The sequence below is a fragment of the Leptospira stimsonii genome (assembly GCF_003545885.1).
In the GTDB taxonomy this organism is placed as follows: domain Bacteria; phylum Spirochaetota; class Leptospiria; order Leptospirales; family Leptospiraceae; genus Leptospira; species Leptospira stimsonii.
Genome location: NZ_QHCT01000001.1, coordinates 344,627 through 805,999, shown reverse-complemented (window position 1 = coordinate 805,999; position 461,373 = coordinate 344,627). Strand labels below are relative to the sequence as shown.

At 41.3% G+C, this 461,373-nt stretch carries 424 protein-coding genes, 6 tRNA genes, 1 rRNA gene, 1 other RNA gene and 12 pseudogenes (2 of these 444 only partly in view); 232 read left to right on the top strand and 212 right to left on the bottom strand.

The features are described from left to right. From DLM75_RS03975 to DLM75_RS24400, 7 genes and pseudogenes are all read right to left on the bottom strand, one after another. Positions 1-106: the 5' end (the start) of a hypothetical protein gene (locus DLM75_RS03975; RefSeq protein ID WP_118967201.1), read on the bottom strand. 602 nt of this gene lie to the left of the window's left edge; only the first 106 of its 708 coding nucleotides appear in the window; it begins with the start codon at positions 104-106; its stop codon lies beyond the left edge, outside the window. A 98-nt stretch (positions 107-204) separates the two neighbouring features. After that, a pseudogene (locus DLM75_RS24085) lies at positions 205-488 on the bottom strand (hypothetical protein). Positions 489-867: 379 nt separating this feature from the next. Beyond that, positions 868-1,518 (bottom strand): cytochrome c oxidase subunit 3 family protein, encoded by a 651-nt coding sequence (locus DLM75_RS03960; protein ID WP_100784710.1) that lies wholly within the window; start codon positions 1,516-1,518, stop codon positions 868-870. After that, positions 1,505-3,109, bottom strand: a complete 1,605-nt coding sequence (gene ctaD / locus DLM75_RS03955; RefSeq protein WP_118967199.1) for a cytochrome c oxidase subunit I — start codon at positions 3,107-3,109, stop codon at positions 1,505-1,507. The genes DLM75_RS03960 and ctaD overlap by 14 nt, the downstream gene beginning before the upstream one ends. Before the next feature lie 9 nt (positions 3,110-3,118). After that, complete coding sequence (gene coxB / locus DLM75_RS03950) at positions 3,119-4,120, bottom strand: cytochrome c oxidase subunit II (RefSeq protein WP_174715068.1); 1,002 nt, start codon at positions 4,118-4,120, stop codon at positions 3,119-3,121. Between the two features lie 10 nt (positions 4,121-4,130). Then, positions 4,131-4,970, bottom strand: coding sequence for an SCO family protein (locus DLM75_RS03945; protein WP_118967198.1), 840 nt, complete (start codon positions 4,968-4,970; stop codon positions 4,131-4,133). Between the two features lie 28 nt (positions 4,971-4,998). Further along, positions 4,999-5,151, bottom strand: coding sequence for a hypothetical protein (locus tag DLM75_RS24400; RefSeq protein WP_167731727.1), 153 nt, complete (start codon positions 5,149-5,151; stop codon positions 4,999-5,001). 182 nt (positions 5,152-5,333) lie between these two features. On the opposite strand from DLM75_RS24400, the gene DLM75_RS03940 reads away from it, so the two are divergent. Both DLM75_RS03940 and cyoE read left to right on the top strand, forming a co-directional pair. Next, entirely contained in the window at positions 5,334-6,287 is a 954-nt protein-coding gene (locus DLM75_RS03940; protein WP_118967197.1) for a COX15/CtaA family protein, read from the top strand. A gap of 17 nt (positions 6,288-6,304) precedes the next feature. Further along, positions 6,305-7,174, top strand: a complete 870-nt coding sequence (cyoE, locus tag DLM75_RS03935) for a heme o synthase (RefSeq protein WP_118967196.1) — start codon at positions 6,305-6,307, stop codon at positions 7,172-7,174. 86 nt (positions 7,175-7,260) lie between these two features. Here the strand turns inward: cyoE and DLM75_RS03930 are convergent, their stop codons facing one another. Both DLM75_RS03930 and DLM75_RS03925 read right to left on the bottom strand, forming a co-directional pair. Beyond that, entirely contained in the window at positions 7,261-8,388 is a 1,128-nt protein-coding gene (locus DLM75_RS03930) for a sensor histidine kinase (RefSeq protein ID WP_118967195.1), read from the bottom strand. Positions 8,389-8,701: 313 nt separating this feature from the next. Then, a complete protein-coding gene (locus DLM75_RS03925; RefSeq protein ID WP_118967194.1) occupies positions 8,702-9,841 on the bottom strand; it encodes an AraC family transcriptional regulator in 1,140 nt (379 codons plus the stop codon). A gap of 116 nt (positions 9,842-9,957) precedes the next feature. Between DLM75_RS03925 and DLM75_RS03920 the strand changes: the two genes are divergently transcribed. Then, positions 9,958-11,124 carry a DJ-1/PfpI family protein gene (locus DLM75_RS03920; RefSeq protein WP_118967193.1) on the top strand — a complete coding sequence of 389 codons (1,167 nt, stop codon included), beginning with the start codon at positions 9,958-9,960 and terminating at the stop codon, positions 11,122-11,124. Positions 11,125-11,147: 23 nt separating this feature from the next. Here the strand turns inward: DLM75_RS03920 and DLM75_RS03915 are convergent, their stop codons facing one another. Next, a complete protein-coding gene (locus tag DLM75_RS03915) occupies positions 11,148-11,540 on the bottom strand; it encodes a hypothetical protein (RefSeq protein WP_167731726.1) in 393 nt (130 codons plus the stop codon). Continuing rightward, complete coding sequence (locus DLM75_RS03910; RefSeq protein WP_118967192.1) at positions 11,537-12,064, bottom strand: ankyrin repeat domain-containing protein; 528 nt, start codon at positions 12,062-12,064, stop codon at positions 11,537-11,539. The genes DLM75_RS03915 and DLM75_RS03910 overlap by 4 nt, the downstream gene beginning before the upstream one ends. Positions 12,065-12,353: 289 nt before the next feature. On the opposite strand from DLM75_RS03910, the gene DLM75_RS03905 reads away from it, so the two are divergent. Both DLM75_RS03905 and DLM75_RS03895 read left to right on the top strand, forming a co-directional pair. Continuing rightward, a complete protein-coding gene (locus DLM75_RS03905; RefSeq protein WP_069608835.1) occupies positions 12,354-12,881 on the top strand; it encodes a helix-turn-helix transcriptional regulator in 528 nt (175 codons plus the stop codon). A 733-nt stretch (positions 12,882-13,614) separates the two neighbouring features. Next, positions 13,615-15,594 (top strand): M48 family metallopeptidase, encoded by a 1,980-nt coding sequence (locus DLM75_RS03895; protein WP_118967190.1) that lies wholly within the window; start codon positions 13,615-13,617, stop codon positions 15,592-15,594. A gap of 122 nt (positions 15,595-15,716) precedes the next feature. On the opposite strand, the gene DLM75_RS03890 is transcribed toward DLM75_RS03895, so the two are convergent. Beyond that, positions 15,717-16,256, bottom strand: coding sequence for a DUF1564 domain-containing protein (locus tag DLM75_RS03890; protein WP_118967971.1), 540 nt, complete (start codon positions 16,254-16,256; stop codon positions 15,717-15,719). 151 nt (positions 16,257-16,407) lie between these two features. Here DLM75_RS03890 and DLM75_RS03885 point away from each other — a divergent pair, with 151 nt between their 5' ends. From DLM75_RS03885 to DLM75_RS03860, 5 genes are all read left to right on the top strand, one after another. Next, the gene (locus tag DLM75_RS03885; RefSeq protein ID WP_118967189.1) at positions 16,408-16,929 is read left to right on the top strand and encodes an O-acetyl-ADP-ribose deacetylase; all 522 of its coding nucleotides are present in this window, start codon (positions 16,408-16,410) and stop codon (positions 16,927-16,929) included. 193 nt (positions 16,930-17,122) lie between these two features. Beyond that, positions 17,123-18,433 (top strand): 3-hydroxyacyl-CoA dehydrogenase family protein, encoded by a 1,311-nt coding sequence (locus DLM75_RS03880; protein ID WP_100784696.1) that lies wholly within the window; start codon positions 17,123-17,125, stop codon positions 18,431-18,433. A gap of 20 nt (positions 18,434-18,453) precedes the next feature. Then, positions 18,454-19,719 carry an acetyl-CoA acetyltransferase gene (locus DLM75_RS03875; protein WP_118967188.1) on the top strand — a complete coding sequence of 422 codons (1,266 nt, stop codon included), beginning with the start codon at positions 18,454-18,456 and terminating at the stop codon, positions 19,717-19,719. A gap of 2 nt (positions 19,720-19,721) precedes the next feature. Further along, positions 19,722-20,159: a hypothetical protein gene (locus DLM75_RS03870; protein WP_118967187.1), complete on the top strand. Its 438-nt coding sequence runs from the start codon at positions 19,722-19,724 to the stop codon at positions 20,157-20,159. Positions 20,160-20,585: 426 nt separating this feature from the next. After that, complete coding sequence (locus DLM75_RS03860; protein ID WP_118967185.1) at positions 20,586-22,628, top strand: gamma-glutamyltransferase family protein; 2,043 nt, start codon at positions 20,586-20,588, stop codon at positions 22,626-22,628. Positions 22,629-22,843: 215 nt separating this feature from the next. On the opposite strand, the gene DLM75_RS03855 is transcribed toward DLM75_RS03860, so the two are convergent. From DLM75_RS03855 to DLM75_RS03820, 9 genes and pseudogenes are all read right to left on the bottom strand, one after another. After that, a complete protein-coding gene (locus tag DLM75_RS03855) occupies positions 22,844-23,266 on the bottom strand; it encodes an acyl-CoA thioesterase (RefSeq protein WP_118967184.1) in 423 nt (140 codons plus the stop codon). Position 23,267: 1 nt separating this feature from the next. Beyond that, positions 23,268-24,293: a phenylalanine--tRNA ligase subunit alpha gene (gene pheS, locus DLM75_RS03850; protein WP_118967183.1), complete on the bottom strand. Its 1,026-nt coding sequence runs from the start codon at positions 24,291-24,293 to the stop codon at positions 23,268-23,270. Further along, entirely contained in the window at positions 24,290-25,687 is a 1,398-nt protein-coding gene (locus DLM75_RS03845) for a UDP-N-acetylmuramate--L-alanine ligase (RefSeq protein WP_118967182.1), read from the bottom strand. Before DLM75_RS03845 ends, pheS begins: the two co-directional genes overlap by 4 nt. Further along, positions 25,684-26,301, bottom strand: a complete 618-nt coding sequence (locus tag DLM75_RS03840) for a hypothetical protein (RefSeq protein WP_118967181.1) — start codon at positions 26,299-26,301, stop codon at positions 25,684-25,686. The genes DLM75_RS03845 and DLM75_RS03840 overlap by 4 nt, the downstream gene beginning before the upstream one ends. Then, positions 26,298-27,395 (bottom strand): hypothetical protein, encoded by a 1,098-nt coding sequence (locus DLM75_RS03835; protein ID WP_118967180.1) that lies wholly within the window; start codon positions 27,393-27,395, stop codon positions 26,298-26,300. Before DLM75_RS03835 ends, DLM75_RS03840 begins: the two co-directional genes overlap by 4 nt. Next, positions 27,392-27,685, bottom strand: a pseudogene (locus tag DLM75_RS24955) (hypothetical protein); the annotation flags it as partial. The pseudogene DLM75_RS24955 and the gene DLM75_RS03835, both read right to left, overlap by 4 nt. Positions 27,686-27,805: 120 nt before the next feature. Further along, a pseudogene (locus tag DLM75_RS03830) lies at positions 27,806-29,362 on the bottom strand (hypothetical protein); the annotation flags it as partial. Further along, on the bottom strand, positions 29,359-30,087 hold the full coding sequence (locus DLM75_RS03825) for an ABC transporter permease (protein WP_118967178.1): 729 nt from the start codon (positions 30,085-30,087) through the stop codon (positions 29,359-29,361). The gene DLM75_RS03825 and the pseudogene DLM75_RS03830, both read right to left, overlap by 4 nt. 7 nt (positions 30,088-30,094) lie before the next feature. Continuing rightward, entirely contained in the window at positions 30,095-31,024 is a 930-nt protein-coding gene (locus DLM75_RS03820; RefSeq protein WP_118967177.1) for an ABC transporter ATP-binding protein, read from the bottom strand. 107 nt (positions 31,025-31,131) lie between these two features. Here DLM75_RS03820 and DLM75_RS03815 point away from each other — a divergent pair, with 107 nt between their 5' ends. Then, positions 31,132-31,404 (top strand): hypothetical protein, encoded by a 273-nt coding sequence (locus tag DLM75_RS03815; RefSeq protein ID WP_147456600.1) that lies wholly within the window; start codon positions 31,132-31,134, stop codon positions 31,402-31,404. A 160-nt stretch (positions 31,405-31,564) separates the two neighbouring features. Then, entirely contained in the window at positions 31,565-31,972 is a 408-nt protein-coding gene (locus DLM75_RS03810; protein WP_118967970.1) for a DoxX family membrane protein, read from the top strand. 114 nt (positions 31,973-32,086) lie between these two features. Here the strand turns inward: DLM75_RS03810 and DLM75_RS03805 are convergent, their stop codons facing one another. Together DLM75_RS03805 and DLM75_RS24205 are read right to left on the bottom strand one after the other, a co-directional pair. Continuing rightward, a complete protein-coding gene (locus tag DLM75_RS03805) occupies positions 32,087-32,590 on the bottom strand; it encodes a hypothetical protein (RefSeq protein WP_118967175.1) in 504 nt (167 codons plus the stop codon). 565 nt (positions 32,591-33,155) lie between these two features. After that, positions 33,156-33,296, bottom strand: a complete 141-nt coding sequence (locus DLM75_RS24205) for a hypothetical protein (RefSeq protein ID WP_158586436.1) — start codon at positions 33,294-33,296, stop codon at positions 33,156-33,158. A 264-nt stretch (positions 33,297-33,560) separates the two neighbouring features. Here DLM75_RS24205 and DLM75_RS03800 point away from each other — a divergent pair, with 264 nt between their 5' ends. The 10 genes from DLM75_RS03800 to DLM75_RS03755 all read left to right on the top strand — a co-directional run bounded on the left by DLM75_RS03800 (position 33,561) and on the right by DLM75_RS03755 (position 43,329). Next, complete coding sequence (locus DLM75_RS03800) at positions 33,561-34,718, top strand: ACP S-malonyltransferase (protein ID WP_118967174.1); 1,158 nt, start codon at positions 33,561-33,563, stop codon at positions 34,716-34,718. Between the two features lie 365 nt (positions 34,719-35,083). Further along, the gene (locus DLM75_RS03795; protein ID WP_241547849.1) at positions 35,084-36,283 is read left to right on the top strand and encodes a DUF2779 domain-containing protein; all 1,200 of its coding nucleotides are present in this window, start codon (positions 35,084-35,086) and stop codon (positions 36,281-36,283) included. 23 nt (positions 36,284-36,306) lie between these two features. Further along, positions 36,307-36,930, top strand: coding sequence for a hypothetical protein (locus tag DLM75_RS03790; RefSeq protein ID WP_241547815.1), 624 nt, complete (start codon positions 36,307-36,309; stop codon positions 36,928-36,930). Between the two features lie 446 nt (positions 36,931-37,376). Continuing rightward, entirely contained in the window at positions 37,377-38,021 is a 645-nt protein-coding gene (locus DLM75_RS03785; protein ID WP_118967968.1) for a hypothetical protein, read from the top strand. Positions 38,022-38,189: 168 nt separating this feature from the next. Beyond that, a complete protein-coding gene (locus DLM75_RS03780) occupies positions 38,190-39,401 on the top strand; it encodes an argininosuccinate synthase (protein WP_118967172.1) in 1,212 nt (403 codons plus the stop codon). Further along, the gene (coaD, locus tag DLM75_RS03775) at positions 39,398-39,880 is read left to right on the top strand and encodes a pantetheine-phosphate adenylyltransferase (RefSeq protein ID WP_118967171.1); all 483 of its coding nucleotides are present in this window, start codon (positions 39,398-39,400) and stop codon (positions 39,878-39,880) included. The genes DLM75_RS03780 and coaD overlap by 4 nt, the downstream gene beginning before the upstream one ends. Before the next feature lie 9 nt (positions 39,881-39,889). Beyond that, positions 39,890-40,303: a nucleoside-diphosphate kinase gene (locus tag DLM75_RS03770; protein ID WP_100784672.1), complete on the top strand. Its 414-nt coding sequence runs from the start codon at positions 39,890-39,892 to the stop codon at positions 40,301-40,303. A gap of 193 nt (positions 40,304-40,496) precedes the next feature. Beyond that, positions 40,497-40,679 carry a hypothetical protein gene (locus tag DLM75_RS03765; RefSeq protein WP_118967170.1) on the top strand — a complete coding sequence of 61 codons (183 nt, stop codon included), beginning with the start codon at positions 40,497-40,499 and terminating at the stop codon, positions 40,677-40,679. A 188-nt stretch (positions 40,680-40,867) separates the two neighbouring features. Further along, positions 40,868-42,334, top strand: a complete 1,467-nt coding sequence (locus DLM75_RS03760) for an NADP-dependent isocitrate dehydrogenase (protein ID WP_118967169.1) — start codon at positions 40,868-40,870, stop codon at positions 42,332-42,334. Beyond that, positions 42,331-43,329 carry an NAD-dependent epimerase/dehydratase family protein gene (locus tag DLM75_RS03755; protein WP_241547814.1) on the top strand — a complete coding sequence of 333 codons (999 nt, stop codon included), beginning with the start codon at positions 42,331-42,333 and terminating at the stop codon, positions 43,327-43,329. Before DLM75_RS03760 ends, DLM75_RS03755 begins: the two co-directional genes overlap by 4 nt. Here DLM75_RS03755 and DLM75_RS03750 read toward each other — a convergent pair. The 3 genes from DLM75_RS03750 to DLM75_RS03740 all read right to left on the bottom strand — a co-directional run bounded on the left by DLM75_RS03750 (position 43,311) and on the right by DLM75_RS03740 (position 45,825). Continuing rightward, complete coding sequence (locus DLM75_RS03750; RefSeq protein WP_118967967.1) at positions 43,311-43,700, bottom strand: response regulator; 390 nt, start codon at positions 43,698-43,700, stop codon at positions 43,311-43,313. The genes DLM75_RS03755 and DLM75_RS03750 overlap by 19 nt on opposite strands. A gap of 1 nt (position 43,701) precedes the next feature. After that, the gene (locus DLM75_RS03745; protein ID WP_118967966.1) at positions 43,702-45,240 is read right to left on the bottom strand and encodes a PAS domain-containing sensor histidine kinase; all 1,539 of its coding nucleotides are present in this window, start codon (positions 45,238-45,240) and stop codon (positions 43,702-43,704) included. Positions 45,241-45,591: 351 nt separating this feature from the next. Then, positions 45,592-45,825: a ferredoxin gene (locus DLM75_RS03740; protein ID WP_118967168.1), complete on the bottom strand. Its 234-nt coding sequence runs from the start codon at positions 45,823-45,825 to the stop codon at positions 45,592-45,594. A gap of 86 nt (positions 45,826-45,911) precedes the next feature. Here DLM75_RS03740 and DLM75_RS03735 point away from each other — a divergent pair, with 86 nt between their 5' ends. From DLM75_RS03735 to DLM75_RS03715, 5 genes are all read left to right on the top strand, one after another. Then, the gene (locus DLM75_RS03735; RefSeq protein WP_118967167.1) at positions 45,912-46,481 is read left to right on the top strand and encodes a hypothetical protein; all 570 of its coding nucleotides are present in this window, start codon (positions 45,912-45,914) and stop codon (positions 46,479-46,481) included. Further along, positions 46,478-48,043: an FAD-dependent oxidoreductase gene (locus tag DLM75_RS03730; protein ID WP_118967166.1), complete on the top strand. Its 1,566-nt coding sequence runs from the start codon at positions 46,478-46,480 to the stop codon at positions 48,041-48,043. The genes DLM75_RS03735 and DLM75_RS03730 overlap by 4 nt, the downstream gene beginning before the upstream one ends. Before the next feature lie 158 nt (positions 48,044-48,201). Beyond that, positions 48,202-48,933, top strand: coding sequence for a hypothetical protein (locus tag DLM75_RS03725; RefSeq protein WP_118967165.1), 732 nt, complete (start codon positions 48,202-48,204; stop codon positions 48,931-48,933). A 90-nt stretch (positions 48,934-49,023) separates the two neighbouring features. Beyond that, positions 49,024-49,263 carry a DUF2905 domain-containing protein gene (locus DLM75_RS03720; RefSeq protein ID WP_118967164.1) on the top strand — a complete coding sequence of 80 codons (240 nt, stop codon included), beginning with the start codon at positions 49,024-49,026 and terminating at the stop codon, positions 49,261-49,263. Beyond that, positions 49,260-50,465, top strand: a complete 1,206-nt coding sequence (locus DLM75_RS03715) for a pyridoxal phosphate-dependent aminotransferase (protein WP_118967163.1) — start codon at positions 49,260-49,262, stop codon at positions 50,463-50,465. The genes DLM75_RS03720 and DLM75_RS03715 overlap by 4 nt, the downstream gene beginning before the upstream one ends. A 196-nt stretch (positions 50,466-50,661) precedes the next feature. Here DLM75_RS03715 and DLM75_RS03710 read toward each other — a convergent pair whose 3' ends face one another. From DLM75_RS03710 to DLM75_RS03670, 9 genes are all read right to left on the bottom strand, one after another. Beyond that, positions 50,662-51,654, bottom strand: coding sequence for a M14 family zinc carboxypeptidase (locus DLM75_RS03710; protein WP_118967162.1), 993 nt, complete (start codon positions 51,652-51,654; stop codon positions 50,662-50,664). A gap of 11 nt (positions 51,655-51,665) precedes the next feature. Continuing rightward, positions 51,666-52,091 carry an LA_2478/LA_2722/LA_4182 family protein gene (locus tag DLM75_RS03705; protein WP_241547813.1) on the bottom strand — a complete coding sequence of 142 codons (426 nt, stop codon included), beginning with the start codon at positions 52,089-52,091 and terminating at the stop codon, positions 51,666-51,668. Positions 52,092-52,100: 9 nt separating this feature from the next. Then, on the bottom strand, positions 52,101-52,829 hold the full coding sequence (locus tag DLM75_RS03700; RefSeq protein ID WP_118967161.1) for an OmpA/MotB family protein: 729 nt from the start codon (positions 52,827-52,829) through the stop codon (positions 52,101-52,103). After that, the gene (locus DLM75_RS03695; protein WP_118967160.1) at positions 52,826-53,476 is read right to left on the bottom strand and encodes an FFLEELY motif protein; all 651 of its coding nucleotides are present in this window, start codon (positions 53,474-53,476) and stop codon (positions 52,826-52,828) included. Before DLM75_RS03695 ends, DLM75_RS03700 begins: the two co-directional genes overlap by 4 nt. After that, positions 53,473-54,618 carry an LIC13341 family surface-exposed protein gene (locus DLM75_RS03690; RefSeq protein ID WP_167731725.1) on the bottom strand — a complete coding sequence of 382 codons (1,146 nt, stop codon included), beginning with the start codon at positions 54,616-54,618 and terminating at the stop codon, positions 53,473-53,475. Before DLM75_RS03690 ends, DLM75_RS03695 begins: the two co-directional genes overlap by 4 nt. A gap of 56 nt (positions 54,619-54,674) precedes the next feature. Then, complete coding sequence (locus DLM75_RS03685; RefSeq protein ID WP_118967159.1) at positions 54,675-55,511, bottom strand: DUF455 family protein; 837 nt, start codon at positions 55,509-55,511, stop codon at positions 54,675-54,677. Positions 55,512-55,513: 2 nt separating this feature from the next. Beyond that, positions 55,514-56,101, bottom strand: coding sequence for an ATP-binding protein (locus DLM75_RS03680; RefSeq protein WP_118967158.1), 588 nt, complete (start codon positions 56,099-56,101; stop codon positions 55,514-55,516). A 73-nt stretch (positions 56,102-56,174) separates the two neighbouring features. Continuing rightward, the gene (gene gltX / locus DLM75_RS03675; RefSeq protein ID WP_118967157.1) at positions 56,175-57,740 is read right to left on the bottom strand and encodes a glutamate--tRNA ligase; all 1,566 of its coding nucleotides are present in this window, start codon (positions 57,738-57,740) and stop codon (positions 56,175-56,177) included. Next, positions 57,737-58,669, bottom strand: coding sequence for an LIC_13346 family putative lipoprotein (locus DLM75_RS03670; RefSeq protein WP_118967156.1), 933 nt, complete (start codon positions 58,667-58,669; stop codon positions 57,737-57,739). Before DLM75_RS03670 ends, gltX begins: the two co-directional genes overlap by 4 nt. A gap of 202 nt (positions 58,670-58,871) precedes the next feature. Between DLM75_RS03670 and DLM75_RS03660 the strand changes: the two genes are divergently transcribed. Then, entirely contained in the window at positions 58,872-60,260 is a 1,389-nt protein-coding gene (locus DLM75_RS03660; protein ID WP_118967154.1) for a DNA gyrase subunit A, read from the top strand. Then, positions 60,257-62,392, top strand: coding sequence for a toprim domain-containing protein (locus DLM75_RS03655; protein WP_118967153.1), 2,136 nt, complete (start codon positions 60,257-60,259; stop codon positions 62,390-62,392). The genes DLM75_RS03660 and DLM75_RS03655 overlap by 4 nt, the downstream gene beginning before the upstream one ends. A 255-nt stretch (positions 62,393-62,647) precedes the next feature. Here DLM75_RS03655 and DLM75_RS03650 read toward each other — a convergent pair whose 3' ends face one another. From DLM75_RS03650 to DLM75_RS03640, 3 genes are all read right to left on the bottom strand, one after another. Beyond that, positions 62,648-63,070, bottom strand: coding sequence for an OB-fold protein (locus DLM75_RS03650; RefSeq protein WP_118967152.1), 423 nt, complete (start codon positions 63,068-63,070; stop codon positions 62,648-62,650). Further along, the gene (locus tag DLM75_RS03645) at positions 63,067-63,423 is read right to left on the bottom strand and encodes a hypothetical protein (protein WP_118967151.1); all 357 of its coding nucleotides are present in this window, start codon (positions 63,421-63,423) and stop codon (positions 63,067-63,069) included. The genes DLM75_RS03650 and DLM75_RS03645 overlap by 4 nt, the downstream gene beginning before the upstream one ends. 631 nt (positions 63,424-64,054) lie before the next feature. After that, positions 64,055-64,708, bottom strand: coding sequence for a TetR/AcrR family transcriptional regulator (locus DLM75_RS03640; RefSeq protein WP_158586435.1), 654 nt, complete (start codon positions 64,706-64,708; stop codon positions 64,055-64,057). 159 nt (positions 64,709-64,867) lie between these two features. On the opposite strand from DLM75_RS03640, the gene DLM75_RS03635 reads away from it, so the two are divergent. Beyond that, positions 64,868-65,539 (top strand): DAPG hydrolase family protein, encoded by a 672-nt coding sequence (locus DLM75_RS03635; RefSeq protein ID WP_118967149.1) that lies wholly within the window; start codon positions 64,868-64,870, stop codon positions 65,537-65,539. A gap of 113 nt (positions 65,540-65,652) precedes the next feature. On the opposite strand, the gene DLM75_RS03630 is transcribed toward DLM75_RS03635, so the two are convergent. Next, positions 65,653-66,999 carry a flavin monoamine oxidase family protein gene (locus DLM75_RS03630; protein ID WP_118967962.1) on the bottom strand — a complete coding sequence of 449 codons (1,347 nt, stop codon included), beginning with the start codon at positions 66,997-66,999 and terminating at the stop codon, positions 65,653-65,655. Positions 67,000-67,475: 476 nt separating this feature from the next. Here DLM75_RS03630 and DLM75_RS03625 point away from each other — a divergent pair, with 476 nt between their 5' ends. From DLM75_RS03625 to DLM75_RS03595, 7 genes are all read left to right on the top strand, one after another. Next, entirely contained in the window at positions 67,476-68,057 is a 582-nt protein-coding gene (locus DLM75_RS03625; RefSeq protein WP_118967148.1) for an LIC13354 family exoprotein, read from the top strand. An 81-nt stretch (positions 68,058-68,138) separates the two neighbouring features. After that, entirely contained in the window at positions 68,139-68,966 is an 828-nt protein-coding gene (locus tag DLM75_RS03620) for an LIC_13355 family lipoprotein (RefSeq protein WP_118967147.1), read from the top strand. A gap of 13 nt (positions 68,967-68,979) precedes the next feature. Continuing rightward, positions 68,980-69,585 carry a DUF6580 family putative transport protein gene (locus DLM75_RS03615; RefSeq protein WP_118967146.1) on the top strand — a complete coding sequence of 202 codons (606 nt, stop codon included), beginning with the start codon at positions 68,980-68,982 and terminating at the stop codon, positions 69,583-69,585. Continuing rightward, positions 69,582-70,616 (top strand): nicotinate-nucleotide--dimethylbenzimidazole phosphoribosyltransferase, encoded by a 1,035-nt coding sequence (gene cobT / locus DLM75_RS03610; protein WP_118967145.1) that lies wholly within the window; start codon positions 69,582-69,584, stop codon positions 70,614-70,616. Before DLM75_RS03615 ends, cobT begins: the two co-directional genes overlap by 4 nt. Next, a complete protein-coding gene (locus DLM75_RS03605; protein WP_488165568.1) occupies positions 70,613-71,416 on the top strand; it encodes an adenosylcobinamide-GDP ribazoletransferase in 804 nt (267 codons plus the stop codon). Before cobT ends, DLM75_RS03605 begins: the two co-directional genes overlap by 4 nt. Continuing rightward, entirely contained in the window at positions 71,401-71,988 is a 588-nt protein-coding gene (gene cobC / locus DLM75_RS03600) for an alpha-ribazole phosphatase (RefSeq protein ID WP_118967143.1), read from the top strand. The genes DLM75_RS03605 and cobC overlap by 16 nt, the downstream gene beginning before the upstream one ends. Positions 71,989-72,111: 123 nt before the next feature. Further along, a complete protein-coding gene (locus DLM75_RS03595) occupies positions 72,112-73,137 on the top strand; it encodes a vWA domain-containing protein (protein WP_118967961.1) in 1,026 nt (341 codons plus the stop codon). Between the two features lie 3 nt (positions 73,138-73,140). Here DLM75_RS03595 and DLM75_RS03590 read toward each other — a convergent pair whose 3' ends face one another. From DLM75_RS03590 to DLM75_RS03560, 7 genes are all read right to left on the bottom strand, one after another. Continuing rightward, positions 73,141-74,832 carry a mucoidy inhibitor MuiA family protein gene (locus DLM75_RS03590; RefSeq protein WP_118967142.1) on the bottom strand — a complete coding sequence of 564 codons (1,692 nt, stop codon included), beginning with the start codon at positions 74,830-74,832 and terminating at the stop codon, positions 73,141-73,143. A 1-nt stretch (position 74,833) separates the two neighbouring features. Further along, positions 74,834-76,939 (bottom strand): DUF4139 domain-containing protein, encoded by a 2,106-nt coding sequence (locus DLM75_RS03585; protein ID WP_118967141.1) that lies wholly within the window; start codon positions 76,937-76,939, stop codon positions 74,834-74,836. A 99-nt stretch (positions 76,940-77,038) separates the two neighbouring features. Beyond that, on the bottom strand, positions 77,039-78,340 hold the full coding sequence (locus DLM75_RS03580; RefSeq protein ID WP_118967140.1) for a sterol desaturase family protein: 1,302 nt from the start codon (positions 78,338-78,340) through the stop codon (positions 77,039-77,041). Positions 78,341-78,554: 214 nt separating this feature from the next. Beyond that, on the bottom strand, positions 78,555-80,078 hold the full coding sequence (locus DLM75_RS03575) for an OmpP1/FadL family transporter (RefSeq protein WP_118967139.1): 1,524 nt from the start codon (positions 80,076-80,078) through the stop codon (positions 78,555-78,557). A 182-nt stretch (positions 80,079-80,260) separates the two neighbouring features. Next, positions 80,261-82,135: a chloride channel protein gene (locus DLM75_RS03570; protein WP_118967138.1), complete on the bottom strand. Its 1,875-nt coding sequence runs from the start codon at positions 82,133-82,135 to the stop codon at positions 80,261-80,263. A gap of 66 nt (positions 82,136-82,201) precedes the next feature. After that, entirely contained in the window at positions 82,202-82,975 is a 774-nt protein-coding gene (locus DLM75_RS03565; protein WP_118967137.1) for a hypothetical protein, read from the bottom strand. Continuing rightward, positions 82,972-83,883 carry a CPBP family intramembrane glutamic endopeptidase gene (locus DLM75_RS03560; protein WP_118967136.1) on the bottom strand — a complete coding sequence of 304 codons (912 nt, stop codon included), beginning with the start codon at positions 83,881-83,883 and terminating at the stop codon, positions 82,972-82,974. Before DLM75_RS03560 ends, DLM75_RS03565 begins: the two co-directional genes overlap by 4 nt. Positions 83,884-83,945: 62 nt before the next feature. Here DLM75_RS03560 and DLM75_RS03555 point away from each other — a divergent pair, with 62 nt between their 5' ends. Beyond that, a complete protein-coding gene (locus DLM75_RS03555; RefSeq protein WP_118967135.1) occupies positions 83,946-84,866 on the top strand; it encodes a LysM peptidoglycan-binding domain-containing M23 family metallopeptidase in 921 nt (306 codons plus the stop codon). Then, on the top strand, positions 84,859-85,941 hold the full coding sequence (locus DLM75_RS03550) for an SMP-30/gluconolactonase/LRE family protein (RefSeq protein WP_118967134.1): 1,083 nt from the start codon (positions 84,859-84,861) through the stop codon (positions 85,939-85,941). The genes DLM75_RS03555 and DLM75_RS03550 overlap by 8 nt, the downstream gene beginning before the upstream one ends. Before the next feature lie 5 nt (positions 85,942-85,946). Here DLM75_RS03550 and DLM75_RS03545 read toward each other — a convergent pair whose 3' ends face one another. The 6 genes from DLM75_RS03545 to DLM75_RS03520 are packed head-to-tail and all read right to left on the bottom strand — an operon-like array spanning position 85,947 to position 91,976. After that, positions 85,947-87,632 (bottom strand): NADPH-dependent assimilatory sulfite reductase hemoprotein subunit, encoded by a 1,686-nt coding sequence (locus DLM75_RS03545; protein ID WP_118967133.1) that lies wholly within the window; start codon positions 87,630-87,632, stop codon positions 85,947-85,949. Positions 87,633-87,673: 41 nt separating this feature from the next. Beyond that, a complete protein-coding gene (locus DLM75_RS03540) occupies positions 87,674-88,276 on the bottom strand; it encodes a precorrin-2 dehydrogenase/sirohydrochlorin ferrochelatase family protein (RefSeq protein ID WP_118967132.1) in 603 nt (200 codons plus the stop codon). Continuing rightward, on the bottom strand, positions 88,266-89,069 hold the full coding sequence (cobA, locus tag DLM75_RS03535) for a uroporphyrinogen-III C-methyltransferase (RefSeq protein ID WP_118967131.1): 804 nt from the start codon (positions 89,067-89,069) through the stop codon (positions 88,266-88,268). The genes DLM75_RS03540 and cobA overlap by 11 nt, the downstream gene beginning before the upstream one ends. 5 nt (positions 89,070-89,074) lie before the next feature. Beyond that, a complete protein-coding gene (locus tag DLM75_RS03530; protein ID WP_118967130.1) occupies positions 89,075-90,325 on the bottom strand; it encodes a sulfate adenylyltransferase subunit 1 in 1,251 nt (416 codons plus the stop codon). Further along, entirely contained in the window at positions 90,325-91,230 is a 906-nt protein-coding gene (gene cysD, locus DLM75_RS03525; protein ID WP_241547848.1) for a sulfate adenylyltransferase subunit CysD, read from the bottom strand. Before cysD ends, DLM75_RS03530 begins: the two co-directional genes overlap by 1 nt. Before the next feature lie 8 nt (positions 91,231-91,238). Further along, positions 91,239-91,976, bottom strand: a complete 738-nt coding sequence (locus DLM75_RS03520) for a phosphoadenylyl-sulfate reductase (protein ID WP_118967128.1) — start codon at positions 91,974-91,976, stop codon at positions 91,239-91,241. A gap of 414 nt (positions 91,977-92,390) precedes the next feature. Here DLM75_RS03520 and DLM75_RS03515 point away from each other — a divergent pair, with 414 nt between their 5' ends. Next, positions 92,391-93,302, top strand: a complete 912-nt coding sequence (locus DLM75_RS03515; protein WP_118967127.1) for a CPBP family intramembrane glutamic endopeptidase — start codon at positions 92,391-92,393, stop codon at positions 93,300-93,302. A gap of 537 nt (positions 93,303-93,839) precedes the next feature. Here the strand turns inward: DLM75_RS03515 and DLM75_RS03505 are convergent. After that, entirely contained in the window at positions 93,840-95,738 is a 1,899-nt protein-coding gene (locus tag DLM75_RS03505; protein ID WP_118967125.1) for a hypothetical protein, read from the bottom strand. Position 95,739: 1 nt separating this feature from the next. On the opposite strand from DLM75_RS03505, the gene DLM75_RS03500 reads away from it, so the two are divergent. The 7 genes from DLM75_RS03500 to DLM75_RS03470 all read left to right on the top strand — a co-directional run bounded on the left by DLM75_RS03500 (position 95,740) and on the right by DLM75_RS03470 (position 103,469). After that, positions 95,740-96,849 carry a lipocalin-like domain-containing protein gene (locus DLM75_RS03500; protein ID WP_429945411.1) on the top strand — a complete coding sequence of 370 codons (1,110 nt, stop codon included), beginning with the start codon at positions 95,740-95,742 and terminating at the stop codon, positions 96,847-96,849. Between the two features lie 117 nt (positions 96,850-96,966). Beyond that, on the top strand, positions 96,967-97,977 hold the full coding sequence (locus DLM75_RS03495) for an ABC transporter permease subunit (protein ID WP_118967124.1): 1,011 nt from the start codon (positions 96,967-96,969) through the stop codon (positions 97,975-97,977). Continuing rightward, positions 97,974-99,017, top strand: a complete 1,044-nt coding sequence (locus tag DLM75_RS03490; protein WP_118967123.1) for an ABC transporter permease — start codon at positions 97,974-97,976, stop codon at positions 99,015-99,017. Before DLM75_RS03495 ends, DLM75_RS03490 begins: the two co-directional genes overlap by 4 nt. Then, positions 99,014-100,009 (top strand): ABC transporter ATP-binding protein, encoded by a 996-nt coding sequence (locus tag DLM75_RS03485; protein ID WP_118967122.1) that lies wholly within the window; start codon positions 99,014-99,016, stop codon positions 100,007-100,009. Before DLM75_RS03490 ends, DLM75_RS03485 begins: the two co-directional genes overlap by 4 nt. Before the next feature lie 9 nt (positions 100,010-100,018). Then, positions 100,019-100,981: an ABC transporter ATP-binding protein gene (locus tag DLM75_RS03480; protein WP_118967121.1), complete on the top strand. Its 963-nt coding sequence runs from the start codon at positions 100,019-100,021 to the stop codon at positions 100,979-100,981. Then, complete coding sequence (locus DLM75_RS03475; RefSeq protein WP_118967120.1) at positions 100,978-103,029, top strand: AsmA family protein; 2,052 nt, start codon at positions 100,978-100,980, stop codon at positions 103,027-103,029. Before DLM75_RS03480 ends, DLM75_RS03475 begins: the two co-directional genes overlap by 4 nt. Before the next feature lie 14 nt (positions 103,030-103,043). Further along, positions 103,044-103,469, top strand: a complete 426-nt coding sequence (locus DLM75_RS03470; RefSeq protein WP_118967119.1) for an LIC_13387 family protein — start codon at positions 103,044-103,046, stop codon at positions 103,467-103,469. A gap of 220 nt (positions 103,470-103,689) precedes the next feature. Here the strand turns inward: DLM75_RS03470 and DLM75_RS03465 are convergent, their stop codons facing one another. Together DLM75_RS03465 and DLM75_RS03460 are read right to left on the bottom strand one after the other, a co-directional pair. After that, a complete protein-coding gene (locus tag DLM75_RS03465; RefSeq protein ID WP_118967118.1) occupies positions 103,690-105,525 on the bottom strand; it encodes a MutS-related protein in 1,836 nt (611 codons plus the stop codon). Continuing rightward, positions 105,522-105,758, bottom strand: a complete 237-nt coding sequence (locus tag DLM75_RS03460) for a hypothetical protein (RefSeq protein WP_010573237.1) — start codon at positions 105,756-105,758, stop codon at positions 105,522-105,524. The genes DLM75_RS03465 and DLM75_RS03460 overlap by 4 nt, the downstream gene beginning before the upstream one ends. A 175-nt stretch (positions 105,759-105,933) precedes the next feature. Between DLM75_RS03460 and DLM75_RS03455 the strand changes: the two genes are divergently transcribed. Next, positions 105,934-106,140: a hypothetical protein gene (locus tag DLM75_RS03455; RefSeq protein ID WP_118967117.1), complete on the top strand. Its 207-nt coding sequence runs from the start codon at positions 105,934-105,936 to the stop codon at positions 106,138-106,140. Beyond that, on the top strand, positions 106,116-106,325 hold the full coding sequence (locus DLM75_RS24200; RefSeq protein WP_118967116.1) for a hypothetical protein: 210 nt from the start codon (positions 106,116-106,118) through the stop codon (positions 106,323-106,325). The genes DLM75_RS03455 and DLM75_RS24200 overlap by 25 nt, the downstream gene beginning before the upstream one ends. 35 nt (positions 106,326-106,360) lie before the next feature. Here DLM75_RS24200 and DLM75_RS03445 read toward each other — a convergent pair whose 3' ends face one another. The 5 genes and pseudogenes from DLM75_RS03445 to DLM75_RS03425 form a co-directional block, all read right to left on the bottom strand. Further along, on the bottom strand, positions 106,361-107,983 hold the full coding sequence (locus DLM75_RS03445; protein WP_118967115.1) for a caspase family protein: 1,623 nt from the start codon (positions 107,981-107,983) through the stop codon (positions 106,361-106,363). 362 nt (positions 107,984-108,345) lie between these two features. Next, positions 108,346-108,606, bottom strand: a complete 261-nt coding sequence (locus DLM75_RS24880; RefSeq protein WP_346725203.1) for a porin OmpL1 — start codon at positions 108,604-108,606, stop codon at positions 108,346-108,348. Between the two features lie 61 nt (positions 108,607-108,667). Continuing rightward, a pseudogene (locus tag DLM75_RS24875) lies at positions 108,668-109,141 on the bottom strand (porin OmpL1). A gap of 716 nt (positions 109,142-109,857) precedes the next feature. Further along, entirely contained in the window at positions 109,858-110,859 is a 1,002-nt protein-coding gene (ilvC, locus tag DLM75_RS03435; protein WP_118967114.1) for a ketol-acid reductoisomerase, read from the bottom strand. Positions 110,860-111,238: 379 nt separating this feature from the next. After that, positions 111,239-112,828, bottom strand: coding sequence for a methyl-accepting chemotaxis protein (locus DLM75_RS03425; protein WP_118967112.1), 1,590 nt, complete (start codon positions 112,826-112,828; stop codon positions 111,239-111,241). A 327-nt stretch (positions 112,829-113,155) separates the two neighbouring features. On the opposite strand from DLM75_RS03425, the gene DLM75_RS03420 reads away from it, so the two are divergent. Continuing rightward, the gene (locus DLM75_RS03420; RefSeq protein ID WP_118967111.1) at positions 113,156-113,605 is read left to right on the top strand and encodes an OsmC family protein; all 450 of its coding nucleotides are present in this window, start codon (positions 113,156-113,158) and stop codon (positions 113,603-113,605) included. Positions 113,606-113,615: 10 nt separating this feature from the next. On the opposite strand, the gene DLM75_RS03415 is transcribed toward DLM75_RS03420, so the two are convergent. The 3 genes from DLM75_RS03415 to DLM75_RS03405 form a co-directional block, all read right to left on the bottom strand. Beyond that, a complete protein-coding gene (locus DLM75_RS03415; RefSeq protein WP_118967110.1) occupies positions 113,616-116,783 on the bottom strand; it encodes a SpoIIE family protein phosphatase in 3,168 nt (1,055 codons plus the stop codon). Positions 116,784-116,975: 192 nt separating this feature from the next. Further along, complete coding sequence (locus DLM75_RS03410; protein WP_118967109.1) at positions 116,976-118,436, bottom strand: NAD-dependent succinate-semialdehyde dehydrogenase; 1,461 nt, start codon at positions 118,434-118,436, stop codon at positions 116,976-116,978. Positions 118,437-118,593: 157 nt separating this feature from the next. Then, entirely contained in the window at positions 118,594-120,372 is a 1,779-nt protein-coding gene (locus tag DLM75_RS03405) for a GMC family oxidoreductase (RefSeq protein WP_118967108.1), read from the bottom strand. 118 nt (positions 120,373-120,490) lie between these two features. Between DLM75_RS03405 and DLM75_RS03400 the strand changes: the two genes are divergently transcribed. The 4 genes from DLM75_RS03400 to DLM75_RS03385 all read left to right on the top strand — a co-directional run bounded on the left by DLM75_RS03400 (position 120,491) and on the right by DLM75_RS03385 (position 125,222). Then, positions 120,491-121,930 carry a flavin-containing monooxygenase gene (locus DLM75_RS03400; RefSeq protein WP_118967107.1) on the top strand — a complete coding sequence of 480 codons (1,440 nt, stop codon included), beginning with the start codon at positions 120,491-120,493 and terminating at the stop codon, positions 121,928-121,930. Further along, positions 121,911-122,948, top strand: a complete 1,038-nt coding sequence (locus DLM75_RS03395; RefSeq protein WP_118967106.1) for an alpha/beta hydrolase — start codon at positions 121,911-121,913, stop codon at positions 122,946-122,948. The genes DLM75_RS03400 and DLM75_RS03395 overlap by 20 nt, the downstream gene beginning before the upstream one ends. Before the next feature lie 113 nt (positions 122,949-123,061). Then, positions 123,062-124,390 carry an alkaline phosphatase D family protein gene (locus tag DLM75_RS03390; protein WP_118967105.1) on the top strand — a complete coding sequence of 443 codons (1,329 nt, stop codon included), beginning with the start codon at positions 123,062-123,064 and terminating at the stop codon, positions 124,388-124,390. Between the two features lie 7 nt (positions 124,391-124,397). Beyond that, positions 124,398-125,222: an alpha/beta hydrolase gene (locus DLM75_RS03385; protein WP_118967959.1), complete on the top strand. Its 825-nt coding sequence runs from the start codon at positions 124,398-124,400 to the stop codon at positions 125,220-125,222. Between the two features lie 7 nt (positions 125,223-125,229). Here DLM75_RS03385 and mtnP read toward each other — a convergent pair whose 3' ends face one another. The 9 genes and pseudogenes from mtnP to DLM75_RS24950 form a co-directional block, all read right to left on the bottom strand. After that, positions 125,230-126,093, bottom strand: coding sequence for an S-methyl-5'-thioadenosine phosphorylase (mtnP, locus tag DLM75_RS03380; RefSeq protein WP_118967104.1), 864 nt, complete (start codon positions 126,091-126,093; stop codon positions 125,230-125,232). Between the two features lie 100 nt (positions 126,094-126,193). Continuing rightward, positions 126,194-127,762 (bottom strand): methyl-accepting chemotaxis protein, encoded by a 1,569-nt coding sequence (locus tag DLM75_RS03375; RefSeq protein ID WP_118967103.1) that lies wholly within the window; start codon positions 127,760-127,762, stop codon positions 126,194-126,196. Positions 127,763-127,895: 133 nt separating this feature from the next. Then, positions 127,896-129,464 carry a methyl-accepting chemotaxis protein gene (locus DLM75_RS03370; RefSeq protein WP_118967102.1) on the bottom strand — a complete coding sequence of 523 codons (1,569 nt, stop codon included), beginning with the start codon at positions 129,462-129,464 and terminating at the stop codon, positions 127,896-127,898. A 135-nt stretch (positions 129,465-129,599) separates the two neighbouring features. After that, positions 129,600-130,709 carry a poly(ethylene terephthalate) hydrolase family protein gene (locus DLM75_RS03365; RefSeq protein ID WP_118967958.1) on the bottom strand — a complete coding sequence of 370 codons (1,110 nt, stop codon included), beginning with the start codon at positions 130,707-130,709 and terminating at the stop codon, positions 129,600-129,602. A gap of 105 nt (positions 130,710-130,814) precedes the next feature. Beyond that, complete coding sequence (locus DLM75_RS03360) at positions 130,815-131,654, bottom strand: bifunctional helix-turn-helix domain-containing protein/methylated-DNA--[protein]-cysteine S-methyltransferase (protein ID WP_118967101.1); 840 nt, start codon at positions 131,652-131,654, stop codon at positions 130,815-130,817. A gap of 298 nt (positions 131,655-131,952) precedes the next feature. Then, positions 131,953-132,726 carry a cobalamin-binding protein gene (locus tag DLM75_RS03350; protein WP_346725229.1) on the bottom strand — a complete coding sequence of 258 codons (774 nt, stop codon included), beginning with the start codon at positions 132,724-132,726 and terminating at the stop codon, positions 131,953-131,955. Positions 132,727-132,737: 11 nt separating this feature from the next. After that, entirely contained in the window at positions 132,738-134,702 is a 1,965-nt protein-coding gene (gene acs, locus DLM75_RS03345; RefSeq protein ID WP_118967957.1) for an acetate--CoA ligase, read from the bottom strand. A 114-nt stretch (positions 134,703-134,816) separates the two neighbouring features. After that, positions 134,817-135,368 (bottom strand): GTP cyclohydrolase I FolE, encoded by a 552-nt coding sequence (gene folE, locus DLM75_RS03340; protein ID WP_118967098.1) that lies wholly within the window; start codon positions 135,366-135,368, stop codon positions 134,817-134,819. A 16-nt stretch (positions 135,369-135,384) separates the two neighbouring features. Continuing rightward, a pseudogene (locus DLM75_RS24950) lies at positions 135,385-135,574 on the bottom strand (hypothetical protein). On the opposite strand from DLM75_RS24950, the gene DLM75_RS03335 reads away from it, so the two are divergent. After that, positions 135,560-136,771, top strand: a complete 1,212-nt coding sequence (locus DLM75_RS03335) for a glycosyltransferase family 4 protein (RefSeq protein WP_118967097.1) — start codon at positions 135,560-135,562, stop codon at positions 136,769-136,771. The pseudogene DLM75_RS24950 and the gene DLM75_RS03335 overlap by 15 nt on opposite strands. Positions 136,772-136,894: 123 nt before the next feature. Here DLM75_RS03335 and DLM75_RS03330 read toward each other — a convergent pair whose 3' ends face one another. The 4 genes from DLM75_RS03330 to DLM75_RS03315 all read right to left on the bottom strand — a co-directional run bounded on the left by DLM75_RS03330 (position 136,895) and on the right by DLM75_RS03315 (position 140,218). Then, complete coding sequence (locus DLM75_RS03330) at positions 136,895-137,092, bottom strand: DUF1289 domain-containing protein (protein WP_118967096.1); 198 nt, start codon at positions 137,090-137,092, stop codon at positions 136,895-136,897. A 1-nt stretch (position 137,093) separates the two neighbouring features. Further along, positions 137,094-138,857, bottom strand: a complete 1,764-nt coding sequence (locus DLM75_RS03325) for a cation:proton antiporter (protein WP_118967095.1) — start codon at positions 138,855-138,857, stop codon at positions 137,094-137,096. 309 nt (positions 138,858-139,166) lie between these two features. Next, positions 139,167-139,712, bottom strand: a complete 546-nt coding sequence (hpt, locus tag DLM75_RS03320; RefSeq protein ID WP_118967094.1) for a hypoxanthine phosphoribosyltransferase — start codon at positions 139,710-139,712, stop codon at positions 139,167-139,169. Beyond that, positions 139,709-140,218, bottom strand: coding sequence for a SixA phosphatase family protein (locus tag DLM75_RS03315; RefSeq protein WP_118967093.1), 510 nt, complete (start codon positions 140,216-140,218; stop codon positions 139,709-139,711). The genes hpt and DLM75_RS03315 overlap by 4 nt, the downstream gene beginning before the upstream one ends. 84 nt (positions 140,219-140,302) lie before the next feature. Between DLM75_RS03315 and DLM75_RS03310 the strand changes: the two genes are divergently transcribed. Next, the gene (locus DLM75_RS03310) at positions 140,303-140,980 is read left to right on the top strand and encodes a hypothetical protein (protein WP_118967092.1); all 678 of its coding nucleotides are present in this window, start codon (positions 140,303-140,305) and stop codon (positions 140,978-140,980) included. Between the two features lie 50 nt (positions 140,981-141,030). Here the strand turns inward: DLM75_RS03310 and DLM75_RS03305 are convergent, their stop codons facing one another. From DLM75_RS03305 to DLM75_RS03275, 7 genes are all read right to left on the bottom strand, one after another. Beyond that, positions 141,031-141,615, bottom strand: a complete 585-nt coding sequence (locus tag DLM75_RS03305) for a hypothetical protein (RefSeq protein ID WP_241547811.1) — start codon at positions 141,613-141,615, stop codon at positions 141,031-141,033. Positions 141,616-141,637: 22 nt separating this feature from the next. Then, positions 141,638-143,083 (bottom strand): M43 family metalopeptidase leptolysin, encoded by a 1,446-nt coding sequence (locus tag DLM75_RS03300; protein WP_118967090.1) that lies wholly within the window; start codon positions 143,081-143,083, stop codon positions 141,638-141,640. A gap of 115 nt (positions 143,084-143,198) precedes the next feature. Next, positions 143,199-144,320: a quinone-dependent dihydroorotate dehydrogenase gene (locus tag DLM75_RS03295; protein ID WP_118967089.1), complete on the bottom strand. Its 1,122-nt coding sequence runs from the start codon at positions 144,318-144,320 to the stop codon at positions 143,199-143,201. Between the two features lie 26 nt (positions 144,321-144,346). Further along, complete coding sequence (locus tag DLM75_RS03290; protein WP_118967088.1) at positions 144,347-145,429, bottom strand: ABC transporter permease; 1,083 nt, start codon at positions 145,427-145,429, stop codon at positions 144,347-144,349. Further along, on the bottom strand, positions 145,426-146,379 hold the full coding sequence (locus tag DLM75_RS03285; protein WP_118967087.1) for an ABC transporter ATP-binding protein: 954 nt from the start codon (positions 146,377-146,379) through the stop codon (positions 145,426-145,428). Before DLM75_RS03285 ends, DLM75_RS03290 begins: the two co-directional genes overlap by 4 nt. Before the next feature lie 70 nt (positions 146,380-146,449). Continuing rightward, on the bottom strand, positions 146,450-147,181 hold the full coding sequence (locus DLM75_RS03280; RefSeq protein ID WP_118967086.1) for an SDR family oxidoreductase: 732 nt from the start codon (positions 147,179-147,181) through the stop codon (positions 146,450-146,452). 61 nt (positions 147,182-147,242) lie between these two features. Continuing rightward, a complete protein-coding gene (locus DLM75_RS03275) occupies positions 147,243-148,133 on the bottom strand; it encodes a fructosamine kinase family protein (protein ID WP_118967085.1) in 891 nt (296 codons plus the stop codon). Between the two features lie 196 nt (positions 148,134-148,329). Here DLM75_RS03275 and DLM75_RS03270 point away from each other — a divergent pair, with 196 nt between their 5' ends. Beyond that, complete coding sequence (locus DLM75_RS03270) at positions 148,330-149,172, top strand: glycosyl hydrolase family 18 protein (RefSeq protein WP_118967956.1); 843 nt, start codon at positions 148,330-148,332, stop codon at positions 149,170-149,172. On the opposite strand, the gene DLM75_RS03265 is transcribed toward DLM75_RS03270, so the two are convergent. Then, on the bottom strand, positions 149,169-149,813 hold the full coding sequence (locus DLM75_RS03265; protein WP_241547810.1) for a hypothetical protein: 645 nt from the start codon (positions 149,811-149,813) through the stop codon (positions 149,169-149,171). The two genes, DLM75_RS03270 and DLM75_RS03265, sit on opposite strands and share 4 nt — an antisense overlap. Before the next feature lie 428 nt (positions 149,814-150,241). On the opposite strand from DLM75_RS03265, the gene DLM75_RS03260 reads away from it, so the two are divergent. After that, complete coding sequence (locus DLM75_RS03260) at positions 150,242-151,657, top strand: hypothetical protein (RefSeq protein ID WP_118967955.1); 1,416 nt, start codon at positions 150,242-150,244, stop codon at positions 151,655-151,657. Here the strand turns inward: DLM75_RS03260 and DLM75_RS03255 are convergent. Then, on the bottom strand, positions 151,650-152,630 hold the full coding sequence (locus DLM75_RS03255) for a GlxA family transcriptional regulator (protein WP_118967954.1): 981 nt from the start codon (positions 152,628-152,630) through the stop codon (positions 151,650-151,652). The two genes, DLM75_RS03260 and DLM75_RS03255, sit on opposite strands and share 8 nt — an antisense overlap. A 160-nt stretch (positions 152,631-152,790) precedes the next feature. On the opposite strand from DLM75_RS03255, the gene DLM75_RS03250 reads away from it, so the two are divergent. Beyond that, positions 152,791-153,177 carry a DUF1304 domain-containing protein gene (locus DLM75_RS03250; RefSeq protein ID WP_118967083.1) on the top strand — a complete coding sequence of 129 codons (387 nt, stop codon included), beginning with the start codon at positions 152,791-152,793 and terminating at the stop codon, positions 153,175-153,177. 120 nt (positions 153,178-153,297) lie between these two features. On the opposite strand, the gene DLM75_RS03245 is transcribed toward DLM75_RS03250, so the two are convergent. The 8 genes from DLM75_RS03245 to DLM75_RS03210 all read right to left on the bottom strand — a co-directional run bounded on the left by DLM75_RS03245 (position 153,298) and on the right by DLM75_RS03210 (position 163,067). Next, complete coding sequence (locus DLM75_RS03245) at positions 153,298-154,119, bottom strand: NADH-quinone oxidoreductase subunit B family protein (RefSeq protein ID WP_118967082.1); 822 nt, start codon at positions 154,117-154,119, stop codon at positions 153,298-153,300. After that, a complete protein-coding gene (locus DLM75_RS03240; RefSeq protein WP_118967081.1) occupies positions 154,116-155,528 on the bottom strand; it encodes a hydrogenase large subunit in 1,413 nt (470 codons plus the stop codon). The genes DLM75_RS03245 and DLM75_RS03240 overlap by 4 nt, the downstream gene beginning before the upstream one ends. Continuing rightward, positions 155,529-156,737, bottom strand: a complete 1,209-nt coding sequence (locus DLM75_RS03235) for a proton-conducting transporter transmembrane domain-containing protein (RefSeq protein WP_118967080.1) — start codon at positions 156,735-156,737, stop codon at positions 155,529-155,531. Continuing rightward, a complete protein-coding gene (locus DLM75_RS03230; RefSeq protein WP_118967079.1) occupies positions 156,734-157,354 on the bottom strand; it encodes a formate hydrogenase in 621 nt (206 codons plus the stop codon). Before DLM75_RS03230 ends, DLM75_RS03235 begins: the two co-directional genes overlap by 4 nt. A gap of 16 nt (positions 157,355-157,370) precedes the next feature. Then, positions 157,371-158,258: an NADH-quinone oxidoreductase subunit H gene (locus DLM75_RS03225; RefSeq protein WP_118967078.1), complete on the bottom strand. Its 888-nt coding sequence runs from the start codon at positions 158,256-158,258 to the stop codon at positions 157,371-157,373. Beyond that, positions 158,225-159,946, bottom strand: a complete 1,722-nt coding sequence (locus tag DLM75_RS03220) for a proton-conducting transporter transmembrane domain-containing protein (RefSeq protein ID WP_118967077.1) — start codon at positions 159,944-159,946, stop codon at positions 158,225-158,227. The genes DLM75_RS03225 and DLM75_RS03220 overlap by 34 nt, the downstream gene beginning before the upstream one ends. 23 nt (positions 159,947-159,969) lie before the next feature. Next, positions 159,970-161,934, bottom strand: coding sequence for an alginate export family protein (locus tag DLM75_RS03215; RefSeq protein WP_118967076.1), 1,965 nt, complete (start codon positions 161,932-161,934; stop codon positions 159,970-159,972). Between the two features lie 164 nt (positions 161,935-162,098). Continuing rightward, positions 162,099-163,067, bottom strand: a complete 969-nt coding sequence (locus tag DLM75_RS03210) for a sodium-dependent bicarbonate transport family permease (protein ID WP_118967075.1) — start codon at positions 163,065-163,067, stop codon at positions 162,099-162,101. Positions 163,068-163,739: 672 nt separating this feature from the next. Here DLM75_RS03210 and DLM75_RS03205 point away from each other — a divergent pair. The 3 genes from DLM75_RS03205 (at position 163,740) to purT (ending at position 167,988) form a co-directional block, all read left to right on the top strand. After that, complete coding sequence (locus DLM75_RS03205) at positions 163,740-165,371, top strand: helix-turn-helix domain-containing protein (protein ID WP_118967953.1); 1,632 nt, start codon at positions 163,740-163,742, stop codon at positions 165,369-165,371. A gap of 169 nt (positions 165,372-165,540) precedes the next feature. Further along, the gene (locus DLM75_RS03200; protein ID WP_118967074.1) at positions 165,541-166,698 is read left to right on the top strand and encodes a FecR family protein; all 1,158 of its coding nucleotides are present in this window, start codon (positions 165,541-165,543) and stop codon (positions 166,696-166,698) included. A gap of 126 nt (positions 166,699-166,824) precedes the next feature. Further along, on the top strand, positions 166,825-167,988 hold the full coding sequence (gene purT, locus DLM75_RS03195; RefSeq protein WP_118967073.1) for a formate-dependent phosphoribosylglycinamide formyltransferase: 1,164 nt from the start codon (positions 166,825-166,827) through the stop codon (positions 167,986-167,988). Here purT and DLM75_RS03190 read toward each other — a convergent pair. Continuing rightward, a complete protein-coding gene (locus DLM75_RS03190; protein ID WP_118967072.1) occupies positions 167,985-170,408 on the bottom strand; it encodes a 1-acyl-sn-glycerol-3-phosphate acyltransferase in 2,424 nt (807 codons plus the stop codon). The two genes, purT and DLM75_RS03190, sit on opposite strands and share 4 nt — an antisense overlap. Positions 170,409-170,572: 164 nt before the next feature. Between DLM75_RS03190 and DLM75_RS03185 the strand changes: the two genes are divergently transcribed. Beyond that, positions 170,573-171,298, top strand: coding sequence for an LIC13411 family adhesin (locus DLM75_RS03185; RefSeq protein ID WP_429945425.1), 726 nt, complete (start codon positions 170,573-170,575; stop codon positions 171,296-171,298). Here DLM75_RS03185 and DLM75_RS03180 read toward each other — a convergent pair. Continuing rightward, positions 171,295-171,666 carry an LIC13410 family lipoprotein gene (locus tag DLM75_RS03180; protein ID WP_167731724.1) on the bottom strand — a complete coding sequence of 124 codons (372 nt, stop codon included), beginning with the start codon at positions 171,664-171,666 and terminating at the stop codon, positions 171,295-171,297. The genes DLM75_RS03185 and DLM75_RS03180 overlap by 4 nt on opposite strands. Before the next feature lie 128 nt (positions 171,667-171,794). On the opposite strand from DLM75_RS03180, the gene DLM75_RS03175 reads away from it, so the two are divergent. After that, the gene (locus DLM75_RS03175; RefSeq protein WP_118967070.1) at positions 171,795-172,769 is read left to right on the top strand and encodes an NAD-dependent epimerase/dehydratase family protein; all 975 of its coding nucleotides are present in this window, start codon (positions 171,795-171,797) and stop codon (positions 172,767-172,769) included. Here DLM75_RS03175 and DLM75_RS03170 read toward each other — a convergent pair. Both DLM75_RS03170 and DLM75_RS03165 read right to left on the bottom strand, forming a co-directional pair. Next, positions 172,766-173,209: a MarR family winged helix-turn-helix transcriptional regulator gene (locus tag DLM75_RS03170; protein WP_118967069.1), complete on the bottom strand. Its 444-nt coding sequence runs from the start codon at positions 173,207-173,209 to the stop codon at positions 172,766-172,768. The genes DLM75_RS03175 and DLM75_RS03170 overlap by 4 nt on opposite strands. Positions 173,210-173,248: 39 nt before the next feature. Continuing rightward, on the bottom strand, positions 173,249-173,734 hold the full coding sequence (locus DLM75_RS03165) for a glutathione peroxidase (protein WP_167731723.1): 486 nt from the start codon (positions 173,732-173,734) through the stop codon (positions 173,249-173,251). Positions 173,735-173,882: 148 nt separating this feature from the next. On the opposite strand from DLM75_RS03165, the gene DLM75_RS03160 reads away from it, so the two are divergent. Both DLM75_RS03160 and DLM75_RS03155 read left to right on the top strand, forming a co-directional pair. After that, the gene (locus DLM75_RS03160) at positions 173,883-174,638 is read left to right on the top strand and encodes a type 1 glutamine amidotransferase domain-containing protein (protein ID WP_118967067.1); all 756 of its coding nucleotides are present in this window, start codon (positions 173,883-173,885) and stop codon (positions 174,636-174,638) included. 48 nt (positions 174,639-174,686) lie between these two features. Beyond that, a complete protein-coding gene (locus DLM75_RS03155; RefSeq protein WP_118967066.1) occupies positions 174,687-176,483 on the top strand; it encodes a monovalent cation:proton antiporter-2 (CPA2) family protein in 1,797 nt (598 codons plus the stop codon). 114 nt (positions 176,484-176,597) lie between these two features. Here DLM75_RS03155 and DLM75_RS24195 read toward each other — a convergent pair whose 3' ends face one another. The 7 genes from DLM75_RS24195 to DLM75_RS03115 form a co-directional block, all read right to left on the bottom strand. Then, positions 176,598-176,753 carry a hypothetical protein gene (locus DLM75_RS24195; RefSeq protein ID WP_158586434.1) on the bottom strand — a complete coding sequence of 52 codons (156 nt, stop codon included), beginning with the start codon at positions 176,751-176,753 and terminating at the stop codon, positions 176,598-176,600. A gap of 233 nt (positions 176,754-176,986) precedes the next feature. Next, positions 176,987-177,784 (bottom strand): SHOCT domain-containing protein, encoded by a 798-nt coding sequence (locus DLM75_RS03140; protein WP_118967064.1) that lies wholly within the window; start codon positions 177,782-177,784, stop codon positions 176,987-176,989. A 49-nt stretch (positions 177,785-177,833) separates the two neighbouring features. Then, positions 177,834-178,088, bottom strand: coding sequence for a carbon storage regulator CsrA (gene csrA, locus DLM75_RS03135; RefSeq protein WP_118967063.1), 255 nt, complete (start codon positions 178,086-178,088; stop codon positions 177,834-177,836). Continuing rightward, positions 178,089-178,541, bottom strand: coding sequence for a flagellar assembly protein FliW (gene fliW, locus DLM75_RS03130; RefSeq protein WP_118967062.1), 453 nt, complete (start codon positions 178,539-178,541; stop codon positions 178,089-178,091). A 52-nt stretch (positions 178,542-178,593) separates the two neighbouring features. Then, positions 178,594-179,859: a flagellar hook-associated protein 3 gene (locus DLM75_RS03125; protein ID WP_118967061.1), complete on the bottom strand. Its 1,266-nt coding sequence runs from the start codon at positions 179,857-179,859 to the stop codon at positions 178,594-178,596. A 39-nt stretch (positions 179,860-179,898) separates the two neighbouring features. Then, positions 179,899-181,809 carry a flagellar hook-associated protein FlgK gene (gene flgK / locus DLM75_RS03120; RefSeq protein WP_118967060.1) on the bottom strand — a complete coding sequence of 637 codons (1,911 nt, stop codon included), beginning with the start codon at positions 181,807-181,809 and terminating at the stop codon, positions 179,899-179,901. 31 nt (positions 181,810-181,840) lie between these two features. Beyond that, complete coding sequence (locus DLM75_RS03115) at positions 181,841-182,368, bottom strand: flagellar protein FlgN (protein ID WP_118967059.1); 528 nt, start codon at positions 182,366-182,368, stop codon at positions 181,841-181,843. Between the two features lie 188 nt (positions 182,369-182,556). Between DLM75_RS03115 and DLM75_RS03110 the strand changes: the two genes are divergently transcribed. After that, positions 182,557-183,426 (top strand): alpha/beta fold hydrolase, encoded by an 870-nt coding sequence (locus DLM75_RS03110; protein ID WP_118967058.1) that lies wholly within the window; start codon positions 182,557-182,559, stop codon positions 183,424-183,426. A gap of 132 nt (positions 183,427-183,558) precedes the next feature. Continuing rightward, entirely contained in the window at positions 183,559-184,623 is a 1,065-nt protein-coding gene (locus tag DLM75_RS03105) for a M23 family metallopeptidase (protein WP_118967951.1), read from the top strand. A gap of 4 nt (positions 184,624-184,627) precedes the next feature. Here the strand turns inward: DLM75_RS03105 and DLM75_RS03100 are convergent, their stop codons facing one another. Further along, entirely contained in the window at positions 184,628-185,725 is a 1,098-nt protein-coding gene (locus DLM75_RS03100; protein WP_118967057.1) for a hypothetical protein, read from the bottom strand. On the opposite strand from DLM75_RS03100, the gene DLM75_RS24190 reads away from it, so the two are divergent. Beyond that, positions 185,724-186,320: a hypothetical protein gene (locus DLM75_RS24190; RefSeq protein WP_158586433.1), complete on the top strand. Its 597-nt coding sequence runs from the start codon at positions 185,724-185,726 to the stop codon at positions 186,318-186,320. The genes DLM75_RS03100 and DLM75_RS24190 overlap by 2 nt on opposite strands. A gap of 1 nt (position 186,321) precedes the next feature. On the opposite strand, the gene DLM75_RS03085 is transcribed toward DLM75_RS24190, so the two are convergent. Both DLM75_RS03085 and rocD read right to left on the bottom strand, forming a co-directional pair. Beyond that, positions 186,322-186,651: a hypothetical protein gene (locus DLM75_RS03085; RefSeq protein ID WP_118967055.1), complete on the bottom strand. Its 330-nt coding sequence runs from the start codon at positions 186,649-186,651 to the stop codon at positions 186,322-186,324. Between the two features lie 23 nt (positions 186,652-186,674). After that, the gene (gene rocD, locus DLM75_RS03080; RefSeq protein WP_118967054.1) at positions 186,675-187,916 is read right to left on the bottom strand and encodes an ornithine--oxo-acid transaminase; all 1,242 of its coding nucleotides are present in this window, start codon (positions 187,914-187,916) and stop codon (positions 186,675-186,677) included. A gap of 115 nt (positions 187,917-188,031) precedes the next feature. Here rocD and DLM75_RS03075 point away from each other — a divergent pair, with 115 nt between their 5' ends. The 3 genes from DLM75_RS03075 to DLM75_RS03065 all read left to right on the top strand — a co-directional run bounded on the left by DLM75_RS03075 (position 188,032) and on the right by DLM75_RS03065 (position 189,400). Further along, positions 188,032-188,406 (top strand): TRL-like family protein, encoded by a 375-nt coding sequence (locus tag DLM75_RS03075; protein WP_118967053.1) that lies wholly within the window; start codon positions 188,032-188,034, stop codon positions 188,404-188,406. 107 nt (positions 188,407-188,513) lie between these two features. Then, complete coding sequence (locus DLM75_RS03070) at positions 188,514-188,993, top strand: hypothetical protein (protein ID WP_206698697.1); 480 nt, start codon at positions 188,514-188,516, stop codon at positions 188,991-188,993. 20 nt (positions 188,994-189,013) lie between these two features. After that, a complete protein-coding gene (locus DLM75_RS03065; protein WP_118967051.1) occupies positions 189,014-189,400 on the top strand; it encodes a DUF423 domain-containing protein in 387 nt (128 codons plus the stop codon). Here the strand turns inward: DLM75_RS03065 and DLM75_RS24540 are convergent. Then, positions 189,397-189,726 (bottom strand): hypothetical protein, encoded by a 330-nt coding sequence (locus DLM75_RS24540; protein WP_174715067.1) that lies wholly within the window; start codon positions 189,724-189,726, stop codon positions 189,397-189,399. The genes DLM75_RS03065 and DLM75_RS24540 overlap by 4 nt on opposite strands. Then, complete coding sequence (locus DLM75_RS03060; RefSeq protein ID WP_174715066.1) at positions 189,716-191,323, bottom strand: carboxypeptidase M32; 1,608 nt, start codon at positions 191,321-191,323, stop codon at positions 189,716-189,718. The genes DLM75_RS24540 and DLM75_RS03060 overlap by 11 nt, the downstream gene beginning before the upstream one ends. Positions 191,324-191,347: 24 nt before the next feature. Here DLM75_RS03060 and DLM75_RS03055 point away from each other — a divergent pair. Both DLM75_RS03055 and DLM75_RS03050 read left to right on the top strand, forming a co-directional pair. Then, a tRNA-Gly gene (locus tag DLM75_RS03055) sits at positions 191,348-191,419 on the top strand. 129 nt (positions 191,420-191,548) lie between these two features. Next, the gene (locus tag DLM75_RS03050) at positions 191,549-192,163 is read left to right on the top strand and encodes a DUF6935 domain-containing protein (RefSeq protein WP_118967050.1); all 615 of its coding nucleotides are present in this window, start codon (positions 191,549-191,551) and stop codon (positions 192,161-192,163) included. 275 nt (positions 192,164-192,438) lie between these two features. Here the strand turns inward: DLM75_RS03050 and DLM75_RS03045 are convergent, their stop codons facing one another. Both DLM75_RS03045 and lpxD read right to left on the bottom strand, forming a co-directional pair. Then, the gene (locus DLM75_RS03045; RefSeq protein WP_118967949.1) at positions 192,439-192,636 is read right to left on the bottom strand and encodes a hypothetical protein; all 198 of its coding nucleotides are present in this window, start codon (positions 192,634-192,636) and stop codon (positions 192,439-192,441) included. A 65-nt stretch (positions 192,637-192,701) separates the two neighbouring features. Next, positions 192,702-193,754: a UDP-3-O-(3-hydroxymyristoyl)glucosamine N-acyltransferase gene (lpxD, locus tag DLM75_RS03040; protein WP_118967049.1), complete on the bottom strand. Its 1,053-nt coding sequence runs from the start codon at positions 193,752-193,754 to the stop codon at positions 192,702-192,704. A 216-nt stretch (positions 193,755-193,970) separates the two neighbouring features. Here lpxD and DLM75_RS03035 point away from each other — a divergent pair, with 216 nt between their 5' ends. After that, entirely contained in the window at positions 193,971-194,903 is a 933-nt protein-coding gene (locus DLM75_RS03035) for a ferredoxin reductase domain-containing protein (RefSeq protein WP_118967048.1), read from the top strand. Positions 194,904-195,057: 154 nt separating this feature from the next. Then, entirely contained in the window at positions 195,058-195,276 is a 219-nt protein-coding gene (locus DLM75_RS03030) for a transcriptional coactivator p15/PC4 family protein (protein WP_100784761.1), read from the top strand. 21 nt (positions 195,277-195,297) lie between these two features. Here DLM75_RS03030 and DLM75_RS03025 read toward each other — a convergent pair whose 3' ends face one another. Then, the gene (locus DLM75_RS03025) at positions 195,298-196,917 is read right to left on the bottom strand and encodes an anti-sigma factor antagonist (protein WP_118967948.1); all 1,620 of its coding nucleotides are present in this window, start codon (positions 196,915-196,917) and stop codon (positions 195,298-195,300) included. 58 nt (positions 196,918-196,975) lie between these two features. Here DLM75_RS03025 and DLM75_RS03020 point away from each other — a divergent pair, with 58 nt between their 5' ends. From DLM75_RS03020 to recR, 5 genes are all read left to right on the top strand, one after another. Beyond that, positions 196,976-197,443: a nucleoside deaminase gene (locus tag DLM75_RS03020; protein ID WP_118967047.1), complete on the top strand. Its 468-nt coding sequence runs from the start codon at positions 196,976-196,978 to the stop codon at positions 197,441-197,443. Between the two features lie 35 nt (positions 197,444-197,478). Continuing rightward, positions 197,479-197,562: transfer RNA gene (locus DLM75_RS03015), tRNA-Ser, on the top strand. Between the two features lie 10 nt (positions 197,563-197,572). Further along, positions 197,573-199,030, top strand: a complete 1,458-nt coding sequence (gene dnaX, locus DLM75_RS03010; RefSeq protein ID WP_118967046.1) for a DNA polymerase III subunit gamma/tau — start codon at positions 197,573-197,575, stop codon at positions 199,028-199,030. Positions 199,031-199,035: 5 nt separating this feature from the next. Continuing rightward, positions 199,036-199,383 carry a YbaB/EbfC family nucleoid-associated protein gene (locus DLM75_RS03005; RefSeq protein WP_118967045.1) on the top strand — a complete coding sequence of 116 codons (348 nt, stop codon included), beginning with the start codon at positions 199,036-199,038 and terminating at the stop codon, positions 199,381-199,383. Continuing rightward, entirely contained in the window at positions 199,376-199,969 is a 594-nt protein-coding gene (recR, locus tag DLM75_RS03000; RefSeq protein ID WP_118967947.1) for a recombination mediator RecR, read from the top strand. The genes DLM75_RS03005 and recR overlap by 8 nt, the downstream gene beginning before the upstream one ends. Here the strand turns inward: recR and DLM75_RS02995 are convergent. The 5 genes from DLM75_RS02995 to DLM75_RS02975 all read right to left on the bottom strand — a co-directional run bounded on the left by DLM75_RS02995 (position 199,966) and on the right by DLM75_RS02975 (position 205,894). Next, complete coding sequence (locus tag DLM75_RS02995; protein WP_118967044.1) at positions 199,966-201,540, bottom strand: hypothetical protein; 1,575 nt, start codon at positions 201,538-201,540, stop codon at positions 199,966-199,968. The genes recR and DLM75_RS02995 overlap by 4 nt on opposite strands. 3 nt (positions 201,541-201,543) lie before the next feature. Next, positions 201,544-202,392 carry a substrate-binding periplasmic protein gene (locus DLM75_RS02990; protein WP_118967043.1) on the bottom strand — a complete coding sequence of 283 codons (849 nt, stop codon included), beginning with the start codon at positions 202,390-202,392 and terminating at the stop codon, positions 201,544-201,546. A 61-nt stretch (positions 202,393-202,453) separates the two neighbouring features. Next, complete coding sequence (locus DLM75_RS02985; RefSeq protein ID WP_118967042.1) at positions 202,454-203,737, bottom strand: OmpA family protein; 1,284 nt, start codon at positions 203,735-203,737, stop codon at positions 202,454-202,456. Positions 203,738-203,838: 101 nt separating this feature from the next. After that, a complete protein-coding gene (gene serS / locus DLM75_RS02980; RefSeq protein ID WP_118967041.1) occupies positions 203,839-205,092 on the bottom strand; it encodes a serine--tRNA ligase in 1,254 nt (417 codons plus the stop codon). Then, entirely contained in the window at positions 205,085-205,894 is an 810-nt protein-coding gene (locus DLM75_RS02975) for a TatD family hydrolase (RefSeq protein ID WP_118967040.1), read from the bottom strand. Before DLM75_RS02975 ends, serS begins: the two co-directional genes overlap by 8 nt. Positions 205,895-206,013: 119 nt before the next feature. Here DLM75_RS02975 and DLM75_RS02970 point away from each other — a divergent pair, with 119 nt between their 5' ends. From DLM75_RS02970 to DLM75_RS02955, 4 genes are all read left to right on the top strand, one after another. After that, positions 206,014-207,033 carry a M23 family metallopeptidase gene (locus tag DLM75_RS02970; RefSeq protein WP_118967039.1) on the top strand — a complete coding sequence of 340 codons (1,020 nt, stop codon included), beginning with the start codon at positions 206,014-206,016 and terminating at the stop codon, positions 207,031-207,033. Further along, positions 207,034-207,381 (top strand): bactofilin family protein, encoded by a 348-nt coding sequence (locus tag DLM75_RS02965; protein WP_010573154.1) that lies wholly within the window; start codon positions 207,034-207,036, stop codon positions 207,379-207,381. It begins immediately after the preceding gene. Next, positions 207,378-207,893, top strand: coding sequence for a YaaR family protein (locus DLM75_RS02960; protein WP_118967038.1), 516 nt, complete (start codon positions 207,378-207,380; stop codon positions 207,891-207,893). Before DLM75_RS02965 ends, DLM75_RS02960 begins: the two co-directional genes overlap by 4 nt. Before the next feature lie 254 nt (positions 207,894-208,147). Beyond that, entirely contained in the window at positions 208,148-208,855 is a 708-nt protein-coding gene (locus DLM75_RS02955) for a hypothetical protein (RefSeq protein ID WP_174715065.1), read from the top strand. A 107-nt stretch (positions 208,856-208,962) separates the two neighbouring features. Here the strand turns inward: DLM75_RS02955 and DLM75_RS02950 are convergent. The 5 genes and pseudogenes from DLM75_RS02950 to DLM75_RS02930 all read right to left on the bottom strand — a co-directional run. Continuing rightward, positions 208,963-209,339: pseudogene (locus tag DLM75_RS02950) on the bottom strand (ParB/RepB/Spo0J family partition protein); the annotation flags it as partial. A 106-nt stretch (positions 209,340-209,445) separates the two neighbouring features. Further along, positions 209,446-209,865: a hypothetical protein gene (locus DLM75_RS24870; RefSeq protein WP_118967037.1), complete on the bottom strand. Its 420-nt coding sequence runs from the start codon at positions 209,863-209,865 to the stop codon at positions 209,446-209,448. Between the two features lie 62 nt (positions 209,866-209,927). Continuing rightward, positions 209,928-210,800: a ParB/RepB/Spo0J family partition protein gene (locus tag DLM75_RS02940; RefSeq protein ID WP_118967036.1), complete on the bottom strand. Its 873-nt coding sequence runs from the start codon at positions 210,798-210,800 to the stop codon at positions 209,928-209,930. A gap of 2 nt (positions 210,801-210,802) precedes the next feature. Beyond that, positions 210,803-211,564, bottom strand: a complete 762-nt coding sequence (locus DLM75_RS02935) for a ParA family protein (RefSeq protein WP_118967035.1) — start codon at positions 211,562-211,564, stop codon at positions 210,803-210,805. Then, positions 211,542-212,306: an RsmG family class I SAM-dependent methyltransferase gene (locus DLM75_RS02930; RefSeq protein ID WP_118967034.1), complete on the bottom strand. Its 765-nt coding sequence runs from the start codon at positions 212,304-212,306 to the stop codon at positions 211,542-211,544. The genes DLM75_RS02935 and DLM75_RS02930 overlap by 23 nt, the downstream gene beginning before the upstream one ends. Before the next feature lie 249 nt (positions 212,307-212,555). Between DLM75_RS02930 and DLM75_RS02925 the strand changes: the two genes are divergently transcribed. After that, positions 212,556-212,999, top strand: a complete 444-nt coding sequence (locus DLM75_RS02925) for a MarR family winged helix-turn-helix transcriptional regulator (protein WP_118967033.1) — start codon at positions 212,556-212,558, stop codon at positions 212,997-212,999. A 281-nt stretch (positions 213,000-213,280) separates the two neighbouring features. Here the strand turns inward: DLM75_RS02925 and DLM75_RS02920 are convergent, their stop codons facing one another. Then, positions 213,281-214,735 carry a M20/M25/M40 family metallo-hydrolase gene (locus DLM75_RS02920; protein WP_118967945.1) on the bottom strand — a complete coding sequence of 485 codons (1,455 nt, stop codon included), beginning with the start codon at positions 214,733-214,735 and terminating at the stop codon, positions 213,281-213,283. A gap of 201 nt (positions 214,736-214,936) precedes the next feature. Between DLM75_RS02920 and DLM75_RS02915 the strand changes: the two are divergent. Next, a pseudogene (locus DLM75_RS02915) lies at positions 214,937-215,617 on the top strand (hypothetical protein); the annotation flags it as partial. 305 nt (positions 215,618-215,922) lie between these two features. On the opposite strand, the gene DLM75_RS02910 reads toward DLM75_RS02915, so the two are convergent. Continuing rightward, the gene (locus DLM75_RS02910) at positions 215,923-216,168 is read right to left on the bottom strand and encodes a hypothetical protein (protein WP_147456599.1); all 246 of its coding nucleotides are present in this window, start codon (positions 216,166-216,168) and stop codon (positions 215,923-215,925) included. Between the two features lie 666 nt (positions 216,169-216,834). Next, complete coding sequence (mnmG, locus tag DLM75_RS02900; RefSeq protein WP_118967029.1) at positions 216,835-218,742, bottom strand: tRNA uridine-5-carboxymethylaminomethyl(34) synthesis enzyme MnmG; 1,908 nt, start codon at positions 218,740-218,742, stop codon at positions 216,835-216,837. A gap of 142 nt (positions 218,743-218,884) precedes the next feature. Here mnmG and DLM75_RS02895 point away from each other — a divergent pair, with 142 nt between their 5' ends. The 10 genes from DLM75_RS02895 (at position 218,885) to lenA (ending at position 231,836) form a co-directional block, all read left to right on the top strand. Beyond that, the gene (locus DLM75_RS02895) at positions 218,885-219,808 is read left to right on the top strand and encodes a branched-chain amino acid transaminase (protein ID WP_118967944.1); all 924 of its coding nucleotides are present in this window, start codon (positions 218,885-218,887) and stop codon (positions 219,806-219,808) included. 7 nt (positions 219,809-219,815) lie between these two features. Continuing rightward, the gene (locus DLM75_RS02890) at positions 219,816-220,754 is read left to right on the top strand and encodes a DNA polymerase III subunit delta' (RefSeq protein WP_118967028.1); all 939 of its coding nucleotides are present in this window, start codon (positions 219,816-219,818) and stop codon (positions 220,752-220,754) included. 322 nt (positions 220,755-221,076) lie between these two features. Beyond that, the gene (gene dnaA, locus DLM75_RS02885) at positions 221,077-222,402 is read left to right on the top strand and encodes a chromosomal replication initiator protein DnaA (RefSeq protein WP_118967027.1); all 1,326 of its coding nucleotides are present in this window, start codon (positions 221,077-221,079) and stop codon (positions 222,400-222,402) included. A 308-nt stretch (positions 222,403-222,710) separates the two neighbouring features. Then, a complete protein-coding gene (gene dnaN, locus DLM75_RS02880; RefSeq protein ID WP_118967026.1) occupies positions 222,711-223,832 on the top strand; it encodes a DNA polymerase III subunit beta in 1,122 nt (373 codons plus the stop codon). Further along, a complete protein-coding gene (gene recF / locus DLM75_RS02875) occupies positions 223,832-224,929 on the top strand; it encodes a DNA replication/repair protein RecF (protein ID WP_118967025.1) in 1,098 nt (365 codons plus the stop codon). Before dnaN ends, recF begins: the two co-directional genes overlap by 1 nt. Beyond that, a complete protein-coding gene (locus tag DLM75_RS02870; protein ID WP_118967024.1) occupies positions 224,926-225,390 on the top strand; it encodes a DciA family protein in 465 nt (154 codons plus the stop codon). The genes recF and DLM75_RS02870 overlap by 4 nt, the downstream gene beginning before the upstream one ends. Before the next feature lie 65 nt (positions 225,391-225,455). Continuing rightward, positions 225,456-227,381 carry a DNA topoisomerase (ATP-hydrolyzing) subunit B gene (gene gyrB, locus DLM75_RS02865; protein WP_118967023.1) on the top strand — a complete coding sequence of 642 codons (1,926 nt, stop codon included), beginning with the start codon at positions 225,456-225,458 and terminating at the stop codon, positions 227,379-227,381. 18 nt (positions 227,382-227,399) lie between these two features. Beyond that, entirely contained in the window at positions 227,400-229,904 is a 2,505-nt protein-coding gene (gene gyrA / locus DLM75_RS02860; protein WP_118967022.1) for a DNA gyrase subunit A, read from the top strand. A gap of 4 nt (positions 229,905-229,908) precedes the next feature. Further along, positions 229,909-230,859, top strand: a complete 951-nt coding sequence (gene dusB / locus DLM75_RS02855; protein ID WP_118967021.1) for a tRNA dihydrouridine synthase DusB — start codon at positions 229,909-229,911, stop codon at positions 230,857-230,859. Between the two features lie 233 nt (positions 230,860-231,092). After that, positions 231,093-231,836, top strand: coding sequence for a lipoprotein LenA (gene lenA, locus DLM75_RS02850; protein ID WP_118967020.1), 744 nt, complete (start codon positions 231,093-231,095; stop codon positions 231,834-231,836). 128 nt (positions 231,837-231,964) lie between these two features. On the opposite strand, the gene DLM75_RS02845 is transcribed toward lenA, so the two are convergent. Next, on the bottom strand, positions 231,965-232,528 hold the full coding sequence (locus DLM75_RS02845; RefSeq protein ID WP_118967019.1) for a lipoprotein LipL21: 564 nt from the start codon (positions 232,526-232,528) through the stop codon (positions 231,965-231,967). A gap of 137 nt (positions 232,529-232,665) precedes the next feature. Here DLM75_RS02845 and DLM75_RS02840 point away from each other — a divergent pair, with 137 nt between their 5' ends. Next, positions 232,666-234,219: an LIC10012 family protein gene (locus tag DLM75_RS02840; protein ID WP_118967018.1), complete on the top strand. Its 1,554-nt coding sequence runs from the start codon at positions 232,666-232,668 to the stop codon at positions 234,217-234,219. 23 nt (positions 234,220-234,242) lie between these two features. Beyond that, entirely contained in the window at positions 234,243-235,112 is an 870-nt protein-coding gene (locus tag DLM75_RS02835) for an AAA-type ATPase lid domain-containing protein (protein ID WP_118967017.1), read from the top strand. Here the strand turns inward: DLM75_RS02835 and holA are convergent. Further along, entirely contained in the window at positions 235,078-236,166 is a 1,089-nt protein-coding gene (holA, locus tag DLM75_RS02830; RefSeq protein WP_118967016.1) for a DNA polymerase III subunit delta, read from the bottom strand. The two genes, DLM75_RS02835 and holA, sit on opposite strands and share 35 nt — an antisense overlap. An 85-nt stretch (positions 236,167-236,251) precedes the next feature. Here holA and DLM75_RS02825 point away from each other — a divergent pair, with 85 nt between their 5' ends. Continuing rightward, positions 236,252-236,467 carry a hypothetical protein gene (locus tag DLM75_RS02825; protein WP_118967015.1) on the top strand — a complete coding sequence of 72 codons (216 nt, stop codon included), beginning with the start codon at positions 236,252-236,254 and terminating at the stop codon, positions 236,465-236,467. On the opposite strand, the gene DLM75_RS02820 is transcribed toward DLM75_RS02825, so the two are convergent. Further along, positions 236,458-237,021 (bottom strand): nucleoside triphosphate pyrophosphatase, encoded by a 564-nt coding sequence (locus tag DLM75_RS02820; protein WP_118967014.1) that lies wholly within the window; start codon positions 237,019-237,021, stop codon positions 236,458-236,460. The two genes, DLM75_RS02825 and DLM75_RS02820, sit on opposite strands and share 10 nt — an antisense overlap. Positions 237,022-237,081: 60 nt before the next feature. On the opposite strand from DLM75_RS02820, the gene DLM75_RS02815 reads away from it, so the two are divergent. The 5 genes from DLM75_RS02815 (at position 237,082) to DLM75_RS02795 (ending at position 241,670) form a co-directional block, all read left to right on the top strand. Next, entirely contained in the window at positions 237,082-237,972 is an 891-nt protein-coding gene (locus DLM75_RS02815) for a hypothetical protein (protein ID WP_118967943.1), read from the top strand. Between the two features lie 18 nt (positions 237,973-237,990). Continuing rightward, a complete protein-coding gene (locus DLM75_RS02810; RefSeq protein WP_118967013.1) occupies positions 237,991-238,479 on the top strand; it encodes a hypothetical protein in 489 nt (162 codons plus the stop codon). A gap of 6 nt (positions 238,480-238,485) precedes the next feature. Continuing rightward, positions 238,486-239,229: an SDR family NAD(P)-dependent oxidoreductase gene (locus DLM75_RS02805; RefSeq protein WP_118967012.1), complete on the top strand. Its 744-nt coding sequence runs from the start codon at positions 238,486-238,488 to the stop codon at positions 239,227-239,229. A gap of 16 nt (positions 239,230-239,245) precedes the next feature. After that, positions 239,246-239,854 (top strand): L-threonylcarbamoyladenylate synthase, encoded by a 609-nt coding sequence (locus tag DLM75_RS02800; RefSeq protein ID WP_118967011.1) that lies wholly within the window; start codon positions 239,246-239,248, stop codon positions 239,852-239,854. A 130-nt stretch (positions 239,855-239,984) separates the two neighbouring features. After that, positions 239,985-241,670: an FG-GAP-like repeat-containing protein gene (locus DLM75_RS02795; protein ID WP_118967010.1), complete on the top strand. Its 1,686-nt coding sequence runs from the start codon at positions 239,985-239,987 to the stop codon at positions 241,668-241,670. Here the strand turns inward: DLM75_RS02795 and DLM75_RS02790 are convergent, their stop codons facing one another. Continuing rightward, positions 241,671-242,027, bottom strand: a complete 357-nt coding sequence (locus DLM75_RS02790) for an arsenate reductase family protein (RefSeq protein ID WP_118967009.1) — start codon at positions 242,025-242,027, stop codon at positions 241,671-241,673. It abuts the gene before it with no gap. A gap of 180 nt (positions 242,028-242,207) precedes the next feature. On the opposite strand from DLM75_RS02790, the gene fliG reads away from it, so the two are divergent. The 6 genes from fliG to DLM75_RS02760 all read left to right on the top strand — a co-directional run bounded on the left by fliG (position 242,208) and on the right by DLM75_RS02760 (position 248,450). After that, a complete protein-coding gene (gene fliG / locus DLM75_RS02785; RefSeq protein WP_069605674.1) occupies positions 242,208-243,221 on the top strand; it encodes a flagellar motor switch protein FliG in 1,014 nt (337 codons plus the stop codon). A 64-nt stretch (positions 243,222-243,285) separates the two neighbouring features. After that, complete coding sequence (locus tag DLM75_RS02780; RefSeq protein WP_118967008.1) at positions 243,286-245,526, top strand: adenylate/guanylate cyclase domain-containing protein; 2,241 nt, start codon at positions 243,286-243,288, stop codon at positions 245,524-245,526. A gap of 9 nt (positions 245,527-245,535) precedes the next feature. Further along, positions 245,536-246,027: a hypothetical protein gene (locus DLM75_RS02775; protein ID WP_118967007.1), complete on the top strand. Its 492-nt coding sequence runs from the start codon at positions 245,536-245,538 to the stop codon at positions 246,025-246,027. After that, a complete protein-coding gene (locus DLM75_RS02770; protein WP_118967006.1) occupies positions 245,999-247,240 on the top strand; it encodes an LIC10025 family lipoprotein in 1,242 nt (413 codons plus the stop codon). Before DLM75_RS02775 ends, DLM75_RS02770 begins: the two co-directional genes overlap by 29 nt. 144 nt (positions 247,241-247,384) lie before the next feature. Next, positions 247,385-248,089, top strand: a complete 705-nt coding sequence (locus tag DLM75_RS02765; protein ID WP_118967005.1) for a urate hydroxylase PuuD — start codon at positions 247,385-247,387, stop codon at positions 248,087-248,089. A 4-nt stretch (positions 248,090-248,093) separates the two neighbouring features. Then, the gene (locus DLM75_RS02760; protein ID WP_118967004.1) at positions 248,094-248,450 is read left to right on the top strand and encodes a c-type cytochrome; all 357 of its coding nucleotides are present in this window, start codon (positions 248,094-248,096) and stop codon (positions 248,448-248,450) included. A gap of 168 nt (positions 248,451-248,618) precedes the next feature. Here the strand turns inward: DLM75_RS02760 and DLM75_RS02755 are convergent, their stop codons facing one another. From DLM75_RS02755 to DLM75_RS02745, 3 genes are read right to left on the bottom strand one after another with little or no spacing between them, the layout of a single operon-like run. Continuing rightward, complete coding sequence (locus DLM75_RS02755; protein WP_118967003.1) at positions 248,619-249,467, bottom strand: inositol monophosphatase family protein; 849 nt, start codon at positions 249,465-249,467, stop codon at positions 248,619-248,621. 21 nt (positions 249,468-249,488) lie between these two features. Then, positions 249,489-250,400, bottom strand: coding sequence for an LIC_10030 family protein (locus DLM75_RS02750; protein WP_118967002.1), 912 nt, complete (start codon positions 250,398-250,400; stop codon positions 249,489-249,491). A 42-nt stretch (positions 250,401-250,442) separates the two neighbouring features. Then, a complete protein-coding gene (locus DLM75_RS02745; RefSeq protein WP_118967001.1) occupies positions 250,443-252,419 on the bottom strand; it encodes a beta-galactosidase in 1,977 nt (658 codons plus the stop codon). A 199-nt stretch (positions 252,420-252,618) separates the two neighbouring features. On the opposite strand from DLM75_RS02745, the gene DLM75_RS02740 reads away from it, so the two are divergent. The 7 genes from DLM75_RS02740 (at position 252,619) to DLM75_RS02710 (ending at position 260,779) form a co-directional block, all read left to right on the top strand. Beyond that, entirely contained in the window at positions 252,619-253,476 is an 858-nt protein-coding gene (locus tag DLM75_RS02740; RefSeq protein ID WP_118967000.1) for an Hsp33 family molecular chaperone HslO, read from the top strand. Between the two features lie 7 nt (positions 253,477-253,483). After that, positions 253,484-253,996 (top strand): tRNA (adenosine(37)-N6)-threonylcarbamoyltransferase complex ATPase subunit type 1 TsaE, encoded by a 513-nt coding sequence (gene tsaE / locus DLM75_RS02735; protein WP_118966999.1) that lies wholly within the window; start codon positions 253,484-253,486, stop codon positions 253,994-253,996. After that, positions 253,993-254,673 (top strand): tRNA (adenosine(37)-N6)-threonylcarbamoyltransferase complex dimerization subunit type 1 TsaB, encoded by a 681-nt coding sequence (gene tsaB / locus DLM75_RS02730; protein ID WP_118966998.1) that lies wholly within the window; start codon positions 253,993-253,995, stop codon positions 254,671-254,673. The genes tsaE and tsaB overlap by 4 nt, the downstream gene beginning before the upstream one ends. 5 nt (positions 254,674-254,678) lie before the next feature. After that, a complete protein-coding gene (locus DLM75_RS02725) occupies positions 254,679-256,943 on the top strand; it encodes a ribonuclease R family protein (RefSeq protein WP_118966997.1) in 2,265 nt (754 codons plus the stop codon). 141 nt (positions 256,944-257,084) lie between these two features. Beyond that, positions 257,085-257,591, top strand: a complete 507-nt coding sequence (locus tag DLM75_RS02720; RefSeq protein ID WP_118966996.1) for a hypothetical protein — start codon at positions 257,085-257,087, stop codon at positions 257,589-257,591. Between the two features lie 2 nt (positions 257,592-257,593). Then, complete coding sequence (locus DLM75_RS02715; RefSeq protein WP_118966995.1) at positions 257,594-259,210, top strand: GMC family oxidoreductase N-terminal domain-containing protein; 1,617 nt, start codon at positions 257,594-257,596, stop codon at positions 259,208-259,210. 63 nt (positions 259,211-259,273) lie between these two features. Further along, positions 259,274-260,779, top strand: coding sequence for a tetratricopeptide repeat protein (locus tag DLM75_RS02710; RefSeq protein ID WP_118966994.1), 1,506 nt, complete (start codon positions 259,274-259,276; stop codon positions 260,777-260,779). 5 nt (positions 260,780-260,784) lie between these two features. Here the strand turns inward: DLM75_RS02710 and DLM75_RS02705 are convergent, their stop codons facing one another. The 4 genes from DLM75_RS02705 to DLM75_RS02690 are packed head-to-tail and all read right to left on the bottom strand — an operon-like array spanning position 260,785 to position 263,453. Further along, positions 260,785-261,492 (bottom strand): type I 3-dehydroquinate dehydratase, encoded by a 708-nt coding sequence (locus tag DLM75_RS02705; RefSeq protein ID WP_118966993.1) that lies wholly within the window; start codon positions 261,490-261,492, stop codon positions 260,785-260,787. Positions 261,493-261,498: 6 nt separating this feature from the next. Continuing rightward, positions 261,499-262,467 carry a KpsF/GutQ family sugar-phosphate isomerase gene (locus tag DLM75_RS02700; RefSeq protein WP_118966992.1) on the bottom strand — a complete coding sequence of 323 codons (969 nt, stop codon included), beginning with the start codon at positions 262,465-262,467 and terminating at the stop codon, positions 261,499-261,501. Continuing rightward, positions 262,451-262,990 carry a UpxY family transcription antiterminator gene (locus DLM75_RS02695; protein ID WP_118966991.1) on the bottom strand — a complete coding sequence of 180 codons (540 nt, stop codon included), beginning with the start codon at positions 262,988-262,990 and terminating at the stop codon, positions 262,451-262,453. Before DLM75_RS02695 ends, DLM75_RS02700 begins: the two co-directional genes overlap by 17 nt. Next, a complete protein-coding gene (locus tag DLM75_RS02690) occupies positions 262,974-263,453 on the bottom strand; it encodes an LIC_10042 family TonB-like protein (protein WP_118966990.1) in 480 nt (159 codons plus the stop codon). The genes DLM75_RS02695 and DLM75_RS02690 overlap by 17 nt, the downstream gene beginning before the upstream one ends. 190 nt (positions 263,454-263,643) lie before the next feature. On the opposite strand from DLM75_RS02690, the gene DLM75_RS02685 reads away from it, so the two are divergent. The 5 genes from DLM75_RS02685 to DLM75_RS02665 all read left to right on the top strand — a co-directional run bounded on the left by DLM75_RS02685 (position 263,644) and on the right by DLM75_RS02665 (position 269,884). After that, positions 263,644-264,864, top strand: coding sequence for a DUF445 domain-containing protein (locus DLM75_RS02685; protein WP_118966989.1), 1,221 nt, complete (start codon positions 263,644-263,646; stop codon positions 264,862-264,864). A gap of 178 nt (positions 264,865-265,042) precedes the next feature. Continuing rightward, positions 265,043-266,740 (top strand): methyl-accepting chemotaxis protein, encoded by a 1,698-nt coding sequence (locus DLM75_RS02680; protein ID WP_118966988.1) that lies wholly within the window; start codon positions 265,043-265,045, stop codon positions 266,738-266,740. Positions 266,741-266,825: 85 nt separating this feature from the next. Further along, the gene (locus DLM75_RS02675) at positions 266,826-267,701 is read left to right on the top strand and encodes a M50 family metallopeptidase (RefSeq protein ID WP_118967942.1); all 876 of its coding nucleotides are present in this window, start codon (positions 266,826-266,828) and stop codon (positions 267,699-267,701) included. Continuing rightward, complete coding sequence (locus tag DLM75_RS02670; RefSeq protein WP_118966987.1) at positions 267,701-268,639, top strand: UDP-glucuronic acid decarboxylase family protein; 939 nt, start codon at positions 267,701-267,703, stop codon at positions 268,637-268,639. The genes DLM75_RS02675 and DLM75_RS02670 overlap by 1 nt, the downstream gene beginning before the upstream one ends. A 75-nt stretch (positions 268,640-268,714) precedes the next feature. Next, a complete protein-coding gene (locus DLM75_RS02665; RefSeq protein ID WP_118966986.1) occupies positions 268,715-269,884 on the top strand; it encodes a Re/Si-specific NAD(P)(+) transhydrogenase subunit alpha in 1,170 nt (389 codons plus the stop codon). On the opposite strand, the gene DLM75_RS02660 is transcribed toward DLM75_RS02665, so the two are convergent. From DLM75_RS02660 to DLM75_RS02645, 4 genes are read right to left on the bottom strand one after another with little or no spacing between them, the layout of a single operon-like run. Then, positions 269,843-270,379 (bottom strand): phosphatase PAP2 family protein, encoded by a 537-nt coding sequence (locus DLM75_RS02660; protein ID WP_118966985.1) that lies wholly within the window; start codon positions 270,377-270,379, stop codon positions 269,843-269,845. The genes DLM75_RS02665 and DLM75_RS02660 overlap by 42 nt on opposite strands. Then, positions 270,376-271,695, bottom strand: a complete 1,320-nt coding sequence (gene hisS, locus DLM75_RS02655; protein ID WP_118966984.1) for a histidine--tRNA ligase — start codon at positions 271,693-271,695, stop codon at positions 270,376-270,378. The genes DLM75_RS02660 and hisS overlap by 4 nt, the downstream gene beginning before the upstream one ends. Positions 271,696-271,701: 6 nt before the next feature. Beyond that, positions 271,702-272,850 (bottom strand): DUF1577 domain-containing protein, encoded by a 1,149-nt coding sequence (locus DLM75_RS02650; RefSeq protein ID WP_118966983.1) that lies wholly within the window; start codon positions 272,848-272,850, stop codon positions 271,702-271,704. Positions 272,851-272,859: 9 nt separating this feature from the next. Next, on the bottom strand, positions 272,860-274,932 hold the full coding sequence (locus DLM75_RS02645) for an OmpA family protein (protein WP_118966982.1): 2,073 nt from the start codon (positions 274,930-274,932) through the stop codon (positions 272,860-272,862). A gap of 94 nt (positions 274,933-275,026) precedes the next feature. Between DLM75_RS02645 and folP the strand changes: the two genes are divergently transcribed. Beyond that, on the top strand, positions 275,027-275,872 hold the full coding sequence (folP, locus tag DLM75_RS02640; protein ID WP_118966981.1) for a dihydropteroate synthase: 846 nt from the start codon (positions 275,027-275,029) through the stop codon (positions 275,870-275,872). Positions 275,873-275,876: 4 nt separating this feature from the next. Here the strand turns inward: folP and DLM75_RS02635 are convergent, their stop codons facing one another. Both DLM75_RS02635 and DLM75_RS02630 read right to left on the bottom strand, forming a co-directional pair. Then, the gene (locus DLM75_RS02635; RefSeq protein WP_118966980.1) at positions 275,877-276,899 is read right to left on the bottom strand and encodes a tetratricopeptide repeat protein; all 1,023 of its coding nucleotides are present in this window, start codon (positions 276,897-276,899) and stop codon (positions 275,877-275,879) included. Then, positions 276,856-277,755, bottom strand: a complete 900-nt coding sequence (locus DLM75_RS02630) for a tetratricopeptide repeat protein (protein WP_118967940.1) — start codon at positions 277,753-277,755, stop codon at positions 276,856-276,858. Before DLM75_RS02630 ends, DLM75_RS02635 begins: the two co-directional genes overlap by 44 nt. 106 nt (positions 277,756-277,861) lie before the next feature. Here DLM75_RS02630 and mpl36 point away from each other — a divergent pair, with 106 nt between their 5' ends. Continuing rightward, positions 277,862-278,785, top strand: coding sequence for an RlpA family plasminogen-binding lipoprotein MPL36 (gene mpl36, locus DLM75_RS02625; protein ID WP_118967941.1), 924 nt, complete (start codon positions 277,862-277,864; stop codon positions 278,783-278,785). 510 nt (positions 278,786-279,295) lie between these two features. Here the strand turns inward: mpl36 and cysE are convergent. Next, positions 279,296-280,012 carry a serine O-acetyltransferase gene (gene cysE / locus DLM75_RS02615; protein WP_118966978.1) on the bottom strand — a complete coding sequence of 239 codons (717 nt, stop codon included), beginning with the start codon at positions 280,010-280,012 and terminating at the stop codon, positions 279,296-279,298. A gap of 122 nt (positions 280,013-280,134) precedes the next feature. Between cysE and DLM75_RS02610 the strand changes: the two genes are divergently transcribed. Then, entirely contained in the window at positions 280,135-281,028 is an 894-nt protein-coding gene (locus DLM75_RS02610) for a site-2 protease family protein (protein ID WP_118967939.1), read from the top strand. Further along, entirely contained in the window at positions 280,992-282,407 is a 1,416-nt protein-coding gene (locus tag DLM75_RS02605; RefSeq protein ID WP_118966977.1) for a Vgb family protein, read from the top strand. The genes DLM75_RS02610 and DLM75_RS02605 overlap by 37 nt, the downstream gene beginning before the upstream one ends. A gap of 21 nt (positions 282,408-282,428) precedes the next feature. Here the strand turns inward: DLM75_RS02605 and DLM75_RS02600 are convergent, their stop codons facing one another. Further along, complete coding sequence (locus DLM75_RS02600) at positions 282,429-283,769, bottom strand: MATE family efflux transporter (RefSeq protein WP_118966976.1); 1,341 nt, start codon at positions 283,767-283,769, stop codon at positions 282,429-282,431. After that, positions 283,770-285,053, bottom strand: coding sequence for a dicarboxylate/amino acid:cation symporter (locus DLM75_RS02595; protein WP_118966975.1), 1,284 nt, complete (start codon positions 285,051-285,053; stop codon positions 283,770-283,772). A 140-nt stretch (positions 285,054-285,193) separates the two neighbouring features. Between DLM75_RS02595 and DLM75_RS02590 the strand changes: the two genes are divergently transcribed. From DLM75_RS02590 to DLM75_RS02580, 3 genes are all read left to right on the top strand, one after another. Continuing rightward, a complete protein-coding gene (locus DLM75_RS02590; RefSeq protein WP_118966974.1) occupies positions 285,194-288,376 on the top strand; it encodes a SpoIIE family protein phosphatase in 3,183 nt (1,060 codons plus the stop codon). Then, entirely contained in the window at positions 288,369-289,259 is an 891-nt protein-coding gene (locus DLM75_RS02585) for a gluzincin family metallopeptidase (protein ID WP_118967938.1), read from the top strand. The genes DLM75_RS02590 and DLM75_RS02585 overlap by 8 nt, the downstream gene beginning before the upstream one ends. Before the next feature lie 215 nt (positions 289,260-289,474). Continuing rightward, entirely contained in the window at positions 289,475-292,675 is a 3,201-nt protein-coding gene (locus DLM75_RS02580; RefSeq protein ID WP_118966973.1) for a SpoIIE family protein phosphatase, read from the top strand. A gap of 99 nt (positions 292,676-292,774) precedes the next feature. On the opposite strand, the gene DLM75_RS02575 is transcribed toward DLM75_RS02580, so the two are convergent. From DLM75_RS02575 to DLM75_RS02565, 3 genes are all read right to left on the bottom strand, one after another. Continuing rightward, positions 292,775-293,245 (bottom strand): DUF2147 domain-containing protein, encoded by a 471-nt coding sequence (locus DLM75_RS02575; RefSeq protein ID WP_118966972.1) that lies wholly within the window; start codon positions 293,243-293,245, stop codon positions 292,775-292,777. Between the two features lie 77 nt (positions 293,246-293,322). Continuing rightward, positions 293,323-293,844, bottom strand: coding sequence for a dCTP deaminase (gene dcd, locus DLM75_RS02570; RefSeq protein WP_118966971.1), 522 nt, complete (start codon positions 293,842-293,844; stop codon positions 293,323-293,325). Then, positions 293,845-294,627, bottom strand: a complete 783-nt coding sequence (locus tag DLM75_RS02565) for an enoyl-CoA hydratase/isomerase family protein (protein WP_118966970.1) — start codon at positions 294,625-294,627, stop codon at positions 293,845-293,847. Positions 294,628-294,724: 97 nt separating this feature from the next. Between DLM75_RS02565 and DLM75_RS02560 the strand changes: the two genes are divergently transcribed. Beyond that, positions 294,725-295,450: an LIC10067 family putative lipoprotein gene (locus DLM75_RS02560; RefSeq protein WP_118966969.1), complete on the top strand. Its 726-nt coding sequence runs from the start codon at positions 294,725-294,727 to the stop codon at positions 295,448-295,450. A gap of 53 nt (positions 295,451-295,503) precedes the next feature. Continuing rightward, positions 295,504-295,713 (top strand): hypothetical protein, encoded by a 210-nt coding sequence (locus tag DLM75_RS02555; protein WP_118966968.1) that lies wholly within the window; start codon positions 295,504-295,506, stop codon positions 295,711-295,713. Positions 295,714-295,800: 87 nt separating this feature from the next. On the opposite strand, the gene DLM75_RS02550 is transcribed toward DLM75_RS02555, so the two are convergent. The 3 genes from DLM75_RS02550 to DLM75_RS02540 all read right to left on the bottom strand — a co-directional run bounded on the left by DLM75_RS02550 (position 295,801) and on the right by DLM75_RS02540 (position 299,007). Continuing rightward, the gene (locus tag DLM75_RS02550) at positions 295,801-296,169 is read right to left on the bottom strand and encodes a VOC family protein (RefSeq protein WP_100788238.1); all 369 of its coding nucleotides are present in this window, start codon (positions 296,167-296,169) and stop codon (positions 295,801-295,803) included. A 115-nt stretch (positions 296,170-296,284) separates the two neighbouring features. Then, entirely contained in the window at positions 296,285-297,370 is a 1,086-nt protein-coding gene (locus DLM75_RS02545) for a hypothetical protein (RefSeq protein ID WP_118966967.1), read from the bottom strand. Continuing rightward, positions 297,367-299,007 (bottom strand): NAD(P)-binding protein, encoded by a 1,641-nt coding sequence (locus DLM75_RS02540; protein WP_118966966.1) that lies wholly within the window; start codon positions 299,005-299,007, stop codon positions 297,367-297,369. Before DLM75_RS02540 ends, DLM75_RS02545 begins: the two co-directional genes overlap by 4 nt. A 94-nt stretch (positions 299,008-299,101) precedes the next feature. On the opposite strand from DLM75_RS02540, the gene DLM75_RS02535 reads away from it, so the two are divergent. Beyond that, positions 299,102-299,851: an HAD family hydrolase gene (locus DLM75_RS02535; protein WP_118966965.1), complete on the top strand. Its 750-nt coding sequence runs from the start codon at positions 299,102-299,104 to the stop codon at positions 299,849-299,851. On the opposite strand, the gene DLM75_RS02530 is transcribed toward DLM75_RS02535, so the two are convergent. Then, positions 299,840-300,691 carry a class I SAM-dependent methyltransferase gene (locus DLM75_RS02530; RefSeq protein WP_118966964.1) on the bottom strand — a complete coding sequence of 284 codons (852 nt, stop codon included), beginning with the start codon at positions 300,689-300,691 and terminating at the stop codon, positions 299,840-299,842. The two genes, DLM75_RS02535 and DLM75_RS02530, sit on opposite strands and share 12 nt — an antisense overlap. Before the next feature lie 149 nt (positions 300,692-300,840). Between DLM75_RS02530 and dapF the strand changes: the two genes are divergently transcribed. After that, a complete protein-coding gene (dapF, locus tag DLM75_RS02525) occupies positions 300,841-301,686 on the top strand; it encodes a diaminopimelate epimerase (RefSeq protein WP_118967937.1) in 846 nt (281 codons plus the stop codon). 27 nt (positions 301,687-301,713) lie between these two features. On the opposite strand, the gene DLM75_RS02520 is transcribed toward dapF, so the two are convergent. Both DLM75_RS02520 and DLM75_RS02515 read right to left on the bottom strand, forming a co-directional pair. After that, a complete protein-coding gene (locus DLM75_RS02520; RefSeq protein WP_118966963.1) occupies positions 301,714-302,418 on the bottom strand; it encodes a lysophospholipid acyltransferase family protein in 705 nt (234 codons plus the stop codon). Positions 302,419-302,456: 38 nt separating this feature from the next. Then, positions 302,457-302,747: a hypothetical protein gene (locus DLM75_RS02515; RefSeq protein WP_118966962.1), complete on the bottom strand. Its 291-nt coding sequence runs from the start codon at positions 302,745-302,747 to the stop codon at positions 302,457-302,459. Between the two features lie 596 nt (positions 302,748-303,343). On the opposite strand from DLM75_RS02515, the gene DLM75_RS02505 reads away from it, so the two are divergent. Further along, positions 303,344-303,691: a slr1659 superfamily regulator gene (locus tag DLM75_RS02505; protein WP_118966960.1), complete on the top strand. Its 348-nt coding sequence runs from the start codon at positions 303,344-303,346 to the stop codon at positions 303,689-303,691. A 3-nt stretch (positions 303,692-303,694) separates the two neighbouring features. On the opposite strand, the gene DLM75_RS02500 is transcribed toward DLM75_RS02505, so the two are convergent. After that, a complete protein-coding gene (locus DLM75_RS02500; RefSeq protein WP_118966959.1) occupies positions 303,695-304,276 on the bottom strand; it encodes a slr1658 superfamily regulator in 582 nt (193 codons plus the stop codon). Positions 304,277-304,383: 107 nt separating this feature from the next. Then, on the bottom strand, positions 304,384-304,923 hold the full coding sequence (locus tag DLM75_RS02495; RefSeq protein ID WP_118966958.1) for a WbuC family cupin fold metalloprotein: 540 nt from the start codon (positions 304,921-304,923) through the stop codon (positions 304,384-304,386). A gap of 685 nt (positions 304,924-305,608) precedes the next feature. Between DLM75_RS02495 and DLM75_RS02485 the strand changes: the two genes are divergently transcribed. Next, positions 305,609-306,388: a hypothetical protein gene (locus DLM75_RS02485; RefSeq protein WP_118966956.1), complete on the top strand. Its 780-nt coding sequence runs from the start codon at positions 305,609-305,611 to the stop codon at positions 306,386-306,388. 220 nt (positions 306,389-306,608) lie between these two features. Here DLM75_RS02485 and DLM75_RS02480 read toward each other — a convergent pair. From DLM75_RS02480 to DLM75_RS02460, 5 genes are all read right to left on the bottom strand, one after another. Beyond that, positions 306,609-306,685 (bottom strand) — tRNA-Arg (locus tag DLM75_RS02480). 7 nt (positions 306,686-306,692) lie between these two features. Then, positions 306,693-307,103, bottom strand: coding sequence for a hypothetical protein (locus DLM75_RS02475; RefSeq protein WP_118966955.1), 411 nt, complete (start codon positions 307,101-307,103; stop codon positions 306,693-306,695). Beyond that, entirely contained in the window at positions 307,057-307,503 is a 447-nt protein-coding gene (locus DLM75_RS02470; protein WP_118966954.1) for a hypothetical protein, read from the bottom strand. Before DLM75_RS02470 ends, DLM75_RS02475 begins: the two co-directional genes overlap by 47 nt. Positions 307,504-307,548: 45 nt before the next feature. Beyond that, positions 307,549-307,635, bottom strand: a tRNA-Ser gene (locus DLM75_RS02465). An 11-nt stretch (positions 307,636-307,646) separates the two neighbouring features. Beyond that, a tRNA-Ser gene (locus tag DLM75_RS02460) sits at positions 307,647-307,730 on the bottom strand. 103 nt (positions 307,731-307,833) lie between these two features. Here DLM75_RS02460 and DLM75_RS02455 point away from each other — a divergent pair. Together DLM75_RS02455 and DLM75_RS02450 are read left to right on the top strand one after the other, a co-directional pair. Continuing rightward, complete coding sequence (locus DLM75_RS02455; RefSeq protein WP_118966953.1) at positions 307,834-309,057, top strand: class I SAM-dependent RNA methyltransferase; 1,224 nt, start codon at positions 307,834-307,836, stop codon at positions 309,055-309,057. Between the two features lie 115 nt (positions 309,058-309,172). Continuing rightward, positions 309,173-309,763, top strand: coding sequence for a hypothetical protein (locus tag DLM75_RS02450; protein WP_147456598.1), 591 nt, complete (start codon positions 309,173-309,175; stop codon positions 309,761-309,763). Positions 309,764-309,819: 56 nt separating this feature from the next. Here the strand turns inward: DLM75_RS02450 and DLM75_RS02445 are convergent, their stop codons facing one another. From DLM75_RS02445 to DLM75_RS02435, 3 genes are all read right to left on the bottom strand, one after another. Continuing rightward, positions 309,820-310,554 (bottom strand): helix-turn-helix domain-containing protein, encoded by a 735-nt coding sequence (locus DLM75_RS02445; RefSeq protein ID WP_118966951.1) that lies wholly within the window; start codon positions 310,552-310,554, stop codon positions 309,820-309,822. A 47-nt stretch (positions 310,555-310,601) separates the two neighbouring features. Continuing rightward, a complete protein-coding gene (locus DLM75_RS02440; protein WP_118966950.1) occupies positions 310,602-311,204 on the bottom strand; it encodes a hemerythrin domain-containing protein in 603 nt (200 codons plus the stop codon). A 77-nt stretch (positions 311,205-311,281) separates the two neighbouring features. Next, entirely contained in the window at positions 311,282-312,580 is a 1,299-nt protein-coding gene (locus DLM75_RS02435) for a hypothetical protein (protein ID WP_118966949.1), read from the bottom strand. Between the two features lie 411 nt (positions 312,581-312,991). Between DLM75_RS02435 and DLM75_RS02430 the strand changes: the two genes are divergently transcribed. The 5 genes and pseudogenes from DLM75_RS02430 to DLM75_RS02410 form a co-directional block, all read left to right on the top strand. Next, positions 312,992-314,263: a hypothetical protein gene (locus DLM75_RS02430; protein WP_118966948.1), complete on the top strand. Its 1,272-nt coding sequence runs from the start codon at positions 312,992-312,994 to the stop codon at positions 314,261-314,263. 90 nt (positions 314,264-314,353) lie between these two features. Then, positions 314,354-315,037, top strand: coding sequence for a hypothetical protein (locus DLM75_RS02425; protein WP_118966947.1), 684 nt, complete (start codon positions 314,354-314,356; stop codon positions 315,035-315,037). Positions 315,038-315,147: 110 nt separating this feature from the next. After that, positions 315,148-316,632 (top strand): HEAT repeat domain-containing protein, encoded by a 1,485-nt coding sequence (locus DLM75_RS02420; RefSeq protein WP_118967936.1) that lies wholly within the window; start codon positions 315,148-315,150, stop codon positions 316,630-316,632. An 8-nt stretch (positions 316,633-316,640) separates the two neighbouring features. After that, complete coding sequence (locus DLM75_RS02415) at positions 316,641-317,684, top strand: LIC_10091 family lipoprotein (protein WP_118966946.1); 1,044 nt, start codon at positions 316,641-316,643, stop codon at positions 317,682-317,684. A gap of 101 nt (positions 317,685-317,785) precedes the next feature. After that, positions 317,786-318,538 (top strand): annotated as a pseudogene (locus DLM75_RS02410) (N-acyl homoserine lactonase family protein); the annotation flags it as partial. Positions 318,539-318,640: 102 nt separating this feature from the next. Here the strand turns inward: DLM75_RS02410 and DLM75_RS02405 are convergent. From DLM75_RS02405 to pabB, 6 genes are all read right to left on the bottom strand, one after another. Continuing rightward, the gene (locus DLM75_RS02405; RefSeq protein ID WP_118966944.1) at positions 318,641-319,612 is read right to left on the bottom strand and encodes a c-type cytochrome; all 972 of its coding nucleotides are present in this window, start codon (positions 319,610-319,612) and stop codon (positions 318,641-318,643) included. A 510-nt stretch (positions 319,613-320,122) separates the two neighbouring features. Beyond that, positions 320,123-322,174 carry an AMP-dependent synthetase/ligase gene (locus DLM75_RS02400; RefSeq protein ID WP_118967935.1) on the bottom strand — a complete coding sequence of 684 codons (2,052 nt, stop codon included), beginning with the start codon at positions 322,172-322,174 and terminating at the stop codon, positions 320,123-320,125. Between the two features lie 182 nt (positions 322,175-322,356). After that, on the bottom strand, positions 322,357-322,647 hold the full coding sequence (locus DLM75_RS02395) for a hypothetical protein (protein ID WP_118966943.1): 291 nt from the start codon (positions 322,645-322,647) through the stop codon (positions 322,357-322,359). Positions 322,648-322,725: 78 nt separating this feature from the next. Next, entirely contained in the window at positions 322,726-323,385 is a 660-nt protein-coding gene (aat, locus tag DLM75_RS02390) for a leucyl/phenylalanyl-tRNA--protein transferase (protein ID WP_118966942.1), read from the bottom strand. Next, entirely contained in the window at positions 323,382-323,945 is a 564-nt protein-coding gene (gene thpR, locus DLM75_RS02385; protein ID WP_118966941.1) for an RNA 2',3'-cyclic phosphodiesterase, read from the bottom strand. Before thpR ends, aat begins: the two co-directional genes overlap by 4 nt. A 50-nt stretch (positions 323,946-323,995) precedes the next feature. Continuing rightward, positions 323,996-325,771 carry an aminodeoxychorismate synthase component I gene (pabB, locus tag DLM75_RS02380; RefSeq protein WP_118966940.1) on the bottom strand — a complete coding sequence of 592 codons (1,776 nt, stop codon included), beginning with the start codon at positions 325,769-325,771 and terminating at the stop codon, positions 323,996-323,998. 31 nt (positions 325,772-325,802) lie between these two features. Here pabB and DLM75_RS02375 point away from each other — a divergent pair, with 31 nt between their 5' ends. The 3 genes from DLM75_RS02375 to DLM75_RS02365 all read left to right on the top strand — a co-directional run bounded on the left by DLM75_RS02375 (position 325,803) and on the right by DLM75_RS02365 (position 329,655). Next, positions 325,803-327,977: an MASE1 domain-containing protein gene (locus DLM75_RS02375; RefSeq protein ID WP_118967934.1), complete on the top strand. Its 2,175-nt coding sequence runs from the start codon at positions 325,803-325,805 to the stop codon at positions 327,975-327,977. 52 nt (positions 327,978-328,029) lie between these two features. Then, positions 328,030-328,641, top strand: coding sequence for a TetR/AcrR family transcriptional regulator (locus DLM75_RS02370; RefSeq protein WP_118966939.1), 612 nt, complete (start codon positions 328,030-328,032; stop codon positions 328,639-328,641). A 102-nt stretch (positions 328,642-328,743) separates the two neighbouring features. Next, a complete protein-coding gene (locus DLM75_RS02365; RefSeq protein ID WP_118966938.1) occupies positions 328,744-329,655 on the top strand; it encodes a hypothetical protein in 912 nt (303 codons plus the stop codon). Here the strand turns inward: DLM75_RS02365 and DLM75_RS02360 are convergent. Together DLM75_RS02360 and prfA are read right to left on the bottom strand one after the other, a co-directional pair. Next, on the bottom strand, positions 329,652-331,154 hold the full coding sequence (locus DLM75_RS02360) for a PLP-dependent transferase (RefSeq protein WP_118966937.1): 1,503 nt from the start codon (positions 331,152-331,154) through the stop codon (positions 329,652-329,654). The genes DLM75_RS02365 and DLM75_RS02360 overlap by 4 nt on opposite strands. A 66-nt stretch (positions 331,155-331,220) precedes the next feature. Beyond that, positions 331,221-332,285 carry a peptide chain release factor 1 gene (gene prfA, locus DLM75_RS02355; protein ID WP_118966936.1) on the bottom strand — a complete coding sequence of 355 codons (1,065 nt, stop codon included), beginning with the start codon at positions 332,283-332,285 and terminating at the stop codon, positions 331,221-331,223. A 40-nt stretch (positions 332,286-332,325) separates the two neighbouring features. On the opposite strand from prfA, the gene DLM75_RS02350 reads away from it, so the two are divergent. After that, positions 332,326-332,931, top strand: a complete 606-nt coding sequence (locus tag DLM75_RS02350) for a hypothetical protein (RefSeq protein WP_118966935.1) — start codon at positions 332,326-332,328, stop codon at positions 332,929-332,931. 26 nt (positions 332,932-332,957) lie between these two features. After that, positions 332,958-334,118 carry a hypothetical protein gene (locus tag DLM75_RS02345; protein WP_118966934.1) on the top strand — a complete coding sequence of 387 codons (1,161 nt, stop codon included), beginning with the start codon at positions 332,958-332,960 and terminating at the stop codon, positions 334,116-334,118. Between the two features lie 2 nt (positions 334,119-334,120). On the opposite strand, the gene DLM75_RS02340 is transcribed toward DLM75_RS02345, so the two are convergent. The 4 genes and pseudogenes from DLM75_RS02340 to DLM75_RS02325 all read right to left on the bottom strand — a co-directional run bounded on the left by DLM75_RS02340 (position 334,121) and on the right by DLM75_RS02325 (position 337,128). Further along, complete coding sequence (locus tag DLM75_RS02340) at positions 334,121-335,167, bottom strand: carbon-nitrogen hydrolase family protein (RefSeq protein ID WP_118966933.1); 1,047 nt, start codon at positions 335,165-335,167, stop codon at positions 334,121-334,123. An 11-nt stretch (positions 335,168-335,178) separates the two neighbouring features. Next, positions 335,179-335,613, bottom strand: a complete 435-nt coding sequence (locus DLM75_RS02335; protein ID WP_118966932.1) for an NUDIX hydrolase — start codon at positions 335,611-335,613, stop codon at positions 335,179-335,181. Between the two features lie 160 nt (positions 335,614-335,773). After that, positions 335,774-336,385, bottom strand: coding sequence for a rhomboid family intramembrane serine protease (locus DLM75_RS02330; RefSeq protein WP_241547846.1), 612 nt, complete (start codon positions 336,383-336,385; stop codon positions 335,774-335,776). A gap of 31 nt (positions 336,386-336,416) precedes the next feature. Then, positions 336,417-337,128, bottom strand: a pseudogene (locus tag DLM75_RS02325) (TetR/AcrR family transcriptional regulator). Between the two features lie 522 nt (positions 337,129-337,650). On the opposite strand from DLM75_RS02325, the gene DLM75_RS02320 reads away from it, so the two are divergent. Continuing rightward, a complete protein-coding gene (locus tag DLM75_RS02320) occupies positions 337,651-338,541 on the top strand; it encodes an LA_3696 family protein (protein WP_118966929.1) in 891 nt (296 codons plus the stop codon). A 542-nt stretch (positions 338,542-339,083) separates the two neighbouring features. Here DLM75_RS02320 and DLM75_RS02315 read toward each other — a convergent pair. Further along, positions 339,084-339,167: transfer RNA gene (locus DLM75_RS02315), tRNA-Leu, on the bottom strand. Between the two features lie 117 nt (positions 339,168-339,284). Between DLM75_RS02315 and hisB the strand changes: the two genes are divergently transcribed. From hisB to DLM75_RS02280, 7 genes are all read left to right on the top strand, one after another. Further along, a complete protein-coding gene (gene hisB, locus DLM75_RS02310) occupies positions 339,285-339,866 on the top strand; it encodes an imidazoleglycerol-phosphate dehydratase HisB (RefSeq protein WP_167731722.1) in 582 nt (193 codons plus the stop codon). Continuing rightward, positions 339,863-340,495, top strand: a complete 633-nt coding sequence (gene hisH / locus DLM75_RS02305; RefSeq protein ID WP_118966927.1) for an imidazole glycerol phosphate synthase subunit HisH — start codon at positions 339,863-339,865, stop codon at positions 340,493-340,495. The genes hisB and hisH overlap by 4 nt, the downstream gene beginning before the upstream one ends. After that, a complete protein-coding gene (hisA, locus tag DLM75_RS02300) occupies positions 340,492-341,217 on the top strand; it encodes a 1-(5-phosphoribosyl)-5-[(5-phosphoribosylamino)methylideneamino]imidazole-4-carboxamide isomerase (protein ID WP_118966926.1) in 726 nt (241 codons plus the stop codon). Before hisH ends, hisA begins: the two co-directional genes overlap by 4 nt. A 92-nt stretch (positions 341,218-341,309) precedes the next feature. Continuing rightward, positions 341,310-342,530 carry a vitamin K epoxide reductase/DsbA family protein gene (locus tag DLM75_RS02295; protein ID WP_118966925.1) on the top strand — a complete coding sequence of 407 codons (1,221 nt, stop codon included), beginning with the start codon at positions 341,310-341,312 and terminating at the stop codon, positions 342,528-342,530. A gap of 16 nt (positions 342,531-342,546) precedes the next feature. Further along, positions 342,547-343,071, top strand: coding sequence for a zinc ribbon domain-containing protein (locus tag DLM75_RS02290; protein WP_118966924.1), 525 nt, complete (start codon positions 342,547-342,549; stop codon positions 343,069-343,071). Positions 343,072-343,077: 6 nt separating this feature from the next. Beyond that, positions 343,078-344,490, top strand: coding sequence for a PP2C family protein-serine/threonine phosphatase (locus DLM75_RS02285; RefSeq protein ID WP_118966923.1), 1,413 nt, complete (start codon positions 343,078-343,080; stop codon positions 344,488-344,490). Between the two features lie 91 nt (positions 344,491-344,581). After that, positions 344,582-346,399, top strand: a complete 1,818-nt coding sequence (locus DLM75_RS02280; RefSeq protein WP_118966922.1) for a DUF885 domain-containing protein — start codon at positions 344,582-344,584, stop codon at positions 346,397-346,399. Between the two features lie 12 nt (positions 346,400-346,411). Here DLM75_RS02280 and thiD read toward each other — a convergent pair whose 3' ends face one another. Genes thiD through DLM75_RS02265 form a run of 3 tightly spaced genes read right to left on the bottom strand, consistent with a single transcriptional unit; the run spans position 346,412 to position 349,486 of the window. Beyond that, positions 346,412-347,212: a bifunctional hydroxymethylpyrimidine kinase/phosphomethylpyrimidine kinase gene (gene thiD, locus DLM75_RS02275; RefSeq protein WP_429945408.1), complete on the bottom strand. Its 801-nt coding sequence runs from the start codon at positions 347,210-347,212 to the stop codon at positions 346,412-346,414. Positions 347,213-347,262: 50 nt separating this feature from the next. Next, entirely contained in the window at positions 347,263-347,637 is a 375-nt protein-coding gene (locus DLM75_RS02270) for an MGMT family protein (protein WP_118966920.1), read from the bottom strand. A gap of 46 nt (positions 347,638-347,683) precedes the next feature. Next, on the bottom strand, positions 347,684-349,486 hold the full coding sequence (locus DLM75_RS02265) for an ATP-binding protein (RefSeq protein ID WP_118966919.1): 1,803 nt from the start codon (positions 349,484-349,486) through the stop codon (positions 347,684-347,686). Between the two features lie 18 nt (positions 349,487-349,504). On the opposite strand from DLM75_RS02265, the gene rsgA reads away from it, so the two are divergent. The 5 genes from rsgA (at position 349,505) to DLM75_RS02240 (ending at position 358,191) form a co-directional block, all read left to right on the top strand. Beyond that, positions 349,505-350,461 carry a ribosome small subunit-dependent GTPase A gene (gene rsgA / locus DLM75_RS02260; RefSeq protein ID WP_118966918.1) on the top strand — a complete coding sequence of 319 codons (957 nt, stop codon included), beginning with the start codon at positions 349,505-349,507 and terminating at the stop codon, positions 350,459-350,461. Further along, positions 350,458-351,765, top strand: coding sequence for a hypothetical protein (locus DLM75_RS02255; RefSeq protein WP_118966917.1), 1,308 nt, complete (start codon positions 350,458-350,460; stop codon positions 351,763-351,765). Before rsgA ends, DLM75_RS02255 begins: the two co-directional genes overlap by 4 nt. A 131-nt stretch (positions 351,766-351,896) precedes the next feature. Then, positions 351,897-352,826, top strand: coding sequence for a FecR family protein (locus tag DLM75_RS02250; RefSeq protein ID WP_118966916.1), 930 nt, complete (start codon positions 351,897-351,899; stop codon positions 352,824-352,826). Positions 352,827-352,981: 155 nt separating this feature from the next. After that, positions 352,982-354,601 carry an LIC10124 family lipoprotein gene (locus tag DLM75_RS02245; protein WP_118966915.1) on the top strand — a complete coding sequence of 540 codons (1,620 nt, stop codon included), beginning with the start codon at positions 352,982-352,984 and terminating at the stop codon, positions 354,599-354,601. Further along, positions 354,598-358,191, top strand: coding sequence for a tetratricopeptide repeat protein (locus DLM75_RS02240; protein WP_118966914.1), 3,594 nt, complete (start codon positions 354,598-354,600; stop codon positions 358,189-358,191). The genes DLM75_RS02245 and DLM75_RS02240 overlap by 4 nt, the downstream gene beginning before the upstream one ends. Positions 358,192-358,205: 14 nt before the next feature. Here the strand turns inward: DLM75_RS02240 and trmB are convergent, their stop codons facing one another. After that, the gene (trmB, locus tag DLM75_RS02235; RefSeq protein ID WP_118966913.1) at positions 358,206-358,859 is read right to left on the bottom strand and encodes a tRNA (guanine(46)-N(7))-methyltransferase TrmB; all 654 of its coding nucleotides are present in this window, start codon (positions 358,857-358,859) and stop codon (positions 358,206-358,208) included. A gap of 49 nt (positions 358,860-358,908) precedes the next feature. On the opposite strand from trmB, the gene DLM75_RS02230 reads away from it, so the two are divergent. From DLM75_RS02230 to DLM75_RS02220, 3 genes are all read left to right on the top strand, one after another. After that, a complete protein-coding gene (locus DLM75_RS02230) occupies positions 358,909-359,847 on the top strand; it encodes an MBL fold metallo-hydrolase (protein WP_118966912.1) in 939 nt (312 codons plus the stop codon). A gap of 127 nt (positions 359,848-359,974) precedes the next feature. Beyond that, entirely contained in the window at positions 359,975-360,325 is a 351-nt protein-coding gene (locus tag DLM75_RS02225; RefSeq protein ID WP_118966911.1) for a PilZ domain-containing protein, read from the top strand. A 121-nt stretch (positions 360,326-360,446) separates the two neighbouring features. Then, the gene (locus tag DLM75_RS02220) at positions 360,447-361,124 is read left to right on the top strand and encodes a hypothetical protein (protein WP_118966910.1); all 678 of its coding nucleotides are present in this window, start codon (positions 360,447-360,449) and stop codon (positions 361,122-361,124) included. A gap of 8 nt (positions 361,125-361,132) precedes the next feature. Here the strand turns inward: DLM75_RS02220 and yihA are convergent, their stop codons facing one another. The 3 genes and pseudogenes from yihA to DLM75_RS02205 all read right to left on the bottom strand — a co-directional run bounded on the left by yihA (position 361,133) and on the right by DLM75_RS02205 (position 364,890). After that, entirely contained in the window at positions 361,133-361,798 is a 666-nt protein-coding gene (gene yihA / locus DLM75_RS02215) for a ribosome biogenesis GTP-binding protein YihA/YsxC (RefSeq protein ID WP_118966909.1), read from the bottom strand. Continuing rightward, positions 361,795-363,095, bottom strand: a pseudogene (gene tilS, locus DLM75_RS02210) (tRNA lysidine(34) synthetase TilS). The gene yihA and the pseudogene tilS overlap by 4 nt, the downstream one beginning before the upstream one ends. 19 nt (positions 363,096-363,114) lie before the next feature. Continuing rightward, positions 363,115-364,890: a SpoIIE family protein phosphatase gene (locus tag DLM75_RS02205; protein WP_429945424.1), complete on the bottom strand. Its 1,776-nt coding sequence runs from the start codon at positions 364,888-364,890 to the stop codon at positions 363,115-363,117. Between the two features lie 458 nt (positions 364,891-365,348). On the opposite strand from DLM75_RS02205, the gene DLM75_RS02200 reads away from it, so the two are divergent. Together DLM75_RS02200 and DLM75_RS02195 are read left to right on the top strand one after the other, a co-directional pair. Next, on the top strand, positions 365,349-367,391 hold the full coding sequence (locus tag DLM75_RS02200) for a sigma-54-dependent Fis family transcriptional regulator (RefSeq protein ID WP_167731721.1): 2,043 nt from the start codon (positions 365,349-365,351) through the stop codon (positions 367,389-367,391). A 795-nt stretch (positions 367,392-368,186) separates the two neighbouring features. Continuing rightward, complete coding sequence (locus tag DLM75_RS02195) at positions 368,187-369,410, top strand: DUF3095 domain-containing protein (protein ID WP_118966906.1); 1,224 nt, start codon at positions 368,187-368,189, stop codon at positions 369,408-369,410. Here the strand turns inward: DLM75_RS02195 and DLM75_RS02190 are convergent. Together DLM75_RS02190 and DLM75_RS02185 are read right to left on the bottom strand one after the other, a co-directional pair. Then, positions 369,399-369,797 carry an SET domain-containing protein gene (locus DLM75_RS02190; RefSeq protein ID WP_118966905.1) on the bottom strand — a complete coding sequence of 133 codons (399 nt, stop codon included), beginning with the start codon at positions 369,795-369,797 and terminating at the stop codon, positions 369,399-369,401. The genes DLM75_RS02195 and DLM75_RS02190 overlap by 12 nt on opposite strands. A gap of 52 nt (positions 369,798-369,849) precedes the next feature. Then, positions 369,850-371,679: an ABC transporter ATP-binding protein gene (locus DLM75_RS02185; protein ID WP_118966904.1), complete on the bottom strand. Its 1,830-nt coding sequence runs from the start codon at positions 371,677-371,679 to the stop codon at positions 369,850-369,852. A gap of 182 nt (positions 371,680-371,861) precedes the next feature. On the opposite strand from DLM75_RS02185, the gene DLM75_RS02180 reads away from it, so the two are divergent. The 6 genes from DLM75_RS02180 (at position 371,862) to DLM75_RS02155 (ending at position 379,279) form a co-directional block, all read left to right on the top strand. Continuing rightward, positions 371,862-372,476: an ACT domain-containing protein gene (locus DLM75_RS02180; protein WP_118967933.1), complete on the top strand. Its 615-nt coding sequence runs from the start codon at positions 371,862-371,864 to the stop codon at positions 372,474-372,476. 160 nt (positions 372,477-372,636) lie between these two features. Then, entirely contained in the window at positions 372,637-374,106 is a 1,470-nt protein-coding gene (locus DLM75_RS02175; RefSeq protein ID WP_118966903.1) for an HD-GYP domain-containing protein, read from the top strand. Between the two features lie 345 nt (positions 374,107-374,451). After that, a complete protein-coding gene (locus DLM75_RS02170) occupies positions 374,452-375,933 on the top strand; it encodes an HD-GYP domain-containing protein (RefSeq protein WP_118966902.1) in 1,482 nt (493 codons plus the stop codon). A gap of 65 nt (positions 375,934-375,998) precedes the next feature. Then, a complete protein-coding gene (aroC, locus tag DLM75_RS02165) occupies positions 375,999-377,141 on the top strand; it encodes a chorismate synthase (RefSeq protein WP_118966901.1) in 1,143 nt (380 codons plus the stop codon). A 163-nt stretch (positions 377,142-377,304) separates the two neighbouring features. Further along, entirely contained in the window at positions 377,305-378,765 is a 1,461-nt protein-coding gene (locus DLM75_RS02160; RefSeq protein WP_118966900.1) for an NADH-quinone oxidoreductase subunit G, read from the top strand. Further along, complete coding sequence (locus tag DLM75_RS02155; protein ID WP_118966899.1) at positions 378,752-379,279, top strand: NuoI/complex I 23 kDa subunit family protein; 528 nt, start codon at positions 378,752-378,754, stop codon at positions 379,277-379,279. Before DLM75_RS02160 ends, DLM75_RS02155 begins: the two co-directional genes overlap by 14 nt. Before the next feature lie 65 nt (positions 379,280-379,344). Here the strand turns inward: DLM75_RS02155 and DLM75_RS02150 are convergent, their stop codons facing one another. After that, positions 379,345-379,593, bottom strand: a complete 249-nt coding sequence (locus tag DLM75_RS02150; RefSeq protein ID WP_118966898.1) for a DUF433 domain-containing protein — start codon at positions 379,591-379,593, stop codon at positions 379,345-379,347. A 625-nt stretch (positions 379,594-380,218) separates the two neighbouring features. Between DLM75_RS02150 and DLM75_RS02140 the strand changes: the two genes are divergently transcribed. The 3 genes from DLM75_RS02140 (at position 380,219) to DLM75_RS02130 (ending at position 383,091) form a co-directional block, all read left to right on the top strand. Next, on the top strand, positions 380,219-380,743 hold the full coding sequence (locus DLM75_RS02140) for an RNA polymerase sigma factor (protein WP_118966896.1): 525 nt from the start codon (positions 380,219-380,221) through the stop codon (positions 380,741-380,743). 10 nt (positions 380,744-380,753) lie between these two features. Beyond that, complete coding sequence (gene rsx / locus DLM75_RS02135; protein ID WP_118966895.1) at positions 380,754-382,115, top strand: LIMLP_03685 family anti-sigma factor; 1,362 nt, start codon at positions 380,754-380,756, stop codon at positions 382,113-382,115. A 73-nt stretch (positions 382,116-382,188) separates the two neighbouring features. Beyond that, on the top strand, positions 382,189-383,091 hold the full coding sequence (locus DLM75_RS02130; protein WP_118966894.1) for a hypothetical protein: 903 nt from the start codon (positions 382,189-382,191) through the stop codon (positions 383,089-383,091). 35 nt (positions 383,092-383,126) lie between these two features. Here the strand turns inward: DLM75_RS02130 and DLM75_RS02125 are convergent, their stop codons facing one another. Further along, the gene (locus DLM75_RS02125; protein ID WP_118966893.1) at positions 383,127-383,348 is read right to left on the bottom strand and encodes a hypothetical protein; all 222 of its coding nucleotides are present in this window, start codon (positions 383,346-383,348) and stop codon (positions 383,127-383,129) included. Between the two features lie 174 nt (positions 383,349-383,522). Here DLM75_RS02125 and ssrA point away from each other — a divergent pair. Next, positions 383,523-383,873, top strand: a transfer-messenger RNA (tmRNA) gene (ssrA, locus tag DLM75_RS02120). A 281-nt stretch (positions 383,874-384,154) separates the two neighbouring features. Further along, on the top strand, positions 384,155-384,805 hold the full coding sequence (locus DLM75_RS02115) for a DsbA family oxidoreductase (RefSeq protein WP_118966892.1): 651 nt from the start codon (positions 384,155-384,157) through the stop codon (positions 384,803-384,805). A 21-nt stretch (positions 384,806-384,826) separates the two neighbouring features. Here the strand turns inward: DLM75_RS02115 and DLM75_RS02110 are convergent, their stop codons facing one another. Further along, complete coding sequence (locus tag DLM75_RS02110) at positions 384,827-386,719, bottom strand: adenylate/guanylate cyclase domain-containing protein (RefSeq protein WP_118967932.1); 1,893 nt, start codon at positions 386,717-386,719, stop codon at positions 384,827-384,829. A gap of 196 nt (positions 386,720-386,915) precedes the next feature. Here DLM75_RS02110 and DLM75_RS02105 point away from each other — a divergent pair, with 196 nt between their 5' ends. The 13 genes from DLM75_RS02105 (at position 386,916) to fumC (ending at position 402,774) form a co-directional block, all read left to right on the top strand. Continuing rightward, positions 386,916-388,169 carry a valine--pyruvate transaminase gene (locus DLM75_RS02105; RefSeq protein WP_118966891.1) on the top strand — a complete coding sequence of 418 codons (1,254 nt, stop codon included), beginning with the start codon at positions 386,916-386,918 and terminating at the stop codon, positions 388,167-388,169. A gap of 89 nt (positions 388,170-388,258) precedes the next feature. Continuing rightward, positions 388,259-390,601 carry a hypothetical protein gene (locus tag DLM75_RS02100; protein ID WP_118966890.1) on the top strand — a complete coding sequence of 781 codons (2,343 nt, stop codon included), beginning with the start codon at positions 388,259-388,261 and terminating at the stop codon, positions 390,599-390,601. A gap of 192 nt (positions 390,602-390,793) precedes the next feature. Continuing rightward, entirely contained in the window at positions 390,794-392,632 is a 1,839-nt protein-coding gene (locus DLM75_RS02095) for an FG-GAP-like repeat-containing protein (RefSeq protein WP_147456597.1), read from the top strand. Between the two features lie 95 nt (positions 392,633-392,727). Then, positions 392,728-392,844 (top strand): 5S ribosomal RNA (rrf, locus tag DLM75_RS02090). A gap of 240 nt (positions 392,845-393,084) precedes the next feature. Beyond that, entirely contained in the window at positions 393,085-393,246 is a 162-nt protein-coding gene (rpmH, locus tag DLM75_RS02085) for a 50S ribosomal protein L34 (RefSeq protein WP_118966888.1), read from the top strand. Between the two features lie 10 nt (positions 393,247-393,256). Then, positions 393,257-393,577: a ribonuclease P protein component gene (gene rnpA, locus DLM75_RS02080; RefSeq protein WP_118966887.1), complete on the top strand. Its 321-nt coding sequence runs from the start codon at positions 393,257-393,259 to the stop codon at positions 393,575-393,577. Continuing rightward, positions 393,574-393,804 (top strand): membrane protein insertion efficiency factor YidD, encoded by a 231-nt coding sequence (gene yidD, locus DLM75_RS02075; protein WP_118966886.1) that lies wholly within the window; start codon positions 393,574-393,576, stop codon positions 393,802-393,804. The genes rnpA and yidD overlap by 4 nt, the downstream gene beginning before the upstream one ends. Then, complete coding sequence (yidC, locus tag DLM75_RS02070; protein WP_241547844.1) at positions 393,804-395,687, top strand: membrane protein insertase YidC; 1,884 nt, start codon at positions 393,804-393,806, stop codon at positions 395,685-395,687. The genes yidD and yidC overlap by 1 nt, the downstream gene beginning before the upstream one ends. A 33-nt stretch (positions 395,688-395,720) precedes the next feature. Then, positions 395,721-396,431: an RNA-binding cell elongation regulator Jag/EloR gene (gene jag, locus DLM75_RS24630; RefSeq protein WP_069605794.1), complete on the top strand. Its 711-nt coding sequence runs from the start codon at positions 395,721-395,723 to the stop codon at positions 396,429-396,431. Beyond that, a complete protein-coding gene (gene mnmE / locus DLM75_RS02065; protein ID WP_118966885.1) occupies positions 396,424-397,794 on the top strand; it encodes a tRNA uridine-5-carboxymethylaminomethyl(34) synthesis GTPase MnmE in 1,371 nt (456 codons plus the stop codon). Before jag ends, mnmE begins: the two co-directional genes overlap by 8 nt. 47 nt (positions 397,795-397,841) lie before the next feature. After that, a complete protein-coding gene (locus DLM75_RS02060) occupies positions 397,842-399,104 on the top strand; it encodes a malic enzyme-like NAD(P)-binding protein (protein WP_118966884.1) in 1,263 nt (420 codons plus the stop codon). A gap of 101 nt (positions 399,105-399,205) precedes the next feature. Continuing rightward, positions 399,206-401,281 carry a hypothetical protein gene (locus DLM75_RS02055; protein WP_118966883.1) on the top strand — a complete coding sequence of 692 codons (2,076 nt, stop codon included), beginning with the start codon at positions 399,206-399,208 and terminating at the stop codon, positions 401,279-401,281. 98 nt (positions 401,282-401,379) lie between these two features. After that, entirely contained in the window at positions 401,380-402,774 is a 1,395-nt protein-coding gene (fumC, locus tag DLM75_RS02050; protein WP_118966882.1) for a class II fumarate hydratase, read from the top strand. Positions 402,775-403,235: 461 nt separating this feature from the next. Here the strand turns inward: fumC and DLM75_RS02045 are convergent, their stop codons facing one another. The 9 genes and pseudogenes from DLM75_RS02045 to DLM75_RS24945 form a co-directional block, all read right to left on the bottom strand. After that, on the bottom strand, positions 403,236-403,676 hold the full coding sequence (locus DLM75_RS02045) for a hypothetical protein (protein ID WP_118966881.1): 441 nt from the start codon (positions 403,674-403,676) through the stop codon (positions 403,236-403,238). A gap of 20 nt (positions 403,677-403,696) precedes the next feature. After that, positions 403,697-403,897, bottom strand: a complete 201-nt coding sequence (locus DLM75_RS02040) for a hypothetical protein (RefSeq protein ID WP_118966880.1) — start codon at positions 403,895-403,897, stop codon at positions 403,697-403,699. Then, a complete protein-coding gene (locus tag DLM75_RS02035; RefSeq protein ID WP_118966879.1) occupies positions 403,881-404,114 on the bottom strand; it encodes a hypothetical protein in 234 nt (77 codons plus the stop codon). Before DLM75_RS02035 ends, DLM75_RS02040 begins: the two co-directional genes overlap by 17 nt. Then, positions 404,114-404,716: a host-nuclease inhibitor Gam family protein gene (locus DLM75_RS02030; protein ID WP_118966878.1), complete on the bottom strand. Its 603-nt coding sequence runs from the start codon at positions 404,714-404,716 to the stop codon at positions 404,114-404,116. Before DLM75_RS02030 ends, DLM75_RS02035 begins: the two co-directional genes overlap by 1 nt. Positions 404,717-405,535: 819 nt before the next feature. Next, positions 405,536-405,931: pseudogene (locus tag DLM75_RS02020) on the bottom strand (hypothetical protein); the annotation flags it as partial. Positions 405,932-405,935: 4 nt separating this feature from the next. Beyond that, positions 405,936-406,163, bottom strand: coding sequence for a hypothetical protein (locus tag DLM75_RS02015; protein ID WP_118966876.1), 228 nt, complete (start codon positions 406,161-406,163; stop codon positions 405,936-405,938). 165 nt (positions 406,164-406,328) lie between these two features. Next, positions 406,329-406,553 carry a hypothetical protein gene (locus DLM75_RS02005; protein ID WP_118966874.1) on the bottom strand — a complete coding sequence of 75 codons (225 nt, stop codon included), beginning with the start codon at positions 406,551-406,553 and terminating at the stop codon, positions 406,329-406,331. Continuing rightward, complete coding sequence (locus DLM75_RS02000; protein ID WP_118966873.1) at positions 406,550-406,852, bottom strand: LIC13344 family protein; 303 nt, start codon at positions 406,850-406,852, stop codon at positions 406,550-406,552. Before DLM75_RS02000 ends, DLM75_RS02005 begins: the two co-directional genes overlap by 4 nt. A gap of 23 nt (positions 406,853-406,875) precedes the next feature. Beyond that, positions 406,876-407,208, bottom strand: a complete 333-nt coding sequence (locus tag DLM75_RS24945) for a hypothetical protein (protein ID WP_241547807.1) — start codon at positions 407,206-407,208, stop codon at positions 406,876-406,878. A gap of 42 nt (positions 407,209-407,250) precedes the next feature. Here DLM75_RS24945 and DLM75_RS01990 point away from each other — a divergent pair, with 42 nt between their 5' ends. From DLM75_RS01990 to DLM75_RS24940, 23 genes and pseudogenes are all read left to right on the top strand, one after another. Next, a complete protein-coding gene (locus DLM75_RS01990) occupies positions 407,251-407,649 on the top strand; it encodes a helix-turn-helix domain-containing protein (protein WP_118967930.1) in 399 nt (132 codons plus the stop codon). Positions 407,650-408,349: 700 nt separating this feature from the next. Beyond that, a complete protein-coding gene (locus tag DLM75_RS01985; RefSeq protein WP_118966871.1) occupies positions 408,350-408,652 on the top strand; it encodes a MerR family transcriptional regulator in 303 nt (100 codons plus the stop codon). A gap of 201 nt (positions 408,653-408,853) precedes the next feature. Beyond that, on the top strand, positions 408,854-409,087 hold the full coding sequence (locus tag DLM75_RS01980) for a hypothetical protein (RefSeq protein WP_118967929.1): 234 nt from the start codon (positions 408,854-408,856) through the stop codon (positions 409,085-409,087). After that, positions 409,084-409,413, top strand: a complete 330-nt coding sequence (locus DLM75_RS01975) for a hypothetical protein (protein WP_118966870.1) — start codon at positions 409,084-409,086, stop codon at positions 409,411-409,413. Before DLM75_RS01980 ends, DLM75_RS01975 begins: the two co-directional genes overlap by 4 nt. 545 nt (positions 409,414-409,958) lie before the next feature. Next, the gene (locus DLM75_RS01960; RefSeq protein ID WP_118967928.1) at positions 409,959-410,540 is read left to right on the top strand and encodes a hypothetical protein; all 582 of its coding nucleotides are present in this window, start codon (positions 409,959-409,961) and stop codon (positions 410,538-410,540) included. A gap of 817 nt (positions 410,541-411,357) precedes the next feature. Further along, positions 411,358-411,978 (top strand): LIC10173 family protein, encoded by a 621-nt coding sequence (locus DLM75_RS01955; RefSeq protein ID WP_118967927.1) that lies wholly within the window; start codon positions 411,358-411,360, stop codon positions 411,976-411,978. Further along, positions 411,975-412,193 (top strand): hypothetical protein, encoded by a 219-nt coding sequence (locus tag DLM75_RS01950; protein ID WP_118966867.1) that lies wholly within the window; start codon positions 411,975-411,977, stop codon positions 412,191-412,193. Before DLM75_RS01955 ends, DLM75_RS01950 begins: the two co-directional genes overlap by 4 nt. A 105-nt stretch (positions 412,194-412,298) precedes the next feature. After that, on the top strand, positions 412,299-413,786 hold the full coding sequence (locus tag DLM75_RS01945) for a DUF2586 family protein (RefSeq protein ID WP_118966866.1): 1,488 nt from the start codon (positions 412,299-412,301) through the stop codon (positions 413,784-413,786). Positions 413,787-413,795: 9 nt separating this feature from the next. Beyond that, on the top strand, positions 413,796-414,230 hold the full coding sequence (locus DLM75_RS01940) for a hypothetical protein (protein ID WP_118966865.1): 435 nt from the start codon (positions 413,796-413,798) through the stop codon (positions 414,228-414,230). A 45-nt stretch (positions 414,231-414,275) separates the two neighbouring features. Further along, on the top strand, positions 414,276-414,686 hold the full coding sequence (locus DLM75_RS01935) for an LIC_10177 family protein (RefSeq protein WP_118966864.1): 411 nt from the start codon (positions 414,276-414,278) through the stop codon (positions 414,684-414,686). A gap of 53 nt (positions 414,687-414,739) precedes the next feature. Next, the gene (locus DLM75_RS24385) at positions 414,740-414,895 is read left to right on the top strand and encodes a hypothetical protein (protein WP_167731720.1); all 156 of its coding nucleotides are present in this window, start codon (positions 414,740-414,742) and stop codon (positions 414,893-414,895) included. Positions 414,896-414,915: 20 nt separating this feature from the next. Further along, positions 414,916-417,075 (top strand): phage tail protein, encoded by a 2,160-nt coding sequence (locus tag DLM75_RS01930; RefSeq protein ID WP_118966863.1) that lies wholly within the window; start codon positions 414,916-414,918, stop codon positions 417,073-417,075. Next, entirely contained in the window at positions 417,072-417,617 is a 546-nt protein-coding gene (locus DLM75_RS01925) for a DUF6046 domain-containing protein (protein WP_118966862.1), read from the top strand. The genes DLM75_RS01930 and DLM75_RS01925 overlap by 4 nt, the downstream gene beginning before the upstream one ends. Continuing rightward, a complete protein-coding gene (locus DLM75_RS01920; RefSeq protein WP_118966861.1) occupies positions 417,614-417,985 on the top strand; it encodes a LysM peptidoglycan-binding domain-containing protein in 372 nt (123 codons plus the stop codon). The genes DLM75_RS01925 and DLM75_RS01920 overlap by 4 nt, the downstream gene beginning before the upstream one ends. Further along, positions 417,985-419,007 (top strand): hypothetical protein, encoded by a 1,023-nt coding sequence (locus DLM75_RS01915; RefSeq protein ID WP_118966860.1) that lies wholly within the window; start codon positions 417,985-417,987, stop codon positions 419,005-419,007. Before DLM75_RS01920 ends, DLM75_RS01915 begins: the two co-directional genes overlap by 1 nt. 9 nt (positions 419,008-419,016) lie before the next feature. Continuing rightward, complete coding sequence (locus DLM75_RS01910) at positions 419,017-419,589, top strand: hypothetical protein (protein ID WP_118966859.1); 573 nt, start codon at positions 419,017-419,019, stop codon at positions 419,587-419,589. Further along, a complete protein-coding gene (locus tag DLM75_RS01905) occupies positions 419,589-419,954 on the top strand; it encodes an LIC10183 family protein (RefSeq protein ID WP_118966858.1) in 366 nt (121 codons plus the stop codon). The genes DLM75_RS01910 and DLM75_RS01905 overlap by 1 nt, the downstream gene beginning before the upstream one ends. Before the next feature lie 83 nt (positions 419,955-420,037). Next, a complete protein-coding gene (locus DLM75_RS01900) occupies positions 420,038-421,168 on the top strand; it encodes a baseplate J/gp47 family protein (RefSeq protein WP_118966857.1) in 1,131 nt (376 codons plus the stop codon). After that, positions 421,161-421,826, top strand: coding sequence for a hypothetical protein (locus DLM75_RS01895; protein ID WP_118966856.1), 666 nt, complete (start codon positions 421,161-421,163; stop codon positions 421,824-421,826). The genes DLM75_RS01900 and DLM75_RS01895 overlap by 8 nt, the downstream gene beginning before the upstream one ends. Positions 421,827-421,881: 55 nt before the next feature. Further along, the gene (locus DLM75_RS01890) at positions 421,882-422,604 is read left to right on the top strand and encodes a hypothetical protein (protein ID WP_118966855.1); all 723 of its coding nucleotides are present in this window, start codon (positions 421,882-421,884) and stop codon (positions 422,602-422,604) included. Beyond that, a pseudogene (locus DLM75_RS01885) lies at positions 422,597-423,910 on the top strand (hypothetical protein); the annotation flags it as partial. The gene DLM75_RS01890 and the pseudogene DLM75_RS01885, both read left to right, overlap by 8 nt. 335 nt (positions 423,911-424,245) lie before the next feature. Beyond that, positions 424,246-425,748: a hypothetical protein gene (locus tag DLM75_RS01880; protein WP_118966853.1), complete on the top strand. Its 1,503-nt coding sequence runs from the start codon at positions 424,246-424,248 to the stop codon at positions 425,746-425,748. 171 nt (positions 425,749-425,919) lie between these two features. Further along, a complete protein-coding gene (locus tag DLM75_RS24940) occupies positions 425,920-426,978 on the top strand; it encodes an acyltransferase family protein (protein ID WP_118966852.1) in 1,059 nt (352 codons plus the stop codon). A 136-nt stretch (positions 426,979-427,114) separates the two neighbouring features. Here DLM75_RS24940 and loa22 read toward each other — a convergent pair whose 3' ends face one another. Continuing rightward, positions 427,115-427,702, bottom strand: coding sequence for an OmpA family outer membrane lipoprotein Loa22 (gene loa22 / locus DLM75_RS01870; RefSeq protein WP_118966851.1), 588 nt, complete (start codon positions 427,700-427,702; stop codon positions 427,115-427,117). Positions 427,703-427,839: 137 nt separating this feature from the next. Here loa22 and DLM75_RS01865 point away from each other — a divergent pair, with 137 nt between their 5' ends. Continuing rightward, entirely contained in the window at positions 427,840-428,778 is a 939-nt protein-coding gene (locus DLM75_RS01865; RefSeq protein ID WP_118967925.1) for an RluA family pseudouridine synthase, read from the top strand. Here the strand turns inward: DLM75_RS01865 and DLM75_RS01860 are convergent. Genes DLM75_RS01860 through DLM75_RS01845 form a run of 4 tightly spaced genes read right to left on the bottom strand, consistent with a single transcriptional unit; the run spans position 428,747 to position 432,236 of the window. Beyond that, complete coding sequence (locus tag DLM75_RS01860) at positions 428,747-429,589, bottom strand: carbon-nitrogen family hydrolase (protein ID WP_118967926.1); 843 nt, start codon at positions 429,587-429,589, stop codon at positions 428,747-428,749. The two genes, DLM75_RS01865 and DLM75_RS01860, sit on opposite strands and share 32 nt — an antisense overlap. Before the next feature lie 16 nt (positions 429,590-429,605). Then, positions 429,606-430,355 carry an SDR family oxidoreductase gene (locus tag DLM75_RS01855; protein ID WP_174715075.1) on the bottom strand — a complete coding sequence of 250 codons (750 nt, stop codon included), beginning with the start codon at positions 430,353-430,355 and terminating at the stop codon, positions 429,606-429,608. A 5-nt stretch (positions 430,356-430,360) separates the two neighbouring features. After that, positions 430,361-431,398, bottom strand: coding sequence for an SPL family radical SAM protein (locus tag DLM75_RS01850; RefSeq protein WP_118966849.1), 1,038 nt, complete (start codon positions 431,396-431,398; stop codon positions 430,361-430,363). After that, on the bottom strand, positions 431,370-432,236 hold the full coding sequence (locus DLM75_RS01845; RefSeq protein WP_118966848.1) for a 5'-methylthioadenosine/S-adenosylhomocysteine nucleosidase family protein: 867 nt from the start codon (positions 432,234-432,236) through the stop codon (positions 431,370-431,372). Before DLM75_RS01845 ends, DLM75_RS01850 begins: the two co-directional genes overlap by 29 nt. Before the next feature lie 74 nt (positions 432,237-432,310). On the opposite strand from DLM75_RS01845, the gene DLM75_RS01840 reads away from it, so the two are divergent. Then, a complete protein-coding gene (locus tag DLM75_RS01840; RefSeq protein WP_118966847.1) occupies positions 432,311-432,625 on the top strand; it encodes a YkvA family protein in 315 nt (104 codons plus the stop codon). Next, positions 432,622-433,437 (top strand): inositol monophosphatase family protein, encoded by an 816-nt coding sequence (locus DLM75_RS01835; protein ID WP_118966846.1) that lies wholly within the window; start codon positions 432,622-432,624, stop codon positions 433,435-433,437. The genes DLM75_RS01840 and DLM75_RS01835 overlap by 4 nt, the downstream gene beginning before the upstream one ends. A gap of 220 nt (positions 433,438-433,657) precedes the next feature. Here the strand turns inward: DLM75_RS01835 and DLM75_RS01830 are convergent, their stop codons facing one another. From DLM75_RS01830 to DLM75_RS01815, 4 genes are read right to left on the bottom strand one after another with little or no spacing between them, the layout of a single operon-like run. Continuing rightward, a complete protein-coding gene (locus DLM75_RS01830; RefSeq protein ID WP_118966845.1) occupies positions 433,658-434,962 on the bottom strand; it encodes a glycosyltransferase family 4 protein in 1,305 nt (434 codons plus the stop codon). Beyond that, positions 434,946-435,995, bottom strand: coding sequence for a glycosyltransferase family 4 protein (locus DLM75_RS01825; RefSeq protein ID WP_118966844.1), 1,050 nt, complete (start codon positions 435,993-435,995; stop codon positions 434,946-434,948). Before DLM75_RS01825 ends, DLM75_RS01830 begins: the two co-directional genes overlap by 17 nt. Next, positions 435,992-437,050 (bottom strand): glycosyltransferase family 4 protein, encoded by a 1,059-nt coding sequence (locus tag DLM75_RS01820; protein ID WP_118966843.1) that lies wholly within the window; start codon positions 437,048-437,050, stop codon positions 435,992-435,994. The genes DLM75_RS01825 and DLM75_RS01820 overlap by 4 nt, the downstream gene beginning before the upstream one ends. Then, positions 437,047-438,051 (bottom strand): LIC_10202 family protein, encoded by a 1,005-nt coding sequence (locus DLM75_RS01815; RefSeq protein WP_118966842.1) that lies wholly within the window; start codon positions 438,049-438,051, stop codon positions 437,047-437,049. Before DLM75_RS01815 ends, DLM75_RS01820 begins: the two co-directional genes overlap by 4 nt. Before the next feature lie 85 nt (positions 438,052-438,136). On the opposite strand from DLM75_RS01815, the gene DLM75_RS01810 reads away from it, so the two are divergent. After that, on the top strand, positions 438,137-439,102 hold the full coding sequence (locus DLM75_RS01810; RefSeq protein WP_118967924.1) for a GDP-mannose 4,6-dehydratase: 966 nt from the start codon (positions 438,137-438,139) through the stop codon (positions 439,100-439,102). A 256-nt stretch (positions 439,103-439,358) separates the two neighbouring features. Here the strand turns inward: DLM75_RS01810 and DLM75_RS01805 are convergent, their stop codons facing one another. Beyond that, positions 439,359-439,997, bottom strand: coding sequence for a SanA/YdcF family protein (locus DLM75_RS01805; RefSeq protein WP_429945423.1), 639 nt, complete (start codon positions 439,995-439,997; stop codon positions 439,359-439,361). Between the two features lie 220 nt (positions 439,998-440,217). Here DLM75_RS01805 and DLM75_RS01800 point away from each other — a divergent pair, with 220 nt between their 5' ends. The 15 genes from DLM75_RS01800 (at position 440,218) to DLM75_RS01725 (ending at position 455,838) form a co-directional block, all read left to right on the top strand. Then, the gene (locus tag DLM75_RS01800) at positions 440,218-440,772 is read left to right on the top strand and encodes a Spy/CpxP family protein refolding chaperone (RefSeq protein WP_100788024.1); all 555 of its coding nucleotides are present in this window, start codon (positions 440,218-440,220) and stop codon (positions 440,770-440,772) included. 7 nt (positions 440,773-440,779) lie between these two features. After that, positions 440,780-441,289, top strand: coding sequence for an RNA polymerase sigma factor (locus DLM75_RS01795; RefSeq protein WP_118966840.1), 510 nt, complete (start codon positions 440,780-440,782; stop codon positions 441,287-441,289). Positions 441,290-441,308: 19 nt separating this feature from the next. Continuing rightward, entirely contained in the window at positions 441,309-441,668 is a 360-nt protein-coding gene (locus DLM75_RS01790; protein WP_118966839.1) for a hypothetical protein, read from the top strand. Positions 441,669-441,888: 220 nt separating this feature from the next. Next, positions 441,889-443,274 (top strand): cytochrome P450, encoded by a 1,386-nt coding sequence (locus DLM75_RS01785; protein WP_118966838.1) that lies wholly within the window; start codon positions 441,889-441,891, stop codon positions 443,272-443,274. Positions 443,275-443,318: 44 nt separating this feature from the next. Then, a complete protein-coding gene (locus DLM75_RS01780; protein ID WP_118966837.1) occupies positions 443,319-444,290 on the top strand; it encodes a M23 family metallopeptidase in 972 nt (323 codons plus the stop codon). 18 nt (positions 444,291-444,308) lie between these two features. Further along, positions 444,309-446,348 carry an NAD-dependent DNA ligase LigA gene (ligA, locus tag DLM75_RS01775; RefSeq protein ID WP_118966836.1) on the top strand — a complete coding sequence of 680 codons (2,040 nt, stop codon included), beginning with the start codon at positions 444,309-444,311 and terminating at the stop codon, positions 446,346-446,348. Positions 446,349-446,807: 459 nt separating this feature from the next. After that, positions 446,808-448,703, top strand: a complete 1,896-nt coding sequence (locus tag DLM75_RS01765) for an AMP-dependent synthetase/ligase (RefSeq protein WP_118967923.1) — start codon at positions 446,808-446,810, stop codon at positions 448,701-448,703. A 1-nt stretch (position 448,704) separates the two neighbouring features. Beyond that, positions 448,705-450,330, top strand: coding sequence for an acyl-CoA dehydrogenase family protein (locus tag DLM75_RS01760; RefSeq protein ID WP_118966834.1), 1,626 nt, complete (start codon positions 448,705-448,707; stop codon positions 450,328-450,330). Between the two features lie 18 nt (positions 450,331-450,348). Then, positions 450,349-450,780: a MaoC family dehydratase gene (locus DLM75_RS01755; protein WP_118966833.1), complete on the top strand. Its 432-nt coding sequence runs from the start codon at positions 450,349-450,351 to the stop codon at positions 450,778-450,780. Between the two features lie 37 nt (positions 450,781-450,817). Further along, positions 450,818-452,341: a thiolase C-terminal domain-containing protein gene (locus DLM75_RS01750; RefSeq protein ID WP_118966832.1), complete on the top strand. Its 1,524-nt coding sequence runs from the start codon at positions 450,818-450,820 to the stop codon at positions 452,339-452,341. 246 nt (positions 452,342-452,587) lie between these two features. Continuing rightward, positions 452,588-452,890, top strand: a complete 303-nt coding sequence (locus DLM75_RS01745) for a hypothetical protein (protein WP_118966831.1) — start codon at positions 452,588-452,590, stop codon at positions 452,888-452,890. 77 nt (positions 452,891-452,967) lie between these two features. Then, positions 452,968-453,195, top strand: coding sequence for a hypothetical protein (locus DLM75_RS01740; protein ID WP_118966830.1), 228 nt, complete (start codon positions 452,968-452,970; stop codon positions 453,193-453,195). A 561-nt stretch (positions 453,196-453,756) separates the two neighbouring features. Continuing rightward, entirely contained in the window at positions 453,757-454,011 is a 255-nt protein-coding gene (locus DLM75_RS01735) for a hypothetical protein (protein ID WP_118966829.1), read from the top strand. Then, on the top strand, positions 454,008-455,141 hold the full coding sequence (locus tag DLM75_RS01730; protein WP_118966828.1) for a suppressor of fused domain protein: 1,134 nt from the start codon (positions 454,008-454,010) through the stop codon (positions 455,139-455,141). The genes DLM75_RS01735 and DLM75_RS01730 overlap by 4 nt, the downstream gene beginning before the upstream one ends. A gap of 1 nt (position 455,142) precedes the next feature. Beyond that, the gene (locus tag DLM75_RS01725) at positions 455,143-455,838 is read left to right on the top strand and encodes a hypothetical protein (protein ID WP_118966827.1); all 696 of its coding nucleotides are present in this window, start codon (positions 455,143-455,145) and stop codon (positions 455,836-455,838) included. A gap of 381 nt (positions 455,839-456,219) precedes the next feature. Here the strand turns inward: DLM75_RS01725 and DLM75_RS01720 are convergent, their stop codons facing one another. The 4 genes from DLM75_RS01720 to DLM75_RS01705 all read right to left on the bottom strand — a co-directional run. After that, positions 456,220-458,589 carry a SpoIIE family protein phosphatase gene (locus DLM75_RS01720; RefSeq protein ID WP_118967922.1) on the bottom strand — a complete coding sequence of 790 codons (2,370 nt, stop codon included), beginning with the start codon at positions 458,587-458,589 and terminating at the stop codon, positions 456,220-456,222. Further along, positions 458,586-459,890 (bottom strand): hypothetical protein, encoded by a 1,305-nt coding sequence (locus tag DLM75_RS01715; RefSeq protein ID WP_118966826.1) that lies wholly within the window; start codon positions 459,888-459,890, stop codon positions 458,586-458,588. Before DLM75_RS01715 ends, DLM75_RS01720 begins: the two co-directional genes overlap by 4 nt. Further along, positions 459,871-461,022, bottom strand: coding sequence for a bifunctional glutamate N-acetyltransferase/amino-acid acetyltransferase ArgJ (gene argJ / locus DLM75_RS01710; RefSeq protein ID WP_118966825.1), 1,152 nt, complete (start codon positions 461,020-461,022; stop codon positions 459,871-459,873). Before argJ ends, DLM75_RS01715 begins: the two co-directional genes overlap by 20 nt. Before the next feature lie 74 nt (positions 461,023-461,096). After that, positions 461,097-461,373, bottom strand: partial view of a HAMP domain-containing sensor histidine kinase gene (locus DLM75_RS01705; RefSeq protein ID WP_118966824.1) — the final stretch only. 1,115 nt of this gene lie beyond the right edge of the window; the window shows 277 of its 1,392 coding nt (coding positions 1,116-1,392); its start codon lies beyond the right edge, outside the window; the stop codon is at positions 461,097-461,099.

The following is a 461,373-nucleotide window of genomic DNA, read 5'->3' as shown; positions in this document are numbered from 1 at the left end:
CGACCGCGATCAAAAGAAAAGAAATCGGATAACGGAAACAAAAACGAATCCATCCCGGAAAGGTTTTCGGCAAATAACTTGTATCGATCGACCAACGAAACTTCATAATATAATTGGAATATAATAAATACTGTTTTTTCCTGAAATCGATTCCTCATACTCCTTTCCTAAAAAGAAATACGCGGTTATAACACTTTCGATTTTTTACTTTACTGAACCTTTCAAAGATTCGATAAGTTTGTCGTAGTTCGCGGTCAATCCTTGAGACATCTGAGCGTTCTCTTCAATCAACCCTATGGTTTCTGCCAAAACGGTAAAAATTTTCTTGCGGCGATTTTCATCGTGACTGTCGTTCGAAAGTCCGGGTTTTCCTAAACTCTTCCACTTCTCGCACTTTTCCCCTAAATCTGCACAAATGCGTGTTCCAAATTGGAACAAGGTTTGCATCCTACGAAGAACAATGCGAGAATCGTTCCTAATATCCAGATTTTTTTCGTTCAAACTACTCCTTTCCTAAACGGTTATTTTTCGGATCCGTTATCGGTTTTAATTTACGCCGACAAAAATCGAAACCTTTGCGAAAAGCGCTTCATCGGGTTTTTCGTTACGTTAGTCGCACTTATTCAACAATTGCGGAGGATTTATTTGCTTCAAAGAAAGATAAAGATCAAAAAGAGAAACGCTTCATAAAGAAAGTCTAAAATGCAGAATCGTGCATCGAAATCACGCTCATATAAAACCAAACGAACCCGAAAACAAATCGGTAAAATTTTCGATCGATTCCCTTAAAACAAAAAACCCCGGCGTTTTACGACCGAGGTTTTTTGAATCCGGGATTTCTCCCTACTTTAATTCTAAGATCGGACTTTAACCCACCAAATAGAGGAGAGGAAAAAGATAGATCCAGATCAAGTCGACTACGTGCCAGAAAAGACCCACACCTTCTAACGGAGTGTAATAAGAAGAATTCAATTCTCCTTTGATTACTTTGATCATCACCCAGATGATAAGTCCGGCTCCGATCAAAACGTGCGACCCGTGAATTCCTGTCATTACGAAATAGAAACCGAAAAACATCGCTAAGTTCTTAATATCAGGCGTCTCGGTGTTGGTGAAAAATTTACCCGGAAGGAGTCCGTGATGAATCTTCGAAGTATATTCGAAATACTTCACTACCATAAACGTAAGAGCACAAAGAACCGTGATAATCAAAGCAATCACAGCTTCTTTTTTCTTATCTACTTGAACGTAATGAATTCCAAGCGCCATCGTAAAGGAGCTAAAAAGAAGAACCACGGTGTTAAACGCTCCCATCGGAACGGACAAGTGATGACTTCCCGCGTGGAAAACCTCAGGATACAAAGAATGATAAATGGTATAACCTACGAAGAGGGCACCAAACATTAGAATTTCCGTAACAAGGAATAACCAGATTCCTTGTTTTGAAGCTTCATACTGATGCTCAGCACTATCAAAGTGATGAGCATGATGGAATTCCGCGTGCTTAGCGGTACTCATAAGGTCCTCCTGAGACGACTGGAGTTTTTTCAAAATTTTCGTGAGTTGGAGGAGATGGAATGGTCCACTCGAGAGTTTTTCCACCCCAAGGATTGTCTCCCGCTTCTTTCCCTGCGATTAAACCGTGAATCACGGCCGCAAGACCTACTAAAAATCCGACTGCGATCAACCAAGATCCGACGGTAGATATCTGATTCAAGCTTGTGAATTCAGGCAAGTAGTCGTAATATCTTCTTGGCATTCCCATCGATCCAAGGATGAACTGTGGAAAGAAAGTAACGTTAAATCCTGTGAAAATAAAGACCCAGGAAATTCTTCCTAAAAGATCGGATGTCATTTTACCGGTAACTTTTGGAAACCAATAAAGCAATCCTCCCATGACCGCCATCAGAGTTCCACCAACCATTACATAATGGAAGTGGGCGACCACGAAATACGTATCGTGGAAGTGAACGTCCATACCGGTGGAAGCCAGGAACACCCCGGTCAAACCACCGATCGTAAAGAGAAACATAAATCCGATTGCGAACAACATAGGAGCGTCCAGACGAACGGATCCTTTATACATTGTTGAAATCCAGTTGAAGAGTTTGATCGCTGTAGGAACTCCCACGAGCATTGTGATGAAGGAAAATAGAACTCCCGCAAACTCGGACTGACCGGATACGAACATGTGGTGTCCCCAAACCAAGAAGGAAACCGCGGCAATCGCGAGAGAAGAATACGCAATCGCTGTGTATCCAAAAATGATCTTTCTGGAGAAGGTCGCCACGAGTTCGGAGATCACACCCATCGCCGGAAGAATCATAATATAAACCGCAGGGTGAGAATAGAACCAGAAGAAGTGTTGGAACAGAACCGGATCTCCTCCGAGAGTAGGATCAAAAATTCCCACGCCGAGGGTTCTTTCCGCAACGAGAAGAAGAAGAGTAATCGCAAGAACCGGAGTCGCCAAAACCTGAATGATAGAAGTCGCGTACAGCGCCCAAACCATCAAAGGAATTCGGTTCATCGTCATTCCAGGAGCTCTCAATTTGTGAGTGGTTACGATGAAATTCAAACCTGTCAAAATCGAAGAAAAACCCATTACGAACGCACCCATAACCAACATAATCACCCCGTTCGAAACGGAGTTAGAGATGGAATAGGGCGTATAAAAGGTCCAACCGGTATCCACTTTTTGGGTAAAAAGGGAGAATGCGGCGATTGCGGCCCCGCACATAAAGATATACCAGCTTGCGAGGTTCAGTCTTGGAAACGCGACGTCCTTTGCTCCCAACTGGATGGGAAGAATGAAGTTTCCGAAGATCGCAGGAATCCCAGGAACGATTACCATGAACACCATGATGGCGCCGTGATAGGTCATCATTCTGTTGTAGATATCAGGAGTTACGAATCCGAGAGTTTGGCCCGGAGTAAAAAGTTCGATACGAACCAGAAGAGCGAAAATCCCTCCCAAAAGGAAGAATGACATAATCGCAAAGAAATACATGATCCCGATCCGCTTGTGATCGATTGTCGTGAGCCAGGACCAGATTCCCTTTTCGTGGTTGAGGTAGTTGTCAGTATGACTTGCAGTTGCTGTAGACATATTCCTCTCCTATTTAAGGGTTTTAATATACTCGATCAGAGCGTTGATTTCGTCGTCGGAAAGCTGTCCTTGGTAAGAAGGCATCGCAGGCGGATACCCTTTTACGACCTGAGCTGTCGGCTGTAGAATCGATTTACGGAGGTAATTCTCATCCGCGTTCGCTCCAGGACCCGCCTCGAATTCTCTCGCGCTTCCGAAAAGACCTTTGTAAGAGGGTCCGACCAGACGAGAACCGTCGATCGAGTGACATCCCGCACAAGCCTTTTCTGCGTAGAGTTTTTTACCGAGTTCGGCAGGTGGAACCTTAGAAAGATCCACGTTCCCTGCGGCGGCATACCATTTATCATACGTTTCGGAATCTACTACACGAATTGCGGAAAGCATATTCGAGTGAGAAGTTCCGCAGAACTCGGTACAATAAACTACAAAGTCTCCCTTTTCAGTCGGTGTAAACGTAAAGGTCGTATAACGTCCAGGAATCGCATCCATTTTGTTCCGGAAGGCTGGAACATAAAAGGAGTGAAGAACATCCTGAGAAGTCATTACGAGACGAACCGTTTTTCCAACGGGAACATAGATTCCGTTCGGTTGAAAGAGCGTGTTTAGTTTTTCAGTGGCATTCGGAGAAACAACGGTTACTCCGTTCGGATACTTGAAAGTCCACTGCCACTGTCTTGCAGTAACGTGAATTTCAATATCACCTTTATCATGCACTTTTCTGAGGTCCGCGAAAATCACCCAACCCCACCAGAAAATCACAATCATGATTACTAAGGGGATGAAGGACCAAAGAAATTCTGCCAATGTATTATGTGTAATATAGGCAGTCTTATCAGTGTCGGTCTTTCTCCTGTATTTAAAAATAAACCATGTCATTCCCCCGATGAGAATGACAAAGGAGATCAGACTGGACACGAGTAGAAAGAGATAGAGGTTATCTACATTCTTTGCTACTTCGGAAGCCTGAACCGGCATGAAACTTGTTGCCGTAATGAGGTTCAACCAGGTCATTTGTTTGAAGTTACTCCTTCCTAATGAGTTCGGAATTTCTGTTATGCCTGATCCAGAATGGGATCAAGAACGCCGCCAAAATAAGAAGAGTGAAGAAACCACCCAACTTCATCATATTATAAGCGTACAAAGTATATGTATTTTTTCCTGGGTCAAATTGAAAGCAAAAAAGGGCGAATTGATCGGTGAAATCCCCTATTTTACCGTCGGAAGCTTCTAAAAGAGAAAGTTTCAACGTTCTTTCATCAAAAGTGATTCCGTGAAGATAACGAGAAATCTTTCCGGAAGGAGTAATGACATAAGCAACGGAAGAATGAATCCATTGTTCATTCTCAGGATTCCATTTGTAAGTGAATCCCACCGACTGAGAAAGCGCAGTAATCTCTTTTTGATCTCCCGTAAGAAAATGCCAACCGCTTCCGTTGCCGCGAGCGTATTCTTTCAAATAAGAATTCTTCTTCGCCGCCGCTAACTCGGGAGTTTCTTTGGGATCAAAAGATACGGCAACGTATTCGAATTCATTTCCGACTTGCCAGGAAAGTTTTTTGAGAGTGTCCGTAATTCCGTTGAGATGAAAATTACAGAGCGTAGGACATTTGTAGTAAACAAGGGAAAGAAGAACGGGTTTGTCTTTTTTGAAGAAGGAACTCAGTAGGACGGACTTACCGGTTTCATCGCGAAACGTTAAGGAAAGATCCAGTTGGTTTCCTAACTTCTCCGTAACTCCGACTCCCTCCAGCTCTTTCGGTTTTTCATTTTTGTCGAACCGTGCGGAAGGATCGTAAGAATAAAGAGAAGCCGTTGAAAGGAAAAGTAAAATCCCCAGTATCGAGGAAGTTTTAAAAACCAAGGTTTAGCTCCTGGGATTTTCCCAGATATTATTTCGCCTGTGAAGTTCCAGGAAGATTGAGAGAGTGTTCTTTGACTCCCGGATGGAAAAAAGAAATATAGGTAAAGAAAACTAAATTTCCTACGAGAACGATTACGAAAGTCCAGAATCCTGGTTTATTATATCCATCTTTTTGTGCCATAGAAAAGGCTCCTGTATTTGATTCTCATTCTCTTAAAAGAAGAAAATCGGAAGATTCTAGGACAAGATCGGATGAATCTGTTTTTTTGGAAGTAATATTTAAATTTTACTTTCACATTGCCCTTAAGAACCATTTTTCGAGTATGGTAAATTCAGAACCTCTTTCGAGGTCTTAAGGAAAGAATGAACTCTAACTTGGACCTTTCTTCTAAATTTCGCCTATTCTATAAAATCTCACTGTTCCTGAGCATTCTCATTTTTTTAAATTTGCTCTACGGGCCCTTGGTGAGAGCGACCGGATCCGGGCTGGCGTGTCCCGATTGGCCGTTTTGTTTTGGAAAAATTTTTCCTACTTTCGACTTTCAAATCTTTATGGAAGTTTCTCATCGTTATTATTCCGGATTTTTGGGTTTGATTCTTCTTGGCCTTACGATCTGGACGTTTGCGGATAAAGTTCTCAGGAAAGAATTTGGAATTTATTTAGGACTTGCAGTCCTCCTTTTGATCTCGCAGATCAACCTGGGAAGACTAACCGTTACCTTGAAGTTGGATCCGACCTCGGTCAACTTGCATCTTCTCAATGCGATCGCATTCTTTCTTGTGATTCTCACCGTGTCGATCGACGCAAGAAGCAAATCACAAAGTCAAAAAGATTCTTTTCTTAAAGCGAATACTTTATTCAGAAAAGATAATGTTTTTCTTTTTCTTCTTTTGATCGGAATCGTGGTTCAAATTATCCTCGGCGGACGCGTTAGTTCTCATTACGCCGGCTTGGCTTGTCCGGATTTTCCGACTTGCTGGGGACAGTGGATCCCGGATCATCCTTTAGAGATCGTTAAAATACAAATCGTCCACCGATTCGGAGCGTATTCCGTTGCAATTCTTCTTGCAATCGCGCTCGGCTTTTCGATTTGGAAGAGATTCCCGACGACGAGCAAACGATTTCTTCAGATATCCATGTATCTTCTCCTCGCACAGATTATTTTAGGAATTTTGAATGTATTTTTCGGACTTCCAAAATTGGTGACCGCTCTTCACACTGGGTTTGCGGTGTTATTGCTCACTTTCTCGTATCTTTCTTTAATCTCCAGAGCGATCGTATTATCCGCGGAGACAGAACGGAGGCCTGAAAGATAATTTCAGGAATTAAAATCATGGCAAGCTCTACTTTCTTTTCCGATTGGAATCAAATGATCAAACCGAGGGTGACGACTCTCGTTTTGGCAACCATCATTCCCGGCTTGTATCTTGCAGGAAACCAATCTCCGTCCGGTTTCTTACTCGCAATTACCCTATTGGGAACGTTCCTTATGTCCTCTGCTTCGTTTATTTTCAACCAAGTAATTGAAAAGGACAGAGACGCGAAGATGAAACGAACTTCCAACCGGCCGATTCCAGCGGGAAGAATCGGTACGCTCCAAGCAACGTTAGTCGGCTTTGCGATGATGGGAGTTTCCTTTTATCTGCTTACCGTTTACGTGAATCTTTTAACCGCACTTTGCGCGTTTGCGGCCTTGGTTTCCTACGTCTTCTTATACACGATTCTTTTGAAACCAAGGACGCCGCAAAACATCGTAATCGGTGGAGTTGCCGGATGTGTGGGACCTTTGATCGGTTATGCGGCGATCGGCAATTCTCTTCCCATTCAGGCATGGATTCTTTTTTCCATGATCTTTCTTTGGACACCGGCGCACTTTTGGGCTCTTGCCATTTTTCTAAAAGATGATTATTCGGACGCGGACTTTCCGATGTTACCAGTTGTAAAAGGAATCGAACAAACAGCTCGGTCCATTTTCTTTTATACGATTCTTTATTCCGCATCCTGTATCGGTTTTTACTTTTTCGAACCTTCGATGGGATTTCTCTATTTGATCTCTTCCGTTTTTGTTTGTGTTTGGATGGGAATTCTTTCCTTTCGTTTGATGAAGAATCCGGAAAGACAAGCGGCTAGAAAATTCTTTTTCTTCTCCATCTTTCATCTGTTTTTGATCAACGCTATGATCGTAATCGATCACAGCCTTTGATCCGAAATAAAACTTATCGACTTAGTCTTTGAGAAAGATTTTTTCGTTCGAAAAACATGCAAAATCCTTAAAGCTTTTTTGAAAGTTTAAGAATTGAACTCGAGAATACTTTTGGAACCGGATTCGGTAAGAATTCTAAACTTTCCTCTAATCTGTTTCGTAAGAATCTGGATCAGTGTAAATCCCGCCGTCTTCGGTTTTAGCCAAACTTGAGAATCTTGAATTCCGGAGCCGTTGTCCACTACCTCTAAGAAATAAGCATTCCCTTCCTTTTTGAATGAGATTCCGATCGAACCTTTATCGGATGGAAACGCGTGTTTTAAGGAATTGGAAAGGAGTTCGCTAAAAATAATCGCGCAAGGAATCGCGCTTTCGATTCTTATAAAAACCTGCGAAGTTTCGTTCTCGATTTGGATCGATTCTTTACCGAGTTTATTCAATAGGTTTAAGGTGATCTTTTCGATCACTTCGGCGAAATCGATCTCGAAATAATTTTCCGATTTATAAAGATAATTATGAACTTCAGATATTGCTAATATTCTATTTTGAAAATCGGAAAGTATGATTTGCAAATTCCCTTTTTCCGAACTGCTATGCATTTCCAACAAACCGGAAATCACTTGTAAATTATTTCTAACTCGATGATGAATCTCTTGGATCAGTTCGTTCTTTTCCTGCAAAGATCCGTGAAGAGTTCTTACGGTTAGGATCGATATCACGGCGAACATTAAAAACAATCCGATTCTGTCAGCGACGTGAAGAACATCCTGACCTTTTTTTAAGTAGAACTCGTCGATGGCGATTAATAATAGACAGTAAATTGAAATCAAAATGGTTTTCTTAATATCGGAAAAATATAAGAAAATCATAATGAATATGTTCAGCACCTGAGTCTTTCCGACCGTATCTAAACCGATCGTAGGCGGCGGAAAAAACCATCCAAAGGTAACTGAAAAAACGCTCGCTATCAAAATGATTCTTATCGCGATTTCGATTTTTTTTCTCAACAGAAAAATCAAGGAGAAAACGGAGGCAACAGTCATCAGTAAAAAACCGAAACGTAAAAACTGTCCCTTTGCGAGCCATAGAAAAAAATAGGAGGATATGCTTAAAAGAATGAAGGAAACATTAAATACGAAAAAATGAAATGCTCGGCTTCTTGTCAGATAATCTCGATCTTTGTAAATTCCGCTGATCCACGAAGAGATTTTCATACCTTATTACCAAACGAAAAATTTCGAAGAATGAAGCCTCTTTATTCTACGAGAATAAAAAAAGCGCAATAGGAAAACTAGTTCTCTACGTTTAAAAAATCCCTTACCAATCGGAGAGTTCTTGATCCAATCTTTAAGAATGAAAAGCGGGCATTTTTTCAAATTCCATTGTAAAGATGGAAATTCGGTTTCAAGACGCCTTCGTTAACGGTAATGGACAGTATCATTCAAACGTTTTTAAGATCGATAGAATGGATGAAACTCTAAATTCGGAGAATAGAACTCAAATCGAAGAATGGAACGATTCAACGAATTAAAATTGATCGGCTCGATAAGAGGAAGGGGAACAGCCGAACCTCTCTTGAAAGAGTTTATGAAACGCGGATTTGGAATTAAATCCGGAAGAATAAAGGATCGAAAGTACGGACCGTTCCGGCTCTTCCTTAAGAAGTTTCGCCGCCTCTTCAAGACGAAACTGCGTGAGGTATTCTCGAAACGTTAACTGCAAACGAGTATTGAGAATTTCAGAGAGTTGGTGTGTGTGAATCTGGAGGAGATTTGAAAGTTTTACGAGGGTTAGATTTTCATCTAAGAACACCCTTTCGATTTTCATTAGGTCGTTTAAACGTTTCAGAATTAGGTCTACGTCCAAACCGGAAACTCTACTTTCCTTATAACGGGCTTCCCTAGATTCTTTTTGGAAGTTCTCGATTACGGAAGTTTGTGTCGCACTCATTAAAAAGATCGTCGAAATTAAGATCGTCAACGCATTCGCCGCGATCACGAACAAGGGCATATAAAAAATCTGCGCGATTAAAAATAAAAATAGAACCGTAAGTGTGGAAGCAAAGAGAAACAAAAAAGGAGAAAAAACTTCGCGAAGATTTTTTGCCGTTTCCTTTCTCCATCTCCAAACGTTCCAAAATAAGGTCGCAGGATAAAGAAAATTGGAAAGAGTTCCAAAGATTAGCAAAATAGGAACGAGGCCATGAGAAGGATCATCGGGGGCTTGGTTTTCCAAAAAGAATATTTTGCTTTCGTTATTCTCAAGATAAAATGGAAAAAGGATAACGAACACAAGGAAAAAAGGTAGAAAATGTAAGAGTTGGATATTCTTTTCTTTTGCTCCGCTCAACTTTTCAAAATAAAGATATGTGAGAGGCCCGATTAAAAAAATAAAAGGTACGTGAATTTCGGCAAACCAAGGAACGTTTTTTAATTCCTCTGATAATTCCAGATATAGATGTAACTGAACAATTCCGACGGAAACAAATAGAATCGAAGTGGAATTTTGATGTAACTGACGAAGCAAGAAGTTCTCTTTTCTTCCTTTCGACACGGTTTGATTTTCGCTTTTTAAATTCCTAAAATAAAATTCTTTTCCATTGTTTATAAAACTTGCGAGGGCGAGTAAAAAAGCAAGTCCGGAACCGAATGCTACGAAGATAAGCATAGAATGAGTGAAGTGAATCGTTATCTTCTGTCGATATTTTTTTCGATCGGAAAATTTTCGGTCCTTCCGTATCCGGACGGACGACTCTTCGGATAAGTTATGGCAGAATCAGGAGTATGAAACCAATTATTCCAAAAATTTTAACCCATAAGAAATCGAATTCAAAAAATATTCTTTTGATTCTCACTACTTTACTATTCGTAAAGACATTCTTTTTCGGATGTAAAAATACTTCGGAAAGAATCGCCGTATCTAATTCAGAAACGTTCGTTGAAGAAAAAATCGAAAAATTCCAACCTCGTTTTAATCGTTCGCGTCCGGTCATCGCTGTCATAGGAGAAAACAAATACACGGAGCTTTCGGATTTTGTCGTTCCCTACGGCGTTCTCAAAAGAGCGCAGATAGCGGATGTATTTGCGCTTGGAACAAATACCGGTGCGATGCAAATGTTTCCCGCTCTGGAGATTGAAATTCAAACATCCCTTTCCGACTTTGATCGTTCCTTTCCGGAAGGTGCGGATTTTGTAATTGTTCCCGCAGTTCACGATTCCGAAAATCTCCAACTAATCCAATGGATTCAATCGCAGGCTTCAAAAGGAGCCGTCATCGTAGGGATTTGTGACGGCGCTTGGCTCGTAGCGAATTCCGGCATCCTCAAAGGAAAGCGTGCGACAGGACACTGGTATTCGCTTAACAATTTGGAGAAGAAGTTTTCCGATACAAAATGGATTCGAAACCGTCATTATGTTGCGGATAAAAAAGTCATTACGACTACGGGAGTAACCGCATCGATTCCGATTTCCGTCGCACTCGTCGAAGCGATTGCCGGAAAGAAAAAAGCGGAAGAAATTGCAAAAGAATTCGGAGTGAATGATTGGGGAACCGGACATCAAACATCGAATTTCAAGTTTAAGAACGAACACTATTGGACTGCGGCAAAGAACTTTCTATCTTTCTGGTCTCATGAAACGATTGGAATAAAATTATTCGCGGGAATCGACGAGGTCACGTTAGCTTTGGTTGCGGATTCTTACGCTCGTACTTATAAAACGAATGTTGTTTCCGTTTCGGATGGAGGCAAAAGAATTCAGACTCGAGGAGGACTCACTTTGATTCCCGGAAATATATCCTCAAAAGAACACACGTTTGATCAAACAATTCATATTTCTAAAACTCAAACTTCCGTTTCTTCCCTGAACGAGGCGCTCACAAATATAGCCGTCCTTTATGGTCGAGCGACTTCAGCTTTCGTTGCGCTTCAGATTGAATATGAAATTCGGTGAGAGCCGAAAAATACATTCAATTTTTAAAATATAATTCCTCCACCACCATGCCCACCTCCTCCGTGACCACCGCCACTTCCTCCTCCGCTATGACCTCCTCCGCCTCCGCTTCCACCACCATGCCCGCCACCACTACTTCCTCTTCCACTACTCCCTCCCCCCGTTCTTGTGCTTGGAGATCGGGTGGAGGTACCCGAAGAGGATCGAGAAGTGCAATTGTTTTTACAGGCGTCGCAGAGTTCATAACAAATCAGAGAGACCGCTACGGATTGAGACGGAGTTTGACCGTTTAACGCGATGAGTAAGCACGTGGAAAGCTGTCGATCACATCCATTTTCGCAATGTGCGGTATCGACATTACAATCTCCAAAAAAAAGAAGGCAAATGAACTGTAAGAGGTAACGTAATCGTTTCATGGTCTTTTACCGGCGCCTGCCTGCAAAAGAATCTCCTGAACTATTTTAGAATCTTCTAATGTAGATTCCGTCCAAGCGTTATGTCCTTGGGCGCTCGTTGCATGAACGTCGGCGCCCGATTTGATTAGAAGTTTGACGATTTCGGGATAACGATTCGTGGCGGCCATCATCAAAGCGGTATGACCGTCCCTTGTTCTAGCGTTTACATCGGCTCCGTTTCGAATCAAATATTCGGCAATTAAATATTCTCCTTCGCGAGCCGCGACCATCAAAGGTGTGAAATTTCTGAAAAAAGGATCTCTCTGATTGATTCCCTGTCCGCTTTGAAGAGCATTCTCCAAACCCTGAAGATCCCCTTTGTAAACATAATCAGTAGGACTTAAGATATAAGGCGCGTTCCGTTCCTGCGGAAGAATACAACCCGCTAACACGAGCAAAACGGACGTAATACTTAAGAGCACATATCGTTGTTTGGAAAATAAGATTCTTCCAAATTGTAGAGATAGGCATTGAAACCGATTCATAACTTTTTTCCTCAAATGTGCTCTAAGAATACTCGTTTTTGAATTTAGAACAATAGGTAGGCACAGCAACTACGGCAATTACCTATGCGTGATTTGCTCTTTAGTGGTTTTTACCTAAGAATAATACGAGAACTTTTATCCGGCTTGACTCGTAAATCAAAGGAATTCTTACTTTCCAATACATTCAAAATCTTTCCTGAAATTTGTTGATCGAATTCGAGTGAATCAAAGGATTTGAATCTAAGATCGGAAAGGTAAAGTTGGAAGCGATTCTTTTTAGAAGGTAAAAATGAGACTCTGGTTTCCTCAAGAAAAACGGTTCTACTTTTTTTCAATTTATGTTTTTCTAATTTTACTTTGGATTCTCGAAGAAATTTTAGTTTTTGCTTTCGATATAAATTGGATCGAAAGATCCCAAGCTTTTTTTACGACGATGGAGATCGCGGTAGGTATTCTTTCCATCATCGGCGTTTTTTTTCTATTTCAAGAAATCAGACACACTCAATCGGAAATAGAATCGGCAAAAGTCGCGATCGAAGGTCTCAAAAGTAAAAACCAACTTCTGATACACACGAATCAATCCTTCTGGGAATCCTTACAAAGGCAATTGGAAGAATGGGACCTTTCCGATAAGGAAAAGGAAATCGCTGTATTGCTTCTGAGAGGAATGTCCAATCATCAGATCGCCGCTATTCGCGGAAAAAGTCTGAAAACAATCGAAAATCAAACGTTTTCCATTTATCAAAAATCCGGAACGACCGGAAAATTAGAATTCATCGCATATTTTATTTCCCCTCTTCTTCCCGAAGAAGATTGAGAAACACTCCACGAATTCAAATCGGATCTTTGGAACATCTCTTCTGAATAAATTCGCATTCATCCGAAATATTAATTAAAAACTTCTTTCCAAAAATCTAAAACAAGAATTCGGTCCAAAAAACTTACAAATTTCGAATCTCATTTATACATTACATTCCCAACAAGAGATAGATCACGACCGGTGTGATATCGAAATCCATTGTTTATTTTCTAAGAAAGGGAAAATGTATTACTCTTCTGAATTTATTCCTAAAGATTTCGGCGGTTTAAATGGAAAAATAACCTATCAATAAATTCTTATCTTCCTGCCGATTTCGAGCCGATTGATTTCGTTACGAGTTTTTTAGTCAAAACGTTCGGTTCGTTTTCTCATGGGGCTGCTTTCATTTTTTGATCTAAAGTGAAAATTATTGCGAGATTATAATTTAAGGAAAGAATACGAACTGTAGAAAAGAAGGAGGGAAAACGGAAGAGGTATTCCACAAATTTTGGCGGTAAAGGAAGGTCCGAATCCATTCCTATTCGGATTAATTTTTGTCCTTGAAAGACTCGCAAAACTCGTATTAGAGTCTGAGTTCTTTTTGAAAAAGGATATAAATTCTTACAAATGTTAGCCTCAACAAATTGAAATCGTCGGAAATAAATTGGCGGCAATTCAGGCTTGACATTTCAGATTTTTTAGCGATCTTAGGGTTCCGTCCTTTTCAAATAGTTTCAAAGGTTGCGAGAATATGTTTAGAGCTTTTAAGAACATTCTTTTTTTCTTATCCGTCCTTGGTTGTTTTTCACTCAGCGCTCAAAAAAACAATACAATCAATTTCGATTCCGAACTCTATGCGCAAATTGTTCGGCAAAGCGGTTACCAATACAAAGCGATTCTAAAATCCAGAAAAGTCTTGAAAGACCACAATCAATGGAAAAAACCGATCGATGCCGCATTTCGAAAGCTTGCGGATTCTTCCGGAAATCCTTCCTTTCCGATCGTGTATAACGTCATCCAAGACAATACCTTCAATGCCTTTGCGATGGCAGGTGGACAGTTTTGCATCAATTCGGGAACGCTCGACATTCTGGACCAGGTTATTACGAATTCGGAATCCGATGCAAAGGAAAAGATGAATTTTTATCGCGAACGATACATCGCAGGCGTCTTATCCCACGAACTATCACATTATTATAATAAACATACGTTTAATTCCGTAAAAAAATTCTATCAACTCAAGGAAAATCCTACGGGTGAAGCGGTTCTGGATAATCTAAAATTCTCCCAAGAACAGGAAGTGGATGCTGACCAAACCGGATTTCAGCTTTTAAATAAAGCCGGTTACGGTGGCGAGTATATGATTCGTACTTTGGAGTTAATGAGCGATATCGATAATCAGTATAAGGAATATATCGTAAGCAAAAAATTAGACAAGGTAAGTCCGGAGTCGATGACCTCGCTTTATTTTACGAGCCATCCTTCACCTAACGATCGTCTTTCCCGTTTTAGCGGAGATAAGCAAGAACTCTATTCGATGCTCGCAACTTTGGAGAAAACGTACGACGATATTCAATTTGGGAAGAATCTAGATCAGGCAAAAACAAACCTTGAAAAGGCGCTTTCCAAATTCCCCGGGAACACTCATTTAGAAAAATCTTATGCAGTTTGCCTTCACAAAATTTGGATGGCAAGTGCCAGCAATGACGATCTCAAACTAAAGCCAGTGATCGACATGCCTTCCTTTCGGGATTCTATGGTTTTTCCAGGCGGGCTTCGCAAAAGGGCAGTTATGCGAACGATTCCCGGAAATCAAGCCGCTTACGAAAAAGCAAAAGAAGCTTATCAAAAGGTCATCTTAAAAACCGATGACCCGTATTTTATTTCAAACTACGCAGTGCTCTTATCCTATTCCAACGAGGATAAAGACATGAACGTTGCAAAGTCCCTCGCCGGAAACACGGTTCGGGCCGAGAATTCGATTCCACTTGCGAATAATCTTGGGATCGTGTTTTACTGGACGGACGATCAAGAGAAGTCTTTAGAAGTTTTTAAATCCGTTGCCTCCATGGTCGACAAACGAGTTCAATCTTTCGGAGAAAAAGCAAAGACCAATCCGGAGATTCAAGCCTATCTACAGGGAATCGGAAATTCGATTCGTCAGAAAACGCAACTTGATCCGGATTACGTCTATGAGAACTTTACACCGATTCTCAATTATGTTCTTCTAGAATCCTATAAAGCGAAGACTCCGCAGACGAAACAACTCGCGATGTATTATTTGGAGAATTATGATTCTTCTTCCGGATGGGCGAAACACCTTGCCGAGTTTCACGGAATTTCTCTTCCAGATCCTTCTCAAAATCCGAAACAAAATGTCTTTAAGGTGGGAGGCGTCGGTCCAGGAGATAAATTGGAGGACTTATTAAAACTCTGGGGAAAACCGGATAGAATCCAAGTGGATAAAAGTTCGGGAAGTGAGTTTTATATTTATAACAAAAAAGAAACTTCTTTTCTTCTTAGCATCGGATCGGTTCTCCAAGTCAACGCTTATGGTGACAATAGCCCTGGAATTGATAAAGGAGTTTCGATCGGGTCGGATCGTGGAGCGGCGGAAAGAGTTTTCGGAAAACAATTCCAAAAAAACGGCCCCTACTTAGGATATACGCAAAACGGAAACGCATTTGTGAAATATCGAAAAAACAGAGTCGATCAAATCATTCTTCAATAAAGAAATTTTTGACCAGAATTCTCAGTGAAGAAAAACGAGGCATTTCTCCGAGTTAACTCTTTTGCTCGGAGAATCTTAAATTCTTCTGAAATCGGTCGGCTTTTTTTGATTCGATTTATTTTTCAAGAATCAGGAAGATCTCGATAATCCAAAACCTGAAAAAAATCGATCGGATCGCATTTTAAGGATCGTTTTATTCGATGATTCAGGATATCGATATGAAATGTATATCTGTAAGTCCTGTGGAATGTTGGACCTCCCGCATTCATAATATTCACGATCGAATCCCCGACGCCCAACTCATCCAGTTCCAAAAGAAAATGAAAGAGAAAACAACGAGAAACTCCGTGAACCTGGGCTAACAAACCCAGGAGCGCCCAGCTCTTCCTACTTACTCGAACATTGATTCTCTGCATTTCTCCTTTTCTTGGACTGGGTTGGTATAAAGTTTTCTCCGCTTTATTTCCTATTCGTTTTATTGAAGTAAGATATTTTGCATATCTTTCCAAAAGAAGAGGAATTCTCTTCGAAAGATTCCTCCTTTCCTTTTCACTCAATCGGAGTAAGGTTTTTTTCGGAACGAGTAAGGTTACCACATCTGTTCGCTTTTCCTGGAGGGTAGTATGAAGTTCATGATCGGAGTTTAAAAGTAATATTCCCATACTAAGAACGGTTCCCGAATTCGCCTTTGAGGAATGTTCTTGAAAAAATAAATCATAAAAAGAATATTTTTTTCGAGATTTCAAATCGAAAAATTTGCTTACTCAACTATCGAATTAAACCCCGTTTCAAAAAACCGATCAGAGAAGACTAATGAAATATAGAATTCAACTCATACAAGATGATATCACGAAACTTAAAGTGGATGCGATCGTAAACGCGGCCAACAATTCTTTGTTAGGCGGTGGAGGAGTCGACGGAGCGATCCACAGCGCGGGAGGTCCGGCAATATTGGAAGAATGTTATAAAATCAGAAACCGACAAGGAGAATGTAAGACCGGAGAGGCCGTAATTACCACTGCCGGAAAACTTCCCGCGAAATTCGTGATCCATGCTGTAGGTCCGATCTGGTATGGAGGAAAGAAGAATGAAGATCAACTATTAGAAAACGCTTATACGAATAGCCTTCGTTTAGCCAAAGAAAACTCGATTCTTACGATCGCCTTCCCGAATATAAGCACTGGAATTTATAATTTTCCAAAAGAAAGGGCGGGCAAAATTGCGGTTCATTCAGTTCTCGATTTCTTAAAAAAAGATACCACGCTTGAAAAAGTATTCTTCGTTTGTTTTGATTCCGAAAATTTTAGAATTTACGAAGCACTGCTACCAATTTAGATTCTTTATAAAATTTGAAGAGAAATCATCAATTTGTTAGCGAATTTCAGCCTTTTCGAGAGAGTTTAAACAGAACATTCGTTCTGTTTTAGAACAATTCTACTGCCGGTCGCTCGAAAAAAACCTTTCCTCCCCGCATAGCTGTTTTAAACAGGTTCTATTCCATTGAAAATCCAAGAATTGGTATAGTTTCATGAGAGAGATAAAAACAGTAACAGTATTAGGCGCTAACGGTACTATGGGCGCCGGGTCAGCAGCAATCGTTGCCTCCTTCGGGAAGGCAAAAGTCCACATGCTTGCAAGGGACATAAGCAAAGCGAAAGAAGGTATTGAGAAAGCAATCGGTTCAGTGAAGACAGATACGATCCGCCCAAGACTCATTCCCGGTTCTTACGATGCAGATCTTGAAAAAGCAGTAGCCGAATCCGACTGGGTCTTTGAACTCGTTGCGGAAAGTTATGAAGTAAAAGAACCGATCAACAAAAGAATCGCGAGCTCCAGAAGACCTGGCACTATCGTTTCTACTGTTTCTTCCGGACTTTCTATTGAAAGACTTTCAAAGGCATTCGATGAAGACGGACAAAAGCACTATTTTGGAACTCACTTCTTCAACCCTCCATATAAAATGATTCTTTGTGAACTCGTTTCGCACAAAGGATCGGATAAAAAAGTTCTCAAACAACTCGGAGAATATCTGGATAAGGTTCTTGGCCGCGCGGTCGTTTACACAAACGATACTCCTGCGTTTGCAGGAAATAGAATCGGATTTCAGCTCATCAACGAAGTAGCCCAAATTGCGGAGAAATATTCCGATAAAGGCGGGATCGCTCTTATGGACGCGATCATGAGCGGTTATACCGGAAGAGCGATGGCTCCTTTGGATACAGCGGATTTCGTAGGTCTGGACGTTCACAAAGCGATCGTGGACAACCTCTACGAAATGACAAAAGATGCGGCTCATTCTACTTTTAAAATGCCGGGTTATTTTCAGAAGCTTATCGATAAAGGTGATTTAGGAAGAAAAGCAGGTGGCGGACTTTATAAGATGTCCAAAACTCCGGACGGAAAGAAAGAGAAGTTAGTCTATAATATAGGCGCTGATCTTTACGAACCTCTTCCTAAGTTTGATATCGAATTCATTCGTCAGGCGAACAGAAGAATTTCCGAAGCGGATTACATCGGCGCTATGAATATCGTAAAGGAAGCGAAAGGTTTTGAAGCGGACCTCGCGAGATACTTCATCGCAAGATACGTAAGTTATTCTCTTTCTATCGTAGGAGAAGTCGTAGACACAAAAGAAATGGCGGACCTCGCAATGGGAACCGGATTCAACTGGGCTCCTGCGTCTGCGTTCGTCGATTTCTTAGGCGGACCTAAGGATACGATTCAATTGATCGAAAAAGCAAAACTTCCGGTTCCTGAGGTATTGGCAAAAGCGAAACCGGGGAAACCGTTTTACGAGCTGAAGGAAAAACTTGACGCTCGATCACTTTTTAAAGGATAATTAGTAAGGCAGGTATCACCATGAGCGAGAAAATTTACATCCTCGGCGGGGAACAGACCGATTTTCAAAGAAACTGGACCAAGGAAGGAAAGACCTTCATGTCCTTGATGCGCGAGGCCGTCCAAGACGGTTTAGCCGCAGTGGGAATCACACCCGATGAACTCAAAAAACTAAATAAACAAAATCGAATCGGAATTTTCGTAGGAAACTTCGATGCGGAGCAATATGCAACTCAAGGTCACTTAGGAGCATTTTTAACCGAAGTCGATCCTGCTTTCTACGGAATTCCAGGTGGACGTTTTGAAGCGGCATGTGCTTCCGGCTCCATCGCTCTCGATGCGGCGGCCACAAAAATCCGCGCGAAAGACTACGACGTTGCCATCGTTCTCGGAATCGAGATCATGAAAACCGTAAGTTCTTCCGTAGGTGGAGACTTTTTAGGAACTGCCGCTTATTACGAAAAAGAAGCGAAAGGAGTTCAATTTCCTTTCCCAAAACTTTTCGGAAAACTCGCGGACGTAATTTTGGAAAGATACAAACTTCCGGAACAAAGATTCATGGGAGCACTTGCTGAAATTTCAAGAATCAACTACGACAACGCGAAGAGAAATCCGAAAGCACAAACTCGTTCTTGGTTTATGAACAAAGAACACGCTAACGCAAGAGGTGGAGAATACAATATGGCAGTGGGAGGAAGACTCTGCATTACCGATTGTTCTCAAGTGACCGACGGCGCGGCGATGGTAGTACTCGCTAACAAATCTTATACGGAAGAATACGCGAAAAAAAGAGGAAAGAAGATCAACACGATCCCAAGACTGAAAGGTTGGGGACACAGAGTTGCGCCAATCACTTTTGACGCGAAGGTCGCAGAATCCAAAGGGGACAAATACATTCTCCCTTGGACAAGACAAACCGTAAAAGACGCTTACGATAGAGCCGAACTCGGAGTAAAAGACATCGATGTTTTTGAAACTCACGACTGCTTCACTTCATCCGAATATGCGGCGATCTCAGCTTTTGGTATCACGCAACCAGGAAAAGAACACGAAGCAATCGAAGACGGCGTGATTGACATCAACGGGAAAAAACCAATCAACCCGTCCGGCGGACTCATCGGAGTTGGACACCCAGTCGGTGCATCCGGAGTTCGGATGATGCTCGATCTTTACAAACAAGTCACTGGAACAGCCGGAAACTATCAGGTAGAAGGCGCTAAGAACGGATTGATGTTGAACATCGGTGGATCCGCAACAACGAACGTGGTTTTCATCGTAGGAAAATAAGAATGAGCTTAAAGACTGCAAAAGACTGGAATCAATTTCTTTTAAGGCTTTTTATCGCCTTTGGTTTTTGGGAAGTGATCTCCGTACCTCTTCGCAGTCTTTTGTTTTCTCGCTTTTACTACGACCCTGCCTATAAATCTTTCTTCCAATCTGTGGGAATGATTTTATGGGTAGGGCCTATCGTTGCAGACCTGATCCAAGTTTTCTTTTTGGGAATTCTGATTCGTCTCTCTAAAGAATCTTTGCCAAGTGGAATCGTTGGCGGATTGATTGTGGCGGTTTGTTTTTCATTGGCGGCTTACGTTGGGCCAGCAATTTCTGTTTTGAATTTTATAAACGTTCTTCCGAATATGATCGTTTGGCTTTGGGTATTCTCGCAATTTCTTCTTACACTCATTTCTTCTTTGATTCTGACTTACTCAGCTGAAGAAGATCTCTGAGACATTCTAAGTTCTAAACCTTTTTCTCTTCCAATTTTTTTTTAGATTCGATCGATTCTCCCCTTCGGAAAAAAAGGGGGGAGAATTTTTATTATCATTTCCTCTTTATTAAAGAATTCTCCCCGTCTTGAGTTCCGACAGGAGACCGCTTTGAAACAAAAAAGGCCCCACCCTTGTTGGGTGGTGGAGGCGGGACGGCGGGAAAAAATCGGAAGTTTTCCTTTATCACAGAATTGGACTTTGAACAAACCCAATTTTTTTCTCTCAGTGTGGGAACTCCCGCAAAACTGAAATCTGTTATTCATTACCCGCTTCTTTTTTTCAGTAGATTCTCCAGTCGAAAGAACGATACTTTGTCGGAAAAAACTTCGTTAAAAAGAAAGGACAAACTGTTCTTAAAACGAACGTTCAAAAAGGAGAATACTGATGAACCGGATTCTAAAATACATTCTTGGAAGTCTTTTCAGTCTAATCGTTCTTCTCTTCTTCCTCTACTTCACTTTTTCTAGACCCAATGAAATCTTAGAATTCAACGATCCTTATCATCAAGATCGCCCTCTTGCAGAAGGATCAAAAATGATGGTAGCATCCGGTCACCCTCTCGCGACAAAAGTAGCGCTGGAAATTTTAGAAAAAGGAGGAAACGCGGCCGACGCGGGAATTGCCGCCTTACTCGTGTTAAACGTTACACAAGGCGAAGAAGCCTCTTTTCCCGGAGTTGCTCCCTTACTCTTTTACGATTCGAAAACGCAGAAAGTGGAAAGTTATATCGGCGCGGGAAAGGCACCTTCCAAAGCTACGATCGAATACTTTCAATCCAGGGGACACAAATACATTCCAACTTTGAAATATAGTTCTCAGTTGATTCCCGCTTCCCCCGACGTAATTGTCGCGCTTCTAAAAAAATACGGGACGATGAGTTTCACAGAGGTCAGCGCTCCGGCGATCAAAATTGCGGAAGAAGGCTTCCCCGTTCACCGTATTCTGATGCGGAATCTAAATATCAATATTTTCAAACGATTCGGATTTTCCATTCTTCTTCCATACAATGCAGAAGTTTACTTGGATAAGAAATGGTGGAAACCACTCTATCAGAACGAGCGTTTCCGACGTCCTGCGCTCGGAAAAACGTTACGCGAAATTGCGAAAGTAGAATCCGAAACCTTCCGCTTGAATCCGGATCGGAACAAGGCTCTAGACGCGGTTCGAAAATATTTCTACGAAGGTCCGATCGTGGATCGAATCATCCAGGCTCATGATGCAAACGATGGAACAATGGTAAGATCGGACTTTACGACCTATTCCGGCGGTTGGGAAGAGCCGCTTCAAGGAAACTACGGGCCTTATACGATCTTCTCCAATCAGACTTGGAACCAGGGAGCTGTGGTCCCAATTGCACTTCAAATTTTAGACGGAATCGATTTAAAATCGATGGGTCACAATTCTCCAAAATACATACATACTGTTGCGCAAGCGATTGAACTCGCAATGGCGGATCGAGAAAAATATTTCGGTGATCCGGCCTTTGTAGATGTTCCCCTGGAAGGACTTCTAAGCAAAGAATATGCGAGCGAGAGAAGAAAACTTTTGCAACCCACCGCATTCGGTAAAACCCCTCCCTTCGGAAATCCTGTCGTTTATCAAAAGAAGAATGTTTCAAACTCACTCGATTCTCAAAGAAAAAAGAAAAATTTTTTGCGGAATCAAAATGATTCTCCTATCGATCAAAATCAACTTTCAATAGAGAATACCTCGGATTCTTCTAATCTCAACACTTCGGTATTACGACGTATGATCGGAAAACTGAATTCTTTTGAAACGCCTCTTGCATTCCATTCTTCCGTCGAAGATCGGCAACTTTCTCTTTGGGAAAAAACCGGAAAAATCGGACGGGATACGACTTATCTCAGCATCATCGATCCCAAAGGAAATTCCCTCTCTTTAACTCCGAGCGACTTTCCACAATCGCCGATGATCGAAGGAGATATCACTTTGGGAATTCGAATGACTCAGTTTCGATTGGATCCAAACCATCCTTCCGCACTTCTTCCCGGGAAACGACCGACGATAACTCCGAACGCTTCGATGGTTTTTAAAGATGGTAAATTTTTGATGAGTTTCGGTACTCCCGGCGGCGACATGCAAACTCAGGCAACTATACAAGTTTTTTTGAATATGTTTGTTTTCGGTATGAATCCTCAAGCCGCAGTCAATGCTCCTCGTTTTCGTTCCCTAAATTGGCCGGACGCTTTTTCACCTCATGCCTATTATCCGGGTCGTTTAGAATTGGAAAAAGAAATCGATATGAATCATGGAAAAGCGTTAAAAGAATTGGGATACGACGTGATTGGACGCGATGCCTGGGAATACGATTTCGCCGCTCCTTGTATTTCGCTGAAAGATCCGAAAACGGGAAAACTCTACGGAGGAGCCGATCCAAGAAAAGAATCCTGGGCGGAAGGGAGATAGCGGACAAAGGAAAAAGCAGGCGTTTTCGAAAAATCTAAGGAAAGTATAAGTTCCCACAAATTACGTCTTTTCTTCGTTGCGAAATTTTTACTAAAATGGGCAACGCTACCTTCAAGCGTGTGCCCACAATTTCTCGTTTTAGAAAAGAATGTATGAAGTTCCTTCATTTAGAATCTATTGCAAAGAGCCTCTGATCTAAGTCGATTGCAAGCAATCTAACCCTCTTGATTTTGAATCTGAAAATGCTTTAGATCTTCCTCTAAGATTTTTCTGATTCTTGGCGGAATGGGAATCGTAGCCTTTGTCTTGTGATCAAAGGTGACTTGAACGGTCTTCGCCACCGCGAATACTTCCTTTGTATTGGATTCTAAAATAACGGATTGAAAATCCCAAGAGCTATTTCCGATACGAATTACAGAAGTTTGGACTTCGACGACATGATTCATTTCGATGGATTTTTTAAGATCGATTTCGATTCTCGCGAGAATAAAAGGAACTTCGAAGACATCCTTTACGTCGAAACGACGACGACAATAATCCACTCTTCCGATTTCCAAATAGGAAACGAATACGGAATTGCTTACGTGAGCAAACGGATCCATGTCCATCCATCTCGTCTGAATCGGGGTGGAAATCATATTAGAATTGTTTTAAGAATCTGAGATTTCCGGACTGAAAATAACGGATGTCGTGAATTCCGTAACGCATCATCACGAGGCGATCCAATCCGAGACCGAACGCAAAACCGGTCCATTCTTTCGGGTCCAAACCTGCGTGCGATAAAACGTTCGGATGAATCAATCCACAAGGCAAAAGTTCCAACCAACCCGATTGTTTACAAACTGGACATCCCTTTCCTTCACAGACGAGGCAGTTGATATCGAGTTCGAATCCGGGTTCTACAAACGGAAAATACCCCGGTCTGAGTCTCGTTTTGATTTCCTTCTCGAAAATTCTGGAAAGTAAAACCTGCATCGTATCGATCAGATTCGCCGCAGAAATATTTTTCCCCACGACCATTCCTTCGATCTGATAAAATGTATGCTCGTGAGAAGCATCCACTTCTTCGTAACGAAACACCCTTCCCGGTGCGATGATTCTAAAAGGCGGTTTGAGATGTCTTAGCGTTCTCACTTGTATCGCGGAAGTATGAGTTCTCAGAAGATTTCCATTCTCCAGATAAAATGTATCCTGCATTTCTCTCGCTGGATGATCTTCCGTAAAATTCAGGGCGCCGAAATTATTCGTATCCGTTTCTATTTCCGGTCCGTCCATAATACTAAATCCCATCGAAGCAAAGATGTCCTCGATCTCGTATTGGATCTGAGTGATCGGATGAAGACTTCCGTTCTCCGGTTTGGAAAGCGGTCGTAGCGTATCGAAGAATTCGGATGCGGCTTGGGATTCGAAAAGTTTTTTCTTTAGAGTCGTTTTCGTATCGGAAACGAATGCCTCGAGTTTTTTAGAAAGCTCGTTGGCCTTTTGTCCGACCGTCTTTTTTTCCTCAATCGAAAGGGAAGCCACGTTTTTTAACACCGCGGTCAACTTTCCTTTTTTACCGATAAAATCGTTCTTATTCTTATCTAAATCTTCTTCTGAGACGGAAGCGCCGATCTTTTGGATCGCCTCTTCATAGATGGAATCGAGTTCTTGGGATAAATTCATGTGTGCTTCCGAGCCAAGTCCACAAGTCCGGTGTAAATGCCGCCGAAGGAACCGTTGGACATGGCTAAGATAAGAATTTTTTCTCCCGTAAATTGGGGAATCATTTTCTCAAGTTTTGCAAGCAACTCCTGAGGGTCCTTTGCGTAAACCGGGATCGTTTTGGAATTTTTCAAAAGTTTTTGGACCAGCTTTTTCACGTCCAAACGAATCTCTTTTGAGACCTTCTTCAAATTATGAATTTCGGTAAGAATTGTTAAATCAGCTCCTAAGAAAGAATACGAATATTCTTTCTGAAACACGTTTCTGTGAGATGTCGCGCTTCTCGGCTCAAAGAGAGCGATGATCTTATAACCGTGAAACCGTTTTTTGATCGCGTGAATCGTTTCGTGAACCGCGACCGGGTGGTGCGCAAAGTCCTCCATCACGATCGCTTTCGGAGATTGAAAAAGAATGTCCTGTCTTCTTTTTACACCTGGAAAGGAATCGATCGCCTTCGAGATCCCTTCCTTGTAACCGTTCGGATTTTGTTCTTTTAGAATTTCGGAACAAACGCGGATTGCCACTTCTAGATTTCGATAATTGTGATCTCCGAAAATAACGGGATCCAATTTTCTTTCTTCCCAGAAGAGTTCGTGCTTTTTCCAAGAAAGAGAAGAATCTTTTCGATTCCATTCGAAACCTTCGGTCTTCGTGAACTTAACGTTCTGAACCAATTTTTTCAGAGATCCCGATCCGCTCCAATAGAAGATCTTTCCATTTCCGGGAACTAAGTTGATCAGACGTTTGAACATCGTTTCGATCGCTTCTATATTGGGAAAAATATCCGCGTGGTCGTAATCCAATGCGTTTAACACCGCATAGGTGGGACGATAGTGTAAGAATTTGGAAGACTTGTCGAAAAAAGCCGTATCGTATTCGTCGCCCTCGATCACGAAAAACGGACCATTCCCCAGTTCGAATCCAGGGAAGCCGTCTTTACGAATTCCGCCCACGAACAAACCGGGAGAAACCCCGTTCTCTTTTAAAATATGATGAATTAGGAATGTAGTCGTGGTCTTCCCATGTGTTCCGGCGACAACGATCACCTTTTTACCTTTGAGAAAGAATTTGCTGATCGCGGCAGGCATCGAAAGATATTCGACTCCGCGATTGAGCATCTCTTCCACTTCGGGATTTCCTCTTGAGATCGCATTCCCTACGATGAACAGTTCCTGACCTTGTATATTCTCGGCCTTAAAGCCTTCGAAGTAAGGAATTCCCCATTCTTTCAACTTGTCGGACATAGGAGGGTAAACTCCCGTATCCGAACCGGAAACCTCGTGTCCGCTTTTTTTGAGCATATGCGCGAGATTTCCCATCGCAATTCCGCCGATTCCGATTAGAAAAATTTTCAATTGAGAATGGTCCTAAATAAATTATAAATTACAGTCAAAAATAAAAGTCCTGTCAGTAGATAAGCGACTCCGGATAAAAAGAATATTAGAATTTCCTTATCTGTCCAATTGAGAATCTTCTTTAAACTTCTTACCGAAAGTGCACAGGAAAGAAAGAAAGATATCGTAACAAAGACGGCCTGAAACGGAGAAGGTAAGATCCAAAAGATAGAGGAAGCGCTGAAAGGCAAAAACGATAACAAAAGAATATTTGACGGCGGAAGAGTTTCACCCTTTGTTCGATCGGATTTTTTTTGAAAAACCCGAAATACGTCGAACTGGACTACCAAAAACAAAACGACAGGATAAATCAAAAACGAAAACAAAACCCCTGAAAAAATCGTCCATTCCCCATCATCAAAACGAACGAAGGAAAGAACGGAAAAAACAAGATTGGAAATAAATTTTCCTGCGGGCGCCAAAATCCAGAGAAGAAAATGGGTTCTTAAAATGTCTGAATAACCGAACCCTTCGGTTTTTTGATAAATTTCATAAGCATTCTCCGGAGATTGAAATATTCTTTGGAGAATGCCGGATCTTACGTTTGAGAAGTCTTGTTCTTTATCTACGATCATTTTTTGGGAGGAGCGGATATCGGATTTTTAGAGGCCGGATTCACGGTCTCAACCGTCTTTTTCTGCTCCGCTTTATCCAAATTCCCCACGTTTTCTTTTATTCGCAAGAAACTATCTTCACGGATATAAAAAGGAGGCTCGGAAAATCGATCGTTTAGAATTCGGATCGCAGGTCTATAATCCACCGAATTGATATTCGTCTTCGGATAATAACGAATCGTAATCCAATCTCCGTTAGAAAGACGCAACTTAAGCGATGCTTCCGCGGGAACAGAGGTGAGGCTTTTCGCGACGGCAAAACCCGCACCGTTCGGATCGTCCGGATAAAGATCTACTCTTTGACCGATGATCTGATTGTTCCAGTTATCACCCAGATACGATTCGATCGCGACGATCTTACCTGACAATCTTCTCCAAAAATTCTTCTTAATGTTTTCTTCTTTGTAAGGGTGATTGTCTAAAGGAAGCGTTTTCCCTTCTTCCTCCCAGATCGTTTCCGCAACGAAATCGTCTTTGAGATTTACGAGTTGTCTTTGTCTGAATTCTCCGATTCCTCTTGAAAAACGATCCAGTGTATGACTTTGCGTAATCAGAATATTCTTCTCTTCTTTGATGATTCGAGTGGAATCGGAAGGTTTCTTTTTACCGATCAAAATCTTTTTGATTATTCTTCCGGAAGACTTCAGAAGAATCTCCGGTGATCCTTCGTTGATTTTTAATGAAGAAGAATTCTTTTCTTCCTCCGCGGGTTCGACACCTTTCACCTTAAGAACGGACAGTTCTCGGAAAAGATTGTCCGCGTTGTAACCGCCTTCAAAAACCAAAGAACCGCCCGTTTCCAAGTCGACCGATTTCACGGTTAGGAAGTCTCCAGTTTCACTTAACGTTTTTTCCTTTTTAAGAACGATCGGAGAAGGATAAAAGCTCATCGCATCCTCGGCGTTCCAGGAAGATTTCGGAGGTTGGTATTCGATCTCGTCGATATCGATATCCCAATAAGAAATCTCCGTTTGATCCTCTTTCTTTTCTTCCAGGAAGAAAAAACTGACGATCAAAAGAGCCAAGGCCAGAACGAAAAGAATTCCTCTTTTCAAGATTCTTCTCCTTCGTTTCTTCTTTTCCGAATCAAGACGATGGAGGAAACAAATGCGATTAAACCCGGAAAGATAAACATTCCCAAAATCCAGACGATCCTTTTTTGCGTGTCCGTAAGGGAAACGGTATTCACTTCTTCTTTTTTGGGTTGGATCGAGGACAAAGAAAGATCCTGATACATCCAAGTGATCACCGATGTCGCGAGCTCGTAGTTCGTCCCGTAGGAAATAAATTGATCCGTGATCCATGACGTTCCGGAAAAAATGACGGCGCGTCCTTCTCCTTTCGATTCCGTAGTTTCGATCGGCGCCGGAGTTTCCGGTTCCGGATTGAGGCCGGGAACAAGCGCCGACGTCGGATTGGCTTCCGTTTTTGTCGCGTTCGGTGTTCCTTCTTTTTTGGCGGCGCTCTTTAGAATCAATCCGAGTATTACGTTTCTCTTATCTTCTCCGGAATCCATCTTACCGTTGTTATTCTTATCTAGGATCGATTCTCCGCCGGATTCCATGAGGGGAAACGATTCTAAGGATTGACTTCCGGGAGTTAACGCGGCCTTCGGAAGAAAAAATCCACCGAAAGGAAACATCGCTCCCATATCCTTACGAGTCAGAGTTTCTTCGATCGGATGTTTACGAAAAGATTTTGCCACGATGATTCCAGGCTGACTCGGAATCTGAGAAAGTGGACCTTTTACGAATTCATAACCTGATTTTTCTAGAAGCCAATCGAAATTTTCCGTTCCTTTCGGTTCGATCGTAATGAATATCTTTCCCTTTCGTTTTTCGATAAAGTCAATTACGGCTTCCCGTGCTTCTTTCGAATAAGTAACGGTCGGCCCGGCGATCACGAGAACATCCGCGTCTTCCGGAATTCTTCCCGGCCAACCTTCCGCGATTCCAAGACCTTTGACTTTGAAATTGAGAAAGCTTAAGGAATTTGTTAGAATTCCGACCTTCTCGTTCGGAAGATTTTGAAAGATCGGAGAAAATCTTTCTCCGTTCGATTGAGTAAAATATATATTCTTTTCTTCCGTCGTGATGTTTACGACTGCTTGCACCAACTTTCTTTCCAAATCCTCGAGATCGTTTTTCTCTTTGATGGAAAGCCTTTGTTCCGCGTATTGTTTTCCGTCTTCGGACAAAGGTTTTTTGGTTCTTACAAGAATCAGACCGTTGGAAACCTGACCGAATTCTCCTAAATCGTCCAACTCCACGTCCGCGTTGATAAAACGAACCTTAAACTGAGGACTCAGAGATTGCAACTGATCAAGATAGATTTCCAGATCCGGACGGATTCTACGGAGTGAAAAGGAATTCGCCTTATCGCTCGCAGACGAATTCTCCAGAGGTCTCGGATAAAAAGCAACAACTTCGACTTCTCGATTTACGTTTTTCAAAATTTTGACCGCCGTCGGGCTGAACGAATATTGTCCTTTGGAACTCAAGTCGAAGTTATGATTTCGCATTACGGAAACGTAATTGATGATCACCAATACCACAAAGACGATCGCAAGATTTAGAATAAAATAACGAACCAAGGCCTGTTTCGAGGTTTTGAGAACGCTTTGTGCGCCAGCGGAATCTTTTCCCAATTCTTTTAATAAAGTAAGAATCAAGAAACCGATCGCACAAAGAACAAGCAACACGAGAAGAATTTCCCGAAGACGATCGTTCCCGGAATGAGAACCGCTCGATTTCAAAGCGACGTCTTCCAGAAAAACTCGGAGGTGGTAGATTCCGAACGCAAGCAAACCCAGACCCGCTGAAAGATAGGAATTCCATTCTTCCTTTATGTTCTTTTTACGAATAAATCTAAAAACGGGTTCGAGAACGAGAACGGCCAGCACAAAGCCCAACCAGAGCCAACGAGTTCCGGGAGTTTGAATGCTATCTCTTACCGGAAAGTATAAGAAAAGAGAAGCTAAAGAAACCCAAGGAAGGATTCTGATTAAAATAGATTCTTTCATCCTCTCCATCTCCTAGATTCCAAAACTTTCACGGTGAGATAAAGAAAGAATAACGTTCCACTGACAAAGAAAACGATTCCGTTCAAAGGGAGGACTCCTTTACAAAACCCGATAAAATGGGAAAAAATATGAAGGTGATATAAAACTTTTCGAGTCACCGAATCGAATAGATACGAAAAATAACCCGAAACCCAAAGCGTCAAAATGATCACGATGGAAATCAAAAGAGAAGTCATCTGATTCTTACCGAGACTACTTCCGAAAAGCCCGACCGCAAAAGAAAAAATTCCCAAAAGAAAAACTCCGATCGTTCCGGACACCACGATGTAGAGCGGAGCTTTCCAAAAAGAATATAAGAAAATTGGAAACAATCCGTTTACGAAAACCGCGATCAAAAGACAAATCAAAGCGCCGAAGGTAAATTTACCGGCAACAATTTCGAGATCCGTGATCGGAGCCGTAAAAAGAAATTCGAGAGTGCCTCGGTTTCTTTCTTCCGTGATACTTCCCATCGAAAGAATCAACATCGCGATGATGATCGTGGACATAAAAGAAAGAAACGTGATCACGGTCGTGTCGACGTAATTTGTGCCCGCGTTAAAATTCAAAATGAGCACGAAAAGAGAATTCAAGAAAGCGGTTCCGCCGAAAACCAACGGAGCCATAAACGTTCCGAAGAACACTTTCACTTCTTTAAAAAAAATCCATTTGATATTTTGGAACATAGTTTCCTTAAACCTGATTCATAAAAATCTGTTCTAACGTAACTTCCTGTTTTCGGATGTATTCGAGACGCGGAGAAGAAGACGCGGAAGCGAAAAGTTTATCTTTAAATTCCTTTTCCGTCGAGGTGGAAACAAGAAACGTATTACCTCTCGAATCCTCTCCGATCGCTTGCGTTTTGTCCGCGATGACACCGGGAAGCGAAGAAAGATATTTCTTACCGGACTCTGGATCGGTTCCGGAAAGAGTGACTTCCAAACCGGAAAGTTTTTCCATTTCCTCTTCGAGCTGTTTGCGATCTCTCTGATAAACCATTCTTCCCTTATGAAGAAAAAGAAAACGTGTGCAGGTTTTATAAACTTCCGGAAGAATATGACTCGAAAGAAGAATCGTATGCCCTTCTCTCAGAGAATGAATGAGATTTCGGATCTCGACGATTTGTTTCGGATCGAGACCGGAAACGGGCTCGTCCAAAATGATGATTCGAGGATTTCCCAAGAGCGCCTGTGCGATCCCGACCCTTTTTCGAAATCCGAGGGAAAGAGTTTCGATATTATTTCTTCGAACGTCCTTTAAGTTGGTTCTTTCACAAACCCTCGCAATCTCATTATCGATCGACTCGATGGGAACTTGTTTGATCCTAGCCGCGAACTTGAGATATTCTTCGACGGACAATTCCGGATAGAGAGGTGGAGTTTCCGGAAGATATCCGATCTTCTTTTTTACTTCCAAAGGATTTTCAAACGTGTTTGTTCCGTCGATCTCACAGATTCCATCGGAAGCAATGAGATAACCGGTAAGAATCCGGATCGTCGTCGTCTTGCCCGCTCCGTTCAAGCCGAGAAGTCCGACGATCTCCCCTTCTCCTAATTCAAAATTCAGACGGTCTATGGCGAGTTTTTTGCCATAGAATTTAGATAGGTTTTTGACTTTGATCATCTTTGTTTAAACTGCTCACTGGGACAGGTTCTAATACAATAAAAATTCCCGATTGAAAAATTCATCGTATGAATGCGATTTCGGAAGACCACAGGAAATCAAATCCTATGAGTTCCCATGGAAAGAATAGAAAAAACTTTGTGGATAGGGTCAACCCTTTTCTCTTTTACAAAGCAAGATCGATTCTCCCGGCTCAAAGGATCGACGAAGAACTATCTTTGACCAATTCAAAAATCAAACCCGTTCCCAGAACGGAAAGAATTTTCCATCGTAAGGGAGAATGTTTCGACTCACTCGATCCGAAGGAACGATTCGTGCGGAACGATCCTAAAACATTCTTCTTTTTTCTAAACATGAATCACGGGCTTTCTTACATTTAGGGCGGTAAAACTGACCAAATGGGATTCGGAACATCTTCTCGCGCAAATCGGGAAAATTTTTTTTCGGATTTAGTTGTTCAAGCAAATAAAAAGGATTGTAAAATTTCGGAACCGAGATAACTCTGCTATTTACTTGTTTAGACAAGTAATGGAGGTTCCTATGAAAATCTTAGACTTCTTCTTTCGGTACACGCTCGGAGGAGTGTTCCTTGCGTTTGGAATTAACAAATTCATTCCATTTATACCTTCGCCTCCGATGCTTCCGCAAGCGGCCCGGTTTATCGGTTCCTTAATGGAAACTGGTTATCTCTGGCAGATTCTCGGCCTTATGGAAATTTTGGGAGGATTTTTAATCTTCTCCGGGAGATGGACGGCGCTCGGTCTTTTGATCTTAGCTCCGATCGTCGTCAACATCGTTTCTTATCTTTTAATTCTTCAATCCGGAATCGGTTTTCCGCCGTTTGTGATGAGTGCTTTTTTATTGAGCTCCGGCTTTTACTTAGCGTATCGTAGAAAGGAATTTTACACTCATCTTTTTCGAGGATTCGATTTCGATTCGCAAAGATGATTCATTTAAAGAAGAAATGATTTGCGATTTCGCAAGGCGGTTTTTATCGAATAGAGTCAATCCGCATTCTCAATGAAAAGAGCTTCCGCTTGGAAGCTCCGATTTTCGAAACATTCAATTTTTTGAACGTTGCATTCGATTCGTATAAACGAAGTAAGCAAGGACCATAAATACATTGCAAAGAATCATATCAATCGAACGCAGATAGAAAGTTTGTAGCGCCTGTTCTTTCAAGATCAAAAAAGATTCAGGTGCCTTCTGATTAAGGTCTAAGCCTCTCAAAAGCTCGTTGATGGGCTGATTTTTGGTGAGAACTAAAAAAATATCGGAAATCAACATCAAAAGAGACAGCGCAACAAGTGAGAATTCGACCTTAGGAAAGGGTTTCTCTCGGAACAAAAGAACCAAAATTGCAATCGAAGTCACAATGATGGACCAGCCGAGAATTGGCATTCGCACCATCATGTAGCGATCTAAATTTTTCCAATACTCCACAAAACCGGCGAGTGAAGTATCCTCTGCGGCGGGCAAAAATCCGATCGCATTTACAAATCCAATTCCGGCGATAAACCCGGTAAGTATAATCCCGATAAAAAAAAGAATATTGGTTGATCTCAATATTAGCGCTCCATAATGCGAATTTAAATTTAAGAAAGTCGAGAACGTAAATTGCGGTTTCGTTTCACTTTCCATTTCGAAATAGAAAAGACAAAATCGCTTACAATAAAATTCCTTTGATAGAGAATGAACGCAGGTAGAAAAAGAATATTCGACTGTTTTTATAGTACAAAACGTGCATTATAAGAACAGAATGGTTCTTTTTTAGGAAACGAATTCTATTAGGTCTTTATCGATCGAATGCATTTTAGGAATGATCAAAATTTGTTTCGGCTTGCGGCGTAGAAATTCTTACGAAAGAATGCAAATTCTGTAATACATCCTACAATTTCTTCCCCAGTTTCAAGACAAAACCGCAAGTTCATATGTTCCGACAAACTGTCTTTTCAAAAAGAGTCTTGCCAACGAACACCAAACCGCACCTTCACGAAATTCAAAACATTCTTCCTTAAAAATGGATTGAATAAAAAGAAAAAATAAAGTTCCCGTGAAAATGGCAAACGGAACGTGCAAAAAAAAGGAGCTCCGGAAAGTGGATCAACCTCCCGGAAATAAAAAGGTAAAGTTATCCAAGCCAAATGGAAATTGCGACAAAGAGAAACGATCCGATTCTTAAGGAAAGCGAACCGGTGTGATTTACCCCGAACATCGCTCCGATCAAAAACGCACAAAGCGCGGTCGCAGATCCGAATAACTCGATCCACAATCTTATTGCCGAACCGCTAAACGAACGTTCCTTTGAATTCTTCGAATTTTATTTTTCCAGCAAGAATCACTCAATCTCGGCTATTCAAGGCGAATTCGAATCTTTAAAAAAAGCTGAATTCTTCTAAATTAGTCTGATTTCTCGTTAAAAATGAAAAGAGTTATGTCAATTCATGCTCTTCGATTCTCTCATCGGCAAAAAAGAATTGCGGAACCACCCCTGAAACGGGATCCATCCTTAAACACCTAAGGAAAACAAAAGTTCATGGCAATCGCAAACTTTCTGACTCAAGTAAAGACAGGAGGAGGCAAACTCTTTCTGCAATTTGGAGGACAAGGATCTCCGTTCTTGAAAGAACTCTCCAAACTTTATGAATCCGAGCCGTCTCTCAAAGAATTCTTCGACATTTCTTTTAAAACCATCGCGGAAGAAGTTCCAAGCCTAGATAAGAAGATCATCTACGGCGGTTACGATTTCGAAAGCTGGGTAAAAAACCCGGATTCTGCTCCCGATGAAAACTATCTCTGCAGTGCTCCCGTTTCGATCGTCGGTATCTTTCTGACTCAGATCGCAAATTACGTCTCTTTCACAAATAAAGGCTTTCCCGTTTCCGAATTGATCTCCAATTCGATCGGAGTTACAGGCCATAGCCAGGGAGTTATCTCTTCCGCCCTGATCGCGCTCGGAAAAGAAGGAGCGGATTTCTATTCTGCATATGCAAAATTCTTAAAGTTCGTTTTGTATATCGGGTATAGAGCGCAGGAACTCGTCGGACCTTACAATCCTTCCGATGCTCTTATCAAAGCAAACGAAGAAGTCGGAGACAAACAACCTTCACCGATGGTTGCGGTAATCGGTTATCTACAAAAAGAACTAGAAGACAGAGTCAAACAAACAAACGAAGCTCTGGGTCTTAGCGGAAGCAAGGCCATTTATGTGAGTCTTTTTAATACCCCAGATTCAAATATCGTTTCCGGTAGCCCTGAATCCCTTTTGGAACTTCGTAAAAAATTCAAAGCGGAAATGGATGAGAAAAAAGTGAAATTCGTTTACCTGAAGACGACAGCGCCTTTCCATTCTCCTCATATGGAAGATACGAACAAAACCGTTCCTTTAGATATGGAAAGAATCGGCTTCAACTTCAAAGGTTCCGATCTGAAAACTCCAGTCTTCTCGATCTTTGACGGAAGAAACATGCAATCCGACGACGGAATCGGCCTTCCTCTTTTTAGAGAAATGTTGATTAAGACGCTCTACTGGGATAAGGCCGTGAAAGCGTTCGTAAACACGCCTAACGTAACCGGTATCGACTTTGGACCGAGTGTCGTGAGTCAAAAACTGACTCAGGCAAACATGGGAACATCCGAGAATAAAATCTACGCGGTTTCCAGTCCTAAGGATATTAAGGTTCTTCTGGCCTGAACAGCCGGGGATACTCGATTTTAAAATTGATTTACCCGTTTCGGAAGTTTCTTCCGGAATGGGTTTCCATCCTTCTGTCTCTAAAAAGACCGGAAGGAGAAATTCCAAAACTCACCAAAGCTCATTTTACAACCGGTCTTCACTGTGAATACCACCTCTGGTTAAACACTTACGAACCTCGTCCTGATTTTGATCCTTACGAACACCAATACATTTCTCCCAAACAAAAATCCGCCCTCAGGGACCTTTCCCATATTCTTTATCCGAATTGTAAGAATGTTCGTTATTCGGAAACTGAAACCAGAAGAATTTTAAACTCAGGAAAAGGAGTTCGATCCGCGTGTTTGGAGACGGATAAATTCTCCATGAAAACGGAATACCTTCTTCCCGATCAGGAAAACCCAGGCTCCTTCGAAATCGTAGTTCTAAAAGCGTCCAGTTCATTCAAAAAACAACATATTCAAGAAATTGCATTTCAAAAATTCGTAGCACAAGAATCGGGTTACCCGATTTCAAAATGTAATCTCATGTTCGTGAATTCCAAATTCTTTTATCAAGGAACGATTCAACCGGAAGAATTCTTCGTCCGGAAAGACGTCACCGCGGAAACCCTGTTAAAGGAAAAAGAAACAAAAGAACTGGCCTATTCTTTGTATGAACTTCTTTCGAGAAAAAATCGTCCGGCTCGTTATATGAGTCGTATGTGCTCCCATCCCAGGAACTGCGCTTATCCGGAAATTTGTCTGACTCCGAAAGTTCCCGGCGATATCTTTACACTTCGAGAAGGAAAAGAAGAATCCGGTAGGTTTTACGAAAAAGGAATCTTAAACCTAAAAGATATCCAAGAAACGGAAAATCTTACACATCGTCAAAAAACGCAGATTCAAACGATGCAAACGGGAATCCCTTTTACCAATCAAAAGGTATTTGCCGAATTTCTCAGCAAAATCCGATATCCGATTTACTTTTTGGATTTCGAATCGATCAATCCTCCGATTCCGGTTTATCAGAATTCGCACCCGTTTCAACACGTTCCATTCTTATTTTCATTGCATATCATCCGCGAAGATATTTCCCAAGAACCGGAAAGTCTCTTCTATATCGACGACGGGGCCACGGATCCGAGAAAAGGCATTTTAGAAAAGTTAGAAGAATGGATTTCTCCCGGAGGAACGATTCTTTGTTTCAATGATAAGTTTGAAAGAAGATGTTTGGAAGAATCCGCAACGGCATTTCCAGAATATAAACCTTGGCTCAAGTCGATTCAAGACGACTTTGTCGATTTAGCAAAACCTTTCTGGGAATACGATTACTATCATCCGGACCAAAAAGGAAGCACTTCTTTAAAAACGATTCTTCCCGTAATCACCGGTCAATCGTATAAGGATCTTGGAATAAAGTCCGGTCAGGTCGCGAACTCCGAATTCTTACGGGTCAAAACCGAAGCTCTTTCGGATTCCGAAAAAAAAGAAATCGAGAAGAATCTGATTCAATACTGCAAGTTGGATACGTACGCTATGGTTCTTATTCTTCGTAAAATTAAAGAATGGGTGGAAATCGTCTAAACTCTTCCCATTCAATAAATCTTATGAACTCCCTGATTCTTTCCGTCGAACTTTCCCGAAATCATTTTTCCCTTTCCGAAATCGTCGATTTGGAATTTAGAATTCGTTTTGAAAATCGAGGAGAGGAACCGATAGAAATTTATCCGAAGATCGCAACGTTTCCGCAAACGATCGGATGGGGAGGCCCGCACTTCAGAGTGGAAATGGACGACGCAAAAACGCAGGAATTGCGTTCTTATTACGGTCCGCCGGCACAACCTCCTACTCGAAATTATTATGAAAGAAATCGGAGCGATCTACTTCCGGGAGAAATTTTGGAACGCGCCGTTTCGGCGTGTTGGATCCCGAATTCGAAAATTCCGAAACGTTCGCTTTCCAAAAAACTCCTAGACCCGGAGGGATACGACGCAATCGACGAAACTCTTTTTGAAAAATCTTCGGTGCTCGTCCTCAATCGGAATCGTAAAGAAATCCTTTCCACAATGAAAGAAAGAGAGGATTTTTTAAGGCCGAACCATTTGATTCTTCTTCCGCGTTCTGGAGAATATAAATTCTTCCTGAGTTATTATCAAAATTCCTGGGTAGATTTTAAACCGAAACAAATCCTGAATCTGAGATCAGAAGAAAGATTCCTTTTTTTCCTATGAGTTGATATAGGATTTTTTTGTCCTAAGGATAATCTCTTCGATGCGTTCTTTCCCATTCTTTCTCTAATCCCTTTGACTTAAAAGACCGGTTTCAAACTCGAATTCTATTTTGCATCATTGGAATCTTACTCTAAAAAATTATCTCAGTAACTTTTTATCCGGCCTCCATTTCGATTCTTTCCGTACGTTAAAACCACAGTGAAGATTCCAGTAGCTCTCGGTAAAAAGGCAGGAGATGGTACGAATCGCTTCCTTCGGATGTTTCCAATTTTTTTCACAAATATATTTTTTTGAATTCTTATTGGAGTTCCTACATTTCAAATTTTTGGCGCAAATCCGAAATTAATAATTTATTTCTTTCGATTCTCGGATTGAATTCTAAAATAATTCGTATATTCTTTCTCATTGCGGAAAACGTTTCCGATTATCGATCATTAGGAGAAACTATGAAGAGATATGTAGCGTGTTGTTTGACATTTGTTGTATTCGCCATCGGCGTTTATGCGGAAGCGCCGCCCCCACCCAGCGAGGAAAAAGCGAAAGTCGATCTGCGTTCTCATTGGGCTAAAAAATACAAAGGGGAAACGATCGAGTCCATCGAAAGCGGTGGAGAACCGGTGATCTTGGAAAAGACCGACGTAAAAGGAAAGGTCGTCGAAACGAAATACAAAATTCCTTTTATCGTCGTTTCTAAAAAAGGAAGCGCCAAAACAAAATTCGAAGCGGGTGCAAACTACATTCTTACTAAAAACAACCAGTGGAGTTTTTCCGAAGTCGGAATCGGCGCCGTGGAAAAAATGGCCGGCGGAGATCAGGCGGCTCCGGCGAAACCGAAAGTGAAAGAAATGATTCTCAAAGCGCTCAACGAAAAATATTCGGGAGAATATACTTTTTCCGATCTCAAAATTGATGATGGAGAATTCGGTAGTTCCGGCGAACGATTCTGGTATCGATACCAAGGAGATATGAAACGGAAAGCCGCGGACGGTTCCGCGAACACTTGCAACGATTCGGATTTTACGATTCAGAAGCAAAGCGCAAGTTCCGATTGGACTGTGGAGATTACGTCCCTGGGTAGAGGTTGTTATTGACTTTCCGATTCCTTCGATGCCGGTTCTTTCCGGCATTCAGGTGACACGTTTTCAAATCCGGATTTTCACTTTTTAGATCCATAAACTTTCAGAGTTCCTGAAATCGGGTTTCAGAAGAAGGAAAATCCGGTTGTCCACAGACCTGGACCGGATTTCAGTGTTCTCAGAATGGCGCAAAGCAAACCTGTTAAGAAAATCGTCCTAGCTTACTCAGGCGGGTTGGATACGTCCGTAATTCTCACCTGGCTGAAAGAAACCTATGGTTGTGAAGTAATCGCTTTTACCGCGGACGTAGGTCAAAAAGAAGAACTTTCGGGATTGGAAGAAAAGGGAATTAAGACCGGAGCTTCCAAGGTTTATATCCAAGACCTCCGTCTTGAATTCGCGAGAGATTTTATTTTTCCGGCCATTCAAGGAAACGCGCTCTACGAGATGCGTTATCTTTTAGGAACTTCTTTGGCAAGACCTCTGATCGCAAAAGCAATGGTAGAAGTTGCCGAAAAAGAAGGCGCGGACGCCTTCGCTCATGGAGCGACCGGAAAAGGAAACGACCAGGTTCGTTTCGAACTCGGCGTAAAGTCCTTGGCGCCCGAAAAAACAATCATCGCTCCCTGGAGAATCTGGGAATTCGGCGGAAGAGCCGACCTCATCCAATACGCGAAGTCGAAAGGTATTCCGGTTCCCGTAACCGCTGAAAAACCCTACTCTATGGACAGAAACCTAATGCACATTTCCTACGAAGGTGGTATATTAGAAGATCCTTATAGAGAACCGGATGAGAAAATGTTCCTTCTGACAACTTCACCGGAAAAAGCGCCGGACGCACCGGAATACGTAGAACTCGACTTTCAAGAAGGAAATTGCGTTGCGGTCAACGGCAAAAAAATGAATCCTCTGGAAGTTATGGAAACCCTCAATACGATCGCCGGCAAACACGGCATCGGTCGAGTTGATATCGTAGAAAACAGACTCGTCGGAATCAAGTCGAGAGGCGTTTACGAAACTCCTGGTGGAACCGTATTATTCATCGCTCATAGAGATTTGGAATCCATCACGATCGACAGAGACACACAACATCATAAAGACAAGCTATCGATCGAATTAGCGGAACTCATTTACAACGGACATTGGTTCTCTTCGAGAATGAAAGCTGTTCGCGCATTTGTCTCGGAAACCCAAAGATACGTGACCGGTACCGTAAAAGTTAAAATGTACAAAGGATCTTGTTCCGTTGTGGGAAGGAAATCTTCCGTTTCTCTTTACAATCCGGAAATGGCGACCTTCGAAAAAGAAGAATTGTATAATCAAAAAGACGCGGAAGGATTTATCAATATCTACGGACTCCCAGCGCAAGAAACGGCAAGGCTTCGTAAAAAATGAATCGTATCGCGATTTATCCGGGTTCCTTCGATCCGTTGACAAACGGTCATTTGGACATTCTCCATCGGTCTCTTGCCTTGTTCGACAAGGTAATTATTGCGATCGCGGTGAATTCCAATAAGACAACGTTGTTTTCGATTGAAGAAAGGCTCGGATTTATCAGCGAAGTCACGAGAGGAATGGAGGGCTTGGAAATTGATACGTTCCAAGGTCTTACTGTAGACTATTGCGCCAAAGTCGGAGCGACCAGCATCATTCGAGGCCTGAGAGCCGTTACTGATTTCGACTACGAATATGCAATTTCTCTCATGAACAAAAAACTCGCGCCGGAAGTGGAAACCGTTTTTCTCATGTCTTCAAACGAGTATTCGTTCATATCCTCTACGATCGTAAAGGAAGTCGCGAGACACGGTCGAGACGTAAGCAATCAAGTCCCGGAAATCGTAAGCAAAGCATTACTTAAAAAACTCTCTCAATAAGGAAAAAAAATGTCCAGAACGTTTATCATGATCAAACCCGACGGTGTTAAAAACAAACACGTTGGAGATATTCTCGCAAGAATTGAAAAAGAAGGATTCAAAATTCTTGGTTTAAAATACCTCAAGTTGTCCCTCGAGGACGCAAAACAATTCTATAAAGTTCACTCAGCTCGTCCGTTTTACAACGACCTTTGCTCTTACATGTCCTCCGGTCCGATTGTCGCGGCCGCTCTCGAAAGAGACAACGCGGTTCTTCACTGGAGAGAAGTAATCGGGGCCACCGATCCGAAGGAAGCGGCGGCTGGAACGATCCGTGCGCTCTTTGCGGAAAGCAAGGAAGCAAACGCGGTTCACGGTTCCGATTCGGATGACAACGCGGCTCTGGAAATCTCCTTTTTCTTCAAAGGAAACGAGCTGTTCTAAGAATTTTTCGGAGCCTCACGTCTGTTAGGCTCCGACTTTTCCATTCTTCTTTCAATCTTCACTTCGTCTCCGACGCTTTTTCGGTTAAAAGCAAAGCAAATATAAATAATTTTTCGGTTGTACTTTTGGAAAGAAATTATTAATTCTTTCCAAAATCTGTCAGGAAACGGTTTTTTAAACCGACAATTCTAGTATGAACGCAAGCACAAGAGATCAGATTCAGAAGCACAGCGAAATCATGAAACGATACAGAGCGAACGATCCGTTCGGAGATCCCAACCACGGAACACCGGATTGGATGGACGACGTGATGGAGCTGATCTATTCCCGAGAAGAATTTCTTGTGGACTCGGAGTCGGATTTTGAAATCGAATAATTTCGATTCTTGAGTTAAAATCCGAATCTTTCTCCATTACAAAATTTTCTCCATTCCATCTTAGAAATCTCATCCCGGAAGGGATGCCCCATCTCGACTCAAATTTTCTTCTCTTTCATCAAAGCTGAATAGGAAGGAATTGACCTTTCTCTCGATTCTCTTTCTATTTGAAGTATTAGGAGACGAGAATGTCCGAAAAAACAAAAATCGCAATCGCCCACGGTGATGGAATCGGTCCTGAAATTATGGAGGCGACTCTCAAAATTCTCAACGCCGCCGGAGCCAAGATCGATCCGATCGAAATTCAAATCGGAGAAAAGGTCTATAAAGAGGGACATTCCTCGGGAATCAAACCGGAAGCTTGGGACATCCTGCGACAAACAAAAGTTTTTTTGAAAGCTCCGATTACCACGCCGCAAGGTGGAGGTTATAAAAGTCTAAATGTTACCGTCCGAACTACGTTAGGACTTTTCGCGAACGTAAGACCTTGCTTTTCTTTATATCCTTATGTCGAAACCAAACATCCGATCTTAGATATCGTAATCATCCGCGAAAACGAAGAAGACCTTTATACAGGAATCGAACACCAACAAACCAACGATACGGTCCAATGTCTCAAATTGATTTCTCGTCCCGGTTCTGAAAAAATCATTCGGTACGCGTTTGAATACGCAAGAGCCTATGGTCGCAAAAAAGTGACTGCAATGGTAAAAGATAATATCATGAAGCAGACGGACGGATTGTTCCATGATATTTTTAAGGAAGTCGCGAAGGAATATCCGGAACTCGAATCCAATTCTCAGATCATCGATATCGGAGCCGCGAACCTCGCGGATCGACCTCAGAACTTCGACGTAGTAGTCACTTTGAATCTATACGGAGATATCATTTCCGATATCGTCGCTCAAATTGCCGGCTCGGTAGGAATGGCCGGCTCTTCCAACATCGGGGAAATCGTTTCCATGTTCGAAGCCATTCACGGATCGGCACCGGATATCGCGGGTAAGAATCTTGCCAATCCTTCCGGACTCATCAACGCCGCAGTGATGATGTTGGTTCACATAGGGCAACCGGATATTGCGGCGAAAATCAACAACGCTTGGTTACTGACAATCGAGGAAGGAATTCATACCGGCGATATTTTTAAACCGGGTGTAAGTAGAATCAAGGTCGGAACGAAAGAGTTTGCGGAAGCCGTGATCGGGAATCTAGGTCACCTTCCCGAAAAGTTCAAGCCGGTATCTTTCGGAAAAGCAAAGAAAATTACGATTCCTGAATATAAGAGAGTTCTACAAAAGAAAGAACTGGTCGGAACGGACGTTTTCCTCGATTGGACCGGAAACGATCCGAACGAACTCGGAAAAAAACTCGAATCGATTTCCGGCGATCTGAAATTAAAAATCATCACAAATCGTGGCGTAAAAGTATATCCGGACGGACAACCGGAAACGTTTCTAATCGATCATTGGAGATGTAGATTTGTCAGCAAAGAAGCTCTTTTACATCCAGAAAATCCGACCTACTACCCGATCTCTCACAAACAGATCGGGGAATTACTTTTGAAATTGGACGAAGCCGGCTTTGATGCAATCAAAACGGAAAACCTATATTACTTCAACGGAAAACGGGCGTTCTCCTTAGGTCAGGGAGAATGATCGATTTAAGAGGAAAAACCGTTTGTATCACCGGGATCGGCGGATTCATCGGAAAACGTTTAGCCGAGATCGCTAAGGAACGAGGAATTCTTGTTCGAGGAATCGAGCTCGATCCGACAAAGGTAAAGACACTTCGTGAAGAAGGTTTTACGATCGTTCACGGGAGCACGAGCGATCCCCTCGCAATGCAAGAGGCCGTATCCGGATCGGATTACGTAATTCACACCGCGGCCATCGTGAGAGAGGGAGGTTCCTTAGAAGAATTCAGAAAAGTGAATGTTTATTCCTCGGTAGAATTAGCGAAGATCGCACGAGCTTCCGGTGCAAAGGGTATGATCCATTATTCTTCCGTGATGGTTTACGGCTTTTCCTATCCTGCAAACATTTCCGAAGAAGGACCATTTCGAGGCGAAGGAAATCCTTATTGTATGACAAAGATCGAGGGAGAATCAGCACTCCTCCCTCTCAACGATCCTCCGTCTTTCGGAATTTTATTTATCCGTCCGGGCGACGTTTATGGACCCGGGTCAGGGCCCTGGGTCGTTCGACCGATTCAACTGATGAAGAAAAAATTATTTTCACTTCCGAACGGCGGCAAAGGAAGAATCAATCTAACCTATGTTGATAATCTCGTAGAAGGCACGTTACTCGCCTTAGAAAAAGAAGCTTGGGGAGAAGCGTTTAATATCACGGACGGAACTACGATGACTTGGAAAGAATATTTTTTTCAACTGGCGGATTCCGCCGGACTTTCTAAACCATTGTCGGCTCCGGCTTGGTTTCTAAAGGTTTTGATTTTTATAATGGGAATTCTATACAAGTCCGTTGGAAAAGAACCGCCTGCAACAACCGAAGGGGTTAATTTTATTCTGAGAGAAAATGCAGTTTCGATCGAAAAAGCGAAATCGATTCTAGGGTATCGACCGAAAGTGAAAACGGAAGACGCGTTACAAAGAACACGAGCTTGGATCGGGTCCTACACCAAATCATCATAGAGTTTTCGAATATGATCCTGGGTGAGAGGTTTTGAGAGATAACCTTTCACTTCCGGAAAGGAATTCGCTTTAACGATATCCCTTTCGTCCACCGAGGAGCTTACCATAAAAATCGTAATCTTTTTTGCGAGGTGACCTTGGATTTTTTTAAACTCGTCTAAGAATTGCCATCCATCCATAAACGGCATATTGATATCTAAAAGTATCGCATCGGGAAGTTCTTCCGAATTCGTTCTTAAGTTTTGAAGCTGTTGGATGGCAAGCTCTCCATCCTGAAAGTCTAATAACTTTTTCGTTCTAGCGTCTTTTGCCAAGAATCGTTTCGCAATCATGATATAAATGGTGTCATCATCGATTAACCAGAAATTCATATTATCTTTGTTCAAAGTCATTATATTTGTTAAAATTTATAACGAAGGCGGTTCCCCGACCGGGCGTACTATCCACAGTTATTTCTCCACCTAAAGATTCTATCTGATTCTTCGTCATAAACAATCCGATTCCTTGTCCTTCCTTTTCTCTATGAAAGGTTTTATTCATTTTGAAAATCTGGTGTCCATATTTACGAAGATCGATACCGAGGCCATTGTCTCGAACGACTAAATAGGTTCTATTTTCCTCGTGAAATGAGACGAATGAAATTTCCAATTTACGACTCGGATCGAAATATTTCAGCGAATTACTCAATAAATTCAAAAGAATGCTTTCCAAGTATACTTTTGGATAAAGAATTTCGGGCGCCGCTGTGAAATCATATTTGATTTCGGCGTCTACTTCTTTGATTTGAGCGGAGAGTAAATTCTGCACCTTAAAAAATGCGTCTTGGAAGGAAACCATTTGTTTATCTATGTTTAGATTCCTTCTAATCTTTATCACTTCAATGATATCGTTTAAAGTCGACATCAGGTCATTCGCGCTGATTTCAAGCGATGTAAGAAGATCGTCTTTGTCCGTCTCGTCTTTTTCCAAAAGCATTTGAACTAAGTTGAAAATATTCCCGATCGGCGCACGTAGGTTATGAGAAACGATCTGATTGAATTCTTCCAACTGAGCGTTTCTTTCCGTTAGTCGATTGCTAAGCGCCTGCAGAGTTTCGTTTTTTTCGACCAATGCGGAAATCATATTCTTACGGTCCGTAATGTCTTGAATTTGAGAGATGAAAAACAATGGTTTCTTTTTAGGATCAGTTACGATCGAAACGATCAAAAGAATCCAAATGACACTTCCATTCTTGTGGAAATATCTTTTTTCCATTTTATAAGAATCCCTCTTACCTTCGAGGAGCTCCCGAACCAGACTAAGATCTTCCGATAAATCATCCGGATGAGTGATATTTTGAAACGTAAGTTTTAAAAGTTCTTCCCGCGTATAACCGAGTATATCCAATAGATGAGGATTGACTTCCAACCATTTTCCGTCTAACGAGACCAACGCCATTCCGACTCCGGAATAATAGAATGCGCTGAAAAATTTCTCCTCCGATAATCGGATCTCATCTAAGGCTTGTTTTTTCTCGGTTTCATCGACGATCGCGGTCAGCCCTACGTATTCTCTCGAACTGGTAAGAATTCCGACGACCTCTCCCGTTTCGTTTTGAACTGGTTGTGCGATCGTTTGTAACCAAATATACTTCCCATCTTTCCTAAGAAATTGATATTCGATATGCCCGATTGGAGAACCTTTCTGCGCCGGCTCGTGTGAATTTTTAAAGATACGTTCTTTATCGAGAGGGTTGAAAAAATCATACGGATTTCTACCGATCAATTCTTCCGGTTGATAACCTAACATCGATTTGACAATCGGACTTACAAATAGATAGGTTCCGTCCGGCTTATGATAACAAATTAGCTCGGGGCTTTTTTGAACTAATCGTTTATAGAATTCATCGGATTGAATATTCAATTCATTCAAAATAGGCCTACCGAAAGTAAACTTAAAATAAACGCTCTCATACAAAAAACAATCCAATACCGAGTATGAATTTTTCTTTTTTGCAAAGGATCGAAAGAAATACAATGAGACGAATTCTTTTTAGAATTTACATTTTTAAGAAAAAACATTCGTCGCAGAATTGAGAAAATTCAACTCCAAATATTTTGAATCCAAATTTCTCAAGACGAATACACAAGTGTTCGTAGGGAGGACGCATATAAAAAACGTATGCGAAGAAGGATTGGGATTTGAGTTAAAGGTGGGAAAATCGAAGGTCGCGGGGAAGAATATCGTAGCCGGATTCAGGAAGCCAATCCGGCAGGAAGAGTTTTATTCTCCGTCGTCACCAAGGGCTTCCACAGGACAAATTTCCATGGCTTTTTTCGCGGCCACTTCTTCTTCCGCATTTGCCGGTTGTCTATGAAAGTAAACTTTGGATTCGTCATCCGTATATTTTAAAAGCATGGGCGCTTCTTCCACACAATCGTTGCACGGAACACAACTGTTATCGATATAGTATTTACCGGGAACGTTTTGTTTGACCTTGTCGTTTTTGTCAGCCATGCTTTACAAAGTTAATCGAACGATTGTTTCGTCAACCCTGTTTTCAGAATTGACACCGATTCTAATATAAGAATACTCACGGTACGATGAACGTGCTTTCGGAAAAAATCTCTAGACGCAAACTCTTCGGCTTCGGCCTTGGAGGTTTACTCAGCATCGGCATTGGAACTTTGCTCTTTCGCAGATCGTATTCCGGTACCGTTCCCAAGACATTATTCTTTTCGGAATCCGAGGCCGCATTCTTACAAGCCTATTCTCAAACACTTTTACCGCAGGAACCCGGTTTTCCCGATATTGAAAAAGCCGAAGTCGTACGCCGACTCGATGAAGAATTCTTTTTCGTAGACTCCGGCATCACAGATGATTTTAAATCTCTCATTTTTATCTTAGAATACCTTCCACTTGTAAGCGGTTATTGGAGTCGATTTTCAAGACTAAGCGAGGAAGACAGAAGGAAATTTCTATATTCTCAGGAGAAGACAGATTCCGATCTCATCCGTGCCGCATTAGCAAATCTTAAAATGCCGATCTTTCTGATGTATTACGGACACGAATCGTCTTTCAAAGCAATTTCGTATGACGGCCCTTTTGCGAACCCTCCGGAAAAATTAAGCGAATCCAGAATCTACTATAGAAAAATTTTGGGGGAATCATGAGCGGTCGCGTTTATGAATGGAAGAATCTAGGAGATTCAAGGACTATCAAGGCCGATGTCGTGATCGTAGGAACCGGTTGCGGAGGTGCGACCTTGGCTTACGAGCTTTCCAAGAACGGAAAAAAAGTCGTTCTCATCGAAGAAGGAGGTTATTACCATACAGGAACCTTCGACAATCATGAACTCAATATGGCTGGAAAAGTTTCAGCAGAAAGAAACATGGCGACCGATGGATCCGGATCCATCAATCTCGTATATGGAAAGAACGTTGGCGGTGCTTCGGTTCACTATTGGGCGGACAGTTATAGAACCCCGGACGATCGTTTGAATCTCTGGAAAGAAGAATACGGAGTGCACGGGCATTCTCCAGAAGATCTAAGTCCGTATTGGAAAGAATTGGATGAGACTCTCAACGTACATCCCGCTAAAGAAGAATATCATAATAAAATGAATCAGCTCGTTCGAAAGGCGTGCAAATCTCTTGGGTGGGAAGGGAATCCGGTTCCTCAAGCAAGAAAAAATTGCCAGAAGTCCGGACATTGTATGCAAGGTTGTATGTTCGGCGCAAAACAAAGCCAATTAGTCACGCACATTCCGAAAGCGATGGCATTGGGGGCCGATATCTACGCGGATTGTAAAGCCGTTCGATTGGAACTAAAAGGAGATCGAGTGGAATTTTTAGAGGCGGTCATGATGGACCGACCTTCCGGAAAAGAATCCGAAATCGTTCTTAAATTCGAAGCTCCGGTCTTCGCCATCGCCGCCGGCGGTTTTGGAAGTTCCACTTTCTTACTTCGAAACGGATGGAAGAAAAAATTACCCGCACTCGGAGAAAATCTTGCGATCAACCCGTCCCCCTTTGTTCACGCAATCTATGATGAACCGATCCTCCAATGGAGAAACATTCCGTCCGCATTCGGTGTGGAAGAATTTCGTCTCCCCCGCTTTCAAAATGGCCAATACATAGAAGGCGGATTTCTAATCATGGCCAACCAATTACAACCAGGAAGTCTTGCCGCACTTATTCCTGGATTCGGCACCGAACACCGGGAAATGATGAAAATTCTTCCCCACTTTGGCGGAACAATCGGCTGGATCGACGATGTTCCATCGGAACTAGGAAATATTTCCGTAAGTTCCTCCGGAAAAAGGACCGTATCGTATAACTTCGGTAAGTTGACAAAAGCCTTTCTAAAAGATTGTATACGAAAGCAGGTTCTGCTTAATTTTCGAGCCGGAGCCAAATGGGTTCTCCTTCCGGATCTCAAAAGAACGAAAATCGAATCAGAGAAAGATATTCATAAAGTCGATCAACTCGAGTTAGGCCCGGCTTCTATGATGATGGCCGCGCCACATCCAGCGGGAGGTTGTAGAATGGGACAGGATCCTCTAAGGTCCGTCGTAGACTGGAAACACAGGGTGCACGGACTTAGAAATCTCTACGTCTCCGACTCAAGCGTATTTCCCACGGGTGTTTCGGTTGATCCAAGTTATACGATCATGGCGTTCAGCAAACAGGCCGCCAAATTCATCCTCGAAGATTCCTCCGTACCCACGAATTGACATAAAGAAATTTACTTCTTCTTTCGTTTCAGTAAGAATTTTTTTGACATCTTACTGAAACGTTTTCAAGCCTTCGCGATTTAGAACTCGATAAACAATAATTTCTTGCATTTCAGATGGTGAGGCTTATTATTTTGCTCCGTCGTCCGCAAACCATCATGAAAATTTTTCTTAGACTAAAAGAAGTAAAGCTCCTAATTCTATCTTTTTATATTTTAATAGGAAACTTTTGTGATATTTCTGCTTCGCCCACGCAAAAACAGGACTTAAGCCATGTAATCGAAAAAATCAGACAAAATTCTAAAAATGCGATCCTGAAGTTTAAAGGTATCGATTATAAGAGAGAGTTGACGATCACGGAAACGGATTCCAAAACAGGAAATCAAATTTCGGTCTCAAAGGTCTCTACAAGAAGGGTCGAATACTATTACGAAAGGCCGGTAATCGTGGTTCTGAGTTACAGTAAGAACGGAGAAACACTTCCGCCAAAAGATTACGAACCAGAAAGAACATCTCCCACCTATCCGATCTTTGACGATCAATCGGAAGATCATTATTCCATCCAAATAAAAGGGCCCATTCTTTTTAAAAATCGTGAAAGCTACGTGGTCGATGTCACACCTCGTCAACTTTCACCGAGACATTTTAAGGGGAAGATTTATTACGATAAGAATTCTTTACAACCCTACTATATAGAAGGAACCACTTCCAAGTGGAAGTTCGGCGTCAAGGATATGTATTTTAAAATCAATATGGAATTAACTCCGGACAAAGTCGCTATCGTTCGATCCGGAGACGTTTTTGTTAAAACGCATATTCCACTTCTAAGTCCTGAAAAAGATATTCGTATTCGATTGGAAACGATAGAAGCAGTACCGATTCGAAAATAACATCATAAATTTTGCATACGACAAAGTGAAATCCGACGGCTCGAATGATCCTTGACCGGATCGATAAATAAAATAACATCGAGAATGCAAATGGAATCCTTCGGCAAACCCTTTCTCCTCCTCGGCGCATTCTTTCTTATCCTAGGAATCTTTTTTCTCTATGGAAATAAAATCCCCTTCTTAAACGAGTTAGGTAAACTTCCCGGTGACATTCGAATTGAAAAAGAAAATTTCAAGTTCTATTTTCCTCTTACCACTTCGATTCTCATTAGCGTTTTGATTTCCGTTGTTCTCTTTTTAATTCAAAAGTTCAGAAACGGTTCGCCATGAAAGATGAATTTCGTTTTAGTTCTCGATTCTCTTTTCAAGAAGGGGAAAACGAATTCGCAGAAATCCTTTCCGAATACAAAAGGCAAAACGTAGCATTTATCGATCTAACCGCTTCCAATCCTACTCAAGCAGGGATTCAATATCCATCGGAGGCGATTCGTCATAGTTTTCAAACCGCCGATTTGATCACATATCTTCCGGACCCGCAAGGTGACAAAACGGCTCGTGATACCATTCGCGAATATTATAAATCTAAAGGAATGGAAATCCAATCGGAAGATCTTTTTTTAGTTTCTTCTTCTTCGGAAGCCTACTCTTACTTATTCAAGCTTTTTTGCGATGCGGGGGACTCGATTCTTATCCCTGCCCCAGGATATCCCCTATTTGAATTTCTCTCCGTAATGGAAGGTCTGCATACGATTTCCTATTATACGAAAAAAGAAAATCTTTGGAAATTGCAGAGATCGGATTTGAAACCTAAGGATCTAGAAAAGAGTAAACTTCTTTTAATCGTAAGTCCGAACAACCCCACGGGTTCCATTTTCACCGAATCGGATTTTGAATCGATAAAGGAATTATTAATATATCATAATATTCCTTTGATAATCGACGAGGTATTCTCCGATTACGTTTACGACGGTGAAGTCCATTCAACGTTGATCGACTCGGAAACTCCCGTGATTACCGTAAACGGTTTATCGAAGATTCTGGGAATGCCTGGAATGAAACTTTCCTGGATTCTACTCAGTGGTCCCGCAACCTGGAAAAGAAAAACGAAAGAATTTTTGGAATTAATTTCCGATACTTATCTTTCCGTAAACACTCCCGTGCAAAACGTTCTCTCGGATTTAATGCAGTGGAGAACAATGATCCAAACTCAGATTTTAAAAAGAATTCAAAGAAATCGCACTACTTTGAAACGGATTCTTTCCGAGTTAGAGCTTACTAAAAAAATTCTCTGTGATCTACCGAAGGCCGGCTGGTATTGCACTTTAGAAAGTGAGGGTTTTTTCCCGGAGGAAAAAATCGCGCTTCGTTTATTAAAAGAAAAACAAGTTTATACTCATGCCGGAGAAATGTTCGGTTTTCCGGAGTTAGGTGATTCGGGACGAATTGTCCTGAGTCTTTTGACGGAAACGGAATCGTTCGAAACCGGAATGGGAAGGATTGTTGAATTTTTAAAGGAATCCGGAAGTGCGTAGACAAAGGAGAAATATCTTTGATTCGTTTTCCTCTTTCTAATTTAAGTCTCCACACGGTTTCATTTTAGATTTGGAAAAATCAGATAATAACCAAAGAATCGTCTGCATTGTTTTCGATGTTATAACGAAACAGCACATACGAAATTAGAAAAGAAGAATATTGCAAAATAGATTTCTATTTCTACGAACCGGAAATCTATTCAAATCCCCAGTCCTTTGGTTTGGTCACGCCTAGTTTGACAAAGTCTCTCAGAAATCCCCTGTATCTTCCCACCGTCTCGATTTTGTTAAACGAAGCCGGATTAAAAATTCCTCTTTTTCGAAACAACTTAGAAGGATCTTCCTTGATATCCGACCAAGTCCCAACTTCCAACGTAAGAGGTAAAAATTTCGAATTCCAAGATGATTCTTCTTTATGATATTCGAGATAATGATCGTAAAACTTATCCCAGAGATCTCCGTGAGTCGTGTAGGTTTCACTTTGAGGTCCGTATTGAAAATGAATGTGCCCACAATGGTTTTTGAGATGATCTCCTATCTTCTGATATAAAGGAGTATCGGGGCAAGGAGCCTTTGTATAGGCGTAAGGCCACCAAACATTATCTACCGTTCCAAAACCGGAATGGAGATCCAGCACCGGAATGATCGCGTCTTTCACCTCGAAAAAGGATTCTTGAACCAGACGAAACAAGGCTCTCGATTCCGGCTCCAATCCTTGGCCGCGGTAATAAGGAAGTCGTTTTGAAATTTTTTGACCGCCGAAAAAAGGAAGAGCCTTAACCGCATCAATTCCCGAGTTTCTCATCAGATCCACACCCGCAGGATTCGATCTTTGTTTTAGAACAACACCGCCGGGATTGACGATCGGTAAAACGACGATTCCCAATTTTCCCTTTTTCAAATCAGGAAGATAACCGGTTGAATCGGGATGTAAAATATATTCTAAAAAATCGAGTAAGATAAGAATCCCGATGGTTTCCAAACCGTGAACCCCAGCTACGATTCCGACGGGATGCTCTTTCAGACCTTTATCGGTACCAAGTCGAAGCGCGTGGATCGGAAATCGAAAACCTTCGGTGGTTTTTCTGGAAAAGCCGATCTGACTCAAATTTGCAAGTTTACCACCCAACTTTAAAATTCTGAGAAGTTTCTTATCGTATCGATTGAGTCTTTTGTATCCGCGTAACATTGGTTTAACGATTATCGTTTTGATTGAATTGCTTGGAGCTCATTACATTCTTTTGAAAGTTTCAAAACCCCTGCTTGAATTTTTTCGCAGGATTCATTTGTTACGAGTTGAAAACATCCTCGAACCGCTTCTTTGATCTTTTCCGAATCTTCGTTAGCGAGAAGATAGGCGTTCGATTTGCGAAATTTATCGGCACAGTTTGCAGGATTGAGTCTTTCCTGGACCAAAACCTTTGTCGAATCCTTCAAAGTATCGAGATTTCCGTCGGTACAACTTGCAAGTTTTTGACAATAAGCTGATACTAATTCGGATGATTCTTCTCTCCATTTTTCATCAACGATACCTTGAGGTAGAGAAGTCTTTTTACAAAGAGAAAAACTCGGAAGGAATAAGGTTCCAAGAAGGATCAATAAAAATTTTTTAGTTGTTTGGTTCATAACGTTCGATCACTGTTCCGATTTTTTACGAATATAAATTTCAACACGTTCACCCGAAGCCTTTCCTTCCGGTGTGGAGGAAGAATTTTCAATTGCTTGATAGGCGCTAGACGCTTGGATAGAAATTCTATCTTTTGGAATTTTATAATTCGTAGATAGAGAATCGGCAATCAACTCCGCTCGATACGCATTGTATTCCCAGGCGTTTCTAAAACCTTTTTGAGCCGCTTCATTTCCATACGGAATTTGTACCTTTAGAGAGATATCGACGTCCATCGCCCCGGACAATTCAGAAATCTTTTGAAAAGCAAACGTCATATCCTCGTCAGGCTGAAATTGACCTTCTCCTAAAGACGACCCGAATAGAACGATCTTGATCTCTTCTGTTTCCTGAATTCCTATATTCAGTTTTGCTTTTTCTTTGAGTTTTTTCAATGCATAACTAACGCGTTCCCAAAAACGATAGAGTTGTGTTCGTGGTTGCAGTAAAGGATCTTCTTCAATGGAGACAGTATTTCCTTGAAAAAAGGATTCTCCTAAGCCGAAGCCTCCGCGGATCACGTCGGCCACTTGTTTGAGTTTGGCTTGGTCGACTTGCGAAATGGAGTACATAATAATAAACAAACCCAAGAGTAAGGTGATCATATCGGCGTACGTCAACAACCATCTTTCCCGGTTTTCGTGGGATTCGTCCTTTCGACGACTCCTCTCCAAAAGTTGTCTTCGAAGACGACTCATGCTTCCTTCCGATGATTCCCAAGCAAAGATTCTATGTATTCGGTTTCTCTCTTCTCCACTTCCTCGTAAAAAGAATTAAAGATTTTCGAGGAGACCGGCAAAGTCGCGTTATACGCTTCTTCTACGCTTTGAAAAAGAGCGGAGACTCCCAACATTCCCGCCATAAAACGCGCGGGACGAATCAGATAGGCACTGATCGGCTTATGTGCTAATTCGTAAAAAACTTTTAGATTGCGAAGAACGATTTCAAGTTGTCTGATTCTATCTTTATAATGACCCATCTGACCGTAGTGAAGATCGTATTCTTCTCTTGTGAGGCGTTTTCCGTCCCAGCCAGAATCGACCAGATGTTTTGCAAGAATGGTATCCATCTCTTCGGTCAAATTATTGAGTTCGATCAGATACTCGATATTCTCTCTCGAGCTTTCCTTCATCATACCTTTCACTTTTTGGTATGTGTCCATCGCAAGCTGGAGCCATACTTCTCTTCCATCCAAGTTGTAGATTTTTTCGAAGAAGTATTCCACCATGGGAATCGTTTCTTCCAAATGAAAGTAGTTTGCGTAAAAAACTCGAAATCGCTCCACCTGTGCTCGAACGACTTCGGCTCTAGCCGCTTTTAATTTTTTTCCCGCAAGATCGCTCATTCTTTTTTTGGAATCAGTTCTAATCGATACGCGGAAAAGCCCTGCTGATCGGTTTGTTTTTGAATCGATCCGAATTGATTCGGAAGATTAACCACGTCTCTCCCCATACGAGTAGAAGATCGAAAAAGAATACTCGGGATTCCATCTTTATCGGGAATGATGGAAAAACGAATTCCGTATTTATGATTTCTTCCCCATCCGTCTTTCGTGATCTCAACGAGCGGAACGGAAGAATTGATATACTTTCCTGCCGAGGAAAAAACGCTCGAACCGGGAGAATAGATCCGTTGACCTTCCTTGGTCGTATCGATGCTTACCTTTCCTCCATCTGGAAACGACAGAGAAAGATAAGTCGTGCCTGCATAAGAACCGCGATTCTTAAACCAAAGAACGGCCTCACCTGGAACTCCTTTTTTCCATTCTATAGGCGCCTCCAAGGAAAGAAGGGAAGGAACGGCTACCCTTGGTATATCGGGAACCATCTCCCAACCATTGAAGATAAAATTTTGCGCATAACTGCGATTTGACGGAAAGATCGTGATGTTCTTTTCGGTTTTATTGTAATCGAAGTCGATTCGTTTTGTCTTGATTAGAAATTCATGATCTTTTAGAGAAAGAAGACCGTCCAAAATCTTTTGACCTTTTCGAATTCCGTAAGGAACGGAAAAAAGTCCGAGAGGAGGTTCTTCGCTTAAAACTTCCAGAAAGAGAGAATTGAATCCGTCACCCGGAAGCTCTTCCATTAGAATTCTCTTAACTACGAAACCGGCTTCTTTCGTCTGAGGATTTTCTCCTTCTCCCGGAAGCCAAGAAGACTTCGAAGCGTCATAGTGAAGAGGCCCGATGTTCAAAAGAGAAAAGGAGAATTTACCGATCAAAGACCATTCTCCGCTTTTCTTTTTAAAAATTCCGAGCACTTCTTCTGTTCCGTTCCGAACCAAGGCAAAGGATTCCAGGTCCGGATCCTCGTCTAAGTTTCCTACTTTTTTTAGGGCGACATCGGGATTCTTTTGTTCGGAAGGTGATAACAGTAATTCAACGATTCGAGAATCCGAAGGAGTTTTTGAGGAACAACTCACCGCGACAAAAATCAAAATCAATATTTGAAGAATTTTTTGAATACGAGAAACGAATGGATTCATGGTTCGATAACAGAATCCGGGAGGGAAAAAAGCCTGTCTATGATTTTCCGAGGATCCTAATTTAGATCCAGCACCTCTTTCAAAATTCTAGAATTCACTCTTCCGGTAAATTCGTCTTCGTATCTTTCCAATTCCGTTACAAATTCCTTGGAAAAACCGGCTTCGATCCGAGTTTCAGGAAAGTAATGATATCCTTTCGCCCTTCTCGGAGTAAAAGGAAACTCGATCAGTGAAAGGTAGTATTCCCATTCACTTTTAGATTCGGGCATTTGATTCCGAATGTATTGATATCCGCGTCTGACGTGTTTGATTTCGTCTTCAAAAACTTTCTTCATGATCTCGGCCTTTTGTATATCGCCGAATCTTTCAAAAGCCATCGTGTAAATTCTCGAAAAGTCGAGATTCGCACCTTCGAAAGAAATTGCCATAATGGCGTAAAACTTGTCGAGAGTCTGCATTCTCGGAATTTGTTTCCAGAAGATATAATTGAGAGGTCGATCTCCGAGTTCCATTCCTCCGTTTTTCATTTCAGAAAGATAAAGCCGAAGATGATTCTGTTCCTCCAAAAGAGTTCGATACAAACTCCAACGGACTCTCGACGGCGCATCTTGAAACTTAAGAATGGCGTAGGCAAATAGTTCGATCGCCATCAGTTCGTGATTGGCAAAATGATGAAGCGTTATGTATCGATTTTCATCCGAAAACAATTGTTCCAATCTGGGAATTTTGCTTTTGTGATCACTGATTTGGATTTTTTTTTCCCGGATCGGAAGATTCGGTAAATTAAACATTTCGAATGTTCGAATGTCTTCCGGTGGAATCGACGGAGAGAATAATTTGTCTTCAAGGCCGGCGCCGTAGAGCACCTGCTTTGCGAATTCGTTGAGGGTCATTTTTAAGCGGGATGTTTAGACGCGTCGAATCCAAGTTCGATAATGGAACCTTTGATGTTCTTATCATCCGGGTTGAAGGAAATTTTTCCTTCTCCGCAGTGATACATGATCTTAAACGAATCCATCAAAGATTGAATGATCTGCAATCCTCTTCCGATATTACGGTGAGGAACCTGCGACCCTCTCCAGGGAAGAATTTCACATTTTTTTTCCTGGTGTTTTTTGATGTAGTTGATGTAATCTTTGAGATTGGAAGGTTCGGAAGGTGTGTTCAACGATTCTAATTTTTCAGCTTTGAGACCGGAGCCATAGTCCATGATCCACAAAGTGAATTTACAATCACGAATCACCCATCGACAGATAATCGTTTCATCGGAACTGACTTTTACGTTAGCCGAAATCGAGTTTGTAAGTGCTTCGTCGGCGGCCAATTCGATCTGAGTAATATCTTTTTTGGCAAAAGAATTCTCGGAGAGGGAATCTCTCAGGGCATTTCGAAGTTCCCGGATACTGGTTAGGTCCGTCGGAAGGAACATAACGTACGATCCCCCATGATGTTTAACCAGCAATGATTCGTCAGAATCTCTCATTTCCGTTCCCGGTACCCACTTTCCAGATTAACAGCCCAAAGTAGGCGATTTGAACAAAATATACCGGTTTTTTTCAGGACGACAACGAAATTCCTGCTTCTCCGGCGGTTTTTTCAATTCTCTGGAGGAGTTTTTCTTTCCCCAAAAGTGGAAAAAGAATCGGCAATTCCAAACCAGCTGACTTTCCGGTGGTTGCGGCCCGGATCGGCATAAAGAGAGTTTTTCCTTTCTGACCGGTAACTTCCCCGATCTTGGACATTGAGTTCTTATAGTCCTCATCGGTCTTTGGATCAGAATTCTTCAGCATTGCGTAGAATTCTTTCACTACCTTGGGACCATCGCCTTCTTTTAAGTAACCAGCCGCTTCTTCCGACTGAATCTTTAGGTCCGTAACGAAGAATTCTGCGATGTATTCCGGAGCCTGAGTCAGGTTATCCAGATACACTCTAACAGATTCGACGATGGAAGTAAGTACAGGGTTACTTACATTTTTTACTTCTTCCGGAATATCTTTTCGATCTTTGATAAAAGGAAGTAGATTCTCTAATACTTTCGATATATCCAAATCTCGGATTGTTCGGTTTGATAGCCAATTGAGTTTCGATTTCGGATTCATCGCTTCTGCGATCTGAGAAAGATCGGAAAAATTTGTGACCACTTCTTCGTCTCCGCCTTTCGGTTTTTTAAAGACGTCGAAAGTAGACGGCGACTTCGAACAACGATGGACGTCGAAAATTTTCTCCAACTCTTCGCTCGGAAGGTATTCTCTTCCATCCGGAGAAGTCCATCCTAACAATGCCATGTAGTTGCGAAAGGTTTCCGGCAAATAACCGAGATCTCGAAACGCAAGAATCGAAGTGGCTCCCGCTCTTTTCGAAAGTTTTTTACCGTCCATCCCTACGATCTCGGATGCGTGTGCGAATTCAGGCGTTTCATAACCCAGAGCTTCATATAACAATATTTGTCTTGGGGTGTTCGATAGATGTCCGACTCCACGAATCACGTGAGTGATTTTCATGAGCGCGTCGTCCACGACAACAGCGTAGTTGTAAGAAGGGAACCCGTCCGACTTGACGATAATAAAATCGCCGATCAATTTCGTTTCGAACTTCACCTTTCCCTGAATGATATCGTTGACGATCAATGTTTTGGAAGGCGTTTTGAATCGAATCGAATACGGAATTCCTTGTTTGATTTTCTCTTCGACTTCTTCGTCGGACATGTTTGCATGAAGGCCGTCGTAGACGTAGGGAACTCCCATCGCTTCGGCTTGTTTTTTCTTCGCTTCCAATTCTTCTTGCGTACAAAAACAACGGTAGGCTTTTTTCTCTTTGAGAAGTTTATCCGTATATTCTTTATAGATCGAAATTCTTTCGCTTTGAATGTAAGGACCGAATTCTCCGCCGGCGCCCGGGCCCTCGTCCCAGTGGATTCCCAACCATTGCAAAGATTCTAATATGATTTTAAAAGACGCTTCCGTGGAACGGTTTTGATCCGTGTCCTCGATTCTTAAGATAAACTTTCCGCCTTGGGACTTTGCGTATAAATAATTGAAGAGTGCGGTTCTCGCTCCGCCTACGTGGAGAAATCCACTGGGGGAAGGTGCAAATCTGGTACGAACTTCTCTGGTTTGATTCATGGGGATTGGCTTTTCTCTTTCGAAATTCTTATGATAGGATAATTTTTGAAAATAGCCGTTGTGGTAAATGGTTTATTTGTGGAGAGATCGTAAAATGAAACGGATTTTTTTTGCTCATTCTTTCTGAGTGCGAGAAGATCCACATCGGAAGGGAAGTCCAGACAATAATACTCTATGTAAGATTCTTCCTTTTTCAGAGGCACGACCGGGATCGTTCCGGTAAGACCGATGGCCGGCGGATATTCCAAAGAGTCATAGTCGTAGTCGCGAGAAGAAGTCAGAGTTCCGTTCGCGGAAATAAATTCCGTCTGCATGATTCTTACCAAAATTCCACGTAGACTATGCTTCCACTTGAGAGTTCCGATTCCAGGAACGATCCTTGTTTCTTCGGTTTCACGAATTCCACCATCGTCTCCGATCATAAATTCCTTTTTTAAATTCTCCAGAGGCTCGACCTTCGCCGACGGATGAAGAATTTCCGGAATACTTTTTGAATTTGATTTTTCGATTCTTTTGGAAACGTATTTCGGAGTGAATTCAAGCTTGTGTTTGTCGTTCGGATTTCTCTGAAAGTTTCCCCTCCATTCGAAAACGTCCAGAAGAACTCGCTCGCTCTGCTCAGCCTTTCCGGACAATTCCATATATTTTAGAATCCCCTGGACCATTTCTTCTTTCCCGGATTGGTTTCTTAGGAAGATGTAACGAGCTTGAAAACTGGAATTCTCATAATAAGGAGAAACGATCGGATTCGAAACAAAATATATTTGGGAAGAATATTGCTCGGAAAAACTCTTTGTATTCTCAAACAAATGCCAGGAAAAGCTTCCACAATGAAAAAAGAATAAACTAATCCCGAGTAGGATTAAGACGAGGTTCGGAAACGGAAAACGATTGGAAACCGGCTTTGAGAGCCTGAAAACTTTTTTCATCTACTTGTAGATCGTGCTTTTCCGAAAAACCCGCAAGGAAAAACCCAAAAATTAAACTTTCTTTACAAAAACGGGGGGTCAGATATGCAAATGTCCGAAGGTGAATAAAACCCTCTTTCACCGGAAAAACACCCTTAATAAATCCAGTCAACTTTTTACAATTGACAGGATAGTGTTCTAGAATTTCGTTGGCCAAAACTGTATGAAGAATTCCAATCCACCAAAGTCGAAGGATGCATTCCCAAAACGTCCTTTTGAAGACCAGGTCAATGACGACCAAAGAAAATATTCGCGTTATGTTTGCGATTCCAGGGCGATCCCGCACGAAATCGACGGGCTGAAGCCAGTTCAGAGAAGAATTCTCTGGGCTATGTGGAATTCGGACGCGAGAAATCGGTACACAAAAACGGTAAAAGTTGCCGGTCTCGCAATGGGATACCATCCGCATGGGGATAGATCCATTCAAGACGCGCTTTCTCAAATGGCGCAGAACTTTACTTTTGCAAATAATATTCCTCTCGTTTCCGGTGAAGGAACCTTCGGGGACGTTTTGGATCCGAGTGCGATCGCTTCTCCCCGTTACACCGAAGTAAAACTTTCCGACTTTGTAAAAGATTTGGGATTCTTTGAAAGTTTACCGGACATAGATTACGTTAAGAATTATGACGAAACCGAGGACGAGCCGATCCACTTTGTGGGAAAGGTGCCGATCGTTTTACTCAATAATATCCAAGGGATCGCAACCGGATTTCGTTGTTTTATCCCAGCTCACAGACTTTCAGATATCGTAAAGTCTCAAGTGAATTATCTAAAGACCAAAAAACCGCTCCCGCTCAAACCTTGGTACAAAGATTTCGGCGGCGAAATCAGAATGGCCGAAACGGAAGCTGGAAACATTACGATGGCGACCTCCTTCGCTTTCAAATGGGAAGGAGACACTCTCTATCTTACCGATTCCCCGATGAACTGGAACAGAGAAAAGGTGGTTTCTCTGATCGACGATATCATCGAAAGAAAAGATTCCTGGTTAAAGGATTACGTCGACTACTCAAGCCAGACGTTTCGAATCGAACTTCAATATAAGAAGGGCGAAAAACCGACTCAAAAAGAAATCATGGCGCTCTTCAACAAAGAAGACGTTCAGACGCTTGCCATGAACGTGATTACCTATGACGGTAAATTGAAAAACTTCAAGCCGGAAGAAATCATCAAACGCTTTTGCGATTTTAGAAAAACGCATTTGATCCGAAGATTCAAACGACTGTCCGGATTGGAAGAGGAGAAGATCGAAAGGAACTCCGAACTGATCCGTTTTATCAAAGAAAAATGGAACGAAAAAGTCATCGGAATCAAATCGAAAAAGGACTTTGAAGACAAACTCAAAGCCTCTAAGTTTAAATACTTCGAATGGTTGTCCACGATTCCCGTCTATAGAATGACCATCGACGAAGTCAGAAAATGCGAGGAAGCGATCGTAGAAGCGAAGACCGCTCTTTCTCGTTACCAAGGTTTGGTGAAAGAGGACAAAAAATTGACCGACTTCATGATAACCGAATTGGACGAACTCCAGACAAAATGGGATAAAGTATGAGCGCCGACAAAACTAAAGTAAAAGAAAAATCATCCCAGGAACGAAATTTTAAAAAACTCTCCAACGTAGAACACGTACGTATGAGAACCGGTATGTGGTTGGGACAAAATTCCTCCTCCACGTTCGAACAACATTTTTTCCGGAAGAACAACGAAGGAAAATACGAGATAGTTCATGAAGAACTCGAAGACGTTCCCGCAAAATTAAAATGTCTCGACGAAGCGTGTATGAACGCCGTCGACGAATATCGTAAGAATCAAAAAGACAAGACGATTCCTGAAAAGGACAAGATGTCCAAGTTGATCATTCAACTTTCTTCGGACAGAAAGAGCGTAACGATCTCCGATAACGGAAGAGGAATTCCCGCCGCAAACGCCGAAGGCGTTTATCTTCATTTGATGTATGGTGAGAATTTCGACGACCACGTAAAACAGGATCACGTTGCCGGACAAAACGGAGTCGGGATTTCGCTCGTGAGAATGGTTTCCAGCTACTTCAAAGTAAAAACGGTAAACGGGGGAACTTCTTTCAAAAAACTTTTTACCGTTCACGACGACGTAAAAAAACAAATTCGCTCTTACAAACTTTCAAAAGACGAAACGGATCGTATCTTTCTCTATTTTGATGAACACGGAAAATTCACGGATTGTCCTCTTCTTACAAAGGATCAAATCGAAAAATTGGGTCCGCTTCTCAAAAAAACGAATATGCAGGAATTGATCGAAAAGGCTTCAAAAGAAGACCACGGAACATCCGTGGAATTCGAACTCAATCCGAAGTATTTCAACAATCTGGACATTACGTTTAACGTGGATTTGATGAAGCAATATCTTCAAGATATCGCGATGACAAACCCCGGATTGGAAGTCCAATTCGTCTTCAAGGGGAAAAAGGATAAGTTCAAGTTCAAAAAAGGACTCGATGAAATCTTTTCCCATTCCGATCTCGTTTATTACAAAATGGATTTTAGCGCTCCGACATCCGCTTCGCAGCTTCATTTGGAGACCTATCTCGTAATCGGACAAAACAAAAACCTCACTTGGGTGAACTCGATCTTCGCTCCACAGGGCGGATCCGCGATCGAATATCTCGAAAATAGAATCTGCGACGAAGTCCGTAAAAAAAGTCAGATTGTGGCGTTAGAGAAAAAACTCAAAACGAGTTCGACGAGAAACGACGTAAGAAACTGTTTTCACATGTATGTGAACGCAAGACTTTTGAATCCACGTTTTAAATCGCAGGATAAATCCTATCTCATCAATGATTTGAACGAAGAGATTCGAAACGCGATCGATAAACATCTGGAGAAGTTCATCAAGAAGACCGGTCTTTTGGAAGAGATCAAACTTCAAATGGAAAAAAGAACTCAGCTCAAGGCTTTCGAGGACGCACAAAAAGGTCTCAAAAAAGCGAGCAGAATGAACATCCCAAAACTCATGCCTCCAACCGGAAAGCCGGGCGATCCGGGAAGAGTTCTGTTTGTTGCGGAAGGAGATTCTGCCATCGCCGGTTTGCGTCCCGCAAGAAATCCGAAATTACACGGTCTATTCCCGCTTCGTGGTAAACCGCTCAACTGTAAAGGAATGAGCATTGCGAAAGCGATCGCAAACGAAGAATTAAAGAATATCGTAGCAATCGTCGGTTTACCTCTCGATCAAAAAGTGAAATCGATCGAAGAATTGAACTACGAAAAAATCAGTATCATCACCGATGCGGACTTTGACGGTTATGCGATTCGTTCTTTAATGTTGTCTTTCTTCTACGAATACTGGCCCGAACTTTTCGAGTTAGGTTTTATTCATATCTCCAGCGCTCCCCTTTACGAAGTGGATGTGAAATTCGGAGATAAGAAAAAAGAAACAATCTTTTGTATCGACGACAAGGACTACGAAGACCTGATCAAACGTGTCGAAAAGGGCGGAGGAGAAATCACTCGCAAAAAACGGAATAAGGGTCTTGGCGAAACGGGCAAAGAAGCTATGAAATTCGCAGTCGATGAATGTATGACCAAGATTACGATTGGAAACAAAAAAGAAGCGTCCAAGATCCAAAATCTTTGGTTTCACAAAGATTTTGCCGAGCAGAGAAGAGACGCAATTTCCGAATACGCGATGAGCGTGATCGAAGACTGAATCCTCTTCAAAGATTTTCCAAACGACTACTTGGTCGTTTGGAAAATTTGTTCCTTCCCTATTCGAACGACAAATCCTCTAAAACTTACTTTCTCTTCCGATCAACATCCAACTTCCCATTCTTAAATTAGAATCGATTGAGTTCATTGAAAAAAAACGAAGTGAGGCTCAAGAGATCGAAACGGGAATTCTCGGTAAAAAGAGCCCCGTTTTGTTAAATCGCGATACGAAACAAAACGAACGGATTAAATCAGGTTAAAGAAGTATACATTCATCCATCTGAACGTTTACAAGCTTTCTTTTAACAACTCCCTTGACCTTGATCTTCTGACCTTTTACGAGCTTCGCAACATTTTCAGCCTGATCCTTAACGAACGTGCATTGAACCCCTTCCAAATAGGATACGCCCAGCTCTACGTACATCTGATCTAGAATGTCTTTTCCAACGGTTCGTATTGTTCCCGTAACTTCACCCGTTTTGCCCTTGTATTTCGCGTCTGCCGCAACTTCATTCGCATTGTATTCCTTGTACAAGTCGCCTGCGGAAAGACTGAAAGCAGTTTCTGCGGAATTCGTTGAATCGCTATCGGAACCACCGGTTCCCACGGCCAAAATTCCAAAGATCGCAAAGACAAGGATCGTAAGCGAATGTTTCCATCCCATTTTCATTTTATTCATTTGATTCTCCTAATAAAAATAAATGCACCGAAAGAAAGAATGATTACGTCTAGAGAATCGAAGGTTCCGGGTATCCAGCGGAAGTATTGAAGGAATTCAGAACCGAGGGCGATCGAAGGAATTACCCAGAGATAAAAATAACTCCATTTTGATTTCGTTCCGTGCCAAATCGACTCGATCAAAATCATCCCGGAAAACATCCAGAGTCCGAAGGGAAGATTGTATACGATCCAATCCGGAACAGGTTGATCTCGAAACAATTCCCTCAAAATTCGAATCGAGCCGGAAAATTGAAAAAATTCGAACCAGCGGAACATCAAAAGAGATGTCGGACGAAAAAGGATGTAGATCATACTACCGGTCAGCAAGAGTAAGAAAGACAAAGTGACCCGACCGTATTTAAGAAAAAAAACTCTGTTCAGAAATCAAACCGCCTTGGTCTAAAAATGGATTGTCCAGATTTCAAGACTCAACTGTCAATTCTTAAGCCTACGAATTCACACTTCCGTATATTAGAATACATTTACATTCTATTTTTTGAATGTTTTATTTCCAAACGATTAGCCTCTATTTATGATTGTAAATTTAAGTCAGATTATAAGATAAATGGATCGATTACTAAATCGTTCATTCTATGGAAATGAATCGGTTTTAGGGTCATTGATTTTAGAATACGAACTAAGACTCTGATTCTACTGACCACAACGCAGTCGGAATCGAGTGTGTTTTTTCAATTTAAGAAATTATCAAATACAATAGGAACGCTTGGGAAAGGTTTGTAGAATGAAGAAGGCCTTCCAATCCGAAATGTGCGCAAAGAATGGAGAAAGGCAAACTGAAGAAAATCTCAGATCGAATGACGAGGATACGAAATCATTGTAACATCTCAGTCAGATTGTGATTTTTACGAAGATTTTAAGCGAAAATTTGGGTAGAGAGAAAGCTTATATCGTGCAGATGAATTTTTTGGGTGAGGAATGTTTTCTAAGAAGTTAAAATTCCTCGACCAATGATATCGAAAATTTTCAGAAGTTCCTTTTCATCATCGAACATTTCGTCCTTACTGAGAACAAATCGATAAATCAAATAGGAGATGTTGATACTAAAAGAAGTTTTAACAAAGGTCTCCGAATCGATCTCTTTCCTAATTTCTCCTTTCTCTTGAAAATAACGAATCGCATCCAACGCCGGTGCGAACAGATTCTCCTTCCAAATCGAACCGAAGTATTCGGCGAAGTCCGAATCGTGTAGAATCGCGGATGCAAGAATTCTTACTTTGTGATCGTTTTTCTTTGCGACTTGAATACGATTTCGCATGATAGAAAGATACCACTGTTCGAACGAAACATTTCTCTCTTCTAAGAATTTCCTAAGTTCGGGGATTTGTTCCGCAAAAGCAGTTTCATAGACGATCGAAGATAAAATTCTTATATATAAATCCTTCTTAGTCGGGAAGTATTTAAACAAGGTTCTTTCCGTAACCTGTGCTTCTTTTGCGATCTCCGAGGTTGTCGCCCCTTCGAATCCTCGCTCTCCAAAAAGGACTTCTCCAGCTCGTAGGATGTCTTTTTCCTTTTCGCTCGCTGGATTGATGTATTTACCGTATTCGGTCAGTAATTTTTTTCGATTCAGTTTCAAATTTGTCCCTTCACTTGATTCTGAAAATCGGGCGGAGAATGAAAGAAAAATTCCAAATCCAGAGCGTTCTTTTTTTTTATTCTTCTCCTAAAAAAGATTTGTATAGTAAACACTATATTTCTTTTTATTACGTATAGCATTTACTATACCGAGGTCGTTATGAAAGAAGTGGATTTGACAATTCCGGAAATTCTTCCGGTAAAGTGGCTCAAAAAAGGAATCGAAACGGCTACCTATGGAACGAGGAGGCTTTCGGATGGAAGGGTCCAATTTTGGATTCGACATTCCCCCGTAAAAGGAGTTTCACCCAAGATGCTCGTTTGGTGGTTTTCTAATCTGGAAGGAAAGATAGAATACGATGGGGGACTTTATGAAAAATACAGGGTCTGGCATCCGGAAGACCACGTTCATGCGAGTTATGAAAAAAGACTCCCTGACGGTTCGATCGGTCCCGGAGCTTCTATTCGTTTAGTGGAATATCTCGGTAGGAATAAAAAATATATCGTCAACATAGTCACCGATATTGAGAAGTTAGACGAAACAGGCTATATCCATAACCCGAAATTGGAAGGGAAATACAAGGTTGCAAGAATGGAATATACCTTCGAGCCTTCGGGACAAGATACGATTTACGAAAACTGTCTGATCATCGGTTGGAAACACTGGACGTGGAAACTGATTCGGCCACTTTTTTTAAAATTTGTTTTTAGCGAAAAAAGAGGACAGGCTTGGATTCTTCACAACATAGAAGAAGTTGGGCAATTCGAGCGGTTTCTTCCGCAACTCTATAGAAAAGAATGTTCCGAGAGTTTGGAACGAAAAGCCGGTTAATCGAAAAACGCAAGGTATGCGAACAGGAAAAAATCAAATCATAAGATTTCTTCAATTGATTTGAATCAAAGAAAGGAACTCCGTTTTCTAAAGTTCCTTTCTTGAGATTCTTTTCAGACCTGGTTGACGGCCCTAATCGCGGAAGAGAGCGCACCTTCTACGGTTCCGTTCAATTCCGCAGTATGTTCTCCCGCGAAGAAGATTCGATCCATCGGTTTGAGTAAGGATATGATCGATCCGTAACTTCCCGGTGGAAAGGTTGCAATACCCGAAGGAACATAGTTTGAATGGGAAGACTCGCTACTCTGAATGCGTAGCACTTGTAGATCTTTTTTCTGACTCAAACGTTCCAAAGCCAGTCGTATGTATTCCACTTTCAAAGCGTCGGTGGAAGTCGCCATCACGTCGTAACGATCTCCCGTTGAAATCATTCCCAATACCTTGTCTTCCGAATTCGTTTTTGTCCCAGCGTCATAAAGAAAACCTGCGGCGGAATCCGAATAAGCCGAAAAATTTTCCCTTGTCCAAGGAGCTTCTCGAAGCATGAGAAACGTTTTATAGATTCTTGAATAACGAATTCTCAAAGCGGAAAGTTTCTTTTCCTTATCTAATTCCGGTTCCCATTGGATGGAGGTCAGCTGGTTTGCCGGAATCGTAGAAATACACGCACTGCCTTCTATCTTTTTTCCGGACGAAGTTGTTACGATGACTTTTCCTTCTCCTTGATAAACCGAAATCACCGGATCGGCGAAAATAGTTTCGGTATTCTCCAACGAAAATACGAGCGCTCTTGCTAGGGCTTCCATCCCGCCTTCGATTCTCGTATTGTATTTAGGAAAGTTTGTGAGATCGGATAAAACTTTTTGAGCGGAAAGGGAACGTAAAGAATCCCCATAATATAAAGAATATTTAAAATTCAAAATCGCAAGATCGTCCGGAGTCATTCCTTGATATATCAGAAAATTGTAAAAGCTGATTCGATCCAACTCTTGTTGTTGAACAGAGTTGATCTTGGAATTCATCTGAACGAGTTTATTTAGAATTTCTTGAGACTTGGACGAGATATCCCAAGTTCCCGCTTTTTGATAAGAACCAAAAAAGAGATCGGACTGAACTTCGAAATCCGTCGTCTTCAATCCTAATTCTCGAACTAAACTCTTCGCGGTTCTATGTTCCGCCTGAATCCACTCCGCACCCAAGTCCAAAAAATTACCGCTTGGATCTGCGACCGTTCGGATTCTTCCACCCAAACGATCCGTAGCTTCGATCAATTTTACCTTGATTCCGGTCTTTCCCAAAAGGTAAGCGGCATACAATCCGGAAATTCCGCCCCCAAGGACGATCACCGTCTTTTGTGACATGGAAGATCCCTGCGCGCGTAAATTCATCCCAGGAAGGCCGGAAACGCCAACGGCGGTCAATATTCCAAGCTTGATAAACTCCGATCTGCTAATTTCCATTTTAAAGTCCGAATTGAATTCGGGAATTCGATCCCAATCCTTATTTTCGGCAAAATCCACCTTCTACCCTAGGAAAGATTTTGACCGAAACTTCGGAAATCCGAAGCATTTTTCGTTTAGAAAATATCTTGCTCGGAAAGAGTCGAAATTTTCCCCTGTCCCTAAGCTTTCAGGGAGGAAGTTGGGTGTAATTCCCACGCTGACCCGCAACTGTGATTTCGAGTTTCGAAAGAAATTCGATAAGCCAGATCTTCCCCGCGAACACCGTCCTCGAGGTAGGGACAGTTCGAAACTCGCCTACGCATTTTCATGCTTCCGCGATGGGGTCCCGAAAGACGAGAACGTCGGGGGACCCGAGTGGAAAATCTAACTTTAACAATCCATTCGTTTAGATCGGATTCTAATAATGAATTCATACGATTCTAAACTTAGAATCTTGTCTACCCTGACAAAAGACAACTTTTGTAGGAAACAACATGAAACGTAACGTAACTTGGAAATTTTTAATCACGGCACTCCTTCTTGTGGGAACCGTGAATTGTTTTGAAACGAAGTCGGAAGATAAGAATGACGAGAATCTTTTTCTTTCCGCGATTCTCCTCAATAATTTTGAAATCGCCGGCAATTGGACTTTTTACAACGGAACCAAAGATTATCCGGGTGGAGCATTCACCGATGTCGGAACAAAGGCGCAAGGAACTTACAGCATAACGAACACGCTGATTACCCAAAAAAATAACGACAACGGCTTTGGCGGTTCTCAACTGATCGGTAATATCGTTGAAATCAACTTGGCGAAAAAAGTGATCTATGTTCAATTCACTCAAGATTCTTCCTTTTCAAAAGGAAAGTTTTCTTGGTATCGATGGACTTCTGATGGAAGCTACTTTTATCTTTGTCAAGATCTTACGGGTGTAAACAACCAGAATACTCTCGAACAAGCAAAGGCGGATGACTTAGATACGTATTCGAATACGAAGAATCTCAATGCCGGTTGCGGTTTGAATAGCGGATTTGATCCTTCCGTATGGAGTCGTTTAGAAGTCAGAACCAATTAACAAAGGTAAGAATGCCGGAAAGAAATTTTCCGGCATTCTGCTTCTTCTTAACCGAAAATCGATACCTTTGGATCAAATAGAATGAAAAAAATAGCACTTCTTACTTACATACTTTTCTTTTTGTTTTTCCTTTCTTGCAAAGAGAAATCCAATCAAGACGAGGCCGTGACAGGAGCACTTCTTGCCATCGTTCAAAATCAATCCAACACGACTGCGTCTCGCCCCTGCTTAAATAGAATCGCGATCGATAAGGTCGGAATCTACAATGCAAAAGAAATCATAAGCGCCCCTGGAAACACGGAAAGCGGATTTCAAGATTCCTTATGCGCTGTGGACGGAATCTTAGGACTCGGGAATTTTAACGGATCACTGGATGTTTTTACTTTAGATACGAATGGTGCGGGCGCTTCCCTCATACTCGGATGGAACGGGAAGAAAGTTCAGAATACGACAGGAAACGATTTTATCGTTTTCGAAAATCCATTTCAATCCGGAGGCAATGCCACCACGGTTTTTTTAGAACCCGTTATCGTGGAAGTCGGAAACGATCTCACAAATTGGTGCGGATGGAATCCTTCTTATACGGGTGGAGGCACATTCTCTTCAAATCCGGTGAACTGGCTTCGATTTGCCGGTCTTCGTTATGTGGATTATAATCAAGAGAAAAATCCGATGGATTCCGCCACTCTCTTTGCTTCCGGTGGAGGGGACGGGTTTGATCTTCTCGACGCGAACTTTGGCGCATCCGGGAACGGTTGCAACGGAACTCTGACTAACAATCTTCAAACAAACGGATTTCTTTATGTCAAGCTTACTTCCGCAAAAGCGATTTTGACGACTTTGCCGATTCCAGGTGCAAATGAAAATCCGGACATCGACGGCGTTATTGCAAAACAACTCAGCCCTTAATTAGGAGAATCTAATGGACAAAATAAAACTCATTCTTCAAAAATGGAAAGCGACATTCGCTGAAAACGACGGAATTTCCGCAGTAGCAGTCTTTTTTGCGGGAATCTCACGCTTCCTCCCACATCCTTCGAACTTTACTTCCGTCGGAGCTATGACGGTTTATTCCGGCGCGCGATTGCATGGTTGGAAATCATTCGCCTTGCCTCTGATCTTAATGCTCGTAACCGACTTTGTTCTATCACGTTTGCACGGATTCGAGATGTTTTACGAAGGAATTTCGATCGTTTATCTTTCTTTGATGGTCAACGTTCTGATCGGAAAATTCTTCCTAACCCATCAAAAGAATTTAATATTCGTTTCCGCCGTCTCGATTTTCGCAAGCATCCAATTTTTCGTTCTTTCCAACTTTTCCGTCTGGGCGTTTTCCTCCCTGTATACAAAAACCTGGGACGGATTGTTGACTTGTTATATTGTCGCAATCCCCTATTTCGCAGGTACTTTGTTAGGTGATTTGCTTTACACTTCCGCGTTATTCGGTACTTTAGACCGACTGGAATTGAAGTTTAGAAAGCGCATTTTAATTCCTGAAAACCGGACGGAAAAGGAACTGACTGTTTGAATCAAAACGAACTACGTGCTAAAATCCAAAATAAAATCGATCTGAAAACAAAACCTACCGGCTCTTTAGGGACCTTGGAGTCGCTTGCGCTTCAGATCGGACTGATTCAAAATACTGATTCTCCGGAACTTCGAGAGCCTCATCTTTTGGTTTTCGCAGGAGACCACGGTCTTGCAAATTCCGGTGTCAGCGCTTATCCGAAAGAAGTCACCTATCAAATGGTATTCAATTTTTTGAATGGAGGCGCCGCGATCAATGCTTTCTGCAAACAAAATTCTATCCAACTCAAAGTAATCGACGCAGGAGTCGATTTTTCGTTTCCCCATGATTCCGTTTCCAAGAATTCAGATTTTATCAGTGCAAAGGTCGCCTTTGGAACAAAAAATATCCTGATGGAACCGGCGATGACCAAAGAAGAATGCGCACAAGCAATCGAAAGAGGCGCCTGGGCCTCGACGGAAGCAGTATCAAAGAATTGTAATATAATCGGATTCGGCGAGATGGGAATCGGAAATACTTCCTCAGCTAGTTTGATCACGGCAAGTCTTTTGGACAAGGACCTAAAAGAAGTGACGGGACGCGGAACCGGCTTAAACGATCAAGGTTATCAGAAAAAGATCGTAATTCTGGAAGAATGTCTTAGAAAATACAAGTCGGACTTAAAGACCCCTTTTGACGTTCTTCAATTTTTTGGTGGGTTCGAGATCGCGATGATTGTGGGCGCCATGATCGATTCCGCAAAAAAAGGAAGGATCATTTTAATAGACGGGTTCATCGCGAGTTCCGCATTTTTGATCGCGCAAAGAATGGAACCCTCCATAATCGAAAACGCGATTTTTTGTCATAGATCTGTGGAACCGGGGCATACATATATATTAGAAGAATGGAATGCGACTCCTCTTTTAAATCTTGGACTCCGACTTGGAGAAGGAACGGGTTGTGCGATCGCGTATCCTATCATACTTTCCGCACTCACTTTTTTAAAAGAAATGGCTTCCTTTGAATCTGCGAAGGTAGATCAAAAACATTGATCTTTTCATTCCTACGAGAAGAATGGAATCGTTTCTGCGCTTCGTGGATGTTTAACACAAGACTTCCCGTTCCACCTTTTTATAAATATTCAGAAGAAGCCCTCGCTCGTTCTTCCCGTTACTTTCCGTTGATGGGTTGGATCGTTTCCGTAGGAGCCTCTTTCGTAAGTTACGGGTTGGCCCAAATTCTTCCGATCGAAATTTCCATTCTTTTAGGAATGATCGTAAGCGTATTGATTACCGGAGGATTTCACGAAGACGGACTCGCCGACGTCTGCGATGCGTTTGGCGGTGGCTGGAGCAAAGAAAGAATATTAGAAATTATGAAAGACAGTCGTATCGGAACCTTCGGGTCGATCGGTTTGATTCTTTCTTTAGGATTAAAATTCTTTCTCTTAGTCGGGTTGTTTAAACTTTCTCCCGTAATTTTTTTATTCACGTCCTGGTTTGCACACGCCGCAAGCAGATGGTCCGCTATGATTCTTATGATGTTGATCCCATATGCAAGGGACAACGATCTTTCTAAGTCGAAACCGATCGTAAAAAAGTTATTCGTTTCAGACTTTATCGTTTCCACTTTTTTCGGATGTTTCCCTGCCATTTACTTCATAATCCGTTTTCCCGATCAAATTCCGCGCGTCTTGATCGGGTTTGGATTGGCGCTGATTCTTATCATCTATTTAAAATATTATTTTAAAAAGTGGATCGACGGTTTTACCGGGGATTGCCTGGGATTTACCCAACAAAGTACGGAATTACTTTTTTATCTTGGACTCTTGATTTCTTGGAACTCTTTTTAATCCGACATTCCACACCCGAGGTTCCGAAAGGAACCTGCTATGGGAGAACAGATCTTCCACTTATTTCCGATTTTAAAATCGAATTCGAAAAAATCTCAACCAAACTGGATTCTACTTTGGATCGAATCTATTCAAGTCCAAGTAGACGGTGCAAAGAATTAGCCGAGTTCTTATCAAGGAATTCGAAGGGAACGGTAGAATATTCGGAACTACTGATGGAATTGGACTTCGGCTCTTGGGAAGGAAAACTTTGGTCAGAGATTCCCCATGCCGAGTCCGAATATTGGATGAAAGACTTTGTGAATCAAAAAACTCCGAACGGAGAAAGTTATTTGGATCTTTCACAAAGGATTTCCTTTTTTATAGAGGAAATTCTTCAAACCTATCCGACGAACTCGAAAGTAGGAATCGTAACCCACGCGGGACCGATTCGAGCGTTTCTTTGTAGACTCGCCTCCATTCCTCTTGCGAGCGGATTTCAGTTTGATTTAGAATACGGATCCGTAAGCAAAGTTATCGTCGATAAGAATGAGACAGAATTTTTTTCCAAAGTGATCTATTGGAATCGCTAAACATCCTTGAATCGAATTTGTTTCGATTTAAGAATCCACTCCTTGGTCAAAAATTTGTTTTTTTTAAAATTCCGAATTCTCCCCTCGATAGATTTTTTACAAATAGCCGATAGAAAGAATAGAATGCGCTCTTATCGAAGGAAAGTTTGGATTGTTTGTCTATTGTTCCTTTTTAGCAATCCCCAGAGTGCGTCAGAACTTCCGGGACGTTCTAAACTTTTTATCATTGATGCATCCGGTTCGATGAACGAGTATTTAGGAATTTATCAAAAGATTCATCTTGCAAAAAAGCACGTTAGTCACTATATCTCTTCTCTTCCGCCGGAAACGGATATCGGCTTTTTAGCCTATGGTAACCGAGTTCCAGGTTGTTCCTCTTCGCGTCTTTATCACCCTCTCGAAGCCGGAAATCCGGACACATTTAAAAACCGTTTATTCGGTCTGACTCCCGCGGGAGCGACCCCTCTGGCCGAATCGATTCGAATCGCCGGAACTATCATCGCGCAAAGAAAAAAAGAAACCGAAATCATCCTAGTCACCGATGGTGTGGAAAGTTGTTACGGAGATCCCAAAAAAGAAATCCAAACATTAAAACAAAAGGGAATTCCTTTTAAATTTCATATTCTTGGATTGGGTTTGAAACCGAACGAGGAACAGCAAATGAAATTATTAACCGAAGAAGGAGACGGAACCTATTTCGGAATCGAGGACGATTCTTCGTTTCATATCGCTATGGACTCGCTTAAGAATCGTTCTTCGAACTTCGAGTCCCACACCCCGCAAAAGCAGGAATCAAAATCGGAAATGATGATTTGGTTTGAAAAAATTCATCGAAATCAGGAATCCGATTCCAAGACGGTTTACACGATCGACTTCGGATACAAGACATCAAAAAATCGGAATAACTGCGTAGTATTCAATTTGAAACAAACCCCGCTTCGTTCCAATCCCAGCTTAGGTTCGAAAAGAATCTCGTCTCCGGAAAGTTTAATCTTGAGTAAAAGCGAATGTTTCGATCTCAATGAGGGCAAAGGGAGATTTACGATCGAAATTCCGAAACAAAGCTCTTTGTATGGAGCTTTGGAACTTTGGGATATGACCGAAGTCCCCTCTCCTCTTGCGGTTTCAAAAGAAGAGGAACTCCGTTAGACGTCACAGGCTTAGATCGAATTCGGAAGGAAAACTTACCTTATATTTCAGTTTGATTTCCTGTTTTTGATTCGGTTTAACGTCTATTTTCCATTCTAAAATTCCCGAATCTTTTCTTAGTTCGGAATAGTTCGGAGTTGTGGAAGAATCGATCGTCACCTGAACGCTTTCCACTCCCGAGACGGGAATCGATTCCTGAAAAGAAATCGTCCTGGTTTCTTTTCCGAAATTTTCAAGTTCTACTCGAATCAATTTTTCTATAACTTTGGTTCCTGATAAAAGTCCTTCTTTCGTTTGATTGGATTCTTTCCGATAAACCGCTCGAACCTCATTTTCCGATCCGAAAGAAATTTCCGCTTTTTCACCCGGGCTAATATAACCGAAACTTGAAGTTCCAACCATTCCCGCCTGACGAAACACCGCGGCCTCGCCGGGAAGAATCGGAAAACCGGATAGATTCTTAAAACTACCACGAATGAGCGGATAACGTTTCAATGCAGGAACATAAAGAGCGCTAAAAGCCGCATCGGTCGTAAACGAAGCCAGAGACAACTTCTTCGATTCCTTTCGAGAAAGAAGCGTTACTGGTTTCGAATATCGAAATAAGAAACCGCTTCCGGATTCTTCACTGTTACCCGTTGTCGGATCGGTATTCGCCTCGGGGGTTTCGACTTCCGGCATCGCGCCGGATTCTCCTGCAGTGGTTTGCGTTTGGAGGGTGATCAGATTATCTTTATTCGTTTGTCTTCTTTGATCGTATAACTTTTGACTGGAAAGTCGAGGCCTTCTTCCACTTACGTCCGGACTGGAAGTGGATAATAAAAGATTAATATTATTCCAATCTTCCCCGCTTTCCTGAACGATTTCAGCCAAATATTCCAATTCTATTTTTTCCCGTCCTTCCATACGAACCGAATAGAACGGCTTCCAGGAAACTCCAGCCGACTGATAGGTAAGATTCAACTTGGCTTCTTTTTTTTCTGACCCGTTAAAGCTAACAAGCACCTTTGTGATTCGCGATGCCTTTTCAGAAAGGGAAAGAATCACGTTCAACTTATCTCTCAAATCGGAAAGTTTTTTGCGCAGATCTTTTACTGAACGATTTATTTCCAGGTTCGAATTCAGCGCGTTTTGAATCGCTTGTCTATTATTGTTAAGCGACAAAAACCATCTTTTAGAATCGGCCTCGTTCTTTTTATAGAAAAGATTTTTCGAAACCATTTCCGCGATTTTCAATCTTGTATCGGTAAGAATTTTTTTGAGATTTTTTAAATTGGAATCCTTACTTTCATAAACTTCGATTTCCTTTTCCAAAACTCGGATTTTTTTCTGTAGATCCAGCGCTTCCTCATTGTGAATGATCGCACCCGTTTCGATCCAAGTACTCGACCCGACTACCGAAGCGCCGACTGCGTCAACGGAAGCGACTAAAGATTCGTCTTGGAGTTGAACCGGAAGATTTCGAATCAACAGTTCGTTCACACCCGGCTCCAGTTGAATCTTTCCACTTCGCAAAACTCCCGCAGAGGATTCGTATAAAGTAACGTCTTGAACTTTTAGCTCGATCTCGCGCGCGTTCAACGCGTAATTTACGAGAACGGTTCCAAACAGGAAAACGATTCCGAATTTCAGAGAATACGAACCGAATCGATTTTTTTTCAGAAAGGATTGTTTCATTATCCGTAAATTTTTCATCTCAATATCCTCCCAATCCGGGCGTTCTGATCAGTCGATTTTCAGTCGGGTGGCTTACAGAATATTCAAATTCTATAATCTTTTTTGCACCTGCGGGAAGTTCTATCTTGTAAGTCAAAATCCCTTCCACGTTTTTTTCCGGGATATCCTTTCCAGGTTCGAATCGAATTTCGACGCTATCGTCGACCGTATAAGGAATCCGATCGATCAGAGTAATCGTACTCGTTCTTTTTTTACGATTCTTAACTTCGATGCTTACCTTGTATTTAATTTTGGTACGTGAAGAAATCACTCCTTCTTTTTGTTCAAAGGATGTTTCTCTCCGATTCACAAGTATGTCCCGATCCTGACCAAGTTCCATACGAATCGCCTCGCCCGGTTTACTCACGCTTAGAACCGTATTTCCAAGAAGAGTGTTACCGGAAAAAACTTCCATCGGCCCTGCGAGCAAAGGCTCCCCTTCGGAGTTGGAAGCCTCAACCGTAAGATATGCGCCCGGTCCTGCGATCGGAGAAGTCGCATAACCTGGAATTAACGATAAGGATTTCTTTTTTAGGAATACTTTGTTCAGAGATCGATCCGAGGGAATCGTTTCTTGAATTCCAGAAGAGTATTGATAGTCGAATCCTTCCAAGGGAGAAGGTGGAATCAAACCACCCGGAATTTTTTGGGAGGACAGAATCAGGCTTCCTTTTCGAAGTAGATCCTCCGTGTAAGACTCGATCGAATTCAATTCCTTTCTTGAAAAATCCGAAAGTTTGGAGAATTTTTTAAGAGCCTCTTGTCCGTAATAGTTTGCCTGATCATATTGACCGTTCTTAAAGTTGTCTTGCTGATTGGCCAAATCCGTCTTTAACTGATTGAGATTATCTTCGGTCCTAAGCGAATTCGCTCGATTGGAATAATTTTTCTCTATGATCTGACGGGATTGTTCCATAGGAGCTTGAACCGGTTTTCCGGAATTAATTTCTTGAGCATAACCTTCAGTTTTGGAACTCGGAGCCCGTTTACTTCTTTTTTTCGCTTCTTCTTTTGCCTCTCTTACGACCGACCCGGCCATGGGGGCGGAATCCTGATTTCGAAAGGTCGTTTCTTCGTTCTGCTCGTTGTATTGTTGTTTCGTTCCGTCTACGGTTGCTTGAGTTTGAATTCTCCATTCTCGAACAATGGGAAGATCAATGTCTAAATCCGGATTGGATGCCGTAAAAAAAAGTTTTACCTTATCCCAATCTTCACCGGTATCATTTCGTACGAGCGCAAACCAACTTAGATCTCCGCTTCTGGATTCATCCGTCAACTGTAATGAATATCTTGGAAACCAACTCGCGCCCGGAATCAAATACTTATATTCGATCGAGGCTTCCGTATCCTCGGCGGTTTCCGTTTCGAGATAAAGTTCCTTTCTTTGTTTTGCTTCCAGCCTACCCAAATGATCCAATCGCGCATCAACGACAAGTCCCTCTTCTCGAACCTGATCCAGCGATTCTAATTTCTTTTGTCTAAGCGAAGAAAGTTGATTGAGGTGTTCTTGATATTGTTTTTGAAATCCGGCTAAGAATTCAGGATCGGCAACTTCTTCTTGAAGCGCGTGATCGCCTCTTAATACCGGAGAAATTTTTACGATCGCTTTCTCTTCTTCGATCAATTCTTGAATCTCCGAACTCAACAATTCGATCTGATCGTTGATCGCATCCTGTCTCTTGAGAAGAGAAGCGATTTCTTTCGTTCTCGCTCTTCTTTCCACCTTGATCTTGCCGCGAATTCCGCGTATCTTTACCTTTCGTGAAGAATCGGGAAAACGAACCGAGATTGTTCTTTCGGAAACTTGATCCGGAATTTCACCGAGATAAATCTCCGTACTTCCCGCCTTGACCTTTGCGCGAAGAGTTCTCGTAACATACGCGAAACTCGAATACAAAACCACGGATTGTATGCGAGACGGATCCGCCTTATCTACGTTTGTCGCAACACGTTCGATGGATGTTCTTTCCGGTTCCTCTCCACCTTCTTCTTGTCCTTGCGTGGAAGTGTTCAGAAAAAGTAGGATGAGTAGCAGATTTAGAAATAATTTATTTTTTGTCCGTAACTGCGGAAGGGATTTTTGCATACGGTTTTCTCCAGGAAACCAGAGTTTCTTCTCCACGAAAAGAAACTCTGGTCATCGGCTTGGGTCAACCGTTTTCCCTATGGTTTCAGAACTCGAGGTTCAGAATGTATTTTGTGGTTGAGGCTTTTGACCTTCCACGCTGAAGAATCGTTTCTGGCTGATTAAAAAACTTCCCAATACCGTGAGAGAAACGATCGATCCAATCTGAAGAATTCTCGGTAAAGCCAAGATCCATTCCTGACTTAGGACCATTCTTAGTTTTTCAACGCCGGTAAAATCCATCGGAAATAGGAAAGAAATTGCAACGATAGATCCCATTCTCACGATTTCGGAAATTAAACCGCTGGTTTTGGTTTCGAAGATGGCGCTGATATTCCAAAAAGTCCAGAGGACATAAAAACCGAGAACCAACATCTCAAAAAGTGGAAGTTCCTTTTTGAATTCTATGTAAATCATGGACGCACCGATCCCAAACGCGAATTGAACCGCGGAGTAAGTCATTAACGTGGCCGGAATTTCGGTATTAAATTTTTTATAAGTCTTTTTGTCGATTTCGGGAGGGGAAATAAATTTACCGATATCCGCGGGCATCCATCCGGGAGGTTTGAACCAAATCAAGATCTTATCTTTCCAACTCTTTGTTTTCCAAGAAATTTTAGCTAAATCCTCAAAATGATGAATTTGAGCGTGGATCGGACTCCAAGTTTGGAGAGGCTTTACGATCCCATATATCGGTTCGTCCTCTTCCTCGATAAAAGTCCCAAACATTCTATCCCAGATACAAAAAGTCCCGGCATAATTTTTATCGATATATTTTGGGTTTCTCGCGTGGTGAACGCGGTGTTGGGACGGGGTATTGAAAATATACTCAAACATCCCTAATTTCCCGATCAATCGTGTATGAATCCAAAATTGATAAGCGAAATTAACTTGAATACAGATGACGAACATCATAGGCGAAAAGCCGATAATCGCCAAAGGAAGATAAAAAGGCAGGGAGAAAAGATTTTGGAACATTCCCTGTCTCAAAGCGACGGTATAATTATAGTCTTCGCTTTGATGATGGGCCACGTGAGATGCCCAGAATATATTGATTTCATGCCCGAGACGATGATACCAATAGTAGCAAAGGTCGGCTAACACGTAGCAGGCGATCCAACCAAAAACGGAAGATTCTGAAATTCTAAAAATTCCGAAATTCTGATATACCCACGCGTAAAAGGAAAGCAACGCTACGGTTACAAAAACCGTAAAGACCTGCATATAAATTCCCGCAGTAAGATTGCTTACAGAATCCTTGAATCGATAAACGGGTTTTTTGATCGCGTATCCGGTGATCAGTTCTACGACGAGTAGAACAAAAAAAACGGGAGTGATCAGCTCGATGAGATTTTTTTCCATTGTGGTTCGCTTCCTATTCTCTTCTTTTCGAAGAATCCAATTGAATCGAAACTTAGCGTTTGATAAACGGATCCTTTGCCAAAATTGACTCTGTAGCGAACGCTCGTGTCAAGAAAAAAGGCGATCCAAGCCTATATATGTAGCGCTCCGTTAAATAACGTCCGTTATAAATACCTTGCATTCTCTAAAGAATGAGAAGACACTTGAGTATTGTTTAGAAGAAGATCGTCATCGAGACGCCGACGGTCCAGATATATCCGCCGTAAGAATAATTCGGATTTCTTTCCGTTGGAGTGTATTTATTAACCTCATTGGCTTTTAACTGATGATTCTCGATTACGACGTCGAAGATCAAAGGTTTTCTGAGACGATTCATAAACTTGAAGGTAGTTGGACTAAATACATAAGAAAATCCTAAACTATAAATATTCCGATCAGAATCCATCCAGTTATTTGCGCCTGGCATGGAAGGCAAAGGAGTCGGTCTTGTCGCAAAACCGAGCCTCGTTTTTAAGAATTTGAAAAGCGCATATTCCGCACCGATCCGAAAATTCGTAGTGTCGTGAAGATATAAAGGCTCCGAGTATTTCTCTTTGATTCTCGACAATTTAAATTGGCTCCAGATTTCCCGATTCACATCGAAACTAAGCACCAAACGATCGTTAGGTCGAAATCCGAATCCGTATGAGAAAACTCTCGGATTAAATCCATCCAAAATAGCAAGGTCAAAATCCAACTGAATTCCAAGAAGAGTTGTTTGTGCTCTTGCGGGGACCGGGTCTACTTGCATCACCGTTTCCCTTTTATAGGAAGCGCCCAGGCTGAATTTGCCATAGGAAAATTGCAAACCGTAGGTGGGATTGATCAAGGGTTTTACGGTTAAGATCACTTGTGAGTTTGCAGAAACGGGATCGGGCGAAATTGGAACGTCTTTCATGAGAATACTCCCGGTTCCACCGGCAAGTGCCGTAAAGCCGACTCCCGCAAAGAGACGATCTTTCCAAATTTCAAGCCCTAATCCACCCATGATCGTAGGTCTCTCGTTGCTTACACCCTGTTGCAGATAACGTGGAACGGTCGGATTTTGATCGTTGAGTGTAAGAAGATTTCCGCTTCCAGGTACGATCGCATTGATTCCGAAACGAAAACCACGGCTCATATCGAACATGTCGTTTAAATTAAGAGTAAGACCCAAACCGACAAAACTATCTCGGATCTTATTTAAATTTTGATTTCTAGGCGCCGTCGTATGGGAAGTAGGATTCGCGTACATATACTGAAAGGTCACTTCGTGTACACTTCTTTCCGGACGATTCGCCGGTTTGTATTTGAAAACGTCTTTTGTAAAACCTTCTTTTGTATCGGCCCAGAATCGTTTGTACCAGGGACCCACAACCGCTGGTTGCTGACTTGCAGGATCGTTCGGGTCTACGTTAGGCGGAATCGCTGGAGGAGCATCTTTATTTTCCGGATTCGGATTTTCCGGATTATTTGCTCGAGCCTCTTTTTCGATCGCGGCAAGAATCAAATCTCCTTCCGAAAGCCTTCCCAAACCAGCCGGATTGTAAAACACCGCTGACGAGTTATTCACAATGGCAGTAACTGCGCTACCCATTCCGGCAGCACCCGGATGCGCACCGTAAATATCGCCGTAACTTCCGGCGTAGGACTTCTCGTGAAAGCCGAGACCCAAAAGTACAGTTATCCCTATCGTTCTTTTTAACTTAAAAATTTTCAATTTCGCCTACCCTCTTTCCTATCCAAGCGCCTACAGGAAAGATACCGTCTATCTTCTACGATCTGCTGATATTATTATTAAATATCAGTTATATTTAAAAAGTTCGGATTATTTTATAAAGGAAGGGCGAAAAAGTCGAGAAAAATATCTAAAAAATTAGAGCGTACGTTACAATATTCAATTTATGTTCCCTTTTCTACTGAAGAATTCAAAGATTTTCCACTTTTAGGGAACGTATTTTCGAAATAGATTTTCATAAGATCCGCAAATCGTAAGTATCCCATAAATTTTTCCCGATCTAAAATAGCAATTTTATCCAAGTCATGGTCTATCAAAAGCCTAAGCAAACTCGCCAAAGAATCCTCGGGTTTTCCGAAAGGCGCAGAAGTATCGGTAACATCTCCAACCGTAATCAAATTGCCGGCAACATTTCTTGATTCCAGAGTATGCCTTACTTTCCGAAGGGAAAGAATTCCTAAATATCGATCTTCCTTATCTAAAACGATGTAATCGCTCGCTTGAATTTTTAAGGCTTCTTCTTCAAGCTCCGAAAGAAGAGAATGATCTCTGGCAACGGCGATCGTTCTCAGACGATTCTTCCAAGTCTTTACTTGAATCTCTTCCAAGAAATCGCGATTCATATCCCAAAAATGAGCCGGAGATTGAAATCGAGTTTCCTTCTGCGCTTTGTATAAGCTTAACTTATGACTTAAAACGAAAGTCAAGATCGATACTACCATCAAAGGAGGAAGCAACGTATAACTTCCGATCATTTCGCAAATCATAATCATTCCTGCGATCGGCGCACTCGCGACTCCTGCATAGAATGCTCCCATTCCCACTAGAATAAAAGAAGTTACTGAAAGATCAGGATACATTAGAATTTTCGCAATCGTTCCAACTCCTCCCCCCAACATTCCGCCTATAAACAGCGATGGTCCGAACATGCCCGCGGAACCTCCGGTTCCGATCGTAAAGGAAGTAGTGAGAATTTTCATTCCCGCTAATATAAAAAATAATACTACGAGCCAAAGTCCGGTTCCTTGATAGACTGAAGAAAACAATCCTTGTGTTCCGATCGGATCCTTTCCATCTAAGGCGACTTGCAATATTCCTGCTCCGGTTCCGATCGTTTCCGGCAAAAAGAGTCCGACGGTTCCCACAAACAAACCGCCTAACGCAGGTTTAATGATAGGCGATATTTTAAGCCTTCCTGAAATCGTTTGCACTTTTCTGAAAATTCTTATAAAAATATCGCCGCATAAAAAGCAGAGAACGCCCAGTCCTAGATAAAATATGAGATCCGTATATCGAAAGAATTCGTTGTCAGCGACTCGGTAGACGGTTCTAAAACCGTTTAGACTCGAATAAACGAGATAGGCTGAAACCGAAGAAATAATACAAGGAATCAAAGAATCGCTTTCAATGTCTTCTCTGTAGATCATCTCTACGGATGTCAAGGCTCCGCCTAACGGAGCGTGGAAAATTGCACCTAACCCACCCGCTGTTCCCGCGAGCAACAAAGTGCGTCTCGCTCTTGCCCCTGCCTTGAGAAGAGTCGCCAGCAACGATCCAAAACCGGCTCCGATCTGAGAGATAGGACCTTCCTTCCCGCCACTTCCACCGCTCGCAAGCGTAAAGACGGTTGCAACCGATTTGATAAGCGACACTACGGGATTCATCTTTCCTTCCTGATTGTGAAAAGAATCGATCATCGCATCGGAACCGGTTCCTCCGGACTCCGGAGAAAAACGATTCACAATCCAACCCGTCAAAAGACCGCCAACTATGGGTAATAAAAAAACCAGCCAGGGTCGATATTCGTCTGTAAAAGGAATTCCCCAGTTTACTGTGTCCTGAGATTCGATGAGAAATTCTCCGGAAGCATGTGGAAGAGCTAAGCCGGCGGCACGATCTAAAAACAAATATTCGGATACTGCAAGGATTCTTGAAAAAAGATAGGCTCCTAGTCCCGATACGATTCCGGTTAGAATACAATAGAAGTATAATGATCTCCGTCCGCTGATTCTAAATAAAGGTTGTTTTGCTTCTTTCATCTTCGTTGCCGAACAAAATCGGTCCTTTAAAGAAAACCGATCGGTTGAAAAAGAAATTCTCTAACTTCAGAATTTAAAAGAGTAAGACAACTCGAACAAACGATTGTGAGTCGTAGTATCCTCTAATGCGCCCGTTGCACGATACAACCGCGGAATTGCAATCGCCGCGATGAAAATTCCGCTGTATTTTGCGTCGAAAATATTTCCGCTCGGCCCGTGTTTATTCAAAAGGTTGTCTACAGTACTTTTCTTATCGTTATTACTCATCACGAAATAATAAGCGAGTCCGCCTATGAGTAAGTCCGTAAGTAGATAAAAGGAAGATCTGGAAAACGCATCCGCAGAAGTGTAAACCGGGGACTTGCGGGCGTTGTACATTACGGAAAAAGCGGGCGAAATTAAGTTTAAACCTTGGGAAACAAGGTGGGATTTCTTTTCCAACTTTTCGAAACGTTCTTCAACTTGCGCGGTATTCCCGGTTACCGTTCCGATTCCATTGGCGTCCTTTCTTTGCAATTCTTCCTGAAAATAATTCCGAAATGCTTTTTCCATTCCCGCTTTTGGAGCTTCAATTCGCATAATGCTCACATTATCCCGTTTCGCGAATTCTCCCAAATAAATGTTAAACGAATATCTTGAGTACCAAGGATTCGTATAATGATATTTAAAACCTTTTGTCTTTTTGCTGAGTTTTACGGAACCTTCGGCAAACTTATTCAATGCCGAAAAAACTTTCATGTTATTATCTTCGATTTTTCCTTCGATCTCGATTACTTCTGACGCAAACGAAGATGCGGTTACCAAAAAGAATAGAATCGAAACGATATAAAAACGTTTCACTGAATATCTCCTCCTTTGATAAACGCGATCAAAAGCATGATGGAATTATAACTAACATGTGCGGAGATCGAATACCAAATGTTGCCGGTTCTTAGATAGAAAAGCCCGAAGAACATTCCCACAAAACTCAATAAGATCGGAACACTCACAGATGATTGGCCGCTATAATGTACGAGTCCGAAAACCACCGAGGTGAACAACAGACCTGGCATCTCCAAACCCTTCGCTTGAAACTGTTTGAGGCAAAAGCCTCTAAAGAATACTTCTTCGACGATTCCTGTGATCAATCCTACGCTGTACAAAGCCCAGAGTAACAGGGAACGATTCCCTTTCATCTCTCTAAAAAGAATTTCTTGAAATTCATTCGGTGTTTGTTTCCCAAAAATTTTGGTGAGAAAAAATCCGAAGACGATTACGAACAAAAAGACCAAGGCTCCCAGCCCGGCACCCGTAAACATCGTCTTTAGAGTAAATGGATCGCTCAAATTGGAATACTCTGCTTTGAAAAAACGCCCAAGTATGAAGTAAGCCGGAAGAATAAAACAAAGAGCCCAAATCAATCGATCAACGATCAGTAACCAAGGTTTTTCCTTAACCATAACCTCGATATAACGTTGATAGATCTGCTTCGTATCGGTTTGAATTTCCTTTTGAAATTTTTCCGTTGTTTCCTTATAAATTTCCGTCTGAGTCTCTTTGTCCAAATAAGGAAAGTCGCTCGGTAGTTCTTTGGAAATCAAGACCGTAATTACGACCGAGGTGGCGATTAACGGAAGAAGAACATAGGTTCCGAGAATCAAAACGAGAAGTTGCTGAAATGCAATAAATACCGGTTCAAACGGTTTGTTTTTCGGGTTACCGGTAGTTTCTAAGGATTCCATTGGATCGGGAGTCTCGGTTACAAGCATTTCTGTCTCTTTTTTTGCGTCATTGTTTTTTTAGAATCAGCCGATTCTACTTGTATAAGACCATGATACGATCTCTCTGGTATCCAATCGGAATGATTACCGTGATCCTCGCGGTTATTTTTTTCGAGAATCCAATCCACTCCCGTCAGAAATCGGAACTTCTTCGAAATCTCGATTATAACAACCAATCCATCAAACGCCTCCGGGAAGACGTAAAGAACAACCTTCGAATTTCAGTCTCCAATTTAGAGAGATCGGAACTGACCTCTCTTGAATTCTATCGATACGTAGTGAAGAAAGAAGACAATTTCTTCAAGATCATGGCAAGAACGGGAATGGACATCGATACCCTTTCTTCCGTAAATAGCCTTTCTTCCCCTTATGATATTTATCCTGGAATGGAACTCATGATTCCGAACATGCGCGGAATTTATGATTCGGACGAAAAAGATAACTCGCCTTCCGTTCAGAAAAAACTTTCCAAAAAATACAATCTCGCTGAGAAGTTTGTGAGCTACGACGAAACCAAAGGAATGTGGTTCATTCCTGGTAAAGGACTTCCGAAAGAAGAAAGGTCTTTTTTCTATGGAATGGCTTTTTTTCGTCCGCTGGGCGACGAAGGCATTATTTCTTCTCGATTCGGCAAAAGAAAAGATCCGTTCACGAGAAAAGAAACCTTTCACGGAGGACTGGATATGGCCGCCGAGGAAGGAACGGCCGTTTTTGCATCCGCAGACGGTGAAGTTTCTTTCTCCGATAAAAAAGGCGGTTACGGCAATTTAGTCGTGTTGAATCATAGGCTCGGCTATGAAACGTTATACGGTCATTTAAGTTCGATTTCAGTGAAACCTGGTGAAAAAGTTCGGAAAGGTCAAAAGATCGGAGAGGTCGGTCAAACGGGAAGAGCCACGGGTAATCATTTACACTTTGAAGTGAGACGATTCAACCAAAGGCAAAGACCGGTTTTTAGGGATCATGCTTAAAAAAATCACACTTTTTATATTCGTCTTTATACTAACCTCGCTGACATTCTTAGGCATCTTATTTTTACGCTCCGGTAAGGTTGTAACGGAAAGTTATCTTCCGGATTCTCCTTTTGATACGGAGAAGAACAATCATCTGTTGGAAGCCGAGTGGATCCATAAGGACGTATTAGAACAACCTTATGGAATCGCAATCGACACATCGGGATTTATCTACACCGGCACAAAAGACAAAAAAATAATCCGAATTCGCACAAACGAAAAGGTGGAAGTTTTTGCGACGCTTGAGGGTCGTCCTTTGGGAATGAGTTTTGATAGCCAAGGAAGTCTTTTAGTCTGCGTGGAAGAAGTTGGAATCGTATCGATACGAAAAGACGGATCTCAAAAAATTCTCATATCGAAATTGCCGGATGGAAATCCTCTACGTTTTCCTCATGCGATCGACATTGCGAAAGATGGTAGAATCTACTTCACAGTTTCCAGCAAGACGTATTCTTATCAGGAATCCTTTTTAGAGGAATTGTCCGCTCTTCCGAACGGGATGATTCTTACTGCGGATAAAAACTTGACTTCATTAGAAATATTGAATGAAGAATTGTATTACCCGACCGGAATCGCCTTGTCTACGAACGAAAATTTTCTCTTAGTCACGGAACCGTTTCGTCACAGAGTTTCATCCGTTCCACTCTTCGGTTCGAAAAGAGGAATCGAAAAATTCTTTCTAACGAACATACCGGGTATTCCGGGATTGATATCGAACGAAAGCGGTTCTTTCTGGATCGGAGTTCCATTTTATCGAAACGAATTTTTGGATAAAACGCAGGAATATCCCGAGATTAAGAATCTTTTGGGAGGACTTCCATACTTTTTATTTGCGAGAAATTCGCCGAGGGGATTTGTAATAGCCATGAACGATTTCGGAGATATCACGGCAAACTATCAGGATTTTTCCGGAACTTCGATCAGTGGAATCACTTCGGTTGTAAACCATGCCGGAAACGTTTACTTAGTTTCTTCGACGCAGGGTAAAATCGCAAAGATGAAACCCGTCGTCGAAGAAATTCGTTTTTTCTAATATTCTTACATTGATCCTAATGCTTCTCTAAATCTTTCGAGAGGAAAACGGTTTACGAAATCACCGAATTTTTCACCCGGAGCTCCTTCCTCTTTCCAGAGAATAAATGCTTTTTCGAGTTGGGCCGGGATATCCGTGAAAGCGACTTTCTTCGCTACGTATTCTCCCACTTTCGTTCCTTCCGAATCGGCTCCGAAAAATAAGGAATACTTTCCACCGGCTTGCTGACCCACGATTCCTACTTCCGCGGAATACGGTCTTGCACATCCGTTCGGACATCCAGTCATTCTTACAACCGGCGCACGATCGCTGAGCCCGTGCTTTTCTAATACTTTCTGAATTCCGTTTAGTAACTCCGGGAAAGTTCTTTCGGATTCCGTAAGAGCCAAACTGCAAGTTGGAAGTGCGGGACAAGCAAGGGCGCGATCAAAAAGTGGGTGCGGACTTTTCGGACTCACATTCAATTCTTCTAATCTCTTTTCGATCTTTGTTTGATCCGCTTTTTGAACTCCGATCAAAATCAAATCTTGATCCGCAGTGATCTGAACACCGAGTTTGTAAGTTCCGATAATTTCTTTCAGAGCGGATTTAAGAGGTTTTCCCGGAAAATCCTTGATTCTTCCTGCAAGCGTATGAAACCCGAGAGAAAGTGTTCCGTCCTCTCTTTCCGTCCAACCCAAATACGAAGGAGTTTCCCAGGATGGAAGCGCTTTGTTCAGATCAAACTTCGTCTTCGAACGGGATTCTACTTCTCCTCTAAACCATTCTACGCCTTTATCAGCAAGAACGTATTTCAAACGCGCGTGTTTTCGATTGGTGCGATCTCCAAAATCCCTGTGAGCGGTGACGATCGCTTCCGCAACGGCGACTAACGCGCCTTCGGGAATCCATCCTAAAAGACTCGCGGCCCGTGCAAACGTTTCCGGCTTGTTATGAGTCATTCCGAAACCGCCGCCTGCAAAAACAAAATAGCCGTCGATCTTACTTCCGTCAGAATTCAGGGTAGCGGCAAAACCCATGTCGTTTGCATAGATATCTACGGTGTTGTTTCCGGCGAGAGTGACCGCAATTTTGAATTTTCTAGGAAGATAGGTTTTTCCATAGATCGGATCTTCTTCGTCTTTATTGATTTGTTTATCACCTAACCAGACTTCTGCGTAAGCGTTTGTCTTAAATTTAAAATGGTCGGACAGGAGTTGAGCTACTCCGTCCAAAAGTTGAAGGCTCTTTTTGCCGTGAGGATTCACGGCTTGGGTTACGTTTCTGACAACATCCCCGCATGCTCCCATGCTGGAAAGATTGATCTTATTGATTTCCTGCATCACATCGCGAAGATGAAAGATTCTCAAGGTATGAAGCTGAACCGATTGTCTCGTTGTTAAACGAATCGCACCACCGCCGAATTTATCTCCAAGAGCGTCCCAGACCAAATATTGTTCCGAAGTCAGTCTTCCACCGGGAATTCGTCCGCGAATCATGAATGTAGTCGGCGCTTCTACGTCGTTTCCATTCTCGTCCTTCTTTCGATCTCTATCCTTTTGCTGATAAAGGCCGTGAAATTTCAGGAGCTGTTTTTCATCCTCTTCGTAAGAATCGATGTTTTGGTCGATTCCCTCGGCGATTTTTCCTCTGAGATTATTTGAGTTCAGTTTAATTTCTTCAACCGGCGATAGTTCTTTTGTTTCTGACATGGTTTAGATTTTTCCTTTTTCGGGTTTATGATTTCGTTCTGTTATTTTTGGTTTGCTGATGCGCTGAAATATTCTTCTTTGAGAGTTTGTAAAAGATTCTTTAGAATTCTTTTTCTACGTTCCGGATCGGGTAAAATCGATTTGAGTTCTTTTCTAAAATCGATCAATTCTTGAAAATCTTCTTCGTGATCGGTTGGAATGAGCTCCTCCAATGCGGACTTGACCACTCCGGATAAACCGGCGAAGTTTCCTTCCGTTGAAATCGCGATTCTCAGCGGTCCGCGATCCAAGACAGCCGCCGAATAAAAATCGCAGTTGGAAGGATCGTCCGCACAATTGATCCAAATCTTCCAAGAATGCGCATATTCACAAAGCCTGCGGTTCAATTCGGAATCGTTCGTCGCGGAAAATACTAACGCACGGCCTTGAAGGTCCGAAAAATCGACGGATCGATATTCCACTTTGATTTCCGGATGTTTATCTAAGATGGCGAGAACTTCTCTACATGCTTCCAGAGTGATCACGGTAATTTTCGCCCCGCAATCAATCAGATGAGGAAGTTTCTCAAGGGCGACTTTTCCACCACCGATCAAAAGAATATTCTTATTTTCTAAATTAAGAAATGCAGGATATTTACGACTCATTCTTTCCCTCCGAAATTTGTGAGAAGAATGCGGTCGATTTGTCTTTCTGTAAAAACTGAACCACCTTTCCGATATAGACGATACCGGGTCCTTTGGTTCTTTTTTCAAGATAAGAATTTGAGGCTTCTTTGAGAGAACAGGTTTGAATTTTGCAATTTGCGAGCGATGCATTTTCGACAAGAGCCACCGGAAGTTCTTCCGAGCTTCCATGATCCAGAAGCAGTCTTGCTATTTTAGGAAGCGAAGTTGTTCCCATAAAAAGAGCGATCGTTCCTTGGAACTTCGCAAACCATTCCCAATCCGTTTCTTCATTGAGAACGGTATGTCCGTCCATAATCAAAACCTGACGAGAAAGTCCTCTGTGCGTTAAGGGAAAGCCTGCGAAAGACGACCCCGCGTTGAGAGAACTCACGCCGGGAATGATTTCATATTCTATATTATGATTGATTAATGTGATTAATTCTTCTCCGCCTCGCCCGAAAACGAAAGGATCTCCGCCTTTGAGACGAACCACGTCTTTCCCGGAAAGAGCGTAGGAAAGAAGGAGCTGGTTTATTTCTTCTTGAGTAGCTGAATGAGCACCGGAACGTTTGCCGACGTAGTGAACGATCGCGTCCTTAGGAAAAATTTCCAAAAAAGAAGGATCCAAAAGCGCATCATACAAAATGACTTCCGATTTTGTAAGAATCCGATACGCGCGCAGAGTCAAGTCTTGCGGATTTCCCGGACCGCCGCCAACGAGAAAAACCTTTCCCGGTTTTATCGGATTGGATTTAGAATCGGAGACCAACATAAAGTCTAGGCTCCAACTCCGGTAATCATACCGGCGCCGACGGTAGAATTGGTTCCCTCGTCTACGAGGATAAAACTTCCGGTGGTACGATTGATTCTATATTCGTCGAAACTCATCGGCTTTGCGGTTCTGATTTTGATTTTTCCGATTTCGTTCAACGTGAGACCTTTTCCTGCGTCTTGTTTTTCGTGAGTATCAGGAGCGACTTTGAATTCGATCTCTTTCACGATCGCCTTTACTGCGTTTGTTGTTTGACGAAGAAGGTATTTATTCCCCGCCAAAAGAGATTTAGAATCCATCCAACAGATATTGGCTTCGATGTCCTGAGAAACGATCGGAAGATTGTCCGATTTTACGATCATATCTCCACGAGAAATATCGATCTCGTCTTTGAGACGAATCGTGACGGACATAGGAGGAAAGGCCTCTTCGACTTCTCCTGCATAAGTATCAATCGCTTCGATCGTGCTCGTAAAACCGCTTGGTAAAACGGTGATAGCATCACCCTTCTTAAAAATTCCACTGCGAACCTGACCGGCATAACCGCGGTAGTCATGGTGTTCGTCCGAAAGAGGACGAATAACGTATTGAACCGGAAAACGCGCGTCTTCGAAATTCTCATCACTTTCGATATAAACTTCTTCCAAATGGGAAAGGAGAGTTCTACCTTCATACCAGGAAAGATTTTCGGATTTATCTACGACGTTGTCTCCGTTGAGAGCGCTGATCGGAATAAATTCAATATCCTTAATATCCAAGCGAGCGGCAAAGTTGAGGTATTCTGCTTTGATCTCTTCGTATCTGGATTGGGAAAATTCCACGAGGTCCATTTTGTTGATACAAACGACGAGGTGAGGAATTCTCAACATAGAAGCGATATAAGAATGTCGATACGTCTGCTCGATCACGCCCTTTCTCGCGTCGATCAAGATAATCGCAAGATTGGAATTGGAAGCTCCCGTCACCATGTTTCTCGTATATTGAACGTGGCCCGGAGCGTCGGCGATGATGAACTTCCTTTTCGGAGTGGAAAAATATTTATAAGCGACGTCGATCGTGATTCCTTGTTCTCTTTCGGCCTTGAGTCCGTCCGTAAGAAGAGCCAAGTTGATCTGGCCATTGTTTCCTCTGCCGGTTTTTTCGATCGCTTCGAGTTGATCCTCAAAGATGGACTTACTATCATAGAGAAGTCTTCCGATCAAAGTGGACTTCCCGTCGTCCACGCTTCCCGCGGTAATAAAACGTAATAAATCCATCAGAAGTATCCTCCTCTTTTTCTATCTTCCATAGCGGCTTCGGAACGTTTATCGTCCAATCTGGAACCGCGTTCCGTGGTCCGAGTCGCCTGAATTTCGAGGATGATATCGTCGATGTTATCCGCTTGAGAATCGACCGCCGCAGTGCAGGTCATGTCGCCTACGGTGCGAAAACGAACGATCTTATCTTCCACACGATCATTCGCGTCGATCGTGATAAACTTAGAAACAGGAAAGAGAAGATTCTCGCGATAGATGATCTGACGAGTATGAGAAAAATATAAAGAAGGAAGAGCGATGTTTTCCTTACGAATGTATTCCCAAACGTCCAACTCGGTCCAATTGGAAATCGGAAATACGCGAACATTTTCACCGGGACTGATCTTACCGTTGTAGATATTCCAGAGTTCGGGTCTTTGCAGTTTCGGATCCCACTGACCGAACTCGTCGCGAACTGAAAAAACTCTTTCTTTGGCCCTTGCTTTTTCTTCGTCCCTACGAGCGCCTCCGATACAAGCGTCGAATTTGAATTCCGCAATCGTATCGAGAAGGGTCACGGTTTGGATTCCGTTTCTACTCGGGAATTTACCTTTTTCTTCTACAGCTTTTCCTTGATCGATGGAATCTTGAACGTAACGAACGATCAGCTTCTCACCGATTTTGTTTGCGAGTTCGTCTCTGAAATCGAGGGCTTCTTGAAAGTTATGACCTGTGTCGATATGCACCAGAGGAAAGGGAAATTTCCCGGGACGAAACGCCTTGAGGGCAAGGTGAACTAACGTGATGGAATCTTTTCCGCCGGAGAAAAGAAGAGCGGGTCTTTCAAATTGGGAAGCGGTTTCACGAAGAATGTAAATCGATTCCGCTTCAAGTTGTTCGAGATGTGTAAGTCTGGATTTATTCATAGTTGAATTCATATTGCTCTTTTCGGACCGGACTTCTGACGGACTAATTTTCCGTCCACAACGTGGAGTCCACATTCTTGATTGTCTTCTTCCCACCACCATCTTCCGGAACGAATGTCGTCTCCGGGCGCAACCGCACGAGTACAAGGCGCACAACCGATCGAAGGAAATCCTTTACTGTGAAGGACGTTCACTGGGATTCGATATGTCGCAATAAAGTCCTGGGTTCTTTCCAGAGTCCAATCAAGGATCGGATGGTATTTTAGAATATTACGGGAAGAATCCAGTTCCACTTTTGTGAGAGATCCTCTGGAATCCGATTGTTCGGAACGAATTCCGGTGATCCAAAGTTTGGTATCTTTCAGAGCCCGATTGAGAGGCTCCACTTTACGAATGTAACAACATTCTTTTCTGTTATCGATGGAATCATAAAAGCTATCGGGACCTTTTGTGTTGATCAGATTTTGTACCGCGATCGTATCCGGAAAAAAAGTTTCGATCTTTTTTCCGTAACTCGCATTCGTAAGTTTATGGAGATCATAGGTCTCGTTAAAGAGACGCCCCGTATCCAAAGTAAAGACTCGGATTTTTAAATTTCTAGAGAAGATTACGTGGGTAATAACCTGGTCCTCAATGCCTAAGCTCGTAGAGAAGGCCGCAGACTCTCCGAACTCCTTACTAATCCATTCTAAGGAGTCTTCCAGGCTAAGAGATGCAAGTTTTTGTTCTAATTCTTGCGGTGACATATTCGTGATAGCTCAGTCTTGAATTGAATGCTCACGCATCCAGCTTGATTTTATAATTGAACCAAGAAATAGCTTAAATTTCGGAAAAAAGGGAGCTATTCTTTTACCAAAGTTCTATATATTGGATTTTTTGTAAACTATATTTGATTTAAGGCTCTCCTTTGGGACAAATTCTCGGAATTACTGGAAATTTCTGAAAAGAAGATCCGAATTTTGTAGGAACTCCTAGATCCCCCGCGGAAACACGCGCCCCCACCCTGATTGGGTGGAGGAGGAGGGCTCGCGGGAAATTTTCCGAACTTTCCCCTTATCACAAAATGCCGCCCTTTGCAACGAAAAACAAAATCGCTCATTTGTAGGAACTCCTACAGAAAGTATTGGAAATTCTGATTCGACAAACTCCAATCAGTTTCAATGGAAATCGTTTCGGTCTTAAAAGGCTTTTTTCGGAAGAATTCAAAGATCTACAAACTACTTTTTGGATTTTATGGTTCGCTCTTTCTGATCCTCTTTTTCAACGAGGAATACGGATATCCCATTCTTACTTCGAAACATTTTCCAACAAAGTCGATCGCCACGGTAGGAATTTATGGAATTATAATATTTTTATTTTATTTGAATCTTTCACAAAAAAGAAAACTTCTTCTGCGAAAGAAAGGCTCCGCTGGGTTTCTGGTCGTATTCTGGATTTGCCTGATCTGCCTTGAACTTTTAGATCTACCATATGATAAAATTCTCATATACTTTCCTAGGGAATCCATGTTTTGGTCTTGGAAGGTTCTCAAACAAACGGTCCAATTATTTCCTCTCCTCTTGATTCCTTTAATCTATGATTTCTACAGAAATAAATTCGATCCGATCCCATTTGAAAAAAAGAAAAACGTTTCCTACTTTCCGATTTTGATCATCGGAATCGTTCTCTCCGCAATCGGATCTTTGATTCCCGGATTTAAGGAATTTTATCCGAGGGCGCCCTTGAGCAACGAACAATTCTTCTATCATGCTACTTGGATCACAACTCTGATCTTTGAGACCGTATATCTCGCGACTTTCTACTTTACAGAATTCTTTTTCAGAAAATTTCTCATCCGTTATCTTTCATCAGCGGGAAGATATCACGCGGTGGGAATGAGTGCGCTTGTTTACGGACTGGTGCACTTTCAAAAACCGAACGGTGAAATCCTGAGTTCGTTTATCGGAGGTTTGTTGATGGGAGCTTTGAGCATTCGAACGCATTCGATTCGAGGGGGACTTTACGCGCATATCGCACTCGCGGCCGGAATGGAATTTTTTACAGGAATCTATCTTTGGGAAAAACTGATATAAGTTTCGGGCGACTCCTGCGCCATACATCGCATCGATTCAAAAAGAAACGAATCGTGAGTCGGCGCAGGACCGGGCTCTTCATTCCAATCTGCAAAGCGCTATCAAAACTCTTTGAACAAAGAAGAACAAAAGCGAAACGATAGCGCATTGCAGGATTTCCATTTCGATCCCTGTCGCAAAACTTGTAAAAAAATCGATTTGACCCCGAATAGAAATTCTTTCCAAAACAAATCCTATCCGTTTCAAATTGGTAAAATAGAAAAGGCCATTCAAAAAAAAGTCCTTTCCGCTTTCCCTTCCATTGAATCCGTATTGCTTCGAGTTAAGTTTACCAGCTCGTCGAAGAGAACCGAAATGTAGGAACTCCCATCGGAATTGAACGGGAATATCCCGTTACAAAGTTCTTAAACCGGTTCGGAAGCGAATCCGTGGAAACTCCCACATTCTTAACTTAAGCGGGACGAATATGACAAACGATTTCTTTTCTGATTTCAGAAGAAGTCCACACTTTCAAAAGTCATGAAGTTTTTCTTATAGTCACGGGAAACCTTTCACTTTTACGATACAAGCCCCACGAATCGGAAATTGTTCGACCTCTTTTGAAAACTTAGGCTCCACTGCGGAAGACCAAAGATTTCCTTCGATCTCTTCGCAAGATGGGGCGGCGATAAACCAGTCTCTTTCCAAACGATTTTTCCCGAAACGGAATTCTTCTTTCCTTCGTTTTTCCCGAACTTCTTGACGATTGATAAAACCTGCCCGAAAGAACGAAAGTGTCAGATCCGGCCGATTGTGATGTTCCAGAGGAAGTCGGTTCCAAAAGACGGATGCTCTGTTTAGATTCTTTATAAAAACTTCTTCTGCGTCGTTTGCCGTATAAAACAAACTCCGATCAACTCCCGAAAAACACAGATTGGTTTTTTCCCAAACGTTGAAATGATTATAAGTAGAATAACCTGCGAACAATATTAAAAATACAGAATACACAATTCCTGAAAGAAATATTAATTTTTTAGAAACGAACCTTTCATAGCAAAAAACCCCGATCGAAACGAACATCGCCGGATACAAATGATAGATATGTCTTGGTTGATGATTCGGAGTCATCAAAGTCAATCCTAGGATCGAAACAAAAATGGAGAGTATGAGAAAGAAAGAAGCTTCGATTCGTTTTTCTTTTTGATAAATAAGAATTCCAAAACAAAGTCCCAAAAATAAACCGAACAAAAGAAATGCGCCACCATAAGGCGCATACGAAGAATTCTCCAAAATCTCCCGAAAGTAAGTCAGGGAAAAAATGGATCCGTCGCTTTGTCCCGGCATTAACCCGGCTCCCTGAACGTGTCCGATCGTGCTACTCGAACTGGAAAATCGATCCGGATGTAATAAAACCCAGGAACCGATCGGAAAAATACAGTACGTCCAAAAATTCTTCCAGACCGAAGAAATTTCCTTCTTGGAAGAAGACTCTACCTTTTCGAAACGAATGGAATAAAATTCTTTCCAAAGAGAATAACTGACGCTGATCCAAAAGATAAGAGCGCCCGCATAACGCAAAAGTCCTTTTGTTTTACCAGGGAGGATCTCTTTGGAAAAAAGAACGGAAAGGATGATAAGAAGAATTCCGATGAGAATTGGGATCGTTTTTTTTATATTTTCTCTATAAGAATTTGAAATTCGAAAAAAGAGATCTTTTGTTTCTTCGAAACGAAATACGAAAAAAAAGAAACAACCGAAAAAGACAAAGATGTAACCGTAAGGATATTTTGTATGAAACAAAACGTTTACGCTAAAAAATAAAAACCAAGGAGAATAAGAATCGGTATTCAGCGCTTTCTCTTTATTCATCTCCCGATCCGCGTCGTTGTTCGAATTTTCTTCGGATGAATCATAGTTTTGCAATTCCCAGAGTGCAAGAATCGCGGGAAGATAAAACAATCCGCCTTGGATCTCGAGCATTCCGGAAAAAGTATAATGCATCCATCCGGGATTTTGCAACAAAGGACCCCAGAAAATCGGAAACAAAAATGCGATCGCGATCCAAGAACGTGTTTCGGTAAATCGAAAGAGAATCCATGGAACGATGCAGAATAAAACGATCAACTCCCCAAACGTAAACAAGGAAACAGGACTTCCGCCCGGACCAAAAAAGAAAACGATCAACGCTTCCGGGAAATTACGAAGCACGGGCCAAGTCGGAGAATCGAAGGTCAATCTAAGAAGCGTCAAAAGATCGAAAGAGCGAAACGCTTCCGCCATTCGAATCGAGGTAACCAATCGAGCATCGGGATCCCAAGTCAAAAAGTTTTGATTGGGACAAAAGTTAAGAAATTTAAAATAGAGTTTCTTGAAATAGAATCCTAAAATGACGAACTGCGGAAGTAAAAGTCCAATGGAAAGAAGTTTTGAAAATCGGAAAATCTCGGAGAATCGCATAATGAATAAAAGGAATCAATACAACTTCTTCTTACTCTCGATCAGAAGTCGAATCGGAATCTTTCTTTTATTCTTCTTTTTTTATCCACTTCTTGCCGACGAGCGACCCTTTGTTTTTCCGAAAGATCATTCGTTTCACTCCCGATACAAAGTGGAATGGTGTTATTTCGTAGGCGTATTAAAATCTGTCGAAGGAAAAGAATACGGATACGAACTCAGTTTTTTCAAAGGAACATTCGGGAAGAATAAGGAAGTCTTTCCCGTTCATTTCGCCATCTCCGATTTCGAAAATCGAAACCACAAGATCGCCCAGACCATAGAACGCAAGTTAGGTGGAATGGCCGGTTATGACTCTGAAAAAATCTTTAGCGGAAATTATTCGATGAAAATTCTTGGGAAAACGGAATTCCATCTTTTGGCGCGGGATCCTGAAAATTCTTCCCTTTCCTTAGATCTAAAATTGACCGCGAAACCATCGGACATTCTTCTGCACGGTGATAAGGGGAAATCGATCAAGAGCAGAAAGAATCCGAATTTCTATTCTTATTATTATAGTGTCCCCGGACTTTTTACAAAAGGAGAACTTAGGATCGGAGAAAAAAAAATCCAAATCGTAAGCGGGGATTCTTGGATGGATCACGAATGGAGTAGCCCTTTCGATTCTTCTGAGAACGCTGAACTTTCGAATCAGTCCAATTCCTGGGATTGGATTTGCATTCAACTGGAAGACGGAACGAAGATTATGGCGTTCAATTTTAGAGAATCTCCAAATTCAAGATCGGAATCCTTTGCCAGCGTTAGATTGAGTTCTGGAAAAAAAACCGGCTTGGAGCGCGAAGGAGAGGTTTTATTTTCTCACGATTCTTCAAAATGGAAAAGTAAAACGACTCAAAAGGAATATCCTCTTCGTTGGAATCTAATCACGGCTTCCTCGGAAAAAGAAGCGATTCTGGATTTAAAAATCGAGCCCGTTTTTGAAGATCAAGAATTCGATTCTAGACCGACGACCGGATTCAGTTATTGGGAAGGAGCCGTTCGGATTTCAGGAACTCGAGAAGGAAAAAAAGTCAAAGGGACCGGTTATCTAGAACTGAAGGGAAATCAGAATTAGAAGAAAATCAGCGGATTCTTTGATTTCTCTTAACATTTATCCAAATTCTTTTTTTGAAAAAGACTTTGTCTTGTGATCTGTTTCCTCGAAACTGTTTTTCCGGGAGACGGATATGAAATGAAAAAATATTTCCTAAAACGATTTCTTCTCATCATTCCGACTTTATTGGGAATGACGTTTATCGTTTTTTTGATCTCTCATTTCGCGCCCGGCGGACCGCTCGAAACGGAGATCGCAAAGATCCGAGGTTATGCGAACGCACAGGGCGGAAGCGCGAAGACGATTTCCGAAGAAGAAATCGACATCATAAAAAAAAGACTCCATCTGGATAAGCCCGTCGGAATCGCCTATCTCTACTGGCTCAAAGAAATTCTAACTTTTAATCTTGGAGAATCCAGGCTTCACAGCCGTCAAGTCACGGATTTGATTTTGGAAAAGTTGCCCGTCTCTCTCACGTTCGGACTTTCCGGATTTCTTCTTTCGTATCTCATTTGTATTCCTCTCGGAATCTCGAAGGCACTTCGAAACGGAGAGAAGTTCGATATCACAACAAGCGGGATCATTCTAATCATCTATTCCATTCCCGCGTTCGCATTCGCGGTTCTTCTTCTTTATACGTTCGCTTCTGGAGAACTTCTTTCCGTCTTTCCCCTTGGTCACGAGGTCTCGGACGAATATGAATCTCTTTCCACTTGGGAAAAAATATTCGATCGAATCCAACACATGTTTCTTCCGGTAATCTGCTACGTCTCCGGTTCCTTCGCCGTTCTTACTCTTTTGATGAAAAATTCTCTTCTGGATCAAATCTCGAAAGAATATGTTCGGACTGCGCTTTCGAAAGGTTTCAGTTTTAAGGACGCGATCTTTAAACACGCGTTTCGAAATTCCTTGATTCCGATCGCCACCGGTTTCGGAAACAATCTCAGCTTGGTTCTCGCTGGATCGATCATCATCGAGCTCGTATTCAATATCGACGGAATGGGACTTATGAGTTTTCAAGCCGTTACGGAACGGGATACGGAACTGATGATGGGACTTTTATTGGTTCAGAGTTTTCTTTCTCTTGTTGGAAACATTCTTTCCGATTTCTGCTACGTTTTGATCGATCCGAGGATTCAATTCGAATGATCCTAAGTCCGATTTTAAAAAAAAGATTTTCTAAGTTTAGAGCGAACCGTCGAGCCTGGTACGCTTTAAACACATTAATTATTTCTTATGCGATTTCATTGTTCGCTCCTTTGATCGCTACAAATCAGCCTCTGATCGTTAGTTATCAAGGAAAATGGAGTTATCCTGTTTTTTCTTTTTATCCCGAGTCGCAGTTCGGAGGGGAGAATCTAACTCCACCCAACTATAAAAAACTCGTACTCCGAGAAGACTTTCAAACCGGCTCAAATTGGATTTTATTCGCACCGGTCCCTTACGGTTACAACGAAGACAATCTCGAGAGTTTGGAAGAAGGTGATACACCTCCTTCGGCTCCGAATGCAAAACACTGGCTCGGCACGGACGATCGGGGAAGAGACGTTTTTACGAGGGTTTTTTACGCGTATCGCAACGCCCTAAGCTTCGGACTTATTCTCGTATTTTTAGAATTGGCGATGGGAACCTTAATCGGCGGAATGCAAGGTTACTTCGGCGGTAAGTTGGATATCTTGATGCAAAGAATCATTGAAATTCTTTCAGCCATTCCATTCTTATATTTGATTCTCATCGTTGGTGCATTTTTCGGGAGAGGCTTCGGCGTTCTTCTCGTAACCTACGGTGCGTTGAGTTGGATCGGAATTTCGTATTATATGCGAGGTGAGTTTTACAAACTCAAACAGTTGACCTATGTGGATTCTGCCAAAGCACTCGGTGTGAGTTCGTTTCGAATCATGGTAAGGCATATTCTTCCGAACGCGATCACACCTTTAGTCACTTTTTTACCGTTCACTTTGATCGGATCGATATCGATTTTGAGCGCGCTCGATTTCTTGGGTTACGGAATTCCAGCGCCGAATCCTTCTTGGGGTGAAATGATCGGTCAAGGAAGAGAACGATTGAGCGCTTGGTGGTTGATTACGTTTCCATCGGCGGCTCTTTTCCTGACGATTCTCTTGACCTCATTCATCGGAGAAGGTTTGCGCGATTCTTTTGATTCGAGAGAAAAGGCGGTCTACGAATGACGTCCTCGAATCTCTTACAAGTGAAGAATTTTTCCCTCGATCTTCTTTCTGAAAATCGCTGGCTTCCGGTTCTTCAAAATTTGACATTCGAAGTTAAGGAAGGAGAAATTCTTTCCTTGATCGGAGAATCTGGCTGTGGCAAATCATTGACCGCGCTCGCGCTTACAAGACTCATTCCTTCCAATATATCCCGAGTGAAGTCCGGAGAAATCCTTTATCAAGGAAGAGATCTGTTAAAACTTTCACCGGAAGAATTGAGAAAAATTCGTGGGAAAGAAATTTCTTACGTATTTCAAGAACCGTTTGCCGCGTTGAATCCTTTGATGAAGATCGAAGAGCAGATGATCGAAGCCTATCTGATGCATATTTCTTCCAATCGAAAGGAAGCCGTCGAAAAAGCGGAACATCTTCTTTCTTCGGTTGGAATCACCGACATCAAACAAAGACTCTATTCTTATCCGAATCAGATGAGTGGTGGAATTTTGCAAAGGATCAGCATCGCGATGGCATTGATGTGCGACCCTTCTCTTCTCATTGCGGACGAACCCACGAGTGCGATCGATGTAACGATTCAAGCCCAACTTGTGGAATTACTTTTGAATTTGCAAAAGCAGAATCGAATGTCCATCCTCTTTATTTCTCACGACTTCGGACTCGTTGGGACAATCGCGCACAGAATCGCAGTGATGTATGCCGGAAGAATCGCCGAACTTGGGGGAACTGATTCCGTAATCGATTCGCCAAATCATCCTTATACGATCGACTTACTCAGGTCGATCCCCTCACTGGCAAAATCGGTTCATGATCTTCTTCCCATCCAAGGAATCGTCCCTTCACCCGATCAATACCCGCATGGATGTCATTATTCCACGCGTTGTAGATCCGTGTTTAATACGTGCAAAGAAAGCAAACCTGGATTGTTCTCTATTGAGTCAGGTGAGGAATCGCATCAGTCAGCTTGTTTTCTTTCTCAAAAACCGGACTCAAATTAAGAGTATCTCATGATTCGTATTCAAGACTTAACAATCAGCTTTTATTCCAAATCAGGTTTCGGATTTAAGAAGAATCGAATCGCGGCCGTAGACGGAATCAGCTTAGAAATAGAAAGCAATGAAATTCTCGGTCTTGTGGGAGAATCAGGTTGTGGAAAGTCCACACTGGGACGAGGGCTGGTAAAACTTTTACAACCCGAATCCGGTACGATCTATTTCGAAGATCAAGAGATCACTTCCCTTCCCAATTCCGAATTTTTTCCTTTTAGGAAAAACATTCAGATCATCTTTCAGGATCCGTATTCTTCCTTAAATCCGAGAATGACAATCTCCGAAATCTTAAAGGAAGGATTGGAGATTCACGAAAAACTTACCGAAGAAGAGGCGCAGGAAAAAATCAAAGCCATCTTAGAACGAGTCAATTTATCCTCGGATATTCTCACTCGTTTTCCGCATGAATTCTCCGGAGGCCAAAGACAAAGAATTGCGATTGCAAGGGCGCTGATCCTAAAACCTAAGTTTCTCATCTGCGACGAATCCGTTTCCGCGCTGGATGTTTCCACAGGAACTCAAGTTTTAAAACTCCTCGTCGAATTAAAAAATGAGTTCGGACTCTCCTATTTATTTATCTCCCACGATTTAGGTGTGGTAAAATCTATTTCGGATCGGATTGCCGTAATGTATTTGGGAAAAATCGTAGAAATCGGTAAAACAAAAGATATCGTTTCGTCGCCGGCACATCCTTATACCAAGGCGCTATTTCAATCCACATTCGACGTCTACGACCGTAAAAAAGTAAGAACTCCACTCAAAGGAGAAATACCGAGTACTGTTAACAAACCTTCCGGTTGCCATTTTCACACTCGCTGTCCGATCGCTCAAGATATCTGTAAATCAGAATTCCCGAGTTGGAAAAATCGGGAAGCCGATCAAAAAGTCTTGTGCCACTTTCCTTTGGAACGAGGAAAATGAAATCTCTCCATCGCATTCAATTTTTCTTATATAATAATCGAATCAAATTTCTTGCGATTCTTCTTTTTCAAGTTCTTCTACTTGCGCTTTTTACGATCCTACCGATTCTTTCCCGTCAGGATTTTTATAAGGATTTTATTCTTTCTGAAATCGAAAAGTCGACCGGTTTAGAAATTCAAGTCGATCAATCCGATCTTCTTCTATTTCCCTTTCCCGGCATCGAACTGAATTCAGTCATCGTCAGGAAAGGTGATATCATCGTAGGAATCAGCGACCAGATCAAAATCGATATTTCTTGGTTCGGATTGCTGGGACAAAAAGTCGAAATTCGAGACATTTATATTTCCGGCGGTAATATAAATCTTCACAAGTCAAAGGATGGCTCGATCAATTTAATCGAATATTTGCAAAAAGAAAAAGACGATCCGGAGCTTACTCGCAAATCAAATACGGTTCGAATTTTTGATCCGCCATCTGCCACAATTCCGACTCCATTCAATCCGAAAGAAATGCTCAAGATCGGTCTCAAAAACGTTCACATTGAAAATTTTTACATCAATTATCAGGACGACACTCATACTCGAACCTACGGAATTTATCTTTGGAAATCCTCATTCGAAATATCATTTTATGGAGATACGTTGGATGTAAACTTAGTCGGAAAATTAGACGGTCAGAGTTTTCAGATCTACGGAAATGCAGGTTTGGATGAATTCCCTACAACTCTGGATAAGCTCGAATTTCAAACCACTGTTATCTTTGATAATTGTTCCTTATCCATTTTTCGAGATCTATTCTTCATCTTTCCGAAAGCCGATTTCACAAAAACCGTCCTAAACGGAACAGTCCAGGTTAAGAAATCACAGTATGAAACGATCAATTTCAACATCACCGCTCAAGCCAAATATTTCGCATACAAGGGCGGAAACCCTTTCGGCGATATAAAATTAAATCTCGGAATTAAATTAGATATTCCGAATAAAAAATTAGAATTTCCTTATATGACTTTGACCTGGCCGGGAATCGTGGAAGGTTCGGCGAAAGGAACAGTCGTATGGAATCAAAAGACAAACGCATCGTTTCAAATTTCCGCAAATTATCTAGATTACCATAGCGTTTTCCGATTCGCAAAATTATTCGAATTTACAACCGCGTTCGAGGATCCCAAAAGACCGGACGGGGTTTTTTATTTCACTGCCGATCTGAGAAACGTCTATGTGCTAAAACATCGTTTCCCCGTTTTAAAGGCGGACGTAAAATACAGCTACCCGTGGGTAACAATTTCGAGTTTTCACGCATATATTTATAATGGAGAAATATTAGGAAAATCTAAAATTAATCCGTTCAAATCCCGCTTCGAGGTACAAGGAGAAGCCTATCGGGTATTTTCTGATCGAATTTTAATGCCTTACGTTTCGGAAAGAATCATTAACGGAAATTTATTTAGCAATTTCAATTTTGTGACTGAAGTCGGAGATCGCTCCACGGATTTTACGGCCGATTTTTTCAGAAACATGGAAGGATCCGGAAACCTTCAAGTTCTCAATGGAGAACTTTTGGGATATGCGAACTTTATGGTTCCGGTATTGAATACACTTGGTAAAATTATTTCTTTCAGCGGAATCGACGGTCGCAAAGTCGAATTTACTTCCTTAAAATCCAATTTTAAAATTGAGAACAATCGATTCTACTTTCAAAATCTAAAACTACAGGGCAATGGGCTCGAAGCCGACGGAAAAGGAAGTATTAGTTTTGAAAAGAACGTGGATGTTTTAATCAACTTACGATTGGGCGGAAACATCGTAGGAAAAGCGTTAAAAATTCCGATCATTTACAGAGGTGTTTTTAAACAGTCGATTCCTTACGTCGATCCGATCTGGTTGGGCTCCGTCTTCGCAGGAAGTACGATTCTGGCTCCGTTTTTTACTCCTCTTGGAGGTCCGTATGGTGGAGGAATCGCTGGATCCGTCGTATCGGAATACGTAAGAGATGCTTGGGAAGGATTCAAAGGTCTTTTTTCATCCAAAGATGAGAAAAAGGGAAAATAACTTTAGGAAATAAAATGAAACCCAAAATTCTAATTCGAATCTCATCGATTCTCATGTTGATTTTTACAATAGGTCACTCCTTCGGTCATTTTACTCGATACAACACGGTTGACCTGCGTGCGATCAGTACGATCACTGCGATGCAAATGACCAAGATTCCAATGGACGGTGTAGATAAGACCTACGATCAATTTTATTCGGGAATGAGTTTAAATCTAAGTATCACTGTATTCTCTTTGGTGATCTTACTTTGGCTTTTATCAAATCTCGAGAGTAAACATCCGAAAGTCGTTATGAAATTATTGATCCCGATTTTCTTTTGCGTTTTCGGTTTTTCTATCACCGGCTTTGTTTATTTTTTTCCGGCACCGACCCTGATCTCTTGTTTGGGAGCGTTGTCCATTTTAGGCAGTATTTTTCTATTAAGAAAAGAATCGTAATTTTGTAGGAAATGTCTAACTTCTTATGATTCTTATCAATTTCCGAATAAGAAATCGAACTAAGTGATTCGTGAATAAATTATATTTTTAGAATATTCTTTCTAAAATCTCGCATACGAAAAGGATTAAAAACGAAAATATCGGGAATTGAAATTATAACCATCGAAATTCACTCGAAGCGAAAATCAAAAGTAATTAGAAGCTTTGATTTCTTTGGTTTTCAACTAAAATCCAAATCCATTCCTTCTTGAATCAAAATTCGAAGAGCATTGCTCGTTTCCACAAGTCCGTCTCGAATTTTATAATCGAAGTGCATCTTACCGTCCAAGATTTCTTCCTGAAAGTGTTTCAAAATCACCCCTTCCACTTTCGCTAACTCAAGATCATGGCTGGTTACCAGTCCCAACACCCGATTCTTCTTGAGCTCTTTGAGAATTCCTTTACAAGCAAGAGAACGCTCGCGTGTATTTGTTCCTTTTAGAATTTCATCCAAAAGAACGAGGTGTGGTCGATTCGGATCTTTAATTTTACGAACGATTTCGGAAAGACGTCTCACTTCCGCATAGAAAAAGGAAATCCCTTCCTCTAGATTGTCTTCGTTTCTCATATTCGTATGAATGAATAATACAGGAAGCGCAAATTCGGAAGCGGGAGCGGGAGCGCCGGCAAGCGCAAGAATCGAAGCGACTCCGATCGTACGAAGGTAAGTCGTTTTCCCCGACATGTTCGAACCGGTAATCAAAACCACGTCCCCTTCCTTTACTGAGTCGAGCACGTTAGGCACCTTAGAATCGAAGGGAATTAAAGGATGATAGATATCTATTCCTGAAATCGATACGGAGGAATCATCGGGAAGAATATTCGGAAAACAATAATCAGGAAACATCCATTTGAGATTCGCGAACGAAACCAGAGAATCGAACACGATCAAATCTTCAACGGATCTTTCTAAAAGAAGAGAATGTTTTTTCCGCCATTTCGAAATTCTCTGCAATATCCAAAGATCGTACAAGAATAGATTATTAAGAATCAGATGAAGAAGCGGAGCTTCCGTTAACGCGACACGTTTTAAAATTCGGTCAAGGTCTTCGAAGGCTGATCTCAATTCTTCTTTGGAAGTTTCTTGTAAAAGAAACTTACCATTCCTATCCTGAATTTTCAATCCTTTGAGATAGATTAGAATTTTTTGAAGTCCCTGAATACTGCCAGAAAGCGAATAGTATTGTTGAAATACTTCCAATGAGAGCGATCGATAAAGCCCGAATAGGATTAAATTTAAAAATAGAACCGAAGCGGGAAAAGGAACGCCTAAAAGTATATTTGCAGGTATCAAAGCGAGAACTAAAATCGTTACCGGTTTATAGATTTTAGAAAGCCAAGGATATCGTTCCCAAAGGTTAGAGGCTAAATCCGATTGGATGAGATTCGGACTTGTTTTTCGAAAAATCTCGGAAGAATCCGGATTCTCCCCGAGATAAGACGCCAATCTAAGTATTTTAGGAATTGCTAATGTTTTTTCGGATATCGATTTTACTATCGATTGTCTATGTAGAACATTCTCTCTTTGAAATTCCAAAGACGTTGATTCGTTCGGGTCCAGTAAAGAGACTATTTTTTTTTCGGCGTTCGTCGTAAAGGTCGTATCCAGCCAAGGAAAAAGGCCGGTTTCGCGAAAAAGATCTAAATCCCTTGCGAGAGGAGAAATATTTTCTAAGGAAACGCGCGTTCCGAATTTTTTTCCAAAACCCTTGATCTTGATTCTTGCTACTTCCCTTTCTAAAACGAATTGCCAAAGACGGATCCTTTCTCTGGAAGAAAGAGTTTTCTTATATCTTCTCACGAAAAAGAAAAATACAAAAAGAATCAGCAAGGAGGGAAGATAGAATCTATAATCGGATCTTAGATAATAAAAAATCGAAATCCAGAATACAAAAGCAGTGAAGAAGAGAAGTCGAAATAGAGAAAGTTTCGAGAGAAGAATGGAAACTCGTTCGTGAAGTCGTTTTAATTTTCCGCTTCTACGTTCGAGCAATGCGATCTTAGAAAAAGAAGTCATCCTGTAAGGGAGTTTATATTTTCATAGTGTTCGTTTTCGCGTTTATAAATCTCAAAATCCAACAAACGAACCAACGATCCGAGGTCGGGCATCACCCAACGAGAAACAAGTTTTCCGCGTTCCTTACCTTTGATCTTATCCACGTAAACGTATCCGAACAAATCCGTGCCGTATTCGTAGGCGACGAATCTTCCCGTTCTTTTACCCGTGTTGTTGATCAGTCGGATCTGCATTTTTTTGCAATTTTACCGTTTTGGGAAAAATCGTACAAGAAAAAAAATACTCAAGTATTTTCCAATTTCAGCGATATGTAGTTTAGGGAGTCAATTGCTTTCTCAAGGATGAGAAGAAGCAAACTCCTGATACATAAAACTCGAACCAAACCAGAAAGTCGCATGGAGGCGCAAAATGTTTTACCCAGAAATGGATCCCGAACTGAAAAGTTCCTTTCTCTCGATCGGCAAAACCACCGCAAATCTCGTAAACAACACAATTCTTCCTCAATCCGGGTTAAAAGCCGGAACCTTACTCAATTCCAGCCAGATGGAAAAATTAAAAGAAATTCGTAAGCGTAGATTTCAAACCAGCGAGTGGAAGAATTTTCTGAAAGACTGAACAAGAAAATCAGCCAGCTCAATTTTATCTCGAACGAACTGGAAGCCCGATTTCAAGTGATTTTTTACCGTGAGACTTTATCGGTAGAAATACAAATACTGAGTTTACAACCTGCGAAAGTCAGTCTTTTAGGAATCGGATCTGAAATTCTTTCTCCGATCCTTCAAAACAAAAAAGCCTGCTAATTTAGCAGGCTTTTTCTTTGGTACGAAATGCTTGTTTAGTATTTCGTTTTCGTGGAAGGCATCTTCACGTTAAGAATCACATCCACCTTGGTAACATCGCCTTCTCTGACATTGATCATAGAATTGTTAAGATTCAGATCTTCAGCAAAGGACGCCTTGATTTCGTAATCACCCGGTTTGAGATTTGTGAACCAAAAATTTCCTTCGCTGTCCGTATTCAATTTTTGAATCCCGGTTACGCTGGAAATCGTCGGCATAAAGATCGGCTGATTGATCACCGGATTGTCTAAGGTTTTGTAAAAAACCTTTCCCTGAATCGCTCCGAAACCGCTCATAGAAGCATTGATCACGAGTTCATTCTTCTTATTCGGAAGAACGGCAAACGTCTCTTGAATTTCCGGATAATCATCCGCCTTGATCGTAATCTTGTGAACTCCCGCAGGAACCTTACTCAAAGAAATCGTATAAATATTTCCCGGAATCAATTGCCCCTGTCTCTTCACGGAACCCCAAAAATTAGAAGGAGAAGCCGATACGGAAGAAGTAAATTCCTGATCATCGATAAATACTTTCACGTTTCGATTCCCTTTTCTTTTCTTCTTCGCAAAAATCAAAACATCGGGAGGAAGATCGGAAAGTCCGTAAGCGCGATCTTGAATGATCGTCGTTTTCAAAACTAGGTCCCCTCTTTCATTCGTTGGAACGACGGGAGGTTCTTGCGGAGTTACTACAGGCTGAACTGGATCCGGTTTCACAGGATCGGTATCCGGTTCTACAGATGGAGGCGGAGGTTTTGGAGGATCAACAGGCTTCGGAGGTTCCGGATTCTTTTTACCGGAAAGAAAAATTCCGGATGCGTTCCCTGAAATTTGTGGAACCTGCTCATGCTGAAACTTCTTCGCCATCTGAACGGTTTCATCTTTGGATTTGAAAAAAGCCTCTAAGGCGGTCACAACGTTATCTTTGTTTAAATCAGCCGTGCTGAGAGCTCTTCCAAAATTATAGGTAAAAATTCCGTGGTTGATACTTCCACCCACTTCGATCGCGGTTTGGTTATCGTCCGCGGAAGAGATAATCGCCTTATCTTGAAAGAAAAAGTCTTCTGAATCTTGTTTTACAGTTCCGTTGCTTCCCTCAGGAATCGGAACATCTGCTGAACCTCTGGTCGCTTTCCCTTTCTTCGCGATGCCGCCGGAAAAACAACAGTCAAAGATAAAAACCGTTTTAGGAGATTTTACTTTTTCTAAATATTTATTCAACTCGTCGTCTTGGAGGTGAGGTCGATCATAACAGATGATCAAGTTTCTCATTCCGTTTTTTGCGGAGGCGTCTCTCTGAAACGCACCGTGACCTGAGAAATAAAGAAGAACGGTGTCGTCATCGCCCGCCTTTTTTCCTAAGGCCTTAATTTCTTTTTCAATATTATCCTTTGTTACATCTTTACCGAGGATAATCTTTACCTCGTCGAAATTTCCGACTCTTCGAATTTCATCATTCAAATACTTTGCATCTGCTTCGCAAAGGTTGAGTTCCGGAATTCCTGCTTTATTGCCGGTGTAGTTCGAACCGAAAATAAGCCCGTATCTTTTTTGTGCAAATGCATCCGTTGCAAAAAATAAAATCAAACAGACGCTGATTGCCGATAGCTTGGATTTCAAACCTGGCCTCCTGGGATGATTGAGAATGGAATCAGGGTAACAAAAGAAATCCTTTTGTCATTATTTTTTTAAGGGAAGAATTCCTTCTTAAGAAATTAGGAAAGAATTTTCCATTCAAAAAGAATGGTTCCGTTTTCGAAAAATCTTAGAAACCGAAAAAGAATTCGACGATGTGATGAATTTTCTGTCTGTTTCTTTCAAAAAAGGAATACTTTTAGTTACGATTTTAAGTGCGAAAGGAAGTTTCTAAAATAAGTTCAAAAAAGAGCTTATAGTTCCAAAGGAACAAGGATTTACCTAGTCTCTAGCTCAAAAAAGGAAAGGGTTCCTCACCCTTTCCAATAAAAATCAAATCGTAAATTTTAGAGTTCGTGCTTGTATCCAATTCGATATTGCGTTCCACCTAAAACGATCGGATAAGCCGGGGAAGGAGCTAAACTGACGATTCCTCCTGCGGATTGCGTATGTCCCGTTCCCAGTTTCTCAGAATAAAGAGTTTCCGCTTCCATAAAAACAAAACCTTTATCGGTCACTCTCGTCTGAGCACCGATCAGCGAATTCGGTGCGAAACCGCCTACACTAAAAGCGGACGTCTTCCCAAACTGCGGAAGGAGAAGTTCCATCAGCGACTAAATTTGCGAGGGTAGAAGGTAGACCTAACATTACTAAGCCGTCATGTTACGTTCAGGAATTATTAGAACCGGATAAACTCCATCCGCCTTTGAAATAGTGAAAACCACCTCCGATATAAACGGAAGTATCTTCCGAATCCGAGGCTTAGATTCCAAAGTTGATCGGTATTTGAACGGCGTCGTAATCCCAAACGATATCGTAGAATTTGAAGCCAAGCGCTTTTGCTTCCGTATCTCCACCCATAACCTTTTGCGTATAGTTTGTCGCAACTCGAACGAAAAAATTTTTACCTAAATCGCGTTCGTAACCAGCCGAAAAAACTAGACCGGTCATTGCGCTGTTGTGATTCACATTGATCATACCAGCGGTCGTATTCTCTAAGGTTTGCAAACGATTTTCAGGAATCACCGCTCTTCGAGTCGCAACTCCGGTTGTCCCATCCGTCGCAGTCACAGGATAGTAGTTCGCCGCATCCAAGCCGTCCTTTTCGATGGTTCCGCCTAACTGCCCCAAATCAAACTGCATCCGAAACTTCCGAACGCAATCGACTTCGCGCTTACATTTTGAGCAACAATGGTAAAAACGAGGATGACACCGACTTTTAAAAATTTTTGAAACATTCCAATACTCCTTTTTTTCTTCTACAGGATTGCCCTTACTTCAGAATGAAAACCATATTTCATCTTCTTTTTATGAAACGAATACTACTTAGGAAGTGCTTCGAAGGAGTCAAACACGATTCGAAACGGATATTTTTTACGACTTATTCGGAACCAAAAATTTAAATTAAATAAATAGAATATATAAATATATTAAAGCGATCGTGTGTATCATTTCAATATGGCGAATAAGACTTCATAGGATACAAAATAAAGTTTTCGCCTGCTTACAAATACTATTTCAAGGATCTATTCTAATTCCATTTTGAAACAAACGAGGAAATGAATCTCCCGATGAAAACAAAGGAAATAAACGGAGAATATCAAAATCAGCCGTTCAACCGATCCGACTTTAAATTAAATTTGCCGATCTCTGAGTTTAGAGGATTCTAATATTCCATACGATCCAGGCCCGCCTTGATATTGAAGAGGACCAATCGCGCCGTTTTCCTTTCTAAGATTGGAACTAAATAGGAAACGAACGAATCATTTCGGAAAAACGAATTTGATTCTTCCGGAAATAAAAAAACCCGGAAGATTTCTCTTACCGGGTTTCATTTAGAAAGAAATGAAATAAAATGATTATTTAGATAACCATTTCATCATGCTTCTCAATTTTTTGCCCACCGATTCGATCGGGTGCGCGGCGTTCTTATCTCTCATATTCTTAAAGTTTGGATAACCTGCTTTTGTTTCGGCCATCCAGTTATTCGCGAATTTTGCGCCTTTATCTTTTTGAATATCGTTCAGAACTTCTTTCATTCTTTGTTTTACGCCCGCGTCGATCACTCGAGGACCGCTAACGTAATCGCCGTATTCCGCAGTATCGGAAATGGAGAATCTCATTCTCGCAAGACCACCTTCGTAAATCAAATCTGTGATCAATTTCACTTCGTGAAGGCATTCAAAGTATGCGATCTCAGGATCGTAACCTGCTTCGGTCAAGGTTTCAAAACCCGCCATAATCAAGTTGGAGAGACCGCCGCAGAGAACGACTTGTTCACCGAAAAGGTCCGTCTCGGTTTCTTCACGGAAAGAAGTTTCCAAAATTCCAGCACGTCCGCCACCGACGCCAGCGGCGTGTGCGAGGGCTCTTTTTTTCGCCTCACCGGTAGAATCTTGATAGATCGCGATCAAACATGGAACCCCACCACCTTCGGTGTAAACTCTTCTTACAAGGTGACCTGGTCCTTTCGGAGCCACCATATAAACGTCCACGTCTTTTGGAGGTTGGATAAAATCGTAATGAATATTAAACCCGTGAGAGAAAACGAGAGCATCGCCTTTTTTCAGATTGGGTTCGATATCCTTTTTGTAAAGATCCGCCTGAATCGTATCCGGAGCTAAAATTTGAATGATGTCTGCTTTTTGTGAAGCTTCTGCGACGCTATATACTTCGAAACCTGCATTTTTAGCGTCTTGTACTGATTTGGATCCTTCTTTCAGACCGATGATAACTTTTAGTCCGGAATCCTTCATGTTTTGAGCCTGGGCGTGTCCCTGGCTTCCGTAGCCGATCACTGCAATGGTTTTACCTTTGAGTGAACTTAAATCACAATCGGCGTCGTAATAAATATTTGCCATTTTCCCTTTCCTCGAGTGTTCCTTTTTACTAAACATTTGAAAAAGGGTAGAATGACAACTGAAATAAACAGACACAATCTGTTCAAAAAACAGGGTTATAAGAATCCAATTCCCGTTCTTTGAAGTCCGAAGCTGAATTCAGGAATAAAATCGAAACTGAATGTATTCTCATATTCTTTCCGAAATGAAAAACTTTCGTCCAAAAGCCTCGTATCGATTTCTAAAATTATGTATCTTAAGAATTTAAGATCGTAACGGATCGAAATTCGATTTCTTTTGAATTTCTTTCTCTTTGAAGGACGAAAATCGAAGACATTTGAGAAGAAAACGCTCGCCTTGCAAGAAGATTTGATTTTTCTCAAATTCTCTTTGTCGCGAGTTAGAGCGTTTCCGATTTCGTAAGAGTATCCGCTTGCACTTCGAGTTCTTTTACGATCTCGGAAAGATTTTCACTCTTTTCCATCAAGGATTCCATCGAAGTCTGGAGAGAAGCGATCGCTTCTACGATTCCGTGAAGTCCTAATTTTTGTTCCGAAGAAGAAAGTTCGATTTCGGAAGATAAAGATCGGAGGTGATCTAACGTTGAGAAAAACAGTGAATTGATTCTTTTTTGTTCTTCGAACATCTTCGTAAACTCATCAAAACGAGCGAATAAATCCTGAAACAAAGTATCCTGTTCCTTTACGTGACCGGCGGTTGTTTCAGCCGATTTCTGACCTGTCACAACGTGATTGGAAGAATCTCTGATGATCTTGGAAATTAAATCCGCATTTCCGGCGCTACTTTCGGCGAGTTTGGAAACTTCTTGCGCGACCACGGCAAAACCTTTTCCGGCCTCGCCTGCTCTCGCCGCTTCGATCGAAGCGTTGAGAGAAAGTAAGTTGGTTCGATCCGCGACTTCGGACATGATCCGATTCACTTCTCCCACACTTCTAAAAGAATCTCCGAGGGAAGAAAGAGACTTGGAAAGTTCTTCGACAAAGCCAGTTACCATCGATCCGGATTTTCGAACTTTTTCCAAACTTTGGTCCAAGGTCTGATTGAATTGAGAAATCCTTTCGATGATGGATTTTAAATTCGAACTGTGATCGATTAAGGTTTCAATATTGCTAAACTGATTTTTAACATTGTCAGCCGAACTTTCGGTTTGCGACTGGAATTCTTCCATCGTAGAACTGATCTCTTCAAAAGAGGAAGCGTGAGTTGAAACAAGAAGAGAAAAATCGGACATGAATTCTTTCAGATTCTTTGAGGATTCTTTGAGATAAAGTGCAGATTCCCGCATTTTGTTGCTTCTCTCCGCAATCACCTTATGAGATTCTTCTACTTCTTTTTGTCTGTATTCTGAATTCCCTCTCAAACTAATGAAAAGTTTTACAAGGGTTCTAATTATCAGAGCGCAAGCCATGATAAAAAGAATCTTGGTTACTTGTTCCGAAACGGAAACATATCCCAAGGAATTCGCAAGTTTTCTATCTTCGGTTAAAATCAATCCGTATTGAGTTGCAGTCGAAACGACAATAATATTCGAAAGAACGGATAAACCTCCGATCAAAAGAATAAAATTCGGTGCCAAAAGAAGACCGGAAGAAATGATATATAGGTAACTGATTCCGTAAAGAACCGGACTCTTTACCATCCCCGAAGTAAATTCAGGAACATCCATCGCGGCACCAACCATCACGAGAAACAAAACAAGTACATCGGCGACAACAAAAACCTTACTCAAGAGATTAGAAATACTTCCGCTCGTTCTAATCTTAAAAAAACTATAAAGGAAGTAGAACAACATCGCCGTCGTCCCAACCAGATACAACGTATTCTGAACGGCATTGGTTCTTTTCCAACCGATTGCGATGGATGAATAGTATAATAAAATTAAGCCGAGACGGATCCAGTTGATATACGCCGGACCAAACGCAATGATTTCTTCGTCTGTTTTTCTTTTCGATTCTTGCTTCGAGGACATGTTACTAATGACGAGAATTTACTTTGAAAAATCAATGGTTTTTCTATATTCTGCAATTTATAATTTATTAGGCGTAAGCTCTTCATTGAAGAATTTGAAAAATCACATTTCCAAATTTAAGTTTCCCGTATTCTTAACTTTCTTAATATTTCTTTGTTTGCGATTTTTCTGAGAATCCGCATCAATCAAAATCAAAAGAAAGTTTCCGATCGCTTTTCTCTCTTTTCCTTCGGTCTCAAAGAAAAAAAGAGATGGTATATTCGGAAAAAATTTATCCTTGATTCGAGATTAGATTTGGTTGTTTTTTATAAATAAGAAGGTTTAAACATGTCCGAACACACAATTGGCTTAAATTGGAAAAAAGGACCGGAAGATTTCAAATATGACTCCTATGATCGGACTCATATCCTCCAGTATGCGGGCGGACAAACGCTGAACGGCTCTTCTACGACGGAAACGTACGGTAAATCGGAATACGCAAATCCGGAAGAACTTTTGGCCTCCTCCGTTTGCAGTTGTCATTTTTTGACATTTCTTGCCGTGGCCGCAAAAAGTCGTTATATAGTTTCCGCTTACGAGGATAAGGCGATCGCCATTCTCGAAAAGAACTCGGAAGGGAAAATGGTCGTCACTAAAATCGACCTTTACCCTAAGGTGACATTCGAAGGAGAAAAAATCCCGGACCAAGAAGCCCTAATCGAGCTTCATGAAAAGGCACATCGAAATTGTTTTATTTCCAATTCGATCAAAAGCGAAGTAAAGATTCATCCTCAATGAGGAAGCGAACTCAAGTTTCGCTCTCTGCAAGATTGTGAGAATACTTTCTCAGAATTTCCTGAATCTTTAAGATCACTTCGTGGTGCGGGTCTACCGTCAAGGCGATGTCGACCATCTCCATAGCGCGTTTGTAGTTTTTCAGAGCGATATAAATTTGAGCGAGATTGACCAAATTCTTAATATGAGTCGGCTCTCTCAGCTTCAACCTTTCCCCGAAATCGAGAGCCTTTTGAAAACTTCCCGACTTTCTCGCCGCTGTCGAGGCTATATAAAGAATTTCTTTGTCTACGGGTTTTAGATTCAAATAATCTTCCGCATAAAGCGCCGCGTTTCTATAATCTTTCTTTTTGAGGAAAAGACTAACGAACAATTTTTTGACTTCGGGAATCTGATTGTTTAACGTTTCCGCCTGTTCCAGAAAAGAAATTGCTTCTTCGATTTCCTTATTGTTCGCTCCTTCTTTCGCTTTTTTTAGAAGTTCACGAATCTGATCTCTTTCGTGAGCTTGTGCGATTTTCGACTCGCTCAAATTCTCCTTAAACGAAACCCGGACCAAAGAAAGGTCGTCGGTAAGCGCTCCGTGATTGTGAATTCCTTCATAGATTCCTTGTAATTCCCCGCGCGCTTCTTCGACTTTTCTCAAAAATTCCTTTTCATCGTCGTTGATGATTCTTCCACCTTCGCGATCCATTCCGAGCAAGATATCGTCCCGTCCATCGGATCCCGCAATGATAACGTCGCCCGGCTCCATCTGAAACGTCTTAATAAAAACGGTTCCTTCCATCCCGGTGGTTCCCAGTTTACGAAACATCAGATCGTCTTCGATAAAACTTGCGATTCCGTCCCTGTATAAAACGGTCCACGGATGTTCCGCGTTTATAAAATACATCAACCCGGCTTCGTCGTCGACAACACCTAACACGAGAGAGACGAGCATCGAACCGTCGAAACTTTCAAACACTTTATGCAATTCTAAGAATGCGTTTTTTAACCAACGTTCCGGGGATTGTTCCTTCATCGTCGTCGCCATTCTTGTCCTTTCGATTATGGATTCGAAAACGGCGCCGAGGACCAGCGCTCCACCCGCCCCCTGCATCGATTTTCCCATTGCGTCCGCGTTTAAGAATACGGTATAATAACGGTCTTGGAGATCGATATAATTAGAAATATTGATATCACCTCCGATTTCATCGTTGAATCTTCGGAAAGAGAATTTCTTTTTCTGTTCGATTAGAAAATCTACTTTCACGTTTTCCTGACGCGCCTTATTGGATCCGAGAGGTTTGATCAAGAGGGAGGTTAAAAAATAATCTCCGTCTTGTTGTTGTTTCAATTCTTGGACTTCTTCTAACGTTTGCTGAAGTTCTTTTGTTCTCTCTTGAACCTTCTCTTCCAATTCTTCAGCGTATTGTTGCAATCGTTTTCTCGCGGCTTGAATGGAACGCGCCATTCTGTTAAACGAACGTGCAATGAATCCAATCTCGTCTTCGACTTTGACTTGAAGTCTGTAATCCAAGTTACCGGAATTTGCTTCTCTTAAACCGATCACGACTTCTTCCAAAGGATTGAGGAGAGCGCCCTGAAAGAAAAATCTAAATCCAAGAAGTACGAGAAGAAGGATACAAAGCGCTGAAATATAAAGGATTTGCCCCGTTGGATGCAAGTATTCCCTTAACGATTCGTAACGGAAGCCTACGTCGTAAATCTTACCGTTCGAAGGAGAAACGTAAAAGTAAGCGATATAGTGTTTTGGAATCGGCCCGCCGAGTTCGTAGATTCTTTCGCCTTTATAGGTTCTTTCATCCTGCTTCCGAACTTGGGTGAGAAGGTTGAGAAATGTTTTTTCCCTTATAACCGGATCGGAAACATTCGCGGCCAGCGCATTCTTTTTTAATTCTTTAAGATAAGCGGAAATTCCAGGTTGATCCGAATGAAATAGTTTTTCCAATGCGGTCGGATCGTTTTTTTCCTTCGGAGGTAAATGAAAGTATTTATTCCTAAGGACGACTAACTTCTTTTCCAAAGTATCAAAGAAGAATTCAACGTCCTTTCCGGAGAGTTGGTCTTCCTTTTTGGAAGAAAAATATTCTCTCACTCCGGCTCGATATGCGTCAAAGCCTGGCGGAGAATTTTTTAGAACGGATTCGACTTTTTCCCTGAATTCCTTATTGGAAAGCTGAGGAAGTTCGAACAAGGTATGGGAAATTTTAAAAAATCGGAATTCCCGTAATGCCGTTTCATTCGGCTCAAGCGAGCTGTGAGAGGTATAACGACGAGCCGAATCCGATTCCGGATCGTATTCGAAAACGTATTCCGCGTCGCGGGAAACGTCCAAGCCGGAAACCGATAATCTGACTTCCTTTCTTTTGATCAGATCATAAGAATTTTCATATTCGTTGAAGATAAACAAACTCACGATCTGCAAAACGAGAAAAAAAGTCGCGAGTGTAATTCCGCTGATTCTGGAAAGAATCGAGGTTTTCTCACTCGTGTAATTTATATAGCCGACAAGAATCACGAACAATCCGATCACTAGTGCTATATCCAAAACCGTCTGATATAACTCTCTCGAAACCGCCCCATCCCGACTCATCGCATTTAATATTCCCGGGATAAGCGTGATTAACGATAGAGGAATCAAAATAATGGAAGTGATGATTCTTTCCTTCCCTTTGAGCTTGAACATCCTCCAGGCTCCGATTCCCATAAAAATAGCCGTATAGAGAAGGATCATGACCGAATAAATTTTATAGAAGAGATTGATCTGGAAGTCCCAGTAATGTCCTGAAAAATAAAAGACTCTTTTTGCGGCTAAGGATTCGTAGAAGTACCATGTGCAAATAACGATAACTCCGACGAGTGCGCTGAAAAAAATCGACCTTACTATTTTTTTCGAAACCGGCTCCGGATAATGAAGGAAAAACATAATCAGGAAAAGAAAACCTAAGAACGGAGACGGAATGACGATCCACCTGTGAAAGACGGACCAGGGTCCATAGAACGGAAATCCGACCATATAGCCGAGGTGAAAGATCCCAAGACTAAAGAGTCCGATACAAAGATAAAGCGTGCCGGAGGCTTTTTCTTGAATCGAAAAGAAAAAGAATACGGTAAACCCGATAAAGAGGACTCCGATCAAGGAAGCCAGTGAGAAATAATTTAAATAGATAAGATCCATGGCAGGCACTCTACTAACTTCTTAAAATACATATCGTCAAGCAAAAAGGAACTTCGGGCGTTTGTATCGCCTGTTATAATTTACGCGAAGCAATCCAACGATTTACGGAATAAACCAAAAGGTGTTCTGACAGTCGAATGTGTTGCCTTGTGCAAAGCGAAACAAAGTAAACTAACTGCGATTGTTTGCTACTTAAAAACCACCAATGCAGACATATTTGACGTTAAGATATTCCTGAATCCCGTACTTAGATCCTTCTCTTCCGAATCCGGATTCTTTCAACCCACCAAATGGAACTTGCTCCGTCGATATCAATCCTTCGTTGATTCCCACCATTCCGGCTTGTAAATTCTCGGCAATAAATTGCATTTTACGATAATCTTTGGTAAACGCATAAGACGCTAATCCGGAAGGTGTAGAATTTGCGATTCCAATCCCTTCTTCCATCGTTTCGAATCGATAAATCGGAGCCACCGGACCAAAAACTTCTTCCCGCATGGAAAGTGAATCTTCTGAAATCTCCGAAATTACGGTCGGGGAAAAAAATAATTTCCCAGATTCCAAACGGTTTCCACCTAATTGAAGTTTGCCTCCCCTGTCGATTGCATCTTGAATATGACTTTCCACCTTTTGAACAGCCATTTCGCTTATCAACGGACCGATCGTTGTGTCCTTTTCTAAACCGTTCCCGACTTTTAATTTTAACACCGATTCTAAAAATAAACTTATAAAATCTTGATAAATACCTTTCTGAACCAAAAACCGATTCGCACAAACGCAGGTTTGTCCCGCATTTCGAAATTTAGAAAGAATCGCGCCTTTTACCGCCTCCTCCACATCGGCGTCGTCAAAAACCAGAAACGGTGCGTTTCCTCCGAGTTCGAGGGAAAGTCTTTTCAAAGTATTTGCGCTTCTTTCCATAATCAGCTTACCGACCCTGGTCGAACCCGTAAAACTGATCTTTCTGACATCGGAAGAATCGATCAGTGTATTTGCGATTTCTTCCGGATAACCGGTTAGAACCTGAAATACTCCGTCCGGAATTCCGGCTTCTTGTGCAAGAACGGCTAACGCGAGTGCGGAGAATGGCGTGAGCTCGGAAGGTTTACTGATGACGGTGCAACCCGCCGCTAACGCGGCGCCGGCTTTTCGGGTGATCATCGAAGAAGGAAAATTCCACGGAGTTAAAATTCCACAAACACCGACCGCCTCTTTGATTACTTCGATTCTCGTATCCCTTCTATGACTCGGAATGAGATCTCCATAGACTCTTTTTCCTTCCTCCGAAAACCATTCCAAAAACGAGGCCGCGTAGTCGATCTCTGCTCGCGACTCATTCAAAGGTTTTCCTTGTTCCAAGGTCATAAGAATCGCTAAGTCTTCCCGATTTTTTTTCATTAGATCGGACCAAGTGCGAATCAGAATCGATCGTTCTTTTGCAGGGCGAGCCGACCAGTCTCGAAAGGAGTGAACTGAAGTTTGAATCGCCTCCAGTGTTTCTTTTTGGCCTAAGGAAGGAACCCTTCCTAAGATTCCTAACGTAGCCGGATTGAGGACTTCGATTTTCAGATCGGGGTTCCCGATCTTCCAAGCGCCACCCCAAAATGCGTCCTGTCTGAATAAATCTTTTCTTTGAAGAAGTTCTAAGCTCAATGGAAAACCTCGATTTCCTTTATGCTCTCAAAAGAAAGAAAGGAAAGAAGAATCTCTTTCCAAAGTTTACTTTTATTCGAGACAAAAATCAGAAAATCCGAACGAATTCCTTTTCAAAATGAAAATTGCTTTTGAAATCTAAATCGGAGATCGGTGATTACTTTCGAGCCTTGGCTTTCTTTGCCGTAGAAGGTTTTGATTTCTGATTCTTTACAGACTGAGATTTTTTCGTCGTCGTTCCTGCGTTTAACAAAGAAGTAATTCCGAATTTTTTTTCAAAGTGAAACTCCACGGATTTGAATCCGTGCTTTGGTGGAATCAAAGACATGGCTCTTTCGGTCAATGCCGTAATGGAAAGACTAGGATTTACACCCAGGTTTACCGTGATCATCGAGCTGTCACAAACCCTCAGGTTTTGATAACCGAAGACACGATTTTCATAGTCGATCACTCCTTCCTTTGGAGAATCTCCCATGATACAACCTCCCATAATATGTCCAGTAATCGGTGCGTTTAACAAAACGTCGTTAATCGAACTTCTCGGAACTCCACCGGTTTTTTGTGCGATTCTTCTTGCCGTTTCGTTCGCAATGGGAATGTACGCCGGAGTTTTTTCCCCTTCCGTGAGAGTGGAACTCATACTCTTTTCAAAGGGCCAAGAAAATCTCCTGGTTCGAACTAGACGGATCTTATTATCCAAGGTTTGCATCACAAGAAGAATCAAGGACTTTTGTGCAAATCCAAACGGCCAAGAGGCTTTGAAAAAATAAACCGGATTGGTTAACAAAGTAAAAAAGTATTTGAGAGGTCTTGGAAATTTACCTCCACCATCCGTGAGCACGGAAGCGATTGTCCCGAAGAAGTCGGAGCCTTTCGGATAACGTACCGGTTCCATATGCGTATGATCATCGGGATGAATCGAAGAAGTAATCGCAACACCGCGAGAGTAATCTACTTCTTTCGTAAAATTTGTAATGGCTAAAACCGTTTCACTGTTTGTGCGAACACAATCACCAAGAGCAGGCGAAAGCCTTGTCATCTTTCCTTTTTGCTTCATTTTCAACAAAAGTCCTACCGTTCCCATCACGGCGGCGGAAAGAATTATATTTTTTGCATAGAATGTTCTTTTCGGAAATCCGAAAAATCCGGTCGTGGATTGCGTTTGAATTTGATAACCGAATTCACCGGTCGCTGAAGCATCAGCTTCTCCGTGTTCATTGATTGGAATCAACGAAACAACTTTTGTCTCCGGAAAAATTTTCGTTCCCATCTTCTCCGCGAAAAAAAGATAATTTTTGTCCAACGTGTTCTTGGAATTGAATCTGCAACCGACCATACAGCCGCCGCAGTGATTGCAAGAGACTCGATCGGGTCCTTCACCTAAGAAGTAAGGATCCTTTGAAAGTTTGCCGGGCTTTTCTCCGAAATAAACTCCGACCGGCGTGGGCCGAAAGGTTTCCCCTCTTCCCATCTCTTCAGCGATTTCTTTAAGAATATAATCCGATTCGTATAATTGAGGGTTTTGCGTAACACCGAGCATCCTCGATGCGATCGAATAAAACGGAAGAATTCTATCCTTACCGCCTAACTTTTTAAAGGTGGGAGAATTCAGAACTTTTTCCCCCGGAACATAAAGAGTATTCGCATATACAAGACTACCGCCGCCGACCCCGGCGCCGCTCACGAGAAAAAAATCCTTCAAAAGATTTAATCTTTGAATTCCGTAAAAGCCGATTCTCGGCATCCAAAGATATTTGTTAAGCGACCAATTCGATTTTGGAAAATCTTCCGATCTCCATCGTTTACCGGATTCTAAAACCGCCACGGAATATCCTTTTTGACTCAACCGCATAGCCGACACACTTCCACCGAAACCGCTACCTACTATGACGTAGTCGTAATCATAGTGAACATTTGTTCTCTTTTTTTGTTCCATAAGTATTCATTAATAATCGGATGATTTATAAATTCAAAACTTTTTTTAATTGACTGTCTCATATTTTAGAGCCGTATCATAATTCCTAACGTACTGATTAAATAAATAGGAGAAGAATATGTCTTCAATGCCTCGTGTTTGTGTCATAGGAGCTGGTTCCAGTGGAATCACGGTTTGCAAAGCTCTCAAAGATAAAGGGATTCCTTTTGACTGTTATGAGGCGGGAAGCGAAGTCGGCGGAAACTGGAGATTCAACAACGATAATAAGATGAGTAATATCTATAAGTCTCTGCATATCAATACTCACAGAGATAGGATGGAATACAGAGATTATCCGATGCCCAAGAGTTACGCCGATTATCCCGGACACCAAAGAATTTTAGAATACTTTATCGATTATGTTAATCATTTCGGACTTCGGAAAAACATTCATTTTAAAAACCCAGTAGTACACGCCGACCATCAAGACGATGGAACCTGGCTGATCACGACCGGAGATGGAAAACAAAAATTTTATGATGCGTTAGTAGTTTCTAACGGACATCACTGGTCACAGAGATGGCCAGATCCTCCTTTTCCCGGAAAGTTTACGGGAAAGATCATCCATTCTCATTCATATGTCGACCCTGATAACCCGATTAAACTCACCGGTAAACGAGTTGTGGTTTTAGGAATGGGTAATAGCGCGATGGATATCACCGTCGAACTTTGTAGACCGGGTGTAGCGTCTAAAGTTTTTCTCGCCGCGAGGAGAGGTGCTTATATCATTCCGAATTATCTTTTCGGGAAACCGCTAGATAAATCGACTGAGATCATTCCGGTTCACACTCCATTCTGGCTTAAGAGTTTTATAATGGGATTGGTTCTACGTTTTGGAGTTGGAAAGGTGGAAGACTTCGGTTTACAAAAGCCGGATCATAAACCTGGGGCGGCACATCCTACGATTTCGCAGGATATTCTTGTACGCTTAGGACGGGGAGACGTAACTCCAAAACCGAACATAGAATCGTATAACGGTAATAAGGTTCGGTTTGTGGACGGTTCCGAAGAAGAAGTTGACGCCGTTATCTATTGCACAGGCTACAACGTTAAGTTTCCATTCTTTGACGAGAATCTAATTTCCGCAAAAGACAATCATTTACCTCTTTTTCATAGAATGGTCAAACCTGAGTTTAAGAATCTTTTCTTCGTCGGCTTGTATCAACCTTTAGGAGCAATTATGCCTTTGGCGGAATTTCAAGGTAAGTGGATTTCCGAATACCTCACTGGCAATTATCAACTTCCGACTGTTGAGGAAATGAATCAGACCATCGAAAAATACGAATCTCAAATGAAGAAACGTTATGTGGCATCTACAAGACATACGATGCAGGTCGACTTTGAGGACTTTTTGTACGATATGAAAAGCGAGCTTAAAAAGGGAATACAAAGAGCTAAGAAGAACGGAAATAGAACGAACGTGGAAGCGATCGCCGAGCAAAAACAAGTTTCAAAAAACGGAGTCGGATCTAACAAACACGGAGTGAAAAAGAAAACTCGTGCTCTTGCAAAAGTTTGAGCGACTTCTTCTTCGATGGATACTGAAACTACCGGAAGGAATTCTTAGAAAAATTTCCGGTGGTGAAATACGAAAACGAGGACGTGTTTTGGATGCAAGACTTCAAATGTCCTTGTATCTAGCGAAAACAAAGCCGAGAGTTGAATCTCTCACTCCTAAAGAAGCGAGGAAATTTTATCAGAATTCCATGCTTTTGTTTGATCTCGAACCGGAAGATCTTTTCGGAATCGAGAATTTCACGATTCCGGTTTCGCAAGGAAGAATCGGAATCAGACTTTATAGGCCGACACAAACCTTAGAAATGCAACCTGCTCTCGTGTTCTTCCATGGGGGCGGATTCGTCATAGGCGATTTGGATTCTCACGATCGACCATTGCGTTATCTTTCAAAAAAAACGGGAGCTTTGATCCTTTCCGTTGACTACAGACTCGGACCAGAGTATAAATTCCCGATTGCGGTCGACGACAGCCTTGTCGCTTATCAATGGATTCTTAAGAACGCAAAAGAATTAGGAATTCATCCGAAAAAAATTGCCGTAGCCGGTGATAGCGCAGGAGGTAATCTCGCGGCTAACGTATCGCTCTTTTCCAAAAAGAAAAAAATCACTTCACCACTTTTCCAATTGTTGATTTATCCATACCTGGATCTTCTAAGGATGAGCGCCAGCCGGAACGAATTCGGTCGCGGTTACGCGCTTACCAATCAATTATTGGAATATTTTAATTTTCATTATTTGAAAAATCCGTTGGATGCGAAGGAAATTCTTGCGTCTCCGATTTTTTATAAGAAAAAAACCGATTTTCCAAAAACCTTTATTCAATTAGCCGGCTTTGACCCCTTGCAAGATGAGGCTCTAGAATTGATCGAAGATCTAAAAAAAAGCAAGGTCCCCGTTACTTTTAGTATGTATGAAAGTCTCGTGCATGGATATTTCAATTTCGGAGGAGTAATACCGGAAGCAAAAAAGGCTTTGGATGAACTCGTTCTTTTTATCAAAGAAGGATTTAAGATACGATAAGATTCTTTCAGCAAACCGATAAAACCGTTTCGATCGAACGACTTTGTATCAAAGTTTCTCTTGAATTTTTTTGAACGCCGTGAAAGGGTTTCGATTCAAGGGAAGTTTTCTTTATGAAATTCAAAATCGCCTCGACTCAAACGCTTATTCTTCTTTTCTCTTTTGTTTTTTTACAACAGTCGCTCGAAGCGGATTCATCCGGAATCGCATCCGGCCCAATCGTAGGCTATTCCACTCTTAAGGAAGTTTTAGTCTGGATTCAAACCGAAAAAAAAGCATCGGTTGCACTCGAATATTTTGAAATTGAAAATCCAAAGAATAAATTTCTTTCCGAGGAAATCCAAACCCGGTCCAATAACGGCTTTGTCGCAAAGTTGATCGCAAACCAAGTAAAACCCGGAAAACGATATCGCTACAACGTCCTGCTTGACGGAAAAAAAGTCGAAGCAAAACATCCTCAGATATTTCAGGCTCAGTCTTTTTTTGCCGCAGGACAAAATCCGCCTAACTTTACTTTTGCGTTAGGTAGTTGCGCCTATGTAAATGAAACCGAATACGATGTCCCCGGAAAACCATATGGCGGAGATTACTTTATCTATGATTCCATTCTTTCCAAGAACCCGGATTTTATGCTTTGGCTCGGCGATAATATCTATCTGAGAGAAACGGATTGGGATTCGAAGACCGGATTCTTACATCGTTACAAACATCAACGAGGAATCCCCGAGTTACAACCGTTGTTTTCTGCCGTTCATCATTATGCAATCTGGGACGATCACGATTTTGGACCGAATGACGGAGATTCTTCTTTTTGGATGAAAGACACAGCGGAAGAAATGTTTAAACTTCACTGGGGAAATCCAAATTTCGCTAAGGAAGGAATCTACGGCTCTTTCACCTGGGGTGACGCTCAATTCATCCTTCTCGACGATCGAACTTTTCGAACAGCTAACAATAACAAGGTGATTGGACCAAGACAAATCCTAGGTGAAAAACAATTCCAGTGGCTCGTCAACTCGCTCGCATTTTCCAAAGCGACTTTTAAATTTGTCGCGATCGGCGGACAATTTCTTAACCCGAATGCGGTTTATGAAAATTACGCGACCTACCCCGAAGAAAGGAATAAAATTCTATCCGCAATCAAAAATCTCAAAGTCAAGAATGTGGTCTTCTTAACGGGTGATCGACATCATACAGAATTGAATCTACTTACGGAAGAGGGAGCTGAACCAATTTATGATTTCACAGTTTCTCCATTGACTTCCGGAGCTTACGCGGTTACGGAAAAGAATCCTTTGAGAATCGAGGGAACTCTCGTCGAGCAAAGAAATTTCGGGATGGTCTCCGTTACGGGGAATCGCGGGGAAAGAAAACTACTTCTTCAAATATTCGATGGAAAAGGAAAGGAACTCTGGAAGAAAGAAATCATTCCAAATCCTTAATATTTCGATGAAACGAACCATGACAATACTGTTAAGCGCTATTCTTTCAATCGTATTCTTTCTTCTCCTTTTTGTTTGGTGGAATCAGGACAAACTGATTTTCTTTCCCGAAAAATTACCCGAAGATTACGTATTTCAATTTCCATTACCGTTTCAGGAGATCGAACTTTCGACACATGACGGAGAAAAAAGTTTTGCACTCTATTTTAAAGCGAAGAACAACGATCTAAACAAAACGATTCTTTTCTTTCACGGAAATGCCGGAAGTTTGAGAACTTGGGGAGGAATTTACGAAGACTTTGTTCCATTAGGCTGGAACATATTGATTACCGACTATCGCGGATACGGAAAGAATAGCGGCAGTCTTTCCGAAAAAGCGATGTATCAAGACGCAGAAACATGGCTGGATTATACGATCAAGAAGTTGAATGTTCCGAGGGACCGGATCATTGTTTACGGAAGATCGATCGGCACCGCAGTTGCAATCGACTTAGTTTCCAAAAACCCCGATATCAATCTCTTTTTGGAAACACCCTTTACTGATCTACCTTCTTTGGTTAAGAATTATTTTCCATTCTTGCGATCCTGGATGCTTCGTTTTCAATTCGACAATGTAAAAAAATTAGAAAAAATAAACTCCAAGATTAGAATTTTTCACGGAACCGAAGACGAGATTATTCCTTATCGAAATTCCCAATCTATATTAGAAAAGATGAAATTACAAAATAAAGATGTGATTCTATATACGATTCAAGACGGTACCCACAATGATTTAACCGTCTTTCCGGAATATCACCAGGCTTTGAAAAAAAGCCTGGATCAAATCCGTTGATTCTACATTAGAAATATTCCGGAAAAAGAACTTTTAGTTTCTTCACAGTTTCCGGATTTCTTTTTTCCGGAGCGGTAATGATGGAATATTTCGTGCTGTTTTTCAAACTTAGATCGTCTCCGTTTCCGATAACATCTATAAGTTCTGCGAGTAACTTTTTTGCGGTTTCGGCGTTTTTCGTCAGATTCGCGATCACCATTTCCAGCGTTACAGACTCTTCCCCTTCTCTCCAACAATCGTAATCGGTGGACATACAGATCATCTGATAGGCAATCTCCGCTTCTCTCGCAAGTTTTGCCTCCGGAAGAACGGTCATATTGATGATATCCGCACCCCAAGAACGATAAAGATGAGATTCTGCCTTTGTGGAAAATAAAGGACCCTCCATACAAACGAGGGTTTTGTTCGTATGAATTGCCAAACCGATTTTCTTTGCAGTCGCTTCGATACGTTTGCTTAGGTTGGATGAAAACGGTTCCGCAAACGGCGCGTGCGCGACAACTCCGTTTCCAAAATACGTCGCGTTTCGCAGACGAGTACGATCGATTACTTGCGAAGGCAATACGAAGTCGAGAGGTTTGATTTCTTCTCTTAAACTCCCAACAGAACTAAAAGCAATGATTTCCTCAACACCGAGCTGTTTGAGTGCGCAGATATTCGCGTGATTCGGAACTTCGGGGGGCAACAAAAAATGTCCGACGCCGTGTCTAGGTAAGAATGCGATGAGCTTTCCTTTATAGTTACCGATTTTGATTTTATCGGAAGGTTTTCCCCAAGGAGTATCGGGATAGATCTCTTCGATCAATTCCATTCCGTCGAGACTATAAAGTCCCGTTCCTCCGATGATGGCCGCTTTTACATGATGAGGCATGAATCCTTACTCCTAAACGAAAGTTCTCACATTCTTCAGGGTCAGTTTTGGATAGAGGACCTAAATTGTAAATCGTAAGTGGTTTCTACTGTTCGTAGATTTATGCAGTGCTCAGATTTTTTAATTCCAGAGATTGAGTCCGGATCTTTTCCACTTCGATTTGAAGTTTTCCTGATTCTTGGTTGATTTGGTTGATTTCCTTTTCCAGATGAACCATGGTTTTTACCATTTCCTCCTGACCAACCATCTGTTCTTTTGTGGATTCGAAAATTTCACCAGAGAGTTGTTTGATACGTTCTACTTCGGACACAAAGTCTTGTATGATTCTTCTTTGCTCCTGATAGAGTTTACCCATCTCTTCGATTCGGCTCACGGTCTCCGATATTTTTTGTTTTTGGCGGTTCGTTAAATCCCCCGTATCGTTCGATGCCTTATTCGCTTCTCCGATAAACTCTCTGGATTGTTTTACGATCTCCGAAATATTTTTTGCATTCTCCGAAGTGAATTCAGCGAGTTTGCTTACTTCGTTTGCGACAACGGCAAAACCTCTTCCTGCGGCTCCGGCTCGAGCGGCTTCGATCGAAGCGTTTAGCGCCAGTAAGTTGGTCTTATCCGCAATTTCACCCATAATCTGATTGATTTCATCGACTTTGTTAAACGAATTTGCTATGTTTTTTAGGAAGTGTGTCGTTTTTCCCGCGGCCTCGGACACGTTATCCATATCGACTTTGTTCTCGTTTGCATAAGAACCGAGATCTTTGGAAAATTGCGCGATACTTTCGATAATCTCACCGAGATTTTTGGACTTTTGATTGAGATCCACCAAACTCCGATTTTGCGTTTCGATCGAACCGGAAGTGCTTTGGGAAGCGGCGGATAGTTCTTCGATTACGGCGTTCACTTCTTCCAACGAAGCCGCCTGCGATTCCATTTTTTCTCCGGTCGTATTAATAAATTCCGCAAAGTTTTGGATCGAATTCTCGAGACTTTCCGCCGAGATATGAATCGCTTTTTGATTTGATTCCAATCTCGCTAAGAATCCACGACTTTCTTCCGAAAGTTTTACTGCTTGGTCCGCGAGTTTCATAAAAAGATTCATGAGCTGGGAAAGAATAATTCCCGCCACGAAGACAAATACAATCTTGATCATTTCCACGCTGGTGGTTAACATACCTGGTTTGTTGGCAAGATTTGGATCCTCGGATAATTCTACGCCGAATAAAACCGCCACAGTTAACGCAATTGTTGATCCTAATGCACCGAGAAAGCCAACCAAGATTACGAATTTTTTTTCACCCAAAAGTCCGGCATAAATATTGATATAAAAATAGATAAAAAAGAGAATCACGTTCTTCATTACGCCTGAAGCGACCTGAGGAGAAATCATCGCGTCAAAAATCAAAGTGGAACTCAAAATGATCGAATCGAATATTACCGAAGTCTTATGTACCCATTTCGGAACTTCTCCAAAACGATTCCAAATGAAAATTCCGATACAGTAGATCCACATTGCCAACGTTCCGCTGGAATGGATGATTAGTTGAGTCGGGTCAAAGACCTTGAGAGCTCCCAGAATCGAAAATGTAAACAATATAACGAGACCAAGGCGAATTCGATTGATTAGGACGGCCCCATTCTTTTGAATGAGATCGAGAGAAGATTGACTCATATCTTATGGGAAGAATGAAATTTTGCATTTCAAACAATCTCCCGCCCAGAAAAGAGATTTTAAGATTTCAATTTTGTTTCAAGAAGACACAAAATAATCGATCAATTTTACTTTCTTGGATGCAAAGAAAGAATCAAACCACGCTCAAGGCCTTAAGGTCCTTAGATTGCGTTTTAATGCTCAAAACGCCGTCTTGGATCTTACCTGATTCTCGAGTAATCTCGTTGATCTCCTTCTCAAGAGCAAACATGGCCTTCATCATCTCTTTTTGTCCGATCATCTGCTCGTGCGTAGAATGGAAGAGTTCGTCTGAAAGCGTTTTCACTTTGCTCAGGCTCTTCGCAAAATCCTGCACGATCTTTGTCCCTTGCTCATATAACTTTCTCATCTCTTCGATGCTGGAAACAGTGCCGTTGATTTTGAGACTTTGTCCCTCCGTCAGATAACCCGTATCTCTTGAGGAATTGTTTGCTTCCTCGATATATTGAAGCGAATCATGAACTACTTTGGAAATCATCTTGGCATTGGAAGCGGTGAAGTCTGCAAGTTTACTCACCTCTTGCGCGACTACGGAAAATCCTCGTCCGGCCACTCCAGCCCTTGCGGCTTCAATCGAAGCATTCAAGGAAAGAAGATTTGTTTTGTCCGCGATCTCTCCCAAGATACGATTGATTTCATCGACTCTTTGAAATGAATTCGAAATGTTCTTTAAAAATGTATCTGTTTTTTCAACGGAATTCTTAACGATTTGCATTTCGATTTTGCTTTCGTTCGCGATTGTTTCCAAATTCTTAGAAAGCTCGGAAATCTTGCTAATGATTTCCTGAAGCGCCTGCGATTTCTGATTCAATTCGATCAAATTCTCGTTCTGAGTGCGAATGGACTCCACATTGTTCTCCGAAGAAGTGGAGAGTGATGTGATCACCGCGTTTACTTCCTCTAAGGAAGCCGCTTGCGATTCCATCTTGGAACTCGTTAAACTCGTAAACTCTGAAAAATTGGAAACGGAGATTTCCAGAGTTTCCGCAGAAGAATGAATGATTTTTCTATTATTCTCCAATCGGGAAAGAACGTCTTTGTTTTCCTTATAATAAGTGGCGGCTTCCCGATAAAGATTATCAAAAAGAGTCATCAAACGATAAAGAATAAAGCTGACCGCGAACATAAAAATGATCTTTGTAATTTCCGAACTCAGCTTTATAAAGCCCGGGGCTGTGTTGATCGTATTGTTTTCCGAAAACTGAAGTCCATGAATCGCCGCGTTGCCTAATCCCAAACCGTAACCGGACGCACAAAACAAACCGGTCACCAAAACGAATCCCGGCTTCCCGAGTAACCCCGAATAGGCGATTATGAAATAATAAACGGTATATAGAATCGCATTTTTTAGGACGGGAGCGATAATTTCCGCCGAAACCATACCGTCCACCAAGATCGTTCCGCTTAAAAGAAGCGTATCGAAGATCACGAAGAGCTTATGGGCCCAAGGACTCACGCCGTATTTTTTATATAAAGCAAATCCAACGAGGGTATAAACACACATAAAACCGGCGGCGGCCGTATGATTGATCAGAATCTGCGGATGCAACGTTTTATAACTCGAGACAAGCGAAAAAAGCATCATTACCATAATTCCAATTCGCGAATAGTAGGTAAGCGCTTCTCCCTTCTTTCGGATTGATTCAATAGACTGCTTGGACATAGACCAATCGTGGAGAGAAATTCATTTAAGTAAATGAAAAGTAATGATCAAAGGCAGGAATCGATCTTTTTATTATAATTAGACACCTTTACATTCCATAAAATTGGTTTTTCATTCCTAACTTTGACAAAGTGACTAAAATCTTGGATTTAGAGAATTAGAAAAGGGATGGATGAAAAAGTTTTCGGGATGTAAGGCAGTTGGAGAATCGGAAACGGACATTTTTTTTACAGCCCCACCATTGGGATACGTGCCCATGAAAATCTGATTCGTTGATCCATTGCCTAAGGCAATATCTTTGGCAGGTGCCGAATTATGGAAGCTATAATCGGCTAACGCGTCCAGTTGTCTCCAGATTCCAAAGTAATCTAAAGTATCTAGTGAACCAAGTCCGATTATCGTATTCTTAATTGGAGTATAATGGTCCGCATTGAGCGAATAACCGCTGTTTGTATCGGAATAGACGATTTCAAAATCCTTCTCCGAATTTGCGATGCCGATATGCGTAAAGATATCGATCGCCATTCGGTTATCGACTTCATCGTCATTATCGTAAATTTGTGCGATCATCTTCGTGGAATTCGTAAACTGAGCGAGTTGTGTGTTATTGATCGAAAAAGAATACCAGGGAGCCAAAAGAAAAATAAAGGAACCGTTACTTCCCCATCCTTTCTGGATAATTCCTTGGTGCGCGAGATACGGTGTAGCACCGCCTCCATATGAATGACCCATATAGCCCACTCGAGTTGTATCGATGATATTTGCGAACTGCTCCACTGCAAAATTGATTCCGTCCAACATAAACTTATAATTTTCGGTCGGATCCCTTCGATCGGAGATATAAATCGGAAATACGACCACATACCCTTTTGAAACATAAAAATCAATGAGAGGAAAATAAGCTTCTGCGGACGGAGAACTAAAACCATGGAGTAAGAATAATACCGGCGCCTTTGTCGTTTGACCGCTTGGATAGTAAACACAGACGTTACGAGGCGCGCTTGGATTCGGCAGAGCAACGACGGAGACTGCATTGGGTCCGCGTGAGCCATAACCTTGCGAAATAGGAGGAATCGGTCCGTAATATCCGACCGGTGTGATCGCACATGTGTCGATCAGATAAGGATAACTTAGAATCAGAAGCGTTTCAAAAAGTGGTTCCAAAGTTTCTTCCTGAAAACTTTTTGAATTCTGTTTACAAAAGAAAAGCCCGAGTATAAGAATGATTCCCGTCAAACGTTTCATAAATTTTCCGAAGCTCCTCTTCTTCATTAGATTCTTACTGTCTCGAAATGGAAATCGATTTTTAAAAATGGATCCGGAATCAATTATAAGAAGAGAAACGAAAATTCAAGCGGAAAGTGAATTCGTTTTACTGACTTCCCATCCGATCATAGCCATCTTTCTTTCAGAACCCCATCTGTATTCTCCGATTCCACCCGTATTCTTAATCACACGATGACAGGGAATCAAATAACCGATCGGATTCTTACCGATTGCGGAACCTACCGCTCTCGAAGCGTTTTCTTGATCGATGGAAGTTGCAAGCTTCGAATAGGAGGACAATTGTCCTTCCGGGATTTTTAAAAGAGCTTCCCAGACTTTGATCTGAAAATCGGTTCCTTTTAGGTGAAGTTTGATTTTTTCTTTTTGATCCAATGTCTTTTTAAAAAAACGAACGACCCGCTCTTGGTTTTCGTCCGTTTTTTGTATCAATTTGGCCTGGTCCCATTGTCCCTTCAGTTCGGATAAAACTTCCTCCCTTGGAACATCATAAAAATATAAATTACAAATTCCTTTTTCTGTGGAAGCGACCAAGTAATCGCCGAAAATCCCATTTTGAAAACTGTAATGAATCGTAAGTTTTTCCCCACCGTTTTTGTATTCACCGGGAGTCATTCCTTCGATCTTCACGAATAGATCGTGAAGGCGACTCGTTCCGGAAAGTCCGGTCTCAAAGGCGGCGTCGAACAAGGTTGACTGCGGTTTGGAAAGAATCGTTTTTGCACTTTGGAGCGTTAGGTATTGAAGGAATTGTTTCGGGCTTACACCAGCCCATTCCGTAAAAATTCTTTGAAAATGAAAGGGACTCAAATTTACGGATTTTGCGATCTCTTCCAGCTCGGGTTGTGATGTGGAGTTCTCTTGTATAAATTGAATGGCCGTTGCGATTTTTTTGTAGTGATCCATATCAAAGAGAATAGCTCAAAGGAGTTTTTTTTAAAACCCGATCCTTGCTTTTTTTGTTTTTTTTGAACTCGTTTTCGCGGTTCATTTCAATTCTTTTGCAATCAAAAAATAGGGCGAGAATTTGTTCCGACAAACCGTATCTCTTCTTAAAATTTGTTAAAACGGACTTTAAGTCCGCTTCAAAGTAAAGTCGGAGGGTAATGTCGTTTTTTCTCTGCTTCCATCTTTGGAAAAAGGTAAGTTTTGGAGATTTGTAGATGGAAAACGATCGCAAACAAAAGGAACAAAAATTCTTCCGCTAAGAATGAATGTATCGTACAAGTTGATCGATCCCTTCTTCGAAAAGGGCTGGCCCAGGCTGAAGAACGATCGAAGGATCTAATTCAAAAATTTTTTGATTTTGGATCGCGTTTGTATTCTGCCAGTCAGGATGCGTTTGGACCCAATCAAAGTTTACCGGTTTTCCGCACCAGGAACCGAGGTAAATATCCGGATTCTTTTTTGCGACCTCTTGCGAAGAAACGATTCTTTCACTCGCCATGGATTTATTTCTGAGATCGTCAAAACAATCTTGTCCTCCGGCGATTTCGATCAATTCCCCGACCCAAGAAATGCCAGTGATGATCGGCTCATCCCATTCTTGAAAAAATACACGCGGAGGATTTTCCGTTCGATTCTCCATTTGGATTCTTTCTAACTTCTTTTTCCAACCTTCGATCAAAACTTCGGTCTCTTTTGTTTTCCCTATGATGGAACCGAACAAAAGCATCGTTTCCAAAATTTCGGCTATCGATCTTTGATTCGTGACAAGTACATTCAATCCTTCCGATATTAACTCTTTCGCGAGATTCGCCTGTATATCGGAGAAACCAATCACGAGGTCGGGTTTTAGATCCTTGATCTTCTTTACGTTTCCATTGATAAACGCCGAGACTTTGGGTTTTTCCGTCTTCGCACGAAGAGGGCGGACCGTATATGCCGAGATTCCGACGATACGATCTTGTTCCCCCAAGAGATAAAATAACTCGGTCGTTTCCTCTGTGAGACAGATAATTCTTTTCGGTCCGATCAGATTCTTTTTCCTTAGCTATGGAATTCTTTCTTATCGTCGATTAACTTCTGCACTACGGACGGATCTGCGAGTGTCGAAGTGTCTCCGAGTCCCTCAAATTCCGCGGAAGCAATCTTTCTCAATATTCTTCTCATAATTTTTCCCGAGCGTGTTTTCGGAAGTCCAGGAGCCCAATGAATCACGTCCGGCCTCGCGATTTTCCCAATGACTTTTTCGACCGTCGCTACGAGTTCTTTTTTGAGTTCGTCGTTTGTGATAACGCCTTCTTTCACGGTAACGTATGCGTAAATTCCCTGACCCTTGATATCATGAGGAAATCCTACGACTGCGGCTTCGGCAACGGATTTGTTTTCAACAAGAGCGCTTTCAACTTCCGCGCTTCCGATTCTATGACCGGAAACGTTGATCACATCGTCCACTCTTCCCGTAATCCAATAGTAACCGTCTTTGTCCCGTCTCGCTCCGTCGCCGGTAAAATAGTAACCTTTGAATTGGGAAAAATACGTATCGAAGAATCTTTTGGAATCTCCGTAAACACCTCGCATGATCGAAGGCCAAGGACCCTTGATACAAAGATTTCCGGAAACTTCTCCTTTGTCTGAGAGTTCCTTTCCTTCGTTGTCTACAAGAACCGGTTGTACTCCGAAGAACGGCAAAGTCGCCGATCCGGGTTTTTGAGGAATGGCTCCGGGAAGCGCGGTGATCATGATCGACCCGGTCTCCGTTTGCCACCAAGTGTCCACAATCGGACAACGACTCTTTCCGATATTCTTATAATACCATTCCCAAGCTTCCGGATTGATCGGCTCCCCTACGGAACCGAGGAGACGAAGTGAGCTCAGATTTCTTTTTTTAATTGGCTCCAATCCTTCTCTCATCAAGGCACGAATTGCAGTCGGAGCCGTGTAAAAAACGTTCACTCCGTATTTGTCGATCACGTCCCAAAATCTTCCCGCATCCGGATAAGAAGGAACTCCTTCGAACATCACGGAAGACGCTCCGTTGGAAAGCGGTCCATAAACAAGATAAGAATGACCGGTCACCCATCCGATATCAGCAGTACACCAATACGTATCCTCTGGTTTGATATCGAATACATAATGAAAGGATAGATTCGCGCCGATAAGATAACCACCCGTAGTATGCAAAACTCCTTTCGGTTTTCCAGTGGATCCCGAGGTATAAAGAATAAATAGAGGATCTTCCGCGTCCATCGGCTCCGGTTTACAATATTCGGGCAGGTCCGGATCGTTCATTAAAAAATGGTACCAGTGGTCTTGGCCGTCTTTCCAAACCAGACCGGATTCATTTCCGGTTCTTCGAACCACGATTACGTTCTTTACCTTTTCCTTTGCGGCGCCGATCGCGACATCCACATTCTTCTTAAGTTCCACTGGCTTTCCGCCGCGAAAACCTCCGTCGGCGGTCACGATCAATTTCGGTTTGCAGTCGTCGATTCTACTCTGAAGGGCTTCCGGAGAAAAACCTCCGAATACGACGGAATGAATCGCACCGATACGAGAACATGCAAGAATCGTAATGGCTAATTCCGGAATCATCGGAAGATAAACCAAAACTCGATCTCCCTTTTTCACTCCGTACTTTTTCAAAACGTTCGCGAAACGATTCACTTCTCTGTAAAGATCGTAATAGGTAAGAACTCTGGATTCGGAAGGACTGTCCCCTTCCCAGATCAAGGCGGCTTTGTTTTTGTGAGGAGTATCGATATATCGGTCTAGACAATTATAGGAAACGTTTAGTTTGCCACCCTTGAACCATTCTACTTTTGCGTTTTTAAAATCGTGACTGAGAACCTTGCTCCACTTCTTGAACCAAGTAAGACGGTTGGCTTCTCTTCCCCAAAACTTGTTCGGGTTTTCGATCGATTCTTTATAGAGTGATTTATAATCTTTGAGACTGAGGTTAGCTTTTTTTTTGAAATCTGCCGACGGGGGAACGATCCGTTCTTTTGCCATGACTTCCTCCAGATTCGGTAAAGAATGTTTCTTTTTTTTTCTCTGTCTACCAAATTGCAGAAAAACGAAAGAGAAACCTCCTCTCAAAAATTTTTAAAGAGGAGGTCTCGTTACTTAGGTGGAACCGGTTCGGATTAAATCTAAGAATTCGGAACGTGTGACCATATTGTCTTTGAACGCTCCTAACATACATGACGTGAAAAGTTCCGAGTTTTGTTTTTCGACTCCACGCATCATCATACAAAGATGTTTGGCTTTGATAACAACGGCAACACCTTGTGGATCGAGAACTTCTTGAATGGCATAGGCAATTTGTTCGGTAAGTCGTTCCTGCACCTGAAGTCTTCTCGCAAAGACGTCCACGATTCTAGGAATTTTACTGATCCCGATGATCTTTTTATTCGGAAGATAAGCGACATGTGCTCTTCCATAAAAAGGTAAGAGGTGATGTTCACAGAGTGAGTACATTTCGATATCTCTTACAAGTACCATCCCTTCCGTGGGCTCGTCAAAGATCGCCCCGTTTACGATGGTTGTGATATCGGCGCGGTAACCCGAGGTCAAAAAATCATAGGCTTTTGAAACTCTTTTCGGAGTATCTCGAAGCCCTTCCCTGTTCGGATCCTCGCCGATCGCTTTTAGAATTTTTACAACTTCTTCTTCCAATTTAAACTCTCTTCAGTTATATTTCCCAAGATTGGATAAGGGGCCTCTTGTTAGATTCTATTCGGACGAATTCGGTAAATTTTTTTAGAATCCAAAGAGAGAACATTCCCATTCTCAAAAGAGGCTATAGAATCTTCCATCGGATTTTCATTTTCTTGCGGATTTCCCACCGCGAACGATTCTGTCCTTTCATGAGCGTTGAGAATTTCCTGACAAAACGAAATCGACCCGTAAAGATCGGGTTAGACGCCCGTATGATCGCGCATTCCGGCATCGGGATGAGAATTCGAGGGATCTTAAAGAACATCGGAACTTTAGCCGAGAAAGAGAACATTCAAATCTACCTTTTTGGAAATCGAGAGACAATCCAAGAGGAAGGAATTTCCTGCCATGATTTTTCAAGTTGGGAGAAAGAGGGAACGAACGTCGCAACTTCCGACTCTCGACTCAAAAAAAAAGAAACCGATTCTTTTCCCGTAATTTCCTATGATGTTCCGATCTATTCTTTGAAGGAATTTTTCGGACATCCCTTGATGAAAGAAATGGATCTCCTAGACATTCCTCATTTTAACGCACCCCTGCGTTATCTTTCGAAATCGATCATTACGATTCACGATATCATTCCTTTTCGAATGAAAGAATTTCATTCGAGTTTCGCAAAAAGAATTTATTTACAAGTTGTCTTTCGACTGATTCGAGCCTTTTCAAAAAAGGTCGTTTCCGTTTCGGAATACACGGCGAAGGATATAGAATCCGTTTTTCATTTTTCAAAAGATACGATTCAAGTGATCCCGAACGGAATCGATGAATCCGTTTTTTTTCCGGCGTCTTCCGAGGAGAAAAAGAAATTCTTAAAAAAATACAAACTCAAAGAAGGATATTTGCTGAGCGTAGGAATCGGGAAAGGTCATAAGAATCTAAACTTTGTCTTGGACGTTTTAAAATTGTTTTGGGACTCGAAAGCTCTAAAAACGAACTGGGTCCTTGGCGGAGCCTCGGGAAAAATTCCCGAATATCTAAAAGCGGACGTCGTCGGTTATGAAAGTAGAATTCTCCCCATGCAAAAACTATCCTTAGAGGAACTCCGTTGCCTATATTCTTGCGCGGGTGTTTTGATCTTTCCTTCCAAATACGAAGGTTTCGGATTTCCTCCCCTGGAAGCGCAAGCTTGCGGTTGCCCCGTCCTTTCTTCGAACGCGACGGCTATGCCCGAGATGTTGCGAGAGAGCGTTCTTTATTTTTCTCCGAATCAACCGAAAGAATTGGAAATTCTTCTAAATCGTTTTATAAAAAGTCCGAAAGAAATAAAATCTCTGATTCCAATAGGAAAAAAGAATGCAAAGAAATTTTCCTGGAAAATCGCCGCCGAAAAAACATTAGATAATTATAAAGTAGTTTGTTAGGACGATTCTGCCGTATTTTTTTGTAAACGGACTTTAAGTCCGGTTTCAAGAAGTTTTTACGATCGATCTCATTTGTCGGAAAAACAATTAGCCTAGAAATGAATGGAAAATGAAATTCTAAACTCAGAATTCTCTTTTAATATATTTTTTCTTGGAAAGGATTTCTTCTTTTCGAGTCTGAATGGTTAAAAAAAGATTCTCCCTTTCCAAGTCGGAATAACGAGACCAATTTCCGATTTCTTCGATCGTTCGGAAACAACCCTCACAAAAACCCGTTTCAAAGTCCATCGAGCAGATCTTATTGCACGGAGAACGGACCACTTCATTTGCCTCGATTCTTAGACTTCGCAACCACCTTCTTCTTCGCAGGTTTTTTCTTAGTGGAAGCCTTTGTTTTTTCAGGTCCGATTTTAGAATGGTCCACGATCGTTCTCATTTCTTTAAACAGAGACATTCCGCTGATTCTTCCTGGAACGATCACGTGCGCGGCTCCGCTTTCTACAAGGACGTCCGCTTCTTTCGCATCGTCCGTCGTCAGAATGATCGAGGGCTGAGTATGATGACAGATCGTTTTGAGAGATTCCAAAAGTCTTCGGTTGGTTGTTCCTTTCAAAATCATATCGGATATCGTACAGATCACATATCTTGCGTCTTCGATTCCTAAATGGTGAAGTGTTTCCGGATTGGCCAGATCTCCATATGCCCAACGAATTCCCTTCGCTTCCAGAGATTGTCTAAAAACAGGATTAAAATCCACGATCAAAATTCGATTCAACCATTCCGGTTTTTCTTTTTCGATTCCTTCCAAAAGACCTTGAGCGATTCTAAAATAACCCAAGATCACGATATCACGTTTCGGCTGACCCGTAATATCCGATTCAGTTCGATTCTCATCTTTTTCCTTTAAACCGATTCCAGCTAACAACTGTAAGATGAAACGCGAGATAGGATCGTTAAAAAGGATAATATAAGTGGAAACGACGGAGGCAAGGATCATGGAAGTCAAAACGGTCGATTCCAATTCTTTGCTGATATGTCCGTAACCCATTCCCAGAGAAAGAATCACGAGCGAGAATTCGCTGATCTGCGCCAAATTCAAACCTGTGACAACTCCGGCTCTCAAACCCTTTCCGGAAAAATACACGGGAGTTGCAACGGTGATTACACGACTCACGATCACAAATGCAACGGCGATCAAGGAAATACTTATGATCTGAATCGAAGGAATCGGAATTTTCATTCCAAGAGCTACGAAGAAGAGAGTAATGAAAAAATCTCTGATTCCGGAAAGTTTTGCGATTACGTCTGCTCCATATGGAAACGCGGCGATACTCACACCCGCGATCAAAGCGCCCATCTCTTTCGAAAGCCCTGCTCTTTCTGCAAAACCGCAGAGTAAAAAACACCAAGCAATCGAAGTGATCAAAATGAGTTCCGGTTTCGATGCGGCCGCTTCAAACAACCTGGAAAGAAAGAATCTGCTGATAAGAAAAGCGACCCCGATTAAAACCAAACCGATTCCAAGAGAACTTGCAATTTTAAGAATCTGTGGATCTTGAAGATTCGGTTGAACTCCCATAAAGATGATCGCCCAAATATCCTGAAGAACCAAAACTCCTATTGTAAGCCGACCCGCAATCGTACTTACCTCGAATTTATCGTGAAGAAGTTTGACTACGATCATTGTAGAGCTGATCGCAAGCGCTATGGCAAAATAAAGAAGATCGAATTTTCCGGCCGAACCTGCGAGAATTCCTTTAAAAAAAAGCAAACCGAAAATTACGCAAAAAACGAACTGGCTGATCCCCAAAATGAACATGGACTTTCCCATCCGCGCCAATTCTTTTAGATCGATTTCGAGTCCGATGATGAATAGCAAAAGAATCAAACCGATCTCGGAGATCAATTCGATACTTTCTTCGTTTACGACAAGACCAAGACCCAGATTGGGTCCCAGCAAAAGTCCCCCGGCCACATAACCGAGAATCAACGGTTGTTTTGTAACCCTTGCGATATGAGAAAAGAATGTTGCGAAGATGATGCTCAATGCGATATCATTGAGAAGAGAAAGAGAATGATGCTCCATATATACAGTTCGTCCTAAATTCTAATTTCTTTTTTTGGGAAACCCGAAGCACAAGCCCCGAACAAAGCGGGAACTGACGAGCATTCTATCTCTGGTTTCTTATAAGCGAACGGCAGAAACTTATAAAAAGCTTCTACTTACTAAACTAAAGAAGATTCCCTTAGTAAAAAACATTTTTTTTATCCATATCACAAAAACTTGAAATCGAAAAACAGAGTTATCTTTTCTCTCGTTCTTACTGCTATGAAAAAAGGAATTTCGCAAAAAAACAAATCAGTTCTTTGAAATTGATAGCAGGGAAACATTTGTTTAAACTGAAAAGTCAGCCGGTTCCAGAACATGGATGTCCGGAAGGTTCCGATATTTTCCATCAAAATCGAGACCGTAACCGACCACAAATTCATCCGGAATTCTCCAGCCGACGTATTTCACCGGAAATTCGAGAATATTTTTTCTTTCCTTTAAAAGAAGAGTAACGATTTCAAGACTCGCCGGATTTCTCGTAAAGATGTGTCTCACGAGATATTGCAAAGTAAAGCCCGTATCCAAAATATCTTCGACGAGAATTACGTGGCGATCGGAAAGGTCGGTGTTGATATCTTTTAACAAATCGATTTTGCCCGTGGAAACGGTTCCCGAATACGACCTTGCCTGAACAAAATCAATCTCCACTGAAAAAGGAATCTCTTTAGTTAAATCGGAGAAAAAGTAAACTCCGCCTTTTAATACACAGATAAAAACAGGATTCAGTTTTTTATAATCTTTTGCGATCTCAGACGCTAAGGATTTTACTCTCTTCGAGATTTCTTCCTGAGAAAAACGAGGGTGGAGAATGTCCGAATTTTTTTTGTTCATCCCGGAATCCAAAATCGAATTATCTTGCCCGGAATCTTGCTGAGCTCTTTCCACGAGTTTATGTCGGCATGTATACTCAAGAATCCGGAGGTTGGAAATTTAAAGAGAATCGATTCCGATAAGGACAAGTCTTCGTTCCCTCGGATCAAACGATTTGCAATTTCTTCGATTCCAGGATTATGCCCCAACAATGCCACACTCTCAAGATTAGAATTCAATTCTCTGAGTTTAACTAAGATGTCTTCGCTATCAGACTCGTACAATTCTTCGGTTACTTTGAGCTCGGAAGAGACATTCTTATTCTTTGTAAGAATTTTATACGTATCCAATGTCCTTTTCGAATCCGAAACTAAAAACAAATCCGTTTTGAATTCGATTCTCTCCAAATACTTCCGAAGAGATCGAGCGTTTTTCCTTCCTCTTTCTGAAAGAGGTCTTTCTCTGTCCGACTTGAATTCGGATTCCCAATCTGATTTTGCGTGTCTGATTAAATGAATTTGTTTCAACGAACTTTGTCTCTCGTTTTCCGCTTCTCAGGTCAACTTTAAATTCATTGACAAGAGGTAAAAGAGCTCTTTAATTATGGTGCTATGAAAAAGGTCTTCGCGTTAGCAGGAACTGCTTTGCTCATTCTGATGCCCACTTTGTTGAGCGCACAATTAGCCGGCCCGCCCGACGAAGAAAGAGCCAAAAAAGACGTTCAGATTCATTGGTCGAAAAAAAATCTCGGCGATAAAATCCAATCGATCGAAAGTAATGGAGAACCGGTTCTTATCGAAAAAGATGAGCCGAAATCCAACGCAGATATACTTTACAAATTTCCATTTTTAGTAACCACAAAAAGAAAAGACGGAAGTGTTACGAGAACCGAGGTCGGCGCAAATTATATATTTGTTCGTACAAAAGGTTGGCTTTTTGCCGAATTGGGTTTTGGAAAAAATATAGTTTTATCCGATCCGGGAAAAGAATCTCCTGATAGGGAAACCGTTCTCCGATTGATCGAAGAAAATCTTCTCCAAGATCGATGGAAAGGAAAAACGATCGAGAATTTGAAAATTGGTGAAGCGATTTCCGGAATTGATTTAGACGTTCAGTGGTTTCGATATTCAGGAGAATACGAAGTAGCCGTAGACAATACCATTCGCTATTCCTGCACGAATTTTATCGTTCGCCTTCTTAAGGATGACTCCGCGACGGAGTGGAAATTAGACTGGAAAGAAAAAGGTGTTTGCAGACAAACAACGACGTCTAACGATTCTTCTCCTTGAAGGCGGTTTTCAGTAAACCTTTCCTCTAAGGAGAATTTGTTTCTCGTAAATCAATCTGTCTTTTTATGATTGGAATCCGGCTTACGAAGATTCTTATCCTTTATACTTTCAAAGTTTGTTTTTTTCAAACGATCTGAAAATCTCACCGAGCTTATTTTTCCGGTCTTAAGATCTTTCAACGTATTATGAATCGAATTTCCGATTCCGCCGTGATTTTCATATTGTTTTAAAAAATTTTCCGTCCGAGTTTTATCCAAGGAATAATACGACTTTCCGTATGCGAATACAGCCGCGCTTCTGATGGAAGGATGGGAATTCTCGTTTGAAATCGTCGATTCTAAATAAGTCTTTGCAGAATTACCGCCGAAGTCTGCGATTAAATCGTTTATCTGTGAAAGTGCATAAACTCGTAACCCGGGTTCTTTGGAAATTGCAATCAGATATTCTTGAGGATTTGGGTTGATAGCGTAAACTTCCTTAACGAGCGTCTCCCTATCGATATGGCCGGTTTGCAATACGACTGATTTAATCTTTTCGTATTGTTCCGGATTGAGAGGATCCGCGTTGATTGCCGACACCACACAAAGTGAAACGAACAAGCTCGAAAAAAGGAGATTTCCTATTCTTATTTTCATGTTATTCTTTTTATCTTTCATCTTAGTACACCAAAGGATGCGAGCGAAGCACCCAACCTTGTTCCCCTGTGAGTTGTGTTTGATTGATCGTTGGATTTCCGGCCCAGAACATAAGATTGAGTCCCCCGCTATTGAAAAAACCGGTTCCCAAACATTCTCCTAAACCGACGAGATTGTTTCCATTTTGATCCTGGCATTCAGGGGTCTCCGGTAACGGATCGAGAGAATAACGTCCTTTGATAACGTCCTTCTCCACCGGATGATACAATCCTAAATAGTGAGCGCCTTCGTGTGCGATTGTCTTCGCTAAAAAGACTTGATCCGCGGCGCAGATCAAGTCAGCTCCAACACCTCCACAACCGGTTGCGGTTCTATGATTTTCAATAAATACGATCATTCCCGATTTCGGTGTTCCCGTGATCGGGATTCCCGGAATACCGGAAGAGATTCCTAAAATTCCGGCCGGCGCACTACTTGAAATAGTATAACTTCTTGTTAGGTATATATTCAAAGAATTCGGATCTTGAGAACCGTTCGGGTTTGTTTTATATAATGTCCCCAAGGAACCCGCAACATCACCGAAATCATCGGAGATATTTGCGATATTCAGAAAGTTCGCATCAGCTCCGTTAGCAACAACGGCCGTTACCGTTACGTCGATCTTTACCGTGTCTTGTGCATAGATGTCCTTTAGAGTCTGAATCATCGTTGCCATGCCTACGGTGGTAGGTGTTGCTACTGTATTCGGAACAAAGATCAAGTTGATATTCAATTTCTTTCGAGATTGCCAATTCTTCGATAAGCCAGAATTTGCACTTCCGAAAATTCCGTTCGGTTCCGCTCGGAATTTATATTCTTCGCAAGTTTGCGGAGTATTATTCGTAACTCTACGAGTGGGGATAGCAGGACTTGGGATTGCGGGTAATATAAAATCTACGCCTAAGATATTACTTCCGAAGTTATTATAACCTGCGCTCGGCGCGTAATAACTCGGAGTCGCCCCGATCGGAAATGCAGTCGTAACGGACCGAGATCCGGCCGCTTCACTTTTGCCGTTGTCTTGAATCAAATTGCGATTGGAATTCTCCCATAAAGGATAGATAAATCGATTTGCATTTGATGCAAATGCGTGATTTTGTTCGGCATAAACGATTCCTACCGGATTGTTTTTACCAAGACCCGCAAAATTTACGGTTCCTGTAAGATATGCCGTTCCGCCATCGGCATAGGAATTCGCTTCGGTTAACAATACCTGACTCAAGTTGGAGGACGTTACACTGAAATTAGGTGCCGCTCCCGAAGTTCTCAAATTTTCAGAAGGTTCGCAATGATAGAGCGCTTCGTTATAAGCATACAAACCGAGAAGAAGATTTATATTTTCCGATGTTTTATCCTTGTTTTTATCAACGGGACAACCCCAGGACAACGAACAAAAAACCATAAGCGGTACGAAAGATTTTCTCAACATATCACTAATTTCCTAATGCTTCTTTTCAAGGGCGACTCTATTCCATTTCTGTAAGGTAAAAATCTTTTCTGAACATTGATTCCAAGATGAAATTTTCTTTTTTGAGGAACAAGCCTCAAACTTTTGGGATCCAACGAACTTCTTTTTCTTTTCCCACCAATTGAGAAATCGAACCGTATCGATTCTTTTTTAGAAACTGATCTAAGTATTCAAGAATACGCAAAGGGAGAAACGGACCTTGATAAATATAACCGGTGTAAATCTGGATTAAGTCAGCGCCCGCAAGAATTTTTTCGAGTGCGGCGGCCCCTGAATCGATGCCGCCCACGCCGATAATCGGAATTCTTCCCTTTAGTTGATTGTATGCAACGCGAACGAAATCGGTCGATTTTTTTCGGAGCGGCTTTCCCGAAAGACCGCCTTCTTTTTCCACATTCGGAAATTTCGAAAGAAGCGTTTTTTCGATCGTAGTGTTGGTTAGAATGACTCCGTCCAGTTTTAAACTCAGGGATGTTTCCAATAACGCTTCGAGATCTTGTTCTTCCATGTCCGGCGCGAACTTGATAAAGATAGGAATTTTAAAATCTTTTCCCAGTCCGGACCGAATACCTTCGATCAAAGAAACAAAATTCTCCTGCTTTTGAAAGTTTCTCAGTCCAGGTGTATTCGGAGAACTTATATTGATTACCGTATAATCCGCATAAGGCGCCAAACGTTTCAGAGTGTAAACGTAGTCTTCGACAGCTTTTTCTTCGGGAACAATTTTGGTTTTACCCGCGTTGATTCCTCTAATTTTTCCTTTTGTTTGTTTGGAAAGAATTTCGAAGGCAAGATCGGCGCCCGGATTATTAAAACCCATTCGATTGACGAGCGCTTGGTCTTCAGGATAACGAAAGATTCTCGGTTTCGGATTTCCTGGTTGAGCCTGGCCAGTAATGGTTCCTACTTCAACGTGGCCAAATCCCATTCTACTCAAGAACGGATACAACTCGCCTGTTTTATCGAAACCGGCGCCCATCCCCAAGGGATTCTCGAACTGGATTCCAGCTACTTTCGTTTTCAATCGATCGCTTTTATAAGAAGTCATCGATTCGATTACGGAAAGAACCCCCGGAATTTTTCGACTAACACCGAGTAGATTCTTTGCGAGATCGTGTGCTGTCTCCGGATCTAAAGAAAGAAAAAACGGTTTTAAAAATGCTGTGTAAGCGCCTTGTCTCAAGGAGGAAGAAATCATCTCTGAAACTATTTTCTCGGCTTAGTTCAAGACCAGCGAAAAATTCTACTCCCCGCAAAAAGAAATACGATTCCATAGATAAGCAATCCTACAACCGCAGGAATCGCTACCGTCATCCCCGCGCCTTCGATAAAAACCGCGCGCAAAGAATCCGCCATCAAAGTGAGAGGTAGATTTCGAATGAACGGTAGAACGGCTTCCGGAAAATTTTGATAGGAGAAAAAGATTCCGGATAAGACCATCATCGGAAACGTAACCGCGTTCACCAAACCGTTCCCGACTTGAGAACTCGCGGCACGCGATCCGATAAACATTCCGATACAAGAAAACGAAAAGTTCCCGGCAAGATAAATCAGAATCGCGGCTCCTACGGAACCTTCGAAAGCGTTTTCAAACGTCAAAGCGGTAAAACTCAAAAGGATAAGGGATTCCACTGCGGTTACGACCAATCTCGTAAAAAAGAAGGAAAGTAAAAAGTAGAGTTTATTCATCGGAGTAGCGGACATTCTTCTCAGAAGTTTTTTCATTCGCATCTCGATGAGATTCCATCCGACTCCCCAAAGACAGGAATTCATCACGCCCATTGCGAGCATTCCGGGAACAAGATAATCAATGTATCTCGTTCCTTTCGAATCCAACTTATCTACTTTGAACGCAAGCTCGGATTGGTTGGAACGAATTTTAGCAAGAATCAAAAGATAATCCCTTTGCCCGTTCGGGTTTTCCGGATCGAATGAAAAATGAATCTTACCGTCAGCGGCTTTTTCTAAAATCAGATTCAACTTTCCCCTTTTCAAATCCCGTATAGCTTCCTCTTTCGAAAGTACTAAAAATTTTAGCGAAGGTAAGGATCGAGAGGAATCACTTTGATCCGTTGGTTGCGATTCGCTTTTTTTGGAGTCTTCTACTTCGAGAGTTTGTTTTAATTCCTCCAGTTGATAAGAATTCTCTAATATTGCGATTTTCACTTCTTCGGAACCGCGATTCTTAAATGCGATCCCGAGTACCCCGGCCATTGCAACGGGAAATACGAAGGCCCAAAAAAGAATTCCGGGTTCCCTATAAAATTCTTTGAGCTGAATGCTCACTAATTGAAGGATTTGTTTCATTCTTCCAGTCCCCTTCCAGTCATGCTAAGGAAAAGATCGTCTAACGTTTTCTTATGACATTCCAAATTCTTTAACTTCTTTCCAGATGCGGAAATTGTTTGGATCAATCGAGGTAGATAATCGGTAATTGCGGATACATAGATTCTGGCTTCCGATTTTGCAGAGTCCCAGTGATATTTATCCATGCCTTCGGAAGGAATCAGTTTTTCAGGATCGGATCCGTCTTCCACCGAAAAACGAATGATTTCACCTCCGCCAGTTCTTCCCAATAAATCGGACAGAGTTCCCTGATCTAAAATCTTGCCCTTATCCATGATGATGATTCTTTCACAAAGAGTTTCCGCTTCTTCCATATAATGTGTGGTAAGAATCATCGTTGTTTTACTTTGTCTAAGCCGATCTAAAATTTTCCAAACGTCTCTCCTCGCACCCGGATCCAATCCCGTAGTGGGTTCGTCCAAAAAGAGAATTTCAGGATAATTTAATATAGAAACTCCGAGCGCCAACCTCTGTCTTTGACCGCCGGAAAGATGGCTCACGTAAGCTTCTCGTTTGTCTTCCAGGTTGATCAATTCTAGAATCTCGTCGAGCCTCTCTCTTTTACTCTTGTAAAATGTTCCGAATAGATTGAGAGTTTCTTGAACGGTGATTCGATCCATGAATCTTGTTTCCTGTAAGGCCAAGCCGATTTTGGATCGAAGAAGAGTTTCGTTTTCTTTCCAAGTCGTAGCAAGAATGGAAATCGATCCTTCGTCCGGCTTTTGAATTCCTTCCAACATTTCTATCAAAGTCGTTTTACCCGCTCCGTTCGGACCTAAAAGCGCTACGAATTCTCCCTTTTGGATTTCCAGACTTAAACCGTTTACGGCAGTCGTATTTTTAAAACGTTTGAATACGTTGCGAACATCGATTACGACGTTCGTCGATTCGTTTGAATTCTTTGGATTCAAGAGAACATCCTTTTCCTTATAGAGATTGTAAAATTAAGAACTTCTTTCCGACGTGGCTCCGATGAAAACCTTAGGCATTTTTTACGACTTTGTAGATCAAAGACGGAAAAATACGAAGAAGAAAACGTAGATATCGAACCACTCCGATTCCGATATAAACTTTGTCCTTTTCCAAAGCCGAAAAAAATTGATCCGCTAATTCTTTCGTCGTCAGTTTATTCTTTCCACGACCTGCCGTCATCGGCGTATCCACTTGGGGAGGCAACATTTCGATAACTCGGATATTCGATTCTTCCAACTGATAACGGAGAGCCTCCGTAAACAAATGAAGTCCTGCCTTTGTGCCGCAATACAGGGGTGCTGATTTTTTGGGAACCAACGCAAGACCCGAGGTCACATTTACGATCGCGGAATCCTTATGGACTTTTAAAATCGGGATTAAGATGGAAATCAAACGGATCGGAATCGTTAAGTTGGTTTGAATTTCTTTTTCTATGTTCGCCGTTTGATCGGAATCTTTTAGAAAATCCGGATTAAACTGAATGCCGGCATTATTGATCAACATATTAAGAGAAGAATATTTCTTTTTGATAAGCGAAATCAGCTTATCGAAATCGGCCGGTTTTGTCAGATCACATTGAATCGTTTGAATTCCGGGAATAGAAGACAACTTAGAAAGCGACTCTTTGTTTCTTCCCAAAGCAAGAACCGTGTTGTCAAGATTAGCAAATCGTTTTGCAAGTTCGAGACCGATTCCCGACGTGGCGCCCGTAATTAAAATCGTATTTCCTGATAGGTTCATGTTCCGCTTATCTTCTTTTTCGAAACGGAGCGATCAAGCAATTCCCGACTGAAAGTTAGAATTAACTTTTGCCGTAGTAACGAAGAATCTGTCTGAGCGAGGAAAGATAAGAAGGTCCGAAAAGATTGATATGCACTAAGACCGGATAAATCTGCCAAAAAGGAATTCTATCCTTTAAATGTCCAGGATCATCGACGCCAATGGAGGAAAGAATCTCCTGCATCTCCTCCAAATTCAAAGGACTTCCGAATAGATTCAACATCGCGAGATCTTGTTCGGGATGCGAAAAGGAAATGGAAGGATCGATAAGATAAGAATGTCCGTTTTTTCCGGTAAGGATATTTCCGGACCAAAGATCGCCGTGAATCAGCCTTGGTCGGGAACGATTGAGGGACCAATCTTCAGTAAACTTTCGAAAAATCTGCGTTACACTATCCAAATCTTTCTGAGTCATCAATTTGCGTCCGAACGCCATTTCCAACTGCGGTGTTAAACGACATTCCCAGTAGAATTCCTCGAAGTTAGAGAACCATCGATTCTTTTGAGGAAGAGTTCCGATAAAATTGTTTCTTTTCCAACCCCAAGAATTGGAATCTTTTTGATAGAGTAACTTCAGACTTCGGATCAGATCTTCTCGTGCACCGGCACTCGTTCCCGCTTCGATAAAATCCATTACGAGAAACCAAGAGTTTCCGGATTGTACGATTCCATAACATTCGGGAACCCGAACACCGACTCGATACAGTTGTTCGAGAGATTCTTTTTCCGTTTCCGCCATCTCACGATTGGGAATCACTTTCACTGCGAAAGAATGTGCGGGAGAATTTACGAGATAGATCTCATTGAGACTGGAGGAATGAAGAGAGATTCTAGGTCTCGAGCTGGAATTCAAAATTCCAAGCCTTTCCAGACCGTCGTAGATCGCCTCTTCTAACGCTGATTTGATGACCACACTCGCTTCCTCCCGGATGAGGTCCGGTCCTTATCTCTGATTAAAAAATCGGTCCGAAAGGTTCCCGGATTGATTGAAATTTATGAAAACCTATTATATTCCGTAAGACGTGATCCTTTTTCGAATTCTTACCCTACTCTGCTTACTAGTAAGTTCCTCGCTTTTGGCGAACGATCCGAAGCCGATTTGGAATTATATGATCCATCCATCGATCAACCAAAAGTCTTCTTTCGATTGGACAACAATTTTTACAAAATCGCATACTCTTTGTTTTACGGGATTCTATCTCAAGGAGAATGGAAGTCTTACTTCCGTTGAGATTCCAGATTCTTTTTTGTCCTCGGCTCGAAAAAACAACGTTCGTTTGATTCCATTGGTTACTTCCGCCAATCCGCATGGTTGGCATTTTTTGAAAACGGAAACCGGAATGCAGAACACAATCGATAGCCTCATTCATTTTATGGAACAATATCCTACTTTATCAGGATTGCAATTGGATATCGAAACCGTCTCAAGTTCTCAAATATCGAATTATAAAAGGTTTCTAAAAGAATTGAAAAAGAGACTTCCTCGTGAGAAAGTTTTGACATTGGCCTTGTTTCCTCAGATCGAATTCCCCAATTCGAATTCTAAAATCCACGCCGGACTACTAAACGCAGATTTTATCGACGAGTTCGTTCTCATGAGCTACGATCTCCATTCTCCCAAAACCGAACCGGGACCGGTAACTTCCGTATCCTGGACCAAGAAGAATCTGGACTTTTTATCGAATAAAATTTCTCCCTCGAAGTTGTGGTTGGGTCTTCCTCGTTACGGTTATTTTTGGAAACAAGGTGAAAGAGTAAAAATTCTCGATCAAAAGAGTCTTTTAAAAAATCGAAATCGTTTTCGAATATCGGACGAAAACGACGGATTTATAAAGCTTCAAAATTCAGATGGAATCGGATTTATCTCGGACGAAAAATCGCTGTTCCAATTCCAAGAATTGGTAGAACGATATCGACTCAAAGGAACCGCTTTTTGGAGAATCGGGTTTTAACGAAAATCATACACGATTTTTACAGTAAGACTTTTTCCTTGATCGTTATTGATGTTCGAAGTTCCTCTGTATTCCATGATCCTCTTCGATTCTATATCATAGACCATGTCGATCGGCTTTACAAAAACGGAAAGAAGCGCGTTGTCGATTTTCATTCTTAAAAAAAGAGCGGGCTTTCCTTTGTATTCTCCCGTTTTCGTTTTTGAAACCGAAAACGCAAACGTATCCCTTTCCACGGGAACTAAAAAACGAAATCGAATCGTCTTTCCTTCGATGAGAGAATCCCAATAAGCCCTTATAAAATAATCGAACCCTCCGTCCATAGAAGCGGGCTCCGAAAATGCGATCGTCTTTTCTTCCAAAGGTTTTTCGGAGGATCTCCGTGCGAATAATTTCGCCGATCCTGCTTTTAATAACGTTCCCCCTTCCAGATAACCGACCCGCAAATCATCCAATTGAAAATCGGGGATCATTTTATTTTTTGAGAATATGATTTTCTTTTTCGCAAAAACTTTTCCCTGTGGATCTTTGTATTGAATCTTTGAATACGAATGTTCCCCGTTTTCCCAGAATTCTTCATGATGATCGTAATAGAGAATTTTGCCGGAGTCTAAATCTGTGGCGGTTCCAAAAAATTGCATCTTTTTAGTTTCCCCATAAATAGAAAATGATATATTCAAAATTAAGAATAGAATCAGCCTCTTCATTTTTTGCCTTCCTAAAATCCATTCCTTAGACTAAAAGTTGCGATTTAGAATTCTTTTTTTACGCTAAGAAATCGTTTCGACGACCCTTCGGAATAAAAAATCGAGTTATGATTTTATTCGGCGGATTCCAATCCTGGTTTCTTAAAATGAAAATTTGTCAGGCCGAAGAAAGGGATCAAAATTTTACGAATCTAAAAGGGAAATCGTTTGTTTTCCTTTTTACGATTTAATTTCAAAGGATTCTTAAATGAATTTTACATTTCCATTCTCTTGCTTAGAATGGAGAAGAAATTTCCACATTCACTGGATACCAATCGATTTTGAATTCGATCGAGTCGGAACCATTTTTAAAAGGGGCTACTGTGCAGGAGATTCACGAGTATTTGGATCGATACTTAGAGGAAAACATTCTTCAGTCGGAAACCATTCGAAGAATGAAACACGTCATTCAGGAATTCAGTATTCGAGCTCCAAAAGTACTTGTGACAAAATGTATCGACGGCCGTGTTCACGGAAGCAAACTAAAAGGTTATCCCGTCACAACCATCCGTTTCGGTAGAACGGACGGAAATATCGTCGCGACCAATTTGAATAATTTCTGGTTTTGGAATCGGATCGATCGATTGATCAACGATGCAATTTGTAATACCCCCAATACGCCGGCTTTGTTCATCGCTTATATGCACAGGTCCGATCTTCCGGGAATGGGTTGTGCGGCTCACAATCACGACGATAGCGCCGCGAGAAAGGCAATTCAGGAACAGACACGGGCGGTCAGAGAAGTCTTTCAAAAAGAAAGAATCTACGTTATGGAAGGAATTACGAATACGGATTCCATGGCGGAGACCTTGATCTTTGGAGACGGAAGTAAATTGGATACTTCCGAAATGATCCGAGATTTCGATTTTAAAACTCCGTCCGAAATATTCCATAAGGCTTTTCTAAAATATCCTTTCAAAGATCCTTCCACAGCGAGGTACGTCGGATTCAAGACTCCGGAAGAATTATTTTTAGAACCTCAGCCTCTGTTTTTCAAAGATTTCCAGACGACCCTTTGTATGAAATCGTATCTGATTCGTGAAGTTACCTCGATCGTAGTTTCGGACGATTTCGCTTCTCAAAAGTTGATTCAACCGGATTTATTCAATGCGATCATCCAAAAACTTTTCGCTGTAAAAGATCTGCCGCCGCTTCTGATTCCATCCTTAGCTTATCAATCCCTTTGGAATATCGCCTATTCTCTTTATACGAGGAGAAAGGTTGAAATGTTAAGCGAAGAGGATCGTTGGAAAATATTGGATCACGCGGAAGAATTGATCTGCTATGGAGACGGATTCGAACTTCTTCAGAGAAACAAAGCGATTCTTGTTAAAACCGGAAGAGGGAACGATACCGATGCTTTGCTAGTCGCGCGCAAAGTTCTGGAAAAGAATAAGGAAAAAAAATCGGATACTAGTCCTATCCTGGTTCATCTAAATATCGAAAACTCGGGAGAACTTTTAGCCTGGGAAGATATCAACGAAAACATCACTTCCAAAACGAATACACTTCTTAGAAACTTGGAGGCGGTCTTTTACGACGTGGAAACGATCGTTCTTACTACGTATTCTTATCGAGATCAAAAACGGTTTTATCCGATTCACACAAAAAAAGATAAGAGAATCACCTATCCTGTGAATATCATAGAAGGAATTAATTCCGAAACTCTCTTTTCCGGCATGAGTTTGAAATCGAGAGAAGGCATTTACGCTACTGAAAGAATGAGCAAGTTTATTTGAGTCCGACCGGTATTTTGACGGAATGACGTCGCCGATGATCCAATGGCGTATTTCCTACGTATCGTTTGAAAAGTACTCGAAAAAAACCTACATTCTCATATCCGACTGCGTAGCTAATCTCTTCGATCGAGTCACCTGATTCTTCCAATCGACGCCGCGCCCATTCGATACGAAGGCGTTGCAAATAAGTAGAAGGGGGATCGCCCGTCGCTTGTTTGAATCTTCTCTTTAAACTTCGGGAACTGAGACCAACTCTTTGTGCGAGCGTTTCCATCGAGATTGCGGTTGTGAATTCGTTCTCCAATATATCTTGCGCCGTTGCAACGGATAAATCGTCGTGATGTTTCTGAGCCGCAAAAGTCATAAACGGTGTCTGAGAAATTCGGTCCGAATCAAGTAAGAAATTTTTCGCACACTTGAGAGCAATTTCTCTTCCCAGAGATTGTTCCAATACATGAAGACTCAAATCATAGAATGCATTGCTTCCGCCGGAAGTTAAAAAATTTCCTTGATCGATCACAAGTTTATCCACTTCAAGATTTACGTTCGGAAACATTCTTCGAAAGAGAGATGCCAATTGCCAATGAGTCGTGGCGGATCGGCCTTCCAACAAGCCGGTTGAGGCGAGTAGAAACGCTCCGGAACAAACACTCGCGATCCGAACTCCTTGCGACGAAGCTTCTTTGAGCCATTCTATCTCAAGTCCGCATCTTCTTTTGATGCCGACTACGTTTGGCCCAATTGCAGGCACGATCACAAGATCCACCTTCTCGCATCGACCAACGAGGTCGGGTTTGATCTGAACTTTCCCGTGAAGCTGAACGGGTTCGGACTGAATGGCCGCTGTGCGAACCCGGATTTTGGAAGGTTTTCGACGGTTCTCAAGATCTATCCCGGCAAATTCAAAGAATTCGAAAAGGCCAGTTATGACGGAAGCCGGTGCACCGGGTATCAGAAGAATCACTACGTCCATATTGGACACTGGAACCAGAGATTGGCGGAATCGCAATGAAAACTTTAATTTGGCCAAGATTTTGGAGGCCAAATCACGTCGAAAATTGGCGGAGAAGCGCCTTTACAAAGGAAATGCTAGCTGTTAAACTACCGAAACAAATCTTAAAGGAGATTATGGAATGATTTTAGCCGCAAGAATTTTAGCCGGTATCGTCGGAGCACTTCACGTGTGGATTTTTCTTATGGAAAGTGTGCTCTGGATGCGCCCGACAATCCACAGACGTTTTGGTGTAACGGATAAAAAATTAGCGGAAGCTATGAAGGGAGTTTTTTTAAATCAAGGTTTTTATAACCTATTTCTTGCGATCGGTGCGCTCTATGGCGCGATCTTTTTTGAACTTCATGCGGCCTACGCACCTGCGATTATGATCTTTTCTTGTCTTTCGGTTTTCGGAGCCGGTCTCGTTCTTTTTGCTTCCAAACCTGCAATGGCTCGTGCGGCGATCATCCAAGGTTTACCGCCGTTGATCGCAATCGTTCTGATCGGAGTCTCTATTTACGGTTGATCTTCGAAAACAACGAAAGTCGAAATTGATTCTTAACTCAATTAGAATTTTCTAACACTTTTACGCTCGGATTACATTCGAATTTCCTAATTCATTTGTTATCCGAGCTTCAAATCGTTCTTATTTATTCTCTCTTAAACCCTGGACGAACTTTATCAATTCCGCCCGAAACGAAAATTCTCTCGTTCCCATAAGATAACGAAATGCGGATACGATCACATCCGGTCTCGGAGGATCACCTCCGATAAATAAGTCCGGTTCTTTCGGAAGTTTTCCTAACTTGAACAAACCTCCGGAAACAGCCTCCGAGCCGCAAGCAACGAGCGCCTTTGGAGAAGGCATCGTCTCCCAAGCCGTGTCCAATGGTCCTTCCATATTGGGACCGACCGGACCGGAATACACAAGTGCGTCCGCATGTTTCGGAGAGGCAACGACACGGACCATACTTGCTTCACTGTCGAAAAGAGCATTGAAACTCGCGTTGATTTCCGCTTCCGTAGTATTGTTTCCACTCGCGGCAACTTCTCTGAATTGAAAGCCCGTATGTTTGGTAACCTCGCGAAATTGTTTTACCTCTTCGCTAATTACTTCGGATCTCTCTTCGGGAAGTCCGTTTGTATACGTTACTCTCAGTGCCTCGCGATCCGTTGAGTAAACGTGCACAAAGCCGGAATCGATGATCTTTCCGTCCGAACAAACTTCAGAACATCGACCACATTGAAGGCAAGCACCGTAATCAAAACGAATCTGATCTTTCGAAAGAACCTTGAGCGAATGTGTTGGACAAACCTGTTCGCAAGACTTGCAGGAAAGGCAGGATTCACTCGGACCAAGAACCGGCACCGGAATTCCGCGAGCATTCGAGTTGATGGGCGAAACTTTTTTGTAATTCATCGTCTTCGCGGGACGAAGTATGTTCAATATTTCGAATATAATTTTCATAGGTCCACTCCTACGTAACTCAGGTTGAAGGACTTATTGTTTAAGGGGAAATCTCCGATGTATTCTCCTCGTACCGCTAACTCCAAAGCGTGCCAATTGAAAACGGAAGGATCTCGTATATAAGCTTCTTCGATCGTTCCATCGGAATCTAGATCCAAGGAAACCAACACTGGACCTCGCCAGCCTTCGACCGCAGAAAAATAAGTTCCTTTTTTAACGGTCTCCTTTGCGGAACCGGACTTTGTTATCTTCGAATCCAAGGCGGAAATCAATTTCGGAATCGCCTGAACAAGCCACTTACTACTATTCTTCAATTCTTCGTAACGTAGATAGAATCTCGCCCACGCATCCCCTCTCATATGATCTCGATTTAAGTCCAAAGAAATCGGACCGCCAAGTGCATAAGATTTTTCTAAATGACGAAGGTCTCGATTTAGGCCTGTACATTTCTCCGCCATTCCGACAAAACCGAGATGTCTTACTTGTTTTTGACGAATAATACCGCAAGACTGAAGCCTTTCCCGATTGGTAGAAGCGCCCACTGCTCTTTCGAAATGGCTCGTAACGTCAGCCGTAACGGAACGGATCCTTTCGGCGAGTTCGGCGAGTTTTTCGGAAGTAAGACCTTTTCTAAAAAATACTTTTCCAGGGGCTAAAGCGCCTCTTCCAAAACGATTGCCGGTTAACGCTTCCATGACTCCGAGCGGAATTCCTCTTTGTAACGAACAAACGCCCTGCAACGGATAATAACCGATATCACCCGCGATCGCACCCATATCTCCGATGTGCGTCGCGATTCTTTCCAATTCTAGAAGAATCAATCTCGAAAAATCCAGTTCTTGTGGAACTACGATCTTAAGCGCTTCTTCGAAAATTCTTGAAAACGCGATTCCATAGGCAACCGTACTGTCGCCCGAAATCGCTTCCGCATAAGGCAAAGAATCTTTCGGACCTTTTCCTTTGATCAGCTCTATCAATCCTCGCTTTTGAAACCCGAGGCGAATGTCCAGATTTCGAATTTCTTCTCCTTTCACAATAAAACGGAAATGCCCCGGCTCGATCACACCCGCATGAATCGGTCCGACCGCGTGCGAATAATGACTCGCGGGAATCGGTACTTTTAATCCCTTATATACTAAATCCTTAATTCCTTTTTTAGTTACGAATTTTTCTACGTCGGTTTTACGATCTGCGACGAGATACTTTTCAAAATCATAAGAAGAATAATCCTCTTCTCCCTGATCCGTTCCAAGTGAATGTCGAAGCATCGAAATCGGATTTGCGGAATCTTCGTAAGCTTCTTTTTCGGAATATTCTATAACTTCGTGCTCCACTCCTGAGTTAGTCAGCCAGAAGCGGTTGTAGCCCTTTTTACCCTTTCTAGGATATAAGCCCGTTACCGTGCGCATTCAAAATTCTCCTTGGAGTAAGTGATAAAAACCCCAGATACCGATTCCCAACACCATAAGAAAGAGAAGAAGGGAATTTGTTAAACGAATTTGCAAAGTCGTTGCAAACTCTTTCGCAAAAGGGCGATCTTCTAAATTAAAAAGAGGAACCGTTTTGTATAAAAGTACTCCGAAAAATATAAGACCCAAAACAGGCACTGTGATCACAAACCATTGACCCTGCGTCCAGCCGGCCTTTAAGAGTATTAAGTCGTTCACGAAGATCGGCGATCCGGGAAGAACAAACGCCAAGAACAAAGAAGCCATATACAAAGATAAAGCTTTTTTGTTGATCGAGTCAGAATGAAATATCTTGCTTAATTCCCTTTTTCCCGCATCCATTCTCACGATTCCCATCGTAAGAAATAGAAATGATTTTAGGACGATGTTCCCAGCCATAACAAAGTTAAAAGTAGAATCGGGAAGATCCATCCAGAGAAATATTCCAAGGGCGCCGCTATGAAACAATGCAACCTTTGCGGTCATCATCCTTAGATCGTTTCTTTGGTAGAGCGCGACGATACTTTGCAACATCGTGATCACTCCTAAAATAAGAAGTCCATCCGAAGCGCTAAAAGTTGTCGGATAGAGTTGGTGATCCATATGAATAAAAGGACGAAGCGCATAACTTACCGCCACCGGGACAAAAGCCGCAATAAGAGCCGAAATCTGGCTCGGACTTTCTCCATAAGTATCGACGACCCAAACGTGATTCGGAAAAAGGCCAAGTTTTGCGGAATAACCGAAGATCGCCAGCCATAGACCGATTTCGATCCAGAGATTTTCCGGATGTTCCGAAAGCTTGCCGGCGAGAACTTCCACTGGATGATCGATGCCGTGTAACGTAGCCGTAACGATGATAATTCCTAGGAAAGCGATTCCCAAGCCGAAGGAATTGATCAAAAGAAATTTCCATGCGATCGGGAATGATTTCGTAGTTCTACTGGAAGAAACAAGAAGCGCGCCGGTAAACGTCGTCGCTTCGATCAAAACCCACTGCAAACCGAAACCTTCCAGATTCCAAGCGGCAAAGGTTAAACCCACACAAAGAATCATCAAGAAAGACCACATCGTGATCTGTCTTTGTCCTTTCGTTGGCGCCAAAATATAAGCGAGAAGAATTAAGAATAAAACCGCTATCGCGATTCCGTTTAATACGAGAAGATTCATACGGAAGCCTCCTCTTTTTCATGCGATGAGGATCCTTCCATGCTGATTCGAAGTGTGGCCGCGGCGCCGATGATAAAGACCGCATCCAAAAAAGAACCGAATTCGATTCCTAAAGGAAGATTCGTTCTTAGTATTTGAGTCAATAAGAAGGTTCCGTTTTCAAAGACCGCAAAGGAAGCGATCACTCCCACCCAATGACGTCGAACCACAAAGCCTACCATTCCGACGTAGAGCACCAAGAAGGTGTACAAAAACGACATCTGATTCACTTCACCGAAACGAAATTTAGTAAACCCTAATATAATAAATCCAACAAGCGCTCCAACTAATAGCAACGCAAATGTAGGAATATAACCCACTTTCGGGAATGTGGATTCTACGGAGTTTGTTCTTCTCGCCGTCCAAAAAAGGATCAGTGGAGTCAAAATAACTTTGAAAAGAACGATCATTCCCGCTAAGAATAGACTGTGATTTTCATATCCGCTATCTTCGAAAAGAGGGACAAGAAGAAACACACTTTGAAACGCCAAGAGGAGTACGAGTCGCTTCAATCGATTCTCAAGTAAGATAACAACCCCGAGTAAAAGAAGAATTAAATAACTGAATTCTGTGCCCATAATATTTCCCTGAGGATCATCCTAACTTAAGAAGAATGCCTAAAAAAAGCATGAAGATAAAGTTTAACCCGAGTAGTTCCGGTATCCAGAGCCACTTTCTTCTTGTGCTGTTCGCTTCGATATAACCTACACAAACGGAAACCAAGAGAGCTCCTAAAATCGCGACAAAATCCAACCAAAAAGGAGGAATGGCTTTGTTTAAAAAGAACTCACCGTGATAGACTCCCATTTTCGCGACGAAAAGGAAAAGGGAACTTGTCTTTAGTTGTTGTGCGAGTTCGAAAAAAGCACGTCTGCTTCCCGAGGCTTCGAGCAACATCGCTTCGTGAACCATCGTCAATTCAAGGTGGGTTCTCGGATCGTCAAACGGCGGTTTTGCGAGCTCGGCAAGAATAACCAAGGAAGTTCCCAAAAGAAAAAGACCACCGAATGCCAAACTAGCAAAATTCGCGTTGAATACGAGGTGCGATTCAAAAACCACGAGAACCAAAATCATAATCGGTTCGCAGAAAACGTATAAGATCACTTCTCTTGCGGCTCCCATACCTGCAAAGGACGTTCCGTTTTCCACAGAGTAAGCTAAGAGCGCGAATCTCATGATCCCAATAAGAAAAGGAATCAGAAGATAAGAACCCCATTCAAAGCTCGCCAAGCTCCAAACGACGATTCCGGAAAGACAAGCGATCAGAGGAGAAGCTTCGGTAAAGAATCCGGAAAACGGACCGTCCACCGGCTTTTTTCGAAGCATTCTTAACGTATCATAGAATATCTGTAAGAGCGGCGCTCCAACTCGACCTTGCGCATAGGATCGAATTTTCATCACGATTCCTCCGCACAAGAACGGAAGCGTGATAAAAGAAATGATCCGAATTATTGGGTCAAGGTATTTAAGAATAATTTCCATAAATCTCCCTCGGCTAACTTAAGGCCGATAATTACAAACAATAAAAGAACCACGGTTATGGAAGAAAATGCAAGATTGATCGAAATCGATTCTTCATCCGATTCGTTCAGACTTGTCTTAAATGCATTTAAGAATTTTATAATACCGTGAAGGATCGCCTCGTCCAAACGCGAGTTTCCCTGTTCGTTAGTGAAGTATCTTCCCAAAGACGGGAATAACGGATCGGAAATTCCGTCGGATGGAATCGCAACGTCCGCGCCCCCGTAATTCCCTCCGCAATCCCAGAGTTTTCTTTTCGAAATTTTCGTGCGAAAACCCATAACACCGACGAGAAGAAACATACCCAAACCGACAGAATTCACGATTGCGAGACCGCGATACCATTGCCCATCGAGCCATTCTTTCGTTGGCGAATAGTAGACCGCGTATGCGGAAATTCCCAATGAAACCAAAAGGATCAAGGCACCGCTGATGGAAAGGGAATATAGAATCGTCTTTGCGGGTTTGTGCTCCGGCCAATTGGTTCTCGGACGAGAAAGAATCATTCCTAAGAAAATTCTTAAATGTCCTGCCGCACCTAACACCAAACCGGAAGAAACTAAAATCAAAAGTGGCAATACAAGAATCGCACTTTGTCCAGGAATTTCGAGAACTCCCGCAACCAATTTAACGAACGTCGCTTCCGAGAGAAATCCGGTGGTTCCGGGTATCGCGAGAAAGCTGATCGTTCCCAAACTGAGCAACGAAGTCGGTATTCCGGAAATTCTTCCCACTCCCGTATTCTGATCCACATTCGAAAAACCTGATATCTTCGTGAGATATCCTATGGAAAGAAATTGGAAAGTCTTACTCACGCTATGATGGATTAAGGAAAGAATAAAGAGAAAGGAGAAAGAACGACTGAGAACTCGAAGACTTTCCAGTTCGTGATCTTTCCACAACGCCGACAAAAGAATACAAAGAAAGAGAAAGTTCATATTCTCGACCGTGCTGTATGCGATCGCCTTTTTTGCGTCTCTTGAAAAGAGAGAAGAAAGTCCCGCCCAAAGAACTCCAAAGCCCGCGAGCGGAATTAAAATCTTAATGAAGATCGTGTTTCCTATCCAAGGCCCGACCCATTGATGAAAAAGAACCAAAGGAAGGTTCACAAGAATTCCGGAATACGCCGCGGAAGCGTGAGCCGGAGAACCGGAGTGCGCTTCCGGAAGCCAGAAATGAAAACCGAAAAATGCCGCTTTTACAAGTAAGCCGGTTACTAAGAAAAAATTCCCAAACTCACTGTCCGGGGAATAGATCCAATACGTAAAACAAAACGCACCGATACCACCAGCGACCACAAGAGCGATAAAACTTTTGATGGAGTTAGGATTCCACTTTCCACCTTGATATAAGAGAAAGGCGCTCACTGTAGACAATTCCCAAAAAAGAATCAGCCAAAGAGTCTTCCCGACCAAGTAACAAAGTCCCGTACTCAAAAAAAATACTGCGTAACCTAATAACACGGTCGCTTTCTTTCTATGTTCGTAACCGTAAACATAAATGGAAATGATAATCCCCAAGACTGCTTGGAGAGTAAGACCAATGAATATGGGTGTGTCCTGTCCAAAAAAATTCTTACCGAGCACCCTAGCTGCTAGGAAGGGTGCGATAAGGGACATTGCGACTATCAAATAAGATAGGATGATCATCGGCTGATAAAGTCTCCTTTTTTCTATAGAGCGGCGTTCACTTGAAAGAAGAATACGCTCGCGTTATTTGCCGAAGTGTGTTGCTTCGTAAACGCGGCCGCATTCAGTTCAAATTGATTTGTGGAGGTATTGTAGAGCAACGGACTATTTCTGTAATTCCGAACGGAGTTTCCTGCGATCAAGAAACCGGCTCCCGTCCAGATCGAAACGTTATCGTTGATTTGATACATCCACGTTAAATCCAATTCGTTGTAAATATTTCTACCAGTAGAATACGCTTGTGTATAAGCATTTCCTGTATAATTCTCACTTGATCCGGAAGTTGCCGCCTGTCCCGCGGCGTTCAACGAAGTTGCAACCGGAGAAGACAACGCCGAACCGGCGATCGAATTTGCACCGCCGTTGATTGCATACCAAGCATCGTTCTTCTGCGCCTTATCGTTAATGATATAAGCCACTTGAAACATGCCCCATTTTTCATGCTTATAGGTGACGTTCGCATTCCAAGAACTTAAGTTTTTTGTGTCGATATTTTCGGAAAGACCGGCCACGTTATTCCAATAGGGAATGACTCCGAATCTCGGGTTCACGAGAGTTTGGAACGTAGAAGAACTTCCATCGGCGCGATTGTTATCACCTGAGGCATAGGTATATTGAGCACCCACTCGGAAACCTGCGACCGTATAGCCCGTTTGAACGACGTGAAAATGACCGGAATATTTCACCCGCTCCGTTCTCGTATCTGCAATCTTAGCTCCATTATCGAATGTTCCCGGTAAGTCATAACCTAAAAATTGCTTATGGATTCTTTGCCCGTTATAACCGTTCTGCCAAGCGCTTTCAATGGTCCAGTCCCAAGATTTACCTTCCGGGAGATTGTTTTTATTCGTTCTATTGGTTAGCCTGAAACCGGTCGTATAAAGGTTGTCGCTTTGTCTTTTGCGATTCGTGGCCAAAACATCATCTGCGGTTGAGGCCGGCGTGGTATTCGGGATCCATTTTTTAACCACATTTATATTATAAACATCTAACACAATTTCATCTAAGATTTTCACCGTGTTATATGTACCGAACAAGGTGGTATCCGATTGAGAAGCGGAAGGATTCGTATTCGCAACCGTGGAATTAACTTTCGGGTCGTTGGAGGAAAGAACTCCGTTCACACCGCTCTGAGTCCAATACGGCCTCGCGGCAAAAAAGTGCGAACTGAACTTATCAAAGTCGAACATCACTCTTGCGCCATCGTAAGAAAGACCGTTGATGGTCCAGTTCGCACCACCCAACATTCTCTGATCACCGTATGCCCAAATCTGTCTACCGACTTGAACTTGCGCGTTAAGCGGAAGTTTTTTTATCATTACAAAAGCTTCACGAATGCTCGTATTATTTTGAGCAATGGAGTTATTCGGCTTACCCGGTGTATTTGGATCGGAACTCAAAGTTGGAGTATTGCTAAAAAACCCCGAACGAATATCGCCTACGTTTGCCGGCGATTCTCCACCCCAAACCCTTGTATCTTGAACCGTAATTTTAAAGGTTACATACGGACTCGGATCGATTAGGAAATAGAATGCAGAAGTCTGCATAATTCTGTCCGTATACGCGTGGTTCGATTTATCAAAATTAAGATTATTTCTTGACTCGTATCTTGGTCTGAGATAAAACCCGAGCTTGATCCAATCGTTCAGCCAGAGTTTATTCGAATTCTTATTCACCGTTTTTGAAAGTTCCGGTTCGATGAACATATGCCGATTGTATTCCGCACCAACACCGCCTCTCTTCATCGGAGAAACAAAATTCTCCGCATCATCGGTCTTTGCGACCGGAGCTTGATCGGCCGTCGATTTAGTCGCACTCACCTCGGTTGCACCTTTGTTCTCCGGCGCAGTCTGCTGAGCGAAGAGACCTCCGGTGATAAGGAAGAGGAGTGAAAAGAAAAACAGATTGAAACCTATTGTCGAAATGTATTTTTTTTGATTCGTAGTCATTGTGATTACTCTTCTTTTTTTATATTTATATTGGATTGCTAATTCTTATAAAGCATCAGTTGGGCATTCTAAGGACCCCATTCCTCACACAAAGTTAGTATACCTGACCTTATCTCGACGAAATTCATGAGGTCTAAATCCTTTCGCCGAGATGAAATTTCTCGTTAGAGGTTTGTAACGAGGTAGTAGTAGAATGGAATTCCGGCTACGATATTGATTGGAAATACAATAGAAAGCGCGACCGTGAGATATACGCTCGGATTGGCCTCTGGAATCATATCCTTCATTGCCGCTGGAACCGCGATGTAAGAAGCGGAAGCGCAGAGAACGACGAACATAAGCGCATCACCAACCGGCATACCGATTACCTTTGTAAGAAGTAAACCTAGACTTGCGTTCAGGACCATCAGGCCGATAGAAGCAACGATCAAAAAAACTCCAACGTGCGCGAGTTCTTTGAATCTTCTCGCGGCAGAAATTCCCATATCTAAAAGGAAGAAAGTTAAAATCCCTTTGAAAAGATCGTCAGCGAAAGGTTTCTCTGCCTTCCAACCGGAGTCTCCTGTCACATAACCAACGAGAAGCGCGCCTACTAAAAGATAGATGGAAGAACCAAAAAGCGCTTCGTGAAGGAGCGCTTTCCAATTGATCGATCCGCCACCGTTCGCTTTATTTTTATTCAAACGATCCAAAACAACGGCGATTACGATCGCCGGGGATTCCATCAAGGCCATACCTGCTACGATAAAACCGCCATATTCTACGTTGAGGTTATGTAAAAAGGCCCCGGCAGTCACAAACGTAACCGCACTAATAGAACCAAAGGAGCCAGCTAATGCCGCCGCGTTGTGCTTATCCAATTTGATCTTCAATACGAAATATGCGTAGATGGGAACTAAGGTCGCCATGACCGAACAAGCGATCAGAGTGTACAAATGCTCCTGGCTAAAAGCGGTTCGTGATAATTCGTGTCCGCCTTTGAAACCGATGGCGAAGAGCAAATACATCGAGAAGAATTTAGATAGCGAGTCCGGAATAACCAGATCCGATTTAAAAACGACAACTCCCATACCGAGGAAGAAGAACAAGACTGGCGGGTTCAGCACATTCTCTAATATTGCGTGCATGTCCATAGTTAGCTAACTCCATGATTTTTAGGTCCGCAACCGACAGATTTGAAAAAACAAATCAATCGGCTCGAATCCAAATTTACTAGGGGCGAAAGAATTTTTGAAACCTATTCAGTGATTCCCCTACTGAAGGAATAGACTTTCCAAGATTATAAAATTGGACAATCATTTTTTGGATTTTTCAAAATCTGCTCATTTTGAAAGATTTGGAAACCAAGAAAATAGAGGCGACATAGTATCGCAAAGTGAAAATCCAAAGTGATTCAGAATATTCGATTCACTTCTATCGAAGTTGCTTATATTTGAGATAGTTTTCCTAAATTCTAGAATATTTGTTTCGAAGTTAAACCGAAATCTCTTTGTTTTTGTTGAATTTTTCGCGGCGAAATAGGCGTATTAAATCTGTCTAACTTTATAAATTTGGACAAATTTAATGTACCGTTCCCTGTTCTATACATAGGATCGAACTGTTTGAATTTTTAAGTTTCGTTTATAAAAAAAGTACTGGTCTTACAGACATTTTCAGGAAAAAATCCAAAACGGAAAAAGTACGAAAGAAAATTTTATTTTCGAGGAATATACAAAAATTGAAATTATTCTTTGAACTCAGATCCCTTAGCAACGATGTTCTACTTTCAAATCATCAATCAAAATTTAGAAAATATAGTGAATTTCATGCAGAATAAAATTCTTATTTTAAAAAGGATTTCGTTCTTTTTGGGACTAGTGATTTCTTTTTCTCCAATCTTCTCCCACCCTGAATCGGTTATTTTGGATGAAAATACTTCGGTTAAAAACATTAGCTCTCTCGTAGAATATCGATATAGGGGACAACAGTTTGCAGGATGCTCACCGGAACATATCTCAGGTTTAGAAGATCTGGAATGGCATCCGACCGTCGGGCAGGTTTTACGCGTGAAGCGAACTCCATATGGAAATTGGCTTCGGTTTAGTGTAAAAAACGAAAGCTCGGAAGCACAAAGTAGAATCTTGATGCTCGCTTGGTTGAATGTCCCCGAAACTCAGCTTTGCTATTTCGACAAGCAGGGAAAGTTTATATCCGCGAATTCCGGTTATATCCACGGAGAGAACGACGAAAAAATACTGACTCGACTTCCTCATTTCAAAGTCGATTTGAACGCGGGTGAAAGTAGAATTCTTTATCTTTACGTTTCTTCAAACGAGGATATTAACTATCAAATTAGAATTCTCGGATTGGAAGAATACGAACTTCACAAAAGACTGAGATCGATTATTCCCTATTCTATTATCGGAATCGTAGCCATCGCGATTTTGTATTCTTTTTTCGGCTACTATCGATTCAAGAATGCGGTTTTTATTACACTTCCGTTGTACATCCTCTCCGTTTTACTTACGTTCTATTTTTTACATGGGAAAACTTTCGCCCAAATTGCGGGTAATACCAATAATCTTTTTCGACACAGTTATTTTCTCTTTCTCGGGATCTCTCATATTTTTCTTTTTCTCTACCTCTTCTCCATCGATAAATCCAATGAAAAGCGCGTATATAGATCCATGTTCTTCTGGATCGCAGGCGCATTAGGAGCGCTTCATACTTTAATTCCGTTGCTTCCTTCCTGGTACGAACATCGAATTCTTCTTTTGATTGCAACGGTCGGACTTTCGCTTTTCTATTTCGTACGAGTTCACTATCAGTTCTTTCGTCCGAATTCTTCCATCGGTTTTATCTACACGGCCTCCTGGACGGCGTTCTTATTTTTGGATACTTATAAGACGATCTTTCATTTTGATTTTTATCCCTTCAATTCGTTCTCCGTTTTTGGAGTTGTTTTATTTTTACCGTTCCATTCCATCTTGGTAAGTTTTTCTTTGAGTGAATTTTTCAACCGAAAGGCGGTTCTTCAAGAAGATGAAAAGGACGCAGGCTCTCAGATTCGAAAATCCACGACGAACTCCTTGAATGTAGGGGAAATCGTGAAGAACATCAAAAATCTTTTAGAAAAGAAAAAGGTTTATCTTCAGAAATCATTGAAAGAAGAGAATGTAGCAAAAGAACTCGGGCTGAGCCTTCACCAACTCTCGGAAATCATCAACGTCGAATTCGGAAACAACTTTCCTTCTCTCATCAATCAATATCGAATCGAAGAATCGAAACGCCTTTTATTGGATCATCCGGAAGAAACCACCGCCGAAATCGGAAGTAGAGCGGGATTTAGTTCCAAATCCACTTTTTACATGGAGTTTAAAAAGTTGACTGGAACCAATCCGAACGCATTCAGACGGAAAAAAATTAAGAGCGAAGCCGCTTTCGGCAAACGCGTCTGAATTTGACTGATGATCGATAAGAAAGAACTTTCTTTGTTTTCCTTTATCATCCCTTTGAACTAAATTAGGTTCAGAAATAAAATATTTAGTAATTTTAGAAAAAAAATACGCACCGCCTGTTACCCTAATTGATATAAACAAAAATAGAATCTTCGATTAGGAAAAGATAATGCTGATTAGAACTCTCTCCTTTTTTATTTCATTAAGCCTTTTGATAGGTTCCGCTGTTTCCTGCCGTTTCATTTCTTCAATCTTCGTAAAAGACGATCCGAAACCGACCGGAATGATCGTCATCTTTCAAAGCGGCGAGGTCGGAATTGAGAGGAGCGGTAAAAAAATTACATGCGCTCCCGGTCTGATTCTTAAAGAAAACGATACGATCATCACTTCTTCCGGATCGGTTGATATTCAAACCGGAAGCGGCGACTTGATCCGAATCAAATCTTTCAGTAGAATTACTTTGAAAGAAATTTCCAAATCCGAAAAACCGAATACCAACCTCTACGTCCAAGCAGGTGAACTTCTAATCAAAACGAACAAACTGAAATCGAAGGATTCTTTCTTGCTTACAACTCCCACAGCGGTGGCTGGTGTACGCGGGACTACTTTTTCTTTTGAGCTTTCGAACGGAAAACCCCCGAAAGTAAAAGTCTATGAAGGAGCGGTTGCAATCACGTTCAAGGTTCCGAAAGAAATCATCGAAAACAGTAAGGCTTTGGATAAGGAGCTTTATCATGAATTTGTAGAATTTCTGGAAAAGAACGAAGTCGTCTTAGAGAATGGGGAAGAATCTTACGTTAAGCCGAATCTGGATGAAATGATCCAACTCGTTTTGACGAGAATGGAACAAAATGAAAGCATCTCTAAAGAATTTGATCAGCTCAAAAAAGTAGAAAATCCTGAATTTCAAAAAGAAGAATTCTCTCCGTCACCGCAAGAAAACGCCGAAGTCGAAACGATGGTTACAGTGGATCAGGGATTGGTCGACAAAGCTCTGATTGAAAATCCGGATTCCTTGCAACCTGTCATTTCTTCCACTTCTTCGGAAATTGAAAAAAATCACGGATCAAAATTGGACCAGGCTCTTAGTAAAATCGAGTCGGACGCGCAGGCCAGTAACTTAAAAGACGAAGCCCAAATCAAAGAATATTATAATATCTTAGAAGTGATCGCGAAAACGGATGGAACAAAACTTTCCGGAGCGATCGTTACTCAGATTGGAGACAGACTGATTTTACATTCTCCATCCGGCGTGATTCGGCTGAACAAAAACGAAATCGATTACGTGGACTATCAATCTTTTCAAATTAAGACTAAGAAAAAATAATCCTCAACGTAGGTTCGTCATACTCAAAACGGACGGACCTACGTTCTTATTCTTAAGAAAAACTCCTTCTCTCAGCGATTTTCTTTTTGATCTTTCCGAGATTTCTTTCAATCTGCCAGCAAGACTATGAAAAAGAAAATTCTTCTCCTCGGCTCTGGGGAACTCGGTAAAGAATTTGTAATCGCCGCACAAAGATTGGGACAACACGTGATCGCTGTCGATTCTTATGACAATGCCCCGGCAATGCAAGTCGCTCACGAAAAAGAAATCATCAATATGTTGGATGGAAATCTTTTAGATCAAGTTGTGGCAAAACACAAGCCGGATCTGATCGTTCCCGAAATCGAAGCCATTCGAACGGAACGTTTTTACGAATATGAAAAACAAGGTTATCAGGTCGTTCCTTCGGCAAAGGCGGCGAACTTTACGATGAATCGAAAATCAATTCGCGACTTGGCGGCGAAAGATCTCAAAATCCTTACGGCAAAATATCTCTACGCCGCTTCCGAAGAGGAACTTCGTAAAGCGATCCAAGAATTAGGACTTCCTTGCGTTATCAAACCCCTCATGTCTTCATCCGGAAAAGGACAATCAGTCATTAAATCCGAGAACGAAATCACCAAAGCGTGGGAAGCTTCCCAAACCAAAGGTCGTGCCGGCGCCGCAGAAGTGATCGTGGAAGAATTAATCCGTTTCGAATCGGAAATCACTTTATTAACGGTAACGCAAAAAAGCGGTAAAACTATATTCTGCCCTCCGATCGGTCATAGACAGGAACGAGGGGATTATCAGGAAAGTTGGCAACCCACTGAAATTTCCGAAACTCAGCTAAAAGAAGCACAGAGAATGGCGGATTTGGTGACCAGAGAATTAACCGGTGCGGGTATTTGGGGAGTCGAATTCTTTCTTACAAAAGATCAGGTTTATTTTTCAGAACTTTCCCCAAGACCTCATGACACCGGAATGGTTACGTTAGCCGGAACACAAAATTTCAACGAATTTGAACTGCATCTCCGTGCGATTCTTGGGATTCCGATTTCCGAAATTACTCTGGAAAGAAAAGGAGCCAGCGCGGTTATCCTATCGAGTTCCGATGGAAAAATTCCTTCCGTTAGCGGCCTGGACATAGCTTCCGGAATGTCGGAATCTGATTTTAGAATTTTCGGAAAACCCGTTACAAGACCGTTCCGTAGAATGGGTGTTACACTCGCTTATTCCAACAAAGGGGAAGAAATATCCTCTCTTCGAAAACGCGCGACTCTTCTTGCCTCTAAAATCAAAATCGACTAGGAAACTTCATCCGTGCACATGTTTGCATAGTACTGGACCAACTCCCGGTCCAGTACTTTCGCGATACCGTTTTCTACGGATATCATCTTTCTTTGTTTTAGAACTTTGATTCCCTTTTGCAGGATTTCTTCCACGTCTTGAGTAAGATAATTTTGTTTCTCGGTCAGAACCGTTTCTTTGATTGCGTTTTTCAACTCATTCAGTCCTATCTCGGTTTCCGCTTCGATCAAAGTTCTCGCTACCAATTGATTCGGTAGAATTCGACGATACTTTTTCCAACCCTGTGTGATTTCAAATCCGATCGATCCGGTTGGATCCTCTTCATGAATATATTTTGAAACGGGAATCGGCTCGCAAAGATCCATATAAACTTCCGTTCTCTTATAAAAGAAATCCCGAAACCCGGGTTTTTTATCCTTCCCCGAAAACTCTTCATCCTCAGGCACATTTTCATAGGAAAGCGCGATCGGAACTACGATCACTTCGGATCCAGTGTGTTTATACGCTTCAACGGATGTAGACAAAATTCCCGTTTTGATCGGAATGATTCCCCCTGTACGCGAACGAGTTCCCTCCGGGTAAACAAGCGTCGGAATACCGGCCTCCAACATCATCGTAGAATATTGAGTTAAACATTCCAAATAAAGAATATTTCGATTTCTCTTTCGATCTACCATGTAGGCGCCTAAGGATTTTAAGACGTTCGCAAGACCGGGGGTCGCCATCACTTTTTTATCCGCGGCGTAACGTGGAACCGGAAGACCGAGCCATTTTAAACCGAAGGCGACTTCTACCGAATCCAAATGGGAACGATGGGTCGGAGTATAAAGAATATCGTATCTTGAAGCGAGCGCTTTTACTTCCTTAACACAACCTCCGATTTTCGGTAAACCTGCACCCGGCTTAAAACCACTCAGAACATAACGCGTTGGTGCGATCAAATGAATCAATGTGTCCCGCAAAAACGGCTTATAATCATCCGCGATTTCAGAAACATAAAAATCTAATATCCTTGAAAGGTCTTTGCTTCCTTTTTCGTGAAAATTCGAATCAATTTCTTTCCAGAGGAGAATTTCCTTCGGAATTTGTACTAAGTCGGTAATATCGTTCGATTCCTCCGCTTCTTTATAACGTTTCTCTAATGATTTTATGATCAACGAAGATTGTTTGATGATCCGATCCGTCATTCCCGGCTGACCATTGATATGACGATGAACGTTCTTTCCTAGCGCCTCTTGAAATTTCTTACCGGAAGCCATCCCCAAACCGGAACGTTTCGTCGCTGTTTTAGAGATATGCTTATCTTCATCCGAAGTTGACTTAGAAACAAATCGGATCAACTCCGTCGGCGATACTCTTCTTGTAAGAATTTGAAAAAGGGTGTTGTAAAGAGGAATTTCAATCTTCTTCTCCTCCGCCAGGGCAATAATCGAAGCGAGCGCGAATGCTCCTTCCACATGGCTTTCGCTTTGACTCACCTCCTTTTGAATGAATTCGGCGGGATTAAAAAACAATTCTATCCGTTCGATCAGATTCGGCTGATCTTCTCCGGAAATCAACTTTCGAACAAAGCGATGACCATAAGCTTTGTTTCTGCTATAACGGGATGTACAGGAAGCGATTAAATCGGCAAGGCCGTATTCTTGAACCGGCTCGATCGGAATTTCCAGCGCGTTTAAAAGAGTCGTGATTTCGGAATAACCCAAGCTGATCAACTCTCCTTCAAAATTACTTCCACACTCGGGAATTCCGGATGCGATTCCGCAAGCAATTGCGATCGGATTTTTCATGACTCCAAAGATTTCCAAACCGACAAGATCCTTGTACGTTTTCGTATGATTGCGAGCGCCGTTGAATAAGGTATCAAAAATCTCGATGGACTTCGGTCCCGAGGTCGAGAGGCAATAAAAACTATGATGGCCTCTCTTCAATTCTCCGAGCAAATTAGGACCGTTAACCGCAGTATATTCGATATCTAAAAAGTTCGCCTTCGAGGAAAGTTTTTCTATATATTCGGAATATGTAATGCAATTATTTTTACGTCTTGTAGAAGCGGAAAGTATTCCTTTAGTGAAAGTGAAGATCGAATGAGAAGCATTCTTATCGAGCACTTTTAACAACTCGTCCAAAATACCTTCCATAAGGCGAGAAGGCACAGCGATGATTATGATCCACGAACCATTCTTTAGAAAATCGAATTCACTAGTGACCTGAACGTTTTCGGGAAGAGTAATCGAATCTTCGAGCAAAGAAGTGATTCTTTCTTTTTGAATTTTTTCAGCGCGTTTACGATCGTCATACCAGAGAAACATTTTTTCTGTTTTCGGAGCGAGATAGGTGGAAAGAAAGACTCCCATAGGTCCCCCTCCCAAAACGGCGATATTTTTTAGAATTTCTTCGGATGGTTTTATTTCTTCCATTCTAATTGCTATTGAGAGCTTAAGAATTTAAGGAACAATCAGAAAACGTTCGTTTCCGTTTTCTTTTTCTGGGTTGCCTAAGTAGTAAAAGAAAAGAGAGTGGGCTTGTGATTTTATACAAATCCAGAAATCCATACAAGGAATTCTTATTTTTTTCCTTTGTCATACTCACGTTTCTTATTTCGACCAATTGCTCCACGTATCTGCAAAATCGTAAGAATGATTTCAAAGACATCTTCTCCGCCGGAATCGAGAATCCAGGATACGGTGCCGGTTTACGAATCGGCCCTCTCGCCGCGGGTTTTGTATTTCAAGGCGGGGAATCTTCTCCCGGTCGAAGAGATTTGGGAAAGGGTTACGGATTGAGAGGTGGGCACTTCGGTACGTATCGATCTCAACAACTTATATTTGGAATTCTCGGAAGCGATACGTTTTTTCCTTTGGATGTGGAAACACAAAGTTCGGAAACAGGAGACGAAGAAGTATCTCCCGAACTTCAAGAAGAACTTAAGAATTTGGAGAATACGAAAATCCCAGGTGATAAAGTTCCTGAGTTCTTAAATGAAAGATACAATATCAAAAGCCAGAAGCTTCGTTACCTTTCCTTCTATCACATTCCCGTTGCCGAAAGAAGAAAAAGAAAGAAGGAAGAGTTTTACAGAAGATTTATCGAGGAACAGAGTTTTGATAGAAACGACCCGTCGATCCAAAATGCGCTACAAGCTCTCAATAAAAAGAAAGACGGTTACCCGAAAAGTTTTCTATTTCAGATGGAAGTATATTTAGGAATTTACTACGGGATAAGAATAGGAATCAACCCCGCTGAACTTCTGGATTTTCTACTCGGAATCGCGGGGTTGGATTTACTGGACGACGATTTATCGGATTAGAGCTTATATTCCATTTTTTTAATGACGCCTTTTTTATCGATCGTCAACTTAATGAACTTAGTGTCTTCCGCAATACTTGCCGGTTTTTCCGCCAAGGTTTTATAAGAATTCTTTTGATATTCTGTGGAAACAAGGTACCATTCTAAAACTGCTCCGTCTTGTGTGTTTAATTCCACGGATGGGGTTCCTAATACCGCTTCGGCCTTTATCCGCTTATCTCCCTCTTTGATCATACCGACTTCGAAGGTTCTGATATCGGAGTTTGGTTGAAATTCTTGTTTAGGCGGTTGTTTTTTGTCTTCCGATCTACAAAACGAAAGAACGGAGAGACATGCTAAAATCATGAGCGCTGAAAGAATTTGTTTCATCGTAATCTTCTCTAAGTTTGAATTTTGAACTGCAATTCTCATCTCCATTTTAAGTCTGTCGAGATTAAAAATAGAATCCATTTTTAAAAATTTGTTCTTAAACATCGCTTAAGAATCAGAATGGTTCCATGAAAGAAAGAGAAAATAGGATTCGAACGGTGCTCTTAACGGGTGGAAGCGGGTCATTAGGTTTGATTCTCTTACCCGAATTATTAGTAAAATTCAGAGTCGTTTGCATCGGGAGAAGTTTAATTTCTTTTCCGGATTCAGTTCGCTTTCATCCGAACTTCGTTTTCTATGAATACGATCTGGAAGGATCCGAAGAACTCTCTTTAAGCGAAGAGCCTGAATTCATAATACATCTTGCAGGCAAGGTGAGCGGAGAAGGGTCAAGTTACGAAGATTATAAAAAAACAAACGAACTCGGAACCAAGAAAATTCTTAACTTCGCTTCTAAACACAAAAAAACCGGGATTCTTTTTGCCAGTTCAACCTCCGTCTACGGATTTTCCGAGAACGTTGTCACAGAAAACTCACCGTTACTCGGAAAAACATTCTACGCTCTTAGCAAAAGAGAATGCGAGGCTCTCGTCCAAAATTCAAAGAATAAATCCGTTATCTTAAGAATCGCTTCCGTTTATGGCCCGACTAGCAAAAGTTTCTTAAATAAAATACTTCGTATTTTTCAGTATGGTATTCTTCTTTGTTCCGGAAATCCTAAATTCAAAAAATCAACGGTCTATTCTTTCGATGTCATCGATGCAATTCTAATCGTAATGGAAAAATGGATAAAAGCATCCGGTAAGATTTACAACGTGGCATCTCCGAACGCCCTTTCTTTTTCAGAACTTGAGGTTATTTTTCGAAAAATTTTTCCGGAAAAATTCTATCTCAAGATTCGAATGAAAGGCTTCACTCTAACTTTATTTCACATTCTGAATACGATCTATTCGAAACTGACGAATCGAAAAATCAATATAGAATATATCCAAGAGACTTCGATCGTCGATTCCTCTCGAATTCAAAAGGAACTTGGATTCCAATTCAAAACTTCTTTGGAAACGGGTATCAGCGCGATCGTTCACGCAAAAACGAAGAATTAAGAATCTTCTCTTTCGGAAAGAATTTTCAGCAAACGATCCAAATCATTCTTAAGATCGGTTAGACTTTTTTTATCTATGTCCAAATTTTCCAGAAGTTTATCCGGAACACAAATTGCCTTGTCTTTAAGTTTTTTTCCTTTTGACGAAAGAAAAATCTGAACAGAGCGTTCGTCTTCAGTCGATCTTTTTCTCTGAACCAATTCCGATTCTTCCAAACGCTTGAGCAATGGGGTTAGAGTTCCGGAATCCAAATATAATTTCTTTCCGATCTCCTTTACACTACACCCATCCTCCTTCCAGAGAATCAGGAGGACCAAATACTGAGGATATGTAATGCCAAGCTCTTCGAGGATCGGTCGATATAAGGATGTCACCGCCCGAGAACAAGCGTACAAGGGAAAACAAATCTGATTTTCTAAGTAGAGTTCTTTAGCGATCATAAGATCACCCGTCTTGAAATTCCAAAACGGGTATTTTCCTTATTTTTTTAAAAGATCTTGGATTTCTTTTTCGATCTTTTCCGGAGTCGTAATCGGGGCATAACGTTTGATCACTTTTCCATTTTTATCGACTAAGAATTTTGTAAAATTCCATTTGATAGAATTTCCGAAAAATCCAGAAGCTTCATTTCTAAGGAAACGAAAAACAGGATGAGCATTGTCTCCGTTCACGTCTATCTTTTTGAAAATTGGAAATTCTACTCCATAATTTCGTTGGCAGAAACTTTTGATCGCTTCGTCCGATCCGGGCTCTTGGTGTTTGAATTGATCGCATGGGAATCCCAAAACTTCCAAACCCTCCGAGTTGTATTTCTTATAGAGTTCTTGAAGGGCTGCATACTGCGGTGTAAACGCGCATTCGCTTGCAGTATTCACGATTAAGAGGACTTTTCCTTTGTAATCTTCCAATTTCTGTTCTTTGCCGCTGTTCAAAGTGGCAGTGAGGTCATACAATGTTTGGCTCATTTCAATCTCCATTTAGATTGTGCACAATTTAATTTTAAAAAATTAAAATTAAAGAATTCGGTCAAGAAGAATTTTATAAAATCTTTGAAAACAAATCCGGAAGTCTCTTCGGGGTTGATTTTTTATAGATCTGCTTAGAATGAATCCTATGAGTACAAAGAATAAAATTCTTATCCCTCTCCCTTCCGAAGATTTTGATCCCTCAGAGGCCGCTATTCCTTGGAAGGTTTTAAAGGAGCACGATTTCGAAGTGTTCTTTGCTACTCCGAACGGAAAACCGGCAAAAGGCGATTTTAGAATGCTGACTGGAAAAGGTTTGGGCATCTGGAAACCGATTCTCATTGCTCATAAAAATGCAAGAGTCGCTTATCAAGAAATGACGGATGACACTCATTTTTTACATCCCTTATCGTACAAGGATCTAAAACCGGAAGATTTCTCTGGTGTCATTCTTCCGGGCGGTCACGCTCCAGGTATGAAGGAATATTTAGAATCAAAAACGCTTCAAGAGTTTGTAGGAGCTTTCTTTGCGAGTGGAAAACCTCTCGGCGCAATTTGTCACGGCGTGGTTTTAGCCGCGCGGAGTAAACTACCGGGGACGGATCGTTCGATACTCTTCGGTAAAAAAACGACGGCCCTCCTAAAATCTCAAGAGATGGCCGCATGGAACCTAACACGATTTTGGTTAGGCGATTATTATAGGACCTATGCTCAATCTGTGGAAGACGAAGTGAAGGCGAATCTAAAAGAGCCGAGTGATTTTCACTTTGGACCGAAACCCATCCTAAGAGACAATCATAAGAAAATCAAAAGAGGTCATTCTCTTATCGATGGCAATTACGTTTCTTCCCGATGGCCTGGGGACGCACATTCTTTCGTATATTCTTTCATGAAATTATTTTAACTTTTACAATGCGGTTCGTTTAACAGTCTAAAAAATTCAGGAAATAGAATGCAAGATCACAGTTTACTGATAACTCTTATCGTCTTCCTCTCTGCCGCAGTAATTTCGGTGCCATTGTTTAAAAAATTGGGACTGGGTTCCGTAGTCGGCTATCTCATCGGTGGAACGATCATCGGACCTTGGGGAATCGGTTTGATCACGGACGTCGAACGCATTCTCCATCTTTCCGAGTTCGGAGTCATTCTCCTTTTATTTTTGATAGGACTAGAATTGAAACCGCAACGACTTTGGGTTTTAAGGCGACCGGTTTTCGGTTTAGGCGGTCTTCAAGTCATTCTCACCTCTTTGATCTTTTTCGGAATTTTATCACTACTTGGATTGAGTAATTCGCAAGCAATCGTGATTAGCATTAGCATTTCCTTATCTTCCACTGCATTTGCCTTACAAGTTTTAGGAGAAAAAAACGAATTAAATACGTCGCACGGAAGAAGTTCATTCGCGATTCTTCTTTTCCAAGATCTTGCAGTGATTCCTGTGATGGCAATTCTTCCCTTCTTAGGGGAGTCGACAGGAAATACGGGTGCGCAGAATTCAGTAATGCAAATCCTGACGGCGATCGGTATGATCCTTGTGGTGATTCTATCCGGAAGATTTTTAGCAAGGCCATTGTTTCGACTCGTTGCGTCTTCCGGAAATCATGAAATATTCACGGCTCTATCTTTATTAATCGTAGTCGGTGTTTCCTTGTTGATGGATCAAGTCGGACTTTCGATGGCTCTCGGTTCTTTTTTAGGAGGAGTGATTCTTGCCGATTCCGAATATCGACACGAATTGGAATCGAACCTAGAGCCGTTTAAAGGATTGCTCTTAGGTCTTTTCTTTTTAGCCGTTGGAATGTCCATAAATCTCGGTGAGGTTTTAAAAGATCCGATTCTTGTCATACTTTTTGCCTTAGGTCTTATGTCCGTCAAAGCTCTCGTTCTTTACTTTTTAGGAATACTAACAAAGCAAAACAAAGAAACGTCTCTCAATCTGGCCGTTACGATTTCCCAAGGTGGGGAGTTCGCCTTCGTAATATTAGGCGTCGGCGTCACTCTTTCAATCTTACCGAGAGAACGAGCTGATCTTGTGATCGCAGTCGTCACCTTGTCTATGGGTTTGACACCGATCCTCGGTCTTATGAAAGACAAAATCTCGGACGTATTCTTTAAAAAAACTGAGGAGCAGGAAGCGGATAACATCGAAGAACAAAACCGGGTGATCATTGCTGGATTCGGAAGATTCGGTCAAATCATCGCAAGGATGTTATTCGTTCATAGAATCGGTTTTACCGCACTCGAACACAATCCGGAACAAGTGAACGTGGCGAGAAGATTCGGTTATAAGATTTACTATGGAGATGCTAGTAAGCTAAGTCTTCTTCGATCTGCCGGCGCTGAACAAGCCGATTTATTTATATTAGCAGTTCAAGATATAGATGTTTCGGTAAAGGTCGCAGAGATGGTAAAAAAACATTTCCCAAACCTTACGATTATTGCGCGTGCTCGAAATAGAGAACACGTTTTTAAATTATTGGAACTCGGAGTAAAAATCATCAGAAGAGATACATTCGCCTCCGCTCTTGAATTAGCGGGAGAAACTTTGAGCCATCTCGGTTTTATGGATTCCGAAGTGGAACAGAAAATTAAGAAATTCCGCGCGCATGATGAGCTGACTCTCAAGGGACAGTTTCAAGTAAGACATAACGAAAAAGAGTTCATTCAATTTTCTAAAAATTCCATCCGGCAATTAGAGGCGGCATTTGAAGCGGATCGACTTGAAAAAGAGGGAAAAACAGGAAGTTAATCCGACCCTTTCGCTCATTCACCTCAAAACGAACGATTTGATAAAAAAAGCGTCAAATCGAATGCAACTTACTCAATAAATTATTCTCCGCTTATTCTTTAATCCTCTCTTTCTTTAAAAATATAAGAATTGGCCGATTTTTCTCTGTCCTTTAGATCCGCTCTCTTGGATATGTTCCATATAGGAAACTTTTTCGATTCCGACTTCCCATAGAGTTTGAATCGGAGAAATCCAATTCTCTTCACTATTCTCTCCGGAGTGGCTCTTCATCGAGCCGCTCCGATTTTTTGAGAAGCCCGACTCAAATTCAACGATTACACATTCTTTCTCCGAGAAAAGATACGATTCGAGTCATTCTTTTCGAAAAAAGTTTTAGAAGAATTTATATCTCTCCCGTTTCGAACGTTATGCGCACTTTCAAGAGACTCAAGCCAAACGATTTTGAGCCGCCATTGTGTAAAATGTGAAAAAGTTTCCAATACAAGCGAATTATAATGTGGTTCTCACAATGCCTTTAGGATTTCCTCTCGTTTGCGTCTGTATTCGTCTTCAGAAATGAGCTTCTTATCGAACAACGCTTTCAGTTCGATCAATCGCTTTTCGGAATCGCTGATGTTCTTTTTCTGGGAAGAGCTATTGGGCTCGGAGATCGACATCGATTGAAGTTCAAAAGGGGCCACAATATGATATTTTTTCGATTCACTTTTTAAATCGTCTTTGAAATAGGTCAGCTTTCCGATCGCTGAATCCGGTATATATACCTCAAGAGAAGGTTTCAAATTCGATTCCGAGATTGAAAAATTGGACCAATCCTGAAACGTATATGGGGTCTGAAAATCAATGAACTGATTCAACTCAAAAAAAACAAAATGAATCGCAGTCGAGGTAGGATATAATAGAAATACGGTTCTCCGTATTCTTCTTCCCGGATTGATAGAATCGTCTTTTTTTAAAATCCATAGCTGATACGTTTGCTCGGGCGCCTGTTTGAATTTGAGAAACGATCGATCAGCAATTTCTTTGCTCAATTCTCTCGAAAAGATGCGTAACGCAGTATCGTTCACCAAAGAATCATTCCGATTTCCAAATTGAAACAAGGACTCTTCTAAGATTTTTTTGAATTTTTCGGATTCCAAGTTTTCCGGAAACTTAGCATCGAGATCGATCCAAGTTGGAAATTCCGGGCTTTTTGCGAAAGAATAGAATGCGATGGACTCAGAGGAATAATTGAGTTCCTTCCGAATACCTGAAAAGCAGGTAAAATATACAAATGAAATGATTAGGACGATCAACGACTTCATGAAAAACTCAATGAGATCCTCATAGAAAATTGAAATCGTTCAAGAAGAATTATTCTTTTTTCTCCGAGTCTTTCTTTTTGAGAATATTTCCGATCTTTCCGAGATCTTCTGGTTTGATCTTGTTTCCGGCGGCCTTTTTATTCTCTTCTTGAATATCCTTGTAAACTTCTGCACGATGTACAGAAACGTTCCGAGGAGCTTTTACTCCGATCTTTACTTGGTCTCCTTTGATATCGACGATGACGATTTCGATATCATCGCCGATCATTATCGACTCGTTAGTTCGCCTTGCTAGGACCAGCACTTAATTCATCTCCACGGCGGCGGTTTCGAGAATTTTTTCGCGAACCGAGTGAGATTCATTTCTGGATATGAATTGTTTTCCTATAAGACTTACTTTGTTGATAAGAATCGGTCCTTGCATGTTGGCTGTCATCAGTGCAGGATCTTCACCCGGTATTGTCACGATAACAAGAGTTAAGCTTTCATTAATTTCTTCAATGCCTATGAGTTGAAGTTCTTGCTCGGGTATCAGCGGTTTGTATTCCTTTTTAAAAAGCGAAGGAGGAATCACAACGAACGCTAAGTCGACTTCTTCGGTAGATTGTAACCATTTGAAAACGGACTCCTCTTCCTCTTCTATTAATGCGAAGTTTTTGTAGTCTTCGAATCCGAGAAGACCTTCCGGAAAGGAGAGGATTTGTTTTTCCGATATTTGTATCTTTCCAAACGGTTTTGTTTGAATCTCGATTCCCATTTTAAATTCTTTCCCCGGAGCTTTTCATTCGAATCATTCTATCTCATTTTTCTTATCTTAAGAAATCCATCAATGTCGGTTTAATTATCTTGGACCCGACGTTGAGCGCATATTGATGAACCGTTTCCAGCCACTTCATATTCATGATGGTTTCCGGAAAATCGACCCCTTCGTTTTTGGCGAGAAGTTCGGTCATATAAGATTTATCAAAATCGACCCTTTGGGCGTGCTCTTCCATTCGATTCATTCTTGCGCCGACCACCGCTCGGTATCGAAGAATATTTTCCATTGCCAAATCCAAATCTTGAAGGTCTCGACCGGAAATTCTTTCTTGGTCCTTTTGAATCAGGTCGTTTCGAAATTGGATCATCACATCGAATACGGAAAGTCCTGTGACAGTCGCGGACTTTGAATAATTATTGGGAGGTTCGGAAGTTGCGGAATCCACGAGGCCGATATCTCTGAGTATCGTTCCTCCCTCCGTATCTTCCATCCAGATCTGATGAGGAGCGGTCGAACTCAAACTAATGTTGTCTTGAGCCAATTTGTTCGCCTTCACTTCCAAAGGGGAATTGTTGATCTTGTCGATGATATCGTCGATCGTATCTCCTGCGGAAACATGTATCTCCACTCCATCAATTTTAAATTTTTGATCGGAAGAAGCGATATATCCGGAGTTATCAACTTTACTTGTAATACTCATGTTCGTTCCCCAGAAAACTTTGTTTCCGGGAATTGTTACGGGGATATATTCACCCTTTTCGATTTCACGGAGTTGTTCGCCGGTGTCTCCACGATATTCAACTCCGATAAATTGATTTTTGAGTTCGATTCCTTGAAGACCTTTGATCTTAGATTCGATCGGCTCGAAAGGAGGTCGTTCGATAACGTGACCTCCGAATAAAGGTCGTCCCGTTGCATCCCTCGTATTCGCAATGTCAACGAGAGCCCTCAAGATTTCGTCGATTTCTTTTCCGATTGCGACCTCGAGTTCGAAACCTTTGTCTCCTTGATAGATCCCGTTGGATGCCTGAACTGCAAGAACTCTTGCTCTTTGAAAAAGAGAACCGATCCGGTCCAATTCCCCGTCGATTTGTTGCAAACGTGAATTTCCGTCGTCGATATTTCTCTGAAATGTATCGAGTTCGTTTAATCTGGAACGAAAGAACATCTGATTCGTTGCGCGACCAGGTTCATCGGAAGGGAGTCGAATTCTTTGCCCCGTTGCGAGTTGATTCTGCGTTTCGTCCATCTGTAGCTGGTGTCTGTTTAAATTCTTAACCAAGCTGTTGTTCTGCATCATGTTCGTTATGCGCATCATATAAGATTCTCCTTACTCACCAAATTTTTCGTGAGATTACACGCCGAGGCGATTGATGATCGTATCCAGAATCTCATTCATGGTATTGATCATCTTTGCCGAAGCGTTATAAGAATGTTGAAATTGGACCATGTTAGCCATCTCTTCGTCGAGATTAACTCCCATAACGGATTGTCTCATGTTTTCCAATTCGGACATGAGATCGTTTTGAATGCCGAATTCTTGCTTTGCTTCTCTTGCCTCGGTTCCTAACTTCGAAATCAGAGTGTTGTAAAAATCGTCCGTCGTTTTCGAATAATCCACCATCACGGGATTGTTTCTCAGAGCGGAAGCTACCATAAGAGCGTTCCGTCCGTCCTTATGACCTCCCGGTGAATTATAATCCCCGGTCCCACCCACATCCTTACCGCGAGCCGCGGCTATGTTTGCGACGTTATTCGCGATTGATTCCGCGATTCTAAAATGCGAAGAAGGATGAAAGTGAGGAGTCAGAGTAATGTCTTCCGGACGTGATTGAAGTTTATTGATTTCACCGAGTCGCTTGTAGTCGTACGCTCCGGACGGACCCGACGCCATTAATATCCCAGTCATTCCAACGAGAAGATCTCCGGAATCTTCGATATGTCTTAAAATGAAATTTTTATTCGGATGATCGTCAGCGACGGTAGCTTTCAGAGCCAATTGATTGTCGTGGTTCATGTAAGCCACAACGCCGGAACGAGAAGCGTTGATTTTTTTGATGATTCCGTTCAACGTATCATTGGAAGAATAGGGAATCAATACAGGCGCCTCTTTCGCATCCGACTGATTGAAGCTAATCGTTCCATTGATACCGATGGGACGATCAGGATCGATTGTGTTTCTTCCTGTTACGCGAAAGATTGCCGTCACATCGTTTTGTCCGTCCCCGTTGGAATCGTATTCCCCGAATGTGTTGATCGAAAGGGATCTGATGTTGAAGAACGCTTGATTTGTGTTTCCATTGATGCCGAAACCGTCTTTGTGAATTTCGTTCACCGCATCCATTACGTTGATGGAAAGAGAATCTACTTGATCTATTTTTTCGCGTATGATCTTATCCCGAACTTCGATCAAACCCTGCAGACGTCCCTTTCTCAATAAAACCGGATCGCCGGTAGAAGACCAATAAAGATCTAGTAAACCGTCTTTCGAAGGGTTACCAAGAATATCGATTTTGTTGGCTTTGTTTCCTTGAACTAGGATCTGTTGTCCGATAAAGACCATCAATTCATCTTCATCGGAACGCCCAATCGTAACATCCACGAGAGAGGAGAGTTCTTGTAAAAGCGCATCCCTTTTATCATAGAGATCGTTCGGTCGATCACCGAGAGCTTCCGATTTGCCGATTCGATCATTAAGAGTACGAATGTTTTCGGCGATCGTGTTCATATGATATGCTTTCGTTTCGATTTCTCGGTTTGCCTGATCCTTCAGTTGTGCAAGTTTGCGATATACATCTTCGGTTCTGCTACCGAGGCCGTTTGCCCTTTCTAAAACCACGGAACGATGTGCGTTGTCCTCCGGATAGTTTGCAAGATCTTCCCAAGAAGACCAAAATTTATCCATCAGAGTTCGAAGTGTAGTTCCGTTCGGTTCGTTGAAAACCGTTTCTAATTGGTAAAGATATTCGTTTCGAGCCGCCCAATAGTCTTTGTTTCCCGAGGTTTCGATGATTCTATCGTCTACAAAGTTGTCTCTGATCCTTTCGATCGAAGCGATTTCAACACCTTGGCCAATCTGTCCCGGAAGATTGGAACGATTGAGTGAAGGATCGTATAAAGGATCCATCGCAGTCATCGTGACTCTCTGTCTCGCATACTGCTTGTTATCCGCGTTGGAAATATTATGACCTGTAGTCTGAAGCGCCTGTTGGTGAGCAGTAAGCCCTCTTTTTCCTATTTCAAGACCTGAAAATGTGGATCCCATGGCATCCTCCTATAATGAAAATATCTTTTGATTACGCCGAAGCGTTCAGCATAAGAGCCGGTCTCTTAGCTTGCTTTCGTTCCGGATTTTTTCCGGAGCCGTATGTACTTAAACCCGATTCGGAAGCTTTTTCTTTTACTGCTTCAATTGTACGCGAAAGGATTTCTTGCCGAGTAAGAATGAGTTTCTCATTCGATTTGATCTTTTCTTTCAAACGATGAAGGATCGCTTTGAGCGAAGAACCGTATTCTTTTAAACGGAAATTGGATTCTCTATCGAGTTGATTTAGAAAATCCGACAGCGTAGGAGCCCCGTTCTCTGGAAGAGCAAAGTTTTTAGATCGGTATACTTCCTCGATCGATTTCATCCGAACCCTTTCGATTTCGGACGCCATCACGAGAAGTTCATAGGTTCTCTTTGTGATTGATTCGAGGGTTTTTCCATCCGCTTGAACTACTGCGGCAGATTTTTGAGTTTCTAATTCCAGGACATTCGAGTAGAGATGAATCTCTTCCTGAAAAAGTTTCGTAAGTTGCTCCAACCATTCCTCTTGCTTCATCTGTTTTATCCGATCCCTGCTATGAAGAATCGGTAAAATCGGAAATTTGCTTAGGTAATTTTCAAAGAAAAAGAGGAATCCGCTTCAAGGGTATTAATAGGACATAACTTGCCCGCGAAAAATAAAGGCTCTGGAGCGAAGAAAGAACGAGGAAAAGAAACACTCGAACCGAAAGAAAGAGAGAAAACATGAAGAATGATCGCTTTCGACATAAATTCATTTCTTCGGGGAATATAAAACTTCACGTCGTTACCGTAGGAGATCCGAAAAACCCACCTCTTCTTTTTTTACACGGCTTCCCTGAATTTTGGTATGGTTGGAAAAATCAAATCGAGTTTTTCCTAAATCAAGGATACTTTCTAATTTTGCCGGATCAGAGGGGTTATGGGGAATCAGGAAAACCTTGGTTCTTTTCTTCCTATCGAATCTCTCTGCTTTCTTTCGATATCGTTTCCATTCTAGATTCTTTGCAGATCGAAAAGGCGGATTGTATCGCTCACGATTGGGGGGCGGCCGTCCTCTGGAATTCTTTATACGAAAATCCGGAACGATTTCGAAAAGTTTGCATTCTAAATATGCCTCACTTAGAAACGATCAAACATACGATTCTCAACGATAAGATTCAGAGGAAAAAAACATCTTATATATTCTTTTTCCTCTTACCTTTAATTCCGGAGTATCTGTTAATTCGAAATAAATTTAGAATGCTTTGGAATTCGCTTATCAAAACATCGAATAAGGGAAGTTTTTCCTCCGAAGACTTCATACATTATCGAAAAGCTTGGTCTGGTTTTCGGACCGTAAGATCCATGTTGAATTGGTACCGTGCGGCGATTTTTTTCCCTCCAAAACTGCCGAAGGAGAAGAATCGGAAACTCCCCCATCCGGTAAAAATTTTTTGGGGTGAAAGAGATCCTTTCCTTAAGAAGGAAATGGGCAAGGATTCCCTATCTTTTTTGGAGAATGGGGAATATCAGGGATTTTCAGCCACACATTGGTTACATCACGACATTCCCGAGATTCTCAATCCTTCCTTGTATGAATTTTTGCAAAGATAGAATTCGGACGAAAAATGAGTCTGATTTAGAAAAGTTGTCTTGTTATTTCCAATAGGAAGATTGACTTCTATAATTTATTTCCAAATGAAATACGTTCCTTCTTACTCATTTTCATTTCTCCAGCAGGTGCCAATGCAAAAATATCTTAGAATTCTATCCATTTCTACGCTTTCCATGATTCTAATTAATTTTGGGGCGATCCTTTCTAAGGATAAATCGGAAACGAAACAAAAAGATCCCAAAATCGCCTCCGTAATTTCGACGACGGAAAAAACAAAATCGGAATCAACTACAAAGGCAAAAAAGGCATCCGGAAAAGAACCTCGAGACTTTGAAGTCGTAAAGAAAAAGGAAGCCCTTTTTTCCTTTTCCATTCAGGGAAGAAGATTTGCTCAGGGAGAACTTTTGCTTTTAAAGCTCGTTCCTGAAAAAACGATTCTTTCTAAATTGGATAGAATTAAGATTTTATGGGAGAAAAAAGAAGTTTCTTATACAAAAAAAGAAAACGTATTCTTTGCGTGGATTCCTATTTCGCCTGAATTTGATAAGAAAAGTGGAATATTAGAAATTCAGGATAAAAACCTTTTTAGAAAGAACGATTTTAAGGAATATGAAATTCCGATTCAGAAAACCGACTTTGCCGAAACGAAAGTGTCTTCGCTAACGATGGACAAAAAATACACTTCCGAAGTATTGCCCCAGGAAACCTTGGATTTTATAGCCGATTGTTCCAAAGCAAAAGCGGAAGCGTTCCAGACAAAGACAAATCTTCAGATCGATTCAGATTTCATTTTTCCGGTGCAAGATGTTCACTTTACGAGTCCTTTCTATAAGCGACGTGTTTACAATAAGAAAAAAGGAAAGGCTCACGGCGGAGTCGATTTCAAAGGCGGACTCGGAACTCAAATCTATGCTATCAACGACGGAACCGTAATCTTATCTCGACCGATGTACTACGAAGGAAATTTTACGGTCATCGATCACGGTCTGGAAGTTTATTCTCTCTACATGCATCAATCGGAGCTGAATGTAAAAGTAGGGGACAAAGTGAAAAAAGGAGATCCGATCGGAAAGGTCGGTTCCACAGGTATGTCGACAGGACCACATTTACATTTGGGACTACGAGTTCGAGGAACCTTAGTAGATCCTCGTTCGGTTTTGGGTTTGAAACTATTCGAAGAGAAAGAAAAACCTTAAGAGCCTATTCTCTTTTCACACTTTGAAGAATTTTCTCTACGGATTCTTCGTGTTGTCTTCCCTTTACAAGGCTTTCAGAAATGTGAAAGAGAAGAGAATCCGGCAATTTGTCTCCGGAAGAGATGAAGAATCCCGTTTTCGCGTATCTCGGTCTTAGATTATCATAATAAGTCCAGAAAACTCCATCCATCCGTTTCTCAAAATTCTCTTCACCTAACTCGTGTACTTCGACCATATCGCCTTGGTTGATCGCAAGATCTAAGAATTTCTGAAACTCAGGTTTAATCTTATCGATCTCTAAAAAAGGCTCGGGAAAATAAAAAATTCGAATGGAAGGATATCTGTTTGGGTCCGTTTCACTGGACGAGATAATTCCAGCGATTTGACCGGTTCCGGTTTGGTCTTTTAAGGTTAGATTCTTAGGATTATGAAAGTAAAAATCTTCGGGCAAAGTCAATTGAACTTTGATATCCTCGTTTTTTACAACTTTGGATTCAGAATCATAACTCCAATTCGTAAGTTCTTTTTCCTCCCAGTTCGGTTTAAAAAGAATATAAGAAGTCAGAATCTCCGCCTTCTGTAAGGTTTTAAAACTTAACAAACCACCGACCAAAACCAGAAGCCCTAATAGAAAAATTCTGTAAAAGACCGTGCTTTCCAAAAACCGAAAGGCCAACCCCACACAGGAATAGACCGCAATAAAAAAGATTCCCGAACGATTGGAGTAGAAGTCGGTTAATAATAAAAGAAGAATGCACGCTACGAAAACGATCGTTTCCGTAATCGGGTTTAGAACGATCCGCGTCGTATCGATCGTTTTTGCGGAGTCCGGTCCGATTTGATACTGTTTGATTGATTCTTCCTTTAATAACTTTCCGAAAGCGAAGGAAATTAAAAAGAAAAAGCAGGTGGCCACGACATAGGCACCGAACACAAGAATGATGATAAAGAAGAGCGGTAAATGACTCTCATGTAAAACTAAAAAGGAAATTCCGACGGTGGAATAAATGAGGAAGAGTTTTCTTAAAAAGGAAAGTTCTTGCAGTTTAGAACGGAGGGTTTGGAGTTTCTTCCAGCCAGGAATTTTTTGGAGTAATTTCATGAGTCAGATTACCGGATTTTTTTCAGATCTGAAAACGAGTTTTGACAGCCTATCCCAGTCCATCCAATCATTTCTGGACACGGTCGGAGTAATTACTTCTTTTTTGAAGATTCTTTTTTCAATCGTTCCTTTAGATCTTTTTTTGGTTCTGATTTTTTCCCTCGTTTTAGTATTCTTATTCAATACAATCTCTCCAACTACGAGTCGTTTCAACTATACATTAGGAGTCCTCATCGTATCGATTCTCCGCTCTTTCTTTCACCACTCTCTTTCGCAGACTTGGAACCTTGGCCCCGTTGTTTTGACGGCGTTCTATCTATTGCTTCCCGCTTACTTTTTCTTTTTGATCCGCATAGGCTTTGTATTTTCAAAAAAACTATATCAAAGGAAAAATTCGATTCATCCGAAAGATCTTGAGAGCGGCCTTCTGAATGTTCAGAAATCATTTCAAAAACTCATGGCGGAAGGTTATTCAAAGCTCTATTCTTCCGATTCAAAAACGATCTCAGACCCCAATTCCTTAAAAGAACAGATCGAAGAATTGGACAGAACTCTTCAAGGCCTACGGAACGTTCTCAATCGGAATAAAGAATAAACTATTCTACAGGTTTGAAAAGGTCTTTGATCGCATCTTTTGCTTTCGACTGGTTGAAATCTTCGCGATCGATCAGAATCAAATCCAAACCTTCCTTTTCAATTCTATTCAGAATCTTTGCAACATCAGCTGTTGATTTAGAATTCGTTGCCAGATATCGAAACTGCGTTTTACATTCGGGACAAACTTTGTCCTTGGTATAATTCAAACCCAGATGTTTGCAATTTCCACAAGTTCCATACAAATCATCGATCAACATGAGTCGGGAAGAAACTTCCGAAACGCTTAACTTTTTCCATACTCGAATGTATTTTTTATCGTCAGTCTGCATTTATCTTTTGGGTATTGGAATTTTTACTTCGAGTCAAGACAAAACTTCACTGCCGTTTCAATAATGTCGCAGGCATCATTCATTTCATCCGCTTGAATCACGAGAGGAGGTGCAAATCGAACTGTGTGATCATGCGTTGTTTTTGCGAGTAGTCCGAGTTCCATCGTCTTTTTACATACTTCTTTGGCTATGGACTTTCCGTTCTTCTCCGTAAATTCGATCGCGTTTAATAAACCTTTCCCTCGAACTTCTTTCAAAGAATCATATTTTGATTTTAGAATATTCATTCTTTCTCGAAAAATTTCTCCCATCTTAAAAGAATTTTCCGGCATATTCTCTTCCACTAATACTTCCACCGCGCGTTTGGCGATCGCGCTCGCTAACGGATTTCCTCCGTATGTGGAACCGTGTTCACCTGGCTTTATTGTGAGCATAATTTCATCGCTGGAGAGAACCGCAGAGACAGGCAGAATCCCACCTGAAAGCGCTTTACCGAGAACGACGATATCCGGCTTCACCGATTCGTAATCCCCGGCAAGAAGCTTACCCGTTCTACCTAAGCCTGTTTGCACTTCGTCAAAGATGAGAAGAACACCTGCTTCCTGGCAAAGTTGTTTGCATGAAGAAAGATAACCTTCGCTCGGAACAATCACGCCGGCCTCACCTTGAATCGGCTCGACCATAAAACCTGCGACGTTCGGATCTTGAAGCGAAACTTTCAATGTATCCAAATCGTTGAAAGGGATAATTTCGAAACCAGGAACATACGGACCGAATTCCCTTCTACTCAGAGGATCAGTCGATGCGGAGATTGCGCCCAAACTTCTCCCCCAAAAATTGCCGGATGCAAAAACGATCTTCGCTTGGTTTTCCGGAATCCCTTTGACTTGATATCCCCATTTTCTACAAAGTTTCACCGCGGTTTCCGCGGCCTCAACTCCAGTGTTCATAGGAAGAATTCTTTGATACCCTAAAAGCTTCGTCATATATTCTTCATACTCTCCTAGTTTGGAGTTGTAGAAAGCCCTTGAAGTTAACGTAAGTTTTTGTGCTTGTTCTACCAAAGTTTCGATCAACTTCGGGTGACAGTGTCCTTGATTCACCGCGGAATACGCGGAAAGAAAATCGAAATATCGTTTTCCTTCTACATCAAAGAGGTAAATTCTTTCACCTCGATCCAAAACAACCGGAAGCGGTTCATAATTGAAGGCCCCGAATTTTTTTTCCAACTGAATGTAGTAAGACGAGTTTTGTACGAACGACATACTCCCTATTGAAGAATCAGATTCTCTTCACACAAGGAAATTTTATTCTTTTACCTTGACTTTTCATTTTTGAGAATCATTCTTTCAAAAAGATTTCAAAGATTAGGAAAACTCAATGAAAGCCTTTGCGCTCAAAACGTATCTCATTCTTTTCATTACATTTATTACAATCGGGAATTGTCTTTACACGAATGTAAAAACTCCCGGCTGGTTTTATTCACAGAGCTATACGGACGTTCGAGGAATGGAACCTGTTGGAAAACTTTCCGGCCAATCTTGTGGAGAAGGTTGGTTATGGCTTGTTTATACAGGCGATGAAAGTTACGAAGCGGCGGTGCAAAATGCCATTCAAGATAAGGCCGACCTTCTTTTCGACGTTCAAACCGACTATTACGTAAAGTCCCTTCTCTTTAATCTTTACTTTTATAAATGCACTCGCGTTTCCGGAATCGGCGTAAAACTTCCTCACAGGTTGATGAAAAAAGAGTAACTATGCGCTCGATTTATTTTCTGATCGTCATTTTTATCGGATTCGCCTCGATTACAGATTGTACATTACCGATCGGTAACCGGCGAACATTGGTTAAGCGGAATCCAATGCCTTATCCAACCGATTCTATTCTTTCTCCTGAAAATCGTGTTTCTTTAGCCGGCACTTACTTTAGGGATCCATCGGTCCATTATGGAAATGCGTCCACTCGATTGAAGTTAATCGGCTTTGACGGTTTTATCCACTCCACCTCATCGCTACCGCACAAGGATATGTTTCACGGTTCCCTCGACGATTGGGATTGGTCGAAACACAGGATCATTCAATTTGAAGGACAAAGCCAAGGTTGTCAAAGGGGAGTGACGTTGATCCTACCTTTGCGTCAGGGCGAACAACAATCTTTAGTTCCTGTTTCTTTTGTTTTCGGAAAATCTAGTTTTTACGATGAGCTGAAACAGGAAATGGAGAAGAATAAAATCAAAGCTCTTTTCGATTCCAAGCTGGATATCGAACAAACTTCCTATTTATTCTGGCTCGTTCAGAAAAGATGCATTCGATTTAAAAGTTATGCTATTCAAGAATTTTGAATCGATTTTTTTAAGAGTTTATGAAAGGAAAACAAAAAACGATTCTGATTCTTTCTTCCATTTCCGGTTTTTTAGGAGTAGCAATCGGTGCGTTCGGAGCTCACGCTCTAAAGCCGTACTTGACTCCTGAGATGATCGTTATCTACGAAACCGGCAATAAGTATCATCTCATTCATAGTATTCCTCCGTTGATCTTGGCGATCACGGGTTATGTTCAATCGAGTAGATTCGCGTTTATTTCCGGAATCCTATTTCTCTCCGGCATTTTTATTTTCTCCGGTTCTCTCTATCTCCTTGCAATCACAGGAATTAGAGTTTTAGGCGCAATCACTCCGATCGGAGGAATTTGTTTTCTTCTTGCTTGGGCGTTTCTTGGATGGTCCGCGTTATCACAAAAGAACGACTAACGTTGCGTTCCGTAATAAAATTGTCCCTTTTTCTCTATCAACTTACGAGTAATTAAGCCTTCCGCGATAATGAGCAATCCTTGGACAGCGGATTGTTTTTTCGCGGCTTCGACATCTTGCTGTTCTGCCATCAATTGGTGAACGTATTCTCTTCGTTTGCCTTCCAAAACTCCCAACATCGAACCGCAGACTTTTTTATCTCCGATTAAAAATGCAAGAGCGAGAGTTTGCGGAGGAGTTTCATTACAGAGATAGTAAAGAGCCAAATTGTCAAAGTAAGACAATTCTTCGAAGGATTGAACCGTAAGTTCTTCTTTATCTTCCATGATTGATCGTTTCCAATTCGCTAAGTTTATTTTCGAGATACGAGACTAGATAAGAAGAATCCGGGTCCGCGCCTGTCGCAGATCGAATCAAGTCTTCAGCCGATAAAAATTTTCCCTTCCAGTGAACATTCTCTCTAAGCCATCCAAGCAAAGAAGAAAAATCCTTTTCATTCGTGACTTGTTTTGAAAAATCCGGGTTCTTCTTTGAGAAGGAGTGAAAGAGTTGAGCGGAATAGATATTTCCCAGTGTATACGTTGGAAAATATCCGAAAGCGCCCCCGCTCCAGTGAACGTCTTGGAGAACACCTTCGCGATCCGAAGGAACACTGATGCCGAATAAATCCTTCATCTTCGAATTCCAAAGGTCAGGCAATTCGGAAACTTGAATCTTTCCATTGATCAAGGCTCTTTCTATCTCAAAGCGAAGAATGATGTGAAGATTGTAAGTAATCTGATCAGCTTCTACGCGGATAAAGGAAGGAGAAGATTGATTGATATAAGAAAAGAGTTTTGAAAAACCCAACTCCGATTCTTTTAGATCCAAGGAGTTCATAAGAATTGGATAATACATTTCCCAGAATTCAAGAGACCGGCCGATCTGATTTTCCCAAAGTCTACTCTGCGATTCGTGAATACCGAGAGAAACCGAATCGTGCAACGGGGAAGGACCTCCCTTAATTTCGGAAATACCTGCTTCATAGAGAGAATGTCCTGTTTCATGCAAAATACTGAATATAGAAGAAAGAGGATCTTTTAGATCGTATCGAGTCGTGATTCTTTTGTCCTTACCGCCTAAGGAAGTCGAAAAAGGATGTTCACTTGCATCCAGGCGTGAAATTTGTGGAGAAAGTCCTAAAATCGAAGGAAGTTTTTCGCCTAACATTCTTTGAAGAAGAATCGGGATTTCTCTTGGAAAAGGATTTCCAACTTGTCTTCCTCGCGCCACCAACGGTTTCAAAGAATTCTTCAGATTGAAAAAAAGATTTTCCAGATGGGAAGCGCGTTCCCCCGGTTCGTATCCTTCCAAAAGCGCGTCGTAGGCTTCCGTATCAAAACCATAACATTCCGTTTGCTTTTTGCAGAGCTCGACAATCTTGCTAAGGGTTGGAGCAAAATCGGAGAACTTATTTTCTTTTCTCGCTTTAGCCCAAACGGCATGCGCTTTACTGGTTGTAACGGAGAATTCCTCAACGAGCTCTTGCGAGAGACAACGTGAACGATTTAGATCTTTAAAAAGAATCTTGAGTTCGACTCTCCGTTCTTCCTGACCCGGGAGATTTTTTTTCTCATTTTCTTCTCTCGCCTTTTCAGCAAGAGCATAAAATTTCTCACCCGCATACTTGGAATGAATCAATCCGGATAGAAGACCGATCTGATCTCCTCTTTCCGTTCGCCCTCCTTCCGGAAGGGTGATTTCAGAGTCCCAATGAAGGACGCTCAGAATATTTCTTAAAGTCCAAATTTCTCGATAGGCGACTCTATATTCTGCGAAAGATTTTAATTCTTCGCGAATCGAATCCGTAAACAGATGCTCGTATTCTTTCATCTCAGTGGATAATAAAAAATCTTCTTTTAGATTGACAAGCACCCTAACCACAAAAAAATGATTTTTGCACGATTCGCGGGCATGGTGTAATGGCTAGCACTGTAGCCTTCCAAGCTTCCAGTGAGGGTTCGAGTCCCTCTGCCCGCATATCTTCTCTTTTTTTAACCCCAAATTCTCACTTACCACTAAATCACTCAGATGAAGGGAATGCTGTTAGTTTTCACTCGACAGATTTCCGTGTAGTCAATAAATTACTGCCAGCATTTCGGAGGTCCTATGAAACTTCGTTTTCTATTTGGTTATTTTCTTTTTTCCCTGCTAATTCCGTTTTCATTAGCGGCCCAAAACGATTTGGTACGAGTAGAAATTTCTTCTTGGCCGATCGATTTGACCTCCTTCGATTCCTTTCGATCGGAGCAGTCTTCTTCTCCTCAAGGAACGCTAATCTCGCTCATAGCCGCATTGGATCTATATTCTAAGAATAAAGAAGATGGTACGAAGGCGTTAATTCTTATATTAGATTCTTCTCTTCTTATTCAGGATAGTAACGGTTACAAAGGTTTTTCATTGAATAAGAATATTGCGGATCTAATCAGGAGACAGCTGGAACAACATCCGTATCTAATCGGATCCTATCTTCCCGGCTCGACGCCTGCTAATCAATATAAGCCAAACGCGTCACCATATAGTTTTACTTTAAGCGCGAATCGTTTTAGCGGAACGGAAGAATCCGGACAAAGAAAACTTTTCATTCCTTCTTCCGGGGCGGATACGGCAAGGCCCGTCACTCTTAAAAGAAACGCAAAGGGCGCTTGGAAAGCTCATGAATTTTCGAGTCTGCTCGTGGGAATCAAAAAACCGGTAACAAAAAATGCGGCTGACGATCTATAGCTTATTTCGTTGTTCTTTAAAAACTCAATTTCTCAGCGTGAACAATCCTTACAGAGTCAAGATTCTTTTGATCCCGATTCAATTGTTCCGACAAAGTATTTCGCTGAAATTGGAATTGAATTCGCACTTAAAGCTCATTTGAACTACCATTTCGGCAAAACTCTTAGTTCCATTGAAAAGAAGAATATTTTTTAATTTAGGATGAAGTTTCTGATTTCCTTTAGAAGAACAAGAAATCGGCCCGCAAGGAACCGATTCAGATGTTTGAAGAGATACTATTTTTGTATAGAATTCTCAGATCGACTGTTTTGAATCTCATTCAAGAAAACTATATTTGTAGAATCGTTTTCTAGAATGCTATCGGCGAGGGTCTCCAACAACCTTCCAATCTTTTTACTTTGGGAAAGGTCCGGCTTACGGGAGATTCTGTCCGGTTCTTTTGCCGGGTTATCTTCGTTCGCTCGGGAATGCAAGGGAATCCTCCAATGGGGTGTAGGAGAAAGACTGGGTCCGGTTTTCGAACCCGTCAAGCTGAATCCTACTCTTCGATCTGAATTCCGGAAAGTTTTTCGAGCGTCTTGATTCTCTTCGCCCATTTCTGAAAATTCACCAGATTATGAATATTCACTCTGACTTTCTGGAATTCGCCAAAGGTGAGTCCGTAATCCCAGCCGACAAAAATTTCCTTTTTCTTCGGTGAAGTTCTTAACGAAGAACCTCCTCCCAGGATCGTTCCTTTGGGAACATGAAGGTGATCGGACACCGCGCAGGCGCCACCAATGATCACGTCGTCTTCCACCGTTGTACTTCCTGCCACACCGCTTTGACCGGCGATGATTATATTCTTACCTAAGATACAATTGTGCGCAACGTGAACCATATTATCAAATTTGCATCCATCTCCGATGATCGTATCCTCTAATCCACCGCGATCAATAGTGCAAAGGGATCCGATCTCGACGTCGTCTCCAATTCGTACCGTTCCAACATGAGGAATCTTGTGATGTTTTCCATTTACCGTAACGAACTTATAACCGTCGCCCCCGATCGAACAATTTCCGGAACAGATAAATCGTTTTCCGATAATAACTCCGTGTTGAATCGAACTGTTCGGACCTATATGAGAATCCTCTCCGATCGTTACGTTTCTTGAAATCTTTACTCCGTCTTCCAAATAGGTATTCGCGCCGATGTTCGAATTTTCCCCGATGACCACGAATTCTCCTACGGTTACTCCCGCACCGATTTTTGCACTCGGATGAATGGATGCAGTAGAGGAAATTTTTCCGGAAGGGACATAAGGTGGATAGATGGCGTTCAATAGTTCTACTAAGCTCAATTCCGGATTCGAAACGATCAAACAAGGAAGAGTGATTTCCTTTGAAAATTCTTCCGTTGTCAAGATGACGCTCGAAAGAGAATTCTTAACTTCGGATAACATTTTCTTATTGGAAAGAAAGCTGATTGAATTCGGAACTCCGGGGGTTAACGGAGAGACATTCTCGATCAAAATTGTTTCCGGCTTTTCAGAATTAGCAATCTTAGATCCGCTGATTTTTTTTGCAAGATCAGAGAGTGTGAATTGGGGCATGATTCCCTCGTTTTATTTTGGTTGATACACGGAGATTCGAAATAGCAAAGTCGTCACTCAAAAAAAATATGGCCGAAGAATTCCTATATTTCATTTTATCAGATTTATTTAACACTTAGGAAATCGTATCAAATATCCCGTTTGACGAAATGCCTTCCCCTAAAACCATGTAGGAAAATTTGAAAAATTCTTCATTTTTAGGAATTGCAACCGCTCATGAAACCGATTAGAGAACCTCAGATCAATCTATTCAAAAAATCAAACCCTTACAAAGCTAAGGTTATCAGCAATACTCTACTGACTCCGCAACCGGGAACGGGAAAAAGACCAAAAAAAGAAGGCGAATCACTGGTTCATAGAATCACAATCGCAATCGATCACTCCGCTTATCCGTACGTGATCGGACAGAGCGGCGGCGTAATTCCGCCCGGAGAGGATCCTGAGAAAAAAGCCAAAGGCTTAGCGGATGCGGCTTATACGGTTCGATTGTATTCGATCGCTTCTCCAAGTTATTCTTTCGGGATGAAAGAAGATACGATCGAGTTTATCATCAAAAGAGACAACGTCTATGATGAGAATGGAAACGTTCAGCACAAAGGTGTTTGCTCCAACTATATCTGCGATCTGAAACCCGGAGACGAAGTCGTAATGACCGGTCCTTCCGGAAAAAAATTCCTTTTACCCACTACCCATTTCAGCGGAGACATTATGTTTCTTGCAACTGGAACCGGGATCGCTCCTTTCATCGGAATGAGTGAAGAATTGCTCGAACATAAACTTGTGAATTTTACCGGAAACATCACTCTCGTTTACGGAGCTCCTTACTCGGATGAGTTGGTAATGATGGATTACCTGAGAGGTTTGGAATCTAAGTTTAAGAATTTTAAACTTGTCACTGCGATATCAAGAGAAGAGAAGAATCCGTTCGACGGAGGAAGAATGTATATTTCTCACAGAGTTCGCGAGCAAGCGGAAGCTGTGAAAAAGATTCTAAGCGGTGGCGGACGTTTTTATATCTGCGGCGGACCGAAGGGAATGGAGAAAGGTGTAATTGAAGAGATTCAAAAGATCGCCGGTGACACGGGAACTTATGAAGACTTCAAACATCACCTTGAAGGCGCTAACCAATTATTCGTCGAAACATACTAATTCGATTCGAATTCCTGCATTTGAAAAGCCGTTGGAAACGAAAGTATCCTTCGGCTTTTTTATTTTAGAATTCCATGTCATATCAGAAAAAACGAATGGATCGAATTTCTATCCTTACTTTATATTGGTCTAAATTTTACCGGGAGAATCAGCAATGGGTGTAATCCGTGATGTAGACAAAGGGCGAGGAGAAGTGATTCGTGTTGAAGTTTCCGAATACAAAGGAACAAAGTATCTCAATCTCCGCGTCTGGTATACGGACAAAGACGGCGAAAAAAAACCCACTCAAAAAGGAATCGCCATTCCTCCCGAACTTTACGACGAAATTCGCGAAGCAGTAATCGAAGCGGAAAGCGAGGTAAAAGGAAACTAAGATTTCAAGCGATGTGATTCTTCAGAGACTTCTTTCTTGAATGACATCGCTGACAATCAAACGTGCGGCTTCTTCCGTCTCCGCGACACGAATATGACTCTCCAAGCGAGTGATCGAAAAAACTTTTTTTACTGAATCTCTCAGATCGGAAACGATCAATTCTCCGCCTCTTCTTTTCAACCAACCCGAAATCTGTATCAGCGTTCCAATCGCTGAAGAATCGATATAAGAGGAAGACTTCAGATTGATGATTACAAAACGATATCCTTCTAACATTTTTTCCTGAACGTTCGATTTTAACTCGGGACACTTGTATAAATCGATATCTCCAACGGATTTGTAGACGAAGATATGATCGTGATATTCCACTTCCTCAGAAATCGGATCAATCGTCCGATATTGGATATCGTACGCGCCGGCCATAAGATGTTTTCCTGCGGTTTTCGAATTTTCCTTGATTTTCGCTTCTAAGGCTTCCAAACGGGATTTGAGAGATCCCATCACATCCGGCGCAAGATCCAATTGATTGTCTACGTCCTTTATCAAAGATGTAAGCACTTTCGACGCATCCTCCAGCGACCCTTCTTTGATAAGCGAACTTGCTTTTTTAAGCATTTTTCCCGACTTTGCGACGATGGATTCCACGATTACATCAGCGTCTTCTTTGATCGAAGTGGATTTCCAATCCGGATTCAGTTGAAAGGAAACTTTTTCCAATTTCATCTTTTCCGAAAGGTTGTAAAACGAACTCGCAACGGAAATACCCGATTCTTTGTCCGCATTGTGTATTAGATTTTCAGGATGTGTTCTGACTTTTAATACGATATTACGAATATCATCTGCCCGCATATCTCCACATTGCAGAACGATCGCTTTCGTTCTACTGGACTGTTCCGGATCCAATTCGGTATAATATGGAATGTCGCTTAACAATTCTAAAAATTCCACATCGCTTCCGAATTGGACTTTTGTTTCAATCGATTGAGCGTATAAGGAACCGATATCACCGAATTCTCTGAAGAATATATCGCCCGTTGCTTCCGGACTTTCGATATAATAAAAATTACCGCCGCCAGCATCAGCGATGTCCTTCAAAAGAATTTCGTTAAAGTCGTCTCCGAAACCGATCACAGTTGTTGAGATTCCTTTTTTGTAATGATCTCCTGCGATTTGAATCAGATCCAAAGGGTCCGTAATTCCTTGCGTAGGATTTCCGTCCGTAAGCAATATCGCTCTTTTGTAAACGGTAGAATCGGAAAATAATTCGAGTCCTCTCAGAGTATGAAGCCAACCGCCGGATAGATTCGTGGAAGTTCCAGGTTGAATCGTATGAATACGATTTATGATCGAAGACTTTTCGACCAGTTGAACGATCGGTTGTATAACGTGAATATCTTCCGCATAGGCGATCACCGAAAGAAAATCTCTTCGAGTCAACCAGTTGACCAAAGATGAAGCGGATTGAATCACCGCTTCCAACTTTTCGCCTTTCATCGACCAACTTCGATCGATCGCCAAACCCAGAACAATCGGTCTTCGATCCGGATTCGCGGCCCCGGTTGGAGAATTGAGTCGAATTAAAACAGAATTATTCCTGTTTTCCGAAACTGCGTTATGTAAAAACTTCGCGGAGAGAATCATTCCGTTGAAAAAACCATTTACCGAAGGTCTTATCAAGAAGAATTTGTAGAGTAACTCGATGGATCCTTTCCCAAATCATAAGATTCTTCCCGATTTCTTGAGCAGAATGGAAAGTCTCATTTCACATGGTGGCGAAGAAATTCCTAGTTTTACGAGGATCTACAAGCACGAAGAGTTAATCGCCGAATCATTTAACGAAGTTGAAAAGAATTCCGATTCTTCTTTTCACAGTGAAATACTTTGTTTGAGAGAGGCAAAAGAGAAAATCGGAACGCGTTATCTTTCAGATTGTTTGCTGATTACTTCTCTAGAACCATGCTTGATGTGTGCTGGCACGATTCTTCTTTCAAGAATTCCCAAAGTCATCTACCTCCTTCCCGCAAAACAAGGAGAAGGAATTTCTTCCTTAAGCATTGAAACCATCTACTCTCGAAATTTTTTCCCAGAGTTGATTTGTATTCCCGCAGAGATTTCGAAAGATGCGTTCAAATCGTTTTTCAAGGCCAGACGAAAGAAATTCAATTGACGTACAGCCTCTTGACAGAATTCCTGAATGCTATAGGAGAAGTGTCAGAGTGGTCTATTGTGCATGCTTGGAAAGCATGTGTGCCAAAAGCACCCCGGGTTCGAATCCCGGCTTCTCCGACTCCATTTTATGGCAGGAACTCACGAAGTCCTTTCCCGGAAGTATCGCCCGCAGAGATTTCGGGACGTAATCCATCAAGACCTTGCCATAGGCGCTCTTCAGAACGCTCTTAAATCCGGAAAAATTGGCCACGCTTACATTTTTTTTGGGCCACGCGGTGTTGGTAAAACAACAATCGCCAGAATTCTAGCAAAACGCCTCAACTGTCAAAATCCGATCGATAACGAACCTTGCAATGAATGCAGTTCTTGTACTGAAATCACTCGCGGAATATCAAGCGACGTTTTAGAAATAGACGCGGCCAGTAACCGCGGAATCGAAAACATTCGCGAACTCAGAGACAATGTAAAGTTCGCACCCATGGGTGGGAAATATAAGGTTTACATTATAGACGAGGTCCATATGTTAACGGACCAGTCTTTCAATGCACTTCTCAAAACTTTAGAGGAACCACCTTCTCATATCGTATTCGTTCTTGCTACGACTGAATTTCATAAAATTCCAGAAACGATTCTTTCCCGTTGCCAGGACTTCATTTTCAAAAAAGTTCCTCTTTCCGTACTGCAGGACTACTCCGAAAAACTTTGCAAGATAGAAAACGTTCAATATGATCAGGAAGGTCTTTTTTGGATTGCGAAGAAAGGAGACGGCTCCGTAAGAGATATGCTTTCCTTTATGGAACAAGCGATCGTTTTTACGGATTCAAAATTGATCGGCGTTGCGATCCGAAAGATGATCGGATATCACGGCATTGAATTTTTAACTTCGTTTATCAAAAGTTTGATCGATCCCGACAATCATACTCGCGCATTGGAAATTCTGGAGACGCTCTATCAAGAAGGGCAGGACATTTATAAATTTCTTTGGGATTCAATAGAATTTACGCACACCCTGAATTTGATTCGTGATTCGCTTGCTGATCCGGAATCTGTCAATTTTCCAAAAGAAGATTTGATCAAGATGAAATCGGATTTCGAAACGATAGATACTTCGAAGTTGAATTTTCTTTCCGGGAAACTTTTTGAGCTCTATGAAAGAATCAAAACGATTCGTCTTCGGAATTCATTTGAAATCAAGGTTTTTACCGAGATTCAGATCAAAAAACTCGTTGAAGAACTTACCTATCCGAGTTTGGCGGGTCTCGTTGATAGAATCAATCACCTGATTCTGATGGTTCAAAATTCTAAAAATAATGCACCGGAACCGATACAAATGAGCTCCGTTCAAAAGGATGTATCCGATGCAGAAGCCTCAAAAAAAAAAGGTGAATCCCTTTCTCAGTCCTTAGAATCTCAGATCGAGTCTAACTTTAGAGACGCGGAAGAAGCTCTTTCAAATCCAGAGCTTCCAAAGCCGACCGAAAATCCGGGGGTGATTCCCCAGAAGTTTGATACCAGCACTGAAATCAAAAAGAAATTTCTGGGTACGGAAGTGGATCGTAGCAAATTTCCAAAGTTGGATTCTTAATCATTATGTTTGATAAAATAAAAAACTTTTCCGAGATTCTTTCCAACATGGGCGCGTTCCGCGAAAAGATGGAAGAAGTCAAAAAGCGCGTTTCCGCAATTCGTGTCACAGGCGATGCTGGAGCAGGAATGGTGACCGTTACAGCAACCGGAGAAGGTTTGATTACGAATGTCTTTATCAACAAACAGCTGTTCGACGCCGACGACAATAAGATGCTCGAAGACCTCGTTTTAGCGGCAACGAACGACGCGCTAAAGAAAGCGAGAGAAGCAACGGCTTACGAATTTCAATCGGCATCGGGCGGTTTGGATCTTTCGGAAATTTCTAAAATGTTCGGTGGAAATCTTGGCTAATCATCTGCTTGACGAGATGGTGGAAGCTTTATCTTCGCTTCCTGGAATTGGAAGAAAGAGTGCCTTTCGTATCAGCTTTCATCTATTAAGACTTGAGCAAGGTCTCTTCAATCAATTCATTCATCAACTTGCGGATACGAAGAGTAGAATTCAGTTTTGTCAACGTTGCGGATCCTATTCCGAAACGCCGATCTGTGATATCTGCACTTCTGAAAAACGGGATTCTCATACCTTTTGTGTCGTTGAACAACCGGAAGATATTTTTTTCATTGAAAATACGCGAGAGTTTCAAGGGAAGTATCACGTTCTAAACGGAGTCATTTCTCCTTTGGAAGGAATCGGGCCTCGTGATCTTCGAATCAAAGAATTATTGGAACGGATCGAACCAGAACAAGTTAAAGAAGTATTGATCGCGACCAATCCGACTTTGGAAGGAGACGCGACAGCGGATTATCTGGCAAACCAACTCAAACCACTTTCGGTCAACGTCACTCGAATTGCTTACGGAATCACGGTAGGCGGTTCCATCGAACTTTCCGACCAATATACGTTAGGTAGGGCGATTCGATCTAGACTGCAACTTTAGAACCGGTGTTCAGCGGTTACAAAAAATTCCCTAAGAATTTTTCCTTCCTTAGTGTCTAAATATGCTTTCAAGCCATCGCCTGCGATAAAGTAACCGGACCTCATCAATATCTGCATATCTCTAAAGGCGTTCCATCTTAGGTTTATGTTGAATTCTTGACCGAAGTAAGCGCTCGTTTTGTAACCGTTATCAAAATTAAAGTAACGATTGTTTTCTATATACGGCGATTTCGTACCGTAGAGCCTGTAATAACCTAAGGTTAAAAGTAAAGGACCGTAGACAACGATGTCTCCGTTGATTCCATATTCGTAAAGTCCGCTCGAATCCTTTCCTGAAAAAAGCGCATATCCACCGGTGAAGTCGTTTGCAATATTCGAGATCGAATAACCTGGTAAAAGCGTTTTGTAACCGCCACCTTTCAGATTCGCCTTGGTTCCGTCCTTATCGTAACCGGGTCTTCCAGTAGTTCCAACACCAACCAAGTTGAAAGTCAAATTCTCGCTATACCGATAAGAGAATTGAAGATCAATCATACCGCCTGAAATATTGTGTTTACTATATTTATTATATAAGACGTTACCAGCCGCATCTCGATAAGGATCCAGTGCGTGAACCTTCCCATGGTTGTAGATTCCGTGAACTACAAATCCGAAATTGGACAAATTGATTTCAGTCATCAAGCCATGCCAAAAGAGTTGGCCGACTTCGCTGTCCAAAGCGATCACATTCCCTTTTGCATTCGTTGTTTTATCGATGGAATTGACAGTATCATCTAAGAAGTAAGAATAGAGTTCGTTCTTTACATTATTTAAGAGACTCGTCTTAATTTCGTAAAAATAAATATTTGTTCCGATATAATTCTTATCCGCATACGTATTTTTATCAAGATCAAGTTGTGCGTTTTGTCTCGCGACAAACCAACCTGCCTCAATCGTAGTATTCCATAAGCGAAAATCTTTATTGATTGTTACTCCGGTTCCTGGAGTAAATACGACTCTTCCTCGCGCAGAAGAAAATAACTGCTGTCCCACTCTCAGACTAAAGGCGTCTTCAGGAAGTTTAAAATTGAGATAGAGAAATGTTGTCTGGATATTTACAGGCGCTGAAAAACCGACCTCACCGCCTTGTCCCGGACCGACATTGGAATTCTGTCCGAATCCTTTTCCGCCGAAAGTTATATCACCGACTTGTACACCCCAAAGAGCTTCGAAATATTTCGAAGTATTGAAGTTCATGTTCACCGTCATTCTTGTATCGAAGTAAGAAATATCTTCCTTACGCGGAGAAAGAGTGGATGGATTTCCTTTCAGCCGCTCGGCAATTTCATTGTCAGCAATTGCTTGTTGCGCGGCTTGATCTTCTGTTTTAAACGCCGCCTTATCGTACGGAGTCGCCGCGGTCTGGCGCGTGGTAAAGATATCTCTTCCAAGATTGAATCCGCGAACCCTGTAATTTCCTTGAAAATCCAGTTTCGTCTTTTCTTCAATTTCCTGCGAGAAGATAGAATTTGGAATAAGAATATACGTGAGGCAATAGAAGAAAGCTGCCTTTTTCAAAAGGTCAATGGACACAGATCATTTTACCCAGTTATTCTGATTAAAATATCGGCTTCTCAACTCTTCCAAAACACCGGTTCGTTTTAATTCCTTTATAAAGAAGTTCAAATTATCCACAAAAATCAAATCATTCTGCGGAAGAGCCGCGCTGATATATTCTTCCTGAACGGTTCCTAAAAGAGGAAGATAGTTCGCTTTTAATGAGGGGTTCTTTTGAAGTAAGGTGAGAATAAAAAAACTGTCCGCCACGAAACAAGTTACGTTATTGCTGAGGAGATTATCGATTGCGATAGAATCGGAAAGATAACTATAAATCGGAAGCTTTGCATACTTTTTTTGCAGATAAATATGATTGGTAGTATTCGATCGTACGGAAAAACTCACAAGCCCACTTAGCGTCGAAAGATCGCCCAGACTCATAAATCGGCGAGATGTTACGATGTTGCCTTCCGGTTCGGGAGGAAGAATTTTTTTACTAACCAATCCCGCCGGCGTAGTAACGAGATACGGATCCGAAAAAGTAACTTGTTTACCTCGATTTAAATCCGTGGACATCCCGGCAAGCGCAAGGTCGATTTTACCTGATCGAATATCCTCTGAAAATTGACGAAAGGTTTTGAGAGGGACCAGCTTTAAAGAAACACCAAGATAATCTGCGTAGAGTTTGGCAAGTTCCGCATCCACTCCCGGATAACCGTCTTTCGGATTCTCGATATAAAACGGTTCATATTGTTTATTAACGCCGACTACGATTTCTTTTTTCGAGAGAATCTTTTCCAGGCGAGAACCTGAATTCTCAGATTGAGAAAATACTGAGATCGAAAAAAACGAGAGGAAAACAAAACATAAAATTCTTTTCTCAGCCATGATGCATATCATGGATCGAACCCGGTTTTTTTCCAGAGCATTTTAGGGAAAAATTGAAATTCTAAGGGTTAAGAATTTGAAACTCGGTTCTTCGATTCTTAAAATCTGTTTCCGGATTTTTCTGAGGGATAATCGGTTCCGAACTCCCTTTTCCGTCAGTGACAATCCTAGCAGGATCAGTTCCATTCTTCACTAGATAATCTTTTACCGAATTGGCTCGATTCCGGCTTAGTATTAAATTGTCCTGCGGCTCTCCATTCAAATCCGTATGTCCGGTTATTTTAATTCTCGCCTTCGGATTTTCGTACAAATACTTGTTTAAAGTTTCTAAAATCGGAAACGAGTTCTCAAGAATTTCATACGAACCCAAGGCGAAAAGAATGTTATCAAGAGAGAGGGATTTTCCGTTTTCTAACTCTTGAAATGGATTCTTTTGGTTCGAAAAGATATCGTAATCTTTTCCGGTTCTTCTGCAAAAATAAAAGGATCCAATATCGCTCGTTTCCAAATAGAAAGCTTCATCTCCGGCGGTGTTGATTTCAGGTCCTAGATTGATCGGATCGGAAAAATATCCATCGGGTAGAAACGTCGATTTGTAAAGATCGTAGCCTCCGAATCCACCGGGGCGATTGGAAGAAAAATAAATGGTTCTCCCATCCTTGCTGATCGTTGCGGCGATCTCCGAATACGGACTGTTAATCGGTTCGGGAAGACTCGATGCCTTTTCCCAAATTTTATTTTTATAGAGGGAAACAAAAATGTCCGCATCTGCTACTTGTCCGAAGGGATATCGGGTAAAGTAGAGTTTGTTGTTAAACAGAAACGGATTCTCCTCGATTTCCTCGGTGTTGACGGCTCCGGGAAGCGGTACTGGTCTTATCCAAGAAGGCCCGCTTCTTTTTGAAAAAAACAAATCTCGGGAAACACCGATTTTTCCATTGGAAAGTTGAAACTCGATCGCGCCATCTCGATTCGAGGAGAACAAAATTCCTTCTTCCTTATTCATTATGAAGGGACTTTGATCGTCGTAGTTAGAATTCAAGACCGAGATTTCTTCCCCCTGATTCCAGTTTTCTCCATCGCGAGAAGAGCGGTAAAGATCCGTATAATTCGAATTCTCTCTTTTAGAGTAAAAATAAAGAATATTCCCGTCGTCAGTCAGGCTGATTCCAAACTCATTGAGTTTCGTATTGATCCCGCCTTTTAATTTTTCCGTTTTTTGTTTTGCGACTTTTTCGGAGCGACTCAATTCCTGAGAAGAAAGAACAAGAATGACAGATTGAAAATTGAGTAGAATTAAGAACGTCAAAACGAAACGATTCTTTCTTAAAAAAGATAACATCATAGAACTCCGAGAATTCTAAATTTTAGAATTCCTAAGTCTATTATCTCTTCTTTTGAAAAAAACCTGAGCTTAAAAGTTTTGAAAAAGTAAAAATTCTAAACTCAAAGATATCGTTTTAATACTTCGGGAATTCGGACGGTTCCGTCTTCATTTTGAAAGTTTTCCAAGATCGCCGCGTAGGTCCTGCCGAGCGCTAAGCCGGATCCGTTGATCGTATGAACGAGTTGATTTTTTCCTTCCTTCGACTTGTAGCGAATTTTTCCGCGACGTGCTTGGAAGTCTCTGAAGTTCGAGACCGAAGAGATTTCCATATACCGATTTAGACCGGGCATCCAGACTTCGATATCATACGTTATGGAGGAATTGGCAGAAATATCCCCGCTACATAGAATAATAACTCTGTAAGGCAATTCTAATTTTTTGAGAATATTTTCAGCATGAGCTAACATCTGTTTATGCTGTTCTTCGGAATCTTCCGGTTTGCAGAATTTTACGAGCTCCACTTTCTGAAATTGATGCACACGAACTAATCCACGCGTATCCTTTCCATAGGAACCCGCCTCTCTTCGAAAGCAAGAAGTGTGAGCCGTAACGGAAATCGGGAGTTGCTCCTCTGGAATGATTTCGTCTCTATAGAGATTGGTCAATGGCACTTCCGCCGTTGGTATCAGATTCAGTTCATCTTTTTCGATTCTATAGAATTCTTCTTTAAATTTCGGATACTGCCCGGTCGCAAGCATCGATTCGTCGTTCACCATTGCCGGAACCCAGACTTCCGTATATCCGTGTTCTTCCGTGTGAACGTTGAGCATAAAATTCATCAAAGCCCTTTCTAACTTCGCGCCTTCTTTCCAATACGTATATGACCTAGCGCCGGAAAGTTTCACACCTTTCTCAAAGTTGATCCATTTCAGCGCTTCGCCGATTTCAAAATGCGGTTTGGGTGGAAAGGAAAATTTCGGGATTGTTCCTATTTCATATTGAACGACATTGTCGTGCTCCGACTTTCCTGCCGGCACTTTCGGATCTAATATATTAGGAAGACTTAAATTAAGATCGTTGAGTGCGGTCTCTTCTATCTCAAATTTGATTTCGATGTCTTTTATTTTCTCTCCGACTAATTTTACCGCCGCTGAAATTTCGGAAATATCTCCGCCGGATTGTTTGATCTTACCGACTTCTTTGCTGACTCTGTTTCTTTCTTCTCTTAGAATATCCGCTTCTCTTTGGAGTTCTCGTTTCCGATGAATGATCGAAGTCAGCTGATCTATGACGCCGATGTCTTTGAATCCTCTTAATTCTAAAACTTTTTTGAGGTCTTCCGTATTCTCTGTGATATAACGCAAATCAAGCATTGTGGTGGTACGCCTTACGATTCATAAATTTTATACTATTTTCGAAGAGTCGATTCTCAACTTCGGAATTGGGTTCTTGTCTAAGAGAAAACATCTTATCCAAAACGAACTTCATGTATGAGGGTTCGTTTCTTTTTCCTCGAAAGGGAGGAGGTGCTAAAAAAGGAGCGTCAGTTTCGATCAATATCGATTCGAGAGGAAGTTTTTGGGCCGCCTCTTGTATGTCAGTTGCATTCTTAAACGCGACGATTCCTGAAAAAGAAATATAATAACCGATGTCGACTAACGCTTTTGCTGTTGGATAGTCATAAGTAAAACAATGAATCACGCCAAAAGCACGATCACGGAAATTCTTAAGAATCGAAATTGTATCTTCCTTCGCGTCCCTTGAATGGATTACGACCGGAAGTTTTGTCTTTGCGGAGCATTCCAAAAAAGCTTCCAGAATTTCTTCCTGTTGCTTTTTTGAATCGGCCGTGTGATAATAATCGAGACCAATTTCACCGATGGCGGAAAGTTTCGAATCGTCTAAATTCTCATAAATAAGTTTTAGAATTTCATCCTTATTAGGAAATTCATGAGTTTCCGTCGGGTGGCATCCGATCGAATAACGGATCTCTAACGAATCACTTGAATATTCGTTCGCTATAGAACGGGCGCGAATTGAACTCTCAAGGTCTATTCCGATTTGGACGATCTTTTTAACACCGGATTCCGACGCATTTTTTAAGCAGTCCGCGATTTCGAGACCTTGGGATTGTATAATATCGAGATGGCAATGTGTGTCGGCTATAGAAACCATAGAAATCCGGTTTTAGTGAGTCACTTTTTGTGAATTCGATTGACTGAAAAGAGATTTTTTAGGATCTCTTCAGACAGGTGAAAGCAGTTCGCTAAAAACCAAGTTTCGGGACATAAACCGTGGATATCAAAGCAACTTCCGCACTTATCTATTATAGACTCCGTTATAAGTATCAGGAGTATAAACTTAAACTTGATCTTAAACTTTCCGAGCTCAATCGAAAAGGAAAAGAAAGACTTACAGTGATGGTAATTCCGCACTCGGAACAAAAAACCATCAACTTTCATATTTCTTACAGAGCGATTTCCATTTTTATTGGAACGATCTTTATTCTTTTGATCATAAGCTCCATCAACGTATTGAGCCACAGCGGTTCCGTCCATCAACTCACGGAACTCAACCTGTCCAACAAAGACTTCATCAGACAATCAGCGAAGATGAAAGAAGAGATCAACTCTCTTCACGAATATGTAGAATACTATTATGGAAGATTGGCGAGACTTTATGTAAGACTCGGTGGAGATCCCGCTAAGGTTTCGAAAGGAATTGGAGGTGCGGAACAACTCTCTACGCAACCACCGTCCATTATAGAACCGAAATCATCAAATCCTCAGACAAACGATTTACCGGAAGGCGCCGCGGTCTTTCGTTTAAAAGAAGACGTTCACAACTTAAAGATCAGCAACGAATTGACCCAAGACATCATTTCGATTCTTAAAAAAAGAAAGAATATTCTAAAACAAACTCCGTCGATTTGGCCTGTTAAAGGGTACGTTCTTTACCCATACGGCCCTTACTTCAATCCGATTTCGGGAAGAAAAGAATACAATAGCGGAGTCGATATCGGTTCCTTCGCAGGTTCAGAAGTAATGGCGACCGCACCGGGAACCGTTTACGAGATCGGTTATACAAGAAACACCGGCTACTTTGTAAAAGTCGCACACAAGTATGGATGGAAAACGATCTATTCGAATATGGATCGTTTGAAAGTGAGACAAGGCCAACAGGTTTCAAAAACGGAAGTGATCGGATTTGTTGGAAAAACAGAATCCTCTCCCAATTATATGCTCCACTATGAAATTCACGTTGGAACAAGAGCAATCAACCCGTTTGCTTTCCTCAACCAAATTCAGGACTGAATGGCGACCACAGAAGAACACTTAATCGTAAATAGTATCATTGGCGAAGGCGCAGAATTCAGCGGCGAATTTAAGCTTTCAGGTTTATTAAGAATCGATGGAATTTTCAGAGGTTCGATAAAAACTGAAGGAAAAGTCCTCATTGGTAAATCCGGAATCGTCGATACAGATATAAGAGCCCGAATTGTTGTCGCTGGCGGTGAAATCAATGGGAATATTTACGCCAGTGAGAGAGTCACATTGCTCGCGTCCTGTCGAATGAAAGGAGATATCGTATCTCCTAGAATCGTCATGGAAGAGGGGGTACAATTCGAAGGCAATTGTAAGATCAACCCAGTTGCACATTGAAAGTACTCATACCACCTTACCAGCCTCCTCGTAAAGAAACCGAAACAAGACAAACTTCGAAAGGCAAGAAGAATTCAGTTTCTTCTTTGGGCGGAGGCAATTCCACCAATCAAACCGAAAGTATTGAAAGTCCGACCTCTTCTTCCTTCTTAGATATATTGGAAGAAATCGTTCCCTCCAATTCCGAATCGACAAAGGATCTCAATGCACTCTGGAGGGATTTACCGGAAATCGAAAAACGATTCTTAGATCTCCCATCCATCGGAAACTTAGAGGCTTACCAAAAGCACGTTCAAGCAATCACCAAAGCAGTAATCGATCAAAATATGAGGGTAGAAACTCTTTCTAGAAGAATGAAAGGGGAAGCCAAGAAAATCTATCACGTCGTAAAGATCATTGACGAAAAAATCCAAATTCTCGCGGAATTGATCATGAACGAAGGAAATTCCGCGTTTAAACTATTAAAATCTCTAACAGACATTCGCGGATTTTTGCTGGATATTTTAGAATAGAAATTGAAAGCGTTGTTTCGGACATTGCAGATGATTCCGATTTTTCTGTCGTTCAATCCGAAGGTGGATTTTCGCTTTTAGTCATCCCTCTATTCTAATTTTCAATGAATTATAAATTGATAATATATTGATTTTCAGATTTTTTTTATTATTTTTTCCCGTCATGATCCCGCCACATGCAATTCACCGAGAAACTGTCGGTTGTACGTTATAGAAATTAATAACAATTTCTAATTTATAAAATGAGGAAATAAATGGATTCAAAGTTCCATTCTTTAAGCGAAGGGTTAAAAAGGAAATATTTACCTAAGAAAATTTTTATCTTATGTTTTTTATTCTTTATAAATTCCTCTTTCGTCACCTGTGCTAGTATGAATTACATAGCAAGGTTTGAAAAAAAAGGTCAGGTTGTGGATACGAGCGCAATGACGCAGGAAGCGGAAAAACTTAAACTTTCCGATGTTGCAAATCTAAACGCCTATGTGATCGAGTTTCCGCCAGGCTTTTCTTGGGATGGTCATACACTCATCTACGATGAGAAAAAATGGGAACTTTTAGGACATGTTTATTCCGATTACAACCAAGATAGTCCATTATTCTGGTTTTATGATTATTTAGAAGAAGAGTCTTGGAGAAAACCTTATTGTTATTGGCAAGTTCCGATCAATTGGGTAACACTCGGAATTTGGGCTTTCACTCCGTTTTATTACCCTTGTATCATTCGCGAAAAAAAGGACGACGTACAAGCCGAAAATAATCGGAAAATACGAATCACAAATTCGTTAAAAAAAATCACCAAGGTGGCAGGTGGCGATACGGTCATTGTAGAATCTTTCGGTGATCTACAGATTAATTTTATGAATGCCAACAACGGTCAAAGTGTTGGAACCATAGGGATCAAAACGGTCTCTGGAGCTGGTTGGGCATTCAAACGAAAAAAGGATAAAAAAGATAAATCCTAATTTGCAAAAGTGTCTATGATCCAATAAGGATTTCTACGTTACGGTCGTTGCAGGATTTTACGATGACGAAACATCTAGAATCTTGCGACTGCCTTTGACGAAATATTTCACCTACCGTACAAACCCAACGCGTTCAAAATCTTTTCCATCGCTTCTAAGTTTGGATAAACGCTCGTCATTTTCCCTTACCGGATCCTTGGTTATGACCAATCTCGATTTTCATCGAATATTTTTTACGAAACTTATTTTCTAAATCAACGATGTTTACGTCTTTGAGGGATTTTTTCTTTTCCGTAACGGGTTTTTCATCCGTAAGATTGGAAACTAATTCTTCCACTTGTCTTGCGGTTAAACCTTTCTCCGCTATTTGATAGGCGAGTAGTTCGCTCTTCTTTCGATCAGCCAAAGAAAGAAGAGATTTTGCGTGGCCTTCAGAAATTCTTCCACTCTTGATTAAATCTTGAACGGAATCGAGCAATTGCAGTCATAACCGGTTTTATAAATTACGCTCTCCTTTCGGATTGGAACTTCTAAAATCAGAATATTCGAAGATTCTGGACAAAGTAAATTCGAGAAATTTGAAATCCGCTTTAAATATTAATAAATTCTAATAATACGTCAAGAAAACCGAGCAATGAGGCGCTACTGCAAGCAAGGATAAAAAAATAAAATAATCGAATCTTTTTAGAGCGTGAATCCAATTCTACGTAGAAAATAAATATGAAGCTCAAAACGAAACCCAGTATTATCGGTCCCCATTGATTGTCTTTGTCATATGCATCCGCCAGTTTAATATACAACAACAAAGGAATCAAAATTAATATCAATAGATCGATCCAATAAGAGAAAAAGTAAAAATGTTTCTCCATCTCTCTTTCTTTTACCGGCGATTTCAAATATAAAGTTAGGACAATGATCACTATCAAAGAAGTGAACGTAAAATTAATAGCTGGCTCCCAATTACGGAATAAATTTATATAACTTAAAATAAGAACTAAATGATCGGACAAAACGCAATTCTTCTTTTTGATGGGGTCATTTATATTTTATCCAAGTTCGAATCTTTTGGTTTCTAAAGGCCCAACGCGTTCAAAATCTTTTCCATCGCTTCTAAGTTTGGATAAACGATCGTCATCTTTCCCTTACCGGATCCTTGGTTGTGACCGATCTCGATTTTCATCGAATATTTTTTACGAAACTTATTTTCTAAGTCCACGATGTTTACGTCTTTGCGGGTTTTTTTCTTTTCTGTAATCGGTTTTTCATCGGTAAGATTGGAAACCAATTCCTCCACTTGTCTTGCGGTTAAACCTTTCTCCGCTATTTGATAGGCGAGTTGTTCGATCTTTTTACGATCGGCGAGAGACAGAAGAGGCCTTGCGTGTCCTTCGGAAATTCTTCCGGTCTTAATCAAATCCTGAACGGAATCGGGCAATTGTAAAAGACGGATCAAATTCGAAATGGTCGAGCGATTCTTTCCAACGCGAGCCGAAATATCTGTAATCTTCAGATTTAATTTTTCAGAGAGTGTCTTATAAGCGATCGCTTCTTCTATAGGATTTAGATCTTCCCTTTGGATGTTTTCAATGATCGCCATTTCCATGGACTGATTTTCAGAAACATTCTTAACGATTGCAGGAATTTTTACAAACCCCGCGAGCTTACAGGCTCGATAACGTCGTTCTCCGGAAATAATTTCATATCCCGCGTCCAATTGTTTCACTACGATCGGTTGGATCACACCGTGGGCCTTGATCGTTTCAGAAAGCTCTTTGAGAGATTCTTCCGAAAACGTTTTTCTCGGCTGACCAGGATTCGGTCGAATTTCACTGATACGAATTTCTCGAAGCGCTCCATCCGAGGAAGAATCCATCGGAGTTTTATTTTCATTGACCGGAATTAAATTTCCAAGGCCTCTCCCTAGGGCTTTGGGTTTGATCGCCATTGTTAATTCTTCCCTGCAACTTCCAAAGCAAGACTTCGATAACTCTGAGCACCAACTCCTTCCGGATCATAGCTCATGATGGTTTGTCCAAAAGAAGGAGCCTCACTTAATTTTACATTTCTAGGAATAATCGTAGTATAAACTTTATCTTTGAAATAAGACTTCACGTCTTCGGCGACTTGGTTCGCAAGATTGGTTCTCTTATCGAACATCGTAAGAAGAACGCCTTCCAATTCTAATGAAGGGTTTAATTGATTTTGAACCAGAGAAATAATTTTCATAAGCTGGGTTAAACCTTCCAGGGCGAAGTATTCGGTTTGAAGAGTAATCATCACACTGTCCGCGGCACAAAGAGCGTTGATCGTAAGAATTCCTAAAGAAGGCGGGCAATCGATGAGAATGTAATCGTATTCAGTACGAAGTTCCGAAACTGCGTTCTTCAATCTATATTCTCTTTCATCTTCAGCAAGGAGGTCCGCTTCCGCGCCACTCAAGTTGATGTTCGAAGGAATGATGTGAAGATTATTTACGTTCGTTCTTTGAATACATTCGTTTGGAGAAGATTCCCCCAAGAGAAGTTCGTAAGACGTTTTTGCGAGAGTATTGATTTCTAATCCGAGACCGGATCCCGAATTTCCCTGAGGATCCATATCAATGATCAGAACTCTCTTTCCGATCGAAGCAAGGTTAGCCGCAAGATTGATGGAGGTTGTCGTTTTTCCGACACCACCTTTTTGATTACTAATGGATACTATTTTTCCCATTTCCGCCCTTACTCTCCTTGCTGATATCCTTCCAAGCTCTAGGATAACCATGCCTCGGGCTAGAAACCTTTTTCAAGAATTTAATATGTCGCATCCCTAAAAATTCAAGTGAAGGAAAATCTTCCGTCGATTCGAGAACAAATCCTGAGTTTGACAGAACTTCTTTTTCTACTTTTACTGGAATATCATGTTTTGCTAAAAATGGGACATAAGTTCCTCCCATCTTTACAAGATTACAAACGGCTTCGGCACTGTACGGATACGGAATAAATCCACGTGATACGACATAATCAAGGTTTGATTTGGATTCTTCCGTTCTAAGAAATCGAAACTTCACTTCGGAAAATCCGTTTTGTTTAACGAACTCTTCCGTATGAGCTAATTTTCTTTTCTGGGAATCGATGAGAACGACAAGAGGATGATCTTTCAAACAACGAAAAAAGAAACCCGGAATCCCCGGACCCGTACCTGCGTCACCCAATTGAATTCCTTTCCAAGAACCGACTTTTTTGGAAATTTGATACACGTGATATAAGGATTCTAGGACGTGACGATCCAAAATTTCTTCCGAGTCCCTTTTGGAAAAGAATCCACCGATCTCATTTTTTTCTCTTAAGAACCGAGTAAAAGAAACAATTAAATTCCAATCAAATAAAGGGAGAATCTCTTCTGCCTCCTTCGGAAACCTTTCATTCAATCTTTCGGTGATTGATTCCACGGAAAACTCTTTCGGATCTTGCATGATACTAAGGTAGAATTTTCTTTTCCTTTGTCTCTACAGATTCTTAGTAAGAAACTTCTCTGTCGAAGAAAACCTTCTTCAACAGAGAACCATCGTATCCAATGACTGCGCAAAAATCAGGCAAAGAAGAATTAAAACTCTTTCGAACCGTAAAGAGCATTCATATAAGAATCGAATTCTTCCCTAACATCTTTTACTTGTTTGAACAATTATATTTGACGTTAGGAAGAAGAGAAGAAAACTCTTCTCATGTTTATTCTGGATCATCAGCTCGGTTTTAATCTCCATCGTGTTGCGTTGCTTTTTCGACGGGAACTTTCCCGTTGTCTTCGAGACCACAACTTAACTCCGGAACAATGGCAAGTTCTCGCAACACTGTGGGAAAAAGAATCTCTGACTCAAAAAGAAATCATCCATATAACATTACAAGATGCGCCATCCGCTTCTCGAATGGTCGCGAGAATGGTTCAGAATCAATTAGTCAAGAGCGAGGTTTCCGATGAAGACAAACGAGCGACGGTCATTACTCTGACAAAGGCCGGTCGGGGATTGGAGAAAACGTTGCCGAAAAAAATAACCGGTCATTTTGAAACTCTTCTTCAAGACTTTTCCACAAACAAGAGACAGGATCTATTAATCCTCTTAAAAGAGCTTCGATTGGTTTTTAATGACTTCAATCAAGATAGAAAATAGAAGTCAGAATTCTTTCATCTATGAGATAGAATTTGATTTCTTTCAGATCAAAAATTTCAGGAGAACTATGTTGGATGGTTTATGGTTCGGATTTCTATATCAAAGGGTTTTCTTCAATTCTTATCGGAAGATTTTTCCTTCCCCCCGATTCTCATTTTAAATTCTTCCTTCAGAATCGATGTAGTTCTTTTGGAAACGGAAGAGGATCCTCTAAGATAGAATATCCATGTAAAGGAAGAGCACCAAGACAAATAAGTTTTGCCTTGGTGCAGAAGAAAAAATCAATCCTCGACGTTATTGAATTCGATAATCGATTTGTGAAGAATCTCAATACCGGTTCTTAAATGCTCGACCGTCGTACTTTCGTTCTTTCCGTGAATTCCATCGATCTCTTCCGAACTCATCAAAGAAGGAATCAAACCATAACATTTAAAGCCGGCTAATCTCAAATAAGAAGAATCCGTTGTTCCCGGTGACAAAAAAGGTGTGATCACGGAACCCGGAACCACTTGCTTTACTACGCCGGAAAGAACTTTGAAGTATTTTGAATCCACGGGAGATGTCGTTCCAGGTTCCAAATGTCTCGCTGTCACTTTCACTTTGTATTTTTCACCGAGCTTCTTCACAGTTTCATAGACTTCGTTTTCGTTGAATCCAGGAAGAATTCTTATATCGATACTTCCATTCGCCTTCGAAGTAATCACATTGATTCCGGCGTAATGCGTATCGACTCCGGTTATGCTTACGGAGTTGCTTGTCATCGCCCGCAAATGTTTGTTCGTCTGAATGACTCCCTTTAAGATAGTTCCGAGCAAGGGATTTCGGGATCTTTTTAATACGAAGGAATTCGGAAACGGACTAACTTCCCCCATCTGATAGAAGAACGACGCCGTTTCATCTTTGATGATCGTGATCTGATTCATCTTCTTTACTTCTTCAAGAAAATCTATCAGATTGAGAGCCGCATATTCAACGGGGGGAGTACTTCCGTGTCCCGAAATATCTTCGCTTTCCAAGTCCAACCAGACGGCGCCTTTTTCTGCGTGCTGAATATTGAAGATTTTGCTTCCTTTCAATACGACGTCCTTCGTTCCAACTCCACCTTCGTTGTGAACAAATTCGTATCCTTTAAAAATATTCCTGTAATTTGCGATTAAGAAACGCATTCCAAACTCGGAACGACTTTCTTCATCGGAAACTGCAAGATACATCAGATTCTTTTTGAGTTTTATTCCAGAATCATGAATTAAGAAGAAGGCGTAGAGTTCCATAATCCCTAAGCCCTTTGTATCCACGGCGCCCCGACCATAAATTCTATCTCCAACTCTCACTCCGGAAAAAGGCGGATGGATCCATTCACTTTCATTCACTTCGACAACATCCAAGTGATTTGTGAGAATCAAACCTCCTTCAGAATCGCTCCCTTTGATCTCGGCCATGATACTTGCTCTTTCCGGCTTACCGGGAACGTCAAAGATCGTCGTTTTGATTCCTCGCTTATCAAAAAGACTCTTCAAAAATAATGCGGCCTGTTTTTCATTTCCGCGAATGGTTTTAATTCTTAGATAGGTTTGTAAATCTTTCGAGGCTTCTTCGGCGATTTTTCCGTAATCTTTTTCTTCAAACTTCGTTTTAGGAGTTAAGGATTGGATTCCTTTCTCCGTGATAAAAATCGTATAAAGCAAAAATAGAACCAAGGCTCCTAAAAAGCCTAAGCCGATCTTCTTCCAATTCATCTGTATTCTCCTCAGTGCGGAAGAAAATAACGTCACTTGATTTCCTTTCAAGGCTTTAAATCCTCCATTCTTCGTCTTTTTATTTTCTGCTCATTGAATTGAAGGTTATCCTTTTGGATAGTTTTCCGATGATGAAAGGGTAGAGGTTATAGAATGATTCGAATCCTATTTCTATTTTTGTTTTTCCCTGGATTTCTATTTGCAGTTACTCCCGGAAAATGGTCCCACTTAGACAAATTCGTTTTCGGAAATTCTCTAAATGGTCCCGTTAGAGAAGTAGTTAAGAATGCGAGTGGTAAAGTGATCTACACTGCGAACTACGATTATGATTCGAATGGAAAGCTTATCAAAGAATCATACTTGAACGAAGAAGGTAAGCCAGATGGCTCGACCCAGTTTCAATACAAAGACGGAAAAGTTGTAAGAGAAGAGCTCTTCAATAAAGAAAATCTTCTAATAGAAACCAAAACCTTTCGTTACAATCCGAAAGGGTCGATTGATCTGATCGAAGTCTTTGATAAAGAGGGCAAACTGTTAATAAAATCAAATATCAACAGCTGGGAAAAAGAATTCGCAAGGTCGGGACAAACGAGTTGGTCCGAATCAAAAGAAGTCGAAACCTTTTCCTTAATCCAAGACGAAAAGAATCCTAAACTCTTGACTCAAAACATTTACAACGAAGAAAAAAAACAAATCGCTTCGACTAAATTCGAGTATGATGAGAAAGGAAATCTTCTTACAAGGATCAACACGCAAGGAGAGCAGGAGCGAAAGAATCAGTTGAACTACGACTCCAATCGACGGCTTATCAGCTTTACGTTTCACGTGAAACAAAACAACAAGTGGGAACTTCTTAAGACTCACGAACTATTCTACAAATAGTGAACCCGGAATGAATGGACCGAGAACAATACTCGGTTCCTTTCTACAAATTTCTTTAGCATTCAGGCACAATTTCATTCGCGAAAGTGCGGCAAAGATACGGTTTCAAAATACTTCGCCGCGGAGAAAAATAGATCCTTCTTGATCTCTATGGAACGCTCTTTTTTGGAGAGCCGGAAGTAAGATCGTTTCGAATCTTTTGCATCTTAAATTCAAAACTATTCCTTAAAAAAGCTCGTGTCATTCCATCGCGCGAAAGAAAAGAAAAGCGATCGGAATTAAATACAAAACCTCAATCCACCGTCCTAAGTCGCGTCGAAGTTCCGACCTTGTTCTATGTTAAAAGATTCACTTCCATCTTTCAGTAAATCGGAAAGATCATCTTGCGAAATAAAGAAGATTCCTTTCGACATCAACGTTGTAGTGAATGCGCTCTTTGTTTTAGAAAAGTAGATATGATTTGGCGTTTCAAATCTCAAGAATGCGAGACAGATCATCGGAAACAAAACTTTGAATTCGCTTATCCGATTCTTATAAAATGAATGTGACATTCGGAAGTTCATCAAGGTTTTAACGAAATGGATCGCGGTCATTCCCTCTGCACTTTTCTTTCATAAATAAAAAGAACTCGAAACAAAGAAAGTTGGAATCCAAGGGTGTAGCTTTTACTTTTCTAGAATTCTTCCGAGAGAAATTCTACAAATGATCGGACCGTGCAGAAAATTTAAACGAGGTTAGGAAGAATGTAATAGGAGCAAGCGACGTAAAAAAACTGAATCAAAGGCGAGTACTAAAAACACTTTAAAGGTTCCAAGCCGAATAGTTTTTTCCTGACCTTCGAACTTTTGTAAAGTAGTGATCTGAAATTTCCATTTCGTCGCTTTCATTTAAATCAATGAACTTCAAAGTAAAATAATCATAACAGAAAAACTCTTCTCCGTTCTTCTGTTCTCAATCTCTTTTTCCGTTAAAACTGAGTAGCGAATAGACAATCTTCTCTTCTCGATTTGCACCGATGAATAAAAATTCAACCGGGAGAAAATTGAAATACGGAACGATACTCAATGCTCCGGATCTTCGTATAGAAATGTCTGAAAGAAATAAGCATAATCGATTCCGATGAGGAGCACTAAAACAAAAACCCGGCAAGAACCGGGTTTTCTAAAAATGTTTCATGTGAAACGGGTCGGAGTTCCGACAAGATTCGGTTGAAAACTTTAGGAAGCTTCTGCCTCTTGCTTCTTTCTTCCTTTGATATGATACAAAAGGAGATCGATATCGCTTGGATCCACGCCTGAAATCTGGGAAGCTTTTTCAAGTGTCATCGGTTTGTGCGTTTTTAATTTCTGAATGGCTTCCTTTTTCAAACCGGCGATCGAATCATAACTCAAATCTTCGGGAATATTCAGATCCAAATATTTACTCTTCCATTGAATGGTCTCGAGTTCTCTTTTGATATAACCTTCATACTTGATTTCCATCTCAAGAATACTCTTATCCAACTCCGACCAAGATTGAACTTCAGGAATCATAAACTCGACGTCCGTAATTTTAATTTCCGGTCTTTTTAAAAACGAATCCAACTTCATACCAAACTTGTAGTTCGCGATTCCTTTTTGATCTAAAAGACTTTGAAATTCTTCCGAAGGCTTCAGAGGAATTTGGTAGATTTTTTCTCTAACGGAATTGACTCTTTCATACTTTTCCTTCATTCGATCAAAGGAAACTTGATCAACGAGTCCAAGTTCATATCCGTATTCCATCAGTCGATGATCGGCATTGTCTTGTCTCAGAAGAAGTCGATGTTCGGCGCGCGAAGTGAACATTCTATAGGGATCTTCAACACCTTTGTGAACGAGATCATCGACCAATACGCCGATATAAGATTCACTTCTTTTGAACAAGAGGGGAGGGTGATTCTTTAAAGAATTCAGAACGCTATACGCCGCGACCAATCCTTGAGCCGCCGCCTCTTCATAACCGGTAGTCCCATTGATTTGTCCGGCGTGATAAAGGCCTTTTATTTTTTTTGTTTCTAAAGTAGGTTTCAATTCCGTTGGATCAACATAATCATACTCGATCGCGTAACCCGGTCTAAGAATCTCTGCGTTTTCCAATCCTTTAAGAGAACGTACGAGTTTCCATTGTACTTCTTCAGGAAGACTCGTTGAAACTCCGTTGAGATAAATCTCCGCTGTCTCATATCCTTCCGGTTCCAAAAAAACCTGATGTCTTTCTCGATCCGCAAATCTTACGATCTTATCTTCGATCGAAGGACAATAGCGTGGTCCCGTGCTCTGAATTTGTCCGGAATACATAGGAGAAAGATTTAGATTCTCATGAATGATCCTATGAGTTTCAGAATTCGTGTACGTGATATAACAAGGAATTTGTCTTCTCGTAATCTTATCGGTAGAAAAAGAAAACGGGGAAGGGTTTGCGTCTCCGTCTTGTATCGCAAGAACACTTAAGTCCACAGAATTCTTATGAATTCTAGGAGGAGTTCCTGTCTTTAATCTCCCTAACTTTAAATCGTATTTTGCAAGCGACTTCGACAGCCCTTTCACCGTTGGCTCGCACAATCTTCCGTTTTCATTTTGATATGTCCCGATATGAACTAGCGAGGATAAGAATGTTCCCGTAGTTAAGATCAAATGATTCGTATATATTTCGAAACCACGACCGGTCTTAACTCCGATCACGGAATCATTCTCAATCAACAATTCTTCTACTGTGTCTTGTCGAATCGAAAGATTCTTCTCTGCTTCAAGCGTATGTTTTACTTTAAGTTGATATTCTTTCTTCTCAGCTTGCGCTCTCGGTGCCCAGACACTCGGACCCTTTGAGGTGTTTAACATTTTGAATTGAATTCCTGTTTGGTCGATCACCTTGCCCATCAATCCACCAAGAGCATCCACTTCTCGAACCATATGTCCTTTTGCGATACCGCCGATGGCGGGGTTACAGGACATCTGCCCGATCGTATCTAAGTTCATCGTGATCAGTAAAGTTTTAGCGCCGCCTCTCGAAGCAATGTAAGCCGCTTCGGAACCTGCGTGCCCCGCGCCGACAACAATACAGTCAAAACGATTTGGAAAAACGGATGGAGTCTTGGATTCAACCATGGAGATTCAACTTCCTGAAGATAGATTCAAATTTAAGAATAAGATGTTTCGCAAGTAACGAGTCTTTGATTACAAGATGCAATCGACAGGAGACCCGACATATTGATTCATGGAATTATATCACTTATCAGGTTCCTGTTCTATGGCAGTATCCATCAAGAAACTATCCTATTTTGAAGGAAAAATCCTTCCCGAATCCGAAGCTAAGATCAGCATCCAGACGCATGCCCTTCAATATGGAACCACCGTCTTCGGTGGGTTGAGAGGTTATTACGATAAGGATACTGATAACATTTATCTATTTCGTATCTTAGACCACTTTCAACGATTGATCAACTCAACGAAGATCATGCAATTGAAGTTAGAAAAGACGAAAGAAGAATTGAGAGACATAACAATCGATTTGATTCGTCAATGCGGTTATAAAGAGAATATTTATCTCCGCCCCTTTGTTTATACATCGGCCTTACAACTTTCTCCTCGCTTTCATGACGTACCGACCGAACTCGCTATCTACATTCTTCAATTAAACGACTATTTAGATACGAAGCGTGGATTGAAGACAATGGTTTCCAGTTGGAGAAGATTTGACGACGCAGTGATTCCTACTCTTTCCAAAGTATCCGGCGGCTATGTAAACTCCGCTCTTGCAAAGTCCGAAGCTGTTCAAAACGGATTTGATGAGGCGATTTTTTTGGACGCGCGCGGTTTCGTGAGCGAAGGATCTGCAGAAAATATATTTCTTGTTCGAGATGGAAAAATCATCACACCCGGAGTAAATTCGTCCTTGTTGGAAGGAATTACAAGAAGAAGTGTTCTTCAGATCGCGAGGGACAATGGAATCGAAGTCATTGAGAGAGATATTTCTCGAAGTGAACTTTATATTTCCGATGAGGTTTTCTTTTCTGGAACCGGAGTTCAAATCGCATGGGTTTCCGAAATCGACCACAGAAAAATCGGAACCGGCGAGATGGGACCGATCACAAAGAAGATACAAAGTCTTTTTTTCAATCTTGTAATCAATAAAGATGAAAAATATAGACATTGGTTGACTCCGGTTTACTAAACAAAAAATGACTTCGCCGACATTTCAACTGGGTGATATCTTAGGACAAGAGATTGCCTTAACTTTTTTAAAAAGATATTCAGCAAAGCCGGAGATGATTCCACCTCTTTTGATTCTCCATGGACCGGATGGAACGGGAAAAGAATCAGCATCGGAACGATTTATCAAACAGGTACTTTGTTTCGAAGGAACTTCTTGCGGGACCTGCGCTTCCTGCAAAGCTTTCATGCACAATTCGCATCCGGACTACATCCGCTTTCCGGAAGAAAGCGGCAAAATCGTTCCGATTGGAAGTGAAGAGAACCCGGAAGAATTTACGATTCGTTGGTTGATTCGATCTCGACTCAACTACAGACCGCATCTTTCTAAATTTCGGTTCATTGTATTTCCGGATGCTTCTCTGATTGGGAACGAAGCTGAAACCGCGCTATTAAAATCGTTGGAAGAAGCTCCCCCTTTTTCACGATTCATATTCATAGTCAATAATCTAGATAAATTGAAGGAGACGATCGTAAGTAGGGCGATCTGCGTCCCGTTTCATTATCTCAATCAAGATGCACTTCATAAAATCCATTCACAATTCGATCTTCCGATTCTTCCTTTTCAAGGAGGAAGTATGCTTTCCTTTGAATGTCCGAAGGCTGTGATCGAATTGGTTCAGGAAAAAATAAAAGATAAAATCGAAACACAACTCGATTTACTAAAATTAGAATCTTGGATCCATTCTTATAAAGACGAACATCCCGAATGGAAAGAAAATTTTTCATATAAGGAATTCTTAGAGCTCGTAAGTCTTCTATTAATTTATGAATACACAAGAACAGGCTATACAAATCATATTTCTAAAATAGAAGCGCTCTTCCAATTCAAAGCTGAAATTCATAAAAAGATCATCGGGCTGGAAACACTCGCACTTTCGAGACTCTTTTTTCACCTCTCACTCTAAGCTATATTCAATTTCTTACATATAGATTCCTAACCAATCACATAAAGCACGTTAGACGAAACGGATATTTATCAAAAAATCTCTTTCGAGACATAATTTATTATTCAATACATAAACTGTTCCTTTTTTCCGGAGAAATTTCCGATTCCGGAATTTTCATTTGAGTACAAGAGTTCTTTCAAAAATAGTGTATTCTCATTCATCGAGCTCCGGGACTCCGGAGGAGAAGTGAAAAATAGCCCTATTCAATCGATTTGGAGAATTCGATCCAAATCACACTCGTAAAAATCTCTTGTGAGAGAGAATTTTTGTTTTTGTTTCTTTGGAGGAAGAGTTGAACCTAGTTTGGAATAAAATTTTGGAGGAAGTATCGAAAAAAATATCTCCTCAATACTTTGAAAGGTTCATTGATACCCTAAAATTAGAAACTCTTAACTCTGAAAAATGTACGATCATCGCACCTTCCGCTACGATCAAGACTCACGTTGAAAGAAAATATCAAAGCATTATCGAGAACGCGATCTTAGAAGCCTGCGGAGATAAAATTCCTGTCGAAATTCTAATCGAAGCAAAACCTGCATCTCCTCTTCAAACCATTCTTGAAAAATCTTTCGATCAAAAAGATTTTCAATTTAATCCGGATTATACATTCGATTCATTTATCGTAGGCGATTGCAATCGTCTGGCATTCACTGCGGCAAAAGAATGTGTGCGAAAGCCGGCCGAAATCAATCCTCTTTACTTATTCGGAAGCGTCGGAGTTGGAAAGACTCATTTGCTTCATGCGATCGGCTCGGAACTCATAAAAAAAGATCCTTGGAAAACCGTTTGTTACGTTGATATTTCTTCTTTTATGAACGAGTTTCGATTTGCCCTTCAATCGAGAGAACTCATTGAAAGTTTTAAGATGAAATACCAATCTTACAATTGTCTTCTTGTCGACGACATCCAGCTTCTTTCCACGAATGCGGAAAAAACTCAGGACGAATTCTTCGCTTTGTTTAATTTCCTTTTTGAAAGAAGAAGACAGATCGTCATTGCATCGGATCGTCCAAGTTCCGAGCTTCCAATTCACGAAAGATTAAAGTCAAGATTTGTCACCGGTGTTCAAGCGGACATTCAATATCCGGATCGGGAAATTCGGAGGGGCATCGTCGCACATCATTCTCAGATTATGGATTTGGGTTTGAGTGAAGATATCTTAGATTTTCTTGCCGATCAAATTGAAGAAGATACAAGACTTCTCCTTGGTGCTCTCAACGATATTTATCTTTATAAAAAGTCATATTCTCTTTTATTTTTAAATTTGGAAAAGGTAAAAGAGATCGTAAAGAACCGTCTCTATCGTAAGAAGAATGTCGAATTTTCTCATGATCGTATCATCGAAGCCGTAGCAAAAGAATTTAGCTTAGATCCTTCCGAAATTATGGGGAAAAGTAGAAAAAAAGAACTCATCATTCCGCGGCACATTTGTTTTTATCTTCTTCACAATGTTTTCAAAGTGAATAAGTCCCAAGTTGGAAGATTATTTCAAACCCAACATACAACAGTAATCCATGGCGTTCGAAAAGCCGAAGACTTACTTTCTAAAAACAAAGAAATGAAATTCTTAGTCGAAAGAATCAGTTCGCGCTATCGACTTCAATAAAACTTCCCGAACGATTGTCTCATTCTTACTTAAACACACTGTCAATAAACTGTAAATAAAGTCTACTTTCATCGTTCAGTAAGATCCTTAAAACTGTAAATAAGACATAATACAAAATTACTGTCACTTCAGAGGAAGAAATTTACGAAGAATTATGTCGGAAATGAAAATTCACTTTTCAAAAAGAATGAGACATATTTCAGTATTCCATAGGAATACGATTTTATGTACATATTTACAGGTACTACTCCTACAACTGTACAATAATAAGAATCTATTTAATTAAGTAAGATACTAGGAGAACAAAATTGAAAATAAAAATAAACACATCTGAATTCTTAAAAGCGATTCATGCTGTTGAAGGTGTGATCTCCGCAAGAGAGATTAAATCTGTATTATCAAATCTTAAAATAGAGGCGGAAGGAAAAGAAGTTTTCCTTTCTGCGACGGATCTTGAAATCTCTATTAAAACTTCAGTTCCGGCGGACGTCATTCAACCGGGAAGTATTTCTTTACCGGCAAAACAACTTTCCAGTTTTTTTAAAACGATTAACTTTGAAGAAACGATTCTTTCTTTAGAAGAATCCGACGGAGATTCTTCGATCGCATATATTACCGATGCGTCCGGAAAAAACGATTACAAGTCGAAAATTTCCGGAATGGACGCCGAAGAAATTAAAACGATTTCCAAAGTCAATTCTTCTCAAGTCTCTTCCTTTCCAAGTACGCTGATCAATGATATGATCCGTAAAACTTCGTATGCGATTGCGCACGAAGATCAAAGATTTATTTTCAACGGTCTTTATATGATTCCGAACGAAACAAAATTAATCTTTGTGGGAACCGATGGAAGGAGACTCTGTAAGATTGAAAGAACACTTCCCGCACCTTTACAATTCAAAGAATCGATTATCGTTCCTGCAAAGGCAATTCGCGAAATTTCGAAGATGATCGCCACGTCGGAAACCGGTAACATAGGTTTGATCGATAGTCAGATTTATGCGTCCGCAAATAACATAGAACTCTTATGTAAATTGATTGAAGGAAATTTTCCGAACTACGAACAAGTTATCCCTAAGAGCACAAAATTCTCCACTTCGATTTCGAAAGAAGAATTTCAAGTTTCTCTAAGACAGGTTATGACAGCCGCTGAAGAACCTTCGAGACAAGTAAGACTCACATTTACGAAGAACAATTTAAATTTCTTTGCACAAACTCTCGGCGCATCGGAAGCCAGTATCAACAAATCCATAGAATACTCTGGAGACGAAGTGACCATAGCCTTCAAAGGAGAATACCTCATGGATATTTTTAGATCGATCGACGATACGGAAGTAAAGATTGAATTCTCGGATTCCAGTTCGCCAGTGATTTTCAAAGATCCGTCCGACCCCGAATTTATTTCCGTGATTATGCCGATGAAAATTTAATGTTTCTAAAACATCTTACACTTCAAAACTTTCGGAGTCACGAAGAACTGAGCCTGGACTTTCATTCCAGGCTTATTTTTTTTGTGGGAGATAACGGAGAAGGAAAAACAAATATTCTCGAAGCGATTTGTATGCTCTCTTGGTTAAAAAGTTTTCGCGAGTCGGAAGACGGAAATCTAATTCGTTGGGGAGCGGAGAATTATTTTATTCGTGGAAGGATTCAGGAGAACCAAAAGGAATCCGTTTTAGAAATCGGATACACTGCAAAACCTACAGTAAAAAGAAGATTAAAATTCAATCAGGAAGAAATCAAAAAAAGAACGGATCTGATCGGAAAATTTATTACCGTTCTTTTGACTCCAATGGATTTGAAAATCATCGAAGGTGGTCCCGCTGAAAGAAGAAAGTTTATCGATGCATTCATTTCGTCATTTGATCCTTTTTATTTGGATTCGTTGCTGGAATATAATAAAATTCTAAAACATAGAAATGCACTTCTGAAAACTGGAAATTCGGATTCTTCTCAACTTTCTATTTGGGAAAAGAGACTTGTGGAGAAAGGGACGATAATTCTAAATAAAAGAAAGGATATCGTTTTTGAACTGAATTCATTCTACCAATCCAACTTGGATAAATTGAGTGGAGGAAAGGACGGCTTAACATTGATTTACAAACCGGACGTCAAAGACGAACAGGAATTCTTTGAGAAACTGAATCGAAACCTGGGACGCGATCTTCGTCTCGGATATACTTCGGCAGGAATTCATAGAGACGATCTCTTTATCGGAACGGATTCCCGTGATATCACTGAGTTCGGTTCTCAAGGTCAAAAACGAAGCGCCGTTATCGCCTTAAAAGCCGCTACCTTCAATTATTATAAGAATGTCCTGAATAAAACCCCGGTCCTTTTGATTGACGACGTGATCCGAGAATTGGACGTGAAACGAAGGGAGTATTTTGTAGACTTAGTAGTCAACGCCGGTCAGGCTTTTTTTACTACGACCGATTTGGAAGGAATTCAGGATTATGTCGGTAAACTCGAAGACCAAAAGCAGATTTTTATGATTCAGAATGGAGAAGTTCGTTCCGTAGAATGAAAGACGATCTGATTTCATCCAAAAAGATTGAAACCGAAGAATTTAAGTCGGTTCTCAATCAGCTCGGTATTACGGAAGAAAGCCTTCAAGAAAAAATTTCTCTGAACACACTCCGAAATCGATGGAAAGAAATCGTAGGTCCAGTCTTTGCTTCTCATTCCGAAGTCAATTCGATCCAATTCGGAAAATTAAGAATCGTAGTTTCCCACAATGCTTACAAACAAGAGTTGCTTTTTCTTCAAAACCGAATCCTCAGACAAGCATCTCAGTTTCTTGGTAAAGGAGTGGTTCGTTCTCTTGAAATTTCAATCGGCAAATTATCGAACCTTGTGAATTCTAAACAGCCGGAAACCAAAGAAAAAAAAGGCTTAGAAGGCAAAGAGGATTTAATTGCCATTCTTGAGAAAGAAACCGATCCGGAAGTTAAAAAACGTTATCTCGAGATTCTTCAATATCTTTGATTAATAAATGAATTTCCTTGCCTCCCTATGGTTTTCAGGAAAACTATTCCTGAGGTCTGAAAAAAATGAGCCAAGAAGAAGCAAGCTACAGCGCCGGTCAGATTAAGATTTTAGAAGGTCTGGAAGCTGTTCGAAAACGTCCCGGGATGTACATTGGAACTCAGGATGAGACAGGGCTTCACAAAATGGTCTATGAAGTTGTCGATAACTCCGTGGATGAGGCAATGGCCGGTCACTGTACAGAAATCAAAATCAGCATTCTTCCCGATAACATCATCGAAGTAAGAGATAACGGCCGTGGTATTCCGGTCGACATTCACCCGGACAAGCAAATCTCCACGATCGAAGTCGTAATGACGATTCTTCATGCCGGTGGTAAGTTTGAAAACGACGCCTACAAGGTTTCCGGCGGACTGCACGGGGTTGGGGTTTCGGTTGTGAACGCACTTTCCGAATGGCTTGTCGTAGAGGTTTTTCAAAAAGGAAAAATCTATACTCAAAAATACGAGAAAGGAATTCCGGTTTCTCCCGTTGAAGCGAAAGGAGAATCATCGGAGAGAGGGACAATCGTTCGTTTCAAACCGGACGCTTCCATCTTTACAACGGTCGATTTTCAATTCGATGTTCTTTCCGCTCGTTTTAGAGAATTAGCTTTTTTGAATAAAGGCTTGATTTTAACCGTCGAGGATCGAAGACGCGGAAACGGAGGTGAGAATTTACTTAAGAACGAATTCCAGTTTTCAGGCGGTATCGTTTCTTTCGTGGAACATATCAACGAAAACAAACATCCAATGCACAAAGTGATTCACTTTGAAAGAAATAAAGAGGATGTGATTGCTGAGATTTCGATTCAATACTCGGAAACTTACACGGAAAGTATTTTTTGTTTCACCAATAACATCAATAACAACTTAGGTGGAACTCACTTGGAAGGTTTTCGTGCCGCGCTCACGAGAACTCTCAATGACTTCCTAAAAAAAGATACCGTCATGGCAAAGAAACATCCAACCGGTTTATCCGGTGAAGATGTTAAGGAAGGATTGACTGCGGTTATTTCGGTTAAGATTCCTCAACCTCAGTTCAATTCTCAGACAAAAGAAAAATTGGTGAATGCGGAGATCAAAGGTATTATGCAAACTTTGACTTCGGAAGGTCTGACTCTTTTCTTTGAAGAGAATCCAAACATAACAAAAAGAATATTAGAAAAATGTATTCTTTCCGCGAAGGCTAGGGAAGCCGCTCGGAAAGCCAGAGATCTAACCAGAAGAAAAACGGTTTTAGAAGGCGGTGGTCTTCCGGGAAAACTCGCTGACTGTTCCGAAAAAGATCCTGCTCATTCTGAAATTTATCTCGTCGAGGGAGATTCTGCCGGCGGATCCGCGAAACAAGGAAGAGATCGAAACACACAGGCGATTCTTCCATTGAAAGGAAAAATTCTCAACGTGGAGAAAGCAAGATTGGATAAGATTCTCGCGAGTGAAGAGATTCGGATTTTGGTTTCCGCGCTGGGAACTGGAATCGGTGAGGATGAGTTTAATATCGATAAGATTCGGTATCATAAAATTATGATTATGACCGATGCGGATATAGACGGCTCTCATATTCGAACTCTTCTCCTTACATTCTTCTTTCGTTATATGCGTCCCGTGATTGAAAGAGGATATCTCTATGTCGCGCAACCCCCTCTTTATTTAATCAAACACGGTAAAAATTCTACCTATGCTTACTCGGACAAAGAAAAAGAAGAACTATTGAAAACGGTCGGTAACGATAAGGTTGTGATTCAACGTTACAAAGGTTTGGGAGAGATGAATCCGGAACAACTTTGGGAAACCACGATGGATCCTTCCAATCGAGTGGTTTTGAAAGTGAAGTTGGACGATTTTGTGGAAGCGGAGGAAACATTCAACGTTCTTATGGGCGATGAAGTTCATCCTAGAAAAATGTTTATCGAAGTAAATGCGGCTAAGGTAGCAAACTTGGATCTTTGATCCGAAGGGAATTCAGAAATGAGTCAAGAGATGGAAAACGAAACAAAAGTCCTAAGCTACAATATTGCAGGAAAACCGGATATCGCGGACGCCTTAAAAAACGGAGTTCGAGTTATTCCTGTAGAAATCGAAGATCAGATGAAAGAGGCGTATCTTGGTTACGCGATGTCGGTCATCGTGGGACGAGCCCTTCCGGATGTCAGAGACGGACTAAAACCCGTTCACAGAAGAATTCTTCATGCGATGAACGAACGCGCGTGGAGAAGTGATCGACCATATGTAAAATGCGCGAAGATCGTCGGGGAAGTAATCGGTAACTATCACCCTCACGGTGACGCTTCCGTTTACGAAGCCCTCGTAAGAATGGTGCAGGATTTCTCTTTAAGAGTCCCTTTGATCGACGGTCAAGGAAACTTTGGTTCGATCGACGGTGACAATCCTGCCGCGTATCGTTATACCGAGGCGAGACTTGAAAAAGTAGCCGAGGAACTTCTACGCGATATCGAAAAGGACACGGTTAGTTTCTCACCTAACTATGATGATACGAAACAACAGCCCGATGTCCTTCCGGCTAATTTTCCGAACCTTCTCGTTAACGGGTCTTCCGGAATCGCCGTGGGAATGGCTACAAACATTCCGCCCCACAACCTCAAAGAAACGATCGATGCCGTTATTGCGGTGATTCGAAATCCTGAAATTACGATTCCCGAAATTCTAAAAATAATTCCAGGACCCGATTTTCCAACGTCTGGAATTATTATCGGCGGTGAGGGACTTATCTCCGCGTATACCACTGGAAAAGGATCGATTCGGATCCGATCCAAAGTTGATATCGAAGAAAAGAAAAACGGAAGAGAAGTGATCGTCGTATCGGAAATTCCGTATCAAGTTAACAAAAAAGTTCTATTGGAGAAAATCGGCGATCTTGTTAACGATAAACACATTGAGGGTATTTCGGAAATTATGGATCTCTCCGACCGGAAGGGGATTCGAGTTGAGATTCATATTAAGAAAGACGCAAATGCTCAGGTTATTCTAAACCAACTTTATAAGATGACTCAGCTTCAGGTAAGTTACGGAATCACGATGCTTGCGATCCTGGATAATAAACCGAAGATTTTCAATATTAAAGAAATTCTCACGGCTTACTCCGCGCACAGACGAGTCGTTATCGTAAGAAGAACCCAGTTCGATTTAGACAAAGCCGAAAAACGCGCTCATATTTTAGAAGGTTTGAAAATCGCCTTAGAAAATATCGAAGAAGTAATCAAGGTAATTCGCGCTTCGAAAAATCCGGCTGAGGCGAAAGAGCAGTTGATGTTGAAGTTTAGTCTTTCCGACGTTCAGACGGACGCTATTCTCGAGATGAGATTACAGAGACTTACCTCTCTCGAAGTACAAAAAATCATCGATGAATTGGAAGAAGTTCGAAAGCTCATTGTCGATTTGAAAGATATTCTCGCTAAACCTTCTCGCGTAAACGATATCGTTTGCACCGAACTTCAGGAAGTCGGAGATAAATACGGAACAAAAAGAAAAACGGAAATTTCTATCGAAAGTATCGAAAGTTCTTCTTTTAATGCGGAAGACTTGATTGCTGACGAAGAAATCGTAATTCAAATCACCTATGATCAATTCGTAAAACGACTTCCAATCGACACTTTCAAAAGACAGAAACGAGGCGGAAAAGGGATTCAAGGTCTTTCACAAAAACGAGACGACGTGATCAAGATCATGAAGGCCGCGATGACTCATGATAGTATCATGTTCTTTTCTAATATTGGAAAGGTCTATGTGATGAAGGCATATGAACTTCCAATCGCTTCCAAGGAAGCTAGGGGAAAATCCTTAAAAGCGATTATCAACCTAAGAGAAGATGAATACATTTCTTCCGTCTTTGCATTCAGAGAAGAAGACATGGACAAGGATCTTCTCCTTGTAACTCGAAGAGGATTTATCAAACGAATTCATCTGAATGAATTTAGCAACGTCAAGAAGTCGGGAATTATCGCGATCGGACTCCGTGACGGTGACGACCTCATAAAAGTGGAAGCGATCAACGATAAGGACGAAGTGATTATCTTCTCGAGAAAAGGTCTAGCATTGAGAATCGAAGGAAATATCATTCGCCCGCAAGGCCGTACGGCAAGCGGCGTAACAGGTATGAGACTTTCTCCGGATGATACAATTGTAGGACTCAGTAAATTCAAAGAAGGCGAAGACATCTTCGTGGTTTCGGAAGAAGGTTATGGAAAACGCCTTGGGTTCGAGGAGTTTGGCGCTAAGGGAAGAGGCGGAAAGGGAATGGCTTATCTAAAAGTAACGGATAAGAACGGATTTTCCGTAGGAACTGGTTCCGTCGGTGCGGAAGATGAAATCATTCTGATCACACAACAGGGAATGACGATTCGTATCAACGCATTCGATATTTCTAAATTAGGAAGAACTGCTGTCGGAGTACGTCTGGTTGATCTGAAGGATAACGACAAAGTACAAGACTTTACGGTTCTCGGAGAAAGTTAAAAAGATGATTCAGATCGGAAATGTCACCTTGCCTGGGAGAATATCACTTTCTCCGATGGCGGGCATTTCCGATTCTCCAACACGTAGAATCTGCAGAAAATTCGGCGCCGCATTTTCCTATACGGAATTTGTGAATACCGATGAAATAGTTCACCGTGCACCGAAAGCGCTCAGGATGTTCCATTTTCTTCCGGAGGAAAGGCCGATTACGTTTCAGATTTTTGGAAATCGACTCGAGGTAATCGCCGAATCAGCGGAAATCATTCAGGAATTAAAGCCGGATATAATCGATCTAAACATGGGCTGTTCTACTCGCAAGATTTCTCTTCGCGGAGCTGGCGCCGGTTTGTTGAGAAGACCCGCACACGCAGGAAAGATTATCGAGGCAATAAAGAAAAGAGTCAATGTCCCTGTGACGGCAAAGATAAGAATCGGCTGGGATTCTGAAAACAGAAATTACCTGGAAGTAGCAAAGATCCTCGAGTCTTCCGGCGTGGACGCTTTAACAGTCCATGGTCGAACAAAGGAAATGGCTTACACCGGTCTTGCGGATTGGAATGCGATCGGCGAAGTGAAAGCGAATGTGAAAATCCCGGTCTTTGGAAACGGTGACGTCAAAACATTCCGAGAAGCGCAAGAAAAGATAAAGGAATATAAAGTTGATGGAGTTCTAATCGGAAGAAATGCGATCGGTAATCCTTGGATTTTCTCAGAGATCAAAAAAGAAAATCTTCAATGGAATGAAATCTCTTCCGTTATTCTGCAACATCTATCTTGGATGATTGAAAGTTTTGGAGAAGAATTCGGCTTGGTTCTCTTTCGAAAACATCTTGTTAAATATCTTTCCGGACTAGAGTTTGATCCCGAGTGGAAATCTCAACTTTTGGAACTTAGGGAATTCAATCCTTTTGAAGAACTTTTACTTTCTCCTCGAAATTTCAGTCTTTCTGTTTGAGTGATGAAAGTTAGTTACTTTCGAATAAGATCTCATCTTTTTCTTAAAGAATCGTAAAATTTAGAACGCACCGGATTTTCTATTTCTTCTTAATTCTTCCGTAAAGAACTTTTAAATCGATTTCCAATCGCTTTATTCTGCTTTTACCTTTAAGTCGAAATGGTTTCGAATACGTTTTTCTTGACGATTTTAGTACATTCGTAAATAACTTTTCGAAACGGAGAAATTACCTTATGAAACTTGTAAAAATAATTCTGCTTCTTAGCTTCACTTTGTCGGCTTTTACCGATTGCAAAAAAGAAGAAAAGAAAGACGTCCCACAAATTCTCGGAACTAGATTCGCAAATTATGACCAGTGGATTTATAAAACTCCCGGTAGCGACAAAAAGGAAGATCAAGTATCTCTTGTCTATGGAATGGAAGAAGTTACCGGTTTGGAAACTGTGGAAGTTCAAATTCCGACCAAAGATAAGAAGGGAACTATTCCCACCGAGTTTTTAAAAGTAAGAACGGTAGAAAATAAAGAGGGATTCGCACCCTTAAAAAACTTTTCCGAAAACGTATATTTTGTTTTGAACGCAACGGATGATGCATTCGTTAAGCCAACAATTACAGCCAATACAAAAGGGAAATTGAAAAGAGGTATGTATTGCTTAGAGCAAGAGGTTATCGGAGAATTCTCGAAAGTAACTTGTTACGATTCCATTCTTGAGGGGGACAAACTCGTAAATTACTATGATGTTTGGATTAAAACAATCTCTCCGAATTTGAGTAAGGATGCGCTTTTGGGAGAAACGATCAAACTTTTGAAAAAAGCAAGTCAAGATTTAGCAAAATCTAATACAGCAACAGAAGAGGAAAAATCAAAACTTCTTACATCTGCGACTGAGGCTCTGAAAAAAGCATTAGCGAAGCAGGATGAATTTTCAACGGATATCAACAATTTAGCAACTAAGTTTAGTCTTTCCCTGGAGTAAGCAAAGCTAGTTCTTTAAAGTTCTGAACTATTTCGCTTTAAAAATTAAAATTCTATTCTGCAAAATCCAATAAAAAACCCCGCTTTTCAGGGCGGGGTTTCGAAACAGAAAAGCTTTTAGAAGAAAGCTTATTGTTTGTTAGAAACTTCTTGTGCTTTCGCTACCAATGCATCTTTTCCACCAGGAAATTTTGCATAGATCACACACTGACATTCTTCCCAGTTGTCTTTAGAAACATCTTTAGGATCGGAGCCGGAACCGGTTGCTTTACACTCGTAAACCCCAACTCCTTTTACAACGCCTTGAGACTGAGAAACGATCACAGAAGCAGTTGCTTCACCGTCGGAAACTCCGGAAGCCGCTTCTACAGTTTCACCAACCATTTTCTTCACAACATCAGAAGCACCTTGAAGTCTGGAAGCTTCGCGGCAAGTTGATTGCATCATTGCCTGGCTTTTCTTTGCTACTGCTTTAGCGGACGCTCTGGAGGAAAATTTAATATAGTACCAGTCTTTTGGAGTAGTATCTCTTGGTGTTTTTCCGTCGTTTCTTTGTTCTGGAGCTCCACCCCAACCTTCAAATGTCCATCCGCCGTCACCGACAGTCGTTGCATCTTTTTGTCCAGTGTCGGTACTGGAGCAAGCTGCAAAAATCATTGTTGCTACAGATAGAGCGATAAGTCTATTGATCATTATTTTCTCCTTGATCTACTAAAAGAAAAAATCTAATACTTCGCTGAGTTTATGCAACACATTTTTTAATAGGTTGCTTTGAAACATAGATTTCTCTAAATGAATCCAGAGAGAGATTTGCGTCGCACTAATTCTTTATGTTACGAAATTTATTATTTTTCTTAATTTTCTTGGCTCACCCTTTACTCTCTACGAGTATAACTTTCCTTCCCGGAAAGATTGAAGGTAACCTACCAAATTCTTTTCAAAGAATCGGTGACAGATCGCAAGAAATTTCCAAATTTGGGGCTTTTTACGCAAACCTACTCTTAAGGGCCAAAGTAGAAACTACGGAAAGAATTAAAGACAAAGAAATATTTGAAAAATTCAAAAGTTCCCATTTTGGAAAAGAAGATTTTTTAAAGCTCTGTTCCGAACTCTCGGTTGATTACTTAGTGAGAGATGAGCTCCATTTTCAAAATCAAGTTTCATTAGATCGGTCCGTTTATAATTGTACACAAAAGCAATTCGATGAACTGCATCTCACGGAAAAATCGGACCTTTTCTCTTTGATGCGTTCTATGACTGAGAAATCCTTTCCTTGGATTCCATCAAAAAAGAGACAAATAGCGGAAATCAGTCAAAAGAAAACATCGAAAGAGTTGATCTTCGTTGTAGATCTTTCGCCTTCTTTCCAAAGAGAAAGAGAAGAATGGGTTCAATTTGTAAAGAATGCGTCCTGGGAATCGATGACTGGACTTCGAGTCGCTACGTTTTCAGAAGGAAAAACAACCGTTCTCCCGAAAGCGACCTCGCTCTCGGAATTTAGAACTCAAATCTCCAGTCTTAGATCGGTTGGAAAATCTTCGTTGGACGATCTTTCGAATGCTTTGATTCAAGTAAAAAGAAATCTCCTTTCTACTGGTGCGAAATCACAAACTATTCAAGACATAATCATTCTTACAAATGCAAAGGGAAAAATTCCCAATCCAACCTTATCATCTATTTTGCAAGATTTAGAATCAAACGGTTATGGAATTCGACTTTTCACGGCACCTTATTTTTCCATATCACAGACTCAGTATTACAAAGGGATTCTTCCGAAAGAGAGTTTTTTTGAGATCGCGTATTCCCGGAAAGTTAGTACTGCGAAAGATTCGAAAACGTTGATCTTTCGGGGACGGCAGATCTATTTTACGTATTCCGAACTCGCGCCTGGAAAAATAGGATCCGAAGCTTCGCTGAATAAGGTATCCTATTCCGGAAAATACACGGAGTCGGAATCCATCAATCCTCTCAATTTTACAGAAATTTACTCGGAACTTACCGGCGACAAGATTCTCGCCTCGGAGCCTCTTCAGGATAACTTAGCTTATTTGCTTTCGAGCGTACTTTTAAAAGGGGAATATAAATCGGAAGGACCGGCAGTTTTGGTTAAATCCGGAGAGCGGGCTTTTTGGATCTTTTTGCCGAAAGGAGTTAAAATACCCGAACAAGAAGAAACAGTGAGTTATCAAACGACTTATGTTCCTTCAGGCGCTTCAGTGGACGGTGTGACCAATGTCGCGGATCTTACCGAAGTTTATAGAGGAAATCCGTCTCAAATCTTGGAATGTACGCCCGTCCAGGTAAGAAATTATTTTCAAAATACGAACAAAAGTTCTTTCGATTGTATCGTCCGAGGTAGAGTTCTGCAGGTCAAAGGATTATAATCTTTTTCTAAAGGGATCCTCATTTGAATTCCGACGAACATATTTTTATCAGCAACGCATCCAACTCGGTTAAAATATTAGATCGACTCAAATCGTTTTCCCAAAATGGAATGCCCCTCTTTGTCACTGGCGGACCCGGCACCGGGAAGACCTTCATTGCTCAATTGATCGCCAACCTTTCCGGGAGGAAACCGTCCTTTAAAATTGTAGATTCGGAAAACCTTGAAAAAGAATCCGCGTTGGAAAATTTCCTTTCTCAAGATCAAAACACTTACTTCGTATTTAAGAATTTTACAAAAGCTCCCAAAGAAGTCCAAGCGCACTTACTCAGAAAGCTACGCGAAAATCAAACCGATTCCAGATTTGTTTTTTTATCAGGTAAGGAATGGAAACAAAAATTGGAGTCCGGTGATATCTTAGAATCCTTATATCTTGAAATTTCGAATTACAGATTGGATCTTCCGGATCTTCGAGAAAGGAAAGAGGACATCCCTCTTCTTATAAAACATTTTTTAGAAATACTTTCGGACAAATACAAACGAAAAGAAACGAGACTAAGTGAAAAACTCTATCACTTACTTTTGAATTACGATTTTCCAGGTAATATTCGACAGTTGCGAAATTTATTGGAGAGTATGGTTTCTTTGTTCCCGGTTCGAGTTTTAGATACAAAGCACCTTCCTCCGCAGATGTTCGAAACCTCTTATGTTTATAAAGAATTTATAGAAGTAAGAACGGGAATTCCGCTTCGAGATTATGAAAGAGAAATCATAAAAAAGAATCTGATTTTAGTGAATGGGAATCGAGAAAAAGCCGCGAAAATTTTAGGGATTTCGGAAAGAACGATTTATAGAAAGATTATAGAATTCGGTCTTTCCGGCGAAGCTGAATAAAAAAATCTTCCATCTTTCGATTGAAATAGAATTCCGATTCTTCCTTTTCTGATCCGGTTTTGATTCTAATATTCATATCAATGATAAAATCGTAAAGGTCTCCGATGATCTTATCGGAAAAGAATGTTGCTTCCTTTTTCAGACGGTTTCTCACGAAATTCTTTCTTGCCGGACTATAAGATTGAATGTCCAAATACTCGTAAACTTCTTCGTCGGAAAGAGTCGTTTCATACTTTCTAGAAATGATTTTGTATTTTCGAAGTTGATCGATTCTTTCTTTTAGAATCATAAAAAATAGAAGAAGGGAATCCTTCCCTTTCTGAAATTTTCTGAATTCCTTAAAAAAACGGATTCGATCCGATTCCATAAAAAAATCCACCAGGCCGCTCGAGTTGAGTTCCGAATTAAAAAGAAGAACGTCTTCGATATCTTGTTTGTTAAAAATCTTCTTGCTAAGATAGAGTTTCAGTTTTGAAAGCGATTGCAAATACGCGCCCATCGAAGGAGGAATCTTGTGCAGAAACTCGTCCATCGCATCTTCTTCCAATTGAACTCCGATTTCTTTGCAAGCTTGTAGAAGTCCGCCCTTGGTTTCGTTCGGATAAAAATTTTTCGTTTTGATTAGATTGGCTTTTCCGCCAAAAAGTTGAAGAACCTTGCTCGGAACTTCCCAGTGATTGTAATGAACTAAGAGCTGAATGGATTCGGGAAAGTTGGAGAATTGTTTTTGTAAAGATTCATTGTTCTTTCCCTTTCCACCGGAAACCGGTTTAAAAAATTCAAGTCCCGATTTGATAATGAACAATTTTCGATTGGAAAACATGTCCAGGTTAAAGGCTTCCGATTGAAATCTTTCGAAATCACCCGGCTCCGAGACAAAGATTACGATTTCGATCGATTCTCCGCTTTTGCGAATTGCTTCTTTGTATTTCTCAGCGAGAATTTCGAATTCATAGGATTCTTTTGCGGCTACGAAAACGATCGAGGGAAGCTCCTTTCCGACATCCGAAAGAAACTCGATCGTATTTTTGTATTCTTTAGTTTTAGTCGCCATTGTCTACGATGTAGAATTCGAATCGTTTCCAAAAAAAGGAAACAATTAGCTTAAGCTAAGGAATCGAATCTCCGAAGAATAGAATATGAACATCAGTTCCGGAGTCCAGAGGATTTCTTTTCCAGGAGAAGGTTTGGCTTACGTCAGCCCTGCTCGTTTTGGCGGAAAAGTAGAAGCCGTCGACCGGATTCGAAGAGAAGATTTTAATTCCGACCGCGGTTTCCCTGGTAAGAATTTTGCTCGTCCCAGCACGGATACGTTGCCACAAGGTCGTGGAAGTTTGATCGATTTCTACGCTTGATTTCCTTTTAAATATTTTTCCCAAATTCTATGATACTGAAAAAACATCCGGATCGGAAAGCCGAGGATGTTTGTGTACGAACCTTCGTAACGTTTGACAGGACCATTTGTGTCCTGAATTCCGTAACTTCCCGCCTTATCAAAAGGTGAATATGTTTCAATGTATTCGATGATTTGCTCTTTTGTCCAATCTCGAAAGGTCACTTTGGAGGAATCGAATGCGAATTGTTCCAGACCGCGATCGTAGATTCCCAAACCGGAATATACGATATGAGTTTTGCCGGATAAACTTTCTAAAATGGCGACTGCTTCTTCAAAATCGACGGGTTTTTGAAGAATCCGTTGATTGTGGACTACAATCGTATCGCAGGAAACAAGTAGCTCTTTCTCGGTCTTTTTTCCCAATTTCGAAAGTGTGATTCGTTTGAGGTATTCCAATGGACTTTCGTTTTGAAACGAGCGTTCGTCGATGTCTTCCGGTTCCACTCGAAAATCTAGATCCAGAGATTCCAAAACCTGTTTTCGGCGAGGGGATCTGGATCTTAGGACGATCATTCATCCACAGTTTGAGAAAAGCCTTGCTTTGCACCCGTTTTCCGGTCGATATTGGTATGGATGAAAGAGAATCAAAATTCTTCTTATTTTAATCTTCCTTTTCTGGTTGGATTCTTATTTTTTATATTGATCGGGTCGACTTACTCCCAGGAAAAAATCGGCGATCCAAAAGACGTCAAAGAAAATAAAAAAATAGGTTCCGAGAAAGAACTGATCGAATCCGGAAAATTAGAATCCGTTCGTAAAAAAGCATTCGTAGGATTAAAAGGAATTCGCACCTCACTTTTGAATTTTGGAAAAAAACAAGATCTCGATAAGATGAGTTTAGACTACGGCAACGCAGAAACTTCCTATCTCAGAGCTGAATACGCAACGGCCGCAACCGGTTTTGAAAACGTGTATAAAGCGCTCGTTCCTTTGGAAGAAATATTGAGAAGAGATTACGAAACAAAGACGGTTCAACTCGGTCAAGAACTCGCACCTTTGATCGTATCGATTCGTCTGGATCAGAAAAATAGAAATAAAAACATCCTCCCGATTTTGGAAAAATACTATGTTCGTTCCGGTGAGACGACGAAAGCATCCGTAACCGAATTGGAAAAAGGCGAAAGAACGTCCGCGCTCCATTTCCAAAAACAGGCTTTGATTTCACTTTATCATATTAAAATTCTTTTAGGAAAAAACGAAGACTCATCGATTTCCCTTTCCGATCGAATTTCCAAGAATAGAATTTTAGATACGGACTATTTAAATCCGGAAGAACTAATCTACTGGGACGACGCGGAGGATAAACTTCATTCCGAATCGGAAGAAGAAAGAAAAAAAGATAGGGTTCGGACTTTGCGATCCTACGAATGGAAACTCGGGATTTCGGCTGGAAAACTTCAAAAGGAAAGTGAATCCAAGAATGCTACGCCCGCCTCTGAAAAGCAAAATAACATAAAACCATAATATTCTAACTTAACTTTTATGAACTTCAATTCCATATTTAGATTCTTAACCATCCTATTCGTTATCATTTATCTCCCTTCTTGTAGGAGAGGAAGTTTTGATCGAGTAAAAGAACAAAGTTTCCAATACCTCTGTAAGGAATATTTGATTTTTTGCGATAAAATTGTGACTAAAATCGATATGTTTGATTGCGACCCTTTGCATAATACGTATGAAAGCGACGGTGCTCACTATATTAATCGAGAAGTTTTGGTTGACGACCTTACCATTGAAAAAGATGAAAGAGGTGCCGAAATTTTCGATCCCTATTCCGATAAGAAACCGAAAAAGGAAAGAACACGCGATACAAATTCGGACTTTGGGAAGAATATTAGAATTGATTCTCGAAAACTGATTCGGACTTTTGATACCGAAAGAGGAAAAGGCCCCGAAGGCGCGACGAACGAAGAATCGATAGAGAATATAAGACCTTGTTATCCGGTGAAACCGAAATACAATCAGGAGTAAATACAATTGAGCAATCTCTTTAACTTAAAAAATAAAACGGTCCTTGTAACTGGATCTACTCGCGGAATTGGAAAACATTTTGCCCTGGGATTTAGAGAAGCGGGAGCTATCGTTTACGGGACCGGCTCTTCGGAGGAATCGGTAAAAAGATTTGAAGGAACCGGTATTCATGGTTTTGCCGCGGACATTCGTCAACCGAATGCAATGACGTCGATCATAGAATCGATCGTAAAAGAACACGGTAAACTGGATGTACTCGTAAATAACGCGGGAATAGCCGCGAACAAACCGGCGGCCTTCCTAAAGGAAGATGAGATCGAATCGATCATTCAAACAAACTTTACGGGAGTTTTTAGAACCTGTGCATCGTATTACAAGATTCACAAAAAGAAGGGTGGAAACATCATCAATATCGCCTCGATTCTTGGAATGAGAGGAACAAAGTTTGCCTCCGTTTATTCTGGGACCAAAGGTGCGGTAATCAATATGACAAGAGCTTTGGCGGTTGAATGGATCGGCTCCGGTTATCGAGTCAATGCGATTTGTCCGGGCTTTATCGATACGGATATGACGGAAATGATCAAAGAGAAACCCGAAGTGATGGAACATATGGTAAATGCGATTCCGATGGGAAGAATGGGAAAGCCGGAAGATTTGGTCGGTGCCGCAATTTATCTTGCAAGCGATGCTTCCGCCTATGTTACGGGACAAACGATCGTTGTGGATGGGGGAATTACGGCTGGGCTCTAATTGAGTCTAATCTTTGATGATTATTTCCCTCAACCCAATCAATCCTGAAAAAAGGAAACTCCAACAGATTTCTGAAGATCTGTTGGAAGGTAAGGTTTTTATTTTTCCGACAGACACAGTTTACGCGCTTGTCGCGGATTCCCAATCCAAATTGGGAGTGGAAAAATTATACGAGTTGAAGAATATTCCGAAAAACCAACCTCTTTCACTTCTCTGCCCGAGTATTTCCGTAGCCTCGAATTATATCGAATATCTTCCCAACGAAGCGTTTCGATTGATGAAAAAATTAACTCCCGGTCCGTTTACGTTTATCATTCGGGCGAATAAAAATCTTCCACGAGTTTCCTTTTCCAATCAGAAAGAAAAACAAATCGGGATAAGAATTCCGGACGCAATCTATCTTCAGGAATTAATGAAAATTCATCCGAACCCCCTCACCTCAACGTCCGTATTTGCGAACGATGAGTTTATTATCGAGGTGGATTCTCTGGAAGAGATTTACGGTTCTCGGGTTGAAGGGATTATCGACGGAGGAATCGTCGCGGTCGAGCTTTCAACGATTCTCGATGTTACTGGGGATCAAATGGTCGTTGTTAGAGAAGGAAAGGGTTCGGACCTCCTATAATCTTTGTTAGAATTTTTCAGTCCTCATAATCTCCAGTGGAAAATTCGAGTAATTTTCCGAATGAAAGTTCGTCCATTAAAAGAAGATTTCGCTTTAATTTTTGTAAATATTTTATTAACTATCCTTTGATATGAGATTCCGTCTTCTTTTCATTTCTACTATCGTTATCTTTCTAGAATCCTGCGCCGTGAAATCGATGAACAATTTCTGTGATGAAAAGGGATCTCTTTTTTATAAGAATTTAATAGTGAGTTATTTCATTAATGGAGGCGAAGCGAATTCTTGCGGAGTTAGTTTCGGTGCTCCTCGTCCACGCCTTTTGAGCGTAGGACCAAAGGGTCTTTTGAATTCCGGTTTTGTTTCCGGGGATTTTGATTCTTCCGTTTCTGGAGTGGAAGTCTCTTTAGATTCGGGTCCGTTTCTTCCGGCAATTATTTCCGGAAATCAATGGAAATTTCAACTTCCCGCGCCTGCTGTTCCGGGCACAATCCCAGGTTCCGGCATTTGGAAAGACTGGAGTTTGCATTCAATAGGAATTCGTTCCGTTACCTCGAACGGACAAAGGTCCATTCCGGTGGTAGCGACCGTACAAAAAGGTTTGAATAAAGATATCAATGGTGATGGTTACCCGGACGCGCTCATCGGCTCGCAAAACTCTGCTCGTGCAAGAGCCTATTTATCTCTGGGTCAGGCGAAGGGATTGGATCCTTCACCGATAACAACGATTAACGGAGCGAGCGGTTTTGGATATTCCGTCGTTCTGGCTGATATCGATGGCGATGGATATGCGGACGCGACTATATCCAATACAGCCGCGAACTTTGCGATCTTCCTTTCTTTAGGATCCAGTGGAGTACTTTCTACCACACCTTTGACCCCGACGACGGTTGGAACAGGACTTTTAAATCTTGCGGCTGGGGATATCAATGGAGACGGATTTTCCGATATCGTCGTCGGGTCGCCATACGATGCGGGCAACGTAGGAAATGTTTACGCATTTACATCCAACGCAGTGATCGGACAAGGCGTAAGTTACGTTCAACAAGTGAGCAATCCTGGACTTGCCGGAAGTACACAATTTTACGGATATGCAATCGCTCTCGGCGATATCAACGGAGATTTAAAATCGGACTTGATGGTTGGAGCGGTTGGGTCAGCCCAAAACGGAGCGCTCTTTGTTCATCTTTCCCTAGGGAATTCTTTCGCGGCGCAGTCTCAAACGATCCCGGGTGCAATTTCAAATACCTGGTATGCAAATGCCGCGGCTACTGCCGACGTAAATCGGGACGGTCTTGCTGACTTAGTTTTAGGAGCTTATCAAGAATCCGGTTCCTCAGGCAGAACGTATCTTTATTTATCCAATTCGGGAATTCTTACAAACGCAATCAATAGTCCGGTTACGGGAATTTCAAGCTCGCAATCCGCAACATCGGTTGCCTCCGGCGATATCAATGGGGACGGATATTCCGATATTTTAAACGGGGGATACGCCTACACAAATGCTTTTCCGGGGCAAGGAAGTGCTCAGACTTTCTTATTTGATACAAATATTTCCGGACTTAATTCTACTTTTTTGAATTTCTTAACCCAGGCTGTAAATCAAGGAAACATGGGCAATGTAATTAGTACGGGGGATATCAATGGAGACGGTTTTAGCGACTTTCTCGTTGGTGCCCCGAATTCGATCGGTGGTGGTGCCTTTATTGGTAAGGTCTATTTGTATTTTTCCGATGGAGCCGGTGGTTATACTTCAGCTCCACAGATCTTTACCGATCCCGATGCGACAGGGGCCTTCGGAAGTTCCGTTGACTTGTGATTATCGAAACTGTTTTTTCCATTCGTCTTCCTTGAAACCTACAAAACCGAAACCTTCCCCAAGAACAAAAGGACGTTTCACTAAGTTACCGTTCTTGGAAAGAAGGTCCAATTGATCTTCGATCGGCATAGAAGCCAACTTGTCTTTCAAACCCAATTCTTTGTAATCTCCTCCGGAGGTGTTGAAGAGTCTTTTCGAATCGTTTCCGACGTATTTCAACATAGTTTTTAGTTCGCTTTTCTTCGGAGGCATTTCTCGTATCGGAAGAACTTCTAATTCTACTTTTTTACCGGAAAGGTATTTGAGAGCGTTTCTGCAAGTACTACAGTTTTTATATCCATAAACCTTGAGTTTCATTCAATTCTCCGATTCCGATTGTTTTTGCATCCTGGGTAAGGTCAAGTTTTCTGAAAACAGACTTCTTCTAAAGGGAGAATCTGGCCATTTCCGTGGAACAAAATTCTTCTTCTTCCCCAAAAATCTTTTCGTTGAAAAGACCTATTTTAACCGATAGGATTCTTACAGGTAGACTCGGAAGTGCTCAATAAGAAGACCAACTTAACCGGAAGACAAAAGGCCGCAATTTTTCTAATCGCGGTCGGAAGCGAAGTGTCTTCGGAGATTTTTAAGCACCTCCGAGAAGATGAGATCGAACAGATTACGTTTGAAATCGCCCGTCTCGATAAGATCACACCGGAAGATAAGGAAAAAGTTTTAGTAGAATTCAACGAGCTCATGATGGCTCAAGAATTCATCTCAAACGGTGGTATCGACTTTGCCCGCGGCCTTTTGGAAAAGGCTCTTGGAAACCAGAAAGCGATCGATATCATCAATCGTCTTACTTCCTCGTTACAAGTAAGACCTTTCGACTTTATTCGAAGAACGGATCCTCAGCACTTATTAAACTTTATCCAGAACGAACACCCTCAGACAATCGCTTTGATTCTTTCGTATTTGGATCCACAAAAAGCTTCCAATATTCTTTCCAACCTTCCTCATACGATTCAAGCGGAAGTTGCAAAACGGATCGCGACCATGGACAGGGTGAGTCCGGACGTTTTGAGAGAAGTGGAACGGGTTCTCGAAAGAAAACTTTCCACATTGGCTTCGGAAGACTATACCTCTGCCGGTGGTATCGATTCGGTCGTTGAGATTTTGAACTTGGTAGACCGGGGAACGGAAAAGACGATCATCGAAGCCTTGGAAGAAGAAGATCCGGAACTCGCGGAAGAAATCAAAAAACGGATGTTTGTCTTCGAAGATATCGTTCTTCTCGATGACCGCGCTATTCAGAAAGTCATGAGAGAAGTGGACAACTCCGATCTCGCAAAAGCGTTGAAATCGGTCGATACCGAAGTTCAGGAAAAAATCTTTAAGAACATGTCTAAACGTGCGGCAAACCTTTTACGGGAGGACATGGACTTTATGGGTCCGATCCGAATTAAGGACGTGGAAGACGCACAGCAAAAAATCGTAAACATCATTCGTAAACTGGAAGACGCCGGTGAAATCGTTGTCGCTCGCGCGGGTGAAGACGAACTGGTTATGTGATTTAATTTTAATATAGGAAAGAAATTTCCTTCGCAGGTTTTGGATCTCAAGAGAATCTGGTTGCATGATCCGGATTCTCAATCGTTTTATAATTTACTTATTTATTTTTATTCTCCTTTCTTGTAACAACGATTTTCGTTCGAATACTTTGGATTTAACCAACGCTGATTGGAAAGTGATCCAAGGCAATCACCTGGATCTAAAAAATGGAAAAAAAGATCCTTCTTCACAAAAATATCAATCGATACGAAGAGGAAAAGAAAAAGAATCCATCTCCAACGAAGATTGGAAGGAATTGCCTCCGTTTCCGATCCACTTTAATTCATTCTTTCATATTCCCGAACAATCAGGCTTTCACGCTGTTACTGCAAGGTTAGATTTTTCTCTCAATGCAGATTCTACATTACTAAAGATGCCGTCAGCACTTTATCTTGCGGGCATCGGTGAGAATTGGGAAATTTATTTAAATGGAATATTAATTCGAAGCGAATTCCCTTTGATCGGCGATACACAGGACATTTCCGAACCGAAAATTCGAAGAACTCTTAAGTCTCTCATTTTGTCGGTTCCCTCCGGCGTATTAAAAGAGGGAAGGAATATAATCCAATTGTATCTCGTTGGCGAATCGAATCTGACTCCCTATGTTCCGAATGATCATTTCGGTTTTTCTCACGCGACCGGTTTTCGACTTGCCACTTTCGAACAGATTAATGATTCAACGTCGGAGTATTTCGAAGTAATCCTCTACGGAATCTACTTTATTTTCGGAATTTATCATATACTTTTTTACATAACCAGAAAACAAGATCTCTATTATCTTTACTTCGGAATCTTTTCCTTTGTCTCTTCCGTTTACTTTTTCGCTTTGTCAAACCTGATCTTCCAAAAATTCGTTAATTCAAATTCAAATATCGATAGCTCCTTTGTTTATAGGATCGAATTTTCTTCTTTGATTTTGATTCTTCCGGCTTTTTATTTTTTCATCCAAGATTATTTCTATCAGAAGCAAGTTAGAAGAGTCATTCCGATCACTTTCGTTTCCGTTCTTTTTGCTTTATTCTTAGGAATTTGGTTTTGTCCGTTTTCCTGGACGCACGTCGTTCTTAAAGTAAGCCAGGTTACATTGAGCTTTTTCTTGTTTTACATTTTTTTCTTTTTGGTTCAAGCGGTTCGACAGAAAAAACGAGACTCGATAAAAGTATTGGTCGGTCTCTCCGTTTGTACCGTCTTTGCGGTCTGGGATTTGTTCGATTCCATTTTTAAAATTATAGAACATCCATATCCGTTTTTTAAGATCGCATATTCGCTGTTTATCGCTACTATCATACGTATTTTAGTCTCGAGATATACTCGACTTTATAAGGATATTCAACTTCTCAATGAGGATCTTACGAATCAGAAAGACGCTTTCTACCGTTTCGTTCCGGCCGATTTTATTCGAATCTTAGATAAGGAATCTCCCGTTTCGATTTCCATCGGAGATTGTAAGGAAAAATCGATGACTGTACTGTTTTCCGATATTCGTGATTTTACATCTTTTTCAAAGACGATCCAACCAAGTCAGTCGATCGAATTCTTAAATGATTATCTTTCTGAAATGGATGGACTCGTGTACCAAGCCGCAGGTTTCGTGGACAAATTCGTGGGGGACGATCTTCTCGCATTGTTTCCCGATTATAATGACCGGGCAGATAAGGAGAATTTTAATTCCGCAGATAACGCAGTTGAATCCGCGATTCGGATGATTTCTTTGATCCAATCCGGGAAAATTCAAAGAAAATTTTTGAACTCCTCCCCATGGAATTTAGAAATCGGAATCGGAATCCATACCGGATCTTTGATTATGGGAACTGTGGGAAACCATAGAAAGATCGATACGAACGTTTTAGGGGAAGCAGTTAATCTTACCGCGAGACTTCAATCCCTTACTTCCCTTTATCAAAGTAAGATTTTAATTTCACATCATACCTACTTGCAACTCAATCGAATGAGCGATGTCGGCATTCGTTTGATAGATACGGTTTTTGTAAAAGGAAGGAATCAATCAGCGGATATCTATGAGGTTTTTGAAGGAGATTCAGAGAATCTTCGGGAATTCAAATTCAGATCGAAAGATAGAATCTATGAAGGAATGCTTGAATACAAGGCGGGTAAATTTTCTCAGGCCTCGAGTATATTCAAACAATTGTATCGCGAAGAACCAAGAGATACTCTTTCTAAGATCTATCTGAAACGTTGTAAGCTTTATTCGACCAAACCACCCGAAGAAAATTGGGATGGGATCTTTCGTTATCAGGCAAAATAGGAAAATAGGATGCGTTGGAGCATTTTAGTCTTTATCGGATTGATTTCCTTTTCGATTTTTTCTTCGGATCTACCGGATTTTCAGATTAAGGATCAGAGGGGAAAAAAACTCAGTTCGAAAGCGTTGAAAGGTAAGACTTCCGTTTTGCTTGGTTGCGGATACGCTGATATCGTTCTTTGTAGAAAACACGGAAGAAAAATTTATTGGAGAATGCAAAACCACATCGATGAGTCCAAAGATAACGTAGAATTTGTCGCCTTCCTTGATTTAAGAAATGCACCCGAGGCCGTTCATTCCTATATCGATGAAAATCATTCTAAAAATTACGAATCCGTTTTTTTGGACGAAAAAGGAGTTTTATCTTCCGGTATTAAACCGAATTTTTCCTGGTTACGGATCTTTTCTGGGAACAAGAAGTTGATCTATGAATCTTATTATCAAACGGTAGACGATAGCACGGTGGATAAACTGTATGAAATTATTCGTAAACAAAGAAAGTAATCGGCCAATTCTACTTTGCCTCTTCGTTCTATTCTTAACTTTTAATTGTGTACAAAAAAAGCCGAATCAAGCCGGTTATTGGAAAGAATACTTTTCTTATCAGAAAACACTTTCGAATGAATATCCAACCGGCGGAATTAGAAACGCTCTCTACGGAAATCTAACCTCAGCCGATGAATCCTTTTTACAGGAAAAGGAAGGAATTCTTTCCATCGATTTCTATCTTCGTCGAACCGATCGTGGTTTTCAATCCGTCTTAACTACGGAGAAAGTTCCGGAAAATTCTCCGTATAAAATTCACGTCGATTATTTTCCCTCCTCTTTTAAGGATCAAAAAACGTATCGAATGAAAAGGAGAACCGAATCGATTCTTCCTGCGTTTAGTTATTTGGAATTTTTTGCGCACGTAGATCAGTTGCAAAATTTCTTTCGCTCTGAAGCCGATCTTTCTTCAAAATTTTCAAAAATTTCAATCGCACATCGTTATCTTTGTTCGGTCTCGCATTGCGATCTTGGACGTTCTGAAAATTATTCTTGGCTGATGTACGAACTGAATGAATCGACAGGGGTTAAGTTCCCCGAGTTTTATAAGAAAATGCTTAAGCTCCTCAATCAAGTTTCTTATAGAATTACGATTTTTAAGTCTGGAGATTTTTTAAACGGAATTGAACTCTATAACGAGAAGAACAAAACGTTCCTAAAAATTCCCGATACACCGACTGGCTATTGGCTTAAGCCTGAAACGTTGCATGTTCGGGTCTCTTTTTTCATTCAAGCGTACGGATTAAAAATCGATATTAGAAGTTTAGGATATAAGCTTCGTTTTTACTCTTCCAAAAATTACGAGAAGGTAACGGGCGATTTTTCGAAACTTCCCGAGAAAAAAATTAGCGGTCGCTTTTTGCAAATCTTTCCTCCCGGAGTCGTGAACTGGTTTATTCCAGGGGATATTGAAGAATATTTTGATAATTTTTTCACATTGCTTGTACACGGTTCCGAGGGAAACGGAGGCAATCGATTTGAATCGGAATCAACGCGTATCGGAAATAAAGTGAAGGTAACACTCCGATCGGAGGCCGAAATTTTTCGAGAACGTTTTAAACTATTTCAATCTACGAATGAAAAGGACGACACACCTCCTTTTTTTGAAGAGCTTGAACGAATTCTAATCGAAGATCTTCAAAAATTTCCGGACACAGGCTCATCCTCTTAGAAGTGTATTTTATTTCTTCTTTAAAATTAGAATCTTTCTAAAGTGCTTGACTGAGCGTCTAAATTCCAGGATTTATTTTTAGTTCTGGCGCTTGGTTTCTTTAAGCGTTAAAAAATCAAATTCTATCGATGAATTGGAGGTATTATGGAAGAGATTGCTCTTTTTACAAATCAAGGTTTGTATTTCATCTTCAAGTGGATACATTTCCTCGCAGGCGTTGCCTGGATCGGCCTACTTTGGTACATTAACTTCGTACAAGGATCTTTCTTCGCTGAGACGGATGCGGATACGAAGAAAAAAGCGACTCAACAACTGGTTCCGCGAGTACTATGGTGGTTCCGTTGGGGCGCCATGTTCACGTTCTTAAGCGGTTGGACGATGATCGGTATTTCTCTTTATAATGGAACGACTCTATCTTCCGGTCAATGGCTCGCGATCATTCTTGGCGGCGGTCTTTTAGGTTCTCTAATGTGGTTTAATGTTTGGTTTGTGATTTGGCCTGCTCAAAAAGTTGTGATTGCGGCCGCAAAAGGTGAAACTGCAGAGAATCCAGCTCCGAGAGCCGCGAGAGGTCTTCTCGCTTCTAGAACGAACACCTTGTTGTCCATTCCTATGTTATTTCTCATGGGCGCGGCGAGAAACTTAACGGTTTCCGTGGACGTTACAAGTTCGGAAGCCCATACGTTTTTGGGAGTGATTCTGGTTCTTCTCGCATTGGTTGAAACCAACGCGTTAACCGCAACACCGGAGAGCGCTACTTTTAAGCCGATTAAAACCGTAAAAGGTGTAATTACGTCCGGGTTTGTTTTGACCTTAGTCATTTACATTCTTCTTGAGGTCCTTCTCTAAATCGATGGGAAGAATAAGAATTCGAGGCGGAATTTTCCGCCTCCTGTTTTTCTTCGTAACTGCGACTTTGGTCCTTGCGAACTGTAAGGAAGAGAATCTGACTCCGGAACAAAAGTTACTGAGTCAAGGAAAAGGTTTGTATGTGGCGAATTGTTCGGCCTGTCACAATCAAAATCCTGCGCTAGATGGTGCGGTCGGACCGGCGGTCAAGGGCTCTCATTTTGAACTCTTAAAGGCAAGAATTGTGAGTGGAACGTATCCGCCAGGATATACGCCGAAACGTCCGAGCCAGTTGATGACTCGTCTTCCACTCAATGACGAGCAGATTCGTAGTATCGAAGCGTATCTAAACGCTCCATAAAGAAATTTTACATTGGGAACGAGAAAATCATTCCCAATGTCCTCTTCAATCCTTCCGAAATCTTATCGATTTCTGCGTTTCGAATTTTCCGAATATTTTTTTGATAGATTTACAAACGTTATACGACGTATCTCAAAGAATGTGTTCGAAATGAACTCATTGAAAGTATTAGTTCCTACCGATAGAATCCCTTACGTTTCTCATGATATCCACAATCTGAGAATGAATTCTTCCATTTGATACGACGACTTCCGAATTTCCGGATAAGAATCTTTTTCCACCGAAGTCGGTTACCTTTCCACCAGCCTCCGTAAGAATTACAGAACTTGCGACTGTGTCCCAGAGTTTAACGCCTTTTTCCCAGATTCCATCTAACAAACCTTCAGCTACCCAACAAGAATCGAGGACAAAAGATCCGGTTCTTCTCATCGATCGACCACAGCTGATAAACGCTGTGATGTCCGAGATCACTTCGTTTAATATTTCTTTTCTGTTTGTGGGGAAACTCGGTACGAGCATTGCACGAGCAAGAGATTCTGTATTCGAGACGTCGATTCGAAGTCCGTTTTTAAAAGCGCCTTGAGAAAGGATGGCGGAATATTTCGTATTCAACCCCGGGACAAAAACCACACCGGCAACCGGCGACTCTCTATGTTCTAATCCGATTGAAACACAATACAAAGGAATTCCTCGGACGAAGTTCATTGACCCGTCGATCGGATCTAAAACCCAACGAAAGGAATTGTTCCCTTCGTATCTGTAATTGTCTTCGGAGAGAATAGAATCGGAAGGAAAGTTTTGTCTGAGATATTCAACAATGAATTTTCCCATCATCTCGTCGGCCTTGTGAATTTGATCCTTTTCCTCCGCTTCCGTTGAAAAAGCGAATGCCTTTAGATCCTTCTGAAGTTTCAGCGCGGACTCGATAAAAATTCCGGATACAGATTGAACGGATTTGATCCTGCGTTTGACTTCCTCTAATGGAAAGTCAATGGGAGGGGCAAGTGGTTGGTCCATGGGTTTCTCTTCAAAAAAAGATTACTTTCGTTTTAGGATTTTCCAAAGCATATTACCGGAGGAAGTTACGTCCCGTTCCGTTCCAATAGAACGAAGCCAAATATGCAAAGGTTCCTGTATTACTGAATCTATAGTCATGCTTTCCGGTGACAATAAAAGATCAATCAAATGCCGTATGTTCTGAAATTGGCTAAAAATTCTTTCTTGAGAACTCTCCAGAAACCGCGAGCTGATAGATTGAAATTCAACGTCGATCGGCTCAAAGACCTTTCCAGGTTGCCAGACTTCCTTTGTTATATTTAGAAGTGTATGAATTGCAGTGATTTGTTTCGAATAATCTACGTCGTCGAAAAGTTCCGAATAAGTATGTTGGATCTTATTGAAGGCGGGAATTGTATCGACGTCCACCATAAATTCTGTCTCTTTATATTGTCGTGTTACGAAATCGACGATCTGTCCGTCCTTGTGCTCTAAATTCTCCAAAGGGAGAATTCGCGCTAAGAAATAAATTTTTTGAGTCCGAACGGAAGCGGTTTTTCCCTGCGCGGGTTGTTTTACGAACATCGAGGAAGGTGCACCGCCGAGATAGGAAAGAATGAAACTCACAACAAAGATAAATTTTTTGTCTTCATTCTCCTTTGAATATGGGAGAGGCTTAACTAGGAACAACTGATTCGAATTCTTCTTTGGTTTCGCTTCTGGGAGAACATGACAACCTGCGATCAATTCCGGAATGAGTTGTTCTATCTGGATAAGGAACTCTTTTGCCGCTGAGAATTCGACTCCGTAAACCGAAGTAGGAGGAAGAATATAACTGTCTTCGAATTGCAAGAACGGCGTATGCAAGTTGTCCACGAATATTTCGTGATGACGATTGCTTCCGGAAACGGAGGCGAGGATACGATTCAGTTCCTCGACTTGATTTAGCTCCAAGAAATTCTTTCCTTTTTGAGTTCGCTTAACAATTTTCCGATCTCATCTTTTCTTTGGTATGATTCTGACTTCATAGGGATTCAGGATTTTCAGACCAGCCAAATTCTTTTTGCCGGAATGATTGATATAAATTTCGTAATTTTGATTTCTTCCAGTTCGGTTTAATTTTTCAACGGTAGGACCGTAAAAAGTAAACGGAATTTTCGCCTCTCTTAAAATTCGACGATAGAGAAGCATAAAACTCAATGGTTCTAACGAAGCACCGACGTAAATTACTCTTCCTTTATGATAAGAATTGGCGGTAATTATAGGTTGCCCCTTATAGAATTTTCTCTTATCGGTATAACGGGCCCATACGTCAGCGGTCGTTGGCTCTAAGATTTCGCAAATCTTGGAACAAGTTCCCGGAAAAAAGCGAAACTTAAACTTCACTTTTTGATTTCCGACCGCTTCGAATTTTCTTACTCTTACTCCGGCCATTTCCGCAAAAGGTCCGGGAATTTGAGAATCGTACATCCAGCCGTTCAAATCTTTTGCGCCTGTTCTATATCCTAAAACGAGAGTACCCCCTTCCTTTACGAAGCTTTCCAATTTTTGAAAGACGGAATCGTTTACCATCGTGTACATCGGAAGTATGATGATCTTATAATCTTTGAAGTCGATTTTGGAGGCGGGGCGAAAGTGGGTGTTTACGTTGAGAACGTTCATCCCGGAAAACCAAGTCGCCATTTCGACGTCATAGCCAAGTTGAGCCCAAGGAACCGGTGAATACTTTAGTCCTGTTGAAATCGGTTGATGTTTCCAATTTCGAGCGTTCTCAATGTCATGCACGACGGCAACATCAGCTGGGAATAATTCTTCCACGAAGTCATCCGCGTATTCACCGATTTCTTCGATTCCTTTTTGTAGTTCGAAGTACCGTTCCGTTTTATTCTTATCGTGATCCAAAATTCCGTAACAGAGTTGTTCCTGTCCGAAGCGCGCGGTGCGGTAGCGAAAAAAATAAATCGCGTTCGAGCCGTGAGCGATGGAATGTTTCATCCAGAGTTTTGTTTGTCCCGGAGCGGGAAGATATCCTAAAAGATCGTGTCCTTGGAAGCCGGATATTTGTTCCATAACGGTGAATGGAAGATTCTTCAAACCCCGATTGTACTGTTGCATCGCCGCGATAAAAGGATGTGGGAACGGTTCTTCTTGTTCTCCCCAAGTGGGATAATTATCCCAAGAAATATAATCCAGGTATGTTGCAAGTTCTGCCATATCGACGATGGGAAGAAAAGGGGATGGATAAAGATTTGTTGTAAGAGGCCTTCCAACTGAAAATTTTCTTAGAATCTGTGCTTGGAGTTTTACGAAATCAAGGATCGTATCGGAATGAAATCGATAGAAGTCCTGGATCATGGAAGGATGGAAGTTACTAGAAATATGAGCGCCTGGAATCGGAATCTCTTCGAATGAATTGTATAAGACTCCCCAGAAAACGTTCCCCCAAGTTTCATTCAGTTTTTGAATCGTCTTGTATTTATTCTTCAACCAAACACGGAACGCTTTCAAAGAGATTTCCGAATGATCGATATCCGAACCTTCGTGACCGATTTCATTGTCGATTTGCCAACCGATCACGGCGGGGTGGTTCCCAAAATGTTTGGCCATAGCGGTAACGATTTTTTGGGACGCCTTTCTATAGTTCGGAGATGAGAAACAGGCCTGCCTTCTTGTTCCGATCGTCCGTTTGATTCCGTCTCTTTCCTGAATTATGTCTGGAAATTTTTTTGCCAACCATGGTGGGAACGTTGCGGTCGGAGTCCCTAAGATCGCAGTCATACCGTTCTTTTGAATGAGATTTAAGATTTTGTCAAAAAAGGAGAAGTCGTATTTTCCTTCTCTCGGTTCCATAAGTGCCCAGCCGAATTCGGCGAGACGGACCGAAGAAATACCCATCTCCTTCATGATTCGAATGTCTTCTTCCCAATCTTTTTGCGTCCATTGCTCAGGGTAATAGTCTGCACCGAATATCATTCCGATCTCCTTTTCGTTCCGGAAAGTGATTTCAAAGGATGGGTTCAATCTGAAAAGAAAGAAAACCGCAAATCTCGGAAGTCTAAAAGAAAAAATACTGTCTTTTCCCGTGAAAGTCTGAGAGGATACAAATGACGTAGAGATTATTTTACTTCTGCGCGTAACCGAATTCTCAGTTACTCCACCACAGAAGGATTCCATGCACAACCAGGACTCACTGATATACGGAATTTTGCCGGATGTTCACTTCCGATATTCCGCTACGGAAATTTCATATTCTGTAACCGCGGCCTCCAATTTACATAATTTAGATGATTCCAATACGGAGCTTTTGGCGAGAGCTATGATCGGGGCATTCTTCCTCGCAGATCAAGTAAAAGAAGACACAAAGGTAAGCTTGCAGATTCAGTTTAACGAAGATTCTCCCATTCACTCGGTTCTTGCCTACAGTGATCGTAAAGGAAGAATGAAAGCGGTTTTAAGAGCCCGACCTGAAGAAGACATCGAACCCGGACAACTTATGGAAGACTATTCCGGAATCATGAAAGTCTTTCGTTGGAAAGATGGTGCTTGCATTTATCAGTCCGTGGTCCCGTATCAAAATCGGAGTTTTGAAGAAAATTTTCAAAACTATCTGAATAGCTCCGAACAGATTACCTGCTTTGTAACCATAATGATTCAAAAGATCGGCTTTCACTGGGACGTAAGGGGAATCTTACTTCAATCTCTTCCGGAAGCAAAAGAAGAACATATTCAGAAAATTGCAAGTCTCTCGGATGAGATCAATGAGAATGTGAGCGAATTCTTGGGGAAAGATATATACAATTGTTTAAATAAAATCGGGGAAGTGACTCGTTCGGCCGTTCAAATCTTAGAGGAAGGTCAGCCTGAGTTTCGTTGCGATTGTTCCGAAGATAAAATTCGGGAATTGATTCAGACCCTCGGTAAAGAAGAAGCAATGAATATATTGGAAGAAGTCGGTATGATAGAGGTCACGTGCGAATTTTGTACTTCCGTCTATCGTTTTGAAAAAGAAAGGGTGAACGAATTATTTTGAGGAAGAATTGAAACTCGAATTTCAGAAACTGAAACTGGAAGAATTAGACAAACCGGCTTATCTCCTTGCCTCCCTTATCGAAATCTCTTTGAAACAAAATTTATTTCCGGTTCTCCTAATGACCGGTTCTATGGGAGCCGGAAAGACAACGTTCACTTCAAAATTGGTAAGAAAAATTTCTCCGACGGCTAACGTAAATTCGCCGACTTACACTTTGATCAATCAATATCCGATTCCGGATCGAGAAGATTCTTTTTACCACTTTGATCTACACAGATTGAAAAGTCCGCAGGATCTGGATGATCTCGGGTTTGAAGAAATTTGGGGAAAAAGCGGTGTTTCCATCATCGAATGGTGGAAAATTGCCGAAGAGGATCTTCGTGATTTACCTCTGAAGATTGAAATCGATCTGCAGACAATTTCCGAAAATGAAAGAACAATTACATTCAAAAGTGATGATATGCTATCTTATCCGAAATTATACGAGATTTGGAAAAAAATGGAAGGAAATCCAGCATGAAAAGAATCCTATTCTTTGATGCAACGAACCAATGGGTCTTGGTCGAATCTTTCCTTCTTACCGATCCAGGCGACTTGGAAATTGTCTCTTCCTATTCGGGAATTCATCCGAGGGAATCGTCAAAGGTTCTCATTCAAGAGCTTCAGAATGTTCTCGGACAATCGAAATGGAATTCTCCGGATCTAATCGTCTGTGCACTTGGGCCGGGATCATTTACAGGCCTTCGTATTGCCGTAGCCACCGCGAGAAACTTGGCGCAACTTTGGAAAATCCCTGCAATCGGATTGGACAGCTTGAGGGTTTATACTTCATTTTATTTTCAAGAAGTTGGGGATCCAGTTCTTGTAGCGATCGAAGCAAAACAGAAAAAAATTTATTTCGCGATGGAAGATCGAAGAGGTTTTTTCGGTTCCATCGATATTAAACCCGATGATATAATGGAAAGAATTCCGGAAGATCGAGTACAAGCTTTTTTGACCTCTCAAAAATATTCGGACAACCCTGAATTCTATGCGGGAATTCCGATTTTAGAAAATTTACCTTCCGGTTCCGCGATTCTGAATCAAGAAAAAGATCAGATTGTTGAAGCGCTGAGATTTCCCGATCGATATCCTTATTGGAAGCTCGTTCCCAACTACGTACGCGGAACCTATGTCGATGAAAAGTCGACGGTATAGTTATTATGAATAAAAAGAAAAAACAAACAAATCATAAGAGGACAACTCCTCAACCGAAAAAGAAAACCTTCTCAAAATCCGAAAGACCGAAAAATGAAAGATCTTCCGGAAGATCGGACGGTTATAGAGAAAACGAAGTCGGTAAGAAAATTCTTAAGTACCTTCAATCCAGAGCGGGTTCTGTGATTTTATATAAGGATTTAACGGCTAAAATTCTCAGAGACGACAATCAAAATTCTTATGGAAAAAAAAGAGAAAAGTGGCAGATCCAAGAAAGGGAAAGAGAGATCTCGGAAGCCCTCCAGCTTTTGGAAACGGAAGGATTGATTGAATTAGAGAAAAAGAATATCATCGTCAACTCTAATCAAAAACTCCAAGGAACCATTTCGATCAGTAAACGCGGAGACGGTTTTGTAAAATTGGCTTCGGGAATGGAGATTTTTGTTCCCGGTCAATACACACAATCTGCGATTCAAGGCGATCTTGTAGAAGTCGAGCCTTATGGTATCGGTAAGAAAGGCCGGCTCGAAGGCGAAGTCTCGGAGATATTAAGAAGAGGTCGCGATCTCTATCGAATGATCATCACTGAGAAAGATCCTAAATTTATCTTTGGAAAACTTCTGGATATCGACGGCGAAGAAAAAGAAGGGTATCTTCTCCGAAAAACGATTCTTACCGATCTTCAGGATGAAATCAAATCGGGCGACGTTCTGATCGTTAAGTTAAAAGAAGAAACGGAACACGAACGGAATCTCTACGAAGTCCAGTTTCTACGATTTGAATCGGACACAAAGGAAGATTTGGATTTGATGAGAATGCTTATGAAATACAATTACAGCATTCTTTATCCTGAAAATATCACTCTCGAACTTCCTGAAGAGGTGGATGAAAGCAATGTGGACGATTGGAAATCCAGGGTCGATCTTCGAGAATTAAAATGTATTACCATCGACGGTGAATATTCCAAAGACTTTGACGACGCGATCAGCTTTATCGAAGAAAAGAATAAAATTCGTTTTTATGTTCATATAGCGGACGTTTCGCATTATGTACGATTGGGGACGGAGCTTGACGAGGAAGCTTACAATCGTGCGACTTCGGTTTATCTAGGAAGCAGAGTTGTCCCTATGTTGCCGCCGGAACTCTCTGAAAATCTTTGTTCCTTGGTAGCGGGCAAGAATCGATTGGCCTTTACCGTTGAAATGGAAGCGGATTGGAAGGGAAAGATCACGAACGCGAAATTTTACAAAAGCGTTATCAAGGTCGCGGAACGTTATACGTACAATCGGGCCGAATCCGAAATTCTTTCCGGCGATACAAAGAATTGGATCTACCGTATGAACGAATTTGCAAAAGTTCTTCGAGCACAAAGAGTTGCAAACGGTAGAGTCGACCTAAATCTAAAAGAGAATAAAGTTGTAACGGATTCCGAACACAACGTGATCGAAATTGCGGTGCAAGATCGACTTCAAGCACACATTCTTATAGAAGAGTTTATGCTTTCCGCAAATATCAAAGTCGCGGAATTCATTCGAAAAAAGAAACAACCGACTTTATACCGCGTTCACGAACCGATGGACGACGAAAAAATCGAATCTCTCAACGCATTCTTAAAATTGAATGGAGTTAAAACCCTGCTGAAAGATTCGAGCTATAAATCCATCAGTGCAGTTCTAAAAGATTTGGAAGGTAAGTCCGCGGAAAGATTGTTTAACATGTTCTTACTTAGAACGTTCATGCAGGCGTATTACTCCGGAGAGCATTTAGGGCATTGGGGTTTGGGTTTTGAAGACTATTGTCATTTCACTTCTCCGATACGAAGATATCCGGACCTTATCTGTCACCGTGTTTTGCAGAACATTCTTATCTGGAAAAAACCGCTGTATACTCCGGATGATATGATCACCGCGGGACTTCACTGTTCTCACCAAGAACGAAAGGCCACGGATTCGGAAAGAGACTATTACAAACTTAAGGCTTGTCGTTATCTGGAAAAAACCGGAATCAAAGAATTTTCCGCCACAATTACAGGTTGTAAACCGTTCGTCGTTTTTGTGGATTTGGAAAATCCGATGGTCGACGCTTGTTTACTTTCTTCGGAATTTACGGACGAGGGTGAGATTCGAATGGATACCGATTTCTCCTTCTATTCTAAGAAGTTTACCAAGATTTATACTCTCGGAGATAAAGTAGAAGTGGAATTGGATCGTATCGACTATGAAGAGATTAAGATCTTCGTGAAAATGAAGAAATTCCAGAAGAAATTATAGACAAGTTCTTTTATCTCCTGTATCACTGCGGATCGGGAGCGCTTTTAATCAAAGTTCGTCACGAACGGAACGTTTTTCGCGTCTCTCATACGATTTGTTATATATAAAACCGTAACGCAGTTTCGCGTACGGGAGGTGAACTTGGAGAAGTTTCTACAAGAACCGATTCCTAGGAGTCGGTTTCTAAAATTAAGTCTGAAATTTTTGGCGATCACTGCCTTTGTTCTTCCGGGATTGAGCGCGTGTTCTACGGGATCGATTCCTCGTCTACGCGGTTTAAAAGAAGATCAGTATCTTTCCTTTAAATCGCTCGGAGAAGTTTTTCTTCAAGGGAATCCGATCTCTGATTTTGATTTGGGCGTCGCTATGGATGATTACATTTACGGCCACCCAACTCCGATCGATACGGAAGATGTTCTTCTTCTCTTGGGTCTGATTCCGGCCTCCAGACTCGCATCCTTAGCTCTTGATTTTTCATTTACGCCGATGATCGCATTGAACGTAGAAGAAAGAGAAAAGCGTCTCTTGTCTTGGAAAAATTCTTCTCTGAATCTCAAACGAGGAGCCTATTCTATTATGCGACAAATCGCATTCTTCCTCGTTTCAAAAGACAAACGAATCCAAAAATTAGCAGGATATGAGGCGTAACGATGAGCGGAATTCCAGCGGCAAATGACAAGATCATAACTCCGAAGAAACACAAAGAAATCATTGAAAAGGAAAATCTCAAAGACGGAATTTGGGAATTAAAAGCCGAAGCCGTTGTTATCGGATCCGGCGCCGGCGGTGCGGTCGCGGCGGCAACACTCGCAAAGAAGGGTTGGAAAGTCGTTTTGATCGAAGAGGGTTCTTATTTTACTCCCGCGCAATTTACGAGTGAAGAGTTCCTTTCATCCGCAAGACTTTATAGAGACGCGGGCTTTATCGTGACGGAAGAACAGACTCTGAGTATTCTTCAAGGAAGAACGGTTGGAGGTTCTACAACAGTCAATTGGCAGACTTCTTTATATCCTCCCGATTACGTAACCGCAGAATGGGACCGAAGATTCGGTTTGAAGGGTTACTCCAGACAAGATATGGATCCGTATGTTTCTTCCGTTCATGAACGACTGGGTGTACATCCGGTGCCTGAAAATTTAATCAATCCAAATAACAATACTTTGATGAAGGGCGGTAAAGCGTTAGGCCTTCATCCCGAGGTATTGAATAATAACAACAGAGGTTGTATCGGTTTAGGAAGATGCGGATTGGGATGTCCGATCAATGCGAAACAATCCATGTTTCTGACGTATATTCCGGATGCGATCGAAGCGGGTGCTACTGTTATCGCAAATATGAAAGCGAAAGTCATTCACGATGGACCAATGAAAGTTGTGGTTGCCGAGTTTACACCCGATGCGTATGAAAAAGCACCGGATCAAGTGATTCAAAAAATCAAAATCTCCGCACCCGTGGTTATCGTTAGCGCCGGCGCGATCGAAGGACCAGCTCTTTTGCAACGATCCGGTTTAGGAAATGATTGGGTCGGAAGAAATTTGAAAGTTCATCCTACTTGTTCGATCTTTGCCATCTTTGACGAGAAAATTAATATGTTCTCAGGTCCGCCTCAATCGGCCGTGATCAAAGACGGTCATAATCAAGAGAACACGGGATACGGTTTTTGGTTAGAAGTGGCTCCTTTTCGTCCGACATTGGCGGCTTCTTTGATTCCATTCTACGGCCCGAAACAATTCGAAATGATTTCTAAATATCCGAACATGAGCGCAGGAATCGTACTTGTAAGAGACGGTGCCGACGGGGAAGCGAATGCTTCCGTAAAATGGACGTTAGGTTCTAGAAAAGTTTATTTCGAACTTACGCCTGGGGACGGGAAGAATATGCTCCGCGGATTGAAAATGCTTGCGGAAGTACAAGCCGCGGCGGGAGCGAAAGAATTGATTTTCCCATTCCCGGATATGCAAGAACCAGTTAAGGTGGATAAGAATACAAACTTTGACTGGGTTTTGGAAAAGAAATTCAACCCAGGAAGTTTGCTTGTCGGCTCGGCGCACCCTCATGGATCGATTCAGGCGGCGGATTCTCCTGAAAAAGGGGCCGTAGATCCGAGTCTGGAATTGTACGGGCACAAAAATATTTTTGTGATCGATGCCTCCGTCTACCCAACCGGACTTTCCGTAAATCCGCAGATTACGACGATGAGTTTTGCTTTGCGGGCTTCCGAGGCGCTTGCGTCCAAAAAGCAGGAAAAATTAGGAAATTTATTATAAACCGGGGCGGAGAGGGGTCGCAAATTCACTTTTAAAAAAGACTTCCTCTCTGAAACTGGTCCTATGGGCTTCCGGATTCTCCTTCTTTCTATTCTTTTTAGCTTTGTTTCAGGTCCGCTTTTTGCGGATTTGAAAGAAGGAAAGAAAGCGTACGCAAGAAAGGATTTTGCCAAAGCGATCGACGAATTTCAAAAGTTCAACAATGGGAACCCTTCTTCCGGCGAAGCCTGGATGTATATGGGCTATATTTATGAGTATCGAAGAGATTACCCGAAGTCGATTCAAAGTTTTAAGAAGGCAGTAAATCTCAATCTTCCTAAAAAAGATCTCGTCAACTGTTATCAAAAGATAATTCTCTATTACAATTACCAGAGAGATTATCAAGAGGTAATCGCCTACTCGAATCGTGTTTTAAGAATCGATCCGGATTTGACTCATATCCAAAAGATTCGAACGACGGCTGAAGAAAGACTTTCTTCCGGACACGTCGTCCACAGTAAGCCGAAGCGCCATCACACCGAAGAAGTCGAATCTTCTGGTCCAAATTCGGAAGAAGACTACCAAAAAATTCTTACCAAAGAACCGGAGAATGAAACCGCGCGATGGAATCTTTCTTTAATCTATTCAAATCGTAAGGATTTCCAAAAGGCGGAATCTCTTTTAGAGGGATTAGTCAAAGATCATTCTGAAAAGCAGGACTATTTATATAAATACGGTGTGACATTGATTCGAAATGGGAAGTATTCGGAAGCGCTTCAAGTTTTGGACAAACTTGAAAGTAAAATCGATTCCGGAAATTCCAAGATGCTCTATTACGCAAACTTAAACCAAGCGGTTGCCTATCATAAAATGAAACGTTATGAAGAAGCCGCGAAATATTATCGAAAATCCTATTCTGCAAACGCCACCGTTCAACCTTTGATCGGCTTAACAAAATTAAAATACGAAGTTAAGGATTGTGAGAATTCGATCAAAACGGCGGAAAGGGCTTTGGAATTCGGAGAAAGAACTCACGAGATTCGAATGTATTTAGCCCTCTGCAAGATACAAAACAAGGAAGAGACCGAAGGTTATACGATTCTTAAAGAGATTGCATCCAAGTTGGAGAAAGATAATCCAGAATTTAAGAATCTGCCCGACGTTTATAATGACGGAATTTTAAAACTTGCTCGCTATTATACGAATCACGGCGAATACGATAAAGCCTTACGATACTTTCATTCCGTTCAATCTTCGGAAGAGGAAGAAAGAGAATACCGTTTTTACCTTGGTAAGGCTTATTTCTATACCGGAAAAATCGATCAAGCGATCTTAATGTTGGAAAAGGTAGGAGGTTCTTCCGGGGCTTACTATCTTTTAGCCAAATGTTATGCGAACAAAGACGATCTCGAAAGGACGATGGAATACATCCGTCTCGCGGCGAATATGAAACCTTCGATTTGGGCCGCGGCGGCCGAAGAAAAAGAGTTTGATCGCTTTAAGGAAAAATCTTCGTTTAAGAAATTCTTAGAATCGAAGGGATCCGAAAAAGATAAAAATCTCGATTCTCAAGCACTTGATAAAACCTAAGAAAACTATTTTTCGTTTCTAAGTTGAAACAACGATTTGAGGTCCACCTGTCCCGGCGCCTTAGGCTCTTCCAAACAACAATAAGTAAATGCGGAACCGAAGGATTCTGGGTAGATTCTCGAAAGCATTCCTATCGTTCCCATACAAATTCCCGTTAGGTGAACATTGTTTCTCTTATATTCATTTGAGACGTTACGAAAGGAAGAAAGGAATTCAGCCAATTCTTTTACCGACGTTGGAAAAACCGCAAATTTATAGATCAATGGAAGATGACTTTCAACCTTTTGCGTTTGATTTCGGTAAGAATCATTTTCAATCCAATCTCTAATTTCTTTCTCCGTTAAAATTCCGTCGAATTTATGAACGGACCGAATCAAACCGAAACCTTTGTTTGCATAAGCCTCGAATAACTCGTTAGGCCGGTTTAATTCCAAATCTAAATAGTGATCTTGTACTTGCAGTTGATTCGATATCTCTTGAAAATCGATTTCCGATGGATTCGATTTATTTTTTTGATCCGTGTCTCCGGCTTGCCTAAACGTAAAGATGCACTTTGCATTCAAACGGTTGATCTGAGTAGTCAGTTTTTCACTTAAGCCCTCTTTTGTAAAAAGATCGAGGCGTATTTCAATCCAATCACAATGGGGATGTTCATTTAAGAGAAAAAATTCTTCTTCGCTAACCGTTAAAACGATTTGAAATTCTCTTTTCATTCGGACTCAAAGACCCCTTTGTAAGAGATCATGAATCGATACGATTCCGATCAATATCCTTTTGTCATCGATGATCGGCGCGACGGAAATCGGATTCGGTCTTGATTCCATTTGTTTAAGAATTTCGTATGCGTTTTCGCCGGACTTAAAAAAGATCGGATTCGAATTCATCAGTTCTTTTGCGGTGATGGAAGAATCCAATCCGCCATCCTTTAACTTTTTGCGAATATCGAAATCTGTAATGATTCCAAGAAGTACACCATTCTCATCGGTAACGCCAGTTGCTCCTTGTCTTTTAACCGTGATCTCGGTTAATATCCGTTCCAGGTTGGAATCGGGAGAAATTCTCGCCAAATCCTTATCGCGGCGCATAACGTCGTCTATTTTGAGGCTAAGGCGTTTTCCCAATCTTCCCGCAGGATGATAAAGTGCAAAGTCTTCCTTCTTAAAATCCTTTAATTCCATAAGACACATCGCGATGGCATCGCCTAAAATGAGTGCGATCGTAGTACTGGAAGTTGGAGCCAGTTCAAGAGGACAGGCTTCCTTTAGAACGGGAGTAATTAAAACGACATCCGATTCTTTTGCCAATCTGGATTCTTCGTTTGCTGTCATCGCGATCAACTTTGCACCGATGTTTTTTATCGTTGGAATTAGGTTGAGAAGTTCTTCACTTTCACCGGATTTACCGATTGCGATGACCACGTCCTCACTCGCAATGATTCCTGCGTCTCCATGAGCGGCGTCCGCCGGATGGAGAAAAACAGACGGAGTCCCGGTCGAAGACAACGTGGACGAAATTTTTTTACCGACGTCTCCAGATTTACCGACTCCGATTACGATCAACTTTCCTTTTGATTGAAGAATGAGTTCGATCGCTTCCTTGATCGATGGATCCAGGTTTTTTCTGAAATACAAAATGGATTCTATCTCTGTATCGATTGCTTTGGTGATTTTTTCAAAAATTGGATCCAAGGTTTTCCTCCAGCCTTAACTTATCTATATCCAGAGTCACGGAAGTCATTAAATTCATTCCGGGGAATTTGACTATAATTTGCTCTTGGTTTTTTCTTTGAATGATTTCTGCGTGATATCCGGTGAACGGGCCTTCTTTGATTAAGACTTTTTTCCCCGGAGAAAGTTTCTCTTGCATCTCGACTTGGACCTTGTCAGGAAAGGATTCCAAAAAAGTACGCACAAGCTGGATATCTTCGTCGGGAATTACATATGGTTTTCCCGCATAAAAAACGAAATGGTGCGCACCGGGCAACTGAAGAACTTTGATTCGCTCTTCGGAAAAGGAAATCTTTACGAAAATATAGGAAGGATACATCGGTTCTTCGACGACCTTCCAACGATCGGACCACTTTTTTCTTTTCGAAAGCAAAGGAAGGAAACATTCAATCTTTCGTTCTTGAAAAAGTTTTTTGAGCTTTTTTTCAGCTCTTGGATTGGTATACAACGCATACCATTCGTTGGTATCAGAATTCTTTATCATCTACTTTAAACGAGACGGGAATGATTAACTTCGCGCCTTCTTCGAGATTGAATTTCCAGGTTCGTAGCGCTCTCTTAAATTCGACTTCAAAAATCGAATATTGGCAAGGTTGTAAAGTTTTTAGAATCTCCGCTTTACCGTCAGATTTTATCTCTACTTCCCAAGAACAATCTGATTCCAATCTCTGTTCCAGGGCCCCCTGTGGAAAGTGGATTTCGTTCTTAAATTCTTCAATTTCTCTTTCGAAGGTTCCTGAAACTTTTGAATTTTCCGAATGAGCCGATTTCGAATTCCTACCGTTCGAGTTGTTCGAAAGACTGAGCGACAGAGGAGGACTTCCTCCTTTTTTCAGAATAATTTTGAAATCAGAAATAAAGGGAGAATCCGGATTAGAAAATAGAATCAATGCAAAAATTAGAATATGAAAAAGACCGGAAACAATAAACGAAAGTTTCGTGCTCACATGTCCACCCTGTCAAGCAACGCCCAGAGAGCAATTCATACAATATTTAGAATTTTCTAAATCGAATCCATTTGATCAGAGTCGGAGTCATTTAAAATCTAACATGTGAAATAAAAAATAGTTGTCTTCACTTCGTAGATCTGAATTCTTACGATACTTCAAATCACCTTCGGTATAAAGGAAATAAGAAATGGAATGGTTTCAAGAACATCCTCAATTTGTTGAGATATTTTCAATCTTATTTACCTGTTCTTTCGTCGGCTGGATTACGAATTACATAGCCGTTCAAATGATCTTTTATCCGAACGAGTTCATCGGAATAGGTAGTTTCGGTTGGAAGGGTATCATTCCAAATCACGCGGTTAAGATGAGCAATCTCATAGCGAAAGTATTGACTTCGAAAGTTGTGCGTCCTCACGAATTGTATGAAAGAGTGGATCCGAAGCAAATCAATGAAGCGATTCGTGATATCATAAAAGAAAAATCGAGGGAAATTGTCGAAGATGTGATCGTTGCTGAAAACCGTGCCTTATGGGCTTTACTACCGAATTCTTTAAAAGAAGACTTAGAGAAAGAAATTCAAACGGAAATTCCGAAACAGATTGAACAAGTTTATAAATCCTTCGGTCAGGAATTAGATGAAGTTTTAGAATTGGATGAGATCATTCGTGTTTCGTTAAGCGGTGATAATACGAAATTTCTGGTGGAAATGTTTATGCGATGCGGCGGACCCGAGTTTGCATTTATTATCCGGTCCGGGATTTACTTTGGCTTTTTTATCGGACTGATTCAGGTTGGATTCATTAATTTTTTTAACCAATGGTGGACGATGCCGATTATGGGCGTTCTCGTAGGTTATTATACGAACTGGCTTGCCATTTTGATGATCTTTCATCCACTAGAACCGAAACAGTATTTTTTCATTCGATACCAAGGTCTTTTTCTCAAAAGACAAAAGGAAGTTTCAAAAGAATTCGCCGCGGTGATCGCATCTCGGGTGCTAAATCCGGAAAATTTAATCCGACTTATTTTTCTTGGGAAGGGAGGAGATTTGATTATCCAGTTAGTAATGGATAAGGCAAAGACAATGACGGAAGCGAAGTTAAAAGAAAAAGCCCCGTTCGCACCATTGATCCTTGGTTCGGAAAAAATAAATGAAGTAAAAAGAAAGATAGCGGACCATCTTTTGTGGATCATTCCTCAAGTTGCTGAACGAATTCAAAATTACATCACGGATTCTCTTCAAATTGAAAAAACTGTGGCAGATCGTCTGAGTGTGTTACCCGCCGAAGAATTTGAATCATTATTACATTCCGTTTTCAAAGAGGATGAAACGACTCTTATCATTCTCGGGGCACTTTTAGGCGGTTTCGTAGGTCTCATTCAGGCTTATCTTGTTTTTATGTCCTGAATCAACGCTGAACAAGCTAACCCTTTCTAATTATATTAGAATCTTATTAAGTAATAATTTTCCTTACTCTTTAAATCATTCCGATTCTAATTCAATCTGATCATTTTCTATTCGAAATCAAAATTCTCCTTTAAAGGAATGATTCTTTTTTGTGCGATGTAAATGAAAGGGTATTCGAATGAGAAAAAATCTTCCGGTCACAAATCGAGAAATTCAAATTCCGCCGAATGCGGTTCTGATCTCAAGAACCGATACAAAGGGTAGAATTTCCTACGTTAGTCAAGATTTCGCGAATGTTAGCGGCTTTTCCGAGGAAGAAATGTTAGGCGAACCCCACAATCTCATTCGACATCCCGATGTTCCTCCTTATGTTTATAAGGAAATGTGGGACACGATTCAAGGGGGAGATCCCTGGAACGGTGTCGTAAAAAATCGTGCGAAATCGGGAGACCATTACTGGGTAGATGCGACAATTACTCCGGTAATGAGCGACGGGATCGTAACGGGTTATATGTCCGTCCGAAAGAAGGCAACCGCCAAACAAATCGCGCGTGCTGAAATCCTGTTTAAGGAATTGCAAAATACGGATTCCATCATTTGGAAGACGAAGGTGAGTTTCCGCTCCTTACTGCAAAGATTAGGTCTTGCAGGCAAAATTCTTATCTATAGTTTACTCGTCTTTGTTCCGCTTTTGTTCGCCAATTTTGAATGGATAAACCAAGGGTTGATTTTTCTTCCTCTATTCGGAATTTCCTGCGGTACCCTTGGAATCCTTTTTCTCATTTTGACGATATTCGGATATCGAAAACGAATTCGCGAAATCATAGCGATTCAAAAGGAGATTGTGGCCGGTAACTTTTTAAAGGAAATTCCGGTTAGAAGGGAATATTCGGAAGTCACGGAAATTTATTCCACTCTTAGAGTTCTCGTGATAAGTGTTTGGGGGTTGCTTGTTCAAATCAAAGAGAACTTCGAGAAGAACAACGAGCTCTATAAGTATCTATCCTTATCTTCCGATAAATTTCAAAAGAGTACTCATTCTCAAGCGGCGTCCGTTGAAGAGACCGCGTCCGCGTCTCACGAACTCTCATCTACATTGGAAGAGATCGTAAAGTCGATTCAGTTTCAGTCTTCCGGTTTGGCGGCGATCAATGAAGGAATCGGAAAAGTAAACGAATCGATACAAAATGTTTCCAAATCGATGGATGGCCTATCTACTCAGACCTCTTCCGTAAAACAAAAAGCTTCGCAAAGTCAGGAAACGTTCGGAAGAGCAATACTTGCGATGGACGAAATCAAAGAATATTCCAATGGAATTTCGAAGATCATAGGAATCATAACTTCCATCTCGGAGAAGACAAATCTTCTGGCACTGAACGCATCGATAGAATCTGCAAGAGCCGGTGAAGCGGGAAAAGGATTCAGCGTTGTTGCAGAGGAGATTTCGAAACTTGCGGACCAAACTCGAAATTCTATCAAAGATATCGTCAGCCTTATCGGTAACACTACAAAGGCAGTAGATTTCGGAGCCGAAAAATTTCAAGAGTCCCTATCGATCGTAAAGGAATTAACCAATTACATCGGAGAGGTGAATTCTTCCGCAACCATCGTCACGGCATCTTTAGCGGCGCAGGCGGAAAAATTAAATGAAATTCGAAAGAATACGGATCAAGTAAACAAAATTGGTGAAACGGTAACGGAGTCTTCCCGCTTTCAAAAAGTTGCTTCAGAAGAAATCGCTTCCTCCATGCAAAATATTGCCGAAAATTCTGAATCGATCGCAAAGACATCGGAAGATATCAAACTCACTGTGGACGAATCGATTCAAAAGGCAATCAAGTTAAAGGATATTCTCAGGCACTTCAAAACCAGTTGAATTCAATGTAAATTAATAGATCAAATCCGTTCCTACAGACTCATTTTGTTTCTCTTGATTTGGAATTTTGCCGATAATCAAAGTGATGGAGAATCGATTCCTCAGACTTACGATTTTTATCTCGATTGCAATTACACTTTTTTCTTTTTGGGATCACCATCTTGTTCGTTATCTCAAAGACTTCATTGTTTTTATTCATGAGATCGGACATGCGATCGCGGCTCTCTTGACCGGTGGCACGGTTCATGCGATCGAACTCCATGGAAACGAATCCGGAGAGACGATTGCTATTCCAAGCTCCGGAAAAAGTTCTTTTATTTTCGTAGTTTCCGCCGGTTATTTGGGATCTTGTTTGATCGGCGGTTTCCTTTTGAATCGCGGCTTTTCCGGAAAGATGATTCGTCCGACTCTGATCTCTTTTGGCGCGATCCTACTTCTAATGACGATCTCCTATTCTAAACCCGGAAATCTTGCTCAATACACTGGAATTCTTTGGGGATTGGGTTTTGTTTTACTCGGACTCTTCAATCTTAAGATGAATCATTTTGTTCTGGTTTTTATCGGAACAAGTATCACGCTCTATAGCTTATACGACCTCCTGGACTTTACAGGGAACATCGTATTTACGGATGCCGGAATTATGGCGATGTGGATCACGGGTGCGAACCCTACTCAAAGTATTCCGAAATCAGTGATCGTCTTGGGATATTTGATTGCTCTCCTTTGGTCTTTTTTTAGTTTATCCATCATATTCGTCTCGGTGAAAAAAGTCTTCCAATCCGGAATACAAGATACGGAACTCTTACAAGAAGAAGACGCTTTCCACTTTCCCGAGGGAGCAAATGCAGAAACCCCTTTTCCGGGAGACGTAACGCCGGAAGTTATGGAATGGTTTTTCAGCAAAGGTCTCGATTTAAACGGAAAACCTTTGCCTGCAGAATTTTTGGAAAAAGAAGAATAATGATTAAAAAAAGAATACTTATTACCGGCGGAGCCGGATTTATTGGATCGCATCTTTGCAGTAAACTTTTGGACGAAGGCAATGAAGTTATCTGTCTCGATAACTTACATACTGGTAGAAAGAAAAATATCGAAGAACTCTTCAAACACCCTAAATTCGAATTCATAAGACATGATGTAACGGATCCGATCAAATTGGAAGTCGATCAGATTTACAATATGGCTTGTCCTGCAAGTCCCGTTCACTATCAATCGAACGCAATCAAAACCATAAAGACGAACGTTCTCGGAATGATGAATATGCTCGGACTCGCAAAAAGAGTAAAGGCAAGAATTCTTCAGGCATCGACAAGCGAAGTTTACGGCAATCCATTGGAACATCCTCAAAAAGAAACATATTGGGGAAATGTGAATCCGATCGGAATTCGAAGTTGTTATGACGAAGGAAAACGCGTCGCTGAAACTCTTTGTTTCGACTACGAGAGAAATCACGAGGTTGATATTCGTGTGATCCGTATTTTTAATACGTACGGGCCAAAGATGCTTCCCGACGATGGAAGAGTCGTAAGTAATTTTATCGTTCAAGCCTTGAAGAAAGAAGACATAACCATCTACGGAGATGGGGAACAAACCCGTTCTTTTTGTTATGTCGACGATCTCGTGGACGGGATTATACGTATGATGAACACGGAAGATTTTTCAGGTCCTGTGAATCTCGGAAACGATGGAGAATTTACTGTGAAAGAACTCGCCGAGTTGGTGCTGAAAGAAACAGGTTCTTCCTCCAAGATCATTCGTAAGCCTTTGCCTCAGGACGATCCTGCTCGAAGAAAACCCGACCTAACCTTAGCAAGACAACGATTGGGTTTCGAGCCTAAGGTTGCTCTTACCGAAGGAATTCGGAAAACGATCGAATACTTTAAAAATAACTTGGATTAAATTTACGCGAAGAAAATCTGGACGTACTTTGACGAAACGTGTCCGGAACACGCTATTTATCACCGGGAATAAATTATGAATATTGGAATTCTAAAAGAAGCTAAAGAAGAAACAAGAGTTTCCGTAACTCCTGATATTATCGACGCGTTGAAAAAAATCGGCGCAACCGTTTTAGTTGAAAAGGGCGCTGGTGAACAGTCCTATTATCACGACGAAGATTATAAAAAAGCGGGAGCCAGCTTAGTCTCTCGCCAAGATATCATCAGCAAATCTAATATCATCGTAAGTCTTCATCTTGCTGACCCTGCTACTCTTGCAAAAATTAAACCTGGAACAATCTATTTAGGAATGTTTCAACCTGCGATGAACGCGCCTACGATTCAAAAACTTGCCTCAAAAAAAGTGGATGTCCTGAGTTTGGACGCGATTGCGAGAATTACGAGAGCGCAGTCGATGGACGTTCTTTCTTCGCAAGCAACTGTCGCGGGTTATAAAGCAGTTCTTCTTGCCGCAACACATTTAGCGAGATTCTTTCCAATGCTAACGACCGCGGCTGGAACCATCACGCCGGCTTCCGTTCTGATTATCGGTGCAGGCGTTGCCGGTCTCCAAGCGATCGCCTCTTCCAGAAGATTAGGGGCCGTCGTCGACGTATTCGATACTCGACCGGAAGTAAAAGAACAAGTCCAGTCTCTAGGTGCGAAATTCGTGGAAGTAGAAGGTGCGCAACATTCTGCGGCGGCCGGTGGGTATGCGGTGGAACAAACCGAAGAATACAAAAAACGCCAACAAGAAGCGATTGATAAGTTTGCTCAAAGAGCGGACGTAATCATCACAACCGCTTTGATTCCAGGCAGAAAAGCGCCTTTATTGATTACTAAGAAAATCGTAGACAATATGAAATCGGGTTCCGTAGTCGTGGACCTAGCTTCTTCCATGGGCGGGAATTGTGAATATACGAAACACGGTCAGAACGTGATCACTCCGAAAGGTGTTACCGTGATCGGTCATAAGAATTTGGCAGGATCCATTCCAAACGATGCTTCTAAAATGTTCAGTAAGAACGTTCTGAACTTTTTGAAGTTATTGATTAAGGAAAAGAAAATCAACTTGGACCTGAATGACGAGATTCTTTCTTCCACAACGATTACTCATGGTGGAGAAATTCGTCACAAGCTTACGTTAGATGCACTTGGATCGAAATCAAGCACAGCAAAACCTAAGAAGAGCGCTCCCAAAAAATAATCCCAATGCTCCAAAGATGGATCCGATGATCCATCCGCCGATCACGTCGCTCACGAAGTGATGGAGTGAAAGCAACCTTCCAAATCCGGCTAAGAAACTAATCAGAATCAAGGCCGGAGAAAATTTAAATAAAAAGACAAGAATCAAAACCGCAGTCATCGAGTTTGCGGCGTGCGCGGACGGAAACGAATGTTTCATATCCGGATTTGAATCCACTTTGCCGGCGACGGTAATCAGAGGTCTTTTTCTCGCGATTAACTTTTTTAAGAATAAAACAAATCGATCATTCGCATACGTTACGGTTCCTGTAAATAAGAGGACCCAATACCAAGCGATAGGTAAATCATTCTTTAAGAATAAGAAAGGAAGGAGAATAATAAGAAACACTTCTCCACGATTGATTTTGGAAAGAATATGACTCAGCCCGGGATTGTGCAAATTCGCACGGATCCAAGTTGAAAGTGAAAAGTCGATCTTATCTACGAGTTGTATCAAAGTTGAAAATCTTTTTTCAGAATTTCGGAAAGCCCTTTTCGCGGGAGATTTTTCTGTTCTCCGGAAACCAAATCTTTTATCTGGACGGATTCCGATTGAATTTCCGATTCTCCGAGGAACAACACATAACGATAACCTTTTTTTTCCGCGACCTGAATTTGTTTTCCGATCTTTGCGGAATCTAACATCGTTTCGGTGAGGATTCCATTCTCACGAAGTTCCTTTGAAAGTTTAGAGGTTTCTAAGAATAAGGATTCATCCATAATAGGAAGGAACACTGTAGTTTGCCTTCCTAAGTCAGGAATTAAATTGTGGCCTTCGAGAAAATTCTTAAGAGTCACGTCGCCTAACCCGAATCCGATTCCGGAAAGTTGCTCTTTCGAAAACAATCCGATTAAGTTATCGTATCGACCTCCACCGTAAAGAGATCGTCTATTTTCCGGGTTCGTATCAAAAACTTCAAAAATACAACCGGTATAATAATCAAATCCTCGAATGATAGACGGGTCGAAGGTCAGTTGTTTTCCAACTCCCAGTTCACCTAATTCGTGAAAGAGATTTCTAATAAAAGAAACCGATTCCGAATCAATGCCTGGGATTTCCGAAACATTCTCCAAGGTGGAAGAGAGATAACTTTCAATCAGTGGGAGTTGTTTCGGCGCATCGTTTAAGAGGGGACGAATTTCCGCCTCGAACGCTTCCACGGAAATTTTGGACTTTTTATCCAAGAGTTTGGAAACCCCGTGAACTTGATCGTCATTTAATTTCAAGGTAGTTTTCAAAAAGCTATCAAGAAGCTTTCTATGCGAAACCTTAATCTGATAACTTCCTTCAGGTGCGCCGAATTTTTTCAGAATAGAATCCGCTATCAGCAAAATCTCGACTTCGGCGCGATAGGTATCCACTCCGAACAAATCTACGTTTAATTGCCAGTGTTCTCTCAGTCTCCCTTTTCCGGGTTGTTCATAACGCCATAAATTCGGGATGGAAAACCAGCGAACCGGTCTCGGCAGATTGCGGAGATTTCCGGCTACCATTCTGGCGAGAGTCGGAGTCATTTCAGGACGAATCGCAACTCTTCTCTCGCCCTTATCTATAAAATCGTATAATTGACGTTCTACGATTTCCTCTCCGCTTTTGGCTTTGTAGAGATCGAAAGATTCTAGGATAGGACCGTCGTATTCTTGGTAACCAAAAGAAAGAACGGTCTCGCGCATTACGGAAAACATCCAGTTGCGAAGACGCATCTCTTCAGGATAAAAGTCTCTGGTCCCTTTGTACGGGGCTGTTGTTAAAAAGTTCTTCTGATTTTCCAAGGCAAATTACTGAGTCTTAATGAAGTTCATATTTTTCTTCAATAGAGTCATATTTGCCTTAGCATCATTGGAGCCAACTATTTCTGCGCCCACGTGGTAGATTTCTCCGACCTGAAAAATATGTCGGATATGAAACGCAAACCGCAACGGCGCCTGCATCTTAAAAGTAATGTCCGCCGTAAAAGACGGTTTGTGTAAAAAGGATTCGATCAATTGTGACTCTGTCACTTCCAGAAGAATTCCACCTTCCGAAATATTGAGGACATTTTGCTTGATGTCCAAGGCTTTGGTATTGGAATCACCCATTCGAGAGTTAAAAATTTCCTCCATTTCAAGGTAAAGAGGAACTACTTTTTCCGATACCGGCCCATCACTGGATTCGATCACGCCCATGGCAAAAATTTGAGATTCCCCACCACTCTTAAAAAGAATCGGGAAAATCAAAAGGGACCGAACTTTACTGCTCTTGAAGAATCGAATTCGTTCTTCTAAGATCAATTCCTCTTGAAGAACTTGTTTTACCGGCAGTAAATCTAATTCTGCGAGTTCGTTCGAGACGTCCGACGCCATCGTGTTTGTATCGCTGATGTAGATCGGCTTTTTATGCTTCATCACCAATTCTTCTTCCGGTGAACGTTCTTCCGAAGAATTGAAAATTAAATGTGCGCTTGGGTAGATCTGTTTTATTTTCCGGTTGAGATCGTTGAGAATGATCTGACCTGAAGTGCCCAATACTTTTTTGATTTCCAATTCCTTTCGCGGAATCAGAAACTTATGTGCGACGACTTTGCCGATCAGTCCCTCGATTCTGGGAGACATTCTTTGGGTTTTTGCGATCTTTGCAAAGACGGGTTTGCACACGATCTGCAAATCGTTTTTCTCTACGACTTGAAATCCGATTTCGATATGTTTTGATAGAGTTCTGTATAATACGAGTTCATTGTCCAAATTCGTTAATGAAGAATCGATCGGAAAGACGAACGTTCCGTCTTCTCTGATTTCCATCGGCTTTAGTTCTTGGTGGAACGGTGATTCCTTTACCAACAATCCCTGAAAGTGGATGTATTCCTTTAGGATATATTTTATTTTATTCAAGTCCTCGATGGTTTCCCAAGATCGAGGAGCCTGCAAATATTTTTGATACATTACGTTCATGAAAACTCCTTAGAGTTTCCGAAAACCAACTCTTCTGTTTTTTGATCTTCCAGTTTCTGTTTCATTTTCTGCATCCGGTTGTGAATACCAATAGGCCCTTGCTTTGATTCTCTTCTCTGAAATTCCTTTCGAAATGAGATATTCATATACGTTACGAGCTCTTTTGGCGCTTAACCTCGTGTTGTATTCCTTAGAGGCAACGTTATCCGTGTGTCCCCCAATTTCAATTTTATCGGACGCATTTTTCACCAGATAGTCTACAAGAGGATCTAATAACTTTTTATTCTCTTCCGTGATTTTTGTTTTATTAAATTCGAAATAAATGCGTAGATTATAGATCGGATCTACGTCCTTCTCGGCTTTAAGAAAAATTGTAACGGTTCCATTTTTGGAAATATTTTTTTGACTGATGTTCACACTTTCAGAAATATATTTCGGTGCAATCGCAAATAATTCGAAATCGGATTCGGGCAATTTATTTACTAAAAAGGATTTTTTATCCGATTCTTGAATCAGATTTTCCCCTTTGCGATTCATTGGTGTAAAAAGTGTTACTTTTGCATCTTGGAGAATTTCTTTCGTCTTTTCATCGGCAACGACCACTCTTAATCCTGAAACGGTGTTTAGCTGATTGTTAGTAACGGGAGGTTCTTCTTTCTTTGTATTTTCTTCCGCTTTCCCTTCTCCCGTTTTGATCGGGAGTAAGACATAAGTCCGATAAACTTTTCGATCCTTTCCGATGTTTCCACGGAGATCGAGAATGTCTTCTTGCGGGTGGAATCCCGGTGAACTGATTTCTACTTTATAAATTTTACCCGTTTGAAGCGTAGTGGCGAAGTTAGACGGTTTTCCCTTAGTAAGATCGCCTCCGATTCTTTTCGAGGTGATAACGACCGCCGGCTTATTCCCGTCGTAAATTTTAAGCGTGGAATCGAGGCCGATCATCGTTTTTTCCGATCCGTCTAAGACCAGACCTTTGAAGTTGAGATTATAAGAATTTCGAAGCGATTCCGGAACCTGAAATCGATATATATCAAACTGTCCTTCACCGCCGGTTCGATTGGAAGAAATATAGGCCCAGATTCCGTCCTGATCAAAGCTAATGCCTTCGTTATCAAAGCCTTCCCATTTTTCAGAATTGAAAGGTTTTGGTAAGAGAAGAAGAGAGGATTGATCCACCTTGGGTATTAAGGACTCCGTGGTTTTTATCACGGGCGTTTCTTCGACGTCTTCTTCGTCCTCGAGCATGTTGTCTAACGCGGATTTGTATCTTAAGAAAATTCGATAAATCTTAAACTTCTTTCTTTCATCTTCCCGATTGGAACTGAAATAGAGCTGTTCTCCGTCTTGATGAATAAAAGGAAGAATTTCGCTTTCGGAAGAATTCAGAGGAGAACCTAAGTTTTTCGGTTGTGACCAGGTTCCATTCTTACTATTTCGAACGGAAATCCAGAGATCGAAATCACCGTAACCTCCTGGACGATCCGAAGAAAAAATCAGAAAGGTTCCATCGGGAGAAATGGCCGGCATCTTATCGTTGAAGTTGGAGTTGATTTCGCTCAAGTGCTCCGGATCGCTCCAGCGTCCGGTCTTTTTATCCTTGATCGTACGATAAATATTCAAACCTTCGAAACCTGTTCGGTTTACAGAGGGATTGAGAGTGGAAGTAAAATAAATTTCAGAAGGTGCTTGATTTGCGTCGAATAAAATCGAGATTCCACCTTCAAACGCATTTGAGTTGAAGAGGTTCGGCTTACGAACGCCGGCGGTAGGCGCTCGTCTTAATTCTTCTCGAATGTTTTGATTCATGTTTACAGGCTTCGTCCATTCCGCCGGAACTTCCCTATCAAGATATTGAACGTTTTCGGAGATCCAAATATCCATTCCACCTTCGCCACCGGGACGATTGGATTGGAATACGATGTACTTTCCATCCGGACTAATCAGAGGATTGTATTCGTCATTTTGTGTGTTGAGCGGAGGCCCGAATTGTTTTTCCGGTAAGTCCGGAAGTGGTTGTGAAAAAATTGGAGAGAGACCGCAAAGAAATATATAGAATAAGAATTTAGAAAAAGTACGCATGAATTACTCCAAAAAGAAAGTCGAAGAGGTGCCGTTTTTAGTTTAATTTCAGGATCTCCTTTAAAGTATCGGTCTTGAACGAGAGTTTTTAAAGATGGAAACTAGCAAGGAACCGAATTCTTCCCAACATTCTCCGGTAATCTTCGGGGTTCTGAATATCACTGAAGATTCCTTTTCGGACGGCGGAAAATTTCTTACACTTCCGGCTTCCCAGGCGAAAGCGGAATCCTTGCTTTCTGAAGGTGCGGATGTAATCGATATCGGCGCTCAGTCTTCCAATGTTCAATCGGGCTTGGTCGGGCCGGAGATTGAGTGGACTCGGATGCACGCGCTGATTCCGAAATGGATCGAGAAGAAAATGCGAATCTCCGTCGATTCCTTTCAACCGGAAGTGATTCGAAAATCCTTGGAAGCGGGGGTTGAATTTATCAATCACATTCGAGGATTTGTGGATAAACAATCGATCTACGAGGCTTCCAAGTTCGCCGGAACGGATCGAAAGTTTGTGCTTATGTATTCTCACAATCATTCGAATCGTCCGGAAACATCTTCTCACCTAACAACGGAAAATGTTATCCGCGAGATTCGGTTATTTTTCAGAGATAGAAAAAAAGAAATGTTAGAATCGGGAATTTCTCCGGATCAATTGATTTTCGATCCTGGGATGGGCTTTTTCCTGAGTCCTGATTTCCAGATCAGTTTTGAAGTTCTTAAAAAAATAAAGACCCTTCAAGAAGAATTTTCACCGATGATGGTTTCCGTTACTAAGAAATCTTTTTTAGGAAATGCGCTCGGCGGCCTAGCGGTTTCAGAGAGGGAAATCGCGACAGTGATCGCGGAGCTTTATCTGTCTATTCAGAATATTGAATATATCAGAACTCACGAGCCCAAGAATCTAAAACAAGCACTTAAAATTTGGAGTTTACTTCATTCAGGGTAAGAATCTAACGTCCGACCTTGATATCTTCTACGGTTTTTTTCCCGGAAGAATTTAGAGTAGGTAGAATTTCCTCTTCGCGAATTTGAAGTCCTTTGTTTTGTAATCTTCGAATGTAGGGTTGAATGGGACTCAAATCGCTATTCGGATTGATCGATAATAGAACGCGTTTCCAAAGTTCCACGAACGCAAGGGTTTCCCTTTCTGAGTCGGGGCTTTTGCGAATCCATTCCATCGCATCGGAATAGTTTCGTTTTTCATAATATGCTTTCGCAATGTAATAACTCAGATCAGGGATTTTATCGTCCGTCGATTGAAGATTCATCGCAAACATCAGGAGATCATCCCATTTTTCCATATCGTGAGCGAGCAAGACCATAGATGCTCGGGCGTTTTTATGATACGGATTGATCTGAAGGATTCTTTCCAGATAGTAATATCCCTTTTCAAAATCCTGTTTTTCTAAAAAATACACGCTCAATTCTTCCCAAGAAACCAATTCCATCCCTGGAATTCTCGATTGAACGTCGAGAAGGAGAACCGTTTCTTCTTTTCGATTTTGAGAATTTAAAATTTTTCGAAGCTGTTGAATCTGATCTTTTTTCGCCGATTTCAAAAAGATTTCGATTTCCTCTTTTGCCGAATCGTATTCGTCGATGATAAAGTGCATTCTAAGCAGATTTGAAAAACAGATCGGATTGGAAGAAGAAAGTTTGAGACATTCTTTCCAAGAAAGTTCCGCGTCGTCCAAAAAGGAATTCTTCGCAAAAAGAATTCCTAAATTATTCTTATCTTCTGCGCTTGTCCCCTTGCCTCTAAATCCTCTAACGGACCAAAGGGAATTTACTTTTTCCAATTCGGCTTGAGAGAATTCAGCCGAGTTCATATACAAAAAAGAAACGTCCGTTTCTAAAACTTCGGCTTCCCGAATCGGATAAATACAATTGTTTAAAACTACGATCGTTATGAGGAGGGATAAATAACTTTTAGGATTCCGGAGCACCAGTTTCTTCCAATTGTTTCTGAGCATAGAGCATATACTTCAGAGCTCGTTCTTTATCACCATGGAACAAATACATGAGTGAAAGATCAAGTGCATCCTGAGGACTTGGAGGTGTGAAGTCTTCCGGATTCTCCTTACTCATCTCGAATTTGGAACGAAATTCTTCCAATTTGTTTTTTGTAAGCTTTTCCAAGGATTCAAAAAAGGCGACTTCCTCCGGATTTTTTTTGGATTCTTCTATCGCGTCCGAAAAACGAGTAAACCCTTTTGCTTGAGAAGTCGCTTGTTTGAGAATTTCGAAGGATTGTTTGAAGTTTCCAAGTCGAGTGTGAACCTCGGAAATCAAAACCTGCATCCGAGAATCCCCAGGATAGAGTTGATGCACTTTGCTTGCGATTTCGAGACATTCTTTCCAACGCTCTTTTTCAAAATGAAAGGTCGCCAATGCGGTTAGCGCCATTCGATTGTTCGGATCGATCCGAATCGCATTGTTTAAGTAGAGTTCTGTTTTCTCGTCTTTCTCCAACTGACGATAACAGTAGGCGAGAAGGATATGCGATTTTAAAAAACGCTTTTCGAGTTCGAGTGATTTTTTGAGAGAACGGATGGAGGTTTCGATTTCCCCCAATCGATAAAGTTCGACTCCGATATTATAGTAAAGCTCAGGAGTTTTGCCGACGGCGAGCGCTTCCTGGTAAACTTCGATCGCCTTTCTCGAATTCCCTTGTTTAGAATGGAGAGCTCCGAGATTTAAATATGATTTCTGATACTTAGGTTGTGCTTGGATGATTTTTTCGTAAAGCCGAATCGCCTCCGGGAATTTGCCTTCCTTTTCCAAGGAAAGAGCTTGATTGAAGATTCTACTGATATCGGTCCCGGTCATAAAAGAATTATCGGACCGAATTCTCTCACGGACAACTGAAAAAGTGGTAATGGAATTTTTCAAATCGACCGATTTATTAAGGGAATCACTAGGACCCGAGGGAACAATGAAACAAATAGCAATCTTAGTTGCCCTGATTATTTTTACATCTTGCGCATCCGTTGAGTCAAAACGGAGCGTCAGTGCGTCCGGAGATCCGTCCGAGATTTTCTTTGAAAAAGAAATCGCTCCGATGGATAGGGAATCCGGCTCAAACTCAGCTTCGCAAAAACCTGCGAGACGTTCTTTTGAAGAAGAACTGAACGTTGAAAAATACGCAAAGGCTCAACCTCCAGAAAAAACGAATTCTTCTTCCGGAGATTTTGATGAGATCGGAATGTCCTCTTGGTATGGTTCCAAATTCCATGGAAAACCGACCGCGAGCGGAGAGAAATTCGATAAGACAAAACTGACTGCGGCGCATCCGACTCTTCCACTCGGGTCCATCATCAAGGTTCAGAATTTAGAAAATCAAAAAGAAGTTTTAGTTCGTGTAAACGACCGAGGCCCTTTTGTAAAAGATAGAATCATCGATCTTTCGGAAAAAGCGGCGGATACTCTCGAATTCAAAGACACGGGAGTGGCAAAGGTCGGAATCAAGGTGATCAAACGTGGTGGTGCGGCCGGAGAAGAATCGGAAGATCTTGAAAATTCCGATGACGAAGACGCTTTGTTAGGTGATGAAACCGGAAAACCGGAAAAACTGAATCCTCAAAAAACGGATTATCCGAACAAACAAATCACCGGCGGAAAATACATCAAAGGTTCACCGAAAGGTTACACGGTTCAAGTAGGAGTTTTTCGAGATCAAGGAAGAGCGGAAACGTACAAATCAAATCTTGGTCAAGAATATGGGGAAAAAACTTTCATGTTCACGAGGGACGGTTTGTTTGTCATTCAGTTGGGCGATTTTGCAAATAGAAACGCCGCGGATTCATTGAAGTCCAAATTAAAGACGGACGGAATCGATTGTTTCATTCCAAAAAAGTAAGGTATCTTCTTTAACCGTTGTTCCCGAAAAAAAGCCCTGTGAAAACTCGCAGGGCTTTTTCGTTTAACGGTGAGCACGACAACTATCGTTTTTCATTCTACTTCTGCAAATATCCTTTGCCACTTCGACGACCGCAATTCCGCAAGTATTCAAACTCGGATCCACGCACCCAGGATAGACGAGCAACAATGTCGGAAAGCAATTATCAAACTCTTTCATATCTTGCGCGCATATCTGCTCGTTCGACACGAGCAAGTTACAATTTAAAATCGAAGTTAGGAGGAAGAGGGAAAGGAAACCGATAAGAATCTTCTTTTTCATATTCTAATTGAGAAGATTGTTTTTTAAAAAGTCATTCAGAAATTTATTTTGCTTTATCAGACAAATTCCTTCGCTAAGAACTTTGGAACTGCGAGAGAAGTAAGACAGTCGCAGATAGGCAACAGAGTTGAATTTCAAATTGGAACAGAAATTAGATTCTTCCATTCGAAACGATGGAAGGAATGGAGTTTAAATTCCGCCACCGTGGATAAATTCATCTAGGATTTCTTCTAAGTTATCCTTGCCGGTTTTGTTAAGGGTCTTGCCGCCATCTGCGTGGTTTACCGAATGAATTTCCTTTTGGAGAGTTTCTATCCTTTCAAGAAGGATGGAGAAAACTTTTGCGACCGGGTCGGGAATTTCATTGTGATCGAGCATGTGCTCGCCTTCTTCACCGATCGGCATTTTGGAACGAACGATTTTGGCCGGAATTCCCACCACAGTCGTGTCGTTCGGAACGTCTCTCATAACTACCGATCCAGCGCCGACTCGAACGTTTTTTCCGATCGTGATATTTCCCAAAATCTTCGCACCAGCACCTACGACGACGTTTTCCTGCAAAGACGGATGACGTTTCCCGGATTCTTTTCCTGTTCCTCCTAAGGTCACGCCTTGATAGATCAGACATCCTTTTGCGATCGTTGCGGTTTCTCCGATCACAACTCCGTGACCATGATCGATCATAATACCGTTTGCGATTTGCGCACCGGGATGAATGTCTATTCCAGTTATGAATCTGGAAAAAGTATTGATCATCCTTGGGATTAAGGAGAGTCTCATCCGATAGAGAAGATGTGCCACCTTGTGAAACCAGAGAGCGTGCAGGCCCGGATAACAAAGTACGATTTCCAGGTACGATTTGGCGGCTGGGTCATACTTCTTAATAAATTTAATATTCTCAAACAAATGATTTTCTCCGGGCCCTGATTAGTAAAAGGCTAAAAATTCGCGATACCATGTAAAGAGGATTCTTTCCAAGAAGAATAGAATAACGATTGAACCAGTCTAGATTTTTAACCCACTTGATCCTGTTTCTCCTTACTTTTTTAACTCTGACTTTTCAAAGCGAGTTTCTTGAGATACCCTTTCTGCCTTCACAATATATCAAAGAATTGTTTTTTCTTAGACTTCCTTATTCGCTCTCTTTGATCACAATTCTACTGGCGCATGAGATGGGTCATTATGTGGCCGCGCGTCATTACGGTGTTAAGGCTACTTGGCCCTATTTTATTCCGATTCCATTTGCTCCGATTGGAACAATGGGAGCCGTCATAAGAATTCTAGAACCGATTCGAAATAAAAAACAACTTTTCGATATAGGAATTTGGGGACCGTTGATGAGTTTGATTCTTTCGGTGCCTTGTTATATTATCGGGATTTATTGGTCATCTTTGGTTCCCATGGAATCGTTAAAAGGAAATCCCGGGGTCATTTCTTTCGGAGAATCTTTTTTTACCATCCTCGTGAATCAATGGATTTTAGGACCATTTGATCCGACCGTTCAAGACGTTTGGATTCATCCACTTGCCCAAGCCGGCTGGGTCGGCTTACTCGTGACGGCGATCAACCTTCTTCCCTTTGGTCAATTGGACGGAGGACATGTAATTTATTCCGTTTTTGGTGAAAAATATCGGAAGTGGATTTATTATCTTTTTATAGGCTTTTTACTTTTATGCTTTTGGAATTTCTCCTGGTTGTTGTGGGGTTTTCTGATTTACTTCATCATAAAGGTAGAACACCCGTTTGTCCCTGACCCGGTAGTTCCTTTGGATCGATTTCGGAAAATCGGCGGTCTTTTGATCTTGTTCTCGCTGATTTTTATTTTTGTACCGTCGCCGATCCAGCTTGGAACTGATATAAATAGACCCGGTCTTGCAGAGGAGCTATGGATTTCACTCAAGTCAGTTTTTTCAGGTATTTAGTATTCTTAGGCTGTATTCTTTCGTTTCCGATATTCGCTCAGGATCAGGAAATCAAACTTACGGAGAATGCGTATGGATTCACGTATGACGGAACGAATTTTTGGTATATCGATTCCGCACAACGTTCCTTGTATCGTGTCGATCCATCCGGAAGGCAAGAATCGTTTCCGTTAAACATTCCGTTTCTCACGGGAATTCATTTTGATCCTAGAGAAGGAAGGATCTACATCGCTTCCAGAAAGCTCATTCTTAAAGTGGAACCGAACACAGGTGGAGTGACGGAGCGGATCCCGGTTCCAATCGAAAAAATCGGAGGAATCGCAAGTCAAGATTCTCTTTTGTATATACTTGATCAAGAAAACGGAAAGATATCCATTCTTGATAAAGGAACCGGAAGAATCATCGGTGGATTTCTCACTGATAGGGCACAACCGAAGGATCTCGTTTTAGCAAGGGATTCTCTTTGGATTTCCGATTCTTCCGACGGTAATATTTATCGATACAATCCGAACAACGGTGCGATTACGGGTTCCATCAAAACTCCTTCGAAAGAAATCAGAGGAATGGTATTTTTAGGAAGTAGAATCCATGTAGTAGATCGAGCTGGAAAAGAAGTAAAGCGAGTTTCCTTCGTGGAAACGGATCGTTTTATCGCATCGGGTGAAACGACACACCAAGTAAAAGTGAAACTGACTTTTTCATTGAACGAACTTTCGATAGCGGGAGGAGCGCTGGGTCTGTTTCAACCGCCAACTACGGAACACCAAAGGATTCGAAATCTGAAAATGGTCGAGTCCGGTTTTAAACAGGATTTTATCGGAAACGCTCGTGCTTTCGTAAAAACATTGGGGGTCGACGATAAGAAGGGAACGCAGACCTTAGAGTATTCTTTCGAGGTGAGAACTCAGAACATTCGTTACTATGTGACCGATGATTTCCTTGAAAAGAAAGAACGAATCGGCGAAGATATTAAACCTTTCTTAAAAGGCGAACCACTTGAAAAGCCGAAGAACGTGTACTACGTTGATAAAATTTTCGATGCGCGTTTATTTCGAAATTCCATTCCATCCTTAAAGAAGAATCTTGTCGATTCCGGAGTTCCCGTTCGCTCCTTATATACGGCTACTCGGGGTGAAAAAAATTCGGTTTCTTTTAAGGAGACGTTAGAAGTTTATATTCCCGGGTTCGGCTGGGCTCCGATTCAAAATGTAAAACCGAGTTCTGACGAATCTTCTCGCGTATTCAAAAAGGGAGAGGAAAGTCTGGATCTTTTTCGTGCGGAAAATTGGGAAGATATCGTGTCCCCAATCTTTTACAAAAGCAGAAATTCGGAAGAATGGAAATCGATTCCAGCGGAAATTCAAGTCAGTTTTGAATGACGTCTAACGCAGAATTCGACTTTATTTTTCAGCGGTTCGGACAATCGGTGAAACAGGAACCGTTTGAAAAAATTTTCTCGCCTTTGCAGAAAGTGTCAAAGCTCTCCCAAACATGAGCATTGTCAAAGCCAACCAAAGAAAGTGATTGTTTTTCGCGATCTTTCCATAGTATGCGATTGGTAAAAAGAAAAGTGTTGTACTCAAAAGCATCGAGTTTCTCAGAATTCTTCCCTGTGTAAGGCCGATAAAGAATCCATCGAGAATGAAAGCGACGGTTCCAATTTCCAAAACGGGAATAAGCCAAAGTTGATATTTTCGTATAATTGAAAGTATTTCAGAACTTTTCGTAATCGATCCGAAGGTGATATTCGGAAATTGAAAGAGAAAAATTAAGAAGATCGTAGTGAATAGAAAACTTACTGAAAGCGCCAAAAACAGAAGGGATTTTAAACTCTTCCATTTTTTTTCAGCATACAGATTGCCTGCTAAACTTTCCGTAGAAAGAGCCGCGCCGTCGACAAGAAATGCACAAACGAGAATCATTTGATGAAGAATAGAATTCGCCGCGAGAATTTCAGTTCCCATTTCAGAGCTAAAGTTTCGAAAAAGGCTGAACGTTATTATGAGAAATAGAGTCCTTAGAAATATATCCTTGTTTAAGTGGAGGATAGACGAGAATCCGGAAAGGGAAAGCAGTGCTTTTTCTCGGATCCATGTGAATTTAAAATCAGATCCGATTCTCCATTCTCTAAGAAGTAGAATAAGGAAGAATGATAACATACCGAATTGACTGATCGTCGTCGCGAGCCCTGCTCCGTAGGCTTCCCAACCTAATTCTAAAATGAAATAAGCGTCTAACACAATGTTGATGGTATTCGCGATAACGGTTGCGATGAGAACGTAAAAACTTTTTTCTCTTCCTAAAAACCAACCCGTAAAAACGTAATTACAAAGAACAGCGATAGAACCCGGTATTCTCGCATCGAAATACGAAATGCCTGCGGTTTTTACGATCGATTCTCCTTCTAAAACTTTAAATCCGAATTCTTTAATCCAAGGGGAAAGTAAGAGAATTCCCGTTCCAAATAAAACCGCCAAACAAATGGAACGAATTAGAATAAAAAGAGATTCCTTTTCATTCTTTTCTCCAGATGCTTGCGCGGTTAAACCGGTCGTCCCCATTCTTAGAAATCCGAACATCCAGAAAATAAAATCAAATATGATTCCCGATAACGCAGCTCCGGCCATAAAGATATGTGTATCTAGATTTCCTAATATAGCTGTGTCCACCAATCCGGTTAAAGGAACGGTAATATTCGCAAGAATGTTGTAAAAGGTGAGTTTATAAAATTTCGATTTCAATCAGCTCAATTTATCCATGACACAAGAGGCAGTAATGTCTCCGGTGACATTGATCGTAGTTCTACACATATCAAGAAATCGGTCCACTCCAAGAATGATTCCGATTCCTTCGGTTGGGATTCCGAGTCCCGCAAGAATCGTCGCCAAAATAACAATTCCGATTCCGGGCGTACTTGGGGTTCCGATCGAAGCGCCCACCGTTGTGAAGAGTAAGAAGATAAGTTGTGTTGGACCTAAGTCGATTCCATAATACTGAGCCAAAAAGATGGATGCTACGGCCTGATACAACGCTGTTCCATCCATGTTTACGGTTGCACCAACGGGAATAATAAACTCCGCTATATTCTTCTTTACTCCTAAACCTTCAGTCGCGGTTTGAATGGAAACGGGCATTACCGCGGCCGAGCTCGAAGTTGAAAATGCAAGGAGTTGAAGACTCGCGATCTTTTTATAAAAGTCGAAAGGATTTCTTCTCGCGACTATGAGAAGAATGATCGAATACACGACTAACACGGAAAAAAGTCCGAGTAAAACCGTACTCATATACTTTCCTAACGTTAAAAGAAGTTCCACACCGATGGATGAGATCGCTTTTGCCATAAGACCGAAAACCGCGAAGGGAGTAAGGCCCATAGCCCAGTTCACGATTTTCATGCTGATCTGAAAAATCGAGTTTAGGATTTCCAAAATGGGTTTGGAAATTTCTTTCGTGACTGAAAGAATCGCGATTCCGATCAAACAAGAGAATACGATGACGTTTAACATTTCTCCCTGAGTAATGGAAAGAAATGGATTTTTGGGAAAGAACGACATGAACATCTCAGGATATTTATCCAAAGTCGGGATACTGATCGGAATCGGGATTTTAGAAATTTGCAAATTTTTTAAAGGAACGATTGATTTCCCCGGTTCGAGCCAAATCGCTAACGAGATTCCGATCGCAACGGCAACAAACGTAGTTAAAACGAAATAAAAAACGGTCCTGATTCCAAGTTTTTTGACATTCTCCAGATTTTCAGCGGAACAAATTCCGAGAATAATAGAAGAGAAAATCAACGGCACCATGATCATCTGCAGTAAACTTATGAAGAGAAGTCCAGGAATAACAAGCCACGATGTAGTAAGTTGAGCGACATCTCGGCTAACAAGAGATAAATCGGATCCGAGCAGAACGCCTGCAAGAATTCCTGCCCCCATTCCGATGAGAATTTTTAGCCAAAGTTTTTCCCTTAAATGTCCGGAAATCTTGGTATTAAGAGAAGTAAGCTTTTCAAAAACGGCCATTAGGGAAAACTCTTTTGAACCGTTATTTTTTCTATTGATTTTTAGTTTTGGTATGAATTATTGAAACCGTTTTCAAGATATTTGATTAAACCCGTGCTTTTTCGAACAAAATAAAGAATTAGAAAGACGGACTGGAGATTATGGGATTAGATTTTCTGAGATCAGACTTGATTCTCTTCAACTATTATTCTTTTGGAAGTCTATTAGTAACATTTACGACTTTTTTTCTCGCGGTCTTCTTTATTAGTTTAAGAAGAAAGACCGTCGCCACCTATCATCTCGGAATTGGGTTTTTTATCCTCGGATTTTTTGAGATCGGTTATTTTCTTGCGGCGTTTTATTATCACCCATTGGCGGCGTATCACCGTTGGTTGACCGGAGGTTTGATTCTACCGGCGATTACTCATTTTGCTCAGTTTTTTATTCGTTATCCGAGCAATTACAATAAGAAAATTGGAACTTGGTTATTATATTCTCAACACGTTCTTAGTTTCTTTGTGGCATGTGCATTTATTTATTTAACATATATCTCTGAAAAAATATATCACTTCACTGCACACCATTGGGATTTCAACGCGCTTGTTTCGAGTAGGTATCTTGCTTTTAGTATCGCTTTTTACTCCGTAATCGCCTTCGTAATTGTACCTATTTGGAGAATCATTACTGACAAAGATAAGAAACGATTCGCAATTTTTCTTTTCGCAGTCGGCTTTATGATCGCCGCATTTTATCCGAACATAGCCAACGTGTTGAGTAGAGACGGTGTCATGGATCGATCGATATACATGACTTCGACTTTGATTTTTTTTATCGCGGCGTTTTCGGTCGTCGCAATCGTTTTTATTAATAATAGTACAGAACGTACTACCTTTATGGTTAAGATCGTGGGTATTACCTTGTTCACGATTTGTTTGATCATGCAGGCTCTTGTCTACATTTCGAATCAGGACAAAGAGGCGGAGTATGATAGCCTCCATCTTGTTAACAGTGAAAGGGTTTTAGAAAGTGGTCGTATCAACGACGAGGTACAATACATATTTCGATACGATGAGAAAAGCGGCGAATTGGTAACGACTGATTACGATTCTAAATACGGTCTGGACATTTCCCTCGTTAAAGTGGATTTACAGAACACTCTGATTTATGAAGAGATCGCGGGTCTTCATGAAGATAATTTCAGGGAGAACCTCAAAAACATTTTAGATTCTTCTCCTGAGTATTTTGCCGGTTATAAAGATGCGATCTTTAAGTTTGTAAAGGATAATTCTTCCTTAAAAGCGAAAGAATTAAAGGCGGCGCTCTTAGCCGAGGCAGAACGACTCAATAAGGACGCATTCGTTAATACGAATAAATTGCAGGGAATTCGTCCTGAATCGTTTTGTGAAGACGGCAAATCCTACCTGGAAAAAAACAAAGAACTCGAGTCCTTTAAAAAAGGAATTCTTAAAAACTTGGATGGATGTAAGTGGAAGGGAAAAGAAATTTCCGGTAAGGAACTCAAAGCGGAAATTCTTAAATATTTCAGTTATTTCAAGCCGGCGCAGACAAGACACTATAGAAGAAGCGTAGATGGAATGGGTCATCATGTGGCTTTTATGAAATACCTTCCGGCGAAGAAGCAGGTCGTTGAACTCGGATTCTCCTATAAAAAATATCGAGAGTTCATGCATCCGACCTCGGTTAAACAAACGATCATCCTTTTAGCGGTGATCTTCGTCGTCCTAGTATTGTTTCCATTGTTCTTCAAAAGTAGTCTTGTAAATCCGCTCAATAATTTACTTTCCGGCGTGGAAAAAGTTAACAAGGGAGATCTTGACGTTCAGGTTCCCGTGAAGGTTCGAGATGAAATCGGATTCTTAGCGGATTCATTTAACTCGATGGTTTCTTCGATCAAACAGGCAAGAAGGGAATTGCAAGATTACGCGGAAAATCTTGAAGAAAAGGTAAAAGAAAGGACACAAGAAGTTCAGGAGAAGATGGAAGAGGTCCAAAGGCTGAAAGTCCAGCAAGACGGGGATTACTTCCTTACTTCCCTTTTGGCGAAGCCGCTTTTCTACAACGCCAACAAATCGAAACTAGTTAGTACGGAATTTATTCTAAAACAAAAGAAGCAGTTCGAATTTAGAGGAAAACATTCCGATCTGGGCGGAGATATCTGTGTTACAGGAAATCTTCGTTTGGGAACTCCTGATAGCTACAAACGTTATACCATGGCTATGAACGGGGACGCGATGGGTAAGTCCATGCAGGGCGCCGGAGGGGCTCTTGTGATGGGAGTTGTGATGAACTCCATTATGGCTCGTTCTGCGGCGAACAATCGGATTCTCGATAAAACTCCGACCGAATGGTTAAGCGATGTTTATCAAGAGATTCATTCGGTTTTTAAATCGTTCAACGGAAGTATGGTGATTTCCGCCACGATCTTCTTAATCGAAGAAGAAACCGGTAAGTGTTTTTATTTTAACGCGGAACACCCTTTCACGGTTCTATACCGCGACGGTAAGGCGAGTTTCTTAGAAGAAGGACTTCAGCTCAGAAAGTTGGGATTGGATTCCGAATTCGATTTCAAAATTCGAACTTTTGAATTAAAAAAAGGCGATGTCTTGATTCTCGGATCGGACGGTCGAGACGATATCGATCTCACTCCTGAAGAGACCGTCAGAACGATCAACGAGGATGAAAATCTTTTCTTACGTAACGTAGAAAAAGGGAAAGGAAACCTAGAAGATATCGAGGTTGAAATTCGCAAGTACGGAGAATTGACAGACGACCTTTCGATGCTCAAAGTAGAATTTCAGCTCGAAAAGAAAAAAGACGAACTCGACGAAATGTTTACCGGCGGTGATAGAATTGAAGTCGCTCTCAACCCTGATGTAATCTATGAAGACGCAAAACAACTCTATAAGAATGGAAAAGTCGAACAAGCGCTCGAACTTTTAAAGACGGGTTATACGCACGACACTGCTAATCAAAAGATCAACAAACTTCTCGGTCTATTGAGTTTCAAAGGAAAAGATTATACGACTGCGATTGAAGTTTTGGATAATTATCTAAAAACCGATCCGGGCCTACATGAATACTGGTTCTACCTTTCCATTGCAAACAAGAAGGTTGGAAAATACGATCACGCACTTCAGGCGAGTTTGAAACTCAAGGAAATTCAACCGGATAATCTTTCAAACTTGATCAACCTCTCAGATATCTATCGTTTGATGGATCAGTTCGATTTAGCGGAAGAGGTTGCAAATCAGATCATGCACTTAGATCCGGGAAATCAAAACGGAGAAAGACTTTTGAAACTCATTGAACGAGATCGTGCGTAGCCTTTTTTTTGGAATTTTAATTGTAATCTCATTCGATCTAATTTCGGAAAAGAATTCATGGGTTCGAAGAATTCCACTATCCAGAGGGGAATTGATTCTTGAGATTCGGAATTCTTCTAAGGATAAAGAATGGAACGAGTTCGCATTTGGAAAGACGCGCGATCTTTTTAAGGGTCTGGAATCTTATTCTGGAATTTCATTTCACGAAGCGAGCGCAGGCATTTTTGAGGGTCAAAAGGCTTCCGAAAAGTTCAAAGTCCTCTTGTTAGTACAAGACCAAGTCTTCTTAAATGGAACTCGGGTGGGGGGATATAATAATATCTCCGGTGATCATGGGCCTGTGCGAGGGATTTATTTCGAACCGGACCTCGCCCCTCCCGGATATCCTGCGCTTCTCTTTCACGAGCTCGGGCATTTTTATTTTTCTGACATCGCCTGGTTGAGTGAAGGAATCGTTTCTTTCTTACCTTTCGTTCTCTATAAGGAAAAAAAAATCAGTCTGTCGAAAGAAGAATTAATTTCCATGGCTGAAGAATGGAGCATGGAAGAAGGACTCCAAGGCGGAAAAGATTTTCCACTCGACCCCGACTTTAGGGAAAGAATCCCTTCGGCAACTCCTACCTTTTACAATAAGGCTCTGAAAGTTCAGTTTATTCTTTATAAGGAATTGGGACCTTCCGGATATCGGGAATTTATAAAAAAGCTGGTTTTTGAAAATTCCCCGAAAACGACCGGCCAAGTCATTCTTATCTTAAAAACGATTCAAAATAAGAATTGGTCAAGTCTCCTCCGAGGTTGGGTCACGCCTGGACCTTACGAAATATATTCCTGGAAAACGTTTCAAAAGGAATCCATCATTCGGAACTTCGTTTCCTTCCCTTAAATTGAACGCTTGTTTCAGAAAAACGCGACTTCGAGAGAAGAGCGCTTTTTCGCTCCGATCCGAAATCCATAGAAACGTGTCGAATTCGAATTCCCTTCTATTTTATCATTGAAAAGAACCTTCCTATCGTTAGAGTAACGTCTGTTTGGAAAAAAAAGATAGATCCAAATTCTTCGATTATCAGAGATTCTTAAAGAAACAGGTTTATTGATATTATGGGTGAATCCGAATCCATTTGGAACAACGTACTTCTCAATTATTATTCATTTGGGAGTTTATTGTCCTTCTTAACTTCCATGCTGATTTCCGGTGTTTTTCTTTTTATAGATAAGAAAGTATCAAGCACCAAACATTTAGCATTCGGCGCCTTTTTACTCGGTATATTTCAATTCGGTTATGTGTTTGCGGCGGTGCTCTATCATCCGTTCGCCGCCTACCATCGTTGGATCACCGCCGGTTTGATTTTACCGGCAATCCTTCACATCGGTCAATTTGTTGCTAGATATCCGGACAACGATAATCCGAAATTCAACTTGGTCACAACGATCGTTCTCTGGATCGTCGCGGTTGTGTCTGTAGGTTATTTCTGTTTTTCAACTTGGAAAGCTCCCGTGAAATATCACTTCACGGCTCATCATTGGGATTTTAATGCGGAGAATGTTAGTAGAACGATCGCGATCATTATTTTTACGTACGTTTTTATCAATTTCATTGCGATCCCGATCTGGAGGATGACAGTACTAAAAGGGAAGTCTCGGTGGATTATTTTTGCGTTTATGATGTCCTTTCTTGTGGGAGGAACGGTTCCAGTGATCGCGAATCTTCTGAGTAGAGACGGTTACATTGAAAGGTCGATTTATCTTACCTCTATCGTTCTTCTTTTTATGGTGGCCTTCTTTATTATTCTTATCTTATATCTCAATTTCTCCGTAGAAAAAACTTCTTTCATGCTGAAAATTGTCGGAATCACTTTCGTTACGGTTTTGATCATCATGCAAGCTCTTGTTTACATATCCAACCAAGACAAAGAATCCGAGTATGATACATTGAGTCATATTCATATGGAACGCGCGCTGGAAGGAGGCGCAATAGAAGACGGAATTTCCTACATGATCAAATGGGACCAAGGTAAGAATTCTTTCGATAAAGCGAAATACGATCCTAATATTCATCCGGATGAAGAACAACTTGCTATTGATTTCAAAAATACGCTGTTATACGAAAGGATTTTTAATCTTAAAGAAGAAGGTTTTCGAGAGTCCGTAATCCGACTTGTGGAAAATTCTCATGAGAATTTTGGAGGCTATCGATATTCGATCGTTAACTTTCTAAAAGAACATCCGGATTTGGAAGGGGGTTCTCTTAAAACCGCGTTGAGCAAAGAATTGTCCAGACTCGGTCTTTATGTTTTCGTCGCTTCGAATAAACTGGATAATATCTTTCCTGAAGATTTTTGTTCGAAAGGTAGGAGTTACCTCGACGGCGCCAAAGAAGTCAAAATGTTTCGAATCTCTTTGGAGTATCGTTGGAATTTTTGCAAGTGGGACGGTAAAGCGGTGAGCCCGGAAAAACTTAAGGAAGAAGTGCTCAACTACTTTCGTCCGTTCGTTCCCTCCCTTACGAGATACTATCGCAAGAAGGACGTCGGCAATCATAGCAATCATTATATCGGCTTTATAAAATACGATTCAGAGAATGACAAAGTCAGCGAAGTCGGTTTTTCCTATAGAGTTTATCGTGAATTTATGCACCCGACTGCTTTGAAGCAGATCATCGTTTTGGGTGTTGTGATCGTAGTGATCATCTTATTATTCCCGTTGTTTTTCCGGGGAAGTCTCGTTTCTCCATTGAACGATTTATTGAGTGGAGTTGAAAAGGTGAATGATGGAAGTCTGGAAGTCCAGGTCCCGATTCGAGTTAAAGATGAGATCGGATTTTTGGCGGATTCTTTTAATAACATGGTGACTTCGATACGAGACGCGAGAAAAGAACTCCAGGATTATGCCGAACACTTGGCTCTCAAAGTTCGAGAAAGAACCGAAGAACTTTCAGAAAAGATCGATGAATTTCAAAGACTCAAAATTCAACAGGACGGAGATTATTTTTTAACTTCTCTTCTCGCAAAACCTCTCAACTACAATGCGAGTAAGTCTCCTAAGGTTTCGACACACTTTCTCCTAAGACAAAAGAAACAATTTGAATTTAAGGGAAAACGCGCGGATCTCGGTGGAGACATTTGTGTGACAGGAAATTTGCGCTTGGGAGTTCCTTCCAATTTCAAACGTTATGTTTTCGCGATGAATGGGGATGCAATGGGAAAGTCCATGCAGGGCGCCGGCGGATCTCTTGTAATGGGGGTCGTGATCAATTCGATTCTCGCTCGCTCTGCGGCAAACAATAGAATCCTGGATATCTCACCGGAACAATGGTTAACCGAAACCTACGAAGAAGTGAACGCCGTCTTCAAATCATTTAACGGAAGTATGGTAATCTCAGGGACCTTTTTTCTAATCGAAGAAGAATCAGGAAAAGCTTACTATTTTAATGCAGAACATCCTTTTACAGTATTGTATCGGGACGAACGGGCGACCTTTCTAGACAGTACTTTGAATCTTCGAAAGATAGGATTGGAATCGGAATATCCCTTCAAAGTGTTCACAACTACTTTACGAGAAGGTGATATTCTGATTTTGGGATCGGATGGCAAAGACGATCTCGATCTGACTCCGGATAAAGACACAAGATCGATCAATGAGGACGAAACACTATTTCTGAAAACTGTGGAAGCCGGAAAAGGCGATATCGATCTAATCGAACATTTGATTTATAAGAATGGAGAAATCACAGATGATCTTTCTTTACTGAGAATCGAATACGGTATAAGAACAGGTGAAGAAGCGCACGGTTTTTCCGATGATTCTGATAAGATAGCAATGAGCTCTGCAATCGATGACGTTTCTGATTGGAGCATCTCCTATTCGCATGCACGACAACTTTATAAAGACGGAAACACGAAAGAAGCGATCGACGAACTAATGGATCTTTATTCAAAGACTCCGGAAGATTCTAAGGTGATTAAACTCTTAGCCCTTCTCAGTTTCAAAGACAAGGATTACGTAAAGGCAGTCGAAATTCTTGGAAAATACCTGGAGTTGGATCCCGAGTTGAGCGAATACTGGTATTATCTTTCCGTCGCAAACAAGAAACTTGGAAGGTTTTCGGAAGCAATCAGCGCCTCTGAGAAAGTTGCGGCGAAGCAACCGGACAACGCGAACAACTTAGTAAATCTTTCCGATTTGTATCGATTACAACAAAAATATATGGAAGCAAAAGAGTTTGCGGATAAAGCTTTAGTGTTGGATCCACAAAACGAAAATGCGAAGAAAATTCTAAAGAAGATCGAAAATCATGTGTGAAAAGGAAGGAAGAGAAATCTCTCCTTTTGATCGGAGAGATTGAATTGCAAAAAGGATCTGAAACGGTTTCTATGTTTTAGAAACCGTAAAGTTCTATTCTTATTTAACTCTTGTCCAAGTAGATTCTTTACCGATCATCATAAAACCGACTTTGTAGCCGCCTTTAAGATCTAAAGTATCGGCATTTCTCAAGGTAAGTCTTCCGTCGTAAGTTTTACCACCTTTTGGATCGTAAACTCTTCCTCCGGACCACACTTGTTCCCCTTCGTAAGAAAAACCTGTAAGAAAAACAAGACCGAGAGTCTGACGAGAGCGAAGGCTTTCATCTTTATTATTAATATCCAGTTTTGGAGTTCCCGGAGTTCCTTCGGTGCTTCCTGCAGGATAAAGCGGTTCTTTTAGCCAAACGATTTTTCCGCAAATTTTTGCACCACATTTCTGCAAGTCCACTTGAGCGTCTTTTTCTTTGTTCCACCATTTTCCAAGGATTGCATCTTCTTCACCTGCAAATACAGGTGCAGAAAGAAATGCAAAGGTTAGAAAAATTGCGATAGATCTAAATCTGGTCATTCCATTCTCCAAAAAAGTGTTTTGAGGTCAAAATTCTGGAGCGATCAGGGATAAAGTCAACAAAAAAGAAAGGATTTCTACTTCTCGAAATCTTTGTATAACATCGAAGGTTGAATTCCTTGATTCGCCTGATATTTCCCGGATGAGTATTCCGTTATTTGTCCTTCAACCGTATGATAGAAAATTTGACAAACTTCCACGCCGGGATAAACAATCAGAGGTTGGATCACTGAAATTTCGAGGGTCCAAAATCCTTTGAAACCGACGTCTCCGAAACCGGCGGTGACATGCACTAACATTCCAAGTCGACCGATAGAAGAACGACCTTCGAGCATCGGTACTAAATTATGCGTCTCCGTAAATTCCAAGGTTCTACCCAAATACAAAACTCCCGGTTTTAAAAGAAGCCCTGTTTCCGGGATGATGATTTTCTCAGCCGGGTTCGGCTTTTTCATATCTAAGGGTAGCTCGGTATAAACTAAAAGTTCTTCGTGAAGTCTTAGATTGTAAGAATTTGGATTGAGAAGTTTTTCAGAATAAGGATCGATAACGATGTCTTTACCGATTCGTTTTTGAATTTCTTTTCCTGTGAGAATCATTTATTTTCCTTTGAAAATCGGCTTTCGTTTTTCTTGAAAGGCTTTGAGCGCTTCCACCCGATCTTCCGTCTTTAACGTCTCGTTATAGTATTTACTTTCCGTTTTCAGAGCCGTTTGTATATCTTGACCATAACCTTCCGCAATTGCTTTCTTTGCAAGCTGAAGAGCGATAGGAGCAGAATGGGACGCGATTTCTTCCGCTAACATTTTTGCGGCGGGAAGTGAAGAATCGTGCCAGATAGAATTAGCAAGCCCATAATTCAACGCGGTCTCCGCGTCGATTGTCTTTCCGGTGAAAATCATTTCCTTTGCTTTCGAGACCCCGATTCTTCGAGGAAGTCTTTGTGTTCCTCCCCCGCCGGGGATAATTCCTAAACGAGTTTCAGTCAATCCGATACGAATATCGTTCTTGAGTAGAATGAAGTCGCAACAAAGCGCAAGTTCTAGTCCACCTCCAAACGCGTCACCATCCAAAGCGGCAACGGTCGGGTATGGAAAATTTTCAAGTTCTAAAAAGCAGTTTTTTAACCCTTCTAAAAATTGGGTTACTTCCTTCGGCGACATGCCCGCTCTTTCTTTCAGGTCCGCGCCGGCGCAAAAAGAAGGTCCAATTCCTCCTAATACCAAAGATCGAATCGAAGGATTCTCCTTTGCTTTTAGAATGGAGTCGTGAAGGGTTGAAAGCAGTTCTTTGCTGATTGCGTTTCTTTTTTCCGGTCGATTGAGGAGCACGACTGCGATATCTTTTTCGATTGAGTAGAGGATTGTGGAGGATTCGCTCATTTAAGGCACCATTTTTCAGGCAGAATAATTCTTGCCGAAACCTTTTTGTTCCGATAAACTAGGTGCCCGTCGTAAAATTTTCAAGCCAAGTAAGGTTATGCTACATAAATCGACAAAATTTTTTCTCATTCTTCTCCTTCTTTCGTTTCTTCAATGTAACGATAGCAAATCTAATAATGAATTATTTGCAGGTCTTGGAATCGGAAGTCCCGTAATTACCGGAATTGATCCGCCAGCCGGTTCTCCTCCGCAGTCTACGGACGTCGCTTATACCGGAACTCAGATCACGATTACCGGTAGAAATTTTACACCGAACGCAACCGATACGATTGTGAAATTCAACGATTTGGTCGGAACGATCTTTTCGATCACGACGACCGAGATCATTACGACGGTTCCTGCCGGGGCCAAGGCAGGTTTCCTTACTGTTTCGAAAGCCGACGGCTTTTGTGACACGGTCTTTGGAACGGACGGATACAATTGCTCGGCGCGTCGATTTTATGTGGATTGTTATAAGGCCTACAGCAATATCTACGGGGACGAAACAGCGATCAATTATCCGGATTCTTCGACCGTTAAATTTACGGCGGATTTCGGGACAAAGGCCTTCCGTTCAAACTTAAGGGAAACGGGCGGCACCATTTTGGCTTTAGAATGTGATAACTTAGTTGCGGTGAAATATTTCACGACCAGCTGTGAAGCGATTGATAATGGAACACTAGCCGCTCCGGTTTACAATCCAACGATCAATTTCAGCGAAAATTATGCGGTTCAGTACTTTATTACCTCCGCAAAAGGAAGTTGTAAAATCAGCTTTCAATAAAAAATGTTTGGTTTTTTTTCGAGATCTGTTAGAGTTCGAATAGGAGTTGTATCATGAAGGTAGTTTCCTCAGTTCAGCTTGGGCTTCCGGAAAAAGGAGTCAAAGATACAAGAAAAATCCCAAAAGAAGACGGGATGGTTCGCGTCGAGCCGTATGAAAATAAGCAGGCTAACGTTTCAGATAAGAGGGCCTTTGCAGTTGAAGCAGGTCAAAACGGGGATTTCTACAAGGTAAAGGGTACTTTCATCGATAAGGTAGGCTAAACCAGGAGGAAATGGTTTCGCTCCTTAGAGAATAAAAAAGCCTCTCAAAGAGAGGCTTTTTTGTGTACAAATGTCGCTATTAAAAAATTAATCTTTATAACTGATTTCTAAAACATTCCCGGATGGATCGAGAAAGTGGAGGAATTCTCCCGCACTATTCGTTTCCGGTCCACGAACGATGGAAATTTTGTTTTCTTCCAATTCGGCGATTGCTTCCGTGAAATCATCCACGTCCAAAACAAAACTCAGAACCGGAATTTTACTCTCGCCGAGAGAGTTTTTAAAACCCGAAATTTTCTGAAGCTTAATGTTGATCGAATCAAGTCCCATGACAACATATTCACCCGATTTTTCATCTACCGATTCAAAATCGAATATATCAGAATAAAACTTCGCAGAGGCTTCCGGATTCTCCGCAGGTATTAAGAAATAGTCGATTCCTTCAACGATAATCATGGATCAATTCCTGTTTAAACTTTTTCGTCATTATGGAAGGAAAACCTGGATTGTCTATTTAAAAACGAAAACCAGATCTGAATGTGATAGAATTTCATTGGAAAGCACGTTTCACCTATTTTTCCGTAATTCCAAAAAAGTGAAATAACCGAGGATTCGGCTTTCCTATCTTCCAAAGATAAGCATCAAGAACATAATGGGTAAATTGTGGTAAAAAGAGCGCCGATGCCAAGAGGGCGGTTGCAAATTCCGGAAGCTCAAGAGAATAAAAGCTCGCGTTTTGAAAGATTTGAAAATGATCTTTCCAAATAAAACTGTCCCACGCCCATTCTTCAACAAAGGAAAATAAGAATAGAACGCCTAAAAAACAGATGAGAACCGTAATCCAAGACTTGGATTTAAAGACTTCCCCTTTTATTTCGTTTGGATTTTGAATCACATAGTAGAAGAGTAAAAAAATATAAGGGATTCCGTGATTGATTACATTCGTAATTGTAAAAGAAAAATCGGAATTGAAATAAACGATTCCGAAAAACCAAACGCACCAAGTATTGATTACTAACAGAAGTTTTCCAAAAGGAAACGATCGATATTTGAAAAAGTAAAAGATGTGAATCGATAAATACAACCCCAACCAAACCTGCTGTAACCAGAGTAAGGCGCTTGCAAAAGTAGGAATCGGATAAACCAAAAAGTCTCCGTCCATAAACCAAGAGAATTCCCTTTTTTGATCCGTTAAGTGCCAGTAAAGAATCGGAATTCCTCCCATCAAATAGATCGTAAGTTTGTCCAGAACGAACGGAATTTGAATCGAATCGGTTTTTTTTCTATAAAGAGCTAAGAATCCGAATTGCTGACGAATAAAATGAAAGACGGCAACGTAAGCCATAATTCTCCAAAACCAAATCAAACCAAAAGAGTAGAGAAAGACCGAAAATAGAAAACAAACGATCGGAACTGTTATGAGAAGAGTTTTTTTTTCTCTCCATTCTTCTTCATTAAAGTAGGATCGAAACAGAGTGGAATAGACGTGAGCCACGTCTATCAATAGTACCGTAAAGAACCACGTCCAGGGATTGATTTCCGATGGAAGTATATTCCATTCTTTTAATATGAATAAAAAGAATACGGAAAGAATTCCGGGTAAAATGATAAACGACAAGTCTACCGCAGGATTGAAGATCCAGCCCTTAGACTTCATATTTTTTGCTCTCCTAAAATTCTCATCGCCGCGTTGTTGCCGCGAACCAACGCCTCTTCAAAGATGGAAATTCCGCTTAAATCGGAATGAGCAAAATGAAGATGTGGATAAGAAATCGCAAGACGTTCGCGCTTTCCTCCCCAAATCAAACCGGGTGTGGGCCGGATCATCGCGTGTGCATAGGTCATGATGTCGATGTTCTGGATTCTTCTTTCAATATCGGGATGTGCCTTTTTGAGATCGAATAAAATCGCATTCTTCCAATCCGACCAAGAGGTCGTCATCATCTTCTTGCGTACGGAAACGGTATCCTTATCACCGAACGCCTGATAGTAGGTAAGAACGGATTCTTCTCTTCCAGCCCGCAGATCCTGATGTGTGGAAACGATATAACCAAGAGACGGACTTTGGTAGATTACGTTATCCCAACACGGGGGAATTCCTTTTCCTGTCGGGACTTGATCCACGGAGAGATTGGCGACCAACCAAGGAGAATAGGTAAGTCCTTCCGCGACGCCGTTTTTTTCTCCGAGAACATATTTGCGCGTGAAGGAGGGAAGCGCATAGACGATCGAATCGCAAGGAATGATTTTTTGTTCTTTCGTTTCGACCGAATAGATTTGAACTTCAAAACGCGAATTTTTGGAATTTGAATTTGTCACCTTTTCGACAAGGGTTCCTGTTCGAATTTTAGGAAGAATCGGAGTTCTGAGCTTCTCGACTAAAAACCCGTTTCCCTGTGGCCAAGTAAGAAGAGTCAGGTCTTCGCCGTTTTCATCCACTGGGCGGGAACAAAAGTAATGAAGCCCGATCCAAGCGGAAACGGTATCCATCGAACCGCCAAAATCGTCTCGAACGGAATAATCCAAAAACCAAAAAAGTTCTTTGGATCGAAATCCTTGTTCTTTGATATATTCAAAAAAAGGAATGTTATCTAATTTTAGAATTTCAGGATCTTGAGAAGAAAGATCGATCGGAATCGAGAACGCCTTTTTACCGTCTCGTCCAATTTTGAGTCTCCAAGTTTGGATCCATTTTTTAAATTTTTGTTCTTCTATTCCGGCAGGAGATTGGGAATTTCCTCCCGGATATAAACCCTCGTTCCATCTTCCCTGGTAGAAGATTCTTTCTTCCGGGTCAAAACAAAGAAATCGTTCGTCAAAAACGGGTTTGCCTCGATGATCCTTTCCGACGATGATTTTATTTTCTTCCAAGAATTTTCGAACAAGAACGGCTTCTTCTCCGGGTTGTGGAAGATAATGAGCACCCCAAGGAAACGGACCGATTCGATTTTGACCGGATCTCGAATTTCCGCCGGCGTTCCCTTCTAATTCTAAAATTTGAAAATCGGAAAAACCCGCCTTCTGAAGATAGTAGCCCGCGCTCAAGCCGGAAACTCCACTTCCAAGAATCAGAACTTTTACTTTTTCCGAAACCTTTCGATTTGTATTGGAGCCGAGTTCGGATTTCGAGTTCTCGCGAATTCTATGTCCGATCTCTCGATTCGGTCCAAGAATTTTCCCAGAGATTCCGCGTCTGAATTTTAGATAAGAAAGGCCGCCGATCAAAGCGGAAATACAAAGACCTAAAACCGCAAGAAACGATCTTCGTGAAATGAATTCTGGTTTTTCCGTCATGCTTGATAAGAAGATTCAAGGGAATCTAAATTCGCGCAAGGAAAAATGAAGGAAAAGAATTGCCTTCGACATCGGAAAGATTCTTTTGCAAGGAATGGCACTTTTTTTAGATTTTGATAATACGCTCTTAGATTCCGTCGCTATTTACGAATTCTCGATACAAGAACTTACAAAAAGGGCAAAAGAATACGGCCTTACTTCTACGAAAGAATTTTCTCAGCTCTATGACGCCGCTCGCAAAGAAACAAAGATCGAACTTCAGGATTCTCCATCGAATCGTCTTCGTTTGATTTATTTTAAAAAGATGTGTCTTGAGAAATGGGGAACACTGAATCCAAAGTGGATTCTAAAATTGGAAAAAGACTATTTCCTTTTTTTCCAAATCGGAATTCAAACTTTCAAAAAGAAATACGAGAAAGAATACAAAGTAACATTTTCTCTCTTGGAACAAATCTCTCAAAAACAAAAGATTCTTTTTTGTACGAACGAGAACTTGAGAACACAATTGATCAAGATGAATACATTACTTTCTAAAAAATTAAAGTATTTAGTTCTGAGTTCGGAAGAGGTCGGAAAGGAAAAACCTTCGGAAAAATTTTTTACAAAGGCGAGAGAACTTGTAAAAGGAGAAACTCCGGTTTCTATGATCGGAGATTCTCTAAAGGACGACGTGGAAGGCGCCCTTCGTTACGGAATTCCCGCGATTCATCTAAAATCGGTGTTTTCTAAAAAACAAACCGACTTGGAAGAAAGGAGAATCGTTTTAGAGAACGTTCCCAAAAAAAACGAATACTCTTATTTAGAGACGAACGATCTCCGTGTTGCTCTGAAATTATTTCTTTAAAATGGCGAATAACGTATTGTTGAGGTTCAAACTTTTAAAACTGAGAAGCCAAACGATCTTCGTCGCATAATAATACGTTTTCTTAAAAATCGTTCCTAGATTTCCGCCTTGGCTTCCGGAAACGGAAGCGATCGGCTTCAGAATAGTAAATTTACATTCTTTAAAACCGGTTTGTCGCGAAAGCATTCTCATCGTTTTTTCCGTATAATCGTTGATATGATCTTTCGCTTCCAGATAATGCCCATCCGGTTTCATTCCTTTCAAAAGAACTTTCAGACGAGCCTTAAACAATTGAACGGGAAAGTTCGGAGTTTGTAAAAAAAGAATTCCGCCGGGTTTTAAAAGTGAATGCAAATATTCTAATAGACTATGGGGCTTAGGAATGTGTTCGATCACGTCCCAAAGTGTGATGATATCCAACGATCCTTTTTCGATTCCAGAATTTTGAACGATTCCAGGAAAGACGTTTTTGAGTCCGTTCTTATCTCTCGCAAACTTCACCGCTTTTTCTGAAATCTCGTATCCGATTGCTTCCCAACCCGGTCTTTGAGCGCCGATGCGTTTCACAAAAAAACCTAGTCCGCAACCTACGTCCAAAATTTTCCCCGTCGGAGCTTTTAAGAATGCATCGATAAAGTCCTGATAGATTTCTCTGTGAGCATTGTCCCACCAACCGAGATCGTAAGAAGAATCATCGTCCCAGTAGCCTTCATAGTGTTCTTCTTGTTCGTAAGTAGAAAACACATGTCCGCAGTGAGAACAACGAACGATATCGATTCCATTCTCTATGAATACGGTAGAATTTTGAGTGCTCGAGCAAAGATAACAGGTTTGATTCAAAAAAGCCCCCAGGCGAATGGCCGGATTTTCAATGTCTCCGGGTGAAGCCGGAAAAGCCAGAAAAAAGTAGAGGGCTTTTTCTTGTTTTTGAATTTCCCCGGAAGGAGTCTAAAAAAAAGATAGAATTCAGTTTATCACCAGGAGTTTCCGTGGCCGCGCTTAAATTCACAAAAATGGAAGGAATCGGTAACGATTACGTTTATATCGATGCTACTCAGAAAGATGTTCGCTTAACACCGGAACAAATTCAGAAATTATCCGATCGTAACTTTGGGATCGGAAGCGACGGAGTCATCTTTATCCGAAATTCTAAACAAGGCGATTTTATGATGGATATGTACAACTCGGACGGAAGTTCTTCCGAGATGTGCGGCAATGGAATTCGTTGTGTTGCGAAATACATTTACGATCACGGTCTAACGAATTCTAAAAATCCAAAAATTGAAACCGGCGCCGGCGTTTTGGAAGTGGATTTAAAAATCGGATCCGGTAACAAAGTGGATCTGGTAAGCGTGGATATGGGAAAACCGATTTTGATTCCTTCAAAAATTCCGGTTCTTTGGAAGAACGAGGAAACCATCGTTGATCAAAGCCTGGAAATCGCAGGTAAGAGTTTAAAGTTTACCGCAGTGAGTATGGGCAATCCTCATTGTGTGATTTTTGTCGATGACTCCGATCAGTTTCCGGTTCGAGAGATCGGGCCATTGATAGAACACCATTCTATTTTTCCAAAAAGGGTGAACGTAGAATTTGTAACCGTTCGTGGAAAAGATCATCTTTATCAAAGAACTTGGGAAAGAGGTGCGGGAGAAACCTTGGCCTGTGGAACAGGAGCATGTTCAGTGATGGTCGCTGGGAATCTTACCGGAAGATCGGGAAAAGACGTAAAAATCGATCTTCGGGGCGGAACCCTTCGAATCCAATGGCAAGAATCGGGTAACGTTTTGATGACCGGTCCGGCACGCGAAATTTTTTCAGGCGTAGTAGAAGTTTAGAATATTCTAAACTTCTTAGGATTTTGTTTAAGCGACATCCGCTTTTTGAAGGGCTTCCATTCTGAGGCGGACTTCGGTTGAAAGTTTCTTAAGATTGTCTTCCAACTTTCCTTCCAAATAAGGCCTGTGATCGATTTTTGGTCCGTAAAGTACTTTGACCTTTTTGTAAATCGATCTTCTTTTGATATCACAAACTTCCTTCGGCATTCCCATAAAGGAACGAACTAACGATGGAATCGGAATGTCTGAATAACTTTCTTCGATAGGTACGATTACGGAGGGAAGAATATCGACTTTATTTCGAATCGAGAATGCGGCAAAGCCGTCGTGAAATTTTACCATTGGTCCCGAAAAATCATTCTTAACCATGTAATCATGACCTTCGGGGAAAATGCCAAGAACTCCGTCTCTTTTAAAGACTTGTTGCACCATCTTGATGCTCGCCATCGATATTTTGCCGTCGATTGCCATCGGAATTCCGCCGGCGAGTTTTGCTAAATCTTTAAAAATTGGAATTCGAAAAGTATAGTCTGCGGCGATCCAAGAAATATAACGTGGAAACGTATAAGAAAGGATGAACGGGTCCATATCCGATCTGTGATTGCTCACAAGAATGATTTTTCCCTCTTGGACTATATTTTCCGTTCCATATGCGTTGATGTTTACGGCGAAACCCAAGAAAGGAGCCACAAACTGCTTTAGTCTTAAATATGTCTGCGCTTCCTTTTCCATGATCTTCTCCCTCGTATTATACAATGAGGGAAGTCATTTTATTCCCCCGTAAAAATAGACCACCATTTCTTTTTTTCCTCCGGAGAATTTGCGTTTCTCGGATCGGAAGAAGAATCCTGTCCATAAGATCGATTGTCACCTAACTCATGCGAACGAATCGGATCCCTTCTCTTTCTGGCATTCTGAGGAACGGAACGTCTTAATTCTTCCAACTCTTTCTGTGCGGAGGCGCTGGACTTGATATAATTTCTTATATCGGCCCATTCGGGATCGTGTTCGTTCCCGTAGACTGCAAAATTCATAAGATCAATCGAATCAAACTCAGGCATAAGAGCTTCTTTCCAGGCGTAATTTTTTATATTATAGTAGATTGGGAAATTTCCCGCAATCTCATATAGTCTCTTTAGGGGAAGGAATGTGGCAACAGTTTTCATAAAGAAACTTCTAAAAAATGTGGAAGAAGCCTCTGAAAGCTTTTGAATTCTCTATTTTTCGGCTTTTACAGATCCGAATTTGAAAAGCAGAAATTTTTAGAGCACGAACTACCAAAAAATGGAGAGGAATTCCGAATCTTCGTTTTGTTTTTTCAGAGTAGGTTCTGAAGATCGGCTTCTCCGAAACCGAAAGTACTATCAATGGGGAAGATAGAGAGCGATTCGGATAAACGACATAATCAAAAAATAGGGGAAGTTGTGAAGAACGAAAGATGGAATGAAACTCAGAAAGGAAAAATCGTCCCGTTTCCAAAAAAGAGACTTTGGAATACGGAAAAAATCAGAAAACTCTGCGAAAAATTATTTTTCTAACAAGAACCGATCGGTTTGTGATTTTCTTTTTTTTTAAAAGCAAGAAAAGCTTCCGATTTTTTGAGAAGTCAGGATATGATCTTAAGAATGGAAAATGTTCTTTGAGAAAGTAAATAGAAATGGAAATATCGAAAGAAGATTATTCCGTCGAAACGGAAAAAAGTCGTGGAAGAGTAAAAATTTCCGGAACATTGCGTTTACACAATGTGGAAGAATATGAACCTATTATTACTCTTATTGAAAACGCACTTGAAAACGCAGGCCGCGGAAAAGCGATCATTGATATAAAGAATTTAGATTTTCTAAATAGCGCCGGTATCGCGAGTATTTCAAGATTTGTCGCAGGGTATAACAAAAAGAATATCAATAACGTTGAGTTTAGGGGAAATAAAGAAAGATACTGGCAGATTAAGTTTTTGGAAAATTTAAAAAAATTGCGCGCAGAAATCAAAACGAGTTTGGACTGAGAATCAAGTATTGAGAGCTTTTCTTTTAGTCCTTGCCACTTCGTTTAAATCCAAGTAAGCTCTCACTGTAATTTCATACGTTCCAAAAGAAACGTCATCGATTAAAAATCCCAATCGCACCGGAAAATCCTTAGATAAAAGCATAAGGCCGATTCCCGAGTTGAATTCCGGAGAAGGTGATTCTTTCAATCGATTGATATAAATTTCATCCGAGTTTCTGTTGATCAAAGAAGCAATCGAGTTTTCCAGTTTATTCTTTGAAAGTTCGTCGGTTGAATTCTTAATTTCAATTTTAAGGATTTCCGAATAGTATTTCAGATCTAAAAGAATTTCTCCCTTTCTATCTTTGGAAAATTTCGCCGCGTTTTCAATGAGTTCATTCAATACGATCGATATCGTATTCGAGGAATCCGGATCCAGCTTTTCGGGAAAGGAGCAAAAGTTAGAAATATAATCGGCGGTTAAAGAGCAACGTTTCCATTGAACCCGAAGATCCATCGGTCTCAATTTAAGCGAAAATTCGCTTTCCGAAGGAAGAGAATCCGGTATTAGATTGTAGTGCCCGTATTTAACTGGATAGCTCATCACATTTGTTTGGACGTTAAAAATCTTACGATTTCAAATTCCGAAATTGAACCTGGCTTCCACACTAAGAAAGTAAAAATTCGAATTCAGCTAAAAAACGGATTTTTCTAAAAAAGAACTCTTAATTTCTCTAAATATTCTTCCCAACCCGATTCTCCCTCAGAGGGAGCCCAAAGAGCAAAGTCTTTGTCCGTGGAAGGATTGTAGGGGCCGGATTTTCCTTCAAAGCAAACTGCGTTGTCCGAAAGACAAACGAGGGTATGATAGACACCCGGTGCGACATCGATTCCAAACGTCGGGCCCTCCGCGTTTAAGAGATGTGTTTCCAGGACGGAACCATCGTCGTTAAATAAAATAAAACCAAGACTTCCCCTTAATACAAGGAACGTCTCTGGTTTCGGAGGAGATTTGTGTCTGTGAGCTTGTACATAGGTATTCTTTGTAAGAACGTTGAGAAACCTTTGATATACTTCGGAGAGATCGTGGAAGTTGTGGTTTGCTCTTCCACGTGGAGAGGTGCCTGCTTTTTGAAGCACCTCGAGAAAAAGGGAATCAGTGATTAATTGTTTAGGCGGTTTGGAGTTCGAGTCTGGATTCACAGTACTCAATAAGATAGGATTTACAAGCAGTGCAAGTATTTCCTGCATTTACTCTTTCTATAATCTGTCTGTAATCGATCCCTTCCGATTTTGCGGTTTCCACGATTGTTTCGAAAGCTACTTGTGCGCAGTGACATTTTTCCATCTGGGTCCAACTCGTTTCTTTTAGGTTCCTTTACAGTGTAAATGAGACTCAGTCTTAGTGTCAATTCGTACACTCGTTTTTTTGCATTTTTTTGGCTAATTGGGGACCTTTGTTTTCGATACGGAACGGGATTTCGAGAACCCTTTTTTAGGAATTTCGGTTTAAAATCCCAGTCGTCCGCATCTGCAAAGGATTGGAAGACGGGGAATTGAATTCGGATAAAGATTCGTTTCAAATTCAATTTTACTTTTTCGAAACGGAGGTAGGTACATGTCTTTGGATCGGTTTTTTTCTCGATAAAAATTCTTCGGCGACGGTAGGCCGTTCTCGCTTCAATCCTGCTTTAATTCTTCCATTCACGAACAAACAAGGTGTTGATAAAATCGGATACGTTTTGTTCCTTTCCCTATTTCAAAAGATTTAGAATCAGAACGGTCTCATTTGGATGTTTTTCTGAAAATTGAATTCGGACTTTTTTGAAACTTACTGTCTGGAATTTTTTTGTTTTAGAATATTGTAAAATAGAGAATTACTAAATAGCTTTTACGTAAATTTGGAATTCTAAATCTTAGGAGATTCTTTTAAAAAATGACTATAAAATCTTTAGTTTGTTTACTTTTGGTATCCTGTCTGACAATCCATTGTTCTTCCGCATCGGATGTCGTATTAAAAATGCCTGGTGTTCAACCGGCTCAGGCAACTCTGAATTCTCAACCGCTCAATGAGAAGATCGGAAAAAAAATGGTTTTTGATGCTAAAAGCAAAGACAGTGCTCCCGGAGTTTACAGTGAAAGTGATGCGGAATCCTTCAATCGTTCCCTTCAGAAGACAATTGCCGAAAATCAGTTGTTTTTGCTTCCGGTGAAAGATGAGAAAGGAAACGTTCAACCTGGAGTTTATCATACTCTCGATCTGATTATCCTAAATCATCTTTTAGCGTATGATGACGATACCTGCGCCGGAGTTACGGAAATCACTTATTCTCTCAGTGATCCGAATAAAAAGAATCTGTTCACGGATCGTTTCAGCGTTTATGCAAATGGATCCAACTTGGGAAACGTTAAAAATAACCTTCATAAGGGAATTATTTATAGAGTTTTAAAGGATTCGATCGCTACACTCAATAAGACCCCGCTTTCGAAAGAGGCAAATTTCGAAGAGGCAGTTTATTTCCCGGACGTGAATGAATCGATCAAAAGATTACCTTCGACCGTAAATAAAACCGAGTGTGCACAATGGAATCAAACTCAGAACGGAATGGTATGTGTACGCAATAATAACTTTACGGAAACCAATATTGATTGGAAAAAATTCGTAGTTACATCTTTCCCAAATTTACCTGCTTGGGCGAATAAGAAGAAAAAATAATTTTCTAAATCGCAACTGAACTCTATTCTTCGAAGTCCGAAGAATAGAGTTCCTTCCTTCGCTAACGAAGCGATTCCGGATCATTCTAGAATCGGAAACGTTGAAGAATCGATTCTATGTTTGTCACGGTTTCCGAAAGATAAAATCTAGAATTCGTTTTCAAAATTCGATTCGGTCGGAATCGACCGAATTCTTTTCTACTGATTGAATGGGGAAAAAGTGGTGCGCCCAGAAGGAGTCGAACCTCCGACCTTCTGATCCGTAGTCAGACGCTCTATCCAGCTGAGCTATGGGCGCATATCGGTTAATGGATATAAGATTCCAATCGAGAAAGGTGTTCTTCAGGAATCCTGAGTGCAATCTTTTTTCCGCTTGTATAATTGTATAGCAGTAATCCAGAGATTCCTAGATAAATCAAAATCCCTGAGAGGTGAATCAAATGTCCGAGCCAAGGTCCGGCGACGGGAATCCAAGATACGGGAACGCTGAACAAAAGGAAGAAAAGGAAGTAGAGAAAATTCACAAACGAAAGTCCGGAATACTTTCGAACCGTTTGGTTTTCCCAATAGAAAGTGAATCCGATCAGCCATGTTCCGAAAAAAGGCAAAGAGACTAAATATACAAGGAACCTTTCCGATCTCAAAAATCGGTTTGTCGTTTCCGGAAGATTACGGAGAACCGGTTCGTATTTTTTTAAATAATCTTTGAATTTCATTCTCTAACTCCGGAAAAAAAGGCAGAACATATTTTTCTTCCCGATACGCTTTAAAGGCGCCAAGTCCACTGTAGCCTAAAAATGCGATCCAGGAAATATAACTGATAAAATCGGTGACGATCGGGTTCACCCGGATCAAAGACAAAAACCAACTGATGACCGGAAATTCTCTTAAGAACCAAACGAACGAATAAACTGCGATGAAAGCGATGTTCAACTTCATCGCTTGAACAAGATGGAAGGAGGCGAAATCTTGCACCTTTCGAAAAACCCATACGAAGAACCAACCGAAGAACGGGACGTAGGCGATTGCGCCTATAAGACCGGGGAATTCTTCGCTTTTTAAAATTCTCAGAGTTTCCTGAATAAATTCCTGGGTTTTGAACCGCTCAGAGGACATAGAGGCGAGAATTCCGGTTAATGGGTAGAATGAAAACAAAAATACCGGAGACGCAGGGATTCGAACCCTGGGTACAGTTACCCGTACGACAGTTTAGCAAACTGCTCCTTTCGGCCACTCAGGCACGTCTCCAAAGGATGTCGCGGAGAAGGTAGGATTCGAACCCACGGTGGGATTACCACGACGGTTTTCAAGACCGCTGCTTTAGACCACTCAGCCACTTCTCCCGACGAGAATTACTTTACCGTGAGAAAACCCCCCTGTGTCAAGGTGAATTGTTCTTTGCGCTCTCGGTTCTTTGTTTTTCCTGGAGGAAGGTGTTGGAGCTTGATGAAAACCGAGTCTGAGGGACATAAAAGCAGTCCCAAAAAAATATCACTTGAACCACGGGCTTGGGTGAATCTCGGTTATTCGATTGCGAATTCGAAAGAAGGAACTTTTTTTTTAAAAAATGCAATTCCCGGCGAGACCGTCCTTGCAACTCTTATCAAAAAATCAGGTTCGCTTGCCTGGGGAATCGGATCCGAGATCGTAAACAACGGATCGGAAAGAATTCCCTCGGATTGTTCCGCTTTTCCAAAATGCGGCGGTTGTTCGTACCGGTACATTTCCTACCAAAAAGAATTGGAAGTGAAGAAGTTTCTGCTAAAGGAAACCTTGGAACGCTCTTTTTCCAAAAATCATATTCAAATTCCTGAAATTGAAATTTTAAGTGGAGATCCGATCGGTTATAGGAACACGGCGCAGATTCCATTAGGATTTTCCGGATCAAAACGAATCGCCGGTTTTTATGAAGAATTTTCACATTCCATCGTTCCTCTTCCCGAAGAAGGTTGTAAGAATCTTCCGAACGAAATGAATTTTGCGATTCAAGAATTTTTAAACAATGAAGAAAACGGATCTAAACCTGTTTCAAAATTAAAGTCACTTTCTTTTCGTTTAGAGGGGGAAAGAGTCGTAGCTTATAAAAGCGAATCGGTCGTTCTTCGAGAAACGGTTCGTCTTCCATTGCCAAAGGAAATCGTTTGTGAGATTCCACCGAACGGTTTTTCTCAGATCAATCGTTTTCTGATCCCTCTCTGGTTGGAAAAAATATACGAACTTGTCCCAGGAAATCAGGAATCTATATTAGAATTATATTGTGGATCGGGATTGATTTCCGTTGCTCTTCATAGTAAAAGTAAGAATTGGATCGGCTATGAACTTTCAAAAGATTCCGTAAAACAAGCAAAGAAGAATCTTTCTAAAAACGAGCTTTCACCTCGTGATTTTAAATCCTTGGATTTAGAAAAAGAATCCCTTCCGGATGAAGATCTCAATTCTACTTGTTGGATTGCGAATCCTCCAAGATCGGGTTTGTCGAAAAAAGTAGTTCAATCCTTCCGAAAAAAGAAACCGAAAGAATTCTTATATTCCAGTTGTAACCATACTACTTTAGCGAGGGATTTAGCGGATTTATGCGAAGATTCTTACATTCTTAAGAATATGGTTCTCGTAGATTTTTTTCCAAGAACCAAACACTTTGAAGTGATCGTGAAGATCGAAACAAAATAAGGTGCTCTTTCTTTAAATTTAAAAATTCAAACTCGAAAATTTATTGATAAAACAAGGATAAAGCAAAGTATCTCTTTGAATTTATAAAAGAAATTTCTTAGGAGATATTATGCTGATGAATCTGATTTTTCGCCGTGTTCTGGTGATCGCGATCGCCTTCACTCTCGGTTTTTTTGTTTCGACTCCTGTTTCCGCGGACAGCGCTTGTCAGGGGCTATCTGCCTCTTCCTGTAAAGCAAACGATGATTGTACTTGGGTAAGCGGTTATACGAGACAAGACGGAGTTTCCGTTGACGATTATTGCAGAGCGAAACCCGGAAAAGGAAATGGTGACGGAGATCGTAAACCAGTTAAAAAAAGCAAAGATAAGGACGAAGATGAGGATTCATCCGTAAAAGAAAAGAAATCTAAAAAGAAAAAAGATAAGGAAGATGACGCGGACGACGAAGACAAAAAGTCAAAACGCAAAAAGAAAAAGGATAAGGACGAAGACGAGTCTGATAAAGACGATGATTCTAAAAAATCCAAAAAGAAAAAGAAAGATAAAGAAGACGATGGGGACGAAGTAAAGAAAGAGAAAAAGTCCAAGAAAAAAGATAAGGACGATGACGATAAAGAGGAAAAGAAATCCAAGAAGAAGAAAGATAAAGACGACGACAAGTCCGACAAAAAATCTAAAAAGAAGAAGAAAAAAGACAAGGAATGATCCTTGGATCGTTTCCCATTTCTCTATCAAAAGCCGGCGTTCAATCTCCGGCTTTTTTATTTAAACCATTGTTTCGGAGTTTTTCCCGTTCTTTTTTTAAACTCGCGGATGAAGTGAGACTGGTCGTAGTAACCGGAAACGTATGCAAGATCCGTTAAGTTCTTGCTATCATCCTTAATCGATACCGATTTTCTAAAACGAATGAGATCGGAATATTCTTTCGGGGAAAGACCGATATACGTTTTAAAATCTCTTTCCATTTTACTTTGACTAATACCAAATTCTTTACAGAGTGAAGAGATCGAAACTTTTCCCTCGGCGGCGTTCATATTTGAAAGAACGTGTTCGATATACGGATTGGAATCTTTTCGCTTTTTTAGGTTCTTGTAAAAACGAGACCAGGCCCATCCTGAAGGAAGATTTTTTCCTCTTTCTTCGATACAGTCCGCTTTGAATTCGGAAATCGCGCGCTCCGAAAATAAATCTTCCAGACAAATGCTTCTGCCAGTGATCTCTTTTAACGGTTCTTTGAGAAAAGTCGCCAACTTGTATGGAGGAATCTGAATCAAAAAAGAATCAACGCCTTCTTTAGAAAAAAAAGTCCTCGAGTTCGTAAGGATACCCGTTATCCCTGCGGAATCCAATTTTATCTTTCTACGATTTTGAACCAAATAAATGCTTCCCTGAGTTTGAATGCCGATAACGCAATTTTCGCCAGGCAGAACTTCATACTCAGAGGAAAGCGGCTTTCGATTCCAATAAAATAGAAATGGGCTTTTATTTTGATTCATTATCTTTACCAAATGAATTAGATTCTTTTCTCATCCGAATTTCAAGTTCAAATTGTTTTCGAATCGAGGATCGATCCAGTCATCGTCTCAAAACCGATTCTTTCTCGAGGGGGTAGCGTTGGTGCAATGTATTTTTGCCAGAGTCTTAAATCGGATGCGCTCAAAGAATTTATGATTTGTTTTTGTTGTTCTTCCAATTCCGAATCGGAAAAAGAATCCCAGATTCTCTTCTGAGTGATTTCTTCTTCGTGTTTCATATGATTGAAGTAAGAAAGCTTAAAAGAGATGAGTTTATCGTAATATTCTGAAATTTTGAGAGAGAGGGTTTCGGGTTGTTTCAAGCGGTCAGAAATTCTTGCGGTCATTTCCCAAAGTTCTTCGATTTGCATTTCTAATTTCTTGTGTTCTTCTCTGTCTTCAGCAGAAAAGGAAGGATTGATCAAAGCCAATTGTTTTAAAGAAACGGAATCCTCATCCTCCGCGTGGACTTCTAAGATTCTAAATACTTCCTCCGAAATGGAGATAAGATTCAGTACTTCTTTCTGGTCGTAAGGGTTTGTTTTTCCGGTTTCGAACAACCAAATCGTGAATGCGTGCCGAATTCCCCTGTGCGGTAGGTCGTAAACCTTTCTCCTAAATTCTTTGTGCATGATCGCCTCCTAAATTAATGAGGAGGGTATCATTTTTAGGAAGTTAAGAATTGTATAAATTCGTCAAAACTGAATTTTTAGATACGAATCGAATATCCAATGTTGAAAAAGTAAATCCCTCTTACGATGTGTTGACTTTGATAGTGTTGAATGAGTTCTCTTGAAACGTATTCGTTTGGAGAATTGCTCCTTATAAAGTCGACCGTTGCCTGATTTAAATATCCGTGCACTTTAGATGGATCGGTCGTTTTTCCATCGGTCGCATTCGTATCTTGGTACACCCCGGAACTCGGTGTTGAAAGTTGATTGTCCACGAGAGAGGGTGTTGCTCTGTACATCCAATTCAAAGCGATAAAAAAGTCGCTATAGTTGAATTGAATTCTAGGACTTACGTCGCTAATGCCTTTTTTCCGATCGATATTGTCGTTTACGTCCTGGTAACCGGTAACGAGGCTTGGTGTGACTTGAACCAATCTTCCTTTAAAATATTCATGGCTTAAAGTAAGGCGAACGTTATGCGTTCCTTGAAAGGCTCCGTTGGTTTCGGATAACATTTTGCTATTCACAGTCAATTGGGGATTGAGGTAATCTAAGAATGGAGGTTTCCAACCAAAGACTAGGTAACCTCTCATCAGAAAAGTCGGATCGTCCACGTTGATAAATAAAAATCCGACTGAAAATGCGCCCAGTTTCGTTAAATGTTCATAGGCCGCATTTGTGAAAAGATAGTCGTTCAGACCGTTTTTTTCCTTTCTTAATTTTGTTTCGTTCGGATCAAAACCCAATTGTCCCGTTTGAATAAATTGATTGATCAGTTGGGTTTGATCTTTCCCGCCCGAAGTATTTTGAAAAAAACCGTCCGAATCCGTGTTTGTTCGATCGACTAACGGATTCATTACGGTGAATGCGATTCTAAGTTGCGGCGGAAGCCCCAATAAGTTTACGGAAGAAGTGAGATAATATGATTCGTAGTAGTCGGTGTATTTCATATTATTTCTCCGTGCTTGTCTTTCTCCAAAAAGACTGGCTCCTTGAAAGGCTCCATCGTTCGAGAGAAATTGTGTGAATTGCACGGAATGTTCCGGGAGCGGAGATTTTTCTTCCACTGGTTTCGGGGAAGGGAGACTTTCGTCCGAAGAAATTTCCGGAGCGCCTTCCGGGAGATCGGGAGAAATACTTTTTACTTTTTCTTTTCGAATCCTTAGGATAATTCCATCCTCGTCCTCGAATTGAATCTCGGATTCCAATTCTTTTACGACTTTTACTTTCCTAAACGTTTTTCCTCCGATCGTTTCGATTTGAACGGAGTCGATGGAAAGAATCGGAAGCAACAAAATCAAGAAAGAGAAAAGAGAAAGAGCGCGTAAATACGTCATTCCTTCATAAAAAAATGGCGCCTTTTTTTTCCAAATTAATTTAAGAAATCTTCCTAATACTATTTCATTTTGAATTCTTAAAATTTTAGACTTTGATTCAAAAAATCCGAACTACTCTCTAAGTTTGCAGTCACAAAGAACTCGAATTCTTCGATTTAATTTTCTATCAAATGAAATATTATACTCTACACAGAGAATTTTGAAACAAAGATTTTATATCGAACGTTATGGGAAATTGGAAAAATTTTTTCCCCGTTAGTCATTCCCCATTAATTGAAGTTGACTGACTGTTCGTTACAAGCTTAGGATTGTTTTGGGCAAAAAACCCGGGCCGGCAGAGGAACGAGAGATGGGATCCTTAAAGGATAGTCGTTCTCCAGGGCCATAAATGAAAATGGAGAATAGTGAAAGATGAAAAAAGCTAATTGGATTGCGACTCTTCTGTTTGTGCTCGGATTCGGCGTCGGATCTTTATCCGCGCAGTCTCAGGCTCAACTTTTTGCGAAGCCTGGGGTTATTGGAGACTCTCTGAGTCATGGTTTCTTCGGTGCGACAGTAGAGAAAAAGACTCAGGATTGGGCTTATCCGGTTCTGGTCAGCAAACAAGCCGGAGCTTCCGTTTCGTATAACGTTCTGAAAGGACCTTATATCAATTTGGAAGATGTTCTGAAAGGTGATTGTGGTGTTTTCTGTATCGCAGGTTCCATCATTGGTGGTAACGGTTCTACTGTGAGCCTTCCGACTCATGCGGGAATTACTGGAGCTGAATACACGTCCGTTTTAAGAACTTCCGGAAAATGCGAAGACGTCACCGCAACTAAGTGGGATAAACAATGGTATTGGGCAACGTGGTACTGGTACACTTACCGTTGGGTACAAGTTCAAGATTGTAAAGAACCTGATAAGTTCCACCAATTTGGTCTTCGGGATTCCGGAACCCAAATTGAGATCATGGAGAAAGTCAGACCATCTTTCCTTTTTGGAACTGTAGCCGCGAATCATGTTCTCTGTACTGCGCTTTCCACAACGACTGCTTGTTTGGACGAGGCTCGTTATAAAAGAGATATTCGTGAAGTGATGAGAAGACTGGCGGCGATTGGAAGTTTGAAGGGAGGTGTTCTTTTCACAATTCCAAATGTAACTGCGATCGCTTTCTTGGAACCGTATAAGGATCCTCAAGGAAGAGCAAATTATACCGGTCTCAAAGCATTCTTCAGAAACTCCGTGTCGGATCCGAATCAAGTTTTAGATGCGAGTGAAGTAGCGACCATCACCAACTTTTTGGCTATGTTGAATAACGAAGTCAAAGCACAAGGAGCGGCGATGGGATTTGCGGTTGCTGATCTGAAAGTTGTCTTTGATGATATCAAAGAAAACGGACGTATCGTGCAAAGCCCTTCCGGTTGGAGTCCAGGTTACGCTCGTGCAAGCTGGCCTTTACCGAACCAACCAGGAGTTTTTGGTTTAGACGGAGTACACCCGAACATGTTCGGTCACTCTGTATTCGCGAACGAACTGATCAAAGTCATCAACGCACGTTATGGCTTGAATCTGGCTCAAGTTAGCGAATACACAGCTTGGTACTACGATACTCTAAACAGAAATCCGATCGACTTAAAGAAATTCCTGACCGATACGATTTTCGGACAGTTCATTTCTTGGGTAATCGGAATCTTCGTATAACAAAAATTCCTCCTCGATTTCCGGGGAAGAAGACAGTGAATTTGAAACGTCGCCTTTTTAAGGCGGCGTTTTTTATTTCAAGTGAGTGGTATGGAATTTAGAAAGAAAATCTTTTTCGCCGCAATGTTATTTGCATTCATTCTTATCTTATTTATCGTTTTTTGGCCTGATGATAAAAAGAAGGATACTCTTTCCATGGTGGAAGAAAGTGAAGCCGTATTAAAAACGAAATATTATTCCGAAATGGATCCGTATTTTCCGGAGGCGCCGCATCCATTCAATGAAGATCCAGAATTGGAAGCTCAAGCGAAGAGACTTTGGCCGGAAGCGTTTCGTCCAAGGAAAACTCCGGAAGAAAAGGAACAGATACGAAAGGAATGGTCCGAGTTTATCGCTCGTTATCCGAAGAATATTTATATCCCATCCGAATTTAAACCTGCTTTGTCAGAAGCGGAAGAAAAGGAAGCGAGAGATCGATTGGATAGCATCGGAAGTGTCGAAGCGAAGAATGCGATTTCGAGATCTCTCGGAAAATATGCGGAACCCGGAAATGAACCGAAGGCGCCTTCGGAAGCCAGCGTAAATCCCAAAGAACAACTTGCTTATGTAAATTACAAGATAGAAGAGTTGGAGTCTAGAATTCAATTAATCGAATATACGATTCAACAAGGAAAATTGGATCCATCCCAGATCGGGACCGCAAACCAGGATCTTGTCCTTTGGAAAAAGGAACTTACCGGTCTAAAGCAAGTTCAAAGTCAAATTCCTCGTTGAACGTAGATTTATCTATAGAATCGATTGTTTAGGCTAAAGGAGAAAACATGCCGTTATTTCTGATCATTCTCATTTTTATTTTGAGTTGTGGCGGACCGCCAAGACCGGACATGCTTCCGGTTGCGGAAGAAAGAAAAGAAATTCCATTGGAACAAATTTTGAGCGAACTCAAGTCTCAAAACCCACAATTGAGAGCTCAGGCTATTTTAGAACTTTCTAATAGAAATCATAAAACTTCTTTGAATCAAATTCGGGATCTTCTTAAAAACGATAGCAACCCGGCGGTAAAAGGAACTGCGGCGATCGCACTGGGAACATGGAAAGATCATTCTTCGCTATCGGAAATTGTTCGTCTCTTCAAACCGGAATCGGGTGTAACTCCTGATATCGTAATGGAGGCAATTTCCAGAATGGAAAATCCTTCCGCGGCATCTGCGGTTCTTCCTTTTTTGCAATCCGAGGATCCAACCCTTCGTTTGATTGCGGTCGATACTCTTGTGAGAATCAATGCGAGATCTTCGGGAGATACGATTCTTGACTTAGCAAAAAAAAACAAGAACCCCGAGTTTTCAAAAACGTACGCGATGGCATTAGGAAAACTGAAAGTTAGGAATGCGGAATCTTTTTTAATCGATCTTGCAAAAACTACGGAGCCTTCGCCCACCTTGGCCGCCGCGTATTTGGCTTTAGGGAGAATTTCCAGTAAGAATGCGATTCCTATTTTGGTGAAAGGATTAGCGAGTGACTTCGACAAGGGAAGCGAGAATTCTATGTTTGCCGTGATTGAAATCAAAGATTCTTCTGCGATCAAATCGGTCGTTCCGATTTTAAGAAATAAAAACCGGGAAATTCGATTTCGCGCGGTAAACGTTCTTTCGGAAATTCCTTCCTCTGAAACCGGAACTCTGACTTTGAAAATTTTAGAAGAGAACGATCCGGATTCTTCTGCGCCCGCATCTTTGGTATTAGGGAAAATTCATTTTACAACGGCGAGAATTTTGATCGAGAAGAAGTTATTGGATTCTAAACTTCCGGATCGGGAAGTGATCGGCCAATCTCTCGGTTATATGGGAGACAAAAAAAGTGTTCCAGTTTTATTGAATGTCTTGAAAGAATCAAATGGGGAAGGTCGTTACGGAGCCGCGTGGGCCTTGGGAATCTTGCAGGCTGAAGATGCTTTGGAAGATTTGATCGTCGCTTCCAAATCTGCGGATCCAAAACTTTCTTCCCTGGCAGTGGAGTCTTTAGGATTGCTTCGTTCCCCGAAAGCACTTCCAACTCTGACAAGTTTGGTGGAGAACAAACCCAATTCTGCTTCGATTGTAATCCCTGCGATCGCATCCATTCCTGGAGAAGAATCGCGGAAAATTCTGGAAACCTTCGCGAAAAAAGAAAACGTAGCCCTTCAACAAGTAGCGATCTCCGAATTGGGAAAAAGAAAGGATCCCGCGAGTCTTCCTGTTTTGATCCAAATTTTAGAAGAGAATCAAGCATCGAGTTCAAAACTTTTAATGTCGTCCCTATCGTCGATCACAGGAAAGAACTTTTATTCTCGGAACGAATGGTTGAACTGGTATAAACTCAACTCAAAGTAATCAGGTTTATGTTTCATAATAAAATGGTCCCGATGATTCTATCGGGATTGATCGCATTCTCGACATTCTGCAAAGCTCCTCCTCCACGTGATCCATGGTACGTTCCTCCTTTGGATGAAAAGGAAAAAATCTTTCTTGCTCCATTGATCTCGGATGATTTCGACTCAAAAGATCTTGGAGGAAGACACTATCCTGCATCCAACGAACTGAGAATCGATCTTTTCAAACCTTACATAGAAAACTTGGAAGGCGGATATCTCGGAGCCGGAACAGATCAGAATTTTACATTTATCGCCTGGGCAAAAAGTAAATATGCTTGGCTCATGGATTTTGATTATACGATCTGTCTCATCAATCGAATTCATCTTCTATTTTTTAAGTTGGCCTCGGACCCGGAATCTTACAGAGAACTCTGGTCCAGAAAGAATAAAAATTCTTCCTTTGAATTGTTAAAGAAAGAATGGGGAAACGATCCGGAATGGAATCTCATTCGAGAAGCCTGGGAGGTCGCGCACCGAGGAAAATCCGATATTCCACAAAGATGGAACGAACTCGATCGAACCTCTCAAAAATTCGGATTGAAGACTTTCATCCATTCTCAGGAAGAATACAACTACGTTCGGAACATGGTTATCCAAGGAAGAATCCAAATTCTGAAGGGCGATATCAATGCCGATAAAAGTATGAGATCGGTTTCGGAAAGGGCGGCGCGTTTGAAGGTTCCGATTCGAGTCGTGTATCTTTCGAACATCGAAGATTACTTTTCTTATACTCCGGGATTTAGGGACAATCTCTTGAGTTTACCCACCGATGAAAAGGGAATCGTCATAAGAACGATGCAAAACGGAACAAAAGAAGAATACGGTTCTCCCGATGGCGAAAAAATTCCTGTGGATTATCCTTTGCACTACAACGTTCAACCATTAAGAAATCTTCAGCAGTGGATGCTTTTGCCAGGCCATCTTCATAAGGGAATTCTAATGCAATTTAGAACACCGATACAAAAAGGTTTGTCCGAAATCAAAAGTAGTCCATCCGAAACGATCAAATGAAACGGATTTGGATCGGTTTTTTTCTACTCTGGTTTTTCGTCTTTTGTGGAAGGCTAAGAAGTCAAAATGCCGATTCCGCTTCGAAAACTTCCATTCAGGACTGTTCATCGAATTTCGGACTTTACGTTTTCTCTTACGGAAAAAGCCCGTATCCGAATCGATATCTCAACGTGGAAGAGGTGGATGGAAACAGAGAAATCGTTTATTTGTTTTATCTGATTCGGATTCCAGGAAGGAATATTCTGGTAGATTCCGGCTTCTTAAACGATTCTTATAAAAGGAAATTCGGTTTTGTTTCCTATGAAAGACCGGATCTTCTTTTAAAAGAATGCGGGATCGAACCGAAGGAAATTTCTGATATCGTTCTCACACATTTTCATTTCGATCACGCCGGTGGGATTTTTCTTTTTCCTTCTGCGAATATTCACATCCAAAATCACGATCTCGAGCTTTTGACTCAGCAGACTCATTTTCCAAATCAATCGGTATATCTCAACGGTTTAAAGAAACGAAATCAACTTCATTCGTTTAACGGCGCGTATTCGCTTGTTCCCGATATGCAGATCTTATTTACCGGTGGACATACGCCCGGTTCCCAAGCGCTGGAATGGGTTGTTTCTATCGAGAATCAATTTTTGATCACCGGAGATGAATGTTATCTTATCCAAGAATGTAAGAATGGAATCGGCCTCCCAAAAAATGCGGCCTTTTCGATCAAGAGGAACCGGGACTTTCTTGAGTATGTGCAAATTCTTAGTGGAAAGGGCACTAGGATTCTAACCTTACATGATCCTCTGATTTTACGGCAAGGAGAAGAAATCCTGCCGGGCATTCGGTTGTTGTTTTCGCTTTAGAAAGAATTCTGATCCATTGAGCCGTAAGAAGATTTAGAAATTACTTTAATAAGTATCCTACGTACTTCGCACGGAAATTTCTCTGTGCGAAGTGTGAATTATTTATTTTTCAAAAATTTGAACCTTGTTAGAGACTGGCTTAGAACTCATGAGGTAGGCAAAGATGGCCCCTAAATCTTGGTCCGTCATACCGGCGTATTCCAACCAAGGCATTAAGCTGTTAAACTCTCCAGGCTTGATATCCGGGTTAGCCTTTGCTCTCGCTATGCTTGCCTTAAATCTTGCAATGAAATTCTCTCGTGTCCAAAGACCAATACCAGTTTGAATATCAGGAGTGATATTCAAACTTCTCACTTTTCCACCAGTAGATAAAGGTAATTCAAAACCGCCTGCGTGTTCCATTCCTTCAAGGGATTTGCCGTTTATTTTTTGCGTATGGCAGTGATCGCAAGAGGCAAACGTGTACAAATATTTTCCGTAGGCAACGGTGTCTTCCGGCTCAGGTCTTCGCGAAAATTCCGGAGCCTTAGGTATGGTTCTCATGATCAAATTCATAGGAAAATCTGGTTTTGATTTTTCTACTTGGTTTTCAACGGGAGGAATCGTTCTGATATAAGCTATGATAGAATAAATATCTTCCTTATCCATTTGCGCATAATTTTCGTAAGGCATAAGTGGAAATAGAGGCGTGCCGTCTTTGGAGACTCCGGCCGTTATAGCGTAAAAAATATCGGTGTCCGTCCAATTCTTCAAACCGGTCAATGCAGGGGTGATGTTTTTGGAATAAAATTCGCCGGGTAGACCTAAAAATTTTCCGTTTCCCGCTCCAATGTTCTTAACGATTGGGTTATATAGTTTTAGATTGTTTTTATCTCCGGTGTGACAACCTAAGCAGGCGGCAACGTGCTTTACTAAATATTCTCCTCTTCGAATTTGTTCGGGAGTGTGTTCTATTTTGATTTCTTCTTTTTTACCGATATCCGGATATTTTATATATAAAAAACTGAATCCACCGATTAGGAACAAGAAAATCGTTAGGGCCGTTACTTTTAAGAGTATCCAAAAGAATTTCATTATTTTTCTCTGTTATATTTTTTGCTAAAACGTTTAATGAGGCTTAAATTTGCAAACCGCTCTGGAAATACAATCGAATTTATCTTTTGATACAGATGTTTTTATTTTCCGTGTCTTTGGAAATTTTAAAGAGACGAACGATCCATGCTCCTTTAGACAAAATGTTTTCGCCGAAGCCAAAAGAATTTTATCTTCAGAAATATCCAAATAAGTTATGTGAGATTCGTCTTCGTTAGTAAATTCCGTTGGACCTTTCCATGGGAATTTTCTTTTTATACCTGATTTTCAAAAACTTTCCTTTTTTGGAATGTATTCGATTAAAATTTTAATTGCAGAGGCGAGGCTTCCCTTTTCGAAGTGTGAAAGACTTTGTTGTCTCGTTCTTATCGTTGTGACCTAACCATCTACTCAATGATTTTATTTTGATTTCTCCGGCTTTCGAACTCTGCATAAAAAAGCCCGAAGTTAGAACCTAACTTCGGGCTTTAAAATAAGAAAAGAATTTAAAGATCAGTCTTTATCATAGACTTTCTTGATTTCCTTACTGTATTTTTCCGTGATCACGTGGCGTTTCATTTTAAGAAGGTTGGTCAACTCGTCTCCTACTTCGAACGGTTTCTTTGTAAGAATTACGTGTTGGACCTGTTCAAACGATTTGAATCCCGTTTTCGTACTATTGTAGTTACGAACTTCCTTTTTATAGAAATCGATCACTTTTGGATGTTTGATCAATTCTTCCACTTTGGAGACGTCGATTCCATTTTCCTTGCACCATTCAGCCAATTGGTCCACGTCCGGTACGATGATCGCACCGAGAACTTTCTGATCTTGACCGATCACCATCGATTGTTTGATAAACGGTGATTCATCCATCTTGTTCTCGATTGGAACCGGTTCTACGTTTTCCCCACCCAAAAGTACGACTGTGTCTTTCGCTCTTCCGGTAAGAGTAAGGGTCTTCTTGTAGTTGATGAATCCGATATCTCCCGTATTCATCCAACCGTCGACGATGGTTTTCTTAGTAACTTCCGGATTCTTAAAATAACCTTTCATTACTTGAGGTCCTTTTACAAAGACGACTCCTTTCTGTCCTAACTTTCCGGCGAGAACTTCATACTTATCGTTGATGTGCGTTAGAACATTTCCGTTATCGTCTTTGATCATCAATTCCGATTTCGGCACTAAGAATCCTACGGATCCTATGATCGGTTTTACGAATGGACGCACTGAAATCACGGGGCTTGTTTCCGTCATTCCGTAACCTTCGAGAACGAGCATTCCGATATCGTTGAAGAAGTTATCCACGTGAGATTGAAGAGCTCCTCCTCCGGACATAGATCCCTTCAGTCGTCCACCTGTTGCGGCGCGGATTTTAGAAAGAACCACCGTGTCCAAAGTTTTTGCGTTCAAGATCAGACCGAGACCGGCAATCGTAAAGAAAAGCGCATTTGGAAGATGAATTCCATAGGCCGGAAGCGCCAAATAAGCCAAGATCGCGAGCGCACTTACGGTGAACGGACCCATTAGAAGCACTACAAAGAAGGACTTAATTCCGATCGCTAAGGATTTGAAAATATTCCTGTTTTCATAATCTACTTCTAATCCTTTTAAGAATCTAAGGGAAGCATTGTAGTGTTTCGAAAAGAAATACGCCAATTTGAACAAGGCTCTTCGAACGGGAGGAGTTTGTTTCGGATCGTTTACTTTATTGTAAATCCCGGAATACACACTTTCCCAAACACGAGGGGCAGAAGCCATAAAAGATGGTTTTGCTTTCGCTAAGTCATTTTTTAGGTCGGAAACTTTCGTGTAGTAGGTTTGAATACCGCTCGAAATCGCACCATATTCGTTTACTCGTTCGAATATATGCCAAATCGGTAATATAGAAAGCATGCTGTCCGTAGGTTTGATATCGGTCAAAAGCATCGGCACGACATATATCATCTGATGGATCATGTTGGAATGCATAAGCATTACGCCCTTCGGCATTCCCGTAGTACCTGAAGTGTAAATCAAAGTAAAAAGATCTTCGGGTTTGATTTCCTCGATTCTTTTTTCGGCTTTTCTACCACCTTTGGCACGGAGCGCTTTTCCTTCTTCGATCAGATCGTATATACTATGAATGTTCTTTCCTTTTGCAGTGGAAGCCTTGTCCATAATGACGATCGTTTCGATTTTAGGAATCTTGGATTTCACCTTGTTAAACTTTTCGAGCATTTTATCGTTTTCGATGAAAACGATTTTTGCCTCAGAATGGTTTAAGATATATTCCAATTCAGATTCGGTTACATCAGTTCCTCTCGGTACGTTAGCCGCACCGGAAAACTGAACGGCATAATCCGTGATCATCCATTCGAGTCGGTTATCCGCTAAGACGGCAACGTGCTCTCTCGCTTTCAACCCTAAGTGGATCAAAGCTTCAGCAAGTGCAATTCCCATATCATAAAGCTGTTTATAAGAAGTAGGGTGGAATTCTTTATCCTCTCCCTTGCTCCAGAATACGGGTCGATCTCCAAATTTCTCGGTGGATTGTATTAACATATCCGCGAGGTTTTTATACATTTCCAATTCCTCTTTAGTGAGTTTTACCGGAGTGATTTTCCGGTAGGTTAAAGGCTGAATTAAGCTAAGAGGAAAAAGGAATGAGTCAACCAAATTTTCGAATGTATGGAGAGAGGGTGCAGTGCAAAAAGCGGAAAAAGGAAGGTCCGCCTACCTCCGAAGAGATAGACGGGAAGCAGTGATTATTGCTCTTCTCCGGCAGGAGTAGAAGATGATTCAGACGCAGGAGCTGATTCTTCTTTTTTGTTTTCTGCTTTTTCCTTCTTGGATTTTTTCTTAGATTTCTTTGCCTTTTTAGCCTTTTTGGATTTCTTAGCTTTTTTCCCTTTCTTTTCAGACTTTGTTTCTTTCGGAGTTTCGGTCTGAGTAGTAGGTGCGTCAGCGGCAGGCTCTTCTGCTACGAGTCCTGCGAATCCAGTTAGCGCCATAGCGGCTATCAAAAGTTGGGCAAGAATTTTCTTAAAAAGGGTCATTTTAAAGTTTCCTATTGAATAGAATGATTGATTCTGAGAAGTGCAACATCCATTTGAAAAAAGTAAATACGTTTTTTTTCAAAGAATGGAATGAGGAGGGGTCCATTTTTTTCCGGAGGCAACCGCCGACTCCAATCGCCTGAGATATTCTTTTTTCGGAATCTGATAGGCTCCAAGTCCCAGAGTAACAATGTTTAGTTGCTGAGTGTCGAAAAGAAAAAAGTTATCTTTTTTGAGTGCATCAAATAAATGATATAGACCGATTTTTCCGAAATCGGGAACGAAAGAAAACATAGATTCTCCCGCAAAAAAATTACCGATCGCTACTCCATACACCCCGCCGCCGAGTTTTCCGTTCTCGTCCCAAACCTCAAGGGAATGTGCGTAACCTAGTTTATGAAATTCATTATAACCTTTGATAAAAAGCTCCGTAATCCAAGTTTCTTCACCGGGTCGATAGGCGCAACAGCGCATAACTTGTTCGAAAGCGCGGTTGAAAGTGATCGTATACTTTTTTTGGTTAATCTTTCGTTTTACACGTTTCGAAATATGCAGTTTATTGAGATCGAAAATTCCGCGCGGATCTAAACAATACCAAAGGATCGGTTGATCGGACCAGGGAAAGATTCCATTCTTATATGCATAAAGAAGTCTTTCCGGAGATAGATCTCCCCCGACCGCGACGATTTCCCGATCCCAAACATGCGGATTTCTAAAAAACTCGGAAAAGTCTTTCAATTTGTTTTTCCATAATCCTTGTAAGAAGGAAGAAGTGAGAAAGATTCTTCGATCCTATAAATGGGTCCGTTCGCCGAGGATCTGGACGAGTATATGTGAAATTCCGAAACTGCGAAACTAGAAGATGAAAACTCGGAAAATTCTTCCAGATACGGAGAGATCTTCGCATCGTAAAAGTTTTTGAATCTGCCGATCGTCACATGCGGATGATATTCTTGACGTTCGGGCTGAAAGCCGCGTTTTCTTAGACCCGAGTCTAAGATTTTCTGCAATTGAAGTAAATGTGGATTCTGTTTAACTTCCGCAAATAAAATGGAAGGGGACTTTTGCTTTGCAAAAACTCTTACGGATCGAAGTTCCAAGTCGAAGTTCGAAACGGAAATCTCGGAGCAGAAATCGGAGATTCTATCCACGTCTTCCTGCGTTTGTTCTCCTAAAAAAACTAAAGTGATATGGAAATTTTCCTCATCTACCCATTTGATATCGGGTAATCCGTAACAAATCGAAGTTAGTTGTTCTTTCACTTCGTCCGGAATGGAAATTCCCAGAAAAGTTCTCATGCTTGAGATCTTAGAACTTCGGCGGATTTCCGCAACTAGATTCCGGTCATTCATATTTGGGATTCATCTTCTATCTTTTCGATCCGCAGAATTCCACGAAGAGAATTACACAGAAAAACCGACTCCGAGGACCGCAAATCTTCGATCGAAAGAGTCCGTTCATAGAATCCCTTCTTTTTCAAAAGACGATTTCTATAAATTCCAGGAAGAATACCTGCAGAGATGGGCGGTGTAAAGTAAGAATCTCCGATCTTCAAAAAGACGTTTGTAATACTTCCTTCCGTGATCTCTCGATTTTCATTTAAGAAGATTGTATCTAAACAAGATTCTTCTCTAGATCGAATTCCTTCGGCATCGTATATATCCCTTAAGCTCGTCTTGTGTTTTCTAAATTCCGAAAAAGAATTCATTTGAGTTTTGCTGATTCGTAAAACCCCCCTTTTTTGAAAAGGGGAAAGGGCGGAATATTCCGAGTGAAAATTTCCGGACAAGTCCAAACGAATCTTGATACGATAAGAATTTTGTTCCTTACAAGCGGAGATCGCCTCTTGCAAACAATGATTCCATTTTTCTTCGGAAAAAGGAATGTCTAGAATCTCTGCGGATGCTTTGATCCGATCTCGATGTTCTTTTTGAAAGTATATGAAACCGTTTTTATAGAGGATCGTTTCGAATAGAAAAAAGTTCCTTGTCGACTCGGAGAAAAATTTGGCTTTTTCCAAAATTTCAAGCCATTCCTTTTCAGGATCTGCCTCCCAGGTGATTCCGGAACCGATACCGAGTTTTCCAGTTCCATTAGAAATTTCTAATGTACGAATCGCTATCGAAAAAACGGAATCTCTGTTCGGTCGAATAACTCCGATCGCTCCGGTGTAAACACCTCTCGGTTTTTCGAGTTCTTGAATCAGTTCCATCGCCCTGAGTTTAGGTGCGCCGGTGATCGACCCGCCGGGAAACAACTCCCTAAAAATATCCGCGTATTTTATTTCTTCGGAAAGCTCGGAACGAATCGTGCTCGTCATCTGTAAGATCGTTTTATATTTTTCAACGGTGAATAATTCTTGAACCTGAACACTTCCTTTACGGCTGATTTTTCCCAGATCGTTTCTCATCAGGTCGGTAATCATTAGATTTTCCGCTTTTTCTTTTTCTGAGTTCCTTAAAAGCTGAATGTTCTTCTCGTCCTCGAATTCGGTCTTACCTCTAGGATAAGTTCCTTTCATCGGTTTTGTGATGATGTTTCGTCCTTGTTTTTCGAAAAAAAGCTCAGGAGAGAAGGAGAGAATGTCCAAATCCGGAATTCTTATCCAAGAGCCGTAAGATACGGGCTGGCGATCCGAAAGCATATTATATAGTCCTAATGTATCTCCTTCAAAATCGAATCGAATCCGATCCGTATAATTGATTTGATAAATTTCGCCAAGAAAAAGTTTTTCCCGAATGTATTCAAGATTTTGGAAATAGCTTTTTTGATCCGGAAAAGAAGAAATGTGAAATCCGAAATCTGCAGACGATCTACTATCGAACTCGGAAATCATTTCCGGTTCGCGAAAAACGCCGAAGTATAAAAGCGGTAGATTCATCTCTAAGTTCTTCCGATCAATTCCCGAAAAAACTTCTCCGGCTTCGTAAGAAATAAATCCCGCTACGTAAAATCCTTCCTGGATAAAGGATTCGATTTCGTTCAGAGACGATTCTATTTCTTTTGAAGTAATTGCCTTGATTGTGGTGATTGGGTTACGAAAGAAAATCTTTCCTGAAGGATGGAATCCTTCGTTGAAAATCATAAAAGGCTGGTCAGAGAATAGGAGTTCTTCGATTCTCATTTTAGAGCAAACTTAATTAGGATTGATGATTTTGTCTCTTCGTTTCAAAGCAATAATAAGAATCTCCGGGACTATTTTATTCTCCGGATTCACCTATTATATTCTCGCTCAAATTGGAAGAAACACGGCGATACATCCGGGATATGCATCCGCGATTTGGCCCGCTTCCGGAGCGGCACTCGGTTTAACTCTTATCTTTGGAAATTATACGATCATCGGAGTTTTTATCGCATCCTTACTTTCCAACGCAAGTGGGGATTTTCTTTCGGAGGTTTGGTTCGATCCGAACAAAAATTTATATCTTAGCGTTTCTATCGCGTTTTTTTCCGCTCTTCAAAGTTATGTTGGCAAAGTCGTATTAACAAGAAATATTCCGGGATGTAAGATCTCGGCTCGGACTCAATTCGTTCTTTTATTCATAATCCTAGAAGCCTTCGTTTGTACGATCAGTTCGAGCGGCTCGGTGATTTCCATGGTTCTTACGGGAGAAATCGAGTGGTCCGGTTTTCGCCAAAGTTGGTTAACTTGGTGGGCAGGCGATACGCTAGGGGTTTACATCGGCGCTCCGTTTATTCTTTTCTGGTTTCGAGGAGACTATAAGGCTCCCAGGTTTTTAGATTTTCTGGAATCTTCTACCTTACTTTTATTGATCGTATTCTTTTCTCTCGTATCCTTCGATTTGGTCACACCGATCCTTTCTTTGAGTTATCCCTTAGGATACATTCTGATTCCATTGATTCTCTGGTCCGCTTTTCGTTTGGGAGAACGTGCAAGTAGTCTGGCGGTAGTTTTGTCATCCGTGATCGCCATTTTAGGAACGATTTCCGGTTCTCCCCAATTCTATGCGGAAACGATGAACGCTTCTTACATTCTACTTCAATTTTTTATCGCGGTTCTTTCCATTACGAGTCTGCTTGTAGCGAGCATCGTGAACGAGAGAAAAGAAGCGGAAAATCAGTTGAGAATCTCTCATCAGAGTTTGGAAGGAAAGGTAAAGGAAAGAACGCACGAACTTCTTCGATCGAACGAAATTCTTAGGGCGGAAATTCATGAGAAGAACGAAGCAAGAGCCGAATTGGAAAAAAGCCAAACCAGATACATGGGACTATTCCAGCATCTTCCCGTGGCGATCATTGAAGCCGATTATTCCGATCTCAAACATGTGTTAGACGGTTTGCCGAAAGATCTAAAAGGTGATTTGTTTTCTGATTACGTGGAAGGTCATCCCGAATTCGTTCAAACTTGTTTTGATTCGATTCGAGTAATCGGCGTGAATCAGGAGACCGTTAATCTCCTTCGAGTCGATTCTTATGAAACGGTCTTTAAGAATTGGAAACGTTTTTTTAGCCAGGACGGTTTCAAAGTTTTTAGAAAGGTTCTTGGAAAAATTCGAGAAGAATCGTATTTTTACGAAGTGGAAGTCGGGTTTCGCGTCCAAGACAATACCAGACTTGACATTAAAATTCGCTGGTCCGTACCTCCCGGGTTTGAAACTTCTTTATCAAGCGTGATCGTGACGTTATTGGATTTCACCGAAATCAAATCCGCGGAACGGAAATTACAACTTTCTTTGGAAGAGAAGGAAGTTATGCTCAAGGAAATCCATCATAGGGTTAAGAATAATCTTCAAGTAATCTCTTCCCTTTTGTCCATGCAATCCGACTACGTTCAGGATAAAGAAAGTCTTTCCGTTTTTAAGGAAAGTCAGAATCGACTTCGAACAATGTCGATGATTCATGAAGAATTGTATCAATCCGAGAACCTTGGAAAAATTCAGTATTCGATCTACATCGAAAAATTACTCAATCAGCTTTTTCAGGTGTACGGAAAAGCCGAGTCGATTCGACTGATTACAAATTTAGAATCTCTCGATATAAGCGTTAACAGAGCCATTCCGATCGGCTTGATATTAAACGAATTGGTTTCCAATTCTTTGAAATATGCGTTCCCAGAAAATATCTCCGTAAAAGATTCTCCGGAATTAAAAATTTCTCTTTCAAAAAAAAGCGAATTCTTAGAACTCAAAATCGAAGACAATGGGATCGGAATGCCGCTCGGGTTCGATCTGGACGATTCGACCTCCCTCGGCTTAAAGCTCGTGAATATTCTCGTGAGACAATTGAAGGGAAAAGTAGATTTTTCTTCCGATTCGAAAAAGGGAACTCAGTTTACGATTTACGTTCCATTAAACGCCGATCTCATCTGAGAATCTTCTGGTTTACAAAAAAAAGTCCGACTCACAGCATTCTTCTCGAAGTATGAAAAAAGAAGAAAAAATCCAGGCGAGAAGGGAAGAAATCTTGGAAGCGGCCCTGGATATCTTTGCAAAAAAAGGATATCATTCCACGGGAATCGCGGATATCGCAACTCAATTGGATATCGGACACGGAACCTGTTATCGTTATTTTAAGAATAAGCTCGATATTCTTCACGCTCTTCTCGATCAAATTCAAAAAGAACTTTCGGAAGTGATCGCGAGGCAAAGTCCCGATAAATCGAATTCCTTGGAGGAATATCGATCGCAGATCGGAGAAATCGGGAAGGGATTGTTCGAGCTTTTCGGGAGGGATGTTCGGGTCGGTCAGGTTTTCTTTTTTGAAACACAAGGGATCGACGATTCTATCACGACTAAGATCAAAAAGACTCACGATCTTTCCGCGAAAGTCACGGAGCTTTATCTGATCAACGGCGTCAAAAAAGGCTTTTTAAGAAAAAATTTGGACACCGACGTCGTAGCCAAAGCGATCAATTCCATGATGTTCGAAGGAATTCGTCAGTCTATTTCTCACAAGTCAAACCGAGAATACGCCACCCGTTGGATGAAGGCGGTTCCGGACTTGATGTTGGAAGGAATGAGGGCCAATTTGTGAAATTCGTGTTTTTGAAAAAGAAGGAGTTCCTACTTTTTTTGATTGCAAAAGCTGAATGATATGTCATTCTTATTTTAATCTTGAGAGATAGGAGAATTGAAAATGGTTCAAGTGGATGTTTTCTGGGCTTACGGATTGGGCGCAGGCTTTGCGATGGCGGCTTCCCGTCAGATAAAAAAAATTCAAACTTCGTCGGATTCTTCCTCCGCTACGATTCTGAAAGAAGTCGAGCGGAAGAATGAAAAAACTCCCTTTTGGAAAACGACGTATTTTCTGATCAACGTGCTCTTCCTTTCGCTCGTGTTCGGGCCGTCGGGTTTATACCTGGTTTGGCAGTTTACGAGTTGGGAAACCATGCAGGCTTTGGATAAATCTATGCCGGGTTGGTTGGTCACACTTTTCGGTTTCACGAACGTATCCCAGGGAATTCTTGCATTTTGGATTGTCTGGAAATTGATCGAAAGATCCAAAGAATTCTTCGGCTTTTTACAAGTGATGTTGGGTTATTTTGGAATGTTTTTTATCCTCGTTCACGGTTGGGACGGTGAAGGATACAAACGATTCTTTTCGGCAACTCGAGAAGAATATCTCAACAACTGGTCTTGGAATACGGCGCTTTCCTGGTTAACTTCCGACGTTGCGATCACCTTGTACGTCATGGGAGTGATTCTGATTCCGATCATGATTTTTATTATGTCGAATTGGTTGGAAGAAGGTCTTGAGTTACATGATGTCACCTTCGAACAAGAAACTAAGGTTGGAAGAGGAAGTCCGGTTCAAAGGATCGTTTTCTTTTTCGGTTCCGTTTTTATAGGAGCTCTCGGGCTTGCGATTCTCTCGAGTATGATCATTCATTTCCTCGGTTGGATTTTTGGAAGCCTCGTCGCGCTTGGAGTTCTCTATATATTAGGAATTTCTAAATATGGAATTCTTTTCGCGTTTTACAAAGGAATTTTTCATCTCAAAGGAAATCCGGCTTCGCAAAGTGGAATTCCCGCGGAAGCAAGAGTTTAGGCTTCGAGAGCTTTTTTGTATTCTTGGATCAAAAGATCCGGATCTTCGATTCCTACGGAGATTCGGATCAGATTGGGATCTAATCCGTTTTCTTTTAAGAATTCGAGTCCTTCTTTTTTAGTCACCAACTCATAGTGAGCCAAATAAACATAAAGCATGTTTAATGTGAATTCGGTTCCGAAACTCGGACCCTTTAACAACGCCAATCGATCGTAAAAAGATTGCAAAGGAATCGAAAGCTCGATGGATAAAACCCCTGCTTGAATTCCGGAAATTCTTGTAATCTTTGAAAAATGATTCGAGGAAGCGGGAGATCCGGTCCAAAAAACGTTTTTGATTCCGGGTTGTCCGGAAAAGAATTCGGCTAATTTTTTTACATTGGAACTGATCTTCAGAACACGTTCTTCATACCCTTTGATTTCATACGCGAGTCGTTCGCAGTCTCGAATATACGGGCTTTCCACCATTTTTTTGCAAAGAGGAAGAATCTCCTGAAACCACTGCGACTTTCGATTTAGAATCAAAGCGCCCATCATGAGATCTCCGTTGCCGCAGGCAAACTTGGTCAGGCTTTCTACGATTCCATCCACGTACGGAAGAACGTTGATTACAGCGGATCCGGCTATGGAAATGTCCGCGATCAAGGGAACTTTGTATTGATCTACGATTGATTTTAGTTTTTGATAATCCGGGACCAGGAGAAGTGGATTGGTCGGACATTCCGTGATCACTCCGGCGACACGATCCCCGTTTTGGTCTATAAATCGTTCAAGATCTTGCAAGTCCGTCGCGTTATGAATCACGTAGGAATCTTTCGTATATTTTTCCATGATGCGGATATTATCCACATATAACCAGCCAAGACGGATCCAAATCGTTTTGTTTTGCTTTTTTTGAATTTCATTGAACGCTTCAAAGACGGTATAAACTCCGTTCATGCCGGAAGAGGAAAGAAGAATCTCCGGATTTGAATTTCCGTAAAAGGAAGAAAGCGTGGAAAGAATTTTCTCAACCGGATTTTCTTTTTCGACCTTTTCTCGGAAAATTTCCTGAAGTATTCCTTTTTTTAAAAGAAAATCTTCGGCTTTTCGAGAGGAAGCGAGACAGCCGGTGTGTTGAATGAAGGAAAGAATTTCTTTTTCCAATTCTTTTAGATCGGGAATGACCAAAGTTACGATTTCTTCGTCTTCGATAATTTCAAATTCTTGAATGGAAAATTTCTGAACGATCGCATCGGCCGCCTTTCGGGAGGAAACGATAAACTGAGGAGTGGAAATCTTTCGATTTTCCTTGTTGTAGTCCAGAATCCGAGCAATATAAGAATGTGCTACAAACCTCGGATAACCCGACTTTAATCGGGAAAGGGTTTCGGTTCTTTTTTCTTCGTAGCCTATAACGTCCGTTAGGTGAGGTAGGCTCACGGATACCGCATGAATGTTTTCGAACGGGATTCTCTCGCCGCAGAGAGTTCTATGAGGTTCGCTGATTTCTTTTAACATTTCTCTAATTCCAGTTCGAGATCGATCCGTGATTTATCAACCTGTAAAATTCTAAGATTTAGTTCTTTAACTTGGTTGTGTTTCTGAAATTTTCCGAATTCGATCTACTTCCGTAAGAGCGCCGATCAATTCGTCCAAGTCGCCTTCCATGATGGCGGATAAATTATGACTCGTAAATCCGATTCTATGATCTGTACATCTTCCTTGCGGAAAGTTATAAGTCCGAACTCTTTCGGAACGGTCGCCGCTTCCGATCATTTGTTTTTTGATCGCATCCGAAGCTTGTTTTTTGTCTTCCGCTTGTTTTTCGAGAATTCTCGCGCTCAAAATTCTCAAAGCCTTGGCTTTGTTTTTATGTTGCGATTTCTCGTCTTGGCAAGCGACTACAACGCCGGTCGGAATGTGCGTGATTCGAACCGCGGAGTCGGTCGTATTTACGTGCTGTCCACCCGCTCCGGACGAACGATACACGTCGATCCTCAGATCGTTTTCGTTGATCTCGACTTCTTCCGCATCGGCTTCGGGAAGGACGGCAACCGTTACGGCGCTTGTGTGAATTCTTCCACCCGATTCGGTGCTCGGAATTCTCTGGACTCGATGCGTTCCGCCTTCAAACTTGAAAAGGTCATAGGCCCGATCGTCTTCCAATGCAAAAATAATTTCTTTCAATCCACCGATTCCGGTAGGGGAAGAATCGATGATCTCCGTTTTGATTTTCTGTTTGTCGGCGAAGCGGGAATACATACGAAAAAGATCCGCCACGAATAGACCGGCTTCTTCTCCGCCCGTTCCAGCTCGAATTTCGACCAGAATATTTTTACCGGAATTCGGATCCGGAGGTAAAAGTAGAATTTCGAGTTCTTTCTCGAGTTGTTCGAGCTTCTCACCTGCTTGCCGGATTTCTTCCTTGAGCATCAAGTGCATTTCTTCGTCTTTTTCGGACTGGATCAATTCTTCCGCGTCTTTTTTATCTTTTGTGAGTTTAAGATATTCTTCTACTTTGAGATAGAGCGGTGTCAGACGTGATCTTTCTTTATAAAGATTTTTGAGAGACGAAGGATCCTTCGCCAGATTCAACTCTTCGCTGATTCGAAGGTATTTTTCTTGTATTTTTTCAAGTCTATCTATCATTGAATGAACTCGACCTTTCCTTTGTAAATCAACCCACTCTATGGAAAACCATATTTCCGTCGCAGAAGCTTTTTCTGAAAAATTCTTAACCTTACTGACCGACCTCAGGGGTTATCGCAGTCCCTTCGGTAAAACCGTGGGAGATCCGAGCGATTTGATCCAGGAATGCGTTCAAAAAGCGGCAATCCGAGCCGGGGCCGTGAGCACCGGGCTTTCGATTCCCAAAATGCATTTGGGATATCTGACCTTAGTACCGGAAATGATTCTGTTCTACAGAATCCAAGGTCATCTCGTGAAAGATATCGCCGCTCTTTATGGGAAAGAATCACAGGTTTCTCCTGAAATTATGAGCTATTGTATCTTTCCGGATACGAATCACGCTTTGATTCGGTCCATCGTTCGAGATGTTGGTAGTAGGGTATTAGTCAGGCCTGCTTCTTTGGAAATTCTGCGCTCCATAGGCTTTCACCTCGGTTGGAAACTATTTCGTAAGAATGGGAATTCCTCTTCGAGATACGCATGGCTTCCCTATCTAGGCGCGCTTCTAAACGGAGGAATTTCATTTTTGGATACGAAAACCACCGGAAGACGAGCGAGCGATCTTTTTCAAAAAGAATTCGAATTTACGAACAACATCAAAGAATAGAAGAAAACGAGAAACCGAAATACATTATGAATATTGAATCCTTTTTGAAAAATAGAACCATATCGAAAGCATTTCTTTTAAAAAATACGATCTTGATTCTATTTACGTTTTCTTTTTTTAACCTTTGCAAAAGCAGTCATGAGACTTTTATCGAAGAGATTCAAGAGCTTGTAGAACAGGAAAAATACGAAAAGGCCGCTGAAAAGTTAAAAGAAAAACTACAATCTCCGAAAGACCGAGATGAAATTCTTTCTTCCGAGGCCCCTGATTCTACGCGAGTCATCGAATTTTCCAACGATCGGTTGAAGTTGGTATGGACGGAAGATCAGAAAATATTCTATCAAGACCTTTCAGCGGGAGAAAATAATTCCAGAAGTCTCGATCAGGTTCCTTCGAACTTATCTCTTTCACAAAACGCCAATTATGCGCTCGTGGAATATCCGATGCAGGCCTCGGGTGGTTGTAGATACGTTGCGATTTCCTTAAAAGATTCGAGCCTTTCTTACGAAGCGGGCGCTCAGGTTTCCTGTAAGAATCGAGGATCGATTCTTCCCGACGGATCAAAAATTTATTATTTCGTAGATGATAATCTCTACGAGGAAAAAACCGTGGAACCCAGAAAACCGGTTTTGGTTTTGAATAAGGAAAAAATCGTTTCTCCGTTTCCTAATTTAAAAACTCGTTCCTTGATGTATCCCTCGGGAAATTCTTTTTTGATTTTTTCCGGGAACGCCGGCGCCTATAATCTGTATTGGTTTCATCCCACGCAAAAGACGGCGGAAAAAATAGATAAGGATATTCTTAGTCCGATTCTCTATTACGGAAACGGTGAGAGCGCCTACTATATCGGCGGTGAAATTGGAAAGTTACACTTGAGAAGAATCAACTTTTCCTCGAAAGGCAAGCCGGTGATCACGAAACTATTTACGGTGAGCCGGAAGGAAATTTATCCTTGGAAATTAACGAAGAAGAATGAGTTTTTATCCGGATATTCGGGAAAGGTTCACCTCTGGGGTCCTTTGAAAAAGAGTCAGAACCTACCGATTCTTTGTGAAAGAGCATTCCTTTCCGGAGATGATCGTATCGTCTGCGAGACCGAATCCGGTCAATTGATCTTAAGTAAACTCGATTTTCAACCGGAAGACTGGAGTATTTGGAAACTCTACGAAGAAGTCCGTAGCAAATAAGATTATAAGAATAGATTGAGAATGAGAGGTTCTTTGCTATTCACTCCCGGAGTCGGAGCTCCGTATCTCGTCTTCACATAACTTCCACCTTCGAATTCTCGATCGATTAGGGAACCGGAAGGAATTACTCGAATCGTAGATTCAAAGTTGGATTTTGTAGCCCATTCTTTGAGAATCGTTTCAGCAGATTCTTCTCCGATTGCGATGATCCTCGAAACAAAAGTTTTTCTGATCTTTTCTTGAAAGTCAGGATTCTTAAATTCTTCCAGATAAAAGATTCCGAATCTTGCGAATGGAAATTGATAGGTAACGAGAGAAACGTTATTTTCCTCATTGGAGGAAAGTCGATTTTGAGCAAAAGCAGAAATATCTTTTTTCCATGGTTCTGCAGGATTGTGAACGAGATATTCTTTGGAAATTTTACCGTCCGGTTCAAAGAGGAAGGAATATTCTTTCCATTCTCCGTCCGGATTGGAAATCAAGTTTCCGTTTTCCATTTTCGTATCCGGTAAAAGAACGGAGCCCGATAAAAGATAAACTCCGTACGTTCTGGAAAGATTCGAAAAAATCCTTTGGTACGTGGATGCAATTCTTGAATACGGATTCGGTTTTTCTCCGGCGATCGATCCGATCCAATTTTTAAAACCGTTTTCTATTTTTAAAAGATAGAAGGCTTTTTCAAGACTTTGTCGCGAAAAGACTTCCTGACGCGCATTTAAGAAATATAAAAAGCTTCCAACATGCGAAGGAAATACGACTAACGTATTTTTTTTGAGAAGTCCTTTTTGTTTGGCAAGTTTGATCGGATTTTCCAAAGATTTCAAAAATCTCTCTTCCGAGGAAAAGTCTTCCAGTCTCCATTCCGGTTGAACGACAAGGATATTACCTGCGTTTCTATCAAAACCGGCGGAAAGAATTTGATATTCCCTTTGTTTCAATGAATTGTATTGTTCGTAGGATACTTCCTTTCCCGAAAATACGGATGCGATACCGAAAAATATCGGAATCAATATCAAAGATGCGATTGCGTTTTTCCAAAATGGAGTCATATTCTTTTTCTCTAATAAACGAAAGAGGCATATTCCTTGAGATATAGATTGACGGCGTCCAGCATGTATTCCGAGAACAAGGGACTCGGATTGTAGAAATGAACGTTTTCCCAGGCGATGTAATCGTGTTCTTCGGAAAGTTGTATTTCCCCTCCCAAAAACTCGGCGTGATACGCGATGATGATACATGGGAAATTCCCCTCGTTCACTCGATGTTTGTGGATGAAGAGGGGTTTGGGAGAAACACGAATTTGCACGTTGGAACCTAATTCTTCTTCAATCTCACGTTCCATGCTGAGATTCCAATCCTGATAGAATTCGTCCTCGTTCATTCTTCCGCCGGGTAAGTCGCCCAAGCCGGATTTTCGATCCCTAAGAATGAGCAGTTCATCTCCTTTTCTGAGAAAAAGTTTTTGAGTGATTTGAAAGAAACCGTGTTTGCTCAAGGATGATTTGTTCTCCGAGTTTCCATACAGGGGCTGATAAATTTTCCTTGCTGACAATCATTTTTATCTTCAAATCCCATTTTGCAGAACGAAACTACCAAAGAAGGATAGGAATATTCAAATCAACTTAGAATTCAGACAACCTTAGAAGAATCAATTTCTAACGATTGGAATAGAAGAACGCCAGAATCAAAGTTAGAATGATAAAAATTACATTGAGAATGAAACCTGAATGAAGTTGTTTTCGTTCCGTCGGTTTCAGGAAATACGCGGCAAAGATGACGGATATAAATCCACCCAAGTGCGCCCAACGAGCCACGCCATCGTCCGTAAAGACGTTCGTGATGTCCGAATAGACCATGATCCACGCGACAAGAAAGACAGGAAAGGGAATGTTCTTATGATTAAATCGTAAGGAGAATGGGGAGAGTAGAGCGGCAACGGCGGCGATACCGGAAATCGCTCCCGAAGCGCCAACTACCGGAGTGGAATCGTGTAATATGATTCCGCGAATAAAAGAATCCAGAAGAGAGGAAATCAACGCGGCCATAAAAAAGAAAAGCAACCATCTTCCTTTTCCCGCTTTGTATTCAACCGCGCGTCCAAGAAAAAAAAGATAAAACATATTACCGAAAAGATGAATGAGACTTCCGTGATAGAATACGGCCCCGATCCAAGAGATCGGTTGTATATGTCCTGGATGATTTAGGAAATACTGACGGATCAAATGTTCGGGTAAAAAAATGTTTACCAGAAAGAATGTCGCTGTCATTAAGAAGACGAAAAAAGTAGTTAAAGGAAATTCAAAAAGAAGAATCCGAATCAAAGTTTTTCTTTTCCTCCTGGAAAATATCGCGACAGATAGGATTTAAGAATGATCTTCAATTCGATGATCATACGGCTTGAAAATTCCTTATCTTTTTGCTCGCGAATCCAACGGTTCAGAATGGCATCCGTTACTTCCACGACAATTCTTGAGATGATTTTATTTTCAGAGGGGTTTACCTGAAACTGAGATAGGATTCGAGAAACATTTTCGGAGATTTTTAAATTGTTTTCTCGATCGATTTCGATCAGCTCCGGATCTTGTTTCATAGAAGACCAGAGGGGAGCAAATCCCGGTTCGGTAAGATAAAAATTGGCAAAGGAATCGATCACGAGGTCGATCAAATCTTCCCAGTTGCTCCCGGAAAGATCGGACTGAAAAATTTCAGAAAGCATCAAATTGACCCTTTCCAAATGTCTTTGACCGACCGCATTTAAAACGGCGTGTTTGTTCGGAAAGTATTGGTACAAAGAACCGATCGGAATTTCCGCTTCTTGAGCGATCATATTGGTCGTGATCGCTTCCGCTCCGTTCCGTTCCAGAAGCACTGCAACGACGTCTAGAATCTTTTGCACACGGTCAATGGATCTTCTTTGGGATGGCTCCTTTCTCGGATCCAAAAAAGATGGATTTTTCCCTGATTCGCTATTTATAACTTTCTTATTCTTGACTGTTTTCTTCGAAATCAAAGCAAATCTCCGCCGCAGAAACGGTCAGGTTCCATTTATGGAATTCACTGGAGAAATTCAAGAAAAGTATTGAGCGAAAAATGATTTGTTCTCATTTTCCCAAGTCGAAATTGCTTTCCATTCATTTAAGAATTGAATGAAAAAAGTAGGATTTCCTATTTCAAGAATTTGATTCAAGCCTTAAAGGATAAGGACTTGACCTATTCATTTTATAAGAAGGAAAATCCGTTCTCCCAGGAAAGAATCTGAATTTCTCTTAGGATAAACTATGTTACAAGGTCGGAAAAGAATTCTCCGTTTGCAAAGTTTAGCTCGATCAACTAAAGAATAGTATAGAATTCTAATTGATTCTTCCTAAGAATAGAATGGGTCGAGGATTTTAAAAATTCTCCAGAAAAAATTCACTTTATTTAAACTGAGGTAAAAAATTTCACCTTTGGAAAACCATCCTTTCGATTTCCGGAACCGTATTGTGAAGAAGGAAAAAATGAGCTTGAACTCAAAAGAAAGGAAGGTGCGAATATGGGAATGGATTTCATTCATAGAATTCCACGTAAGTTAGAAGAACTTTTGGGTCCGGAAGGAACGGATCAATTTGTAGTTTTCTTAAACGATGCTTTTATGGCTTCCAGAACATCTACACTCGAAACCTCCGTAAATCTATTTGAAACAACTTTTCATTCCGAGAGTAGAAATGTATTTCTGAGCATGGAAGCGGTGAAAACAAGCGTTTCCGCAGAGCTTGAAAAATTACGTTATGAAATGAAAATCGAAGTCGCGGATGTTCGAGGTGAAGTTTCGAATTTTCGCGCAGAAGTAAAAGTTGAGATCGCAGAGTTGAGAACTGAAATGGCCGCGCTCAGATCTGAATTCAAAACAGATAGTGCAAATCTTCGTAAAGAAATTTCAGAATTCAGAGAGGAATTAAAAATCGAAATTGTGGAACTTCGAGCTGAACTGAAATCTGAAATCATAGAATTACGAACGGAGTTAAAAACCGAAATTGCTGAAGGAAAAGCCGAATGGAAAGCGGAAATTGCAGATCTTCGAACGGAACTAAAATCAGAAATTGCAAATGGGAAGACGGACTTAGAAACGAAAATAAATGATCTTAGAATAGAATTAAAAACGGAAATAAGCGATCTTCGCACCGAGATGAGATCTGAGGTTGCAAATTTGAAAACTGAAATTGCGGAAGTTCGAAAAGACTTAAATATCAGCGTTGCCGGATTGAAAACGGAAATTGCCAATTTTCGAACCGAAATGAAAACAGAAATCTCGGATGTTCGAATCGAATTACAAAAATCAATCGGCGATATTCATAAATCCATCGTTTTACAGACACGTTGGATTCTCGGTGGAATGTTGGGAGTCGCAAGCCTTTCAGCGGCTTTGGGAAAAATTCTAAATTAATTAATTTTTGCCGAAGAAGGGACTCGCCCCTCCGCAGTCTCGCATCGTGCTCGACTTTGCTCCGGGGCGTCTTTCTCGCGCACTCATCCATCCTGGATTCGTGTCGCGTTTTTTCGCTTCTTACGGAAGCTCAAAACGCTTTCGCTCGAAAGCTTCGAGTCCTTGTTAGATCGTTCAATTAATTTTTGCCGAAGAAGGGACTCGCCCCTCCGCAGTCTCGCATCGTGCTCGACTTTGCTCCGGGGCGTCTTTCTCGCGCACTCATCCATCCTGGATTCGTGTCGCGTTTTTTCGCTTCTTACGGAAGCTCAAAACGCTTTCGCTCGAAAGCTTCGAGTCCTTGTTAGATCGTTCAATTAATTTTTGCCGAAGAAGGGACTCGCCCCTCCGCAGTCTCGCATCGTGCTCGACTTTGCTCCGGGGCGTCTTTCTCGCGCACTCATCCATCCTGGATTCGTGTCGCGTTTTTTCGCTTCTTACGGAAGCTCAAAACGCTTTCGCTCGAAAGCTTCGAGTCCTTGTTAGATCGTTCAATTAATTTTTGCCGAAGAAGGGACTCGAACCCCCACGACCTTGCGATCGCTGGCACCTGAAGCCAGTGCGTCTACCAATTCCGCCACTTCGGCGAGGTGGAATGCAGTGAGAAACTGCTCTTACAATCTCAAGAGGCTTGGCTTTTCCGTCATCCATTATTTTGGAATTCATTGACACGGAGGTCGTTCGGATTCTATGATCCAGGTAGAATGAAAGCAGAACGAAAAACATCTGAAACTGAAATCAAATTGGAGATGAATCTCCGCGGGACTGGCAAGTATCAATTTGATACGGAGATTCCTTTTTTCGAGCACATGCTTTCTCATATCTCCAAACACGGTTTGATCGATTTGAATCTTTGGTTGAGAGGAGATATTGAAATCGATTGTCATCACTCTGTGGAAGATACCGCAATTCTCATGGGCAATACCATTCACAAACAACTCGGTGACAAGGCGGGAATTTTTAGATACGGGCATTTTACTCTTACGATGGACGAAGTCTTGACCACGGTCGCTGTGGATCTCGGAGGTCGTTACTTTTTCAAATATACCGGACCGGAACTCACGGGAAAGTTCGGGATTTACGACGCAGAGTTATCCTTAGAATTCTTACAAAAACTCGCGCTCAACGCGAAGATGAATCTTCACGTAGTCGTTCATTATGGTGAGAATAGACATCATATTCACGAATCGATTTTTAAAGCTTTAGGAAAGGCTTTGAGAATGGCGATCGCACAAGATTCCGCTTCCGCCGGAGCGATTCCTTCCACAAAAGGAGTTTTGGAGTGATTGCTATTCTCGATTACGGAATGGGCAATATTCATTCTTGCATCAAAGCCGTTTCTCTTTATACAAAAGACTTTGTTTTTACGAAGGACCGTGCTACGATTGAAAACTCGAAAGCTTTGATTCTTCCCGGCGACGGACATTTCGATAAGGCGATGGAGAATCTCAATGCGACCGGTCTTCGAGATACGATCGATAAACACGTTTCCTCAGGAAAACCTCTTTTCGGTATTTGTATCGGTTTTCAGATTCTTTTTGAATCTTCTGAAGAAATTGCACAAGGTTCGAAGAAGGATCAGATCGATGGTTTGGGTTATATCAAAGGAAAGATCCGCAAATTCCACGGTAAGGATTTTAAAGTTCCTCATATCGGTTGGAATCGTCTTCAGTTTCGCAAAAAGGAAAAGAGTATTCTTCTGAAAGGAATTCCGGATCAGTCTTTTTTTTATTTTATTCATTCTTACAGACCTACGGACGCGGAAGGAAACGCGATCACTGGACTCTGTGATTATTATCAGGAAAAATTTCCAGCCGTTGTGGAAAAAAATAATATTTTCGGGACTCAGTTCCATCCTGAAAAATCGCACACTCACGGACTGAAACTTTTGGAGAATTTTATTCAATCTGTATGATCATCATCCCTGCTATAGATTTATTGGATAATTGTGCAGTCCGTTTATTCAAAGGAAATTATGAAGAAAAGAAAATCTATTCTTCTGAACCTTGGAAACTCGCGGACGGTTTTAGTAAGAATGGAGCCTCTTTGCTTCACCTCGTCGATCTCAACGGCGCTAGAAATCAAATCGGTGTAAACGAACATTCTATCTTGAAAATTCGAGAAACAACTTCGCTGAAAGTTCAGTTAGGCGGTGGAATTCGAGATAAAGAAAAATTAGAATACTATCATAAAATTGGGATCGATCGTTTTATTATCGGAACAGCGGCGGTCACCGATCCGGATCTTCTCAAGTTTGCGTTGGAGAACTACGGAAAAGATCGTGTCGTTGTCGCCGTGGATGCAAGAGATGGAATCGTCAAAATCGCAGGTTGGGAAAAAGATTCCGGTGTCCACTATCGCGATCTTTTAGAAAAGCTCGCAAAAGCAGGAATCGAACACGTCGTTTTTACGGATATCGCACAGGATGGAACTCTGGCCGGGCCGAATCTGGAAGCCTATCGAGAAATTCTCAATTCGTTTCCGTTTCAAGTCATCGCTTCCGGGGGAATTTCGTCCTTAAAAGATCTGATGGATCTTTCTTCCTTGGATACAAAAATTCCTCTCTACGGTGTCATTACGGGAAAAGCGTTGTATGAAGGAAAGTTAGATCTCGCGGAAGCGATTTCCACACTCTAAGCGGAAACCGAAGAATCCGTTTGGATTTTTCTTTTCACCTGGAAAGGAACCATACATAAAGGTAAATCGATCTTACAGGATCGGGGAAATTCATGAATCAATTATCCAAAAATAAAATTTCGATCATTCTTTCTGCAATAGGTTTGATCCTCTCTTTCCTTCTTATCCAAAAATATTACGGAGATCCGAGTTCAGTTGGCGAGGCTCTTTGTAACGCAATCAGTGAATCCGGTTCTTGTGATAAGGTTTCAGAAAGTTCTTTTTCGGCGATTCGAAATGTTCCCGGGTTAGGCGATCTTCCAACTGCGTTATTCGGTTTCATTTTTTACGGTTTCGTCGGGTTTCTTTTTGTTCTTTCCAAAATCAAAAAGGAAACAGCGGAATCGAATCTTCGACTGGCGTTTTACGTATTACTCTTAGGCTTGGCCGCGGATGTAGGTTTGTTTATTATATCGGTCGGCGTGATCAAAGCGTTATGCGGTCTTTGCGGCGCGACCTACGTCGTTACGATTGCGCTTCTTGCTGTGAACTTTCCCGGATTCAAGGCGATTTCGGATAAATCCGTTTCCGCAGTGACCAGCGCCTTAAACGGGAACTTCTTGAATCTTCTGATTGTAACTTTGTCCTTTTTCGTTCTCGGCCTTTATGGTGGAAGACTTTCCACAGGTGGGGCGAGACTCGTTTCGGGTGCCGCTTCCGGTGAAAAGGCGATTCCTGTTTTATTAAAAGAATTCGAAACCACTCCGACGGTTCAAATAGATCTGAAAGATGTCCCGATCGTTGGAGATCCGAATGCGCCGATCACGATCGTAAAATATGCAGACTTTAACTGCGGTCATTGTATGCACACAAGTAAGATCCTAAAATCTTTTCTCAGCGAATACGACGGAATCATCAAAGTGGCATATAAGAATTTTCCATTGGATGGAAACTGCAATCGCCTCGTGGGAAGAAAGTCTCCGGAAGCAAGTTCTTGTGTTGCCGCAAGTGCGGCCCTCTGTGCGAATCAGCAAAGTAAATTTTATCCGGTTTATACCGGTCTTTACGAAGACAATGAAATCGGAGTGATGCACACGGTGGCGACGGTAAGTCGACTCGCCGAGAAGAACGGACTAAAAATGGATCAGTTTCGCTCTTGTATGAGTTCCCCGAAGATCAGAGATCAGATCAATCGTGAAGTGGACGAGGCGGAAAAATTAAAAATCAATTCTACGCCGACTTTGTTTATCAACAACAAACCGCTTCCGAAAAGCGGCACTCCGGATGTGGATTTTTTGCGCCAATTGATCAATCAACTCATCAGTCAGAGCTGATCGATTTTCGAAAAACATGGAGGCGGAGAAACGATTCTGTAGGAATTGCGGAAATCATATATTATCGGATACGATACAATGTGTTTTCTGCGGATCGTTTCAATCGAGAGAAACAGTTTCCTTTTTTCGTTTTCTTTCCGAAAGTAAGTTTTTTAGAATCAAAATACTGTATCCCGTAATACCAATTTTAGGATTTTTACTTTTGGCTTTGAGTGTGATTCTCTGGCGAAAAGTTCTTCCTCTTTCGTTACCCTCCCTGTTCTTTTTCTGGTCTTTGATCTTTTCCGTCTCGGGTTGGATTGGAGAATTGATCTTAGATTTGAAATTCCACGGTGATGTGAAGGATTTTCGAGAAGGATTTATAGAATGGCAGAAACACCTTTATGATCGATCTCCGTATCTATCTTATCTTGGAATGATTTTATTCGTCGCAACTCCTTTGATACAGTGGCAAAACTCTCTTTGGTTTTCCTTGGCCTCGGCGAGTATTTGGACGGCATTGATTTCTTTTATTTTTCTAGTCCTCATTCCACTCATTTAGAAATTCATGAATTTCTTTCATCTTAAAAAAACGTTTCGACTTCCGGTTACTTTCAACTGGATTTTGGGAGGATCGTTTGTTTCCGTTCTTTTTTCTATATTAAAATTTTTTAATACGGAAGGATTGGAAAAGGTTTCCTACTCCGAATTGGCATTGTTCTTCCTTGTAAACGCAGGAACCGCTATTCCAATAAACTATCAATTGGCGAACGGCCGATGGAATCTTCAGAAATGGATGAAAATATCGTTTTATTTTTGGCATATTCCGATGTTACTTTTCAACGCCTGGCTTACGGTTCAAGTTCCGGATTTTCTTTTCGTAATGCTAACTGCTCTTTATGGAAGTTATCTTGCCCCCTTTGGTATGATGGAAAGACGTTACTTTATTTTGGGTGCGCTGATTTATTCTTTTTGTTTGTTTTTATTTTATTTTACCGGAATCGCTGGTACGTCTCCGATCCGATTTAGCGATCGAACTTTGGTGATTTTCTTTTTTATTTTTGTCTTAACGATCCTCTTGTATTTTTACTGGATGAGTATCACCTCCGGTTTCTTAAAATCGCAAAGTTCAAAGGTTCAAAAACTTCTTCGATCTTCAAGAAAAGATAAACGTAAACTTTCGGAAGAACGAAAAACGATCGAAGAGTTGATGACTCAACTCAATAAATCGTTCAATATCATCAAAAAAGACTTATCGACCGCTAAGAGAATTCAAAAAAGTATGCTTCCATCCGGATTGGAAAAATTTACCGATTTGGATATTCGGGCTGAATACATTCCGAGAGACGAAGTAGGCGGAGATTTTTATGATATCATCCGAATCAGCGACGGCGTTTATCGTCTCTTTTTAGCGGACGCTACGGGTCACGGTGTTCAGGGCGCTTTGATTACAATGGCGATCAAAGTGGAATATGAATTCTTGAAACAATCCGGAAAACGACCCGGTGAAATATTAGAAATATTGAATTCGGATTTTATCGAAAAATTCAAATCTTTGAATCTTTACTACACATGTATTCTTGTCGATCTGGACTTAAACAAGGGTGTGTTGAGATATTCATCTGCGGGTCATCCAGAACAAATCTTGATACAAAACTCCGAATTTCTTACACTTCCCAACATGGGGAGGATGATCGGACTTTCCCCGGCTTCCATTTACAAGGATAAGATTTTAAAAATTCACGCGGACGATCGGCTCCTCCTTTTTTCGGACGGTCTTTTCGAAGGATCAAATTCTAAAAAGGAATTCTACGGTGAGAAACGACTCCATAATTTATTGAGTAACGTGACCGAAAAAAGTTCGCACGAACTTGTAGAATTTATCCTAAAAGACATAGAGAGATTCGCCGATGGAAACCGTTTTCAAGACGATTTAACGGTGGTTACTTTGCGTATCACAAAGAATTCTTCCGGCGGTTAAGTTTTTTCCTTTCTCGGAATTTTGACAAAAGGGATTTGTTTTCCAAAAATAGAATTTTCATTCTTTAGCCGTTTTTGTATTTTGTCTCACTATGTTCAGCATAACGGCGCGAAAACGGATTCTATTCGGTTTTTTAATCCTTCTATTTTTATTCTCTACGCTCGTCTTACATACGATTCTTTTTAAACCAATCACGCTCGGTCTTTTTTACGAAAAGGTATTTTGGGAATCGGTTTTAGACGACCCAGAATACCTTACGTCGCTTGGAGTTCTTAATAATTTCGGAATCGATGGATATCAAAAAAAGCTAACGGATATCTCGATCGAAAAACAAAAACAGGATCTGGAAAAGGCGAAGAAGAATCTAGAGGTGCTCCTTTCTTATGGAAAGGAGGGTTTGACGGATCAAGAACTTCTTTCTTTTGAAATTTTAGAATGGTCTTTGCGACTTCGAATCGACGGTGAACGATTTTTGTTTCACGATTATCCCGCCAATCAGTTGTTCGGCGTTCAAAGTCAGCTCCCGACGTTTCTGGCGACTCAACACCCGTTAAAATCAACGAAAGACGTGGAAAATTATATCGCGAGATTAGCGCTCGTTCCTAAAAAAATCGATCAACTGATAGCGGGGATTTTGCTCAGAGATAAAAACCGAATTCTTCCTCCGGATTTTATTTTGGATCGTTTGATCTCCGAGGTTTCGGGCTTTATTTCCGTCTCTGCAAGAGAGAATATTCTTTACGTCGCCTTCGAAAAAAAACTAAGAAAGATCGAATCCATTCCCAAAGAGAAACAAGATCTCTATCTCATTCAAGTTCAGAATTCGGTAGTTACTCAGATATTTCCGTCGTATTCAAAACTTCTGAATTTATTCAACGATCAAAGAAAACGAGCGGATTCGAGAGCGGGAGTTTGGAAACTTCCTGACGGGGACCGATATTATTCTCATGAACTAAAAAAGCATACGACTACCGAATTGAGTCCGCAGGAGATCCACGATCTCGGTCTGAGTGAAGTTGAAAGAATTCAGACGGAGATGAAGGCGATTCTCAAAGGACTTGGTAAGAATCAACCGATTCCTGTAGCGATGGCGGGACTTCGAAAAGAAGCCCAGTTTTTGTTTCCCGATACGGAAGAAGGAAAACTTCAAGCTTTAGAAGAATATAAGAAAATTCTAAAAGACTCGAAAGAAAAAACGAGGCCGCTTTTTTTGCGAATGCCGGTAGGGAAAGTCGAAGTGGAAAGAATTCCCGTTTTTAAGGAGAAGACGGCTCCAGGAGCCTACTATGACGAACCTGCTCTCGATGGCTCTCGGCCGGGAATCTTCTACGCGAATCTCAGGGACACAAAAGAGATCCCGAAGTTCGGAATGAGAACCCTAACGTATCACGAAGCGATTCCAGGTCATCATCTGCAGATCGCGATCATGCAAGAGCTAAAAGGTCTTCCTCGTTTTAGGAATACGATTACGTTTACTGCCTACGTCGAAGGTTGGGCTTTGTATGCGGAACGATTGGCAAAAGAGTATCATTTCTTTGAAGATCCTTATTCCGATTTGGGAAGATTACAAGCGGAACTTTTCCGTGCGGTTCGTTTGGTCGTGGATACCGGAATCCATTACAAACGTTGGACCAGGGAAGAGGCGATTTCCTATATGATGGAAAATACAGGTATGGCGCCAAAGGACGTAACCGCAGAAATTGAACGGTATATCGTTTATCCCGGACAAGCTTGTTCTTACAAATTGGGAATGTTGAAAATTTTGGAACTCAGAGAAAAGGTTCGAGCCACGAAAAAAGAACGGTTCGATATTCGTGAATTTCACTCTGTCGTTTTAGACAGCGGTTCCTTACCGCTTACGATTCTTGAAAACTTAGTAAAAGAAAAGTTGTTAAGCGAAGTAAAATAAACCGAATTCGTACTAAATCGTCGGTGTGTGATTCAGGGTCTTATCCTTCCCTGCGGTGTAAGCATGTTCGATCGCCGCGTGGAGGTATTCCTTCGCATTTCCAACGGCTTCCACCAAAGAATTTCCAAGCGCTAAGTACGAAGTGATCGCCGAAGAATAGGTGCAACCCGTCCCATGCGGATAAAAACCGGTCACAAAAGGTTTTTCGAATTTATAAATTTCTTTTCCGTCATACAGAATGTCCAACGCCATCTTTTCGTTTTGCAGATGTCCCCCTTTTAAAAGGACCGGAACGCCAAATTTTTCAAAGATGTCTTTCGCCAAATCGGTCATTTCAGAACTGCTTTTGATTTTTTTTCCGCAGAGAATTTCGGCTTCATCCAAGTTCGGAGTGATAAGCTCCGCGAGGGGAATCAAACGATTCAACAGTGCATCTATTGCAGAATCCTGTAGAAGTTTTGCCCCGCTTGTAGCGACCATCACAGGGTCGATGACTAAGAAGAACGGTGCGCTCTTTTTTCGCGCCGACAAAAGTGAATGTGTACGTTCTATGATAGACGTGGAAAATAGCATTCCGGTTTTGATTGCTTTTACCGGAAAATAATCCATAACTGCAGAGATTTGTTTTTCCAAAAAGTCTACGTCGACTTCTAAAATACCCGTTACACCCGAAGGATTTTGGGCGGTTAAACAAGTGATCGCCGATGTTCCGAACGTTCCCAGCGCGGTAAACGTTTTGAGGTCGGCTTGAATTCCGGCACCACCTCCCGAATCAGATCCGGCGATTGTAAGAGTTACTGGCTTATTGTTCATAGAAGATATATTCTTTGATCACTTCAGGCGAAGTAAGAAACAAGGAAACTTTATTTTCTTTTTTTGCGAGGAGCGGAATTTAGAATTAGATTCGGCCAACCATATAAATGGAAGTCTACCGTTTCGTTTACGGAGAATTTAACCCCTTCGTCCTCTAATATCTTTTTTTGGAGAATGGAACGACCCGTATCTCCTCGAAAGGAAATTTTTCCCTGACTATTGATTACCCTTTGCCAAGGAACTTTTTGTTCCTGCGTTTTGGATAAGGCGTTGAGCGCATAACCTACTGCGCGGGAAGCTCTGGGTTTTCCCAATAGCGCCGCGATTCTTCCATAAGATGTTACTTTTCCTTTGGGAACTTTTTTTACAAGTTTATAGACTTCCTTAAAAAAAGATGTCTCTTGAATTTCTTTTTCTTTTTTCACGTTCGTCTGTTCTGAATTTAAAATTGAAATAAGTCGGTTCGAATTTTTAGGTCGAGACGAGTTCAGGGTTCACAGGTAGTTCCACTCGGAAAGTCGTTTTCCCTGGTACGGAAGTCAGGGTGATTCTACCCTTGTGTTTTTCCACGATTCCTTTTACGATTCCGAGTCCAAGTCCCGTTCCCTCTCCTTGATCCTTCGTTGTAAAGAACGGATCCCAAATTCGATCTTGGATCTTTTGAGGAATCCCCGGCCCGTTATCTTCGATCTGAACGATCACCCGATCGCCGGATGGAAATACGGAGATCTCGATCTTTCCCTTTCCTTTCAGAGCTTGTACGGCATTTTGAATGAGATTTGTCCAAACTTGATTTAGCTCGTCCTGATTGCAGATAACCATAGGAATCTCGGAAAAATTACGAACTACCTCGATTCCATATTTTACCTGATTGTGAAGAATTACCAACGTCGTATCCAAACCTTCGACTATATTTGCCGGAGACAATGTCTTGGACTGATCCAAGTGAGAATACGACTTCAAAGCTTTGACGATTCGAACTACGTTTCGAATCGCATAACGGATATTTTTGATGTTTCGATTGATATGGGTCGCGTTCTTCAGCATTAGATAACCTCGATCGTCGTCGCCCATGATCACTTTATAGATATATTTTCTTTCTTCTCCTATCTGATTTTCGATTATAAAATTGGAAAGTTCGGAGGAAATCGATTCACTGAAATTCATCCGTTTCATTTCTTCTCGAAGCTGGTTTTTTAAACGAAACTTTTCTCTCGAATCGAGTTCGGATCTTTTTTTATCCCGAAGAAGATGCAGAAGTGCTAATTCGAAATTCTTTCGCAGAATTCGGTTTTCCGCTAAAAGAACGATGTCAAAAATATTTCGCACGAGATAACCCATGTTCTGATCGAGGTTGTCGGCGGCGCCATTGATAACGCCCGCCGGTGTGTTTATCTCGTGGGCGATTCCGGCGACCATTATGCCAAGGGAGGCCATCTTTTCAGACATGATCAACTGAGACTGTGCATTCTCCAGTTCTCGAGTTCGGATCTTAACTTTTTCTTCAAGCGTTTCCGTCAACTCGATCAATCGCTCGTAGAAGATCGCGTTCGACAAAGACATCACGGAAACGGAACGTATCTCGTTTAGTTTTTCGATTTCTTGCGCATTGTATTTTTTTTGATTTTTTCTTTCTCCTAAAACGATCATTCCCAATAAACTTTTGTTTAAGATGAGCGGGACTACGAGTTCGGCGTTAGTCGTTGAAAAAAAGATTTCGGCGGACTTTCTGATTTTTTTTAGGTTCGGATCGGTTTCAAATTCTTTAAAATTGTAAATCTTATCATTCTCCGTAACCCAAAGCAGAAAAGGGTCGAAAATAAAAAATTGAATTTCACCCGAATCCGGAAATGGAGCAAATTTTCCCATTTCTTCCTTCCATAAGAAGATTGTGACTTTTTTTGTGGGAATTACCGTTTCAATGAACTTAAGAATTTTCTCACATACGAGTTCCGTCAGATTTGTCGCGATTAGATCGTTCTTAAATTGATCGAGGACGGAAAGATATTTTACGATTTCCACATTCGATGACTGGAGGAAAGGAAAAATTCTTCCAAGAAATTTTCCGGAAATTCTTCTTAGAATACGAATCGATAAGATATAGACTAAAAATCCGATAAGCGCTCCCGGAATGAGAGTTAAGAATATTCGAAGAATTTCAAAAGAAAAGAAATGGAATGACTGCAAAATTAGGACGGAGATAAGCTGAAAACCAGCAATCAAAAGAATTAAATAGAAGATTGGCCCTAAGGCGTTGAGTCTTTGGGTAGGCATAGAAAACGCGTAAGAATCATGTTAGATCAGGATAAAACAGTCAAAGAGTTTTTTACCATTTCTCGAGTTTACGGAGCTTACTATGAAATTTATTCTCCGGAACGAGGAACGGTAAGGGCTTTTTTAAGAGGGAAGTTGCGTACGATTGCGGCTGAAGAAAGACATCCCTTCGTGGTCGGAGATCGTATTCTTGCTGAACCCTCCTCCGGTCAGGATTGGGTGATCTCGGAAAGGATGGAAAGAACATCCTTTCTCACGAGAAAGAGTCGGGAAGGGGATACGCAAGTACTCTGCGCGAATGCGGATCAGACTGCGGTGTTGGTTTCTCTTAAATCTCCTGAGACCAAAGACGGTTTTATCGATCGTTGTCTTGCCGCGGTTTATACGTCTCGAACGAAACCTCTCATATTATTCACAAAATTGGATTTAGTTTCGAAAGAAGAAGCCGAACTTCGTCTCAGAGTTTATCGCGATTTAGGATATCAAGTTCTCGGAGTTTCGTGTACAACGAGCGAGGGGATTCCGGAATTACAGGAATATCTGCAAGGAAAAGCTACGTTCTTAGTTGGAAATTCGGGAGTCGGTAAGTCTACTTTACTCAATTTATTGACTCAAAAACAAATTCAAAAAACGTCCGGAATCAGTGTCTCAAAGGATAAAGGAAAACATACGACTACCAATTCTCTTTTGATCGCCTTAGAGGATGGAACTACTCTGATCGATTCTCCCGGAATCAAAGAATGGGGAATTCTTCACTTAAAAAAGGAAGAAATCATGGAGAGTTTTCCGGAACTCTCGAGTCAAAAAAAGAATTGTGAAGAATCAAATTGTTGCATACTTTCATCCAATTGCGCGATGATTCACGCATTAGAAAGTGATCGTATTACCTTGGAAAGAAAGAAAAGTCTCGAATCTATGCTTGCAAGTCTTGAAAATCCACATAGAGTCACCCGGAGAGATAGAATTTCAAAATGAAAGTCACCCATTCAAGTATTGAGTTTGATTCCATCGATGATCTCATCGATTTTACGAAAGAATTCGAAACGGGTTCGATGATTCGTTTTCTTTCTCCGATTGAAGACAATTCGGGAAACGTACTCGTAAAAGAGGAAGTTCAGGTCAAGGAATCCGCTTTAGCTCGCCTAAGAGACATTAAAGGGCAATACAATCCGAAATTCGACGTTAAACTCAACAAAGAACTCTTGGAACAAATTCAGAATATTCTTGCGATCAAAGTTGTGGATCAACTGAAAGTTTCCGATATGAAATTCTTAAAATTCATGTATGAGAATTCGATCTACAACTACAAAGGAATCATTAGAAATTCTCTAAATTCCAAAAAAACGGTGCTTACTCTTTTAAAGGCCTATGTACAAAACGTAAATTTTTTCAAATACATTAGTGAACTCGGCCTTCTATCTTTGGGGATCGTAATGATTCCGGATACGATGAAGTTTCGATTACTACGACGTTACGCGTTTACAGCCGGAATCCTTATGGACATTCCGAGAATCAACGTGGACAAATTTACGAAACTTCCCACGGAAGACAGTGAAAAAGTTCGCGTTGCGAAAGCCTGTGCGGATATATTACAAAAATTAGATCTTCAAGAATTCACCTACCCGGCTATCGCAAGTCATATGCCGTTGGGGATGACCGATAACCCGGAAAAACCGATTTCGGTTGAAAAGTTAACGCCTGAAACTCCGGATGAAACCTTTTTCGAGGATATTCTATCGGACGATGGGGAAAGCGATAGCAACCAATCCGCAAAAAGGGACGATGCCATTCCGGAAAAGGCCTACGATTTCTTTCAAGCTCTACTTACCGATGCGTTAAAACTCGCGCGTTACATTGCGAACGTTAGTCACAACGCAACTGACAAGGATTATGTGATGGAAGAATTGGTTTACTACATCGCATACAATACCTCGCGAAAATACTTCGACGAACTTTTAGCGAATCCTTTGGTCGCTATTTTTAAAGAATTCGAAACCAACGTAAAACGACTGAGAAAGATCGCCGAAGTCGAGATGAAATGCTTTTTTCCTCCTTCCGCATGGGCCTATCCGAAACCGAAATCAAGCCAAGTACTCTGTAAAAACAAAGTTTGGACTTGTCCTAATATCGTAATGGGATGGGATATTCACGTCATAACGGCGCAAGAGGCCTTCGGTTGGGTTGGAACCAGTCTTCCGATCGATAACTATCCGAAATGTAAACTCGAAGAGGAATTGGACGATATTTCAATCGAGCCTGAAAAACCAAAGAAAAAGTAGTTTAGAAATCCGTTTGTTCCGTTTTTTATGGAATTTCATTCTATCTGTGATATAACTAAATTCCAATTCTTGCAATTTTTTCCTTGTAAGTCTATTGGTAAAGGTGCATCCTTTTATTGTTCGGGGGTAATATGAAACGTTCTCTATTAATAACAATTAGCTACGGTCTTTTGGCCTTGTTGATGGCATGTAGCACAAATAAATCATCCGGTAGCGATCAGGTTAAAACTGAATCCGAAACAGCCGTTGCGAGAATCGTCTGGGTTCTTGGTGATGTAAAAATTCTTTCCGAAGCCGGCGAGAAAAAGGCGGAGTTGGGTGTTGCCCTGGGGGCTACCGATCGTGTCGTGACCGGATCGAATGGCGGCGCTGAAATCATGGTAGCGGACAGCGGTATTATCAAAATGTCAAAGAATTCAGACATTGAAATATCCAACCTTATGAATCCAAACGGATCCGATACGAACGTTCAAGTAAACTACGGAAAGATCGTAACCATGGTGAAAAAGGGCCAGAAGAATACCGAGTTTACGGTTTCTACTCCGACTGCCCTCGCGGGGGTACGTGGAACTTCGTTCCTAACTTCCGTGGAAAGACCTGAGGGATCGAAAGTCAATTGTGCGAAAGAAAATTGTACAGTTCGTTTTGCGGTCATTGAAGGAAGCATAGCTGTTTCTAAAAAAGGAGAATCGTCCGAAGTCATTCTCAGTAAGAATAGAGAATTGAGAATCGAGAAGAATCAAAAACTCACTGATAAATTGATCCGCTCTCTGCAAAAAGATTCTCTCACTGAAATGAAAGAACTCATCGTTCTTCACAAAAATGAAACGTTCGAATACGGAAAACTTGTGGAAGAACTCAAATCTTCCAGCGAAGAACTCAAAATCCTGAGTCAATCCGGTTCGGTAGAAGAAGTTAAAGCTGAATTTCAAAAACGCGAAGCAACTCGCAACCACGCGGACGAAGTAACCAAGACCGCGAAAGCCGTGAACGAGACGAAATACGTTCAACAAGATGTACAAAAGGAAAAGTTGAAGTTAAATCCGAAAGAAACCTTCTAGGTTTTTCAACTTACCCTGAATTCGGTGCGAAACCGGGGATTTTTTCCCCGGTTTTTTTATTTTTATCCGTTCCTCTAAAATTACGGATGATCCATTCCGTGAAATTTTTTATACTGGATTTCTCATTCAACTTGGTGGAAAATAATTGAATAATTATGAAATTTATTTTTAAACCTTTCAGAGTTCTTTTACTCTCCTATTCCCTTCTGCTGATTCTTATCGATTGTTCCTCGGTTCAAAAAATTGAAAATTTCAATTCGGTTTTACAAGAGCCGACCTACAAGGCGCTCAAAGAGGAAGAAGTCATTCTCACAAACAGTTCCGATACGGATTATAAAATTCGAAAAGCGGGAAATTTAATTCCGCTTTACGCTTTTGCTCCGATCAACTTCCCAAAGGATATGGATCCAAAGTTATCTGCGTTTTTATCCGATGAAGTCCGATTGATTTGGGCCAAAGTAAAGGGAAAACAAGTCCGAATTTCGGATAACGTATGGTTGAACCTTTCCTTATTGGCCGAAGAATTGAAAAGACAAAAAGTCGACGCAGTGGTCCGAACCGATATTCGTGAGTCGGGAGGGAAATGGATCGTAAGTCAAAAGGTCGCCGATCCTGTAAAAGATATCGTGTACGGAAACGTTAGCGGTTCCTTTCAACCTCCTTTGGCTCAAACAGAAACGCCGGTCAATCAAGTATTTTATTTAAAACACGGATCCGGGGTTCTTGCATTAGATCCGAAATCTTCTCTGGTTCCTATCTGGGAAAAGTCGCTGAGTTCAGGCGAACTCGATTCTATCTTAAAAAAATCCGTCCAAGGTTATTTGTCTTTTAGCGCTTCTTCCGCAGATACGGAAGTTTTATTCCAAGGAGAAAAAATCGGCGTCGCTTCCTTTCGGAACTATCCGCTCCCGGAAGGCCTACAGCAGATTCAAATCACTCGGCCAGGACAAAAAGACATCAACAAGTCGATTCAAATCCGTTCCGGTCAAACGGTTACGATCTATCAAGAGTGGAAAGAAGATAGAACCTTGGGCGGGCTTCGGATCTTAAGCTTCCCGGATGCGTTGCAGGTCGCGCTCGACGGGTTTAGAACCGGTGAAACTCCATTCTATCGAAGCAACCTGAGTCCTGGAGCTCTTCAATTGGAATTGGTGCGGGATACGGAAAACGGACCTCTCGTTTACTATGAAGGCCAACTGATTGTGGACGCTGACAAAATCACCGAGATCGCACTTCCTTATAAGACCGGCAACTTGGTTTCTGAACCGGAGTTTTGGAAGTTGTCAGGCGAAAAGGGATTTCAAGCCCTTTCCGGGAATACATTAGATTTTCAGAATGTTTCTACACTGCCTCCGGGTTGGTTCGGAGTTTTTTCAGCTCCGTTCATTCCGGAAAGTCTTGAGATTCGCGGAATCATTCCGGTCAGTTCCGAGGTAGATTCCGGGATTTCTGCGATTTCGTTTCACACGGCGAAAAAAACGGTCAGCATAGAATATGAAAAAGAAAGATTGAGTCTTTATTCTTTTCCTTCTACCGGAGCCAATATCGGTACGTATAAGTTTATTAAAGAGGAAAAAGAAGAAGGTCGTCCGTTTCGAATCGTCACGGATACGAAGGAAGGTAAAATTCGTCTCTATCTCGGTTACTCGAAAGTTTTGGAAGACACGATAGAATCTTCCGGTGTTTGGAGAATTTCGATTCTCACCAGAGGCGAAAAATTTTCCAAACGTTCTCCGTTAAAAAATCTTCAGATAGAATACAAAGGATATAAATGAAAGGTTTGAATTTCATGAAAAGTAATCTTATATCGATCCTCGTTCTCGTATTGATTGGCGGGCAATTTTTCGTAAATTGTTCGAGTAAGGATTTTAGAAAATCACAAACTCAAGACGGAGTTTTGGAAAAGGATGCCGCAACACGTGAAAAGTTGAAAAAGGTTTCCAAAATTTTGAATGATGGAAATTCTTTTTTCCAAAAAGGAAACTTCGAAAAATCCCTAGAAAAAGCCAATCTCGCGATCAACACTTATCCAACGGCTCCCGGTTATTACTTGGCCGGGATCTCCGAATATAAACTGAGCAAAAATCAGGAAGCTCTTCTTTCTTTGAAAAAAGGAACGGAAGTCGATCCGGAGAACGAACAGATCCTTCTGACGTTAGGCATCATTTATACCGCGGAAGGCAAAAATGAAAATGCGATCGAAGTGTATGGAAGGCTGGAATCGCTACCGGTAAAAGATAAATACAATTATTCATTCAAAAAAGCCGTTCTATTAAAGAATCAAAACAAATTTGAAGAAGCGTATTCTACTCTTAAGAAAATTCCCGCGAAAGAATTTGCGTTTCCAGCTCAGTTGAATATGCAACTCGGAGACGCGGCAGTTCAGTTAAAAAAATACGAGGAAGCCGAGGCGTATTTCGAGGAAGCAAGGAAGAACGATCCGGAATTGCTTTCGGCGAAGAAGTCCGCGTCCGTTACACGCGTAGCTTCCGCTTTAGAAAGTGGAAATCAAGCGATGCGTCGCAAGAATTATAAAGAAGCCGCGAATTACTTTCAGACGGCTGTTCAGAACGATCCAAAAAATCCGACGCCGTATATCTTTCTCGGAAACTCAAAAATTCTTCTCGGAGAATATGAAGCCGCTTTAAAGGCATTTGAATCTTCGCTTTCCTTAAAATCGGATTATCCCGAAGCAATTTCCGGAATTGCGGCCGTTCATTACAAAACCGGAAACTTCCGGAAATCCGTTGCGGTTTTAGAAAAGGCGACCGCTTTGTTCCCGAACAACGCAATCTTTCAAAACCAAATGGGTTTGAATATGAAAGGTTTGGGTGAACCGGCAAAGGCACTTGTGTATTTTACACGTGCTCAGGAATTGGATCCTACGTTTGCGGAACCGGTTACCAACTTGGTCTTCCTCTTGATCGCTGAAAATCGATATAAGGCCGCGAGAAAAGAGGCGGATTCCTTAAAAGCGGAAGCTGAAAAAAAACATATCATCGCATTTATCGATGTTTCGGAGCAAATCTACGAAGGCGATCGACATCTTCGCAAAGGTGATACAAAAGGAGCGAAGGTATTTTATGAAAAAGCAAAGAAGGCTTCTGCTGAAGAACCGGCCGTTTACAACGCTTTCGGTCGTTTGCATTTTATTGCCGGAGAACACAAAGCATCCGAAGAAAATTTCAAAAAGGCGCTCTCGATAGATAAACAAAATATTCCGGCGTTGCAAGGTCTGATCCGACTTTATTCGTCCCAAAAGAATCACAACTTAGTGAATCAATACACAAAGGAGTTGGAGAATCTAACCGGAAATGATCCATCTGCCGCGATCGTTTTGGGAAGGACATACGAAGATAAGAAAGAATACGAAAAGGCCGAATCGGTTTATAAGAATCTTCAGAAAAAATTTCCAAACAATGAGGCCGTAAACTTTCGTCTGGCGATGTTGTATTATAAAATCGCTCTTGAGGAAAATGAGAAGAACAATCATGATTCGGCGATTAACTGGATCGGTAAGGCTGAGAAATTATCGAAGGATATTCCTGAGATCGCGGAAACCCGAAAAACGATTCAAGAAAATCAAAAGTTCGCGACTGTAATTCCGACAATCCAAAAGGCGAATAAACTTTTCGAAACGGCTCATTACGAAAAGGCGATTCCACTTTATCAGGAGGCGTTTCAAAAAACGGGAAAGTTGACGCTCTATGTAAAGATTGCCGAATGTTATCTTGCGCTTGGAAATGAAGAAAAGGGAATTTCCATGTTGGAAAACCCTCCTCAAGGAACTAGAAATTTGCAGAGTCGCGAGGCGATTTATGCGTTCCTATTAAGAAAAGGCGAGATTGATAAGGCGGAAGAAGGTTTTAAAGAGATTCTTTCGAAAAAACCGGATTCTTATTATAGTCATTATCAGATGGGGATTATCCATCTTCAAAAGAAAAAATACGAAGCCTCGATCGATTCCTTTGATCGTTCGATTCTTCTCAATACGGACTTCGTAGCGGCAAGAATCGGAAAAGGGATTTCTACCTATCACGCGGGCAATAAGAAACTTGCGAGAGAGGAATTTGAAGCCGCGATGCAACAAGATTCCGATAACGAACTCGCCCCGTACAATATCGGAATCATTCTTTTCAATGATAATCTATATAACGAAGCCGTAACCATCTTCAAGGATATCATCCAAAAGAATCCTGACTTTCCGGATGCTCATTACGAGCTTTCCTACATTTACTATAAGCGCGGAGATTTTGATCAGGCCGAAAAGGAAATTCGCAGAGCGTTGGAATTGGAAAGAACCGCAAGAAATATTTTCGCGCTGATTCGAATTCTTTCGGAGCAAAAAACAAAATTAGCCGTTCCCGCGATTAAAAAAGAAGTTCTGGATTTGGGCAGGGAAATCGCGGAGAAGTTCCCAACTTCGTCTTACGCAAGTCAGGCGGAAAGATTGGTTATCGCGGACGACGATAATCCGGTGATTCTTCAATCGTATCAAAGTAGAGGGAAGTTGATCGGGGTTCCGATTCTAATCAACAATTCGGTAATCTTGAATTATGGAACGAGCGTCGAATCTCTGGACAAGGATAGAGGAATTCGAAATTGGAGAATTCAAACTTCGACTCCTTTGAAATTTATCTTCGCCGACAAAAGATTAGTGGGAATCTCCGAAAAGAAAATCGAAGTATTGGATCTCAAAACGGGACTCCTATTAAGAGAAACGAAACTTCCTTCCGGCGAAGTTAGAAAAGCGGCGCTTTCCGGGGAAAATATTTTGGTCGAAGTGGTTTCCGGTAAAAATTCTAAGATTTATAGCTACTCCGATCAACTGGAACAAAACGGTTCCGTTGTTTTCGAAGGATCTTTCTGGTCCGGAATTAAATCCGGTTCTGTGTTCATCGTGAGCGGTAAGAATGGAATTGAGGCACAGGTTTTTGATTCTTCTTTAAAAGATCTAAACGTGAGAAAAATTCAACAAAAAGGAACGGGAGATCTTCGCTATCTGGGCGCTTATGAAACCGGAATCTTTTTTCTCTCCGGTAAAAAGATCGTTTCCCTCGACGACAAGAACGTTGCATCGGTCGATCTTCCGACGGAAGCCGCTTCCCTTTTCGTGGTTCGGTCTCCATATCTTTGGTTTCATTCCGGAAAAACCATCTTTCGAGTAGAATCCGGTTCCTTGAAGTTAATTTCGTTTAACGTAGAATCAACGGATATCGAGGGAATTCTTCCCGGCAAAAAGGATGATAGCATCGTACTTTTTAGATCCGGAAAAGCGATTCGTTACGGTTTGGATGGAAAGCCGCTTTGGACGTATCCTCTCAAAGATGAGGAAGGAAAAATCTATTCTTTAGTCTATCGTTGAAATCGAGAATTTCTTCATTTCTGAATCAGAATCTGATCGATGTAGTAAATTCTTTTCCCTTCTTCCCGTTTCTTTCTTTCAAAGTGAGAGACGGGAATCTCCGACCTTTCCAATCTTAGTTCGAATTGTTCAGGTCGAAATGAACTGGAATCTCGGAAAAGACGAATTGCTTTTCTAGCATAGGGGCCGTAGTCGGTCGCGAAGGAAAATTTTCCTCCTTCGGGGAGAAGGATCTGCAAAGAACGAAGGAATTTTGAATTCATCGTTCTTTTTTTATGATGTCTTCTTTTAGGCCAAGGATCGGGAAAGTTTAATAGAATTTCCGAAAAAACGTTCTCTTCGAAGACATCCTCCAAAAACCAATTGAAGTTAACACAGAGAATTTTTACGTTTTCGAGTCGGTTCCTTTCGATTGCGCGCATCGTGTGCCGAATTCGATCGAATTTTTTCTCCATGAGAACGAAGCCGGTGTTGGGTCTTTCCAAGGCCATCGCGATCGCGACTTCTCCCCAACCCGAGCCGAGTTCTAAAAAATATGTCTCGAATTCTTTTGGGAATAAATTTTCTTTTTTCAGTTTCCTTACAGGGCTAGCTTGTAAAAAATATTCAGAAGCGAACGGAATCCCTCCTGCAATCGACCAAAGTTTTTGTTCGAGATCTTGGATCATGGGTTACCGTCAGAGAATTCTACACATTTCGTTTGTCTAATCTAATACAGTGAAAGTAAAACTATACGGCGTACGGGGTTCTCTTCCCACCCCATTGAGCGAATCCGAATATCGGGAAAAAATCCTCAAAATTCTGAAAGCGGCTCATACGGAGATCCAGAGGAAGAATGGAAGTTTTTCGGAAGAAGACTTTTTCGATTCTTTGGACCCATCGCTATCCAGAACAGTCGGCGGTAATACTACTTGCGTTTATATTCAAGCTCAATCCGGAGATCGTTATGTTATCGATTGCGGATCAGGAATTCGTCAGTTAGGAAATGATCTTCTTTCGGAAGGCATTCAACCTGGAGATAAAATTCACATTCTGATCACGCATACACACTGGGATCATATTCAGGGTTGGCCGTTTTTTAAGCCGGCTTACTTTCCCAATGTGGAAATCCACTTCTATTCTACCATTCCGAATCTTGAAGAGAGGTTCGAAAGACAACAAAACGAGGAAAATTTTCCGCTTCCACTTTCCGGAATGATGTCAAAAAAAATCTTTCATCTTTTGGAAAAGAATCAAGAGAAGGAAATCGGCTCCGTAAAGATTACTCCGTTTCTTCTTAGACATCCTGGGAACTGCACGGGCTTTCGATTTGAGGAGCAGGGGAAAAGTTTCCTATTTTGCACCGATGTCGAGGTGCAAGAACCGGATTTAGACGAGTTCCAAGACTTAAGAAAATCCTTCGGAAAGACGGATATGCTCATCATTGACGCTCAATATAGCACGGAAGAAGCGGAAAAGAAGGTCGGCTGGGGACATACTTCCGGAAGAGTTGCGGTTCGATGCGGTGAAATTTTGGAAGTCGATCGTTTGGTATTAACACACCACGAACCGGATCATAAAGACGAAGAGATTCTAAAAATTTTTCAAAAAGAATCCGGTTCTTCTCCTAATCTAAAAGTTTTTCTGGGCCGTGAAAACGATTCGTTTTCACTTTAAGAATCGTTTTTATTTTTATACACCTTTCGATATAAAAACTTTCAAAAGAGAGTTTTGTGATCTTATTCTTATCTCTTTCTAAAAATTTTCTTTTCATTCAGTCGAATTGAGTTATTCTGGATGCGCTATGCAAACTGAGATGGGACAACAAAAAAAAACTGCTAGCGATCCTCTATCCGATAAGCGCTTTTATAAACGCTTTCGTAAGAACAACCTAGTGAAGATGATTCTTGGAAAAAACGAGATCCTCGGAAATTTGGAAGATATCAGTATGATCGGAGCTTCGATAAGCTCAAGAGAAGAAATTCTTCTTGGTGAGCGAGTTCGATTTATGTCGCCTATACTTTCTATCGAAATTGAAGCGGATATCATTCGCAGAGATTTGGTTCAGGAAACATATAAGTACGGCCTGGTATTTCACGATCTTTCCGACGCGGCTATTGTAGAAATTTTGAATAAGATCGCTTCCGTCGATTGAAGCCTTTTTGTTTTACGTTTCTAAACCTTTTTTATCTAAGAATTGGATCGGTTTTAAATTTTAGAAATATTTTATAACGAGCCCTTAACTTGGGTTTGTTGCGGCCGACACTAGTATTAGAATGAGAATCGGTGGCGAACATAGAATGCAACTTGGAATTCCAAGAGATGAATCGTTGCATTATATAGGTCATGGTCAATTGGAGAGTTCTCCAGCGTCCACGTCGGTTCTACACGTAATCTCGCATGAGTTGGGTCACGTGGCTGAATTTCGTTCCGAAGCGATGAGAGATCGTGCGGATATTCGTTCTTTGAATATGAAAATTCACTACGAGTTTCGAAACGGCAAATTAGTCGCCGTTTCCGGGGAAACAGAAGCGGTTACCGTAAAAAAATCGGAAGAAAAATCGACTCAAGAGAAACTCGCCGAAACGGAAACTCCTCAAGAAAAAGAGAAAGTCGAAAAAGACAAGAAAGCCGAAACATCCAAATCCGAATTGGAAGATAAAGAAAAACAAATTCTTTCTGAAATTCGTCGGGTGGAATCGGAACTCAAAACCTTTGAGTCTGAAAAGGAATCCGAAACCGAAAATGAAATTCGGTCAGCTCGTAAAGTCGAATTGGAAGAGAGAAAGAGAAAGCTGGAAATGTCTCTCAATCAGGAAAAACTAAAGTCTATTTTAGAAGATACTCTGGATACGTTTCACGAGTTGATGGATAAACAAACCAGATTGAGTTTGAAACTTTTAAGCACGGGGACTTCCGATAAAGTTGGAAAACTAATCGATACGAAGGCTTAAATTCCTATCTAAGAAATTTCTTCGATTCTTTCCGAAAAAGGCTCTGTTGGAGTTCCGACCATTCCAATCAAAGAATCTACGATCTTTCGTAACTCTGGGAGACCTTTCCCTGATTTATTCGAAACAAGAACGGTTTCCAGCATCGGATATAATTCATGAATGTTCTTCATTTTCTTTCTTAACTTTGATAAATCGCTCTGGTTGAGTTTATCAATTTTTGTTCGTATTAAAACCGGTTTAATATTCCTTTCGAAACAAGTTCCGATCAATTCAAGTTCTTCTTCCGGAAGATCTCTTTGCGCGTCACAAACTAAGAATAAGGATTTCAAATCCTTCGCGTGATTCAAATAGTCCATTAAAAGATCCATCATCGCTTCATGGTCTTTATGAGAATTGGCGGAGTAACCGAAGCCGGGTAAGTCGACCAGGTAAATCGATCGATTTACGAAGAAAAAGTTAAGAAGTTTTGTTTTACCGGGAGTGGAGGAAACTTTGGCTAATGATTTTCTTTCAAGAATTGCGTTGAGAAGAGAGGACTTACCGGCGTTTGAACGACCGGCAAATGCAATCTGAGGGATCCCTTTGGAAGGGATCTTGCTTGCTTCGCCATAAGACGAGTTAAACTCTACGTCTTTGAAAAATGGCTCGTCCTTTTTTTGAGGATCCTCGTTCATCTTCCGGGCTCCTGAAAGTCAGGTAATATTTCCTTTTCTCTGTCGGCTACGATATCGCTAATCCTTGGATCCCATAGACTCAGACAGATCACATCAACTTTCCCTTCCCCGTAAAGAATGGGTAGCATTTTTCTGACCGGAACCGGAATCTCTTTCTGCCGAAAGATCTCTGAAATCTCCACGCTCATCCCGTTTTTACGAATTTTTGCACCCGGAAGACAAAAATCAGGAACACATCCGGGTGGAATCTTTTTCTGATTTCCGTTCCAACGTAAGAGCATTTCTCTTGGATCGAATCGAAACTCTTTCAGGGCTAATGAATTTTTAGGAATCAAGTAAAGATCCGAGCCTGTCGATTTCCAAAACCAAGCCTCTTTGTTTTCTATACCGAAAGAATTTTCTCTTCGAAGACAATCGCTTAAGTCTTCGAAAAAATTCCGCGTTAAAGGATGTAAATTCATGGAACGCAGATATCGATCTAAGAAGAATTTTCTTTCCCGATGAGACAAGTCGTTTAACAACCAGACGTCGATCTTCAAAAAAGTGGGAATTTTTCGAGTGTCGAGTTCCTGTCGAAGAATTCCCGAAACAGGCTTTTCCATTCGGTGAAAGTTTTTGTAAATTCTATCCGGATCAGCGCCTTCCTGAATCAAGAGCGGAACGATATGATTTCGAATTCTATTTCTAAGATACTCATCGCTCTCATTCGACTCGTCCTCAAAAACGGGCCAAAATTCCGTCTGTAAAATCGTTTGAATTTCATTTTTAGAAAAGGCGAATAGAGGACGAAATCGATTCTTCTCATACCAACCTAAGGTTCGAAAAGAATTCCATCCTCCGCCTCGAATCAAGTTGAGAAGGATCGTTTCTAAATAATCGTTAGAATGGTGCCCTGTAACGATGTAGCCGCCGTACTGATCGGAAATTTTTTCCAGATCCTTATATCGATACGCTCTTCCCGTTTCTTCGATCGTTTTTCCTAATTTACGAGACAAGACAGGAACGTTTTTTTTTTAAACATTCTCGGAAATGGGAACGTACTTTCCGCATAATCGAGAATTTTCTTTTCCTGATCTAAGTTAAACCGAATCGAATGATCCAAATGATAAATACAAGGTGCGGGAATTTTTTTCTCAATCCAAAGCCAAAAGTAAAAATGAAGAAGTAGAGAAGAATCTTTTCCGCCCGAATATGAGATGATTGCAGGGCGAGATAAAATCATATCCTGAAAAGGTTGAATTCTATTCCAGGCAGATTCGAAAATCTTTCGTGTTGTTTCGGAGATCTTATCTCTCATAGGTTATGCAAAAGCAGTTCTATCGGATCCTTCGGATTGCGGCAAGAGTAATATCGTCCATCTGTTCTTGATTACCGGTAAATTTGCGAATTTCAGAAACGATTCCGTCCAACATCGCTTGTAAAGGCTCCCCTTGAAATTGAAGAATGGATTTTTTGAATCGGTCCGTCTCGAACTGAATTCCTTCCTGATTCGAGGCTTCTAAAACCCCGTCCGTGCACATGATCAAAAGATCTCCGGGTAACATTCTAAATTGATTTATGTTTTCGAATTTGGATATGTCCGGATCGATTCCTAAGATTATTCCGTTCGTCGGAATTTCTTCGATCTTTTTTGTAGAGTTTCTAAGGAGATACAACGTTCCTTGTCCTGCACCGCTGAATTGAAACTCGTTCCGGTTCATCTCCCACTTAATGACCGTCATAGACATAAATCGAGGAGAAGAGGATTCCTTGTAATTCTGAAAGATATAGGTGTTTACAGTGTTAACGATGTCCCAAGGACTTACCTTCTTGCGAACCAAAGAATGAATGATCGTCCTAACAGTCGCCATCACGATTCCCGCAGGAACACCTTTCCCGCTTACATCACCGATACAGATCACCGTTTCGGTGTTAAATGGATCCGTAATAAAATCGTAGTAGTCTCCGCCGACTCCTCTCGCGGGAACCATCGTTCCCGCAAATTCATAACCTCCGTGTTCCGGCATTTTCCGAGGAAGTAAAGATTTTTGGAGTTCTTTTGCGATTTCGATTTCTTTATCGAGCCTTTCCTTTTGAGCCCTTTGATCGAAAAGATGATAGTTCTGAATCGAGATTCCCGCCTGAATCGAAAACGCATTCAAAACTTCTAATTCTTCTGCATTAAAATGACGATCCTTTCTTTTTCCCAGGATGATTACGATATCGGACTTATCCGTGTGAACTACGGGAAGGATTGCAAGGTTCAAGCCCAACATTCCGAATTTTTCCAATTCCGGGAAATCGGAAGAAAGGGCGAGTTTGGAATCAGTGAGTTCGAAAACTTCCTTTAGAAAAAATTCATATCGTTTGACCGGTATCGACAGTTCACCAGGGATCGGTTCGAGTTCTTTTCGAGAAATTCTTCTTTTGATGTCTCCTACCGTTTCGGTCTCCTTATCCGTTGTCTGAATTCTTATCTTAAATGTGGATTGCCTCGCCATATCGACATCCATTCTAATTTCAGGACTTGTAATATTTCCGGTCAGAAAATGTCCGAAGAGTGTATGATTGTCCTTGTTCCATTCGAAAAGGGAATACAAATCGTTTTCCGAGAATTCGGTTAAGGAAAGAAGAATGACTCGAAAGATTTCTACCTTGTATTTAAAACCCAAGGACGAAAGTCGAAGCGCCGCAGAATGAAGAGATCGAAAATTCCGAGATTGTGTTTGCGACACTTCGAATAGAATTCTATTTTTCAGCGTTACTGCGAATTGCGCCGCGAGAAGTTCCAGAAAGTATCGATCGTTTTCGGCTTTTTCCGGATCGTCTCGATTATAATCTACGGTGATGATTCCTAAAACTTCTCCATTGAGATGAATTGGAACCGCAAGTGCGGCTACGGTTCGATTGAGTCTCGCGTATTGTTTGAAGTGTTTGTGTTTTTGATCGGCGAATTTGTAGTAAATGGATTTGCAGTGTTCGATACATTCCGTTAGTGGGCCGTTGTCTTCGCCCTTTTTGATCTCAAAGTGTTGTGCGACCCGGGAAAGAGATGATTTTTGATTTTTCACGGACATCACCGTCATTCGATCCAGACGAGGTTCGTAGATCATGACGCTCACTCCGGGGATTCCTAGCTTGTAAAAAGCGAGCGAAGTGAAACTTTCCAGAAGATGACCGAGGTTAGGGCTTGTATTGAAAAGAGATAAAAACTCGAGAAGGATCTCGTTACTAAAATTCGTATCCGTTGGGGGTTGAAGACGAGGATTCTTTCTTTTTTCTAAAATCCATTCACGACCGCATGATCGACAGAAAAAACGTCCATTCCGAAACAAACCATCGGGCGTTTTAAATTCTGAGCAAAATGCACAGGCCATAGACGTAAAATTATAAAAAATACGGTTTGTTATGATACAAATAATTTACAAATAAACACAAAAAAGACGCTCTAAAATTAAGCGAAGTAAAAAAAATCGATTGACCCCAAAAGCATCAAATCGCAAAAATTTTAAGCATGTCAGGATATGTGAAGCCGAGTCCCTTAAGATCTATACAAGAAGTTGCGACTGCGATGAATTCCACTTTGGATCCGGACAAACTTCTGGATTTGATTTTGGAACGTTGTATTCAGATCTGCGAAGTTGGTTCCGGATCGTTGATGCTCATCAATGAAAAAGAAAACCTCCTCGATATCGTTACGTTTCGAGGGATGAATCCTTCCATCCGCACAAAAGTAAAACTTAAAGTCGGAGAAGGAATCACCGGTATCGTCGCGGCTTCCGGAGAAGGAATGATCGTAAGTGACGTGACGGCCAATCCACATTACATTTCTATAAAAGACGATATTATGTCCGAGCTCGCGGTCCCTATGATCGTGGAAGACGTGGTCATCGGAGTTATTTCTTTGGATTCGAGTCGTAAAGGGGCGTTCAACGACGAACATCTCGAAATTATATCCACGCTCGCGAACCAAGCCGCTCAGATCTTTAAGAACTTACAGATTTTCAGACAACTTGAACAGAAGAATAAGATTCAACAAGTTCTCATCGATATCTCGAGAACCGTAACTTCCACTTTGGTCCTTCAGGAAATTTTTGAAGATATCATGGATCGTCTGGAAAAATCTCTCAACTTAGAAAGAGGAAGTATCGTCCTCTTTGAACCGGAGAAAGCCATTCTTAAATTAGAAGCGGCTTCCGGTTTAACTGCGGAAGAAATGGAGAAGGGAGTTTATCTTCCCGGAGAAGGTGTGACAGGAAGAGTTTTTGAGACCGGAGAACCGATCATCGTAGAATCGATCGCAAACGACGAAAACTTTTTGAATCGTGTCGGCAACGCCGCCCATTTTAAAAACAATCCAGAGAACGTTAGTTTTCTTGCGGCTCCGATCAAATCGGATACGGATGTTTTAGGAGTCGTGAGCGTTTACTTTGTTCACAAAAAATACATCGACTTAAAGACTTATTTAGATTTTTTGCAAGTAGTTGCCTCCATCATTTATCAAGCGATTCGGATTCAAAAACTGATCGATGAGGAAAAAAGGGAAATCTCGCGAGAAAACGTTCTTCTAAAAAGAGAATTGAAGAACAAATATAAGTTCGGATCCCTCATCGGAAAATCGAAACCGATGGAGAAATTATTCGAGATGATTCATCTCGTTTCCGATTCTCGCGCCTCGGTTTTGATCACGGGAGAATCCGGAACCGGTAAGGAAATGATTGCATCTGCGATTCATTATAATTCTTCCCGTTCCGATAAACCATTTATCAAAATCAACTGCGCGGCAATTCCGGAGAATCTATTAGAGAGCGAACTTTTCGGTCACAAAAAAGGATCCTTCACCGGAGCCGTCGCGGATAAAAAAGGGAAATTTGAGATGGCCGATACGGGAACGATTTTTCTGGATGAAATCGGCGAGATGGATTTGAATCTACAGTCCAAACTTTTAAGAGTTCTCCAAGAAAAAGAAATCGAAGCCGTCGGTTCCGTAAAACCGAAGAAGATCGATGTTAGGATCATCGCGGCGACAAACGCGAATCTCGAAGAACTTATTTCAGAAAAAAAATTCAGACCGGACCTTTTCTACCGACTCAACGTGGTCAATATGGTTACCCCGCCTTTGCGAGAAAGAGCGGACGACATTCCTCTTTTGATCAATCATTTCATCGCAAAATATGCCGAAGAAAACGGGAAAAAAATCAACGGTGTCACCAGAGAAGCGCATAAACTTTTGATGAATTACAGCTGGCCTGGAAACGTTCGTGAACTTGAGAACGTAATTGAACGTGCCGTCGTTCTTTCCCAATTAGAAATGCTCGATATCCAAGATTTCTCGGAGATCAACGGAAGACTTCTCTACGGTGATGAAGACTTTGATCCGGAAGTTGGTGATTCGGAAGCGTCCGTGGAAATCGCAAATTCTCGATTTTCATCCTCACATTTGGATGCTCTGGACGGGCGTGCAATCGAAGTTGTTGTGGGAGAAGTAGAAGCGCGTTTGATCAAATATGCGATGAAAAAGTTCAAATATACAAAAACGAGAGTCGCTAAATTTTTGGGAATCAACCGAAACACTCTGGATAAGAAGATCAAAGATTTAAAAATCGATTATTGATCAAGGTTTCCGATCGTTTCCAATATCGGTTTTTTCTCAGAAGCCGGTCCAAAACCTTGTAGAGTAGGAACTCCTCCTTTCACGAGAGGTAAAAGAGAAACTCGAGTTCCTAGTAGGGACTATTGCCATTTTCTTTTGCGGTTTTGGGAGCAACTCAGAATTCGCGCAATATAAATCGTGTTCCACTCTGAGGATGTTCTTTGATTTTGCATCGCGTTTGTAAGGAAAAATTTTATCTCCTTTAAACTCAATTCAATGTCCGCATTCGATTCTTTTTAAAACGAATTCTTTCACTTCGTTCGATTCTTTCCGAATCGCGTCGCAAAAGTCTTTGTAGAGGCGAACTTTCGCTGTTCGAGTCCGAGAGTCGTTTCTAAGTTTTTGAATTAGAAGATGTACTTCGTTTTTTCCAAAAAAATGAAAAGGCAGAAACTTCTTTCAACATTAAAAAAGTCCGTTGGAAAGTTCGGGAACTCGGGAAACGAAGTGCCACGCAGAACCTTTTGCTTTTTTTCAAAAGTTGATCCAAAGGTATCTTAGTTTTCTTTTGTGGGCACAGCGAAAGCCTTTTGTGTGGATTCTAAAACTTGACGTCCGCTTTTCTGTCCAAAAAAAATAAGTGTAAATTTTTCAAGAACGTCTAAGAATAGGCTCCTCTTTTGTTCGATACGATTGTTGAACAGATGTAAGTTCGGGATGGATGGAACCTTCGCGTCGCGATTTCTTTTTTTGTGAAAACTGGAAAACAGACGACGAACCCGATTCTAAAAATAAAAAATCAATTAGGTGAATGAGATGATCGAGGCCGTCGATAAAAAACCAGGTGTCAATACGGAAAACTTCTACAAGTATCTTCCTTTTCTTTCTTCTTTTACTGAAATCATCGAACCGTCTAACTACTACACGGTGCCGGATGATTGGAATTTGATCATTACGGATGTTGTGAATTCTACAGAGGCGATCCGCAACGGAAATTATAAAGACGTAAATATCGCCGGCGGCGTGACTGCGATGGCAGTTTCCAATTTGATGGGCGACATGGACTATCCATTTTTATTCGGCGGGGATGGAATGACCTTACTTTTGCCGAATAGCGTGCTTCCCGGAGTGAAGGATATTTTGTATTCTATTCGAGATCTCGTTAAAAATAATTTCGGATTAAAGTTACGAGCTGGAATCGTAAATGTTGGAGAACTCAAAAGGTCCGGAAAAGAATTAAAACTTTGTAAACTTAAAATTTCAGAATTCTATAACCAAGCGATTCTTACAGGAAGCGCTTTGGACGCCGCGGAGAATCTTGTTAAGAACGACGATTCTACAAATCCCTATATCATCCCTCTGACTCATAGGCCAAGGATAAAACCGGATTTCACGGGATTTACCTGTCGCTGGCAGGATATTCCGAGCCATCGGGGAGAAACCGTTTCTTTTATCATTAAGTTGAATCCGATCCAAGCGTCTTCGGATCCGGGTCTATTAAAATTAATTTTGGATCAGATCGGTGTTCTTCTTGGTAACGATACACAAATCCATCCTCTGACCGAGGAAGGGATCAAAGTTGATATGACCGGTAAATACTTTAACAAAGAAGCGACGGTCCATACCGGGAATCGTAAGGGATTGTTTCACTTTCTAAGATTTCTTAAAATCAAACTCGAAGGATTTGCGGTCAATCTCGCTGTGAAGACACAATGGAAATTCGGCCCGAAGGTAAACGGTATGGAGCTGAGAGAGTTGAGAAAGTCACAGATTATCGCTTCCGACTTTCGAAAATACGACGGAACCCTAAAGATGGTAGTCGCTTGCGATACGAAATCCAGAGAGGCGTTCCTAGAATTTCTTAAAGGTCTTTATAAAGAGGGCAAGTTGTATTTCGGTTATCACGTTTCTGATCGCGCGCTCATGACTTGCGCTTTGCACGAAGGATCCGTCCGTGAGGTTCATTTTGTCGACTCGGCGGACGGCGGATACGCACTTGCGGCGATTCAATTAAAAGAGCAAATTCGTTTAGGAAGCTGATCCGAGTTTAACGTTCCAATTTTCGTCGAAGAGTTTATAATTACAAGTAAGCTCTTCACCCATTCGAATGAACCTAGTAGCACTGTCTTGTCCCATCGGATCGGTGTGATCGCCGGTAAAGTCTTCTTTCGTATTCGGGTCGTCGCTGTGATTCATAAATTTGGAATTATCGGAGCAATAGAACCACTTTCCGTTCGTTTGATACGAATAGGTCCGAAACATTTCTTGAACGCTCGGCGCAAGAGAATTGAGTTCTTGATCCGTTAGAACCCAGACAGTTTTTGGATGATATTTCCAAACCAATTCACCTTTTTGAATGTCTCTTCCTGCGAAAAGACCTAAGCCTCCGATGGGGGAATCGGCAACGTATGTGGGCACTAAAAGCATTTTGAAAGTCTAAAATAGTCCGGAAAAAAATTGCAAGTAAGAAACGGCTTTCTTAGAGAACCATCGCTTGTTGCTCGGGTTCCGGAACCGCAAATCTTTCCAGTTTACCATTTCTTATTTGAAAGACTTGATCGGCTTCTCGAATCGTGGAAAGTCTATGAGTAACGGAAATGACCGTTCTACCTTCTCGCAACAAGGAAAGTGTTTTCATAATTCTCGCTTCGGTAACGGGATCCAAAGAAGAAGTGGCTTCATCTAACAGAAGGATCTGGGGATTTCTTAAGAATGCACGCGCGATCGCGATTCTTTGTCTTTCGCCTCCGGAGAGTTTGGTTCCACGATCTCCCGTGTTCGTTTCATAGCCCATCGGAAGTGAAAGAATCAATTCGTGAATTTCCGCTCGCTTCGCGGCCTCTATCACTTCTTCAAGAGACGCACTCGGTTTACCGATCCGAATGTTCTCGAAGATCGTGGTGTTGAAGAGAAAGGTTTCTTGAAAAACCACTCCGACCAAAGATCGAACAGAACTTCTGGAGACCGAATTCAAATCGATTCCATCGAAAAAAATTCTTCCTTCGTTTGGTTGTACCATTCCCAATAGAAGTTTGATAAAAGTGCTCTTCCCTACGCCTGAGCCGCCTACGATAGCCGTGTAACTTCCCTTCGGAATTGTGAGAGAGATATCGCTCAGATTTTTGGAACGACCTTTGTAACGGAAGTGAACATTGTCAAAACGAATTTCTTCTTTCAATTCGGGAATCGAGGAACCTTCCGGATTTGATTCGAAGACCGGCGCTCGCAATAATTCTAATATTCTTTTTGCAGAACCGCTCGCATGGTTCAGCGCCGGAAGATATTGGGAAAGATAAAGAAGAGAATAACTCAAATTTAAGAATGGAGGTAAGAATGCGGCTAGGGTTCCGATGCTCAGAGTATTGTTATAGGCAAACGCGGTTCCTGCCAAAAGTAGAACTCCTTGTAATAGTAGAATCCCCGAACCGGCAGAACGTTCCAGATACGAATTCGTAAGTCCCAATCTCAAAGAGACTTGAAAGAGTTTCTCACAGTTATTCTTAAATCTGCTGAAAAAATAATCGCTCAGATCGTAGGCGCGTATGAGATTCTGTGCGGAAATCGATTCTTCCACCATGCTCAATACTTGTGCTTCTTCCAATTTTCGAGAATAGCTGATCTCGGTCGATTTTCTGGAAAGAAAACCCGGCCCTAAAAAACTAATCGGCCAGATCAACAAGGCGATCAGCGCTAACTTCCAATCCAAAAGAAAAAGAAGAATGGTTCCGAAGAGCGCTTCCAGTAGAGGACCAAGGCCCCAAGGTATAAAAGCGAGTAATGCGTGTTCCAAGGATGCAAGGTCGTTAAAAAAACGGGAAAGAATATCTCCGAGTTTATTATTCGAAAAAAAATCCAAACTGAGTTGGTCCAGATGTTCGTACATCTGCAATCGAAGATCTTGTATGATTCGGGACGAAGCCCAGTTGTATAAATAATCTCGAAGTGTTCCAAGGATCGCGAACGTTACCGTTCCCACCGCTAAATATGCACCGATCCAATAGAGTGCGTTTTGATTTCGATTGATGAGCGCTTCGTCGATGAGATATTTGAAACTAAAAGGAATACTCGCGTAAAATCCGATTTCAAAACAAAGCAAACCGATAATGAGGAAGATTCTTCCCTTATATTTTTTAACAAAACGGAAAAGTCCGAAAATCAATAACCCGGGAGCACCTTCGTTTTCCGACGAAGGCTTTTCCTTTTTGAGATTTGGCGCTTTCCATTTCTTGGAGGTTCCTTTTTCTTTTTCGAGAGGTAAGGGTTCCGATTTTTGGATCAGCTCCGGGTTGTATTCGAGAGGTCTTTTCATACCATTTTGGAAATTGTTGTCCTTTTATTTTCGGCAAATATCTATGAATTCCACTCTACTTTGACTGTTTTTCCGGGAAAGTCCGAGGCAAGAATTTTTCACCCGGTAAGAGACAGAATCCCCTCGGAAAAGACTCGTTTTTTTAGAAACCGACTATTATGGTAGTAAGTAGGCTCAATCCGATGATTCACTTTCACTATAAAGAAGAAAACGGACTCTACACTGTGACCCTCAAAACGTCCGAAACGGCTCCAGGAACTCTTCATAAGATGGTGAAAGCGATGTTCTTTATGGGTTGGGAAATCGTTTCCGGAGACATTCAAACGATTGAAGAAAAGGGACAATCCTACAGCTACGATGTTTTTACTTTAAAATCGGAAGAGACTGATTCTAAAATCAAAGCGTCCAAATTGGGAATTCTTATGTCCTCCGTATTTACGGAAGATTCCGCTCTGGAAGAGATCATTCATCATTCGAGCGAGATCGATCTCAGAAATACATACCATCTTAGCAACGAATCCAAACTCGAATTCGAAGACGTGGAAGGCGGGAGTAGAACAAAATTGTATTTGGAAGCTCCGGATCGCAAAGGACTCCTTTATTTTGTTACAGGCGTTCTAAAAGAAAACGGAATTAACATTCATTCCGCTACAATTCGTACGGACAGAACAGGAAACCAAGCACAGGATACGTTCCTCCTTTCGGATTCCAAGGGTGGCGGGTTTGCCGGTTCTTCGCTGGAAGAAAGGGTGAGTAGAAATATTTTAGAGATCAGTTTGAATTCTTCTTGGAAGTAAACTTGGAAAATATTTTTTTCGTCACATAAGAAAATATTCGGTGCAAACGGTGCATTCCTGCCTTTTATTGGATTGAGAATGGAATTTCTCATAGAGAATTTTTCCACGTTATGTAACCTTACACGCTTCTAAAAACAAATTTCAATTTCGCAACGATTGCATGGACGCACAAAAAGATTTACAGAAGTTCGATTTCACTGAAGAAATCATCCAGCATTTTAAGATTAACAGTGTCATTCCTGTAGACTTCTATAACAGGAACGGTCAAATTCTAATTCATAAAAAAGAAAACGCGAACGGGGACGATATAACCAGACTTCTTAAGTTTGAAAGCCAAGGAATTTATTTTCTCAAATCGGAGTTCGAAAAAATCTCCGGAGGAAAACAGGCATCCGGTCCCAATAGCGTGAACGGTCGAGAAGTCAGCTTTACAAAGTTAGTAAACTCAGAACTGACAGTCGATCTCGCAAAAAATGCGGCTGGGTTTTTATCGGAACTAAAGAAATTTCCCCTTAACGGCGGACAGGTTCGACAACTCAATAAGTCCATTGACGGTATTTTAGAAGACTTTCGCTCCACTCCCGATATGGAAAACGGCTTGGTGAACATCATCGAAGTGATGAGCGCGGCCGGCGTTCCGATGGATTCCGAGGTACTTACCAAACGGACCGTGATTTCGATGGCGATGAAAGTAAGAGCCGGAAAGGCTTTTACGAAGGTCGACATGGAGCAGAAAAAAATCGATCAGATGAATCTGATGATGTCGTCTTACCTTGCCGATGTCGGTTATACACAGATGAAAATCCCGATTCAGAAGGATTTGAAAACGGAAGAATTCGAATACATCAAGAATCATCCGATCATCAGTTATCTCATGGTGGCGAATATGCCTGACCTTGACGATAATATCAAAACACTTGTTCTCAATCATCACCGTCCTCATAAGGGCGAGGGAATGAACAACAATTATCCTCAACCGAAGATTCTCGTACAAAAACTCAATCTTTATAAAGAGAAATACAAAGACGATCCGAAACGTACCGTCTTGGTCGCGGATATACAAAAACAAATTCGGAATATTCTTACAAACAATCTTCCTATGGATGATATCGGAGTCATTTCCATCGCCGGCGAATTTGCGTCTTTAACCACAAGACAAGAATGGCGCGACGCCTATGATCCACTCGTCGCGATGAAGTTGATTTTGAATAACAGCTTTTTTGCATATAATGAGAAAACGTTGCGAGATTTTTACGATCATATCGGGTTATCGCTCTGCAACAACCAGCCATTCATCAGAGAAGGGGACTTTGTAATCGTCGTAACCCAGGATTCCAACCAAAAAGTTTTCTTCGAGGTTTGTATCATACGCGAAATGTATAAGACTCTGATTCGTCCGATGCTGGAAAGAATCGGAACAATCCGTCCTAACTTCAGCAACATGGGAAAACTTAGGATTTCAGGATTTGACCTCCCGTCTTTCAAACTCGACCGAAGGAAAGCGATCTTTAATTTGGAGAAGAATCAGGATCCAAGAAGAATTATCTACGTTCTTGATGCCGAAATGGACGGATATCTCTACGAAGAATTGATCAAACAGACCGGCGAAATTCCCAAAGAAAGCGCGTAGAGAATTCGCATACTTTTCACACAGATTAACTTTTTGAACAATTGAGAGCGTAAGCCGCTTCTCCATTTTCGGGGAAGCAAACGCGAATCGTTATGCGACACACCTATTTCGACCACTGCTTAAAGATTAAACATTTGCCTTCAATTTGAAATATTACAAAGAAAAGTTATCCGAAATGGATTTTTCTTTACCAATTCGGAAATAAATTGTGAATCAAGGACTCTTAAATAATTTTTTTCCAGTCAGATGTTCTATTCGTTAAGAATAGGATTGCGCTGATCTTCTATAGTACGCGATTCTCTTCCAAAACGAGGCCTACGGGCAATTTAAAAGAAGAGTTGTAATATGAGCGTTAACTCACATTCTGTAAATAAAGAACTCCTTGAGAAGTTTGAATTCACTTCGGACGTAATTAAGAGTTTTATAAGTCAGAGCGAAATTCCCGTAGATTTTTATAATAAGAATGGTCAAATTCTAATCCATAAAAAGTCGGATGCGTCCGAAGAAGATATCACCAAACTCCAAAAATTCGAAAGCCAAGGTATCTTTTTTCTTATATCAGAAAAAGATAAAATAGTTAAGAATAAAAAACCGGATGCGGTCCATGGTCGTGAAGTTTCTTTTACGAAATTGGTGAATTCCGATCTTACGGTTGCCCTCGCGCGTGAGGCATCCGATCTTCTCGAAGAACTCAAACACTTCCCACTCAATAGCAACCATATTCGAAAAGTTCAAAGGGGGATTGATGATATCCTCGTGGACTTTAAGTCCAGTTCCGATATGGAACTTGGACTTGTGAACGTGATCGAAGTGATGAGACAAGCCGGAGTAAAAGCGGACTCGGAGATTATGACCAAAAGAACCGTGATTTCTATGGCGATGAAACTCCGCGGAATGAAAGCCTTGAATAAGGCTGAAAGCGAATTACAAAAAGCGAAACAATTGAACGTTATGCTCGCTTCTTATATGGTCGATATCGGAAAGTCTAGAATGAAACTTCCGAATCATTCTAACCTAAGGCCGGAAGAATTCGAATATATCAAAAACCATCCGATCATCAGTTATCTTATGATCGGAAATCTTACCGGAATCGATTCCGAGGTTAAATCCGCGGTTCTCAACAGTCATAGAACGTTTCGTGGAGAAGGTCTAAACAACAACTATCCGTCGACCAATATGTTGATTCGAAAATTGACCGAATACCTCCAGAAATATAAAGACGATAAAACGAAACAGACTCTGATCGAAGATATTCAAAGACAAATTCATCATTTATTAAATAGTACTTATACGGACGAAGATCCCGGAATTATTTCGATTTCCGGTGAATTTGCGTCGTTGAGTTCGGATCAAGATTGGCGTCCAGCATTCGATCCGTTGACTTCAATGAAACTTATCTTGAACAATAGTTTCTTTTCTTATAATGAAAAAATCGTTCGCGACTTCTTCGACCTAATGGCATTGAGTCTTTGTGAAAACCAGAGCGTTCTGAATCCCGGAGATTACATCATCGTTGTGTCAATGGACTCACAGAGAAAGGTGCATTTTGAAACCTGCGTCATCAAAGAGATCTACAGGCATCAGACGAGGCCACTTTTAGAAAGAATCGGAACGATTCGACCTCTGATCACCAACAAAGGTAAAATCAGAATTGATGGATACGATCCTCATTCTTTCCGGGAAGATAAAAGAAAGGCGATTTTCAATCTCAACAATAGTATGGATCCTCGAAGAGTGATTTACATTATCGATCCTGAATTAGAGCCGAGTCTTTTCGAAAAGGTGGATCAGAATTTTAGAGGAACCGCACCTCGTTCGGTGGCCTGAGAAAACCAAAAGATTCTTTCAGAAACGCGCTTTATCCCTGAGGTTTACCTTGTTTTCTTGGTATTATGCCTTCAAGTTGGGGAAAAATTTTTAAAGTCAGCACGTTTGGAGAATCTCACGGTGAGTCCGTGGGCGTCGTAGTCGAAGGAGTTCCCGCGGGAATCCCCATTCGTTTAGAAGAAATTCAAAAAGACTTAAACCGAAGAAGACCCGGTCAAAGCAAATTAACGACTCCTCGTGACGAGGCTGATACGGTTCGCGTCGTGTCCGGAGTTTTCGAGGGAAAAACAATCGGGGCTCCGATTGCATTGATCGTAAACAATCAAAATACGATTTCAAAAGATTATGAAAATTTAAGAACAACCTTTCGCCCTTCCCACGCGGATTATACGTATCAAGTGAAATACGGGTTCCGCGCACATGTCGGAGGCGGTCGTTCTTCCGTCCGAGAAACGATCGGTAGAGTGGCGGCGGCGGCCATCGCAAGAATGATACTGAAAGACGATTTAGGAATCGAAACCGTTGCTTGGGTCGATTCGATCGGACCGGTTCAATCCAAGATTGGTGAAAATTATCCGAAGTCGAGGGAAGAAGTCGACCAAAACGAAGTTCGATGTCCTGATGCAACCAGCGCCGATGCGATGAGAGACCTGATTCTTAAGATGAAGGAAGCCGGCGACAGCGTCGGAGGAACGATCAAATGTGTTTCTTACAACCTTCCCCCCGGTTTAGGCGATCCCGTTTACGATAAGTTAGACGGAGATCTCGCGAAGGCGATTCTTTCTATTCCCGCTTGCAAAGGATTTGAAGTAGGTTCCGGATTTTCGGGAACTCTTCTCACGGGAAGCACGCATAACGATGAGTTTTATGTCGAAGAGGGAACAGGACGTGTTCGAACCAAAACGAACAATTCCGGCGGACTTCAGGGTGGAATTTCCAACGGGGAAGAACTCGTGATTCGCGCGGCATTTAAACCGACTTCTACGATTTTTAAAAAGCAGAATACCGTGACTCTCAAGGGAGAAGAAACGACTTTGGAAGCGAAAGGTCGACACGATCCTTGTGTCCTCCCGCGAGCGGTTCCGATTATCGAAGCCGTAGTGAACTTAGTTCTTGTGGACGCCTATCTCTACCAAAGGGCGATCAATCCACTCTGGTTCCAAAAATGGGCCACGGTTCCGGATTACTACAAAGACTTGGAACTTTAAGAATCAGTCTCAAAATGAAAGAAAGTTTTTCCGAATCTTTCAGAGAAATCGAAACCAAAAGAACGAAAACGGCGAACTTTTAGAAACGGGTTGCCAGAATGAGAATGGTACGTTTCTATAGAATTGTTTCCCAATACCCGGGTTTAATCAAAAGGATGATTCCATGGTAAAAATCAAAATCGACGGAATCGAGTATGAGGTAGATGAAAAGAAAAACCTTATCTCCGCGGCGAAAGATGTCGGAATAGAAATTCCTTTCTTCTGTTATCACCCTAAACTCTCCATTGTCGGTATGTGCAGAATGTGCCTTATCGAAATAGAAGGGGTTCCAAGGCTACAAGCCGCCTGCAATACCAAAGTCACCGAAGGACTTTCCATCTTTACTAAAAACGATCGAATCAAAGAGGCTCGTGAAGGAACGATGGAATTTCTCCTCGCGAATCATCCTCTGGATTGCCCCGTTTGCGACAAGGCAGGAGAATGCCAACTTCAGGACAACGCATTTAAAGAAGGAAAAGGAAATTCCCGATTTACATTACAAAAAAGGAATGTACCACAGGAAGAAATCGGATCAAATCTGATCATCAATCACAACCGTTGTATCGTCTGTTATCGTTGTGTTCGATTTGAGGAAGAAATCGTCGGAGAATCCAATCTCGGACTTTTCGAAAGAGGATATCATTCAATCATAGGTCTCGCGAAGAATGAACCGATCCAGCATAACTTTCAAGGTGCGCTCGCGGATCTTTGTCCGACCGGTGCTCTTTTAAACAATAAAACCTTATTTAAATCGAGAGTTTGGTGGTATAAGAACGCTGAATCGATCTGTCCAGGTTGTAGTACTGGCTGTAATATTACTACGAACGTAAGAGACAACAAAATGTATCGTTATATGCCTCGCATCGACGAGGAGAAGGATATGTATTTTCTCTGCGACAAAGGTCGTTTCGATATCGATTGGTTGAATGAGAATCGCCTTTTTGCATATTATCGGAATGGAGCGGCTTCGGAAAGTGGGGTCGTATTGCCCGAGATCGCCGAGAAAATCACAAAAGCAAACCAAATTGCAATTTTAGGTGGCGCCTCCGAATCGAATGAGAATTTGAAATCGATTCTACAAAGTGCAGGATCGTTTGGAAAAACGGTGATTTTTGAAGTTCGGGTGGATTCTGTTCAATCCAAACCTCCGGAACAAAAGGACTTCTTGATGACCACCGATTTAAGACCGAACACAAGAGGCGGTGTGGATGGAGGGTTTGTCTCTTCACAAGGAATAGAATCGATTCGTAAGTCGGTTGAATCCGGGGTGATCGATTTGGTTTTTGTTATCAAAGAAAATCTAAAGGAACTATTACCTTCCCTAACATCTAAAACAACGGTCGTTGTATTGGAAACAAATTTGACTTCGGATATCTCGGAAGTAACCTATGGAGTTCCAATTCAAACATTTGCTGAGCAAACCGGTTCATTTACCAATAAGAACGGATTGAATCAGAATTTTCAGAAAGCAATGGATCCGCCGAAGGGCTTGCTGAATTCCGGATCCGTATTCCGGAAACTTGCGGAATTAGTAAAAGATTTGTCTTCTTCTCCGAAGGAGGTTAGCTCAATTGGGAACCGTTAATGTAATCCGGGTTGCGAGTCGACATAAACTAACTTGGTATGAGAAATTCTATTTCTATTCGATCGGAAAAGGTCTTTGGATAACGCTCAAACATTTTATCAAAGCCGCCCTTCTGAGAGGTGCCGTTACGATAGAATTTCCCGAAAAGAAAAGAAAGTATTCCACTCGTTTTCGTGGAATGCACACAATGAAACGCGATGAACAAGGTAGAGAACGGTGCACGAGTTGTTTTTGTTGTATGTGGATTTGTCCGGCGGACGCCATTTACATCGAGGCCGCGGAAGTTACTCCCGAAATTCAACACCTTCATCCGGAAGATAAGTTTGCGAAGAAATTTGAAATCAACTTGTTACGTTGTATCTTTTGCGGATTGTGCGAGGAAGCCTGTCCAAAGGGCGCTATATATTTGGATGGCCCGGGCGAAATGGCGGCGGACAATCGAGATGATTTGATTCTTACAAAAGAAAGAATGATGCAGAAAGTCGGCGGGCCGATCATAGGAGAAAGAGTTTAAAAACGATTCTCCTATTTTAAATTCAAATTATATGCAAAATTTCTGTTAAACGATTGCGGATTTTTTTAGACTGCTTTTCTTTTTAAATATTCGTTTTGTCTGGCAATTTCAAGCTTTGCTTCTAAATACGCGACGGAAGCGTCAATATCCTCATTTGAAATTCCCGGATATTCCCGAAGAATTCCTTTTCTCGACATTCCTGATAAGAGCAGATCTAGTATTTCCAGAACACGAACGCCGGTTCCTTTGATAAAGGGCTTTCCACCCAAATATCCAGGAATCATTTCAATCGAAGTAAACTCGTCGTCACTCATATATATTTAATAACAGTAAGACCCGGGTGAATTTGTAGCGGAATTGTTTTTTTCGAAATTGTTTTCGGAAAAATCTATTAGTATACTCCGTTTCATCAGAAAAAGAATCTCGAGAACGATCCATTCTACTTTCAATTCGAAACGACGAAAAAAGATCTCCGACCGCCATCTTATTTAGAGGAACTACTCGACGATGAGGATGAAGAATTAGACGAGGAAGGGCATTCAGGAAATAAGGCGCTACAAGAAAGAAGTAAGATTATGCCCGAATTTGAAGTACATTCCTTCGTGAACGGTTTATCCGTACTGAGATTATTAAAAATGCAGTAGCTAAAAAGTTTTTCGTAACATTCATTCCTCTTTTTATTCTTTCCTGCACAACTGGAACTTTTCGGCTCGAAATCGTGAGAAGCACAATTGAAGATAAAAATAAACGGGATGATCCAAAGGAATTTTCTCCCAAAAATGCGAGGAAGCATTCTATTTTGATCCTTCTTAGGCTGATATGACATAGTTTTTGTTAAATTGGGGAGTCGATGGCAGGATTTAATTTCTTTTTTGTGCTTTTAGGATCGCAATTTCTTTGAAAAACTGCAAAAAACCCTGTTTCCACAGCATTTTATAAATGGTTCAATCCGATTCTACAGATTTTTCAACCCTCTACGAAGAAAACCATCGGACGGTTTACCATTTTCTTCTCAAAATCTCCGGCGATCCGGAAGTTTCGGAAGATCTTACACAAGAAGCCTTCTTAAAAGCCTTTACATTTTTCGCGAAGTTCGATCCAAATATCGCATCCTTTAGCACTTGGACTTGCTCCATTGCAAAAAACCTATATTTCAAACATTATAATAAGCAGAAAAAGGAATTTGGAAATCTTAGCCTCGGCGATTTGGTCATAGATATAGAAGTTAACCCGGAAATTCCCGAAAATTTAGAGAAAGCTTTTTTAGAAAAAGCGATAAAAGATTCGATTGAGAGTCTTCCTGAACCGGAAAAAAGTATAATACTATTTAAGGAATTAGAAAGAAAGACTCTGAAAGAAACCGCGCTTGCGCTTGGAATTTCGGAAAGAACAGTTAGTAGAAGGTTGATTTCTGCCGTCTCTTTATTGAGAGAAAAAATGGAAAGTCAAGGATTACAATTCTAAACAAAATACAATGAAGTTGAAAGAGGATAACATAGAACATTTCGAAGAACTATTAGGGAAATATCTCTATGGTGAATTGGATACGGAAGGTAAGAAAGAATTACTCAATTTCGTACTCAAAAATGAGAAAGCACGTTCTATGTACCAAGCTTCGACTCGGACGAATTCAGTCGTGGCCTACGCTCTTTCGGAAGAAAGAGAAGGAAAAAGTTCCGTTGATAATCGATTCGGAAAACTTTTGGAATTTAAGAATTCGGTATTTCATTCCGGATGGATTGTTTCTTTAGCGGCGGCCATTCTTCTTGTTTCAGGAGTTTCAATTTGGTTCGGTTTCTTATTTGAATCCGATGCGAAATTGGATCAAGCATTCATTCATTCCTATGGAGATTGTAAGATTGATGGAATCGCTCCACAGCCCGGTGCGACTCTATTGAATAAAAAATTGGTTTCAGGAAATTATTCGATTTGTGAATTCCAATTAGAAGGACCAAAGAGCGTTGCGGTTCGTGTTCTTCCCGATTCGGAAGTTTCGTTAACCGGAAATCGGAAAAATTCAACTGTTTTGGTGGACCGCGGTTCGATTCTTATTGATTCGATCAAAAATGAGGCGGATCCTTCCGAGGGTTTGCTTTCCATTCTTTCGCCTGATGTACGGGCACTCTTGGTTGGTACGAAGGTTGTTTATTCTCGAAACGTTGGAGAATTTCATTCTGACTTGGATCTGGATGTTTTGGATGGTACGGTTGAAATTGAAACGGGACCTTCCGTTGCTTTTGAAAAGACTGCGAATACTCTTTCCGAAGAAGAACGTGAATTCTTAAAAATCAACTTCCCGATTCTTTTTCAGAGCAAAAAAGTCGAAATCAATCGGGGACAATCATTATCTTGGAAAGGAATTCCGGAATCCGGTCTTAAAAAAATTCGATCTCTGGAAAAGAGCATTGAAGAGGCAAAAGCAAAGGGAATGAGAGTGGAAGGTGATTTCGTATTCGCTCTTTCCTCCGATGTTCAGAAATTAAACGGAGATCAGATATTTGCTATCGATCAAAATCTCAGCAAGAAAATTAAAAATTTGCTTCCGAATGAAGAAAAGGATCTGGCCGCGAAATTTAATTCCATGGTTCGTTTTCCTCCAACCGATCTGCGCGAGGTGGAAAAATTAAAATCCTTGGTTGCAAAGTTGGACAATACACCTTTGATTCAAATCTTAAAGGATAAGAATCAGCCTGATATTGAAAGAGTGATCTATTTCAAAGACGGTTCAAAAGAAAAAGGTTTTGTTTATCAACACGATAGCTTCTATATTCTTTTAAAATCGGATGGAAATCTTTTGTTTCCAGTTGATGCCGTCGATTCGATCGATTTCGAATAAAAAACTCGATTATTCTATATAATTCGTTGAAGTTTTCTATAGTTCGATTCCGTTTCTAAGCCTTAACAAAGTCATGCGAACTTTTTTTAAATCACTCTTGTTTCATCCTAACAAATCGGTGAGAATCGCTTTCTTCATTTTTTGTATTCTTTTTTTTCTCTTTGGATTTTTCAAAAACCTCTCCGCTGATACGCTCATTCTGAGGAATGGGATCGAATACAAGAATGTTAGAACTACACTCGGAAAATCGAACGTCACTTTAGAATCCGAATCCGGTGAAAAATTAAACATTCCCATCAGTTCGATAAAATCTATAAAATCCTTGCCGGTTCAATGGACCAATACTTCGAGAAATTCTCTGAAACCCGAAGATGAAAATACAACCGACAACGATGTGTTTCAGGATTCGTCGAAAAAAAGGACGAACCAGTCTCAGTCGTTTCACAACAATGTTGAAATCGCAAGGCAATCGATTCGAGAAGCGCTTCCAAGCTTGATTCCCGGTTGGTCCAATCTGTATCTATTGGGATATCCTTCCTTAGGAGCGTTCTTTTCGATGAGTGAACTCTATCTCGTTCATCTTATTTCCCTTTATACGAAACCGACCGTCCACTTCTACGACGATCCAGTGCATCTTCTTTCCGCCTATGCAAATCTTGACCCGAGTGTTTCCCCTCAAAACCCTAAATTTATCAGTTTAGTTATTTCATACGAGAACGCATCCTTAGTGAAGGATCCGATTTCCGGAGGTTATACGACTTCGGAAAAGATTAAAGAAGGAAAAGAGAGAGCGATTACTGGTTTATTGTCCGTCTTGATTTTGGATTTTTCCGTTACTCAAGTTATTTCCATGATAAGTAAGAAGAAAGAGAGAACTTCGATGGAGAAAGGTTCTTTTGAATTAAAAGTCGGAAGCCGTTTTAGGCCGGAAGCAGGTGAATCGGAATCTAAGGTTTCTTTGGTTTTTTATTTTTAAGAGGGCCATTCTTTTTTGAAATGGCCCTCGATTCATTAAGCGGTTGCCGAATCTCTTCCTATCTTCCCTACAAAATAGAAAATTACACCAACAGCGATCAGTCCGGCGCGAATAGCCCAGCCGGTTGCAACTCCCCAATTGTCGATCCACATAAGAATCCGTAAGTTATAGTTGAAGAAACTCAAAGCTCCAGAAACGATTCCTGCAAAGGAAAGAAACGCTCCAAACGAAGAAATTTTGTCCTTGATTTGATCCATAGTACTGCACCCCTTTTTAAGTGAATTGGTTACCTGGTTAACAGATGAATTCTTCTTTTTTCTCCTTTTTTAATACGAAGACACTGCCCTTTCTCATAAAATTCTTAATTTGATAAAAAACTTGCGAGTGGTCCTAAGTTTTTAAATTCTGACAGTCTAAATAGCAGATAACTCGGGGACGAAATTGGTTTCGACTGTTGTTGTCAGGGATTATGTGGCGTGTAGAGGTTGTAGGCTCCTCTCAAAACCTTCAAACAATAACCGCTAATAACGAATTAGCCCTAGCAGCTTAATCTCTGCTACGGAACCTTGGTTCTTTCTCCTGAGGGCCAAACGTTCTGACACTTTTCGGGAGGCGTCTCTTTTGGTTTTCGGTTCCTGAGAGAGATCGTATTCGAGCTGAATAGGAAAGAGAGTCCTGTCTGTGGGTTAAACTCGATCCGACAACTTTATACATAGACTACACACGTAGAGGCTAATCTGGGGCGCAATAGGACGCGGGTTCGAACCCCGCCGTCTCCATCGCATTCATTCAGGATCTTTTTGATTTTTGAATCAGAAATTTTTCGTTCTTCTTTTTGTTTTCAAATACGGGAAATTTACATCGACTTCGCTTTTGCTTCTTTTTCTAAAAAGTTGAATTCTACCTCGTTTCTGCTAAAACATACGGGACGAATTTCGAGTCAAACTTCTTGTAAGGTTGATTTCTTAGGATTCAAAAAAGAAATTTTCCTCTTATTCTTACTAAAATATCCGCTATTGTGCTAAATTAAATTTTCTCCTCTGAGGAGATTTGGAGATCGGAATTGGAAACGAAAATTTCAATTTATTCGGACGTAGTTTGTCCTTGGTGTTACATCGGAAAAAAAAGATTAGAAGACGCGATTGAGCTTCGTAAAAAGTCCCACCCGGATGATAAGATTGAGATAGAATGGAAAGCTTTTCAACTGAATCCAAATCTTGCACCCGAAGGAGAAGATCGGGTTTTACACATGACCCGAAAGTTCGGTTCTTTGGATCAGATCAAGATGATGGTGCAGAGAGTGGCGGACATTGCCACAGCGGAAGGTCTTCCTTTTTCGACCGAACAACAAGGCCATCAACCGAATACTTTCTTATTGCACGCTCTGATCCGAAGAGCAAAAGAAAAAGGAAAGGCTTCCGAACTTGCCGAAATTTTCTTCAAAAACTTTTTTGCTGAAGGTAAGAATCTTTCGGATACAACCGTTATCATTGAAAGTCTGAAACAAGTTGGAATGAACGAAGAAGATTTGGACAACGTAAAAGGAAATGAAATTCTCTTAAAAGAAGTTCAAGAAGAAGAATTAAGAGGTAGGCAACTGGGCGTTTCCGGAGTTCCTTTTTTCGTCTTTAACGAAAAATACGCCGTTTCGGGTGCGCAAGAATCCAATCTTTTCTTACAAGTTTTCGATCAGCTGGAAAAAGAAGCGTCTTAAAAAGGACGCTTCTAATAGAACTCATTTAAGGTCGTATGCCAATTTGTATGCTGCCTCTTCCTCTTTTGACCAGGGTAATTGAAACGGAACTTTTCTTACTTTCAAACCGCTCTCTCTCAGATAATTCCGAATCTCACTGTCTCTAAAGATCGCTTCTGAAAAAACGATTTCACCGGCGTCGGTGATGCCTTGCAGTTTTGAAGCGTAGTTTACCGTGTTTCCAAAGTAATCGATATTGCTGTTGAGATTCACCGCTAAACAAGATCCCGTATGAACGCTGATTCGAATTTGAATTCTGTTTTCCGGAGAAATTTGAAACACCTTCTGCAATTCAACCGAGGCAAGTATAGAATCTAACGGACTTGAAAACGAAGCCATAACAGCGTCTCCGATGGTTTTTACAACGGCGCCTTTGTTTTCTTTGATGATTCGGAAAACTTGTACGAAATGCTCTCTTACTTCTTTGAATGCACCTGTATCCCCTTCTGAAATATAGAATCGAGTGGAACCTACAATATCCGTAAAGAGAATCGTTTGTACACCGATGTCCAATTGAAGGTCGGAAGCGATCGCTTGTTCCGTAAAAAGGTCACGAAAGTCCTGAAAATTGAATAATTCCGCAGGTCGCAAACTATAAGCGTCTTCTTTTTTTTCCTCAATCACGAACGTCCTCGGAGAAAGTTCGCTATTGTATATTTGAACCGTCGGTTCGGGTTTTGCTGTGATTTCCTGCTCGGATTGATCGGCGGTCCAGCGTACGGTTTCGTTCGAAGAAGGTTGTAATTCTAAGAGATTGTACTTTTTTTCTCCGGCGATTCTAAGACGATAGATACCGTCGTTCAATAATAAATTTGTAATATACTCCGCACCGGGTGGAATCGTCCTTTGAAAACGAATATGAGTCTTCGTTGCGGGTTCCGCCGCGCAAAAAAATCTTTTTTGAACTTCTCTTATCGAAGGATGAATATGAAAAGTGATTTCAATCGTATTGAGTTTGGATGATTCAAAATCGATTCCGCATACGTCGCAAGAATCTTGTGAAGGAACGTCTCCTAAGTTGTTAAGTTCTGATCGAACACCTCTGCAATGAGGACAGATCACATCCCAAGAAAGAGTAAAAAGTCCTTGCCTACAACCGTGTAAAAAAAGGAGAAGAAGACTTTCCAGAGGAACCTTCCATTCCGAGACCAACTTCTTAATTCGAATCCGATAGAGTTCGTTTTCGTCTTCAGAAAGAATATAATGAATCACTCGATCAATTAATGTTTCGTCGATTCCTTCACGAATTAAATTGTTTCTGATTTGTTTTAGCTTAATGCTCTCCGCGATCGGTTCTGATTCTTTCAACGTACTCTTAAAATTGATGATTGAATCGTTTCGTTTTCTGGTTTCAATATCAGTCAGAACTCCCAAAAGTCCTTTTTGATAATCTTTAAAGAGTTGTTTCATTCCGATGGGGAGAATCAATTTTCCCAGAATTCCTCTCGGAATCCAACCGAAGTAAACGGTGAGCTTTGTTTTGTTTGATGAAAGTTTTTCTACGATGTAACGGCAACGAACGTATTTCCCGAAACCTTTGCTATAAATGCGCGCGTTGTTTAGTCCTTTGCAATATTCCCATTCCCAAGGAACTTCCTCCCATTCCATCAGAATTCCCGCGTTTCTGGAGCGGCCGAACAACTTTCCTTCTTTCTCAACGTATTTCATTTCGGGAATCCCGATTCTTTTGTTAAACGAAGAGGTATCGATAAGCCAAGGCCAAAGAGATTCTACATCTATATCCAATTCGAATTCCCAAAGTACTTCCACCGGTTTTGCGGAACGGATCCATTCTTCATCCCAAGGATATTGTTTTAAGAATGCGCCGAGGTCTAAAATTTCCTTGGACTTGAGTCTGTTTTGATTTAATTCCATGTCGATTCTCTGATTCCCGTAAGAAAGTATTTTGTCCAAATCTAAGTCTTTGTTCTGAAAGCGAATCCCGCTGGATTATCGCCATCATAAAGGAATGGGAAGAGGTTCCGATTCTTTTCAAAAAGAATCTACAAAATTTCTCTTTTCGTTTAGATTCTATTTCCTGCTATAGAGTTCGGAAGAAATTTGGTACAGTATGCAATATTCTCAATTTGGTCGAAAATTCAAGGAGCAAACGGGGATTGGACAACTTATGGAAGATCTTGGAAGCCCTCCACCCGGCGCTTGTATGTTGGGCGGAGGAAATCCAGCGCTGATTCCGGAAGTCGCGGAGGTTTGGAAAGAGATCGTTTCGAAACAGATCCAGTCCGGAAGTCTTCATAAAAGTCTCGGGAATTACGAGTCACCGGCCGGAATTCAAGAACTTCGGGAGCGAGTTGCATTCATTTTATCGGAAGAATCGGGAACTTCCATTTCTGAAAATCAAATTGCGATCACAAATGGAAGTCAAAATGCGTTTTATCTTTTACTGAATTTTTTCTCCGGAGCGTTCGCGAATGATAGGAGAAAAAAAATTCTATTTCCTATTCTTCCAGAATACATAGGTTATACGGATCAGACATTAGAAACGGATTCCTTTTTATCCTTTTTGCCAAAAATTCAGGAGATCGATTCTTCCTATTATAAGTATTATATAGACAAGGAAAATTTTCAAAATGTTTCCGATTGGAAGGAGCAAGCGGGTTGTATTTGTGTTTCTCGACCGACCAACCCAACCGGAAACGTGATCACCGATTCCGAGCTGGAATTTTTGATTTCAAAATCGAGGGAAGCCGACATACCTTTGTTAATCGATAATGCGTACGGTTATCCTTTTCCGGGAGTCGTTTTCGAAAAGAGTTCGTTTATTCATAAACCGGGAATGATTCAAGGTTTTAGCCTTTCCAAGCTTGGGCTTCCCGGAGTTCGAACAGGATTTGTTCTGGGCGATCCTGAAACGATCGAACTCCTGCAGAAAGCCAATTCGGTTATCAATCTTACGAGTGCAAGTCCGGGTCAATACATAGCACTGGATCTTTTTCGTTCCGGAGAATGGAAACATTTGTGTAAGAACGTTATTCTACCTTACTACCAAAAAAAGTCGGAATTTGCGAGGGATTTGATTCTTCGGAATTGGAATTCCGAATTGAATTATAGAATTCATCAGAGTGAGGGCGCCTTCTTTCTATGGATCTGGGTGAAAAATTTAAAACTTACGGTTTCGGAGTTATATCCGATTCTAAAAGAAGCCGGTGTGATCATCGTTCCCGGAAAAACTTTCTTTCCGGGTTCGGATTCGAGTTGGACTCATAGAGAAGAATGTTTTCGTTTGAGCTTTGTGAGAGAAGAAAAAGAGATAGAAGAAGGAATCATAAAAATCGGTCGAGTATTGGAAAAATTCTCCAAATAAAAAGGTTTCGTCCTGTCATTCGGATTGGAAGACTGGATACTTAGAAAGATTCAAGTTATCGAAATTATTTTGTTATATTGTTAGGAAAAATGGAAAGCACGGAACAGGACATAAGCTTTGAAGAACTAGCGGCGAGTAAGCCGGTGGAAATCCAGTCTCTTATGCCGGATTATATTTTTTTAAACGAGGGCGCTGTCGGTCTCTCGGCCACCGCGCGTTGTATTTTGGATGAGTTAAGAGACTGGCATAAGAAAACGGAAAAACACGGTTCGAAAGGGATTCATCCTTCTTACTTACTCACGTTAGACAAGCTTTCAGAACTTCTCAATAAATATAGGAATCTAAGCGAGCAGTCCAAGTCCCCGCAAAGCATTGATCTTGCTCTGAGACAACTGGTCGATTACGAAAAAAAAGGGAAAAATAAATCCGCTTATATCTATCCGTTTCTTGTTCGTAACGGTGCGAAGGTTCTGGCTCGGATAGCGATTGCAAGTCCGCAAAAAGAAACCAAAACGGATGTGACTCCATTTCGAGTCGCGTGTTTCGAGTTTTCCGAAGAATTGATCGATCTAATTCTTCAAAATCGTGCTAAAAAACCCAAACTTCCGGATGAAGATAGCCCCGGCGCTTTTTTACTTCATAAGAACAAAGCGGGTAAACTCTGGTTATTTCCGAAATTGGCTTCGATCGAAGCCGAGTTTTCCACCTTATTGAAGCGAGGTTTTCAGCCTTATAGTTATATTCCTATGATGGATTTCTTGCGCGATTTTCTTTCCTATTCGCTTAAGAAGAATTATGTAATGAAAATTCTTCCGGACTATCATATCATCCTCGATGATCTTCAGTTGAATCCGGACGGATCATATGTAAATCAGCCCGAGGTAATCGCACATTATCGATGTCAGGCGGATGCGCTCGAAAAGTTCGCAATTCCATATCTCAAGGAATTGAGTGAAAGGGCGGGTTATAGTCTTTTTAAGACAAGAATCGCCGAATTTGAACAGACACATATTCAACTCGTCGAGCCGGGAAGAAAACAAAACAGCGAAAAAGTAAAAGCCCTCATTTCGCTTATCAACGACTATCCTTTCGATCGGGAGACCGACGAACTTGGAAAAAAAGTCGCAGAAACATGTAGAGCTTCGATTCAAATTCTTTCCAGACTAATCGAAGAGAAAGATAAGTTGGTTCAGAGAAAAGAGGAGAACGTTTTTAAATCCTTAAAAACGAGAATTCTAAATAAGATCGCGGAAACTACTCTACAAGAACAGACTCTTTATCGATTTTCTCCGGAGCAAAAATTAAAATCCTCCGGGCTTTTAGACGAATCACGTTATCCGGCTTTGGTGGAAGAATTAAAGAGAGACATTGTGGCGCAATTCGGAATGAAGGTGATAGAAAAGCCGGACCAGACTTCGGAAATCTACGCGGTGGATCCGGGATATATGGCGGCCGTCTTACACAAGTTAAGCGGAATGGCTACAAATAATCCTTCCTTTCAAAAAGATTTGGATATAGCGAGAGAAATCAACGCGAGTCTCAGCAATCCAAAGCACCCTGGTTTAAACGCGAAGTTAAAGGCAGATAGCATCGTCAAATTGCAACAAGGAATTCAGGCATTAGAACAACTCGAAGCGGAAAAACAACGCTCCCAAGAATTTGCTAAGAAGTTCAATCTTCCAATGGGAATGCTCGGTTTTGTCGCAAGTATGATTCTTTTTTTAATCGCTTCCGTTCATTTTAAAACTACCGGAGTTTTATTCGTGGGAATTCCGGTGAGTCTATTTTTAGGTCTGATGCTCGCCTTTTATTTTAGAGAAAAAGACAAATCGGATATTCTTGGGGGTGTGGGCGGAGGCGCTTCACTAGGATCCGGATTTAAAGGAGAATACGGATCTGCGACTTCCTATTCTTCGGACGGTTTTTATTCCGGAGGAGATGATTCCGAAGACGAACATACTTACACAAAAGGTGAAACCCCGAAAGAAAAGAAAGTAAGTCTCATTGCGAAAGGTGCGGAACGATTCGTGTTCCCGAGTCGTTTTACAAAGATTACGGATAAAATTCACGATTCTCGATCCTTGCGAAAAAAGATATATGAGAATTTGGATAACATTCGAAGCAGTGTAGCTCATCTTAAAACGGAGAAGGACGACGATAAAGTTGCGTCCACAATCGAATACGCCTTATTACAGCATTCGGCAACGATCGTGATTCCAGACGATTTAGTTCCTCAAGGAATGCCGGGTTCCATCATTTTAAATCACAACGACCTCAAGGCGCCGTTGATACGGGATCAAATATCCGAATTCTTAAGAAACGAAGCGCAGAAGAAAAAATACGATAAGAAACTCGTGAAATATTACACATTCTTAATTAATACGATCGAAGTGGAATATTATAAATATCTTCCGAGTCGGAAAAAGAAATAAACTTTTCTCGCTTTGTTCCGGATTCTACGCGATCTTCCATATTCTTTTCCTAAGAATTAGAATTGACTCGAATATCCTCTGTCACCTAATTTGAAACGAGTGAGCGATTCATTCTATCCCCGAATACTTTCTCGCTGTAAAAAAAACTTAACTCATTTGAAGTCTTTTTTATCCGATTTCGTTTTAACATTTATGCGTTCTTTTCAAAGGAATACCATCATTCTTTTCTATGTTCTTCTTTGCTCCGGTTGCGCAAGAATTCAAAGTCTAAATCCGGGCGACGTTAGTTCGTCTCCATATTATGAAAACTTAATTGTCCAATGTCTTTTAGGACAAACTTTGAATTGTCTATCTCCTTCGATTCGCAACGTCCGAGACTTAGGGGTGATTCATTCCGGTTTTTTAATAGGAAATACGGCCCCATTCGCTTCTACCGTTGAGGTTTCGTTAGACGGAGGTTTTTTTCAAGGTGCAGTCGTCGTAGGGAACACTTGGTCTTTTCCGTTGCCAACGGGAATTTATTCCTGGAAACAAAATTCCTTGCATAAGGTTTCGGTTCGATCCGCGCCTCTTGCCGCGCAAAATACGATTCTAATAAGAAAAGGAAACAATCACGACGTGAACGGAGACGGTTACCCGGACGTAATCGTAGGCGCAAATCAATTCGGGGGAGGAACCGGTAAAGCTTATCTATTTCATGGGAGTGCACAAGGAATCGTTTCTCAAAATGCTACTTCGGCTAACACAAGTATTGTGGGGGTTCCTTCTGGTCAATTCGGATGGGCAGTCGCATTGGGTGACGTGAACGGAGACGGTTATGCGGACGCGGTTGTCGGAGCGCCTGGCTCGGGAGTGGATTCCGTTTTTATCTATCATTCGTTAGGCGGGGACGGAATTCCGAACTCAGCTTCACCAAATTCGACTCTTAATGCCGGCTCGATCATGTTTTTTGGCGGAGCGTTGGCACTTGGCGACGTAAACGGAGACGGATTTGAGGATGTCATTGTCGGCTCCTACGGCTATTCGACGTCTTCGGGAAGAGTGGATGTTTTTTATTCTTCCGGAATATCCGGAGTTCCGACTGGAGGACTTTCATTAGCCAAAACCACGCTCGTTGGTCCTCTAGTGAACGCAAGATTTGGAATATCGGTTGCAACCGGAGATTCGAACGGGGACGGATTTGCGGATCTTTTGGTCGGGGCCGATGGAATTTCCCGATCCTTTCTATTCCATTCGAACGGGTTCGGCGGAATCTTAGGCCAAGATCTTTCTTCGGGCGGCTTTGTGAATACCCTTTTGATCGGAGAAGCTTCCAGCCAGTTTGGAATATCCGTTTCTATGGGAGACGTCAATGCCGACGGTTTTCAAGACGCTTTGATCGGAGCCCGCTCCTATTCGGGTAACCAAGGACGAGCCTATATTTTTCATTCGAATGGCGATTTTGGAATTCCCAGTCAGGATCTATCCGCGTCCGGAACTGCGAATACTATTTTAACGGGGCAAGCGCCTGGAAGTTTTTTTGGAATTTCCGTTTCTCTGGGAGATTCCAATGGGGATGGGTTTTCGGACGCACTGATCGGCGCATACGGTATTGGACAAGGAAATTCGTTTCTCTTTCTTTCTTCGGGTTCGATAGGAATTTCGACCCAAAATCTTCAGAGCGGTGGTACTGCGAATACGACATTCTCAGGAGAATCTGCCGGAGATCAGTTCGGTATTTTCTTGAGCTTCGTCGATGCAAACGGTGACGGTTGTTCGGATACTTCCATCGGCGCTTACGGATATTCCGGGGGAGGGAACACAGGGAGAACCTATCTTTTTTACGGATCGTCCTCGGGAATTTTTAGCGGAGCGGCTCTTACCGCAAATTCGATTCTCACTGGAGAGCCGGCGAGCCAGTTCGGGTATTCCCTTGCTTGGAATTGGACAAACAGTTTTATGTTTTTTGCAAAAGAGAATTTTCACGAACGAACGCGATTCTTTTTTCGAAGAGAAGAATCCGATTCTCAATTTGAGATTTTAAGTTCTTAAAAACAAAACGCCGAATCGATTCAGAATATTTTTCATCTTTTTTATTAATTTAAGATTGACCGTACAAACCGGTACGCGAATCTGACTTTAAGATTCCTGGTGACTATAGAGAGAGGGCCACACCCGTTCCCATCCCGAACACGGAAGTTAAGCCTCTCATCGCTGATGGTACTGTGTGGTTCGCTGCATGGGAGAGTAGGACGTTGCCGGGTTTTTTTATTTTAGGACAGAGGATTGATTCTGACAATTCTCCTCCGGTCGTTCGGGCCTTCCTCAGGGTCGTTTCCCTGAAATTCCTAAGAAAAGAAATCCCGAGTGAGACAAATTCACATGAAATCTAAATGTGAAATGGTTGACTTAGACCTTTTTCAGAAAGCTTCTGTTAGAAAGAGTATTGGATTCTTCTAATTAGAAGATAGAAACGCAATCATTAACGCCAATCAGGGATACGTATGAAAAGAAATTACCAGCCCAGCCGAGTAAAAAGAGCGAGAACGCACGGATTTCGCACGAGAATGGCTACTTCCGGTGGAAGAAAAGTTCTTTCCCGTAGAAGAAAGAAGGGCAGACATAAGCTCACTGTTTCCGACGAAAAACTCGGTAAAAAATACTAAGAACTAAGTCATCGAAGAGACATTAAAATCCAGGAAGGAGATACAATCTCTTTTTAAGGCTGGAAAAAGAGTCTCCCGCTTCCCGATCGTTCTTGTATTCACTCCTAACTCCTTATCTAAGAATCGTTTTTTGTACTGTCCGGAACGTACGGTAAAAACGGCGGTTCTAAGAAACCGGATCAAAAGGAAACTAAGATCGGTCATACACGAGGAAGAGAAGAATTTTCTAAAAGGCTTTGATATCGCAATATTAGCCAAAAAAGAAATTTTGGATCTAAATCACGGGGAGCTGGTTCAGATTCTGGTCTCTCTGATCAACCGAATCTTATGAACCAACTTGCAATCAAACTGATTCAGCTATACAAACGGCTAATCTCTCCTTTACTCCCGCCAGCCTGTCGATTCACCCCAAGTTGTTCAGAATATGCCGCACAAGCATTTCAAGAATACGGATTTTTCCGCGCATTGCAGTTGAGTACTTGGAGAATTTTGAGATGCAACCCTCTCTCTCAGGGATTCGAAGATCCCTTGCCACCTAACATTAAAAGGACGAAATGATGGAAGATAGACAAAGTAGATTATTTTTAGCTCTGATTCTAAGTATGGGAATTTGGATGGGGGTGAATTACTTTTTCTTCCCTTCCGCTCCACCTAAAAAAACTCCCGAAACAAAGGAAGCTACTTCGGACAAACCTTCGGATAATAAAAAAGAAAACAAAACTCAAACCGAAAAGACGAAAGAGGCGCAGATCACCGCCCCAGTGAAAGAAGTTAAGGTCGCTCCTTCCGACATAAAAAAAACGAATATCGTAACCGATTCTTATATCGTAGAATTCAGTTCCTTAGGTGGAAGAATCTCCAAATTTTATGTAAAAGATTATGTAGGACCGAACGGTGATTTGATGCAAGTCGCTCGTAAGAATCCGGAGACGGTCGTTGTCGATGGAAAATCTTATCAGGCAGTCGAACTTTCCAGAGAAAAAGGTTTTGATTTTAACTTTGTAAATTCTTTAAATCAACTTCCGGAATCCGATTGGAACGAAATTCCGTTCGCATTAGAAGAAGATAAAGCGAATTCTTCCTTAGTATTTAGCGCTGTTTCTCCCGATAAAACATTTCTTCTGAAAAAACAATACCGCTTTTATCCGGGTGAGAATTATTTTAAAATCTCGCTTTTTATCGTTAACCTTACAAAAGAAAAACTTTCCTTTGCTTCCCAGAAAAGCACACAGTATTTGAGAACCTTCGGAAGTCTCGGTCCTCTTCCAAAAGATAGAGCGCTCAATGATCGTGACACAGCTAACTTCTTTCGTTTTTATCATATCGGAGGTTCTTTCAACGATACCTTGGACGGGAGTTCTTCTCTCGGATTTTGGTCTTCGGTTGGAAATTTCTTTACCGGAAATTCCGGAGCGGATGAGACCTTCAGCGTAAAAACAAACGCGGAATCGGGCGTTGATTTTGCAGGAACCGGATCCCGTTACTTTATCGCGGTCGCCGATCCACTCGATCACAAGCCGCAAGGTATCGTTTTAGATAACAGAACTAAAAATGAAACCGGCGCCGTATTATTGTACGATAATATTTCCTTAACTCCCGGTGAAACTTACAATCTGGATTTCGGAACTTACGTCGGTGTGCGCGAAAGCGAAGGAATGGTATTTAGAAATCCCGAGCTCGATCCGAATCAGGCTAAGAATAGTCCCTTTGCAGGCTTAAGCGCCGACCTAAATAAATCTTTCAACCAAGGGATGACCACACCTTTTAGAAACGGAATCATCTGGGTTTTGAAAAAAATCTATCAGTTCACGGTTCCTAACTACGGTTGGAGCATCATCATCTTCGCGATTCTTTTCAAACTCGTTTTCTATCCACTCAATCAGAAACAAGCGGATAGTATGAAGAAGATGCAGGAACTCAGTCCGCAACTCAAAACGATCAACGAAAAATTTGCGAACGATCCGAAGATGCGCCAGCAAAAAACGATGGAGCTCTATAAAAAGAACAACGTCAATCCGGTGGGTGGTTGTCTTCCGATGGTGATTCAAATTCCGATTTTTATCGCGCTTTATACCGCTTTCTCTGATACGATAGATCTTTGGAATTCTCCGTTCTTATGGGTAAAAGATCTCAGCGAACCGGATGTTATCTGGACTTCTCCTGCGATTCCATATTTTACGCAAACCGGACTTGGTCTGAATCTTCTCGCTCTTCTGATGGTTGGAACTCAGATTTTCCAAACAAGAATGACTTCGGTTTCTATGGATCCGAATCAGAAAATGCTAATGTATGTAATGCCGGTAATGATGCTTTATATCTTCTGGAACATGCCTTCCGGTGTTACACTCTATTGGACTTTTCAAAATATTCTTTCCATCGCTCAGCAGTGGATTACAAACCACTTGAAAAAGACCGAGGAAAAGAAAAAGGCAAAAGCCTGATCTCGCGACGAACTCATTATCGAGGATAAACACATGGAAAATTACATCTTTGAAGCCGAGGCTAAATCGAAGTCCGAAGCCGAAGATTACACTCTCAAAACCCTCCGACTGAATTCGGACGAGGTTCGTTTTGAAACCGTTGATTCCGGAAAAGGCGGCTTTTTCGGAATCTCACAGAAAAAGCCGGCAGTAGTCCGTGCTTACGTTACTTCTCGGGATCTTCCCGCGGAGAAAATCATTCACGGGGTCGTTCTCACCGTTCTTAAAAAAATGGGAATCGAAGCCGAAGTGGTAGGAATGGGCGACGTGGACGGAAAAATCTACGTCGAAATCGCAAGCAAAGAATCCGGTTTGGTGATCGGAAAAAGAGGCGCTACGTTAGACGCTCTTCAGTTCATCTTCAACTTGATGGTTGATTCTAAAATCAGACACGGAAGAAAGATCGTTCTGGATATCGAATCCTACAGGGACAAAAGAGAATTATCTTTGGTTCGCCTAGGAAAATCCGTAGCGGCAACCGTTGCAAAAACCGGTAAATCCAAACTTTTAGAACCTATGAATCCTTTTGAAAGAAGAATCATTCACATGGCTCTTCAAGAAAATGAGAAAGTATTCACGAGATCCGAAGGGAACGGAACTTACAAAAAAGTAAGAATCATTCCAATGAAAGACAAACACAAATACAAAGACGTTGCTGAGAAAGGTCCTAACAACGACCTCCTCGAAGAAGCGAACTTTGAATGATACGATAGCCGCTATATCAACCGCTTCCGGATCCGGAGCCATCGGTATCATCCGAATCTCCGGGCCGGGAGCCCTTACGATTTCTTCCTCATTTCTTTTTTCTAAAAATAATTTTCTTTCTCCAGATAAAATCCAACCTCGAGTTGCGATTCGATGTGTGTTCCAAGTTGGAGATAGAAAAGTAGATCAGATTTTATTTTTTTACTTCAAAGCTCCCAATTCTTATACCGGAGAGGATCTCTGCGAATTTCATTTTCACGGAAATCCGATTTTGTTAAGAGAAGCGTTAGACGCCATCTTCAGGGCCGGCGCCCGTCCTGCGAAACAAGGAGAATTTTCTCGCAGAGCATTCTTAAATGAAAAATTAGATCTGACCGAAGCGGAAGCGATAGGTCGTTTGATCTCGGCTCGTTCTCGTTTCGAACTCGAGCTCGCTCAAAAAAATGTGTTCGGCGAAGTCTCTCGTTTTACTTCCAATCTGAGAAGCCAGCTCATTTCTCTCAAAGCGGAATGCGAGGCGGAGATCGATTTTTCAACCGAAGATCTTACCTACGAATCCTTGGAAGAAAGAAAAGCAAGAATCGAAAAAGTTAGAACCTTGTGCCAGGCCGTGATTCAAAAATCGGATTCCGCAGAAAAATTGATTCAACAACTTCGGATCGTTCTCTATGGGGAACCGAATACGGGCAAATCGAGTTTGATGAATTTGATCTTAGGAAAAGATCGTTCCATCATTTCCGAAATTCCGGGAACCACCAGAGATTATATCAGTGAAGAAATTTTACTCGAAGGAATTCCCGTTCGACTCGTCGACACAGCCGGCGTCCGTGAGACCGAAGACACGATCGAAAAACTCGGAATCGAAAGAAGCGAGAAAGAATTTCAATCCGCAGACATTCGACTTGTTTTGGTCGATACTTCGAAAAGGGAAGATTGGAAAGAATTTATCGAAAAGAATCGGATTCGTCTTCAAGGTTCGATTCTTGTCGCAAACAAGATCGACATCCGTTATTCTTCCTGGGATCCGAATCTCTTTGCAAAAGTTGAAAATCTCATTCTTTGCGAAATTTCTTGTAAGACCAAGGAAGGAATTTCGATTCTTCTAAGTGCGATCAAAGAAAGGGCGGGAAGTCTGGGTCATTCCGAAGATTATGTCCTCTTGGAAGAAAGACAGAGATACCATTTTGAAACGATCGTTCGTTGTCTAAATAATACCTTACATCTGATCGCGGAAGGCGCTCCGGCGGAAATTTATATCAAAGAAATCGACTATGCTCTCTCCGAAATCGGAGAAGTAAACGGCAGAGTGGACACCGAAGAAATTTTAGGGAGAATCTTTAGTAAGTTCTGCGTGGGCAAATGAAATGTTATCGTCTCACGGTCTGAATTGAAAAATATGGGAAATATCGTATGAGGGAAAAATCACTACAGTATCACTCGCTCCACCCTAAGGGAAAAATAGAAGTGGTTCCAACGAAACCAACGTTGGATTCTTATGATCTTTCCCTCGCATATTCTCCCGGCGTAGCCTATCCTTGTTTGGAAATCAAAGACGTTCCCGACCTCGTTTACGAATACACAAACAAAGGAAATTTGGTTGGTATTATCACGAATGGAACTGCGGTTCTCGGTCTCGGAGATATCGGTGCCCTTGCCGGTAAACCCGTGATGGAAGGCAAAGCGGTTCTTTTTAAAAAATTTGCCGGCATCGACGTGTTTGATATCGAAGTCAACACGAAGGATCCCGATGACTTTATCAACGCGGTGAAACTTCTCGAACCGACGTTTGGCGGAATCAATCTGGAAGACATCAAAGCTCCCGAAAGTTTTTATATAGAAGAAGAACTCATTAAAAAAATGAACATTCCGGTGTTTCACGACGATCAACACGGAACCGCAATCATTACGGTTGCAGGACTTCTCAATTCTTTTGAGCTTACCGGCAAAAAACCCGGAGACGTTAAGGTAGTTATTTGTGGCGCAGGCGCGGCCGGAATCGCTATCGCTGAACTCATTCAACATATCGGAATCAAAAAAGAACAAATCTTCTTAGTCGATACGAAAGGTGTGATCCATCACAATCGTACCGATCTCAACGATTCTAAAAAGAAATACGTTCAAAAAACGGATTCTACAACCCTCAAAGAAGTGATGAAAGGCGCAGATATCTTCGTAGGTGTTTCCGTACAAGACATGGTCGATGAGGAGATGGTTCGTTCTATGGCTAAGAATCCGGTAATCTTCGCTTTAGCAAACCCAGATCCTGAAATTCCTTACCAAGTTGCCAAAGCCGTTCGCTCCGATTTAATCATGGGAACGGGAAGAAGTGACAATCCGAATCAGGTAAATAACGTATTAGGTTTTCCTTTTATATTCCGCGGAGCTCTCGATGTAAGAGCCCGCCACATTACTCTGGAAATGAAATTGGCCGCCGCGCGTTCTCTTGCTGAATTGGCTCGTCTGGAAGTTCCGGACGCGGTCAGTCAAGCGTACGGCGGAGTTAAGTTTGAATTTGGACCGGAGTATTTGATTCCGAAACCCTTTGATAAACGGGTCCTGTTCCACGTTGCTCCTGCCGTTGCAGAAGCCGCGGTTGCGAGCGGATCCGCTCGAATTCCATATCCTGGAAGAGAAAAATATCTCGGATTTCTGGAAGGAATTATCCGAAGCTGATTTTTTTTCTCACTTTCGAAATCCGATATTTATAAAGATACGAGGCTTTTGATAATTTCTAAAGTCTGTTATCAATATACCCTAATCGGGTACGAAACATTATGTCCAAATCTGAAAATCAAGCGCCAACTCCTGAAACCGCCGATGTAAACACGGAGGATACTCAGGATATGATCACGGATCAGGAACTCAAAGTCCTGATGCTTCAATTCAATCCGGGTGCATTTAAAGACATAGACTTGGTCGAGAAGGGAGTGGAGAATTATTTTCTTTTCAACCATTCTCCTTTTGCGCTTACAAAGATAGAACAGCTTCAACATCTCAAACTGCAAGATTTGAAATTTCTCGAAGAAAGAAGAGGAATTCAAACCTATCAGTATCTTCTCTTCCAAAAAGAAATCAGAGAACTTCAGATCGCAAACGTTATCATTCGGCCTGCATCCTTAAAAGCGGATCAGATTCTAAAAGTAAAACGAGGATGTCTTTTACAGAGCGTCGCGGCAATTTTAGAAATGCTCCACGCTAGAGATCAGTTTATCTTAAACGTTTCCAAAAATTCGGAAATCGAAGATTGGGTTCATCAAAATTATATCAACGTCGACGATAAGGGAATGCCGATCAATCTTTCGGATTCTAAGTTTCTCGAAAAGTCTATGCAGAATTTGGAATCTCTTTCACTTGAGTCTCTTTTGAGTAGATTGCAAGTAAGAGGCGATCTTTTTAGCAATATTTTTCAATTGTTGGATCAAAAGCCCGGAGAAATTCTAAATCAACTTTCCATTATTAAAGTGGAGGCAGAAGTTTTACCTGTCCTTGAAAAAAGAGGATCCCGTTCTCCTCTTTTACAACTTCATCCCCGCTTTCATCTTTTTCAGCCTTCCCTGGATGAACTCTTAAGTTTTAGGCACGCGAAAGAAAAGGACGAACAAGGAAGAACTACCGAACTTGAAGTCATCTTTGAATTGTTTACGATCATCGCACGTAAAATTCTTTTACACATTTTACCGACTGAAGAATCTTCCTGGATCGAACTTACAGGGAACGCGCAGGCGGAACGATACGCTCAAGAATTAAAGAAACATCCCGCTTTTATGTCCGGAAAAAACTGGGTTGGGGGCGGCGATTTTATCAAAGCCTACGAAATCCTGATTCAAACAATCCGAACTCTTTCCAATCTTAAGAAAGAATCATTAATCAATCTGATTACGGGTGAAAATCTATTTCGCTTTAAAGAATCGAAAGAACCCGTCCAATTTGATCTTTCAAATTTCGAAGTCGACGAAGTCGCTCTTAAATCAGTAGGAATGAGTCGAAATGAATTATTCCGCGAAGTCTTGGAACGAATTCGAGCAAGGGAAGATTTTTTAAAAAAAGAACGCAAGGGTTCGGGTGGAGACGTAATCGGTCTTCAGATCTTAGCGAAAAGTATGATCTTACGCGCGTTTACCGAAATTCGTCCGAGAAGAACTTCGATTCATAACCTCGTAAGACAAAACGGTTATACAAGAGGAATTTACGAATTCTTAAGAGAAGTTTCAGACGTTAAGGACGGACAAGCGGCGGTTGACGAACAGATTCGATTGAGTAAAGCGATCGCCGAATGGGAAGAAGATACGGAGAAAGAAAGAATTCGTTCCGAAAGGGCTTCTAAATCGATTTTAGAAAGACTTATCGAATTCATTCTTAGCCTTTTTGGAATTTCCGTCGCTCCCAAGGAAAGGGAGATTTCAAACAAAGGTTACGTAAGGAAAGATCTCAAGGTATCCGATGCGGAGAATCCTCAGCAAGAATCTGCTAAACCGAAAAAGAAACTTTCTTTGGGCGTAATCGTCGGACCGAAAGAAAAGGAAATGATTGTACCTGCACGCCTACAAAAGGCGATCGACTACGTGGATCGCAAGAACAACGGTTTGATTTGGCTGGATGAAGTCGTAGTCGCGGTAGCTTCGCCCGAATTCGGAAAAGACAAAGTGGCCGACCTCATTTACTATGACCAGAAGCGGAGATATCTCGAAATCAGAGCGATGAACCAGGTTCGTCACGTTTTTATTCGTAGAGAACTGGAATCCGATCCGACTTGGATTCAATCCACTCTGGATTACCTCGATAACGTTTCCGCTAAAAAACCCGAGTTTTCCGCTCTTGCGGATACTCTGAGACGATTTCGAGAAGAATAAAGATTCACTTTGATTCTAAATCACTTTAGAATTTCATTAAGTGTCACCTATTCTTTTTGAAGAACAATATTCTAATTAAATAACCATTCGGAGGCTTCATGAAAACCAGAATCGAAACGGATTCAATGGGTGAAATCGCTGTAGACGATTCGAAATATTGGGGTGCGCAAACGGAACGTTCCCTTCATCACTTCCATATCGGGAACGATCGATTTCCAAGAGAAATGATTCGAGCATTGGGAGTTTTAAAAAAATCGGCCGCGATCGTAAACGCGGAACTTGGATTGTTAACCGAAGAGAAAAAAAATCTAATCGTCCAGGCGGCCGACGAGGTGATATCCGGAAAATTGGACGAACACTTTCCACTTTCCGTTTGGCAGACCGGTTCCGGTACTCAAACGAATATGAATTCGAACGAAGTGATCTCCAACCGCGCCATTGAAATTGCAGGAGGTGTGAAAGGTTCCAAAAAACCGATTCATCCAAATGACGACGTAAACAAAGCTCAGTCCTCAAACGATACTTTTCCGACAGCAATGCATATCGCGGCGGCCGAACAGTTGAATCTGAAATTGATTCCGGCTCTCGTTCAGTTAAAAGAAACTTTAAAGAAAAAAGAATTAGAATTTCAGAATATTATAAAAATCGGAAGAACTCATCTTCAAGACGCCACACCTTTGACTTTGGGACAGGAATTTTCCGGGTATGTACAACAATTGGAATACAACATCGGAAGAGTGAAGGCGGTTCTTCCATCCGTTTATCGTCTTGCTCTCGGTGGAACTGCGGTCGGAACGGGTCTGAATACTCATCCTCAGTTTGCAGTAAAGGCGGCGGCTCAGATAGCCAAAGAAACAGGCCTTCCTTTTATTAGCGCGGAGAATAAGTTTGAAGCATTAGCCGCACATGATTCTCTTGTAGAAGTAAGCGGCGTTTTAAAAACGATCGCGGCGTCCTTGATGAAAATTGCAAACGACGTGCGTTGGCTTTCTTCCGGTCCTCGTTGTGGAATCGGTGAAATCAGCATTCCGGAAAACGAGCCGGGTTCTTCGATTATGCCTGGAAAGGTCAACCCGACTCAATCGGAACAGATGACGATGGTTTCGGCGCAGGTAATCGCAAACGACGTAGCGGTGAATATCGGAGGAGCGTCCGGAAACTTTGAGTTAAACGTTTTTAAGCCTTTGATTATCCATAACGTTTTGAATTCGATTCGACTTCTTTCCGACTCTTGCGTTTCTTTCGAAGAACACTGCGCGCGTGGAATCGAACCGAATAAGGAAAAGCTTAACGAACATTTGAATAATTCCCTGATGCTTGTTACGGCTCTTAACCCCCATATCGGATATGACAATGCGGCGAAGATTGCCAAAAACGCCCACAAAAAAGGAAGCACTCTTAAGGAGTCCGGAATTGAATTGGGCCTCTTGACAAGTGAACAATTCGACCAATGGGTTCTTCCGGAAAAAATGATTTCTCCTTCCGTAGATTGAAGGTGTAAATCGGTTTTATCTTTTAAAGCCCGTATCGAAAGTGCGGGCTTTTTGTTTCGTTCGCTGTTATTCCTGAATTCTTGATTTCAAAATCGAAGATTAGCGTGACACTAAAAACTTTTTTTATATAAGAATCAGATACGAAATGTCACCGAGTTCCTCGGATAAAGAAAGAAAATATTGAAAACGTAGGTTTTGCTTTTTTCAATTGAGTCGTAGGAGCAAAAACGGAGGTTGCGCTAGTTATATTCATTATATATAATATTGAGAAAGATTCGTTCCGGTTTTAAAGATAAATTTTTCCGAAACGAATCTACTCGCAGTTTACTTTCTTTTCGGGTCTTTAAATAAAAGGTTTATGGAAAACCAAAGGCAAACGGCAAAGAAGCCCAAGAAAAACCAGAGAAGGAAAGTCCAAAAAATAGTGTAACCGATTACTAACATGGTTACATCGAAAATTTTCACGGAGCCACTTCCCATTCTTTCGTTTCATCCTTATGCATCGCGGAAGATTCTCCGAACCTTCGCACGAATTGATAAACATAATTTGCGCGAAAGGAGCTCATACCGTCTTCCAAACAGATCTCTTTGAGAATTTTATCCGCGGATTCACGATAACGTTTTCGATCCAATTTTTCTTCCCGCATCAATTGATAGAGAGCATCGTGAACGAGAGATCCACGCATAAAATTCTTTGTATCGATGGTCGGCCCGCTCGGACCGTCCCAAGCGTAGCCCGAATCGATTTTCAAAAGACCATCCGGAGAAAGTTCCAGAAAAATTTTTACATCGGGTAGTCCGATCTGCATAGAAGAATTCGTTTTTATCGAGGTTCGATAATCGTAGTTCTTGACCAATTGATATTTATAGTTTTTAAGATTCTTAAAAGTGATCTGATTCATCTTTTACCTCCTTTCTAAAATTAGGAATGAATTGGAGAATTTCGTTTCATTTCCGCAATTTTTTCGATTGTAGTTTGGGAAACTCCCAATTTCCTTTTTGCAAAGAGCGTCATAGTTGCAATTGTAACCATACCAAACTCATCTAAAACGGCATCGGTGAAATCGTTGAATTCAAGATCTTCAAATTGAATCCTTAATTGCGCTTTAAATGTTGATGACATATCCGTCTCCTTGTCGTATTTCCCAAATCGAATTTCGAAAATAACGTTCTATTAGAATTCTTACATATTCGGAAGTTTCCGAAATCTCGATCATGAAATTCAGCTTATCGATCTTAACTTCCAAACTCCGAACCTCTTCGTGCGTAAATCTGGAAAACCTTTTCGAATATTCGATAAAAGTTTCCCAATCGGCTTCTTTATTCGTTTGCGCTAACATCAGGCCGCGTCCTCGACGGCTTCTATTTCTATTTCTATTTCCGTTTCGCTTGGGGTAATGTATAAGCGCTCCGATTCTTCATTGAATTCGATTCCGATCTTTTGTATGGCTTTAAGAGGTTCTGCGAGGATTTTTTCTTTGTTGAGTTCCAATTTAATACGAAGATACATTCCACCTAACTTAGAGATCAAAAAATTAAATCGATCCAGTAGCCCATTCTCCGAGAGAATTTTTTCAATAAATTTTACGGTTCCCCGAGTCTTTACAGAAGCAGGAACTCTTCGTAATTTCAAGACACCTGTCGTAAATTTACAGGTTTTATATTCCGGATCAGGAAAGAGTTCTTCCTTATGATGATCTACGAAATATTTTATTCCGGATGCAATGTGCTGAATTTTTAGATCCAAAGGCGAAATTTCATTCTGAAGATCTCTTTGGAGCATGCTGATTTGGTCGTCGGTCCGGCTTTTGATTCGATCTCTTTCTCGTTTGATCTCCCCGAGTAATTGAATTGCTTGGGTGAGATCGGAGCGATCCTTATATTTGTTGTCAGGCAGATCCAGGAGGTCGCCTTTCTTCTTTGTGTTTTTTAACTTTGACATATGATCTCCTATTTCGAAGTCATTTCGACCGCCACTCCGTTAGTCGAAGATGGCAGAACTTTCACTGCCGGAATATTTTTTCCGGAAGTAATCTTTTTCTTGTTTTTGCTTTTTTGTTTATCAGGTTCCTTCTTCCTTCCATTCATGCGGTTTCTCCTATTTTGTTTTCTGATTTAAATTAGTTTCTTTTAAAATATTATATTTTTTTAATTCTAAATTTAGATTCGAAATAAGACTTTTCTTTCCTTTGAGTTTGTTTTTCTATTTCAAAACCTTGCTACGGTCTATTTGAATCTTAGCAACGGCATCTTATTTTTGCTATTACTGCTCATCTTCTTCAACTCTTGCTCTCCATCATTGCTTTTTGTTTTCGCTTCCATTCGTTCGATTTTATACCACACAGCTTCCTTTCGTCCTCATGCTCGAGATATGGAGAATCATTTGGAACACTCGATCGAACATTTTCTTTCCTTTCGCTGAGAGCCACTTGAACTTCTTTGTATTCCCTAACATTCTTCTCGATTTATTGAGAACGAATTGTTTCTTATTTTTCCATGGAACTTTGCTCTCCGTTCACACGAGATAGCGAATTCGAATGGAAAGAAAAGTTTGTAATCAAAAATCATCTTCAAATCAAACTTATAAATACTTTGAGATTTTCCGAAATCCTAGGATCCGGAAAAGACCTTATCATTTTAGTGTTATTTAGAATATTCGTAAGTTTGAATAATGTTTCCTCTGTAGCCAGTCTCCTTCTCCTTCCTGCGTAGCGCGCTCTGCGTTATTTTCAGTTTATGAATTTTCAGCCAGGGATAATTTAAGAATTCCGGAATACCAAATTGCAAATTCTCTGATAGAATCCGGATCCAATAACTGTCCTAGCTTTTCTCTTTCCTTATCTTCTTGATAAATTTTTCGAATCGTTTCGATCGGAAGTTTCCAAGAATCCTCAATAGCGATTACGTAACGGGGAGTATTTCGAACCCCTTTTATTACGTCTGCTAAGTGTTCTCTATAGAGCGGACCCATCGTTTCATTTTGATTCTGATAGAAATCGAATGAGTATTTAAACGCTATATCCCTGAGATTCAGTTTTGATTCAATGACAACCTGTTCGATACGTTGGGATAAGGAACGTCCTCTTCTCCAAAATCTTTTGTAGTGAACGACTTCTCCATTTACGAGGAGACGTTTCGGTTTAACGGCGTTCATGATATCGTTACGCAATCGCGATCTCCTTTTTAGCAGAATTTTTCCGAACGTAAGGAGTCATTGTGATTCTCCTTTTTTCTATTACCGGAAGAATGTGGCGGACTATATATTCAGAAAGTTCCTCCGCTTTCAGTTTACGAATCATGTGGTCCGGAACCTCTTTCCATATTTCTTCGAAGACAGCGTTCTCAACCTGAATTGACCTTTGAATTTTTTGTTTCTTAGTAAGATTCATGCTACCCCCTTCGGATCCTCGGTAGACGAAAATCGGGAAAAATTCGGATGAATAGGCCGAATACGATCAATAGATGGGATCAGTTTCTTAAATTTTTCCCTGAGACAATCTTTGCAAAGATCGGTTTGACTGAGAGATTCATTCTTTCTACACCGATTGCAAATTTCATTTTTCATATTCTAAATTCTCCGTGATTTTCTGTTCGTTTATCCATTCGTAAAAGTCGCCTTCTAACTCGCGGTCTTGTAAGAATGCGTCCATTACGGCAGAACGACTCAAGAGGCTTTCAATGATTTCAAAATGGTTTCTTCTGCCTCCATCCTTCTTATAAAGTTTAGAAAGGAGAATCCCCCTTCTCAATAATGTAATTCGTTCTCTAATCTGAATCATTCTCCGTATTCCTCCTCTATAATATATTCAAGAATACTAATAAATTCTCTGATTTTGATTGGTTCTTTTTTACAGATATGAACTATATCGTTTTTAACGAGGAACAAGGATGTTACAGCTTTGTCTGCCATTTCCGTGTGATCGTCCCATCTCCAATCAAACGTAGGAAATTGATTCTTAACATATTCAGCAATTTGGCCCACCATTTTGTCCTCTATGTCTGTGAGGACGATCGGGTCCAAGTTGTCTTTGGAAAATTTTTCTTTGCGATCGATACAGATCGTTTCAATCTCGGTCATTCTACAATCTCCTGGTTTTTCGTTTAATCATGAAACAAGGTAAAGAACATCAAAAATGGAATATTCCATATATTGAATAAGATCTGAATTTCAATGTAAGAATGTTCTCCGATTAAACTCCTGAAAAGGTGGCCAAAGTTCTCCCCAGCCTTTCTATAGAGTTTAGTGCAGTTCTTCCTTTTAAGAGCGATGCAGATAAAATTCTTCCGCGCGTTCCCACCCGTGATGATCATTACAGCCCCTTTTTGTGATTGCGATTTCGCTTCCGCATGCAATGCTTGGGTCGGCGATCGACCGAACTTGGCTCCGGAATCGAAATGAATCAGGGCGGGTTTTGTCCCGCTTGAAATGACCATACGTCTATAATGTATTTTGGTCAACAAAAAAATACGGTAAAAATGTATAAAGCGGATAAAAAATTTCCCGAACGATTGAAAAGGCTAATTGAAACTCTTGGGCTATCTCAGGCGGAGTTCGCTAGATCGATTGAGTTGAAGCCTGCTTTTATCAGTGATCTTATCAACGAAAGAGCTAAGAGTTTTTCGCAGGATTCTTTGTTGAGGCTTAGAACAGAGCACAATGTGAATCCGCTATGGCTGATTACCGGCGAAGGAGATATGTTATTATCTGAAGCCGGATTAAAAACCGATCGAGAAACGGATCGTTACCGGGCGATTTTAAGGAAGATAAGGACTAGGCCGCAGATGGAAGAATTATTAGAGAATCTTTTGGACGTCCCGGATTCGGAATTAGATGCACTGAATGTTGTAATCGAAAAATTTCGACGGAAGAAATAAGAATCATTTATCAAGGCTCGCGAAGATACGATTAACGATTTCAAGTGCGTACGTATGTCTCAGAACTTGAATCGGTTCAGGAGATACTTGAAAGTCGTATTCGAACTTTTTAAGAGTCTCTTCCACTTCCCAAAAAAGATGATTGCGCAAATCTTCCGTAGTCTCCAAATTCTTGCTCCAACAATAACGCTATATATATGTTTAGTATATTTTTAACCCCTGACAAAATCCATCTTAAATCCGAAAGTGTGGCTGTTTTTTGTTCACTTTGAAACAGGTTTTGGCAATTCATTGGAAAGTTTTAATCCAGGAATGAAAATGACAATAATTTCAATATGTCTCATAACTTGGTAAGAATCTGCTCATTTTGAAATTCACATTTCTTTCCTCGACTTCTTCGCTTTAGAAAACAAAGCCAAAGCTGGATGTGACCATCCTTCGTTCTTGAGCGCACAGAATTCGATTCAAGAAGGAATTTATACTTTTTCGATTCGAGTGTTCTAAATTTCATTCAAAAGGACTTCTCCGCGATCAGACTCAAAAAACGGCGTTCAACGCGCTATCTTTGTTAATAAATTCAATAATTAGAATATTCAAAAAGAATATTTCATCTTTCTTTTTTGATTTTAAATTTGGGACCAGGGAAACGTTCGCTAAATGACTTGACAAGATAGGAGGCAATCATTCAAACCTGCTTTCTATGTCTGAGATCAAAGGTCACACAAGAAATGGTTCATTATTAAAAGTCGTAACGCCTTCTCTTTCTACGGAAAAGGATGCGCTTGCTGAAGAACAAAAATATTCGATTCCGAACGATAAGAATCAAGTGCTAAAAACAAAAGATGCGGCAAAGTATCTTAATCTTTCAGTAAGGACTTTCACTCAATACGTGATCGATTACGAAATACCGTTCATTGAGTGGAGTCCGAGAGTCAGAAGGTTTTTCGTTTCCGATCTTGATAAGATCGCCCATTCTCGGAAGACAAAAAAGCAAATTATTTAAACCGACAACGATTTTAGCTCGGATATGATTTTACCTTTCCGTAAAATCCTTCAAGAAAAATTAGCGGCAGAACGAACGTAAAAGAATCAGTTCGCTCCTTGGACACCAGATCACTCCGTGCTATCCTCTTCTCACAATCGAAAGCGATTGAGTAGTATCTTAGCCCGCCGCCGCGCGGGTCATTTTTTTTTGAGAGGTAGAATGGAGAATTCAAAATTAAGTCAGATTAAGTTAGGGATCAAGGATTTCCTTGTGATTCTTTGTTTTCTAATCTCAGCGGTGTTCCAATACAACACTATGTATAAAGATCACGAAATTCGAATCGTAAAAATAGAGACCGAGATGACCTCCATATCAAAGGATTTGGCTGAAATAAAAGCCGACGTAAAAGACTTAATTAAGCTCACCTCAACGAAGGTAAAGAGGAGCGAGTGAATTTTCTTTGGCAGGATGATCGAAGCGGAAAGAGATCCGATACAACCTTAAGAACATGGATCGTATTCTTTTTGGTAATATTTTATCTAACGGCGCTTTGTGTTCTATCCATTTGTTTTCCTGATTCCTTAAGACCTTTGCATATGGATCTTATACAATGGCTTATTCTTTTTTACAGTGCAGTCGGCAGTTTGTATTTGGGTAAACGAGTGAATGAAGGCATCAATTCCAAAAATAAAATATTCGAGAACGCATTCGATAGATTGAATGAGACGAATATTCAAGGTTCTGGTGAAAATTTCGACGTGGGGAGTAAAAAGTTATGAATTCGTTTCTACTTTGGTGGAGCCTGCTTTCACTCAGAACGAAAGTTTACGCAATTATAATATTTGGAACGATAATTTTTCTTATTCTCCATAGAGGGAAAGCGGTCGTTTCACATTTAATACACAGCGAGGATTATTATGAAATTGAGGAAATACAATTGTCTCCCGGTTCTGCTTATGATTTTGATTGCGTGCCAGAATCAGGGAAATCGTGTCCGTGAGCGTAGAGACGAAGATTGCAAAGGTAGTTTCCGTTCTAACAATTTTGCGCTGACGAAACCGATCGAGACAGGAAAACCGCCGGAGATCGAAATCAACGGAACGTGGTATGTAACTTCGGGAAGATACAATGCATATCGAGTTCATGCAAAAGATCTCTCTCGTTGTCTTTTGAGGGAAGAGTGCGTTCGGAAGTGGACAGAATGGGAACGAGATTGTGCGGAAAACCGTATCAGGATTTTAGAATCCAGTCTTATTCCAGGGATTTTCTCAATCAGAAGTCGTTGTGATTTGCACCAACCAGTTTGTTAAACGAAGAGGGAAAAATGATTTCGCACATATCGCATCCTATCGCGCCATGGAATCCGCAAAGAAAGGATCCCACTACGCCTCGACTATTTCTTCACGATTATCAACAGTGTATGGGAAATGTTTTCCAGGACTTTATTGTTTATATCGGTTTGATTTATAGGATTCCGGATTTTATTCGTTTAACCACCTATAACTACTATGCACTCTTAGAGGATTGGGTGATAAAGAATCATAAAAATGTATATGATTCTTTGGATCATGCAGAACATTTTAATTTACTAATGAAGTCGAACGAGATTCCTTTTAAGATCGTTAAAAAAGCGGGAGATAAAGACGAACTTTGCCACTACTTTGAATTCGGTAATTACCCTTGTGGTCTGGGTACTTTTCTTACACAAAAAGGGCATATCATTCGTGGTATTGGAATCGTAGTATCCAGCGAAGGTAAGAAATTCTTAAAAGCTTCGGATCCTTACGGAGTCGGACCACGTTATATCGATCCCTACGGTCATCTGATTCAATACGACTTGGATGAATTGTTCGAACTTGGAGTTCCAAGTATCTTTTATTTGGAAAAGATATTTGTGAAAATTTGATCTACTTCGTTTCGGCGGGATTGATTTTTGAAATCGAGCGCATACCAATTTAGGAGGACCATGCAAGAAAGATTTTTAGTGGATTTACATTGTTCCGACAAACTGTCTCGGAAGAAAATGCGTTGCATTGATTCTTATCGCTCGCTCTGAGGGATATTAAAATTTTCTCATGGATTAGAAAACATCCATTTGGTTACGGTGAAAACGAATTCTACTTCGTTTTCACCGATGGGAGTTGAACTTGTTTTGAAAATGTGAGAGGTCAAAAAGTTTTACTGCATAGAAATTTTGTAGGAAAAATTTCGGGGAACGATTTCCGAACCACTTTCGAGGTTTTGAACCATGAATACAGATATAGCCGACTACAAATTAAAAAATTGTGAACCGAAGAACGAAACCATTTGAACCCCTCAATTTCACTTCTTAAGAACTTACAAGAAGTCCAGTATTTTTTGATTCAAGTTTTTAAGCCTTGTTTGTTTCCGTTGGTCGCTTTGTACTAGAATATAATTTCTTCCATTCTCAGATATCCTACTCAAACGAATCCAATGCGGATTCCTAATTTGTTTTTAATTAATTTCAAATATTCTAATATCGATTTTAGATTCTAACATTTGGACATTCGTTTTCGGATGCTTCTGAAAAGAGCGGCAGATGACGTAGGTTCTCGCCTTGTTTGATTGAAGAGGATGATGTATTCTTCTCCCGTATCCGAAGCTCCTATTGTTCGGAAGAAGAATATTGATTTGAATGCTTTTTTTCGTGTGTTAGAAGTTGAATCGGTTTTTGCAAAGTGTGTAAACGGAAAAATTAAATGATGAGATCCAGCCATATAGATTACTTAAGATCGTTGATCCAATCGATCAAAACGAATCCGGAGCCTCCTGCTACGGAACTGGAATCATTGTTTCCGGAAGATAAAATTCTTCTTACAGCCCCTTCCGTATCCGATTATCCGAGTCTGTTTCCCTTTTGTCTCATTCAACTTTCTCCACTTACTTCGATTCCGGACGGCAGGAGATTTCAAAAGTTATCTCCTGCCGTCCTAAGCGGGATAAAAAATCTGCGTTATCTGAAACGTCATTTTATTCAAGAATTCTCATATTCTCTTGATTTCTGGATGCAAAATTCTTCTAAGGATGTTTTGTCTTCCGGGCATGTCGGCACCGACGTAACCCAACTCGGAATTTTAGACCAAATTCTTTTATACATCTCGAATCATCCTAAATTTCAAACGTCCCACGATGTAACGATCGAGGTCCGTTCCGGCGCATCTTTTATTGTCTTAGAACCGCTTGAGAATCTCGGGTATTATAAATTAAAAGTGGATATCGTTTTCCAAGACGGACTCTTTGAAACAGAAACGGTTCCTACTCTGGCTCAGGGAACCTTTGAAATCGAAGAGCCAACGGAAATAGGAATATTGGAGGAACAATGAAAGCAGTTGAGTTTATTAGAAAATACGAATTGAGTTCCGCTTTAGCGGCCGGTTTTTTAGATCATCTTCGTAGGGATCCGGAAGAAGATGTTCAGGAAGAAGTCCTTAGGAACGCGTTCAAAGAATTTTCCGGGATCGAGCCTGATAGAAGTAAAAAAGTGAGGACTTCGGAAATCAATGTAGACGAAGATGAAAAATTAAGTTCCAAAGCTTAAGTTCATGATTCGTTATTAAGAACCCTAACAGCGAATTGATTTATACAAAGAGCGGAATATTCCGCCATTCTACTCAGTTGCTCTTATTAATATTAGGAGCGAATCATGTCAACAGGCGATGTGACAACCTACCATCAAGATGGTGGGATCAACTTCAATGACGTTAAACCCGATCGTGTCGGTTCCAAGGTTGGAACGGCAGAAAGCGGGATAGCGAATAGAGTCTATGTTATTAATAACACACCACAGGCGAAAGACGTCTTCGGGCGCGGAGTTCTCGTTGATTCTTTAGAACAATTTTTTGAAGAATTTGACGAGGCTAAAGGACAGAAGCCAGTCCCAGTTCTTTGCGTTCGCCCTGAGAATGACGTTGCAGGATTGGTCGCAACACCTGTAAAAACAGGCGATGGAGAAGCGCTTATCCCAACGACCGCAGGCACGCCAACCGGTTCGAGAGTTGTCGTACTGAAGATTACGAAGGCTGGCGCTTCGGGAGTTGCTGAGTACCGTAAGTCCGTCGATGGCGGCGATAACTTTTCAGCTCCTCTCATTACACCGGCAAGTGGATCTCCGATTTCCTTAGATGCGGGAGTTACCGCGACTTTTACGAATGCTTCGACTCCGGCGAATACTTTTAAAATTGGTGATACATATACTTTTACCATCACCGGTCCAAGTGCGTCTAACGCGTCTCGTCTAACAGCGATTGAAGCGCTCAAACGCGAATACGGCGCTTATTGGATTCACGTACTGGGTCCTGCGACGAGAGCTTTTGCTATGTCCTGCAACGCGATTCTCGAAGAAATGGAAATGGAACACCATCTTCCTTCGTTTATCATTTTGGAAGCAAGAGGAAAGAATCAAAGTGAAACGCTTTCAGAATACTTTCAGTTTATTCAGGATGAGTTTGATCCGTTCGCTTCTCCAAAAGGACGAGTGATGATTGCAGTTGGTGAGGGACGTTATATCAAAGGTGGCGTCAACGCATCCGGTGGTTATTCTGCCGTGAAATCAGTCGGAGATTCCATCGGTGAATGGAGAAACTTCGCGACTATGGCGACGGCGAAGATTGCGGCGGCGCCCGTAAACGTTTCCATTGGATACGTGAAAGATATGCGATCTCTCACCTTTTCTGAGATTCGTTATTGGGATGAAGGATACAGAAACTACATGGATCTTCTTCACGACATGGGATTGATGGTTCTAAAGCAGTACGACGACTACGAAGGAATCTTTATCGCAAGAGATAAGATTAAGGCGGCGAGCTCCTCGGACTTCAAAGAACTTCCCGAAAGAAGACGAGCCGATAAGATGCATCGAATTCTTTATCGTGAGTCTCTTCAATTCTTGAACATGGATACGGAAGCGGATTCAGGATCCGGCGGACTGGATTATCTTAAAACCTACATCGATTCTAAAATTTCGGCAGAGATGGAAGCGCCCGGTAGAAAAGAAATTTCCGGTCACGAAATTATTTTGGATCCGGATAAGACTTTCAATACCGATCGCATTCTCAAAGCGAAGTGCAAGATGTTTGTGAGCAACAGAACGAAAGCGATAGAATGGGAAACTTCTTTCGCAACACCTAAATAGGAGTTAAAAATGGCCTTAGAAGTAGTTAAAGAAAACTATAGCTTTACGAATCTTGAATTAAAACTTTTCGGGTTCGACATGGTGAATTTTTCATCCTTCACCTTCGATCACGCGGTGGAAATAGAGCTAACTTACGGAAAATCCGGAGAGATCGTCGGATATACAACCAAGAATTACAAACGTAGCATCAGCGCCGAAATTTATTTCGAAGAGTTGGATCGTTTGATTCTTCTTGCGTCGCCTTACGGAGGATTAATCGAAAAACTTCCGCCGGCACCATTGACGGCGATTTTAAAGGCGGAAGGAAGACCGGACTTTAAATACATCGCTCCTGCGGTGAAGATCACAAAATACAATGCGGACGTTAAGAGCGGGAACTCCGGTGCGATCGCCGTTCCTTTGGAGATCGCGCTTTTGTCGATTCCTGTGATTACATTCGCTTAAGAGAATTTTAATACTCTTTTAATAAAAAAGAAAAGAAGGAAAAATATGAATCCATTGATCAGTTCAATACCAGCTTTGAAAGAAGCTTTTGAAAAACTTCCACAGCCGTATCAAAATATCGACGACGATTTTGTTTCAAGAAACAAAGAGGCGATTGAATCCATTAAATCGCATTTTGCGGATAAAGGCGGCGTTCACGTTCTGGATGCAGGCGAGGGCAGAAAAATTATCTGCAGAGTTCCGAACAAAACTCAAGTAGACGAAACGCTTGAGAAAGCGAGAAAGGAAAAGCAAACAGATGTCGCACAACGTTTGACGGGTCAGTGTTGTCTATATCCTAGCTTCGACGTTGTAAACGATTGGGCTCAAGATTCTCCGGGAATTTTTATTCCCATCAGCAATAAACTGATCGAGCTGACTGCCACTACGCAAGAGGTAACTGCAAAAAAGCTGTAGGTGAGAAGCTTCGGCTTCTTAAATCCGGGAATGGTGCATTAGAAGTTCTTCTAATGTATTATTTTCCCGGTAGAAAAATCGAATATCCGGAAGACGGAGACGAACGCGACGAGTATGAAAGTCGGTTGGCGGCTGAGTTGGAGTTTATCCAGCAGGTCGAAATCAATACTTTACAAAGAGCGATTGTTAAAGCGTTTAACGGTGATTAAAAATTTATCGGAGGCGGGATGTGGCGGAAACGGATACTAATAAACTAAATTTAATATTTACAATCAACGATCTCGCCTCCGATAAGATCAGTCGGATCAATAAACAATGGGATACCATGAAGGCATTGATCGGTGAAAACAAAAAATATGCGAATGAATTTAAAAATTCGGTAGTAGAATTGGATTCTGCCTTTTTAAAAATGAAGGATGCATTCTCCCTCGTAGACTTAGGAGTTTCCATTCTAAAAACTAGCAAAGAATTATACGATGCAAGAATCGAATCCTCAAAATTTGAAGGGAGTCTTAAAAAGCTCGGACTTTCCGTTGAGGAAGTAGGAAACCTTTCTTCCACTGCGTTTCAACTTTCTACGAAAACGGGTATCCCGGTGGAAGAAATGTTATCTGGAATGAATAAAATAAAAACATCATTCAAAAATCTGAATGCTTCCGATCTAAAAACGTTAACCGAAAAAATAGCGACAGCGACTCTCGCATCCGGAGGACACTTCTCCGAATTAACGGAACAGTTGATTGCTTCAAGTAAACAGCTCAAGAATTTTAACGGGGACATCAATGAATTAGACTTTAGCAAGCTCAACTACGTGGGTATAGCATCCTCTAAGTTGGATACGCTTCCTTCCCAAATCAATCGAGTTTCGAACGCATGGAACAATTTCAAAATTCTATTAGGTAAGGGTATCGAAGGGTCTGGCTTAGTAAAATTCGGATTTATCGGATCTGTCCTTAAAGAAATTTTCAAATCTTTGGCTGATGGAATCGGTAAGTTGAATTTGTTTCTTTCAGAAAATCCTAAAGTCGCAGAGTTTGCGGGCACATTTTCTATGTTAGGCGGCTCTGTTCTGATAGGTGCTGGAGCTTTGTTAGTTTTAAAATCGGTCGCCTTGGGCCTTTTTGCGGCTTTGAAAGTTGCCGCTTTATCCAATCCGATCGGCTTGGCGATAGTCGGAATCGTAGCGGCGATTGCTCTCGTAATCACCTATTGGGATGAACTGAAAGGAGCCGCAATTTCAGCTTGGAATTGGATCGTCGATACTTGGAGTAATCTTTCAGGATTTGCAAAATTGCTGATCGTTTGGTTTGCTCCGATCATCGGTATTCCGCTATTGATTTATGAGAATTGGGACAATATCAAAAACTTATTTTCATCAATTGGCGAAAAAATTGCGACTGCCTTTGCTCCGATTAAACCGCATATTCAGTGGTTTATTTCCATCCCTTCTTCTATTCAATCGGGTTGGAATTTCATCACGGATTTTTTCGGAAGCATCGTAGATAAAATCTTAGGCGCTTTCAACGCCCTTCCGACTGGAGTGAAGGAAATTCTTATTCTATCGATGATAAATCCAATCTATGGAATCGGAAGTTTGGTTTGGCAAGCACTGAGTAACGTGATCGGAAACGTTCGTAATCGAATGAAGGAATCGGGTAAAAGTTTATTTACCGCGTTTTCGGACGGAATCATGGATTCGGTTGCGGATCTGAAATCGACTGTCGGTTCCGTTATGGACGCGATCGCTCGTTTTCTACCGCATTCAAACGCCCTGGAAGGTCCACTTTCTAATCTTACTGGTTCAGGGCGATCCTTTGTCGATACGTTTTCGCTCGGAATGAAGAATGAAAAGAATACAATTCCGATTACCGTCAATCAAGTGATGAGCGGATTTCAAAATGGTTTAGGAATGGCGAAAGAATCCGGTCTATCATTCGCAAAAACGGTGTCAGGCGGAGTTTTATCCGGCATCGCAACTTTAAAAAATGCAGGAAAGAATTTGTACACGAAAAGTTTAGATACAATCTCGAATCATTCGGATGCAAAAGAAGGTCCTCTCGCAAAGACATCAGGTTATGGTCGTGCATTTGTAACCACCGTAGCCCATGGTATCGAATCCGAAACGCGGAAAATGAATCCCGTATTACAAAGATTTAACGAAGCTCTTACCCCCGATTCAAAAGGAATTGTTAAGCGAACATTGGAAAATCGTGAAACATCGGAAATTATCTCCGGGAATTCGAAAGCAGGAAATAATATAAATATCGGATCGATCGTCGGTCAATTGGTTCTAGGTGATAGAAATACGAATAGAAAGAAGATTGGAGAAATTCTTACCGAAGCTCTTTTTGCAGAATTGGATCGTTACGAGGAGATGGAGTTAGCATGATCGGAGGAATTACACCACCGGCTTTACCCGCAGGATACATTCCTCCTGAAATTATTACCGGAGATACGGATCGATTGATTATCGGAGCCGATTCTCTCAGTGAATATGAGTTTCCGTCCGCAACGAAAATCAAAGTTAGCCAGGACAAAAAGATCGAATTAACCTCGATACCTGGAGGAAAGGGAACCGTAAAAGAGCTCACCGGCTACGGTGACTGGAGAATTACCGTTGACTTCACGATTCTCGCCGCGGTGTACGGGGCCGGACTATTGGCGGCTCCTTCGAATCCTTTGGTTAAAACGATGATACAGAAGATTCGGGAATTAAAAAAACTGTGGGAGAGCAATGAAACTCTATATTTGAACCATTCGATGTTAAACGCATTAGGAATTAAGAATGTAGTTTGTGAAACTTTCAGTCTGCCCGACGGACCGATTCAATTCAGTCAGGAAGTGAATATTACCTTTCTATCGGACGAAGAATACGATTTGGACCTTGCTTCTTTGGATTCGAAGAATCAAAACGTGGAGTCTACCTTATGAGTCAGTTTTACGTTCTTAAAAATACAGACACCTTACAAAGGTTATCCGCTAAATTTTACGGAAAGTGGGAATTGTGGAAACTGATTCTGGATCACAATTCTCAAATCGAAAATTGGAAAACTCTAATCCCTGGAATTAGAATCGAAATTCCCGATCCTTTCACGGAGGACGTTTTTCACACGATTCAAGTAGGAGATACTTACGAGTCCATTAGTCTTCTGTATTATGGAACGGAACATTTTTCAGGAAAAATTCGAGAGGATAACGAAAACATCCAGCCGTATGAGAATATCGGTTCTGATTTTTTTGTCGGAGCGCTTGTTTCGAGCGCGGAGCTTCAAAACGCGGCCAGAAGGAATTCTTTCTGATGTTTATCTTGATGCAAGAATTAGAAATTTCGAATACGAAATTTCCGGCGATAACCGAGGTCACTCTCGAGTCATCGAGAGAAATTCCTACGGACACTCTTACGGTAAAACTTCCAAAGTATAAAAATCTAAAAAAAGATTCGATTCGGAAATTCGCAAAAGTTACTTGGAAAGCCGGCTATTCGAAATACGGACTTATTCCCGAGTTTAGCGGATATATTCTTGAGATAAGCCCCAAAGTCCCTCTTGAATTAAAATGCGTGGATCCGTTTTTTTTCTGCCAAAGAAAGATCATGGATCGAGATTATCATCAAAAACCTTTGATGACATTTCTTCGAGACTGCATTCATCCCCAAATTCAATCGGATATTTCGATCGTTGTGCGGGATCCAAGTATCAGAAAAATTGTAGATATAACGTGCGCGAAAAAATCCGCTCGTTACGCGCTTTCGTTACTTAAGAAAAATGAAGGTGTGGATATTTTTTTCCACGATTGGAAGCTGATTGTCCAAAAAGCGAATGTCCATCCGAACTTATCGATTCAATCGAAAACGAAAACGGGAACCAAATCTTCCGAAAAATTTCCGATCTTCCGATTCGGATCGAATATCATCGAAGATGATCTTATTCCAAAGGAAAGTAAACCGTTTCAAATCGTTGTTCGTGGAGAGAATCCAAGGACGGGACAAACATATAAAGGAACGTATGGAAGCGGTGAGGCAAAATATTTTGAGATCGACGGCTTAAATTCTCAGGAAGCGACTCAAAGAGCAAAGGAGATTTATGAGGAAAGGTGCGGTTCCGGCTTTGAGGGAAAATTTATAACGTTCGGTTTCCCTTCAGTCACACATTCGCAAATCATCGATATTCAAGATCTGGAAGATTCTTCCAGGACCGCCAAAACTTTTGTGAATAAGGTCGTTAAGAAATTTAGTACCGGAGGATATAGACAAGAAATTTATCCCGGCTTCTATCACGAACCGCCAAAGACAAGTTCGTCGAAATCGAAACGTAAAAAATAAGGAACTAAGATGGCAGATAAAACTTTTATACAGGCGATCATTCAGGCTTGGAAAATCGGTTTTCCAATGTACTTTCCGAAGTCTGGAATCGTAGACTCGATCAACGAAAGTGATAAGATTTTGACGATTAAGTCGGGTGGCGATTATATCTACAACGTTACTTGGACGGAACCTGTTATTCCACGAGTTGGAACAAAATGTCTTCTTGTCGCTCGCGATAATCTTGATAAGCGTTATACTGCCTTCGCTTTTGAAAAGATCGATTCTTTAAAAACAAAGATTGCTGATCAAGTTGAACTGGAATTGCAAGAAAACAAAGTGTATATAAACTTTAAGAATTCTGTTAAGATCACTTTAAATGACGATTCTTTGTCCTTCGATTTAGGTTCTAAAAAACTCAAAATAAAAGGCGACATCGAACAGGACGGTGATTTTAAAACAAAAGGTAAAGTAGAAGCAGAAAAAGAAATCACTGCGAAAGCGAACTCCTCCGAATCCATCGGACTCTCCTCCCACTTAACGGATTACACTGATACTCCGATCGGCCCAGCTGTATCGAGCAAACCGAAGGCAGGAACCTAATGATAGACTTGACCAACGATCCTTTAAAATTCGGTGATCTGGTATTGGATTCGGCTAACGACGATTTAATGACTGATTCTAATTCGATCCGAATCGTTCTTTCCGAAATACGAGAAATGTTCGAAATGACCGTTGCCGACGACCTTGATTATCCGGAAATTTATAGCAGACAAAGGGCCGCGGCGAATTCGACGGAGTATTCTGATCAAGCCGGAAGAATTCGAGATGCAGAGAGGATTCTCAGATTCCATCCGGCTATCGATTCACAATCGATAGAAGTAAGTTTAAATTTTGAAAACAGGATTTTGGTAAACTTTCGACTCAGGACCGGAGAGGTGTTAAAGGGATTCGTTATGGGTTCCTAGAAAATTCGAATTCTAAATTTATAATATTATAATTCGTTCCTAATTATGAACCGAATTTTTGTTTTCTTTTCAGGAGATTTTCAGTGAATTTAAACACAACAAAAGAACAAGTTTTAAACGATCATTTACAAGCCGTCAAGAGTTCGGGCGTATTTAAGAATCATACCTTTAGCCCGACTTCGAAAACGTTTTCTTTGATCCGTGCACTTTCTAACGCGGTATTTCTTTTTATCGATTCGGAACTGATTTCGATCCAGAAAGCGATCCATCCCCATACCGCCGAAGACGACTCGCTTCACGAACACTTGATTCGAAGAGGAATGCAATGGAAGCCCGCTTTGCCAGCTATCCTTAAAGTAAGAATCGGCTCCTCGGTTCAACCGATGATCGACCGTGAGATTCCGCAAGCTTTGGTTGTTACAACTTCAGGTCCGGAGGATCAAAGGATTCGTTTTTTTTTGCAAGAATCCCTGATTCTTCCTGCAGGAGTCGCTTCCGATGCACAAGGGAAATATACGATCGAAGCCCTCGTGCAATGCGCGTTAGATGGTCCCATCGGCAACGTGGTTCCTTCATCGATCACGTTAATTGAAAATCCTCCGGATGGAATTGACTACGTTGCAAACTTTGAAGTAACACAGGTTCAACAAGGACAACTGAGAGAAACTAGAACTTCCGTCCGTTCCAGATTAATGAACGCCGAGGGAGTTTCTTCCAAATGGACTTCTGCTTGGTATATTTCAGAAGCGGAAAGTTTTCCATTTATCAAAAGAGCAATCTTTAAGAGTGCAAAGGTTTTAAACACTGACGGTGAAGTAAAAATTCTTCTTCAAGGCTCCGTCGGACCTCTATCCGATTCTCAATTGAATCAATTAAAGAATCATTTTAATGCGGAGGAAAACGATCCGGGAGGAGTTGCTCACGTATTGGTAGAGAATATAAACGAAGTTGTGATCAATAAAACGGTGACCGTAAAATTTTCCTCTTCGGATACGATTCCAAGTCAATCCGTATTGGATCAGATTAGAGAGGAATATTTTCTCTCTTTATCGGAAGGCCAAGACTTCATCGACTCGCAACTAAGAGCTTTGTATCAAACATTACCTAACTGCATCGATGTGGAATTTAATCCGCTCGGCAATGTGGATGTCCCGGTGGGTTCATTAGCGAGCGCTGGATCAAGCTTTCAAGTTTTAGGAGCCGTTTATGCCTGATCGATTCAATTTCAATTTTGATTCTTTTGTATGGAAGAATCAGAGAAGCTTGGTTCGGAAGTTGGGAACTTCAAGCCTTTGGTTTAAAATTCTAAAATCCTTACTTTCCATTTTGGACGAAAGAGCCGTAAGACTTAGCTGGCTTTATAGGCAAATGTGGTTGGAAACGAGTGACGGCTTCGGACTGATTCTTTGGGGAGCGAGGTATAAGATCGCTAAACTTCCGGGTGAAACGGACGATTCCTATAGAAATAGACTTTTACTCGCAAAGACTTTTAAGTTATCGATTGCTTCCGTTTCCTCCAAAAAACAAGTGATTCAATATTTAACACAATTGGATGCGAACGACATTCAGTATTCGAAACTGTATGAGAGTGATGATGCGAAGAATTGTTTCGTTATCGGAGATACATTGGATGGAACCATGATGTCGAGAAAATATCTGCTCTTTCGATATAGATTTTCCTTTCCGAAACCATCTTCTTCTTTTGACCGAAACGCGTTGGTTACATCTATGGAGAACGTAAATATAGGAGGTAACGTTTGTGAACTTTGGGAAGAGCAAGGAGCTTTCGAACCATTCGTTATGGGCGGAACTCTCACGAATCAACTTCATTCAAGACGAGCCGTTAAAATAAGAGAATATTCAATTTATTAAATATACAAAGCGGATCCCGCCGTTACTACTCAAACGCTCCGAAAAAGGAGCAATCATGGAAAAGATATTCGTTTATTCTTCGGATTCGTTGGAAGAGTTTCCAGCTTCCAGTCTACACGCGGTCCAATTAGAAGTCGAATTGTTCAATCGCGATGAGAACGGAATGGAAAAGAAAAAGATCTATCAAGGACCTTCGTTTCCTCCCGAAGGTTTTAAATTTGAATCGGGAGAATTGAAACCGTTTACCCTTTCCGAAAAAGCGGACCGGGGATTGATTGCAGTTCCTGAAGATCAAAAAGTTGAAGGGAATCAATTGGTTCCGAAAACGGTGCTAGAACTTCTTCAATGTGGTCAACTCACCATATCCGAATATAAAGAAAAAAAAATACGTTCGATCAACTCAAAATTTGACGAGGCCATGGAAAAGATTCTTTGCCTATTTCCAAAAACGGAACCGCTTTCCTGGCCGATTCTTTTGTCGCAGTCAAAAGTTTGGAAAGATTCAAGTTCAGAAGAAAGAGAAAGTCTCAAGTTGATTCTTACGTCACTCGTAAATGAATCCGCGAGTCTGGAGGACGACGATATTACGGAACTTGCAGATAGAATTCTTATCAAATCCCGTTCTTTTGAAACCTATATAGGAATTTGTAAAAGACTGAAAAGAGAATGGATAAGGCAAATAGAGAATAATACGAAGACGAACGTCTCCGTTTTGTTTCAAGAACTTGAATCGTTAGCGATTGAGTTTCCGGAGTTTGAAGGAGAAATATATGGATAAACTATCAGGAATTGAATTTCCAACCGTTGGAAAAAGAGTGTTCCCGGAAGATTGGAAGAAAGAGCAAGAATCAAAATCGCAAGAGATAATCAATCGAGATCAAGATCTTCTGGGTTACGGAATTCAGAAAGGTGGTACGATCGTCGTTGGCTCCGGTGACAATCAGGTAGATCTGATTGATACATTAGTCGCCTACGATATCAATGGAAAAAGAATCGAAGTCAGTCCGATGGTCGGAATTCCAGTTCCGAATAACATGAGTTCAACGATCGTTGTTCGACATAAGTTTCAGGAAACAGAATTCGATAGTCCTTCCAATCTTCCAAGCGATGGACCGATTGTTTGGCGAGACAATTCTTTTGAAATCTTAGCAAGACAAGGCGCGCTCGCGGTCGGCGACGTACCGCTTCGATCCCTTTCAACGAATATTTCCGGGTTGGTAACGTTAGGAACGGATCTCAGAATTTGGAGAGGAATTTCGACCAGTAATATTAAGGACGCGCAGATTACGGAAGAAAAGCAGGCTAGTTCGGTTAAGACCGGTTTGGTGACTGATCTTCACGCAGATCTTATTGTCGGAATCAATCCGGACGCTAACAATCCACTGAAGTTAGTAAAAGGGATCAATCAGGCTTATCTCTATTCAAAGAATTTTTCGGAAGTCACGTTTAAACAGGAACGCAAATACTTAGGAGAAATGTTTTGGATGGATGAGTTGCGGTCACCGTCTGCGGATTTTCCGGCGTTTTGTCTGGCGTCTCCGGATCAGTTGATCAATGCGAGTGGAAGTGGAGGTATGCCCGATCTTGTAAACTACTGGCTGAACAAACCGTTTCGTTACGATCCTCTTGGAACGAATGTAACGGACTTTGATGCGATCAGCTATTCGATCGCGAGTAACGTTCTTACAATAACGTTCGCAAATACGACTCCTTGCCAAAAGATGATCAACGCTCTTGCCGAAGACAATCAAGTTCACGGATCCTTTACGAATTGGATGACGGGGACACTATTGCAGGCAATCGGCGGTATTCCAATCAATGCAACTTTGGCGATTACCGCACTTTCTTCAGCGAGTAGAACCATTAGTTTTTCTTGTTCGGCGGCAAATTCCAGCGGGTCCTTATCCGGTGCTAAGCTGAGATTTTATAAACATCGTCTTCCGGATGTTTCTCCTGGTTCGACGCTTACAAATCAAGTCAGACATTTTGCAATGCAAGGACGGGGTTTTGTTTCTGTAATGGATTTTGACAGCGAATGGATTGGAGGTCTACGAAGGAGAGATCGATTCCAGGGGCATTGGCACACGACCATTGGTGGAGACTTTATGAGCCAAGATATCACAACTTCCAGGAGTTATATTCAAGGAGGCGATTTCGCGGGAAGTTCATTAGGGTCGGAAATTGTTAGAGATGCGAGACCGGATGGAACGAACGGAACTCCACGAACTGGCAAAACAACGGATGCTCGAGGTATGTCCGGATTTCCGTATATCTTTGCAAGAAGAGTATTGTGAAGAAGCGTAAATTCATTTTAGAAACAATTTGCAGAATCATTCTCTACTCTGCGTTTGAATAAGAAGAATCAATAAAGAACGGAAGCAATCTTTTGCGTACACAATCGTTCTCTCATGGAGCAAACATGGATCAATTATCAGGAATAGAATTTCCAACAATGGGAAAGCGAGTCTTTCCCGAGGACTGGAAAAAAGAACAAGAATCTAAATCGAAGGAGATCATCATCCGTGATCTAGACGCGTTCGGATTTGGAGTAGATGTGGGAGGTACAATCGCAATCGGATCGACATCAAGCAGAGTTGACTTAACGGATCACTTAATAGCTTATGACGAATTCGGAAAAAGAATCGAAATTCCTCCTCTTGCAGGAATCATCGTTCCAGTCAATGTCGTTTGTACAATCGTCGCCCGACATAAGTTTTTAGAAACGGAAATTAACAATCCCTCTAACGTTCCGAACGATGGGCCGATCGTTTGGAGAGACAACTCCTATGAAATCATTGCTAGACAAGGTTCTTTGGTTGCCGGAGATATTCCGTTGCGATCGATTTCTACGAATGCATCCGGAGTCGTAACTCTCGGTTCAGATTTGAGATTCTATCGGGGGTTAAAAGGCCATCGGATTCAAGACAATGAAGTAACCGAAGCTAAGCAAGCAAGTGACGTTAAGACGGGTTTGGTGACGGATCTTCATACGGATATCATTTCCGGAATCAATCCGGACGCTAACAATCCACTGAAGTTAGTAAAAGGGATCAATCAAGTTTATCTTTTTTTTAAGAATTTTACGGATTCCATTTTTAAACAGGAACGCAAATACTTAGGAGAAATGTTTTGGATGGATGAGATGCGATCACCGTCTACGGATTTTCCGGCGTTTTGTCTGGCGTCTCCGGACCAGTTGATCAATGCGAGCGGAAGCGGAGGAATGCCTGATCTTGTAAACTACTGGCTGAACAAACCGTTTCGTTACGATCCACTTGGAACGAATGTAACGGACTTTGATGCAATTAGCTATTCGATTGTGAGTAACGTTCTTACAATAACGTTCGCGAATACGACTCCTTGCCAAAAGATGATCAACGCTCTTGCCGAAGACAATTTGGTTCACGGATCCTTTACAAATTGGATGACGGGGACACTTTTGCAAGCGATCGGTGGTATCCCAATGAATGCAACTTTGGCAATCAGCGGATTATCTACTTCGAGTCGGACGATTAGTTTTACTTGCGCAACTTCGAACTCGAGCGGGTCCTTATCTGGAGTAAAAATAAGATTCTATAAACATCGACTTCCGGACTCTGTCGCGGGAACGACGATCACGAATCAAGTCAGACATTTTACAATGCAAGGACGGGGTTTTGTTTCTGTGATGGATTTTGACAGTGAATGGATTGGAGGTCTGAGAAGGAGAGATCGATTTCAAGGGCACGCTGTTAGTACAAAACAAGTTTTAAATGATACTTTTGCGGCTGGAACCTATGGATATAACGCTATTTGGTTAGGTGGTTATGAAAGTTTAACACTCATTTCAGATGGAACGAACGGAACTCCACGAACTGGCAAAACGACTGATTCACGAGGTATGTCCGGATTTCCGTATATTTTTGCAAGGCGAGTACTGTGAGATAGAGTAAGAATTAAATGAACCTTTTCTAAATTTTTCCTAATAGTCTTGTGAGCGAATAGAGAAATATAGTAATTTCGCTTGCAAGATTGTTAAAATTCCTTCCGAGATTTTTATTATCTTGAAAACAGGCAGGAATTCATTTTTCTGATCTTGTTAAGATTTTGACATTTGAATTTCACCGGAGGCAATTTGGAACGAACATCGCATCGAATAAAGTGGGTTGATACACTTAAATTTTTAGGGATATTCGCAATTTATATTGGTCATTTTGCGGATGCCGCCGGGAGAGCTTACCCTTTTGTTTTTCTCTATCACGTTCCTCTTTTCTTTTTTGTTTCCGGTTTTTTTGCCACTTCGACTGAAAAACCATTCTGGATTTATTTTAAAGGAAAGTTTTTACAGTTGGTATTACCTTATTATTTTTTCTCTTTTGTGGCTTTGATTTATTTTTCGATACTTAATAACTGGCAATTTCCGGAAGTGATCGGCGCCGGAAAAACTTTTATATTTGGAATAAGAAATCAAGTTCATGCGGCCTCGTTATGGTTTCTGCCTTGTTTGTTCGTTGTTGTGATCTTACATTATTCTTTATTGAAGATTTCGAAAAATATTTTCTTTCCGTTTATTATTTCGATTCTACTTTGTATTTTAACACAACATATTCTTCCTTTTAATCCACTGAACGCGCCGTCGTGGATATACAATATCGATAGCGCTCTATATTATTATGTTTTCTATACTTCGGGTGCAATTTTATTTCCATTGATCAACAAAGATTACTCTTTGCTTCCAGCGTTCTGGAAATGGGTATACCTATTGTTAGGAATATTTTGCACTGGAATGACGATTGCCTACTTTTTAATCGATGGAAATTTTATTTTCAATAAAGTTCGATTCATTTTCGAAATTCCGGCTTTCGGATTCTTATATCCAATCCTTATCGCTTTTATTATAATTTACGCGAATATAATCTTGGCAAAAGCAATCGCCGAGATTCCTTTGTTTGGAAGTTTGGGTAGGGAAACTCTTCTTTTCTGCGGCATTGAAAATGTATTTAAAAGTTTTCTAATGCAAACCGTATTGTTATTCGGGTTGACTATAAATTTAGCAAATCCATTTCTCACGATTCTCTTTTCATTTATCTGTCTGCTAATTTCGAATTTGACGATAATAAGAATTCTTAATCAATATTTCCCTAAATTTGTTGGGAAATTCTCTGTAAAATAGAAAGTTAGGAAACAATATTCACTTCTTTATCGGAAGTGAATATTCCGAGCTTAAAAGAATTATTCATCCCCCAAAAAATAAAAAAGGCGATGATTTCTCATCGCCCCTTTTGAATCAGATTTCTGATCGATTTGGCTTATTGTTGTGGAGCTGAAGTAGCGAAACGAAAAGTTACTCTTCTGTTTTTAGCGTCTTTCGCGTCCAAACCGGAAACTGGCTCAGAAGAACCGGCGCCTTTCGTAGTGATACGATTCGCGGGAATTCCTTGTTTGATCAGAGCTTGTTTCACGGCATTTGCGCGAAGTTCAGAATAAAAAATATTTCCTTTTTTATCGCCTTCCGCTTGTTCAGGACCAATCGCGTCTGTATGTCCTGTAATTTCCAATGCGTAGCTATCAGGAAGTTTTCCGAGACCTTCTTTGATCACTGGAGCGTTTACTTTTGACCACTCACTGAAATCACCAGCGTTTACGTCTGCTTTTTTATAGCTAAATCCCGGGCGAGTCAGACCGTCCGGGTATCTGAAATCTTTCAACTTGTCGTTCAAAGAATCTGCGATCGCTTGTGGGGAGTTTGCATCAACGCTTCTGTTTGCTGCAGCACCCTGCTCTTGTTGAGATGGCTCAGGAGCGGCGGTTTCCTCTTTTTTTTCAGCGGAGGAGCAAAGAGTGAATGAAAATGCAATTGCACCGAGCAGAATCAGATTCAAAATCTTTTTGACCATGTTTCTATCCTTCCTTAGATCTAAGGGGTTTTGGGTTTCAGTGTGTCATATTAAGGCTTAGGAAGGAAAATGGAAACTGTTTTTTTAGAGTGCTAAAAACGCGCGCAGTAAAAATCTGGATCCTTCCCCCCAATTCAATGAACTTAGAACTAAAAGCAGAGGTCACAGAAGAATTTACCGGAAATCGTCTCGATCGATTTCTCAAACTTTCTTTAGGAGACGAAGTCTCCCGAGCATCGATTCAGAAGTGGATTGATTCGGGATACGTTCGAAATCAAGACGAGAAAATTCAAGATAAGAGTTCTCTCAAGGTAAAGGAAGGGGATCAATTCTCCATTTCCGTTCCACCCAGACCACCGTTGAATTTAGAACCGGTCTCGATGTCCTTACCCGTTATTTTAGAAAGAGAAGATTTTCTCATTATCCACAAACCTGCTGGGATTGCAAGTCACAGCGGTCCGGGCGATCGTTCCCCAAGTCTTGTAAACGGACTTCTCTATCACTTCAAGGATCTCTCGAAAGCAGGGGGAGAAGCCAGACCAGGAATCGTTCATCGTTTGGATAAACCAACGGAAGGGTTGATTCTCATCGCGAAAAATGACCGAGCTCATGGAAAGTTATCCGAACTCTTCCGAAAAAGAGAGATCGAAAAAAAATACTACGCTTGGGTACAAGGACATCCTCCGGAAGAATCGGGAACGATCGATCTTCCGATCTCTCGACATCCTGTGGAAAGACTCAAGATGACAATTTCACCGAAAGGAAGACGGTCGGTGACTCATTATAAAGTTCTAAAATACATCAATTCCAGGACGGGACGAAAATTCAGCTTTGTGGAAGTAGGATTGGAAACCGGAAGGACGCACCAGATCCGAGTTCATTTTCAAAGTCAAAGATGTCCTGTCGTCGGCGACCTATTGTATTCGAGAGCGGGTGCGCAATTTGAATCTTACGGACTTCTTTTGCTGTCCTTTTTCTTAAAATTTAAGGATCCATTCACGGGAGAATTGATCGAAGCAAATCTTCCCTTGACCGAAAGATTTCTTAGGTTTGAGAAGAATGCACCGTTGATCTGACGATGATCGTTTCCGGATTTTTTCGATCTTTCAATACGGGAAACGATTCACGATATTCTAAAATTGTTTTTTTTTCCGCTTTGTAAAAGAGAATCGTTTCCAATTCCTCGCCTGCGTCCGTAAATTCTCCGTTAGGCGCCACCGCGAGCGAATGTCCGTCGTGATGAACACTTTTGTTATAACCGGCGATTCCGATCCGATTGACCCCAAAAACATAGGCCTGATTTTCAACGGCTCTGGTTTTGAGAATCAGATCCCAGTGATGAATTCTCGGGATCGGCCAATTTGCATGAATCGTAAATATATCCGTTTCTCCCGCGACTCTTCGAAAAATCTCCGGAAAACGAATGTCATAACAGATAAACGGAGTGATTCGAAAACCGTTTAAATCGTAACTCATTATCTCAGAACCCGAAGAATAGTGCCTATCCTCTCCTCCGAACGTAAACGGATGTATTTTAGAATATCTTAATACAATGTTGCCGTCGGGTTTAACGACGCTGACCGTGTTGAAGGGTTTTCTTCCCGGATTCTTTCGAATCCAGCCCGCGCAGAAATAGGCTCCCGTTTCTTCGGCGATCTTTTTCAAAAAGACTTCCGTCGGACCTTCGTCGGGTTCGGCGATTCTTTCCGACCGCATCGTAAATCCGGTTGCAAAGGTTTCCGGAAGAAGAATCAAGTCCGGTGCTTCTTCCTTTCGTTTCTCAAGAGTGGAAAAAATCAGACGTCGAACGTGTTCGTAATTCGCGTCCTGATTTTCCCAAGAAAGATCGCACTGAACAAGTGCAACGTTCAATTCTCCTGGATTCATTTTTTCACCCCTTTTGTCACGATTCAAAATCTCTTTCGTGTTTTCGAACGATCGGCTTTTTAGAAATTCTATGATATCTAGGTCGGATCGTAATTTCCGTAAAACCGAGATTCTCCCTTCCGTTGAGTGCAAATTCGAATGCGTTTAAAACATCTTCGACGTAAAGAAAAGAACCCGGGTCTTCATCCTTTCCAAAATCGAGACGATCGTAAAATTCAGTGTCTACGATATCCGGGTTGATGCTTACTAATTTGACACCGGCTTTTCGAATTTCTTCAAACAAATTTAAACCGAAATGTCTGAGTCCGGCTTTCGTTCCAGCATAAGCCGCACCTCTTACAGATTCTTTGATTGCGGCGACGGAATGAATCTGAAAAATCCAGCCTTCATTCTTCTTGAGATCTCTTAACAGCAATTTGGTGATCAGAATAGGCGAGACAAAATTCACAAGGAGCATTTTTTCCAATTCTTCGATCGGTATTTCTTCGTGTGGGGAAAAATTTCCAAAGCCCGCGTTGTTCACAAGAATTTTCAAAGGAGGTTCTTCTTTGAGAAGATCGGAAAGTTGAGCCACTTCCTTGGTTTGAGAAAGATCCATTTGGATATGACGATATAAGGAAGAATTCTTTAAAAGAGATGAGCTCGGCAACGATCTTGCGATTCCTAGAACTCGATATCCTTTGGAGATTAAGAATTCTGAAATCGTTTGTCCGATTCCTTTCGAAGATCCGGTTACGATTGCGGAGAAGCCGTTCGGTTTAGAAATTTGAGTCATTTGGATTCCATTTCACTCGCAACTAATCTGTGAATCTTATCCTTGGAAATAAAACGGACCAGTTCTTTTTCCAATTCGGAAAACATTTCCTTTTCTAATTCTTCCGGATAAGATTTGATGGAATCGTGGGTTTCCATCGGTAAATAATACAAATAAGAATCGGGTCTTCTTTTTTTAGAATTCTTAAAATAATCGGAATTCATCCTAAAAACTCCGAGACTGATTTCTCTCAATTGGTTTCCGTCGATCTGATTAAATATCTCCTGGACAAAGTCGGAATAAATTTTTTTCCAATCCGGAATTCCCAGAATTGGATCCAAGCAAAGACGAACTTGCCAACCTGCGTTCAGAGCTTCCTTGATGTTTTTTAATCTCGAGGAAAGCCTAGGAGTCAACGGTTCGTGTTCGGCGATCACGGACTCCGGAGAAAGCGTCCACGCAAGAATGACATTTTCCGTCGGTGTTAGGTGGGAGATCGATTTGAAATTCGCACTTTTGGTTCTCAACTCAACGATCAAATCCGGGTTTGTATTTGCGAATAATATCCATTCTTTACAATATCCTAATGTACTTTCCAAGGCCAAAAGGTCGGTATCGTACGAAATACAGAGATAGAGCGGTTTGGATAACTTCAGTTGTTCGGCGGTTTCTCTTATGTAATCTTCGTTGTTTACAAAGACCACTAAGTTCGCGGAAGAATACATTCCTTGCAGATAACAATAAGAACAGTTGTAAAGACAATTGAGAACCAGCGCGTTGTAATAGAAAAATTGATAACCGAAGTCGGGAGCGACGCCCGAGCCGGAATATAAAAACTGTTCCTTTCTTTTTGCAAGAATAAGCTTTGGGCTTCGTTTTTGAGTTTGAAAACTCTGAGAAGAAGGGTTGAAAACTTCTTTGTAAGAATCGATCGGGATCACGATCGATTCCGGAAACTTTGAAAGAATCTCCTTTGTCTTCGGATGATTCTTCGCCGCTTCCTCCAAATAAATATGAGAAAATCGTTTAGGACTGATAAAATTGTCTGAGCGCATACAATCCTTTTTTACCTTCTTCTCTTGTTTTCACTTTTTCCGATTCTGCTTCGAAGTTTTGTTGTATGATGGTAAGTCCGTGTTTGGAAGACTTTCCCGTTCTCATCTTATAGCCCAACATCCAATCTTTGAGTTGGATCGTTTCCGTTTCGGATAAACGAAGAAATTCGATGAAGGAACGCAGGGTATCCAATTCTTCCTCTTCAAGATCGATCTTTTTTTCGGGAACGACAGGAATTTTAAGAATGCTATGGATTTCAGGAAGAGCCGAATGAATTTTTTCCGAAACGATATTCGTAAGATTGGAACCCGAAAAGGATTCGATTTTTGTAAAGTGATCCGAAACCGTTTTTACGATTCGAATTCTATCGGAGGTGAAAAATTTCCTTGAGGCCTGAAAAAAACCGAACGCTTCCATATCGACTATCGTGTTTTTGTGATAGGAAGATTCTTCTTCGAAAACCGGTTTGTCTACCGTTACAAGCGGCGATTCTTTCAGAGGGGATTTGAAAAGAATATCGGGATAAACGTTTTTTCCTGAGCCATAATCAGTGACTTTATGGATTAAGAACGATTCTCCGATCTTTGCGAAACTTTCAGGAGAACCGCAGATTCCGAAATTAAAGATCCAAGACGATTCTTGAATCTCCTTTTCCAGTCGGCTTAAAAGAAATGAGGTCGCCATCGCCGAGGAAATTTTTCCGATACCGGAAACGATCAAAGAAAAGGTTTCATTCTGATAGATAGGGAAAGGTGATTTTTCTCTACGAATTTTGAGTTCTAAAGATTCGATCAAAGGTTTTGCTTCCGGGAAAAGCGCTGTGGAAATAAAAATCATCTTTCTTTCTTGATACCTGGAAGCAGAATCTGGGACAAGAGAGAAATCAATTTCCAATAGGAAAAGGAGGCGTTGTGGATCTGATCGAAAAGGTAAAAAGAGATTTTTGGCCGAAATTGAAGTCTGTGGTTTCTAAGATTCCTTTTGCGGAAGACCTGGTCGCACTTTATTATTCGATGATGGACCCAGAAACTCCGCTACGAACCAAACTCATAATCGCAGGCGCTCTTGCGTATTTCATTTCTCCTCTGGACGCGGTTCCCGATTTTATTCCAGGAGCCGGATTTCTGGATGACGCGGGAGTGATCGCGGCCGTACTGGCAAGTGTCCAATCCGCGATTCGAGCGGAACATCGCGATAAAGCGAGAAAGAAGCTGGAGATAGAATGAGCTTAGAAAACGAAATCAAAATCAGATACGAGCATTTCCTGAACTTTGTTCCCAAGGTGATGGAATTCTTATCCGAAACTCAAGAGGAAAACGATCTTGGAATCGCTTACAAAGGTGAGATCGACTTGGTTACGAAGGCAGACAAAGGTTCGGAAGAAAGAATCATATCCGAAATTGAAAGAATGTTTCCTGCGGATTCGATTCTTGGCGAAGAAGGAACCGATAAAAAAGGAACCTCGATTTTCAAATGGATCGTGGATCCGTTAGACGGAACCGTAAATTACTCGCATCGACTTCCTTTGTACTGTCTTTGTATCGGTCTGGAAAACCAGGAAACGGGAGAGGTCGTCTTCGGTATCGTTCCGTTTCCTGGAACGGGGGAAGTCTATCACGCCAAAAAAGGGTTCGGTGCCTTTAAGAATAAAAAACAAATTCACGTTTCGAAAACAAAGGAACTGAAACAATCTCTTCTTTGTACTGGTTTTCCTTACGATCGAGAAAAGAAGATCGATCGATTGATGTTTCATTATAGAAATTTTTTACTCAAGACGCGTGGAGTGAGAAGAACGGGATCCGCCGGTGTGGATCTTTGTTGGACTGCGGAAGGTAGATTCGATGCATTTTGGGAAGAAGGTCTCAAACCTTGGGATATGGCGGCGCCTTCGGTAATTTTGAACGAAGCCGGCGGAAAGTTATCCACATACGATGGAAATCTATTTTCACCCTATATCCCGAATCTGGTTGCGAGCAACGGAATCTTACACGAGAAGATGTTAGCCGGGATGAGTGAATATCTTCACGACTTAACTTAAAGTGTGACAATAGGGCATTAGGGAAAAATATATATTATAAAAATATAATATTATGGATAATAAAAAATACCGAATCTCAAAAAAGAAGAATATGCCGTATTTTTTTCAAAATCGGACTTTACGTCCGATTCAAATATTTTTTAGAAAAGATTTTGTCGGAACTACGACACTTCGTCTACGGAGAAAGTTTTCATCTTAAAAAACGAATGGACTCTCCGTATTAAATTCCAGCGTATTTTTTCTGAATTGTCTTATCGATCAAACGCAGAAGTTTTTCGCGGACGACTTCCGGATTGAAATTCTGTTCCACGTAGCGTTTTCCATTCTTCCCCATTTCCAAAGAATCCATCGGATGTTCTAGGATATAATCTAATGTTGCGGAGAAGCTCTTCTTATCCGAATAAAAAAGTCCGCCGTTGCTTCGCAAACAATGCCCCTTGAGAACATCCGATTTTCCGTTTACGAGAACGGGTTTTTCCGCCAGCCAGGCTTCCATAAGAACGATGGAAAAACTTTCAAGAGGGGAAGAATTGATTAAACAACTGCAATTTTGTAGAAGTCGAATCTTTGTCTGCTCTTCTACAAAACCTAAAAATTCCACATTTTGATTTTCTAATATTCTTGGAGGAATTTTGGAGGCGATTTTTCCGACTATCTTGAGCTTATGCGGAAGTTTCGAATTCTTTTTCCAATCCAAAAACCATTCCGCCATCTCCAGAAAACCTTTACCCAAATCCACTCGACCGACATACAATAAGAATGGATCTTCCTTATCAGAACTGAAATTCTCAGAATTCGAATGATTCTTCAAATCGGAGGTGAACGAACTCTTATCCAGATTTAGGTTCATTCCTGTGATAGAATATATGCTCGGAGTAAATCTTAATATATTCCGAAACACATCCAATTCTTCCGGAGTATTAAACGAATAAGAGCTCTGATCTGTGAGAACTTCCTTGTAGATAGGAAGATGCGCAGGAGCCTCATCGTGAAACGTCGGAATGATAACCGATTTTTCCGCGACGAGCGGTGAGCCAAGAACGAGAGGATAGTAAAGATAACTCACAAAGAAAAAAACTTCGAATTCACTCTTTCGAGATTCTATAAATTGAATCATTTCCGGAACGTAAGGGCCTTGTTCTTCGATCCAGTGATGTACGCTTTCCCGATTTTGAAGGGAAGGTTCCTCTAAGATTTTTTTAGAAAGTCGATTAAACTTTTCGATATTTCTGCTCTTTTCCACCGTGAACTGAAGAACTTTATACGTTCCTCCTAACGAAGAAGTACGCTCTTCTATTCCGATCGGTTTGGATGGAAGGTTCCCATCTTGAAGAATATAATTTTCGCGTATCGGAATCGAGTTTTTCCAGGAAACGTAATCGAGACTTCGAGTCGTAAGCACGGTGATTTCAAAATCCTTCGCCAATAACTCTACGAACTGAAAGATCAGTTTTTCCGATCCGCCCGAAACTTGATCGGAAAAAATCGGACTTACAACGGCGATTTTTTTAAGAGAGGTTTTCAATCGCCTTCCTCAGAACGGATTTTGATTCTAAATTCTTAAATTCTTCCAAACGCAGATTTTGTCGGTTTAAAATTTGATTCTTAAAATCAACGTCAGTCAAAATTTTATGGAGCAAAACTGCCAGATCTGGAAATTTTTTTTCTTTAAAAAGAATTCCCGCACCGTTCAGCGTTTCCGGAACGGCGCCGCCGGCATATGCAAGAATTGGAATTTTATGAACCATCGCTTCAATCAAAGGAACACAAAATCCTTCGTGCTCGCTCATGGAAACAAAAGCGTCCGCTTCTTGGTAGAGATGATTCAATTCGTTATCCGAAAGAAATCCTGTGATCAAGACGTTCTTTCTTAAATTATAAAAGTCCAACATCCTCTCCAATTCTTCCCGATAAAGGAACAATTCTTTGGAACTAAATCCAGCGAGGTAGAATTGAAACTGATCCGAATATAAAGTTTTGTAAGCATAAGCAAGACGCAAAAGATCGTCTTGCCTTTTGTTCGGTGTTATCCGCCCAACAAAAAGAATTTTTTTGATGGGAGAAACGGCCTTTTCCGTTTTTAAAATCGACTGCGAAAGTTGGTAAGTGATCGGAAGAATCTCCACGTTGCGAAAACCCAACGTCTCTAATTCCGCTTGATTGAACTTAGAAACCGCGAAAACGAGATCGAAACGATCCTTCATTTCCTTTAGTTCTTCTCTTCCCTTTTTCAAAAGGTAGCTCATCTTGAGATCGTATGATTCAAAAAAATGATGCGGTGTTACGTTATGATAGATTAGAATTCTGGGAGACCGAAAACTTCTTAGAAAATCGAAGATTCCGGAGTGAATGGAATGATGATAGAATAAAATATCCTTGGACGATTTGTTGTAAGTCTTATATTTTTTCACAAAAGGAAGTCTGGAAGCACCGATGTTTTCGGAATAGATATCTCCTTTATATTCCAATTCCCTTAAGTAGTTTCGAATTTCCAACATTTCATTGCTGATCGCGTCACCCGGATTAAAACCGGCGGAAAATTGTTGAACTGCTTTCATGACAATATCCGCTCTTTAAACAAATTCTCAAAAGGAAAACGATTGTATTCTTCGATGACTTCTTTTTCTTTTTGAGAAATCTGTTCTCTAAGATTTCTTCTTTCGATGAGGTTGTCTATCAAGGCGGCCAGAAGAATTAGGGATTCGGAAGACTTGTTTTTAAAAAGAATTCCTCCGTTTTTCATCGTCTCAGGCGTCGCACCTGCAAAATAGGAAATGACGGGAATTCCCGCACCGAACGCTTCCAAAACGGGAATATTAAATCCTTCGTGTTCGCTCATACAAACGTAAAGATCCATCGAATTGAGGAACGATTGCATTTCAACGTCGTTTGCATTCAGTCTTATTTGAACGTGCCCCATGAGGCGTTTCTGTAAAACGAGCTTCTTAAGGAAAATATAATATTCTTCGAAAACGGGAGAAACATTACCGCAAATCAATAGTTGGATGTTTTGTCTAAATTTAAGAATTGAAGGAAGGAGCTCTAGGAGATCCTCAATTTTTTTGTTCGGAGAAATTCTTCCGATAAAACCGATCGTGAATTCCCTTTTGTATTTTGGAACTCCTTCTCGAATTTTGTATTTTCTTACGATCGGCAGAACGATTTGATTTTCGATGTCGAGTGATTTTAGGAATTCAGCATTGAATTCGGAAGAAGGTAAGAACAAATCGGTTTCGTTTTTTAGAGAATACAATTCCAAAAGAGAACGTTTTTCTTCCAATTGAAGCGTGTTGTAAATTTCAGAACTTACAAAATTCTTAAAATAGATGGCCGGTGTAAAACTCTGGTATCGGATGATTTTTTTTCCCGGGAGATCGCGAAACCAGTCCAGAGGATAACCGCATCCGCCGTAATTCAGAATATGGACGTCTTCTTTTTTGAATTCACTTACGACCGGATGAGCTTGAACGTCGAAGTTTTCTTTGGAAAAATTTTTAAGACAGAGAATCGAATTCGAAATTCCTAATGTTTGCAACACGCCGGAGATTCCTTTGATATCGTTTCCGATTCCGTCTCCGTCCCGGAACTCTGTAACGTGCTGATAGACTTTCATTTTCTAAACGATAGAATTGTGAATCCGTCTTCCGATTTTTTTTCTATTATATTTCGAAAACCTAATTGTTTTAAATAGTCTCGAATCAACGGTTCCTGAATTTTTGTTAGCCGCAAAGGCAAAAAAGGAGAAGGGTAGTTCGAGTTTTCATTGGAGAATCGAAACCGAATTTCCGTTCCGGACGCAACCATCCGACTCAAAGAGCGAAGCGCTTTTTCGATCAACCAATGAGGATGAATGGAAAGATTTTCAGATATTATAATTTTAGAATATTGGGAACAATTTTTCGGAATAGAACCGGGTTCTTCCAGATCGATTTTCGCTGTGATCGAAGTCCGAATGAATTCTTCGCAGGACCGATTCCAAGTTACGGAATCGAACTGTACTCCTAACTTTAAAAGTTGTTTTAGAACCTTTCCCCAACCGGGAGAAAGAACCAAAACGTTTTCCGAAGGATCGATGGACTCCAGCAAAAACGTTTCGCTTTCCTCGATCGTATCCTCCGAATAAAGATTTTCATTTGCCCAAAGAAATTCTGGTCGCACTTCCTTCCCGATGGCTTGATTCCATTCTAAGAATTCGGAATAGAAGGATTCCATTTTTCGTTTGAGATTTTGATTTTCAGAACGGATCAGGATCAATTCATGTAACACGCTGTAGAATGCGCGCGTTCTGTTCTCCGAAAGTTTTTTATCAAGGAAAGAATAGAATTCCGCGAATCGGATCAACAACCATTTCAAAGGTCCTCGCACAAACCAAAGTTTTGGATTGGAGAATTTAGGAGCCGCAATTCCTTTTTCAAAAAGATGTGCGATTTCAGCAGGATCGAAATCTCTATAACCTTCCGGACTCGGAGGAGAGAACTTCCAATGAGCGAGTTTCTCGATTTCTTCTTTTGTGGAAGGATTCTTTTTTAGTTTGGATTCTATTTCTTCCATAATTTCCCGGACATTGATCCGGGAATCTCTGATTTCGAATAGTTCCTGAAATTTATCTTCCATGCGGCAAAGGGAGAGAGAATTTTATTCGATTGTTTTTTATTCATTTTCTAAAACAACAGTATTTTTACGGAAAATCAAGAATTCTATGAAATGCCTTATTACAGGAGCCGCTGGGTTTGTAGGTGTTTACCTGCTAAAGGAGCTTAAGGATTCTTATTCCGAATTTTTAGGGATCGGAATTCTTCCCGGACCGAATTTAGAGGACGATCCTGAGCTTCCTAAAACATATCGTTCTACAATTTGCGATATTCGAAACGGAGATCAGGTTCGAAAAATCATTCAAGATTTTTCTCCTGATGCAGTCTTTCATTTGGCCGCACAACCCTTTGTACCTCGTGCAATCGAAGACCCGGGTGAAACGTTGGAGATCAACGTTCACGGGACTATGAATATTTTAGAAGCTCTGCGAGGACTAAAAAAGAAAGTTCGCTTCGTCTATATCTCCTCATCCGACATTTACGGTAACGTTTCCGAGTCGGATCTCCCGGTTTCGGAGTCTGTGATTCCCGCACCGTTGAATCCATATTCTTCTTCCAAATCTTGTGCAGAAATTTATTGCCTTCAGTATCATCGTTGGATTCCGGAAATCGAAGTCGTGATCGCCAGACCCTTCAATCACACCGGGCCAAAACAGAGTTTGAACTTTGTGATTCCGAATTTTTGCGCGCAAGTCTGGAAATCCGCCAAACAAACTGAAGGTGAAAGAAAGATTCTGGTCGGCGATCTGACTTCCACACGCGATTTTTTGGACGTTCGGGATGTCGTACGCGCTTACCGTGTTCTTTGCGAAAAAGGAGAACCGGGCGAGATTTACAATATCTGTTCCGGAAAAGAAATTATAATTCGGGAAATTCTGGATCAGATCATTGCGACTTCCGGAAAACAAATTCCGGTGGAAGTGGATCCTTCTCGATTCCGAGCCGCAGAGATGAGGCGATTGTCCGGTGACAATTTTAAACTTAAGAAGTTAGGCTGGGTTCCCGAGTTCGGATTAGCGGATACGATTCGCGATGTTTATCACTGGGTCGGAACGCAAGTTAAGGAATTCTGAAATTTTTCTGACATCTAAAATTATGGAATCAAATCCGTTTCGCATAACGTAACGGATGTCTTGCGAGTTCAAACGTTGTTTTCCGAATTCCCGTCGAGAATCGGATTTCAAAATCAAAATTTGTTCTTGTTCTTGCGTCTGAATTCCTTTCGCACCTTTCGAGGAAAATCAAGGTCGATCTTTTTCTTTTTGGAAGCGATGGCGAAAGAAGAATTTACTTAAAAATTTCGGATCGATAGAATAATGCAAAAAGAATTTAGAGCACGGATCCTTTCCAGGTCTTTATCCCGCTCCCTTCGATCGGAAACGGATCTCCCAAATACTTCGGATTTGTTTTGAATAGATTCATATCCACCCATGCAAGCGTCCGCGCGAAAAATTCTCGAATACGACTGAACGGTCCGCTCGTGTAAATTCTTCTGTCGGCTTCGAACGCTTGGAACTTCAGACCGATCTTATTCGCAAGGAATGCGGCCCTCGGTTGATAAACTCTCTGACTCACGAAAATCAAATCCTTAACTTGAAAAATTTCTTTTGCACGAACCAAGGTGTCTAACGTTCGAAAGCCGGCGTGATCCACGAATATGTCCCTTTCGTTCACTTCGTTTTTAAGAATGTAGAGGAGCATCGGCTTTACTTCGTTATAATAAATCGAACCGTTGTCGCCGGAGAGAAGAATCTTACGCACCTTTCCTTGATGATACAATTCTAAAGCGCAATCCAATCGATCTTTCAAAACCGGCGAAGGTTCGTTTTTGTAAACCGACGCTCCCGGAACGACAGCAACGGTGGCCGGTCTGGCGGATCTGTGGTTTTGGAATCGTTCGGTATGAAGATACGATTCTTCAAAACTGAAATCGATCGCGATCGGAGCGGCTACGAGAAGGAACAGAATGAATCCGGTCCAAACGTAAAATGTAGGTTTTTTATAGAATTTTAAGCGAAACACAATTGGACAATTCCGTGAAAATCAGGATTGTTTTTTTAGGGCCTTACAAGCCAAATTCAAAGAGAAAAACCCTTTTTTTGTTTTCAGCCGGAAGGATCCGGTAAAAATTTTCGAAACAGGAAACAAACCTTTAGGCTACGGGTCTTATATTTTGAGCAAATACCTCATGAATCTCCTGAATTCAATTGTCAGAATGACCGTCGCCGGTTGCTTTCTTGCGCCGGCGGTTATTTTTTCCCAAGAACTGATGGGGCTCCGCTCCGGTACGGATTCCAATACTTCCGCGCCGGTTCGTCAATTGGCACCGATTCGCCAGCTGAGGAGTTTCGGACTTGTGTTCGGAAATGTGGATACGGTTCGGGAACGATTTGCTCTTTCGGAACAACAATTGGATGAGATTTCAAGAATCAATGAAAAACACAAACAAGCGCATTTTCGTTGGCTCCAAAAAATCTCTCCGATAGAGATCGAACTCGAAGGGCTTTTGATGGAGCCTAACGTTGACTTGACGAAAATTCGAAAACTCTTGATTGAAATCGGAAGATATACGACCGAAATCCGTATCAATCAGATTTCTCATCGCCTCGCTATAGAAAAAATATTAACGCAGGACCAAAAGTCCAAAATCAAAGAGCCTTCTACACGCCAAGAAAACGGATTCCCAGTGAATCTTTTTTCTCCGGAAAGAATTATACTACCAATACAGGGAATCCTACACTGAGGTATCCATGGATCAGAAAGAATTTACCGAGCTAATCGATTCGACAAAACATATCGTCTTGTCCGCGATTAAGAAAAACTTATTTGAAGAATTTCACGACTCGATCGACGACGTAGTGCAGGAAACGTATTTCCGAGCTTACAAAAGTCTTTCCGCAAACAAGTTTCGCGGAGATTCCGCGGTGAGCACTTGGCTTTATACGATCGCAAGAAACGAATCTCTGAGAATGAACCAAAAACGTTCCAGACAAACGGCCCTTGCGAGCAGGCTGAAGGAGAAGGTGATCCAAGATCATTCTATTCAAGAGAAGGAAGCCGCTTCCGCAAGCTTTACCGATTTTGAATTGAAAGATCTTCTCGCCATGCTACCATGGAAATATAAGTCCGTGTTGAGTCTCGTTGGAGAAGGATACAAAGAACAACAGATTGCGGAGAAACTCAGTATTCCCGAAGGAACGGTAAAGTCCCGAGCCTTTCGAGGAAAACAGATGTTAAAGAAAATATTCGTTGATAAGTGAGAGATAGGATAAACAAGGCATGAAATCGAACGGATTCGAAAAAGAAATTTCAGACAGACTTTGTAGTAAGGTTTGGAGTTCTAAAATTTGTGATGGAGTTTATAAAAAACGCAGGTGGAAGATGATCCAATTGGCGTTGGTCACATTTTTATCCGCGTTTTTTTCGAGTTCCATCGTATGGTTCGCGTTTTTTGAAACGAATGAAAACAGCATTGCTCGCAACGAACTTCATTCTTGGGTTCAAGAGCAAATTTACGGAACGACCGCAGAAGCGGAATCCAAGGCAAAAAGCACATTCTTCAATGAAGAAGAATCCAATACGATGCCCGTTTCTTTGGATGTGGATACTTTGATCGAGGCTTCCTTAGATCGAAGATAATTCTTTGAAGTAAGAGAATACGAACGAAGTTCAGGTGATTTTGTTCGTATTCTTCACTGTCTTTACCGAAAGTGAATCGTGATGGAATGATTTTAGGAATTCCGATTCCCTTTAGAAATAAAAATCGAATGCAATATTAGAATTATAGAATTCTAATATGATAAGTGTCTCGGCTGGAGTCCGGCTCGATCCGGAAATAAAATCAAACTTGGAGAATCCAATGTTTTCTTTAAACTCCAGTCTTTCCCCGAAAAAAGACTTACGAAAAATCAAATCTCCTCCCGGTTCCTACGGCCTCTTCGCGCTTCGTCATTTGTATCGAATGCGTAGAGACATCATCGGATTCTTCCAAGACATGCGAAAGAAACACGGGGACGTCGTTTTATTCGGAATCCGTAAAACGAGAATCTTTATGATTCAGAGCCCGGAAGACATCCGTCACGTTCTTCAGGAAAATAGCGCCAACTACCATAAGAGCGTCTTTTACATCGAACTTAAAAGAATTTTAGGAAAGGGACTTCTCACTTCGGAAGGAGACTTCTGGAAGAAACAGAGAAGGCTCATTCAACCCGCGTTTCATCGTCAGAGAATATCAGAATTTACTCAGATCATGGCGGGGGAAACTCAGAATATTTTTCAAGAATGGGAATCCAGACAAAAAAACGGAACTCTCAGGGTGGATCTTTCGGAAGAGATGATGAGACTCACCTTTGCGATCGTGGGCAAGACCTTGTTTCGATCCGATGTGAAGGAATATTCCGAAATCATTGCGAAGAATGTCGAAATCGCGATGCAGGAAGTAACCAAACGTTTGACAATGGTCTTTCCTCCGCCGGTTCATTGGCCTCTCCCCGGAAATCTAAGACTCAGAAAGTCGATCGAATCGATGAACGAAGTCATCTACGAACTGATCGATCAAAGAAGAAAAAATCCATCGAATGATTTGATTAGTATGCTTTTGGAAATCCAGGACGAAGAAACCGGCGAAAAGATGAGCGTCGAACAGGTTCGAGACGAAGCGATTACTCTTCTTCTCGCCGGACATGAAACGACTGCGAACGCATTGACTTGGGCATTTCATCTTTTATCAAATCATCCGGAAGTTTTTTCCAAACTCAAAGAGGAAGCGAAGAATGTTTTGGGAGAGAAGATTCCATCCTTAGAAGACGTCGGATCTCTGACTTATTCAAGAATGGTTTTGGAAGAATCGATGCGCCTTTTTCCGCCGGCCTGGACAGTCGAACGATCCGCATTGGGTTGGGACGAGGTCGGAGGATACAAGGTTCCTCCGGGAACGAACGTTTCCATATGTATCTATACGATTCACAGAGATCCTCGTTTTTGGAAAGAACCAGAAACGTTCTGGCCGGAACGTTTCTCGGAGGAAAACTCGAAAGATCGCCCGAAATACGCGTACATCCCGTTTGGCGGCGGTCCGAGGATTTGTATCGGAAACGTCTTTGCGATGACCGAAGGGATTCTTATCCTAAGTATGATCGCGAGAAGATTTGATCTGAAGCCCGTTCCTGGACATAAAGTAGAAATGGAACCTTTAGTCACATTAAGACCGAAATACGGAATGTTGATGGATCTGGTTTCCACTTGACCTATACTTCCCCGGAATAGACTCTTTATCTGGAGTCTATTCCCATGGAAAAGGAAATCCGCAAACGACTGGATCAAGTAAAGGAAAAGGGTCATCAAAGACTCACAGTACTGTTGATCCCTCATGGATTCGATAAATCATTTCATTTTCAAATATCAGTATTCACGATCTTCTTCTTGTTCAGCCTTTTGGTTTCCATTTTAGGAATCGCCGTATTCGGGATCGTTAAATACAACAATACAAGAAAGCAGATCAACGCTCTCGCGCAGGTTTACGGTAAATACTTCGACGAATACATCGAATATTCAGAACAACTGGAAGGAGTGCAGGATGATTTTCTCGCTCTCACCGAAAGTCTCGAAGAAATTTATTCCCTTGTGGATGGAGAAAGGGACGAAATGCTCAAACTTCCGGACGAATCGGATATCGAATCGATCGCTCTCGCAGAATTAAAAACGGAAGAAGCGGCAGACAAAGATTTGATGTTGGGAAGAAGTTATCTTTCCGAAATTTACGGTTATCGTACCGCGAGAGTTTACATGGATAAACAACGTCCTCTTATGGATAGTGTTTATGACTTTCTCAACTCAAGATATGATATCATGGACGCGCTTCCTTTCGGAGAACCGCTTTATTCTTATAATCTCACTTCTTATTTCGGAACCAGACGTTCACCTACTACCGGTTATATGGAATACCACGACGGGATCGATCTTGCAAACGTGCCCGGAACTCCGATCTATGCGACTGGCAACGGTCGAGTACACAGAGTGATCTATTCCAACCGCGGTTATGGAAATCATATCGTCATTCAACACGCGAACGGTTATTTTTCTCTTTTCGGACATTGTACGAGAATTTTTGTAAAAGACGGACAACAGATTCGAAAGGGAAATTTGATCGCAACAGTAGGATCGACCGGTAACGTGACCGGCCCGCACTTGCACTACGAAGTATGGCTGGGAGAATCCAATCGTACCGATCCGATGGAATTTTTAAAAGTTCCCGTTTATTAAACCTGCTTCCGATTCGATATGGCTAAGAAAAAAGAGACCGTAGACAAATCTCTTTCCGAGAAAGAGGCAAAGAAAGAAATAACCAAGTTGATGGATGAGATTCGTATTCATCAACATTCTTATTACGTAAAGAATAACGCTACGATTTCTGATTTCGAATTCGATAAACTTTTTCGAAGACTACAGGATCTTGAGGAACAATTTCCTCAACTGAAAGATCCCGCCAGCCCGACCTTAGTCGTCGGATCCGACTTGGACAAAGACTTTGAAAAATTTCAGCACAAACTTCCGGTTCTTTCTTTGATCAATACTTACAACGATGAGGAACTTTTGGATTGGGTCAACAAAACCGATCCGGAAGGAATTTATTCGGTAGAATGGAAAATTGACGGAGCTTCTATCGTTCTATATTATGAAAATGGAATGTTGCAGAATGGCGTAACTCGCGGTTCCGGAGGAATCGGAGACGACGTAACCGATAATATTAGAACAATTCGAAATATCCCGCTTCGATTGCCGGATGCTACGAGCGTCTATTTGCGGGGCGAAGTTTTTATGACATATAAAGACTTCGAAGAATTCAACGAACTTTCTTCCGGTAAATACGCAAATCCTCGGAATCTTGCGGCTGGATCCATCAAACAAAAGAATTCTTCGGATACCGCAAAACGTCCTTTGAGAATTTTTACATACGACGCGACCTTTCCCAATCAAACTAAAAAACTAAAAACTCATCAGGAAATTCTTTCTCAGTTAGAAAAGCTGAAATTTCCATTGGCTCCTGATACCGTCTATGTGACCGGGTCCAAGATCGCGAAGACAATCAAAGATTTCAAAAAGAGGAAGGAGACTCTTGGGTTTCCAACGGATGGACTTGTCATCAAGCTAAACGATATTTCGAAAAGAGACGCTTTGGGTTATACTTCCCATTCACCGCGTTGGGCTCGTGCTTATAAATTCGACGCAGTGATGAAGGAAAGTAAGATCGTAGCGATCACTTATGCGGTCGGGCGCACCGGAAAAATTACACCGAGAGCGGAAATAGAACCGGTAAGTTTAGCGGGAACCACCGTAACTTTTGCCACCTTACACAACCAAGACTATATCGACGAACTCGGAGTTGGAATCGGAGCGATCGTTAGAGTCGCTAAAAGAGGCGAGATCATTCCGGCGGTAGAAGAGGTCGTAACTCCGGGTAAGGATGTCTTTAAGATTCCGGATCGTTGTCCTTCGTGTAAAACAAAAACGATTAAGAAAGACGGCTTGGTCGATTTGTTTTGTCCGAACTCCGATTGCCCTGATCGAGTGAAGAATGGAATCATTTTTTTCTGTCAAAGAAAACAAATGGACATCGAAGGACTCGGAGATAAACAGATCGAATTCTTATATGATCATGATTATATTCGATCCATTGCCGATCTTTACGATCTAAAAGATAAAAAAGAAAAGCTAATGGAAGAGGAAGGTTTCGGAGAAAAGAGCGTTTCCATCATTCTCAAAGGAATCGAAGATTCCAAACAAAAAGATTTCCGATTCGTTCTTCCTTCGATCGGGCTTCCCGAGATCGGTCATAAGGTTACGGAATTATTGATTGAACACGGTGTTAATTCTATCGATCAAATTTTGGACATTTCGAAAAATCCAAAGAAGATCGAATCGCTTTTGGAAATTCCCGGCATCGGCCCTTCTACGGTTCAAGCGTTCGGAGAGAATTTCAAAGATAAGAAGATTCTAAAATTACTAGAAAGACTCAAGAAAGCCGGACTCAAGATGAAAGCCGATCCTATAAAAGTCGCCGATCGTCAACCGTTTGCCGGCCAATCCTGGTGCGTGACCGGATCCTTTGAAAACTTTCAGCCGAGAGATAAGGCGATGGATTTGATCGTCTATTACGGTGGAAGAAAAGTAAGCGCCGTGAGTTCGAAAACGACCCATCTTTTAGCCGGTCCCGGTGCCGGTTCTAAATTAGAAAAAGCGAATGAACTTGGAATCACCGTTTTTGATGAAAATCAATTCTTAGATTTGTTGAAGTCGCAAGGAATCGATTTTAGAAATTGAATTGATTCTGAGTCGCTTCTTCTATTCATTCTAATTCATCCACGTAAGGAAGTTGAATGATATTCGACTTATATTTTTTCCTTCCATTCCGATCCTGAATTCCGTTCCTGCTTTCCTTTTTCTATTAGGATTTTTTAATCGTGCGATTTCAAATTCCCAATTCTTTTTTCGGCGATTCGAATGTTACAGAAATCGGATTCTCTATTGACTTTGCTTTACACGGTGTTCGGATTTCTTTTTCAAAATTTCATTTACGAAAGGAGAGAACATTTCGGTTTATCAGAAACCGACAAAAGTTGGTTTTTGCCCCTTTCATTGGATGAAGCATCCGATGAAAGAGTGAACAAACGTTTATTTCGTTTCAAATTCGTTGTGTTTCACAAAAAGAACTTGATAGACTGACTTCGATTTCTATTCTTTCTGCCGGAAGAGAATATTCTTTTCTCGAGGGGAATGATTTTGGAGACAGATTTTAAATACTTATACGATCTTTTGGAACGGTCCGCGAAGCGTTTTCCGAACAAAGAAACATTTTGTAAGAGAACTCAGAACGGAATTCAGGGAAGGACTTTCTCCACTCTCAAGGACCAAGTCGATGAACTTACGGCGGGCCTAATCGCTGAAGGAATTACAAAAGAAGACAAGGTCGTTTATCTTTGCGATTCGAGTGTGAATTGGTTTTTAGCGGACTTGGCGATCATCAGCTCGGGGGCGGTCTGCGTTCCGAGAGGAACCGATGTCGTAGACGAGGATATTCTTTATATAGTCAATCATTCGGAAAGTAGATACGCGATGGTTCAAAGGGATAAAGATAAGGCGCGATTGGTTCAACTCGCTTTACAAATTCCCGGGATCAAAAAAGTTTTCGTCTTAGAAGATGATAAGGGAGAATTGAGATCTGGTCCGGAAAGTGTTCTGAGTTTGATCCATTCCGGAAGAGAATTTCTAAGAAGTCATCCGAACGCCGTGAGAGATCGTTTGAAGGAGAAGTCTCCGGATGAACTTGCGACTCTGATTTATACATCGGGGACGACGGGGGCTCCAAAAGGAGTCATGCTCAATCAAACCGGTTGGATTTCTGCTGTGGAAAAAGTAATCGGTTTTGCGGGTTTGACCTCGGAAGATTCGGGTGTTAGCCTTCTTCCTCCTTGGCACGCATTTGAACGGGCGATAGAATATTGCACCGTTGCTCTTGGAGTCACATTCTTAATTTCTAATATTACTTCTTTGAAAGAGGACCTTCGGGACTTTCGTCCGACTCTTTTTCCTTCCGTACCGCGAATTTGGGAATCTTTGTATAACGGAATCATGGCGAAGGTCTCCAAAGAATCGGCTTTCAAAAGGGCTTTGTTTCATTTTTTCCTGAAAGTTGGAATGATCTGGTCGCTTAACAAATCCATTCTTTTCGGATATGACTTTCAAATCGAAAAACCTTCGTTTTTCAAAGAATCCACGAGACGTTTACTCGCGCTCTTGAAACTAACCTTTCTTTCTCCGCTCAAGGTCCTTGCGATTCTAATCTTCTCATCGGTTCATAAGGCGTTAGGTGGAAGATTAAGAGTATCCGTATCTGCCGGAAGTGCGCTTCCGAGTGTTGTAGATAAATTCTTATCTGCGATCGGTTTGATCGTTTTAGAAGGATACGGAATGACGGAAACTTCCGCCGTGACGTCGATTCGAAAACCGAAAAAACCTTCTTCCGGAACGGTCGGAATTCCGGTGGCAGGTTATGAGTATCGTTTAAAAGACGAAGCCGGAAATCCGATTCCGAAAGGAAGTACGAAAAAAGGGACTCTCTGGCTCAAATCGAAACAAATCCTTATGGGTTATTACAAACGTCCCGAACTCAACGAAGTCGTTTTTGACAAGGACGGTTTTTTTGATACCGGGGATATCATGCGAGTGAATTATAGAGGAGAACTTTCCTTTGCCGGGCGCGCGAAGGACACGATCGTCCTTACTGGCGGAGAAAATATCGAACCGGTTCCGATCGAGGATCAACTACTCAATTCTCCATTTATCAATCAGGTCATGGTTACAGGACACGAAAGTAAACATCTTGTTGTTTTAATTGTGCCGGACTTTGATAGAATGAAAACGGAGATAGAAGGAATTCCCGAAGACCCGGCACAGTGGAATCAAAATCCAAAAGTTCGGGAAGTTTTTAAGAAAGAGATTTCATCCAGAATTTCACGTAAAGGCGGATTTAAGGCGTTCGAATTGATACCACAAAACGCATTTTACGTCGTGCCAAGACCGTTCGATCCGGATAAAGAAATGACTCGAACTTTAAAAATGAAACGAAACGAAATATTAGAAAACTTTAAAAAAGAAGTAATGGAGTTAACTAAGTAAGATGTTGTTTTTAAATCCATATTTAAAAAACGAAGATAGAGACTTTTATATCACGGTAAAGGAATTCGCAAAAGAAAGAGCGCTTCCAACCGTGGAACAAAGAGACGAAGACTGCACCTGGGATGATGAACTTTGGAAAGAGATGGGAAGTATGGGATTACTTGGAATTCCTCTTCCGGAACAATACGGAGGACAAGGAGGAAGTTGCTTCCAGTGTTGTCTCGCGCAGGAAGCGTTTAACGCCGGTTCGTTGGACTCAGGGTTCGGACTTTCCTGGGGGGCGCACATGATCATAGGGACTCTTCCGATTCTTTTTCAAGGAACGGAGGCACAAAAGAATAAATATTTACCGAAGCTCGCTTCCGGTGAATGGATTGCCGGTTTAGGTTTAACTGAACCGGATTCCGGTTCCGATGCGGCGGGAATGAGAACTTTCGCGGAAAAAACGCAAGGCGGTTTTATTCTGAACGGAAGTAAGATGTATATCACGAACGGTCCGAATGGACAAGTTTTTATCGTGATGGCTCGAACGACAAAGTCTCGCGGTCCGATGGGAGTTTCCGCGTTTATCGTAGAATCCAATATGAAAGGATTCAAAGTTTCTAAAGTTCTAAAAAAATTAGGCCACAACACTTCCACGACCGCTGAACTTTCTTTCGAAGATATGTTCGTTCCTGAGGAAAATTTACTCGGTCCTCTCAATTCCGGTTTTTTAAGAATCGGAAAAGCCACCTTGGAATGGGAAAGAACGGTTCTTCTTGCCGCTTTAATGGGAGGAATGGAATATTCAATAGAGAGTTGTTTACAATACGCTTGGAATCGACATCAGTTCGGGAAACCGATTCTTTCCTTTTTTGCGATGAAGGAAAAAATAGCGAGAACCTGGGTTTATCTCTGCGCGGCAAGAAGGGTCATTTATTTCGTCGCACGCAAAAAAGATGCAGAACCGGATGTGAGTCTTCCGATGGAAAGCTCGATCGTAAAAGTTTACGCTTCCGAAGTGAGTGAAGAAGTAGCATCGGATGCGGTTCAGATTTTCGGTGGAATGGGTTATATGAGAGAAGTTCCCGTAAGCCGTCTTTATAGGGATGTAAAACTCGGCACCATCGGAGGTGGTACTTCCGAAGTACAGAGAAGTATCATTTCAGCAAGTTATGGCGGTTACGATAAATTTAAGAATATCATTGAGAGCGCAGTTTCCGAAGAAACTCGGATCGCCTCCGAGAAAAAAATCAAAGACAATCCCGTTGCAAAGCTGATTACAAAGCTCGAGAAACTCATTCGCACGGTTGGAGAGAATCCGGAAAGAAAAAAAAGACAACCTTTTGAATTCGGCTTTGCCGATCTTCTGACCTTGACCACCATTCTCAAATTAAGCGTTTGGGATTTGCTCGAAGACAGCAATCATTACAAGGTTTCCGATAAGGAAAGAGATATTCAAATTCTTGCATATTATTTGACTGCTCGTTATATACGCGGAATCGGTTATCTAAAAGAATTGGATGAACAAGGTGTTAACGAATTCTTAAAGGCATTTGGCGATTTAACCGTTCCGGAAAAGGAAGTCGAAAACTGCATCGAATTCTTAAAAGAGGGAATCCTCGGAGCTACTGCGGTTTCCGCATAAATTTACGGAGAATTTTGAATGTACCAAAAAGGGAAATCCTACGGAGAAATTCAAATCGGCGATAAAGCGAGTTTTTCAAAGACGATCACGGAAACGGACATTTATCTTTTTGCAGGTATCAGCGGGGATTTTAATCCACTTCACGTGGACGAAGAATATGCAAAGACGACCATGTTCGGAACAAGGATCGCACACGGGGGGCTCGCGGCCTCTTTACTCGCGCCGGTTTTGGGAATGAAACTCCCCGGGTTGGGAACCGTCGCTTTGGAAACGGTGACCAAGTTTCGAAAACCGGTATATCCCGGAGATACGATCACATGTACCGTCGAAGTAAAATCTAAAGTCGAGAGATTAAAGATGGTGGAGATGAAAATTCTCTGGACCAATCAAAAAGGGGACACGATCGGAAAGGGGGAATGTAAGGTTCTTCCGCCGGACCCAAATTCTTGATTCTTTCTTAATTAAAAAAAATCCAAAAGGCAAGTTTATGAATCCCGTTTTATTAGGAATTAGCGATTCGATCGCAAACGATTTTCCGGAAGAATACAAAGAATGGTCCGGAGAAAAAAAAGTATTAGAACATTATAAAAAATCAATATCCGATCTTCTTCAGTTTTTGGAAATGAAACCGGAAGTTCTTCAGAATCTTCTCACGGATTTTGTGAGTATAGAGCCCGCTTCATTAGGTAAGTCAGGTTATGGACACAGCGTCCGTATTGCGAATGAACTCGGTTATACGGGATTTCGTTCGCATTTGATCGATTTGGGCGGCGCGAGTGTAACCGGTGCGATCGGACAAGCAAGAATGATTCTTCAATCCGATCCGGAAGCGGTGGTTTTAGTCGCCGCGGCGGATATCCCTAAATCTTCTTTCAAACAGGTTTCCGACTTGAAACGTTTGAATGAAACCGTTTGTCATCCGGTTTTCGAGCTGAACTATGGCGCGACGTTGATTGCTATGTACGGACTTCTTATGAAAAGAATGATGTTCGAGCACGAAATCAGTCAAAAGGATTTAGAAGATATCACAAGACGATTTCGATCCAACGCGATTTCCAATCCGAGGGCGAGCGTTTATCAACAAGAAATTACCGAAAAACAAATCTCTCGTACGATTGCGGATCCGTATTCTACTCCGATGATCGCCATTGTTACCGATCACGGCTTTGCAACCTTACTTATGTCCGAGAAAAAAGCGAAGAAGCTTCAAGCTCAAGGAAAACTAAGAAAGGATTTGGCACCGATGTATCTTATCGGCTCCGGTCATGCGGCTCACTCGGAGTATTTTATGCTCAAAGGTGATTTTGCGACTCCTGCGGGATTGGCTGGAGAAATCGCGTTTGCTTCTGCTGGAATACAAAGGGAGGACATCGATTACGCGTGGATCTACGATTGTTTTACCGGGATGGTGATTCTTCAATCCTCCGAATATTTCGGATTATCGAAGAAAGAAATTGCACAAACTCTGAAGAACGGAGAGCTACAATTTAAGAATGGAAAAAAAATTAAGATCAATGAGATGGGCGGAATTTTAAATTACCAGGCCGCCATGTCTATGTCTGCCGCAACCGGGTTAATCGACCTTGCGGCGCATTACGGATTGTATTCTAAAGCAGTTCCGAACATTCAAGTGACACGACCTGGAAAATCTCTCTTGGGTGGAAACGGCGGCGTGGATAGCATCAATTCCGTTGCGATTTTTTCATCAGAATCTTTTAAAGTAAAATCGAAGTCCGTAAAACGTCCGAAACTCTTCTTAAACCAGAACGGCGCAAAACAAAACGAGATTGGAACGGTTTATTCTTCTACAACCGTTAACATGAACCCCGGTTCTTTTACAAAAGCGCCTTATTCACTTGTCCTCGTGAAGATGAAATCCGGTAGATATGTTATGGTAAATGCATATAATAAGAATGGCGAGCTCCTAAAAACGGACGAAACACTAGAAATCGATCGTTCGAAATTAAAAATTGTAAATGAAAACGGTTTTTTAAAAGGAATTTTATCTTGAATTGAAAGAAATTTCCAAGAAGATCAGTCTGTACATTTTCCGAGAATCTTCGAAGAAGAATAGTCAAAGAAGGTGTTGTTTTTCGTGGATCTCGAAATGGAAAAGCTGATTCTAAATTCAGTTGCAGTTGTGGAACGAGAATAGTTAGATTTCCGACCGGTTCCTTTTTAGCATTCTTCAAATACAAATACGCTAATTCGGACTTAGGACGGGTGAGGGATTTTTCTCTCAGGATTGGTTCGAATTATGCACATTAAGGCTGAGAATATACAGACTGGTCAGATTCGCATCTTTAACGGATCCGATTTGATCTTAATTCCAGATTCTTCCCATGAACAAGAAGGAACCATGTTTCTCCACGGAAGGAAGGTCGAGAATTGTCTGAATCTACGGAAATACTCCACGTTCTTTGTCGTATCGGATTCTGTCTCTAAAACCGGATTTCCGGATAAAATCAAATTGCAAGAATTCGGTCCGGACGGGTCGGTAATTGAAATTTCAGAAAGCAAAATGGACTGTTATCGCGTTATGGGAATATTTTTGGAATAAGATTCACTTTCTGCTGGATTCGATCCGAAGCATTCATAGAATCCGTATCCACTATTCTTTTCCGAGGGGAATTCATCATGGTCCAAAAAAAGAAGACCAAAATCCAAAAAGCGACTCCGAAAAAAAAACGAGCTTCCGTGTCTTCCTCCGTAAAAAAGAACGACATTCGTCTTTCGGACATGGTAGATTTAGCCGCTGAGGAATTCGTTAAGACGATTGAAATTATGGCGAAACTCTCAACAGCCAGTCGAACCAAATTGAAAAACTCGATCAAATCTGCGGCAAAGAATATCCTTCAAGGATAATAAGAACGATACTTTCGTTCTTAGTTTTTTTCGGAGAATTTCATGAACGAAGGATGATTTATCTTTTTAGAATCGATTCGGCATATCTGAAATTGAGAAATCGGTAGGTTTGCCTCAGAAGATTCCTGAGTTCAGTATACGTTGCCGAGAAAAAAGTGTGCCAAAGTTTATTTTCTTTTTTTTCAAAGCAGTCAATTTATTTCCAAAAAAAGAACGATTGAAGAAAAAACTTTTGGAAAAAAATTTCCAAAATGATTCGATTTTTTTTAGGAATTGTAGTCCACTGTAAGTATGGAAAACTTATTTCTGATCACCTTACTCTTCTTAATTCTCTTTGAGCAGTATAAAACCAGGGTTTCCCGGGAACGAATTCCAATTCGAGCTCTTAAACAATACGTTCACCGTTAGTTTTCGAGTAAATTTGAACCGGGTAAGCTTTTGAGGCTCCCGGTTTTTTATTTTTTAAACCTGCCTTTTTCCGATTCTACTTATAGAATCGCTTCTTTAGAGAGTTGAAACATTCTTATTCCGCTGGAACCTTGTCTAAAGACCGAGGAAAGCATGTATAAGAAACCGATGACTCCTACCCTAGCCGTAGAAACGTTTATCCGCGCCAAAAAGAATCAGGAACCGATCTCCGATGAAGTCGTGATGGTCTTAGATTCTTTCGAAAACTGGAATGAAATCGAACTTACCGGACTTCTCAACGCTTCTTTTTATCAGCCAGAAGTTCTAAACGAGTACAGATCCGAAACAGCGATCCAAAGTCTTCTCGAAAAATTTAAAAAAAGAATCGTGGATATTCCTATTCAATGAATCAAACGATGGAACCAAAAGTTATTTACCAAGAGGCCAATCCTTACGGAACCTTCACCGCGTTTTTGGAAGACGACGGAAGGACGGTTTATCTCTATCTCCAAGGAGAACAAAATCCCGAGTTCGGCATCAAGTCCGTCTGGGTTTGCAATCGAGTCGAGGCGCCTGAGCAGAGAATTCGAGAAGACCTTTCCGATGGATTAGCACCGATTCTTCTCAAATCGGAAGTATTGGATTCTAAACCTCATGCGGCACTAGAAGAAAAAGATCTCTATTTTATTTGGACGGAAGAAGGAGACGGAGTCGCTCTTTTTTACAAGGAAACGTTGTATGCGTTTCTTCCTCCTTGGTCCGGGATCAAAGGATTTCACGGTTATTCGATTCATGCGAAAGTAGATTCACTCACTGCATATCCTTTGGGAAATTCCGAATTCGGCGTAATTCCGGATCGGGTCCAAGCTTCTCGAGATTTTTGGGAAGCACGTTCTAAAAAAGGCGCTTGGAAAGAAATTCAAGAGAAACGTCTTCATTTCTTGGAATCGAAACTAGGAAAACACGATAAATATTGGTCCGCTGACGGTGGAAAATATCCTCAACTCGGAATTGTTCGGTTTCGTTCACCTGAGAATCCTGATGTTTGGATTTATACCACTATCGGAATGAGCGCTCAGAATATGCCTTCCGTAGAGCTCTTCCACAAGGATTATGAGGACTACGCGCGTATCGAGCTTGTATTGTCGGTAAAGATCGGTTCCGAAGGCCTGGAGAGATCGGAGTCATGGGTTCCCCATCTAATCGGCGAACTCATCCGTTTTCCTTGGAATATGGCGAAATGGTTCGGTAACGGACATACGATTTCCATGTCTCGGAAGGATCCCGAAGCCCTGTATCTCAATTTCACTTCGATTTTATTTCGAGATTTAGAAACCTTTTCTCCTGGTGAGAACGTACCCGATTTAAGAGGTCTGATTTCTGAAAATGGAAAACAGATTCGATTCTTATCGTTATTACCCGTTTCGGAAGAAGAAAAAGAATACGCACAGAAAGATGGAATTCAATCCTTCAATCAGATCTGGGACGAAAAGAACTTTCCTTGGTTTCATGACGCGGAAAGACATTCACTTATCTAAAATGGTTTTTATGGAAGAAATCACCCGCGCAATCAGACGTTATTCGAATCAGTCCGCATTTCTTTTAACTTTGATTTGTTTCGGATTAATCTGGGTGACTCTTCCGTTATCTCTTTTATCCGAAAGTACAGATCCTCTTAGCGCGGAAGTTCAGGAAAAGATCTGGCAAGAAATTTATAATCAAGATTTTCATTCTTCTAAGAAGTTAGTACAATTAGAACTTTCTAAGAGTGGTAAAAATGAGACAATTCCTCTCTTATCACTCTTGGAAATTTCTTTAAACGGACTTCAGAGACACAAACAAGCGAATGAAACGCGCAGAAGAATCTTATCTTTCTGGGAAAAAAAGTTTAAGAAGTCTTTCTTAGAGGAAAATTATCCGATCAATCTTGCTACTTGGACGAGAATGATCGTCGTAAAACCGGATTCTCTCTTGTTGGGTGCTGAATATTTCATTCCATATCCGATCAATGCGGGGAAAGACGGCTTCTATTATCATAAGTTTACCTTATACAATCGCTTTTCAAGAAAGCCTACAAGGTTCTTTAAACTAGAAAGATCACCGGCAACCAATCAAGAATATCGTCTTTATGAGATCAATGCGGACGGTGAATCGAAACAAATCAAAGTTTATGGCGATATTTTGCCCGAGATGAAGGACGAAATGATATTTCTTACCGGATTTTTAGGTTTTTAAGCTGGTTTCAGCTCGAATCTGCGATCTATAACGATCAATTTGATGTGTATAAAAGAAAAAACCCGCTTCGAAAAGCGGGTTTTAAAGTTTCATCCCTTCTTAGAATGAAAGTGTGTTGCGAGATTACTTATTTCTTCTTCGCAACTTTCTTTTTAGCTGCTTTTTTCTTAGCAACTTTTTTCTTAGCTGCCTTCTTTGCTGCTTTCTTTTTTGCAACCATTGACTCTTCCTCCGTGTTACTAACATCAGTTCTGAATTTTGTTCAGAGCTAAATGCCGTGATTAGGGACATAATTAATGGATCAAGATAAAAATGTAAAGTGTTTTAATAAAATTTTACAATTTTTTTTAAAATTTATTTCTCATCTTATTTTTTGATTCATCATGAAGGCTTATCATTCACTTCAACACAGATAAAAGATATATCATCGCTTGGATCTTTGATTCCGCGAAAGTCTTGAATCGTTTTTAATACAAGATCAGCAAGATCTTGTGGATTCAAATGATGATTACTCTTTAAAAGATTTAAAAAATTCTCATCTCCGAAGATTTCTTCATTCTCATTGAACGTTTCAGTGATGCCATCGGTGAATAAAATTAATTTATCACCTGGATAAATCGGTATCGTTAAGTGTTTATACTCGGTAGGCAATACTCCGAGAACTCTTTGTGTCTCGGTTCTCAATTCTATTTTACCGCTTTTTCGAATACAAATGGGTGAAGAGTGACCTGCATTGATATATTTGAACGTTTCTTCTTGAGAATTGTACTCTCCGCAGATAAAAGTCATGAACTCGCTTCCTCGATAACGTTCGATGAGAAACGAATTGATTACTTTGAAAATCGTCGATAAGTCCGATTTTTTACGGATTTGATTCTGAATGATGCCTCTGATCGCACTTACAAGGTATCCTGTTCCCAATCCATGGCCTGAAACGTCTCCTAAAGCCAACAACATTCGATTTGAATTCAATTTTTGAATGTCTAAGTAATCTCCGGAGATCCCAACGGCTGGAATCGAGAAGAATCCGATCTGTGTTCCCTTGATCGATCCTCCTTCCGCAACGTGGAGCGTCTTATCGATGATCGCGGCCATGTTGAGATCACGAACGATTCTCTTTTTTTCCACTTCTTCCGCTAATAACGCGTAGTTTTGCAGTAACATGGAGGCCATTCTTGTACATTCTTTCAGAAAATGAAGTTCTCCGAGATTAAAGTTCTTTCGATTGTTCTTCTCTCCGACAAGAAACACACCGAGAACTTCTTTCCCTTTGGAATAGTTGAAAATGGGATACGTTAGCTGTATTCCGGAGTTGTGAAGGAATTTATAAACCGATTCTCTGATTCCTAATCCGTATGCGAGGTGAGTTGTTACGGTAACTTCCGTATTTGCCGCGAAATATTGCCAAATTTCGGAGCTGGAGGAAATTCTGATGAAGTTGATGTTCCTTAGATCGGTTCTCGGAAATTTATCCGCAGGAATCAATACAAGAACCTTGCTGATATCCAAAGCTTCCGAAACTTTTCGCATCAGACTGTTGATCGTGGCTCTCATTGAAATCGGAGCGCTGATCATCGCGGATACTTTTTCAAGAGCTGTATGTAATTTTTGATTCCTCTTAAAACTCCAAGTATCCACGAGATTGGAAAGTCTGCGATTCAAGGAACTTAGAGTGTAGATACTTATCGAAAGAAACAGAATATTGAATTCTTCCAAATACTTGTCCGCCGCAATCGGATTGAACTTAAAGAAGGCTCCTAAGAGGAAGAGATAACCTCCCGCTAACATCAAAATCAGATAAATGGAAGTCAGTGAAGAGCTAAATGCAATCTGAACCGGAACGATCGAATATGTAAATGTTCCGTAGATGATCAAAACCGGAAAAATCAGAAACGCGAATAAGATCAAAAGTTTCGAAAGATCCGGTGAGATGATCTCTGAAAATTCCACGGAAACAAAGGGAAGAATGGAGATTGCGCTGAAAGCAAGGATCAGGCTGAGCTTTTTGAACAAACTCTGAAGAGGAAATAAATTCCGAATGGAATCCAAAATCAAAAAGAAGATACAGATCACGGAACAAAGAAGAATAAAATAAACCCCGTTGGTTGCGAGAATTCCGAAAATATGCGGGTCTGCTTTTTGAGAACGTCCAACAAAACCGGCGATGAGAGAAAAGATAAGTTCCGGTGCAAACCATCTTGTGGGTAATTCTTTTCCTCTCAATCGAAACGATATGTTGAGAATTACGAACGAAGTGAAATATAAAAAGAAGAAGAATAAAAAATGAAATTCGTGAAATCCCACCAGAAAAAAATTAAAAAGACTCAAACAAGATAAGGATCCGAATAACAAGAGCATATAAACGTCTCTCGTATAAAAGAAAAACCAGATCGCCACGGAAAGATAGATCAACGAAATCAAAATATCGCGCGTGAAATCCTTTAAGACCGAATAATCCGACTTCGGCGCGAGGATCACCGGAATCGTTTCGCTTACTCCCTTGTCGTAGACGTGAATTCCGTTTTCGTAAGATTGACCGGATTCAGCCATCTTAACCGCGATCTCCAATTCGAGAAGATCCACTTTTTTACCGAGTACGCCGGGATATTCCTCGTTCGTTTGAATGATGGTTCCATTCGGATAATAATAAAACGGCGGTCGTAAACTTTCGGAGGAAGTTTGTAAAACGCCGATGAGAAGCGCAAAGCTCAGTAGAATCAAAGAGATAAAAAGTAAAAGAATGTTTCTCACGATGGAAACCTCAGATCGTAAAAGGAAATCATAGGTCTCGTTTTCCAAGTGAGGATTAAAGGATCGTTTCCGATTTCTTCTTCCACTTCCCAGCCGATGGAAAGAAGATTTTTATCGAAATCGGAATTTCTGTGGACTTTAAAATTTTTCCCCGAACTCCGAAGAGAAATCGTACTTTCCATTCTTCGAATCACTCCCACCAAAAGGTCGTATTCTTCGTTCCAAGAAATCTCTTTGAGATACGATTCCACAAGATTCTTTATATAATTCAAACTTTGAACGGATTTTGAAGTTCTCGCCGAATAAAGAATTCCTAATATATAACAAAGAACCAAAACAGAGACTTGATTGGTTACGCCTAATTTTAAGATTACGAAATATGTTTCTTCTCCGTCTGCATTTAAGAATTCGACGAGTTCACCGGGTTCCCTCGATAGAATTTCGGTCCGTATGTTGCCGATCATCGGCGGTTCGGCGGCTTCCAGAAATTTTCTGATCTTACCCGCCGTTTCCAATTCCTTTCTATACTTTTTGTTTTCGGCAACTTGGGAAGATAAGATATGATTGTGAACTGCGATACCACATTTTCCGGATAAAAAACTGAGGTCTTGTCGAACCGAATCCTTCGGTATGTTCGAAACTGCAAGAAAACCGAAGAGAGTTTCTCTGTATACGAACGGAAGAATGAAGTTGGCCCTTAGGCTTACGAAGTCTTCATTGATTTCGTGATTCTGATCCGGCTCTCCGATCATCGCACCATTCTTCTTGTTCAGAATGTATTTTAGAAGTTTGGCATCCGGGTTGATTCCGTCGTGAGTGATTACCTTTCTTTGTTTTTTCTTTGCATACGTATGAAGTTCGAACGTTCTAAGATCGTTGTTGAGCAACGCAAGTTTGCCGTAGTTGCTTTCCGTCAATCGCACTAAATCCGGAAATACGTTTTTGATCAATCCGTCGTGATCGAATCTTCGATACGCCATTCTTGAAGACCGAGGATCGTCGCTTAGGTATTCCGAAATTAAAATAGACTTCAGTTTGCCGCTGAGTTTTTCCTGAAGAGGGAATAGAACGAAAACGGCAAACATAAGCGTCGACAATAGACTTACTTCCATATAATATTCTATCGCGGTAGGAATCACCGAAAGAATAAAAAAATAAAGTCCTAACGCGATGACGATGGAAATTCCTTTTGCGAATAGATTGATGATTCCGGAAATAAGATAGTAATCCGTTACGAGAGAACGAAACGCTTCTCTAAATCCGGGTTGTTTATTTGCGCTATCAGGTAGTATAGTAAGCATTCTCTTCGATGTATTTTTCAGTAAGATCGCAACCCCAGAATTTCCTGGAAGTAGCCCCAACATTCAATACTACATTTAAGGAAATTTCAGTATTATTTTTTAAATATTCGGAAAGCTTTTTCAAGGTTTCGGGATTCGCTTCCTTTACCGGTAGCGAGCCGAAATAAATTTCCAAACCTTCGAAAGAGATCGGTTCGTCAAAAACCTTACCGACTGCCATTACCAAACGGCCCCAATTCGGATCTCCGCCGTAAATCGCAGTTTTTACTAAAGGAGAATTGAGGATGGATTTTCCGATCTTTCTCGCTTGGATTTCGTTTTTCGCGCCGGTAATCGTTAGTTCGATCAACTTGGTTGCGCCTTCTCCGTCGATTGCGATGAGTTTTGTAAGATCCGTACATATTTCCACAAGAGCACTGGAAAAATCGTCAACCGAAGCTTCTCCCGCTAATCCGTTACAAAGCAAAGCCACCGTATCGGAAGTGGAAGTATCGGAATCGATCGTTAAACAATTGAAACTTTGATCGACCGAAGATTTCAATATCGAGTAGAGGTTCGTGTTTTCCGGAAGGGAGACGTCCGAAAGAATATAACAAAGCATCGTCGCCATATTCGGTTCGATCATTCCGGCTCCTTTTGCGATTCCGTAGATCACACCTTCTCCGGACTTCGTTTTAATTTTTCGGTAAGAAATCTTTTTTCGAGTGTCCGTGGTCATAATCGCTTCTGCGACTTCTTCCAGATTTCCCGGCTTCAAAAGTTCCTTTGCCTTTTTACAAGCGGGAAGAATCACTTCCATTTTAAGGGGAACGCCGATGACGCCTGTGGAAGAAGGAAGGACCAACTTTTCTGAAATGCCGAGAGATTGACCGATTGTGTTGCAAATGTCCCTAGAATTTTGAATTCCTTTTTCGCCCGTTGCAACGTTCGAGTTCTTAGAATTGATCACAATGGACTGAAGAAAACCCGATTGGATATGTTCCTTGCCGACGATGACGGGAGCGCCAGGAAAATTATTCTTCGTAAAAACGGCGGTGGCCTTGCAAGGCACTTCGGAATAAATTACTCCGAAGTCTTTCGTATTGTCTTTGATTCCGATATTTATCCCAAAGGATGAAAAACCTTTCGGCATGGTCATAGATAAGATCCCTCAACGTGTCTGTTGGGATCTATATTTGGAAAATTCTTCCTACGGGAAAGAAGAATTCAGGAAACTTCGGGTTGATACCGGATCGGAATGGTAACGGAAAAAATGGTTCCACCTTCGGGATTGTCGAAAACTTTCACGGAACCGTGATGAAGGCGAACGATATGTTTTACTATGGAAAGACCGAGACCGGTACCACCTTCCTTTCGGGACCGGTTTTTATCCACACGAAAGAATCGTTCAAAGATCCGGCTTTTGTCTTCGTCTTGAATACCGATTCCTTGGTCGATGACTTGAAACTGAACCTGATCCGGTTTGATCGGAAGAATTTTGAGC

Coding starts and splice junctions, on each gene's coding strand:
- DLM75_RS03960 (WP_100784710.1), bottom strand. CDS start 1,518: ATGAGTACCGCTAAGCACGCGGAATTCCATCATGCTCATCACTTTGAT.
- ctaD (WP_118967199.1), bottom strand. CDS start 3,109: ATGTCTACAGCAACTGCAAGTCATACTGACAACTACCTCAACCACGAA.
- coxB (WP_174715068.1), bottom strand. CDS start 4,120: ATGACCTGGTTGAACCTCATTACGGCAACAAGTTTCATGCCGGTTCAG.
- DLM75_RS24400 (WP_167731727.1), bottom strand. CDS start 5,151: ATGGCACAAAAAGATGGATATAATAAACCAGGATTCTGGACTTTCGTA.
- DLM75_RS03940 (WP_118967197.1), top strand. CDS start 5,334: ATGAACTCTAACTTGGACCTTTCTTCTAAATTTCGCCTATTCTATAAA.
- cyoE (WP_118967196.1), top strand. CDS start 6,305: ATGGCAAGCTCTACTTTCTTTTCCGATTGGAATCAAATGATCAAACCG.
- DLM75_RS03930 (WP_118967195.1), bottom strand. CDS start 8,388: ATGAAAATCTCTTCGTGGATCAGCGGAATTTACAAAGATCGAGATTAT.
- DLM75_RS03925 (WP_118967194.1), bottom strand. CDS start 9,841: ATGCTTATCTTCGTAGCATTCGGTTCCGGACTTGCTTTTTTACTCGCC.
- DLM75_RS03920 (WP_118967193.1), top strand. CDS start 9,958: ATGAAACCAATTATTCCAAAAATTTTAACCCATAAGAAATCGAATTCA.
- DLM75_RS03915 (WP_167731726.1), bottom strand. CDS start 11,540: ATGAAACGATTACGTTACCTCTTACAGTTCATTTGCCTTCTTTTTTTT.
- DLM75_RS03910 (WP_118967192.1), bottom strand. CDS start 12,064: ATGAATCGGTTTCAATGCCTATCTCTACAATTTGGAAGAATCTTATTT.
- DLM75_RS03905 (WP_069608835.1), top strand. CDS start 12,354: ATGAGACTCTGGTTTCCTCAAGAAAAACGGTTCTACTTTTTTTCAATT.
- DLM75_RS03895 (WP_118967190.1), top strand. CDS start 13,615: ATGTTTAGAGCTTTTAAGAACATTCTTTTTTTCTTATCCGTCCTTGGT.
- DLM75_RS03890 (WP_118967971.1), bottom strand. CDS start 16,256: ATGGGAATATTACTTTTAAACTCCGATCATGAACTTCATACTACCCTC.
- DLM75_RS03885 (WP_118967189.1), top strand. CDS start 16,408: ATGAAATATAGAATTCAACTCATACAAGATGATATCACGAAACTTAAA.
- DLM75_RS03880 (WP_100784696.1), top strand. CDS start 17,123: ATGAGAGAGATAAAAACAGTAACAGTATTAGGCGCTAACGGTACTATG.
- DLM75_RS03875 (WP_118967188.1), top strand. CDS start 18,454: ATGAGCGAGAAAATTTACATCCTCGGCGGGGAACAGACCGATTTTCAA.
- DLM75_RS03870 (WP_118967187.1), top strand. CDS start 19,722: ATGAGCTTAAAGACTGCAAAAGACTGGAATCAATTTCTTTTAAGGCTT.
- DLM75_RS03860 (WP_118967185.1), top strand. CDS start 20,586: ATGAACCGGATTCTAAAATACATTCTTGGAAGTCTTTTCAGTCTAATC.
- DLM75_RS03855 (WP_118967184.1), bottom strand. CDS start 23,266: ATGATTTCCACCCCGATTCAGACGAGATGGATGGACATGGATCCGTTT.
- pheS (WP_118967183.1), bottom strand. CDS start 24,293: ATGAATTTATCCCAAGAACTCGATTCCATCTATGAAGAGGCGATCCAA.
- DLM75_RS03840 (WP_118967181.1), bottom strand. CDS start 26,301: ATGATCGTAGATAAAGAACAAGACTTCTCAAACGTAAGATCCGGCATT.
- DLM75_RS03825 (WP_118967178.1), bottom strand. CDS start 30,087: ATGTTCCAAAATATCAAATGGATTTTTTTTAAAGAAGTGAAAGTGTTC.
- DLM75_RS03820 (WP_118967177.1), bottom strand. CDS start 31,024: ATGATCAAAGTCAAAAACCTATCTAAATTCTATGGCAAAAAACTCGCC.
- DLM75_RS03815 (WP_147456600.1), top strand. CDS start 31,132: ATGAGTTCCCATGGAAAGAATAGAAAAAACTTTGTGGATAGGGTCAAC.
- DLM75_RS03810 (WP_118967970.1), top strand. CDS start 31,565: ATGAAAATCTTAGACTTCTTCTTTCGGTACACGCTCGGAGGAGTGTTC.
- DLM75_RS03800 (WP_118967174.1), top strand. CDS start 33,561: ATGGCAATCGCAAACTTTCTGACTCAAGTAAAGACAGGAGGAGGCAAA.
- DLM75_RS03795 (WP_241547849.1), top strand. CDS start 35,084: ATGAAAACGGAATACCTTCTTCCCGATCAGGAAAACCCAGGCTCCTTC.
- DLM75_RS03790 (WP_241547815.1), top strand. CDS start 36,307: ATGAACTCCCTGATTCTTTCCGTCGAACTTTCCCGAAATCATTTTTCC.
- DLM75_RS03785 (WP_118967968.1), top strand. CDS start 37,377: ATGAAGAGATATGTAGCGTGTTGTTTGACATTTGTTGTATTCGCCATC.
- DLM75_RS03780 (WP_118967172.1), top strand. CDS start 38,190: ATGGCGCAAAGCAAACCTGTTAAGAAAATCGTCCTAGCTTACTCAGGC.
- coaD (WP_118967171.1), top strand. CDS start 39,398: ATGAATCGTATCGCGATTTATCCGGGTTCCTTCGATCCGTTGACAAAC.
- DLM75_RS03770 (WP_100784672.1), top strand. CDS start 39,890: ATGTCCAGAACGTTTATCATGATCAAACCCGACGGTGTTAAAAACAAA.
- DLM75_RS03765 (WP_118967170.1), top strand. CDS start 40,497: ATGAACGCAAGCACAAGAGATCAGATTCAGAAGCACAGCGAAATCATG.
- DLM75_RS03760 (WP_118967169.1), top strand. CDS start 40,868: ATGTCCGAAAAAACAAAAATCGCAATCGCCCACGGTGATGGAATCGGT.
- DLM75_RS03755 (WP_241547814.1), top strand. CDS start 42,331: ATGATCGATTTAAGAGGAAAAACCGTTTGTATCACCGGGATCGGCGGA.
- DLM75_RS03750 (WP_118967967.1), bottom strand. CDS start 43,700: ATGAATTTCTGGTTAATCGATGATGACACCATTTATATCATGATTGCG.
- DLM75_RS03740 (WP_118967168.1), bottom strand. CDS start 45,825: ATGGCTGACAAAAACGACAAGGTCAAACAAAACGTTCCCGGTAAATAC.
- DLM75_RS03735 (WP_118967167.1), top strand. CDS start 45,912: ATGAACGTGCTTTCGGAAAAAATCTCTAGACGCAAACTCTTCGGCTTC.
- DLM75_RS03730 (WP_118967166.1), top strand. CDS start 46,478: ATGAGCGGTCGCGTTTATGAATGGAAGAATCTAGGAGATTCAAGGACT.
- DLM75_RS03725 (WP_118967165.1), top strand. CDS start 48,202: ATGAAAATTTTTCTTAGACTAAAAGAAGTAAAGCTCCTAATTCTATCT.
- DLM75_RS03720 (WP_118967164.1), top strand. CDS start 49,024: ATGGAATCCTTCGGCAAACCCTTTCTCCTCCTCGGCGCATTCTTTCTT.
- DLM75_RS03715 (WP_118967163.1), top strand. CDS start 49,260: ATGAAAGATGAATTTCGTTTTAGTTCTCGATTCTCTTTTCAAGAAGGG.
- DLM75_RS03710 (WP_118967162.1), bottom strand. CDS start 51,654: ATGTTACGCGGATACAAAAGACTCAATCGATACGATAAGAAACTTCTC.
- DLM75_RS03705 (WP_241547813.1), bottom strand. CDS start 52,091: ATGAACCAAACAACTAAAAAATTTTTATTGATCCTTCTTGGAACCTTA.
- DLM75_RS03700 (WP_118967161.1), bottom strand. CDS start 52,829: ATGAGTCGTCTTCGAAGACAACTTTTGGAGAGGAGTCGTCGAAAGGAC.
- DLM75_RS03695 (WP_118967160.1), bottom strand. CDS start 53,476: ATGAGCGATCTTGCGGGAAAAAAATTAAAAGCGGCTAGAGCCGAAGTC.
- DLM75_RS03690 (WP_167731725.1), bottom strand. CDS start 54,618: ATGAATCCATTCGTTTCTCGTATTCAAAAAATTCTTCAAATATTGATT.
- DLM75_RS03685 (WP_118967159.1), bottom strand. CDS start 55,511: ATGACCCTCAACGAATTCGCAAAGCAGGTGCTCTACGGCGCCGGCCTT.
- DLM75_RS03680 (WP_118967158.1), bottom strand. CDS start 56,101: ATGAGAGATTCTGACGAATCATTGCTGGTTAAACATCATGGGGGATCG.
- gltX (WP_118967157.1), bottom strand. CDS start 57,740: ATGAATCAAACCAGAGAAGTTCGTACCAGATTTGCACCTTCCCCCAGT.
- DLM75_RS03670 (WP_118967156.1), bottom strand. CDS start 58,669: ATGAAAAAAGTTTTCAGGCTCTCAAAGCCGGTTTCCAATCGTTTTCCG.
- DLM75_RS03660 (WP_118967154.1), top strand. CDS start 58,872: ATGAAGAATTCCAATCCACCAAAGTCGAAGGATGCATTCCCAAAACGT.
- DLM75_RS03655 (WP_118967153.1), top strand. CDS start 60,257: ATGAGCGCCGACAAAACTAAAGTAAAAGAAAAATCATCCCAGGAACGA.
- DLM75_RS03650 (WP_118967152.1), bottom strand. CDS start 63,070: ATGAATAAAATGAAAATGGGATGGAAACATTCGCTTACGATCCTTGTC.
- DLM75_RS03645 (WP_118967151.1), bottom strand. CDS start 63,423: ATGATCTACATCCTTTTTCGTCCGACATCTCTTTTGATGTTCCGCTGG.
- DLM75_RS03635 (WP_118967149.1), top strand. CDS start 64,868: ATGAAAGAAGTGGATTTGACAATTCCGGAAATTCTTCCGGTAAAGTGG.
- DLM75_RS03630 (WP_118967962.1), bottom strand. CDS start 66,999: ATGGAAATTAGCAGATCGGAGTTTATCAAGCTTGGAATATTGACCGCC.
- DLM75_RS03625 (WP_118967148.1), top strand. CDS start 67,476: ATGAAACGTAACGTAACTTGGAAATTTTTAATCACGGCACTCCTTCTT.
- DLM75_RS03620 (WP_118967147.1), top strand. CDS start 68,139: ATGAAAAAAATAGCACTTCTTACTTACATACTTTTCTTTTTGTTTTTC.
- DLM75_RS03615 (WP_118967146.1), top strand. CDS start 68,980: ATGGACAAAATAAAACTCATTCTTCAAAAATGGAAAGCGACATTCGCT.
- DLM75_RS03595 (WP_118967961.1), top strand. CDS start 72,112: ATGCGCTCTTATCGAAGGAAAGTTTGGATTGTTTGTCTATTGTTCCTT.
- DLM75_RS03590 (WP_118967142.1), bottom strand. CDS start 74,832: ATGAAAAATTTACGGATAATGAAACAATCCTTTCTGAAAAAAAATCGA.
- DLM75_RS03585 (WP_118967141.1), bottom strand. CDS start 76,939: ATGCAAAAATCCCTTCCGCAGTTACGGACAAAAAATAAATTATTTCTA.
- DLM75_RS03580 (WP_118967140.1), bottom strand. CDS start 78,340: ATGGAAAAAAATCTCATCGAGCTGATCACTCCCGTTTTTTTTGTTCTA.
- DLM75_RS03570 (WP_118967138.1), bottom strand. CDS start 82,135: ATGAAAGAAGCAAAACAACCTTTATTTAGAATCAGCGGACGGAGATCA.
- DLM75_RS03560 (WP_118967136.1), bottom strand. CDS start 83,883: ATGCTTGTAACCGAGACTCCCGATCCAATGGAATCCTTAGAAACTACC.
- DLM75_RS03555 (WP_118967135.1), top strand. CDS start 83,946: ATGATACGATCTCTCTGGTATCCAATCGGAATGATTACCGTGATCCTC.
- DLM75_RS03550 (WP_118967134.1), top strand. CDS start 84,859: ATGCTTAAAAAAATCACACTTTTTATATTCGTCTTTATACTAACCTCG.
- DLM75_RS03545 (WP_118967133.1), bottom strand. CDS start 87,632: ATGTCAGAAACAAAAGAACTATCGCCGGTTGAAGAAATTAAACTGAAC.
- DLM75_RS03540 (WP_118967132.1), bottom strand. CDS start 88,276: ATGAGTCGTAAATATCCTGCATTTCTTAATTTAGAAAATAAGAATATT.
- cobA (WP_118967131.1), bottom strand. CDS start 89,069: ATGTTGGTCTCCGATTCTAAATCCAATCCGATAAAACCGGGAAAGGTT.
- DLM75_RS03530 (WP_118967130.1), bottom strand. CDS start 90,325: ATGGATTTATTACGTTTTATTACCGCGGGAAGCGTGGACGACGGGAAG.
- cysD (WP_241547848.1), bottom strand. CDS start 91,230: ATGAATAAATCCAGACTTACACATCTCGAACAACTTGAAGCGGAATCG.
- DLM75_RS03520 (WP_118967128.1), bottom strand. CDS start 91,976: ATGTCACCGCAAGAATTAGAACAAAAACTTGCATCTCTTAGCCTGGAA.
- DLM75_RS03515 (WP_118967127.1), top strand. CDS start 92,391: ATGGAAATCGTTTCGGTCTTAAAAGGCTTTTTTCGGAAGAATTCAAAG.
- DLM75_RS03505 (WP_118967125.1), bottom strand. CDS start 95,738: ATGCGATTCTCCGAGATTTTCCGATTTTCAAAACTTCTTTCCATTGGA.
- DLM75_RS03500 (WP_429945411.1), top strand. CDS start 95,740: ATGAATAAAAGGAATCAATACAACTTCTTCTTACTCTCGATCAGAAGT.
- DLM75_RS03495 (WP_118967124.1), top strand. CDS start 96,967: ATGAAAAAATATTTCCTAAAACGATTTCTTCTCATCATTCCGACTTTA.
- DLM75_RS03490 (WP_118967123.1), top strand. CDS start 97,974: ATGATCCTAAGTCCGATTTTAAAAAAAAGATTTTCTAAGTTTAGAGCG.
- DLM75_RS03485 (WP_118967122.1), top strand. CDS start 99,014: ATGACGTCCTCGAATCTCTTACAAGTGAAGAATTTTTCCCTCGATCTT.
- DLM75_RS03480 (WP_118967121.1), top strand. CDS start 100,019: ATGATTCGTATTCAAGACTTAACAATCAGCTTTTATTCCAAATCAGGT.
- DLM75_RS03475 (WP_118967120.1), top strand. CDS start 100,978: ATGAAATCTCTCCATCGCATTCAATTTTTCTTATATAATAATCGAATC.
- DLM75_RS03470 (WP_118967119.1), top strand. CDS start 103,044: ATGAAACCCAAAATTCTAATTCGAATCTCATCGATTCTCATGTTGATT.
- DLM75_RS03465 (WP_118967118.1), bottom strand. CDS start 105,525: ATGACTTCTTTTTCTAAGATCGCATTGCTCGAACGTAGAAGCGGAAAA.
- DLM75_RS03460 (WP_010573237.1), bottom strand. CDS start 105,758: ATGCAGATCCGACTGATCAACAACACGGGTAAAAGAACGGGAAGATTC.
- DLM75_RS03455 (WP_118967117.1), top strand. CDS start 105,934: ATGTTTTACCCAGAAATGGATCCCGAACTGAAAAGTTCCTTTCTCTCG.
- DLM75_RS24880 (WP_346725203.1), bottom strand. CDS start 108,606: ATGGAACTTCTCCTTCCGCAGTTTGGGAAGACGTCCGCTTTTAGTGTA.
- ilvC (WP_118967114.1), bottom strand. CDS start 110,859: ATGGCAAATATTTATTACGACGCCGATTGTGATTTAAGTTCACTCAAA.
- DLM75_RS03425 (WP_118967112.1), bottom strand. CDS start 112,828: ATGTCCTCGAAGCAAGAATCGAAAAGAAAAACAGACGAAGAAATCATT.
- DLM75_RS03420 (WP_118967111.1), top strand. CDS start 113,156: ATGTCCGAACACACAATTGGCTTAAATTGGAAAAAAGGACCGGAAGAT.
- DLM75_RS03415 (WP_118967110.1), bottom strand. CDS start 116,783: ATGGATCTTATCTATTTAAATTATTTCTCACTGGCTTCCTTGATCGGA.
- DLM75_RS03405 (WP_118967108.1), bottom strand. CDS start 120,372: ATGGAACAAAAAAAGAGAACAAATGTTCACTATGATTACGACTACGTC.
- DLM75_RS03400 (WP_118967107.1), top strand. CDS start 120,491: ATGTCTTCAATGCCTCGTGTTTGTGTCATAGGAGCTGGTTCCAGTGGA.
- DLM75_RS03390 (WP_118967105.1), top strand. CDS start 123,062: ATGAAATTCAAAATCGCCTCGACTCAAACGCTTATTCTTCTTTTCTCT.
- DLM75_RS03385 (WP_118967959.1), top strand. CDS start 124,398: ATGAAACGAACCATGACAATACTGTTAAGCGCTATTCTTTCAATCGTA.
- mtnP (WP_118967104.1), bottom strand. CDS start 126,093: ATGCCTCATCATGTAAAAGCGGCCATCATCGGAGGAACGGGACTTTAT.
- DLM75_RS03375 (WP_118967103.1), bottom strand. CDS start 127,762: ATGAGTCAATCTTCTCTCGATCTCATTCAAAAGAATGGGGCCGTCCTA.
- DLM75_RS03370 (WP_118967102.1), bottom strand. CDS start 129,464: ATGTCCAAGCAGTCTATTGAATCAATCCGAAAGAAGGGAGAAGCGCTT.
- DLM75_RS03365 (WP_118967958.1), bottom strand. CDS start 130,709: ATGAAACGTTTGACGGGAATCATTCTTATACTCGGGCTTTTCTTTTGT.
- DLM75_RS03360 (WP_118967101.1), bottom strand. CDS start 131,654: ATGGATCACTACAAAAAAATCGCAACGGCCATTCAATTTATACAAGAG.
- acs (WP_118967957.1), bottom strand. CDS start 134,702: ATGGCAAAAGAACGGATCGTTCCCCCGTCGGCAGATTTCAAAAAAAAA.
- DLM75_RS03335 (WP_118967097.1), top strand. CDS start 135,560: ATGAGCGTTGAGAATTTCCTGACAAAACGAAATCGACCCGTAAAGATC.
- DLM75_RS03325 (WP_118967095.1), bottom strand. CDS start 138,857: ATGGAGCATCATTCTCTTTCTCTTCTCAATGATATCGCATTGAGCATC.
- hpt (WP_118967094.1), bottom strand. CDS start 139,712: ATGAACAAAAAAAATTCGGACATTCTCCACCCTCGTTTTTCTCAGGAA.
- DLM75_RS03310 (WP_118967092.1), top strand. CDS start 140,303: ATGAAAAAGGTCTTCGCGTTAGCAGGAACTGCTTTGCTCATTCTGATG.
- DLM75_RS03305 (WP_241547811.1), bottom strand. CDS start 141,615: ATGAAAATAAGAATAGGAAATCTCCTTTTTTCGAGCTTGTTCGTTTCA.
- DLM75_RS03300 (WP_118967090.1), bottom strand. CDS start 143,083: ATGTTGAGAAAATCTTTCGTACCGCTTATGGTTTTTTGTTCGTTGTCC.
- DLM75_RS03295 (WP_118967089.1), bottom strand. CDS start 144,320: ATGATTTCTTCCTCCTTGAGACAAGGCGCTTACACAGCATTTTTAAAA.
- DLM75_RS03290 (WP_118967088.1), bottom strand. CDS start 145,429: ATGAAACAAATCCTTCAATTAGTGAGCATTCAGCTCAAAGAATTTTAT.
- DLM75_RS03280 (WP_118967086.1), bottom strand. CDS start 147,181: ATGAACCTATCAGGAAATACGATTTTAATTACGGGCGCCACGTCGGGA.
- DLM75_RS03270 (WP_118967956.1), top strand. CDS start 148,330: ATGATCCATCCATCGATCAACCAAAAGTCTTCTTTCGATTGGACAACA.
- DLM75_RS03265 (WP_241547810.1), bottom strand. CDS start 149,813: ATGCAATTTTTTGGAACCGCCACAGATTTAGACTCCGGCAAAATTCTC.
- DLM75_RS03255 (WP_118967954.1), bottom strand. CDS start 152,630: ATGGACGTAGTGATTCTTCTGATACCCGGTGCACCGGCTTCCGTCATA.
- DLM75_RS03250 (WP_118967083.1), top strand. CDS start 152,791: ATGATTTTAGCCGCAAGAATTTTAGCCGGTATCGTCGGAGCACTTCAC.
- DLM75_RS03245 (WP_118967082.1), bottom strand. CDS start 154,119: ATGAAAATTATATTCGAAATATTGAACATACTTCGTCCCGCGAAGACG.
- DLM75_RS03240 (WP_118967081.1), bottom strand. CDS start 155,528: ATGCGCACGGTAACGGGCTTATATCCTAGAAAGGGTAAAAAGGGCTAC.
- DLM75_RS03235 (WP_118967080.1), bottom strand. CDS start 156,737: ATGAATCTTCTCGTATTAAACGGAATCGCGATAGCGGTTTTATTCTTA.
- DLM75_RS03230 (WP_118967079.1), bottom strand. CDS start 157,354: ATGGGCACAGAATTCAGTTATTTAATTCTTCTTTTACTCGGGGTTGTT.
- DLM75_RS03225 (WP_118967078.1), bottom strand. CDS start 158,258: ATGGAAATTATTCTTAAATACCTTGACCCAATAATTCGGATCATTTCT.
- DLM75_RS03220 (WP_118967077.1), bottom strand. CDS start 159,946: ATGATCATCCTATCTTATTTGATAGTCGCAATGTCCCTTATCGCACCC.
- DLM75_RS03215 (WP_118967076.1), bottom strand. CDS start 161,934: ATGACTACGAATCAAAAAAAATACATTTCGACAATAGGTTTCAATCTG.
- DLM75_RS03210 (WP_118967075.1), bottom strand. CDS start 163,067: ATGGACATGCACGCAATATTAGAGAATGTGCTGAACCCGCCAGTCTTG.
- DLM75_RS03205 (WP_118967953.1), top strand. CDS start 163,740: ATGCAGAATAAAATTCTTATTTTAAAAAGGATTTCGTTCTTTTTGGGA.
- DLM75_RS03200 (WP_118967074.1), top strand. CDS start 165,541: ATGCTGATTAGAACTCTCTCCTTTTTTATTTCATTAAGCCTTTTGATA.
- purT (WP_118967073.1), top strand. CDS start 166,825: ATGAAAAAGAAAATTCTTCTCCTCGGCTCTGGGGAACTCGGTAAAGAA.
- DLM75_RS03190 (WP_118967072.1), bottom strand. CDS start 170,408: ATGGAAGAAATAAAACCATCCGAAGAAATTCTAAAAAATATCGCCGTT.
- DLM75_RS03180 (WP_167731724.1), bottom strand. CDS start 171,666: ATGAAACAAATTCTTTCAGCGCTCATGATTTTAGCATGTCTCTCCGTT.
- DLM75_RS03175 (WP_118967070.1), top strand. CDS start 171,795: ATGAAAGAAAGAGAAAATAGGATTCGAACGGTGCTCTTAACGGGTGGA.
- DLM75_RS03170 (WP_118967069.1), bottom strand. CDS start 173,209: ATGATCGCTAAAGAACTCTACTTAGAAAATCAGATTTGTTTTCCCTTG.
- DLM75_RS03165 (WP_167731723.1), bottom strand. CDS start 173,734: ATGAGCCAAACATTGTATGACCTCACTGCCACTTTGAACAGCGGCAAA.
- DLM75_RS03160 (WP_118967067.1), top strand. CDS start 173,883: ATGAGTACAAAGAATAAAATTCTTATCCCTCTCCCTTCCGAAGATTTT.
- DLM75_RS03155 (WP_118967066.1), top strand. CDS start 174,687: ATGCAAGATCACAGTTTACTGATAACTCTTATCGTCTTCCTCTCTGCC.
- DLM75_RS24195 (WP_158586434.1), bottom strand. CDS start 176,753: ATGAAGAGCCACTCCGGAGAGAATAGTGAAGAGAATTGGATTTCTCCG.
- DLM75_RS03140 (WP_118967064.1), bottom strand. CDS start 177,784: ATGAAGTCGTTGATCGTCCTAATCATTTCATTTGTATATTTTACCTGC.
- fliW (WP_118967062.1), bottom strand. CDS start 178,541: ATGGGAATCGAGATTCAAACAAAACCGTTTGGAAAGATACAAATATCG.
- DLM75_RS03125 (WP_118967061.1), bottom strand. CDS start 179,859: ATGCGCATAACGAACATGATGCAGAACAACAGCTTGGTTAAGAATTTA.
- flgK (WP_118967060.1), bottom strand. CDS start 181,809: ATGGGATCCACATTTTCAGGTCTTGAAATAGGAAAAAGAGGGCTTACT.
- DLM75_RS03115 (WP_118967059.1), bottom strand. CDS start 182,368: ATGAAGCAAGAGGAATGGTTGGAGCAACTTACGAAACTTTTTCAGGAA.
- DLM75_RS03110 (WP_118967058.1), top strand. CDS start 182,557: ATGAAGAATGATCGCTTTCGACATAAATTCATTTCTTCGGGGAATATA.
- DLM75_RS03105 (WP_118967951.1), top strand. CDS start 183,559: ATGCAAAAATATCTTAGAATTCTATCCATTTCTACGCTTTCCATGATT.
- DLM75_RS24190 (WP_158586433.1), top strand. CDS start 185,724: ATGAGTCAGATTACCGGATTTTTTTCAGATCTGAAAACGAGTTTTGAC.
- DLM75_RS03100 (WP_118967057.1), bottom strand. CDS start 185,725: ATGAAATTACTCCAAAAAATTCCTGGCTGGAAGAAACTCCAAACCCTC.
- DLM75_RS03085 (WP_118967055.1), bottom strand. CDS start 186,651: ATGCAGACTGACGATAAAAAATACATTCGAGTATGGAAAAAGTTAAGC.
- rocD (WP_118967054.1), bottom strand. CDS start 187,916: ATGTCGTTCGTACAAAACTCGTCTTACTACATTCAGTTGGAAAAAAAA.
- DLM75_RS03075 (WP_118967053.1), top strand. CDS start 188,032: ATGAAAGCCTTTGCGCTCAAAACGTATCTCATTCTTTTCATTACATTT.
- DLM75_RS03070 (WP_206698697.1), top strand. CDS start 188,514: ATGCCTTATCCAACCGATTCTATTCTTTCTCCTGAAAATCGTGTTTCT.
- DLM75_RS03065 (WP_118967051.1), top strand. CDS start 189,014: ATGAAAGGAAAACAAAAAACGATTCTGATTCTTTCTTCCATTTCCGGT.
- DLM75_RS24540 (WP_174715067.1), bottom strand. CDS start 189,726: ATGGAAGATAAAGAAGAACTTACGGTTCAATCCTTCGAAGAATTGTCT.
- DLM75_RS03050 (WP_118967050.1), top strand. CDS start 191,549: ATGAAACTTCGTTTTCTATTTGGTTATTTTCTTTTTTCCCTGCTAATT.
- lpxD (WP_118967049.1), bottom strand. CDS start 193,754: ATGCCCCAATTCACACTCTCTGATCTTGCAAAAAAAATCAGCGGATCT.
- DLM75_RS03035 (WP_118967048.1), top strand. CDS start 193,971: ATGAAACCGATTAGAGAACCTCAGATCAATCTATTCAAAAAATCAAAC.
- DLM75_RS03030 (WP_100784761.1), top strand. CDS start 195,058: ATGGGTGTAATCCGTGATGTAGACAAAGGGCGAGGAGAAGTGATTCGT.
- DLM75_RS03025 (WP_118967948.1), bottom strand. CDS start 196,917: ATGATTCTCTCCGCGAAGTTTTTACATAACGCAGTTTCGGAAAACAGG.
- DLM75_RS03020 (WP_118967047.1), top strand. CDS start 196,976: ATGGATCCTTTCCCAAATCATAAGATTCTTCCCGATTTCTTGAGCAGA.
- dnaX (WP_118967046.1), top strand. CDS start 197,573: ATGGCAGGAACTCACGAAGTCCTTTCCCGGAAGTATCGCCCGCAGAGA.
- DLM75_RS03005 (WP_118967045.1), top strand. CDS start 199,036: ATGTTTGATAAAATAAAAAACTTTTCCGAGATTCTTTCCAACATGGGC.
- DLM75_RS02990 (WP_118967043.1), bottom strand. CDS start 202,392: ATGGCTGAGAAAAGAATTTTATGTTTTGTTTTCCTCTCGTTTTTTTCG.
- DLM75_RS02985 (WP_118967042.1), bottom strand. CDS start 203,737: ATGATGTTATCTTTTTTAAGAAAGAATCGTTTCGTTTTGACGTTCTTA.
- serS (WP_118967041.1), bottom strand. CDS start 205,092: ATGCTTGATTTGCGTTATATCACAGAGAATACGGAAGACCTCAAAAAA.
- DLM75_RS02975 (WP_118967040.1), bottom strand. CDS start 205,894: ATGGTTTCTATAGCCGACACACATTGCCATCTCGATATTATACAATCC.
- DLM75_RS02965 (WP_010573154.1), top strand. CDS start 207,034: ATGGCGACCACAGAAGAACACTTAATCGTAAATAGTATCATTGGCGAA.
- DLM75_RS02955 (WP_174715065.1), top strand. CDS start 208,148: ATGGATTCAAAGTTCCATTCTTTAAGCGAAGGGTTAAAAAGGAAATAT.
- DLM75_RS02940 (WP_118967036.1), bottom strand. CDS start 210,800: ATGGCGATCAAACCCAAAGCCCTAGGGAGAGGCCTTGGAAATTTAATT.
- DLM75_RS02935 (WP_118967035.1), bottom strand. CDS start 211,564: ATGGGAAAAATAGTATCCATTAGTAATCAAAAAGGTGGTGTCGGAAAA.
- DLM75_RS02930 (WP_118967034.1), bottom strand. CDS start 212,306: ATGCAAGATCCGAAAGAGTTTTCCGTGGAATCAATCACCGAAAGATTG.
- DLM75_RS02925 (WP_118967033.1), top strand. CDS start 212,556: ATGTTTATTCTGGATCATCAGCTCGGTTTTAATCTCCATCGTGTTGCG.
- DLM75_RS02920 (WP_118967945.1), bottom strand. CDS start 214,735: ATGAATTGGAAGAAGATCGGCTTAGGCTTTTTAGGAGCCTTGGTTCTA.
- DLM75_RS02910 (WP_147456599.1), bottom strand. CDS start 216,168: ATGTCACATTCATTTTATAAGAATCGGATAAGCGAATTCAAAGTTTTG.
- mnmG (WP_118967029.1), bottom strand. CDS start 218,742: ATGGTTGAATCCAAGACTCCATCCGTTTTTCCAAATCGTTTTGACTGT.
- DLM75_RS02895 (WP_118967944.1), top strand. CDS start 218,885: ATGGCAGTATCCATCAAGAAACTATCCTATTTTGAAGGAAAAATCCTT.
- DLM75_RS02890 (WP_118967028.1), top strand. CDS start 219,816: ATGACTTCGCCGACATTTCAACTGGGTGATATCTTAGGACAAGAGATT.
- recF (WP_118967025.1), top strand. CDS start 223,832: ATGTTTCTAAAACATCTTACACTTCAAAACTTTCGGAGTCACGAAGAA.
- DLM75_RS02870 (WP_118967024.1), top strand. CDS start 224,926: ATGAAAGACGATCTGATTTCATCCAAAAAGATTGAAACCGAAGAATTT.
- gyrB (WP_118967023.1), top strand. CDS start 225,456: ATGAGCCAAGAAGAAGCAAGCTACAGCGCCGGTCAGATTAAGATTTTA.
- gyrA (WP_118967022.1), top strand. CDS start 227,400: ATGAGTCAAGAGATGGAAAACGAAACAAAAGTCCTAAGCTACAATATT.
- dusB (WP_118967021.1), top strand. CDS start 229,909: ATGATTCAGATCGGAAATGTCACCTTGCCTGGGAGAATATCACTTTCT.
- lenA (WP_118967020.1), top strand. CDS start 231,093: ATGAAACTTGTAAAAATAATTCTGCTTCTTAGCTTCACTTTGTCGGCT.
- DLM75_RS02845 (WP_118967019.1), bottom strand. CDS start 232,528: ATGATCAATAGACTTATCGCTCTATCTGTAGCAACAATGATTTTTGCA.
- DLM75_RS02840 (WP_118967018.1), top strand. CDS start 232,666: ATGTTACGAAATTTATTATTTTTCTTAATTTTCTTGGCTCACCCTTTA.
- holA (WP_118967016.1), bottom strand. CDS start 236,166: ATGGCGACTAAAACTAAAGAATACAAAAATACGATCGAGTTTCTTTCG.
- DLM75_RS02825 (WP_118967015.1), top strand. CDS start 236,252: ATGAACATCAGTTCCGGAGTCCAGAGGATTTCTTTTCCAGGAGAAGGT.
- DLM75_RS02820 (WP_118967014.1), bottom strand. CDS start 237,021: ATGATCGTCCTAAGATCCAGATCCCCTCGCCGAAAACAGGTTTTGGAA.
- DLM75_RS02815 (WP_118967943.1), top strand. CDS start 237,082: ATGAAAGAGAATCAAAATTCTTCTTATTTTAATCTTCCTTTTCTGGTT.
- DLM75_RS02810 (WP_118967013.1), top strand. CDS start 237,991: ATGAACTTCAATTCCATATTTAGATTCTTAACCATCCTATTCGTTATC.
- DLM75_RS02800 (WP_118967011.1), top strand. CDS start 239,246: ATGATTATTTCCCTCAACCCAATCAATCCTGAAAAAAGGAAACTCCAA.
- DLM75_RS02795 (WP_118967010.1), top strand. CDS start 239,985: ATGAGATTCCGTCTTCTTTTCATTTCTACTATCGTTATCTTTCTAGAA.
- DLM75_RS02790 (WP_118967009.1), bottom strand. CDS start 242,027: ATGAAACTCAAGGTTTATGGATATAAAAACTGTAGTACTTGCAGAAAC.
- DLM75_RS02780 (WP_118967008.1), top strand. CDS start 243,286: ATGATCCGGATTCTCAATCGTTTTATAATTTACTTATTTATTTTTATT.
- DLM75_RS02775 (WP_118967007.1), top strand. CDS start 245,536: ATGCGTTGGAGCATTTTAGTCTTTATCGGATTGATTTCCTTTTCGATT.
- DLM75_RS02770 (WP_118967006.1), top strand. CDS start 245,999: ATGAAATTATTCGTAAACAAAGAAAGTAATCGGCCAATTCTACTTTGC.
- DLM75_RS02765 (WP_118967005.1), top strand. CDS start 247,385: ATGGAAGAGATTGCTCTTTTTACAAATCAAGGTTTGTATTTCATCTTC.
- DLM75_RS02760 (WP_118967004.1), top strand. CDS start 248,094: ATGGGAAGAATAAGAATTCGAGGCGGAATTTTCCGCCTCCTGTTTTTC.
- DLM75_RS02755 (WP_118967003.1), bottom strand. CDS start 249,467: ATGGACCAACCACTTGCCCCTCCCATTGACTTTCCATTAGAGGAAGTC.
- DLM75_RS02745 (WP_118967001.1), bottom strand. CDS start 252,419: ATGATATTCGGTGCAGACTATTACCCTGAGCAATGGACGCAAAAAGAT.
- DLM75_RS02740 (WP_118967000.1), top strand. CDS start 252,619: ATGCACAACCAGGACTCACTGATATACGGAATTTTGCCGGATGTTCAC.
- tsaB (WP_118966998.1), top strand. CDS start 253,993: ATGAAAAGAATCCTATTCTTTGATGCAACGAACCAATGGGTCTTGGTC.
- DLM75_RS02725 (WP_118966997.1), top strand. CDS start 254,679: ATGAATAAAAAGAAAAAACAAACAAATCATAAGAGGACAACTCCTCAA.
- DLM75_RS02715 (WP_118966995.1), top strand. CDS start 257,594: ATGAGCGGAATTCCAGCGGCAAATGACAAGATCATAACTCCGAAGAAA.
- DLM75_RS02710 (WP_118966994.1), top strand. CDS start 259,274: ATGGGCTTCCGGATTCTCCTTCTTTCTATTCTTTTTAGCTTTGTTTCA.
- DLM75_RS02705 (WP_118966993.1), bottom strand. CDS start 261,492: ATGAAAAGAGAATTTCAAATCGTTTTAACGGTTAGCGAAGAAGAATTT.
- DLM75_RS02695 (WP_118966991.1), bottom strand. CDS start 262,990: ATGATAAAGAATTCTGATACCAACGAATGGTATGCGTTGTATACCAAT.
- DLM75_RS02685 (WP_118966989.1), top strand. CDS start 263,644: ATGGAATGGTTTCAAGAACATCCTCAATTTGTTGAGATATTTTCAATC.
- DLM75_RS02680 (WP_118966988.1), top strand. CDS start 265,043: ATGAGAAAAAATCTTCCGGTCACAAATCGAGAAATTCAAATTCCGCCG.
- DLM75_RS02675 (WP_118967942.1), top strand. CDS start 266,826: ATGGAGAATCGATTCCTCAGACTTACGATTTTTATCTCGATTGCAATT.
- DLM75_RS02670 (WP_118966987.1), top strand. CDS start 267,701: ATGATTAAAAAAAGAATACTTATTACCGGCGGAGCCGGATTTATTGGA.
- DLM75_RS02665 (WP_118966986.1), top strand. CDS start 268,715: ATGAATATTGGAATTCTAAAAGAAGCTAAAGAAGAAACAAGAGTTTCC.
- DLM75_RS02650 (WP_118966983.1), bottom strand. CDS start 272,850: ATGAACGTAATGTATCAAAAATATTTGCAGGCTCCTCGATCTTGGGAA.
- DLM75_RS02645 (WP_118966982.1), bottom strand. CDS start 274,932: ATGCGTACTTTTTCTAAATTCTTATTCTATATATTTCTTTGCGGTCTC.
- folP (WP_118966981.1), top strand. CDS start 275,027: ATGGAAACTAGCAAGGAACCGAATTCTTCCCAACATTCTCCGGTAATC.
- DLM75_RS02635 (WP_118966980.1), bottom strand. CDS start 276,899: ATGCTCAGAAACAATTGGAAGAAACTGGTGCTCCGGAATCCTAAAAGT.
- DLM75_RS02630 (WP_118967940.1), bottom strand. CDS start 277,755: ATGACCGGGACCGATATCAGTAGAATCTTCAATCAAGCTCTTTCCTTG.
- mpl36 (WP_118967941.1), top strand. CDS start 277,862: ATGAAACAAATAGCAATCTTAGTTGCCCTGATTATTTTTACATCTTGC.
- DLM75_RS02605 (WP_118966977.1), top strand. CDS start 280,992: ATGGATTTCACTCAAGTCAGTTTTTTCAGGTATTTAGTATTCTTAGGC.
- DLM75_RS02595 (WP_118966975.1), bottom strand. CDS start 285,053: ATGGCCGTTTTTGAAAAGCTTACTTCTCTTAATACCAAGATTTCCGGA.
- DLM75_RS02590 (WP_118966974.1), top strand. CDS start 285,194: ATGGGATTAGATTTTCTGAGATCAGACTTGATTCTCTTCAACTATTAT.
- DLM75_RS02580 (WP_118966973.1), top strand. CDS start 289,475: ATGGGTGAATCCGAATCCATTTGGAACAACGTACTTCTCAATTATTAT.
- DLM75_RS02575 (WP_118966972.1), bottom strand. CDS start 293,245: ATGACCAGATTTAGATCTATCGCAATTTTTCTAACCTTTGCATTTCTT.
- dcd (WP_118966971.1), bottom strand. CDS start 293,844: ATGATTCTCACAGGAAAAGAAATTCAAAAACGAATCGGTAAAGACATC.
- DLM75_RS02565 (WP_118966970.1), bottom strand. CDS start 294,627: ATGAGCGAATCCTCCACAATCCTCTACTCAATCGAAAAAGATATCGCA.
- DLM75_RS02560 (WP_118966969.1), top strand. CDS start 294,725: ATGCTACATAAATCGACAAAATTTTTTCTCATTCTTCTCCTTCTTTCG.
- DLM75_RS02555 (WP_118966968.1), top strand. CDS start 295,504: ATGAAGGTAGTTTCCTCAGTTCAGCTTGGGCTTCCGGAAAAAGGAGTC.
- DLM75_RS02550 (WP_100788238.1), bottom strand. CDS start 296,169: ATGATTATCGTTGAAGGAATCGACTATTTCTTAATACCTGCGGAGAAT.
- DLM75_RS02545 (WP_118966967.1), bottom strand. CDS start 297,370: ATGAAGTCTAAGGGCTGGATCTTCAATCCTGCGGTAGACTTGTCGTTT.
- DLM75_RS02540 (WP_118966966.1), bottom strand. CDS start 299,007: ATGACGGAAAAACCAGAATTCATTTCACGAAGATCGTTTCTTGCGGTT.
- DLM75_RS02535 (WP_118966965.1), top strand. CDS start 299,102: ATGGCACTTTTTTTAGATTTTGATAATACGCTCTTAGATTCCGTCGCT.
- DLM75_RS02520 (WP_118966963.1), bottom strand. CDS start 302,418: ATGGAAAAGGAAGCGCAGACATATTTAAGACTAAAGCAGTTTGTGGCT.
- DLM75_RS02515 (WP_118966962.1), bottom strand. CDS start 302,747: ATGCCTGAGTTTGATTCGATTGATCTTATGAATTTTGCAGTCTACGGG.
- DLM75_RS02505 (WP_118966960.1), top strand. CDS start 303,344: ATGGAAATATCGAAAGAAGATTATTCCGTCGAAACGGAAAAAAGTCGT.
- DLM75_RS02500 (WP_118966959.1), bottom strand. CDS start 304,276: ATGAGCTATCCAGTTAAATACGGGCACTACAATCTAATACCGGATTCT.
- DLM75_RS02495 (WP_118966958.1), bottom strand. CDS start 304,923: ATGCAGGAAATACTTGCACTGCTTGTAAATCCTATCTTATTGAGTACT.
- DLM75_RS02485 (WP_118966956.1), top strand. CDS start 305,609: ATGACTATAAAATCTTTAGTTTGTTTACTTTTGGTATCCTGTCTGACA.
- DLM75_RS02475 (WP_118966955.1), bottom strand. CDS start 307,103: ATGAAATTCAAAGATTATTTAAAAAAATACGAACCGGTTCTCCGTAAT.
- DLM75_RS02470 (WP_118966954.1), bottom strand. CDS start 307,503: ATGTCCTCTGAGCGGTTCAAAACCCAGGAATTTATTCAGGAAACTCTG.
- DLM75_RS02455 (WP_118966953.1), top strand. CDS start 307,834: ATGAAAACCGAGTCTGAGGGACATAAAAGCAGTCCCAAAAAAATATCA.
- DLM75_RS02450 (WP_147456598.1), top strand. CDS start 309,173: ATGAATCTGATTTTTCGCCGTGTTCTGGTGATCGCGATCGCCTTCACT.
- DLM75_RS02445 (WP_118966951.1), bottom strand. CDS start 310,554: ATGAATCAAAATAAAAGCCCATTTCTATTTTATTGGAATCGAAAGCCG.
- DLM75_RS02440 (WP_118966950.1), bottom strand. CDS start 311,204: ATGCACAAAGAATTTAGGAGAAAGGTTTACGACCTACCGCACAGGGGA.
- DLM75_RS02435 (WP_118966949.1), bottom strand. CDS start 312,580: ATGACGTATTTACGCGCTCTTTCTCTTTTCTCTTTCTTGATTTTGTTG.
- DLM75_RS02430 (WP_118966948.1), top strand. CDS start 312,992: ATGAAAAAAGCTAATTGGATTGCGACTCTTCTGTTTGTGCTCGGATTC.
- DLM75_RS02425 (WP_118966947.1), top strand. CDS start 314,354: ATGGAATTTAGAAAGAAAATCTTTTTCGCCGCAATGTTATTTGCATTC.
- DLM75_RS02420 (WP_118967936.1), top strand. CDS start 315,148: ATGCTTCCGGTTGCGGAAGAAAGAAAAGAAATTCCATTGGAACAAATT.
- DLM75_RS02415 (WP_118966946.1), top strand. CDS start 316,641: ATGTTTCATAATAAAATGGTCCCGATGATTCTATCGGGATTGATCGCA.
- DLM75_RS02405 (WP_118966944.1), bottom strand. CDS start 319,612: ATGAAATTCTTTTGGATACTCTTAAAAGTAACGGCCCTAACGATTTTC.
- DLM75_RS02400 (WP_118967935.1), bottom strand. CDS start 322,174: ATGTATAAAAACCTCGCGGATATGTTAATACAATCCACCGAGAAATTT.
- DLM75_RS02395 (WP_118966943.1), bottom strand. CDS start 322,647: ATGACCCTTTTTAAGAAAATTCTTGCCCAACTTTTGATAGCCGCTATG.
- thpR (WP_118966941.1), bottom strand. CDS start 323,945: ATGAGAACTTTTCTGGGAATTTCCATTCCGGACGAAGTGAAAGAACAA.
- pabB (WP_118966940.1), bottom strand. CDS start 325,771: ATGAGAATCGAAGAACTCCTATTCTCTGACCAGCCTTTTATGATTTTC.
- DLM75_RS02370 (WP_118966939.1), top strand. CDS start 328,030: ATGAAAAAAGAAGAAAAAATCCAGGCGAGAAGGGAAGAAATCTTGGAA.
- DLM75_RS02365 (WP_118966938.1), top strand. CDS start 328,744: ATGGTTCAAGTGGATGTTTTCTGGGCTTACGGATTGGGCGCAGGCTTT.
- DLM75_RS02360 (WP_118966937.1), bottom strand. CDS start 331,154: ATGTTAAAAGAAATCAGCGAACCTCATAGAACTCTCTGCGGCGAGAGA.
- prfA (WP_118966936.1), bottom strand. CDS start 332,285: ATGATAGATAGACTTGAAAAAATACAAGAAAAATACCTTCGAATCAGC.
- DLM75_RS02350 (WP_118966935.1), top strand. CDS start 332,326: ATGGAAAACCATATTTCCGTCGCAGAAGCTTTTTCTGAAAAATTCTTA.
- DLM75_RS02345 (WP_118966934.1), top strand. CDS start 332,958: ATGAATATTGAATCCTTTTTGAAAAATAGAACCATATCGAAAGCATTT.
- DLM75_RS02340 (WP_118966933.1), bottom strand. CDS start 335,167: ATGACTCCATTTTGGAAAAACGCAATCGCATCTTTGATATTGATTCCG.
- DLM75_RS02330 (WP_241547846.1), bottom strand. CDS start 336,385: ATGACAGCGACATTCTTTCTGGTAAACATTTTTTTACCCGAACATTTG.
- DLM75_RS02320 (WP_118966929.1), top strand. CDS start 337,651: ATGGGAATGGATTTCATTCATAGAATTCCACGTAAGTTAGAAGAACTT.
- hisB (WP_167731722.1), top strand. CDS start 339,285: ATGAAAGCAGAACGAAAAACATCTGAAACTGAAATCAAATTGGAGATG.
- hisA (WP_118966926.1), top strand. CDS start 340,492: ATGATCATCATCCCTGCTATAGATTTATTGGATAATTGTGCAGTCCGT.
- DLM75_RS02295 (WP_118966925.1), top strand. CDS start 341,310: ATGAATCAATTATCCAAAAATAAAATTTCGATCATTCTTTCTGCAATA.
- DLM75_RS02290 (WP_118966924.1), top strand. CDS start 342,547: ATGGAGGCGGAGAAACGATTCTGTAGGAATTGCGGAAATCATATATTA.
- DLM75_RS02285 (WP_118966923.1), top strand. CDS start 343,078: ATGAATTTCTTTCATCTTAAAAAAACGTTTCGACTTCCGGTTACTTTC.
- DLM75_RS02280 (WP_118966922.1), top strand. CDS start 344,582: ATGTTCAGCATAACGGCGCGAAAACGGATTCTATTCGGTTTTTTAATC.
- thiD (WP_429945408.1), bottom strand. CDS start 347,212: ATGAACAATAAGCCAGTAACTCTTACAATCGCCGGATCTGATTCGGGA.
- DLM75_RS02265 (WP_118966919.1), bottom strand. CDS start 349,486: ATGCCTACCCAAAGACTCAACGCCTTAGGGCCAATCTTCTATTTAATT.
- rsgA (WP_118966918.1), top strand. CDS start 349,505: ATGTTAGATCAGGATAAAACAGTCAAAGAGTTTTTTACCATTTCTCGA.
- DLM75_RS02255 (WP_118966917.1), top strand. CDS start 350,458: ATGAAAGTCACCCATTCAAGTATTGAGTTTGATTCCATCGATGATCTC.
- DLM75_RS02250 (WP_118966916.1), top strand. CDS start 351,897: ATGAAACGTTCTCTATTAATAACAATTAGCTACGGTCTTTTGGCCTTG.
- DLM75_RS02245 (WP_118966915.1), top strand. CDS start 352,982: ATGAAATTTATTTTTAAACCTTTCAGAGTTCTTTTACTCTCCTATTCC.
- DLM75_RS02240 (WP_118966914.1), top strand. CDS start 354,598: ATGAAAGGTTTGAATTTCATGAAAAGTAATCTTATATCGATCCTCGTT.
- trmB (WP_118966913.1), bottom strand. CDS start 358,859: ATGATCCAAGATCTCGAACAAAAACTTTGGTCGATTGCAGGAGGGATT.
- DLM75_RS02225 (WP_118966911.1), top strand. CDS start 359,975: ATGCAAACTGAGATGGGACAACAAAAAAAAACTGCTAGCGATCCTCTA.
- DLM75_RS02220 (WP_118966910.1), top strand. CDS start 360,447: ATGAGAATCGGTGGCGAACATAGAATGCAACTTGGAATTCCAAGAGAT.
- yihA (WP_118966909.1), bottom strand. CDS start 361,798: ATGAACGAGGATCCTCAAAAAAAGGACGAGCCATTTTTCAAAGACGTA.
- DLM75_RS02205 (WP_429945424.1), bottom strand. CDS start 364,890: ATGATCTACGAACCTCGTCTGGATCGAATGACGGTGATGTCCGTGAAA.
- DLM75_RS02200 (WP_167731721.1), top strand. CDS start 365,349: ATGAATTCCACTTTGGATCCGGACAAACTTCTGGATTTGATTTTGGAA.
- DLM75_RS02195 (WP_118966906.1), top strand. CDS start 368,187: ATGATCGAGGCCGTCGATAAAAAACCAGGTGTCAATACGGAAAACTTC.
- DLM75_RS02190 (WP_118966905.1), bottom strand. CDS start 369,797: ATGCTTTTAGTGCCCACATACGTTGCCGATTCCCCCATCGGAGGCTTA.
- DLM75_RS02185 (WP_118966904.1), bottom strand. CDS start 371,679: ATGAAAAGACCTCTCGAATACAACCCGGAGCTGATCCAAAAATCGGAA.
- DLM75_RS02180 (WP_118967933.1), top strand. CDS start 371,862: ATGATTCACTTTCACTATAAAGAAGAAAACGGACTCTACACTGTGACC.
- DLM75_RS02175 (WP_118966903.1), top strand. CDS start 372,637: ATGGACGCACAAAAAGATTTACAGAAGTTCGATTTCACTGAAGAAATC.
- DLM75_RS02170 (WP_118966902.1), top strand. CDS start 374,452: ATGAGCGTTAACTCACATTCTGTAAATAAAGAACTCCTTGAGAAGTTT.
- aroC (WP_118966901.1), top strand. CDS start 375,999: ATGCCTTCAAGTTGGGGAAAAATTTTTAAAGTCAGCACGTTTGGAGAA.
- DLM75_RS02160 (WP_118966900.1), top strand. CDS start 377,305: ATGGTAAAAATCAAAATCGACGGAATCGAGTATGAGGTAGATGAAAAG.
- DLM75_RS02150 (WP_118966898.1), bottom strand. CDS start 379,593: ATGAGTGACGACGAGTTTACTTCGATTGAAATGATTCCTGGATATTTG.
- DLM75_RS02140 (WP_118966896.1), top strand. CDS start 380,219: ATGGTTCAATCCGATTCTACAGATTTTTCAACCCTCTACGAAGAAAAC.
- rsx (WP_118966895.1), top strand. CDS start 380,754: ATGAAGTTGAAAGAGGATAACATAGAACATTTCGAAGAACTATTAGGG.
- DLM75_RS02130 (WP_118966894.1), top strand. CDS start 382,189: ATGCGAACTTTTTTTAAATCACTCTTGTTTCATCCTAACAAATCGGTG.
- DLM75_RS02125 (WP_118966893.1), bottom strand. CDS start 383,348: ATGGATCAAATCAAGGACAAAATTTCTTCGTTTGGAGCGTTTCTTTCC.
- DLM75_RS02110 (WP_118967932.1), bottom strand. CDS start 386,719: ATGGAATTAAATCAAAACAGACTCAAGTCCAAGGAAATTTTAGACCTC.
- DLM75_RS02105 (WP_118966891.1), top strand. CDS start 386,916: ATGCAATATTCTCAATTTGGTCGAAAATTCAAGGAGCAAACGGGGATT.
- DLM75_RS02100 (WP_118966890.1), top strand. CDS start 388,259: ATGGAAAGCACGGAACAGGACATAAGCTTTGAAGAACTAGCGGCGAGT.
- DLM75_RS02095 (WP_147456597.1), top strand. CDS start 390,794: ATGCGTTCTTTTCAAAGGAATACCATCATTCTTTTCTATGTTCTTCTT.
- rpmH (WP_118966888.1), top strand. CDS start 393,085: ATGAAAAGAAATTACCAGCCCAGCCGAGTAAAAAGAGCGAGAACGCAC.
- yidD (WP_118966886.1), top strand. CDS start 393,574: ATGAACCAACTTGCAATCAAACTGATTCAGCTATACAAACGGCTAATC.
- yidC (WP_241547844.1), top strand. CDS start 393,804: ATGGAAGATAGACAAAGTAGATTATTTTTAGCTCTGATTCTAAGTATG.
- jag (WP_069605794.1), top strand. CDS start 395,721: ATGGAAAATTACATCTTTGAAGCCGAGGCTAAATCGAAGTCCGAAGCC.
- DLM75_RS02060 (WP_118966884.1), top strand. CDS start 397,842: ATGAGGGAAAAATCACTACAGTATCACTCGCTCCACCCTAAGGGAAAA.
- DLM75_RS02055 (WP_118966883.1), top strand. CDS start 399,206: ATGTCCAAATCTGAAAATCAAGCGCCAACTCCTGAAACCGCCGATGTA.
- fumC (WP_118966882.1), top strand. CDS start 401,380: ATGAAAACCAGAATCGAAACGGATTCAATGGGTGAAATCGCTGTAGAC.
- DLM75_RS02045 (WP_118966881.1), bottom strand. CDS start 403,676: ATGAATCAGATCACTTTTAAGAATCTTAAAAACTATAAATATCAATTG.
- DLM75_RS02040 (WP_118966880.1), bottom strand. CDS start 403,897: ATGTCATCAACATTTAAAGCGCAATTAAGGATTCAATTTGAAGATCTT.
- DLM75_RS02035 (WP_118966879.1), bottom strand. CDS start 404,114: ATGTTAGCGCAAACGAATAAAGAAGCCGATTGGGAAACTTTTATCGAA.
- DLM75_RS02030 (WP_118966878.1), bottom strand. CDS start 404,716: ATGTCAAAGTTAAAAAACACAAAGAAGAAAGGCGACCTCCTGGATCTG.
- DLM75_RS02015 (WP_118966876.1), bottom strand. CDS start 406,163: ATGAATCTTACTAAGAAACAAAAAATTCAAAGGTCAATTCAGGTTGAG.
- DLM75_RS02005 (WP_118966874.1), bottom strand. CDS start 406,553: ATGATTCAGATTAGAGAACGAATTACATTATTGAGAAGGGGGATTCTC.
- DLM75_RS02000 (WP_118966873.1), bottom strand. CDS start 406,852: ATGACCGAGATTGAAACGATCTGTATCGATCGCAAAGAAAAATTTTCC.
- DLM75_RS24945 (WP_241547807.1), bottom strand. CDS start 407,208: ATGGTCATTTCAAGCGGGACAAAACCCGCCCTGATTCATTTCGATTCC.
- DLM75_RS01990 (WP_118967930.1), top strand. CDS start 407,251: ATGTATAAAGCGGATAAAAAATTTCCCGAACGATTGAAAAGGCTAATT.
- DLM75_RS01985 (WP_118966871.1), top strand. CDS start 408,350: ATGTCTGAGATCAAAGGTCACACAAGAAATGGTTCATTATTAAAAGTC.
- DLM75_RS01980 (WP_118967929.1), top strand. CDS start 408,854: ATGGAGAATTCAAAATTAAGTCAGATTAAGTTAGGGATCAAGGATTTC.
- DLM75_RS01960 (WP_118967928.1), top strand. CDS start 409,959: ATGATTTCGCACATATCGCATCCTATCGCGCCATGGAATCCGCAAAGA.
- DLM75_RS01955 (WP_118967927.1), top strand. CDS start 411,358: ATGAGATCCAGCCATATAGATTACTTAAGATCGTTGATCCAATCGATC.
- DLM75_RS01950 (WP_118966867.1), top strand. CDS start 411,975: ATGAAAGCAGTTGAGTTTATTAGAAAATACGAATTGAGTTCCGCTTTA.
- DLM75_RS01945 (WP_118966866.1), top strand. CDS start 412,299: ATGTCAACAGGCGATGTGACAACCTACCATCAAGATGGTGGGATCAAC.
- DLM75_RS01940 (WP_118966865.1), top strand. CDS start 413,796: ATGGCCTTAGAAGTAGTTAAAGAAAACTATAGCTTTACGAATCTTGAA.
- DLM75_RS01935 (WP_118966864.1), top strand. CDS start 414,276: ATGAATCCATTGATCAGTTCAATACCAGCTTTGAAAGAAGCTTTTGAA.
- DLM75_RS24385 (WP_167731720.1), top strand. CDS start 414,740: ATGTATTATTTTCCCGGTAGAAAAATCGAATATCCGGAAGACGGAGAC.
- DLM75_RS01925 (WP_118966862.1), top strand. CDS start 417,072: ATGATCGGAGGAATTACACCACCGGCTTTACCCGCAGGATACATTCCT.
- DLM75_RS01920 (WP_118966861.1), top strand. CDS start 417,614: ATGAGTCAGTTTTACGTTCTTAAAAATACAGACACCTTACAAAGGTTA.
- DLM75_RS01915 (WP_118966860.1), top strand. CDS start 417,985: ATGTTTATCTTGATGCAAGAATTAGAAATTTCGAATACGAAATTTCCG.
- DLM75_RS01910 (WP_118966859.1), top strand. CDS start 419,017: ATGGCAGATAAAACTTTTATACAGGCGATCATTCAGGCTTGGAAAATC.
- DLM75_RS01905 (WP_118966858.1), top strand. CDS start 419,589: ATGATAGACTTGACCAACGATCCTTTAAAATTCGGTGATCTGGTATTG.
- DLM75_RS01895 (WP_118966856.1), top strand. CDS start 421,161: ATGCCTGATCGATTCAATTTCAATTTTGATTCTTTTGTATGGAAGAAT.
- DLM75_RS01890 (WP_118966855.1), top strand. CDS start 421,882: ATGGAAAAGATATTCGTTTATTCTTCGGATTCGTTGGAAGAGTTTCCA.
- DLM75_RS01880 (WP_118966853.1), top strand. CDS start 424,246: ATGGATCAATTATCAGGAATAGAATTTCCAACAATGGGAAAGCGAGTC.
- loa22 (WP_118966851.1), bottom strand. CDS start 427,702: ATGGTCAAAAAGATTTTGAATCTGATTCTGCTCGGTGCAATTGCATTT.
- DLM75_RS01865 (WP_118967925.1), top strand. CDS start 427,840: ATGAACTTAGAACTAAAAGCAGAGGTCACAGAAGAATTTACCGGAAAT.
- DLM75_RS01860 (WP_118967926.1), bottom strand. CDS start 429,589: ATGAATCCAGGAGAATTGAACGTTGCACTTGTTCAGTGCGATCTTTCT.
- DLM75_RS01850 (WP_118966849.1), bottom strand. CDS start 431,398: ATGCGCTCAGACAATTTTATCAGTCCTAAACGATTTTCTCATATTTAT.
- DLM75_RS01845 (WP_118966848.1), bottom strand. CDS start 432,236: ATGATTTTTATTTCCACAGCGCTTTTCCCGGAAGCAAAACCTTTGATC.
- DLM75_RS01835 (WP_118966846.1), top strand. CDS start 432,622: ATGAGCTTAGAAAACGAAATCAAAATCAGATACGAGCATTTCCTGAAC.
- DLM75_RS01825 (WP_118966844.1), bottom strand. CDS start 435,995: ATGAAAGCAGTTCAACAATTTTCCGCCGGTTTTAATCCGGGTGACGCG.
- DLM75_RS01820 (WP_118966843.1), bottom strand. CDS start 437,050: ATGAAAGTCTATCAGCACGTTACAGAGTTCCGGGACGGAGACGGAATC.
- DLM75_RS01815 (WP_118966842.1), bottom strand. CDS start 438,051: ATGGAAGATAAATTTCAGGAACTATTCGAAATCAGAGATTCCCGGATC.
- DLM75_RS01810 (WP_118967924.1), top strand. CDS start 438,137: ATGAAATGCCTTATTACAGGAGCCGCTGGGTTTGTAGGTGTTTACCTG.
- DLM75_RS01800 (WP_100788024.1), top strand. CDS start 440,218: ATGAATCTCCTGAATTCAATTGTCAGAATGACCGTCGCCGGTTGCTTT.
- DLM75_RS01795 (WP_118966840.1), top strand. CDS start 440,780: ATGGATCAGAAAGAATTTACCGAGCTAATCGATTCGACAAAACATATC.
- DLM75_RS01790 (WP_118966839.1), top strand. CDS start 441,309: ATGAAATCGAACGGATTCGAAAAAGAAATTTCAGACAGACTTTGTAGT.
- DLM75_RS01785 (WP_118966838.1), top strand. CDS start 441,889: ATGTTTTCTTTAAACTCCAGTCTTTCCCCGAAAAAAGACTTACGAAAA.
- DLM75_RS01780 (WP_118966837.1), top strand. CDS start 443,319: ATGGAAAAGGAAATCCGCAAACGACTGGATCAAGTAAAGGAAAAGGGT.
- ligA (WP_118966836.1), top strand. CDS start 444,309: ATGGCTAAGAAAAAAGAGACCGTAGACAAATCTCTTTCCGAGAAAGAG.
- DLM75_RS01760 (WP_118966834.1), top strand. CDS start 448,705: ATGTTGTTTTTAAATCCATATTTAAAAAACGAAGATAGAGACTTTTAT.
- DLM75_RS01755 (WP_118966833.1), top strand. CDS start 450,349: ATGTACCAAAAAGGGAAATCCTACGGAGAAATTCAAATCGGCGATAAA.
- DLM75_RS01750 (WP_118966832.1), top strand. CDS start 450,818: ATGAATCCCGTTTTATTAGGAATTAGCGATTCGATCGCAAACGATTTT.
- DLM75_RS01745 (WP_118966831.1), top strand. CDS start 452,588: ATGCACATTAAGGCTGAGAATATACAGACTGGTCAGATTCGCATCTTT.
- DLM75_RS01740 (WP_118966830.1), top strand. CDS start 452,968: ATGGTCCAAAAAAAGAAGACCAAAATCCAAAAAGCGACTCCGAAAAAA.
- DLM75_RS01735 (WP_118966829.1), top strand. CDS start 453,757: ATGTATAAGAAACCGATGACTCCTACCCTAGCCGTAGAAACGTTTATC.
- DLM75_RS01730 (WP_118966828.1), top strand. CDS start 454,008: ATGAATCAAACGATGGAACCAAAAGTTATTTACCAAGAGGCCAATCCT.
- DLM75_RS01725 (WP_118966827.1), top strand. CDS start 455,143: ATGGTTTTTATGGAAGAAATCACCCGCGCAATCAGACGTTATTCGAAT.
- DLM75_RS01715 (WP_118966826.1), bottom strand. CDS start 459,890: ATGCTTACTATACTACCTGATAGCGCAAATAAACAACCCGGATTTAGA.
- argJ (WP_118966825.1), bottom strand. CDS start 461,022: ATGCCGAAAGGTTTTTCATCCTTTGGGATAAATATCGGAATCAAAGAC.